Annotated in this window: 445 protein-coding genes, 5 tRNA genes, 7 pseudogenes and 2 riboswitches (1 of these 459 running past the window's edge); of the genes and pseudogenes, 196 read left to right on the top strand and 261 right to left on the bottom strand. The window is 62.6% G+C overall.

From position 1 onward, the window contains the following. Positions 1-169, bottom strand: the 5' end (the start) of a protein-coding gene (locus tag O7B34_RS07615) for a DNA-3-methyladenine glycosylase I (RefSeq protein WP_337145504.1). The gene continues 548 nt to the left of window position 1, outside the view; the window shows 169 of its 717 coding nt (coding positions 1-169); the start codon lies at positions 167-169; the stop codon falls past the left edge of the window. Between the two features lie 88 nt (positions 170-257). Between O7B34_RS07615 and O7B34_RS07610 the strand changes: the two genes are divergently transcribed. Both O7B34_RS07610 and O7B34_RS07605 read left to right on the top strand, forming a co-directional pair. Next, positions 258-818 (top strand): DUF1003 domain-containing protein, encoded by a 561-nt coding sequence (locus tag O7B34_RS07610; RefSeq protein ID WP_337145503.1) that lies wholly within the window; start codon positions 258-260, stop codon positions 816-818. After that, positions 815-1,402, top strand: coding sequence for a DedA family protein (locus O7B34_RS07605; RefSeq protein WP_337145502.1), 588 nt, complete (start codon positions 815-817; stop codon positions 1,400-1,402). The genes O7B34_RS07610 and O7B34_RS07605 overlap by 4 nt, the downstream gene beginning before the upstream one ends. A 5-nt stretch (positions 1,403-1,407) precedes the next feature. Here O7B34_RS07605 and O7B34_RS07600 read toward each other — a convergent pair whose 3' ends face one another. The 3 genes from O7B34_RS07600 to O7B34_RS07590 form a co-directional block, all read right to left on the bottom strand. Continuing rightward, positions 1,408-1,995, bottom strand: a complete 588-nt coding sequence (locus tag O7B34_RS07600) for a hemerythrin domain-containing protein (protein ID WP_337145501.1) — start codon at positions 1,993-1,995, stop codon at positions 1,408-1,410. 40 nt (positions 1,996-2,035) lie between these two features. Continuing rightward, complete coding sequence (locus tag O7B34_RS07595; protein WP_337145639.1) at positions 2,036-2,395, bottom strand: diacylglycerol kinase; 360 nt, start codon at positions 2,393-2,395, stop codon at positions 2,036-2,038. A 78-nt stretch (positions 2,396-2,473) separates the two neighbouring features. Continuing rightward, positions 2,474-2,890 carry a GFA family protein gene (locus tag O7B34_RS07590; protein WP_337145500.1) on the bottom strand — a complete coding sequence of 139 codons (417 nt, stop codon included), beginning with the start codon at positions 2,888-2,890 and terminating at the stop codon, positions 2,474-2,476. 397 nt (positions 2,891-3,287) lie between these two features. On the opposite strand from O7B34_RS07590, the gene O7B34_RS07585 reads away from it, so the two are divergent. Continuing rightward, positions 3,288-4,358, top strand: coding sequence for a GGDEF domain-containing protein (locus O7B34_RS07585; RefSeq protein WP_337145499.1), 1,071 nt, complete (start codon positions 3,288-3,290; stop codon positions 4,356-4,358). A gap of 80 nt (positions 4,359-4,438) precedes the next feature. Here the strand turns inward: O7B34_RS07585 and O7B34_RS07580 are convergent, their stop codons facing one another. The 3 genes from O7B34_RS07580 to O7B34_RS07570 form a co-directional block, all read right to left on the bottom strand. Next, positions 4,439-5,833: a class II 3-deoxy-7-phosphoheptulonate synthase gene (locus O7B34_RS07580; RefSeq protein WP_337145498.1), complete on the bottom strand. Its 1,395-nt coding sequence runs from the start codon at positions 5,831-5,833 to the stop codon at positions 4,439-4,441. A 158-nt stretch (positions 5,834-5,991) separates the two neighbouring features. After that, positions 5,992-9,489 carry a transcription-repair coupling factor gene (mfd, locus tag O7B34_RS07575; RefSeq protein WP_337145497.1) on the bottom strand — a complete coding sequence of 1,166 codons (3,498 nt, stop codon included), beginning with the start codon at positions 9,487-9,489 and terminating at the stop codon, positions 5,992-5,994. Positions 9,490-9,560: 71 nt separating this feature from the next. Continuing rightward, positions 9,561-9,848: a succinate dehydrogenase assembly factor 2 gene (locus O7B34_RS07570; protein WP_027146380.1), complete on the bottom strand. Its 288-nt coding sequence runs from the start codon at positions 9,846-9,848 to the stop codon at positions 9,561-9,563. A gap of 93 nt (positions 9,849-9,941) precedes the next feature. Between O7B34_RS07570 and recG the strand changes: the two genes are divergently transcribed. Then, positions 9,942-12,050, top strand: coding sequence for an ATP-dependent DNA helicase RecG (recG, locus tag O7B34_RS07565; RefSeq protein ID WP_337145496.1), 2,109 nt, complete (start codon positions 9,942-9,944; stop codon positions 12,048-12,050). Here recG and O7B34_RS07560 read toward each other — a convergent pair. The 5 genes from O7B34_RS07560 to O7B34_RS07540 form a co-directional block, all read right to left on the bottom strand. Then, entirely contained in the window at positions 12,002-12,754 is a 753-nt protein-coding gene (locus tag O7B34_RS07560; RefSeq protein WP_140503612.1) for a DUF502 domain-containing protein, read from the bottom strand. The genes recG and O7B34_RS07560 overlap by 49 nt on opposite strands. Positions 12,755-12,821: 67 nt before the next feature. Further along, complete coding sequence (locus O7B34_RS07555; protein WP_337145495.1) at positions 12,822-13,145, bottom strand: HigA family addiction module antitoxin; 324 nt, start codon at positions 13,143-13,145, stop codon at positions 12,822-12,824. 31 nt (positions 13,146-13,176) lie between these two features. Next, entirely contained in the window at positions 13,177-15,000 is a 1,824-nt protein-coding gene (glmS, locus tag O7B34_RS07550) for a glutamine--fructose-6-phosphate transaminase (isomerizing) (protein WP_337145494.1), read from the bottom strand. A gap of 202 nt (positions 15,001-15,202) precedes the next feature. Next, on the bottom strand, positions 15,203-16,579 hold the full coding sequence (glmU, locus tag O7B34_RS07545) for a bifunctional UDP-N-acetylglucosamine diphosphorylase/glucosamine-1-phosphate N-acetyltransferase GlmU (protein WP_337145493.1): 1,377 nt from the start codon (positions 16,577-16,579) through the stop codon (positions 15,203-15,205). Positions 16,580-16,705: 126 nt separating this feature from the next. Next, the gene (locus O7B34_RS07540) at positions 16,706-17,452 is read right to left on the bottom strand and encodes a cytochrome c biogenesis CcdA family protein (protein ID WP_337145492.1); all 747 of its coding nucleotides are present in this window, start codon (positions 17,450-17,452) and stop codon (positions 16,706-16,708) included. A 170-nt stretch (positions 17,453-17,622) separates the two neighbouring features. On the opposite strand from O7B34_RS07540, the gene O7B34_RS07535 reads away from it, so the two are divergent. From O7B34_RS07535 to rpmG, 8 genes are all read left to right on the top strand, one after another. After that, positions 17,623-18,000 (top strand): COG4315 family predicted lipoprotein, encoded by a 378-nt coding sequence (locus O7B34_RS07535; protein ID WP_337145491.1) that lies wholly within the window; start codon positions 17,623-17,625, stop codon positions 17,998-18,000. 343 nt (positions 18,001-18,343) lie between these two features. Then, positions 18,344-20,980: a type I DNA topoisomerase gene (gene topA / locus O7B34_RS07530; RefSeq protein WP_337145490.1), complete on the top strand. Its 2,637-nt coding sequence runs from the start codon at positions 18,344-18,346 to the stop codon at positions 20,978-20,980. A 6-nt stretch (positions 20,981-20,986) separates the two neighbouring features. Further along, positions 20,987-23,293, top strand: a complete 2,307-nt coding sequence (gene rnr, locus O7B34_RS07525) for a ribonuclease R (protein ID WP_337145489.1) — start codon at positions 20,987-20,989, stop codon at positions 23,291-23,293. Next, positions 23,293-23,727, top strand: coding sequence for a DUF983 domain-containing protein (locus O7B34_RS07520; RefSeq protein ID WP_337145488.1), 435 nt, complete (start codon positions 23,293-23,295; stop codon positions 23,725-23,727). The genes rnr and O7B34_RS07520 overlap by 1 nt, the downstream gene beginning before the upstream one ends. A 73-nt stretch (positions 23,728-23,800) precedes the next feature. Continuing rightward, entirely contained in the window at positions 23,801-24,541 is a 741-nt protein-coding gene (locus O7B34_RS07515; RefSeq protein ID WP_337145487.1) for an NUDIX hydrolase, read from the top strand. A gap of 77 nt (positions 24,542-24,618) precedes the next feature. Further along, positions 24,619-25,797, top strand: coding sequence for an MFS transporter (locus O7B34_RS07510; RefSeq protein ID WP_337109180.1), 1,179 nt, complete (start codon positions 24,619-24,621; stop codon positions 25,795-25,797). Between the two features lie 113 nt (positions 25,798-25,910). Continuing rightward, entirely contained in the window at positions 25,911-26,369 is a 459-nt protein-coding gene (locus O7B34_RS07505; RefSeq protein WP_027146692.1) for a hypothetical protein, read from the top strand. A gap of 156 nt (positions 26,370-26,525) precedes the next feature. Beyond that, positions 26,526-26,693, top strand: a complete 168-nt coding sequence (gene rpmG / locus O7B34_RS07500; RefSeq protein ID WP_006201775.1) for a 50S ribosomal protein L33 — start codon at positions 26,526-26,528, stop codon at positions 26,691-26,693. A 107-nt stretch (positions 26,694-26,800) separates the two neighbouring features. Here the strand turns inward: rpmG and O7B34_RS07495 are convergent, their stop codons facing one another. The 9 genes from O7B34_RS07495 to O7B34_RS07455 form a co-directional block, all read right to left on the bottom strand. Then, complete coding sequence (locus O7B34_RS07495; RefSeq protein ID WP_337145486.1) at positions 26,801-27,868, bottom strand: ABC transporter ATP-binding protein; 1,068 nt, start codon at positions 27,866-27,868, stop codon at positions 26,801-26,803. A 4-nt stretch (positions 27,869-27,872) separates the two neighbouring features. Beyond that, positions 27,873-28,721 carry a carbohydrate ABC transporter permease gene (locus tag O7B34_RS07490; protein WP_140503592.1) on the bottom strand — a complete coding sequence of 283 codons (849 nt, stop codon included), beginning with the start codon at positions 28,719-28,721 and terminating at the stop codon, positions 27,873-27,875. Beyond that, positions 28,721-29,644 carry a carbohydrate ABC transporter permease gene (locus O7B34_RS07485; RefSeq protein WP_337145485.1) on the bottom strand — a complete coding sequence of 308 codons (924 nt, stop codon included), beginning with the start codon at positions 29,642-29,644 and terminating at the stop codon, positions 28,721-28,723. The genes O7B34_RS07490 and O7B34_RS07485 overlap by 1 nt, the downstream gene beginning before the upstream one ends. Positions 29,645-29,859: 215 nt before the next feature. Next, positions 29,860-31,137 (bottom strand): ABC transporter substrate-binding protein, encoded by a 1,278-nt coding sequence (locus O7B34_RS07480; RefSeq protein ID WP_337109185.1) that lies wholly within the window; start codon positions 31,135-31,137, stop codon positions 29,860-29,862. Between the two features lie 29 nt (positions 31,138-31,166). Continuing rightward, complete coding sequence (locus tag O7B34_RS07475; RefSeq protein WP_337145484.1) at positions 31,167-32,354, bottom strand: PLP-dependent transferase; 1,188 nt, start codon at positions 32,352-32,354, stop codon at positions 31,167-31,169. Position 32,355: 1 nt separating this feature from the next. Further along, positions 32,356-33,084 carry a FadR/GntR family transcriptional regulator gene (locus O7B34_RS07470; protein ID WP_337145483.1) on the bottom strand — a complete coding sequence of 243 codons (729 nt, stop codon included), beginning with the start codon at positions 33,082-33,084 and terminating at the stop codon, positions 32,356-32,358. A gap of 85 nt (positions 33,085-33,169) precedes the next feature. Further along, entirely contained in the window at positions 33,170-34,708 is a 1,539-nt protein-coding gene (locus O7B34_RS07465) for an FAD-dependent monooxygenase (protein ID WP_337145482.1), read from the bottom strand. 553 nt (positions 34,709-35,261) lie between these two features. Further along, on the bottom strand, positions 35,262-36,635 hold the full coding sequence (locus O7B34_RS07460; protein WP_027144982.1) for a PleD family two-component system response regulator: 1,374 nt from the start codon (positions 36,633-36,635) through the stop codon (positions 35,262-35,264). Positions 36,636-36,668: 33 nt separating this feature from the next. Next, positions 36,669-37,040, bottom strand: a complete 372-nt coding sequence (locus tag O7B34_RS07455; protein WP_006334976.1) for a response regulator — start codon at positions 37,038-37,040, stop codon at positions 36,669-36,671. Positions 37,041-37,286: 246 nt separating this feature from the next. On the opposite strand from O7B34_RS07455, the gene O7B34_RS07450 reads away from it, so the two are divergent. Both O7B34_RS07450 and O7B34_RS07445 read left to right on the top strand, forming a co-directional pair. Next, on the top strand, positions 37,287-37,586 hold the full coding sequence (locus O7B34_RS07450) for a DUF3572 domain-containing protein (RefSeq protein ID WP_027144983.1): 300 nt from the start codon (positions 37,287-37,289) through the stop codon (positions 37,584-37,586). Further along, positions 37,583-38,245, top strand: coding sequence for a hypothetical protein (locus tag O7B34_RS07445; RefSeq protein WP_337145481.1), 663 nt, complete (start codon positions 37,583-37,585; stop codon positions 38,243-38,245). The genes O7B34_RS07450 and O7B34_RS07445 overlap by 4 nt, the downstream gene beginning before the upstream one ends. Positions 38,246-38,305: 60 nt before the next feature. Here O7B34_RS07445 and O7B34_RS07440 read toward each other — a convergent pair whose 3' ends face one another. Both O7B34_RS07440 and O7B34_RS07435 read right to left on the bottom strand, forming a co-directional pair. Beyond that, the gene (locus tag O7B34_RS07440; RefSeq protein WP_337145638.1) at positions 38,306-39,868 is read right to left on the bottom strand and encodes a hypothetical protein; all 1,563 of its coding nucleotides are present in this window, start codon (positions 39,866-39,868) and stop codon (positions 38,306-38,308) included. Between the two features lie 267 nt (positions 39,869-40,135). Then, entirely contained in the window at positions 40,136-40,711 is a 576-nt protein-coding gene (locus O7B34_RS07435) for a GNAT family N-acetyltransferase (RefSeq protein ID WP_337109191.1), read from the bottom strand. A 65-nt stretch (positions 40,712-40,776) separates the two neighbouring features. Here O7B34_RS07435 and O7B34_RS07430 point away from each other — a divergent pair, with 65 nt between their 5' ends. Further along, on the top strand, positions 40,777-42,105 hold the full coding sequence (locus O7B34_RS07430; protein WP_337145480.1) for a DNA polymerase IV: 1,329 nt from the start codon (positions 40,777-40,779) through the stop codon (positions 42,103-42,105). Between the two features lie 6 nt (positions 42,106-42,111). Here the strand turns inward: O7B34_RS07430 and O7B34_RS07425 are convergent, their stop codons facing one another. Next, the gene (locus O7B34_RS07425) at positions 42,112-42,618 is read right to left on the bottom strand and encodes a hypothetical protein (RefSeq protein ID WP_337145479.1); all 507 of its coding nucleotides are present in this window, start codon (positions 42,616-42,618) and stop codon (positions 42,112-42,114) included. A 185-nt stretch (positions 42,619-42,803) separates the two neighbouring features. On the opposite strand from O7B34_RS07425, the gene O7B34_RS07420 reads away from it, so the two are divergent. Continuing rightward, on the top strand, positions 42,804-43,685 hold the full coding sequence (locus O7B34_RS07420) for a DMT family transporter (RefSeq protein ID WP_337145478.1): 882 nt from the start codon (positions 42,804-42,806) through the stop codon (positions 43,683-43,685). A 9-nt stretch (positions 43,686-43,694) separates the two neighbouring features. Here O7B34_RS07420 and O7B34_RS07415 read toward each other — a convergent pair whose 3' ends face one another. The 3 genes from O7B34_RS07415 to O7B34_RS07405 all read right to left on the bottom strand — a co-directional run bounded on the left by O7B34_RS07415 (position 43,695) and on the right by O7B34_RS07405 (position 50,200). Next, the gene (locus O7B34_RS07415; protein ID WP_337145477.1) at positions 43,695-44,498 is read right to left on the bottom strand and encodes a potassium channel family protein; all 804 of its coding nucleotides are present in this window, start codon (positions 44,496-44,498) and stop codon (positions 43,695-43,697) included. Between the two features lie 55 nt (positions 44,499-44,553). Further along, positions 44,554-48,081, bottom strand: coding sequence for a DNA polymerase III subunit alpha (dnaE, locus tag O7B34_RS07410; RefSeq protein WP_337145476.1), 3,528 nt, complete (start codon positions 48,079-48,081; stop codon positions 44,554-44,556). A 106-nt stretch (positions 48,082-48,187) separates the two neighbouring features. Beyond that, complete coding sequence (locus O7B34_RS07405; protein ID WP_337145475.1) at positions 48,188-50,200, bottom strand: acetyl/propionyl/methylcrotonyl-CoA carboxylase subunit alpha; 2,013 nt, start codon at positions 50,198-50,200, stop codon at positions 48,188-48,190. A 249-nt stretch (positions 50,201-50,449) separates the two neighbouring features. Here O7B34_RS07405 and O7B34_RS07400 point away from each other — a divergent pair, with 249 nt between their 5' ends. From O7B34_RS07400 to O7B34_RS07370, 7 genes are all read left to right on the top strand, one after another. Continuing rightward, positions 50,450-51,577, top strand: coding sequence for an S-(hydroxymethyl)glutathione dehydrogenase/class III alcohol dehydrogenase (locus O7B34_RS07400; protein ID WP_337145474.1), 1,128 nt, complete (start codon positions 50,450-50,452; stop codon positions 51,575-51,577). Positions 51,578-51,660: 83 nt separating this feature from the next. Then, positions 51,661-52,230, top strand: a complete 570-nt coding sequence (gfa, locus tag O7B34_RS07395; RefSeq protein ID WP_337145473.1) for an S-(hydroxymethyl)glutathione synthase — start codon at positions 51,661-51,663, stop codon at positions 52,228-52,230. Positions 52,231-52,294: 64 nt separating this feature from the next. Then, a complete protein-coding gene (locus tag O7B34_RS07390) occupies positions 52,295-52,762 on the top strand; it encodes a YaiI/YqxD family protein (RefSeq protein WP_337145472.1) in 468 nt (155 codons plus the stop codon). A gap of 30 nt (positions 52,763-52,792) precedes the next feature. Then, the gene (locus tag O7B34_RS07385) at positions 52,793-53,485 is read left to right on the top strand and encodes a DUF1345 domain-containing protein (protein ID WP_027144996.1); all 693 of its coding nucleotides are present in this window, start codon (positions 52,793-52,795) and stop codon (positions 53,483-53,485) included. 86 nt (positions 53,486-53,571) lie between these two features. After that, positions 53,572-54,453: a cytochrome b/b6 domain-containing protein gene (locus tag O7B34_RS07380; protein ID WP_140718254.1), complete on the top strand. Its 882-nt coding sequence runs from the start codon at positions 53,572-53,574 to the stop codon at positions 54,451-54,453. 1 nt (position 54,454) lies between these two features. Next, a complete protein-coding gene (locus O7B34_RS07375) occupies positions 54,455-55,246 on the top strand; it encodes a molybdopterin-binding protein (protein ID WP_337145471.1) in 792 nt (263 codons plus the stop codon). Continuing rightward, complete coding sequence (locus O7B34_RS07370; protein ID WP_337145470.1) at positions 55,233-55,682, top strand: GNAT family N-acetyltransferase; 450 nt, start codon at positions 55,233-55,235, stop codon at positions 55,680-55,682. Before O7B34_RS07375 ends, O7B34_RS07370 begins: the two co-directional genes overlap by 14 nt. On the opposite strand, the gene O7B34_RS07365 is transcribed toward O7B34_RS07370, so the two are convergent. Further along, positions 55,679-56,680, bottom strand: coding sequence for a hypothetical protein (locus tag O7B34_RS07365; RefSeq protein ID WP_337145469.1), 1,002 nt, complete (start codon positions 56,678-56,680; stop codon positions 55,679-55,681). The two genes, O7B34_RS07370 and O7B34_RS07365, sit on opposite strands and share 4 nt — an antisense overlap. Before the next feature lie 173 nt (positions 56,681-56,853). After that, a riboswitch (glycine riboswitch) is annotated at positions 56,854-56,940 on the top strand. Positions 56,941-57,089: 149 nt separating this feature from the next. Between O7B34_RS07365 and gcvT the strand changes: the two genes are divergently transcribed. Genes gcvT through gcvP form a run of 3 tightly spaced genes read left to right on the top strand, consistent with a single transcriptional unit; the run spans position 57,090 to position 61,390 of the window. Beyond that, a complete protein-coding gene (gene gcvT / locus O7B34_RS07360) occupies positions 57,090-58,187 on the top strand; it encodes a glycine cleavage system aminomethyltransferase GcvT (protein WP_337145468.1) in 1,098 nt (365 codons plus the stop codon). 5 nt (positions 58,188-58,192) lie between these two features. Continuing rightward, positions 58,193-58,561: a glycine cleavage system protein GcvH gene (gene gcvH, locus O7B34_RS07355; RefSeq protein ID WP_149905505.1), complete on the top strand. Its 369-nt coding sequence runs from the start codon at positions 58,193-58,195 to the stop codon at positions 58,559-58,561. 18 nt (positions 58,562-58,579) lie between these two features. Next, entirely contained in the window at positions 58,580-61,390 is a 2,811-nt protein-coding gene (gene gcvP / locus O7B34_RS07350) for an aminomethyl-transferring glycine dehydrogenase (protein ID WP_337145467.1), read from the top strand. On the opposite strand, the gene O7B34_RS07345 is transcribed toward gcvP, so the two are convergent. From O7B34_RS07345 to cpaB, 10 genes are all read right to left on the bottom strand, one after another. Then, positions 61,391-62,590 (bottom strand): GGDEF domain-containing protein, encoded by a 1,200-nt coding sequence (locus O7B34_RS07345; RefSeq protein WP_337145466.1) that lies wholly within the window; start codon positions 62,588-62,590, stop codon positions 61,391-61,393. 149 nt (positions 62,591-62,739) lie between these two features. After that, a complete protein-coding gene (locus O7B34_RS07340) occupies positions 62,740-63,213 on the bottom strand; it encodes a tetratricopeptide repeat protein (RefSeq protein WP_337145465.1) in 474 nt (157 codons plus the stop codon). Between the two features lie 137 nt (positions 63,214-63,350). Beyond that, positions 63,351-64,181 (bottom strand): hypothetical protein, encoded by an 831-nt coding sequence (locus tag O7B34_RS07335; RefSeq protein ID WP_337145464.1) that lies wholly within the window; start codon positions 64,179-64,181, stop codon positions 63,351-63,353. 88 nt (positions 64,182-64,269) lie between these two features. Then, positions 64,270-65,232, bottom strand: a complete 963-nt coding sequence (locus O7B34_RS07330) for a type II secretion system F family protein (RefSeq protein ID WP_140752424.1) — start codon at positions 65,230-65,232, stop codon at positions 64,270-64,272. A 1-nt stretch (position 65,233) separates the two neighbouring features. Beyond that, entirely contained in the window at positions 65,234-66,199 is a 966-nt protein-coding gene (locus O7B34_RS07325) for a type II secretion system F family protein (RefSeq protein WP_337145463.1), read from the bottom strand. Positions 66,200-66,204: 5 nt separating this feature from the next. Continuing rightward, the gene (locus tag O7B34_RS07320) at positions 66,205-67,626 is read right to left on the bottom strand and encodes a CpaF family protein (RefSeq protein ID WP_140718238.1); all 1,422 of its coding nucleotides are present in this window, start codon (positions 67,624-67,626) and stop codon (positions 66,205-66,207) included. Continuing rightward, positions 67,623-68,831 (bottom strand): AAA family ATPase, encoded by a 1,209-nt coding sequence (locus O7B34_RS07315; RefSeq protein WP_027145010.1) that lies wholly within the window; start codon positions 68,829-68,831, stop codon positions 67,623-67,625. Before O7B34_RS07315 ends, O7B34_RS07320 begins: the two co-directional genes overlap by 4 nt. A 33-nt stretch (positions 68,832-68,864) precedes the next feature. Next, positions 68,865-69,134: a hypothetical protein gene (locus O7B34_RS07310; RefSeq protein WP_337145462.1), complete on the bottom strand. Its 270-nt coding sequence runs from the start codon at positions 69,132-69,134 to the stop codon at positions 68,865-68,867. A 4-nt stretch (positions 69,135-69,138) separates the two neighbouring features. Continuing rightward, the gene (locus O7B34_RS07305; RefSeq protein WP_337145637.1) at positions 69,139-70,524 is read right to left on the bottom strand and encodes a type II and III secretion system protein family protein; all 1,386 of its coding nucleotides are present in this window, start codon (positions 70,522-70,524) and stop codon (positions 69,139-69,141) included. A 90-nt stretch (positions 70,525-70,614) separates the two neighbouring features. Continuing rightward, a complete protein-coding gene (gene cpaB / locus O7B34_RS07300; protein WP_337145461.1) occupies positions 70,615-71,538 on the bottom strand; it encodes a Flp pilus assembly protein CpaB in 924 nt (307 codons plus the stop codon). A 237-nt stretch (positions 71,539-71,775) separates the two neighbouring features. On the opposite strand from cpaB, the gene parE reads away from it, so the two are divergent. Continuing rightward, positions 71,776-73,833 carry a DNA topoisomerase IV subunit B gene (parE, locus tag O7B34_RS07295; protein WP_337106976.1) on the top strand — a complete coding sequence of 686 codons (2,058 nt, stop codon included), beginning with the start codon at positions 71,776-71,778 and terminating at the stop codon, positions 73,831-73,833. A gap of 44 nt (positions 73,834-73,877) precedes the next feature. Next, positions 73,878-75,947: an FUSC family protein gene (locus tag O7B34_RS07290; RefSeq protein WP_337145460.1), complete on the top strand. Its 2,070-nt coding sequence runs from the start codon at positions 73,878-73,880 to the stop codon at positions 75,945-75,947. A gap of 9 nt (positions 75,948-75,956) precedes the next feature. Here O7B34_RS07290 and O7B34_RS07285 read toward each other — a convergent pair whose 3' ends face one another. From O7B34_RS07285 to O7B34_RS07275, 3 genes are all read right to left on the bottom strand, one after another. Next, positions 75,957-76,412, bottom strand: a complete 456-nt coding sequence (locus tag O7B34_RS07285; protein ID WP_337145459.1) for a HEPN domain-containing protein — start codon at positions 76,410-76,412, stop codon at positions 75,957-75,959. Continuing rightward, the gene (locus tag O7B34_RS07280) at positions 76,405-76,743 is read right to left on the bottom strand and encodes a nucleotidyltransferase family protein (RefSeq protein ID WP_337145636.1); all 339 of its coding nucleotides are present in this window, start codon (positions 76,741-76,743) and stop codon (positions 76,405-76,407) included. The genes O7B34_RS07285 and O7B34_RS07280 overlap by 8 nt, the downstream gene beginning before the upstream one ends. 74 nt (positions 76,744-76,817) lie before the next feature. Next, positions 76,818-77,939 carry a DUF2336 domain-containing protein gene (locus O7B34_RS07275; protein WP_337145458.1) on the bottom strand — a complete coding sequence of 374 codons (1,122 nt, stop codon included), beginning with the start codon at positions 77,937-77,939 and terminating at the stop codon, positions 76,818-76,820. A 149-nt stretch (positions 77,940-78,088) separates the two neighbouring features. Here O7B34_RS07275 and O7B34_RS07270 point away from each other — a divergent pair, with 149 nt between their 5' ends. Together O7B34_RS07270 and O7B34_RS07265 are read left to right on the top strand one after the other, a co-directional pair. Next, positions 78,089-78,541, top strand: a complete 453-nt coding sequence (locus O7B34_RS07270; RefSeq protein WP_258593949.1) for a MaoC family dehydratase — start codon at positions 78,089-78,091, stop codon at positions 78,539-78,541. Further along, positions 78,541-79,422: an HpcH/HpaI aldolase/citrate lyase family protein gene (locus O7B34_RS07265; protein WP_337145457.1), complete on the top strand. Its 882-nt coding sequence runs from the start codon at positions 78,541-78,543 to the stop codon at positions 79,420-79,422. Before O7B34_RS07270 ends, O7B34_RS07265 begins: the two co-directional genes overlap by 1 nt. Positions 79,423-79,425: 3 nt before the next feature. On the opposite strand, the gene O7B34_RS07260 is transcribed toward O7B34_RS07265, so the two are convergent. Next, a complete protein-coding gene (locus O7B34_RS07260; RefSeq protein WP_337145456.1) occupies positions 79,426-80,100 on the bottom strand; it encodes a methyltransferase family protein in 675 nt (224 codons plus the stop codon). Between the two features lie 143 nt (positions 80,101-80,243). On the opposite strand from O7B34_RS07260, the gene O7B34_RS07255 reads away from it, so the two are divergent. Beyond that, the gene (locus O7B34_RS07255) at positions 80,244-80,960 is read left to right on the top strand and encodes a TetR/AcrR family transcriptional regulator (protein WP_337145455.1); all 717 of its coding nucleotides are present in this window, start codon (positions 80,244-80,246) and stop codon (positions 80,958-80,960) included. Positions 80,961-80,977: 17 nt separating this feature from the next. Here O7B34_RS07255 and O7B34_RS07250 read toward each other — a convergent pair whose 3' ends face one another. Both O7B34_RS07250 and O7B34_RS07245 read right to left on the bottom strand, forming a co-directional pair. Then, positions 80,978-81,586, bottom strand: a complete 609-nt coding sequence (locus O7B34_RS07250) for a flavin reductase family protein (protein ID WP_337145454.1) — start codon at positions 81,584-81,586, stop codon at positions 80,978-80,980. Beyond that, entirely contained in the window at positions 81,587-82,171 is a 585-nt protein-coding gene (locus O7B34_RS07245) for a nitroreductase family protein (protein WP_337145453.1), read from the bottom strand. Positions 82,172-82,324: 153 nt separating this feature from the next. Between O7B34_RS07245 and O7B34_RS07240 the strand changes: the two genes are divergently transcribed. Further along, on the top strand, positions 82,325-83,287 hold the full coding sequence (locus tag O7B34_RS07240; protein WP_337145452.1) for a hypothetical protein: 963 nt from the start codon (positions 82,325-82,327) through the stop codon (positions 83,285-83,287). Between the two features lie 102 nt (positions 83,288-83,389). Here O7B34_RS07240 and O7B34_RS07235 read toward each other — a convergent pair whose 3' ends face one another. Then, on the bottom strand, positions 83,390-84,328 hold the full coding sequence (locus tag O7B34_RS07235) for a lysophospholipid acyltransferase family protein (protein WP_337145451.1): 939 nt from the start codon (positions 84,326-84,328) through the stop codon (positions 83,390-83,392). Positions 84,329-84,413: 85 nt separating this feature from the next. Then, on the bottom strand, positions 84,414-86,390 hold the full coding sequence (gene thrS / locus O7B34_RS07230) for a threonine--tRNA ligase (protein WP_337140511.1): 1,977 nt from the start codon (positions 86,388-86,390) through the stop codon (positions 84,414-84,416). A 180-nt stretch (positions 86,391-86,570) separates the two neighbouring features. Between thrS and O7B34_RS07225 the strand changes: the two genes are divergently transcribed. Next, positions 86,571-87,407, top strand: coding sequence for an SAM-dependent methyltransferase (locus tag O7B34_RS07225; protein WP_337140512.1), 837 nt, complete (start codon positions 86,571-86,573; stop codon positions 87,405-87,407). A 5-nt stretch (positions 87,408-87,412) separates the two neighbouring features. On the opposite strand, the gene blaOXA is transcribed toward O7B34_RS07225, so the two are convergent. Together blaOXA and yidD (O7B34_RS07215) are read right to left on the bottom strand one after the other, a co-directional pair. After that, a complete protein-coding gene (gene blaOXA / locus O7B34_RS07220) occupies positions 87,413-88,240 on the bottom strand; it encodes a class D beta-lactamase (RefSeq protein WP_337145450.1) in 828 nt (275 codons plus the stop codon). Between the two features lie 143 nt (positions 88,241-88,383). After that, entirely contained in the window at positions 88,384-88,752 is a 369-nt protein-coding gene (gene yidD / locus O7B34_RS07215; RefSeq protein WP_337145449.1) for a membrane protein insertion efficiency factor YidD, read from the bottom strand. A 322-nt stretch (positions 88,753-89,074) separates the two neighbouring features. Between yidD (O7B34_RS07215) and O7B34_RS07210 the strand changes: the two genes are divergently transcribed. Beyond that, the gene (locus O7B34_RS07210) at positions 89,075-89,992 is read left to right on the top strand and encodes a LysR substrate-binding domain-containing protein (protein WP_337145448.1); all 918 of its coding nucleotides are present in this window, start codon (positions 89,075-89,077) and stop codon (positions 89,990-89,992) included. A gap of 23 nt (positions 89,993-90,015) precedes the next feature. Here the strand turns inward: O7B34_RS07210 and yidD (O7B34_RS07205) are convergent, their stop codons facing one another. The 4 genes from yidD (O7B34_RS07205) to gatB form a co-directional block, all read right to left on the bottom strand. After that, on the bottom strand, positions 90,016-90,336 hold the full coding sequence (gene yidD / locus O7B34_RS07205) for a membrane protein insertion efficiency factor YidD (RefSeq protein ID WP_337145447.1): 321 nt from the start codon (positions 90,334-90,336) through the stop codon (positions 90,016-90,018). A 308-nt stretch (positions 90,337-90,644) separates the two neighbouring features. Next, positions 90,645-91,343: an AIM24 family protein gene (locus tag O7B34_RS07200; protein ID WP_140503516.1), complete on the bottom strand. Its 699-nt coding sequence runs from the start codon at positions 91,341-91,343 to the stop codon at positions 90,645-90,647. A gap of 139 nt (positions 91,344-91,482) precedes the next feature. Beyond that, entirely contained in the window at positions 91,483-91,977 is a 495-nt protein-coding gene (locus O7B34_RS07195; protein WP_337145446.1) for a GNAT family N-acetyltransferase, read from the bottom strand. A 4-nt stretch (positions 91,978-91,981) separates the two neighbouring features. Then, positions 91,982-93,481: an Asp-tRNA(Asn)/Glu-tRNA(Gln) amidotransferase subunit GatB gene (gene gatB, locus O7B34_RS07190; protein ID WP_337145445.1), complete on the bottom strand. Its 1,500-nt coding sequence runs from the start codon at positions 93,479-93,481 to the stop codon at positions 91,982-91,984. Positions 93,482-93,762: 281 nt separating this feature from the next. Here gatB and O7B34_RS07185 point away from each other — a divergent pair, with 281 nt between their 5' ends. Then, positions 93,763-94,020, top strand: a complete 258-nt coding sequence (locus O7B34_RS07185; RefSeq protein WP_337145444.1) for a YjhX family toxin — start codon at positions 93,763-93,765, stop codon at positions 94,018-94,020. A gap of 46 nt (positions 94,021-94,066) precedes the next feature. Here O7B34_RS07185 and O7B34_RS07180 read toward each other — a convergent pair whose 3' ends face one another. Both O7B34_RS07180 and O7B34_RS07175 read right to left on the bottom strand, forming a co-directional pair. After that, positions 94,067-94,498, bottom strand: coding sequence for a CBS domain-containing protein (locus O7B34_RS07180; RefSeq protein ID WP_337140517.1), 432 nt, complete (start codon positions 94,496-94,498; stop codon positions 94,067-94,069). An 86-nt stretch (positions 94,499-94,584) separates the two neighbouring features. Continuing rightward, positions 94,585-95,340 (bottom strand): rhomboid family intramembrane serine protease, encoded by a 756-nt coding sequence (locus O7B34_RS07175; RefSeq protein WP_337145443.1) that lies wholly within the window; start codon positions 95,338-95,340, stop codon positions 94,585-94,587. A 433-nt stretch (positions 95,341-95,773) separates the two neighbouring features. On the opposite strand from O7B34_RS07175, the gene O7B34_RS07170 reads away from it, so the two are divergent. The 5 genes from O7B34_RS07170 (at position 95,774) to O7B34_RS07150 (ending at position 99,064) form a co-directional block, all read left to right on the top strand. Beyond that, complete coding sequence (locus tag O7B34_RS07170) at positions 95,774-96,409, top strand: PAS domain-containing protein (protein WP_027145032.1); 636 nt, start codon at positions 95,774-95,776, stop codon at positions 96,407-96,409. Positions 96,410-96,523: 114 nt separating this feature from the next. Next, positions 96,524-97,141 carry a PilZ domain-containing protein gene (locus O7B34_RS07165; RefSeq protein ID WP_015318053.1) on the top strand — a complete coding sequence of 206 codons (618 nt, stop codon included), beginning with the start codon at positions 96,524-96,526 and terminating at the stop codon, positions 97,139-97,141. Positions 97,142-97,424: 283 nt separating this feature from the next. Further along, the gene (locus O7B34_RS07160; RefSeq protein ID WP_337145442.1) at positions 97,425-98,033 is read left to right on the top strand and encodes a transglutaminase-like cysteine peptidase; all 609 of its coding nucleotides are present in this window, start codon (positions 97,425-97,427) and stop codon (positions 98,031-98,033) included. Between the two features lie 244 nt (positions 98,034-98,277). Beyond that, the gene (locus O7B34_RS07155) at positions 98,278-98,403 is read left to right on the top strand and encodes a hypothetical protein (RefSeq protein ID WP_337145441.1); all 126 of its coding nucleotides are present in this window, start codon (positions 98,278-98,280) and stop codon (positions 98,401-98,403) included. 373 nt (positions 98,404-98,776) lie between these two features. Then, the gene (locus O7B34_RS07150; protein WP_337145440.1) at positions 98,777-99,064 is read left to right on the top strand and encodes a hypothetical protein; all 288 of its coding nucleotides are present in this window, start codon (positions 98,777-98,779) and stop codon (positions 99,062-99,064) included. 110 nt (positions 99,065-99,174) lie between these two features. Here the strand turns inward: O7B34_RS07150 and O7B34_RS07145 are convergent, their stop codons facing one another. Both O7B34_RS07145 and O7B34_RS07140 read right to left on the bottom strand, forming a co-directional pair. After that, positions 99,175-99,702 (bottom strand): gamma carbonic anhydrase family protein, encoded by a 528-nt coding sequence (locus tag O7B34_RS07145; RefSeq protein ID WP_337145439.1) that lies wholly within the window; start codon positions 99,700-99,702, stop codon positions 99,175-99,177. A gap of 19 nt (positions 99,703-99,721) precedes the next feature. After that, positions 99,722-100,057: a DUF6949 family protein gene (locus tag O7B34_RS07140; RefSeq protein ID WP_337106995.1), complete on the bottom strand. Its 336-nt coding sequence runs from the start codon at positions 100,055-100,057 to the stop codon at positions 99,722-99,724. Between the two features lie 167 nt (positions 100,058-100,224). Between O7B34_RS07140 and O7B34_RS07135 the strand changes: the two genes are divergently transcribed. Continuing rightward, complete coding sequence (locus tag O7B34_RS07135) at positions 100,225-100,956, top strand: hypothetical protein (RefSeq protein ID WP_337145438.1); 732 nt, start codon at positions 100,225-100,227, stop codon at positions 100,954-100,956. 54 nt (positions 100,957-101,010) lie between these two features. Here O7B34_RS07135 and O7B34_RS07130 read toward each other — a convergent pair whose 3' ends face one another. Together O7B34_RS07130 and cysE are read right to left on the bottom strand one after the other, a co-directional pair. Next, on the bottom strand, positions 101,011-101,214 hold the full coding sequence (locus O7B34_RS07130) for a DUF3126 family protein (protein WP_006200852.1): 204 nt from the start codon (positions 101,212-101,214) through the stop codon (positions 101,011-101,013). A 146-nt stretch (positions 101,215-101,360) separates the two neighbouring features. After that, a complete protein-coding gene (gene cysE, locus O7B34_RS07125; RefSeq protein ID WP_337145437.1) occupies positions 101,361-102,209 on the bottom strand; it encodes a serine O-acetyltransferase in 849 nt (282 codons plus the stop codon). A 133-nt stretch (positions 102,210-102,342) separates the two neighbouring features. On the opposite strand from cysE, the gene O7B34_RS07120 reads away from it, so the two are divergent. After that, positions 102,343-102,939, top strand: coding sequence for an HD domain-containing protein (locus O7B34_RS07120; protein WP_337145436.1), 597 nt, complete (start codon positions 102,343-102,345; stop codon positions 102,937-102,939). A gap of 45 nt (positions 102,940-102,984) precedes the next feature. Here O7B34_RS07120 and O7B34_RS07115 read toward each other — a convergent pair whose 3' ends face one another. The 3 genes from O7B34_RS07115 to O7B34_RS07105 are packed head-to-tail and all read right to left on the bottom strand — an operon-like array spanning position 102,985 to position 104,955. Beyond that, the gene (locus O7B34_RS07115; RefSeq protein WP_337145435.1) at positions 102,985-103,752 is read right to left on the bottom strand and encodes an alpha/beta fold hydrolase; all 768 of its coding nucleotides are present in this window, start codon (positions 103,750-103,752) and stop codon (positions 102,985-102,987) included. A gap of 19 nt (positions 103,753-103,771) precedes the next feature. Beyond that, positions 103,772-104,335 carry a DUF192 domain-containing protein gene (locus O7B34_RS07110; RefSeq protein ID WP_337145434.1) on the bottom strand — a complete coding sequence of 188 codons (564 nt, stop codon included), beginning with the start codon at positions 104,333-104,335 and terminating at the stop codon, positions 103,772-103,774. 23 nt (positions 104,336-104,358) lie between these two features. Then, positions 104,359-104,955 carry a cold-shock protein gene (locus O7B34_RS07105; RefSeq protein ID WP_337140567.1) on the bottom strand — a complete coding sequence of 199 codons (597 nt, stop codon included), beginning with the start codon at positions 104,953-104,955 and terminating at the stop codon, positions 104,359-104,361. A 216-nt stretch (positions 104,956-105,171) separates the two neighbouring features. Here O7B34_RS07105 and O7B34_RS07100 point away from each other — a divergent pair, with 216 nt between their 5' ends. Both O7B34_RS07100 and O7B34_RS07095 read left to right on the top strand, forming a co-directional pair. Then, positions 105,172-105,612 carry a VOC family protein gene (locus O7B34_RS07100; RefSeq protein WP_337145433.1) on the top strand — a complete coding sequence of 147 codons (441 nt, stop codon included), beginning with the start codon at positions 105,172-105,174 and terminating at the stop codon, positions 105,610-105,612. Positions 105,613-105,739: 127 nt separating this feature from the next. Next, positions 105,740-106,032, top strand: a pseudogene (locus O7B34_RS07095) (DUF2218 domain-containing protein). Between the two features lie 42 nt (positions 106,033-106,074). On the opposite strand, the gene O7B34_RS07090 reads toward O7B34_RS07095, so the two are convergent. Beyond that, positions 106,075-106,629 (bottom strand): DUF1697 domain-containing protein, encoded by a 555-nt coding sequence (locus O7B34_RS07090; RefSeq protein WP_337145432.1) that lies wholly within the window; start codon positions 106,627-106,629, stop codon positions 106,075-106,077. Then, a pseudogene (gene ilvA, locus O7B34_RS07085) lies at positions 106,626-107,881 on the bottom strand (threonine ammonia-lyase IlvA). Before ilvA ends, O7B34_RS07090 begins: the two are co-directional and overlap by 4 nt. 399 nt (positions 107,882-108,280) lie before the next feature. Between ilvA and O7B34_RS07080 the strand changes: the two are divergent. After that, positions 108,281-109,354 carry an alpha/beta hydrolase gene (locus O7B34_RS07080; protein WP_442920947.1) on the top strand — a complete coding sequence of 358 codons (1,074 nt, stop codon included), beginning with the start codon at positions 108,281-108,283 and terminating at the stop codon, positions 109,352-109,354. A 134-nt stretch (positions 109,355-109,488) separates the two neighbouring features. Next, positions 109,489-110,649, top strand: coding sequence for an alpha/beta hydrolase (locus O7B34_RS07075; protein WP_337145431.1), 1,161 nt, complete (start codon positions 109,489-109,491; stop codon positions 110,647-110,649). A gap of 18 nt (positions 110,650-110,667) precedes the next feature. Here the strand turns inward: O7B34_RS07075 and ade are convergent, their stop codons facing one another. After that, a complete protein-coding gene (ade, locus tag O7B34_RS07070) occupies positions 110,668-112,485 on the bottom strand; it encodes an adenine deaminase (RefSeq protein ID WP_337145430.1) in 1,818 nt (605 codons plus the stop codon). Positions 112,486-112,733: 248 nt separating this feature from the next. Between ade and O7B34_RS07065 the strand changes: the two genes are divergently transcribed. Together O7B34_RS07065 and O7B34_RS07060 are read left to right on the top strand one after the other, a co-directional pair. Then, positions 112,734-113,396 (top strand): outer membrane protein, encoded by a 663-nt coding sequence (locus tag O7B34_RS07065; RefSeq protein WP_337145429.1) that lies wholly within the window; start codon positions 112,734-112,736, stop codon positions 113,394-113,396. Between the two features lie 280 nt (positions 113,397-113,676). After that, positions 113,677-113,762: transfer RNA gene (locus O7B34_RS07060), tRNA-Leu, on the top strand. 81 nt (positions 113,763-113,843) lie between these two features. On the opposite strand, the gene O7B34_RS07055 is transcribed toward O7B34_RS07060, so the two are convergent. From O7B34_RS07055 to O7B34_RS07040, 4 genes are all read right to left on the bottom strand, one after another. Further along, the gene (locus O7B34_RS07055) at positions 113,844-114,599 is read right to left on the bottom strand and encodes a bestrophin-like domain (protein WP_337145428.1); all 756 of its coding nucleotides are present in this window, start codon (positions 114,597-114,599) and stop codon (positions 113,844-113,846) included. After that, the gene (locus tag O7B34_RS07050) at positions 114,572-114,832 is read right to left on the bottom strand and encodes a hypothetical protein (RefSeq protein ID WP_337145427.1); all 261 of its coding nucleotides are present in this window, start codon (positions 114,830-114,832) and stop codon (positions 114,572-114,574) included. The genes O7B34_RS07055 and O7B34_RS07050 overlap by 28 nt, the downstream gene beginning before the upstream one ends. An 87-nt stretch (positions 114,833-114,919) precedes the next feature. Then, a complete protein-coding gene (locus tag O7B34_RS07045; RefSeq protein WP_337145426.1) occupies positions 114,920-115,639 on the bottom strand; it encodes a carbonic anhydrase in 720 nt (239 codons plus the stop codon). Between the two features lie 172 nt (positions 115,640-115,811). Then, the gene (locus O7B34_RS07040) at positions 115,812-116,099 is read right to left on the bottom strand and encodes a PilZ domain-containing protein (protein WP_337145425.1); all 288 of its coding nucleotides are present in this window, start codon (positions 116,097-116,099) and stop codon (positions 115,812-115,814) included. 211 nt (positions 116,100-116,310) lie between these two features. On the opposite strand from O7B34_RS07040, the gene O7B34_RS07035 reads away from it, so the two are divergent. Beyond that, positions 116,311-116,850 carry a J domain-containing protein gene (locus O7B34_RS07035; RefSeq protein ID WP_027145498.1) on the top strand — a complete coding sequence of 180 codons (540 nt, stop codon included), beginning with the start codon at positions 116,311-116,313 and terminating at the stop codon, positions 116,848-116,850. Between the two features lie 22 nt (positions 116,851-116,872). Here O7B34_RS07035 and O7B34_RS07030 read toward each other — a convergent pair whose 3' ends face one another. Next, positions 116,873-117,451 (bottom strand): NUDIX domain-containing protein, encoded by a 579-nt coding sequence (locus O7B34_RS07030; protein WP_337145424.1) that lies wholly within the window; start codon positions 117,449-117,451, stop codon positions 116,873-116,875. Positions 117,452-117,609: 158 nt separating this feature from the next. Here O7B34_RS07030 and O7B34_RS07025 point away from each other — a divergent pair, with 158 nt between their 5' ends. The 4 genes from O7B34_RS07025 (at position 117,610) to O7B34_RS07010 (ending at position 119,811) form a co-directional block, all read left to right on the top strand. Then, a complete protein-coding gene (locus O7B34_RS07025; protein WP_337145423.1) occupies positions 117,610-118,713 on the top strand; it encodes an NADH:flavin oxidoreductase/NADH oxidase in 1,104 nt (367 codons plus the stop codon). 133 nt (positions 118,714-118,846) lie between these two features. After that, a complete protein-coding gene (locus O7B34_RS07020; protein ID WP_337145422.1) occupies positions 118,847-119,164 on the top strand; it encodes an SH3 domain-containing protein in 318 nt (105 codons plus the stop codon). A 100-nt stretch (positions 119,165-119,264) separates the two neighbouring features. Next, positions 119,265-119,543, top strand: a complete 279-nt coding sequence (locus O7B34_RS07015) for a DUF982 domain-containing protein (protein WP_337145634.1) — start codon at positions 119,265-119,267, stop codon at positions 119,541-119,543. Positions 119,544-119,571: 28 nt separating this feature from the next. Then, positions 119,572-119,811, top strand: coding sequence for a DUF2188 domain-containing protein (locus tag O7B34_RS07010; RefSeq protein WP_337145421.1), 240 nt, complete (start codon positions 119,572-119,574; stop codon positions 119,809-119,811). Positions 119,812-119,878: 67 nt separating this feature from the next. Here O7B34_RS07010 and O7B34_RS07005 read toward each other — a convergent pair whose 3' ends face one another. Beyond that, positions 119,879-120,160, bottom strand: coding sequence for a hypothetical protein (locus O7B34_RS07005; protein ID WP_337145420.1), 282 nt, complete (start codon positions 120,158-120,160; stop codon positions 119,879-119,881). A 221-nt stretch (positions 120,161-120,381) separates the two neighbouring features. Here O7B34_RS07005 and O7B34_RS07000 point away from each other — a divergent pair, with 221 nt between their 5' ends. The 6 genes from O7B34_RS07000 to O7B34_RS06975 all read left to right on the top strand — a co-directional run bounded on the left by O7B34_RS07000 (position 120,382) and on the right by O7B34_RS06975 (position 128,245). After that, the gene (locus O7B34_RS07000; RefSeq protein WP_337140544.1) at positions 120,382-121,125 is read left to right on the top strand and encodes a competence/damage-inducible protein A; all 744 of its coding nucleotides are present in this window, start codon (positions 120,382-120,384) and stop codon (positions 121,123-121,125) included. A gap of 80 nt (positions 121,126-121,205) precedes the next feature. Next, complete coding sequence (locus O7B34_RS06995; RefSeq protein ID WP_337107015.1) at positions 121,206-122,039, top strand: universal stress protein; 834 nt, start codon at positions 121,206-121,208, stop codon at positions 122,037-122,039. Positions 122,040-122,155: 116 nt separating this feature from the next. Further along, positions 122,156-122,656, top strand: coding sequence for a xanthine phosphoribosyltransferase (gene gpt / locus O7B34_RS06990; RefSeq protein WP_027145490.1), 501 nt, complete (start codon positions 122,156-122,158; stop codon positions 122,654-122,656). 211 nt (positions 122,657-122,867) lie between these two features. Continuing rightward, complete coding sequence (locus O7B34_RS06985) at positions 122,868-123,356, top strand: NUDIX hydrolase (RefSeq protein WP_337145419.1); 489 nt, start codon at positions 122,868-122,870, stop codon at positions 123,354-123,356. A 104-nt stretch (positions 123,357-123,460) separates the two neighbouring features. Beyond that, positions 123,461-123,772: a PilZ domain-containing protein gene (locus O7B34_RS06980; RefSeq protein WP_337145418.1), complete on the top strand. Its 312-nt coding sequence runs from the start codon at positions 123,461-123,463 to the stop codon at positions 123,770-123,772. Between the two features lie 675 nt (positions 123,773-124,447). Further along, positions 124,448-128,245 carry a vitamin B12-dependent ribonucleotide reductase gene (locus tag O7B34_RS06975; protein ID WP_337145417.1) on the top strand — a complete coding sequence of 1,266 codons (3,798 nt, stop codon included), beginning with the start codon at positions 124,448-124,450 and terminating at the stop codon, positions 128,243-128,245. Between the two features lie 74 nt (positions 128,246-128,319). Here O7B34_RS06975 and O7B34_RS06970 read toward each other — a convergent pair whose 3' ends face one another. The 4 genes from O7B34_RS06970 to O7B34_RS06955 all read right to left on the bottom strand — a co-directional run bounded on the left by O7B34_RS06970 (position 128,320) and on the right by O7B34_RS06955 (position 130,859). Continuing rightward, positions 128,320-129,105 (bottom strand): hypothetical protein, encoded by a 786-nt coding sequence (locus O7B34_RS06970; RefSeq protein ID WP_337145416.1) that lies wholly within the window; start codon positions 129,103-129,105, stop codon positions 128,320-128,322. After that, positions 129,106-129,570, bottom strand: coding sequence for a DUF488 domain-containing protein (locus O7B34_RS06965; protein ID WP_337145415.1), 465 nt, complete (start codon positions 129,568-129,570; stop codon positions 129,106-129,108). A gap of 100 nt (positions 129,571-129,670) precedes the next feature. Further along, on the bottom strand, positions 129,671-130,279 hold the full coding sequence (locus O7B34_RS06960) for a hypothetical protein (protein WP_337145414.1): 609 nt from the start codon (positions 130,277-130,279) through the stop codon (positions 129,671-129,673). A gap of 4 nt (positions 130,280-130,283) precedes the next feature. Continuing rightward, positions 130,284-130,859, bottom strand: a complete 576-nt coding sequence (locus O7B34_RS06955) for a hypothetical protein (protein ID WP_337145413.1) — start codon at positions 130,857-130,859, stop codon at positions 130,284-130,286. 131 nt (positions 130,860-130,990) lie between these two features. Between O7B34_RS06955 and O7B34_RS06950 the strand changes: the two genes are divergently transcribed. Beyond that, on the top strand, positions 130,991-131,350 hold the full coding sequence (locus O7B34_RS06950; RefSeq protein WP_337145412.1) for a hypothetical protein: 360 nt from the start codon (positions 130,991-130,993) through the stop codon (positions 131,348-131,350). Positions 131,351-131,362: 12 nt separating this feature from the next. Here the strand turns inward: O7B34_RS06950 and O7B34_RS06945 are convergent, their stop codons facing one another. Continuing rightward, on the bottom strand, positions 131,363-132,343 hold the full coding sequence (locus O7B34_RS06945; RefSeq protein WP_337145411.1) for a DUF3592 domain-containing protein: 981 nt from the start codon (positions 132,341-132,343) through the stop codon (positions 131,363-131,365). Between the two features lie 190 nt (positions 132,344-132,533). Here O7B34_RS06945 and O7B34_RS06940 point away from each other — a divergent pair, with 190 nt between their 5' ends. Further along, positions 132,534-132,722 carry a hypothetical protein gene (locus tag O7B34_RS06940; protein ID WP_027145480.1) on the top strand — a complete coding sequence of 63 codons (189 nt, stop codon included), beginning with the start codon at positions 132,534-132,536 and terminating at the stop codon, positions 132,720-132,722. A gap of 39 nt (positions 132,723-132,761) precedes the next feature. Here the strand turns inward: O7B34_RS06940 and O7B34_RS06935 are convergent, their stop codons facing one another. Continuing rightward, positions 132,762-133,835 (bottom strand): GH25 family lysozyme, encoded by a 1,074-nt coding sequence (locus O7B34_RS06935; RefSeq protein ID WP_337145410.1) that lies wholly within the window; start codon positions 133,833-133,835, stop codon positions 132,762-132,764. A gap of 234 nt (positions 133,836-134,069) precedes the next feature. On the opposite strand from O7B34_RS06935, the gene O7B34_RS06930 reads away from it, so the two are divergent. Both O7B34_RS06930 and O7B34_RS06925 read left to right on the top strand, forming a co-directional pair. Further along, a complete protein-coding gene (locus tag O7B34_RS06930; protein WP_337145409.1) occupies positions 134,070-135,020 on the top strand; it encodes a DUF1402 family protein in 951 nt (316 codons plus the stop codon). Positions 135,021-135,045: 25 nt separating this feature from the next. Then, positions 135,046-135,678, top strand: coding sequence for a DedA family protein (locus tag O7B34_RS06925; RefSeq protein WP_337145408.1), 633 nt, complete (start codon positions 135,046-135,048; stop codon positions 135,676-135,678). On the opposite strand, the gene O7B34_RS06920 is transcribed toward O7B34_RS06925, so the two are convergent. From O7B34_RS06920 to O7B34_RS06900, 5 genes are all read right to left on the bottom strand, one after another. Next, entirely contained in the window at positions 135,675-136,496 is an 822-nt protein-coding gene (locus O7B34_RS06920) for a phosphodiester glycosidase family protein (RefSeq protein ID WP_337145407.1), read from the bottom strand. The two genes, O7B34_RS06925 and O7B34_RS06920, sit on opposite strands and share 4 nt — an antisense overlap. A 114-nt stretch (positions 136,497-136,610) precedes the next feature. Further along, complete coding sequence (locus tag O7B34_RS06915; RefSeq protein WP_337107028.1) at positions 136,611-137,237, bottom strand: transglutaminase-like cysteine peptidase; 627 nt, start codon at positions 137,235-137,237, stop codon at positions 136,611-136,613. A 147-nt stretch (positions 137,238-137,384) separates the two neighbouring features. After that, entirely contained in the window at positions 137,385-138,257 is an 873-nt protein-coding gene (locus tag O7B34_RS06910) for an undecaprenyl-diphosphate phosphatase (RefSeq protein WP_337145406.1), read from the bottom strand. A 191-nt stretch (positions 138,258-138,448) separates the two neighbouring features. Further along, positions 138,449-138,646 (bottom strand): hypothetical protein, encoded by a 198-nt coding sequence (locus O7B34_RS06905; protein WP_337145405.1) that lies wholly within the window; start codon positions 138,644-138,646, stop codon positions 138,449-138,451. A gap of 150 nt (positions 138,647-138,796) precedes the next feature. Continuing rightward, positions 138,797-139,192 carry a GFA family protein gene (locus O7B34_RS06900; RefSeq protein WP_337107030.1) on the bottom strand — a complete coding sequence of 132 codons (396 nt, stop codon included), beginning with the start codon at positions 139,190-139,192 and terminating at the stop codon, positions 138,797-138,799. Positions 139,193-139,305: 113 nt separating this feature from the next. Between O7B34_RS06900 and O7B34_RS06895 the strand changes: the two genes are divergently transcribed. Beyond that, positions 139,306-140,322 carry an isopenicillin N synthase family dioxygenase gene (locus tag O7B34_RS06895; RefSeq protein WP_337145404.1) on the top strand — a complete coding sequence of 339 codons (1,017 nt, stop codon included), beginning with the start codon at positions 139,306-139,308 and terminating at the stop codon, positions 140,320-140,322. A 49-nt stretch (positions 140,323-140,371) separates the two neighbouring features. On the opposite strand, the gene O7B34_RS06890 is transcribed toward O7B34_RS06895, so the two are convergent. Both O7B34_RS06890 and O7B34_RS06885 read right to left on the bottom strand, forming a co-directional pair. Next, positions 140,372-141,328 carry an alpha/beta fold hydrolase gene (locus O7B34_RS06890; protein ID WP_337145403.1) on the bottom strand — a complete coding sequence of 319 codons (957 nt, stop codon included), beginning with the start codon at positions 141,326-141,328 and terminating at the stop codon, positions 140,372-140,374. Between the two features lie 119 nt (positions 141,329-141,447). Then, on the bottom strand, positions 141,448-141,696 hold the full coding sequence (locus tag O7B34_RS06885; protein WP_337143423.1) for a ParB N-terminal domain-containing protein: 249 nt from the start codon (positions 141,694-141,696) through the stop codon (positions 141,448-141,450). A 154-nt stretch (positions 141,697-141,850) separates the two neighbouring features. Here O7B34_RS06885 and O7B34_RS06880 point away from each other — a divergent pair, with 154 nt between their 5' ends. Genes O7B34_RS06880 through O7B34_RS06860 form a run of 5 tightly spaced genes read left to right on the top strand, consistent with a single transcriptional unit; the run spans position 141,851 to position 147,361 of the window. Continuing rightward, positions 141,851-143,491 (top strand): N,N-dimethylformamidase beta subunit family domain-containing protein, encoded by a 1,641-nt coding sequence (locus tag O7B34_RS06880; RefSeq protein WP_337145633.1) that lies wholly within the window; start codon positions 141,851-141,853, stop codon positions 143,489-143,491. Position 143,492: 1 nt separating this feature from the next. Further along, positions 143,493-144,878 carry an aminotransferase family protein gene (locus O7B34_RS06875; protein ID WP_337145402.1) on the top strand — a complete coding sequence of 462 codons (1,386 nt, stop codon included), beginning with the start codon at positions 143,493-143,495 and terminating at the stop codon, positions 144,876-144,878. Positions 144,879-144,883: 5 nt separating this feature from the next. Next, complete coding sequence (locus tag O7B34_RS06870) at positions 144,884-145,813, top strand: 3-keto-5-aminohexanoate cleavage protein (RefSeq protein WP_337145401.1); 930 nt, start codon at positions 144,884-144,886, stop codon at positions 145,811-145,813. Between the two features lie 19 nt (positions 145,814-145,832). Beyond that, positions 145,833-146,336: a GNAT family N-acetyltransferase gene (locus tag O7B34_RS06865; RefSeq protein ID WP_337143420.1), complete on the top strand. Its 504-nt coding sequence runs from the start codon at positions 145,833-145,835 to the stop codon at positions 146,334-146,336. Further along, on the top strand, positions 146,333-147,361 hold the full coding sequence (locus O7B34_RS06860; RefSeq protein WP_337145400.1) for a histone deacetylase family protein: 1,029 nt from the start codon (positions 146,333-146,335) through the stop codon (positions 147,359-147,361). Before O7B34_RS06865 ends, O7B34_RS06860 begins: the two co-directional genes overlap by 4 nt. 15 nt (positions 147,362-147,376) lie before the next feature. Here O7B34_RS06860 and O7B34_RS06855 read toward each other — a convergent pair whose 3' ends face one another. The 3 genes from O7B34_RS06855 to O7B34_RS06845 form a co-directional block, all read right to left on the bottom strand. Continuing rightward, positions 147,377-148,645: a cysteine desulfurase-like protein gene (locus O7B34_RS06855; RefSeq protein WP_337145399.1), complete on the bottom strand. Its 1,269-nt coding sequence runs from the start codon at positions 148,643-148,645 to the stop codon at positions 147,377-147,379. A gap of 48 nt (positions 148,646-148,693) precedes the next feature. After that, the gene (locus O7B34_RS06850) at positions 148,694-149,761 is read right to left on the bottom strand and encodes an aldo/keto reductase (protein WP_337145398.1); all 1,068 of its coding nucleotides are present in this window, start codon (positions 149,759-149,761) and stop codon (positions 148,694-148,696) included. A gap of 119 nt (positions 149,762-149,880) precedes the next feature. Further along, positions 149,881-150,342: a hypothetical protein gene (locus O7B34_RS06845; RefSeq protein WP_337143416.1), complete on the bottom strand. Its 462-nt coding sequence runs from the start codon at positions 150,340-150,342 to the stop codon at positions 149,881-149,883. Between the two features lie 386 nt (positions 150,343-150,728). Here O7B34_RS06845 and O7B34_RS06840 point away from each other — a divergent pair, with 386 nt between their 5' ends. Then, positions 150,729-150,893: a hypothetical protein gene (locus tag O7B34_RS06840; protein ID WP_084636818.1), complete on the top strand. Its 165-nt coding sequence runs from the start codon at positions 150,729-150,731 to the stop codon at positions 150,891-150,893. A 44-nt stretch (positions 150,894-150,937) separates the two neighbouring features. Here O7B34_RS06840 and O7B34_RS06835 read toward each other — a convergent pair whose 3' ends face one another. Next, a complete protein-coding gene (locus O7B34_RS06835; RefSeq protein ID WP_337145397.1) occupies positions 150,938-151,444 on the bottom strand; it encodes a DUF1993 domain-containing protein in 507 nt (168 codons plus the stop codon). Between the two features lie 140 nt (positions 151,445-151,584). Between O7B34_RS06835 and O7B34_RS06830 the strand changes: the two genes are divergently transcribed. Beyond that, positions 151,585-152,634 (top strand): DUF1176 domain-containing protein, encoded by a 1,050-nt coding sequence (locus tag O7B34_RS06830; protein WP_337145396.1) that lies wholly within the window; start codon positions 151,585-151,587, stop codon positions 152,632-152,634. Positions 152,635-152,653: 19 nt separating this feature from the next. Here O7B34_RS06830 and O7B34_RS06825 read toward each other — a convergent pair whose 3' ends face one another. The 7 genes from O7B34_RS06825 to O7B34_RS06795 form a co-directional block, all read right to left on the bottom strand. Beyond that, positions 152,654-153,496, bottom strand: a complete 843-nt coding sequence (locus O7B34_RS06825; RefSeq protein WP_337145395.1) for an alpha/beta hydrolase — start codon at positions 153,494-153,496, stop codon at positions 152,654-152,656. Positions 153,497-153,751: 255 nt separating this feature from the next. Further along, positions 153,752-155,362 (bottom strand): molybdopterin-binding/glycosyltransferase family 2 protein, encoded by a 1,611-nt coding sequence (locus O7B34_RS06820; RefSeq protein WP_337145394.1) that lies wholly within the window; start codon positions 155,360-155,362, stop codon positions 153,752-153,754. Continuing rightward, positions 155,359-156,063 (bottom strand): XdhC family protein, encoded by a 705-nt coding sequence (locus tag O7B34_RS06815; protein ID WP_337143413.1) that lies wholly within the window; start codon positions 156,061-156,063, stop codon positions 155,359-155,361. The genes O7B34_RS06820 and O7B34_RS06815 overlap by 4 nt, the downstream gene beginning before the upstream one ends. 6 nt (positions 156,064-156,069) lie before the next feature. Then, positions 156,070-156,408 carry an XdhC family protein gene (locus O7B34_RS06810; RefSeq protein ID WP_337143412.1) on the bottom strand — a complete coding sequence of 113 codons (339 nt, stop codon included), beginning with the start codon at positions 156,406-156,408 and terminating at the stop codon, positions 156,070-156,072. Between the two features lie 49 nt (positions 156,409-156,457). Beyond that, a complete protein-coding gene (locus O7B34_RS06805) occupies positions 156,458-157,708 on the bottom strand; it encodes a vWA domain-containing protein (RefSeq protein WP_337143411.1) in 1,251 nt (416 codons plus the stop codon). Between the two features lie 4 nt (positions 157,709-157,712). Then, positions 157,713-158,642, bottom strand: coding sequence for an AAA family ATPase (locus O7B34_RS06800; RefSeq protein ID WP_337145393.1), 930 nt, complete (start codon positions 158,640-158,642; stop codon positions 157,713-157,715). Next, complete coding sequence (locus O7B34_RS06795; RefSeq protein ID WP_337143409.1) at positions 158,639-159,166, bottom strand: flavin reductase; 528 nt, start codon at positions 159,164-159,166, stop codon at positions 158,639-158,641. The genes O7B34_RS06800 and O7B34_RS06795 overlap by 4 nt, the downstream gene beginning before the upstream one ends. 175 nt (positions 159,167-159,341) lie before the next feature. On the opposite strand from O7B34_RS06795, the gene O7B34_RS06790 reads away from it, so the two are divergent. After that, complete coding sequence (locus O7B34_RS06790) at positions 159,342-160,415, top strand: branched-chain amino acid ABC transporter substrate-binding protein (protein ID WP_337145392.1); 1,074 nt, start codon at positions 159,342-159,344, stop codon at positions 160,413-160,415. After that, positions 160,415-161,440 (top strand): P1 family peptidase, encoded by a 1,026-nt coding sequence (locus tag O7B34_RS06785; RefSeq protein WP_337145391.1) that lies wholly within the window; start codon positions 160,415-160,417, stop codon positions 161,438-161,440. The genes O7B34_RS06790 and O7B34_RS06785 overlap by 1 nt, the downstream gene beginning before the upstream one ends. A 9-nt stretch (positions 161,441-161,449) precedes the next feature. Here O7B34_RS06785 and O7B34_RS06780 read toward each other — a convergent pair whose 3' ends face one another. Continuing rightward, positions 161,450-161,704: a DUF2171 domain-containing protein gene (locus tag O7B34_RS06780; protein WP_337145390.1), complete on the bottom strand. Its 255-nt coding sequence runs from the start codon at positions 161,702-161,704 to the stop codon at positions 161,450-161,452. Between the two features lie 277 nt (positions 161,705-161,981). Here O7B34_RS06780 and purB point away from each other — a divergent pair, with 277 nt between their 5' ends. Next, positions 161,982-163,289, top strand: a complete 1,308-nt coding sequence (purB, locus tag O7B34_RS06775; protein WP_337145389.1) for an adenylosuccinate lyase — start codon at positions 161,982-161,984, stop codon at positions 163,287-163,289. Positions 163,290-163,532: 243 nt separating this feature from the next. Here purB and O7B34_RS06770 read toward each other — a convergent pair whose 3' ends face one another. Then, on the bottom strand, positions 163,533-164,345 hold the full coding sequence (locus O7B34_RS06770) for a VOC family protein (protein WP_337145388.1): 813 nt from the start codon (positions 164,343-164,345) through the stop codon (positions 163,533-163,535). A gap of 245 nt (positions 164,346-164,590) precedes the next feature. On the opposite strand from O7B34_RS06770, the gene O7B34_RS06765 reads away from it, so the two are divergent. Both O7B34_RS06765 and O7B34_RS06760 read left to right on the top strand, forming a co-directional pair. Beyond that, complete coding sequence (locus O7B34_RS06765; protein ID WP_027143685.1) at positions 164,591-165,139, top strand: RBBP9/YdeN family alpha/beta hydrolase; 549 nt, start codon at positions 164,591-164,593, stop codon at positions 165,137-165,139. Positions 165,140-165,379: 240 nt separating this feature from the next. Continuing rightward, positions 165,380-166,486, top strand: coding sequence for an acyltransferase (locus O7B34_RS06760; protein WP_337145387.1), 1,107 nt, complete (start codon positions 165,380-165,382; stop codon positions 166,484-166,486). Positions 166,487-166,522: 36 nt separating this feature from the next. Here O7B34_RS06760 and O7B34_RS06755 read toward each other — a convergent pair whose 3' ends face one another. Continuing rightward, positions 166,523-167,296, bottom strand: coding sequence for an HpcH/HpaI aldolase family protein (locus tag O7B34_RS06755; RefSeq protein WP_337145386.1), 774 nt, complete (start codon positions 167,294-167,296; stop codon positions 166,523-166,525). A gap of 111 nt (positions 167,297-167,407) precedes the next feature. Further along, the gene (locus O7B34_RS06750) at positions 167,408-167,728 is read right to left on the bottom strand and encodes a DUF1476 domain-containing protein (protein WP_027143682.1); all 321 of its coding nucleotides are present in this window, start codon (positions 167,726-167,728) and stop codon (positions 167,408-167,410) included. Between the two features lie 276 nt (positions 167,729-168,004). On the opposite strand from O7B34_RS06750, the gene purC reads away from it, so the two are divergent. The 7 genes from purC to O7B34_RS06715 all read left to right on the top strand — a co-directional run bounded on the left by purC (position 168,005) and on the right by O7B34_RS06715 (position 171,791). Continuing rightward, a complete protein-coding gene (purC, locus tag O7B34_RS06745) occupies positions 168,005-168,799 on the top strand; it encodes a phosphoribosylaminoimidazolesuccinocarboxamide synthase (protein WP_013532127.1) in 795 nt (264 codons plus the stop codon). Positions 168,800-168,842: 43 nt separating this feature from the next. Beyond that, positions 168,843-169,085 carry a phosphoribosylformylglycinamidine synthase subunit PurS gene (purS, locus tag O7B34_RS06740; RefSeq protein WP_337131116.1) on the top strand — a complete coding sequence of 81 codons (243 nt, stop codon included), beginning with the start codon at positions 168,843-168,845 and terminating at the stop codon, positions 169,083-169,085. A gap of 18 nt (positions 169,086-169,103) precedes the next feature. Next, the gene (locus O7B34_RS06735; protein ID WP_337145385.1) at positions 169,104-169,343 is read left to right on the top strand and encodes a hypothetical protein; all 240 of its coding nucleotides are present in this window, start codon (positions 169,104-169,106) and stop codon (positions 169,341-169,343) included. Continuing rightward, a complete protein-coding gene (purQ, locus tag O7B34_RS06730; protein ID WP_015318137.1) occupies positions 169,340-170,008 on the top strand; it encodes a phosphoribosylformylglycinamidine synthase subunit PurQ in 669 nt (222 codons plus the stop codon). Before O7B34_RS06735 ends, purQ begins: the two co-directional genes overlap by 4 nt. Before the next feature lie 64 nt (positions 170,009-170,072). Next, a complete protein-coding gene (locus O7B34_RS06725) occupies positions 170,073-170,738 on the top strand; it encodes a glutathione S-transferase family protein (protein ID WP_337145384.1) in 666 nt (221 codons plus the stop codon). Continuing rightward, a complete protein-coding gene (locus O7B34_RS06720) occupies positions 170,735-171,142 on the top strand; it encodes a hypothetical protein (protein ID WP_337107057.1) in 408 nt (135 codons plus the stop codon). The genes O7B34_RS06725 and O7B34_RS06720 overlap by 4 nt, the downstream gene beginning before the upstream one ends. Before the next feature lie 7 nt (positions 171,143-171,149). Beyond that, positions 171,150-171,791 carry a Pr6Pr family membrane protein gene (locus O7B34_RS06715; RefSeq protein ID WP_337145383.1) on the top strand — a complete coding sequence of 214 codons (642 nt, stop codon included), beginning with the start codon at positions 171,150-171,152 and terminating at the stop codon, positions 171,789-171,791. 8 nt (positions 171,792-171,799) lie between these two features. Here O7B34_RS06715 and O7B34_RS06710 read toward each other — a convergent pair whose 3' ends face one another. Beyond that, positions 171,800-172,051: a DUF1127 domain-containing protein gene (locus O7B34_RS06710; protein WP_337143398.1), complete on the bottom strand. Its 252-nt coding sequence runs from the start codon at positions 172,049-172,051 to the stop codon at positions 171,800-171,802. A gap of 92 nt (positions 172,052-172,143) precedes the next feature. Between O7B34_RS06710 and O7B34_RS06705 the strand changes: the two genes are divergently transcribed. Further along, a complete protein-coding gene (locus tag O7B34_RS06705) occupies positions 172,144-173,553 on the top strand; it encodes an aminotransferase-like domain-containing protein (protein ID WP_337145382.1) in 1,410 nt (469 codons plus the stop codon). A 77-nt stretch (positions 173,554-173,630) separates the two neighbouring features. Here the strand turns inward: O7B34_RS06705 and O7B34_RS06700 are convergent, their stop codons facing one another. Beyond that, positions 173,631-173,795 (bottom strand): hypothetical protein, encoded by a 165-nt coding sequence (locus tag O7B34_RS06700; RefSeq protein ID WP_337145381.1) that lies wholly within the window; start codon positions 173,793-173,795, stop codon positions 173,631-173,633. Positions 173,796-174,040: 245 nt separating this feature from the next. Between O7B34_RS06700 and purL the strand changes: the two genes are divergently transcribed. From purL to O7B34_RS06675, 5 genes are all read left to right on the top strand, one after another. Then, on the top strand, positions 174,041-176,272 hold the full coding sequence (purL, locus tag O7B34_RS06695; RefSeq protein ID WP_337145380.1) for a phosphoribosylformylglycinamidine synthase subunit PurL: 2,232 nt from the start codon (positions 174,041-174,043) through the stop codon (positions 176,270-176,272). Positions 176,273-176,279: 7 nt separating this feature from the next. Then, the gene (locus O7B34_RS06690) at positions 176,280-176,843 is read left to right on the top strand and encodes a hypothetical protein (RefSeq protein WP_337143395.1); all 564 of its coding nucleotides are present in this window, start codon (positions 176,280-176,282) and stop codon (positions 176,841-176,843) included. Between the two features lie 122 nt (positions 176,844-176,965). After that, positions 176,966-177,199, top strand: coding sequence for a BolA/IbaG family iron-sulfur metabolism protein (locus tag O7B34_RS06685; RefSeq protein WP_015318146.1), 234 nt, complete (start codon positions 176,966-176,968; stop codon positions 177,197-177,199). 151 nt (positions 177,200-177,350) lie between these two features. After that, complete coding sequence (gene grxD, locus O7B34_RS06680; protein ID WP_013895877.1) at positions 177,351-177,686, top strand: Grx4 family monothiol glutaredoxin; 336 nt, start codon at positions 177,351-177,353, stop codon at positions 177,684-177,686. A 143-nt stretch (positions 177,687-177,829) separates the two neighbouring features. Then, a complete protein-coding gene (locus O7B34_RS06675; protein WP_442920946.1) occupies positions 177,830-179,134 on the top strand; it encodes a multidrug effflux MFS transporter in 1,305 nt (434 codons plus the stop codon). A 30-nt stretch (positions 179,135-179,164) separates the two neighbouring features. Here O7B34_RS06675 and O7B34_RS06670 read toward each other — a convergent pair whose 3' ends face one another. From O7B34_RS06670 to rpsD, 3 genes are all read right to left on the bottom strand, one after another. Further along, positions 179,165-179,992: an inositol monophosphatase family protein gene (locus O7B34_RS06670; RefSeq protein ID WP_337145379.1), complete on the bottom strand. Its 828-nt coding sequence runs from the start codon at positions 179,990-179,992 to the stop codon at positions 179,165-179,167. Further along, positions 179,982-180,869, bottom strand: a complete 888-nt coding sequence (gene ttcA, locus O7B34_RS06665) for a tRNA 2-thiocytidine(32) synthetase TtcA (protein WP_337145378.1) — start codon at positions 180,867-180,869, stop codon at positions 179,982-179,984. Before ttcA ends, O7B34_RS06670 begins: the two co-directional genes overlap by 11 nt. Positions 180,870-181,006: 137 nt before the next feature. Continuing rightward, complete coding sequence (gene rpsD / locus O7B34_RS06660) at positions 181,007-181,624, bottom strand: 30S ribosomal protein S4 (protein WP_027028657.1); 618 nt, start codon at positions 181,622-181,624, stop codon at positions 181,007-181,009. Between the two features lie 375 nt (positions 181,625-181,999). On the opposite strand from rpsD, the gene O7B34_RS06655 reads away from it, so the two are divergent. After that, positions 182,000-182,197 (top strand): hypothetical protein, encoded by a 198-nt coding sequence (locus O7B34_RS06655; RefSeq protein WP_027042433.1) that lies wholly within the window; start codon positions 182,000-182,002, stop codon positions 182,195-182,197. Between the two features lie 80 nt (positions 182,198-182,277). On the opposite strand, the gene O7B34_RS06650 is transcribed toward O7B34_RS06655, so the two are convergent. Further along, positions 182,278-182,466 (bottom strand): DUF3008 family protein, encoded by a 189-nt coding sequence (locus O7B34_RS06650; protein ID WP_027143670.1) that lies wholly within the window; start codon positions 182,464-182,466, stop codon positions 182,278-182,280. Positions 182,467-182,622: 156 nt separating this feature from the next. Here O7B34_RS06650 and O7B34_RS06645 point away from each other — a divergent pair, with 156 nt between their 5' ends. Continuing rightward, the gene (locus O7B34_RS06645) at positions 182,623-184,005 is read left to right on the top strand and encodes an RNB domain-containing ribonuclease (RefSeq protein WP_337145377.1); all 1,383 of its coding nucleotides are present in this window, start codon (positions 182,623-182,625) and stop codon (positions 184,003-184,005) included. Here O7B34_RS06645 and murI read toward each other — a convergent pair. Continuing rightward, positions 183,949-184,818 carry a glutamate racemase gene (gene murI / locus O7B34_RS06640; protein WP_337145376.1) on the bottom strand — a complete coding sequence of 290 codons (870 nt, stop codon included), beginning with the start codon at positions 184,816-184,818 and terminating at the stop codon, positions 183,949-183,951. The two genes, O7B34_RS06645 and murI, sit on opposite strands and share 57 nt — an antisense overlap. Continuing rightward, the gene (locus tag O7B34_RS06635; protein ID WP_337145375.1) at positions 184,811-185,731 is read right to left on the bottom strand and encodes an RNA methyltransferase; all 921 of its coding nucleotides are present in this window, start codon (positions 185,729-185,731) and stop codon (positions 184,811-184,813) included. Before O7B34_RS06635 ends, murI begins: the two co-directional genes overlap by 8 nt. 213 nt (positions 185,732-185,944) lie before the next feature. On the opposite strand from O7B34_RS06635, the gene O7B34_RS06630 reads away from it, so the two are divergent. Both O7B34_RS06630 and O7B34_RS06625 read left to right on the top strand, forming a co-directional pair. Continuing rightward, a complete protein-coding gene (locus O7B34_RS06630; protein WP_337143389.1) occupies positions 185,945-187,156 on the top strand; it encodes an NADP-dependent isocitrate dehydrogenase in 1,212 nt (403 codons plus the stop codon). A gap of 79 nt (positions 187,157-187,235) precedes the next feature. Beyond that, positions 187,236-187,862 (top strand): glutathione S-transferase family protein, encoded by a 627-nt coding sequence (locus O7B34_RS06625; RefSeq protein WP_337145374.1) that lies wholly within the window; start codon positions 187,236-187,238, stop codon positions 187,860-187,862. Between the two features lie 64 nt (positions 187,863-187,926). On the opposite strand, the gene alaS is transcribed toward O7B34_RS06625, so the two are convergent. Then, complete coding sequence (alaS, locus tag O7B34_RS06620; protein WP_337145373.1) at positions 187,927-190,593, bottom strand: alanine--tRNA ligase; 2,667 nt, start codon at positions 190,591-190,593, stop codon at positions 187,927-187,929. Between the two features lie 271 nt (positions 190,594-190,864). Beyond that, the gene (gene recA, locus O7B34_RS06615; protein ID WP_013895892.1) at positions 190,865-191,965 is read right to left on the bottom strand and encodes a recombinase RecA; all 1,101 of its coding nucleotides are present in this window, start codon (positions 191,963-191,965) and stop codon (positions 190,865-190,867) included. 302 nt (positions 191,966-192,267) lie between these two features. Here recA and O7B34_RS06610 point away from each other — a divergent pair, with 302 nt between their 5' ends. Together O7B34_RS06610 and O7B34_RS06605 are read left to right on the top strand one after the other, a co-directional pair. After that, positions 192,268-193,212, top strand: a complete 945-nt coding sequence (locus tag O7B34_RS06610) for a carbohydrate kinase family protein (RefSeq protein ID WP_337145372.1) — start codon at positions 192,268-192,270, stop codon at positions 193,210-193,212. A 57-nt stretch (positions 193,213-193,269) separates the two neighbouring features. Continuing rightward, positions 193,270-194,187, top strand: coding sequence for a pseudouridine-5'-phosphate glycosidase (locus O7B34_RS06605; protein WP_337145371.1), 918 nt, complete (start codon positions 193,270-193,272; stop codon positions 194,185-194,187). 1 nt (position 194,188) lies between these two features. On the opposite strand, the gene O7B34_RS06600 is transcribed toward O7B34_RS06605, so the two are convergent. Then, complete coding sequence (locus O7B34_RS06600; protein ID WP_337145370.1) at positions 194,189-194,512, bottom strand: TfoX/Sxy family protein; 324 nt, start codon at positions 194,510-194,512, stop codon at positions 194,189-194,191. 91 nt (positions 194,513-194,603) lie between these two features. Here O7B34_RS06600 and O7B34_RS06595 point away from each other — a divergent pair, with 91 nt between their 5' ends. Next, positions 194,604-195,101 (top strand): GFA family protein, encoded by a 498-nt coding sequence (locus tag O7B34_RS06595; protein WP_337145369.1) that lies wholly within the window; start codon positions 194,604-194,606, stop codon positions 195,099-195,101. 35 nt (positions 195,102-195,136) lie between these two features. Here O7B34_RS06595 and sufA read toward each other — a convergent pair whose 3' ends face one another. Next, complete coding sequence (gene sufA / locus O7B34_RS06590; RefSeq protein WP_027143660.1) at positions 195,137-195,517, bottom strand: Fe-S cluster assembly scaffold SufA; 381 nt, start codon at positions 195,515-195,517, stop codon at positions 195,137-195,139. Here sufA and O7B34_RS06585 point away from each other — a divergent pair. Then, the gene (locus O7B34_RS06585) at positions 195,516-196,235 is read left to right on the top strand and encodes an STM3941 family protein (RefSeq protein WP_337143382.1); all 720 of its coding nucleotides are present in this window, start codon (positions 195,516-195,518) and stop codon (positions 196,233-196,235) included. The genes sufA and O7B34_RS06585 overlap by 2 nt on opposite strands. A gap of 2 nt (positions 196,236-196,237) precedes the next feature. Here the strand turns inward: O7B34_RS06585 and O7B34_RS06580 are convergent, their stop codons facing one another. The 8 genes from O7B34_RS06580 to O7B34_RS06545 form a co-directional block, all read right to left on the bottom strand. Further along, on the bottom strand, positions 196,238-196,630 hold the full coding sequence (locus O7B34_RS06580) for an SUF system Fe-S cluster assembly protein (protein WP_337145368.1): 393 nt from the start codon (positions 196,628-196,630) through the stop codon (positions 196,238-196,240). A 5-nt stretch (positions 196,631-196,635) separates the two neighbouring features. After that, positions 196,636-197,877: a cysteine desulfurase gene (locus tag O7B34_RS06575; RefSeq protein ID WP_337145367.1), complete on the bottom strand. Its 1,242-nt coding sequence runs from the start codon at positions 197,875-197,877 to the stop codon at positions 196,636-196,638. A gap of 205 nt (positions 197,878-198,082) precedes the next feature. Further along, on the bottom strand, positions 198,083-199,351 hold the full coding sequence (gene sufD, locus O7B34_RS06570) for a Fe-S cluster assembly protein SufD (RefSeq protein ID WP_337145366.1): 1,269 nt from the start codon (positions 199,349-199,351) through the stop codon (positions 198,083-198,085). Positions 199,352-199,390: 39 nt separating this feature from the next. Beyond that, positions 199,391-200,146: a Fe-S cluster assembly ATPase SufC gene (gene sufC / locus O7B34_RS06565; RefSeq protein ID WP_337145365.1), complete on the bottom strand. Its 756-nt coding sequence runs from the start codon at positions 200,144-200,146 to the stop codon at positions 199,391-199,393. Further along, positions 200,139-200,321 (bottom strand): hypothetical protein, encoded by a 183-nt coding sequence (locus O7B34_RS06560; RefSeq protein ID WP_337145364.1) that lies wholly within the window; start codon positions 200,319-200,321, stop codon positions 200,139-200,141. Before O7B34_RS06560 ends, sufC begins: the two co-directional genes overlap by 8 nt. A 5-nt stretch (positions 200,322-200,326) precedes the next feature. Beyond that, positions 200,327-200,566 (bottom strand): hypothetical protein, encoded by a 240-nt coding sequence (locus O7B34_RS06555; RefSeq protein WP_337145363.1) that lies wholly within the window; start codon positions 200,564-200,566, stop codon positions 200,327-200,329. 8 nt (positions 200,567-200,574) lie between these two features. Next, complete coding sequence (gene sufB, locus O7B34_RS06550) at positions 200,575-202,092, bottom strand: Fe-S cluster assembly protein SufB (protein ID WP_027143655.1); 1,518 nt, start codon at positions 202,090-202,092, stop codon at positions 200,575-200,577. A 215-nt stretch (positions 202,093-202,307) separates the two neighbouring features. Further along, positions 202,308-203,468 (bottom strand): cysteine desulfurase family protein, encoded by a 1,161-nt coding sequence (locus tag O7B34_RS06545; protein WP_337145362.1) that lies wholly within the window; start codon positions 203,466-203,468, stop codon positions 202,308-202,310. 254 nt (positions 203,469-203,722) lie between these two features. Here O7B34_RS06545 and O7B34_RS06540 point away from each other — a divergent pair, with 254 nt between their 5' ends. Further along, complete coding sequence (locus tag O7B34_RS06540) at positions 203,723-204,397, top strand: alpha/beta hydrolase (RefSeq protein ID WP_027028091.1); 675 nt, start codon at positions 203,723-203,725, stop codon at positions 204,395-204,397. 96 nt (positions 204,398-204,493) lie between these two features. On the opposite strand, the gene O7B34_RS06535 is transcribed toward O7B34_RS06540, so the two are convergent. The 4 genes from O7B34_RS06535 to O7B34_RS06520 are packed head-to-tail and all read right to left on the bottom strand — an operon-like array spanning position 204,494 to position 208,087. Then, a complete protein-coding gene (locus tag O7B34_RS06535) occupies positions 204,494-205,315 on the bottom strand; it encodes a phosphatase PAP2 family protein (RefSeq protein ID WP_337145361.1) in 822 nt (273 codons plus the stop codon). Positions 205,316-205,340: 25 nt separating this feature from the next. Further along, positions 205,341-206,990 (bottom strand): ArnT family glycosyltransferase, encoded by a 1,650-nt coding sequence (locus tag O7B34_RS06530; protein WP_337145360.1) that lies wholly within the window; start codon positions 206,988-206,990, stop codon positions 205,341-205,343. Between the two features lie 37 nt (positions 206,991-207,027). After that, a complete protein-coding gene (locus O7B34_RS06525; RefSeq protein ID WP_010909058.1) occupies positions 207,028-207,360 on the bottom strand; it encodes a lipid-A-disaccharide synthase N-terminal domain-containing protein in 333 nt (110 codons plus the stop codon). Further along, entirely contained in the window at positions 207,353-208,087 is a 735-nt protein-coding gene (locus tag O7B34_RS06520) for a glycosyltransferase family 2 protein (protein WP_027143651.1), read from the bottom strand. The genes O7B34_RS06525 and O7B34_RS06520 overlap by 8 nt, the downstream gene beginning before the upstream one ends. 323 nt (positions 208,088-208,410) lie before the next feature. Between O7B34_RS06520 and tyrS the strand changes: the two genes are divergently transcribed. Continuing rightward, entirely contained in the window at positions 208,411-209,664 is a 1,254-nt protein-coding gene (tyrS, locus tag O7B34_RS06515) for a tyrosine--tRNA ligase (RefSeq protein WP_337145359.1), read from the top strand. Positions 209,665-209,671: 7 nt separating this feature from the next. Here tyrS and O7B34_RS06510 read toward each other — a convergent pair whose 3' ends face one another. Then, complete coding sequence (locus O7B34_RS06510) at positions 209,672-213,052, bottom strand: hypothetical protein (protein WP_337145358.1); 3,381 nt, start codon at positions 213,050-213,052, stop codon at positions 209,672-209,674. Between the two features lie 95 nt (positions 213,053-213,147). Between O7B34_RS06510 and O7B34_RS06505 the strand changes: the two genes are divergently transcribed. After that, on the top strand, positions 213,148-213,615 hold the full coding sequence (locus O7B34_RS06505) for a peroxiredoxin (RefSeq protein WP_140506416.1): 468 nt from the start codon (positions 213,148-213,150) through the stop codon (positions 213,613-213,615). 41 nt (positions 213,616-213,656) lie between these two features. Here the strand turns inward: O7B34_RS06505 and O7B34_RS06500 are convergent, their stop codons facing one another. Continuing rightward, complete coding sequence (locus tag O7B34_RS06500; protein ID WP_337145357.1) at positions 213,657-214,793, bottom strand: GNAT family N-acetyltransferase; 1,137 nt, start codon at positions 214,791-214,793, stop codon at positions 213,657-213,659. Beyond that, positions 214,790-215,791, bottom strand: a complete 1,002-nt coding sequence (locus O7B34_RS06495) for a sterol desaturase family protein (RefSeq protein ID WP_337145356.1) — start codon at positions 215,789-215,791, stop codon at positions 214,790-214,792. The genes O7B34_RS06500 and O7B34_RS06495 overlap by 4 nt, the downstream gene beginning before the upstream one ends. Positions 215,792-216,094: 303 nt before the next feature. Here O7B34_RS06495 and O7B34_RS06490 point away from each other — a divergent pair, with 303 nt between their 5' ends. The 6 genes from O7B34_RS06490 to O7B34_RS06465 all read left to right on the top strand — a co-directional run bounded on the left by O7B34_RS06490 (position 216,095) and on the right by O7B34_RS06465 (position 222,614). Beyond that, positions 216,095-217,399: a M23 family metallopeptidase gene (locus tag O7B34_RS06490; protein WP_337145355.1), complete on the top strand. Its 1,305-nt coding sequence runs from the start codon at positions 216,095-216,097 to the stop codon at positions 217,397-217,399. 276 nt (positions 217,400-217,675) lie between these two features. Further along, positions 217,676-218,842, top strand: a complete 1,167-nt coding sequence (locus O7B34_RS06485) for an ROK family transcriptional regulator (protein WP_337145354.1) — start codon at positions 217,676-217,678, stop codon at positions 218,840-218,842. After that, positions 218,839-219,603, top strand: coding sequence for an ATP-binding cassette domain-containing protein (locus O7B34_RS06480; RefSeq protein ID WP_135864119.1), 765 nt, complete (start codon positions 218,839-218,841; stop codon positions 219,601-219,603). The genes O7B34_RS06485 and O7B34_RS06480 overlap by 4 nt, the downstream gene beginning before the upstream one ends. A 39-nt stretch (positions 219,604-219,642) precedes the next feature. Continuing rightward, positions 219,643-220,683, top strand: coding sequence for a sugar ABC transporter substrate-binding protein (locus tag O7B34_RS06475; protein WP_337145353.1), 1,041 nt, complete (start codon positions 219,643-219,645; stop codon positions 220,681-220,683). Between the two features lie 116 nt (positions 220,684-220,799). Then, a complete protein-coding gene (locus O7B34_RS06470) occupies positions 220,800-221,795 on the top strand; it encodes an ABC transporter permease (RefSeq protein ID WP_337145352.1) in 996 nt (331 codons plus the stop codon). Between the two features lie 48 nt (positions 221,796-221,843). After that, positions 221,844-222,614: an SDR family NAD(P)-dependent oxidoreductase gene (locus O7B34_RS06465; RefSeq protein WP_027143641.1), complete on the top strand. Its 771-nt coding sequence runs from the start codon at positions 221,844-221,846 to the stop codon at positions 222,612-222,614. 100 nt (positions 222,615-222,714) lie between these two features. Here O7B34_RS06465 and O7B34_RS06460 read toward each other — a convergent pair whose 3' ends face one another. The 4 genes from O7B34_RS06460 to O7B34_RS06445 form a co-directional block, all read right to left on the bottom strand. After that, positions 222,715-223,899, bottom strand: a complete 1,185-nt coding sequence (locus O7B34_RS06460; RefSeq protein ID WP_337145351.1) for an NAD(P)/FAD-dependent oxidoreductase — start codon at positions 223,897-223,899, stop codon at positions 222,715-222,717. Beyond that, positions 223,878-224,615, bottom strand: coding sequence for a methyltransferase domain-containing protein (locus O7B34_RS06455; protein ID WP_337145350.1), 738 nt, complete (start codon positions 224,613-224,615; stop codon positions 223,878-223,880). Before O7B34_RS06455 ends, O7B34_RS06460 begins: the two co-directional genes overlap by 22 nt. Before the next feature lies 1 nt (position 224,616). Continuing rightward, the gene (locus tag O7B34_RS06450; RefSeq protein WP_337145349.1) at positions 224,617-225,696 is read right to left on the bottom strand and encodes a type III polyketide synthase; all 1,080 of its coding nucleotides are present in this window, start codon (positions 225,694-225,696) and stop codon (positions 224,617-224,619) included. A 266-nt stretch (positions 225,697-225,962) separates the two neighbouring features. Then, a tRNA-Val gene (locus O7B34_RS06445) sits at positions 225,963-226,038 on the bottom strand. 217 nt (positions 226,039-226,255) lie between these two features. Here O7B34_RS06445 and O7B34_RS06440 point away from each other — a divergent pair. Further along, a tRNA-Asp gene (locus tag O7B34_RS06440) sits at positions 226,256-226,332 on the top strand. A gap of 312 nt (positions 226,333-226,644) precedes the next feature. Beyond that, complete coding sequence (locus O7B34_RS06435) at positions 226,645-227,160, top strand: hypothetical protein (protein WP_140506437.1); 516 nt, start codon at positions 226,645-226,647, stop codon at positions 227,158-227,160. 83 nt (positions 227,161-227,243) lie between these two features. On the opposite strand, the gene rbsK is transcribed toward O7B34_RS06435, so the two are convergent. The 3 genes from rbsK to O7B34_RS06420 are packed head-to-tail and all read right to left on the bottom strand — an operon-like array spanning position 227,244 to position 229,707. Beyond that, positions 227,244-228,173, bottom strand: coding sequence for a ribokinase (rbsK, locus tag O7B34_RS06430; RefSeq protein WP_337145348.1), 930 nt, complete (start codon positions 228,171-228,173; stop codon positions 227,244-227,246). 4 nt (positions 228,174-228,177) lie between these two features. Continuing rightward, positions 228,178-228,630 (bottom strand): RbsD/FucU family protein, encoded by a 453-nt coding sequence (locus O7B34_RS06425; protein WP_027143636.1) that lies wholly within the window; start codon positions 228,628-228,630, stop codon positions 228,178-228,180. Between the two features lie 27 nt (positions 228,631-228,657). Further along, on the bottom strand, positions 228,658-229,707 hold the full coding sequence (locus tag O7B34_RS06420) for an ABC transporter ATP-binding protein (protein ID WP_140506441.1): 1,050 nt from the start codon (positions 229,705-229,707) through the stop codon (positions 228,658-228,660). 276 nt (positions 229,708-229,983) lie between these two features. On the opposite strand from O7B34_RS06420, the gene O7B34_RS06415 reads away from it, so the two are divergent. From O7B34_RS06415 to O7B34_RS06405, 3 genes are all read left to right on the top strand, one after another. Then, a complete protein-coding gene (locus O7B34_RS06415) occupies positions 229,984-231,648 on the top strand; it encodes an ABC transporter substrate-binding protein (protein ID WP_337145347.1) in 1,665 nt (554 codons plus the stop codon). A gap of 69 nt (positions 231,649-231,717) precedes the next feature. Continuing rightward, complete coding sequence (locus O7B34_RS06410; protein ID WP_337145346.1) at positions 231,718-232,839, top strand: carbohydrate ABC transporter permease; 1,122 nt, start codon at positions 231,718-231,720, stop codon at positions 232,837-232,839. 6 nt (positions 232,840-232,845) lie between these two features. Continuing rightward, the gene (locus O7B34_RS06405) at positions 232,846-233,763 is read left to right on the top strand and encodes a carbohydrate ABC transporter permease (RefSeq protein WP_027143632.1); all 918 of its coding nucleotides are present in this window, start codon (positions 232,846-232,848) and stop codon (positions 233,761-233,763) included. A 48-nt stretch (positions 233,764-233,811) separates the two neighbouring features. Here O7B34_RS06405 and O7B34_RS06400 read toward each other — a convergent pair whose 3' ends face one another. Together O7B34_RS06400 and O7B34_RS06395 are read right to left on the bottom strand one after the other, a co-directional pair. Then, on the bottom strand, positions 233,812-234,555 hold the full coding sequence (locus O7B34_RS06400; protein ID WP_337145345.1) for a creatininase family protein: 744 nt from the start codon (positions 234,553-234,555) through the stop codon (positions 233,812-233,814). A gap of 3 nt (positions 234,556-234,558) precedes the next feature. Continuing rightward, positions 234,559-235,125 carry an SIS domain-containing protein gene (locus tag O7B34_RS06395; RefSeq protein ID WP_337145631.1) on the bottom strand — a complete coding sequence of 189 codons (567 nt, stop codon included), beginning with the start codon at positions 235,123-235,125 and terminating at the stop codon, positions 234,559-234,561. A 190-nt stretch (positions 235,126-235,315) separates the two neighbouring features. Here O7B34_RS06395 and O7B34_RS06390 point away from each other — a divergent pair, with 190 nt between their 5' ends. Further along, entirely contained in the window at positions 235,316-236,338 is a 1,023-nt protein-coding gene (locus O7B34_RS06390) for an aldo/keto reductase (protein WP_337145344.1), read from the top strand. 84 nt (positions 236,339-236,422) lie between these two features. Here O7B34_RS06390 and O7B34_RS06385 read toward each other — a convergent pair whose 3' ends face one another. The 4 genes from O7B34_RS06385 to clpP form a co-directional block, all read right to left on the bottom strand. Continuing rightward, positions 236,423-236,695 carry an HU family DNA-binding protein gene (locus tag O7B34_RS06385; protein WP_027143628.1) on the bottom strand — a complete coding sequence of 91 codons (273 nt, stop codon included), beginning with the start codon at positions 236,693-236,695 and terminating at the stop codon, positions 236,423-236,425. Between the two features lie 196 nt (positions 236,696-236,891). Continuing rightward, positions 236,892-239,303 (bottom strand): endopeptidase La, encoded by a 2,412-nt coding sequence (gene lon / locus O7B34_RS06380; RefSeq protein WP_337145343.1) that lies wholly within the window; start codon positions 239,301-239,303, stop codon positions 236,892-236,894. A 267-nt stretch (positions 239,304-239,570) separates the two neighbouring features. Further along, entirely contained in the window at positions 239,571-240,845 is a 1,275-nt protein-coding gene (clpX, locus tag O7B34_RS06375) for an ATP-dependent Clp protease ATP-binding subunit ClpX (protein WP_023759839.1), read from the bottom strand. Between the two features lie 295 nt (positions 240,846-241,140). Beyond that, positions 241,141-241,770, bottom strand: a complete 630-nt coding sequence (gene clpP, locus O7B34_RS06370; RefSeq protein WP_027028064.1) for an ATP-dependent Clp endopeptidase proteolytic subunit ClpP — start codon at positions 241,768-241,770, stop codon at positions 241,141-241,143. 393 nt (positions 241,771-242,163) lie between these two features. On the opposite strand from clpP, the gene O7B34_RS06365 reads away from it, so the two are divergent. After that, positions 242,164-242,757 carry a hypothetical protein gene (locus O7B34_RS06365; protein WP_337145342.1) on the top strand — a complete coding sequence of 198 codons (594 nt, stop codon included), beginning with the start codon at positions 242,164-242,166 and terminating at the stop codon, positions 242,755-242,757. A 2-nt stretch (positions 242,758-242,759) separates the two neighbouring features. On the opposite strand, the gene O7B34_RS06360 is transcribed toward O7B34_RS06365, so the two are convergent. Further along, entirely contained in the window at positions 242,760-243,863 is a 1,104-nt protein-coding gene (locus tag O7B34_RS06360; protein WP_337145341.1) for an NAD(P)/FAD-dependent oxidoreductase, read from the bottom strand. A gap of 103 nt (positions 243,864-243,966) precedes the next feature. Between O7B34_RS06360 and O7B34_RS06355 the strand changes: the two genes are divergently transcribed. Continuing rightward, positions 243,967-245,217 (top strand): cytochrome P450, encoded by a 1,251-nt coding sequence (locus tag O7B34_RS06355; RefSeq protein ID WP_337145340.1) that lies wholly within the window; start codon positions 243,967-243,969, stop codon positions 245,215-245,217. Between the two features lie 128 nt (positions 245,218-245,345). On the opposite strand, the gene O7B34_RS06350 is transcribed toward O7B34_RS06355, so the two are convergent. The 7 genes from O7B34_RS06350 to O7B34_RS06320 all read right to left on the bottom strand — a co-directional run bounded on the left by O7B34_RS06350 (position 245,346) and on the right by O7B34_RS06320 (position 250,486). Further along, positions 245,346-245,690: a cupin domain-containing protein gene (locus O7B34_RS06350; RefSeq protein ID WP_337145339.1), complete on the bottom strand. Its 345-nt coding sequence runs from the start codon at positions 245,688-245,690 to the stop codon at positions 245,346-245,348. Between the two features lie 6 nt (positions 245,691-245,696). Next, on the bottom strand, positions 245,697-246,977 hold the full coding sequence (locus tag O7B34_RS06345) for an O-acetylhomoserine aminocarboxypropyltransferase (protein ID WP_140755300.1): 1,281 nt from the start codon (positions 246,975-246,977) through the stop codon (positions 245,697-245,699). A 193-nt stretch (positions 246,978-247,170) separates the two neighbouring features. Next, positions 247,171-247,692: a CoA-binding protein gene (locus O7B34_RS06340; RefSeq protein WP_337145338.1), complete on the bottom strand. Its 522-nt coding sequence runs from the start codon at positions 247,690-247,692 to the stop codon at positions 247,171-247,173. Then, on the bottom strand, positions 247,689-248,450 hold the full coding sequence (locus O7B34_RS06335) for a GNAT family N-acetyltransferase (protein WP_337145337.1): 762 nt from the start codon (positions 248,448-248,450) through the stop codon (positions 247,689-247,691). The genes O7B34_RS06340 and O7B34_RS06335 overlap by 4 nt, the downstream gene beginning before the upstream one ends. Next, the gene (locus tag O7B34_RS06330) at positions 248,447-249,229 is read right to left on the bottom strand and encodes an AAA family ATPase (RefSeq protein ID WP_337145336.1); all 783 of its coding nucleotides are present in this window, start codon (positions 249,227-249,229) and stop codon (positions 248,447-248,449) included. The genes O7B34_RS06335 and O7B34_RS06330 overlap by 4 nt, the downstream gene beginning before the upstream one ends. After that, positions 249,229-249,651, bottom strand: coding sequence for a VOC family protein (locus O7B34_RS06325; protein WP_337145335.1), 423 nt, complete (start codon positions 249,649-249,651; stop codon positions 249,229-249,231). The genes O7B34_RS06330 and O7B34_RS06325 overlap by 1 nt, the downstream gene beginning before the upstream one ends. 10 nt (positions 249,652-249,661) lie before the next feature. After that, positions 249,662-250,486 carry an enoyl-CoA hydratase gene (locus O7B34_RS06320; RefSeq protein WP_337145334.1) on the bottom strand — a complete coding sequence of 275 codons (825 nt, stop codon included), beginning with the start codon at positions 250,484-250,486 and terminating at the stop codon, positions 249,662-249,664. Positions 250,487-250,653: 167 nt separating this feature from the next. Here O7B34_RS06320 and O7B34_RS06315 point away from each other — a divergent pair, with 167 nt between their 5' ends. From O7B34_RS06315 to rpsI, 3 genes are all read left to right on the top strand, one after another. Next, on the top strand, positions 250,654-251,118 hold the full coding sequence (locus O7B34_RS06315; RefSeq protein WP_027143617.1) for a PaaI family thioesterase: 465 nt from the start codon (positions 250,654-250,656) through the stop codon (positions 251,116-251,118). Between the two features lie 214 nt (positions 251,119-251,332). After that, positions 251,333-251,797, top strand: coding sequence for a 50S ribosomal protein L13 (gene rplM / locus O7B34_RS06310; protein ID WP_010915638.1), 465 nt, complete (start codon positions 251,333-251,335; stop codon positions 251,795-251,797). Position 251,798: 1 nt separating this feature from the next. Continuing rightward, positions 251,799-252,281: a 30S ribosomal protein S9 gene (rpsI, locus tag O7B34_RS06305; RefSeq protein WP_010915637.1), complete on the top strand. Its 483-nt coding sequence runs from the start codon at positions 251,799-251,801 to the stop codon at positions 252,279-252,281. 158 nt (positions 252,282-252,439) lie between these two features. On the opposite strand, the gene O7B34_RS06300 is transcribed toward rpsI, so the two are convergent. Continuing rightward, positions 252,440-253,498, bottom strand: a complete 1,059-nt coding sequence (locus tag O7B34_RS06300) for a glycerophosphodiester phosphodiesterase family protein (RefSeq protein WP_337145333.1) — start codon at positions 253,496-253,498, stop codon at positions 252,440-252,442. An 80-nt stretch (positions 253,499-253,578) separates the two neighbouring features. Beyond that, entirely contained in the window at positions 253,579-254,787 is a 1,209-nt protein-coding gene (locus O7B34_RS06295) for an acyltransferase family protein (protein WP_337145332.1), read from the bottom strand. Positions 254,788-254,910: 123 nt separating this feature from the next. Between O7B34_RS06295 and speB the strand changes: the two genes are divergently transcribed. From speB to O7B34_RS06280, 3 genes are read left to right on the top strand one after another with little or no spacing between them, the layout of a single operon-like run. Continuing rightward, on the top strand, positions 254,911-255,918 hold the full coding sequence (gene speB, locus O7B34_RS06290) for an agmatinase (protein ID WP_337145331.1): 1,008 nt from the start codon (positions 254,911-254,913) through the stop codon (positions 255,916-255,918). 22 nt (positions 255,919-255,940) lie between these two features. After that, positions 255,941-256,867 carry an N-acetyl-gamma-glutamyl-phosphate reductase gene (gene argC, locus O7B34_RS06285; protein WP_337145330.1) on the top strand — a complete coding sequence of 309 codons (927 nt, stop codon included), beginning with the start codon at positions 255,941-255,943 and terminating at the stop codon, positions 256,865-256,867. After that, a complete protein-coding gene (locus tag O7B34_RS06280) occupies positions 256,864-257,706 on the top strand; it encodes an aminoglycoside phosphotransferase family protein (protein WP_337145329.1) in 843 nt (280 codons plus the stop codon). The genes argC and O7B34_RS06280 overlap by 4 nt, the downstream gene beginning before the upstream one ends. Positions 257,707-257,835: 129 nt before the next feature. Here O7B34_RS06280 and O7B34_RS06275 read toward each other — a convergent pair whose 3' ends face one another. Next, positions 257,836-258,927, bottom strand: coding sequence for a COX15/CtaA family protein (locus O7B34_RS06275; RefSeq protein WP_337145328.1), 1,092 nt, complete (start codon positions 258,925-258,927; stop codon positions 257,836-257,838). Between the two features lie 153 nt (positions 258,928-259,080). Between O7B34_RS06275 and O7B34_RS06270 the strand changes: the two genes are divergently transcribed. Beyond that, positions 259,081-259,296: a DUF2842 domain-containing protein gene (locus O7B34_RS06270; protein WP_027143610.1), complete on the top strand. Its 216-nt coding sequence runs from the start codon at positions 259,081-259,083 to the stop codon at positions 259,294-259,296. A 23-nt stretch (positions 259,297-259,319) separates the two neighbouring features. Here O7B34_RS06270 and O7B34_RS06265 read toward each other — a convergent pair whose 3' ends face one another. Further along, positions 259,320-259,451: a hypothetical protein gene (locus tag O7B34_RS06265; protein ID WP_337145327.1), complete on the bottom strand. Its 132-nt coding sequence runs from the start codon at positions 259,449-259,451 to the stop codon at positions 259,320-259,322. A 107-nt stretch (positions 259,452-259,558) separates the two neighbouring features. Continuing rightward, positions 259,559-260,272, bottom strand: coding sequence for a GntR family transcriptional regulator (locus O7B34_RS06260; protein WP_337145326.1), 714 nt, complete (start codon positions 260,270-260,272; stop codon positions 259,559-259,561). Positions 260,273-260,536: 264 nt separating this feature from the next. On the opposite strand from O7B34_RS06260, the gene O7B34_RS06255 reads away from it, so the two are divergent. The 6 genes from O7B34_RS06255 to O7B34_RS06230 all read left to right on the top strand — a co-directional run bounded on the left by O7B34_RS06255 (position 260,537) and on the right by O7B34_RS06230 (position 266,360). Then, entirely contained in the window at positions 260,537-261,625 is a 1,089-nt protein-coding gene (locus O7B34_RS06255) for an ABC transporter ATP-binding protein (RefSeq protein WP_337145325.1), read from the top strand. A 34-nt stretch (positions 261,626-261,659) separates the two neighbouring features. Then, positions 261,660-262,949, top strand: a complete 1,290-nt coding sequence (locus tag O7B34_RS06250) for an ABC transporter substrate-binding protein (RefSeq protein WP_337140714.1) — start codon at positions 261,660-261,662, stop codon at positions 262,947-262,949. Between the two features lie 91 nt (positions 262,950-263,040). Beyond that, positions 263,041-263,949 carry an ABC transporter permease gene (locus O7B34_RS06245; protein WP_337140715.1) on the top strand — a complete coding sequence of 303 codons (909 nt, stop codon included), beginning with the start codon at positions 263,041-263,043 and terminating at the stop codon, positions 263,947-263,949. Position 263,950: 1 nt separating this feature from the next. Beyond that, the gene (locus O7B34_RS06240; RefSeq protein WP_337145324.1) at positions 263,951-264,769 is read left to right on the top strand and encodes an ABC transporter permease; all 819 of its coding nucleotides are present in this window, start codon (positions 263,951-263,953) and stop codon (positions 264,767-264,769) included. A gap of 2 nt (positions 264,770-264,771) precedes the next feature. Continuing rightward, positions 264,772-265,518 (top strand): aspartate/glutamate racemase family protein, encoded by a 747-nt coding sequence (locus tag O7B34_RS06235; RefSeq protein ID WP_337145630.1) that lies wholly within the window; start codon positions 264,772-264,774, stop codon positions 265,516-265,518. A 5-nt stretch (positions 265,519-265,523) separates the two neighbouring features. Continuing rightward, positions 265,524-266,360, top strand: coding sequence for a GNAT family N-acetyltransferase (locus O7B34_RS06230; protein WP_337145323.1), 837 nt, complete (start codon positions 265,524-265,526; stop codon positions 266,358-266,360). Between the two features lie 29 nt (positions 266,361-266,389). On the opposite strand, the gene O7B34_RS06225 is transcribed toward O7B34_RS06230, so the two are convergent. Continuing rightward, a complete protein-coding gene (locus O7B34_RS06225; protein WP_337145322.1) occupies positions 266,390-268,600 on the bottom strand; it encodes a GumC family protein in 2,211 nt (736 codons plus the stop codon). A gap of 254 nt (positions 268,601-268,854) precedes the next feature. Here O7B34_RS06225 and O7B34_RS06220 point away from each other — a divergent pair, with 254 nt between their 5' ends. From O7B34_RS06220 to O7B34_RS06195, 6 genes and pseudogenes are all read left to right on the top strand, one after another. Beyond that, entirely contained in the window at positions 268,855-269,418 is a 564-nt protein-coding gene (locus O7B34_RS06220; RefSeq protein ID WP_027143601.1) for a polysaccharide biosynthesis/export family protein, read from the top strand. Positions 269,419-269,648: 230 nt separating this feature from the next. After that, complete coding sequence (locus O7B34_RS06215) at positions 269,649-271,184, top strand: undecaprenyl-phosphate glucose phosphotransferase (RefSeq protein WP_337145321.1); 1,536 nt, start codon at positions 269,649-269,651, stop codon at positions 271,182-271,184. Beyond that, complete coding sequence (locus O7B34_RS06210) at positions 271,181-271,306, top strand: hypothetical protein (protein WP_337140721.1); 126 nt, start codon at positions 271,181-271,183, stop codon at positions 271,304-271,306. Before O7B34_RS06215 ends, O7B34_RS06210 begins: the two co-directional genes overlap by 4 nt. A gap of 41 nt (positions 271,307-271,347) precedes the next feature. After that, positions 271,348-271,551: pseudogene (locus O7B34_RS06205) on the top strand (hypothetical protein); the annotation flags it as partial. A 56-nt stretch (positions 271,552-271,607) separates the two neighbouring features. After that, positions 271,608-271,684, top strand: a tRNA-Pro gene (locus O7B34_RS06200). A gap of 327 nt (positions 271,685-272,011) precedes the next feature. Then, positions 272,012-272,536: a hypothetical protein gene (locus O7B34_RS06195; RefSeq protein ID WP_337145320.1), complete on the top strand. Its 525-nt coding sequence runs from the start codon at positions 272,012-272,014 to the stop codon at positions 272,534-272,536. A gap of 153 nt (positions 272,537-272,689) precedes the next feature. Here the strand turns inward: O7B34_RS06195 and O7B34_RS06190 are convergent, their stop codons facing one another. Both O7B34_RS06190 and O7B34_RS06185 read right to left on the bottom strand, forming a co-directional pair. Beyond that, the gene (locus O7B34_RS06190) at positions 272,690-273,157 is read right to left on the bottom strand and encodes a YbaK/EbsC family protein (protein WP_337145319.1); all 468 of its coding nucleotides are present in this window, start codon (positions 273,155-273,157) and stop codon (positions 272,690-272,692) included. Between the two features lie 185 nt (positions 273,158-273,342). Continuing rightward, complete coding sequence (locus O7B34_RS06185; protein WP_140506483.1) at positions 273,343-273,627, bottom strand: helix-turn-helix domain-containing protein; 285 nt, start codon at positions 273,625-273,627, stop codon at positions 273,343-273,345. Between the two features lie 234 nt (positions 273,628-273,861). On the opposite strand from O7B34_RS06185, the gene O7B34_RS06180 reads away from it, so the two are divergent. Next, positions 273,862-274,476, top strand: coding sequence for a hypothetical protein (locus O7B34_RS06180; protein WP_337145318.1), 615 nt, complete (start codon positions 273,862-273,864; stop codon positions 274,474-274,476). A 187-nt stretch (positions 274,477-274,663) separates the two neighbouring features. Continuing rightward, entirely contained in the window at positions 274,664-274,858 is a 195-nt protein-coding gene (locus O7B34_RS06175; protein WP_337145317.1) for a hypothetical protein, read from the top strand. Positions 274,859-275,043: 185 nt separating this feature from the next. On the opposite strand, the gene O7B34_RS06170 is transcribed toward O7B34_RS06175, so the two are convergent. The 7 genes from O7B34_RS06170 to O7B34_RS06140 form a co-directional block, all read right to left on the bottom strand. Further along, positions 275,044-275,349: a hypothetical protein gene (locus O7B34_RS06170; RefSeq protein WP_337145316.1), complete on the bottom strand. Its 306-nt coding sequence runs from the start codon at positions 275,347-275,349 to the stop codon at positions 275,044-275,046. Positions 275,350-275,444: 95 nt separating this feature from the next. Further along, on the bottom strand, positions 275,445-275,984 hold the full coding sequence (locus O7B34_RS06165) for a MerR family transcriptional regulator (RefSeq protein WP_027143593.1): 540 nt from the start codon (positions 275,982-275,984) through the stop codon (positions 275,445-275,447). A gap of 214 nt (positions 275,985-276,198) precedes the next feature. After that, positions 276,199-276,522, bottom strand: coding sequence for an integration host factor subunit alpha (locus O7B34_RS06160; RefSeq protein ID WP_010915609.1), 324 nt, complete (start codon positions 276,520-276,522; stop codon positions 276,199-276,201). A gap of 101 nt (positions 276,523-276,623) precedes the next feature. Next, positions 276,624-277,595, bottom strand: a complete 972-nt coding sequence (locus tag O7B34_RS06155; RefSeq protein ID WP_337145315.1) for a beta-ketoacyl-ACP synthase III — start codon at positions 277,593-277,595, stop codon at positions 276,624-276,626. Between the two features lie 9 nt (positions 277,596-277,604). Further along, complete coding sequence (gene plsX, locus O7B34_RS06150; protein ID WP_027143591.1) at positions 277,605-278,675, bottom strand: phosphate acyltransferase PlsX; 1,071 nt, start codon at positions 278,673-278,675, stop codon at positions 277,605-277,607. Positions 278,676-278,788: 113 nt separating this feature from the next. Further along, positions 278,789-279,337: a YceD family protein gene (locus tag O7B34_RS06145; protein ID WP_337107543.1), complete on the bottom strand. Its 549-nt coding sequence runs from the start codon at positions 279,335-279,337 to the stop codon at positions 278,789-278,791. A gap of 3 nt (positions 279,338-279,340) precedes the next feature. Continuing rightward, positions 279,341-279,883, bottom strand: a complete 543-nt coding sequence (locus O7B34_RS06140) for a ubiquinol-cytochrome C chaperone family protein (protein WP_140715198.1) — start codon at positions 279,881-279,883, stop codon at positions 279,341-279,343. Positions 279,884-279,997: 114 nt separating this feature from the next. Here O7B34_RS06140 and O7B34_RS06135 point away from each other — a divergent pair, with 114 nt between their 5' ends. After that, positions 279,998-280,510: an outer membrane protein assembly factor BamE gene (locus tag O7B34_RS06135; RefSeq protein WP_027143588.1), complete on the top strand. Its 513-nt coding sequence runs from the start codon at positions 279,998-280,000 to the stop codon at positions 280,508-280,510. Positions 280,511-280,735: 225 nt separating this feature from the next. Here the strand turns inward: O7B34_RS06135 and O7B34_RS06130 are convergent, their stop codons facing one another. The 5 genes from O7B34_RS06130 to osmF form a co-directional block, all read right to left on the bottom strand. Beyond that, on the bottom strand, positions 280,736-282,877 hold the full coding sequence (locus tag O7B34_RS06130) for a sodium-translocating pyrophosphatase (RefSeq protein ID WP_337145314.1): 2,142 nt from the start codon (positions 282,875-282,877) through the stop codon (positions 280,736-280,738). Positions 282,878-283,117: 240 nt separating this feature from the next. Beyond that, entirely contained in the window at positions 283,118-283,867 is a 750-nt protein-coding gene (locus O7B34_RS06125) for an ABC transporter permease (RefSeq protein ID WP_337145313.1), read from the bottom strand. After that, positions 283,864-284,802 carry an ABC transporter ATP-binding protein gene (locus tag O7B34_RS06120; RefSeq protein WP_337145312.1) on the bottom strand — a complete coding sequence of 313 codons (939 nt, stop codon included), beginning with the start codon at positions 284,800-284,802 and terminating at the stop codon, positions 283,864-283,866. The genes O7B34_RS06125 and O7B34_RS06120 overlap by 4 nt, the downstream gene beginning before the upstream one ends. Next, positions 284,799-285,962, bottom strand: a complete 1,164-nt coding sequence (locus tag O7B34_RS06115) for an ABC transporter permease (RefSeq protein ID WP_337145311.1) — start codon at positions 285,960-285,962, stop codon at positions 284,799-284,801. The genes O7B34_RS06120 and O7B34_RS06115 overlap by 4 nt, the downstream gene beginning before the upstream one ends. Before the next feature lie 43 nt (positions 285,963-286,005). Continuing rightward, the gene (osmF, locus tag O7B34_RS06110) at positions 286,006-286,917 is read right to left on the bottom strand and encodes a glycine betaine ABC transporter substrate-binding protein OsmF (protein WP_442920945.1); all 912 of its coding nucleotides are present in this window, start codon (positions 286,915-286,917) and stop codon (positions 286,006-286,008) included. A gap of 217 nt (positions 286,918-287,134) precedes the next feature. Here osmF and O7B34_RS06105 point away from each other — a divergent pair, with 217 nt between their 5' ends. Further along, positions 287,135-287,707 carry an NADPH-dependent FMN reductase gene (locus O7B34_RS06105; RefSeq protein WP_337145310.1) on the top strand — a complete coding sequence of 191 codons (573 nt, stop codon included), beginning with the start codon at positions 287,135-287,137 and terminating at the stop codon, positions 287,705-287,707. A 14-nt stretch (positions 287,708-287,721) separates the two neighbouring features. Here the strand turns inward: O7B34_RS06105 and O7B34_RS06100 are convergent, their stop codons facing one another. The 14 genes from O7B34_RS06100 to O7B34_RS06035 all read right to left on the bottom strand — a co-directional run bounded on the left by O7B34_RS06100 (position 287,722) and on the right by O7B34_RS06035 (position 300,470). Beyond that, on the bottom strand, positions 287,722-288,933 hold the full coding sequence (locus O7B34_RS06100; protein WP_337145309.1) for an MFS transporter: 1,212 nt from the start codon (positions 288,931-288,933) through the stop codon (positions 287,722-287,724). Further along, entirely contained in the window at positions 288,930-289,430 is a 501-nt protein-coding gene (gene nusB / locus O7B34_RS06095) for a transcription antitermination factor NusB (protein ID WP_015318243.1), read from the bottom strand. Before nusB ends, O7B34_RS06100 begins: the two co-directional genes overlap by 4 nt. Then, positions 289,427-289,921 (bottom strand): 6,7-dimethyl-8-ribityllumazine synthase, encoded by a 495-nt coding sequence (gene ribH / locus O7B34_RS06090; protein ID WP_140506511.1) that lies wholly within the window; start codon positions 289,919-289,921, stop codon positions 289,427-289,429. Before ribH ends, nusB begins: the two co-directional genes overlap by 4 nt. A gap of 109 nt (positions 289,922-290,030) precedes the next feature. Next, a complete protein-coding gene (locus tag O7B34_RS06085) occupies positions 290,031-290,648 on the bottom strand; it encodes a riboflavin synthase (protein ID WP_337145308.1) in 618 nt (205 codons plus the stop codon). 6 nt (positions 290,649-290,654) lie between these two features. Next, positions 290,655-291,791: a bifunctional diaminohydroxyphosphoribosylaminopyrimidine deaminase/5-amino-6-(5-phosphoribosylamino)uracil reductase RibD gene (gene ribD / locus O7B34_RS06080; protein WP_337145307.1), complete on the bottom strand. Its 1,137-nt coding sequence runs from the start codon at positions 291,789-291,791 to the stop codon at positions 290,655-290,657. Between the two features lie 2 nt (positions 291,792-291,793). Continuing rightward, positions 291,794-292,273: a transcriptional regulator NrdR gene (gene nrdR / locus O7B34_RS06075; RefSeq protein ID WP_015318247.1), complete on the bottom strand. Its 480-nt coding sequence runs from the start codon at positions 292,271-292,273 to the stop codon at positions 291,794-291,796. A gap of 98 nt (positions 292,274-292,371) precedes the next feature. Then, positions 292,372-292,701 carry a GlpM family protein gene (locus O7B34_RS06070; protein WP_337145306.1) on the bottom strand — a complete coding sequence of 110 codons (330 nt, stop codon included), beginning with the start codon at positions 292,699-292,701 and terminating at the stop codon, positions 292,372-292,374. A gap of 25 nt (positions 292,702-292,726) precedes the next feature. Beyond that, complete coding sequence (locus O7B34_RS06065; protein WP_442920954.1) at positions 292,727-293,305, bottom strand: hypothetical protein; 579 nt, start codon at positions 293,303-293,305, stop codon at positions 292,727-292,729. A gap of 80 nt (positions 293,306-293,385) precedes the next feature. Then, positions 293,386-294,699 carry a serine hydroxymethyltransferase gene (gene glyA / locus O7B34_RS06060; RefSeq protein ID WP_337107535.1) on the bottom strand — a complete coding sequence of 438 codons (1,314 nt, stop codon included), beginning with the start codon at positions 294,697-294,699 and terminating at the stop codon, positions 293,386-293,388. Between the two features lie 178 nt (positions 294,700-294,877). Further along, positions 294,878-296,518, bottom strand: a complete 1,641-nt coding sequence (locus tag O7B34_RS06055; RefSeq protein ID WP_337145304.1) for a Na+/H+ antiporter — start codon at positions 296,516-296,518, stop codon at positions 294,878-294,880. Between the two features lie 134 nt (positions 296,519-296,652). After that, positions 296,653-297,906: a L,D-transpeptidase family protein gene (locus O7B34_RS06050; protein ID WP_337145303.1), complete on the bottom strand. Its 1,254-nt coding sequence runs from the start codon at positions 297,904-297,906 to the stop codon at positions 296,653-296,655. A gap of 350 nt (positions 297,907-298,256) precedes the next feature. Then, positions 298,257-298,772: a transcriptional regulator LdtR gene (gene ldtR, locus O7B34_RS06045; RefSeq protein ID WP_013896002.1), complete on the bottom strand. Its 516-nt coding sequence runs from the start codon at positions 298,770-298,772 to the stop codon at positions 298,257-298,259. Between the two features lie 238 nt (positions 298,773-299,010). Further along, positions 299,011-299,433 carry a DUF6163 family protein gene (locus tag O7B34_RS06040; RefSeq protein WP_027143571.1) on the bottom strand — a complete coding sequence of 141 codons (423 nt, stop codon included), beginning with the start codon at positions 299,431-299,433 and terminating at the stop codon, positions 299,011-299,013. Next, a complete protein-coding gene (locus tag O7B34_RS06035) occupies positions 299,430-300,470 on the bottom strand; it encodes an enoyl-CoA hydratase/isomerase family protein (protein ID WP_337145302.1) in 1,041 nt (346 codons plus the stop codon). The genes O7B34_RS06040 and O7B34_RS06035 overlap by 4 nt, the downstream gene beginning before the upstream one ends. A 161-nt stretch (positions 300,471-300,631) precedes the next feature. On the opposite strand from O7B34_RS06035, the gene O7B34_RS06030 reads away from it, so the two are divergent. The 3 genes from O7B34_RS06030 to O7B34_RS06020 all read left to right on the top strand — a co-directional run bounded on the left by O7B34_RS06030 (position 300,632) and on the right by O7B34_RS06020 (position 303,681). Beyond that, positions 300,632-301,450, top strand: a complete 819-nt coding sequence (locus tag O7B34_RS06030; RefSeq protein ID WP_337145301.1) for a DUF2066 domain-containing protein — start codon at positions 300,632-300,634, stop codon at positions 301,448-301,450. A 112-nt stretch (positions 301,451-301,562) separates the two neighbouring features. Next, entirely contained in the window at positions 301,563-302,594 is a 1,032-nt protein-coding gene (gene hemB / locus O7B34_RS06025; RefSeq protein ID WP_027143568.1) for a porphobilinogen synthase, read from the top strand. A 442-nt stretch (positions 302,595-303,036) separates the two neighbouring features. Next, entirely contained in the window at positions 303,037-303,681 is a 645-nt protein-coding gene (locus O7B34_RS06020; RefSeq protein ID WP_140506531.1) for a dihydrofolate reductase family protein, read from the top strand. Between the two features lie 99 nt (positions 303,682-303,780). Here O7B34_RS06020 and ppk2 read toward each other — a convergent pair. Beyond that, positions 303,781-304,700, bottom strand: a pseudogene (gene ppk2 / locus O7B34_RS06015) (polyphosphate kinase 2). A gap of 277 nt (positions 304,701-304,977) precedes the next feature. Between ppk2 and O7B34_RS06010 the strand changes: the two are divergent. Further along, the gene (locus O7B34_RS06010; protein ID WP_337145300.1) at positions 304,978-306,021 is read left to right on the top strand and encodes an aldo/keto reductase; all 1,044 of its coding nucleotides are present in this window, start codon (positions 304,978-304,980) and stop codon (positions 306,019-306,021) included. A 27-nt stretch (positions 306,022-306,048) separates the two neighbouring features. Here O7B34_RS06010 and O7B34_RS06005 read toward each other — a convergent pair whose 3' ends face one another. Both O7B34_RS06005 and O7B34_RS06000 read right to left on the bottom strand, forming a co-directional pair. Continuing rightward, complete coding sequence (locus O7B34_RS06005) at positions 306,049-307,020, bottom strand: glycosyl transferase family 90 (RefSeq protein ID WP_337145299.1); 972 nt, start codon at positions 307,018-307,020, stop codon at positions 306,049-306,051. A gap of 248 nt (positions 307,021-307,268) precedes the next feature. Then, a complete protein-coding gene (locus tag O7B34_RS06000) occupies positions 307,269-308,240 on the bottom strand; it encodes a glycosyl transferase family 90 (protein WP_337145298.1) in 972 nt (323 codons plus the stop codon). Between the two features lie 187 nt (positions 308,241-308,427). Here O7B34_RS06000 and O7B34_RS05995 point away from each other — a divergent pair, with 187 nt between their 5' ends. Beyond that, entirely contained in the window at positions 308,428-308,574 is a 147-nt protein-coding gene (locus O7B34_RS05995) for a hypothetical protein (protein ID WP_084637067.1), read from the top strand. 60 nt (positions 308,575-308,634) lie between these two features. On the opposite strand, the gene O7B34_RS32155 is transcribed toward O7B34_RS05995, so the two are convergent. Further along, positions 308,635-309,054, bottom strand: a complete 420-nt coding sequence (locus O7B34_RS32155) for a DUF982 domain-containing protein (protein WP_442920944.1) — start codon at positions 309,052-309,054, stop codon at positions 308,635-308,637. Further along, entirely contained in the window at positions 308,999-309,664 is a 666-nt protein-coding gene (locus O7B34_RS05985) for a GntR family transcriptional regulator (RefSeq protein ID WP_337145297.1), read from the bottom strand. Before O7B34_RS05985 ends, O7B34_RS32155 begins: the two co-directional genes overlap by 56 nt. Positions 309,665-309,778: 114 nt before the next feature. Between O7B34_RS05985 and O7B34_RS05980 the strand changes: the two genes are divergently transcribed. Continuing rightward, positions 309,779-311,032 (top strand): multidrug efflux MFS transporter, encoded by a 1,254-nt coding sequence (locus O7B34_RS05980; protein WP_337145296.1) that lies wholly within the window; start codon positions 309,779-309,781, stop codon positions 311,030-311,032. A gap of 36 nt (positions 311,033-311,068) precedes the next feature. After that, positions 311,069-311,440, top strand: coding sequence for a DUF423 domain-containing protein (locus O7B34_RS05975; RefSeq protein WP_337145295.1), 372 nt, complete (start codon positions 311,069-311,071; stop codon positions 311,438-311,440). 10 nt (positions 311,441-311,450) lie between these two features. Here O7B34_RS05975 and O7B34_RS05970 read toward each other — a convergent pair whose 3' ends face one another. Next, on the bottom strand, positions 311,451-311,600 hold the full coding sequence (locus O7B34_RS05970) for a hypothetical protein (protein WP_337145294.1): 150 nt from the start codon (positions 311,598-311,600) through the stop codon (positions 311,451-311,453). A gap of 366 nt (positions 311,601-311,966) precedes the next feature. Between O7B34_RS05970 and O7B34_RS05965 the strand changes: the two genes are divergently transcribed. Continuing rightward, positions 311,967-313,043: a LacI family DNA-binding transcriptional regulator gene (locus O7B34_RS05965; RefSeq protein WP_337145293.1), complete on the top strand. Its 1,077-nt coding sequence runs from the start codon at positions 311,967-311,969 to the stop codon at positions 313,041-313,043. A gap of 18 nt (positions 313,044-313,061) precedes the next feature. On the opposite strand, the gene O7B34_RS05960 is transcribed toward O7B34_RS05965, so the two are convergent. Further along, positions 313,062-314,303: an OpgC family protein gene (locus O7B34_RS05960; protein ID WP_337145292.1), complete on the bottom strand. Its 1,242-nt coding sequence runs from the start codon at positions 314,301-314,303 to the stop codon at positions 313,062-313,064. Between the two features lie 201 nt (positions 314,304-314,504). Between O7B34_RS05960 and O7B34_RS05955 the strand changes: the two genes are divergently transcribed. From O7B34_RS05955 to O7B34_RS05945, 3 genes are read left to right on the top strand one after another with little or no spacing between them, the layout of a single operon-like run. Beyond that, positions 314,505-315,191 (top strand): alpha/beta hydrolase, encoded by a 687-nt coding sequence (locus O7B34_RS05955; RefSeq protein WP_337145291.1) that lies wholly within the window; start codon positions 314,505-314,507, stop codon positions 315,189-315,191. A gap of 36 nt (positions 315,192-315,227) precedes the next feature. Further along, positions 315,228-315,470 carry a hypothetical protein gene (locus O7B34_RS05950; protein ID WP_337145290.1) on the top strand — a complete coding sequence of 81 codons (243 nt, stop codon included), beginning with the start codon at positions 315,228-315,230 and terminating at the stop codon, positions 315,468-315,470. After that, a complete protein-coding gene (locus tag O7B34_RS05945) occupies positions 315,467-315,964 on the top strand; it encodes a hypothetical protein (protein ID WP_337145289.1) in 498 nt (165 codons plus the stop codon). Before O7B34_RS05950 ends, O7B34_RS05945 begins: the two co-directional genes overlap by 4 nt. A gap of 70 nt (positions 315,965-316,034) precedes the next feature. On the opposite strand, the gene sthA is transcribed toward O7B34_RS05945, so the two are convergent. Next, positions 316,035-317,423, bottom strand: a complete 1,389-nt coding sequence (gene sthA / locus O7B34_RS05940) for a Si-specific NAD(P)(+) transhydrogenase (protein ID WP_337145288.1) — start codon at positions 317,421-317,423, stop codon at positions 316,035-316,037. Between the two features lie 204 nt (positions 317,424-317,627). Here sthA and O7B34_RS05935 point away from each other — a divergent pair, with 204 nt between their 5' ends. The 4 genes from O7B34_RS05935 to O7B34_RS05920 all read left to right on the top strand — a co-directional run bounded on the left by O7B34_RS05935 (position 317,628) and on the right by O7B34_RS05920 (position 320,696). After that, the gene (locus O7B34_RS05935; RefSeq protein ID WP_337145287.1) at positions 317,628-318,098 is read left to right on the top strand and encodes an RDD family protein; all 471 of its coding nucleotides are present in this window, start codon (positions 317,628-317,630) and stop codon (positions 318,096-318,098) included. Between the two features lie 139 nt (positions 318,099-318,237). Next, complete coding sequence (locus tag O7B34_RS05930; RefSeq protein WP_015318275.1) at positions 318,238-318,996, top strand: arginyltransferase; 759 nt, start codon at positions 318,238-318,240, stop codon at positions 318,994-318,996. Between the two features lie 133 nt (positions 318,997-319,129). Beyond that, complete coding sequence (locus O7B34_RS05925) at positions 319,130-320,026, top strand: DMT family transporter (RefSeq protein ID WP_337145286.1); 897 nt, start codon at positions 319,130-319,132, stop codon at positions 320,024-320,026. Between the two features lie 103 nt (positions 320,027-320,129). After that, positions 320,130-320,696, top strand: coding sequence for a hypothetical protein (locus tag O7B34_RS05920; RefSeq protein WP_337145285.1), 567 nt, complete (start codon positions 320,130-320,132; stop codon positions 320,694-320,696). On the opposite strand, the gene O7B34_RS05915 is transcribed toward O7B34_RS05920, so the two are convergent. Both O7B34_RS05915 and parC read right to left on the bottom strand, forming a co-directional pair. Then, positions 320,697-321,902, bottom strand: coding sequence for an AI-2E family transporter (locus tag O7B34_RS05915; protein ID WP_337145284.1), 1,206 nt, complete (start codon positions 321,900-321,902; stop codon positions 320,697-320,699). A 248-nt stretch (positions 321,903-322,150) separates the two neighbouring features. Then, positions 322,151-324,403, bottom strand: a complete 2,253-nt coding sequence (gene parC / locus O7B34_RS05910; protein ID WP_337145283.1) for a DNA topoisomerase IV subunit A — start codon at positions 324,401-324,403, stop codon at positions 322,151-322,153. A 331-nt stretch (positions 324,404-324,734) separates the two neighbouring features. Here parC and O7B34_RS05905 point away from each other — a divergent pair, with 331 nt between their 5' ends. Continuing rightward, positions 324,735-325,925, top strand: a complete 1,191-nt coding sequence (locus O7B34_RS05905; protein WP_337145282.1) for a hypothetical protein — start codon at positions 324,735-324,737, stop codon at positions 325,923-325,925. Positions 325,926-326,036: 111 nt separating this feature from the next. On the opposite strand, the gene aspS is transcribed toward O7B34_RS05905, so the two are convergent. Further along, complete coding sequence (gene aspS, locus O7B34_RS05900; protein WP_337145628.1) at positions 326,037-327,827, bottom strand: aspartate--tRNA ligase; 1,791 nt, start codon at positions 327,825-327,827, stop codon at positions 326,037-326,039. 222 nt (positions 327,828-328,049) lie between these two features. On the opposite strand from aspS, the gene O7B34_RS05895 reads away from it, so the two are divergent. The 3 genes and pseudogenes from O7B34_RS05895 (at position 328,050) to rnd (ending at position 329,937) form a co-directional block, all read left to right on the top strand. After that, the gene (locus tag O7B34_RS05895) at positions 328,050-328,424 is read left to right on the top strand and encodes an avidin/streptavidin family protein (RefSeq protein WP_337140761.1); all 375 of its coding nucleotides are present in this window, start codon (positions 328,050-328,052) and stop codon (positions 328,422-328,424) included. A 14-nt stretch (positions 328,425-328,438) separates the two neighbouring features. Then, positions 328,439-328,710 (top strand): annotated as a pseudogene (locus O7B34_RS05890) (MFS transporter); the annotation flags it as partial. A gap of 75 nt (positions 328,711-328,785) precedes the next feature. Beyond that, positions 328,786-329,937 carry a ribonuclease D gene (gene rnd, locus O7B34_RS05885; RefSeq protein ID WP_027143088.1) on the top strand — a complete coding sequence of 384 codons (1,152 nt, stop codon included), beginning with the start codon at positions 328,786-328,788 and terminating at the stop codon, positions 329,935-329,937. 52 nt (positions 329,938-329,989) lie between these two features. Here the strand turns inward: rnd and O7B34_RS05880 are convergent, their stop codons facing one another. From O7B34_RS05880 to guaB, 3 genes are read right to left on the bottom strand one after another with little or no spacing between them, the layout of a single operon-like run. Beyond that, positions 329,990-330,409, bottom strand: coding sequence for an MAPEG family protein (locus tag O7B34_RS05880; protein ID WP_337145281.1), 420 nt, complete (start codon positions 330,407-330,409; stop codon positions 329,990-329,992). Between the two features lie 25 nt (positions 330,410-330,434). Next, positions 330,435-330,977 carry a hypothetical protein gene (locus O7B34_RS05875; protein WP_337145627.1) on the bottom strand — a complete coding sequence of 181 codons (543 nt, stop codon included), beginning with the start codon at positions 330,975-330,977 and terminating at the stop codon, positions 330,435-330,437. Between the two features lie 31 nt (positions 330,978-331,008). Next, entirely contained in the window at positions 331,009-332,511 is a 1,503-nt protein-coding gene (gene guaB / locus O7B34_RS05870) for an IMP dehydrogenase (RefSeq protein ID WP_140507237.1), read from the bottom strand. A gap of 280 nt (positions 332,512-332,791) precedes the next feature. Between guaB and O7B34_RS05865 the strand changes: the two genes are divergently transcribed. Beyond that, positions 332,792-334,213 (top strand): MFS transporter, encoded by a 1,422-nt coding sequence (locus O7B34_RS05865; protein ID WP_337145626.1) that lies wholly within the window; start codon positions 332,792-332,794, stop codon positions 334,211-334,213. Between the two features lie 42 nt (positions 334,214-334,255). Here the strand turns inward: O7B34_RS05865 and O7B34_RS05860 are convergent, their stop codons facing one another. Together O7B34_RS05860 and O7B34_RS05855 are read right to left on the bottom strand one after the other, a co-directional pair. Continuing rightward, positions 334,256-334,969: an RlmE family RNA methyltransferase gene (locus tag O7B34_RS05860; RefSeq protein ID WP_337107507.1), complete on the bottom strand. Its 714-nt coding sequence runs from the start codon at positions 334,967-334,969 to the stop codon at positions 334,256-334,258. Positions 334,970-334,994: 25 nt separating this feature from the next. Continuing rightward, positions 334,995-336,359 (bottom strand): Ppx/GppA phosphatase family protein, encoded by a 1,365-nt coding sequence (locus O7B34_RS05855; protein WP_337145625.1) that lies wholly within the window; start codon positions 336,357-336,359, stop codon positions 334,995-334,997. Between the two features lie 55 nt (positions 336,360-336,414). On the opposite strand from O7B34_RS05855, the gene O7B34_RS05850 reads away from it, so the two are divergent. From O7B34_RS05850 to O7B34_RS05840, 3 genes are all read left to right on the top strand, one after another. Continuing rightward, positions 336,415-336,687 carry a hypothetical protein gene (locus O7B34_RS05850; RefSeq protein WP_337145280.1) on the top strand — a complete coding sequence of 91 codons (273 nt, stop codon included), beginning with the start codon at positions 336,415-336,417 and terminating at the stop codon, positions 336,685-336,687. Between the two features lie 86 nt (positions 336,688-336,773). Then, positions 336,774-337,706 (top strand): lysylphosphatidylglycerol synthase domain-containing protein, encoded by a 933-nt coding sequence (locus O7B34_RS05845; protein WP_337107505.1) that lies wholly within the window; start codon positions 336,774-336,776, stop codon positions 337,704-337,706. A 162-nt stretch (positions 337,707-337,868) separates the two neighbouring features. Next, positions 337,869-337,942 (top strand) — tRNA-Gln (locus tag O7B34_RS05840). A gap of 355 nt (positions 337,943-338,297) precedes the next feature. Here O7B34_RS05840 and O7B34_RS05835 read toward each other — a convergent pair. Beyond that, complete coding sequence (locus O7B34_RS05835; protein WP_337145279.1) at positions 338,298-339,662, bottom strand: calcium-binding protein; 1,365 nt, start codon at positions 339,660-339,662, stop codon at positions 338,298-338,300. A gap of 263 nt (positions 339,663-339,925) precedes the next feature. Between O7B34_RS05835 and O7B34_RS05830 the strand changes: the two genes are divergently transcribed. Both O7B34_RS05830 and O7B34_RS05825 read left to right on the top strand, forming a co-directional pair. Beyond that, positions 339,926-340,114: a hypothetical protein gene (locus O7B34_RS05830; RefSeq protein WP_337140781.1), complete on the top strand. Its 189-nt coding sequence runs from the start codon at positions 339,926-339,928 to the stop codon at positions 340,112-340,114. 72 nt (positions 340,115-340,186) lie between these two features. After that, on the top strand, positions 340,187-340,816 hold the full coding sequence (locus O7B34_RS05825) for a hypothetical protein (RefSeq protein ID WP_337145278.1): 630 nt from the start codon (positions 340,187-340,189) through the stop codon (positions 340,814-340,816). A 33-nt stretch (positions 340,817-340,849) separates the two neighbouring features. Here the strand turns inward: O7B34_RS05825 and O7B34_RS05820 are convergent, their stop codons facing one another. Further along, a complete protein-coding gene (locus O7B34_RS05820; protein ID WP_337145277.1) occupies positions 340,850-341,242 on the bottom strand; it encodes a hypothetical protein in 393 nt (130 codons plus the stop codon). Between the two features lie 69 nt (positions 341,243-341,311). Continuing rightward, a complete protein-coding gene (locus O7B34_RS05815; protein WP_337145276.1) occupies positions 341,312-341,998 on the bottom strand; it encodes a D-lyxose/D-mannose family sugar isomerase in 687 nt (228 codons plus the stop codon). 186 nt (positions 341,999-342,184) lie between these two features. On the opposite strand from O7B34_RS05815, the gene O7B34_RS05810 reads away from it, so the two are divergent. Beyond that, a complete protein-coding gene (locus O7B34_RS05810) occupies positions 342,185-343,243 on the top strand; it encodes a D-TA family PLP-dependent enzyme (protein WP_337145275.1) in 1,059 nt (352 codons plus the stop codon). 4 nt (positions 343,244-343,247) lie between these two features. On the opposite strand, the gene O7B34_RS05805 is transcribed toward O7B34_RS05810, so the two are convergent. From O7B34_RS05805 to hutI, 8 genes are all read right to left on the bottom strand, one after another. Next, positions 343,248-344,009 carry a heme ABC transporter permease gene (locus O7B34_RS05805; protein ID WP_337145274.1) on the bottom strand — a complete coding sequence of 254 codons (762 nt, stop codon included), beginning with the start codon at positions 344,007-344,009 and terminating at the stop codon, positions 343,248-343,250. 101 nt (positions 344,010-344,110) lie between these two features. Beyond that, entirely contained in the window at positions 344,111-345,883 is a 1,773-nt protein-coding gene (locus tag O7B34_RS05800) for a glucan ABC transporter ATP-binding protein/ permease (RefSeq protein WP_140769070.1), read from the bottom strand. Positions 345,884-346,255: 372 nt separating this feature from the next. Beyond that, the gene (locus O7B34_RS05795; protein ID WP_337145273.1) at positions 346,256-354,844 is read right to left on the bottom strand and encodes a GH36-type glycosyl hydrolase domain-containing protein; all 8,589 of its coding nucleotides are present in this window, start codon (positions 354,842-354,844) and stop codon (positions 346,256-346,258) included. Positions 354,845-355,131: 287 nt separating this feature from the next. Then, on the bottom strand, positions 355,132-355,710 hold the full coding sequence (locus O7B34_RS05790; RefSeq protein WP_337145624.1) for a HutD/Ves family protein: 579 nt from the start codon (positions 355,708-355,710) through the stop codon (positions 355,132-355,134). 11 nt (positions 355,711-355,721) lie between these two features. Continuing rightward, a complete protein-coding gene (hutU, locus tag O7B34_RS05785) occupies positions 355,722-357,395 on the bottom strand; it encodes a urocanate hydratase (protein ID WP_337145272.1) in 1,674 nt (557 codons plus the stop codon). A gap of 25 nt (positions 357,396-357,420) precedes the next feature. Beyond that, on the bottom strand, positions 357,421-358,236 hold the full coding sequence (hutG, locus tag O7B34_RS05780; RefSeq protein WP_337145271.1) for an N-formylglutamate deformylase: 816 nt from the start codon (positions 358,234-358,236) through the stop codon (positions 357,421-357,423). Continuing rightward, a complete protein-coding gene (hutH, locus tag O7B34_RS05775) occupies positions 358,233-359,768 on the bottom strand; it encodes a histidine ammonia-lyase (protein WP_337145270.1) in 1,536 nt (511 codons plus the stop codon). The genes hutG and hutH overlap by 4 nt, the downstream gene beginning before the upstream one ends. Then, positions 359,765-360,997, bottom strand: a complete 1,233-nt coding sequence (gene hutI / locus O7B34_RS05770) for an imidazolonepropionase (protein ID WP_337145269.1) — start codon at positions 360,995-360,997, stop codon at positions 359,765-359,767. Before hutI ends, hutH begins: the two co-directional genes overlap by 4 nt. Positions 360,998-361,095: 98 nt before the next feature. On the opposite strand from hutI, the gene O7B34_RS05765 reads away from it, so the two are divergent. Together O7B34_RS05765 and hutC are read left to right on the top strand one after the other, a co-directional pair. After that, complete coding sequence (locus O7B34_RS05765; RefSeq protein WP_337145268.1) at positions 361,096-362,460, top strand: formimidoylglutamate deiminase; 1,365 nt, start codon at positions 361,096-361,098, stop codon at positions 362,458-362,460. A 2-nt stretch (positions 362,461-362,462) separates the two neighbouring features. Next, positions 362,463-363,203, top strand: coding sequence for a histidine utilization repressor (gene hutC, locus O7B34_RS05760; RefSeq protein WP_337145623.1), 741 nt, complete (start codon positions 362,463-362,465; stop codon positions 363,201-363,203). Between the two features lie 51 nt (positions 363,204-363,254). On the opposite strand, the gene O7B34_RS05755 is transcribed toward hutC, so the two are convergent. Then, positions 363,255-363,599, bottom strand: coding sequence for a RidA family protein (locus tag O7B34_RS05755; protein WP_337145267.1), 345 nt, complete (start codon positions 363,597-363,599; stop codon positions 363,255-363,257). Positions 363,600-363,828: 229 nt separating this feature from the next. On the opposite strand from O7B34_RS05755, the gene aztA reads away from it, so the two are divergent. The 4 genes from aztA to O7B34_RS05735 all read left to right on the top strand — a co-directional run bounded on the left by aztA (position 363,829) and on the right by O7B34_RS05735 (position 366,969). Then, entirely contained in the window at positions 363,829-364,635 is an 807-nt protein-coding gene (gene aztA / locus O7B34_RS05750) for a zinc ABC transporter ATP-binding protein AztA (RefSeq protein ID WP_337140794.1), read from the top strand. Then, positions 364,635-365,510 (top strand): zinc ABC transporter permease AztB, encoded by an 876-nt coding sequence (gene aztB, locus O7B34_RS05745; protein WP_337145266.1) that lies wholly within the window; start codon positions 364,635-364,637, stop codon positions 365,508-365,510. Before aztA ends, aztB begins: the two co-directional genes overlap by 1 nt. Positions 365,511-365,538: 28 nt before the next feature. Further along, a complete protein-coding gene (gene aztC, locus O7B34_RS05740) occupies positions 365,539-366,480 on the top strand; it encodes a zinc ABC transporter substrate-binding protein AztC (protein WP_337145265.1) in 942 nt (313 codons plus the stop codon). Positions 366,481-366,630: 150 nt separating this feature from the next. Further along, positions 366,631-366,969 carry a TIGR01244 family sulfur transferase gene (locus O7B34_RS05735; protein ID WP_337140797.1) on the top strand — a complete coding sequence of 113 codons (339 nt, stop codon included), beginning with the start codon at positions 366,631-366,633 and terminating at the stop codon, positions 366,967-366,969. Here the strand turns inward: O7B34_RS05735 and O7B34_RS05730 are convergent. Beyond that, positions 366,966-367,433 (bottom strand): Lrp/AsnC family transcriptional regulator, encoded by a 468-nt coding sequence (locus O7B34_RS05730; protein ID WP_337145264.1) that lies wholly within the window; start codon positions 367,431-367,433, stop codon positions 366,966-366,968. The genes O7B34_RS05735 and O7B34_RS05730 overlap by 4 nt on opposite strands. A 135-nt stretch (positions 367,434-367,568) precedes the next feature. Between O7B34_RS05730 and hppD the strand changes: the two genes are divergently transcribed. Then, positions 367,569-368,684 (top strand): 4-hydroxyphenylpyruvate dioxygenase, encoded by a 1,116-nt coding sequence (gene hppD, locus O7B34_RS05725; protein ID WP_337145263.1) that lies wholly within the window; start codon positions 367,569-367,571, stop codon positions 368,682-368,684. A gap of 115 nt (positions 368,685-368,799) precedes the next feature. Here hppD and O7B34_RS05720 read toward each other — a convergent pair whose 3' ends face one another. The 4 genes from O7B34_RS05720 to hmgA are packed head-to-tail and all read right to left on the bottom strand — an operon-like array spanning position 368,800 to position 372,574. Then, positions 368,800-369,336: a DinB family protein gene (locus tag O7B34_RS05720; RefSeq protein ID WP_337145262.1), complete on the bottom strand. Its 537-nt coding sequence runs from the start codon at positions 369,334-369,336 to the stop codon at positions 368,800-368,802. A gap of 15 nt (positions 369,337-369,351) precedes the next feature. Beyond that, on the bottom strand, positions 369,352-370,365 hold the full coding sequence (locus O7B34_RS05715; RefSeq protein WP_337145261.1) for a fumarylacetoacetate hydrolase family protein: 1,014 nt from the start codon (positions 370,363-370,365) through the stop codon (positions 369,352-369,354). Continuing rightward, a complete protein-coding gene (locus O7B34_RS05710; protein ID WP_442920953.1) occupies positions 370,362-371,249 on the bottom strand; it encodes an MBL fold metallo-hydrolase in 888 nt (295 codons plus the stop codon). Before O7B34_RS05710 ends, O7B34_RS05715 begins: the two co-directional genes overlap by 4 nt. A gap of 11 nt (positions 371,250-371,260) precedes the next feature. Continuing rightward, entirely contained in the window at positions 371,261-372,574 is a 1,314-nt protein-coding gene (gene hmgA / locus O7B34_RS05705) for a homogentisate 1,2-dioxygenase (RefSeq protein WP_337145259.1), read from the bottom strand. Between the two features lie 87 nt (positions 372,575-372,661). On the opposite strand from hmgA, the gene O7B34_RS05700 reads away from it, so the two are divergent. Beyond that, positions 372,662-373,105 carry a MarR family winged helix-turn-helix transcriptional regulator gene (locus tag O7B34_RS05700; RefSeq protein ID WP_337145258.1) on the top strand — a complete coding sequence of 148 codons (444 nt, stop codon included), beginning with the start codon at positions 372,662-372,664 and terminating at the stop codon, positions 373,103-373,105. 22 nt (positions 373,106-373,127) lie between these two features. Here O7B34_RS05700 and tdh read toward each other — a convergent pair whose 3' ends face one another. Continuing rightward, the gene (gene tdh, locus O7B34_RS05695) at positions 373,128-374,162 is read right to left on the bottom strand and encodes an L-threonine 3-dehydrogenase (RefSeq protein ID WP_337145257.1); all 1,035 of its coding nucleotides are present in this window, start codon (positions 374,160-374,162) and stop codon (positions 373,128-373,130) included. A 52-nt stretch (positions 374,163-374,214) separates the two neighbouring features. Beyond that, positions 374,215-375,402 (bottom strand): glycine C-acetyltransferase, encoded by a 1,188-nt coding sequence (locus O7B34_RS05690; RefSeq protein WP_337145256.1) that lies wholly within the window; start codon positions 375,400-375,402, stop codon positions 374,215-374,217. 308 nt (positions 375,403-375,710) lie between these two features. Here O7B34_RS05690 and O7B34_RS05685 point away from each other — a divergent pair, with 308 nt between their 5' ends. After that, entirely contained in the window at positions 375,711-377,783 is a 2,073-nt protein-coding gene (locus O7B34_RS05685; protein WP_337145255.1) for a putative bifunctional diguanylate cyclase/phosphodiesterase, read from the top strand. A 70-nt stretch (positions 377,784-377,853) separates the two neighbouring features. After that, entirely contained in the window at positions 377,854-378,594 is a 741-nt protein-coding gene (locus O7B34_RS05680; protein WP_337145254.1) for a polysaccharide deacetylase family protein, read from the top strand. 18 nt (positions 378,595-378,612) lie between these two features. On the opposite strand, the gene O7B34_RS05675 is transcribed toward O7B34_RS05680, so the two are convergent. Continuing rightward, positions 378,613-379,011, bottom strand: a complete 399-nt coding sequence (locus O7B34_RS05675; RefSeq protein WP_337145253.1) for a MarR family winged helix-turn-helix transcriptional regulator — start codon at positions 379,009-379,011, stop codon at positions 378,613-378,615. Between the two features lie 179 nt (positions 379,012-379,190). Between O7B34_RS05675 and O7B34_RS05670 the strand changes: the two genes are divergently transcribed. After that, a complete protein-coding gene (locus O7B34_RS05670) occupies positions 379,191-379,598 on the top strand; it encodes a hypothetical protein (RefSeq protein WP_337145252.1) in 408 nt (135 codons plus the stop codon). Positions 379,599-379,698: 100 nt separating this feature from the next. Here the strand turns inward: O7B34_RS05670 and O7B34_RS05665 are convergent, their stop codons facing one another. Then, positions 379,699-381,744, bottom strand: a complete 2,046-nt coding sequence (locus O7B34_RS05665; RefSeq protein WP_337145251.1) for an NADH:flavin oxidoreductase — start codon at positions 381,742-381,744, stop codon at positions 379,699-379,701. A 57-nt stretch (positions 381,745-381,801) separates the two neighbouring features. Here O7B34_RS05665 and queF point away from each other — a divergent pair, with 57 nt between their 5' ends. Beyond that, a complete protein-coding gene (gene queF / locus O7B34_RS05660; RefSeq protein ID WP_063171865.1) occupies positions 381,802-382,263 on the top strand; it encodes a preQ(1) synthase in 462 nt (153 codons plus the stop codon). 8 nt (positions 382,264-382,271) lie between these two features. Here queF and O7B34_RS05655 read toward each other — a convergent pair whose 3' ends face one another. The 5 genes from O7B34_RS05655 to O7B34_RS05635 form a co-directional block, all read right to left on the bottom strand. Continuing rightward, a complete protein-coding gene (locus tag O7B34_RS05655; RefSeq protein WP_337145250.1) occupies positions 382,272-382,880 on the bottom strand; it encodes a hypothetical protein in 609 nt (202 codons plus the stop codon). Positions 382,881-382,884: 4 nt separating this feature from the next. Beyond that, positions 382,885-383,364, bottom strand: a complete 480-nt coding sequence (locus O7B34_RS05650; protein WP_140507289.1) for a DUF3828 domain-containing protein — start codon at positions 383,362-383,364, stop codon at positions 382,885-382,887. Positions 383,365-383,509: 145 nt separating this feature from the next. After that, entirely contained in the window at positions 383,510-385,492 is a 1,983-nt protein-coding gene (locus tag O7B34_RS05645) for an oxidoreductase (RefSeq protein WP_337145249.1), read from the bottom strand. A 117-nt stretch (positions 385,493-385,609) separates the two neighbouring features. After that, a complete protein-coding gene (locus O7B34_RS05640) occupies positions 385,610-387,259 on the bottom strand; it encodes an ABC transporter substrate-binding protein (protein WP_337145248.1) in 1,650 nt (549 codons plus the stop codon). 46 nt (positions 387,260-387,305) lie between these two features. Beyond that, on the bottom strand, positions 387,306-388,856 hold the full coding sequence (locus O7B34_RS05635; protein ID WP_337145247.1) for a trimethylamine methyltransferase family protein: 1,551 nt from the start codon (positions 388,854-388,856) through the stop codon (positions 387,306-387,308). 91 nt (positions 388,857-388,947) lie between these two features. Here O7B34_RS05635 and O7B34_RS05630 point away from each other — a divergent pair, with 91 nt between their 5' ends. Both O7B34_RS05630 and mutL read left to right on the top strand, forming a co-directional pair. Then, positions 388,948-389,850 carry a LysR substrate-binding domain-containing protein gene (locus tag O7B34_RS05630; RefSeq protein ID WP_337145246.1) on the top strand — a complete coding sequence of 301 codons (903 nt, stop codon included), beginning with the start codon at positions 388,948-388,950 and terminating at the stop codon, positions 389,848-389,850. A 43-nt stretch (positions 389,851-389,893) separates the two neighbouring features. Then, complete coding sequence (gene mutL, locus O7B34_RS05625; protein WP_337145245.1) at positions 389,894-391,783, top strand: DNA mismatch repair endonuclease MutL; 1,890 nt, start codon at positions 389,894-389,896, stop codon at positions 391,781-391,783. A gap of 22 nt (positions 391,784-391,805) precedes the next feature. Here mutL and O7B34_RS05620 read toward each other — a convergent pair whose 3' ends face one another. Together O7B34_RS05620 and O7B34_RS05615 are read right to left on the bottom strand one after the other, a co-directional pair. Next, the gene (locus O7B34_RS05620; RefSeq protein ID WP_337145244.1) at positions 391,806-392,534 is read right to left on the bottom strand and encodes a hypothetical protein; all 729 of its coding nucleotides are present in this window, start codon (positions 392,532-392,534) and stop codon (positions 391,806-391,808) included. Positions 392,535-392,693: 159 nt separating this feature from the next. Then, a complete protein-coding gene (locus O7B34_RS05615; protein WP_337145243.1) occupies positions 392,694-393,587 on the bottom strand; it encodes a DMT family transporter in 894 nt (297 codons plus the stop codon). A 90-nt stretch (positions 393,588-393,677) separates the two neighbouring features. On the opposite strand from O7B34_RS05615, the pseudogene O7B34_RS05610 reads away from it, so the two are divergent. Then, positions 393,678-394,603, top strand: a pseudogene (locus tag O7B34_RS05610) (LysR substrate-binding domain-containing protein). A 60-nt stretch (positions 394,604-394,663) separates the two neighbouring features. Here O7B34_RS05610 and O7B34_RS05605 read toward each other — a convergent pair. Then, on the bottom strand, positions 394,664-395,260 hold the full coding sequence (locus tag O7B34_RS05605; RefSeq protein WP_337145242.1) for a hypothetical protein: 597 nt from the start codon (positions 395,258-395,260) through the stop codon (positions 394,664-394,666). 114 nt (positions 395,261-395,374) lie between these two features. Here O7B34_RS05605 and O7B34_RS05600 point away from each other — a divergent pair, with 114 nt between their 5' ends. Further along, on the top strand, positions 395,375-395,608 hold the full coding sequence (locus tag O7B34_RS05600; RefSeq protein ID WP_337140823.1) for a DUF2093 domain-containing protein: 234 nt from the start codon (positions 395,375-395,377) through the stop codon (positions 395,606-395,608). Here O7B34_RS05600 and lpxK read toward each other — a convergent pair. From lpxK to O7B34_RS05570, 6 genes are all read right to left on the bottom strand, one after another. Beyond that, the gene (lpxK, locus tag O7B34_RS05595) at positions 395,605-396,630 is read right to left on the bottom strand and encodes a tetraacyldisaccharide 4'-kinase (RefSeq protein ID WP_337145241.1); all 1,026 of its coding nucleotides are present in this window, start codon (positions 396,628-396,630) and stop codon (positions 395,605-395,607) included. The genes O7B34_RS05600 and lpxK overlap by 4 nt on opposite strands. Before the next feature lies 1 nt (position 396,631). Further along, positions 396,632-397,948 carry a lipid IV(A) 3-deoxy-D-manno-octulosonic acid transferase gene (gene waaA / locus O7B34_RS05590; RefSeq protein ID WP_337145240.1) on the bottom strand — a complete coding sequence of 439 codons (1,317 nt, stop codon included), beginning with the start codon at positions 397,946-397,948 and terminating at the stop codon, positions 396,632-396,634. Beyond that, positions 397,945-398,736: a lysophospholipid acyltransferase family protein gene (locus O7B34_RS05585; protein WP_140714217.1), complete on the bottom strand. Its 792-nt coding sequence runs from the start codon at positions 398,734-398,736 to the stop codon at positions 397,945-397,947. Before O7B34_RS05585 ends, waaA begins: the two co-directional genes overlap by 4 nt. Before the next feature lie 5 nt (positions 398,737-398,741). Continuing rightward, complete coding sequence (locus tag O7B34_RS05580; RefSeq protein WP_337128335.1) at positions 398,742-398,987, bottom strand: DUF4170 domain-containing protein; 246 nt, start codon at positions 398,985-398,987, stop codon at positions 398,742-398,744. Between the two features lie 76 nt (positions 398,988-399,063). Further along, positions 399,064-399,867: a 3'(2'),5'-bisphosphate nucleotidase CysQ gene (locus tag O7B34_RS05575; RefSeq protein WP_337145239.1), complete on the bottom strand. Its 804-nt coding sequence runs from the start codon at positions 399,865-399,867 to the stop codon at positions 399,064-399,066. Further along, the gene (locus tag O7B34_RS05570; protein ID WP_337145238.1) at positions 399,854-401,197 is read right to left on the bottom strand and encodes a TldD/PmbA family protein; all 1,344 of its coding nucleotides are present in this window, start codon (positions 401,195-401,197) and stop codon (positions 399,854-399,856) included. Before O7B34_RS05570 ends, O7B34_RS05575 begins: the two co-directional genes overlap by 14 nt. Before the next feature lie 174 nt (positions 401,198-401,371). On the opposite strand from O7B34_RS05570, the gene O7B34_RS05565 reads away from it, so the two are divergent. Further along, positions 401,372-401,782, top strand: a complete 411-nt coding sequence (locus O7B34_RS05565; RefSeq protein ID WP_337145237.1) for a VOC family protein — start codon at positions 401,372-401,374, stop codon at positions 401,780-401,782. Between the two features lie 25 nt (positions 401,783-401,807). On the opposite strand, the gene epmA is transcribed toward O7B34_RS05565, so the two are convergent. Beyond that, positions 401,808-402,854 carry an EF-P lysine aminoacylase EpmA gene (gene epmA, locus O7B34_RS05560; RefSeq protein ID WP_337145236.1) on the bottom strand — a complete coding sequence of 349 codons (1,047 nt, stop codon included), beginning with the start codon at positions 402,852-402,854 and terminating at the stop codon, positions 401,808-401,810. A 169-nt stretch (positions 402,855-403,023) separates the two neighbouring features. On the opposite strand from epmA, the gene efp reads away from it, so the two are divergent. After that, complete coding sequence (gene efp / locus O7B34_RS05555; protein ID WP_084636569.1) at positions 403,024-403,593, top strand: elongation factor P; 570 nt, start codon at positions 403,024-403,026, stop codon at positions 403,591-403,593. 119 nt (positions 403,594-403,712) lie between these two features. Here efp and O7B34_RS05550 read toward each other — a convergent pair whose 3' ends face one another. The 7 genes from O7B34_RS05550 to O7B34_RS05520 all read right to left on the bottom strand — a co-directional run bounded on the left by O7B34_RS05550 (position 403,713) and on the right by O7B34_RS05520 (position 411,594). Beyond that, positions 403,713-404,363: a class I SAM-dependent methyltransferase gene (locus O7B34_RS05550; RefSeq protein ID WP_337145235.1), complete on the bottom strand. Its 651-nt coding sequence runs from the start codon at positions 404,361-404,363 to the stop codon at positions 403,713-403,715. Next, positions 404,333-404,968, bottom strand: coding sequence for a TylF/MycF/NovP-related O-methyltransferase (locus O7B34_RS05545; protein WP_337145234.1), 636 nt, complete (start codon positions 404,966-404,968; stop codon positions 404,333-404,335). Before O7B34_RS05545 ends, O7B34_RS05550 begins: the two co-directional genes overlap by 31 nt. A gap of 169 nt (positions 404,969-405,137) precedes the next feature. Next, the gene (locus O7B34_RS05540) at positions 405,138-406,001 is read right to left on the bottom strand and encodes a patatin-like phospholipase family protein (RefSeq protein ID WP_337145233.1); all 864 of its coding nucleotides are present in this window, start codon (positions 405,999-406,001) and stop codon (positions 405,138-405,140) included. Then, positions 405,998-407,398: a M16 family metallopeptidase gene (locus O7B34_RS05535; RefSeq protein ID WP_337145232.1), complete on the bottom strand. Its 1,401-nt coding sequence runs from the start codon at positions 407,396-407,398 to the stop codon at positions 405,998-406,000. The genes O7B34_RS05540 and O7B34_RS05535 overlap by 4 nt, the downstream gene beginning before the upstream one ends. A gap of 2 nt (positions 407,399-407,400) precedes the next feature. Beyond that, on the bottom strand, positions 407,401-408,789 hold the full coding sequence (locus tag O7B34_RS05530) for a M16 family metallopeptidase (RefSeq protein WP_337145231.1): 1,389 nt from the start codon (positions 408,787-408,789) through the stop codon (positions 407,401-407,403). Positions 408,790-408,907: 118 nt separating this feature from the next. After that, positions 408,908-409,462 carry a 16S rRNA (guanine(966)-N(2))-methyltransferase RsmD gene (gene rsmD, locus O7B34_RS05525; RefSeq protein WP_337145230.1) on the bottom strand — a complete coding sequence of 185 codons (555 nt, stop codon included), beginning with the start codon at positions 409,460-409,462 and terminating at the stop codon, positions 408,908-408,910. Beyond that, positions 409,459-411,594, bottom strand: coding sequence for a pseudouridine synthase (locus tag O7B34_RS05520; protein ID WP_337145229.1), 2,136 nt, complete (start codon positions 411,592-411,594; stop codon positions 409,459-409,461). The genes rsmD and O7B34_RS05520 overlap by 4 nt, the downstream gene beginning before the upstream one ends. A gap of 180 nt (positions 411,595-411,774) precedes the next feature. Here O7B34_RS05520 and O7B34_RS05515 point away from each other — a divergent pair, with 180 nt between their 5' ends. Next, positions 411,775-412,224, top strand: coding sequence for a nucleoside deaminase (locus O7B34_RS05515; RefSeq protein ID WP_027143214.1), 450 nt, complete (start codon positions 411,775-411,777; stop codon positions 412,222-412,224). A gap of 33 nt (positions 412,225-412,257) precedes the next feature. On the opposite strand, the gene O7B34_RS05510 is transcribed toward O7B34_RS05515, so the two are convergent. The 3 genes from O7B34_RS05510 to O7B34_RS05500 form a co-directional block, all read right to left on the bottom strand. Then, complete coding sequence (locus tag O7B34_RS05510) at positions 412,258-412,935, bottom strand: hypothetical protein (RefSeq protein WP_140507330.1); 678 nt, start codon at positions 412,933-412,935, stop codon at positions 412,258-412,260. A gap of 304 nt (positions 412,936-413,239) precedes the next feature. Continuing rightward, positions 413,240-416,224 (bottom strand): isoleucine--tRNA ligase, encoded by a 2,985-nt coding sequence (gene ileS, locus O7B34_RS05505; RefSeq protein ID WP_337145228.1) that lies wholly within the window; start codon positions 416,222-416,224, stop codon positions 413,240-413,242. A 281-nt stretch (positions 416,225-416,505) separates the two neighbouring features. After that, positions 416,506-417,318: a MipA/OmpV family protein gene (locus O7B34_RS05500; protein WP_140749151.1), complete on the bottom strand. Its 813-nt coding sequence runs from the start codon at positions 417,316-417,318 to the stop codon at positions 416,506-416,508. A gap of 189 nt (positions 417,319-417,507) precedes the next feature. Between O7B34_RS05500 and O7B34_RS05495 the strand changes: the two genes are divergently transcribed. Further along, entirely contained in the window at positions 417,508-418,062 is a 555-nt protein-coding gene (locus tag O7B34_RS05495) for an HdeD family acid-resistance protein (protein WP_337145227.1), read from the top strand. Between the two features lie 30 nt (positions 418,063-418,092). Here O7B34_RS05495 and O7B34_RS05490 read toward each other — a convergent pair whose 3' ends face one another. Further along, positions 418,093-419,073 carry a bifunctional riboflavin kinase/FAD synthetase gene (locus tag O7B34_RS05490; RefSeq protein ID WP_337145622.1) on the bottom strand — a complete coding sequence of 327 codons (981 nt, stop codon included), beginning with the start codon at positions 419,071-419,073 and terminating at the stop codon, positions 418,093-418,095. 6 nt (positions 419,074-419,079) lie between these two features. Further along, on the bottom strand, positions 419,080-419,940 hold the full coding sequence (locus O7B34_RS05485) for a TIGR01459 family HAD-type hydrolase (RefSeq protein WP_337145226.1): 861 nt from the start codon (positions 419,938-419,940) through the stop codon (positions 419,080-419,082). 258 nt (positions 419,941-420,198) lie between these two features. Between O7B34_RS05485 and O7B34_RS05480 the strand changes: the two genes are divergently transcribed. Together O7B34_RS05480 and O7B34_RS05475 are read left to right on the top strand one after the other, a co-directional pair. Next, on the top strand, positions 420,199-422,190 hold the full coding sequence (locus tag O7B34_RS05480) for a TadE/TadG family type IV pilus assembly protein (RefSeq protein ID WP_337145225.1): 1,992 nt from the start codon (positions 420,199-420,201) through the stop codon (positions 422,188-422,190). Between the two features lie 124 nt (positions 422,191-422,314). Beyond that, positions 422,315-422,947, top strand: a complete 633-nt coding sequence (locus tag O7B34_RS05475) for a LysE family translocator (protein WP_337145224.1) — start codon at positions 422,315-422,317, stop codon at positions 422,945-422,947. Positions 422,948-422,959: 12 nt separating this feature from the next. On the opposite strand, the gene O7B34_RS05470 is transcribed toward O7B34_RS05475, so the two are convergent. Then, positions 422,960-423,817 (bottom strand): dienelactone hydrolase family protein, encoded by an 858-nt coding sequence (locus tag O7B34_RS05470; RefSeq protein WP_442920952.1) that lies wholly within the window; start codon positions 423,815-423,817, stop codon positions 422,960-422,962. A gap of 55 nt (positions 423,818-423,872) precedes the next feature. Continuing rightward, on the bottom strand, positions 423,873-424,697 hold the full coding sequence (locus O7B34_RS05465) for a DUF2189 domain-containing protein (protein ID WP_337145222.1): 825 nt from the start codon (positions 424,695-424,697) through the stop codon (positions 423,873-423,875). Positions 424,698-424,927: 230 nt separating this feature from the next. Here O7B34_RS05465 and O7B34_RS05460 point away from each other — a divergent pair, with 230 nt between their 5' ends. Both O7B34_RS05460 and O7B34_RS05455 read left to right on the top strand, forming a co-directional pair. After that, a complete protein-coding gene (locus O7B34_RS05460; protein WP_337145221.1) occupies positions 424,928-426,151 on the top strand; it encodes a TadE/TadG family type IV pilus assembly protein in 1,224 nt (407 codons plus the stop codon). 77 nt (positions 426,152-426,228) lie between these two features. Continuing rightward, positions 426,229-426,744, top strand: coding sequence for a CAP domain-containing protein (locus O7B34_RS05455; RefSeq protein WP_337145220.1), 516 nt, complete (start codon positions 426,229-426,231; stop codon positions 426,742-426,744). Between the two features lie 10 nt (positions 426,745-426,754). Here O7B34_RS05455 and O7B34_RS05450 read toward each other — a convergent pair whose 3' ends face one another. The 9 genes from O7B34_RS05450 to O7B34_RS05410 form a co-directional block, all read right to left on the bottom strand. Next, positions 426,755-427,732: an isopenicillin N synthase family dioxygenase gene (locus tag O7B34_RS05450; RefSeq protein ID WP_337145219.1), complete on the bottom strand. Its 978-nt coding sequence runs from the start codon at positions 427,730-427,732 to the stop codon at positions 426,755-426,757. Between the two features lie 119 nt (positions 427,733-427,851). Continuing rightward, entirely contained in the window at positions 427,852-429,387 is a 1,536-nt protein-coding gene (locus O7B34_RS05445) for a DHA2 family efflux MFS transporter permease subunit (protein ID WP_027143226.1), read from the bottom strand. A 307-nt stretch (positions 429,388-429,694) separates the two neighbouring features. Then, positions 429,695-430,873, bottom strand: a complete 1,179-nt coding sequence (locus O7B34_RS05440; RefSeq protein WP_337145218.1) for an HlyD family secretion protein — start codon at positions 430,871-430,873, stop codon at positions 429,695-429,697. Continuing rightward, positions 430,870-431,349: a MarR family winged helix-turn-helix transcriptional regulator gene (locus tag O7B34_RS05435; RefSeq protein ID WP_140507352.1), complete on the bottom strand. Its 480-nt coding sequence runs from the start codon at positions 431,347-431,349 to the stop codon at positions 430,870-430,872. The genes O7B34_RS05440 and O7B34_RS05435 overlap by 4 nt, the downstream gene beginning before the upstream one ends. A 157-nt stretch (positions 431,350-431,506) precedes the next feature. After that, positions 431,507-432,556, bottom strand: a complete 1,050-nt coding sequence (locus tag O7B34_RS05430) for a FecCD family ABC transporter permease (RefSeq protein ID WP_337145217.1) — start codon at positions 432,554-432,556, stop codon at positions 431,507-431,509. Continuing rightward, entirely contained in the window at positions 432,556-433,503 is a 948-nt protein-coding gene (locus O7B34_RS05425) for an ABC transporter substrate-binding protein (RefSeq protein WP_337145216.1), read from the bottom strand. The genes O7B34_RS05430 and O7B34_RS05425 overlap by 1 nt, the downstream gene beginning before the upstream one ends. A 46-nt stretch (positions 433,504-433,549) precedes the next feature. After that, the gene (locus O7B34_RS05420) at positions 433,550-434,338 is read right to left on the bottom strand and encodes an ABC transporter ATP-binding protein (protein ID WP_337145215.1); all 789 of its coding nucleotides are present in this window, start codon (positions 434,336-434,338) and stop codon (positions 433,550-433,552) included. Next, entirely contained in the window at positions 434,335-434,697 is a 363-nt protein-coding gene (locus O7B34_RS05415) for a DUF1636 family protein (protein WP_337145214.1), read from the bottom strand. Before O7B34_RS05415 ends, O7B34_RS05420 begins: the two co-directional genes overlap by 4 nt. Positions 434,698-434,838: 141 nt before the next feature. After that, positions 434,839-435,046, bottom strand: a riboswitch (cobalamin riboswitch). A gap of 62 nt (positions 435,047-435,108) precedes the next feature. Next, positions 435,109-436,134 (bottom strand): LacI family DNA-binding transcriptional regulator, encoded by a 1,026-nt coding sequence (locus O7B34_RS05410; RefSeq protein ID WP_337145213.1) that lies wholly within the window; start codon positions 436,132-436,134, stop codon positions 435,109-435,111. Positions 436,135-436,328: 194 nt separating this feature from the next. On the opposite strand from O7B34_RS05410, the gene O7B34_RS05405 reads away from it, so the two are divergent. The 6 genes and pseudogenes from O7B34_RS05405 to O7B34_RS05380 all read left to right on the top strand — a co-directional run. Next, the gene (locus tag O7B34_RS05405; protein WP_337145212.1) at positions 436,329-437,360 is read left to right on the top strand and encodes a Gfo/Idh/MocA family protein; all 1,032 of its coding nucleotides are present in this window, start codon (positions 436,329-436,331) and stop codon (positions 437,358-437,360) included. Continuing rightward, positions 437,357-438,265: a sugar phosphate isomerase/epimerase family protein gene (locus O7B34_RS05400; protein WP_337145211.1), complete on the top strand. Its 909-nt coding sequence runs from the start codon at positions 437,357-437,359 to the stop codon at positions 438,263-438,265. The genes O7B34_RS05405 and O7B34_RS05400 overlap by 4 nt, the downstream gene beginning before the upstream one ends. 97 nt (positions 438,266-438,362) lie before the next feature. Then, positions 438,363-439,376: a substrate-binding domain-containing protein gene (locus O7B34_RS05395; protein ID WP_337145210.1), complete on the top strand. Its 1,014-nt coding sequence runs from the start codon at positions 438,363-438,365 to the stop codon at positions 439,374-439,376. 86 nt (positions 439,377-439,462) lie between these two features. Further along, positions 439,463-440,260 (top strand): ATP-binding cassette domain-containing protein, encoded by a 798-nt coding sequence (locus O7B34_RS05390; RefSeq protein WP_337145209.1) that lies wholly within the window; start codon positions 439,463-439,465, stop codon positions 440,258-440,260. Beyond that, positions 440,257-441,309 carry an ABC transporter permease gene (locus O7B34_RS05385; protein ID WP_337109063.1) on the top strand — a complete coding sequence of 351 codons (1,053 nt, stop codon included), beginning with the start codon at positions 440,257-440,259 and terminating at the stop codon, positions 441,307-441,309. Before O7B34_RS05390 ends, O7B34_RS05385 begins: the two co-directional genes overlap by 4 nt. A gap of 190 nt (positions 441,310-441,499) precedes the next feature. Next, a pseudogene (locus O7B34_RS05380) lies at positions 441,500-441,682 on the top strand (AraC family transcriptional regulator); the annotation flags it as partial. Positions 441,683-441,690: 8 nt separating this feature from the next. Here O7B34_RS05380 and O7B34_RS05375 read toward each other — a convergent pair. Together O7B34_RS05375 and O7B34_RS05370 are read right to left on the bottom strand one after the other, a co-directional pair. Further along, positions 441,691-444,243 carry a hypothetical protein gene (locus tag O7B34_RS05375; RefSeq protein ID WP_337145208.1) on the bottom strand — a complete coding sequence of 851 codons (2,553 nt, stop codon included), beginning with the start codon at positions 444,241-444,243 and terminating at the stop codon, positions 441,691-441,693. A gap of 131 nt (positions 444,244-444,374) precedes the next feature. Beyond that, complete coding sequence (locus O7B34_RS05370; RefSeq protein WP_337145207.1) at positions 444,375-445,760, bottom strand: hypothetical protein; 1,386 nt, start codon at positions 445,758-445,760, stop codon at positions 444,375-444,377. 223 nt (positions 445,761-445,983) lie between these two features. On the opposite strand from O7B34_RS05370, the gene O7B34_RS05365 reads away from it, so the two are divergent. Further along, positions 445,984-446,817 carry an AraC family transcriptional regulator gene (locus O7B34_RS05365; protein WP_337145206.1) on the top strand — a complete coding sequence of 278 codons (834 nt, stop codon included), beginning with the start codon at positions 445,984-445,986 and terminating at the stop codon, positions 446,815-446,817. A 7-nt stretch (positions 446,818-446,824) separates the two neighbouring features. Here O7B34_RS05365 and O7B34_RS05360 read toward each other — a convergent pair whose 3' ends face one another. The 4 genes from O7B34_RS05360 to O7B34_RS05345 form a co-directional block, all read right to left on the bottom strand. Continuing rightward, the gene (locus O7B34_RS05360; RefSeq protein ID WP_337145205.1) at positions 446,825-447,775 is read right to left on the bottom strand and encodes a bifunctional helix-turn-helix transcriptional regulator/GNAT family N-acetyltransferase; all 951 of its coding nucleotides are present in this window, start codon (positions 447,773-447,775) and stop codon (positions 446,825-446,827) included. Positions 447,776-447,848: 73 nt separating this feature from the next. Further along, complete coding sequence (locus O7B34_RS05355; protein ID WP_337145204.1) at positions 447,849-448,994, bottom strand: alanine racemase; 1,146 nt, start codon at positions 448,992-448,994, stop codon at positions 447,849-447,851. Further along, positions 448,991-450,271 (bottom strand): D-arabinono-1,4-lactone oxidase, encoded by a 1,281-nt coding sequence (locus tag O7B34_RS05350; protein ID WP_337145621.1) that lies wholly within the window; start codon positions 450,269-450,271, stop codon positions 448,991-448,993. The genes O7B34_RS05355 and O7B34_RS05350 overlap by 4 nt, the downstream gene beginning before the upstream one ends. Before the next feature lie 5 nt (positions 450,272-450,276). Beyond that, positions 450,277-451,464 (bottom strand): MFS transporter, encoded by a 1,188-nt coding sequence (locus O7B34_RS05345; RefSeq protein ID WP_337145203.1) that lies wholly within the window; start codon positions 451,462-451,464, stop codon positions 450,277-450,279. A 123-nt stretch (positions 451,465-451,587) separates the two neighbouring features. On the opposite strand from O7B34_RS05345, the gene O7B34_RS05340 reads away from it, so the two are divergent. Both O7B34_RS05340 and groES read left to right on the top strand, forming a co-directional pair. Then, positions 451,588-452,214, top strand: coding sequence for a TetR family transcriptional regulator (locus O7B34_RS05340; protein ID WP_337145202.1), 627 nt, complete (start codon positions 451,588-451,590; stop codon positions 452,212-452,214). A 385-nt stretch (positions 452,215-452,599) separates the two neighbouring features. Next, positions 452,600-452,896: a co-chaperone GroES gene (gene groES, locus O7B34_RS05335; RefSeq protein ID WP_006203049.1), complete on the top strand. Its 297-nt coding sequence runs from the start codon at positions 452,600-452,602 to the stop codon at positions 452,894-452,896. Positions 452,897-452,900 lie beyond the last annotated feature (4 nt).

Here is a 452,900-nt window from a genome sequence, read left to right as displayed (position 1 = left end):
AGACGAACCCGGCGGCGAAGACGCGCTCGGCCATCGTCGAGAGGATACGGTCATCGGTGATGTCGGCCACCACCGCATTGTCGGGCATCGGTCCCAACAGGGAGGTCAGTTCCGCCTCACCGCCCTTGCGATTTGCCGCGCGAGCACGAATTTTCTTGAAGTCGGCCATCGGTCCCCCTCGTTTCGCCTCAATCTAGCACTTCCCGCCCGGGCCGGCAGCCTCTACCTCTAGCGCAGCAAAGCGCTTGGAGACGACCATGAACAGGACGATCGACGATCTGGCGAACCGCTGGCTGAGGCGAAAGCCGGATGGGCTGAGCCAGCTGGAGAGCCGGGTGCTGCAAAGCACCATCGAGCGTACCACCATCACCAGGGACACCAACAAGGCCGTGGCCTTCCACCAGACCTTTGGCGACCGCCTTGCCGATACGATAGCCCGCATCGGTGGCTCCTGGTCGTTCATCCTGACCTTCGTCGCCTTCCTGATCGTGTGGACATCAGGCAATGTCTGGCTGTTGTCGCGCGATGCGTTCGATCCCTACCCCTTCATCTTCCTCAACCTGGTGCTGTCGATGGTCGCCGCCCTGCAGGCGCCGGTGATCATGATGGCGCAGAACCGCCAGACCGAGCGCGACCGCATCGATGCCGCCCATGACTACGAGGTCAATCTGAAGGCCGAGATCGAGATCATGGCGCTGCATGAGAAACTGGACCAACTGCGCCACAGCGAAATCATCGGCATGCGCGACGAGATCGTGAGGCTGGCGGAAATGGTCAAGCGGATCGATGAAAGACTGTCACCGCAGTCGGCGTCATGACCGAGGCGATCCACCATTTCATCGAACAATACGGGTTGCTGGCGGTTTTTCTCGGCTGCGTGGCCGAAGGCGAAAGTGCCGCGATCCTGGGTGGCTTCTTCGCTCACCAGCATGTTTTCGTACTGTGGCATGCCTTTGTCGCGGCAGCGCTGGGTGCCTTCGCCGGCGACACCTTCTTCTTCACCCTCGGCAGGAGTTTCGCCGACAATCGCCATGTCGTCAGGCTGCGCCGGCGGCCCGGCTTTCGCCGCGCCTACCGCCTGCTCAACACCCATCCCAACATCTTCGTGCTGTCGAACCGCTACGTCTACGGCATGCGCCTGGTCGGCGGCGTTGCGGCCGGCCTTTCGACCATAGCGGCGCCGCGCTTCGTTATCCTCAACGCCATCTCATCGGTGATCTGGGCGGTGCTGTTCAGCACGATCGGTTATGTCTTCGGGTTGGGGGCCGAACAATTGATTGGCCAGGCGCTGATGCGCCACGAGCGGCTGTTCGTCGGGCTTGGCATCGGCCTTGCCGTGGCCGTGCTTGCCTGGCTTGTCGCCCGCCACATCGCCAAGCGGGAGCGCGCCAAGGAGTTTTGACCGGGCTAGTCGATGCCGAGCCCCTGATCACCCCGATCGAGAATGAGCGGGATGATCAGATCCTCCTCATCGGCGAGATGCCGGGTCAGCATCGCTATCAGTCGGCTGTTTTCGTCGGCATAAGCATCGGCGGCGAAGCGCTGCTTGTCCTCACTCTCCTGAAGTGTACGGATGAAGGCATTCGCTGCCTCGGCGTTGCGCTCCAGTCCTTCGTGGATCGTGTGGTGATCGGCATCGAGAATGTCGAAGCCACGTTTCAGACGGGGCTCCGCCTTGGTGAATGCCGGGAAATACTGGTAATCCTCGACATTGTAATGGCCGTCGAGATGCCTGAGAAAATGGTTGAGGCGCGGTGCGAACCAGCGCGCGAAATCGGGAGCCGCCAGTGCGCCTTCGCGATAGTCGTCAATGCCGCCGGTGAGCATGCCGCCGAGCTCGCGGAACATGTCGTGCCGCTGCAGCCACATATTGGCCATGCCGTGAATATTGGCGTGAGCCTGCCAGTTCTCGCGCGGATACTTTTCGGCCAGCCAGCGCAGGTCTTCCGGCAGGCCCAAGCGTTCGAGAAGCGAGGAATTCGTGAGCTCTGCCATGACGGTCTCCTTTGGTGACTGTCATATAGGGATCAAAGTCTCAGATCGGCACCCCAATTATACGTTCGATGAGAGCGATGCCCCAGACGCCGCCAGCAATCACTACCGAAATCAGCACCGCCAGCGAGCCGCAATCCTTGGCGAGCTGGATGTCGATGTGGAATTCACGAGAAATTGCGTCGCACGCCGCCTCGATGCCGGTGTTCAGCACTTCGACCATGATCAAGAGGAGCACCGCGCCGATCAGCAGCGCGTAACCGCGCCACGACACTGAAACGAACCACCCGGCCGGCAAGGCCAGCACCAGCAGCATCAATTCCTGCTGGAAAGCCTTCTCGCTGACCGCAAGCTTGCGAAATGCCCGCACCGAATTGATAAAAGCATCGATCAACCGCTGCATACCCAGGTCCCTCTCGGAATCACCGGCCCGGGATAAAGCAATGCCCCGATCAATGGAATAAGGCTGATCGTCCAAATTTCATTCAGCGACCGGTATGGATGGTGTCGACTTTTCAAACTGAGGCAGCCCGTCGTCTATCGAATAATAGTCGCCCTTGTCGCCGACGAAGATATGACATTCGCCCTTGAGCGCTGTCGGCTTGTCGAACGATCCCGCCATGACCGAAATATAGTCCTTATCCATTGTCTTCCAGAACAGCAGCGACCCGCATGTCTTGCAGAAGCCGCGCCTGGCGAAAGCGGACGCTTCATACCAGGTGATGCTTTCGGGGCCTTCGATCACGATGTCTGTATCGGCAACATTGGTCGCGGCATAGAAATGCCCGCTCTGTTTGCGGCATTGCGAACAATGGCAGTAGACAACGCCACGCAGCGTCCCACTTGTCCGGAAGCGGACCGCTCCGCACAGACATGATCCCTGGTGCTTGTCGCTCATTTCGGCACTCCTCGAAGAAACTTCGTCCAGCATCACCGTCAGGATTCCAGCTTCGCGGTGGTTACGCGCAAGCAAATACGACATCGATTGGCGTGACGAATTCGAAATTCAGTTTCATTTGCAGCAGTTCAAATTCAAAACGTCAAACAGGCTGCTATCCGGGGATGGCGGCGCAAAACTTTACGCGCGTACAGCCACAGGTAGAGAAAACCTGTGGAAGTCGTGCGAATTAAGGAAACTTTAGCGCCGACGCAACTATGATCTCACAAGCGAAGGGTGCGGATGGGGCCGCGCCTCTTCGCAAGATGTTCTGGAGCATTGGGTAGCGCTCCCCAGGTCGGCGATCAATGGACCCGCGAATTCTGCGTCGGGATCCGAGGGGAAGAGTGAATCAGACATGCAGCCGGCAGCAGCCTCGACCGAACGAAGCACCGATATCGCAACCACCGTTGTCGCGACCATGCGCCAGCTTGGCGTCCTCGGCCTGCCACGCAACTACGAGATTTTCTATGAGGCCTTGAGCGGCACCAATCGCGAGCTCAGCCTCGCCGTCGTGTCGTTGAGCAACCGGCCGACGCAGGACGAACTCGACCAGATCGGGCGCACCTTCTTCGCCCATAACCATGGTCCCGGAATCGTCGAGCATGCCAGAGACGTCATCGCCCGAGAACTCGAGGAGGTCGCGTCGCTCCTGCGCAGCGAGCGCAGCCACATCGAAAAATACGGCAGGATCCTCGATGAGACATCAAGCGGCCTGAGCAACCGCAGCCTTCTCTCCCAGGATCTTCTGCAAAAGATCGCCAACGCAATGACCATCGCGACCAATTCGACGATCGATCACGGCCGGCAGATCGCCTCGACGCTCAGCGACAAGACGGCAGAACTCGAAAGCGTCAAGTCGAAGCTCGAGGAATACAAGCGGCTGGCCGACACGGATCCGTTGACCAAGATCTGGAACCGCCGCGCCTTCGACAAGGAAATCACCAGGATCTACAACAGCAACAAGGGTATCCTGTTCAATGCCCTGGTCCTCGTCGACATCGATCGGTTCAAGGACATCAACGATCGCTACGGCCATCCTGTCGGCGACAAGATCATCCAGATCATCGCCGAGATTTTCCAGACCAGCATTCGCGGCGACATGTTCGTTGCCCGCACCGGCGGCGAGGAGTTCGCGCTGATCATCGAGGGCGCCAGCGAGGACGCAACCTACGAGATCGCGGAACGCATTCGCGCCCTGATCGAGCAGACGCCGTTCACCAGCAGCCAGACCGGCATGAATTACGGCACGGTGACGGTATCGATGGGTATCTGCATGGCGTCCGAGGCCGAAGGCCCCGAGGACCTCTACACCAAGGCGGATCGGGCGCTCTATCGCTCGAAAGTCAGTGGCCGCAACCGCGTTACCAGGCATTCGGCCATGGCAGGGCGCGCCGGCAAGAGCTGGCTGCTCTACAAGCAAGACTGAAGCTTTTGCGGCTGCACCGGCACGGTCGGAGGCAAAAGATGAAAATGGAAAAGGCGCCGGGGTTCCCAGGCGCCTTTGCCTTATCGATCCAATTGGCCAGGCTCAGCCGTTCGCGACCTGCTTGTGCTGCACGGATGGCTCTTCTTCAACAGGTCCGAGACCAGGAACGCCAGTTCGATTGCCTGGTCGGCATTGAGGCGCGGATCGCAATGGGTGTGGTAGCGGTCCTGCAATTCCTCGGCCGTGATGGCGCGCGCGCCACCGGTGCATTCGGTGACATTCTTGCCGGTCATCTCGACATGGATGCCGCCTGGATGCGTGCCTTCGGCGCGGTGCACCTCGAAGAAGGTCTGCACCTCCTTCAGGATGCGGTCGAAGGGCCGCGTCTTGTAGCCGGCCGCTTCGATCGTGTTGCCGTGCATCGGGTCCGACGACCAGACCACGCTGCGGCCTTCCTTCTGCACCGCGCGCACCAGCTTCGGCAGATGGTCGGCAACCTTGTCGGAACCGAAGCGGGCGATCAGCGTCAATCGCCCCGGCTCATTCTCGGGGTTCAACAGATCGATCAGTTCCAGCAGGCCGTCCGGCGTCAGCGACGGACCGCATTTCAGGCCGAGCGGGTTCTTGATGCCGCGGCAATATTCGACGTGCGCGTGATCGGGTTGGCGCGTACGGTCGCCGATCCAGATCATATGGCCCGACGTGGCGTACCAGTCGCCGGAGGTCGAATCCACACGGGTCAGCGCCTCCTCGTAGCCGAGCAGCAGCGCCTCGTGGCTGGTGTAGAAGTCGGTTTCGCGCAGCGCGAAATTGGTTTCCGACGTAATGCCGACGGCGCGCATGAAATCCATGGTCTCGGTGATGCGGTTGGCAAGCGATTCGTATTTCTCGCCCTGCGGGCTGTCGGAGACGAAGCCGAGCATCCAGCGATGCACATTCTCCAGGTTGGCATAGCCGCCCTGCGCGAAGGCACGCAGAAGATTGAGCGTCGCCGCCGACTGACGATAAGCCATTTCCTGGCGGGCGGGATCGGGAATGCGTGATTTCGCGTCGAATTCGATGCCATTGATGATGTCGCCGCGATAGCTCGGCAGCGTCACCTCGCCCTTGGTCTCGTTGTCGGACGAGCGCGGCTTGGCGAACTGGCCGGCGACGCGGCCAACCTTCACCACTGGCTGCGCACCGGCGAAGGTCAGCACGACCGACATCTGCAGGAAGACGCGGAAGAAGTCGCGGATGTTGTCCGCGCCATGTTCGGCAAAACTCTCGGCGCAGTCGCCGCCCTGGAGCAGGAAGGCTTCACCGGCGGCAACAGTCGCCAGCTGCTTCTTCAGCTTGCGCGCCTCGCCGGCGAAGACCAGCGGCGGAAAGGTGGCGAGTTGGGCTTCCGTGTTCTTCAGCGCGGCAAGGTCCGGATAAGCGGGAACCTGCTTGATCGGCTTTACTCTCCACGAATTCGGCGACCATTTCGTCATCGCTGCACCCAACGCTCTTTCCGGCGAACACCTTGCCCGCCATTTCCAGCCCCTAAATGGGGTGGCGGCTCCATACACGAAGCCGATTTCCTATTCTAGACCGGAATTTCGGTGCTGGCGAATGGCTTGACGCCCCCAGGACGCCCCGAAAGGCGAGATCAGGCCGTCTTCTCAGCCAACTTCGCCAGTTGCGTCATGACGACAGCCGAGCCCGCCAGACGCTTCTCCGCCGTCGGCCAGTCGCGGGTGAAGACCACGCTATGGTCGGCCCGGATCTTGGCCAGCGAACCCTGCTCGCCAATATACTTGACCAGCCCGACGGGGTTCGAAAACTCGCGCTTGCGGAAATGGATGACGACGCCCTTCGGCCCCGCATCGAGCTTCTCGACATTGGCCTTGCGGCAGAGCGCCTTGATGAAGACGATCTTGAGGAGATGTTTTACTTCCTCCGGCAGCGCGCCGAAACGGTCGATCAGCTCGGCGCCGAAGGCGTCGATTTCCTCGGTATTTTCGAGATCGCCGAGACGGCGGTAGAGCGCCAGCCTGAGCTGCAGGTCCGGCACGTAGCCTTCCGGGATCATCACCGCGGTGCCGACGGCGATCTGCGGCGACCAGCCGCCATCCTGGACTTCGCCGGAATCCTTCACCTCGGCCACCGCCTCCTCCAGCATCTGCTGGTAGAGCTCGAAGCCGACCTCCTTGATGTGCCCGGACTGTTCCTCGCCGAGAAGATTGCCGGCGCCCCTGATGTCGAGGTCATGGCTGGCGAGCTGGAAGCCGGCGCCCAGCGTGTCGAGCGATTGCAGCACCTTCAGACGGCGCTCGGCGGTGTCGGTCAGCTTGCGGTTGGCCGGCAGGGTGAACAGCGCATAGGCGCGCACCTTCGAGCGCCCGACGCGGCCGCGCAGCTGGTAGAGCTGCGACAGGCCGAACATGTCGGCGCGATGGATGATCAGCGTGTTGGCTGTCGGGATATCGAGGCCGGATTCGACGATTGTGGTCGACAGAAGCACGTCGTACTGGCCGTCGTAGAAGGCGTTCATGATGTCGTCGAGTTCGCCCGGCGGCATCTGGCCGTGGGCCACAGCCACCTTCAGTTCGGGAACGGATTCCTTCAGGAAATCATGGATTTCCGCCAGATCGCTGATACGAGGCACGACATAGAAGGAATGCCCGCCACGGTAACGCTCACGCAGCAGCGTCTCGCGAATCACCAAGGGATCGAACGGCGAGATGAAGGTGCGCACCGCCATGCGGTCGACCGGCGGCGTGGCGATGAGCGACAGTTCGCGCACGCCCGTCAGCGCCAGCTGCAGCGTGCGCGGGATCGGCGTCGCCGACAGCGTCAGCACATGGACGTCGGTCTTCAGGTCTTTCAGCCGCTCCTTGTGCTTGACGCCAAAATGCTGCTCCTCGTCGATAATCAGCAGGCCGAGATTCTTGAACGAGATGGCGGAACCGAGCAGCGCATGGGTGCCGATAACGATATCGACCTGCCCTTCGGCAATGCCCTTCTTGGTCTCGGCCAGATCCTTGGCACCGACCAGCCGCGAGGCCTGGGCGACACGAATGGGAAGCCCTGAGAAACGCTGCGAGAATGTCTTGAAATGCTGGCGCGACAACAGCGTCGTCGGCACCACCACCGCGACCTGAAACCCTTCCATCGCCGCGATGAAGGCGCCGCGCAGCGCCACTTCGGTCTTGCCAAAGCCGACGTCGCCGCAGATCAGCCGGTCCATCGGCTTGCCGGCGCCAAGGTCGCCCCGCACCGAGTCGATGGCCGTCTGCTGGTCGTCGGTTTCCTCGTAAGGGAAGCGGGCGGCAAACTCGTCATAGAGGCCTTCGGCCGGCACCAGCGCCGGTGCGGCGCGCATCTGACGCTCGGCGGCGATGCGGATCAGTTGCCCGGCCATATCGAGCAGGCGCCGCTTCAGCTTGGCCTTGCGCGACTGCCAGGCGCCGCCGCCGAGCTTGTCCAGCGTCGCCTCGGCTGTGTCGGAGCCGTAGCGCGACAGCAGCTCGATGTTTTCCACCGGCAGGAACAGCCGGTCGTCGCCGGCATAGTGGATTTCCAGGCAGTCATGCGGCGCGCCGACCGCTTCGATGGTGCGCAGGCCGATGAAGCGGCCAATGCCATGGTCGGTATGGACGACAATGTCACCGGCCGACAAGGCCGAGGCCTCGGCAATGAAATCGGAAGCGCGCTTCTTGCGCTTCGAGCGGCGGATCAGCCGGTCGCCCAGAATGTCCTGTTCGGCGACAACGACCAGCTTTTCAGTCTCAAACCCGGATTCCAGCGGCAAAACCGCCAATGCGGCCTGTCCCGGCTCGAGCTGTTCCGCTTCCGCCAGCGTCTCGACCTGCTTGAGATTGCCGAGATGGTGCTCGGCCAGGATCTGGCCAAGCCGGTCGAGCGATCCTTCGGTCCAGCCGGCGATGACGACGCGGCGGCGTGCGGCGCGCTCGTCGGCTATGTGCCGGACGACGACATCGAAGACATTGACGTTCGGATCGGCTCGCTCCTCGACGAAGCTGCGACCATGGCGCGAGCCGGCGTGGAAGACTTTCTTACCCCCCAAATCGGGCGCATCGAACACGGTAAAGTCAATGTCTTCGCGCTCGCCAAGCGAAGCCTTGAGATTCTCCGGCGAGAGATAGAGCAGGTCCGGCGCAACCGGCTTGTAGGGCACCGCATCCCTAAGCGCCCCGTCAGCCTGTTTTTTGCGCGCCTCATAGTGGTCGAGGATCAGCGTATGGCGCTCGGCAAGCGCCTCATGCGCCAGATGGTCGAAAACCACGGGTGCGTCAGGCAGGTAGTCGAACACGGTCTCCAGCCGCTCATAGAAGAACGGCAGCCAATGCTCCATGCCGGCGAAGCGCCGCGCTTCGCTGACCGCCGCGTAGAGCCCGTCGTCACGCGATGGCGCGCCAAAGGCTTCGATATAGGAGCGGCGGAAGCGGCTGATGGTTTCCGGCGTCAGCGCCACTTCGCTCATCGCCTGCAGCGCCATCGACTTGCGCTGACCGGTGGTGCGCTGCGTGGCGGCGTCGAAGACGCGGATCGATTCCAGCGTGTCGCCGAAGAAATCAAGCCGCAGCGCCTCGGTCCAACCGGGAGCGAAAAGATCGAGAATGCCGCCGCGCACCGCGAATTCGCCGATGCCGCGCACGGTCGGCACCCGCTCGAATCCCGACGTCTCCAGCCGCGCGATCAGCGCATTCATGTCGATCTGGTTGCCGGGCCTGGCGTGGAAGGTCTGCGCCTCGACAAGCTCAGCGGGTGGAATGCGCTGCAGCAGCGCGTTGGCGGTGGTGAGAATGACGGCACGGTGCGGTTTCTTCGCCAGCGCGATCATGGCGGTCAGTGCATCGAGGCGCTTGGCGGCGGCATCGGAACCGGGCGACACACGGTCGTATGGCAGGCAGTCCCAGGCAGGCAGTTCCAGCACAGGCAGGCCGGGCGCGACGAAGGACAGCGCCTCGATGATGGAAGGCAAGCGCTGACCGTCGCGGGCCACGAACAGCACCGGCTTGTCGGGTGCGATTTCGAGCGCCGTCTGTACCAGCGCGAAGGCCTCGTAGCCGTCGGCGACACCGTCGACGATGAACTGGCCGGCGCGGCCCTTCGGCAAGCCAATGGTGGGGATGAGAGCCATCAAATCACGGTCTTGTTTATCGCAATTCCGAACGGAAAACCGCTTCGCACTTTTCCTGGAATTGCTTTTGTTCAGAATGTCATGGTCCGGCGGGACGCCAGGATTTTTTGCAGGACGGCACAGTCGATCTCCGCCGGCACCGGGCGTTCGCCCGTGACCAGCGGCAGGAATTCTGTGTCGGCAATATCGAGGAGCCTCTCATATTGGTCGATTTCCTCGGCGGTCAAGGTGCCGATCTCGGCATCGGCGAAGGTGCCGAGGATGAGGTCCATCTCGCGTAGGCCGCGATGCCAGGAGCGGAACAACAGCTTGCGGCGGTGGGCGTCCAGCCCCTCGCTTGATCGTTTCGTTCCGGTCATTGTGCCGCATCCTCGCTTCAAGCGGCGCATATAGCGTGGATAGTGGGCGGTGTCAGCCTTTGCGCTGCGGCCGTCGCGACATAAGCTGACATCATGCGTCCTCCCATACTCGATCCCCTGTTTGTCCCGATCACCTCGCTTGCCGGCGTCGGGCCGAAGGTCGGTGCCCTGATCGAGAAGGTCGTGGCGGCCGACCTCGGCGATCGCGCCGCGCGCGCCGGCGATCTCCTGTTCGTGCTGCCCCACACCGTCATCGACCGCCGCAATCGGCCTGGCATCGCCCTCGCGGCCGAAGGCGCCATCGTGACGCTTGAGCTGCGCATAGACCGCCACCAGCCGCCGCCGCGCGGCAACAGGTCGGTGCCCTACCGGGTCTACGCCCATGACGATACCGGCGAAATCGGTCTGACCTTCTTCCATGCCCATGCCGCCTATCTCGAGAAGGCAATGCCTGTCGGCGAGCATGTCGTGGTGTCAGGCCGTATGGAATGGTTCAACGGACGCCCGACCATGGTCCATCCCGACCATATCGCACTCGCCAGCGAAGCCGAGAACCTGCCGCTGGTCGAGCCGGTCTATCCGCTGACCGCGGGGCTGTCCGGCAAGGTGCTGCGCCGTGCGATCGGCCAGGCGCTAGGCCGCCTGCCGGACCTGCCGGAATGGCAGGATGATGCCTTCATGCGCCGCCAGAGCTTTCCGTCCTTTGGCGACGCGCTGACCCGTATCCATTATCCCGGCGATCCGATCGATGTCGCGGTCGAAGGGGCTGCATGGCGCCGCCTCGCCTATGATGAATTGCTCGCCGGCCAGGTCTCGCTGGCCCTGGTGCGGGCAAAGGTGCGACGCCTGTCAGGCCGCCCTCTCGTCGGCGATGGCCGCATCGTCGAGAGGCTGCGTGCGGCCCTGCCCTATTCGCTCACTCCCTCGCAGGAATTCGCGCTCGCCGAAATCAACGCCGATCTCGCCGATCCAGAGCGCATGCTGCGGCTGCTGCAAGGCGATGTCGGTTCGGGCAAGACGGTCGTGGCTTTGTTGGCCATGGCACGCGCCGTCGAGGCCGGCGGCCAGGCGGCGCTGATGGCGCCGACCGAAATCCTGGCGCGCCAGCATCTGGCGACGATCACCCCGCTTGCAGCCAAGGTCGGCTTGCGCATCGCCATCCTGACCGGCCGTGAAAAGGGCCGCGAGCGAGCCGAAACACTGGCTGGTCTTGCCAGCGGCGAGATCGATATCATCGTCGGCACCCACGCGCTGTTTCAGGAAACGGTCAGCTTCCACGATCTGGTCCTGGCCGTCATCGATGAGCAGCATCGCTTCGGCGTCCATCAGCGGCTTGCCATCACCGCCAAGGGCGACGCTCCCGACATGCTGGTGATGACCGCGACCCCGATCCCGCGCACGCTGGTGCTGACCGCCTTCGGCGACATGGACGTCTCGAAGCTGACGGAAAAACCGGCCGGCCGCCAGCCGATCCGCACCGTCACGCTGCCGCTCGAACGGCTCGACGAACTGGTCGGCCGCATGCTCGATGCCGTCGCGGATGGCCAGAAGATCTACTGGATTTGCCCGCTGGTCGAGGAATCCGAAGAAATCAAGCTAATGTCGGCCGAGGATCGTTTCGCTTCGCTGAAGCCGCTGTTCGGCGATCGCATCGGCCTTGTCCATGGCCGCATGAGGGGTGCCGAGAAGGACGAGGCGATGCGTGCCTTCAAGCAAGGCGAGACGCGCATCCTGATCGCCACCACGGTCATCGAAGTCGGCGTCGACGTTCCTGACGCCACGATCATGGTCATCGAGCATGCCGAACGCTTCGGGCTCGCCCAGTTGCACCAGTTGCGCGGCCGGGTCGGACGCGGCGACATCAAGTCATCCTGCGTGTTGCTCTACAAGGACCCGCTTGGCGAGACCGCCAAACGCCGGCTGTCGGTGATGCGCGAGACCGAGGACGGCTTCCTGATCGCCGAAGAGGATCTGAAATTGCGCGGCGAAGGCGAATTGCTCGGTACCCGCCAGTCCGGCACTCCGGGTTTCCAGGTGGCGCGCATCGAGGCGCATGCCGACCTACTGGAGGCCGCCCGAGACGACGCCAGGCTGATCCTGTCGCGCGATCCCGAACTGCAATCGGATCGCGGCGAGGCGCTACGGCTCCTGCTCTACTTGTTCGGCCGCGACGAGGCCGTGCGGCTCCTGCGCGCCGGATGAGGCCCTAGCGGCGGATTGGCCAGGGTTCCGTTGATCGGCTCACCGTTCAGCGTCACCAATTTCGTCTTCACCTCGGGGGCCACCAACCCGGCCGACACGATCAGCTTGGCGCCGTCCTCGATCGTCATGTCGAGCGGCACGATATCCGACTTCAGAACATACATCAGGAAACCGGTCGTCGGGTTCGGCGTGCACGGCATGAACACCGCAATCAGCGGATCGCCTTCCTGGTCGAGTTTCTGGTTGATCTCGGTTTCCTTCTCGCTGGCGACAAACACCAGCGACCACACGCCCTTGCGTGGATATTCGACCAGCCCAACCTGACGGAACATGTCGCCCTTGTTCGACAGCACGGTCTCGAAAATCTGCTTCAGCGAGCCATAGATGCCGCGCACCAGCGGCATGCGGCCAAGCAGGCGCTCGCCAAACCCGACGATGGCGCGGCCGACAATGTTGGCCGTCAGGAAGCCGATCAGCGTGATCAGGATGAGCGCGACGATCAGCCCGAACCCTGGAACCGGGAACGGCAGATAGCTGTCGGGGCTGTAACGCGCCGGAATATAGGGTTTGACCCAGGAATCGACCCAGCCGATGAACGACCAGGCGATATAGGCGGTGATCGCCAGCGGCGCGCAGACGATGAAGCCCGTGAGGAAATAGTTCCTCAGCCGGGTCATGCCGGAAGTCTTCGAAGCGTCTGACATGGTTCACCGGGCACGGGTTGCGGCGCGACATTAGTGAACCGGAAGGCGCTTTGGAACTGCGAAGTTTTTAGAAGTTTTTAAAGGTCCTATTATGCGGCTGTTCCAGCGGCGCGATCTTCTCAAGTTCCGGCGCCAGCTTCTTCGCCTCAGTCTCAAGCTCGTAAGCCTGCTGAAAATTCATCCAGAATTCAGGCGTGGTGTTGAAAAACCTGGCGAGGCGAAGGGCCGTGTCGGGAGTCAAGCCGATCTCTTCCTTGGCAATGCGTTCAATACGGGTGCGCGGAAGATTGAGTTTTTTCGCCAGCGCGCCTGCACTCATGCCGAGCGGGACGAGATATTCTTCACGCAGGAATTCTCCAGGATGAACTGGACGTGCGAATTTCGACGTCACTCGGCTCGACCTCTCAATTTGGGAGGGAAACTTACTCCACCGTCACTGATTTCGCCAGATTGCGTGGCTGATCGACGTCGGTGCCCATGAAAACGGCGGCGAAATACGCAAGCATCTGGATCGGCAGCGCGTAGATGATGGGCGAGATGATTTCCGGCACATCCGGAAGCACGATGGTCTCCATCGTTTTCACGCTCACCTGTGCCGCGCCCTTGGCGTCGGTGATCAGGATGATCTTGCCGCCACGCGCCGCCACTTCCTGCATGTTGGACACGGTCTTTTCGAAGATGCGATCGTGCGGCGCAATCACGATCACCGGCATGTTCTCGTCGATCAGCGCGATCGGCCCGTGCTTCAGCTCGCCCGCGGCATAGCCTTCGGCATGGATGTAGGAGATTTCCTTGAGCTTCAGCGCGCCTTCCATGGCCAGCGGGAAATTGGTGTCGCGTCCGAGATAGAGCACGTCCTTGTAGCGAGACAGCTCCCGCGCGATCCGTTCGATCTGTTCTTCGAGCTTCAGCACCTGGTTGGCGTAGCGCGGTGCTTCCGAAAGCGCTCGCACCAGGGTCTTCTCTTGCTCCTTCGAGATCGCCCCGCGCGCCACGCCGGCGCGCACGGCAAGCGACGCGAGCACAGACAACTGACAGGTGAAAGCCTTGGTCGAAGCGACGCCGATCTCAGGTCCCGCCAGCGTCGGCAGCACGACGTCGGATTCGCGCGCCATGGTCGATTCCCGCACATTGACGACCGCGCCGATCTTCATGCCGGCCTTGCGGCAATAGCGCAGCGAAGCCAGCGTATCGGCGGTCTCGCCCGACTGCGAGATGAAGAAGGCGGCATCGCTGGCCGACAGCGGCATTTCGCGATAGCGGAATTCCGACGCGACATCGATATCGACCGGCAGCCGAGCATAGCGCTCGAACCAGTATTTGCCGATGAGGCCGGCAAGATACGCAGTGCCGCAGGCGGAGATAGCAAGGCGGCCGATCTTGGCGAAATCGAATGGCAGGTCGAGCGGCTTGGAGACGCCGGAGACGAAATCGACGTAGTGCGCCAGTGTGTGCGAGATCACTTCGGGCTGCTCATGGATTTCCTTTTCCATGAAATGGCGGCGGTTGCCCTTGTCGACCATGAAGCTGGTCGACAGCGACTGCTGGCGCTTGCGGTCGACTTTCTTGCCGTCGATGTCGAAGATGGCGACGCTCTCGCGGCGCACCACCGCCCAGTCGCCGTCCTCGAGATAGGTGATCGAATTGGTGAACGGAGCGAGCGCAATGGCGTCGGAGCCCAAAAACATCTCGCCATCGCCATGGCCGACGGCCAGAGGCGGGCCGTTGCGGGCGCCGACGATGAGGTCCTCGTCGCCCTTGAACATGATGGCCAGCGCAAAGGCGCCTTCCAGCCGCTTCAACGCCTTGTGCGCGGCCTCGACCGGCTTCAGACCTTTCGCAAGTTCCCGTGCCACCAGATGCGCCACGACCTCGGTGTCGGTCTGCGACGAGAAGGAATAGCCGTCGCGGACCAGCTCGTCGCGCAGTTCTGCGAAATTCTCGATGATGCCGTTGTGGACGATGGCGACGCCCTCCGAAAAGTGCGGGTGCGCATTGGTCTCGTTGGGCACACCGTGGGTCGCCCAGCGTGTATGGCCGATACCGATCGTGCCGTCGAGCGGCTCATCCTTGAGCCGGCGTTCGAGGTTGACCAGCTTGCCCTCGGCACGGCGGCGGCCAAGTTGACCCTTTTCGATGGTGGCGACGCCGGCCGAGTCATAGCCGCGATATTCGAGCCGCTTCAGCGCGTCGACGATGAGCGGCGCAACCTGCGAGTGGCCGACGATTCCAACGATACCGCACATGCAGACAGTCCCCGATTGCCCATGGAAAACCAGCGCTATTTAGGGGTGGCCGGCCTGCCGCGAAAGTCACATTGCATTTCGTCCGGTGTAACGGACACTTGCGCACGCATGCACCATGACAGACCGCTCTTGCAATCCGGTTACTGCAATCGTTCGTTTTTTTCGATTGCTTCGGCAAGAAAGCAGACTTGTCGACCAATGGCTAATGGTCGGTGCCGGCTGCCTTCTTCTTTGCCGCCGCGGCCGAAGCAAACCGTTCGCGCAACTCCTTCCCCTTACCGGGGATCGTCTTCTGGCGAGCCCGGCCGAAGGCCAGAGCGTCGTCGGGAACGCTTTCGGTGATGACACTGCCCGAGGCGATATAGCCGCCATTGCCGATGGTGACGGGTGCCACGAGCGAGGAATTGGAGCCGATGAAGGCGCCCTCGCCGATGTCGGTGAAGAATTTCGAATAGCCATCGTAGTTGCAGGTGATGGTGCCGGCGCCGATATTGGCCCCAGCGCCGACGCGCGCGTCACCGATATAGGTCAGGTGGTTGACCTTGGCGCCCTCCTCGATAACGGCCTGCTTGACCTCGCAGAAATTGCCGACCTTGGCCTTGTTCCTGAGATCGGCGCCTGGCCGCAGCCGTGCGAATGGCCCGACATCGCAATTGGACGCGACAATGGCGCCTTCGATATGGCTGAAGGCGTGGATCTTGGCACCCGAGGCAACCATCACACCCGGTCCGAACCAGACATTGGGCTCGACGATCGTGTCGGCGCCGATTTCGGTATCGTGCGAGAAATAGACGGTTTCCGGCGCAATCAGCGTCACGCCCGACAGCATCGCCTCATGGCGCCGGCGCTGTTGCCAGATGGCTTCGGCTTGCGCCAGTTCGGCGCGGTTGTTGATGCCGAGCGCACTTTCGAAGCTGGCTTCGGTGGCAACGACATCGAGACCCTGGGCGCTGGCGATCTCGACGATGTCGGTGAGATAATACTCGCCCTTGGCGTTCTTGTTGCCGACCGCATCGAGCAATTGGAGCGCGTGCTTGCCCGCAACCGCCATCATGCCGGCATTGCAGAAGCCGATCTTCTTCTCCGCCTCGGAACAGTCCTTCTCCTCGCGGATGGCGACGAGCCGGCCAGCTTGCTCGATCAGGCGGCCATATCCGGCCGGATTTGGCGGGCGAAAACCGATGACCGCGACAGCGGCGCCCTCGGCCAGCTTCCGCCGCGCCGTGGCGAGCGCCTGCGCATCGATCAGTGGCGTATCGCCAAACATGACAAGAACATCGTCGTAACCCTTTGATATCGCCTCGCGAGCGGCGAGAACGGCATGTGCCGTGCCAAGGCGTTTGTCCTGCACGAAGGTCTCAGCCTCAGGCGCGAACTTCGCGGCCGCCCTGCGCATCTCGTCGGCGCCATGACCGATCACCAGCGCCACGTCGCTCGCACCAGCGGCCTCGGCCGCCTTCACCACATGGGCGACCATCGGCAACCCAGCGATCTGGTGCAGCACCTTCGGCAGCGCGCTCTTCATGCGTGTGCCCTCACCGGCGGCGAGGATGACGGACAGGCAGGTTCTCTGGCTCATCGATAGGCAACCATCTGAAAAGGGTTGGGGAATCAAATCAGGATAGCAGTGGCGCCATGCTGCACCAATGCGGTTAAATTCCGGTGAGATGGCAGACGAAGAGCAACTGACTTTTAATCAGTAGGCCTACCCCAGCCGCCCCAACACCGGAAAATTCTCCAGCAACCAGTAGGACACCGTCTGCACGCCGCCGGTGAGGAAAAACACGCCGGCGACCACCAGGAGCGCGCCGATCGCCTTCTCGACAAGGCCGAGGTGGACGCGGAACTTGCCGACGAAGCGCATGAAGGCGCCGGAGAACAGCGCGGCGATCAGGAACGGGATGCCGAGGCCCAGCGAATAGGCGGCGAGCAGCAGCGCGCCCTCGCCCACGGTTTCGCGGCCGCCGGCCAGCGTCAGGATCGGCCCCAGCACCGGGCCGATGCAGGGCGTCCAGCCGAAGGCGAAGGCAAGCCCCATGACATAGGCGGCGACGGCGCTGGCCGGCTTGCCCTGCGACTGGAAACGCGCCTCCCGCGACAACAGCGGAATGCGCAGGATGCCCAAAAAGTTCAGGCCCATCAGGATGATCAGCACGCCGGCGCCCATCGCCAGCGGCTCCTGCCAGACGCGCAGCAACCGGCCGATGGTCGACGCGCCGGCACCGAGCGCGACGAACACGGTCGAAAAACCGAGCACGAAGGCGATCGAGGAATAAAGCAGCGCGCCGCGCGCGCCTTCGCGGGCCGTCGCGCCCGCATTGCCGCGAAAATCGTCGACCGACACGCCGGCCATGTAGCAGAGATAGGGCGGCACCAGCGGCAGCACGCATGGCGACAGAAACGAGATGGCCCCCGCCCCGACCGCGCTGACATAGCCGATATCCAATGCCATTCCAAAGCTCCGACTGTTTGGCGACGATATAGCTGCACGCGGGTTTGTCCGCCAATCACCATCGCGTGGCAAGTCATCGCGGGCCGGGGAAGAAAGCACATGCTCAGGGCGTTGACACAACGAGGCCGCGACTTTCCGCGCGCCTGCGAATAACAGCCACGGAGATTTCCATGAAAACGACAACCGCAGCGCTGGCCGCGCTTCTGCTCAGCACCGCCGCCTCCTTTGCCGCAGAGGCGTGGAAGGAAGCCGATGTCGGCGGCACCAAGATTTATACCGATGCCAAAGGCATGACGCTTTACACCTATGACAAGGACGAGAAAGGCAAGACCAATTGCTACGACAAATGCGCCACCAACTGGCCGCCGCTGAAGGCCAAGGCCGGCGCCAAGGCCGGCGACGAATGGAGCGTTGTCGATCGCACCGACGGCACCAAGATGTGGGCCTATGACGGCAAGCCCGTCTACACCTTCATCAAGGACAAGAAGGCCGGCGACATGAGCGGTGATGGCGTCGCCGGTGTCTGGCACGTCGTCAAGGCCGATTAGGCCTGCCCCTGCTCCCTGCCCGCGGGCGGGCAAGCTGGTCGCCGCATTCCTCTGTTCAGCCGGCGGCCAGCATCGATCGACGGCAGGCGAGCGAACGGCTTTCCACGACTCGCCCGGAGTTTGAAGCGGCCGTTTCCGCCGACTCCCGACCGCCGTCGCCTTGACCGAAATTCTGTGATTTTCTCCATACACTCTAAGAGTGTATTGCTGCCGGCACCTCCGCAATTTGGCCCCTTCCCCTTGACCGGATGCAAAAGCGCGGCCATGTGAGCGACGAACAGAACCGAGATTTCGTCGCGCGCAGCGGAATTCTTCTGCCGCATCACAGCTGATATGAGACCTCATGGACGTCGTCGTCGTCGAATCGCCGGCCAAAGCGAAGACAATCAACAAATACCTGGGCAGGAACTACAAGGTTCTGGCCTCGTTCGGCCATGTCCGCGATTTGCCGGCCAAGGATGGCTCGGTGCGTCCGGATGAAGATTTCGCCATGTCCTGGGCGGTGGACACCGCGTCCGGCAAGCGTCTCGCCGACATCGCCAAGGCGGTCAAGGATGCCGACGGCCTGATCCTCGCCACCGACCCGGATCGCGAAGGCGAAGCGATCTCCTGGCACGTGCTGGAAGTCCTGAAGCAGAAGCGCGCGCTGAAGGACAAGCCAGTCAGCCGCGTCGTCTTCAACGCCATCACCAAATCGTCTGTGCTGGAGGCGATGGCCAATCCGCGCCAGATCGATGCGCCGCTGGTCGACGCCTATCTCGCCCGCCGGGCACTCGATTACCTCGTCGGCTTCACGCTGTCTCCGGTGCTGTGGCGCAAATTGCCGGGCGCCCGTTCGGCCGGCCGCGTCCAGTCCGTGGCGCTGCGCCTGGTCTGCGACCGCGAATCCGAAATCGAGCGCTTCATCCGCGAGGAATACTGGCAGATCGCTGCCATCCTCGGCACACCGCGCAACGAGACCTTCGAAGCCCGCCTGACCGCATTCGAGCGCAAGAAGCTGCAAAAGCTCGACATTTCCAACAAGGCGCAGGCCGACGACATCAAGGCGATGCTCGAGGGTGCTACCTTCAAGGCGCTGTCCGTCGAAGCCAAGCCGACCAAGCGCAACCCCGGCCCGCCCTTCACCACCTCGACGTTGCAGCAGGCCGCGTCGTCGGGTCTCGGCTTCTCGGCCACGCGCACCATGCAGGTGGCGCAGCGGCTCTATGAGGGCATGGAGATCGGCGGCGAAACCACCGGCCTGATCACCTATATGCGAACCGACGGCGTGCAGATGGCGCCCGAGGCGATCGACGCCGCTCGCGATGCGGTCGCCAAGGAATTCGGCCCGAAATACCTGCCGGAAAAGCCGCGCCAATACACCACCAAGGCCAAGAACGCCCAGGAAGCACACGAGGCCATCCGCCCGACGGATTTCATGCGCACCCCGGCGTCGGTCCGGCAGTATCTCGATGCCGACCAGGCACGGCTCTATGAACTGATCTGGAAACGCGCCATCGCCAGCCAGATGCAGTCGGCCGAGATCGAGCGCACCACCGTCGAGATCGAAGCGCTGAATGGCGCCCGCACCGCCGAGCTTCGCGCCGTTGGCTCGGTCGTCCGCTTCGACGGCTTCATAGCCGCCTATACCGACCAGAAGGACGACGACACGGAAGACGAGGAAAACCGCCGTCTGCCGGAAATCCGCGCCGGCGAGCAGCTCGCCCGCCGTGCAATCAATGCCACCCAGCACACCACCGAGCCGCCGCCGCGCTATTCCGAGGCGTCGCTGATCAAAAAGCTGGAAGAACTCGGCATCGGCCGTCCCTCGACCTACACGGCGATCCTGAAGACGCTCGAGGACCGCGACTATGTCACGATCGACAAGCGCCGGCTGGTGCCGCAGGCCAAGGGCCGTCTGCTGTCGGCCTTCCTGGAAAGCTTCTTCGAGCGCTATGTCGAGTACGACTTCACCGCATCGCTGGAGGAAAAGCTCGACGAGATTTCCGACGGCAAGCTCGCCTGGAAGGACGTGCTGCGCGATTTCTGGAAGGATTTTTCCGGCGCCGTCGCCGACATCAAGGAATTGCGCGTCACCGATGTGCTCGATGCGTTGAACGAGGAACTGGCGCCACTGGTTTTCCCCGCCCGCGAGGACGGCTCCAATCCGCGCATCTGTCCGAAATGCGGCACCGGCAATCTGTCGCTGAAGCTCGGCAAGTTCGGCGCTTTCGTCGGCTGCTCGAACTATCCCGAATGCTCCTTCACCCGCCAGCTCGGCGACGCCGCCAACCCCAATGGGGAGAATGGCGGTGGCGAGGACGGCACCAAGATCCTCGGCAAGGATCCTTACACCGCCGAGGAAATCACGCTGCGCTCAGGCCGTTTCGGCCCCTACATCCAGCGCGGCGAGGGCAAGGAAGCCAAGCGCTCGAGCCTGCCCAAGGGCTGGACGCCTGAATCCATCGATCACGAGAAGGCGCTCGCCTTGCTGGGGCTGCCGCGCGACGTAGGCAAACATCCCGAATCCGGCAAGATGATCTCGGCGGGGCTCGGCCGCTATGGTCCGTTCGTGCTGCACGATGGCACCTACGCCAACCTGGACAGCATCGAGGACGTGTTCTCGATCGGCCTCAACCGCGCCGTCACCGTGATTGCCGAGAAGCAGTCCAAGGGCAAGGGCGGCCGCAACGGCGGCACGCCGGCAGCCCTGAAGGAACTCGGCGACCATCCGGACGGCGGCGGCAAGATCGTCGTGCGCGACGGCAAATACGGACCTTACGTCAATTTCGGAAAGGTCAACGCCACGCTGCCCAAGGGCAAGGATCCGCAATCGGTGACCATCGAGGATGCGCTGGCGCTGATAGCCGAGAAGGAAGCCAAGGGCGGCGGCGGCCAGAAACCGTTCCGCAAGGCTGCGGCGGCCAAGGCCCCCACAACCAAGAAAACCTCAACCAAGAAGGCAGCCGCCAAGAAGCCGGCCGCGAAGAAAAAAGGGTAGAACGGCGTGGCGCGCAGGATCACCGGTAGAAGCCACGGCGATCCCCGCACCGCCGACACCCGGGCCAAGGTCAAGGACAACTACCGGCCCTCGCGTGACGAAATCCTGCGCTACATCGCCGAAAACCCGGATCGCGCCGGAAAGCGCGACATCGCCAAGGCGTTCGCACTGCGCGGCGATGACCGCGTCTGGCTGAAGGATCTCCTGCGCGATCTGCAGGACGAAGGCGTTCTGACCAAGGAGCGCAAGCGGCTGGCCCGGGTCGGCACCTTGCCCCATGTCGCCGTGCTCGACATCTTTGGCCGCGATGGCGATGGTATCTTGCTGGCGCACCCGACCGAGGCGGTCGGCCCGGGCGAGCCTCCCGTGGTCTCGATCCGCGTTTCGCGTGGGGGCAGCGGACCAGCGCCAGGCATTGGCGACCGCGTGCTGGCCAAGACGTTTCCGACCGACGATCCGTCGGGGCCTGCCTATACCGGCCGGGTGATGAAGATCTTCGAGAAGCGCACGGATGCCGTCCTCGGTGTCTTCCGTGTGCTTCAGGACGGCAGCTTCCGCATCGAACCGGTGGAACGGCGCCAGCCTGAGCTGATCGTCGACAAGGAATTCCAGAACGGCGCCAAAAATGGCGATCTTGTCGAGGTCGAGCCCGCGCGCGCCTCCCGCTACGGGCTGCCGCGCGCCAAGGTGCTCAACGTGCTGGGTTCGCTGACCAGCGAAAAGGCGGTCTCGATGATCGCCATTCACGCGCACGACATTCCGCACATTTTTCCAGCCGATGTCATTGCCGAATCAGAGGCGGTGAAGCCGGCGACGCTTGCCCATCGCGAGGACTGGCGCGACCTGCCGCTGATCACCATCGATCCGGCCGACGCCAAGGACCATGACGACGCGGTGTTCGCCACGCCTGACATCGACGAGAAAAATCTCGGCGGCTTTATCGCCACCGTCGCGATCGCCGATGTCGCCGCCTATGTCCGCTACGGCACGGCTCTCGACCGCGAGGCCATGAAGCGCGGCAATTCGGTCTATTTCCCCGATCGCGTCGTGCCGATGCTGCCCGAGCGCATCTCCAACGATCTCTGCTCGCTGCGCGAGGGCCAGGATCGTCCGGCGCTGGCGGTGCGCATGACCTTCTCCGCCGATGGCCGCAAGATCAGGCATTCCTTCCACCGCGTCATGATGAAGTCGGCGGCCAAGCTCGCCTACAGCCAAGCCCAGTCGGCGATCGACGGCGTGCCGGACGACAAGACCGGCCCGATCCTCGACACGGTGCTGAGGCCGCTGTGGGACGCCTACGCGATCCTCAAGCGCGGCCGCGACAGCCGCCAGCCGCTCGAGCTCGACCTGCCGGAGCGCAAGATCCTGCTCAAGCCGGATGGCACGGTCGACCGCGTCATCGTGCCGGAGCGGCTCGACGCCCACAAGCTGATCGAAGAGTTCATGATCCAGGCCAACGTCGCCGCGGCCGAAACGCTGGAGGGCAAGAAGCAGGCGCTGGTCTATCGCATTCACGACGCGCCGTCGCTGGCCAAGCAGGAATCGCTGCGCGAATTCCTGCAGACGCTTAGCCTGTCATTGGCGCGTGGCGCGCAGATGCGGCCCAGCCAGTTCAACGGCATTCTGGAGCGCGTACGCGGCGCCGACAACGAGGCGCTGGTCAACGAGGTGGTGCTGCGCTCGCAGAGCCAGGCCGAATATTCACCCAAGAACATCGGCCATTTCGGCCTCAACCTTAGCCGCTACGCACATTTCACCTCGCCGATCCGCAGGTATGCCGACCTGATCGTGCATCGCGGGCTTATTGCCGCGCTCGGTCTTGGTCCCGGAGGGCTGACGCAAGATGAGGAGGTTCGCCTCGAAGACGTTGCGGTGCTGATCTCCGGCACGGAACGGCGCGCAATGGCTGCCGAGCGCGACACGGTCGACCGGCTGATCTCCGCCTATCTCGCCGAGCGCATCAACGACCGCTTCGATGCCCGTATCTCCGGCGTCACCAAATCAGGACTTTTTGTCCAATTGCCGCAGTATGGCGCCGATGGTTTCATCCCTGTGTCAACTGTGGGCGGCGATTACTACATATACGACGAAACGGCTCGCTCCCTGTTCGGAGAACGCTCGGGCAAAGGCTACCAGCTCGCGGACCGAGTCGAGGTCCGGCTCGTCGAGGTGGCGCCGATGGCCGGAGCGATGCGCTTCGAGATGTTGACCGACCCAAAGCCCCTGCCAGGCTCCAGCAGGTCGTTTCACAAGGCCAAGGGCCGCGCCCGTGCGTCGCAATCGCGACCGGGGCCGCGCGGCAGGAGACGATGATGGAACAACAGGTTTTTGGTGGCGAACATCACTCGGGCCGGATTGCCCGCCCATTGTGGACGGCGATGAAGCGGGGCCTCTTGGGCCGCTGCCCGAATTGCGGCGAAGGCAAGCTCTTCCGCGGCTTCACCAAGACCGTCGAAACCTGCAGCGTCTGCGGCGAGGAGATTCATCACCATCGCGCCGACGATTTGCCCGCCTATCTCGTCATCATCATCGTCGGCCACATCGTGCTCGGCGCCTTCATGGGTGTCGAGGCGACCTCGACCTTGTCCACCGGGCAGCACATCCTCATCTGGGTGCCCTTGACCATCCTTCTGTCGGTCGCGCTGCTGCAGCCAGTCAAAGGCGCCGTCATCGGATTGCAATGGGCGTTCTATATGCACGGGTTTGGTGGCGAAAAGGATGTGATCGAGCCGCATCCCGGGGCCTGAAATGTTGGCTGGCGCAACATGCCAATCGTTAGGGCTACTTTCGCATGCAAGAAGTTTCCGCTAGGTCCTGCGCATGGAAGCAATGACCAAGGCGGATGCCGACAAGCTCGACAAGGGTCTTGCCACGCATGGCGGCCGGCCCCTGCGTCCGCGTGACGCCGCGACGCTCATCCTGCTCGACCGCAAGGGCGACGACGTCCTGGTGCTGATGGGACGCCGCCATGCCGGACACGCTTTCATGCCAGGGAAATTCGTCTTCCCGGGCGGCCGCACCGACCCTGCCGACAGCCGCATCCCGACGGCGACCACACTTAACCAGCACGAAGAAGCCAAGCTGACCGCCGGCCCCGGCCGCACCAGCCACGCCCGCGCCCGTGCCATCGCTTTGTCGGCGGTCCGCGAGACCTATGAGGAAGCCGGGCTGCTGATCGGCCGCAAAGGCGCCTTTGCCACGACCAGGCGCGATTGGCAGGGTTTCGTCGAACATGGCGTCGCACCGTCGCTGGAGCCGTTGCGCTTCGTCGCGCGCGCCATCACGCCGCCGAACCGGGTGCGCCGCTTCGACACCCGCTTCTTCAGCGCCTGGCGTGGCGACGTCGCCGTCGAATTGGCCGAAGGCGGCCCGACCAACGAACTGGAGGAATTGGTCTGGCTGCCGCTCGCCAAGGCCAGGCAGGCTGATATACCCGACATCACCCGAATGATCCTGGATGAGCTCGAAAAGCGGCTCGCCAATGATCCACTGCTGCGTCCGGGCGGCCCTGTCCCCTTCTATAGGCTTGTCCGCAACCGCTTCACCCGCGAACTTCTCTAGAGCAATTCCAGGAAAGTGTGACGCGGTTTTCCGTCCGGAATTGCGTAAGATCAAACAGACAGAGTATTCAGCATCTCATGACGGTCGATACCCAACCAAAGGGCGACGAACGCGTACACTGGCTGCCGATGGTGGCGGCGATTTCGTCGATCAGCGTCGTCGGTATCGCCATTGGCCTCGGCATGCCGCTGCTCAGCGTCATCCTGGAAACACGCGGCCACTCTGCCTCGATGATCGGCCTCAACACGGCCGTTGCCGGCCTGGCCTCGATCGCCGGGGCGCCGCTGGCCACTCCGCTGGCCATGCGCTTTGGCGTCGCCTGGACGATGATCGCCATGATCGCCGCCGGCGCGCTGGCATTCGTCGGTTTCCATTTCGCGCCTGATTTCTGGATGTGGTTTCCCCTGCGCATCGTGCTGCACATCGCGCTGACCGTGCTGTTCATCCTGTCGGAATTCTGGATCAGCACGTCGGCGCCGCCACACCGACGCGGTCTTGTACTTGGCATCTATGCCACCGTCCTGTCGCTCGGTTTTGCCGCGGGGCCGTGGCTGTTCGCCCATCTCGGCAGTTCCGGTTTCAGGCCGTTCGGCGTCATCATCGCCCTGGTGACGCTGGCCGCGATACCGGTGCTGGCCGCGCGCAACGAAAGCCCCACCATCGTGGCCGACAGCGAAACCAGCCACTTCCTGCGCTACATCTGGCTGGTGCCGACCGCGACTTTCGCCGTGCTTGTGTTTGGCGCGGTCGAGACCGGCGGCTTCGCGCTGTTTCCGATCTATGGCAATCGCATCGGTTACTCCGAGGCCGATGCGGCGCTGCTGCTGACCATGATCGGCCTCGGCAACGTGCTGCTCCAGATCCCGATCGGCATGATCAGCGACCGCGTCACGGATCGGCGCTATCTGCTGCTCGCCTGCGCCACGGTCGGTCTCGCCGGCACGATGTTCATGCCGTTCTTTGCCGCGAACTGGCACCTGATGGCCGCGCTGCTTTTCGTCTGGGGCGGTGTCGTTGCCGCCATGTACACGATCGGCCTCGCCCATCTCGGTTCGCAGCTTTCCGGCCACGAACTGGCGTCGGCCAATGCCGCTTTCGTGCTGTGCTACGGCGTCGGCATGGTGCTGGGCCCGCAGGCGATCGGCATCGGCATGGACAGTTTCGGGCCCTCCGGTTTTGGCTGGTCGCTCGGCCTGTTCTTCGCCGCCTACATCGCCCTGGTCTGCTTCCGGCTCGTCCGCAAGATACTCCTGTAGAGCCCAACCCGGTCGTTTATCGGCACGGTGCAGCGGCAGGCTGCTGACAGAACCGTGTCAGCAGCCACCGGTTAAAAGGGTGTCCTAAAACACCCTGAACCGAGGACACTCCGATGATCGACAGCGGCTTTGAAACCACTTCGCTGCGAATGACGCTCCTGCTGCTCGTCAGCTTCCAGGCTCCGGCTGCCGATGTCGACCGCATCATGGACGCGGTCGTTGCAATCGCACCGCTGGCCATGGGCAAGTATGACCGCAACGCCTATCAGTCGGCGCACGGCATCGAACGCTACAGGCCGCTTGAAGGGGCCGCGGCCGGCGCCGAAACCGAATTGCGCCGCCGCCCGGGCACGGTCGAGGTTTCATTCGAATTACCCGATGACCAGGCGCTGGCGGCCCGCGTCGTCGAGGCGATTTTCCAGGCGCATTCCTATCAGGAGCCGGTGATCCGCATCCAGCCGATCCTTGCCAGCCGCTCCAAGGGTCTGGACGACCGCGCCAATCCGAATCGCTGGTGGAACACGACCGGAGACTGGAAGAAGGTTGCGGTATCAGAGGTAGAAAACGCCTGATTATATGCATACAGTGCAGCTTGGGCGGGACACATCAGGTCCGCCGGGCTTGACTTTCCAGGCACGTTCTTTATGTGTCGCGCCAAGTTTCCCGCGTCCGGGTGTTTTCCCCGTGCTCCAGCGGCCAAAACTCCACGAACATAACGGACTGAGATCATGGCCAAAGCCGCAAACATCAAGATTAAGCTTCTGTCGACCGCCGACACCGGTTTCTTCTACGTCACCAGCAAGAACAGCCGTACCAAGACCGACAAGCTGTCGTTCCGCAAGTACGACCCGGTCGCCAAGAAGCACGTCGAATTCAAGGAAACCAAGATCAAGTAATCTGGGTTTTTCCTCTGGAATGCCGAAACGCCGCCCATCGGGCGGCGTTTTTCGTTTACAAGGCGGAAGGCTCCGGGCTGAGTTCCCTCAGCCCTGGATGAATTCATTCAGCCGATGCGATCGCCACTTTTCGGATCGAACAGATGCAGCGACGCGGGATCGGCCGCCAGCCGCACCATGTCGCCGGGCTTCACGCCGGCGCGGCCCATGGCAAAGACGCAAAGCTGCTGGCCGGCCAGCTTGACATAGAACTGCGTCGACAGGCCGAGCGGCTCCACCACGCCCACTTCGCCTCGCAGGGCGCCGTCATCGGCCAGCCGGATATGCTCGGGGCGCAGGCCGACGGTGATGACGTCGCCATCCCTGAGCGGCAGGCCGTCCGGTAGCCGAAGCTTCTGGCCATCGGACAACACGGCGTCCACCTTGCCGCCCTTCTCCACAGTCGCCGGCAGGAAATTCATCCCCGGCGAGCCGATGAAGCCGGCGACGAACATGTTGGCCGGCCGGTCATAGAGATCGAGCGGCGCGCCGACCTGCTGGATCAACCCGTCATGCATGACGACGATGCGGTCGGCCATGGTCATCGCCTCGATCTGATCGTGGGTGACGTAGACAGAAGTGGTCTTCAACTGCTGGTGCAGTGCCTTGATCTCGGCGCGCATATGGACGCGCAGCTTGGCGTCGAGGTTCGACAGCGGCTCGTCGAAGAGAAAGACCTTGGGATCGCGCACGATGGCACGGCCCATGGCGACGCGCTGGCGCTGGCCGCCGGACAATTGCCTGGGCAAGCGTTGCAGGAACGTATCGAGCCCCAGCCGCTTGGCAGCACCATCGACGCGCGCATCGATCGCCGGCTTATCGGCCTTTCGCAGCATCAGGCTGAAGCCCATGTTCTTAGACACGTCCATATGCGGATAGAGCGCATAGGACTGGAACACCATGGCGATGTCGCGATCCTTGGGCGCCACGTCGTTGACCAGCCGCTCGCCGATGCGGATTTCGCCGCCGGAGGCTTCCTCGAGCCCTGCGATCATGCGCAAAAGCGTGGACTTGCCGCAGCCGGACGGTCCGACCAGCACAACGAACTCGCCATCGGCGATTTCGAGATCGACCGCGTGCAGGACGCGCACGGCGCCGTAGTCCTTACGAACCTTTTCGAGTGTAACAGAGGCCATCGATCTATCCTTTGACGGCGCCGGCGGTCAGACCGGTGACGAGATAGCGTTGCAGGAAGGCGAAAAAGATGCAGACCGGGATCAGCGCCAGGATCGACGCCGCCATCATCTGCCCCCAATCGACGGCGAACTTGCCGATGAAGGTAAGCAGGCCGACGGCGAAGGTCTTCTGGTCGTCGCTGGAAATCAGCATCAGCGCGAACAGAAGCTCGCTCCAGGCGGCGGTGAAGACGAAGCCCAGCGTCGCGCCCATGCCGGGCAGCGTCAGCGGCACGATCACCCGGCGCATCGCCTGCGCGCGGGTGCAGCCGTCGATCATCGCCGCCTCTTCCAGATCCTTCGGGATGCCATCGAAGAAGGACTGCATCAGGAAGGTGGCGAAGGCGGTGTTGAAGGCGGTGTAGATGATGATCAGCCCGGTCAGGCTGTTGATCAGGCCGATCTGACCCATCACGCGGTAGATCGGCGGAATGACCATCACCAGCGGAAAGGTCTGGGTCAAAAGCAGCATCAGCGCCAGTGCAGCCTTGCCGCGAAAGGTGAAGCGCGACATGGCGTAGCCGGCGAGCGTGGCAATGACCGTGACCAGTGCCGCCGTCGACACCGAGACGATGACGCTGTTGAGGAAATAGCGTGGGAAATCGGTGGCCTCGAGCACGGTGACGAAGTTCTGTAGCGTCATGTGCGACGGCCAGAAGGTGATGCCTTCGGAATAGAGCAGCCGCTCCGGCGTGACCGAGATCTTCAGCGTCCAGTAGATCGGGAACAGAGCGAAGACCACGTAGGCGGCGATCGCGGCATAAAGACCGATGCCGCCGAAGAAGCGCTGCGGGGCTGAGCGTCCAGCGATCATCAGACGTGTCTCACAAGCGAGCGGCGGATGGCGATCAGCACGATCGCATAGGCGATGAGCAGGACGAGCAGCAGCACGGCCACAGCCGAGGCATAGCCCTTGTCCAGCGACTTGAAGGCGCTGACATAGATGTAGACCGGAACCGTGTTGGTCGAGCCGGCCGGTCCGCCCTCGGTCATGACGAAGATCAGGTCGGCGAAGGTGGCGATCCAGATCGTGCGCAACATCACCGTGATGGCGATGGTCGGCGCCAGGAACGGCAGCGTGACCTTGATGAAGCGTTGCCACGGCGAAGCGCCGTCGATCGCCGCCGCCTCATGCAGCTCCGAGGGGATAGACTTCAGCGCCGCCAGCAGCGTTATGGCGAAGAACGGAATGCCGAACCAGACATTGGCGATAATTGGCCCCCACATGGCGGTTGAGGGATCGGAGAGAACGTTGGTCGGCTCGGCCTTCAGCCCCAAGGCAAACAGCCAGTGCGGCAGCGGACCGACGATCGGATTGAACAACCAGGCCCAGGTGAGCCCCGACAGAAAGGACGGCACCGCCCAAGGCAGGAAGACCAGCGCCTGCACCACCTTGCGGCCTGGGAAAGGCTTGTCGAGCAGCAGCGCCAGGCCAAGGCCGAGGAAAAACTGGAAGAACAGGCTGGCCAGCGTCCACCACAGCGTGTTGATCAGCGCCTGACCCAGCACCTGATCCGACAGCATCGCCTGGTACTGGCCGAGCCCGACATATTCCGACTTGAAGGCGGAGAATTTGCGGAAGGAATAGCTGATGCCGATGACCAGCGGCACGAGCAGCACCACGACCAGCAGGATGATCGCCGGGCTGAGATAGAGCCAGGGCTCGATCGTCGCGTAGGAAAGCCGCTTCTTTCGCGGCCGCCCTGCGGATCGAATTTCGGATACGGCATAGGTCATTGGCTGTGGACGTCCTCTGGGGGCGCGGCGTTGGCGACAAGCGTCCTTCTCCCCGTTTTACGGGGAGAAGATGCCGGTCCACCCTCCGCAGCTGCTGCGGGGGACGGGCAGGCAGATGAGGGGCGGCGCCAGCTTCCCAGAACACAGCGCTGCCCCTCATCCGGCCCTATCGGGCCACCTTCTCCCCGTGAACGGAGAGAAGGCAAAAGAGGCGCTTACTTCTTGTTCTTCGCCAGCCAGTCCTGCTGTTCCTTGGTCAGGAAGGCAGCCCATTGGTCGGCGACGTCCTTGGCCGTCTTCTGGCCAAGCAGCACTTCCTGGAAGTTCTTGATCGCCACCTGGTCGACGAAATTGCCGAGGTTTTCCAGATGCGTCGGCGGCGTCACCATTTCATATTTGGAACTGTCGCTCAGCTCCGTGAACCAGCCCTTGAACTGCTCGGTCTTGAAATGGGGATCCTGCTCGGCGCCCTTGTGGATCGGCACGACGCCGACTTCCTTGGCCCATTCCAGATTGTCCTTCGGCGAAAGCAGCGTTGCCATCAGCTTCCAGGCGTCGTCCTTGTGCTGGGAATTGGCGAACATCGCCCAACCAGCATAGCCCAGCGTCGGGTAGGATTTGCCGCTCGGTCCGACCGGCAGCGGCGCCACGGCGAAGTCGTCGGCATTCATCTTGTCGGCGATGCCGAGCAACGCGTCCGGATCCTGGTTGAGCATGGCGCAGGTGCCGGAATAGAAACCGGTGACGGTCTCATTGAAGCCCCAGCTCACGGAATCCTTCGGCGCAAGACCGTTCTTGTACATGTCGGCCAGCATCTGCAGGCCCTTGACCGAGCCCTCTTCATTGATGGTCGAAGTGCCGTCCTCGTTGAAATAGCCGCCCTTGCCGGCAGCGATGTTCATGAACATGTGCATGCCGTTGAAGGCGCCCGGCCCGCCGCGCAGGCAATAGCCATACTTTCCAGGGATGGCGGAGATCTTCTTGGAATCGGCGACGAAATCGTCGAGCGTGGCCGGCGGGCCGTCGAGACCGGCCTCCTTAAACAGCTTCTTGTTCCAGAACAGCGCGTTCACATAGTAGCCATAGGGGATCATGAACTGGGTGTTGTTCACGGTCGAGCCGAACTGCTTGGCGCGGTCGCCAAGCGTCTTGGCGTCGTCCCACTTGGCCATATAGGGGCCGAGATCCTCGAGTTGGGCGTTGTTGGCGTAAAGCCCCATCCAGCGTTCCGGCATCTCGACCACATCGGGCGTATCGCCGGCCTGCACCATGGTGAGGAATTTTTCGAAGGCCTGGCCCCAGGGCAGCGAGACGAGCTCGACCTTGACGCCGGGATTGGCCGCCTCGAACTCGGCGATCTGCTTTTTCAGGAATTCGGTGCGCGGCGGACTGGTGATCACCTCGACCATTTTTAGGGTCGAATCGGCGAGCGCGCCTCCGGCGGAAATCGCCAGCCCCGCGACGGTGGCAAGCATGACGGTCAGTTTTTTCATGTTCAAGACTCCCATTTTGAACCCGCTTGTTATTTTCTGGCTTTTTCGAAGGCCTGGGCGACATCCGCCCAGAGATCCTCGACACTTTCCAATCCGACATTGAAGCGGATGGTTCGGGGGCTGACGCCGAAGCGCGCCATCGAATTCAGTCCCGGCGTCTGCTCCAGCGACGCCTTGGCCGGTACGACCAGGCTCTCATGACCGCCCCAGCTGACGCCGATGCGGAAATATTTCAGCGCGTCGACGAAGACGGGAATGTCGATATCCTCGGTAACCTCGAACGAGAACAACCCGCCATAGCCGGCAAGCGTCGCCTTGCCCGGATGGTTCGAATAGACAGGGTGGTTGACCCGCTCGACATTGCCATGCGCCTTCAGCCGCTCGGCGATGGCAAGCCCGCTCTTCATGTGGTGCGGCAGGCGCAGCGGCAGCGTGCGCAGGCCGCGAAGCAGCAGCCAGGCCTCGAACGGCGACAGCTTGCCGCCGAGATAGGAATAGGTCTGCTCGTTGATATGCTTGATGTGCGCGGCCGAGCCAGCCACCACGCCGGCGACGGTGTCGCTGTGGCCGCCGAGATATTTCGAGGCCGAGTGCAGCACGAGGTCGACGCCGTGCGAGATCGGCTTCTGGAACACCGGCGTCGCCCAGGAATTGTCGATGGTTGTGATGATGCCCTGCTCTTTTGCCAGCCGGGTCAGATGCGGCAGGTCCTGGAGCTCGAACACCATCGAGGTCGGGCTTTCCAGATAAAGCAGCTTGGCGCCGGGCAATGCCGCCGCGACCGCATCCGGGTCGGAGCCGTCGACATAATCGACCTTGATGTTGAGCCGCGGCAGGAGGCGTTCGAACAGCCGGTAGGCATCGCCGTAACAATTGCGCACCGCAACGATGCGCTCGCCCGCTCCGACGAAGGCAAGCACGGTTGCGCTGATCGCCGCCATGCCGCTGGAGAATCCGCGCGCGGCCTCGGCGCCTTCGAGCGCCGCGACCCGCGACTCGAACTCCATCACCGTCGGATTGTCGCCGCGCGAATAGATCGGCTGCTTTCGTTTGCCGGCAAAGGTATCAGCCATTTCGGCATAATTGGCGAAGGTGAACAGCGAGGTCTGGTAGATCGGCGGCACGACAGCGCCTCCGGGGAACGGTTCGTCATGCGCCAAAAGCGTCGCCGCCTCGGCGAGATAGTCTTGATCGAAACCGGCTGGCTGCTCGTTCATCTCAGGTCCGAAGTTTGAGTTTGGCCGCACCGCGCTTCAGGTCGTCCTCGACGGTGGCGATGAGCTTCAGCGCCTCGTCGCGGGCGCCCCGTGGATCGCGTGCCGCGATGCATTCGTAGATGGTGCGGTGATAGGGAAAGCTGGCATGGCCGAAATCGCGCACGCCGAGCGGATGCTCCCAGAAGCGATGGAACAGTTCGTGCATGGCGGCGATGATCTGTTCGAACAGCGGATTGCCGGAGACCCGGTAGATCGCCTGATGGAATTCCCAGTCCTCTTCCGACGACATGCCGTCAAGGGTGCGAAACGCCTGCTCCATGATATCAAGCTTGCGTTCGATCTCGGCAATGTCGGCCGGGCTTGCCCGCTCGGCGCACAGTGCTGCTGCCTCCGCTTCCAGCGCGCGGCGGATTTCCAGCGTCTGCATCAGGCTGGTGAAGTCATTGCCGCCCGCCAGCGTCAGCGGCAGATGCAGCATGTCGGGCGAGACGGCCGCCTTGAGATAGGTGCCGCTGCCTTGCCGTCGTTCGACCAGGCCCAATCCTTCCCACCGCGTCAGCGCCTCGCGCACCGTGTTGCGGCTGACCTTGAGCCGTTCGGCCAGGATGCGCTCGGTCGGCAGTCGCCCGCCAGGCTGCAGGGCCTCGGCGCGGACGAAGCCCACCAATGCCTTCAGCACGGCGTCGTCACGCGCCGTCGTCTGAATGGGTGGCAGGCTGTTCAGGTCCACACTTCCTCCAAGTGGTCCAATGGTCCAACCAATTTCTGCACAGATGGCGCCTCCTGTCAATCGCTTGTCAGGAGGCAACCAGTCTTCAGCCTGTGGAAGGTCGTGAAGCGCTGCGTTCAGAAGGATACCCGGCCGCGGCAGCCGGTCCGAACCATCTGGTCAGCGCATCGGCCAATCCCTGTTGCGCCCCAAGTCCGACCCAGGCCACGTATCCATCGGGCCGGATCAAAACCGCGTCGGGTGCAGCGACCACTCCCAGTACAGGAAGCTCCCAGGCACCGGCATACCCGGCATCGATCTGCCGGATCCGGTCGACCCAAGGCGCGATGTCCAGCCTGCCTGGTTCACCGAAATTGAGGAGCAGCGGCCGCGCGTCGTGCAGCAAGGTAAACAGCCGTAACGGCCCGTTGGCGGTGGTGAGGTCGAGATCGGGCATTCGCCACCCAAGCAGCGCGTGCCCTTCCCCGAGGTCGTAGTGGACACCCAGGCCGGACATCTCCGCGGCGATCCGTTTGCGTGGCCCGTCCATGGCGAGCAGTTCGGCAAAGGTATCGCTCAATGCCTTGGTGCGTGCATCCATACGACGAAGCGCGACCTGCGCGAGCGCGTTGCGCAGCACGCGGGCGGCGACCGGATGGCGTTCGGCATGGTAGCTGTCGAGCAGGCTGTCCGGTGATACCAGCTTGACCACCTGTGCCAGTTTCCATCCGAGGTTGACCGCGTCCTGCACGCCGATGTTGAGGCCCTGTCCGCCCATTGGGGGATGTATATGCGCGGCATCGCCGGCCAGCAGAACACGTCTGTCGCGGTAAGCGGCAGCCTGGCGCGTCATGTCGGTGAACCGCGAAATCCAGGTCGGACTGTGGACCCCGTAATCGGTGCCGTAAACTGCGACGAGCGCCTCGCTGAGATCGCGCAGTGTCGGTTCGCCACCAATGGTCAGTTGTCTCTCGGTCAGCACGACACCCACCCGGCCACTTTCCTCGATCTTGCCGATCGCATGAATACCGTAGGCGTCGCTGCGAAAGCCCAATGCAGGTTCCTCCGCCATCTCGACCTCGGCGATCATCCAGCTCATCGTCGGATCCCATCCGTCGAACGCGATGCCCGCTGCCTTGCGGATCATGCTGCGTCCGCCGTCGCAGCCGACGAGATACTGCGCCCTCAGGCACCGGCCACCGCACAGATCGACGTCGACGCCACCATCATCCTGTACGAAACCCGTGACATCCTGTCCGCGATGGATCGGCACCCCCAACTCGCTGATCCAGTCGGCCAATATCCGCTCGATATGGTTTTGTCGCAGCGCCAGCAGATAGTTGTGCCGCGTGGGAAAATCGCTGATGTCCAACCGGATCATGTGAAATCCCACGGACGACGAAGCCTGTCCCTGCGAGAGGAACCGGTCGGCAATTCCGCGCTGGTCGAGCACCTCGATGGTGCGTGCGTGCAGGCCACCCGCCCGCGAGCCGATGAGTTCCTGATTTGGCCGCCGCTCGACAATGGCCACATCGACGCCCGCCAACGCGAGTTCGCCAGCCAGCATCAACCCGGTCGGACCGCCTCCGGCGATCACCACCGCATGGTCCCGACGCACTTGGCCTGTTGGCAACAATTCCGGCATTTCGCCACTCCCGTTTCCGTTAACCTGGGTCGCGGTTTTACGGGAACAGCCGGGTCTTGCCGCAAGCCCCTTGTGCGCCATATCTATGAAATGGAGGGGTAGCTTCTCTCCGTCCCCTTTTGTGAACGGCAGCGAAAAGTCACGACCTTGCGAAATGATTGCACGCGAGGTGCAACTGAAGCCGTTACAATCCAGGTTCAGACCCTGCCGCGCACAAAAAAGCCCCGGCACTTCCGGGGCTTGACGCAGATTCCTAATGTCATATCGGAAAAGGGGGGCCGGTCGGCGTTTGGCAGCGGTACGAGGAGGCCACTATGTGCCAGCGCCGGCCGGCCGACCCCACGGACCCAGGAGATGCGGCGGACCTGAGCATCATGGGGTATTCCTGAGGGACCGAGCCGGCGATCTACCCTCGTGCCGGCTTCGTCTTGGCCTGCACATTTACGCAAGAGCTTATGAAAATCAACAGTTTCTTAACCAAGGCTCGCGAATCGCTTGGATTAAGGTAAATGGGTAACCCTGTTGGGTTGACCGGATAATCCGGCCCGGACCGTCAGGCCGCCTTGGCAACGACGCGGTTGCGGCCGCCGCTCTTGGCTTCGTAGAGCGCGAGATCGGCGCGCTTCATCAGCGCCGCCACCGTATCCACGCCCTTCAGCACCGATGACACGCCAACGCTGACGGTGACCTCGATCGTCTTGCCGTCGGCACCGATGGCGAACGGCATCTGGGCGATTTCGGCGCGGATGCGCTCGGCCACTTTCTCGGCCACGGTGCCGTCGGTGTCCGGCATCACCACCACGAACTCCTCGCCGCCGAACCGGCAGGCAAGGTCGATACCCCTGACGTTCTTGCGCAGCCGCCGTGCGAATTCGCGCAGCACATCGTCGCCGCCGTCATGGCCGTGCGTGTCATTGATAGACTTGAAGCGGTCGAGATCCGTGATCATCACCGACAGCGGCCGGCGCCGCGCCACGGCGCGGTCGAACAGCGTCTGCAGATGGCTGTCGAGATAGCGGCGGTTGTGCAGACCGGTCAGGCCGTCGGTCACGGCCATTTCGATGGTCTGGGTAACGCTGGCGCGCAATTGGTCGTTGTAGCGCTTGCGGCGCACCTGGGTGCGCAGCCGCGCCGTCAGTTCCTGCTGGTCGATCGGCCGCATCAGATAGTCGTTGATGCCGAGTTCCAGCCCTCGGATGATGCGCTCCTCCTCACCCTCCTCCGCCAAAAGGATGATCGGCACGAAACGGGTGCGGTCGAGCGAGCGCAATTGCGAGCAGAGCCTGAGCGGATCGAAATCGGCGAAGGCCGTCGAGATCATCACGCATTCATAGGGCGTTTCGGCGGCCTGGAAGAACCCGGCATGCGGATCGCCGGTGACGTCGAGGTCGGCCCGGTCGCGCAACATCTTCTGGATGCGCTCGACCGACGATTTGCGCTCATCGATCAAAAGCACTTTCGGCGTCGTGTCCTCGGACGCGAAATTGCGGCTCAAAAGTTCTTCGATGCCGATGTTGCGTGTGGTCGAGGCGCGCAGCCGAAGCTCGTCGGTCAACGACTTCAGGCGGACCAGACTCTTGACGCGCGTCATCAGCTGCAGGTCGTTGACCGGCTTGGTCAGGAAATCGTCGGCGCCGGCCTCCAGCCCGCGCACGCGGTCGGAAACCTGGTCGAGCGCCGTGATCATCACCACCGGAATGTGCGACGTCGCCGGATCGCTCTTCAGCCGCCGGCAGACCTCGAACCCGTCCATATCGGGCATCATCACGTCGAGCAGCACGACGTCGACCTTGCCGTTCTCGCAGGTCTCGATCGCGTCGGGCCCGTTGGTGGCGGTCAGCACCTCGAAATATTCGGCCAGCAGCCGGACCTCCAGCAGCCTGACGTTGGCAGGGATGTCGTCGACGACGAGGATCCGCGCGGTCATTTCACAAGGCTCCGGCTCGGCTGGAAGGGAACATCAGGCATCGCCCAGATAGGATTTGATGGTTTCGATGAAGCGCGGCACCGAGATCGGCTTCGAAATATAGGCCTCGCAGCCGCCCTGGCGGATGCGTTCCTCGTCGCCCTTCATCGCGAAGGCAGTCACGGCAATGACCGGGATGACGTGCAGATCGTCGTCCTCCTTCAGCCATTTGGTCACTTCCAGCCCCGACACTTCTGGCAGTTGGATGTCCATCAGGATGAGGTCCGGCCGGTGTTGGCGCGCCAGGTCGAGCGCTTCCAGACCGTTGCGGGTGCGCACCGTCTCGTAACCGCTTGCTTCGATGAGGTCCCGAAAGAGCTTCATATTGAGCTCATTGTCCTCGACGATCATGACCTTCTTAGGCATCGAAATCCCGTCCCGGCCGTCCTCCGCCCGGAGGTGGCCGTCATGCGCTCTTTCCTTGGACGCACCAAACCCTGCTTCACGATACGGCAATATGATTGACGAAACGGAAACCCGTAGCCTGCAAAGCAGCACGAATTCCGCCGCGCCTCCCGCGCATCCAAAAGGTGCGCCGCGCTCTAATGGCTTGCCGCGGCCAACTCTTGCCATTACTGCGGGAGAGACTCATTCCACACACCGAAGGTAGTGATGGCAAACGCAGCGTCAATGCGCGAAGAGGCCGAAACCATTGCCGTAAAGGCATTGGGCTTCGTTGCCGCCGATCCGGAGCTTTTACCGCGCTTTCTTGCGATCACCGGAATAGAGGCGCATTCGATCCGCCGGGCGGCCGGCGAGCCGGGTTTCCTGGCCGGCGTCCTGCAATTCATTCTCGCCCACGAGCCGACTTTGATGCGCTTCGCCGAGGAAACCGGCACGCCACCGGCGGCTGTCGGCAAGGCGTTGCGCGCCTTGCCGCTTGGCGATGACAATCACGAGCGTTCCACATGAGCGATGATCCCGAAACCGCGCGCCAGATCGAGGAACTGGCGGCTGACGACAGGCCGCTGCTCGTGCTCGACGTCGACGACGTGGTGCTCGAATTCATCCGCCCTTTCCCGCATTTCCTCAAGGCACGTGGCTATGGCCTGACGTTGGCATCCTTCCGGCTGACCGGTAACATTGCCGAAACGGCCAGCGGCCGGCTGATCGAACAACCCGAAGTCATGGCACTTTTGGGTGATTTCTTCGACGCGCAAGCCGATTGGCAGAGCATCACCGATGGAGCCGCGGAAGCTCTGACGGGGCTTGGAGACCGCGCGGAAATCATATTGCTGACGGCCATGCCGCACAGGCATCGTGCCGTGCGGCGCGCCCATCTCGACGCCCTCGGGCTAAGCTATCCGCTGCTGACCACCGAAATGGCCAAGGGCCCGGCGGTGGCCAGGCTGCGCGGCAAGACCGGGCGGCCGGTGGTCTTCGTCGACGACCAACCGGCCAATCTGGCGTCGGTGCGGGAATCTGTCGCCGACGCAAATCTCTTCCATCTGATGGCCGACAATTCGCTGCGCGCGTTCCTGCCGTCGGTCCCGGACGATGTCGTGGTCGTCCAGGATTGGCACCAAGCCGCGCCAAAGATCGCGGCCGCACTGGGACTTCAGGCGCTTTGACGCACTCCCGCGCGGAAAACCGCTTTACACTTTTCCTGGAATTGGTCGAGGGCTGAAACCTCAAGGATTGAGCTTAGCCCCTGCCCCGCCGTTAGCGCTGCCGCCATTGTCACCGCCGCCATTGTCGCTGCCGCCGCTCTCGTCGTCCGAGCCGTCACCATCGTCGACGCTGTCGTCCACCGCTGGGTCGGCGGGCTTCAGCATGACGCCGTTGACGGCGACCGAGCCGTCGGCCTTGGTGCTGATGACCCATTCCAGCTTGCCGTCCGGCAGCGTCTTGGCAAAACCCTTCGCCATGAGAGCGACAGGCACATACTGCCCGACCTCCGGCTCCGCCTTCGCTGCTTCCTGCAGATGTTCCATGATCTTGTCGAAGCCGGCGACGTCGACAGTGAGATTTGCGTCAGGTTTCTGGCCGAAGCTTGTCATCTCGCCTTCCAGCGCGATTTCCATGTCCTTGTTCTTCACGGTGCTGTGGCCGATGACGACCTTCGGCGTCTTGGCAAGGAAGTCGGCTTTGAGCTGGTCGCCGAACTCGGCCGGCAGCGGCGGATTCTGATTGAGGTCAAAGGCTTCGATCGCCTTCTTCGCCATGCTGTCGAGATCGATGTTGGCGCCGCCGAAGTTCAGGTCGATATCGGTGGGCAGTAGCGCCACGCTCCAACTCGGCAGGAGCTGCTGCGGCACGGTCAGTCCCGAAGCCTTGATGCCATAGCTGACCTTGCCGTTCTGGGCGACCCCGTCGGAACCGAACGCTATGCCGAACTGGGTTGCCCCGAACGTACCGATCGGGCTGTCGACCGCGAGATCCTTGAAGCCATAGGTTCCGTCGATACGCTCCCACACCGGAAGTGCTGCAAGCAGAAGTGACTTGAGCTGCGCCTGGTTTGCCTTCAGCGTCTTCTCGTCCTCATTGGCCACGGCAAACGCCAGGAGGTCGAGCAGAGGCTTGGTCTGCACACCCTTGCCGCCGGCCTCCACAGAAAATTCCGGCGACTTCACGGTAACGGGAAAATTCAGCCCGTTCTCGGGATCATTGAATTTTATCGCTTCGACGAAGTTCGAAATCTTTTGCGATGTCGTGAAATCGACGCCGCCATTGGCCGCCTTGGTCGCGGAAAGCGTCACGGTGCCAGCACCAGCGCTCGCCTCCACCTGCTGCTTGCTATCCTGCGACGACATCGTCATCCCGGCAATCGAGCTCGTGGCGCTGGTGAAGGCCGCCAGCTTGGGGTCATAAACGCCGCTGCCCTTGCCGTCCTTGATCGAAAACCGCGTGCTTTGCTTTCCCTGGGGGCCGTTGAACTCGAAGGACGCGCTCTGCGAAAAATCCATCGAGACATCCCAGGACCCATCACTGCGCGGCTTGACCAGCAGGGCGTAGGGCGCAAAGTCGAATTTCATCAGCTTCTGGTCGGGAAAGCTGCTGGCAAGCGCCTTGAAATCGAACACGATCTTGTAGGCGTCGCCTTCGGCCGAAACCTTCAGGATACCCTTATCGAGCGCCTGTTTGCCGACATAGCGGGACAGGTCATCGGACAATTGCTTGGCGCCCTGGCTGTCGACGGTCTGGCCGAAAGCAGGCGCACTGAGCAGAAGCGCGGTAAAGGCAATTGGCAACATACGGTTCACGGGAATTCTCCGTTCGGTCGAAGGCAAAATTCGTTTCGTATCTCTGGTAGGGAAATACCATCACGACTGCAAGACGATGACGGCCAGGCTTTCGGCTTCAACACCGGCCGCATCAGCGGCGAATGGTTCGTCGACCAGCCGCGCAATCTGGCACCGCTGCAGAATAAAGGATTCAGTTTCGCCCCGCTCCCCTTATTTCCCGATGAGCAAAATCACTTTGCTGTAGAAAATACCATGCAACTGCAAGCTGAAGTTTTCTTACAATGTCAGTCGCATCAGCGGCCGGCCGGCCTTGCGCTCCACAAGCCTCTCGAATCCGGCCTTCTCGAAGACCCCGGATGAGCCGACAAACAGGCCGATCGAACGCGAATCGCGCGACAGGTCGATCGGGCAGGCCTCGACAAGCCGTGCCCCGTTCCTGCGGGCGAAATCGATGCCGCCTTCGACGAGGCGGTGCGTGATGCCCCTGCCGCGCGCCTTGGCGCGGATGAAAAAGCACGAGATCGCCCAGACGGCCGGATCGGACGCGTCGGCGGGATCGATCGGCGCCGAGCCCCTGCCCTTGTTGTTCCATTCGGGCACGTCGGCGCGTGGCCCGATCTGCATCCAGCCAACCGCCTTGCCATCCTCGAAAGCCAGCAGGCCGGGCGGTGGGCCGGCCTCGATGCGCGCCTTGATGTGGTCCTTGTTGCGTTCACGACTGCTCTCGCGCCGCGCCGCCGGAGCCAGCCGGAAATGCGTGCACCAGCAGCCGTAGCAGGCGCCCTGCTTGCCAAAAAGATCCTCGAATTCAGGCCAGAGCTCAGGCGCCAGCGGCACTACCGTCGTGCTCATGCGTTCTCCCCAGGCCAGGCTTGTCGCTGGCCTTGCGCTGTCGTACCATTGCTTCTGTTCTCTTTATGTTCGCAGCGATGGCGGCTCCTGTCAACAATCCCGATCACGGTTTTTGTCGTGACTGCCTGATGTTTCAGCGCGGTGAAACGCGCCGCTGCGAACGCTGCGGCAGCCCTCGCCTTGCCCGCCATCCCGAGCTTTACCGGCTGCATCTGGCCCATATCGATTGCGATGCGTTCTACGCGGCGATCGAAAAGCGCGACAACCCGGCGCTCAAGGACAAGCCGTTGATCATTGGCGGCGGCAAGCGCGGCGTCGTCTCCACCGCCTGCTATATCGCACGCATCCGCGGCGTGCGCTCCGCCATGCCGATGTTCAAGGCGCTCGAGGCCTGCCCCGAGGCGGTCGTGATCGCGCCCAACATGGAAAAGTATGTGGCCGTCGGCCGCGAGGTGCGCGCCATGATGCAGGCCTTGACGCCACTGGTCGAGCCGCTGTCGATCGATGAGGCATTCCTCGATCTCGCCGGCACCGAGCGGCTGCACGGCCTGCCGCCGGCGGTGGTGCTGGCGCGCTTCGCGCTGGCCGTGGAGAAGGAGATCGGCATCACCGTTTCATCTGGCCTGTCCTACTGCAAGTTTCTCGCCAAGATCGCGTCCGACTTCCGCAAGCCGCGCGGCTTCTCCGTCATTGGCGAGGCCGAAGCGGTCGGCTTTCTGGCAACGCAGCCGGTGACCATGATCTGGGGTGTCGGCAAGGGGTTCAACGCCACGCTCGAACAGGATGGCATCCGCACCATCGGCCAACTTCAGAAGATGGAACGCGGCGACCTCATGCGCCGCTATGGGGTGATGGGCGAACGGCTCTACCGGCTTTCGCGCGGTGAGGATGTCCGCCGCGTCGACCCCGACCAGGACGCCAAGAGCGTATCGGCCGAAACCACTTTCGACACCGACATCGCCTCGCTGGAAGAGCTGGTCTCCGTGCTGAGGGGCCTTTCGGAAAAAATCTCGGCGCGGCTGAAGAAGTCAGGCATTGCCGGGCGCACCGTCGTGCTGAAGCTGAAGACCCAGGATTTCAAGCTGCGCACGCGCAACCGCCAACTCGGCGACCCGACCCGGCTCGCCGACCGCATCTTTTCGACCGGCGTGGACCTTCTTCGCAAGGAGACGGACGGAACGAAATTTCGATTGCTCGGCATCGGTGTCAGCGACCTCTCCGACGACGACAAGGCCGACCCGCCGGATCTGGTCGATGTCCAGTCGCGCAAGCGCGCCATGGCCGAAGGCGCCATCGATGCGTTGCGCGACAAGTTCGGGCGCAAGGCTGTGCAAACCGGCTACACCTTCGGCAAGGGCCGCGACGCCCATCCACCGGAGCCGCTTGAAGATTGAACCCGATCAGCTGCGCCGAAGATCGATGCGGCTGGTCACGACGCTCTTGCCGGTTTGGGGATCACGGTCGACCACCGTCAAAACAATGCCGTCCGCCCCGTTTTTCTGTACGGTAAGCTGCGCGGTGCGATCGCCATTGACCTCCTTGGCCCAGCGAATGGCGAGGTTTATCGCATTGCCGGAACGGCTTCCGTTCAGCTGCGCCGGTCCGGTGCGCGATCCCACATAGACGCCGCTGTATTTGCCGCCGCTGACCTTCAGACGAGCGCTGATGGCGCGTGTCACCAGGATCAGGCCGCGGCAGTTGCCGTCGAGCGACAGCGAGGTTGAGGTCGCGTTCGACTTGAAGCTGCAAGAGACACTGACGTTCGGCACATCCGTGGTTACCTGAACAGTGCCCTTGCCAGCGAAATTGCCCTTGAACGACTGGAGAAATTTGGTCTCGTCGGCATGAGCCGCGCCCGCAGCAATCACCAGGCAGCCAGCAAGCGCGACTTGCGCGAATCGTCTCATGAAACCCTCCTTGTCGACACGGGAATGCGCGTTTGCACAGCACGGATACTAGGGGGCTCAACGCCCCTGGCCGTATCGGGTTCCGCCCGCAGCATGACTGCTCTCAAAGCCTTCGCCGCGACTGGCCCAGAAGAATACATGGACTAGCGATTGCTCCGACAGCCACGGCCTGCGACATAGCGGACATGGCACCCACCCCGTCGATCCCCAAGGCCGCGTTCTGGATGGCGCTGTCGATCACGTCGTTCCTGGCGATGTCCGTCGCCGGCCGCGCCACCACAGCCGAACTCAATGTCTTCCAGGTGCTGGAACTGCGTTCGGTCATCGGCTTCTTCATTCTGCTGCCGCTGGTGATGGCGACAGGTGGGCTTGCCGCGATGCGCACGCAGCGGCCGCTGGCCCATATCGCGCGCAATGTCGTCCACTATAGCGGCCAGGCTGCCTGGCTCTACGCGTTGACGCTCATTCCGCTGGCGGTGCTGATCTCGATCGAATTCACCACGCCGATCTGGACGGCGATCCTGGCGGTCACGTTTCTCGGCGAAAGGCTGAGCCGGCCACGGCTCGCGGCGATCGTGCTTGGGCTGATCGGCGTGGTCGTCATCGTGCGTCCAGGCGTCGGCTCGGCCGATGTGGGCCATCTGGTCGTGCTGGGCGCGGCGGTCTGTTTCGGCATTTCGCTGGTGCTGGTCAAGTCGCTGACGCGCACGGACAGCGTCGTGCGGATCATCTTCTGGATGCTGGTCATCCAGTCCGTGGTCGGCCTTGTTCCGGCTCTCTATGAATGGCGCAACCCTTCGCTTGCATTGTGGCCGTGGATCATCCTGATCGGTTTCACCGGCATGTCGTCCCATTTCTGCCTCGCCCGCGCCCTGGCCTGTGCCGACGCGACCGTGATCTCGCCGATGGATTTCCTGCGCGTGCCGTTGTCGGCATTGATCGGCTGGCTGCTCTATCAGGAGCAGATCGACGCCTTCACCGCCGGCGGCGCATTGCTGATCCTGATGGGCAATCTGCTCAACTTGCAGCGCAAAGCTGTAAAGCCGGCCGAGGTCGCGGCGTCATAGCACTGCCGGTCAGTTCCCTTCGTCTGGAATGTTGAGGACATGGCCGCATGCCTTGCAGTGCACGGCGTCCGGCTCATGCCGCCGCAACCCGCATTGCGGACAGGGAAAGAACACCTTGGCCGGCCGAAAGATCGCCTGCGCCAGCCTGACGAACAGCGATATGCCGATGATCATGGTCACGATCGCCGTCAGCTTGCCGGCGATGCCCGGCAGCACGATGTCGCCGAAGCCGGTTGTCGTCACGGTCGCGACGGTGAAGTAAAGCGCGTCGATGTAGTTTTCCAGTCCGGCACCGTTGCGAAAAAAGAACGTGTAAACGAAGCCCGTGATGACAAAGAGAAAGGTCAACAGGTTGATGACCGCGTGGCTTGCCTCGCGCCAGGGTCGCAGGCCACGCATCTCGAAATGCCGCCAGATCGAACCGCTGCGCGACAGCGACCACAGCCGCAGGATGCGCAGAAAGCCGAGACTTGCGAGTGCCGTCGGCATTAGCAGCGTCAGAAGGATGAAGGCATCCACCCAGAAGGTCGGCTGCTTCATCAGGCGCAGCATGTCGTTGGAGGCCAGCAGCCTGGCAATCAGATCGGCGGCGACCAGAGCCGCCACGGCATAGTCCAGCCACAGAAACGAGGCCGACTGCTGGATGACCGGCGTGGCGATGAAAAAGGCGATGATGGCGAGGTCGATGATGACGGCCACCAGCTGGAACCGGAACGCGGCCGGCGAGCGCCCATGATAGAGCCTGCGCAGCATGTCGCGTAGACGCGCCGTCGCGGAAAGATCCTGCGATGCGCGCGTCCCCTTGGCCTTCATGCCGGCATGAGCAGCTGGTGCCGGCCCGCGGGTTGCCGCCTGGCAAGCGCGCCGATCACACCAGTTCCACTTCGACCACACCAGGCACGGCGCGCATCGCCGAGGCGATCTGCGGCGAGACGCGGTAGCCGCCATTCAGGGCAATCTCGACCTCGCCCTGCGCCTCTTCCTTGATCACGATAATGCTCACCTGGCTTTCCCCGCGCTGGGTGAGCTGGGATTGAATGATCGAGGCAGGCCCCTCGTTCCTGACGAAAATGCGCAGAGCCTTCTGGATGCGGCTTGCTTCGTCCTCCAGCGATTGGACGGAGTTGATGCGCAGGTTGACACCCTCGGGCCTGTCCTCCGCCGCGACAGTGATGACAACGGAGCGGCCGGCTTCGAGGAGATCGCGATACTGGGCCAATCCTTCTGAAAACAACACGGCCTCGTACTGGCCGGAGGTGTCGGAAAAGGCCACCACGCCCATCTTGTTGCCGGTGCGCGTCTTGCGCTCCTGCTTGCTGGTAACGGTGCCGGCAAGCCGGCCGGCGGAAGCGCCGCGCTTGACGGCAGCGGAGAACTCCGCCCAGTTCTGCACCCGCATCTTCTGCAGCGCCGCCTTGTACTCGTCGAGCGGATGCGCCGAGAGATAGAAGCCGACGACCTGGAATTCGCGGTGCAGGCGGTCGGCGGCGAGCCACGGATCGGTCGCCGGCAAATTGAGCGCCTGCGATTGGGCGCCGAGCGAGGCGCCGAAGATATCGGCCTGACCCGAAACGGCGTTCTGCTGGGCGAGCGACGCCAGCCCCATCATCCGCTCGACGCCAGCCAACATCTGGGCGCGATCATGGCCGAAGCAGTCGAGCGCGCCGGCCATGATCAGGCTTTCGAAAACCCGCTTGCCGACGATCTTCGGGTCGACCCTCTCGCAGAAATCGGCCAGGCTCTTGAACGGCTTTTCGCCGCGAACGGCGACGATGTGCTCCACGGCGGCATCGCCCACGCCCTTGAGCGCGGCCATCGAATAATAGATGCGGTTCTCGCCGACCTCGAATGCACGGAAGCTGGTCATAACGGACGGCGCCAGGACTTCGATGCCCAGGCGCAGCGCATCCTGGCGGAAGTCGGCGAGCTTGTCGGTGTTGCCCATGTCGAGTGTCATCGACGCCGCCAGGAACTCGACCGGATAATGCGCCTTGAGATAGGCGGTCTGGTAGGAGACGACGGCGTAGGCGGCGGCGTGCGACTTGTTGAAACCATAGTCGGCGAACTTGGCCAGCAGATCGAAAATGAAGTCGGCTTGCGGCTTTGCCACGCCGCGCTCGACCGCGCCGGAGACAAAGCGTTCGCGCTGCTTGTCCATCTCGGCGCGGATCTTCTTGCCCATGGCGCGGCGAAGAAGGTCGGCTTCGCCTAGCGAATAGCCGGACAGCTCCTGCGCGATCTGCATCACCTGTTCCTGGTAGACGATGACGCCTTGCGTCTCCTTTACCAGATGGTCGATCTTGGGATGGATCGAGGCCATCTCCTCCTCGCCATGCTTTCTGGCGTTATAGGTCGGGATGTTTTCCATCGGGCCCGGCCGGTAGAGCGCGACCAGCGCGATGATGTCCTCGATGCAGTCCGGCCGCATGCCGATCAGCGCCTTGCGCATGCCAGCACTTTCCACCTGGAACACGCCAACAACCTCGCCGCGCGACAGCATGGCGTAGGTCTCGGGATCGTCGAGCGGAATCGTCGCAAGGTCGATGTCGATGCCGCGGCGGCGGATCAACTTCACCGCCGTCTCCAGCACCGTCAGCGTCTTCAGGCCGAGGAAGTCGAACTTCACCAGCCCGGCCTGCTCGACATATTTCATGTTGAACTGGGTGACCGGCATATCCGAGCGCGGATCACGGTACATCGGCACCAGTTCCGACAAAGGTCGGTCGCCGATAACGATGCCGGCGGCGTGTGTCGAGGCATGGCGGTAGAGGCCCTCCAGCTTCTGCGCCATGTCGAGCAGCGTCTGAACGATCGGTTCCTTCTCGGCCTCCTCGGCAAAGCGCGGCTCGTTGGCGATGGCGTCGGCGAGCTTGACCGGATTGGCCGGATTCTGCGGCACCATTTTCGACAGCTTGTCGACCTGGCCATAGGGCATCTGCAGCACGCGGCCGACGTCGCGCAGCACGGCGCGCGCCTGCAGCGTACCGAAGGTGATGATCTGGCCGACCTGGTCGCGGCCATATTTCTGCTGGACATAGCGGATCACCTCTTCGCGGCGGTCCTGGCAGAAGTCGATGTCGAAGTCGGGCATCGACACGCGGTCCGGATTGAGGAAGCGCTCGAACAGCAGCGAGAAGCGCAGCGGATCGATGTCGGTGATGGTGGTAGAATAGGCGACCAGCGAACCAGCGCCCGAACCACGCCCCGGCCCGACCGGAATGCCTTGCGCCTTGGCCCATTTGATGAAGTCGGCAACGATCAGGAAGTAGCCGGGGAATTTCATCTTCTCGATGATGCCAAGCTCGAATTCGAGCCGCTCACGATATTGCACGACCGTGTAGCCCGGGGTCGGTCCGTGCAAGGCGAGCCGGGCATCGAGCCCCTCGCGCGCCTGGCGGGCCAGTTCCTCGGCCTCGGCCTTTTCGGCCGCGTCCTTGTCGGAGGCATCGCCGCCGGTGAAACGAGGCAGGATCGGGCTGCGCGTTTTCGGATAATAGGAGCAGCGCAGCGCGATCTCGATCGTGTTGTCGATCGCTTCCGGCAGGTCGGCGAACAATTTCGCCATGTCGGCCTGGCTGCGCAGGAAATTGTCCGGCGACAGCCGGCGGCGGGTGTCGACGGCGACGACCGAACCCTCGGCGATGGCGATCAACGCATCATGCGCCTCATACTCGTCGCGCGAAGAGAAGAAGGCCTCGTTGGTGGCAACCAGCGGCAATTCATGGGAATAGGCGAGATCGATCGAGGATTTCTCGATCATCCTGTCGTAGCCCGAAACCCGGTCCAGCTCGACATAGAGGCGGTCGCCGAACATCGTCTTGAGGGTGACTAGTCGCGCCTCGGCAAGATCGCGGCGATCTTCCTTCAGGGCTATGCCGATCGGGCCGCGCGGCCCGCCACTGAGACAAATCAGGCCGTCACATTGGCCGTCCATCATTTCGGTGGTCAGGTGCACCGCTTCACCGGGCGGCGTTTCGAGATAAACGCGGCTGACCAGCCGGACGAGATTGGAATAGCCGGCTTCAGTGGCCGCGAGCAGCACCACCGGCCGCATATCGGGGCCTTGCCGACGGCGGTCACGCTGGCCATCACTGTTCTCGCCCGAGAAGGCGAGCGCGATCTGGCAGCCGATGATCGGCTGGATGCCGTCCTTCACCGCCTTCTGCGCGAATTCCAGTGCACCAAACAGATTGTTGGTGTCGGTGACGGCGATGGCCGGCGCCTCGTCTTTCACCGCGTGGCCAACGATCTTGCCAAGCTGAAGCGCGCCCTCCAGCAGCGAATAGGCCGAGTGCACGCGCAAATGGACGAACGGCCGCGCCGGCACCTCCGGACGCGCGGCCGCGATCGCGGCTTCGCGCTTCAGGGGATCGCGTGGAAGTCTGTCATCCGCCATGGTTTGTCGCGCTGTCCGTAAGACTTGAGTCGATGGAGATGTATTGTCCGGGACCGGGCGATACCAGTCCAGCACAAACGACTACTGACCACAGGCTTCCAGCCGCTCAGGCGAATTCCATGATCACAGCGTCGACAGCCAGGCTATCGCCGGGCTTGGCGTTGAGTTTCGCCACGACCAGATCGCGCTCGGCGCGCAGCACGTTTTCCATCTTCATTGCCTCGACCACGGCCAAGGTTTCGCCGGCCTTGACCTCCTGGCCTTCGGCAACGGCGATCGACACGACAAGCCCCGGCATCGGGCAGAGCAGAAGTTTCGACGTATCCGGCGCCACTTTGTCCGGCATCAGCCTTTCCAATTCGGCGGTGCGCGGCAGCATGGCGCGCGCGGTCACCGACATGCCTTTCCAGGCGATGCGAAGGCCATTGGCGACAGGCCGGATCTGGGCGGCAACCCTGCGCTTGCCGACCGTGCCGCGCCAGATGAGGTCACCCGGCCGCCAGTCGGACGAAACGGTCAGTGCCTTGCCGACATCGATGGACAGGTCGATTTCCATCGGGATGGAAATCATGCCTTCAATGATAGAAACCGGCAGATAATCTTCGCCGATCTTCACCACCCAGTCGCGCTTGAGCGCTCCCGAATGCGGCGCCAGCCGCCCGCCCAGCCGGTCGAGACGGTCGCGGCGCAGCAGCTCCACCGCGGTGACGATCGATGCCAGCACGGCCCTTTCCTCGCTGTTCGGCACGACGGGGGCAAAACCGTCGGGATATTCCTCCGCGATGAAGCCGGTCGATATCTCCCCTTTCCGCCAGCGCGGATGCTGCATCAGCGCCGCCAGGAACGGTATGTTATGCTCGATGCCGTCGACGACAAAGCTGTCCAGCGCTTCCGACATGGCATCTATGGCCTCGAGCCGCGTCGGTGCCCAGGTACACAGCTTGGCGAGCATCGGATCGTAGAACATCGAGATTTCCGAGCCTTCGGTGACACCGGTGTCGTTGCGGATGACGATGTCGCCGAACTGTCCTTCCTCCGGTGGCCGGTAGCGCGTCAGCCGGCCGATCGACGGCAGGAAATTGCGATAGGGATCCTCGGCGTAGAGCCGGCTTTCCACCGCCCAACCATTCAGCTTCACGTCGCTCTGCTTGATGGCGAGTTTCTCGCCGGCGGCGACGCGGATCATCTGCTCGACCAGATCGATGCCGGTGACGAGCTCGGTCACCGGATGTTCGACCTGCAATCGTGTATTCATTTCAAGGAAATAGAAGTTTTTGTCCTTGTCGACGATGAATTCGACGGTGCCGGCGCTCTGGTAATCGACGGCCCTGGCCAGCGCCACCGACTGCTCGCCCATGGCCTTGCGCGTCTTGGCATCGAGGAATGGCGATGGCGCCTCTTCCGCCACCTTCTGGTTGCGGCGCTGGATCGAGCATTCGCGTTCGCCGAGATAGAGAGCATTGCCATGCACGTCGGCCAGCACCTGGATCTCGATATGACGCGGGTCGACGACGAATTTTTCGATGAAGACGCGGTCGTCGCCGAACGAACTCTTGGCTTCCGAGCGGGCCCGATCAAAACCGTCGCGCACTTCCGACCTATCCCAGGCGATGCGCATGCCTTTGCCGCCACCACCGGCCGAGGCCTTGATCATCACGGGATAGCCGATCTCGCCGGCGATCTTTTCGGCATGGTCGGCATTTTCGATGACGCCAAGCCAGCCCGGAACCGTCGAAACCTCAGCGGCGTTGGCGAACTTCTTCGATTCGATCTTGTCGCCCATCGCCTTGATCGCCTTGGGCTTCGGACCGATGAAGACGATGCCTTCCGCTTCCAGGGCTTCGCAGAACGCGGCTCGTTCGGACAGGAATCCATAGCCCGGATGCACGGCCTGGGCGCCGGTCGCCTTGCAGGCGGCGATGATCTTTTCAGGAACGAGATAACTCTGCGCGGCGGGCGACGGTCCGATATGCACCGCCTCGTCGGCCATTTCGACGTGCACGGCATCGCGATCGGCATCGGAATAGACGGCGACCGTGGCGATGCCCATCTTGCGCGCCGTCCTGATGACGCGGCAGGCGATCTCGCCACGGTTGGCGATCAGGATCTTGGTGAACATGCGGGCAGAATTCCCCTCCGGCAGACGGTTCAGTTCTATGGACTATGTCGCCAGGTCTCAAGTGCCGCGGTGGACGACATGACGGGCACCCTTTCCGACGCGCCGTCGCGCTCCCTGGCCAGCCGGGCTGGTTGTCGAGCGGTGTGCTATCTGCGCCAACAAAGCCGCGATTTCGTCTCATCTGACTGTTGAAGAGCGGACCAAAACCTGAAACCTTGGGACAAAAATCGCCTTTGGAGGAACTGCCCGATGAAAACCCGCGCCGCTGTCGCTGTCGCCGCCGGAAAGCCACTGGAGATCATGGAGGTCGACCTTGAGGGACCGCGCGATGGCGAGGTGCTGGTCGAGATCAAGGCGACTGGCATCTGCCACACCGACGAGTTCACGCTGTCAGGCGCCGACCCCGAAGGCATCTTCCCGGCCATTCTCGGTCATGAAGGCGCCGGCGTCGTGGTCGATGTCGGCAAGGGCGTCACCTCGGTCAAGAAGGGTGACCACGTCATCCCGCTCTATACGCCCGAATGCCGGCAGTGTCCGTCCTGCCTGTCGAGGAAGACAAATCTTTGCACCGCCATCCGCGCCACGCAGGGCCAGGGCCTGATGCCGGACGGCTCCTCGCGTTTCTCGATCGGCAAGGACAAGATTTTTCACTATATGGGCTGCTCGACCTTCTCCAACTTCACGGTGCTGCCCGAGATCGCGGTCGCCAAGGTCAATCCGGACGCCCCCTTCGACAAGATCTGCTACATCGGTTGCGGCGTCACGACCGGCATCGGTGCCGTCATCAACACCGCCAAGGTCGAGCAAGGTGCGACATCAGTGGTCTTCGGTCTCGGCGGGATCGGCCTCAATGTCATCCAGGGCCTGAAGCTTGCCGGCGCCGATATGATCATCGGTGTCGATTTGAACAACGACAAGAAGGAATGGGGCGAGCGATTCGGAATGACGCATTTCGTCAATCCGAAGGAGATCGACGGCGACATCGTCCCTCATCTCGTCAACATGACCAAGCGCGGTGCCGACCAGATCGGCGGCGCCGACTACACGTTCGACTGCACCGGCAACACCAAGGTGATGCGCCAGGCGCTGGAAGCCTCGCATCGCGGCTGGGGCAAATCGGTCGTCATCGGCGTCGCCGGCGCCGGTCAGGAGATTTCGACACGGCCGTTCCAGCTGGTCACCGGTCGCAGCTGGATGGGCACCGCCTTCGGCGGCGCACGCGGTCGCACCGACGTGCCGAAGATCGTCGACTGGTACATGGACGGCAAGATCCAGATCGACCCGATGATCACCCACACGCTGAAGCTCGAGGACATCAACAGGGGATTCGACCTCATGCATGAGGGCAAGTCGATCCGGAGTGTCGTGGTTTACTGAAGACGGCCACACGCCGCCGGCCATCCGGCCAGCGACCCCTGTGGTGAAACATGGCCCATAACTGAAATAGGGAGGAAAGAAAAATGGCGGAAAAACTGCATCCGAAAATCGACAATGGGCTGCCCAGGGAAAGCGCGAGCTTTGCCGGCGGCACGCTGGTCTGCGCGTGTACCAGCAAGCCGGTCAAGGTGAAGGTCAAGGGCCAGATCGCCCACAACCACGCCTGCGGCTGCACTAAATGTTGGAAGCCCGAAGGCGCTATATTCTCGGTGGTGGCGGTTGCTGGCACCGGCGATGTCACCGTCAGCGAGAATGGCGACAAGCTGAAGGTGGTCGACCCCTCAGCGCTGATCCAGCGTCATGCCTGCACCCAATGCGGCGTCCACATGCATGGACCGGTCGAGCGCGATCATGCGTTCAAGGGCCTGTCCTTCATTCACCCCGAGCGCTTCGAGGAAGACGGCTGGTCGCCTCCGGGCTTCACCGCCTTTGTCTCATCGATCATCGAATCGGGTGTCGACCCGAGCCGCATGGAAGGCATTCGCGGCAGGCTGAAGGCGATCGGCCTGGAGCCCTATGACTGCCTCAATCCAGGCCTGATGGATTACATTGCCACCTGGACGGCCAAGAAATCCGGCGCCTTGCCGGCCTGATCGCTATGAGATTTCAGGCAGGGGCCGGATATGTTTCCGGCCCCTGCTCGTTTCTGGAGAGACAATGCCCGCACCCGCCATCTACGTCGACGCCGACGCCTGCCCGGTCAAGGCCGAGGTAGAAAAGGTCGCCGAACGCCTTGGCGTCGTCGTCACCTACGTCTCCAATGGCGGTCTACGTCCGTCGCGCGACCCGATGATCCGCAATGTCGTGGTCTCCAAGAGCGCCGACGCCGCCGATGACTGGATCGTCGAGAACGCCAAGCCCAACGACATCGTGGTGACGGCGGACATTCCGCTTGCCGCACGTACCGTGGCACTCGGCGCGCATGTGCTGGGACCGACCGGGCGGCCGTTCACGCCCGAGACGATCGGCATGGCAGCGGCGATGCGCGACCTCAAGCAGCACCTGCGCGAGACTGGCGAGAGCAAGGGCTACAATGCCAGCTTCGCGCCGCAGGACCGCTCCCGGTTTCTCGGCGAACTCGACCGTATCTTGCGGCGGGCGCTGAAATCCGTCACACCGGAGTAGCAACCACGCGCCATCCAGGTGGAGACCGCCATGGCCGCCGAAACCCCGATCGAGAAACCGATGCAGCGCCATATGCTGTTCGCGGTGTCGGCCTGTATCGGTGCGTTTGCGCTGCTTGTGGCGTTGCTGCTGCACGCCCCGCTCGCCTATTCGATCGGCGCCAACGCATTTTTTGCCGCTTACGTCGTTCTTGTCGTCAGTCAGATGCCCAAGTTCACCGGCAAATATCTCAGCAAGAACGCACGCGCCACCGACCAGCCGGTTCTGGTCATCTTCGCGGTGACGCTCATTGTCGTCGGCGTTGCGCTTATCTCGCTGTTCCTGCTGATCAATCGGAAGGATGGGGATCACCCGATCGAACTCGGCTTCGCACTGCTGTCGATCCCGCTCGGCTGGTTCACCATCCATGCCATGGCGGCGCTCCATTATGCCCATGTCTACTGGATGGACGGCGACGCGGTCGACACCGGCACCAATAAGAAGATCCCGGTCGGTGGCCTGCTGTTCCCGGGCGACAGACGCCCGGAGGGCTGGGATTTCCTCTACTTCTCGACCGTCATCGGCATGACGGCGCAGACCGCCGACACCAACATCTCGACGACGCATATGCGTTGTGTCGTGCTTGTCCACTCGATCCTGTCGTTCTTCTTCAACACGGTCATCGTCGCCGCGGCCGTCAATCTCGCCGTCAGCCTGGGCGGTCCGTCCATAATAAATCCGTGATCGGATGAAACATCGGTTTGGATCGCGACGTATCAGGAGGACAATGAACACGTAGGACAAGCCGCAAGGCCGGGAGACCAGACAAGATGGAATCGGTTGCCAGAAGCCAATCCGAAATTGGACCGGGTCTCCCCGCTTCAAAAGAGAAACCATTGATCTACCGGCAGTCGAGCTGGACGCGGCTGACACACTGGCTCTGGGCCATCTCCTTGTTTTTCATGCTGCTTTCCGGCCTGCAGATTTTCAATGCGCGGCCTCAGCTCTACATCGGCAAGCAATCCGGCTTCGCCTACAACAACACCGTTTTCGCCATAGGCGCCGAAAACACCAATGCCGGGCCGCGCGGTTACACCGAAATCTTCGGGCACCGTTTCGACACGACAGGCGTCCTCGGCTGGTCGGGTCCGGCAGGTAACGAGACGGCGCGCGGTTTCCCATCCTGGGCGACGATCCCCTCCTACTATGACCTCGGCACCGCCCGCGTCATCCACTTCTTCTTTGCCTGGATACTGACGACGACATTGATCGTCTGGCTGGTCGCCAGCCTGATCAACGGCCACATCCGCCGCGATCTGGCGCCGCGCCTGGATGACCTCAAACGCTTGCCGCGGGACATCGCCAATCACGCCAGGCTGAAATTCCACCACACGCGCGAATACAACACGCTGCAGAAAATGGCCTATGGCGGCGTGCTGTTCGTGCTCTTGCCGCTGATGATCATCACCGGCCTCGCCATGTCGCCGAGCATGAATTCGGTGCTGCCGTTCCTCAATGAATTGCTCGGCGGACGGCAGACCGCCCGCACCATCCATTTCACCGTCATGGTTCTGCTGGTCGCCTTCTTCATCATTCACATCCTGATGATTGTGGCCGCCGGGCCAATCAACGAACTGCGTTCGATCATCACCGGCTGGTACCGCACCGATCCTCCCGTGCATGACGACAAAACGCCCGAGAGGAGTGCCTGAAATGGCGAAATTTCAGATCAGCCGCCGGAAATTCCTGACCGCAGCCAGCCTCGGCGCTTCCGGCGTCATGCTGTCGGGCTGCGACGCCTTCGACAGTCAGCTCAGCATCGGCAGCGGCCTGCGCAGTTTCCTCGAAAATGCCAACGGCCTGACCCACAGGGCACAGCGGTTGCTCGGCGGCGGCAATTCGCTGGCGCCGGAATTCACCGAGGCAGATATCCGCCAGCCGCAACGGCCGAACGGCGTGACCGCGCCCGATGACGACACCTACAAGAACCTGCTCGCCAACAACTTCTCCGACTGGCGTCTGGAGGTTTCAGGCCTCGTGGAAAAGCCGCTGTCGCTCACCCGCGAGCAACTGATGAACATGCCGAGCCGCACCCAGATCACCCGCCACGACTGCGTTGAAGGCTGGAGTTGCATCGCCAAGTGGACCGGCACGCCGCTGGCGCTGGTGCTCGACCAGGCGGTGGTCAAGCCGCAGGCGCGCTATGTCATGTTCCATTGCCTCGACACGATCGACCGCAGCCTGTCGGGCGACGTCAAATACTACGGCACCATCGACCTGATCGACGCTCGCCATCCCCAAACGATCCTCGCCTATGGCCTGAACGGCAAGCCGCTGCCGGTCGAGAACGGCGCGCCGCTGCGTGTCCGCGTCGAGCGCCAGCTCGGCTACAAGATGCCGAAATATCTCTACAAGATCGAACTGGTCGACGGCTTCGCCAATATCGGCGGCGGCCGCGGCGGCTATTGGGAGGACAATGGCTACGACTGGTATGGCGGGATCTGATGGTCCCCGCATACAGGCCGAGCACGACCTGTCGCCCGTCGAATTGAGTTCGCTCGAGGAACGTCTCCATCGCGACAATCGGCGTGTAACGGACCGCGACGATGATCGAGGGCTGACCTTTGTCATCCGCGATGATGCGGGACACGCGATCGGAGTTGCCGCCGGCTATTCCTGGGCGGGCGCGTCCGAGCTCACATTGATGTGGATTGACGAGGCTCACCGCGGTCGCGGCTACGCAAGGCAACTGCTCGAGGCTTTTGTCGCCGAGGCCGCGGATCGCGGCGTCAAGAAGATCTGGGTCTCCAGCCACGACTTCCAGGCACCAGGCCTCTATGAAAAGGCTGGCTTCAAGCGGATGGCCGAATTGGCGGGATGGCCCGAAGGCCATTTCAATATCATTCTTTGCAGAACGATAGCAGCGGACGGTGCGGCTTAGGCAACCTTGTCGAGCAACGGTTTCAGCGCCGGATGGATTTCCGGTGAGGCATGCTTGATCAGGGTCAGCAATGCGCGCTCATTCTCGTACAAAGGCCGGTCCGCCCCGATATGCTCGATTAGCCATCCGGCTTCACCAGCATCGATCGTCTCGGCCCGACGGGCCAGCGCCTCGGCTGCCCTGTTCTTGGCTTCCCATTCGGTCTCTACGTCGTCAGGAGACCGGTAGGCCTCTATGATGCCGGCAAGGCCGCCGGAGACCATGCGGCTGAAAAAACCGCCGATTTCCGGATCGGCATGATCGAGGAAGGTTTCCTGGCGCAGTGCCACCTCGCGGGTCGGGGCCTCGTAACCGGCCGAGCACATGACGAAATTGGCGATCGCCTTGACGAACAGGTCGTTCCAGGACGGATCGTTGCTGGCCTGGGCTGTCCGCTCGTTGATCCTGAACAGCACCTCGGCCTCGGCCCGGGTGATGGCGATGTTGCCGTCGCCGCCATGGGCATGGAGGATACGGCGCAGAAGCTCGACTTCGGCCCTGGCAATCAATCCGGGCCCCAGTGCACCGCCGAGCATCAGCGGTCCCTTGCCGTCGACGACGGCGTGGGCGACCTGCTCCAGCGCGTAGACGCAAAGCCGGCTCGGCGAGGATTTCGCCTCTTCCAGCACATGGACCAGCAATTCGAGTTCGGTCCGGCTGTCGACCAAGCCGTCGCGCGAAATCGTGCGGACCAGCCAGTCGGCATTCTCCTGCGAAATGTAGCCCGAGGGCTTTTCCTGGTGGACGATGTAGTCGGTGACCGCCTCGACGAAGAATGGTGCCCATTCCGCGCATTTGTCCCGCGCCGTCTGGTCGAGCGCGAACAAGGCCTCGGCTTCGCCCCGGGTCACCACCCCGTCGGCGAACACGTCGCGGCGCAGCATCACGACATCTTCTGAAGCGATGCGGTTCTTCGAAGTCAGCCCCGCCACCGCAGCGCTCATGATCAATTCGCCCATCTGTCGTCCCCGTCCGCCCCAACGCGTCACATTGGCCTGCTATATCAGAAGTATCTTGAAAAACCGGCAAACGGCGTGGTTAGTGAAGACTTGCCAGAACGATGTCGCTGGGAGGTGACAAGGTGTCGCCAACGAGCTATGGATGGCGCGTCGAGGACTCAGGGTTTGAGTCCTACCTGTTTGCGGGAGAGAGCAGCGAGAGCTGCCGCCGAAGGGGAAATCGCCCGAAATCTCTCAGGCAAAAGAACCGTAGACGGGAAAGACACTCTGGAAAGTCGGGGCTTGCCCCCGCGCCGAAGGTGTAAGCGCCGCTGACAGAGTTCCGGCTGCGCGAGTCTCTCAGGCTTCAGACAGAGGGGCACGGACTGGTCGCCATTCGCGACCGATTGCGTGCGACTCTGGAGACGACATGACGGGCGACGATAGACACCTTCCCCTCGAAGATATCCATGCAGCCGCCGGTGCGCGCTTCGGCGCCTTTGCCGGCTGGTCGATGCCGCTGACCTATCCGGCCGGCGTCATGAAGGAACATCTTCACACGCGCGAACATGCCGGCCTGTTCGACATCTCGCACATGAAGCTGTTCGAGGTCAGCGGGCCGCAAGCGGTTGCGCTGCTCGACCGTGCCTGCCCGCTAGACGCCGGCGCGCTCGAAATCTCGCAATCCAAGCTGACCTTCTTCCTCAATGAGGCGGGCGGCATTCTGGATGATCTGATCGTCACCCGGCTCGGCGATACGAGGTTCATGGTGGTCGCCAATGCCGGTAACGCCATCGCCGACGAAAAGCATTTGCGCGCGCTGGCAGCCGATTTCGATGTAAAGGTCGAGCCTCTCGACCGCGTCTTCCTGGCGATTCAGGGTCCGGAAGCCTGGGCGGCACTGTCCCGCGCCGGCCTCGAAACCGGCTCGCTGCTGTTCATGCACGGCATCGAGCCGCGAAAGAACTGGTTCATGAGCCGGTCCGGTTACACCGGCGAGGACGGTTTCGAGATCGGCCTGCCGGAGGCCGATGCAAGAGAACTCGTCGCCAAGCTGCTCGAGGACGAGCGTGTGCTCTGGATCGGCCTTGCCGCGCGCGACAGCCTGCGGCTGGAGGCCGGGCTCTGCCTGCACGGTCAGGACATCACGCCGGAAACCGACCCGGCCGCGGCGGCGCTTATGTGGGCAATCCCGAAAGAGATCCGAGCCTCAGGCACCTTCATCGGCGCCGATGCCTTGCGCGCCGTCGTGGAACGAGGCCCGGCACAAAAGCGCGTCGGGCTGAAACCGGAGGGTCGCCAGCCGGTGCGTGCCGGCGCTTCTCTGTTTGACACCGACGGCAACGCCGTCGGCCATGTCACATCGGGCGGTTTTGGCCCCTCGGCCGGCCATCCGGTCGCCATGGGCTATGTCGCCACCCCGCTGGCCAAGCCCGGAACGCGGGTCTTCGCCGACGTGCGCGGCACGAAGATCCCGATCGATGTCAGTTCCCTGCCCTTCACTCCTCATCGCTACCGCAAAGGATAGACCCCATGGCAAAGATCTATTTCACCGCCGATCACGAATGGCTCAGCGTCGAGGGCGGCATCGCCACGGTCGGCATCACCGACTACGCGCAGGAGCAACTCGGCGACCTCGTCTTCGTGGAGCTGCCGGAAACGGGAAAGAAGCTCGCCAAGGGCGATACCGCTGTTGTGGTCGAATCCGTCAAGGCGGCCTCCGACGTCTACGCGCCGGTCGATGGCGAGATCACCGAGGCCAATGGCACGCTGTCGTCCGACCCATCGCTGGTCAATTCGGCGGCAACCGGCGCCGGTTGGCTGTGGAAGATGAAGCTCGCCGACGAAAGCCAGCTCGCCAGCCTCATGGATGAGGCCGCCTACAAAGCCCATATCGCCTGACATCAGGAATTTATTGACATGACCGCAGCACCCTACCCCTTCTCGGCCCGCCATATCGGCCCCGGCCTTGCCGACGTCAGAGCCATGCTCGCCGTCCTCGGTGTTCCCTCGGTCGAGACGCTGATCAGCCAGGCCGTGCCGAGATCGATCCGCCTCGACCAGCCGCTGGCCCTGCCGGCGCCGGCCAGCGAAGCCGAAGCGCTCGCCGAATTGTCGACGATCATGGCAAGGAATACCGTGCTGAAGAGTTTTATCGGCGCCGGTTACCACGGCGTCCACGTGCCGCCGGTCATCCAGCGCAATCTGTTCGAGAATCCGGCCTGGTACACCGCCTACACGCCCTACCAGGCCGAGATCAGCCAGGGCCGGCTCGAAATGCTGTTCAACTTCCAGACGCTGGTCACGGAACTGACCGGCCTGCCGGTGGCATCGGCTTCATTGCTTGACGAGGCGACGGCGGTCGCCGAAGCGGTCGGCATCGCGCTACGCCACCACCGCGACAAGCGCACAAAGGTGGCGCTCGCCGGCACGCCGCACCCGCAGACGCTGGACGTGGTGCGCACCCGCGCCGAGCCGCTCGGCATCGAGATCGACGGCGAGGCGATCGACGACAACACCGCCGCCCTGCTCGTCTCCTGGCCGGACACTTTTGGCGTCTATGGCGACCACAAGGCGGCGATCGAAAAAGCGCGCGCCACCGGCGCCATTATCGTCTTCATCGCCGACCCGCTTGGCCTGACGCTGACCGACGCGCCGGCGAAACTCGGCGCCGACATTGCCGTCGGCCCGATGCAGCGCTTCGGTGTGCCGATGGGCTTTGGCGGCCCACACGCCGCCTATTGCGCCGTCTCCGACAAGCTGACACGGCTGATGCCTGGCCGCCTGGTCGGTCAGTCGACCGACAGCAAGGGCCGTCCCGGCTATCGCCTTGCCTTGCAGACGCGCGAACAGCATATCCGCCGCGACAAGGCGACCTCCAACATCTGCACCGCGCAGGCGCTGCTTGCCAATATGGCGACCGCATACGCCATCTGGCATGGCCCGGCGGGCCTGCAGGCGATCGCCGGGCGCATCCATGCGCTGGCCAACCGCCTGGCGAGCGGCCTCAAGGCCGCGGGTGTATCGGTGCTCGGCTCCAGCCGTTTCGATACGGTGACGGTGGAGGTCAAAGGCAAGGCCGCCCGGATCGCCGCCGCCGCAGAAAAGACCGGCCGGCTGCTGCGCGTGCTCGACGCCGACCATGTCGGGATCAGTTTCGACGAGACGTCGACCGATGCCGATCTCGAGGCGATCGCGGCTCTGTTCGACGCCAAGGCTGCTTCTTCCGCCGATAGCACGGTGCCCGGCAAGCCGCGCGGCAAGGAGTTTTTGACCCAGCCGGTCTTCCATGAGAACAAGTCGGAAACCGAGATGATGCGCTTCCTGCGCCGGCTGGCCGACAAGGACCTGGCGCTCGACCGCGCCATGATCCCTCTGGGCTCCTGCACCATGAAGCTTAACGCCGCGGCGGAAATGATGCCGGTGAGCTGGCCGGAAATCGCCAATTTGCATCCCTTCGCGCCATCAGCGCATTCGGCCGGCTACCGCGCCATGATCGGCGAACTGGAAGGCTGGCTGTCGGAGATCACCGGCTTCGACGCCGTGACCTTGCAGCCCAATGCCGGCAGCCAGGGCGAATATGCCGGGCTGCTGGCCATCCGCGCCTATCACCGCTCGCGTGGTGAGGGCCATCGCACCGTCTGCCTGATCCCCTCCTCCGCGCATGGCACCAATCCGGCGAGTGCCGCGATGGCCGGCATGAGCGTCGTCGTCGTGCGCTGCCTGGAAGACGGCAACATCGACATGGACGATATGCGCGCCAAGGCCAACGAGCATTCCAGGAATCTCGCGGCGCTGATGTTCACCTATCCATCCACGCATGGCGTCTACGAGGAAGGCGCGCGCCACCTCTGCGCGCTCATCCATGAGCATGGCGGCCAGGTCTATTTCGACGGCGCCAACCTCAATGCCCTGGTCGGACTTGCCCGTCCGGGCGACATCGGCGCCGACGTTTGCCACATGAACCTGCACAAGACCTTCTGCATCCCGCATGGCGGCGGCGGACCGGGCGTCGGTCCGATCGGCGTCAGGGCGCATCTGAAACCCTATCTGCCCGGCCATGTCACCGAAGGCTCGGCGCATGCCGTGGCAGCCGCTCCCTTCGGCAGCGCTTCCATCCTGCCGATCACCTGGATGTACATCCGCATGATGGGCGCTTCCGGCCTGAAGCAGGCGACCGAGACGGCGATCGTGTCCGCCAACTACGTGGCGACGCGGCTCGCGCCGCACTTCCCGCTGCTTTACAAGGGCAGGAGCGATCGTGTCGCCCATGAATGCATTCTCGATACCCGCGTGCTCAAGGAGAGCGCCGGCATCAGTGTCGAAGACATCGCCAAGCGCCTGATCGACTATGGTTTCCACGCGCCGACCATGTCGTTTCCGGTCGCCGGCACGCTGATGGTCGAACCGACCGAGTCCGAACCCAAGCGCGAGCTGGACCGCTTCTGCGAGGCCATGATCGCCATTGCCGGCGAGGCGGCGAAAGTGGCCAAAGGCGAATGGCCTTTGGCCGACAATCCGCTGGTCAACGCCCCGCACACATCGGCCGAGGCGCTGGCCGGTCAATGGACCCACCCTTACTCGCGCCTCGAGGCGGCCTATCCCGCAGGCGATGCCGACACAGCGGCAAAATACTGGCCGCCGGTATCGCGCATCGACAATGTCGCGGGCGACCGCAACCTGGTCTGCTCCTGCCCGCCGCTGTCGGACTATCTGGGTGCGGCCGAATAGCTACGCGGAGCGCAAGGCCGGCTTGACCGGGTCGGCCTTGTCCATCCGGTTGCGGCTGATGACGCAATTTCGCCCCGCACGCTTGGCGGCATAGAGCGTGGAATCGGCCCTGGCCAGCACCTCGTCGAGGGTGCTGCCGTCGGCCTCGCCGAACCCAATCCCGCCGCTGACCGTGCTGCGCAAGGGGCCGAGCGGGGTGGGCACGACTTCCGTGCCGAAAGCGACGCCGATCTTGCTGGCAAGATCATAGGCGCGCTCTTCCGTCATCCTCGACATGACGATCGCGAACTCCTCGCCGCCCAGGCGAAAGGCGTCGACCCCGGTCCTGGCATATTTCCTGATGACGGCAGCGAAGCGGCGCAGGACCTGATCCCCGACCGGGTGTCCATAGATGTCGTTCGTCCGCTTGAAGTGATCGAGATCGAACATGACGATCGCCATGAACGGGCCGAAGGTGCGCTCGCCATAAAGCGACGTCAGACCGCGACGGTTCATCAGACCGGTCAACGGGTCGGTCATCGTCTCGGCCTTGAGTTCGATCTGCGCCTGTAAATGATGGAGCGAAAGCGTCAAGGCGCCGAGGCCGGTCATACAGGCCACCGCCACGACCGAGTTGAGGCGTTCGGCCCAATTGTCGGGCGCAACGCCGAGCGTCCACTGCCCTTTGGTCATCAGAACCACGCCGCAAAGGGCAAACGACAGCGCACAGGTGCCGCTCAGAAACGACACCACCAGCAGGATGCGGCGATCATGACTGCCGTTGATCCAGAACATGGCTCCGATCGTCGAGAGCAGCGCGGTAACCGTCGCGTAGGTGATCACGAAACCGATACCGTCAAGGCCCATGAAGGTCACGGCCGCACAGACAGCCATGGCGGCAAATGTCGGAGCAATCGCACGCCTGTGGTCCGGCACACCGAGATATTGCATGGCCGAAATGCAGATAATCAGAAAACCCAGGCTGAGCAGCGCCAGCGCGACCTGGCAAAGCAGCGGATCGGGCTCCCTGGTATAATGCCAGAACAGGATCACATGCGCGACGAGCACGAGAATGCCGCATGCCACCGTCAGCACGAATCTGGCCCGCGGCGCGGTGGCCCAGATCGCGAACATGGTGACACTGAGACAGACGCCCGACAGCGCGGCTGCGAGCAGGAGCGAACTGAAATCCAGCATATCGGGCGGGGGCCTCTCGAGCATCGGCGGTTGCGCCGCATTCTAGGTCAGCGGCAGCCCTCGGACATGGTTTTCAGGCGATCTCTCGACCCAACCTGCGGATACGGTTTACAAAGCGTCGATGCCACCTGTCCCGAAACCGCACCCCTGGCCGGCGCGAGGATCAAACGGCATCAGCCCTTGTTGAGCAAGGCGAGATTGGCGTCGACGACGGCGGGGTCGGCCATGCCGGCCTTCGCCTCCAGCAGCAGCGCCCTGGCCTTCTTCTTGTTGCCGCGCAAAAGTTGCGAATAGCCCATGTTGTTGACGATCTGCGGTTTGCGGCCGGCGACCTTCACAAGCTGGCCATAGGCACGGTCGGCGAAGTCGAAGCGGCCGAGTTCGTCATAGGAAGCGGCAAGCCCCATCCAGGCCTCGGCATTGTCGGCCTTCAGTTCGACGGCCTTGCGGAAATGCGCTTCGGCAAGACCATAGTTGGCATCGCGAAACTGTGCCTTGCCTTGCGCCAGGTCGGATGTGTCGACATCCTTCGCTGCCGGCCGGATCGCGGTGGTCTTGGTCGTGTCGACGTTATTGTTCGTCGTGCACCCGGTGATCATCAGGACGGCCGCCATCGTGGCCACCGCCGCAAAGTTTATCTGACGCATACCCTGCCCCGTCGCCCGATTTGCCGGGTCGTTCTTCAGGGAAAGACACTACAGCACAGCGATTAAGCTTCGGTGCCGAAATGCGCCTAAGTTTTGGTTTCCGGCACACCAGCCATTAACCATCGCCAGCGGCGTTCTCACGGCTCCAGGGCCTTGAGCGTCGCCGGAAGCTGATAGCGGTTGCCGTCATAGCGCAGCCGGTAAGTCCGCTTCACGGACTTGCCGGGGTGGGATTGGCACTCGCCATTCTTGTCGGGAGCGGGTTCGTCGGTATCCATTCGCTCGGTCACGATGATATCGTGATAGCCCTGATGGCTCGCCCGGCTCATCGCCAGGCTGACCTGGCTAGAATGAAAGGATCCGGCGCAATTGGTATCGCCTTCGCCGCCAAAGCCGGCCACGTCGAGGCCATCGAGCACCATCCGTAGCGCATCGCCGTCAAGGGCATAGAGTCGCAGGTCGGTTTCCCTGAAGGGATTGGCCTGCGAATGAGTTGCCATGTCGATGCGCAGGCCGAAGGCGGTGATTTTGGGCGCCAGCTGATAGCGGCCTGTATCGAATCCGATGCCGCGGATGGCGATGGCATCATCGTTCATCAGCCCGGGCTGGAGCAGGCGCTGGCGCACCTGCTGGTTCTTCCTGTCGACGACCAGAAGCTCGATATCGCCGATATGCATGCCGTCGACGGATTGGGCGCTGTCGATCAGCGGTACCGCGACCAACAGCAGTTGGTCATGGGCGGGCCAGATCTTGCAGACCAGCCTTGGCGTGTCGTAGTCCGGAGGCGTCAGGGCGATGCTGGTGTGAGGTTCAAGCATGAACGAGGCGCCGTCGGCGCTCTTTCGAGCCTTGGGATAGGCCTGCTGCACCAAGGCGGCAGCATCACCGCAATCGCCGGCCGCGGCCTGGGCGGGCGGCAAGCTGGCCGCGGCGAGGCCCAGCAAGAGGGCGGGCAACAGTATTCGCATCGACTTCTCGCTTATTACGGGCTTTGCGGGTCCCGATGTATCACTTCGACGGATGTTTGCATGCCTGATTCCGTCGACGTGGCGCCCTTTAGTGACCCGTCATTTTGACGATGATGGGAATGACAGCGATCATCAGCACCACCGGCAGGATGCAGACCACGACCGGCACGGACATCTTTGCCGGCAAAGCATGCGCCTTCTCCTCGGCCAGCGACATGCGCTTGTGGCGCATTTCATCGGAAAACACCCTGAGCGCGCCCGACAGGCTGGTGCCTAGTTCCTTCGACTGCTGCAGGAGCGTGGCGAAGGAGCGTACCTCGTCGAGGCTGAGGCGATCGGCGAGCGCCTTCAGCGCGTCGTCGAGGCTGCGCCCCGCCCGAAGCTCGAGCGATACGAGCTGCAGGTTCTGGCTGAGCGAAGGATAGGTCCTGGCGAGTTCTTTCGAAACGCGCTCGACGCCCGCTTCCATGCTCATGCCGGCATCGGAGCAGACGATCATCAGATCCATGAAATCGGGGAAGCCGTTGCGGTATTCGCGCATCTTTTCCCGCACCTTCTGGGTCAGCACCAGGCCCGGCAGGAAATAGCCGGCAGCGCCCGACAGGATGATGAAGGTCCACCGGCTGGTCATGGTCGCGTCCGGGCTGGCCATCCACCGGTTGAGCACGAAGACGGCGAACGTCGTGCCGATCATTGCCGTGAACCGGATGAGGAAGAACATGCCGACGGCGCGCGGCTCCATGTAACCGGCCTGGATGAGCTTCAAACGCAGGCGGGCAACATTTTCCGGGTCGCTCTTGGCGTAGAATTCCTGCGCCCTCTTCACCGCTTTTTCGCGCACGACGCCGCTGTTCTTCTTCTGCGCGGGTTCGGGCTTGGCCACCACCGGACCGTGGTCGACCTTGAGCCGGCGCATGACCTCGTTGCGGTCGCCCCTCGCCGCCACCATCGGCCAGGCGACCGCCGCGGCCCCCACGGCCAGCAACAGCATGGCGACCGGCATCAGCGAGGTCGGCGCGAGGGAGGCGAGGAATTCGATGACGCCTTGCATGTCAGAACCTGAAGTTCGACATCTTGAACATGATCAGATTGCCCAGCATCAGCCAGCTAACCGATCCGCCGATCATGTACCATGTCTTCGGAACACCCCAGACGTCGCTGTAATATCCCGGCATCATGGCCATGATCGCGGTGAACAGCAGCGCCGGCACGGCCGTCAAAATGTAGGCCGACAGGCGGCCTTCGCTCGAAATGGCCCGCACCTTGCGGCGCAGCTTGCCGCGTTCGCGGATCGTCGTCGACAACCCATCGAGGATTTCGCGCAGATTGCCGCCCGAGCTGGTCTGGATCGATACGGCGGTGACGAACAGCGGCAAATCCTCGTGGCCGACCCGGTCGAAAAGCGAGTTCAGCGCCGAGACAAGGTCGGAGCCATAGGTGACTTCGTCGGCAATGACGCCGAATTCGGTGCCGATCGGATCGGGCATCTCGCGCGACACCATGGCAATGGCCACCGGCACCGGGTGACCGGCCTTGAGGCCGCGCGTGATCAGTTCCAGTGCCTCGGGCAGTTGGATGCCGAAACGCTTGAGCCGGCGCTTGCGCATGGAGCGCATCACCATGATCGGTAGCAGCGGCATCAGCACGACAACCAGGATGAGCCCCATCAACAGCGGCAAGCCGCGCGAAATGGCGAACAGGGCCACGGCCATCGCCACGCCGCAGGTGATCATCAGGAATTTCGAGAGCGGCATGACCATGCCCGACTGCGTGCGCAGGGCACGGAACCGGTCGGGCGAGAACAGCGACGTTCCCGCGTCGAGACCGCGCTCCTTGCGCAGCTGGATCAGCACCTGCTCCTGGCTGATCTTGTTTTCCTGAAGTTTCATGCGCCGGTTGATGGCGGTTCGCTTGTCGCTACGACCGGCATAGAGCAGGTAGACCGCTTCGGCGACCATGATGCCGGTCAATGCGGCCCCGGCATAGACGACATAGATCGCGCTGAACCCGTCGAACACCCCGGCTACTCCTGCGGCCGGCCGGGTTCGAAATAACGTCCGGGAAACTCGATGCCCATCGCGCGCAGATCTTCCAGGAAACGCGGCCGGATGCCGGTCGCCTCATAGTAGCCAAGGATCTTGCCATCGGCCTCCATGCCGGTGCGCACGAAGCGGAAGATCTCCTGCATCTGGATGACATCGCCTTCCATGCCGGTCACCTCGGCGACGCTCGTCACCTTGCGCTTGCCGTCGGAAAGCCGGGTCAGTTGGACGATGATGTCGATGGCGCTTGCGATCTGGCTGCGGATCGACTGCACCGTCATTGGCATGCCGGTCATGCCCAGCATCTGCTCCAGGCGCGAAATACAATCGCGTGGCGTGTTGGCGTGGATGGTCGCCATCGAGCCTTCGTGGCCGGTGTTCATCGCCTGCAGCATGTCGAAGGCTTCCTCGCCGCGGCACTCGCCGAGGATGACCCGGTCGGGACGCATGCGCAGCGCGTTCTTGACCAGGTCGCGCTGTTTGAGCTCGCCATGGCCTTCGATGTTGGCGGGGCGCGTTTCCATGCGCGCGACGTGCGGCTGCTGCAATTGAAGCTCCGCCGCATCCTCGATGGTGATCAGCCGCTCGTCTTCCGGAATGAAGGCCGACAGTGCGTTGAGCATCGTCGTCTTGCCGGTGCCGGTACCGCCCGAAATGATTGTCGTCTTGCGGGCATGCACGGCCGCCGCCAGCACTTCGGCCATGTTCTGTGTAATGGCGCCGAATTCGACCAGCCTGTGCAGGCCAAGTTTGTTCTTGGAGAACTTGCGGATCGACACCAGCGGACCGTCTACGGCCACCGGGCGGATGGCTGCGTTGAAGCGCGAGCCGTCCAGCATGCGAGCGTCGACCATCGGCTGCGATTCGTCGACCCGGCGGCCGACGGCGGCCACGATCTTGTTGACGATTCTGAGCAGATGCGCCTCGTCCTTGAACGGGATATGGACCTGCTGCAGCTTGCCTTTCTTTTCGACGAAGCAGTTCTGATGACCGTTGATCAGGATATCGTTGATATCGGGATCCTTGAGCAGCGGCTCGAGCGGCCCGAGGCCGACCATCTCGTCGACGATATCGTCGACCAGCGCGTCGAGTTCGGCGGTGTTGATCGCCATCCGCTCCTGGCGGGTCTTTTCCGACACGAAATCATGCACTTGCCGGCGCATTTCATCCTTGGGCAAGCGCTCCAGCGCGACCAGGTTGATCTCCTCGAGCAGCATCCGGTGGATGCGCACGCGGGCGTCGAGCACCTTGTTGGCATTCTTTGCCGGTGCTGCTTCCGGTTTCGCCGGCAAAGCCTTTCGGCTGGTCGGGATGACAACGGCATGATGCGCGACCGGTGTTGATTCCGCCGGACGCTGCGGGCGCGCGTCGCGGTTCTGCAGGGTTGAGAAACGGCTGGTCATCCAGCTTTCCTTTTCAAGAGGCCCCTGCCGAAACCGAACAGCGACTTCGACTTGCTCGCCGTCGCCACTGCCTCTTCTGGGAGGATGATCTTCTTCAGGTCGTTGACGACATTGGCATTGGGATCGATCTCGTGCAGCGGCACGCCGCGATCGACCGCCTCGCGCACCAGCCGGTAGTTGTTGGCGATGCCGCCGACAAAATGCTCGCCAAGGATTTCCTGGACATCCGCCTGCTTGATGCCGTTGTCGAACATCTTTTGCTCGAAACGGTTGACGATCACGTTTGGCTTCACTTCCTTGCCGGCGGTCTCGTAGACAGCCTGGATCAGCCGCTGCGTATGGCGCAGGCACGGCACCGTCATTTCGGCAACGATGTAGAGCTTGTTGGAACCGAGCAGCACCGTTTCCGTCCAGGGAAACCAGGTGCGCGGCATGTCGATGACGACATTGTCAAAATAGGCCGAAACGAGGTCCAGCATGCGCACCACGACATCGGTCTTGAACGAGCGCATTTCGGCTGGATGCGTCGGCGCCGCCAGCACGCAAAGTCCGCTGGCGTGCTTGGACAGCATCACATCGAGCAGTTGCCGGTCGAGGCGCTCGGGCTGGTTCTCGATCTCGGTGATGTCGAAACGCGGCTCCAGATCGAGATATTCGGCGCAGGCACCTTGCTGGAAATTGAGGTCGACCACGCAGGTCGAGGCGCCGCGCGTCACCGAATGATGCAGCTGGAACGCGGTCTGCAGCGCCAGCGTCGTGGTGCCGACGCCGCCGGCGGCGGGCATGAAGGTATAGATCTGCGACTCGGTGTTTTCCTCGCGCCCAGGCCCCTGCAACGCTCGCACGACCGAACGCACGAGGTCGGCCGTGGTGATCGGCTTGACCAGGAAGTCGGCGACCTTGAGCTGCACCAGGATGCGCACGGCGGCGGCGTTGAACTCCTGGGTGACCACGACCACCGGTGCCTTGCCCTCGAGCCGGCGCATGACGCGCTGCAGGGACTCTATTTCTTCCAGTTTCGCCGCGTCCATGTCGACGATAACGACGCCGAACTCGGCCTCCTGGACCTCACCGCGCAGCTCGGTGACGTTCTTCTCAACCGTCATGAGCTGGATGATCTCGGAGGCGGCAAACGCGGTCTTCGTGTCCTGCGCGAAGGTCCGGTCTGTCGATACGAGCAGGATTTTCTTGGTGCTGTTTGCCATTCTCGCCGCCTGTGAGGTCGATCGCCGTCTGGATCAGTTGCCGGTGGTCGTTTGCGCCGCCTTGGTGCCGGCCGCCTGATCGGGCGTGACCGGTCCGGCGGTTCCGCGCTTGGCGGGCACGAGAAGCCTCGTGTTCTGGACGCCATACTTCCACGGGTCGACCATCTGCATGACGGTGTTGGCGGCCTGCGCCTCACCGGCGACAGACGTCACGCCTTCGCTGCGCACATAGTCGTCGCTGGTGCAGCCGCTTGCCAAACCGGCAAGAAGCAGGGCGATGCTCGATCTCAGGACCAGACGCATGATTTCAGTCCTTCGGCAGGTCGAGGAAATGACCGACTTTGGTCGCGGAAGCGCCCCGCACGGCGCTGCCGTCAGCCAGCGCCAGCGCTCGGTTGGCGTCCGACGCCTTCACCTCCTCGGTGTTGTTGAGGAAATAGTCGACGTTGCTGGCGGGCTGCGTGCCATCGGTCGGCACAGCCATTTTCTTCGACGGGTCGACCGGCTTGACCAGATAGGGTGTGACGATGATGACCAGGTCGGTCTCGCGCCGCTGATAGGATTTGGACGAGAACAGCGACCCCAGCACCGGCATCTTGCCGAGACCGGGAATGCGCGACGTGGTGATGTCGTTCTGGGATTGCAGCAGCCCGGCGATCATGAAGCTCTGGCCGTTCTTCAGGTCGACCGAGGTCTTGGCGCGGCGCACGATGAACCCCGGCACCGAAATGTTGCCGATATTGTAGGAGGCCGAAGCGTCGATCGAGGAGACCTCCGGCGCGATGTCCAGGCTGACCAGCCCGTCCTTCAGCACGGTCGGCGTAAAGTCCAGGCTGACGCCGTATTTCTTGTAGCTGACGGAGATCTTGCCATTGTCCTCGGAAACCGGGATCGGGAATTCGCCGCCGGCGAGAAAGCTCGCTGTTTCGCCGGATCGGGCGATCAGGTTCGGTTCGGCCAGCCTTCGGGCAAGGCCGCGCTCCTCCAGCGCCTTGATGGCGATATCGATCGAGACGCCATTGGACAGCAGCCGGCCAATGATCTCGCCAGTCCCCGCCGCCGGCACCGAGCCCGGATCGAGAGAGACATCGCGACCGCCGAAGCCGTAGGCGAAATTGGCGCTGTATTTCGCACCCAGGTCCTGCCCGGCCTGGCGGTTGATCTCGACGAAGCGGACATTGAGCTGGACCTGCTGCGACGAGGAGATATTGACCGAATTGATCACCTCCTCATTGCCGGAGAAGCGGGTGGCGATCTTGTTGGCCTTTTCAGCGGCGACCGCGTCATCCGCCTCGCCCGAAAGCACCACGCGGCCATTGGCCGAGCCGACCTTGATCTTGGCGTCCGGCACGCTGGCACGGATGGTGCTCGCCAATTGGTCGGTGTCGAGCGTCACTTCGATGTCTACGGTGCCGACGAGCTGCTTCTTCTCGTCGAACAGCGCAATGCCGGTGGTGCCGAGATTGTTGCCCAGCACATAGAAGGATTTGTCGGTCAGCGGGTTGACGTTGGCGATCTCCGGATCGCCGATGACGATCTGATAGAAGGCCGCGCTCGTCATGATCGTCTTGGGCTTGCCCTTCGCGACCTTGATCGAGGCATTCCTGGTCGACGAGACATAGACGATGTCGTTGTCCGCCCTGGCCGCGCCAGCGAAGGCGAGCATGCCGCTCGCGGCCAGTGAAGCCGCCATGGCCAAGGCGCGCGCGAAACGCAACCGATTCGTCATTCGATATAGGGTGTGCATCACCATGATCCCGTCCCGCCCGGTCCCCACCGGTCTTTACTTCTGGTCCCGAGAAGGGACCTGGTATTCCTCGGCCTGCGTGCCGCGCGTCACGATGACCGTCTTGAATTTCGGCTTCTCTGGCTCCTTGGCGATGGCATCGAACAAGGAGCCGGCGGCGGCCTGGGCATTGGAAGCCACGGATCCGCCGAACGAAGAGATGGTGGTGACGCCGTTCTTGCCGTCGCCGCCTTCGCTGGCGGAGCGCAGCGACAGCGACAGCGTGCCTACCGTGCGGGCAAGCGCCACTTTCTGCGCGCCTTCGGTCGTCACCTCGAGGGTCACGGAATTGGCCACCTGCGGGGTCGTCTGGCGCTCGTCGGCGCCCTGCCCGACACTCAGCACCTTGGCGTCGGCAACGACGATCTCCGAGGTGATGGTCGAGCCGGCCGCGCCTTGCGCGTTCTTGGCGACTTCCTGGATTTCGCCGGCATCGCGGGTGAGCACGACATCGACCCGGTCGCCCGGCGTGACGAAGCCACCGACGCCGGCGATCTCGTCGGTGCGGATGGTGACCGCCCGCATTCCGGGCGTCAGCATATTGGACAGCGTCGCGCGGCCGTTCGGTCCCGACAGCTTGGTGAGCAGCACCGGCTCGTTGACCTCCATCGGCGACAGCACGACCCGGCCGCCTTCGCCAAGCAATCCATCGATGGTGGCAAAGGCGCCCTGCGGCAGGGACTCCTGCGGCCACGGGATTTCGCTGAGCTTGGCGCGGTCGAGCTCCATGCCATAGCGCAACGGTGCATTGGCCACCACGATGGTCTTGAACTCTATTTTGGGTGCTGGAACGGAGATCGACGCCGTTTTCTCCTGGGCATCGGCCTTGGCCTGGCTCTTGACCCAGAAATCCGCGGCAAAGATCGAGATCGCGCCGAAAACGGCGGCGATGCCGATCATCGTTATGGCCTTGCCCCTCACGCCGAAACCCCTGATGCCCGTCGTTTCTTGTTATGTTGGGCTCACGCTAGTCCGCATTGGTAAAGAATCGGGAATCTTGTGCGGTGGCATTCGACCGATTTCCGCCTGCTTGGTTATCGAATGGTTTTAAGGTAAGAGGGGTTAAATCCCCGAACGTAACAGGAACCTCCGTCGCTTGGCGCCAAAAAGCGTGGCAGTATCGACGAGTGATTCGCAGCACCGGACCCTATGGTTGGCATGGACGACAACAACGATCTCTTCGGCAATCTGGGCAAGCAGCAGCAACCGGTTCGCACGCCGGCGCGCCCGGCCGACCCACTGGTGCAAGCGGCCGCCAGGCGCCCGGCCGCGGCCAAGGATGGCAGCGAGGGTTACAGCGCCGCCGACATCGAGGTGCTCGAAGGCCTGGAGCCGGTGCGCCGGCGGCCGGGCATGTATATTGGCGGCACAGACGACAAGGCGATGCACCATCTGTTCGCCGAGGTCATCGACAATTCGATGGACGAAGCGGTTGCCGGCCACGCCACCTTCATCGATGTCGAGCTTTCGGCCGACGGCTATCTCACTGTCACCGACAATGGCCGCGGCATCCCGGTTGATCCACATCCGAAATTCAAGAAGCCCGCGCTCGAAGTCATCATGACGACGCTGCATTCGGGCGGCAAGTTCGATTCCAAGGTCTATGAGACATCAGGTGGCCTGCACGGCGTCGGCGTTTCCGTCGTCAACGCCCTGTCGGATCATCTCGAAGTCGAAGTCGCGCGCGGCCGCCAGCTTTATCGCCAACGCTTTTCACGCGGCATTCCGGTAAGCGGTCTGGAGCACCTGGGCGAGGTGCACAACCGCCGCGGCACCAGGACGCGTTTCCACCCCGACGAGCAGATTTTCGGCAAGGGCGCGGCCTTCGAGCCGGCGCGTCTCTACCGCATGACGCGTTCGAAGGCCTATCTGTTCGGCGGCGTCGAAATCCGCTGGACCTGCGATCCCTCGCTGATCAAGGAAAAGGATCAGACACCGGCCAAGGCGGAATTCCATTTCCCCGGCGGCCTCAAGGATTATCTAAAAGCGTCGCTCGGCGACGAATTCCAGGTGACGCGCGAAATCTTCGCCGGCAAGAGCGACAAGCAAGGCGGCCATGGCTCGCTCGAATGGGCGGTGACCTGGTTCGGCGGCGACGGCTTCATCAATTCCTACTGCAACACCATCCCGACCGGTGAAGGCGGCACCCACGAGGCCGGCTTCCGCAACGTGCTGACGCGCGGCCTGCGCGCCTATGCCGACCTCGTCGGCAACAAACGCGCTTCGATCGTCACCTCGGAAGACGTCATGATCTCGGCCGCCGGCATGCTGTCGGTGTTCATCCGCGAGCCGGAATTCGTCGGCCAGACCAAGGACAGGTTGGCGACGATCGAAGCGATACGCATCGTCGAGACCGCGATCCGTGACCCGTTCGACCATTGGCTGGCCGACAATCCGCAGGAAGCCTCGAAGCTGCTTGACTGGGTGATCGCGCGCGCCGACGAGCGGGTGCGCCGCCGCCAGGAAAAAGAGGTGTCGCGCAAAAGCGCTGTGCGCAAGCTGCGCTTGCCGGGCAAGCTCGCCGATTGCACGCAGAACGCGGCGGCAGGTGCCGAACTCTTCATCGTCGAAGGCGATTCCGCGGGCGGCTCGGCAAAGCAGGCGCGCGATCGCGCCAGCCAGGCCGTCTTGCCGCTGCGTGGAAAAATCCTCAACGTCGCCAGCGCCGGCAATGACAAGCTGGCCGCCAACCAGCAGATATCGGACCTGATCCAGGCGCTCGGCTGCGGCACGCGGTCAAAGTACCGTGACGAGGATTTGCGCTACGACCGCGTGATCATCATGACCGACGCCGACGTCGACGGCGCCCACATCGCTTCGCTGCTGATCACCTTTTTCTACCAGGAGATGCCGGCGCTGGTGCGCGGCGGCCATCTCTACCTGGCGGTGCCGCCGCTTTACTCGATCAGGCAAGGCGGCAAGGTCGCCTACGCCCGCGACGACGCGCACAAGGACGAGCTTCTGCGCACCGAATTCACCGGGCGCGGCAAGGTCGAGCTCGGCCGCTTCAAGGGCCTGGGCGAGATGATGGCTGCGCAGCTCAAGGAAACCACCATGGACCCGAGAAAGCGCACGTTGCTCAGGGTCGATGTGAACGAAATCGATTCTGCCACCAAGGACAGGGTCGATGAGCTGATGGGCACCAAGCCCGAAGCTCGCTTCCGCTTCATCCAGGAACGCGCCGAATTCGCCGAGACGGAAGTGCTGGATATCTAGCCGCTGGCGAATTTAGCTTGCGTTCCTGACATGGAGACCAGCATGTGACCTGGGCGCGGCTGAAAACCTATTTCGAGACGAGCCTGGCCGGGCTGACGCAACCGACGCGCTCCGACTGGATTTTCGCCCTGCGCACCGTTTCAGCCGGCATGATCGCGCTTCTCGTCGCCTATGCGCTGAAGCTCGACCATCCGCAATGGGCGATGATGACGGTGTTCATCGTCGCCCAGCCGGTTGCCGGCATGGTGCTGGCGAAAGGCTTCTACCGGCTGCTCGGTACGCTTGCCGGGGGTATCGCGGCAGTCGGCATCAGCACGGCGTTCGGCACCGGCCCCTGGATTCTGGTGACGGTGCTTGCCGTCTGGATTGGCATTTGCACCTTCGTCTCGTCGCTGCTGCGCAATCCCGAGGCCTATGGCGCCGCCCTTGCCGGCTACACCGCCATGATCATCGGCCTGCCCGCTTTCGGACAACCGCATCTGGTCGTTGACCTCGCGGTCGCGCGTTGTGCCGAGATCGTGCTCGGCATCGTTTGCGCCGGCCTCACCAGCCGGCTGATCCTGCCAAAACTGGCCAGCGACGCCATTATCACGCGGCTGAAACGCTGCATTCTCGACCTTGCCACTTACGCCGGCGGTGCGTTCTCCGGCGGAGACCGGGCAACCCTCATCGGCCTGCACCGGAAGCTTGTCGCCGACACCCAGACGCTTGGCGAAATGCGCGCCTATGCCAGGCTCGAAGCGGCGAGCTTCGCGCCGCGCGCGCATCCGGTGCGACGCACCATCGGACAGCTGCTCTCGGCCCTTTCGGCGGCGCGCGCGCTCTATTCGCATGCCGCTCCGAAAAACGCAGCCCTCATCCCGGTGCGCTCCGAGTTGCAAGCCCTTGTCAGCGAACTGGCAGCCAAGCCGGGAGCGCTGGACGACACCTCGCCCTGGTTGGCACGACTCGACGCGATTTCGATCAGAGCACGGCAAATGCCCGATGCTTCGACCGAACAGGGTGAGGACAGGGTCGGCACCATCACCCGCCTCACCATAGCGGCCGATTTCGCCGAGGCGCTGAAACAGGTGTTGCGCGGCCTCGACGCTTTGCGCGCGCCCGTCAGCCGCCGACGAGGTCCCGGCAGCCGGCAGCCGGCCTTGGTGGTGCATCGCGACTATCCCGGTGCCGCGCGCAACGCCATCCGCGCGGCCCTTGCCACGTTGCTGGTCGCGGCTTTCTGGCTGACGACGAAGTGGTCGGAAGCGGCCGGCACCGTCATCCTCGTTGCCGTCGTGTCGAGCCTGTTTGCCGCTCGCCCCGACCCCGTGCAGGTATCCTGGGGTTTCTTCAAGGGAACGCTGCTCGCTTTGCCCTTTGCCTTTCTCGTCGGTCAGATCGCGCTTCCCGCTCTGACCGGCTTCGGCTGGTTCATGCTGTTCGTCGTGCCCATCATGGTGCCGGCGGCACTCGCCATGGCCAATCCGCGCTATGTCGGGGTGGCGACTGCCTTCGCCATCAACTTCCTCGCCTTCCTCAGCCCGCACCAGGCAATGACCTATGATCCCGGCCCCTTCTTCGCCGGCTCGGCATCGATCCTGGTCGGCATCCTGCTGGCAATCGGCGTCTTCGTCGTCGTGTTGCCGGCGGACCCATGGCTCGCCGCCGACCGCATTGTGCGAGCCATGCGCGAGGATCTGGCGCGGCTTTGCCTGCATGAGCGCCTGCCGAGGCGTTCGGCCTTCGAGAGCCTCGCTTATGACCGGGTCAATCAGTTGATGCCGCTGGTGCAGAATTCCGGCAGGAAGGGTGAGGCGGTGCTGGGCGGCGGCGTCGCCTCCGTCACGGTCGGCCTGGAAATCCTGCGGCTGCGCACTGCCAGCCAAAACCATGCCATTCCATCGGAAACGACGCTTTCAATCGCTAACTTCCTGAGGGGATTGGCGCGCGAGCTGCTTTTCCGTGCCTCCGGCGATCCGCAAACAGCGACCATTGCCGTCGCCCGGCAGTACGCGGCAGGCATCGCCCAGCGAGACGCCACCGGCGACATGCTGCAAATCGCGGCGTCCCTGCGCATTATCGCCGCGGCAATGGAGGATTTCCCGGATTTCTTCGCGAGCAACAGCTCTTAGACAGGGCCATCATAGACCGGGCCCGCGCATCGGCGCCACAGTCTGGGCTGGCTTCGATTCATCACCAAGATTGACCTTGAAGTGCCCCGCGACCCGCAAGATAACGTTCGAGATGTCGTCTATGGCTTTCTGAAGTTTTACCTTGTCGGGGGCACGAGGTATCTGGCCAGAAGGCAATGTATATCTGAATGTTGTCGCATAGGCCTCCAGCCAAACGAGGGACTGCAACACCATCTTCTCGGCGTGATCGTCTGGGAAGCGCCTTACGATTTTATCGAACTGATGTGCATCGTGACGTTCGATGTGAATGGCCTCGGAGGTCGCCAGCGCCCGGATGACCTGTTCAATGGCCTGCTGGCTAAGATATGCGGCGTTACGGGATCCTGATGCAGCCAGAATACGTGCATCTTTTATGCAGCCGTTCGCCAACCGAAGCGCGCTGGCGATGGTCCACTGATCAGACATCCAATCGTCGTCCCTCGCGAGCGACAACATATGCGATCGTATTTCGCGAATGCCAGCTTGCTGCCAATTCGCTCGACGTAGTGGAAAGAATTGTCGCTGGAATTCCGATTTCGTGCTGAATCGTCCAGCCAACGAGCGGGTCGAGAAGTTCTGGCCCAGCATCGTCCGGCAAGGCAACGAGGATATCCCAGTCGCTGTCGGGCCGATTGTCGCCCCGTGCTCGACTACCGAAGAGCCAAATAGAGTCGGGATTCAGGCGACCCCTAATTTCGTTGATCAGCGGCTTGATTTCGGCCGGTACCGCAAGACGCGTTGAGGGTGGATGGCGCATGATCAAAGCATAATACCAATTCTTTGCGCCGACAACGCAATGGCCTCGATACCGGCCACCCGCCCAAGCACAAGCTAGGCTGCGGCGATCGCCAGCGCATGGCCGCGTGCGTTCTCGCGCAGAGCATCAAGGTGGATCGACTTGACCAGGGCGGCGAGGTCGCCTTCGGCGGATTGCCCGCCCAATTCCTTGAGCATCAGCCAGCTGACTTCCTGAACACCGGCGACGCGCTTACCGTTGGCAACCTCGCGCCAGATCTTCAGCGCACGCAGGATGACCGCATGCGTGGCGGCAGCCAGGCCTGCGCTGCGGAACAGCGCCTGCAAGGCCACATCGTGCCCGCCGGCCAGCAGCGCCCTCACCCGTGCTTCGGACTGCTGGCTGAGCGCGACCAGCGCCGAGCCGAAGAAATCGACCTTGCCATGCGCGATGGTGCGGATCAGGAAGCCCGCGGTGAGATCGCCGCGCAGCCTGAGATGCTCGATCAGCGCCGCGTGCTCTTCCTGGCGCGTGCCTTCGATCAGCGTCACCGAGGCCTTGACGCAGGCGTCCCGCATGACGCGATCGGCTCGCGCGGCTCCCATCAATGCCATGACCAGCGGCGATGTCTTCAATGTCTCGCCGAGCTTGACGAGCAGCATATGCCGGCAGTCGGCAGGCAGGCGCGCGTCGGATATCAGCGCCTCGCGCACCAGAGGCAGATGGCCATGGCGTTCAGCCATGCGGCGGAAGCTGAGGGAGGCGATGTCGGCGCCGGTGTTGGCCAAAAGCACGGCGCAGGCCTCCGCCTCGCCGATCTCGGCGATGGCCGCCGCCAGCGCCATAGAGACGAGCGGCCGGTCGGCGATCAGTTTCTGCGTTGCCCTCTGGCTCCCCGCCACACGGTTGATCAGATCGGCGTCGGTGAGCAGCGGCGAGCGCGCCAGCACGACACCGGCGACTTCCGGCTGGTCGGAGGCTAGCACGCTGATGATCTGCAGCGGCGCGTGGTGGCTCATCGAGAGCACTTCCGCCATCGCCAGCCGCACCTTTGACGAGGCGTCGTCGAGTAGCAGCGTCAGCGCCGCCTCGGCGGCGCAGCGGTCCTCGAACGGCAATTCGGAATTGACATAGGCCCGAGCCAGCGCACTGGCGGCGGCGGCGCGCTCCGACACCCTGGCCGTGCAAATCCATCTCAAAAAATGCGAAACAACCATGCCGCCTGCTTACGCCCCTTGCCAGAACGTTCCTGGCCCCGTGGTGACGGTAGGCAGAAATGGTTTACGAACGGTTCACCATGTTCATTAACTGGCTTGCGAGCCTGGAAAGCAGCGCCTATCAACCCTTTGCAGCAGAGGAGCAGGACATGGCCGGGCTTTATCTCCAGGAGTTCGTCGTCGGCCACGTCTTCCAGCACACGCTGCGCAAGACCGTTACCGAAAGCGACAACATGCTGTTCTCGGTGATGACGCTGAACCCGCAACCGCTGCATATCGACTTCGACTTCGCCGCCAAGAGCGAGTGGGGCAAGCCGCTGGTCAACTCGCTGTTCACGCTCGGCCTGATGATCGGCATCTCGGTCAACGACATCACCGTCGGCACCACTGTCGCCAATCTCGGCATGAAGGAAACCGTGTTTCCGCACCCGGTATTTCATGGCGACACCATCCGCGTCGAAACAACGGTGATTTCGGTGCGCGAATCCCGGTCGAAACCCGATCGCGGCATCGTCGAATTCGAGCATCGCGCCTATAATCAGCATGGCGACCTCGTCGCCAAATGCACGAGACAGGCGATGATGCTGAAGAAGGCGGCCTGATGCGTTCGCTGCTGTTCGTTCCCGGCGATTCCGAGCGGAAGCTCGAAAGGGGTTTTGGCGCCGGCGCTGACGTGGTCATTGTCGATCTCGAGGATTCCGTCGCGCCGCAGAACAAGGCGCCGGCGCGCGAGATCGCGGCGCGCTTCATCCTTGAACGCAAGGGGCAAACCAACTCGGCGATCTATGTCAGGGTCAACGATCTATCGACCGGACTGACGGATGACGATCTGGCTGCGCTCGTCGCAGCGAGGCCCGACGGCATCATGCTGCCCAAGTCGAACAGCGGCCAGGATGTGCAGCAACTCGCGGCCAAGCTCAGGGTCCGGGAGGCCGAGAACGATCTGCCCGACGGTTCGATAAAAATCCTGCCGATCATCACCGAAACGCCGGCGGGTGTGCTGGCGGCGGCGACCTATGCGGGGACAAGCGCGCGGCTTGCTGGTCTCACCTGGGGCGCGGAAGACCTGTCGGCCGCGATCGGCGCGCGTGCGGCCCGCGACGATCACGGCCGCTACACCGATCTCTTCCGTCACGCCCGCCTGACGACCATCCTCGCGGCGGGGGCTGCGGAGGTCGCCGCGATCGACACCGTGTTTCCGAATTTTCGCGACATGACGGCCTTCGCCGCGGAATGCGCCGAGGCCGAGCGTGACGGCTTCACCGGCAAGATGGCGATCCATCCCGATCAGGTGCCCGTTATCAACGCCGCATTCACGCCCTCGGCCGAGGCGGTGAGACAGTCGGCGGCCATCGTCGCGGCGTTCGAGGCAGCCGGAAATCCTGGCGTCGTCGGCATCGACGGCAAGATGTTCGACCGACCGCACCTGCGGCTGGCCGAACGCCTTCTGGCACGCGCGAGGGCGGCCGGGACATCCGCCTGACCACTACCAGACCAGCGGAATCAGGCGGTAGCGAACTTCGTCCGCATAGTCGTCGTAGCCGCGCAGACCGGTGCGAAGCGTTTTCTCTTCGATGAAAGTGCGAATGGCCAGGAGAACGACGAAGACGAGCACCAATGCCAGGCCCCACCAGGAGCCAAGCAGCAGAGCCGTGCCGGCGAAGAAGAGGATAGCGCCGGCATACATCGGATGGCGGACGTAGCTGTAAGGGCCGGTGGTGATCACGCGCTGTCCGCGCTCCTCCTGGATTTTGACGACCGGTGCCGCGAAGCTGTTCTCCACCATCGTAAGGTAACAGATCCAGATACTGAGTAGCACCACCGCGGCGCCAATCACCTGCACCCAGACCGGAACCGCAGACCAGCCGAAACGGAAGTCGAATCCCATGAATATCTGCCAGCCAAGGATGGCAAGCAGAAGTATGGACAGCAGGAACTTGTCGGCCGCCGTCTGATTCTTTTGGATGGGAGGGCTCAGCCGCTCGTTCATCAGGCTGGGATCACGGCGGGCCAGCGCCACGCCCAAGGTGAGACTGAGCCCCACCATCATCACCAGATAGACCCACGCCCCGTGCCAGTACAGCGTGCCGGCCGACAGGAACAGCAAGGCACCCATGACGCCGAACCAGAGGAATGTCTGCAAGATCAATTTCGAGATCATGATCGCCCTTTCACGGTATGCCTCCGCCGGCATTGGCCAGAAAATAGACCGGTAGTCTACTATACCGACCGATGGTCTATAATTCAAGTTGACCGTTGACACCCCACTGGACGGGGACGGTGATCGCGTGCAGAAAGTTCGTCATGCCCCGTGTCATCAAACATCCCGAACTCAGGCGAGAAGAACTGCTGGACCATGCTCAGGCCTTGTTCCTGACGCGAGGCTACGACAAAGCAAGCCTCAACGATGTGATTGCGTCCGCCGGCATCTCGAAGGGGGCTTTCTATCACTACTTCGCTTCCAAGGAGGCTCTTCTGGAAGCACTGGCCGAGCGCTTCGCGAGGCAAGCACTGGCCGGGGTCGAGGGCATAGCAGGCGATCCCGGGCTCGACCCGCTCGCTCGCCTGAACGCGCTGCTCGCGCACTCGCGCCAGGCCAAGATAGAGACCGCACCGGAGGCCTGGACTCTTTTCGAGACGATGTTCCGGCCTGAGAACCTAGTGCTCTTCCATCGCATCAATCTGGCCGCCAACGCATCGTTTTCGCCCCTGCTGGTCAAGATCATCCGGCAAGGAGTCGAAGACGGCACCTTCAGGACATTCGATCCGGAGGGCGTCGCCGACATCGTCATGCAGTTCGGCATGGCCACCCATGACGTCATTGCGAAGGCAATCTCCGGCGGCAGCGACGCCGATATGGAGGTCGCGATCGAAACGTTGGAAAAACGCGTCAGACTCTACGGGATCGCCCTCGACCGCATACTCGGCCTCCCCGACGGAAGCATTCAGATCGGAGAGCCCGGCTATGTGCGCGCCGTCATGACAGCCCGACGGAAGACAGAGTCCGGCAAGATGCGGTGATTTGCCAGGTCCTGAGCCTACTCTTTGCCCCAGCGCGGCCTGCGCATCGAAAAGACCTCGTTGACGCTGGCATAGTCCATGTAGCCCAGACGAGCTACATTGCCGGCCTTGGTGATGTCGAACATGCCGTCTTTCAGGAAAGCGTCGTCGATATGCACGCCGATCACCTCACCGGCAACGACGACGGCGCTCGTCGGCGATCCGTCCAGCGCCTTTGGGCGAAACACTTCCGTCACCCGGCATTCGAGCGCCGCGGGTGCCGCCGCCACGCGCGGCGGCCTGACGAGACGCGAGGGCGCCATGGCGAGATCGGCATAGACGAATTCGTTGACGCCACGCGGCGCGTCGACTGACGTATAGTTCATCTTCTCCGCAAGGTCGCGGCCGACCAGATTGGCGACGAACTCGCCGCTTTCCACGGCGAACGAGGCGCTGTCCTTCTCGCCCTCGGAGGAGAACCAGACGATAAAGGGCCGCGTCGAGACCGCGTTGAAGAAAGAGTAGGGTGCGAGGTTGATCTCGCCTGCCCCATTCAGCGTCGAGATCCAGCCGATCGGACGCGGCGCCACGATGGCCTTCGAAGGATCGTGCGGCAGTCCGTGCCCTTTGGATGGCTCGTAGAACATTCAGCCCGCCCAAGGCCCGGCGTAATCGGCATAGAGCTTTGCCGAATCGGGCCGTGGCCGCTCCGGCGCCGGACCGGCATAGGAACCCATGTGGATAAAACCGACAACGCGCTCCTGCGGCGCCAGTCCAAGAATCGCCCTGCCCTCCGGCACGTCGGAATACCAGTTGCTGATCATGTTCGTGCCATAGCCCAGCGCATTGGCCGCGATCATCAGGTTCATCGCCGCCATACCTCCTGACAGGAACATCTCCCATTGCGGGATTTTTGGGTTCTCCCTGGGAATTGACACGACACCGATCACCAGCGGCGCGCGCGAGAACCGCGCCAGTTCCTGGTTGCGACGGCCCTCGGGCAGCGGACCTTCGCGCTGCTCGGCCAAGGCTGCCAGCTTTTTACCGATCTCGATGCGGGCTTCGCCGCGATAGAGGATGAAGCGCCAAGGTTCGAGCCGTCCATGGTCGGGCACGCGTGAGGCGGCGGCAATCATTGTCGCGATATCGGCGTCGCTGGGCGCCGGCTCCTTGAGGTCGGGGATAGGCGCTGAATTTCGGGTCAGCAGGAAGTCGATGATCGGCGACGCCATGGGCGCAAGTCTCCTGGCACTCTGTTTTGAGTTGAAGCGCACCATCGGGAATTCGGGCGGCTCGGGCAAAGGCGCGCTAGCGCCGGGCTGAAGAGTCACGCACCGGACTCTTAAGCCTTGAAATTGCCACCGCCATGGGCTTCAACGCAAGGCATGTTTGAGGGGCGACTGCGTCTTTTCCTGATCCGGCTCTGCGCCGCGCTGTTCCTGCTGCCGGCCTCCATGGCTGTCGCGCAGGAAAAGGACGGCGTCAGCGACCTGAAACTTCCCGGAATTTCGAGCTATGCGACGCCGAAGAGCGAGACTCCGCTGGCGCTTGGCGGCGGTGGCGCCATCACCCTGTCGGCCCAGTTGACCAACAAAGGCACCGACATCACCCGCGGCCTCGTCTGGCGTGTCTTCAAGCCTGAAGCCGTCAACGGCAAATTGCCGATGGTCGCCTCCGCGCATGGCGGCAGCGCCGTCTTCCAGCTCGAACCCGGCAGTTATCTGGTCCACGCCTCCTACGGTCGCGCCGGCGCCACCAAGCGCATCACCGTCGGCAAGGAAGCCAAGCGAGAAAGCCTGGTGCTTGATGCCGGCGGCCTGAAGCTCGACGCGGTTCTGTCCGGCGGCGTGCGCATTCCGCCGAAAAGACTGCGCTTTTCGATCTATGAGGGCACCGCCGACGCCAATGGCGATCGCGCCCTAGTCATTCCCGATGTCGAACCCAACAGCGTCGTGCGGCTCAATGCGGGCATCTACCACGTCGTCTCGACCTATGGCGCGGTCAACGCCGTCATCCGATCCGACATCCGTGTCGAGGCCGGCAAGCTGACCGAAGCCACCGTCGAGCATCACGCCGCCGAAATCACCATGAAGCTGGTGCGCGAGGCGGGTGGCGAAGCGATCGCCGACACCTCCTGGTCGCTGCTCAACGAATCCGGTGATCCGATCAAGGAAACCGTCGGCGCCTTCGCCTCGATGGTGCTGGCCGAAGGCGACTACACCATCATCGCCAAGAATCGCGACCGGATCTACCAGAAGGATTTCACGGTCGTTGGCGGGCAGAACCAGGAGATCGAGGTTCTCGCTACCGAAGCAGCGGCCATGGATCCGGAAGAAGGCGCGGACTAAAGCAATTCCAGCAAAAGTGCGAAGCGGTTTTGCGTCCGGAATTGCGTAAAAGCAAAGAGATAGAGCATTGGAGGCGATCTCGTTTTCGCCGGAGATGCTCCTTCAGGCAGCCAGCTTGGTCCGCGCCGGAAGGAACGGGATGCGACGGCGCGGCAGGGCCGGAGCCAAGTCGAACACACCGCGATAAAGCCGGTCGAGCAACGCCTTGCGATCGCGCAACGGCTCCAGTTCGCTCCAGCTGAGTACATTGCCGACGCGCACCTCGATCGCCTTGCCGGACAGCCGCGCGAATTCACGGATGAGCAGCGAGGTACGCAGGGTCAGCGAGGCCTTGCCGACGAATTTGGCCACACGCCCGTCGCGCTCGGTCATGTTCATCGGGCCGCTGACCAGATGGAAAAGCCTACCGTTCTGGCCGGAGAAATGCATGGGAATGACCGACGCCTTGGCTTCCTGGACGAGACGGGCCGGAAACATCTTCCATGGCAGATCGCGCGCGCGGCCAAAACCCTTGGGCGCGGTGGCGACGCCGCCAGCCGGAAACACAATGATGGTGACGCCCTCCTTCAGCAGCCGCACCGCTTCATGGCGCACCGCCATGTTGTTCTTCACCGCGTCCTTGGTCTCGGAAAAGTCGATCGGCAGCGAATAAGGCTCCATCTCGCGAATCCTGAGCAGATCCTTGTGGATCATCACCCGGAAAGGTCGCCCGAGTTGCTCTGCCAGTGACAGCACCGCGATGCCGTCGCCGATGCCGAAGGGATGGTTGGCAACGATCACCAGCGGCGTGTCGGGCAATTGCGCTGGCGGCCATTGGTCCGGGGTTCGCACGCCCACATCGATGAGGTCCAGCATGCGGCTGAACACACGCTCACCGGTCGGCACAACCTGATGGCGCCAGAATTCATAGAGCGCGGCGAACCGGTCGCGGCCCGAAAGGCCTTCCACCGAATGAATGAACCAGCGCGCCAGAGCCGGCTGGTGCGGATTGGCGTAAGAAAGCTCGGGGAACGATCGTTCGCGCGATTTCAGCTTGAGCATAAGGGCTCGTTACAACGTTGCCGTGACAGGGATATGAAAACGGCGGTGGATCGCTCCACCGCCATTCGATCGAGAACACTTCGAATCAAGCAGCACGCTTGCGTCGGCGATCAGGTGTGATCGCTTCTTCGGTCAGCCGTTCGATTGCTTCGGCAAAGCCAAGCGATTCCTGGTCTCGCGAACCGAGCCGGCGGATATTGACCGTCTGCTCCTCCGCCTCGCGTTTGCCGCAGACGAGGATGACCGGAACCTTGGCCAGGCTGTGCTCCCGGACCTTGTAGTTGATCTTCTCGTTGCGCAGGTCGGCTTCCGCCAACAGCCCTGCGGCCTTCAGCTTCGCGACGACCTCGGTCGCGTAACTGTCGGCGTCCGAAGTGATCGTCGCAACCACCACCTGCAGCGGCGCGAACCACAGCGGGAAATGGCCGGAATAGTTCTCGATCAGGATGCCGAGGAAACGCTCCATCGAACCGCAGATCGCGCGGTGCACCATGACAGGCTGCTTCTTCTCCGAATCCGAGCCGATGTAGAATGCGCCAAAACGTTCCGGCAGGTTGAAGTCGACCTGCGTCGTGCCGCATTGCCATTCGCGGCCGATCGCATCCTTCAGCACATATTCGAACTTCGGCCCGTAGAAGGCGCCCTCCCCCGGGTTGATCGAGGTCTTGATACGGTTGCCGGAGCGCGTCCTGATCGTCTCCAGCACGCTGCCCATGATCGCCTCGGCATGATCCCAGGCCTCGTCGGTGCCGACACGCTTTTCCGGCCGCGTCGAAAGCTTGACGCTGATTTCGTCGAAACCGAAATCGGCATAGGTCGACAGGATCAGGTCATTGATGCGCAGACACTCGGAAGCCAGCTGTTCCTCGGTGCAGAAGATATGCGCATCGTCCTGCGTGAAGCCGCGCACGCGCATCAGCCCGTGCAGCGCGCCCGACGGTTCATAGCGATGCACATTGCCGAATTCCGCAAGCTTTACGGGCAGGTCGCGATAGGATTTCAGCCCATGCTTGAAAATCTGCACGTGACCGGGGCAGTTCATCGGCTTCAGCGCGAAGACGCGGTCATCGTCGGTTTCATCGCCTGCGACCGTCACCTTGAACATGGCGTCCCGGTACCAGCCCCAATGGCCCGATGTCTCCCACAGGCTCTTGTCGAGCACCTGGGGTGCATTGACCTCCTGATAGCCCTGTTCGTCGAGCCGGCGGCGCATGTAGTTGACCAGGTTCTGGAACATCTTCCAGCCCTTGGCGTGCCAGAAGACGACGCCCGGCCCCTCTTCCTGGAAATGGAACAGGTCCATTTCGCGGCCAAGCTTGCGGTGGTCGCGCTTCTCGGCCTCCTCCAGCATCATCTGGTAGGCTTCGAGCTGCGCCTGGTCGGCCCAGGCCGTGCCATAGATGCGCGTCAGCATCGGATTGTTCGAGTCGCCGCGCCAATAGGCGCCGGCCACCTTCATCAGCTTGAAGGCGTTGCCGATCTGCCCGGTCGAGGCCATATGCGGACCCCGGCAAAGATCGAACCAGTCGCCCTGCGCATAGATCTTGAGATCCTGATCCTCGGGAATGGCGTCGATCAGTTCGAGCTTGTAGCGCTCGCCCTTGTCGGCGAAGACCTTTTTTGCCCTGTCGCGCGACCAGACCTCTTTGGTGAACGGCTTATTGCGTGCGATGATCTCGCGCATCTTCTTCTCGATCACCGGGAAATCATCCGGGGTGAACGGCTCGTTGCGGGCAAAGTCGTAGTAGAATCCGTTCTCGATCACCGGCCCGATGGTCACCTGCGTTCCCGGCCATATCTCCTGAACGGCTTCCGCCAGCACGTGCGCGGTGTCATGACGGATGAGTTCCAGCGCACGCGGGTCTTCGCGGGTGATGATCTCGACCTTGCCGGATTTGCCCAGGGGATCACTGAGGTCGCGCACGGTGCCGTCGATGGCATAGGCCACGGCCTTCTTGGCCAGCGACTTCGAGATCGATTCGGCAAGCCCGGCGCCGGTCATCGCTGCGTCGTAGTCGCGCACCGAGCCGTCGGGAAATGTCAGGGAAACGGAATTCAGCATATGTATCTCCTATCCAGTCCCGCAAACGAGCGCGGGTGGTCGTGGGTAAAGCCGGATGCGTCCGGTAGCGGGCGGGTTTTAGAGGCAGCATTGCGTCAGGTAAAGAGCGGCAATTGGCGCAGCCGTCAGGAAATGTCGCGGACGCTTCGAAAATGCAGGACTTCAACTGGAATCATCAGCATGGAAAACGCCACACCCAGCAGAACCGCCCTTGGCGTCGCACGCATGAGGGCTCTCCATCAGTTTTCACCACAGGCAGGGCTGTTTCGCGATCCCTACGCGATCGCGATTCTGGGTGAAGCTGCTCCCACGGCACACGAGCTTGAGCAGGAGGACGAGCGCCGCCGCCGCATGCGCCTGTTCGTCACCGCGCGCGCCCGGTTCGCCGAGGACTGGCTGGCCGCGGCGGTCCGTCGCGACATCCGGCAGCTCGTCGTGCTTGGCGCCGGCCTCGATACGTTTTCACTGCGCAACCCCTATCCGGATCTCAGGGTGTTCGAAGTCGACCACCCAGCCACCCAAGCCTGGAAACGCAAATGCATTGCCGAAAGCGGGCTTGTCGAGCCGCCCGCCACCACATTCGTGGCGGTCGATTTCGAGCGGCAAAGCCTGTCCACGGAACTGACTGCGGCCGGTTTGCGATCGACCGAACCCAGCTTCTTCATCTGGCTCGGGGTCGTGCCCTACCTGACGCAGGAAGCGATTTTCGGAACACTGTCGTGGATTGCCGGCATGCCAGGTTCCGAGGTCGTGTTCGACTATAGCGAACCGGCTGAGAATCACGATGCGGCAGGACAGGCCGCCCTGGCCGTCCGTGCGGCGCGCGTCGCCTCTATCGGGGAACCGTGGATCAGCTTCTTCGTTCCCACCGAATTGGCGAAATCACTGAACGCGCTTGGGTTCGACGACATCGAGGATCTCGATAGCAGCGATATTGCCGCTCGCCTCACCGGGGCACCGAAGGGAACGGCGAGCAGTTCCGGCGGCCACATCATCCGTGCGCACCGAAGCGCTTGACCGGATTATTTCACCAGCAGCGGCAGATCCTTCAGGAACGCGGCCCGCGTCTTGAGCCCTTTGGGCATATCGGTGCGAGCGGCATCGACAACCAGGCGCGCGAAGACAATCTGCTGACCATCCTTCTTCGCCCAGCCGACGAACCAGCCGAGCCAACGCATATCCCTGATCTTGTCGGCATCGTTAGCCAGCCTTGTACTGCCGGTCTTGCCTTGCACGGTCCAGTCTCCGGCCTGGAATGTCGGGATTATGGCCGACGTCATGTCGTAGGCCTTGGCTGAAACCGGCAGCTTGCGGCCCAGCAGCTTGCGCAGGAAATCGACCTGCTCGACCGGCGTGATCTTGAGCGAGGAGTTCACCCAGGAATGGGTCAGCCCGTCATGCTTGCCGGGATCGCCGGAAACGTCACCGTTGCCGTAACCGAATCTAGAAACATAGCCGGCGAAATTCTCAGCCCCAAGCCGACGCGTAATCTCCCGAGAATACCAGATGATGGAATCGCGTTCCCATATCACCGGATCGACGGTCTTCCGATCCCGCTTCACCGCGTTGAATTCGGGTTTATAGTCCCAGCTTGGCGTGTGCTCGTCGCCCAGGATGCCGGCGTCGTAGCCGATCAGCGAAAGCGGCACCTTGAACGTCGAAGCCGGGCTGAAGCGCTGGTCACACACCCCTTCCTGGTAAAGCGTCTTGCCGGTTGCGGCATCGGCGATCAGCGTGCACCGCACATCCCTGAGCGGCGCTGACTGCGCGCGCATCGGAAATCCCAGCAGCCAGGCGAGCAGGAACAGGACTCCGGCAAAGATGAAAGGAAGACGGTCGACGTTGCGCATGGGATGCTCACTCCAGGAGGGGTTCGCGAGCGGGCTTAGCGGGGTCTCTTGTCTCGATTTTGTCTCAAATGCGCAGTTGTCGTGCAGGCTTGCGTTAACCCTACCGGATCGTAAACCGGAGCGGCGCGACCAGCGCCTCACCCTTACGCTTCGCCGCGCTTACGGCCGATCCGCCAATACCGCCACGGCAAGAACCAGACGTAGCGGGACGCCAGCACCTCCGGCACGAGGTCGATGCCGTGCGTGCCGAATGGGCCGCAGCGCAGCACGCGGAACAATCCCATCCAGCCGCCGGCCCAAAGGCCATGGCGGGCGATCGCCTCATGCGCGTATTCCGAACAGGTCGGCAGATGCCGGCAGGAATTGCCGACAAAGCCGGACAGCGTCAGCTGGTAAAGCCGCACGAGCGACGTGCCGAGCAAGCGGCCGGGCGTCTTGCGCCACGGGCCGGGCCAGTTGCGGCCGCGCCTCGACGCTTCGGCTGTATGCGCATGCCCGTGCTGTTCGCCCACTGCGATCTCCGCGTTTCCAGCTGATAGATGTGAGCTTCCGCCGAAGAACGCAATCCCGCTTGCCCTGCCGTCACAGATGGTAACGGCGAAATGGCCGCCGGGCGGCCGGAGGTGTCCACCGGCCGGGGGGAGCCCACTCGTCGTGATGCCTTGCATCGCGCCTTTCGTCACGCCATTGAAACGTCGCGACCCGCATGACATCGCCGAGAATGTCTAGGAACTGCATCATGCTCGTATCTCCTTTGACGGGATTAGACCGCTGCTGGCCTTCGCCTTCAAACGAGTATAATTTCCACTTCGGATAATCCTGGGTTATGCGAAGATGAAGCGAGGACGCCTGCCCCTGACTGCATTGAGGAGCTTCGAGGCGGCTGGCCGGCATTTGAGCTTCAGCAAGGCCGCCGAGGAGCTTTTCGTCTCGCAGGCGGCAATCAGCCGGCAGATCCGCGAGCTCGAAACCTTCCTGCGCCAACCGCTTTTCGAACGGCACTATCGCCGCGTCGAACTGACGGATGCGGGCCGCCGGCTGCTTGCTCAACTGGTCAAGAGTTTCGATGCAATCGACCGCCTGCTCGGTGATCTGGCCGCCACCCCGGCCCAGTCCGTGGTTCGCGTCAGCGTCGAGCCTTCGCTCGCAGCGGTGTGGCTGGTGGCTCGGCTCAATCGGTTCCGGCAGTTGCGGCCCGATATCGACGTTTCCCTCGAAGTCGACCCAAAGCTGATCGAGTTCCGCGGCGACCAGCCCGAACTCGCCTTGCGTTTCAGCTCGAGCGCGACGTCATGGCCCCGTAGCGAGGCCGAGCGGCTGGCCTCGACAGTGGATTCGCCGGTTCTGTCGCCGGCGCTGCTTTCATCAGGCCCGGCGCTCGAGAAGCCGGCCGACCTTGCTCGCTACACCCTTTTGCACGAGGAAAACCGCCAGGGATGGGCGCGCTGGTTCGAGGCGGCAGGCGTATCCGCTGATACCGTGCCCGCGCGCGGCCCCATGCTTGCGGACGCCTCGCTCTCGAAGCAGGCCGCGCTGCTCGGCCATGGGGTGGCGCTGGGCGATCTCCTGCAGATTGGCGACGAGCTGGCAACCGGGGCGCTGGTCAAGCCATTCGACATCGACGTCGCGTCCGGCGCCTATTGGCTCGTGGCAAGGCGTTTGAGCGATTTGTCGGAGCCAGCCGCGGCCTTCGCCGATTGGGTCAGAAGCGAATTCGCTGAGAGCAGGCGCGCGCTGAAAGCTTCGGCCTGAGCCCCTGCCTTGGCAGGATCCAGCTACTTTGCCTTCTTGTATTTTTCGAGAAGTTTATCGAGGTCGATGCCGTGCGTGCCGAATGGGCCGCAGCGCAGCACGCGGAACAACCCCATCCAGCCGCCGGCCCACAGGCCATGGCGGGCGATCGCCTCATGTGCGTATTCCGAACAGGTCGGCAGATGCCGGCAGGAATTGCCGACAAAGCCGGACAGCGTCAGCTGGTAAAGCCGCACGAGCGACGTGCCGAGCAAGCGGCCGGGCGTCTTGCGCCACGGGCCGGGCCAGTTGCGGCCGCGGCTCGACGCTCCGGCTGTATGCGTATGCCCGTGCTGGTCGCCCACTGCGATCTCCGCGTTTCCAGGTGATAGATGTGAGCTTCCGCCGAAGAACGCAATCCCGCTCGCCCGCGTCACGGGTGGTAACGGCGAAATGGCCGCCGGGCGGCCGGAGGTGCCCACCGGCCAGGGGGGAGATCGCGGCCGCCAGCGGCGTTTTCCGACGGCACCATCAAGACGTAATTAGCGACGATCTACGACAAGACGGGAACGGGCGGCCAGCGGGAGCTTGAACTGCTGATACGCGAGCTGTCGCCACCGCTGCGCTCGCGCTGACCCTGGCCTTCATCCATCCCGCTTGCGGTTCCCCGAGCCTACTCCTCGGTCGGCATATGCAGGTACATCGACTGGATGCCGACCCTGCCCGGGCCGGTGAAGCGGTTGACGATGAAATTCATATTGGCACCGAAGAAGCCGCTCGACAGCCGATCGATCTTGGTTTCCATCCTGACCGAGGCATCCTTGAACAGCCAGCCGCCGGGTTCGATGTCTATGGTTTCGCCTGGAGCGAGCGTCTTTTCAAACACGTTGCCATAGCCGTGCAGCCAGACGATGCCGTCACCGGTGTCGCCGCGAAACCGGTCGATAAAGAAGCCGCTTTGGCCGAACAGCATCGTCGCCAAGCCGCGTACGCGCTCGAACGTGTAGTCGACATTGCCGGTGGCGGCCAGAAACTGGTGCTCGCGCACCTGGATCTCCTCGCCTCGCCGCAAGTGAATAGGCACGATGTGACCCGGCCCGTCGCGGCTGAACGCAATGATGCCCGCCCCCGACGCCTCGGTAACGAAGATCTGCATGCCGGCCATCATGCGCTTCAGCGCACCCTTCAGCGATTTCAGGCCGATGGTGATCGTGGAATTTTTCCACAGCAGGATGTGGTGCTCGAAATAGACGGGCATCCGCGTCACGTCGACGGAAAGCACAGGCACCAGTTCGCCCGCTATGTGATAGGTGACGCCACCAAAGGTTTCGTCCGACACCTCGGTCGGCATCAGTTCCGGCAGACTTGGCATGGCTCCCCCAAAGCCGTCCTGCGCGCCGGCTTATTCCGGCTTCGCGCGGGTCGGCCTAAGCAGCTTTGGTGCCGGACGTCAGGGCCGTCAAACGAAAACAGACCCCGGGTCGTGCGCTCGCGCGAAGGTGATCACGTGCTCAGGCGGCAAGTACCCGTTCATAGATCAGCGCCGGGATGGCCGAGCCGGCGGCCCCGCAATTCTCGGTGCGGCCGGCCTGGACGAAGCCATTGGCCTGATAAAAGGCAACGGCGCGGGTGTTCTTCTCTTCCACTTCGAGCCGAATCCGGTGGGCCTCCGGAAAGCTCTCGATGATTTCGTCGAGGAGCATGCCCCCAATACCTCGGCCCTGCAGCGAGGGAAGCACGTAGAGCTGCCTGAGCATGACCACGCCGCCGTCGCCGACGGCTTCGGCAAACGCCATGCCGCCAATGCGCTTGCCGTCATCGGCAACGAGGAACTCGCTGCTCGGCTTAGCCAGCCTCGCCTTCAATGAGGCGATGGAGTGCCATTCATTGGTGATCTCGGTGACCCGCTCGGCACCGCAAATCGCGTCATAGGTGGCATGCCAGGTCTCGACCAGCAACGCCCGTACGGCTGCGAGGTCGCGGTCTCCGGCGGTGCGGACGAACATACCTTTACTCGATACCCAGCTTGGCCTTGACGAGGTCGTTGACAGCCTGCGGATTGGCCTTGCCGCCGGTCGCCTTCATCACCTGGCCGACGAACCAGCCGGCCATCGTCGGCTTGGCGCGTGCCTGTTCGACCTTGTCGGGATTGGCCGCGATCACCTCGTCGACCGCCTTCTCGATGGCTCCGGTGTCGGTGACCTGCTTCATGCCGCGGGTCTCGACCAGTTGGCGCGGATCGCCGCCCTCGTTCCAGACGATCTCGAACACGTCCTTGGCGATCTTGCCGGAGATGGTGCCCTCCTTGATCAGGTCGATCACCGCACCGAGTTGGTCAGGCGAAACCGGAGCGGATTCAATGTCCTTGCCGGCCTTGTTGAGAGCGCCCAGCAGATCGTTGATGACCCAGTTGGCGGCGAGCTTGCCGTCGCGCCCGGCCGCCACCTTCTCGAAATAATCGGCGATCGGCTTTTCCGACACCAGGATCGCTGCGTCGTAGGTCGAGAGGCCGAGCGAGGAGATCAGCCGCATTTTCTTGTCATCGGGCAGTTCCGGCAATTCCTTGGCCAGGGCATCGACATAAGCCTGGTCGAATTCCAGCGGCAGAAGGTCGGGATCGGGGAAATAGCGATAGTCGTGCGCCTCTTCCTTGGAGCGCATCGAGCGCGTCTCACCCTTGACGGCATCGAACAGCCGCGTTTCCTGATCGATCTTGCCGCCGTCCTCGAGGATAGCGATCTGCCGGCGCGCCTCATAGTCGATGGCCTGGCCGATAAAGCGGATCGAATTCATGTTCTTGATTTCGCAGCGGGTGCCGAATTCGCCACCTGGCCGGCGCACCGAGACGTTGACGTCGGCGCGCAGCGAGCCTTCGTCCATGTTGCCGTCGCAGGTGCCGAGATAGCGCATGATGGTCCGCAGCTTGGTCACATAGGCCTTTGCCTCGTCGCCGGAGCGCAGGTCGGGTTTCGATACGATCTCCATCAACGCCACGCCGGAGCGGTTGAGGTCGACATAGGACATGGTCGGATGCTGGTCGTGGATCGACTTGCCGGCATCCTGCTCCAGGTGCAGGCGCTCGATGCCGACCTCGATGTCCTCGAACTCGCCCTGGCGGTCGGGACCGACCGAGACGATGACCGTGCCCTCGCCGACGATCGGCTGTTTGAACTGCGAGATCTGGTAGCCTTGCGGCAGGTCCGGATAGAAATAGTTCTTCCGGTCGAAAACCGACTTGTGGTTGATCGCCGCCTTCAGCCCCAGACCGGTGCGGATCGCCTGCTTGACGCATTCCTCGTTGATGACAGGCAGCATGCCGGGCATGGCCGCATCGACCAGGCTGACATTGGCATTTGGCGCGGCACCGAAGGCGGTCGAAGCGCCGGAGAACAGTTTTGCTTCCGAGATGACCTGTGCGTGCACCTCAAGACCGATGATGATTTCCCAGTCACCGGTGCCGCCGGAGATCAGACGTTTTGCATCAGGGGTGCGAGTGTCGATAAGGGACATGACGGCCTACAGATTTGAACTTCGGAATATGCACGTAACGCATATTTTTGGTGTGGAACTTCGCTAGTGCAAACTGTCTTGCGAGACAAGCGCAAAGCCGCAGTCTGGCCTTCCCGGCCGTTTTCCCCTATAGGACACTCATCCCAATGGAGAGTGGATGTCCACTTACGCTCAGTCCCGGTAAGGCCCTGACCTCGTAGCGAGGCAGGGCAGAAAACTTGAAACCCCGTGCCGCGAAGCTTCGCGGCGGCGGCATTTTTTGTTTTCCCGGAAACTCTCTCATGGATATTTCGCGCACTGAACAGCGCATCCTGCACCTGCTCGCGCAGGGCGGACGCATTGAAATCGAAAAGGACGACAGGAAAGGGATCGCATCGGTCAAATGTCTGACCCGCGACGGCTGGCATTATCCCGATGTCGATCTCGACCTGTTTCGAAAATTGAAACGCAAGAAGGCGGTTTCGTCCTCTGGGGGCGGGCCTTACCGCATCACAAGGCGCGGGCTCGCACTCGTCCGCTCCGAACTCGACAACAGGTAGTCTTGGTGCCGCCGGCCGGCATTCGGCCGGCGGTTCCCGTCACCGCTCAGGCGGTGGCGATGTAGGCCCGGATTTCCGCGGCCTCGCGCTCGACGTCCTCGATGCGGCGTTTGACCACGTCGCCGATGGACACGATGCCGTCCAGCAAGCCGTCCTTTTCCACCGGCAGATGGCGGAAACGACCCCTGGTCATGATCTCCATCACCTCGTTGACTGTGTGGTTTTCATTGCAGATCTTCACCTTCGGCGTCATGGCCGAACGCACGGGGATATCGAGCGCGGCGCCGCCTTCCCTGGCAAGCACGCGCACGATGTCGCGTTCCGACAGGATGCCGACGATCTTGCGATCGCCATTGGTGATGACCAGCGCCCCGATCCTGTGCTCGGAGAGGATTCGGATGGCTTCGCTCAGTTTTTCGTTCGGCCCGAGCGTCAATACGTCATGGCCTTTTTGCTCGAGAATGGCCTTAACCGTCATGGCGTCCTCCTCTATTTGCCAACCGGTTCCTGCCCTGACCGGCTTTCACATAAGAGTGAACATCGTGCGCCGTGATCGGTTGCATTTCAAGTCCGGTCGGAGGTCTCCCAGTCAGGCGCTTGCCATCCCCTGTCGAACCGGCGCAGGCCGAAAAAGCCCGCGAGAAAGCCGCCAATATGCGCCTCCCAGGCGATCTGGCCGTCGATGCCCGGCGCGAATCCGAGAAGGCCGGTGGCGAGATTGATGATCATCCACATGGCCAGGAAAATGACGACGCCGCGCGAACGCAGCACGATCGCGACCGGCAGCACCGGGCCGGCGAAAGCGGCCTTGCCGGCCGAGCGGTCGGTGCGGAAACCAAAACGCGCCGCAGCCCCCATCATGCCCGATATGGCGCCCGATGCGCCGACCAGCGGCGCTTCTCCATAGGGATGCATTGCCCAGAAGAGCGCCACCGAAGCCAGTCCGGTGGCGGCAAAAAACAACGCGAACCGGAGCACGCCGAGACGATTGGCCAGCGGCGAGCCAAATGCGGCGAGCCAGACCATGTTGATGGCGATATGGGCAAAGCCGCCATGCATGAAGGCGTAAGTGAAAGGCCGGGTGAAAAGGAACCAGTCGAAGCCGTATTGGCCGGTATAGAGGACCGGAATGAAAGCCCCATCATACAGCAGCGTCATCTGCTGGGCGTCGTTCAGCACATATTGCTGCAGCAGATAGACGATCGCGCAGATGCCGATCACCGCCAGCACGATCGGCGGCAGGTTGAACACCGGCTCACGCGCCGGTGGCGGCATGGTTTCGGCCGTTTCTGGCTCGGACGGATATTGCGGTTCGCTCATCTGCAATCGCACTCGATATTGGTTCGCTCTGGGCTGGTTCGGTCTGGCGTGGTTCGGTCTGGCCAGCATCTAGATCACCGCCGATGGAACCGCAAACGGCGAATCGTCCCGCTCCGAATCAGGGACGCGAATCAAAAAAGAAGCCGTCCAGGGTTTCCCCTGGACGGCCGGTCGAGCCCCCTGCTCCCCTAAAACTCTTGACTGAAGTGCTGCCGATCGTCGCGAAACGACCGCTTCTGGAGTGGCTTTTGTGTGCCACACGGCTTGCCAGGGCGCAACGTAAACCAATTGTTAACCTTAACGGCCCCGACCCGTGAACAAGTGTTAACGACGCTGGCACGCTTCCTGCTCCCCAACGCATGTAGGTCATCGGAGGGCGCCCTTCTGTTCACCGATGGGACATCAGACGACAGAATGCGCGGAGCTTTTTAGTATGAACCAAAACGGATCGATCACGCTGTTCCACTATTGGAACCGCCTGCGTGACGGACGCCCCGCTCCGAAGCGATCGGAAGTCGAGCCGGCCGATATCAAGTCGCTGCTGGCCGATACGTTCATCCTGGAAAGGGACACGCGCGGGCAGCCGGTATTTCGTCTGGCCGGCACCAGGCTCTGCGCCTGCTACGGCCGCGAACTCAAGGGGTTCTCTTTCCCCTCGCTATGGCGCGAGAAGGATCAGCGGCTGGTTTCGCGGCTGATCCACGGGGTCTTCGACCAGAAATCCGTCGTGCTGATCAATTTCGAGGGCTTCAGCCGCAACGGCCGCTCCAACAAGTTCGAATTGCTCGCCTTGCCGCTCGATGGTGGTATTGAAAATCCGCGCTGCCTCGGCGTGATCAGCGCCGTTGAGAAGCCGTTCTGGCTGGGCGCCGATCCGATCACGGACGCCTTGATCGATTCCATACGCGTCATCGACCCGGAGAAAGAGCTGCTGAACAACCGCCCGGCGATCGACGTTCCCTCGCTCGTTCCCGACGAAATCGGGGCGCCTGACACGATCTCGGCGCTTGGCCGGGCGCGCCGCATTCGCCATCTCGTCGTCTTCGACGGCGGGCGCGAAGATAGTTGATGATCACACAGTCCCGCGGGCTCGTTTTTCCCCTTTGTTAACCCGCTTTGTTGTACTTCTCTGACGAAGTCCCTTGCATCGACGCGCGGGATGCCAAACGGGGTGTAGGCAGTCATGAGGTCAGCGGCGGTCGACTACGCGCCGTCCCAAGCTGAAAGGCGTAACTTTCAGCGCGTCCGGGTCAAGATATACGGACGATTCATGCTGGAGGACCGCACCGAGCACCCGTGCCAGGTCGTCGACATGTCGCCCGGCAACGTCGCACTTCGCACCGACCGCATCGGCATGCCCGGCGAGAAAGTCATCGCCTATATCGATCATATCGGCCGCATCGAAGGTGTTTTGACACGCACGCTGCCGGACGGCTTCGCGATGACGGTGATTGCGTCCGACCGCAAGAAGGACAAGCTCGCGGCGCAGTTGACTTGGCTTGCCAACAAACACGAGCTCGACCTGCCGGAAGACCGCCGCCACGAGCGCGTCTCGCCACGCAACCCGACCAGCGTGCTGCAGCTCACCGACGGCCGTCAGTATCAGTGCCGGATCATCGATCTGTCACTGTCCGGCGCCGCGATCGAGATCGATGTCAAACCGGCGATCGGCGTCCAGGTCATGCTCGGCACGATGCGCGGCCAGATCGTCCGGCATTTCGAAGACGGCGTCGCCATCGAATTCGCCGTCATCCAGCGCCCCGAAACGCTCGATTCCGAATTCAACACGCCGCGCGCCTGATCCGGCCGCAAAGCACGCCCATCAAGCCGGCCCTCGCGGCCGGCTTTTGATTCCGGTGTGCGGCGGTCGATATGTCCTCGGATGGCAGGTTCCACAGTTTCAGAAATGGTCCGCGCGAGGCCGAATTCGCAGAAAACCAGCCCAGCAATCCAAACAATTCAATACTCAAATGATTCAAATTTTATGTTTATTCTACGGGCGTTTTACTTAAAATCTACTTCGCGTTTTTGCGTCGAATAAATCCACATGTGGCAATGTCTCCTTCGAACGGGGAGACTGAATAATGAAAAAAGCGAGGGGCAAGCTGTTGCTGATGGCAATGGCGATGCAGCTTTCCGCCTGGGGGTCAGCATATGCCGCGGGACCGGCCTATATGCATACCGGCGGACGCACCACGCAGCCTGTTGGCCATTATGAATTCTGCCAACGCATTCCTGGCGAATGCAACGAGAAGACCCCCAAGGGAGAGCCGGTCGACCTGACCCGCAAGCTATGGGCGACGATCGTCAGCGTCAACAATTCGGTCAACACCCGCGTCAAGCCGCGCACCGACATGGAAAACTACGGTGTCGAGGAATACTGGGCCTATCCGGACAATGGCTATGGCGATTGCGAGGACTATGCGCTGGAAAAGCGCCGCGAGCTGATGGATGTGGGCGTGCCGGCCGGCGATCTTTTGATGACGGTTGCGCGCCAGCCGAACGGCGATGGCCACGCGGTGCTGACCGTACGCACCAGCCTCGGCGAGTTCATCCTCGACAATCTGGAAACCAAGGTGCTGTCCTGGACGGATACCGACTACACCTATCTCAAGCGTCAATCGACGGAAAATTCCGGCGTTTGGGTGACGATCAACGACGGCCGTTCCGACGCGGTCGCCAGCGTCCGCTGAGGACGCCAACAAGGTCAGGCGCGTTGCACGACGCGCTGAACGAGAAACCCGGTCGAGTCCCCACCCTCCCCGTCCCCAACGACCGGGTCAAAGGAGCCGGCCCCGTCCCCGGGCCGGCTCCGCCATTTCCGGAGGGAAGCTGCTAAGACTGACCCGATGACACGTGGTGCATCGCGCCGCCCCTGCCTTTCCACGCGCAACAGATCGATGCACAATCGGCCGTTTCGTTTCCTGGATCATGGCGATGCTGGAAATCCCGGACGATCGATGCGAGCGCCACCGGCTGTTCAAGGCAATCGACGATGCCTCGCGTGCGGGATGCGCCTTGGGTGGTCATAATGATTCCTTTGTGAAGACGGGCACGCTGTGAATTGCGGGCACGAAAGTAAAATGTGCGACGCGGGCGCTGTGAATCAGTTATCGATGTTGGTGATTGCCGGCGGTAACCTTTGAGTTGAGCGGTCAACAGACCGTACTCTCGCGGATGGCGGTCGAGCATTTATGCTTGGCTGGAGTGGCGGGCTTACTCCCGCTTCAACAAGCAGGAAGGCGTCAACAATGAAAACGTTGAGGTCAAAAGTCGTTAGTGTGCGGGCCTATCTCCGCTTCAGGCTTGGGCGACTTGAGCATGTGTGTGCTCACTTTCGTTCCGTGCCTAGCCAATTGGCATTCGACTTTTAGTATCAGCTTCGCAAACTGAGAGCGCCGCCGGCAATCACCAAGAAAGTAGGGAAGAACCCGATATGACGTCTGACATTTTAAACACGATCGGACTGACTATGGGCATGGTTGGCGTTGCGCTTATTTTCTTTTGGGGGCCACCACTTCCTGATTTTGACGATGGCGTCAGCTTGGGTATTGAGCCTGCAACCGTGCTTACTGATGGAACGAAAATTAGCGACATCATTGCCGCCAATCAGCGTCGAAAGCTAAGGCATCAGATTATTTCGAGCATTGGTATGGGTTTGATCTTTGTGGGTTTCGGTGTCCAGGTGCTGGCAATCTGGTTGCCTCAACTTCGCACTGCCTGATCGCGCCGCTGACTCACAATGAAAATCCTCTTTGTCCGCGAGTTGCGCGTAACGGGTAGCCGGGAACCATAAGCGCAACCGGTGGCCGAAGGCGTGCGTCGGCCGAGAGTTCAGACCTTCTTCAGCCCCGCCTTGAAGCGCCTGGCGTTGGCGACGTAGTGCGCGGCCGAGGCCCGCAGCCGCTCGACCGCCGCGTCGTCCAGCACCCTGATCGCCTTGGCCGGCGAACCGACGATCAGCGAATTGTCCGGAAACTCCTTGCCTTCGGTGACCAGGGCGCCAGCGCCGACGAGCGAATTCTTGCCGATCCTGGCGCCGTTCAGCACGATGGCGCCCATGCCGATCAGGCTGTTGTCTCCGATCGTGCAGCCATGAAGCATGGCGCGATGGCCAATCGTACAGCCCTGTCCGATGGTCAACGGAAAGCCGGGATCGGTGTGCATGACGGCATGTTCCTGCACATTGGTGTCGGCGCCGATGACGATGGGCTCGTTGTCGCCCCTGATAACGGCGCCGAACCAGAAGCCTGCATTGCGGCCGATCCTGATGTCGCCAATCAGCGTGGCATCGGGCGCGATCCAGTTCGAGTCCGCGTCGGCGAAGCTCGGCTCCGCTCCATCGATCGCATAAAGCGGCATTGTCGGTCTCCGAATCGTCTCAGGCTGGAAACCCTAGGAGACGGACCGCCCATGAAGCAATGGCGAGCACGACGATGCCCAGCGCCAGGGACCAGGCAATAGCGGTGCAGCCGCATGACAAGAGCGCCGCTGTCGAAATGCGGTTCTGGCGCCGCGCATCAAGGGCATCGTTGACCAGCATGAACGGCCCGGCGCCGGCAGTGGCAGCCAGTGAGCGCAGCACATGCGAGGGCGACACGTAGGGCTCGGTGAAGGCGACCTTGCGACCCGATACCAGTTCCATTGTCGAACCGGTCAGCCCGCAAACCGTCAGCCCGACGACAAAAGCGAACAGCAAGAGCTCCATCTGGGCCATATTAACCCTCCATTTACCATGAAATCGCACAGTCGTTTCAGGACGGCAGCAAGAGCCGTGCCGTGCGATGTGTGCCGTCAAGAGACACCCGGATGCGGACACCCGGATGGCGAACACTCGGATGGCGGACACTCGGATGGCGGACAGGTGGTGGGACGAGGACCGAAATGAAGCAGGCAGCGATCGCCGACGGCCCAGAACTCACCGTGGTCGATTCCATGCTGATGAAGCGGGTGTTCTACGCGTTCGCCGCACTTGCGTTGCTGTCGATAGTCATCAGCCTTGGCGGCAAATGGTTCGGCCGTTCCATTGCCATGGCCGGCTACACCGACGACGCGACCGTGCGCGCGGTGGTGATCGGCAACAACATCATCACCGTGCCAGCCAATTTCATCCGGTTCGAGCAGGCCCGGCGCGACGGCATCGCCTCGCGCCTCGACCTCTATTTGCGCTATCCCCAGATGGACGGCTACAGCGAGGCGTCGCGCGATGATTTCAATCACGCCGGGGCCAACAGGAACATCATCTTCCTGTCCTTTGAGCAGCAGATGATGTCGCGCGATATGAGCGGCCGGTTCGGGCCGATCTACAGCGCGCTGATCGTCCAGCCCGGCATTCCAGGACCTGGCGGCACGACGGTCTATGGGTTCAATGAGAAATCAGGCTATCTGAACGAGGTGCTGGTCGTCGGCAAGCGTGGGGGCAAGGACCCCTTCGTGGCCCGCTGCCTCAGCGGGCCGAGCGCCGGCGAATCGCTGGCTCCTTGCGAGCGGGACATCCATGTCGGGGATGATCTCAGCCTTACCTATCGCTTCCCGAAGGAATTCCTTGGCGACTGGCAGACGCTCGATGCGGCGATCGCGGCCGAGGCGGGGCGAATCCTGAAGACCGGACATTGACCGGCTGAAAGCGGCCCGGCCGCGCTCGACGCGGCCTGCCGTGGCATTGCTGGCTCAGGCCAGGTCGATGTCCAGGATCGCCATCGAGAAATTATAGTCGCCATCGTCCTCGTCCTTGAAGACGATGCCGAGGAATTCGTCACCGACATAGACTTCGGCCGAATCTTCCTTGCGCGGCCGTGCCTTGACCTCAAGTTTGGGGTTCTGGAAGACGCGCTTGAAATAGGCGTCCAGCTTTCTGATTTCGTCCGGCTTCAACAGTCTTCTCCGATCATCGGCTTGCTCGTTTGAACGGCGCTTCTGGCACGTCGACAATGGCGATGTAAAGGCAAGCCGGCCTTATTGCACCGGAAGCGGCAGCACCACCGGGCAAATCGCAATCATGCCGGGCAACTGCCAGCAAATCAGATATCGAAACTGATCACGTGGTCCATCTTCTGCGACGGCAGAAGCTGGTCCATCTGGCGCGAAGGCTGGTCGCAACCGGTCTCGCCGACCACGCGGGCCGGCACGCCGGCAACCGTCTTGTTGTGCGGCACAGGCGACAGCACCACCGATCCGGCGGCAATCTTGGAGCAATGGCCGACCTCGATATTGCCGAGAATCTTGGCGCCGGCGCCAATCAGCACGCCATAGCGGATCTTGGGATGGCGGTCGCCACCGGCCTTGCCGGTACCGCCCAGCGTCACGCCGTGCAGGATGGACACATCGTCCTCGATCACCGCGGTCTCGCCGACGACGAGGCCGGTGGCGTGATCGATGAAGATACCCTTGCCGATGCGCGCGGCCGGATTGATATCGGTCTGGAAGACCGCGGACGAACGGCTCTGCAGGTAGAGCGCGAAATCCTTGCGGCCGTGGTTCCACAGCCAGTGCGCCAGCCGATGGGTCTGGATGGCGTGAAAGCCCTTGAAATAGAGCACCGGCATGATGAACCGGTCGCAAGCCGGGTCGCGGTCATAATAGGCCTGGATGTCGACGCGCACCGTGGTCGGCCAGTCCTTATCGTCGGCGAGCATCGACTTGAAGGTCTGGCGGATGAGATCGGAGCCGATATCCTGATGGGCAAGCCGCTCCGCGATCCTATGGACGACAGCCTCTTCCAGGCTCTCCTGGTTGAGGATCGTCGAATAGAGGAACGCGGCCAAAAGCGGGTCGCGGTTGACCGCTTCCATCGCTTCGTCGCGGATCGAACGCCAGATCGGATCGACCGGCTGCAACGCGCTTTGGCGGGAAATGCTGATGCTGTTCATCGACGTCTCGTCCTGCGTCCTGCTAGTCTGCTGTCATCGGGGCCGCACATATAAGCCAGATCATAGCACGATTGAACTCAATTTTCCTTAGTGCTGTGTCAAATGGATTTGGTTCGCGGGAATTCAAGCAGCCATGGAAAACGAACCCTTGATCGACGACGCCCTGAAAACCGAACTTTCGGCGCTCTACGCCGCCGAGGAACGCCACTATCACAACCTCGCGCATATCGAGGCAATGCTGGCGCTTGCTCGCGACTATCGGGGAGAGCTCGGCGACCCCGAAGCCGTCGAAGCGGCGATCTGGTTCCACGACGCCATCTACGACAGCAGGGCCAGGGACAATGAGGCGCGAAGTGCCGCCCTCGCCGAGCAAAAGCTCGCCGGCCGCATCGATGCCGGCCGCCTGGGCCGCATCAGCGCTATGATCCTCGCCACCGCCACACACCAGCTGCCGCTGTTCGACGACGCGGCGGCGATACGCGACGCCAGCCTGTTTCTCGACATGGATCTGTCGATCCTGGGTGCCGCGCCTGAGGCGTTCGACGCCTATGAACGCGCGGTCCGCCGCGAATATGGCTGGGTGGAGGAGCCGATGTGGCGTGCCGGCCGCGGTGCGGTGCTGAAGACCTTCCTTGCCCGACCGCATATTTTTCACACGCAGGAGTTCCGGCAGCGCTTCGAACCGCAGGCAAGGCTGAACATTGCGCGGTCGCTGCAAGCCTTGACGTAGCTTAGTTTCGGAATCCGAGGCGCCTCGTCCCCAGAAACCGGCCCCTCAGAGCGGATTTTCGGCGTAGAACTCCAGCACCCGTTGCTTGAAGGTCTTGTCCCCGACGGCCAGCATATGGTCGCGGCCCTCGATGTGGAAGGCCCTGGCGTTGGGCATCAGCGCCGCAAGCTCGTCCGGCGATCCGCCAATGTCGTCGGTGGTACCGACCGCGACCAGCGTCGGCTGGGCTATGCGGGCAATATCCTCTTCACCAAGCAATTCTCGTGAGGTGACGATGCAGGCGGCAAGCGCTCGGCGGTCGCTGCGGGTCTGGTCGGCGAAGGCGCGAAAAGAGCGGCCGCGCGGATGGGTGGTCGCGGCCGGATCCTCCGCAAGGAGAGCGGCGGCGATCGGATCCCAATCGCCGACGCCGTCAATCATGCCGATGCCGAGGCCGCCAAAGACCAGCGTCGCCACCTTGTCCGGGTCGGACAGTGCCAGGAAGGCAGAAATTCGCGCGCCCATCGAATAGCCCATGACATGGGCCCGTTCGATGCCGAGATGATCGAGCAAGGCAGCGGCATCCGAAGCCATTTTCGCGGGTGTATAATCGGCCTCGTCGTAACTCTTGGATGACGAGCCGTGGCCGCGATTGTCGAAGGCGATGGCGCGATAGCCGGCATCGTTGAGCGTCTTGAACCAGCCGGGCGACACCCAGTTGACATAGTGGCTCGAGGCGAAGCCATGGATCATCAGCACCGGATCGCCCTCGCCCGATGCCGGTTGGCGGTCGAGGAAGGCTAGATCGAACCCGTCATGGGAGAAAAACTGCATCGGAAGGCGGTCCCGGCGCTCAATCAGAATCGACGTTCGGAGAATCGCCCTTGTCCGCGGGCGGCATGCCAGGACCCGGAGCCGTGCCGATCGCCGGATGGCGCAGCAGATCGCCATCCGCGATGCCGTCCCTGGCGGCAGTGCCAGCCTTGAGTTCGAGCACGAAGCGGACCGGCTCGCCGGGCGAGACGATCGCCTCGGATTGCGGCTCACCCTGCTTGATCGCGCGGATCCTGCCGTCTTGACCGACAAAGATCAGATCGAGCGGCATCGGCGTATTCTTCATCCAGAAACTGACGTCGCGTGTCTCGTCGAAAACGAACAGCATGCCATGATTGGCGGCCATGTCCTCGCGAAACATCAGGCCGGCTTCCCGCTCGGCCTCGGTATCGGCGACTTCGATCGAGAAGGAGCGTTTGCCATTCTTGGTCACAACGACCAGCGGCGCGGGATCGACCGGAAGGATCATCGCCCGGCCATCGGCCGCGCTGGGTACCTGGAAATAGAAGAAGGCGGCTGCAGCGACTATGACGGCGGCCACAGCGCATACCACGCCCCTCGTCAGCCCGTTCCTGTGTCTCATATGAAATCCTCGGCCGGATCGCCCTAGTGCGAGACCGGCAAGGTGCCCATATCGGGGTGAATTTCGGCAGCCATAAGGCCTTTGTCACCGCGGCCGAAACGGACAAGTACGACCTGGCCCGGCCGAAGCTCGGTGATGCCGTAGCGGCGCAAGGTCTCCATATGAACGAAAATGTCCTCGGTGCCCTCGCCGCGCGTCAGGAAGCCAAACCCTTTGGTGCGGTTGAACCATTTGACCAGAGCGCGTTCGAGCCCGCTCTCCGGCGTCACCGAGACATGGGTGCGCTGTTCCTGCATTTCCGCGGGATGAACGGCGGTGGTGACATCCATGGAAAGCACACGGAAGGCCTGCAGCCCGCGCTCGCCCTGCTTCACAAGACAAACCACGCGCGCGCCTTCCAAGGCTGTCTGGAAGCCGTCCCGTCGAAGACAAGTCACATGGAGGAGGATATCGCCCGAAACACCGTCATCCGGAAGGATGAAGCCATAGCCCTTGGCCACATCGAACCACTTGATGGCGCCGGCAATTTCAACGAGGTCGGCGGCGTCGCCGCCCTCGTCGCGTGTCAAGGCGTCGCCAAGGGTATTGGCCCGCCCCGTCAAAGAGGCCTTTTCCCCCATAAGAATGCCCCCTTTATTCAAGAACACCGCAACTGATTCTTGACACCAGATTAACACCGCGCCTTCCGGTGTGTGCAAGACCTGACGTGCCTTTTTTCACGGTTCATTGCGGCAATACCGGATTTGTTCTTTGCCGGCGCTGCCTGACCCCGGCGATTGCCCTTTGACCGGGCCGACCCTATGTTGCGCCGCAACCCAACAGATCGAGGAAAACACATGCGCTATCTGCACACCATGGTCCGCGTCGCCGATGTCGATGCCTCGCTCGATTTCTATTGCAACAAGCTCGGGCTGAAGGAAGTTCGCCGCTATGAAAACGAGCAGGGCCGCTTCACGCTGATCTTCCTGGCCGCTCCGGAAGACGAGCAGAGCGGCATCGCCGACAAGGCGCCGCTGGTCGAGCTGACCTACAATTGGCATCCGGAAGATTACAAGGGCGGGCGCAATTTCGGCCACCTTGCCTACGAGGTCGACGACATCTACGCCACCTGCCAGCGACTGATGGACAATGGCGTCACCATCAACCGGCCGCCGCGCGACGGCAACATGGCCTTTATCAGGTCGCCGGACGGCATTTCGATCGAGCTTCTGCAGAAAGGTCCGGCCAAGGCCAAGGCAGAACCGTGGGCGTCGATGGCGAACACCGGAAGCTGGTAATCGATCACCTTTTCGAGTGGCCGGCGGCCACTCCATGGTGTTTCGCCAGGTTGTGCCTATCTATGCGCCTATGGCGCCTGCCCTGAGGAGCAGCGCCACGTCTTGAGATAGCTTCGGAGAACCCTTCATGCCGACCAGCCACGCCAATGTCTCCACGGCGCACGCAAGCCGCTATCTGCAGCAGCTGTGCAAACATTGGGCGCACAAGTTTCCCGTCGAGTTCGACCCCAATCACGGCGTCATCGACCTTTCACTCGGCCGCACGGTCATGGACGCCGACGGGCAGCGCTGCACATCACGGTTTCGACCGACGAGTCCGCTTCGATCGAGCGCCTCGAAAGTGTCGTTGCCGACCACATCAAACGCTTTGCGTTCCGCGAAGAACTGGCCTTCGACTGGAAACGCGCCGAGGCGGCGTAGTTCGTTCATGCGTGTCGCCGCGCATTCCCGGCGACGCGTGGATCAATCGCTTCCGGACTTGCGCGCCATTTCCAGCAGCGCCAGCACTGAGCGCCAATTGCGGGCCGTGCCCGGCACTTTCAACGTGCGCGGAATCAGGCTGGCGAACACCGATTTGCCGAGCCCGTCCGGCGCGCTGAGATAGAGCACATCGCCCTTGACCTCGAAACGCTCGGGACCCGTGCACTTTTCCGCCAACCGCGCCACCTCGTCGGTGGTCGGCTCACGCTCCAGCGCATAGGCGTGGAGCTTCGTGTGATCAGCGGCCGCTTCCGGATAGGGATTTTCGCGCACCAGCCGTTCGAACCATTCGAAATCGCGCACCATGATGCGCGAATGGAAACCCCATTTTTCCTCGAAAGCCGCCTCGATCTGTTTGGTCAGCGCGGCGGCGTCGCCCTTGTCAGCGCGGAATACGGCATTGCCGCTCTGCACGTAGGTGGCGACATCGGAAAAACCGAGATCCTCGAAGAACGACCGCAACTCCGCCATCCTGACGATGCGGTTGCCGCCGACATTGATCCCGGAAAACAGCGCGATGAAGATCTTTCCGCTCATATTATGAAACCCGCCAGTGTCTCATTGTCGGTGATGTCCTGATACTGGACGCCCTCGGCCTCGAAATTCGCCTTCAGCAGGTCGAAATTGCGCCGATCCTTGGTTTCGATGCCAATCAGGACCGAGCCAAAATTGCGCGCCGACTTCTTCAGATATTCGAAGCGCGCGATATCGTCGTCCGGACCCAGCATGTCGAGGAAGTCGCGCAACGCGCCCGGCCGCTGCGGAAAGCGGATGATGAAATATTTCTTCAAGCCTTCGAAGCGCAGCGCCCGTTCCTTGACGTCCGGCAGCCGCTCGAAATCGAAATTGCCACCTGATACTACCGCTACAATGGTCTTGCCCCGGATTTCCTTCCTGGAAAAATCCTTCAGCGCATCGATCGCCAGCGCGCCGGCGGGTTCCAGGACCACGCCTTCGACGTTGAGCATCTCGATCATGGTCGCGCAGAGCCGGTTTTCCGGGACCAGCCGCACGCTGTCGGCCGCAAACTCCTTGAGATAGCGCAAAGGTTCGCGACCGATCTCGGCGACCGCCGCGCCGTCGACGAAGTTGTCGACCTTGGCGAGCTTCAGCCGTTTTCCCGCCGCAAGGCTCTCGCGCAGGCTCGGCGCGCCGGCCGGCTCGCAAAACACGAACTGGGCCTCACGGCCCTGATCGGCGAAATAGTGCGTCACCCCGGCAGCAGACCGCCGCCACCCACCGGCAGCATGACGATGTCGGGCATGCGCGCGCCCGGCATCTGGTCCGCGATCTCATAGGCGACCGTCGCCTGGCCCTCGATGATGTCCTTATGGTCGAAGGGCGGCACCATATGTGCACCGGAGCTCTCGGTGAATTCGAAGGCGGCGCGATAGCAGTCGTCGAAGAAATCGCCGACCAGCCTGATCTCGACGAAGTCGCCGCCAAACAGCCTGGTCTTGTCGATCTTCTGCTGCGGGGTCGTCACCGGCATGAAGACCACGCCCTTCTTGCCGAAATGGCGACAGACAAAGGCAAAGCCCTGCGCATGGTTGCCGGCGGACGCGCAGACGAACAGCTCGGCCTGGTTGCCTTCGCCAAGCGCCTTGCGGAAGAAGTTGAAGGCGCCGCGGATCTTGTAGGAGCGCACCGGACTCAAATCCTCGCGCTTCAAAAGCACCCGGGCGCCGGTCTTTTTCGACAGATAGTCATTTTCCTGCAGCGGTGTCTCCGGGAAGATCTGGCGGATCGCAGAGGCGGCGGTGGCGACGCGCGAGGAAAAGCTGGTCATGGCAAGATCATCCCGGGATCGCCCGCGGGCGAGTTAGACAATAACCCTATTACACATCCGGCCCGGCAAGACCATTGCTGGGTCGAGCCCGCGCCCGCAACGGCGCCGTCCCGAAATGCTAGCAAGCACTTGGGGACGTTTGTTCATGTTTTCTCGCATCGAGCCGAGCCGCGCATTGGTGGGCGCCTGAATTCGACATCCGACCGAGATGCAGGCGCCTGCCCACTGCGGCGTTACGGCCTTGCTGCCGCTTTGGCTTTCGCGCAACAGTGCGAAGGCCGTCGCGAGGCGCCGACCGCATTTCGGCTGGACACGACTTACTTCCGCCGCACTTGGCCTGCTGGGGAGATATCGCGGAGGGTGGACGGCCCTTGTTTGGGCTCGAGTGGAATTTTTATCGTGCATTTGAAGACGATTTGCATTCTTGCGCTTGCGCTGCTGGTGGCGGGCTGCGGCGGCCGCAAAACCGAGGAACTGCTCGGCAGCGCGGTCATGTCGGCGCCGGTAACGGAAATCGCGGGCAACCACTCGATCTTCATTGCCACGACCCGCAAGCCCTCCGACGACCCCAACAAGGTTTTCGACGGCGAACGCTCGGCGACGCTCAACTACGCCCGCGTCAACGTCACCGTTCCCGGGCTCCACACGACCGGCCAGATCGAGCGGCGTTCACGCGGCAAGTCGGACGATCCGGCAAAGTACTTCATGGCTTCCGAGGTCGTCGGCTACGACACCCAGCCGAAATTCTCCAGCGCGCTCAACGCCGACATAGCGGCGCGCGGCGGCCGCGTGATGGTCTTCGTCCACGGCTACAACACCGGCTTCGACGACGCTGTCTACCGCTTGACCCAGATTGTCCATGATTCCGGCTATCCCGGGACGCCGGTGCTGTTTTCCTGGGCCTCGGGTGCCAAGACCACCGACTATGTCTATGACAAGGAAAGCGCCAGTGCCGCCCGCGACCAGCTCGAAGTGACCTTGCGAATGCTGCAGCAGTCCGGTGCGCGGCGCATCGACATTGTCGCCCATTCGATGGGAACCTGGGTGACAATGGAAACGCTGCGCCAGATGGCCATCAGCGGCGATCGCGATCTTGGCGGCAAGCTTGGCGATGTGGTGCTGGCCTCTCCCGACATCGATGTCGATGTGTTCAAGAGCCAGATGCGCCGCTACGGCAAGCCCGACAAGCCGTTCATCCTGCTGTTGTCGGACGACGACCGCGCGCTGAGGTTGTCCGGCCTGATCGCCGGCTCGCGGCCGCGCGTCGGCGATTACAAGGATGCCGCCGACCTTGCCTCCTACGGCGTGACGGTCGTGGATCTCTCCAAGGTCAAAGGCAGCGACAGCTTCAATCATACGAAATTCGCCGACAACCCGGCACTGGTGAAGATGATCGGCCAGCGGCTGCGCCAGGACGATGGTTTCGCCAGCGACCGGGACGTGACCGACCGCATCAGCCTGCTTGGACAGTAGATGCGGCGTCGCGGTGCCTGTTCACCATCGCCGAACCATTGGCCTACTTTGAACTGGACCGCGCCCGTCTCTGGCCTTATCGGAGTATCGAGCGACGTCATGCGTTTGACGTCCCCTTATGCGGGAGCCGACGCGTGGCCTTGCGCTTGAAGAGTTATGGTGTCGTCGCGTTCGCGCTGCTGGTCGCTGGCTGCGCTGGAAATACGCATGATCTGCTCAACAAGACGACGGTCACCGTGCCGGCATCCGATATTGCGGCCACCCATGAAATATTTGTCGCCACCACCCGCCAGAAGGCGGCGAAGGATCCGCGGCAGGTCTTCGACGGCGACCGTTCCCTGACCACCAGTTTCGCGCGGGTCGATGTCACGGTTCCGACGAGCCATCAGGTCGGCAACATCGAGCGCGCCAAGGGTTCGGCCAACAGCAACCCGGCCAAGGATTTCACAGCCAGGGATGTCACCTTCTACGAAGGCGCGCCGCAATTCGCCAAGGCGGTCGGCGCCGACATCGCCATGCGCGGCGACCGTGCGCTGGTTTTCGTGCATGGCTTCAACAATGGTTTCGACGACGGCATCTACCGACTGACGCAGATCGCCCACGACACGAAATATCCGGGTACGCCGGTGCTGTTCTCGTGGGCGTCGAGCGCCAAGACGACGGGCTATATCTACGACAAGGACAGTTCCACCGCCGCCCGTGACGATCTCGAGGCAACGCTCAGGATGCTCGCCAAGACGCGGGTCAAGAGCATCGACATCATTGCCCATTCGATGGGGACCTGGTTGACGATGGAGGCGCTGCGCCAACTCGCCATCACCGGCGACCGCGATCTCGGCGGCAAGCTGGGTTATGTCATCCTTGCTTCACCGGATATCGACGTCGACGTATTCAAGAAGCAGATGATCCGTTATGGCAAGCCCGACAAGCCGTTCGCCGTGCTGCTTTCAGGCGACGACCGGGCTCTCAAATTATCCTCGTTCATCTCTGGCGACAAACCGCGCGTCGGCGACTATGGCAATGCCGCCGACCTCGCCTCCTATGGCGTGGCGGTGGTTGACCTGACCAAGACCAAGGGCGGCGACGGCGGCCTCAACCACGCGAAATTCGCCGACAATCCGTTCCTGGTGCAATTGCTCGGCAATAGGCTGCGCACGCCGGCGGGCCTCGCCGCGGACGAGGACCCCGCACAGATCACCGATATCGGTCAGGGCCTGGGAAAGGTCGTCGGCTCGGCTGCCGAAGTCATCATCACGACGCCGTTCAAGGTGCTGACCATCGCCACCGGCGGGTGAGCGGCCAAGAGCGGACGCTCAGACGAACAGATCGACTTTCTGGAACGTCGTTACGTCGATCAGCCCGACGTCGGAAATTCTCAACTCCGGAATGACCACCAGTGCCAACAGCGAGTGCTGCATATAGGCGTTGTTCAGGGAACAGCCCATCTTGCGCATTGCCTCGGTCAGTTTCTCAGCCTTGGCAGCGACAATCTCGGCGCGCTCGTCCGACATCAGCCCGGCTATCGGCATTTCGACCAGCGCCAGTTCCTTGCCCTTGGAGAACAGCACAACCCCGCCACCGACTTCCCCCAGCCGGTTGACGGCCAGCGCCATGTCCTGCTTGTTGGTGCCAACGCAGATGATGTGATGGGCGTCATGGGCGACGCTGGAGGCCATGGCGCAGTCGGCCATGTAACCAAAACCGGAGACGAAGGCATTGGTGACGCCACCGGTGCCCCTGTGCCGCTCGACCAGCGCGATCTGGCAAACGTCGTTGCGGCGATCCATGGAGACCAATCCGTCCTCGACCGGCAGATCGGCCTCCAGCGCGCGCGTCGGTGCCTGGTTCTCGATGACACCGATCACCCGCACCCGCACTTCGTTGGCGCCCTTGGGTGCCGCGATATCGAAATCGCCGGCCTTCAGTTTCTTGCCCAATTTGACGGTGTTCTTCGCCGTCTTCGGATAATCATAGGCCGGGATATCGATGTCGAGCTTGCCGCCCTTGGCCAGCCTGACGCCCCGCGCATAGACCTCGTCGATGCTCATTGCGGCGAGATCGGAGACAATCAGCAGGTCGGCCAACCGCCCCGGCGCGATCGAACCGATCTCGCGTTCCAGCTTGAAATGAAGGGCGGTGTTGAGCGTTGCCATCTGGATCGCGGTCACGGGCTTCAGACCTTGGCTGATGGCGTGGCGCACCACCCGGTCCATGTGTCCCTCATGCACCAGCGTGCCGGAATGGCTGTCGTCGGTGCACAGGATGAAGTTGCGCGGATCGATGCCGCTTTCCGTCACCGCCTTGATCTGCGAGGCAACGTCGTACCAGGCAGAGCCCAGCCGCAGCATTGCCTTCATGCCCTGGCGTACGCGGGCGATTGCGTCCTCGGCGCGCGTGCCCTCGTGGTCATCCTCGGGTCCGCCGGCGACATAGCCGTGGAACGGCAGACCAAGATCGCGCGAGGCATAATGCCCGCCAACCGTCTTGCCGGCTTTGACCGTCGCGGCGATCTCGCCCGACATCACCGGATCGTTGGCGGCGACGCCCGGGAAATTCATTACCTCGCCAAGTCCGATGATGTTTTCCCAGCCCATCGCTTCCGCGACATCGGCGACCGTCAGTTCGGCGCCGGCATGTTCGAGCCCAGGCGCCGAGGGCACGCAGGACGGCATCTGCACATGCACGTTGATGGGCATGGCCACGGCCTCGTCATGCATCAGCCGCACGCCCGGCAGGCCCAGCACATTGGCGATCTCGTGCGGATCGATGAACATCGAGGTGGTTCCGTGCGGGATGACGGCGCGGCAGAATTCGGTGACCGTCACCATGCCGCTCTCGACATGCATGTGCGCGTCGCAAAGGCCGGGCACGAGATAGCGTCCGCCCGCGTCGACCACCTTGGTGCCCTGCCCGATCGTGTGGCCGGCATTCGGCCCGCAATAGGCGAAGCGACCGCCTGAGATGGCGATGTCGGTGCCGGCGATGATCTCGCCCGAATGGACGTTCACCCAGCGTCCGTTGCGGATGACGAGATCGGCGGGTTTGCGGCCCATCGCGACATCGACCAGATCGGTCGCCATTTCGGTCCACGGTTTGGGTTTCGTCGCGCGAGCGGGCGGCTTCGTGGCCATCAAAGACTCCTGTTTGCCCGACTGTGCCAAGCCGACGGCGTTTTGGCCAGCGAGGAAGAAGGGATTTGCCTGGAGATTGCCGGATTACTCGGGTTTCAGGTCGACTTCGACCTTGGCGTTGCCGGCTGAAATCCGCTCGGCGATGCGCTCGACCTCGCCCTAATCACCTTTGCGGAAATCCGATTCCGTTTTGCCGCAGATCAGGTTATGTTCCGATCCAGGATATTTGACTCGTCTCGGGGGGTTCGATGCATCGCCTGGTCGCAAGTGCCGGTCTTCTTGCAGTCCTGTCCGTGCCGGCTTTTGCTGCCGACGCGACAGTCGACGTGCCAATGACCGCGCCTGGCTTCGACTGGACCGGCTACTATGCCGGCCTGCAGGCGGGATATGGCTGGGGCCGCTCCGAGATCACCACGACGGAAGGCGCGCCATTTTCCATCACGCCCGATGTCGACGGCGGATTCGTCGGCGGCCATGTCGCCGGCCTCTGGCAGTTCGATCAGGCCGTGCTGGGCGCCGAGGCGGACCTTAACTATTCCTCGGTGGACGGCACGGCGCAATCAGGCTTGGGAGACACATTCGGCGCCGAAATCAAATGGTTCGGGTCGGTCAACGCCAAGGCCGGCTTCGCCGTGGACCGCCTGCTGGTCTACGGCATCGGCGGCATAGCCTTTGCCGACATCGAGACGTCGCAGACCTCGGGGCCAGGGTTTGACAACACGCGCACAAATGTCGGTTGGACCGTGGGCGCGGGCGTCGACTACGCGCTGACCGACAAGTTCGTCGTGGGCGCGCAATATCGCTATTACGATTTCGGCTCAGAGAACCATGAGGCGCCAGCCCCCTTCAGCGATCGCGATCAGAGCGTGAAACTGAACACGGTCGGCGTCAATCTCAGCTACAAGTTCTGAACGTGGCCACCGGGCGTCGTTGCTGGACAAGCAGCGCGCAGACCTGTCTTGCCGGATGTGGGGCGGCCGGCGCTCCCAAGTGGGCGGGGGGATGGGTTGGGCCTGAGAGGCGCCGGCCATGGCGGATCAAGTCCGCCGCCCAGATATTTACCCACGCCCGCGGCGCGGATAATTCCGCGATCGCGCCAGTATCGTTACGCGACCTCCTCTGGGTTGCGCGTTCGGGCACCGCAGAACACGACTTGACGGGCTTTGTCTGGCGTCTGAAAAGGTCTGGCCTGCGGACGTGGCGGAATTGGTAGACGCAAGGGACTTAAAATCCCTCGATCTCTGATCGTACGGGTTCGATTCCCGTCGTCCGCACCAGCAAAAGGCTTCAAGTTTGTTGGATTTTTCTGTGTTGAACCGCCGCAACGTCATGTAACCGGCGTGGCCACCGGCTGCGGATCACTGCTTTAACTCGGACAGTGCCCTCTCCAGCGGAGCCATCGATATCTGGATCGGGCCGGAAAAGGCCACGTCCATATCGAAGATCAGATAGATCGCCCCGGCAACCAAAGCCGCCGACACCAGGTAGGTCGAAATGGTGATCGTATTGCGTGGCGCCCTGAAGCCGAAGCTGGCGAAGATCAGCACCAGCCAGGTCACCAGGAGCGTGATCAGAGGCACCGGAATCGTACCCTCCGACTGCTCGATCAGCACCCAGCGCAGTTCCAGCACTTTCTGCAAATGCTGGCGGGCGTCCTGCACAATGAAGCCATGCGCGTCGTCGGGTGGTGCCAGCGCACTCAGCCGGGTGCCGATTTCCGCAAGCAACTGCTCAGAGAGCCGGTTGGCGCCGACCAGCGTCTCGCTGGTCGGCGAGGCATCGCCCGCCACCCGCTGCACATAGACGACCAGCGGCTGGCGTACCGTGTCGGTTTGCGGGCCATATTGGCGCAAGGTCCTGTCCAGAAGGATCAATTCGGTCGCATAAGCATGCACATTGCGATCGATCGATTCGAAGGTGTTCTTGGCCGAGTTGATCATCAGGCCGAGCATCAGCGAGGTCATAACCCCGAACAGGTTCGCGGCGTGCCGAACGACGGTGTTCGTCTCGTCGTCACGATGTTTGGCCGGCAGTTTTGGCCATATGGCCGTGCTGGCGAGCGCGGCCGCCGTCAGGCACAGGAAGATTACCGTTGCGATGAAAGCTTCGCGCATGCCGCCCATTCCGATTGGCAATGGCGCACCGCCTCGCGCACCGCCGCGATAGTTCTGTCGACCTGTTCGGGCGTCAGCCTAAGCCGGGCCGGAATAGCGTTGAGCGCGGCCAGATCGGCCGGGGGCAGATCACCAAACGAGACCAATTCCACCATCCTCACGTCGCGGCAGTCCCAGCCGGCAAGGCCGCATCGGTAGCGCGCCACCGTCGCCGTCGGCAGGCCGGCGCCCAACCGCTCAAAAGTGATCCTGCCAAAGCAAGCCAAGCCAGACGCCAACGCATCGAGGCCCCCGAGCCTTCGATCTCGATGACGGGTGTGTCATTCGATGTAAGTCACCACACCCGTCTGCAGATCATAGATCGCCGCGACTATCTTCAGCTTCCCCGCCTTAATGAGACCGGCTAACACCTTGCTCGAGGCCGCCAGGCGCCTCGCGGTCCTCCGCGCGCTCTCCTTGGCAGTGTTGTCGACGAAATCACCCGCTTCGCTCCGCATTGCTATCGCCGCGGGCAGGATCGGTTCGATCATCGGGCCGATCGCGCCAGGATAGGTCGCGTTCTTGGTGACCACGTCGCACGCCGCCTTGACGGCGCCGCAGTTTGTGTGCGCGAGAACGACGATCAAGGGTGAGCCGAGCACCGCTGCCCCGTATTCAACCGTGCCGAGCGTCGCAGTGTCGACGAGGTTGCCGGCATTGCGGGCGACGAACAGTTCTCCAACGCCGTGACCGCCGAAGATCAGCTCCGGCGGAACGCGACTGTCGGCGCAACTGATGATGGTGGCCCAGGGCGCCTGGTGTGCGGCGACAGCGTTCCGCTGCGCGGCCAGGTCGATCGAGCAGAGTTCCGGGTGACTGACGTAGCTTTCGTTGCCGGATTTTAGCGCAGCGAGCGCTTCCTCGAGGCTCAATGGCGTCGCCACGTCTTCGGCCGCGCGCGCCGGCCATATGGCCCCACCAAGGCCAAACGCAATGAGCCCCGCGCCGACTTTGAGGAACTCCCTCCGGCCGACCCCTGTACCATCACAGGTGCTGCACATTCTTACCCCCTGCCCATTGTTCCCCCAAGAATATGCGCCTGCTCTAATATATAGGCAAGCGATTGGCGATAAGGTCAGGATCGAAGAGAGCGGGCCGGGATGCTGGGCCCACGAAACCCACCCTAACGCGGTGGCTGGGCGTGCCCCTGAATATCAGGGCGGCCTCCCCTTATCATCTAATCTTCAGGGAGAAATTGCCGTGGATCTGGATGCCTAGCCGCTCGCCTTTTCTCCACCGCACTTCCGCTCGATAGGTCGCGCCGTCCAACGGTATGCGCAGCCGGAAGTTATCTGGCACTTTTGCCCCTGCGGCGACACGCAACTCGGCGCCGTGCTCATGCTGATTTCTGACCGCGCAGCCTATTTCGCCGTCCTGCGTGATTATGAACGCATCCTTCAAAACCACCTCGCGCAGGTGCGTTCGACGCTCTACCGGAGGGTCAGAAGGTTTATCGGTCATGCAAGCCGCCTCCGACGAGCGAAATGCTCCCAGACTAAAGTCTGCGGCTCAGGACGCAAAGGTCCGACGTTTTCGCTTAAATCCTGTGCCTGTCCGTTGTACGCTCGGCATATTATTAAATCGTGAAATATATACTCTATAGTCATCGCCAAGGTTGTCACCTGACAGTGCGGCAGAGACAGCCGAAAATGCATGGCATGGGGAACCAGGTATGTTCGTTGACTTCTATGAAATGCTGGAAATCAGTCCGAATGCAAATTCGGAAACGATAGAACGCATTTTTCGTCATTTTGCCATGCGCTACCACCCCGACAACCAGGTCACCGGCAACGAGTCACGCTTCAGCGATATCCTGGAGGCTCACAACACGCTCAAGGATCCGGTCAAGCGTGCGCAATACGATATTCAGTACAAGGCCCATTTGAACCTCCGGGCCGAGCTGACCGATCAGGCGAGCAACAGCAACAACCTCGATCGCGATTCGGTCTTTCAAGCCAAAGTGCTCTCACTGCTTTATGTAAAACGCCGACAGGACGTCAACAATCCTGGCATTGGCGACGATGAGCTCGAACGAATGTCAGGCTGTCCGCGTGAGCACCTCGAGTTTCACCTCTGGTATCTAAAAGCGAAGGGCTGGATAGCCAGAACAGAAAACGGGACGTTCGCCATCACCGTCGAAGGTATCGATCGCGTTAATTCCGAACATCATCGTGACGCGGCAACCACCCGCCTGTTGGATCATGCGGGCTGAATTGGAATCCCTCGGCCTCTGATCAAGCCGCCATCGGGTTCAGCTTCAGATGCTGGATCAGGATGATGGTCTTGGCATCGATGATGCGGCCATCGGCGATGCCGGCCAGCGCTTCGTCGAGCGGCATTTCCAGGACCTCGATGTCCTCGCCTTCGTCGGGTGCTCCGCCGCCGGCCGAGATGCGGTCGGCGGGCGAATAGCGCGCGATGAAGAACCAGAGCCGCTCGGTCACGCTGCCGGGACTCATGTAAGGCGAAAACAGCCGTTCGATCCTGTTCAACCGGTAACCCAGTTCTTCCTCGGCTTCCTTGCGGATGGCGGTCTCCGGATCGTTTTCGTCCAGCAGCCCGGCACAGGCCTCGATCAGCGGTTCGCGGTGGCCGGTGACATAGGCGGGATAGCGAAACTGACGCACCAGAAGTACGGTCGAACGCAGGGGGTCATAGGGCAGGATCACCGCGCCGTCGCCGCGATCATAGGTCTGGCGAATCTGCGTCTCCCATTGGCCGTCACGCCGGCGGTAGTCGAGCACGGTCTTCTTCAGCACCGCCCAGTCGTCGGAAAGAACCTCTTCCGAGCGGATACGAATGCGATCTTCCATCTGACACCTCGATGCTTGCTGGCGGAGGCAGGCGTAACCGCGAACCGGTACAGGCGCAATCGGGCCAGCGATTGGTCCAGGACCCTTTCACTGTCTCGTGTGTGGTATGGAAGGGTGCCATTGCCTAAATAGCGCATTCCCCTCCCCGGAGTTTGTTCATGACGACATCGCTTTTCCAGCCGATCACACTCGATGGGCTCACCTTTCCCAATCGCATCGCCGTGGCGCCGATGTGCCAGTATTCCGCCGAGGACGGCTCGGCCAGCGATTGGCATCTTTACCACTGGATGAACCTGGCCATGTCCGGCGCCGGCATGGTCACGGTGGAGATGACAGATGTCGAGCGGCGCGGACGCATCAGCCATGGCTGCCTCGGCCTCTATTCCGAAGACAATGAGGCCGCCGCGCGCCGCGCGCTGGACGCGGCCCGGCGCGTGGCCGCACCCGGCACGAAGTTCGGCACGCAGCTGGCGCACGCCGGCCGCAAGGCCTCGAACCGCAAGCCTTGGGAAGGTGGCGGCCCATTGCAGCCAAACGAGGACCCCTGGCAGACCGTCTCGGCCTCGGCCATCGCCTATGACACCGGCTGGAACGTGCCGCACGCCCTGGAGGACGAGGAAATCCTGCAGCTCATCGAGCGGTTCGCGGAAGCCGCCACGCGGGCCGAACGCGCCGGCTTCGACTTCATCGAACTGCACGCGGCGCATGGCTACCTGATCTTCCAGTTCCTGTCGCCGCTGTCCAACCAGCGCACGGATCGCTGGGGCGGCTCGCTGGAAAACCGGATGCGTTTTGTCGTCGAGATCGCCAGGGCGGTGAAGAAGGCAGCGCCAAAGCTGATGCTCGGCGCACGGTTGTCGGTGAAGGACTGGGTCGATGGCGGCTTTGACGTCGAGGACGCGATCGAAGTGGCGAAAGTGCTGAAGGCCGAAGGCATCGCCTATCTCTGCTGCTCGAGCGGCGGCAATTCGCCATTGCAGAAATTACCCTCTGGCCCCGGCTATCAGGTGCATCTGGCGGAAGCCGTACGCAAGGGCGCCGGCATTCCGACCCGTGCGGTCGGCCTGATCGACGACCCGAGACAGGCCGAGGCTGTTATAGCCGAGGGCCGCGCCGACATGGTGGCGCTGGCACGCGCCTTCCTCGCCGATCCGCGCTGGGGATGGCGTGCGGCCGCCACCTTCAGTGAAAAAATCCATCCGGCACCGCAGCTCGCCCGCTCGGTGACGACGATGGAACACTGGATGAAGGCCGCCGGCTGATCGCTCATCTCCCGATCCCGGCGCACTCCTGCTTGTGATCCCGGACCGTTCGCCGACGGCCCGCTTCAATTCTGGCCGCAACCTGTTACGCTGGGTCAGGCTGCGGCGGGCGCGGCCGGCTTGGGAGATAATCATGTCGTTCAGGGCATTCTTGTCGGCTGCAGCACTTACGGCCGTGGTCGGGTCTTGGCTCGGCGCTTCGACGCCGACCGTCGCGCAATATTGCGAGGGTACGGTGCACGGCCTCTCCGGCCGCTATAATCTGGCGACCGGCAGCGGCTTTCTGGCCGTGCGCACACGGCCGAACTCGTCATCGCGGATGATCGGGCAATTGTTCAACGGCGACCATACCGAGATCTTCGACCGGCGCGGTAACTGGTACCAGGTCGAAATCGGCGGCGGCACCGGCTGGGCGAATGCACGCTGGCTGCGCAACAACTGCGGTTACTGAGACGCCAATGCATCCAGTGCGCGTCACGGACGCGACGCGACTTTTGGGCGCAGACCGAAGGCCATTTTTGCAACCAAATCGGCTGCTTTGCGTTGCGGCCATGATGGACAGCAAACCTTTTGAAACGCCTGTCGTGGTCGAGCTTGGCCACGTCGGCAAATATCGCCATATCCGCTCGACCCAGGAGGCGGCGGAGTGCCTGATGACTGTGTGGCCGCTCAATCGCGGCCCCCGTCATCGTGATGCTCTCGACACTTGCCTCAAAGTGCTGGAAGGTTATCGTTCGACAGCGGAAGCGCGCCGGGCACTGATCGAGGCCGCCAGGGAATCGGAAGTGCTGGTGCCCGACGATAAGCTGCCCGATGACCGGTTGCATTGAGCAGGCGGACCTTTAACTGGAGGTTTTGATGGCGAAGCTGACTTACAAGATCGTCGAGCACGACGGTGGCTGGGCCTACAAGGTCGGCTCAACCTTCTCGGAGACATTTCCCACACATCAGGATGCGTTGCGCGCCGCCGAGATCGCTTCGGCCGAGCAACAAGTGGCGGGCTCCACCGATGGCATCCAGTATGAGGACGCCGAAGGTAGGTGGCACGAGGAACTGGCCGACGGCCGCGACCGGCCTCAGACCGAAATCTCGGATTGATCACGACAGACGATGACCGCGGATGGTGTGAAACCATCCGCGGTCATCCGGCGCCCTGTGGGCCGAATTACTTGCCGCAGTACTGATCGTTGACGTTCTGCCCGGAATTGGCGTCGGGGCCAGGCGTGTTGTGGGCACATGGGCCGATACCTCCGGTATTGCCTTGGGTGCTCAGTCCCGAGCCGTAGGCGTTGATGCTTCCCGTGGTGCGTGGATCGACAGTTGTCTCGTCATTGTTGCCGAACAGCCACCAGCTGTGGTTGGTATATGTCGGTTCTGACGACTGAGCCATGGCCGATGTGGCGAGAGCAATCGTCAGAGCGGACGCGGCTAGAAGTTTTACATACATATTAGTTACTCCGTATCTACTTTGGTCGTCTTGGGTGCGACAGGGTGAAAACCCAATAGTCAGCCGAATGGTTCCCTGAAATTCTCGTGAAGTGGCGGTGATGCCGGAGCGACAAAAGCGCGCGCCGCTATGCGCTCGATGAAGGCGACGACTTGTTCAGGCGGGCATTGCCGCCGCCCGTCGGCCGCGCTATTCAGACGGCCCGTCTGCCGGAGCCTTTCATGCCTGAAATCGTCACTGCCGCCATGCTTGTCATCGGCGATGAGATCCTGTCCGGCCGCACCAAGGACAAGAACATCGGCCACCTTGCCGATATCATGACGGCGATCGGCATCGACCTGAAGGAGGTGCGCATTGTTCCCGACGAGGAAGACGAGATCGTCGCGGCGGTGAATGCCGTGCGCACACGCTATACCTATGTGTTCACCACCGGCGGCATCGGCCCGACGCATGACGACATCACGGCCGATTCGATCGCCAAGGCATTCGGCGTGCCCTGTGAATACGATGCCAAGGCCTATGCCCTGCTGGAGGCGAGCTATGCCGCACGCGGCATCGAATACACGGAGGCTCGCAAGCGCATGGCGCGAATGCCGCGCGGCGCCGACCATATCGACAACCCGGTGTCCGTGGCCCCAGGATTCCGCATTGGCAACGTCCATGTCATGGCCGGCGTGCCGTCGATCTTCCAGGCCATGCTCGACAATGTCGTCCCGACGCTGAAGACCGGCACGAAAATGCTGTCGGCCACGGTGCACTGTCCGTTCGGCGAGGGTCTTGTCGGCGGGCCGTTGGGTGAGATCCAGAAAGCGCATCCGGATACGATCATCGGCTCCTACCCTAAATATGGCGATGGCAAATTCTGGACCGAACTGGTGGTTCGTGCCCGCAGCGCGGATGCGCTTGAAGCCGCGCGCGCCGATGTCGAGGCCATGGTGGCCGGCTTCGCCGGCAAGGCGAGCTGATCCGGGGCAAACCGGAACCAAGGCCGACGCCGCAACGTTTCCCTGCCGCGACCCGTCACTCGCAAGATCGAGGGATCATCATGCGCTTCAAGACCATCGTTGCCATTCTGCAGAACGAGCAGGACGCCGAGCGGGTGCTCGACTGCGCCATTCCGCTTGCCAGCCGCTTCGAAAGCCATCTGATCGGCATCCATGCCGAGGCGCTCCCGGTGCCCTACACTTCGGCGACGGGTTTTCCCGATACGGAGTTCCTGCAGGTTTCCGCCGACATGAACCGGGAGCGGGCCGAAAAACTCCAGGCTTTCTTTCTGAGGCGCATCGAGGATTCCGGCCTTTCCTTCGAATGGCGCAGCCTGGAGAGCTTCTCCGGCGACAGCGCGCTGACCGGCATTTCAAACGTGCGCGCCGCCGATCTCATCATCGCCGCCCAACGCGAGACCGACGGCGATCCTAGCGCCGACGTCGATACGCTGGTCTACGATGCCGGCCGGCCGGTGTTGGTGGTGCCGCATGCCGGCCCTCTCGTCACCACGTTCAAACGCGTTCTGCTTGCCTGGAACGGCAGCAAGGAGGCCGCCCGCGCCGCGTTCGATGCCCTGCCCTTCATCATCGAGGCCGACAAAACCGACATACTGGTCATCGATCCACCCGATACGCTCGACGAAAGCCCGGAGGCCGCGGGCGCCGAAATCGCCTCCGCGCTGTCGCGCCACGGCGCCACCGTCAGCGTCTCGGTGCAGAAATCGGGCGGCACCTCGGTCGACGACATGATCCAGAACAGGATCGCCGAGACCGGCGCCGATCTGCTGGTGCTGGGCGCCTACAGCCACTCCTGGCTGCGTCAGCTTCTGTTCGGCGGGGTGACGCGCACGGTGCTGCGCACGGCACAGGTAGCAGCCTTCCTGTCGCGGTAAGTCCACAGCGATCACTACCAGCCACCCTTGCCAAGCCGTGGGGTTTCCAGTTAATTCCGCGCGCATTCCCCTGTTTTCTTGCACGCGGCTGTCGCGTGCCGCGGAGTGCGCGAGACATGTCCCTTCCCGAAAAAGCTTTCCCGGTCTCCTGGGACCAGTTCCATCGCGACGCCCGCGCACTTGCCTGGCGGCTTGCCGGCGCAAGCAAGGGTCAATGGAAGGCCATCGTCTGCATCACGCGCGGTGGCCTGGTCCCGGCGGCTATCATCTCGCGCGAACTCGGTATCCGCGTCATCGAGACGGTCTGTGTCGCCTCCTATCACGACTACACCAGCCAGGGACAATTGCAGGTGCTGAAGGAGATCACGCCGGCCTTGCTGGCCGACGATGGCGCCGGCGTGCTGATCATCGACGACCTGACCGACACCGGCAAGACCGCCGGCATCGTGCGCGCAATGATGCCGAAGGCCCATTTCGCGACCGTCTACGCCAAGCCCAAGGGCCGGCCGCTGGTCGATACTTTCGTCACCGAGGTCAGCCAGGACACCTGGATCTATTTTCCCTGGGACATGGGCTTCACCTATCAGAAGCCGATCGCCGACGATCACGCCGGCTGATTCGCGGCAAACCGGTTTTTGCCAATCAAGCCAGCGCCGATGACGATATTTGCTTGCGCGGAGCGACCCGCCGACAAGCTATCCTGTGAAATCGACCCCTTGTTGACGGGAATCAGCCGGCGTGACCGAAGTTTTTACTTTTATTGGCCACAATTAGCCGTAAGATTCATAAGACGGCAAACGATTCTGGAGGCTGGGGCTAGCTTCTCCGATGTTGACACGGCCAACGACGCACAACCACCTCGCTGAAAGGGTCCGGCGGCTCTTCGGCACGGCGCCGTGCCGTCTGCAGGTTGCTGCCCTGCCCTGGCGCGATGTCGGGAACGGCGTCGAGGTCATGCTGATCACCAGCCGTGACACTGGCCGCTGGGTGTTGCCCAAAGGCTGGCCGGAAGCCAGGGAGCCGCTCTGCGAAGCGGCCGCCCGCGAGGCCGCCGAGGAAGCCGGTCTGCGCGGCAACATCTCCCATCTCGAAGCCGGCCGTTATTTCTATGCCAAGGTGCTGGCTTCGGGCGAAGAAGTGCCTTGCGAGGTGCTGGTGTTTCCGCTGCACGTCGACAAGATCGCGGACCGCTGGAAGGAAAAGCACTCCCGCACCCGCAAATGGTTCAGTTCCAGCGAAGTCGTGCGCATGGTCAACGAGCCCGACCTCTGTCAGATCATCGCCTATTTCTGTGCCGACCCGCGCAGATTCTCCTGATCGACGCCTTTTGCGTGTATCACGGCTGATTCACAACCTTGCGCTGTGTCGCAATGGTTTGCTAATTTTTCTTCGCTAAGAATCGGTCACTCCTGGTTTGATCGATGACGAATCCCGTAGACCCACTTCAGCAAGATCCCGGCGAGCCGCAGCGCGAGCATCGGCCGCGCGTGCTCAAAGGTGGAACGATCATCACCGGGATCCAGAATTCAGAAGTCGGTTGCACGGTGCGCAACCAGCATGCGGGCGGCGCCGAACTGAAAATGCCGCTCGAAGCCCGGGTTCCCGACCATTTCCTTCTCTATGTGCCGCTCGACGGCGTCGCCTATCGCTGCGAGGTCCGCTGGCGCCGCAACGACCGGATCGGCGTACAGTTCACCGGTACCGAACCCAAGCCGAAGCTGCACTACGGCTAATTCCCTGCGCACCGGCTTGCCGGGCTTTTGCAGCCCTGCGGGACAGTCTTTACGCAACTCTGTATCGCGGACTGGCTGATCGCGTGTGCCTGCCGCCGGAAAATGACCGCCAAAGCGGTCAATTCTATCCCCGTTATCCACATGTGTGACACACAAGATGTTGGGGTCACAAAAGCTACGCAAACGAATCCTTGACGGCTCGAAACGAGTCGCCTTTTATAGGCCATGCGCTCCTGTTGAGAGCGCGACCGGAAAGTTCTGAGCCCGGTCTTTTTCCCGGATTATGTGCGTTTTGCCCGCATTTCCGCCTGTTTACGAGGCCGGCGGAAGCGTTGGGATCGTGGGTGGTGGGGCGACGAAAGGGAGAATTGTCGGACTGGAATAAATTGTCTGTTAATACTATATTTAGTGTTTGCAGCTAGGTTCGACGCTAGATAGTGTGAACTTCCCTCGGGTGAGGGAATCGAAAAATTCAGTTTTGAGGGACCCGCGGGGTCGGTTGGCAGCCTCGGCAAACGCCCGGCAAGGCGTTTTCTCGTGTGCGTGGCCGCGCCTGCGAAGAGGAGATGCCGACATTGTTCGCGATGCCGGCAAACGGCGGACTGCGCGTTTCGTCTTTTGGGGGCAGAAATCCCCCGATGAAAGCGCTATATATAGACAAAAGGGACCGGACCAATGCGCATCGAGCGTCGTTTCACCAAGCCAGGACATGCAGGCCAAGAAGGGGCCGCTTATGCGGAGATCGAATTCCGCAAGGCGCTTTCCGAGATCAAAAATCCGGATGGCTCGGTGGTGTTCCGCTTGGACAACATCGACGTGCCGGCGCAGTTCTCCCAGGTCGCCGCCGACATCCTGGCCCAGAAATATTTCCGCAAGGCCGGCGTTCCCGCGCGCCTGAAGAAGGTCGAGGAGAACGACGTCCCCTCCTTCCTGTGGCGCTCCGTCGCCGATGAGGCCGAGCTCGCCAAGCTGCCGGAAGCCGAGCGCTACGGCTCCGAGATCGACGCCCGCCAGGTCTTCGACCGGCTGGCCGGCACCTGGACCTATTGGGGCTGGAAGGGCGGCTACTTCAAGGCTTCGGAGGAAGACGCGCGCGCCTTCCGCGACGAGCTTGCCTATATGCTGGCGACGCAGCGCGTCGCGCCGAACTCGCCGCAATGGTTCAACACCGGCCTGCACTGGGCGTACGGCATCGACGGTCCGAGCCAGGGCCATTTCTATGTCGACCCCTTCACGGGCAAGCTGACGAAGTCGAAATCCTCCTATGAGCATCCGCAGCCGCATGCCTGCTTCATCCAGGGCGTGCAGGACGACCTCGTCAACGAGGGCGGCATCATGGATCTGTGGGTGCGCGAGGCGCGCCTGTTCAAATATGGCTCCGGCACCGGCTCGAACTTCTCGCTGCTGCGCGGCGAAGGCGAAAAGCTGTCCGGCGGCGGCCGCTCGTCCGGCCTGATGAGCTTCCTCAAGATCGGCGACCGTGCGGCGGGCGCCATCAAGTCGGGCGGCACGACGCGCCGCGCCGCGAAAATGGTCATCGTCGACGCCGACCACCCCGACATCGAGGAATTCATCGACTGGAAGGTCAATGAAGAGCAGAAGGTCGCCTCGCTGGTGACCGGCTCCAAGATCGTCAAGAAGCATCTCGAAGCGATCATGAAGGCTTGCGTCAATTGCGAAGGCCATGACGACGACTGCTTCGATCCGGCCGTCAACACGGCGCTGAAGCGCGAAATCAAGGCGGCCAAGAAATCGGCGGTGCCGGAAAACTACATCTACCGCGTCATCCAGTTCGCCAAGCAGGGCTACAAGTCGATGTCGTTCAAGACCTACGACACCGACTGGGATTCTGACGCCTACCTCACCGTCTCGGGCCAGAACTCCAACAATTCGGTCTCGCTGAAGGACAACTTCCTGCGCGCCGTCGAGACCGACGCCGACTGGCACCTGACCGCCCGCAAGGACGGCAAGGTCTTGAAGACGCTGAAGGCGCGGGACCTCTGGGAAAAGATCGGCTACGCCGCCTGGGCGTCGGCTGATCCCGGCCTGCATTTCAACACGACGATGAACGACTGGCACACCTGCGCTTCGGCCGGTGCGATCCGGGCCTCCAACCCGTGCTCGGAATACATGTTCCTCGACGACACGGCCTGCAATCTCGCCTCGATCAACCTGCTCCCCTACCGCAATGCCGACGGCACGATCGATATCGCTGCCTACGAGCACACCGTGCGGCTGTGGACCATGGTTCTGGAAATCTCCGTGATGATGGCGCAGTTCCCGTCGAAGGAGATCGCCAAGCTCTCCTACGACTACCGCACGCTGGGCCTCGGCTACGCCAATATCGGCGGCCTGCTGATGACCTCGGGCATTCCCTACGATTCCGACGAGGGCCGCGCCATCTGCGCCGCGCTGACCGCTATCATGACCGGCGTCGCCTACTCGACCTCGGCGGAAATGGCTTCCGAGCTCGGCGCCTTCCCCGACTATGACCGCAACGCCCAGAACATGCTGCGCGTCATGCGCAATCATCGTCGCGCCGCCTATGGCGACAAGGACGGTTACGAAAAGCTCGCCGTCAATCCGGTGCCTCTCGTGGCGTCGGACCTGAAGCAGCAGGATTTGGCCACCCACGCCAAGGCCGCCTGGGACCGCGCTATTGAGCTCGGCGAGGAGCATGGCTACCGCAACGCGCAGGCAACCGTGATCGCGCCCACCGGCACGATCGGCCTGGTCATGGATTGCGACACCACCGGCATCGAGCCCGACTTCGCCCTGGTAAAGTTCAAGAAGCTCGCCGGCGGCGGCTATTTCAAGATCATCAACCGCGCCGTGCCGGAAGCGCTACGCACGTTGGGCTATTCCGAGAGCCAGATCGCCGAGATCGAGGCCTATGCGGTCGGCCACGGCAATCTCAACCAGGCGCCGGCCGTCAACCCCGGTTCGCTCAAGACAAAGGGCTTCACCGACGACAAGATCGCTGCGCTCAACGCCGCGCTTAAGTCGGCCTTCGACATCAAGTTCGTCTTCAACCAGTGGACGCTCGGCGCCGACTGGGTGAAGGAGACTTTTGGCTTCACCGACGAGCAGCTCAACGACTTCTCGTTCGAAATGCTGCCGGCGCTGGGTTTCTCCAGGAAGGACATCGAGGCCGCCAACATCCATGTCTGCGGTGCGATGACGCTGGAAGGCGCGCCCTTCCTCAAGGCCGAACACCTCCCCGTGTTCGACTGCGCCAGCCCCTGCGGCAAGATCGGCAAGCGCTCGCTTTCGATCAACAGCCACATCCAGATGATGGCGGCCGCCCAACCCTTCATCTCCGGCGCCATCTCCAAGACCATCAACATGCCGAACGACGCGACGGTGGAGGATGCCAAGAGCGCCTACATGCTGTCGTGGAAACTGGCGCTGAAGGCGAACGCGCTCTATCGCGACGGCTCGAAGCTGTCGCAGCCGCTCAATGCCTCGCTGCTCGCCGATGGCGAGGAGGATGAGGACGATGCGATCGAGCAGCTGATCCAGGCACCGGCTGCGGCGCGCGCGGCGCAGATCACCGAGCGCATCGTCGAACGCATCATCGAACGCGTGTCGCGCGAGCAGGAGAAGCTGCCCGGCCGCCGCAAGGGTTACACGCAGAAGGCCAAGATCGGTGGCAACACCATCTTTCTGCGCACCGGCGAGTATGACGATGGCCGTCTCGGCGAGATCTTCATCGACATGAACAAGGAAGGCGCCACGCTGCGTGGCCTTCTCAACAACTTCGCCATCGCGATCTCGCTCGGCCTGCAATATGGCGTGCCGCTCGACGAATATGTGCACGCCTTCACCTTCACCAAGTTCGAGCCGGCCGGCATGGTCATCGGCAACGATGCCATCAAGAGCGCGACGTCGATCCTCGACTACGTGTTCAGGGAGCTCGCCATCTCCTATCTCGGCCGCAACGACCTCGCCCATGTCGACCAGTCGGACTTCTCCAACACCGCGCTTGGCCGCGGCATCAGCGAAGGCAAGACCGACGCCGTCTCCAAGGGCCTGACCCGCGGCTCGCCGGTGAAGCTGGTTTCGAGGGCAAGCGGCAACGAGCCGAAGGGTTTTGCCGGCTCCTCCGGCATCCCTGCCCGTTCGGCGCCGACAGCCTTCTCCGGCTCCAACGTGCTGGCGTTGAAGCCCGCGAGCGACGAGGCGATCGCCTACAAGCGCGACTATGAGGAGCGGGCCAAGGAACTGGCGGAAGACATCGCCTTCGAGGAAGCGGTCTCCGATGCCTCGACCGATCGCACCGCGGCCCTGTTCACCGATACGGCGGCCCATGAAGCGGCCGAGGCGAAGAAACTCGCCGCCGACCGCCGCGCCAAATCGCTGCTCCAGGGCTACACCGGCAATTCCTGCTCCGAGTGCCAGAATTTTACCATGGTGCGGAACGGGACTTGCGAGAAGTGCGACACGTGCGGCGCCACGAGCGGGTGCAGCTGAGAACCAACCGCTAAAACGCAATAATAATATCATCATCGGCCCGGTCGTAAGATCGGGCCGAATGTTTTAAACCGTCAAAAAAGCAATTGTTGTATTTCGTTTTCAACACCGTGATCGAGCCGGATAACACCATTGATAAGCCATTGCGGATAGGCTTTGTGTGTGCCCATTGCGAGAACGAAACCTTTCTTCGGATACTCAACTCCAAATCTTTCGGTCATTTTTCGAAGTGTTTCTGACTCGCCATAAAGGCGTTTCCACTTGAGAAACGTTGCTTCTATCTCCCAATCCTGGCACGTTCCTTCGCGCGGTCCATCGATGGTTTCATATCTATATTTGAAAAGAAATGGAGACGGCTCGTAAGGAACCAAGTCTTTACCCATGAAGCCAAATAGACTGTTGGCTTCTTGGTCATGCCAAGAGCGAAATCGCGCTTTCTCCTCGTCAAGCACAGCGCGATCTTTTCTTTCAACCACAAGTTCGGCATTCCGAGGTCGAATCAACGCCAAGCTTCGGCCCTGCTCCAGTTCGCTATTGAGACTGGAAACAACATGCCGGCCTAAGAATTGAGCTCGTGATTTTTCGGCCAAACTGCCCGTTATGACCAGAGATTTGTGCTCTAGCTTTCGACTCTCGTGCCTGTGATCGCCCTTAGGAAGACTCCAGCCATACTCTATGGTGTCCCATCTACCAAACTTTTGAGAATCTTCTAGAGTTCGAAACGCGACGGGATACAGCCGAACCCAATTGCCGTTAAAATCCAATCCCGCACAACAGACCAGCTCCCCGTGAGCTTCTCCAACTCTTGGCGCTGCCTTTACCAGGATTACCGCAGAGTCGCGCTGAGAAATAGATGCCAATCAAGCAGCCTTTAAACAAAATCCTTTCGGCACTCCAAGATTCTTAATTGAAATATTTTTCATTTTCAATATCTCTTCGCAAACAATAGACCGATGACAGTCTTTATGGTCTCTTTCAAAACACATCAAACAGATGTTTTTTGTTTCGGCCTGCAATGCTAGCTCACGGATCGTTTTTTTGGCCGCCTCATTCGCGATGTGGCTTCTGAAAATTCGCTCGAACCGCTGACGATCCCCGCTTCTGGCAGCCAGCCGCCCCTCCCTCGGATCACCAAGAACTTTCGTGTGCAGATAGTCGATCGCAGAGTTTTCGAGGTGGCTCCTAAGTGAGTTTTTGGAGAAGCCAGGCTTTCTAGACAGAGGCAAATCTCTGACATCAACCAGCAATTCGACCTTTGCTACCTTTAGTACGGATACGAAATCCTCAACTTCAGAGCCTTCGTAGCCAATCGTAAATAGCGCCATGGGACATCTCATTATCTGCTGTAACTGTCATAGCTGATCAAACTTGTCCGAAGCGTGACGCACGCCCAACAAGGCGCTCTCCGTCGGCTCGTCCACCTCCCTATTCCGCAGCCAACACCTGCAGCGTCTGCCCGTCAAACAACGGCTCGTCCTGGCCGACACGCACGAACAGCACTTTCCGCCCCTCCCCCGCCGGCACCTCGAAATACTGGATGCCATCTGGCATTTCGCCCCAATCGCCACAAGGCGGTTCAGGAATCTCGTCAGGGTTGGCAAGCGCTTTCAACTCTTTCGCATAGGTAGCATTAGGACTGAATGTGTACCGCTTGACGTCGGCAGGCACGGTGCCCTCTGTGTAAGGCGCCACCACGCAACGCGTGCTGATGGCCTTGTCGGTCTTCTCCAGCAACAGCCGCTGCACGGCAGCATCGGCGGTTTCGCCTGATTTGATGTCGAACACCTCGACAAGAGGATCCGCCGCGCCGCCGTCGCTGTACTTGATCGCGAGCGCATTGCCGACGAATTCGAAATGAACCTGGCGGAAGCCAAAATCACAGCGCTGCACCCAGGCGGCGAGCCCGATATTTTTGTCCGTCAGCCTTTCCCAAACACATTTGTCGATGGGCGGGCGCGACGGCGCCGGTTCGCCCGCCACAGCGGGAATCGAGGCGGACGCAAGCAGGGCGAAGGTCAAGCTGATCAGTCTCATGGCGCTATTCATCGCTGCATCCCGTCAGCGTAAAGGCATCCCAGGCCGAGCCATCTGGATTGGCGTTGGCGAAATCCGGCGATTCGGCGAACGCTGCACCGAACTCCGGCAGCAATAGCCCTTTCGGCGCCGGCGTCGCTTCGCGGGAATTCAGTTGCTCGGCGCCGCCGCCGGTCAGGGCGTAGACCTGCCCGTCCCATATCCTGCACAGGCCGCTGCCGTCCTGAAGGCCCGCTTCGCGGTCGTCGTCGGTGCAGGCGTGGCGGATGGTGCCGAGCGGAAATGAATTTTTGCCGTTGGTCCAGGTGATGTCGGCCGGCAGACTTATGCCGGTATGGGGCACGGCCAGCGAGAACACCTGCGTCGTCAGTGCCGCCGGTTCGTTGTCGAGCGGCCGGAATTGCATGACCGCGCCCGAACGTGGCTCCCGATAGGTAGCGTGGCTCAGGAGGCATTCCTTGGCGCTCGCCGCTTGCATGAGCCCGAGCGAACCCAGGACAACAAAGGCCAGTTTGCGAATGATCATCGAAATCTCGGGGAAAGCGTTGTGAAGCAGGGCTGGCTGCGTGCCGGGCTGCACAGTCTCGCATCATCCGTGCAAAACCATAAGCGAAATCCGGAGCCGCTGCGTTTATCGCACCACGGTCGAAAACTTGCCCCACACAAACCCGCAATCTGTATGATCAGCCACAGCGGCCCAGGGGACAATAGATGCAGCGTTTGGCAATGATCATAGCGATCTCCGCAACTACGATTGTGCCGGCCGCAGCGACCGCGCCCTATGTCGGGACATGGTCCAGGGACAGGTTGAACTGCCATGCGACCGCCGACGTCCAGCGCCAGACTGTGTTCACCGTGGATCAGTCGGCCCTGTCGTTTCCCGACCTCGGCTGCGAGCACGCGAGCTTCCGCAAAACCGCCACCGGTTGGGTGGTTCGCGCCAGCCAGTGTTATGGCCAGGATCCATCGCTCGACGAACCATTTTCCCGCACCATCCAGATCAGAAGAGATGGCGCGACGGTGCGGTTGACCTGGCGGGGATTCGACAGCGGACCTCTCGTCCGCTGCTGAAGGCGGCGACACTCAGACCAGCCCGACCAGCAACGCCGCGCCGCCGAGAAAGCCTGCCGAACAGACCCACAGCAGCCAGAGCCCGCGCACCCGGCATTCGAGCACCGCCGAGGCGGGATTGGCGGGGTCATAGTGCACGTCGACCTTGCCGCCCTCGACATACCGCCGCGCCTGACCGCCGACGAGGCCGGGCAGCGAGGCCGTCACGCTGGCGCCGAAAGCGACGCGATCGGCGCTGTAGCGCTGTCCGGCGACACCATAGCTGTAGATGATGCGGGATTTGAAGACAGTGTGCCAAGGCCGGTATCCCACGCCTTCGAACCGGTCGCGGATCTTGATCGCCTGCAGGCCGGACGCATCGATACGGCCGGCGGTGGTCGGCCATTTTGTCGCCTGCTCGGCCATCGATTTCTGGGCAAAGCCCATGCGCAGCACAAAAAGACCCATGAACAGCAGGAATGCCGCGGCACCAAGATTCTGCGGCTTGGGCAAATGCGGTCCGATTGCCTCCAGCACGCCACCGACGGAAAACACCAGCACCAGCGCACCGACCACCAGCCCCGCCGAAAGCTGGATCATGAACTTGAAGGCACCGTCCGGCATGGTGCGCTCGATCACGGCCTTGCCCGGGCTGGACGGGTCATAGAACACGGTTACCGCCGCGCCGCGCGGAAACCGCGCAAGGGTTTCGGCGACTTCGAAATTTCCGAGGTTCTCCTGCACGCTGTAGTGCGAACTTTGAAATGTCTTGCCGCCCACCTTGTACTCATAGGTGATGGCCGGGAAATTGCGGATTTCGGTCGAAGTGCTGCTTTCCGAGCCAGTGCCCGAGCTGGTCACCTCGCGCGCCTCGACGCGCGAGGTGACGATCTTTCCAGGCGTCGGCAACCAGCGGCTGGCCGCCTTGACCTCTCGCCATTTCAGGAAAGTGACGATCGACAGCATACCGGCGACCGTGCAGGCAAAGCCAACCAATAGAAATTTGAGCTCCAACTCGTCCCCCGACGACCAAGAGTGCAGCAGCCCGCATATAGACAGCACGGCGACGAAAATGTCTTGTCTATTCGCAAGATTGGGAAATGAACGCCGGCAAGGCCATCCGCACGATGACGTGATAAAAGGGCTACTTGACGATCGACCCGATCGGATAAAATCCAGGAAGACAACAGCCGGGACGACGCGCATGAGTGACAAAGCCGACGACGAACCCGATATCGTGAACCAGCTCGCCTATGTCAGGGCCGACCCAACCCAGCACGACACGCTGACGCTTCTTGCCATGATCGATGCCGCGATCGCCGAGATCATGAGCCTGAGGACGAAGCTGCGGCTGAGCGAGGAAAAGCACAGCGGGAGCAATCAGTTCCGATAGGTCGGGGATGAGCGCCTGGGCGGCGGACGGTATCCCGTCCTAGTCCGAGTCAGCCATCATCTGCCGGCCGCCGCCGCCGGCCCAGGCGCGCCATTGCCGCTCATCGCCATGGAAGACGTTGAGATCGATGCGGCCGGTCACGCCATGCGACAGGCCGGAGCCGGAATACTGCCAGAACAGCCACTTGCGATCAGGATAGACCTTTGACGGGTGCCGGGCCACGGCGCGCAGCCAGAACGGGTAGTCCGGGAAGGCGCCCTGAAGGTTGTCTCGGTAGAAATCCGGCGCTGTGTAGATGATCGGCCGCTGGCCGTAGTGACGCTCCAGCTTGTCCATGAACACCTGCATCTTCTCCAGCACCTTTTCGCGCGACGGGCGCCGCTGGCAGCTGGAGTCGCCGTTCCACTCGACGTCGATCACCGGCGGCAGCGCGCCCTCGACCTTGGGTACGTTGCGGATGAACCAGTCGGCCTGCTCGCCGGCGGTGCGGCACCAGTAGAAGAAGTGATAGGCGCCGCGCTTGAGGCCGGCGGCGTCGGCGCCGCGCCAGTTCCTGGCGAACATCGGGTCGAGATGGTCGCCGCCGTCGGTCGCCTTGATGTAGGCGAAGTTGGCGCCCTGGGCGCGCAGCTTCTCCCAGTTCACGTTGCCTTGCCAGCGCGACACGTCGACACCGTGCACGGCAAGGTGACGGGGCGACGAGCGGCCGAAATTGATCGGCTTGGCATCGCGGAAGCCGTAGCGCGTGACCGGTCCGGCCAGCATGGGCGGTGCCGCCCGCGACAACAGCTTCGGCGGCGACACCAGGGCAGCCACCTCGATCGGCGGCTCGACGCTGTCGGGCAGTTCGGCTGCGGGAAACGCCACCGTCTCTTCCTCCGCCAGGCCAAAGGGCCGAGCGGTGTCGTCCTCGGGCGCAACCTCGACCCGATTGCGCGCCGCGTTTGCCTTGGCCCCCGGAACGGATGCGATTGGCGCGCTTGGCCGGACAACCGAACTGGTGGTTTCACTGGATGGTTTCTGCATGTCGAGCGCATCCATGCCCGATGTCGACGAACAGCCGGCAAGGCACAGCGATGCGATCACGAAACTGATGACGCCTGGTAACCGCATCTGGACCTGTACTCAAACACAACAGACCGAAGGCAACGGCCGACGGACAACCAGACGAGTTATGAACGAGAAATTGCCAATAAAGATTGAATCAAGTTTTTACCATAGCTGTGGCTCCTTTCAGACAGCCGCCGGCAGCGGTCCGGCCAAGCCTTGACAGCGCCATGATGTGGCTGTTGAGAACGGTATGCGGCGTTTGCGCCGGCGTTCCCAAGAACCCTGAAAAGGCGCCCGATGACCGCTTTGCAGCGACTTCTCCTGGTCCTCGTGCTCGCCGCTCCGCTACAGGCGGCGCATGCGAACGGCCTGGTCGTCGTCCCCCGAGGAAATCGTTCCGCGACACAGCCGCCAATCCCGGAGGCATCGGCCACACGAACCCGCGCCTTCAAGACCACCTACGGTGAGAAGTACGAAAAGATCGTCGCGCTATTGAAGCGCGAGAAGAAGCTCGTGGCGCACATCAAGCAGGTGGCGGCGGCTTACGATATCGATCCCATCCATATCGTGGGTGCGCTGGTCGGTGAGCATACTTACAACGTCACCGCTGTCGGCTCGGTGCAGACTTATTATGTGAAGGCGCTGTCCTATTCCGGCCTCGACTTCGCCTTCCGCTACAAGGGCGTGCCGGTGCAGACCTTCGTCCAGCGCCCGGAATTCGCCAGTTGCGCGCAGGCCAAGGACAGCGCTTCCCTATGGAGCTGCCGCGACAGGATCTGGGTCGAGCATTTTCGTGGCAAGGCGGTCGACGGCATCACCTATGACGCGATGACCTTCCAGCAGGCGTTCTTCCAGCCCTTCTTCGCCGGCCAGACTTTCGGTCTCGGCCAGATCAGCCCGCTGACCGCGCTCGAGGTCACCGACCTCGTCAACAAGGTGAGCGGCTACGATAGGCTCACGCCGGACCACCCACAGGCGATCTATCGCGATGTCATGGATCCGGACCGCAGCATCGTCTACATCGCCGCGATCGTGCGCGACGCCATCGATGCCTACAAGGAGCAGGGTTTCGACATCTCGGGCAATCCGGGCATCACGGCCACACTCTACAATGTCGGCCAGCCGCGGCAGCGGGCGGCCGGCCTTGCCAGCGGCAAGGGCGGCAAGCTGCCGGTCGAGAACTATTACGGCTGGCTCGTCAACGACAAGCTCGACGAACTCAGGGGCCTGCTCGACAGCGGCAGCTGAGGAACACTTTCAAAAGGGAGCTTGCGTGCAGTCGTTCATCGACCAGAGCGTTTGTTTCATCGAGAACCATCAGGCCTGGGCGGGCCTCGTGGTCGGCTTGCTGGCCTTCGGCGAATCGCTGGTGCTGGTCGGCATCCTGTTGCCCGGCACCACGGTGCTGATCATCGTCGGCGGCCTGGTGGGCGCCGGTATCGTCCAGCCCCTGCCGGTTCTCCTCGCCGCGATGATCGGTGCGACGCTCGGCGACACCATCTCCTATTTTCTCGGCAAATGGCTCGGGCGCGGCGTCGTCCACAAATGGCCGCTCAACCGATATCGCCGCGAGATCGCCAGGGCGCGCCTGTTCTTCCAACGCTACGGTTTCGCGGCGGTTTTCGTCGGCCGCTTCTTCGGTCCGGTGCGTGCCACCGTGCCGCTGGTCGCGGGCATGATGGGAATGAACAGACGCCGCTTCCAGATCGCCAACATCCTGTCGGCGATCGTCTGGGCGCCGGTCGTGCTGTCGCCTGGATGGCTGGTGGCGAAAGGGGCCGACAATCTGCCCGAACTCGACGCGACCAGCCTGTTCGGCCTGGCGGTGATAGCGGCCATGGTGGCGGCGATCATCGTCGCCGTAATTGTCATCAGGCTGCGAGGCAGGCGCGATACACGGGCTTAGCGCGTGTCGCGATCGGGGGCGCCAAGCGTCAGCCGCTTCCTGAAGACGCCGATCATCGGCCCCAGGTTCCAGTAGTCGTCGTTGCGACCAATGGCCGGAGCGAGCAGGCTCGATATCGTGCCGTCGAGAAAGAGCGCGTTGTCGCAGCCTAGCACGTCACGAAACAGGCGGGCGAAGGCATGGAACGTCACCGTACCGTTCGAAATGGCAAAGACGGCAATCCCATCCTTTCGCACCCCGACGCCGTCGCGGCTCTTGCGCGACGTGCCGTCGGACCGGAATTTCGGGTGAAGCTGGCCGTCGATCACCAGCATTGGCCCTGATTGGGTCGCATAGTCGGTCGCCGGCCGCTGCCTGACGAAGTCCCTGGTCGCCCGGACCACGGCCTTGCCGCCGCCGACGTAGAAGATGCCATTCGGCTGCAGCGAAAAATTGCCGCTGCCCGATCCCGTCTTCACACCGGCCATTTCCTGGCCGCGTTCGACATAGAGGCCGACCGGCCTGAGATCGGGATGATACATGCCGGCATTGATGGCAAACAGCATGGTACGTCCGGCCGTGCGCTGGGCGTCGTCGAGATTGTGCAACGATTGAAAAGGCTTGCCCGCCGGGTCTTTCCAGAACAGTTCGATCGAATACAGCTTTGGATCGACCTCGCAGACGAGAAAGCTCGCCGCCTCGAAGGCGACGTCACGGCACGGCGGCACCGAAGCGAACCACTGGCCGAATGCCACCGTCGTGGCGACCGCGTGCGGCAACGCGGCCTTGAGCAAGGCCAGCAACAAGGGTGCAGAATGCAGGAGTGTTAAAAAATCCATGCGCGTTCCGGATTGTCGGTTCCAACGAACTGTCGTGGATAGCACCGCTTCCCGGCACGATGAAGGATTTGCTTGAGGGGGAGCGTGGACTACGGCCCGGACGGCCCGCGACGGCTATTTGACGGCGCTGACCAGCTTCTCTTCGCCGGCAAGAATGGAGACCCAGTGCCCGGTGTCGTCGCTCGCCTGCCTTTTCAGATAGCGATACGGCGTCTGGTTCCAGAGACGAACCTTGTCGACAAGATTGTCGAGGATGAAGTCGCCCTTGTCGGTACGCACCGTCAGCACGGCATGGCCTTCGCCGTCCGGCTTGCGAACCACCGTCATCAGGAGATTGGCTATGGCAATGCCCAGGCTGTTGAGCTCACGCCGCTTTTCCAGCGCGTAATCCTCGCAATCGCCGAAGCCATTGTCCGGATAGGCCCACCATTCCTCCTTGCCGTAATTGTCCATGTCGCTCATCGGCTTGACGCGCGCGTTGACCGAAAGGTTTACGGCGCTGATCTCCCGCGACAGCCTGGCGGTCAAGCGTGCCGGCTCGCTGTCGGGTGAACGGATCGAGCACTCGGCGGAATGGATCTTGCAAAAATCATAGTGGCCGATCGGCTGGGAGGTCGAGCCGCCGATAACCATGGAGACGGGAGCCGTGTAGGCGGAACTCGCCGCCGAACAGAAAGCAATCAGGCCAATCGCAAGCCCCAGCCCCTTCGCCTTCCGGCGCCAACCCATCGAGGATGCCATCCGGCCCCGCCCATCTGTTTTGTTAACAGAACGTTAAGGGCGGATATTGCCGGGAGTCAATGAAGGCGTGCGATCACATCTTCGGGCATGGGTTGATGCTCTCCTGGCGGTTGCAGCCGCGCAACACCGGAGGCGTGCCGGTCCGGCCTAGACAAGCCACCCCATCGCCACGCCCATCAGCAGGACGACCCCGAGCACACCGCGATAGATAACGAAAGGCCATGCGGAGAAGCGTTCCAGCACGCGCATCAGGCCCCAGATGGCGAAAAAGGCCGATATCGAAGCCACGAGCAGTCCCAGGCCGAGAACCGACCATCCATGGGCATCGAGATGCACCTTGTGCAGCTCCCATAATTCCTTGAGGCCGGCGAGCGCGATGGCCGGCAGCCCGAGCAGGAACGAGAAACGGGCCGCCTCCGCCCGCTTGAAACCAAGTCCCAGTGCCGCTGTCAGGGTCGAGCCGGAACGGGAAACACCGGGTATCAAGGCACCGATCTGCGCGATGCCGACCAGCAATGCATCGGCCCGCGACGCGTCGGCCATGGTGCGCCGATGGCGGGCAAAGATTTCAGCCAGCCCCAGCAGGACCGCCATGACGATGCAGGCCCAGCCAATTACTGTCAGGCTGCGCAACGGCGAATTGCAGGTGTTGAGAACGCCCGAGAGCGCCACGCCGGCGATGACGATGGGGATCGTCGCCAGCACGATCCACAGCGCCAGACGGAAATGCCGGTCGGCAAAATCACGGCGCGTGAGGGCGGCGAGTGACCCGAACAAAAGATCCCTTACGTCGCCCCAGAAATAGCTGACCACGGCGGCAAGGGCCGCCAGTTGCATGGCGGCGGAGAAAGCGGAGCCCGGATCCTGCCACCCAAGCACGGCCGGCACGATGCGCATATGGGCGGTCGAGGAAATCGGCAGCAGTTCCGTGATGCCTTGCACCAGGCCGAGGAATGCGACCTTGGCAAATCCAAGGCCGACAAAGCCCGTGTCGACGCCTTGCGTGCAGATATCAGCCATGTCGGGTTCCATGCGGGAGGGATCGGACTAGCGAAGGCATCGATGGCGATCGGTGCCCGGCAAGCCATATCGTCATGTAGCGTAGAATCAATTTACGGATTTGTAAGCTGGCGCCGCCGCGTCAGACGCGCACGGTTCAACCCGGCCCGAAGAGCCGGCGATGCTCCCATGGGTGGAGGTTGGCAAGACGATTACGGGCAAAGCCAGAGTTTCTGGCAGGTCCTGGCAATCACATGCGCGGGCGGCACGACAGGCTCCTCCGCGGATGGCCGGCGAGCCCGTTCGAGCAGCATGCGCACCTGTTCCGGGCGTACACGATCACGCTCCATCACAAGCAGGACCATCGGATCGTTCAAAAGCTCGTCCAGGGTGCTGATGCTGTCGTTCATCCGTCGTCTCCTCGAATGCCAGGCCCGCGACGCTTAGATAGGGTGACAAAGATGGCCCGCCAATGACGCTTTGCCGGCTATCGCGTGTCTCGTTGGGCTATTTTTTGGTCATCCTGGGGCACGTCCTCCTGTCGACGGGAAGGAGGAGGCCTAGGCCGGCGGAGCGCCTTCATATTGCGGCAGACCGTCGTCCAGCATCACCCAGGGCTGTTTCGAGGTGGTCCAGATATGCATCTGGGGCCTGAACAGTGACGGGTCGTCGAGCGAACCGGTCGTAAGGCCGATGATGCCGGCGGAATCGCGCCGCGAAAACATCGTCGTTCCGCAGTTCGGGCAAAAACCACGCTTGAGATCCGGCGAGGTGTTGACCGTGGCCAACGGACCCTCGACCGTCACATCATCGATGCGGAACAGAACGCGTGCATTGAATGCCGCGCCGATCGCCTTCTGGCAGAGCCGGCAATGACAGATGCGCTCGTTGATGGGGTCGGCGTCGGTGCGGTAGCGCACCGCCCTGCACAGGCATCCGCCCTCATATTTTGCCATCGTCTGGATCCATTGGTGGAGTGAACAGGCGGCAAGGTAGCGGCGAGGCCGATTGGGTCAATTGAAAAGCTTTGATACAAGCTCATCGATTATCGTGATGTGGCAGAACCGTCATGACAGCGGACATCGAAACAATCGGCATTGCGGCTCTGTTCGGACCGCCCTCGCCCGCCCGCGACCGCTGCGACGCCAGGATCATGGCCGCCGCGGCGGGCATCGGTTTCATGGCGGTTCGGGATTTTCCCGGCGATGACTGGCTGACGCCGGACAAGCGCGCGCAAGTGCTGCGCATCTTTTCGCTTCCCGACACCGAGAAGCAGAAACTGCTGCGCTGGAATTTCGATCACACGAAGAAGAATTTCTACCGCGGCTGGTTTCCGCTGCAGCCGCAAGCCGTTTCCTACAAGGAAGGTATCGACATGGGGCCGGACCTTGCCGACGCGGCGCGACTGTCAGCCTCCGACGATCCCTTGTGCGAGCCGACACCACTGCCGGCCGAAAATGCGCTGCCAGGCTGGCGTACCGCCGCAGCCGACTACTATCGCGCGATGGAGACGGTCGGCACCATGCTGATGCGGTCGATCGCCCGCGGGCTTGGCCTGCCTGAACTGATCTTCGATGCCTATTTCGACGGTGGCATCTCGACGCTGCGCCTGATCCGCTATCCCCTGCGTGACGCCAATGCCGGCGGGCCGGAGTTTTCGGTAATCCACAAGGGCGAGACGCGCACCATCATCGGCCGCGAACATGCCGACTCAGGCTTCGTCACTTTGCTGGCGCAGGACGGCGTCGAGGGCTTGCAAGCGAAGAACCTCGCCGGCGAATGGATCGACGTGCCTCCAGCCAACGGCACGCTGGCGGTCAATTTCGGCCAGTTGCTGGAACACTGGACCGGCGGCCGCGTGCGGGCGACACGGCACCGGGTCATTGCGCCGAAAACGGTGCGGTTCTCTATACCGTTCTTCTACGAGCCGCGTGTCGATGCGGAGATATCGCCTCTGCCGTTGGACGACGCCGAGTCGTTCGAGCCGTTTCTCTACGGTGACTATCTCTGGGAGTCGGCGACGAACTTCGTCGAGATGAGCGGCGTCAAGCATCTGAGGCAGCCGCGCCGAGCCAAGGCTTCCTGAACAACTCGCCGGCCGTCTCGCTGGAGACGGCCGGCGGAGATGGTAGGGGTCATTCGGCTTCGCCGACCACCTCGTCCCAGCTCTTTACCTTGGTTTCACCGTTGAGGAACGGCAGCGCGGCGGCCGTCAGTTCCGGGGCGAAGAAGACGTCGTAGTGGGTGCGGTTGGGCAGGATCGCCAGACGGTTCTGCGACAGGTTCTCGCGCATCCAGCCGGCATCCTTCAGACCACCGCCGAGCATCTGGTAGAACTTGATCTCATGCTCGGGCTTGTACATGTCGCTGTCGCCGTAAGCGAGCATGACCGGCATCTTCAGCTTGGGAACATCGGCCGAGAAGTCGTAGTTCTGGCGCATGAAATTGCCGAGCGCGTCGAGCAGTTTCGGGAAGTCTTCCGGATGCGGCGCGACGGCGACGTAGGATTTGTACATCGGCGTGTCTTTCATGAACGCCGCCGCGGCGGCGCTCACCTGCGCCTGCTGCGGGCGCATCTCATCGTAAAAGCCGTCGGCCGCATAGCCTGTCGAGACAAGGACCAGCCGGCGCACAGCCTCGGGATGCTGGACCGCCATGCGGAAAGCAACGCCGCCGCCCAGCGAATAGCCCATGACGTCGACCTTGTCGTAAGCGAGTGCCTTGACGATACCGGCCATGTCGTCGCCGATCGCCTCCAGGCTGAATGGCCGGTCGCCAAGCGCCGTGCGGCCGTGCCCCTGCAGGTCGACCCCGATGACGGTGCGGTTTTCGGCAAGCTTGGGCAGGATCGGCGCGAACATATCGAAGGAGCCGAGGCCGCCATGCAGCAGAAGCAGCGGCTCACCCTTGCCATGGACGGCGTAATAGTAGTTCACGCCGTTGATCGGCAGCAGGCCGGATTTTTGCGGCTTCGGCAGTGTTGTCGTTTCGGTCGTCATGGCAGGCTTTGACTCCTCTGTGTTGGCTGGGCCCGACGCGGCCACCAAGGCTGCGAGCGAGGCAAGAATGGCGATAAAAGTCGATCTGGACATGTCGGGTCTCCTCCGGTTCTGCCCAAGGACGAGCGAACACGGCGCGGGCCGACATGGTCTGTGGAAATTTTGTCTGGCGAGGATCAGCCAGGCATTGTCGGTCGACTAAAAACTGCGCGTCAGTGGCGCTTGGCTTGCACCAGATAGGCGTCGATGTCTGACTCGCCGAGCCACTTGGCTGCCTCCAGACGATGCAGTCCTTCGACAAGTATGTGCCGCTTCCCGTCATGGCGGACCTGGATCGGCGTCTTCATGCCGTTTTCCAGTATATCCTCGGCCAGATGCCGGACGGTTTCGGGGTGCAGCGTCTTCTTGCGCGCGGTGGGCACATAGATATCGTCGACCTTGACCTTTTGCACCCTGAGCATGCCTGTCCCCGTGGCGGAACCGCCGCCGCCCTTTGAGATAGTCCGTTTGCTGAGCGCGGCCAAGGGTGCGGCTAACGAATGCTGGCATGATCGTTTCCATTTGACGCCTGGCCGGCGGATCGCCGAAATGGCGCCTCCGATGGGACAGGGCTTCATGATCAACCTGCCGACCGAATTTCCCGATTTCGGGCTGACGCCCGAGCAACGCCGCCACGCGGTGCGCGGTCACTATTACGAATGGCCGGGCATGGATGGCGAGCGCGGTGAGATCTGGTGCTACAGCGATCGGTTTTCGTATCGTGCCGGTGAAACCGTGACGCTGCATGTCAGTTCCACGGCTCCGTCCTTCGGCATGACGATCGTTCGGGACGGCGGCGCCGAGACGAGGGCGTTCGAGAAATCGGGTATCGCATCGCGCTGGCAGGACAGTCCGGACCAATGCTCGGCAGAAGGCTGCGGCTGGGAAGCCTCCTTTGAATTCCGTGTGGAAAACGACTGGCCGTCCGGCGCCTACCGCGTGACCCTGACCGCCGACGGACGCGACGGCAAGCCGATCCGATCCCACCATCTGTTCATTGTCAGCCCTCCGCTTGGCAAGAAACCCGGCCGTGTTCTGCAGGTGGCGGCGACGGGCACCTGGCTTGCCTACAACACCTGGGGCGGCTCCAACCACTATCAGGGCATCACCGGGCCCGACCGTAACCAGTACTCGCCCATCGTGTCGACGCAGCGCCCCTGGTGCCGCGGCTTCGTCGTGCTGCCCGGGGATGCGCCGCGCGTGCCGTTGGAGGTCGCGGTGCCGCCGAAGACCGCGCCGCGCTATCCGCACATGGAATGGGCGCTCGCCACCGGCCATTCGAAGAAATACGCTTCGTCGGGCTGGGCCAGCTACGACAGCCATTTTTTTCGCTTTGCCGAACGGGCTGGTTACGATGTCGACCTGACAAGCCAGCACGATCTGCATTTTTCGCCCGAGATTCTCGACGGATATGACTGCGCGGTCTTCGTCGGCCACGACGAATACTGGACCTGGGAAATGCGCGATGCGGTCGACTTCTATGTCGAGCGCGGCGGCCATGCGGCGCGCTTTGCCGGCAATTTCATGTGGCAGACGCGGCTGGAGGACGAAGGCCGCCGGCAGGTTTGCTACAAATACCGCGCCCGAGCCGAGGATCCCGCCTATCGCGGCGGCGACGTGACACGCGCCACCAATTCCTGGGAAGCGCCCGAAATCGGCCGGCCGGGTTCGGCGACCTTCGGGCTCAACGCCACACGTGGTGTCTATGCCGGCTGGGGTGGCTGCGCGCCACGTGGCGTACGCGGCTTTCCGGTCTATCGGCCCGAGCACTGGGCCTTCGCCGGCACCGGCATCTATTACGGCGACCTGCTCGGCGCCGACAGCCATGTCTATGGCTATGAGGTCGACGGGCTCGATTTCGAGATACGCGGCGGCCTGCCCCATCCGACCGCCACCAGCGGCGCGCCTGACGGCCTGCAAGTTCTCGCCGTCGGCATGGCCAGCCAGGTCGAGGAAAGCGCCGACATTCCGATCGGGGACCAGTTCCTCGCCGACGAGGATGGCCGCTTCACCGCCGAAACTTTGTTCGGCGAGGCGAGCGACGCCAATCTCGAAAAGGTCAAACGCGGCAATGGCATGATCGTCAATTTTGCACGCGGCAAGGGCGAGGTGTTCCACGCCGGAAGCTGCGAATGGGTCGCCGGCCTGCTAAGACAGGACCCGATGGTCGAACGCGTCACCCAGAATGTCCTCGACCGCTATCTTGGAAAGTCCTGACATGTCGAAAGTCCAGCCTGCCGTTCAAGACACCGACGCCCGGCGCCAATCGCATCTGTTCTATCTCTCCAGCCTGCGCCGGCCGCTGATCGACCGCGCCGAAGGTATCTACATGTGGACGCAGGATGGCCGCCGTTTCATCGACGGATCGAGCGGCCCGATGGTCGCCAATATCGGCCATTCCAACCGCAATGTGCTCGATGCGATGAAGCGGCAGATGGACCGCGCCACCTTCGCCTACCGGCTGCATTTCGAGAACGAGCCGGCGGAAGAACTGGCGCGAGAACTGGCTGGAAAATTGCCGGAAGGAATGGACCGCATCTTTTTCGTCTCCGGCGGTTCCGAAGCGACGGAATCCTGCATCAAGCTGGCACGGCAATGGGCTGTCGCAGCCGGCCAGGCCAGCCGCTGGAAAGTGATCACCCGCTTTCCTTCCTATCATGGCGGCACGCTTGGTTCGCTTTCGATTACCGGCGACGATGCGCTGGCCGAGACTTTCACACCGATGATGCGGGTGATGCCGACCGTGCCGGCACCGACCGCCTGGCGCGACCGCGACAATCTTTCGATGGAGCAGCGCGGCATCCGCTACGCCGACATGCTGGAGGAAAAGATCCTCGCCGAAGGTCCTGAAAGCGTCCTCGCCTTCATCATGGAGCCTATCGGCGGCGCCGCGACCGCGGCCCTGGTGGCGCCGGACAGCTATTATGCCCGCACACGCGAGATCTGCGACCGCTACGGAATCCTGCTGATCCATGACGAAGTGATGAGCGGTGCCGGCCGCACAGGGAAATTCCTCGGCGGCGACCACTGGAACTGCAGGCCTGATATCGTCGCGCTGTCGAAGGGGCTGGGTTCGGGCTATGCGCCGCTCGGCGCCCTGGCGGCGCCGATGCGACTGGTCGAGCCGCTGCTCGCGTCAGGCGGTTTCCAGCATGGCCACACCTATGCCGGCAATCCGCTGGCCTGCGCCGCCGGGCTTGCGGTGCTGGGCGAAATGGACCGGCTCGACCTGATCGCCAACGCTGCCGCCATGGGTGACGTGCTGATGGACGGGCTGAAGGGGCTGGCGAAGCGCTTCCCGTTCATCGCTGACGTGCGCGGCAAAGGCTTGCTCACTGGTGCCGAAATGGTCGCCGATCCCGATACGCTGAGGCCAATCGACCAAGGCAAGAAGGCGACGCAGCGGCTGCTCGACCTCGCCTATGAGCGCGGGCTGATCATCTATGGCCGCAGGGTCAAGGGCGGCGTCGACGGCGACAATTTCATGGTGGCGCCGCCGATGATCGTCACCAGCGAGCAGGTCGGCGAGATCATCTCCATCATCGGCGACTCGCTTGAAGTTCTGGCCTCCGAGCTAGACCTGCCGGTCGAAGGCCGGGGGTAGAGCAAATGGCATCGCGTAAAGTCATCATCACCTGCGCCGTCACCGGTTCGGTGCACACGCCGTCGATGTCGCCCTATCTGCCGGTGACGCCGGACCAGATTGCCGCGGACGCCATCGCGGCGGCCGAGGCCGGCGCCTCGATCCTGCATCTGCATGCCCGCGACCCACAAGACGGGCGGCCGACCGCCGATCCCGATGTGTTCATGGAGTTCCTGCCGCGCATCAAGCAGGCCACCGATGCGGTGATCAACATCACCACCGGCGGCTCCTCGCTGATGACGCTGGACCAGCGGCTCGCGGCACCGCTGCGGGCTGAACCTGAAATGTGCTCGCTCAACATGGGCTCGATGAATTTCGCGCTGTTCCCGATGCTCGACAAGCCAAGGGAATGGCAGCACGAATGGGAACCGAAGCTGCTCGAAGCCACGCGCGACACCATCTTCAAGAACACCTTCGCCGACATGGAAGGCGTGCTCGAGCGGCTGGGCAAAGGCTGTGGCACCCGCTTCGAGTTCGAGTGCTACGATGTCGGCCACCTCTATTCGCTGGCGCATTTCCGCGACCGGGGGCTGGTGTCGGGGCCGCTGTTCATCCAGTTCGTGCTGGGCATCCTGGGTGGCATCGGCGCCGACCCTGACAATCTCGTCCATATGAAGCGCATTGCCGACAAGTTGTTCGGCGACAGCTACCAGTTCTCGGTGCTCGCCGCCGGCCGGAACCAGATGCCGCTGATCTCGATCGCAGCCGCTATGGGCGGCAATGTGCGCGTCGGACTGGAAGACAGCCTCTACGATGGCCGCCAGCTGGCGAAATCCAACGCCGACCAGGTGCGCCGCATCCGTGGCATTCTTGACGGGCTTTCTCTGGAGATTGCCACACCTACGGAAGCGCGCGACATGCTGGCGCTCAAGGGCGGTGACCGGGTGGCGTTTTGACGAGATGACAGCGCCTGTGATGAGTGCGATCCTCCTCCGCCCCGGCACCATCGATGATGTCGAAACCATCCACGCGGCGATCCTGAAACTCGGCACCCATATCGGTGCGCCCGAGGAAATCATCGCGACGGCGGACGATCTCAGAACCTGGGGCTTCGGCGAAAGGCCCGCCTTCTCGACCCTGATCGCCGAAGTCGATGGCGAATTCGCCGGACTTTGCCTGCATTTCCCGATCTTCTCGACATGGATGGGCCGGCCTGGCGTCTATGTGCAGGACCTCTATGTCGAGGACCGGTTCCGTGGCCGCAAGATCGGCGAGCGCCTGCTGCGGCGCGTGGCGGCCGAGTGCCGCAAGCATGGCGGGGTCTATCTCAGGTTGTCCGTCGATACCGACAATGAGGGCGCCAAGGCCTTTTACGAGAGGCTGGGCATTGCCTGGTCGAGTTACGAGCAGACGCAGAAAATCATCGGCGAGGCCTTTTTCGCCTTCGCCGACGCGCCGGAAAATGGGGAGCAGGAATGAAAGCCTTCTATGCGCAGGAGCAGAAGCGGCACGACCCCAAGGCCTTTCTTTCCAGCGGCGCGGCGCAGCCCAACCCGGAAAAACCGGAACGCGTCGAAAGATTGTTAGCCGGCGCAAAGTCCGCGGGCTGCACGATCGAGCGGCCGCGCGATCACGGCCTCGGCCCGGTCTCGGCGGTGCACACACCCGAATATCTCGACTTCCTCAAACATATTTTCGAACGCTGGCAGCGCATCGCTGGCGCATCGGCCGAGGTCATCCCCAATATCCACCCGATCGCCCGCAACGGTTCCTATCCGGCCTCCGCCGTCGGCCAGGCCGGCTATCACATGGCTGACACCGCTTGCCCGATCTCGGGCGAGACATGGCAAAGTGCACTGTGGAGCGCCTGGAGCGCGGTCGAGGCGGCGGAAACGGTGATGGCAGGCGCTTCCGGCGCCTATGCATTGTGCCGCCCGCCCGGCCACCACGCCTTTGCCGATGTCGCCGGGGGCTTCTGCTTCATCAACAACTCAGCCGTTGCGGCACAAACACTGCGCAAACAGGCGGCCCGCGTGGCGATCCTTGATGTCGACCTGCATCACGGCAACGGGACGCAAGGCATTTTTTATGCGCGACCTGATGTGCTGACGGTGTCGCTGCATGCCGATCCGGTGCGGTTCTACCCGTTCTTCTGGGGCCACGCCGACGAGCGCGGTGAAGGTCCGGGACTTGGCTACAATTTCAACCTGCCGCTGCCGCGCAAATCTGCGGATGCGGCGTTTCTGGAAGCGCTCGGCGTGGCGTTCCAGCGTATCCGCGCCTTCTCTCCCGATTCGCTGGTCGTGGCGCTCGGCCTCGACGCGTTCGGAGGCGATCCGTTCGGCGGGCTCTCGGTGACGACGCCGGGCTTTTCGCGCATCGGCGAGGCGATCGCCGGGCTTGGCCTGCCGACGGTCATCGTCCAGGAGGGCGGCTATCTCTGCGACGCGCTCGGCGACAATCTCACCGCCTTCCTCACCGGTTTTGGAGGCAAGGCGCGGTGACAATGCAAGCTCGCGTCAGGGGCGTTGCTGCCTGAGCATGGCAATCACCCGGTGAACGCTCTCAAGCGTCTCGTCGATTTCGGACGCCGTATTGTAGTGCGCGATGCCGATGCGCACGACGCCCTGCTCGGCAGGAATGCCGAGCTGGTGGACGATTTCCCAGGCATAGTTGTGGCCCGACCACAGGAAGATGTTTTCGGCGTTCATCTGCCTCACGATCGTTTCGGGCACTATGCCGTCCACGGTGAGGGAGACAGTCGGCACACGATCGCCGAGCCGTTTCGGATCGGTGATGCCGTGGACGGACAGGCCTGAAATGTCGGACAGGCCGTCGATCAGCCTTTGTGCCAGCGGGTTTTCATAGGCGATGGAGACTTCGAACGCCTTGGCAATCCTGCGCCTTCTCGACCCCTCCTCGCCGGCCGACGTGCCGAGTGCGGCAAAATAGTCGACCGCGGCCGTGAGCCCGGCCATCAGTTCGATCTGCGGCGTGCCGAGTTCGAAACGCTCTGGCAGTCCGTTCGAGGAACAGCGGCATTTATAGGCTTTCAAACCATCGATAACGTCGCGCCGGCCCCACAATATGCCCATATGCGGACCGAAGAATTTGTAGGCCGAGCAGATCAAAAAATCGCAGCCGAGCTCCTGCACGTCGATCAGGCCATGCGGCGCGAATTGCACAGCATCGACATAGACCAGCGCTCCGGCGTTTTTTGCAAGTTGGGTCAAGGACTTGACCTTGTTGATCGAGCCGGTGAGATTGCTGGCGTAGTTCAACGCCACCAGCCGTGTCTTCCCGGACAGCAGACCAGCCAGCGTCGCCTCCTCGATCTGCCAGGTCTTTTCGTCGAACGGCAGCCAGTGCACGACGAGGCCAAGGTCCTCGGCCAGTTGCAGCCAGGGCGACACATTGCCCTCATGGTCCATGCGGGTGAGGATGATTTCGTCACCGGGCTTCATCGTGCGGCCGAGCGTTCGCGACATATGATAGGTCAGCGTCGTCATGTTGGCGCCGATGATGATTTCCTGCGGGCTTGCCGCACCGAGGAAATCGGCCATCGCCTGATGCGCCTCGTCGACGACCTGCTGCGCCGCGATCGTCGTTTCAAAATGGCCGCCGAGATTGGCGTTGGTCGTCAAAAGGCAGCGCGAGACCGCGTCGGCCACGGCCTGAGGCACCTGCGTGCCGGCAGGATTGTCGAGATAGATACGTCGGCGTCCTTTGTCAGTCAGCGAGAGAGCGGGAAATTTTCCACGCACGGCCTCGATCGAAAAGTCCACCATTGTCTCCACCCCTTTGCTGTTACTCGACAATTCCGCGCCCGGGATCGGTCACGGACAGGGATTGCCCACCCTCTGGTGAACGGCATCCACCGCCTTCTGCATTTCTTCGGTCCAGACGACATCCGCCGAGGACAGCGCCATTTCCAGTTGGGAAATGGTTGTCGCGCCGATGATGTTGGAGGTCACGAAGGGCCGGCTCGAGACATAGGCATTGGCAAACAGCGCCGGCTCCAGCCCGAAAGAGCGTGCCAGTTCATTGTATTCGAGTTGCGCTTCGGCGGCATTGGGCGTCTCATAACGCTGACCGCGATTGAACAGTTGCGAGCGCGAGCCCTGCGGGCGGGCGCCGTGATCGTATTTGCCGGTCAGATAACCCTGTGCAAGCGGCGAATAGGCAAGCAGCGACACCCCTTCGCGCTCGCAAATCTCGGCGAGGTTCACCTCGAAGGTGCGGTTGACGAGGTTGTAGGCGTTCTGGATCGAGGCGACGCGCGGACCGATCTCTTTGCCGGCCTCTGCGAGGAAGCGCATCACGCCCCACGAACTCTCGTTCGAAAGGCCGAAATGGCGGATTTTTCCTGCCTTCACCAGTTCCTCGAACACCGCGAGCGTCTCGGCGATCGGCGTTTCGCCGACTGGTGCGCCGACAGAATCGGCACGCCGCGCCACCGCCCCGATGCGCGTCGGGTTGGCACCCCAGGGGATGTCTCGTTCCGGCCAATGGATTTGATAAAGGTCGAGATAGTCCGTGCCGAGCTTGGCCAGCGACTTGTCGATGGCATCAAAGATATCGGCCCGTACCAATTGAGAGGGCCGGTCGCCGCGAAACCAGGCATTGGCCGTGCGACCGACAACCTTTGAGGCAAGGATCACCTTGTCGCGATTGCCCTTGGCCTTCATCCAGCTGCCGATGATCTTCTCGGTCCGCCCTTGCGTCTCCGCCTTGGGCGGGATCGGATAAAGTTCGGCGGTGTCGATGAAATTGACGCCACGCGAGAAGGCCAGGTCCATCTGGGCGTGGCCCTCGGCCTCGGTGTTTTGCTGGCCCCAGGTCATCGAACCGAGGCAAATCTGGGTAACAAGAAGATCGGTCCGGCCGAGACGGCGTTTGTGCATCGAATTCTGCTCCGGAGGGAATGTATGCGCGGCTGCGCGGAGAGGAATTCGCATCTTATAGGAAAAGCGGAGGCGCTCTCCAAGCCTCGCCGGGCCGACTTTTGCGTGAGCAGAGGCGGTTAGCGGCGTGCGGCGGCCACGGCGCGGCGCTTGGCCTCGTCGATCAGCATATTGGCGATCTGCATGCGGATCATGGCGCGCTGGCGCAAATGCGGGGCAACGCGGTCGGGATGATTGGCGAAAGCAAAGCTGCGGCGCATGCGACCGAAATCGGCAGCGTTCTTGGGCTGATCCAATCCCAGTTCGACCGCAATCGATTCAGGATCGATTGGCGGTAATTTTTCTTCCGGCTTCGGCTCTTCGCCAGCCAGGGCGAGCCTGGCCTGTTCAAGCAAGGCGGCAAATTCGCTGGCCAGATCGACACCAGCCTCGCGATATTCCGCGGCGGATACCTTGATGCGGCCGGAATGGAGTTCATCGGCGACCGAGAGATAGTCGAACGGGATGGATGGGCGCGCGCCGGTCTCCTCGCCCTCGCTGCCATCGCCTTTGTCGGAGGCAACGAAGAGGTCGTCGAGCAGTGATGCAAAATCTCGCTTGGCGCCGGTAGCGATGTCAGCCTCCCCTTGCCTGACTGTCTGGATTACCGAGCATAGAACCGGCTCGTTAAAAATACATGCCACCGGTCTTAACGAATCTAGCCGTTGCGAGGATTGCTATCGAGGATCAATGCTCCCCAGACAAAAGCCGGACTGCACCTTCATGCAGTCCGGAAGTCGCCGGCGAGGAAAAACCGGCCATGTGCCAGCTTCGAAGCCTGCGACTGGCGCGGCGCAAGAGTTTCATCGGGCCGCAAAAAAATTCTAAAAAATCATCCGGGCATGGCAGGCATGCAAATGCTGCACTGCACAATCTTCACGATTCACCTATACTGTCTGGCGTGGAGGACCAATCAGGAGCCTGAAACATGGGTTTCTTCACGGAAATGTTCGCCCGGCCGCGCCCGCAGGAACACCAGAGATATCGCGCGGCGCTCGCGTTGCTTCATTCGATGAGCAACGCCGAGCGTGCCGACATCGGCGTCAAGCCCGCCGATTTCCCGCGCATCGCCCGCGAAATGTCCATCCGCTAAGCAGGTGCGAGATGTCCCGGATCGATCCAGGACATCTCGATTCCTCAACGCGATCCCAGGAACGTCGCCTTGCCAAGCGGCACGCCATTGTGGCGAAGGATGTCGTAGGCGGTGGTGAGGTGGAAATAGAAGTTGGGCATGGCCACATGCAGCAGATACTGCATGCCGCGCAATGTCGTTTCCCGGCCCGCCAGCTTCAACTCGATCATCCTGTCATCCGACCCGTCGATATCGACTGCCGAAAAAGTCGCCAAATAGGCGACCGTCTTGGCGATCCTCGCTTCGAGTTCGGCAAAGCTTGCTTCATTGTCCTCATATTTCGGCACTTCGCGGCCAGCCAGCCGTGAGGGCGCGCCCTTGGCATGGTCGGTTGCGATCTGCACCTGCCGGGTCAGCGCGAACATGTCGGGCGCAAGCCGCGCCGTCAAAAACACCTGCGGGTCGATCTTGCGGTCAAGCGCATTCTGTTCGGCTGCCGCCAGCACACTGGAAAGTGCCTTCAGCCTGGCTGAAAAAACGGGCACGGATGCCTCATACATCGATATCGTCACGTCAGATCTCCTGTCCGGCAGGAATGCCGGCGGGAGGACCTAGCGCCCTCAAGCCCGATTTTTCAAGCTGAAGCCGCACGGCGTCACCACGTCGCCGCAATCGCCATGGTAGAATTTTCGTTATCGAGCGGAGATTCCCGATGAGACGCGCCCTTCTCGCAGCGACTGCCCTTCTCTCCCTTGCCACGACAGGCCAGACGGCATTGGCCGCCAGCGATACACCCGAAGCGCCTTACGTCGATGATCGGTCGAGCGCGGATGCGGTCGTCCGCTCTCTCTACAGCGCCATCAACCGGTATGAATTCGCGCGCGCCTGGGGCTACTACGGCGATACAAAGCCGGCAAAGGATTTCGATACATTCGTCAAGGGTTATGACGGCACCGACAGGGTGGAGGTCAGGACCGGTCCGATTTCGGACGAGGGCGCGGCGGGCAGCATCTATTACAACGTCCCGGTCGCCATCCAGGCAACCGACAAGAAGGGCGAAGCGAAGGTTTTCGCCGGCTGCTACACGCTGCGCCAGGTCAATGCCCAGATCCAGGCGCCACCCTTCCAGCCGATCTTCATCGACAAGGGCGCGCTGAAGCCCTCCACCGCCGATCTCGACGAGGCGTTGCCGCCAAGCTGCGGCGACGGTCCGCCGCCGCCGAAGAAGGATACCGCGCTGGAACAGGCCAAGAAGGCCTTCCTCGCGACCTATGGCGATCAGTGCGACAAGGATCTTTTGGCCAATGAGCCGGAGGTCTTTTCGATCAAATACAAGGACAAGAATGCTCAGCCGGGCGACCCGGACAAGGAAACCCGCCTGTTCCACTTCTCCTGCTCGGCCGCCGCCTACAATGAAAGCTCGGTTTATTACATGACCAACGAGGTGGACGGTGTCAGGCAATTGCAGTTCGCCGAACCTCAGACCGATATACGCTACGAGAATAATGACAGCGAAGGCAAGCTGTTGAGTGTAACGGTAATCGGCTTCCAGACCACAGGATGGGCGGTCAATTCCGACTATGACCAGGACGCCCACACGATCACCATGTTCAACAAATGGCGCGGCGTCGGCGATGCTTCGGACGCCGGGACATATCTGTTCCGCAACGGCGATTTTTCGCTGGTTCAGTATGACGTCGACGCGTCCTATGACGGCGAGGAGAATCCGCAGACCATTGTCGACTACAACACCGCGCCTTAGAGCGGTCCACACATTGCCTTTACGGCGCCTTCGACAGCATCCAATTGAGCGTGCCGCGCCAGTCGACCATGCGGATCGGCGTGCCGTGGGTACCGGTTTCGAAGCGGACGAAGCGGGTCGGATAGGTTTTCGATTTCGCGAGGATGGAGCGGAAGAACGCTTCCTGGCTGGCCACGGGAAAGACCACGTCATGGCTGCCCTGGCCGAAGAACACTGGCACGCGACGCTTGAAGGCGGGACTTGCGAGAAAACCCTCGTCCCACAGCGATCCGAGCAGCAGCAGCCCATTCACGCGGCCGCCCGTATCCTTGCGTGCGGCAAGCTTCCAGCACAGCGCTCCACCCATCGAGCCGCAGGCGACGAAGATTTTCGCGCCCGGGGACTGTTCGGCATAATGGTCGATCAGGGCCGCGACCAGTGCTGCGCCCTTGTCGCCGAAATCAGGAAAATCCGGAGAGATGTAGAGCCCGCCATTGCCGGCCATCAGGTTCTTGAGGCGGTTGAAATTGCCGCCGAAGGTGAAGTCGTCGACGCCTTGCTTACGGCTGCCGCCCTGCCCGTGCAGATAGAGCACGATGACCGCGGCCCCTTGCGTCTTGCCGACGGCGACATGCCTGACATCGCCGGCGTCCGTCTTCAGCATCAGATCCTGCTGCACCTTGCGCACGCCGGTGTCGGTATATTGGGCATGAACGCGCTTTTCCGGCACCTCGTCGCGCTGGTTGATGTCGCGCATCTCGCGGTAGTCGAGGACCGTGTAGGCGCCGTTGCTGTCGGATGTGAGCGTCGCCGGATAGGTGAAGACATCGTCCTTGAACGGTTTTAGCGTGAGAGCATCAGCGTGAGCAGCGATTGGAAACATAATTGCAGCCAGAAAGGCCAGGAAAGCGCGAGGCGCCCCCCTCTGACCTGCCGGCCATCTCCCCCTCAAGGGGGGAGATTGGCAACGTCCATCCCTGCACCCTTTCTCCAGCATCGACGATTGGCGAAAGCCGTCGTCATGTCCGATCTCCCCCCCTGAGGGGGAGATGTCCGGCAGGACAGAGGGGGGTAAGCGGCGGCGAAGTAAGAAAGTGAAGGCCATGCCATCAGGCATGCGAAATTCGACCTCTATTTGTCAATCCTGCAGCACGCCGCCTGCGCCTTCCAGCGCCTCTCGGGTGTCGACGTCGACGGATGCGCCCTCGCCGATCTCGACGTCGATGACATCGAGCCCCTCGGCCTCGACCAGATGGCGTGCGCCGGTGTCGCCTTCGAGATGGGCGAGGGCCGCGAACAGCGAACGCGGCAGGAGCACCGGATTGCCGCGTTTGCCTTCATGCGAGGCGCGGACCACTGAGTTGCCGCCGGCCCGGCGGAAGGCATCGATGAGCCTGTCGAGGTCGTCGGATGCGACACCCGGCATGTCTCCCAGAACGATCATCGCACCAGCGATGTCCTCGGGGAGATAGGCAGTACCGGCCTTCAGCGAGGTCGACAGGCCATCGGCAAAATCGGGATTGTCGGCGAAGGTGACGTCGAGGCCCGACAATGCCGCGCGTACCCGCTCGCGCTGATGGCCGGTGACGACAATCGTGCCTGAAGCCTTCGAGGCGAGAGCGCGTTCGGTGGTGCGGCGCACCAGCGGTTGACCGTCGAACAGCGCCATCAGCTTGTTCGGTCCGCCCATGCGGCTCGACCGGCCCGCCGCCAGAAGCACGATCCCGACCTTGAGCCGGTTTTTGGCCGGCAGCGGCTCGCGCGGCTGCGGCCGCGTCGGTATCTCCATCAGCAGGCCGCCGACACCCATGCCGGCGATGTCGCGCGCGGTGACATCGAGGCCTGCAATCAACCGGTCGAGCACCCAGTCGAAGCCGTTTTCCTTGGGGCTGCGGGCGCAGCCAGGCGCGCCGATGACGCGCTTGCCGCCGAGTGTGCCGAGCACCAGCAGATTGCCGGGATCGACAGGCATGCCCGCGCGGACAACAATCCCCCCGGCCCTCTCGATCGCCGCCGGAACGACGTCGGCGAAATCGCTCATGGCTGAAGCCCCGAAGATCACCACCATGTCGTTGTCGCGCGCAAGCGCGATGGCGGCCTCGGCGACAGGGCCGATCTCATGCGGCGTGCGGCGCTCCGCCGTCAGCCTGCCGCCCGAGCGCGCCAGCCGGGCTTCGGTGACGCGCAACGTCTTGTCGAGCACAGTTGGTTTGGTGCCCGGCAGCACCGTCTGGATGACACCGACACGCACCGGCTGATAGGCGTTGACGGCAAAAATTTCGACGCCGGCGCAGATTTTCACCACGGCGTCGACCAACGCGGAAGAGACCGCGAAGGGAATGATCTTCACCGTCGCGACCATCTGGCCCTTATCGACCGGCGAGTGCCGGGCCAGCGTGGCGATGGTGATGGCGGGATCGACGGCATTGATGGCGTCGATGACAGCGGCGTTGACCGTGAAGATACCAGCCGCCTTGGCGTGGAGATTGACCCGACCGGTGGCGGCGGGCTTCGCCTCGATGCCGCCAAAGGTCATGCTCTGCGCAATTGTTTGCGCCGCGGCGTCCTCGCCGAGATCGTCAGGGGCCAACACGGCCGCGACGACCTGCAGGATACCCGCCCCTTTGAGTATGGAGACATCTTCGGCGCTCAGCCTGTGCGCCTTGCGAAACCGCTTTTCGCCCGCCGTGGTGGCATGCGCCAACACCGCCCCCTCAGCGGCCTCGATCGGTATCGGACCAAATTTCACGCCGCCGCGCCCTTCACATCGAGACCGCGCGAGCGGAAGGCAAGGATGGTCTGCGCGAGAATGGCGACGGCGATTTCGGCGGGGCTTGCCGCCCCGATGTCCAGCCCGATCGGCGCGTGGATACGCGCGATCTGGTCGGCACTCGCGCCCAACGCCAGCAGGCGCTCGACGCGCTTGGCATGCGTCTTGCGGCTGCCAAGTGCCCCGACATAGAAGCAGTTGGCGTCGAGTGCCGCCTTCAGCGCGAAATCATCGATCTTCGGGTCATGGGTGACAGCGGCGAGCGCGGTGTAACTGTCGAGCGGCTGGCGCTCCAGCACATCCTGCGGCCAGTCGGCATGCAACGCGACGTCGGGAAACCGGTCTGATGTGGCGAAGGCGGTCCGCGGATCGATGATCTCCAGGGGATAGCCGGCGATCCGGGCCATCGGCGCGAGCGCCTGGCTGATATGGACGGCGCCGATCACCACCAGGCGCGGCTGCGGCAGATGCGCATTGAGAAAAAAGCTCCGTCCTTCCGCCTCGACGGAGCCGGAATTACCGGACCGAAACGCCTTGGCGATCGCCGCTCCGAGATCGCCAGCGACCTGATCGCCCTCCCGCACGATACGATCGCGACCGTCACCGAGATCTGTGACGAGGATCGCCGCGCGGCGGGCGCGTCGTTCGGCATTGAGCGTCTTCAGCGCGTAGGGATCCATCCGAGGTCAGCCCAATCGCTCAACATAAACCTTGATGCGGCCGCCACAGGACAGGCCAACCTGCCAGGCCGTCTCGTCGGCAACACCGAACTCCAGCATCCTGGCCTTGCCGGAGCCGATGACGTCGACCGCCTCGGTCACGACGGCGCCCTCGACGCACCCACCCGAAACGGATCCGTGGAAATTGCCATCGGCATCGATGACAAGGTGGCTGCCGACCGGGCGTGGCGCCGAACCCCAGGTCTCGACCACGGTCGCGATAGCCACATCCTTGCCGTCCTTCATCCAGGTTTCCGCGATGATCAGCGGGTCGCGGGCCTCATCGAGATACATGCTGTCGCTCATCGTTGCTTCTCTCAGGGTCTGTTTTTCCAGGGAACCAGGAAACATATGGCTATGCGGCGTGCCTCGCGCCAGCACCCATCCACCGCCGCGGATCGACCGAAAGCGCCGATTTTTTGTCGAGCGAGGCGCAGAGATCGGCGAGCGCTTCGAGATTGTGCACCGAGCGGAATTCGTCGACATGCGGCAGCATCGCCTTGACGCCTCGGGCGCGCGCCTGAAAACCATCGAAGCGCAACAACGGATTCAGCCATATCAGCCGCCGGCAGGATTTGTGCAGCCGCTCCATCTCTTCCGACAAGCCCATGACGTCGTCGCGCTCCAGCCCGTCGGTGATCAAAAGCACCACCGCGCCCTGTCCCAGCACGCGCCGCGACCATACAAGGTTGAACTCGGCCAGCGTATCGCCGATGCGCGTGCCGCCCGACCAGTCCTTGACCGCCGCCGAGCAATCGGCAAGGGCGGCATCGGGATCGCGGTGGCGCATCTGCCGGGTCAAATTGGTCAGCCGCGTGCCGAAGACGAAGGTGTGCACGCGCCGGCGCTTTTCCGTCAGCGCATGCAGGAAATGCAGGAAGATGCGCGTGTACTGGCTCATCGAACCGGAAATGTCGGCCAGTACCACCAGCGGCGGGTGTGTTTCGCGGACCGAGCGGAATTTCGGCAGGATCAGTTCACCGCCGGTGCGCGCCGCCGAGCGCATCATGGCGCGTGGATCGATGCGGCGGCCGTGCGCATCAGCTTTGAAGCGCCTGGTCCGCACCATATCGAAAGGCAATCGCAGCTCGGCGATAGCCTTCCTGGCGTCCGCCATCTCGGCTGCATTCATCTGCGCGAAATCCTTGCCCCGCAACACCTCGTTGCCGGAAAAGGTGAAGCGGGCGTCGACCTCGATCTCAGGGACTTCCTGCGGTGGTTGCTTTTTCTGGTGGCTCTCGAACATCGCCTGGCTGACGCGGTTTTCGGCCGCGCGCGGCTTCTGCTTCTGCCTGACGTCAGGCGCCACCGGCGAAAACATCGCCAGCAGCTTCTCGATCAGTTCGCGCGATTTCCAGAACAGCCTGAAGGCTTCGTCGAAGGTGGCGTGATCCTCATGGCGCGAGACCAGCACGGCGTGCAGCGTCCAGTAAAAATCATCGCGCGAGCCGATGCCGGCGACGAGCACCGCCTCGATCGCATCCTTGACCGAGGCCGGTCCGACCCGCATGCCGGCCTTGCGCAAGGTGCGGGCGAAATAGACGATGTTGTCGGCGATCCGCCCGTCCTCGGTCGCCTCTCTGGGGTCGGGACGCGAAGCCTTCATTCCCCTACTCCGCCGCCGCGAGCTCGGCCTTGACCTCCTCGAGGATGCGCCGGCCCTCACCCGCACCGATGCGGGCAATGTCGTCCTGGTATTTCAGCAGCACGCCGATCGTGTCGGACACGGTCTCCGGATCGAGCGCCACCTTGTCGAGTTCGGTCAGTGCACCGGCCCAGTCAATGGTTTCGGCGACGCCAGGTACCTTGAACAGTTCGATCTGGCGCAGCTTCTGGATGAAGGAGACCACTTCGGCCGAAAGCCGCTGGTTGGCCCGAGGCACCTTGCGACGCACGATCTCCAGCTCGCGTTCCGCATTGGGATAGTCGACCCAGTGATAGAGGCAGCGCCGCTTCAGCGCGTCGTGGATCTCGCGCGTGCGGTTGGTGGTGATGATGACGATCGGCGGATCTTCAGCCTTGATCGTGCCGAGTTCAGGCACCGTCACCTGGAAGTCGGAGAGGATTTCGAGCAGGAAGGCCTCGAACGCTTCGTCGGTGCGGTCGAGCTCGTCGATCAGGAAGACCGGGGCCGCGCCCGTCTGGCCGGTCAGCGCATCGAGCACCGGCCGGCGGATCAGGTATTTTTCGGAGAAGACGTTGCGCTCCATGGCAGAGCGCTCGACCTTGCCGGCCGCCTCCTCCATGCGGATCTCGATCATCTGCGCGGCGTAATTCCACTCATAGACGGCCGAGGAGACGTCGAGCCCCTCATAGCACTGCAGTCGGATCAGCCGGCGACCAAGCGCCTCGGCCAACACCTTGGCAATCTCGGTCTTGCCGACGCCGGCCTCCCCCTCGAGGAAAAGCGGCCGTTTCATGCGCAGCGACAGGAAAAGTACCGTGGCCAGCGACCGGTCCGCGACATAGTCCGCGCCGGTCAGGAGATCGAGCGTCTCGTCGATCGTCCGCGGCACGGGGCGCGGTTTCAAGTCGCTCATTCTTTCTCCGTGGGTGCGACCGCCCCACTTTCCAGGACGTGGTAGCCGCGCGCGTGGTAGATCAGCGGCCGCAAATTATCGCCCATGCGAAGGCCTGTCACCTTGCCAAAAAGCACACGATGGGTGGCCAGGTCCTTGGTGTCGATCAACTCGCAATCGAAAACGGCGAGCGCGCCCTTCAGCGTCGGCGCGCCGGTGGAAATCACGTCCCACTCGCCAAGCGCGAAACGCTCTTCGACCGGCAACCCAGTCATACCGGAGAATCCAATCGACAGCGGCTCCTGGTGCGAAGCCAGCGTGTTCAAGGCAAACCTGCCGTTCTTCACGAACGGCTCGTTTTTGGGGTTTTCACGGTTGAGGCAGACCAGGATGGTCGGCGGCGTGTCCGACACGGAACAAGCCGCGATCACCGTCGCGCCACGCTTGCCGGCGGGTCCGTCGGTGGTCACTACATGAACGTGACCGGCAAAATGGCTCATCGCGTCGCGATAGGCCTGCGGTCCAATATCGTTTATCTTCAGCACTGGAGATTTCCACAGCCAAAACCTGAACTGTTATATATGGCCAGACATCACATGCCACAAGCGAAGTGCTTGGCCCATATCCGGAATTCGCGTGTTGCACCAAGGCCGGACAGCCTTTAGGTCTTGGCGGGAATTGGCGCTCGCGCGCGCGGGCTTGGAGGGACGGTTCGGCAGGATGCGATCCGGGGGAACGATATCCATCGCACTGGCCTGGCTGTTGCTGACCGGTGCCGCCGGCGCCCAGACGCTCACGATCGGCGTCGCCGCGCCCCTGTCGGGACCATCGGCCATCCTCGGCAAGCAGATCGATGCCGGCGCCCGGCTGGCGGCAGAGGCAAACGGCATCCAGTTCAAGACCGTGGATGACGCCTGCACCGGCAACGGCGGCGCCGCGGCGGCCAGCGAGTTCGTGGCAGCCAAGGTCAATGTCGTGATCGGCTTCCTCTGCACGGAGGCTATCGAAGCGGCGATGCCTGCCCTGAAGGACGCCAACATCCCGGTCATCACCATCGGCGTGCGAACCGAAAGCCTGACCGACCGCCGCGCCAAGACCGGCTGGCCGGTGTATCGCTTGGGACCACGCGGCGACGATGAGCGCAACGCTGTCGCCTCTAACCTCACCCGGCTGTGGCGTGACGAACTGTTCGCCATCATCGATGACGGCACCATCTATGGCCGCGAGATCGCCGAGACATTTCGCGCGGCGGCCGAGCAGGCAGCGCTGAAACCGGTCTTCGTCGACACGTTCCGGCCGCAGCTCGACAACCAGATCGGCCTGGTGGGTCGGCTGAAAAAGGCCGGTGCCACGCATGTTTTTGCCGGCGGCGACGGCGATGACATCGCCATCATGGGGCGCGATGCCGCCCAGCTCCAGACAGGCATCGTTCTTGCTGGCGGCGAAAACCTGCACACGCCTCCCGGCGACGTTCCTTATGCAACGGGCACGCTGATGATCGCGCCGCCCGAATGGGCCGATGTCGCGGACCCTGAAGTGCTGGAGAGCTTCTCCGCGCAAAAGATCGTGCCGGATGGCTACACCTTGCCGGCCTATGCGGCGGTCGAGATCGCCAAGGCGGCCACGGCGGACGCCGCAAGCTCCGGCAAACCACTGACCGACGCGCTCACCGGGCATGATTTCACCACGGCGATCGGGCCAGTCCGCTTCGACGCCAAGGGCGACCTCAGCCAGAGCGCCTACCGTGTCTTCCGCTTCGACGGCACCCGCTTCGTGCCCTTGGAAAACAACTGATGTTCCGCACCGGTCCGCGCAATCTCATATCAGACGTTGCCGGCCTGCGCGTCGGCAATGCTTCCGATGCCAGGCTTAAGTCCGGCGTGACGACCGTCCTTTGCGACGAGCCGGCGGTGGCGGGTGTGCAAATCCTTGGCGGCGCGCCTGGGACCCGCGAGACGGATCTGCTGGAACCGCACAATTCCGTGGAGACAATCCACGCGGTTGTGCTGTCGGGCGGTTCGGCTTTCGGCCTCGATGCTGCGTCGGGCGTGCAGGCGGCGCTGCGCGAACGCGGCATCGGCTTCGAGGTGGGCGGCTTCCGGGTGCCGATCGTGCCGGCGGCGATCCTGTTCGACCTGCGCAATGGCGGCGACAAGGACTGGGGCCGCTATCCGCCCTATCGCGACCTCGGCTACGAGTCGGTACAGGCAGCCGCCGTCGATTTCCAACTTGGCACGGCCGGCGCCGGTACCGGTGCACTGACGTCGGGGCTGAAGGGTGGCCTGGGTTCCGCCTCGACGTTGCTGGACAGTGGCGTCACCATCGGCGCGCTGGCCGCCGTCAACCCGACCGGCTCGGTCACCGTTGGCCGCACCCGCCATTTCTGGGCGGCGCCCTTCGAAATCGGCGATGAATTCGGCGGGCTCGGTTATCCCTCGCCCATGCCCGACGACGCAAAGCGGATCTTGCTGAAATACCGCGACAAGGATCACGGGCGGCAGATGGAAAGCGGCGGCAACACGACCATCGCCATCATCGCGACAGACGCGGTCCTCACCAAGGCCGCCGCGAAACGCCTGGCGATTTCGGCGCATGACGGCTTCGTGCGCGCCATCTGGCCGACGCATACGCCGGCCGACGGCGACCTGGTGTTCGCGCTGGCCACCGGCAAGAGCGGGGTCGAACTCACCGCTGACGCCGCAGTCGACCTCTATGCCGCGGCCGGCGCCACCATGGCGCGCGCCATCAGCCGTGGTGTGTTTGCCGCGACGCCAGCGGGCAACGATCTGTTTCCCGTCTGGTCGTCACGCCTGGGCTAAAGCCATCGATCAAACCGGATCGGATTTTTCTTCCTCGAACGTCACCGCGACATCGGAATTCGCGGACAACCACACCTTCTTGCCATCGACCTCGGCAACCAGGGCCAAGGAAATATAATGGTGATGGCCCTTGTGAGCGCCCTGGCCGCTGTCGGCCCTGGTCAGCTTGATGCGCTGGCCATCGACCTTGTCGACGGTGCCGATATGCACGCCATCGGCGCCGACGACTTCCATGTGCTCACGAATTTTGCTGGTGTCGATCATGTGAGGTTCTCCATTGGGGTGGTTGCCATTGGGATTGCCGACAATAACAAATGACGAGCGGATTGGATGCATCGGCTTTGGCCCGCACGACGTTTTGATTGGGCGGTCAACCGCGTCCAATCTCCTCTCAGGTCCCTGCGCTCGCCTTCACTCGCCTGTGGAATCCGGCTCTATTTCCGCTTGACCAGCCTCTGGTTTGCGCGGCAGCAACGTTGAGCATTTTGCCCGCCTCTGTTAGGACGCGACCAACGCAACGCGAAGCTGGAAATCGATCCATATGATCCCTCGCTACTCCCGGCCGGAAATGGTCGCCATCTGGTCGCCCGAAACCCGGTTTCGCATCTGGTTCGAAATCGAGGCCCATGCCTGCGACGCGCTGGCCGAACTGGGCGTCATCCCCAAGGAAGCGGCCAAGACCATCTGGCAAAAGGGAAGCGCGGCAGAATTCGACGTCGAGAAGATCGACGCCATCGAGCGCGTCACCAAGCATGACGTCATCGCCTTCCTCACCCATCTTGCCGAATTCGTCGGGCCCGACGCGCGCTTCATCCATCAGGGCATGACGTCCTCGGACGTGCTCGACACCTGCTTTGCGGTGCAACTCACCCGTGCCAGCGACATCCTGCTGGCCGACATCGATACGTTGCTTGCCGCGCTCAAGCGCCGCGCCTTCGAGCACAAGGACACCGTCACCATCGGCCGCAGCCACGGCATCCATGCCGAGCCGACCACCTTCGGCATCAAGCTGGCGCAGGCCTACGCCGAATTCTCGCGCTGCCGCGAGCGGCTGGTGCACGCGCGCGAAGACATTGCCACCTGTGCGATTTCAGGGGCGGTCGGCACCTTCGCCAACATCGAGCCCTATGTCGAGGAACATGTGGCCCAAAAGCTGGGACTGAAGCCGGAGCCGGTGTCGACGCAAGTGATCCCGCGCGACCGCCACGCCATGTTCTTCGCCACGCTCGGCGTCATCGCCTCGTCCATCGAGCGGCTGGCGATCGAGGTCCGGCATCTGCAACGCACCGAAGTGCTGGAAGCGGAAGAGTATTTTTCGCCGGGCCAGAAAGGCTCGTCGGCGATGCCGCACAAGCGCAATCCGGTGCTGACCGAAAACCTGACCGGCCTTGCCCGCATGGTGCGCTCCATGGCGTTGCCGGCGATGGAGAACGTGGCGCTCTGGCACGAACGCGACATCTCGCATTCCTCGGTAGAGCGTATGATCGGCCCGGACGCCACCGTGACGCTCGATTTCGCGCTGTCACGCCTGACCAGCGTCGTCGACAAGCTCGTCGTCTATCCCGAGAACATGCTGAACAACATGAACAAGTTCCGCGGCCTGGTGCATTCCCAGCGCGTGATGCTGGCGCTGACGCAGGCTGGCCTCTCGCGCGAGGACTCCTACCGGCTGGTGCAGCGCAACGCCATGAAAGTATGGGAACAAGGCGCTGATTTCCTTGAGGAACTTCTGGCCGACAAGGAAGTGACCGCAGCGCTGCCGGAGGCGCAAATCCGCGAGAAATTCGACCTGGGCTATCACACCAAGCACGTCGACACGATTTTCAAGCGGGTGTTCGGAGAGGCGTGAAGCGGATCTGGTGAAACGCAGGCGCCAAGCTGGAACACCCCTCATCCGTCTTGGCGCTACGCGCCAATCCACCTTCTCCCACAAGGGGAGAAGGGAAGATGTGCAGCGTCGGCGCCAAACGTCGACACCTGCGATTAGCCGAGGCCTAAGTGCAGCGTTTTGCCTTCTCCCCTTGTGGGAGAAGGTGGCCGAGCGAAGCTCGGTCGGATGAGGGGTGCTCCAGCTTGGCGGAAGCTTCCGACTTCAAGCCTTGCCGGGAACAGTCCTGATCACCGTGCCCCAGGGGTCCTCACGGGTCGTTTCGCTGCTCACATTGTCCGAACGCATCTCGACCCAGGCGAGGCCGGAGCGGGAGGGGTCGCGGCGGCCGGCGCCGGCGCTCTGCCAGGCATTGGCGCCGATGTGGTGGTGGTAGCGGCCTGACGACAGGAACACCGCCTGGCCGCCATATTTGGCCACCGTGTCGAAGCCGAATGCCCGGTTCCACCAGGCTTCCGCCTCTTCCGGCCTGCCGACGCGCAGGTGGACGTGGCCGACAATGCTGTTTTTTGGCGCGCCCTGCCAGCCCGCATCGCCGGCCGGCACTTCGGCAACGACAGAAGGAATGTTCATCCGCTCGGTCGCCATGGCGATCCTGTCGCCGTTCCATTTCCAATCCTGCGGTCGGCGGTCGGCATAGATCTCGATGCCGTTGCCTTCGGGATCGGTCAGGTACAGCGCTTCGCTGACCAGATGGTCCGAAGCGCCCTCGATGGCGATCTTGTCTGCGATGGCATGGTTGATCCAGCGGCCCAGATCGGCGCGGCTGGGCAAGAGGAATGCCGTATGGAAGAGGCCGGCGCTGCGCGGATCGTCCGGCTTGGCGGACACGTCCGGTTCAAGCACCAGCAGCGGACGGTCGGCTGCGCCCAGGGTGATCGCGCCATCGGCACGGCTCAGTTCCCGCAGGCCGACAACCCGGCGATAATAGGCCGCGAGACTTTCGGCATCACGCGCCTTCAGCCCGACCCGGGCGACGCTCACCGGCGTGGTGGCTGCAAATGGCAGTTCGCTCATCATTGTCTCCGTTGCGGCGACGTTTCGCGAAGTTCCCAAAGCCAGGACCCCGGCGCCGCCGATCATTGTTCGTCGTGTCAGCGCCAAAATCCCGGTCCCTCCACGGCTGTTTCTTTCCCGACAGAGATCGTCGATCGCCATCGTTCACACAAGACCGCGAAAAGCGAACATGGTGTTCACTATTGCGGGCGTGAGCGCATCCATCAACGGTTGCATCGGACAATCGCGCTCGCTATCTCAGCGCCATGAAAGTCAAGGACGCAGATATTCTGATCATTCCCGGATACACCAATTCCGGGCCGGAGCATTGGCAGACCCGCTGGCAATCGAAGCTGTCGACGGCGCGTCGCGTGGAACAGGCGGAGTGGTCGAAGCCGGTGCGCGAGGACTGGACGGCGAGCGTGGCCAAAGCGGTCAACGAAGCGCAGAGACCTGTCGTTCTCGTCGCTCACTCACTGGGAGTGGCCGCGGCCGTACAGGCCATTCCGCAATTCCGGAAGCCGGTCGCCGGCGCCTTCTTCGTGGCACCGCCCGACGTCGCCAATCCCAAGATCAAGCCAAGGCATCTGATGACCTTCGGCCCCTATCCGCGCGAGCCGCTGCCGTTTCCATCCATCTTGATCGCCAGCCGCAACGATCCCTTTTGTCCCTTCGATGTCGCCGAGGACATCGCCGGCGCCTGGGGCTCGCTGTTCATCGACGCCGGCGAGACCGGTCATCTCAGCGAGGATTCAGGCTTCGGCCCATGGCCAGAGGGCTCGATGACTTTTGCCAAATTTCTGACGGACCTTTGACATCTCTGCCAAGGACTGTCTTGAAGCCGCTTCAAATCAAAATTCAGGCTTGAATACACAATAATTTAAGATGGCTCGCCTTAACTCGTCCGATACGGCGAAATCTGTTTCCTCAAGAATATTGCGCGGACTGAATCGACGGTAGTTCGCCTGAAGACAAAGGCCAGTGGCTTGCGGAAGGATGCTTCACTCGAATTCTTGAGAGGTGTCGCGGCCTTTGTTGTTTTGAGTGGGCATTGCTTGGCTGCTTTTGCCCCTTCGATGAATGGCGCCGGAAACATGGCCGCGCAATCGCTGAGAATCAGTCCGGTTTTCGTCGCGTTCAACGGCGTCTCCGCCGTCTACCTGTTTTTTTTCGTTCTGTCTTCCTATGTGCTGGTGAAGCGCTATTTTCAGACCCGAAAAGCAGAAGATCTGCTGCTGGGTGCGGTCAAGCGCCTGCCACGGCTGGCTGGACCGGTGCTTGTGACGGTCCTGACGTCCTGCCTTGTCTTCAAGCTCGGTCTGTATTTCTTCGATGATGCGGCCGCAGTGACGCGATCTGAGTGGCTGAGCACATTCGGCAACGCTTCAAGGACGCTTTCGCGGGAGACCGCGAGTTTCGCCGATGCGCTCCTGCAAGGTGCCTGGCGGACATTCATTTTCGGCGATCAATATTATGACAGCAGCCTGTGGACCATGGTGGTCGAGTTCTGGGGGAGCATGCTGATCTTCGCCCTTGCGCCGATCATCTTTTTCCTTCAGGCCCGCTCGGCGCTGCTGCCCTGGTTCGGCGTGGCAATAGGCGTGTTCTTGTCGTTGCAAGTCAGTTTCTATTTTTGCGCCTTTCCGGCCGGCCTTGTGCTCTATCCTCTTCTGGCCATGGAATTTCGCCCTAATCGATGGGCGAGAGGTGCGATGGTGGCGGGCTCCCTTCTGTTGCTGGGTTATGCTGGGAGTGCCGTGGGGGTATACCGCCCGTTCGCCATACTTGAGATTGCGGTTTCCGATGCAGGCTTGCGGCAAGCCTGCGTCGCCATCCCGGCAAGCATCATGTTGGTCTATGCCACGCTCAGTGTGGAGAACCCGCCGTCATGGTTATCGCGCAAGGCGGCACGTTTTCTGGGCGATCTGTCCTTCCCGCTCTACCTCGTGCACGTGCCGATCATCTGTTCACTCGGGTCATGGGTCGTCCTGGCCAGCGGCTCCACCGCACTCGCGGCCGCTGCCGCCATACTGGGTTCAGTCCTCGTGGCGTTGCCGCTGATGGCCTTCAACAATTGGTGGGTCCAGGCGCTCGGCGCTCTGTTCAACAAATTCAGACGCAGCGGCCCAGTCGCAGCGGCGCCCGCGGCAGCGACTGCTTGACCACGCCTCTTGCGACTGCTGTCCGCCGGTTCGGATTCAGGATCCGATCGAGTCCCGCATGCCCTTGAGCAGCGTCTTGGCTCCCAGCGAAATCAGCGCGTGTTCGGATCCGGTGGCCAGCAGGCGGTAGCCCATCGATACGACGCGGCCGGCGATAGCCGGTTCGACGACGTAGATCGCCGCATGCTTGCCGGCCTTGCGAGTGCGCTCGGCAACCGAGGCCACTGTCTCCATCATGCTTTCCAGCGTGGAGTTGACGGCGGCGCCGTTGGTCCAGGCGATCGAGAAATCGGATGGTCCGAGGAAAATGCCGTCGATGCCCGGCGTGTCGAGGATGCCGTCGAGCGCATCGAGCGCGGCGCGAGTCTCGACCATCGCAAAAGCCATGGTGCGCTGATTGGTATCGCGCAGCCATTCGGCATAGTCGCCCTTGCCATGGCGGGGGAAGGCATAGGTCGGCCCCCACGAGCGTTCGCCGAGCGGGGGATATTTCATGGCCGCGGCGAACAGCTTTGCATCGGCCACCGAGTTGACCATCGGCGCAATGACCGCGTCGGCGCCAAAATCGAGGGCACGGCTGGCCATGTCGAAGCGGCCGACGGGAATGCGTACCAGCGCCGGCTTGCCCAGGGCCAGCACCGGTGCCAGGCCGCGCAGGACGCTGTCCTCGTGATGGCCGCCATGCTGCATGTCGAGTGTGACAGCATCGAAGTCCTGCCTGGCGAGGATCTCCACGGTCAGGGCGTCCGGCACGCCCGACCAGGCGGTGACCAGCGTTTCATCGGCGGCGAGACGGGACTTCAGGGACATCTAATCTCTTTCCTTGTTAGCGTCGGCAGTTTCAGCCGGAAACCGCCGCAAAGGCAAAGAAAAACCGCCCGGATCGGCCGGGCGGTCGATTGGTCCAGGTAAGAGGCCGGATCAGGTGTTCCTGATCTGCTCGATCGCCTGCGCCATCAGTTCATCCATGGTACGGCGGATCTGGTGATCGGACTGCTCGACGCCCGCTGCGTCGAAATCCTTGCGGATCTTGCGGAACACGTCATGGTCGCCGGCTTCCTCGATGTCGGAAACAACGACTTCCTTGGCGTAGGCGTCGGCGTCATCACCGGATTTTCCGAGCTTTTCGGCGGCCCACAGACCAAGCGCCTTGTTGCGCCGCGCCGAAGCCTTGAACCGAAGCTCCTCGTCGAATGCAAATTTGCGCTCGAAGCCCTCTTCGCGGTCTTTCATGCTGCTCATGGCGTCCCTCCGGGTCAAATCCGATTCGTTGGCAGGTGAATATGTGTGTTGCCGAAGCACAAACCAAAAGGTCGCGGGCCGGTCAATATGCTTCGTCATATGCTGCGCTGCGGCATTTCAGTCCCGAAAGCGGTTGATTGGAAGGATTTGCCGATTGAGCAAACGGTGTGATTGGGATAGACCCGGCATTGAACGTCACCGTCGCCGCATTAATTCAGGCGGACGGACAGGAAGTGGTCGCTTACCGCCTGCCCGCAAATCCAGAGAAAAATTCAAATGAAAAATCGCCGCCGCATTTATGAAGGCAAGGCCAAGATCCTCTATGAAGGACCCGAGCCGGGCACGCTGATCCAGTTCTTCAAGGACGACGCAACCGCGTTCAACAAGAAGAAACACGAGGTCATCGACGGCAAGGGCGTGCTCAACAACCGCATTTCCGAATACATATTCAATCATTTGAACCGCATGGGCATTCCGACCCACTTCATCCGCCGGCTCAACATGCGCGAGCAGCTGATCAAGGAAGTCGAGATCATCCCGCTCGAAGTGGTGGTGCGCAATGTCGCCGCCGGTTCGCTGTCCAAGCGCCTCGGCATCGAGGAAGGCACCGTTTTGCCGCGCTCGATCATCGAATTCTACTACAAGGCCGACGCGCTCGACGATCCGATGGTTTCGGAAGAGCACATCACGGCGTTCGGCTGGGCAAGCCCACAGGAGATCGACGACGTCATGGCGCTCGCCATCCGCGTCAACGATTTCCTCTCCGGCCTATTCATGGGCGTCGGCATCCAGCTGGTCGACTTCAAGATCGAGTGCGGCCGCCTGTTCGAGGGCGACATGATGCGCATCGTCGTGGCCGACGAGATTTCGCCGGACTCCTGCCGCCTGTGGGACGTGGCAACGCAGGACAAGCTCGACAAGGACCGTTTCCGCCGCGACATGGGCGGCCTCGTGGAGGCCTATCAGGAAGTCGCCCGCCGCCTCGGCATCATGAACGAGAACGAGCCGCCGCGTCCCACAGGTCCGGTGCTTGTCGCCTCGACCGACGGTCTCAAAGGCAAGCCGCACTGATTGCGGCTTGCGCCCCAACATTCAGAACAGGAGCATGTCCAGCGTGATCAAGGCCCGCATTACCGTCACCCTCAAGAACGGCGTTCTGGACCCGCAAGGCAAGGCAATCGAACACGCACTGTCAGGGCTGGGCTTCGATGGCGTCGGCGCGGTGCGGCAAGGCAAGGTGTTCGACGTCGAACTGGCGGAAAGCGACAAGTCCAAGGCCGAAGCCGACCTCAAGGCTATGTGCGACAAGCTGCTGGCGAATACGGTGATCGAGAATTATAGTGTGACGCTCACCTGAGGTTGTGTCGGAGGCAGTATGCCGGAAGTCACGAATGAGTTGATGTTCGAGCTGCTGAAACGCGTGCATCACGAAATTGGTGAACTTCGTCAGGATGTGACGAAACGGGAATTGAGTGTTATGCGGGGTCATGTGGTGGCAACGCAAAGTGACATCTATGGCATTCTCGCCCGCCAGGATGATCGATTTGAACGCATAGAACGCCGTCTCGATCCGCGCGAACTTGCCGAAGCTCAGAGGCCTTACGAACCAAAATGAAATCAGCTGTCGTCCTCCTGCCTGGCCTCAATCGCGACCGCGACATGATTGCGGCGCTGACCAAGATTTCCGGACAGGCGCCGGCAACCGTCTGGCAGACCGACACAGAAATCCCCGATGTCGACCTGATCGCCATCCCCGGCGGCTTCTCCTTCGGCGACTATCTGCGCTGTGGCGCCATCGCCGCGCGCATGCCGGTGATGCGGGCGGTAGCCGAAAAGGCCGCCAAGGGCGTCATGGTCATCGGCGTCTGCAACGGTTTCCAGATCCTGGTCGAGGCGGGACTGCTGCCCGGTGCGCTCATGCGCAACACCTCGCTGAAATTCGTCTGCCGGCAGGTCAAGCTCGAGATCGCCAACGCCAACACGATGTTCACCCGCCGCTACCAGCCGGGCCAGATCATCCGCTCGCCGGTGGCGCATCATGACGGCAATTACTTTGCCGACGCCGACACGCTTGCCCGTCTCGAAGGCGAAGGCCAGGTGGTGTTCCGCTATGCCGAAGGCACCAATCCGAACGGCTCGATCAACGACATTGCCGGCATCGTCAACGAACAAGGCAATGTGCTTGGCCTGATGCCGCATCCCGAGAACCTGATAGAAGCAGCACATGGCGGCAATGACGGAAGGGCGCTGTTCGAAGGCGCCCTGGGCATTGCCGCTTGAAGTTTACAACCGCAACCTTAAGAATTGCGGTAATTCAAAATCATAGCGTGAGGGAGAGACGGTCATGAAGCTCTATTCGCGGCCGTTGTCGCCCTACTCTTCGATCGTGCGGGCACTGGCCTATATCAAGGACGTGCCGCTCAAGATCATCGCGCCGCCACCGGGTTTTCCCATCCCCGAAGAGTTTCGCGCCATCTCGCCGATGAACCGGATTCCGGTTCTGATCACCGGCTCGGGCGAAACGATCGTCGAATCGGTGGTCATCGCCGAATATCTCGAGGAGCGGTTTCCCGAACCGGCGCTGTTGCCGCCCGATTCGAAGGACCGCGCGCTGGTGCGCATGTTCGCCCGCATCACCGATCTCGATGTGCTGACGCCGACGATGAAGCTTTTCGAACTGCATTTCGTGCCGAAGCGCAACACTGCCGAGATCGACGCCCAATTCGCCCGTCTCCACCATGGGCTGGCGGCCATCGAGGCACGCATGGCGCAGGGCCCCTTCGCGCTCAGCAGCGACATCAGTTTCGCCGATGCCTGGCTGACGCCGACGCGGTTCATCCTCAACAATTTCCGCGCCATGACAGGCCGCCATGACCTGCTCGACGCCTATCCCAAATTCGATGCCTATGAGCAGATCGCCTCGCAGCATCCGGCATTGTCCCGGGTATGGGGCGAGATGACCGACGGCCTCAAGATCTTTCTGTCCGAACTTGAAATGGGTGCCGCTTGATCAAGACGAGGACGATTGCCATCGTCGCCGCGGCGGGGTTTGCGCTGGCATCGTGCCAGTCGAGCCCCAAGAGCACGCCCGTGCCGTCGGGCAAAAGTGCCGCGCTGCTCGCCATGGAACAGGTGGCGATATCGGCCCACAAATGCTGGATCGCCAGCAAGGACCCAGCCTTCAAGCAGTATCAGATGGCCAATGAGCTGAACTCGTTCAGCGGCCAGCCGCGCTTCCTTCTGGTGCCGGCCAAGCATTATGGCGGCAAACCGCTGCTGGTCGTGCAGGCGCAGGGGAATTCAAGCCATGTCGACGTCTTCGGACCGTTGATGAACGACCCGCTTGGCGCACGCATCAGCTCGGATGTCGCGCGCTGGCAGGCGGGCAATCCGGCCTGCGCAGCCACCGCCTGAGCCAGCCATGGGCCGGTTCCTGCAGATCGCGGGATTGGTTGTTGGCCTGATTGCGCTTGCCCTGCAGTTCTCGATCACCATTCCAGCGTCGGTGGAAGCGGGCCGCGGCCTGTTTGGCTCGATCGTGTTCTATTTCAGCTTCTTCACCATCCTGACCAATATTGGCGCCGTGCTGGTCCACACCTCGCTGTTGTCATCCAACGGCCATGCGTGGCTGCCGGCCTTTGCCGGATCCCGGATGCGCGCGGGCGTCGCGGCTTCGATCACCCTGGTCTTCATCGTCTATGCCACCGTGCTGGCGCGGCTCTGGCAGCCACAGGGCCTGTTCCTGCTTTGCGACGTCCTGCTGCACTACGTGACGCCGGTGCTGTTCGTGCTGTGGTGGCTGACGTCAGGCGCCGAGGGCAAAACGAGATGGAGCGATATTTCCTGGTGGGTTGTCTATCCCATCGCCTATCTGGCCTATGCGCTGGCGCGGGCGCCGCTGGCGGGCGAGGCGCCCTACCCCTTCCTCGATATCGCCAGGAATGGCGTTGAGAGCGTCACTGTAGCGGCACTCGCCATCACCGCGCTGTTCGTGGCGATATGCGTCGTCGCCGTTTTCGTCGATCACGGCATCGGACGCCTCAGGAGCAAAGGCATCCGATAGACCGGTCCCTATTCCCAGAGCGGCTTGATGCCCTCGCGGTGAGCGTCGCAGCGCGAGATGCCGATATCCTTGAGTTGATCGTCGGTCATCTCCAGCAGTGCCAGCCGGCCGCGCCGGCGCTCCAGCAGATGGTCGATCCATTTCGCCAGCGACCTGACCACTTGCACAAGTCGGCCGGCGAAGCCGCGCTGCCCGGACGGGCGAGCAGGCTGGCCGAGCAATTCGGTTCTCGAGTGGCGGAATGTTCCGATTGTATCCATTTTCTTTCTGCCAGAATATCAATTGCACCCTTTTTGGCGCGCTAGTGATATGTATTGACTCCCGAAACGGTGCAATATAGAAAATTGTCACCATGACAAATTGGGTTCCAGATCTCACGGGTTCAGGTCCGCTGTATCAGCGCCTCGCAGACGCCATTGAAGCGGATATCGACCGGGGTGTGATTGGCGCCGGGGCAAAGCTGCCGCCACAGCGCGACCTCGCCTACGACATCGGCGCCACGGTCGGCACGGTCGGCCGGGCCTATCAATTGCTGCGCGAGCGCGGTCTTGTCAGTGGCGAGGTCGGACGGGGGACCTATGTGCTGGGAGAGAACATTGGCGTTACAAAGCCAGAGGAGCCCGACACCAGTGTCGAAGGCACGCGTTATGCCGATGCCCCCAAGGACAAGCTGCGTTTCGACAGCACGGCAGCCCCTGACATCGGCCAAGGCGCCATTGTTGCTGACGTCCTGTCACGCGCCGCGCAAGACCATCCGCATGAGATTTCGAGCTACACGCGCGATTTCCCGGATCGCTGGTACGAAGCCGGCGCCCGTTGGCTGTCACGGAACGCCTTCCGGCCAGCGGTCGATACAATCGTCCCCACTCTCGGCACTCATGCCGCGGTGATGGCCGCGATCGCGGCCCTTACCACGCCCGGCGACTATGTCGCCTTCGAGCACCTCACCTACTCGCAGATTTCCCGCAGCGCCGGACTGATTGGCCGGCGCACCGCGCTGGTGGCCTCGAACGATGAAGGCCTCGACCCGGCGGATTTCGAACGCGTCTGCGCGCAAAAGCATCCCAAGATGATATTTCTGATGCCAACGGCGCAGAATCCGACCTTGGTGACCTTGTCGTCGGCGCGCCGTGAGGCGATCGCGCGTGTCGCCCGTGAATACAACGTCATCCTGATCGAGGATGACCTCTACGGCCATCTGACCGACGACCCGACACCGCTGCTTGCCGAATTTGCGCCTGAACGCACCATCATTGCCGGTGGCCTGTCGAAATCGGTCGCGGCCGGCCTGCGTGGCGGCTGGCTCTCCTGCCCGCCCGCCTATCGCCACCGCATCCGGGTCGCCCACAAGATGATGACCGGCGGCATGCCATTCCTGTTGGCGGAGGTGAATTCCCGGCTGGTGCTTTCCGGTCAGGCCAGCGAAATCCGCAAGCGCAGCATCGCGGAGATCAGCGCCCGCATGGCCATGGTACGCGAACGCTTGACAGGCTTCTCATTCAAATCGCACGACAAAGTGCCGTTCGTCTGGCTCACCCTGCCCGATCCCTGGCTTTCCGGCACGTTCAAGAATGCCTGCCTGGAGCACGGCGTGCTGATCGACGATGAGGATGAGTTCAAGGCGGGGCGCTCGGAGCGGGTTTTCCATGGGGTGCGGTTCGGCGTCTCGCAGCCGAAGCGGCGCGAGGATATTGCCGGCGGCGTCGCGGTGATCAGGCGGCTGCTGGACGAGGGCCGCGCAGGTTACGACAGTTTTTCCTGAGCCATTCGCGGCCACCCGCCGTGCTTGCCTCGAGACGCCGCCTTTGGGAAACCGGGACTTGTCAGAACCGGACCGGATCAGCCTTCGGCCTTGAAGTTCTTGGCTTCCTTCTCGGCCTTGTCCTTGCCGTGCTTCTCAGCCAATTCCTTGGCTTGCCGGGGCGAAACGTCGGTGGTCTCCGCGATTTGGAGAGCCTCCTTGTCCGAGAGGCGATTGTCGTTCTTGCCTTGCTTGGTGGCCATCGTGCTGTCTCCTAAGTGATAGGACGTAACGGCTGGGACACCATGGCGTTCCCCATTTGGCTTTGTGGGAGGTTCAATCGCTGGCCTGGCGCCTCTCATTGCTCACCAGAGAGCCTGCCGCGATCCATCGTGGTCATCACCCTGTCGCTTTCTGCCTTTTTCCTCAGCCGACGGGTGTATCGACCGCAAAGCTTGCGATAAGAGGAGACTCAAAATCCCTGCTCCATGGACATAAACCGCCGCCCATGACCATTTCCAATTCCGTGCCGATCACCCCGGATCTCATTGCCGCGCATGGGCTGAAGCCCGATGAGTATCAGCGCATCCTCGACCTCGTCGGACGCGAACCGAGCTTTACCGAACTCGGCATCTTCTCGGCGATGTGGAACGAGCACTGCTCCTACAAATCCTCGAAGAAATGGCTGCGCACCTTGCCGACCACCGGTCCGCAGGTCATCCAGGGCCCGGGCGAGAATGCCGGCGTGGTCGACATCGGTGACGGCGACTGCGTCGTCTTCAAGATGGAAAGCCACAACCATCCCTCCTTCATCGAGCCTTATCAGGGTGCGGCGACCGGCGTCGGCGGCATCTTGCGCGACGTCTTCACCATGGGCGCGCGGCCGATCGCGGCCATGAACGCGCTGCGCTTCGGTGCTCCCGACCATCCCAAGACCAGGCATCTCGTCGCCGGAGTGGTTTCCGGCGTCGGCGGCTACGGCAATGCCTTCGGCGTGCCGACGGTCGGCGGCGAGGTCAATTTCGACGCTCGCTACAACGGCAACATCCTGGTCAATGCCTTTGCCGCGGGCCTTGCCAAGACGGACGCCATCTTCCTGTCAGAGGCAAAGGGGGTCGGCCTGCCGGTCGTCTATCTCGGCGCCAAGACCGGCCGCGACGGCGTCGGCGGCGCCACCATGGCGTCGGCCGAGTTCGACGACAAGATCGACGAGAAGCGCCCGACCGTGCAGGTCGGCGATCCCTTCACCGAAAAATGCCTGCTCGAGGCCTCTCTCGAACTGATGGCCTCGGGCGCGGTCATCGCCATCCAGGACATGGGTGCGGCCGGCCTTACCTGTTCGGCGGTCGAGATGGGCGCCAAGGGCGACCTCGGGATCGAGCTCGACCTCGACAAGGTGCCGGTGCGCGAAGAGCGCATGAGCGCCTACGAGATGATGCTGTCGGAAAGCCAGGAGCGCATGCTGATGGTGCTGCGCCCCGAAAAGGAAAAGGAAGCCGAGGCGATCTTCCACAAATGGGGCCTCGACTTTGCCATCGTCGGCAAGACCACCGACGATCTGCGCTTCCGCGTGCGGCACCAGGGCGACGAGGTCGCCGACCTGCCGATCAAGGACCTTGGCGACAAGGCACCGGAATACGATCGCCCGTGGGTCGAGCCGAAGAAGCCGGCGCCGCTTGCCGCCAACGATATCCCGCAAGCCGACCTCGCCGATGCGCTGCTGAAGCTGCTTGGCGGACCGGACCTGTCTTCGCGTCGCTGGGTGTGGGAACAATACGACACGCTGATCCAGGGCAATTCGCTGCAGCTTCCGGGCGGCGATGCCGGCGTGGTGCGCGTCGAGGGACATCCGACCAAGGCGCTGGCCTTCTCCTCCGACGTGACGCCGCGCTACTGCGAAGCCGATCCCTATGAGGGCGGCAAGCAGGCCGTGGCCGAATGCTGGCGCAACCTGACCGCCACGGGGGCGCTGCCGCTCGCCGCCACCGACAATCTCAATTTCGGCAATCCCGAACGGCCAGAAATCATGGGCCAGCTGGTCGGCGCGGTGAAAGGCATTGGCGATGCCTGCCGGGCGCTCGGTTTCCCGATCGTGTCGGGCAACGTCTCGCTCTACAACGAGACCAACGGCCAGGGCATCCTGCCGACACCGACCATCGGCGGCGTCGGCCTGATATCGGACTGGTCGAAGATGGCACGGATCGGCTTCGCCGCGGAAGGCCAGATGATCCTGCTGGTCGGCGCGCCGGCTTCCTGGGGAACGCATCTTGGCCAGTCGGCGTATATGCGCGATGTCCACGGCCGCAGCGATGGCCCGCCTCCGCCGGTCGATCTCGGGCACGAGAAGCGCGTCGGCGACCATGTGCGCTCGTTGATCGCGTCCGGTATCGTCACGGCGGCGCATGATGTCTCCGATGGCGGCATCGCGGTGGCGCTGGCCGAAATGGCGATGGCGTCCGGCATCGGCGCGACCGTTCCCGGACTGGTCGGCACCGATCCGATCCCGGTCTGGTTCGGCGAAGACCAGGGCCGCTATCTCCTGACGCTGTCGATCGATCCGCACGGCGATGAATGGGACGCTATTCGCAAGCAGCAGGGCGAACTCGGCATCTTCGCGCCGTGGATCGGCTCGACGGGCGGCAACGCGCTGAAGCTCGGCGATGCCAGGGAGGTCCCGGTCAGCGATCTGACCGCCGCCCATGAAGGCTGGTTCCCGCGTTTCATGGACCAGGCCAGTTGATGAGAGCATGATCCCGAAAAGTGGAAACCGGCTTTCGGAAAAGATCCTGCTCAATCATAAGAAACTCGCCGTCCGAGCGCTGCTTGCGGTCGTCTTCTGGCCGTCGCTGTTCTTCTTCTGGTGCCTCGGGCCGTTCGTCTTCTTCTTGCTGTCGACGACCTCGAGCGAGGTTTGCCCCAGGCTGGAAACACGCGCCGAGTTTCTCGCCGCGGCCAACGATACGCTTCCGATGCTGGTCCTGCAGAACCTCATCTATGCGGTTCCGATTGTGTGTCTGGTGCTTTGGAACCGGCTCCTGCCGGAGCCAGCGCGAGCCAGGCATATCATCACCTGCATCAAGCTTTTCGCCGTCTCGGCTGTCCTCGGGGCCTTGTGGGAGTATGGCTCTTCGCTTGTCTGCGATGGCTACGGCCAGCCGTTCTTCTCGCCCGCGTGGCGGATGACCAGCTATCTGCCGATCGCCAACCTGGCGGTCAACACCCCGCTCTACGTGCTGGTCTTCAGTCTGGGCCGCGCCTTCTCGATGCGCGAGGACGAGCCGGCGCAGGGGCCGGGTGAAACCATCTCCTGAACACCAACAGAACGAACTCCGGACGGAACCGCTTCAATCCGGATTGGAAAGGCTTTAGGCTTGCCCGACTCTCATCGCATGGGCCGCCGCGCCGCCGCCCGCCCGAAACAGGAATTTCTGCAATGGCAATGGACGCCCACGATATCGAAAAACTGATCAAGGACGGCATACCGGACGCCCGCGTGACGATCCGCGATCTCGCCGGCGATGGCGACCACTACGCGGCCGAAGTCGTGGCCGAGAGCTTTCGCGGAAAGAGCCGCGTCCAGCAGCACCAGATGGTCTATGACGCGCTGAAGGGCAATATGGGCGGCGTGCTGCACGCGCTGGCGCTGCAGACCAGCGTTCCCGACTGAGGCATTTCCACCCGACACGCTTGGCCCAAAACGGCCCATTCTTTGCGCCATTCGGGTGATGGCATGGCTAAAGTCTTGTTTCGGGCAACCTATGGGTTTATTTGAAAGACATGCTTCGAGCCTGACTCCCACAGGCATGAAAGGATATTCCATGAGCGGTATCAACGACTACATCGACAATGAAGTGAAGGGCAACGACGTCGTCCTTTTCATGAAGGGCACGCCCGGCTTTCCGCAATGCGGGTTTTCCGGCCAGGTCGTCCAGATCCTCGACTATATCGGCGCCGACTACAAAGGCGTGAACGTCCTGGACTCCGCCGAACTGCGCCAGGGCATCAAGGATTATTCCAACTGGCCGACGATCCCGCAGCTCTATGTCAAGGGCGAATTCGTCGGCGGCTGCGATATCATTCGCGAAATGTTCCAGGCCGGCGAGTTGCAGACCTTCCTGGTCGAGAAGGGCGTCAGCGTCAAAGGCGCCGCCTAATTCAGCCAAGGCATGTCGACACCGCCATGCCTTGGGCACCGGGGGCACCCCACCTCGGCAATTTTACATCCCGGACACCGGGACCAGGACGAGCCAATGCGCCGGCCCGCCGGCGCGTTTTCGTTTGAGAGATCGGACTTGCCGTGGACCAGCAGAAATCAGCGCCGCAAGGGGCAAGCGCCTTGCCCGGGGCAAGCGCCTTGCCCGGGGCAAGCCAATTGCCCATTCCGCGCTGGGAATTCATCGCCCTCTGCGCGGCGCTGATGGCGCTCAATTCGCTGGCCATCGACATCATGCTGCCGGCGCTGCAGCAGATTGGCGCCTCGCTCGGCGTCGAGAATGAAAACCACCGGCAATATGTGATCACCGCTTACATACTGGGTTTCGGCGGTGGCCAACTGTTCTTCGGGCCGGTCTCGGACCGGTTCGGACGCCGTTCGCCGCTTGTCGCCGGCCTGATCATCTATGTGGCTGCGGCCGCCGCGGCCGCCATCGCGCCCAGCTTTGAAACACTTTTGCTATGTCGTGTCGTGCAAGGCATCGGCGCGGCCGCCACGCGCGTCATCGCGGTCTCGATCGTGCGCGATACGTTCGATGGCCGGCGTATGGCCGAAGTCATGTCGCTGATCTTCATGGTGTTCATGGCCATTCCGGTCGTGGCGCCGGGCATCGGCCAGTTCATCATGCTGTTCGCGACCTGGCATTGGATATTCGTCACTATGGCCGTCGGCGCCTTGATCGTGTCGGCATGGTCGCTGCTGCGCCTGCCCGAGACGCTGCATCCCGAATATCGCCGGGCACTGACGGTCTCCTCCATTGTCGGCGGCTTCCGCATCGTGCTCACCAACCGCATCGCGCTCTGCTATGCCTTCGCCAGCACGTTCATCTTCGGTGCCATGTTCGGCTTCATCGCCTCGGCGCAGCAGATCTATGTCAACGTCTTCGACGTCGGCGAGATGTTTCCCGTCATCTTCGCCGGTGTCGCGGGCGTGCTCGGCTTCTCCAATTATCTCAACTCGCGCCTCGTCGGCCGCGTCGGCATGCGCCGCCTGTCGCAAAGCGCGCTGCTGCTGTTTCTGGTGATCAGCCTGGCCTGGCTGGTGGTTTCACTGGAAACGAAGATGCCGCTCTGGCTGTTCATCAGCTTCTTTGCCGGCGCCATGCTGCCGTTTGGCTGCCTCGGCGCCAATTTCAACGCTCTGGCCATGGAGCCGCTTGGCCAACTGGCCGGCACGGCGTCGTCCATCCTGGGGTTCATGCAGACGTTTCTCGGCGGCATTCTCGGCACGCTGATCGGCCAGGCTTTCAATGGCACGGTGACGCCACTGGCCGCCGGGTTCTGCAGCGTCTCGGTTGCCGCGCTGCTGATGATCCTGATTGCCGAGCGCGGCAAGATGTTCCAGCCGCAGAACGCACCCGTCTCAGGGCACGTCACCGATCTGCACTAGATCTGCCGCGGACGCCGCGTGGAACTTAACCTATTGCGCCCACAATTCGCGGCGCAGCTCCTGCCAGCTGTCCTGGTCCGGCGCGACAAGCAGGCCGCCGTCGACATGCGAGGGCAGATAGGCGCTGCCGTCAATGCGCGCGGCATGGCCGCCGGCTTCCTGATGGATCAGCACGCCCGGCAGGTGATCCCAGGGCATCAGCTTGTTGTAGACGACAAAATGGGCATGCCCGCTCGCCAGCAGGCGATATTCGTGCGCGGCGCAGCGATAGGCGAACTGCGACAGCGCCTTGGTCTGGTTGCGCGCAAGGCGTGAGCGCTCCGGTTCGTCGAGATATTGCCAGGAGACCGCGCCGGTCATTTGCGAGATCGGCACGGGTGCTGCCACATGCACTTTCTCCAGGCTGCCATGGGCATGCCTGATATGGCTGCCGGCGCCCCTGGCGGCGATGAGCCAGTCCTTGCCCACCGGATCATGGATGATGCCCGCGACCGTCTCGCCCCTGAGCACGACCGCCAGCATGACGCCGAACAGCGGTACGCCGGATGCGAAATTGAAGGTGCCGTCCACCGGATCGATGGTGAATGCCAGTTCGGCATCACCCAAGCCATCGAGCAGCGCCGGATTCTCGGAACAGGCCTCCTCGCCCACCATCATGGCCGAGGGATAGCGCTCGCGCAGCCTGGCGGTGATCAGCCGCTCGGCGTTGACATCCGCCTCCGTCACCAGGTCGGCCGCGGAAGTCTTCTGGCGGATATCGCCATCGCCCAATCGGCGAAAGCGCGGCATGATTTCGGCCTGGGCTGCCTCGGCCAGAATACCGGCCAGCCAGTCGATCGCGGTGTCGTCAAATGTCATCGGAAATGTCTTGCCTGGTCGCGAGGGTTACATTGAGGGCGGCGAAATCGAACAGCTTTCGGTCGAGCAAATGCGACGGCCTGGTGTTGGACAGAGCGCGGATCATCGTGTCCTTGCGGCCAGGCATGCGCTTTTCGATGTCGTCGAGCATCGCCTTCATGGCGTTGCGCTGCAGCCCTTCCTGGCTGCCGCAGAGATCGCAAGGGATGATCGGGAACCGCATCGCGGCAGCGAATTTCTCCAGGTCGACTTCCGCGCAGTAGCTCAGCGGCCGCAACACCATGACGTCGCCGTCGTCGTTGAGCAGTTTTGGCGGCATGGCGGCAAGCCGGCCGCCATGGAACAGGTTCATGAAGAAGGTTTCGAGAATATCCTCGCGATGATGGCCGAGGACCAGGGCCGAGCAGCCCTCCTCGCGGGCGATCCTGTAGAGATGGCCGCGCCGCAGCCGCGAGCAGAGCGAGCAATAGGTGCTGCCCTCCGGGAGCTTGTCGGTGACGACCGAGTAGGTGTCCCGGTATTCGATACGGTGGGCTATGCCGTTGGCGTCGAGATAGTCGGGCAGGATGTGCTTGGGGAAATTCGGCTGACCCTGGTCGAGGTTGCAGGCCAGCAACTCGACCGGCAGCATCCCGCGCCATTTGAGATCAAGCAGCATGGCAAGCAGACCGTAGGAATCCTTGCCGCCAGATAGCGCGACCAGCCAGCGCTCACCGGGCTTCACCATCGAAAAATCCTCGATCGCCTGGCGGGTCAGCCGCAGCAGCCGCTTGCGCAGCTTGTTGAACTCGACCGAGGACGGCACATCAGCGAACAGCGGATGGAAACCACCGTCGGCGACCGGTTCAAGCGTTTCGATGTCTGGCAGCATGTTCATGGCGCGACGGCCCCGGAAATGTGACTTCCGCCCGGATTAACGCATCGGCCGGAAAATCGAAACGGCAAAGCGGATGCCCGAAAACAAAAAGGCCGCCTCGAAGGCGGCCTTTTCCGATATCGCAGAAAAGCGTTCGCTTAGCGCGAGTAGAATTCGACGACCAGGTTCGGTTCCATCTGCACGGCGAACGGAACGTCGGCGAGGCCCGGGATGCGCGAGAAGGTCGCGACCATCTTGTTGTGATCGGCTTCGATGTAGTCCGGCACGTCGCGCTCGGCGAGGCCGACCGACTCCAGGACGATGACCAACTGCTTCGACTTTTCGCGCACTTCGATGACATCGCCCGGCTTGCAGCGGTACGAGCCAATGTTGACGCGCTTGCCGTTGACGTTGACGTGGCCGTGGTTGACGAACTGACGGGCGGCGAAGATGGTCGGTACGAACTTGGAGCGATAGACGACCGCGTCGAGACGCGATTCGAGCAGGCCGATCAGGTTCTCCGAGGTGTCGCCCTTGCGGCGATCGGCCTCTTCATAGACCTTGCGGAACTGTTTTTCCGAAACGTCGCCATAGTGACCCTTCAGCTTCTGCTTGGCGCGCAGCTGTAGGCCGAAGTCGGAAAGCTTGCCCTTGCGGCGCTGGCCATGCTGGCCGGGGCCGTATTCACGCTTGTTGACCGGGGACTTCGGGCGGCCCCAGATATTTTCGCCGAGACGGCGGTCGATCTTGTATTTCGCGGATTCGCGCTTGCTCATCGCATTCCCTTTTCAAAACAGTACACCCGGCACCTCATGGTCCGGGTGAAGGAAACGCGCCCTCCTCTGGCCTCCATTTTCGAGACCTGACAGGGTTTTCCCACGCAACGCGGCGGAAAACCCACGGGACACGTCAGTTCAAACAAGGCCAGAAACAGATAGGGTGACTGACTTTGCGCATATAAAAGAAACACCGGACATCGCTGCCCGGCGTTGGCGGCTGGTTAAACCGAGATTTAACCGATGTCAAGCTTGTGAGTAGCGTGGCCAACCACAACCATGTAGCGTTTGCGACGTTGATGCGATGCCGGATGTGGCGGGAGGTTTTGCGCCAGCGGCAGCAGGAAGGGACTGGAGCTAGAGGAGCCCAATTGCATGAAGAAGTTCTTCCTTACCCTGGCAGGCGCCGCAGTGCTTGCAGGATCGATGGCGGTGGCGCCGGAGCCGGCCATGGCGCGTCATTGGCATGGCCACAAACAGGTCTGCCGGATCATCGTCAAAAAGAGAGTGGTGTGGCGGCATGGTCATCGCAGGGTGATCGTCGAGAGAATACGGCGCTGCCACCGCTGGTAGGCTGTTCAAGCAACAATCCCAAAGGGCCAGCCAACGTCGCTGGCCCTTTTTCATTTCCAAGATAGTCTGGCTCGAAGCGCTCAATCCTGGGATTTTTTCTCCGGTAGTCCCTTGCGCTTGGTCTCGGCGAATTCCTCGAGCTGCTTTTCATTCATCGATTCATACATGCCCTTGGAAGCGCCTTTGAGCTCGCTCTTCTTGGTCTCGCCACGTTTGGCGGAGAGTGCGGCGCCGGCGGCCTTCTGCTGGGCTTTCGAGGTGGCTGGCATGGCGGTTCTCCTTTGCTGTCAGGAGAAACGCCGCGCTTCGGCGGCGGTTCCAGCGCCAGTGGCCCATTCCGGTCCGCTCGGTGCCAGCCGGTGGCCGGCCTTGGCGATTTTCGTTGGTACCTTCCCGTGTCCGGAACCCCAGTGTAGGACGGCTGAATGAAATCCCTGACCGATCCCCCACAGGCTCTCTCCACCGGCCTGGCGAAAATCCGCACCGAATTACACGTGCCGGATGGATTTCCGGCTGAAGTAGTTGCCGCGGCGGGGGCGGCGGCCAAACGCGTCCCCGACCAGCATGCCGATCGAAGGGCGATGCCCTTCGTCACGCTCGATCCGGCTGCCTCCACCGATCTCGATCAGGCGTTCTCGATCGAGGCGAGCGGCGGTGATCTTCTGCTGCATTATGCCATTGCCGACGTGGCCTGGTTCGTCGAGGACGGCGACGCGGTGGATCTCGAAGCCTGGACGCGGGGCGAGACACTTTACTTGCCGGACGGCAAGGCCGGGCTCTACCCGCCGGTGATTGCCGAGGGTGCGGCAAGCCTGTTGCCGGATGGACCCCGTCCAGCTGTTATCTTCACGGTCCGGATTGCGCAGGACGGTGCAACGAAGTTGGACGGCGCGGAGCGGGCAATCATTCAAAGCCGCGCCAAGCTCGCCTACGACAGCGTGAAGGCTTCCGACGTTCCGGCCGGCTTTGCCGAAATGGCGCTGCGCATGGCAATCAACGAACAGCGTCGCGGGGCTTCCCGCGTCGACCCACCCGAGCAGGAGGTGGAAAGGCTTGCCGATGGTTCATACCGGCTTTCATTCAGACCGCTGCTGCAATCCGAGCAGGACAACGCAGCACTTTCGCTGGCCGCCAACATGGCGATTGCCGATGCCATGCTTGCGCACCACACCGGCCTGTTCCGGGTGATGTCGGGGCCGGATGCTCTCAAGGTTCAAAGATTGCGCAACGCGGCACAGGCTCTCGGACTGTCCTGGCCGGCCTCCACCGGCTTGCGAGACTATCAGCGAACCCTCGATCCGACCGATCCGCGACAAGCAGCACTGATGCTGGAAATCCGCCATGCAAGCCCCGGCGCGTCTTATCAACCCTATCACGACGGCGTTGTCCCATGGCATGAGGCCATGGCTGCGACCTATGCCCATGCAACGGCACCACTCAGGCGACTTGCCGATCGCTATGTCGTGCGCTGCGCGCTGGCTATCGCTAACGGCCAGCCCGTGCCCCAGGCTGTCACCGACGCGTTCGCCAGATTGCCGAAGACTATGGGACGTGCGGATAGCCGCGCTTCGCAGATCAACCATGCGGCTATCGACCTTGCCGAGGCCATAATGCTCAGGGGACGCGAGGGGGAGATTTTCAAAGCCGTCGTCACCGACTTCGTCGACCATGGCGTGCGCGTTCAGCTTGCCGACATGCCTGTCGTCGCCACCGTAAAGGCCTCCGGCCTCAGACAGGGCGACGGTCTGACGCTAAAGCTGGTCCTGGCCGATCCGGATCAACGCAGCATCGTCTTCGAACCTGTTTGAATGGCGGGCACCTCCGCCACCTTCTAAGTGCACGGTCAGTCCAAAGCCCTGCATAAGGCGGCTGACGGCGAAATCCGCCTTGCCCGAGGTGAAGACCGCGATATCGGGCTCGCCTTGCGGCAGCGCCCCATCGATGGGCGGCAGCAGCGAAAGGGCGCGCCGTGCGATCGCCTCGGCCGGATCGATCCAGTCGACCGGCCAGGGCGCGGTCTTGCGCATGCGATTGACCAGAAAGGGATAGTGCGTGCAGGCCAGCACAACGATATCGGTGCGCATGCCGTCACGCTCGATGAAGCATGGCGCGATCTCGGCGCGCACGGCCTCCTCGTCGACGAAGCCCTCGCGCATATAGGCTTCGGACAGGCCAGCCAGCCTGTCGCTGCCGACCAGGCGGACATGGCATTTCTGCGCCCATTTGCTGATCAGGTCGCGCGTGTACTGGCGCTTTACCGTGCCCGGGGTCGCCAACACCGAGACCAGGCCCGAGCGCGTGCGCTCGGCCGCCGGCTTGACCGCCGGCACCGTGCCGACGAAGGGATGGCCGGGAAAGGTATCGCGCAGCGCATCGATCACCAGCGTCGAGGCGGTGTTGCAGGCGATGACCGAAAGGGCCGGCGCAAAGCGGTCGAGCAGTCTGGCGAACAGCTGCAGTATATGGGCCCGCAGCGCCGGCTCTTCCCAGGCGCCAAAGGGAAAGGCGGCATCGTCGGCGACATAGATGAAGCGACGGTCGGGCATCAGCACGCGCGCCTCGCGCAACACGGTGAGCCCGCCGACGCCGGAATCGAACATCAGGATCGGCTGGTCAGTCATTGTCGGTTCCCTTGCCGCCGAGCGGCGGCGTGTCCGCGTCGTCGCCGTTAGCGTCCGGCACCCGGCCAGCGGCCTCCGCCTTGCGGGCGCGCGCGGCGGCCGCGGGCAAACGCCTCGGATCATCGCCCGGCGAGCCATCGCCGCGCGGCATCGCCGGTGAGAACCGGTCTAGTGACGAGATGATGCCGCGCAACACCTTGAGCTCCGGTTCGGCGAAGCCAGCGCGCGTCAGCACGGCGCGCAGATTGTCGACCATTTTCGGCTTCTTCGGCGCCGGCCGGAAATAGCCGCGCGCTTCCAACGCGCCTTCCAGATAGGCGAACAGGCCGTGCAATTCTTCCTTGCTTGCAGGCTTCATCTCCGGCCCCGTAAAGTTTGTCATGGTCTCGTCCTCCAGGCCCGACTTCATCCACTCATAGGACATCAGCAAGGCCGCCTGGGCGATGTTGAGCGAGGAGAAGTCGGGATCGACCGGGAAAGTGACGATCTCGTCGGCGAGGCCAACCTCGTCATTGTAGAGACCGAAGCGTTCGCGTCCGAACAGGATGCCGGTGCGTTGTCCCATTTCGGATCGGGCACGCAGCATCCTGCCTGCTTCCACCGGGCCGCGCACGGATTTAAAGCCGTCGCGCTGCCTGGCGGTGGTGGCGAAGACGAAGTTCAGGTCGGCGAGCGCCGTGGCCAGGTCGTCAAAAACCTTGACGGCGTCGATGACATGGTCGGCACGGCTGGCGGCGGCGCGTGCCTTCTCGCTCGGCCAGCCGTCGCGCGGGTTGACCAGGCGCAGCTCCGAAAGTCCGAAATTGGCCATGGCGCGGGCGACCATGCCGATGTTCTCGCCGAGCTGCGGCTCGACCAGAATGATCGCCGGGCCGGCGGCTGCGGGGTTAGCGGGGTCTTTGGTGATGGGCATGATTGTCAATGAACTGCTGTTTGCGGCATTTCAGCGTCCCCTGCCATATTCGACCGGGAAAATGAAGCATTCGCAAATGGCTGCGGTCATGGCCTCACATTCGTGACCGATCGCCGTTTGCGTGGCCAAAAGCGCTTTGATATACGGGCGGCATCCCCGGCCAACGCCACGCGGGCAAGGCCGTCCCATTCCCAGCAACGAGGCATTCTTTCCATGGCGAAGATCAAGGTGGCGAACCCGGTCGTCGAACTCGACGGCGACGAGATGACCCGCATCATCTGGCAGTTCATCAAGGACAAGCTGATCCACCCTTATCTCGACCTCAAGCTCGAATATTACGACCTCGGCATCGAGCACCGCGACGCCACCAACGACCAGGTGACGATCGATTCGGCCAACGCCATCAAGAAATACGGCGTCGGCGTGAAATGCGCGACCATCACCCCCGACGAGCAGCGCGTCGAGGAATTCAAGCTGAAGAAGATGTGGAAATCGCCCAACGGCACCATCCGCAACATTTTGGGCGGCACCATCTTCCGCGAGCCGATCATCATGAAGAACGTGCCGCGCCTGGTGCCCGGCTGGACCAAGCCGATCATCGTCGGCCGTCACGCCTTCGGCGACCAGTATCGCGCCACCGATTTCCGCTTCCCCGGCAAGGGCAAGCTGACGATCAAATTCGTCGGCGAGGATGGCCAGGTGATCGAGCATGACGTGTACGATGCGCCCGGCGCCGGTGTCGCCATGGCCATGTACAATCTAGACGAGTCGATCCGCGAATTTGCCCGGGCGTCGCTGAACTACGGCCTGCTGCGCAATTATCCGGTCTACCTGTCGACCAAGAACACCATCCTCAAGGCCTATGACGGCCGCTTCAAGGACATATTCCAGGAGGTCTACGAGGCTGAATTCGAGGCCGAGTTCAAGTCAAAGAAACTTTGGTACGAGCACCGCCTGATCGACGACATGGTGGCGTCGAGCCTGAAATGGTCGGGCGGCTATGTCTGGGCCTGCAAGAACTATGACGGCGACGTCCAGTCCGACACGGTTGCGCAGGGTTTTGGGTCGCTCGGCCTGATGACCTCGGTGCTGATGACGCCGGATGGCAAGACCGTCGAAGCCGAAGCCGCGCACGGCACTGTCACCCGCCACTATCGCCAGCATCAGAAGGGCGAGGAAACCTCGACCAATTCGATCGCCTCGATCTTCGCCTGGACGCGGGGCCTGGCGCACCGCGCCAAGCTCGACGACAACGCCGAACTGAGGCGTTTTTCCGAGACCCTGGAAAAGGTCTGCATCCAGACCGTCGAGAGCGGTTTTATGACCAAGGACCTGTCGCTTTTGATTGGCCCCGACCAGCCTTGGTTGTCTACCACCGGCTTCCTCGACAAGATCGACGAGAATTTGCAGAAGGCAATGGCGTAGGTACCCGCAGTTCCAAATGCCGAAGGGTCCGAAAGGAGCCTTCGGTTTTTAAGGCCGGCGAAAGCAAAGGGCTGACAGCGTGACCAAGCCAATCCTCTACGGCGCGGACTACAGTGTGTATGTTCGCATCACGCGGATGGCGCTGGCGGAGAAAGGCATCGACTGCGAGCTGGTGCCGGTCGACATCTTCGCGGATGGTGGCGCGCCGGCATGGTACGGCGAATACCATCCGTTCGGCCGCATTCCGGCCTTCGAGCACGACGGGTTCCGCCTCTTCGAGACCAGCGCGATCGCTCGCTATGTCGACGAGGCCTTCGATGGGCCGGCGCTGCAGCCTGCCGATGCGCGCGGCCGCGCCAGGATGGGCCAGATCATCGGCATGCTCGATGCCTATGCCTATCGGCCGATGGTCTGGGACGTCGCTGTCGAGCGGCTGGAAAAAGAAGCGCCCGACGAGGCAATGATCGCCGACGGGCTGCGGCAAGCCGAAACAGTGCTCGGGGTGCTGACGTCGCTGAAGGCACAAGGGCCATGGCTGCTTGGCGACCAGCTGACGTTGGCCGACCTGCACGCGGCGCCGATGATCGGCTATTTCGTCAAGGTTGCCGAAGGACGCGACTTGCTGGCGAGGTTCGCGAATATCCGGGACTGGTATGCGCGTGTCTCGGTGCGTGCAAGCTTTGCGCGCACCGAGAAGGTTAGTTGACAAGGATTGAGATGGCTGCGGGGGCAGCGCCCCTCCACCCGTCGTAATAAGTCCAATCCGACGCTTACGCCGCTTCCAGCGCCGCCCTCACCGCCGCGATCGCATCGTTGGCTTTCGACGCGTCCGGTCCGCCGGCCTGGGCCATGTCGGGACGGCCGCCGCCGCCCTGCCCGCCTAATGCGGCGGAGGCGACGCGCACCAAGTCGACGGCGCTGAAGCGGTTGACGAGATCATCGGTGACGGCGACCACGACGCTCGCCTTGTTGTCCTCGCCAGCGCCAACGAACACGACGACGCCAGACCCCAACGAAGTCTTGCCGGCGTCGGCCAGCGGCTTCAAATCCTTCGGCGAGACGCCGGAAACCGCCTTGCCGAGGAAGCCGACGCCAGCGACGATCTCGCTGGCGGCCGGGGCATCGGCAGGCGACCCGCCGCCCAGCGCCAGCTTCTTGCGCGCTTCGGCCAGCTCCTTCTCGAGCTTCTTGCGCTCTTCGAGCAGTGCTTCGACGCGCGCTGGCACATCCGCCGGCGAGATCTTCAGCGTGGCGGCGGCCGCCTTCAGCCGCCTGTCCTGCTCGTCGAGATGTTTTCGCGCGGCTTCGCCTGTCAGCGCCTCGATGCGGCGCACGCCTGCGGCGACCGCGCCGTCCGAAACGATGCGTACCAAGCCGATATCGCCGGTCGCCCTGACATGCGTGCCGCCACAAAGCTCGACCGAATAAGGCCGGTTGGCCTTGGCGCCATGAACGCCCGTGCCCATCGATACGACGCGCACCTCGTCACCATACTTCTCGCCGAACAGCGCCATCGCGCCCTCAGCAATGGCGTCGTCGACCGACATCAGGCGCGTGGTCACCGGGCTGTTTTGGACGACGATCTCGTTGGCCATGCGCTCGACCTCTTCGAGCTCCTGCGGAGAGATCGGCTTGTTGTGCGAGATGTCGAAACGCAGGCGCTCGGGCGCGACCAGCGAGCCTTTTTGAGCGACATGGGTGCCCAGCACCTCGCGCAGCGCCTCATGGATCAGATGCGTCGCGGAATGGTTGGCGCGTAGCCTGGAACGCCTGGCATGATCAACCTTCAGTTCGACCGCGGCACCCGTCTTGACCGTGCCTGCGACCACCTTGCCTAGATGCACAAACAGACCATCGGCCTTCTTCTGCGTATCGGAAATCTCGATCGAGAACCCCTCACCCGAGATTACGCCGGTGTCGCCCATCTGGCCCCCGGATTCGCCATAGAACGGCGTCTGGTTGACGACCACGGAGACCGCATCGCCCTTGGCGGCGCTGTCAACGGTCTTGCCGTCCTTGACCAGCGCCTGGATGAGACCCTCAGCCTGCTCGGTTTCGTAGCCGAGGAATTCGGTGGCGCCGGTTTTTTCACGCACGGAGAACCAAACCGTTTCGGTGGCGGCCTCGCCGGACCCGGCCCAGTGCTTGCGCGCCTCCGCCTTCTGCTGCTCCATCGCATTGGTGAAGCCGGCAAGATCGACCGAAATGCTGCGCTGGCGCAGCGCGTCCTGCGTCAGGTCGAGCGGGAAGCCATAGGTGTCGTAGAGCTTGAATGCCGTCTCGCCATCCAGCATGTCGCCCGCGCCGAGCTTCTCCGTCGCCTCGGAGAGCAGCCCGAGGCCGCGCACCAGCGTCTTGCGGAACCGTGTCTCCTCGAGTTTCAAGGTCTCGGTAATCATCGTTTCGCCGCGCACCAGTTCCGGATAGGCCTGGCCCATCTCGCGCACCAGCGCCGGCACCAGCTTCCACATCAACGGATCGCGGGCGCCGAGCAACTGCGCATGGCGCATTGCGCGGCGCATGATACGGCGCAGTACATAGCCGCGGCCTTCATTCGACGGCAGCACGCCGTCGGCGACCAGGAAGGAGGACGAGCGCAGGTGATCGGCAATGACGCGGTAGGAGGCAACCGTTTCCGCATCGGGCGCGCGCCCAAGCGCGGAGGACGCCGCATCGATCAAATGACGGAACAGGTCGGTCTCGAAGATGCTCTCCACCCCCTGCAGGATGGATGCCATGCGCTCCAGACCCATGCCGGTGTCGATCGACGGGCGCGGCAGGTCGACGCGCTCCTCCTTCGTCACCTGCTCATACTGCATGAACACCAGGTTCCAGAATTCGAGGAACCGGTCGCCGTCCTCCTCCGGACTGCCGGGAGGGCCGCCCCAGATGTGCTCGCCACGGTCGATGAAGATTTCCGAGCACGGGCCGCAGGGTCCGGTATCGCCCATCGCCCAGAAATTGTCCGAGGTCGGGATGCGGATGATGCGATCGTCGGAGAAGCCGGCGATCTTCTTCCAGAAACCGGCCGCTTCATCGTCGGTGTGGTAGACGGTGACCAGCAGCTTGTCCTTGTTCAGCCCGAATTCCTTGGTGATGAGGTTCCAGGCAAGCTCGATGGCCCGCTCCTTGAAATAATCGCCGAAGGAGAAATTGCCGAGCATCTCGAAGAAGGTCAGGTGGCGCGCGGTATAGCCGACATTGTCGAGATCGTTGTGCTTGCCGCCGGCGCGAACGCTTTTCTGGGCCGTGGTGGCACGCGAATAGGGCCGCTTCTCCAAACCGGTGAAGACGTTCTTGAACTGCACCATGCCGGCATTGGTGAACATCAATGTCGGATCGTTGCGCGGCACGAGCGGGCTCGAGGCCACGACCTCGTGGCCCTCCTTGCGGAAATAGTCGAGAAATGTCGACCGGATCTCGTTCACGCCACTCATGGATACTGCCTTTTCAAGAGAGCCGCCGGCCGGACCGGCGGGAGATGGCTCTGTGTTTTCTAGAAGATGGAGTTGGCCTTTTAGCCGTAGCTCTTGACCCTGTCCAGAAACACGGAATTGGGCCAATTCGCGCTTTGCACCGGCACTTACGCAGGCACGCAAACGAAAACCGCCGGCGCGAAGGCCGGCGGTTTGGAACGCGGTACTACAGAACTCTGTTACTTAAGCATCAGATAATAGGCTGGATTTATGGCCAAACTCTGGCGCTGCCCTACATCGCGCCGGCTTCGTCCTCAAAACCGTCGTCGCCATTGCCCTCTGAGCCACCGTTTTCGAGGAACTTTTCGGCGATCAACCCGGCATTCTGCCTGAGCGCCAGCTCGATCTCGCGCGCGGTGTCGGGATTGTCGCGCAGGAACAGTTTGGCGTTCTCGCGGCCCTGGCCGAGACGCTGCGAATTATAGGAGAACCAGGCGCCCGACTTCTCGACCACACCGGCCTTGACGCCGAGATCGACCAGCTCGCCAGTCTTGGAGACGCCCTCGCCATACATGATGTCGAACTCGACCACCTTGAAGGGCGGCGCCAGCTTGTTCTTGACCACCTTGACGCGGGTCTGGTTGCCGACCACCTCGTCGCGATCCTTGACCGAGCCGATACGGCGGATGTCGAGACGCACCGAGGCGTAGAATTTCAGCGCGTTGCCGCCGGTCGTCGTCTCGGGCGAACCGAACATGACGCCGATCTTCATGCGGATCTGGTTGATGAAGATGACCATGGTGTTGGAGCGAGAGATCGAGGCGGTCAGCTTGCGCAGCGCCTGGCTCATCAGGCGGGCCTGCAGGCCGGGCAAGGAATCGCCCATCTCGCCCTCGATTTCGGCGCGCGGCGTCAGCGCCGCCACCGAATCGACCACCAGCACGTCGATGGCGCCGGAACGCACCAGCGTGTCGCAAATCTCCAGCGCCTGCTCGCCGGTGTCGGGCTGCGAGATCAGCAGGTTTTCAAGATCGACGCCGAGCTTGCGGGCGTAGACCGGATCGAGCGCATGTTCGGCATCGACGAAGGCGCAGATGCCGCCCTTCTTCTGGGCCTCGGCCACGGTGTGCAGGGCCAGCGTCGTCTTGCCCGAGCTTTCCGGGCCATAGATTTCGATGATACGGCCGCGCGGCAGGCCGCCGACGCCGAGCGCGATGTCGAGGCCGAGCGAGCCTGTCGGCACCGTTTCGATCTCGACGACCTGCTCGTTGGCGCCGAGCCGCATGATCGAGCCCTTGCCGAAAGCCCGCTCGATTTGCGACAGCGCCGCATCCAGAGCCTTTGATTTGTCCACTGCCTTATCCTCTACCAGCCGCAAAGAATTCTGAGCCATGATACATCACCCCTTGGTCGTCAATGAAGGCCGGACAATCCGTAATCCTTGTCATTTTGTACCTTTTTTGTTCTCATTTGGCAAGGGGTGACAACCAATTGAAAAACAAGCGATATCCTGATTTGTTCTTTTTTTGTCTCGCAAACCCGGGCAGGAACAGGCTCCGCCCGGGCAGGAACAGGCTCCGCATTGGGCCAAACAGCTCGATCCTATAGTCCGGCCGAATCGCCGTCCTGCATGCGAAGCTCTGTCGCGCATTGTAGCGCTTGTGCGGCCCCAACAACAAAGGTCATATCGCCGCCATGGTGGAATCCGCGAAGATACTGGCCGTGGGCGGTGCCCATATCGACCGGCGTGGCCAGGTGTCCGGCCTCTATGTGCCGGCCGCCTCCAATCCCGGCACGATGCGCGAGGATGTCGGCGGTGGCGTCTTCAATGCGTTGCGCAGCATGGTGCGGCGCGGCCTCTGCGCATCGCTGCTTTCGGTGCGCGGTGGCGATGCGTCAGCCGATACGGTTTCACGGGCCATCGCCGAGGCTGGCATCGCCGATCTTTCGGCGGTGTTCCTCGACCGTACCACGCCGAGCTACACGGCGCTGATCGACCGCGAGGGCGAACTGATCGTCGGCTTTGCCGACATGGCGCTGTACGACCTGGCTTTTCCCAAGCAGATCAGGCGTTCCAAGATACGCCAGGAAGTGGCCGCCGCGGATGCCATCCTGTGCGACGCCAACCTGCCGTCGGCCGCACTGGAGGGGTTGCTGTCGCTCGCCGCCGATAAACCGGTTTTCGCCATCGCGATTTCGCCGGCCAAGGTGACGCGGCTGATACCGGTGCTCGGCGGGCTGGCCCAACTCTTCATGAACCGACGGGAGGCCGCTGTGCTGGCCGGCGTCAATGCAAGTGCCGGCGAGCAGGAAATGATCGACGGGTTGCGGAGCAGCGGCCTTGCCAGCGGCGTGGTCACGGCAGGCAGTGGCCCTGTGCTGGGTTTCGACGGTACGGGCGCCTTCTCGATCGTGCCGCCTGCCCCCAGAAAAGTCGCCGATGTCACCGGCGCCGGCGACGCGCTGGCGGGCGCGACGGTCGCGGCGCTGCTGCGCGGCCTGCCATTGCGCCAGGCCCTGCGCGAAGGCGTCGCGGCGGCAATCCTGGCCATCGAAAGCGCCAACGCGGTGCCCGAATTCACCGCGTCGAGCTTCGCGGAGGCGCTGGCCCTTGTGCCCGATGCCAGGGAAGTGGCATGAGACCGGCAAATTCATAGAGCGCAGTGGATGCGCCGCACTCCGGATTGGAGATCAGAGATGACGCCAGAAACCGCCCGCCCTTTCATCGATATCCACGCACCGGTGGCGCAAGCCCTGGCCGCCGGGCGTCCGGTGGTGGCGCTCGAAAGCACCATCATCACCCATGGCATGCCCTATCCCGACAATGGCGCCATGGCGGCCAATGTCGAAAAGATCATCGCTGACGGCGGCGCGGTGCCGGCGACGATCGCCGTAATTGGCGGCCGCATCAAGATCGGCCTCTCCGACGGCGAGCGCGAATCGCTGGCGATGACGGGTGACGCCATGAAGCTGTCGCGCGCCGATCTCGGCTTCGCCGTCGCGCAAGGCCGCACCGGGGGCACCACGGTCGCGGCGACCATGATCGCGGCTGACATGGTCGGGATAAAAGTATTCGCCACCGGCGGCATCGGCGGCGTGCACAAGGGCGCGGAAAAGAGTTTCGACATCTCGGCCGACCTCGATGAACTGGCGCGCACGCCGGTCATCGTCGTCTCGGCCGGCGCCAAGGCGATCCTCGACATCGAAAAGACGCTGGAAGTGCTGGAGACGCGCGGCGTGCCCGTCATCGGCCATGGCTGCGAGACGATGCCGGCCTTCTGGTCGCGGCAGTCGCCGTTCCGGGCGCCATTGACGCTGCACAAGCCGGAAGACATCGCGCATTTCTATCAGACGCGCCTGGCTCTGGGTTTGGGCGGCGGCTTGCTGATTGCCAATCCGGTGCCGGAAAACCACGAAATCCCCGCTGAAGAAATGGCGGGCTACATCGAAGCCGCGCAGAAGGCGGCCGAAGCCCTCAACGTCACCGGCAAGGCGGTGACGCCGTTCCTGCTGGGAAAAATCCTCGAACTCACCGGCGGCCGCAGCCTGAAGACGAACATCGCGCTGGTCGAGAACAATGCAAGGCTGGCGGCTGAGATCGCCAAGGCTTTGTAGGTCACTTGCCGGCGCGCCGCCCCGCCTCATAGGCGCGGCGTGCCCAGACCGTCATTTCATCCGGATCGTCAAAAGCGCTGTCGGGAATGCTCCAGTAGGGCATCGCCACCAGCTTGCCGTGGCGCGTGCCGGTATAGGTCCACTGCCGGCAGCCCGCGGATTCGAAATCCGGCGCGCTTTGTTCGTCGGCTTTCAGCAGCAATTCGCCACGCAGGACAATGGCGACGATGACGCCGTCGAAATAGATGCCCTTGCCGCCGAACAGTTTTCGGATGCTGACCGGACCGAGGCCCTCGAACAGTTCGGCGATGCGTTCATTGTCCATGCCGCGATCATGTCACCGGCATTTGGCCTTGTCATCGCCGCAACCAAAATCATGCTGACAGGTTGAGGCTATCCTGTCGGAGATTTTTGCCATGCCTGTGCTGCTCAAGGGGTCCTGTCGCTGCAACGCCGTGCGTTTCGAAGTGGAAAGCCACACGCCCGTGCCGTTCATGCTGTGCTACTGCTCGATCTGCCGCAAGCAGCAGGGCGGCGGCGGTTTCGCCATCAATCTCGGCGCCGACTACGAAACGCTGAACATCAGGGGCAAGAGAAACCTTGGCGTCTATCGCGCCGAGATCGAGGACGACGAGCATCCCAACTGCGAGGTCTCGACCGGCGAGCGCAATTTTTGCCGCAAATGCGGGTCGGCGCTCTGGCTCTACGACCCGACCTGGCCGGAACTGGTGCATCCCTTCGCCTCGGCGATCGACAGCGACCTGCCGAAGCCGCCCGAAAAAGTGCATCTGATGCTGAAATACAAGGCGAACTGGGTCGAGCCCGATGTCGGGCCGAAGGACAAGGTGTTCGACGTCTATCCCAAGGAATCGATCGCCGACTGGCACAAGCGGACAGGCATGTGGGTGGATTAGCTTTCTTCTCCCCGTTTACGGGGCCAAGGAAATGCTCAGGCCGAAGCGCGCGCCTCGGCCAAGGCTTTCAGATCGGCGGGCTTCAATTCGACCGATTCGCCGCAGCCGCAGGCCGAACTCTGGTTCGGGTTGCGGAAGGTGAAGCCAGTGCGCAGCGTCGTCTGCTCGAAATCCATCTCGGTGCCGAACAGGAAAAGTGCTGCTTCCGGCGCGACATAGACATGGGCGCCGTCGCGCTCGATGTGGTCGTCCTTGGCGTTCGGCTCGGTCACTAGGTCGACCGTATATTCCATGCCGGCGCAGCCGCCCTTCTTGATGCCGAGGCGAATGCCATGCGCGTTGTCGCGCGTGGCGACGATCTCGCGCACCCGGTCGGCGGCCTTTTCGGTCATCGTGATGACGGCAAAGCGTCCCATGTCTTTCCTTCTCCATTCCATGCAGGTTCAAGGCCTGCCGAATGATTCCTCACCTAAAATGGTGAAGTTTTCTGCCCAGTGCAACCCGATCGAGGCTCTATTTCAAAAGACGGCAATCGAAATTAAATGTCCACTAGGTATGTTCAACGCAACGCCGACGATGACATGGCGGGAAAGCCGAATGCCATTTGACACCAATCGAACGGTTGAGTTTCGCTCATCTCCTGCTCGGCTCGGCTTGGGTGCTATCTTATTGGTGATGGTAGGAACCCTGTGCCTTGCATTAGGCTGGCCGCTACTGCCGGGCATCGCTCCCACTGGTTTCGAACAAATTCTCGGTTGGACAGGTGCAATTTTGTCCGCCGCCACTTTTGTGATTGTCGTAGTGCGTCTTTTCGACTTGAACCGGCCAACGCTAATTTTATCGCCAAAGGGCTTTTGGGACGTCCGCTTGTCGGCCGAATTCATTCCATGGAGCGCCGTGAAGCGCATTTCGGAGCGGAGCCATCGGCGACAAAAGTTCCTTTTGGTAGAAGTCCTGGAGAGCGTCTGGCAGAATTCGTCTTTGACCAAAATGGCGCGCTGGAGTCGGGGACCAAATAGGATGATGGGTCTCGATGCAATGTGTATTGGCACGGGTGATCTCGAGGTCAAATATGACGAGCTGTCCTCAATGATCACAGCTTACGCCAAAGCACACGGCGTCAAAGTCTACTAAGCTCAATACCAGCCCACCGCGACCTGCGCCTCTTCCGACATGCGGTCGGGCGTCCAGGGCGGATCGAAAGTCATGTTGACCTCGACGCCAGACACGCCTTCGACGGCGCCGACGGCATTCTCGACCCAGCCAGGCATTTCGCCGGCCACCGGGCAGCCGGGCGCGGTCAGCGTCATGTCGATCTTGACCGAGCGGTCGTCCTCGACGTCGATCTTGTAGACGAGGCCGAGCTCGTAAATGTCGGCCGGGATTTCCGGGTCGTAGACCGTCTTCAGCGCCGAGACGATGTCATCGGTCAGCCGCGCCAGTTCATCGGCCGGGATGGCCGAGGCGGAAATGACGCTATTGCCGGCGGTTTCCGGCGTAGCTTCGGTGGTGGTGCTCACATCATCCATGGTCGTCACCCGAAAAACTTGCGCGCTTTTTCAAGCGCCTCGGCCAAAGCGTCGACTTCGGCCCTGGTATTATACATGCCGAACGATGCCCTGCATGTGGAGGTTACGCCAAAGCGTTTCAACAGCGGCTGGGCGCAATGGGTGCCCGCGCGGACAGCCACGCCTTGCCTGTCTATCACCATCGAGACGTCATGGGCATGAATACCTCTTAGTTCGAAGGAGATGATGGCGCCCTTGCCAGGCGCATCACCGAAGATGCGCAGCGAATTGATGGCGCGCAGCCGCTCATGGGCATAATTCTTGAGGTCTTCCTCGTGTGCCGCGATGCGATCACGGCCGACAGAGTCCATGTAGTCGAGCGCGGCACCCAGTCCGATCGCCTGGACGATTGGCGGCGTGCCGGCCTCGAAGCGATGCGGCGGGTCGTTGTAGGTGACGATATCTTCCGTCACCTCCTCGATCATCTCGCCGCCGCCCATGAAGGGCCGCATGCCGGCGAGACTATCCTTCTTGCCGTAGAGCACGCCGATGCCCGAAGGGCCGTAGACCTTGTGGCCGGTAAAGACGAAGAAATCGCAATCGAGATCCTGCACGTCGATGGGCATGTGCACGGCGCTCTGGCTGCCGTCGACAAGCACCGGAATGCCGCGGGCGTGAGCGATCCGGACAATCTCCTTGATCGGCGTCACCGTACCCAGCGCATTCGACATCTGCGTGATGGCGACCAGCTTGGTGCGGTCGGTCAGGCGTTTTTCGAATTCCTCGATGTGGAAGACGCCGAGGTCGTCGACCGGCACCCACACCAGCTTGGCGCCCTGGCGTTCGCGGATGAAATGCCACGGCACGATGTTGGAATGGTGCTCCATGATCGACAGCACGATCTCGTCGCCCTCGCCGATATTGGGCATGCCATAACCATAAGCGACGGTGTTGATCGCCGAGGTCGTGTTCGAGGTGAAGACGATGTTGTCGGTGCTTGGCGCATTGAGGAACCGGCGCACCGTTTCTCGCGCCTTCTCATAGGCGTCGGTGGCGGCATTGGAGAGGAAATGCAGGCCGCGATGGACGTTGGCATATTCTTGGCTGTAGGCGTGCTCGATGGTATCCAACACCACTTGCGGCTTCTGCGCCGAGGCGCCGTTGTCGAGATAGACGAGCGGCTTGCCAAAGACTTCGCGCGACAGAATCGGAAAGTCACGGCGGATCGCCTCGACGTCGTAGGGGGTGGTTTCGATCTTCTGGTCCATCACAACTTCATCGCCTCATTCTGCCGCGCACCCTCATCCGACCGCTTCGCGGCGACCGCCCAGGGCGAGTCACTCGCCTCGCCCGCCCTTCAGGCCCCACAAGGGGAGAAGGAAGAGCGCTTTACCTTCTCCCCTTGTGGGAGAAGGTGGATTGGCGCGTAGCGCCAAGACGGATGAGGGGTGGCCTAGCCAGGCCCCATCCAATTTAGCCGTGCGTCACGAACCACTCATCGAGCCGCGCTTCCAGCGCCTCGACGATCGCTTCGTCATCCAGTTCCTCGATCACCTCGGCGACGAACGCCTTGACGAGCAACCCCCGCGCGCTCTTTTCGTCGACGCCGCGCGCCATCAGGTAGAACAAATGATCGTGGTCGATCTCGGTGACCGTCGCGCCATGGCCGCAGACCACGTCGTCGGCAAAGATCTCGAGCTCCGGCTTGGTCGAGAACTCGCCGTCGTCCGACAAAAGCAGCGTGTTGCAAGCCATCTTGGCGTTGGTCTTCTGCGCATATTGATGGACGTTGATGCGGCCCTGGAACACGCCCCGTGCCTTGCCGGTCACCACATTGCGGATGATTTCGGTCGATGCCGTGTGCGGCACGGCATGGTCGAGCACCATGGTGACGTCGGTATGGGTGTCGCCGGCCAGAAGATTGATGCCGCGCAGCTTGAAGTCGGCGCCTTCGCCCGTCGTCTTGACCATGATTTCCTGGCGCACCAGCCTGCCGCCGGCGTTCATGACGAACAGCGTCAGTTTGGCATCCTTGCCGATATGGGCCTTGAACTGCGCCAGATGTGTCGCCGTATCCGGCTGCTCCTGGACGATCAGCCAAGTCACCTCGGTGCCCTCGCCAAGCACGAGCTGGCTGACCGAGCTCGTCAGCGCCGCGCCGTCGCCGGCCTGACGCTCGACGATGACGGCCTTGGCGCCGGTGCCAACCCGCACCGGCAGGCGCACATGGGTCTGGCCACCGGCCTGCAGGTTCTGCAGCTCGATCGGCTTTTCCAATTCAATACCGTCGGCGATATCGACAAAATAGCCGTCGGCAACGAAGGCCGTATTCAGCGCGCCTATGGCATCGTCGCTGCCATAGGGATCGAGCCCCGGCGCGATGCTGCCGTCGGTCAGCTTTTCGGACAGACGCTGGACGCTGACGCCCTCGACGACCGGCGCCTTGGCGCTTGATACGCCGTTCAACAGGGTGAGGACCGTCGAACCCTCGACGATTGGCGCGATGGCTTTCGCGGCGGCGGCCGGATCGAAGTCCGGCACCGCATTCAACAGCCGGCGCAGGTCGGTATAGTGCCAGGATTCGATGCGCCGCGTCGGCAGGCCGTGCTTGACCGCCTCGATGGCGTCATCACGCTTCAGCATCACCGCGCCGTCTCCCGGCAAAAGCGACAGCCGTTCGCCGAAGGCGTCGATCAACGCGGTCTCGGCCGGTGTCCGCTGCGGTTGTGTGTGCATATTCATCAGTCTCGCCTGTCTTTTGGAACAAAATGACTTGGCACGTTACGCGGCTTGCCCGATGACGCCGGCATAACCGTTGGCCTCGAGGTCGAGCGCCAGCGACTTGTCGCCCGACTTGATGACCTGGCCCCTGTAGAGCACATGCACGCTATCAGGCACGATGTGTTCGAGCAGGCGCTGGTAATGGGTGATGACCAGGAACGCCCGGTCCGGCGAGCGCAGTGCGTTGACGCCATCGGAGACAATCTTCAGCGCATCGATGTCGAGGCCGGAATCGGTCTCGTCGAGCACGCACAGTCTCGGCTCCAGCAGCTTCATCTGCAGGATCTCGGCACGCTTCTTCTCGCCGCCGGAGAAGCCGACATTGAGCGGCCGCTTCAGCATCGCCATGTCCATGCTGAGCGAGGCGGCGGCTTCCTTCACCCGCTTCAAAAATTCCGGGATCTTCAGCGGTTCCTCGCCGCGCGCCTTGCGCTGCTCGTTCATCGCCACCTTGAGGAATTCCATGGTCGCCACGCCGGGTATCTCCATCGGATACTGGAAGGCGAGGAAGATGCCGGAAGTGGCGCGTTCGGCCGGATCCATTTCGAGGATCGACTGGCCGTTGTAGAGGATGTCGCCCTCGGTCACCTCATAGTCCTCGCGGCCGGCAAGGATGTAGGAGAGCGTCGATTTGCCCGACCCGTTCGGCCCCATGATCGCGGCGACCTCGCCGGCTTTCACTGTCAGGTTCAGGCCGCGGATGATTTCGGTGCCGTCATCGACGATGCGGGCATGCAGGTTCTTGATCTCAAGCATTGTTCTTTTCTCTGAAATAATCGTCGTAAGTGATCGAATGGTCGGTGTGCCTGCGTTGCAGGGGCTTGAACCACGAGAATGACAGGCCAAGGCTGACCGCGAAGACGCGCACGGTCCAAAGCCGCCACCAATAAACGGCGAACCAGATGTTCTCTCTGGGAATGGACGCGGTCATCAATATCACCCAGCACCGCCATCGACTTTGTGCTGCCCCATCGGTCTCATCCGGGAAACAAAGCCAAACACCAGAATGGCAGCAAAGAAGCAGAGCACTCCCAAGGCAGACAGGGAGCCGCCGACTTGCTTCAGATCCGGAAAGCCGCCGATAGAGCCGACGAGCGCCAACACCGCACCGGCGATAGCAAGGAATAGCGCTATCGCCAATGCACCAAGTAGCGTGTTTCTCAAAACCTTCAGCATCTTCTCGACTAGCCAACCGAGCCTTCCAGCGAGATGCCGATCAGCTTCTGCGCTTCCACCGCGAATTCCATCGGCAGCTGCTGGATGACATCCTTGACGAAGCCGTTCACGATCAGCGCGATGGCTTCCTCTTCCGGGATGCCGCGCTGCATGACGTAGAATTTCTGGTCCTCTGATATTTTCGACGTCGTCGCCTCATGCTCGAACTGCGCCGTCGAGTTCTTGGCTTCCATGTAAGGCACGGTGTGCGCGCCGCACTGGTCGCCGATCAGCAGTGAGTCGCAATTGGTGAAGTTGCGGGCATTGGTCGCCTTGCGGTGCGCCGAGACCTGGCCGCGATAGGTGTTCTGCGAGAAGCCGGCGGCTATACCCTTGGAGATGATGCGGCTCGACGTGTTCTTGCCGAGATGGATCATCTTGGTGCCGCTATCGACCTGCTGGTAGCCGTTCGACACTGCGATCGAATAGAACTCGCCCGAGGAATCGTCGCCGCGCAGGATGCAGCTCGGATATTTCCAGGTGATCGCCGAACCGGTCTCGACCTGCGTCCACGAGATCTTCGAACGATGGCCACGGCAGTCGCCGCGCTTGGTGACGAAGTTGTAGATGCCGCCCTTGCCCTCGGCGTCGCCGGGGTACCAGTTCTGCACCGTCGAATACTTGATCTCGGCATCGTCGAGCGCGACCAGTTCGACCACGGCGGCATGCAACTGGTTCTCGTCGCGCTGCGGCGCCGTGCAGCCCTCGAGATAGGAGACGTAGGCCCCCTCCTCGGCGATGATCAGCGTGCGCTCGAACTGGCCGGTGTTCTTCTCGTTCATACGGAAATAAGTCGACAGCTCCATCGGGCAGCGCACGCCCTTGGGCACGAAGACGAACGAGCCGTCGGTGAACACGGCCGAATTCAGCGTCGCGTAAAAATTGTCGGAGGTCGGCACGACCGAGCCGAGATATTTCTTGACCAGTTCTGGATGCTCGCGGATCGCTTCGGAGATCGAGCAGAAGATGACGCCGGCCTGCGCCAACTCCTTCTTGAAGGTGGTGACGACAGACACGGAATCAAACACGGCGTCGACGGCGACGCGGCCCGATTTGTAGACATTGTCGCTGACTTCCTCGAGCTCCGAGGCGTCGGTCTTCTGCACGCCGGCGAGGATTTCCTGCTCCTTCAACGGAATGCCGAGCTTCTCGTAGACTTTCAAGATCTCGGGATCGACGTCGCTGAGCGAAGTCGGTCCAGGCGTGCTCTTGGGCGCCGCGTAATAGTAGATGTCCTGGAAATCGATCTTGGGATAGTTGACGCGCGCCCAGGTCGGCTCTTCCAGCGTCAGCCAACGCCGATAGGCTTCGAGGCGCCATTCCAGCATCCAGGACGGTTCGTCCTTCTTGGCCGAAATGAAGCGGATGATGTCTTCGCTCAGGCCCTTGGGAGCCTTGTCGACAGCGATCTCGGTCTGGAATCCGTATTTGTATTGGTCGACGTCGATCTTTCGGACCCGATCGATCGTGTCCTGCACAGCAGGCATATGCGTTCTCCATCCACGCCGGGGTCAAGGCCCGACAGTTTTCAAACTATGGCACCGCCGAATGAACGCCCGAGCAGCATCCGCGGCAGCGTAAGTTTCATATAGTGCGCCTCGACCGGAAATTCACCCGGCCAGCATGAAACGCACGGCTCTACCAGGCCGAAGCCTGATCCTTTTTCTCAAGCATCGGATTTCCCGGTCCGATGCTCCAACCGCTACGCGGCCTTTTCTCTACCCGCCCGACGCGCGGCAATGCTTGCCAGCGCGGTGCGGAACAGTTCGATATCCTCGTCGGCGGTCGCGGCACCGACCGACACGCGCAAGGCACCAAGGCTGTCGCCGTGTCCCATGGCCTTCAGCACATGGCTCGGCCCGACCTTGCCCGACGAGCACGCGGAACCGGCGGAAAGCGCCACGCCCGCCAGATCGAAGGCGATCTGGGCGGTTTCGGCTTTGACGCCGGGAATAGCGAAGAATGTCGTGTTGGCAAGCCTTGGCGCGCCGGCTCCGAAGATTTCCACGTCCGGCACCAGCGTCTTGATTGACGTTTCGAGCTCATCGCGACGCTGACGCACGGCGCCGATAGCCTCCAACCCGGCCAGCGCTTCTCGCGCGGCGGCGCCAAAACCGGCGATGCCGGGCAAGTTCTCGGTGCCGCCACGGTGGCCCTTTTCCTGGCCGCCGCCATTGATCAGCGGCTTCGGCATCATCAGGTCGGCAGCGGCAACGACAGCGCCGGCGCCCTTGGGGCCGCCGATCTTGTGCGAGGACAGAATCACATAGTCGGCGTATCCGGCCGACATATCGATGGAAACGCGGCCCGCGGCCTGAACGGCGTCGACGACAAGAATGCCGCCCGCTGCCCTGACGATCTCCGCGATGCGGTCGATGGGCTGGATGACGCCGGTTTCGTTGTTGGCGGCGTGGATCGCGACCAACGGCAAGCCATCGGCCTTGTCGTGACCGCCGAGCGCTGCCGTCAAGGCGTCGAGACTGACGATGCCATCAGCGCCGACACCGAGCCGCGTCACCAGGTTTGCCGGAAAGCGTCCGCCATTCAGCAGGCACGGATGGTCGGCCTCGCACACGTAGAGCCGGCTCATGCGAATGGCGCCGCGCCCCATCTGCCAGTCCGGCGTCAGCAGCGTCGAGGCGGCCTCGGTGGCACCCGAGGTGAAGACGACATGTTCGGCCTTGCCGTTGACCAGTGCCGCCACGTCGCGCCTGGCATTGTCGACCAGCCTGCGCGCGGCGCGCCCCTCGGCATGAACCGACGAGGGGTTGGCTGCGTCAAACGCCGCGACCATGGCCTCGCGCGCCGCTGAAAGAAGCGGCGCACTGGCATTATAGTCGAGATAGGCGCGTATCGCGGCCATTTTCGTCCAGTTCTTCCCGTCAAAAGCCATTCCGCCGACGTATGGCGTTATTTCCTTGAAATTCCAAGGCAAGCCGTCCTATTTACGCGGCTTGCGGCGAGTGCGACCGGGCGATTGCGTTTCGGCCACCCAGTTTTGAACAATTCTAAACTAGCTTCTAGGAAGACGCTCGCCCTGCGTCAAGGTCTGTGGAAGCGGGGCCAGAGCAAGAGTTCCGGGCGCCGCGCATTTGTATATGTCACGTGGAGTATTTCATGCCTGAGGTCATTTTTACCGGTCCGGCCGGCCGCCTGGAGGGACGCTACCAGCCCTCGAAGGAAAAGAGCGCGCCGATCGCCATCGTGTTGCATCCGCACCCGCAGTTCGGCGGTACGATGAACAACAAGATCGTCTATGACCTCTTCTACATGTTCCAGAAGCGCGATTTCACCACGCTGCGCTTCAATTTTCGCGGCATCGGCCGCAGCCAGGGCGAGTTCGACCACGGCACCGGCGAGTTGTCGGACGCGGCGGCCGCACTCGACTGGGTGCAGTCGCTGCATCCGGATTCCAAGAGCTGCTGGGTGGCCGGCTATTCCTTCGGTTCGTGGATCGGCATGCAACTCCTGATGCGCCGGCCCGAGATCGAGGGCTTCATCTCGATCGCGCCGCAGCCCAACACCTATGATTTCTCCTTCCTGGCGCCCTGCCCATCCTCGGGCCTGATCATCCACGGCGATGCGGACAAGGTAGCGCCGCCGAAGGATGTGCAAGGCCTGGTCGACAAGCTGCACACGCAAAAGGGCATCACCATCACGCAGAAGACCCTGCCCGGCGCCAACCATTTCTTCGCCAACGACGCCGATGTGCTGATCGAGGAATGCGCCGACTATCTCGATCGCCGGCTGGCCGGTGAATTGTCCGATCCGCGGCCGAAGCGGCTGCGTTAAGACACCAGGCGGTCCGTATCCCCGGGCTATGAGCGGGCGGGCAAGGCCCGCCTCCTCGACATAAGGCCGCCGCGGTGCTGACGGTCCGGCAGCGACCTATATTTCTGGGGCAATAAGCCGGAACGATGGCTTGCGGACCGGCAATCCTGACGGTGCCGGCCGGAAGATGAAGCCGAGCCTGGCAAAGACCAGTCCGCACGCCAGCGCGAAGGCGCAGCCGAGGCCGAAGCCGGCAACGGTGTCGCTCGGATAGTGCGCGCCGACGAAGACCCTGGTCGAGGCGATGCAGGCCGTGACCACCAAAGCGATGTGCCAACGCCGCGGAAACAAAAGCAGCAGGATGCCGAACACGGCGCCCATCGTCGTGGCATGGCCGGAGGGAAAGCCGGCAAAGCGCGCATCGAAGGCAAAAGGGTGCAGCGCAAGGACGCCGAAATCCTGGAAATAGAGCGGGCGAGCCCTGCCAATGGCATATTTGAGGACATTGACCGTTAGGCCGGACAGGCCAACGGCGCTCAGCACCAGGAAAGCCAGGCAGGTCCAACTGTAGGCCAGCATCAGCGCGCGCCGCGAAAGGCTTCGCCAATCCGTCAGATTGGCCGCGACAAGCAGCAGCGCGGACGGGATGAGATACCAGCCGCCCAGTCCGAACTGCGTGAAGAACTCGGCAAGCCTGGCGGCGCCCGCCGACCACTGGCCATGTGCCACTCCTGCCGGCGTATCGAGACGGACAAAGGCAGCTGCCGTCAGAAAGACCCAGACCAGGCCCCACGCCCACCATGAGATGTTGGGATAGCGAGCGGGGCGAACGGCAAGGCGCCGTCTTGCGATCTGCAGGGTGTCGCGAAAATTGCCGAGGGACCGGCGTCCTATCCCGAGGAGCGATCTGGAAACTCGAGGCCGCGATTTCACGAGCATTGGGAACTCGACCCCATCATCGAAGTCATTGCGCTATACGGTAGAGACCGAGCGACAGTTTGTCTCCCGACGAATAGTTGAGGCCGTCGACTTCGGCGAGGCGGTTCGCCGACTTGCCTTGCGCGGACAGCATGCCATTCAATTTCTGCTCGTCGCCGATCGGCACCAGGCCCAAGGAGCAAGCGGGATCGGCGAGCAGATGTTCCGCCACGCCCCCGACATCGGTCAGCACCGTTTTCGTGCCGACCAGGAACACCAGGCTCGGCTCCTGATAACGCGCCGAGGCCAGCACGGTCGTGTCGCAAGGTTTGTTGGCGCGCACCGCGTCCCTGATTGCCGGGCTCAGCCAGATCGGCTTCAGGGACGGGGCGATGACGCCGAACAGCAAGGCGTAGGCGATGCCCGCACAGGCGGCGGTGGCGCCGATGCGGGGCAGCGGCACCTGCAACTGCCGCGAAAACGCGAAATAGCCCGCGCCGAGTGCGGCCGCGGCCGCCGGAATGCTCCACCAGGAAAAAGTGTGGGTAAGGTAGATCGGCGCTCCGATGCAGACCGCCGCCAGGCCCAGGCTGACCACGACAAGACCGAATGCGGTCGACCACCACAACCATTGCTGCCAGCGCCTGAGCGGCGCATTGGCGTCCTGCGGCTGCAATGTCAGCAGCCAGCCGATCAGCAGCGCCATGCCGGGATAGGCGGGCAGGACATAATGCGGCAGCTTGGTGGGAATGAGTTCGAAGACGAGCCAGAACGGAATGTACCAGGCGAGGCAGAAGCGCAGCCTGACATCGTCGCGCATGCGGTTAAGGGCCTGCAGGCCAGCGCCTACCGCGATCAGGCCGAACGGCCACATGAACAGCGAATAGGTCAGCATATAGAAGCCGGGCGGCAGTCCGTGCGATTCCGCGCCCGACGCGACCTTGCCGAGCATGTCCTTGCCGACGGCCTGCTGCAGGAAAGCACCGTGGCTCTTCCAGGTGATCGCGGCGAGCCAGGGCAGAGCAATCACCAAGACGAGCAGCAGGCCGCGCCCAACCCTAAGCTTCGACAGCCAACGCCCGTCGCGCTCGAAGGCGAACAGCACGGCGATGGTCAGCGCCGACAGCAGCGGCGCGATCGGCCCCTTGATCAGGATCGCGGCCCCTTGTGCGATCCAGAAGATCCACCAGAGATGGCCGGCGACCGGTTCATTGCGGCGCGATGCGAGATAAACCTGCGCCAGCGCGCCTTGCGCCGCAACGCAGCAGGCCAGCAGCATCGCATCGGTCTTGGCGTCGCGGCCCTCGAAAGCCGTGGCGAAGATCGCGGCCATCACCAGGCCGGCCGCGAGACCGGCATTGGCACCGAAAAGATTGGTCCCTGTCCAAGCAATCGCCAGCACGGCAAGGGCAATGCCAAGTGCCGAAACGGTGCGATAGACCCAGATCGGTGCCTCGGCCCCCTGCCCGCTCAGCGCCACGGCCGCCGATTGCAGCCAGTAGATGCCGATCGGCTTCTGGTAGCGCGAGGTCTCCTGGAAGCGGATATCGACATAGTCGCCGCTCTCGACCATCTGCTTGGTGGCCTGGACGAAGCGGGGCTCGTCACGGTCGACTGGCGGCATGGATGCCAGGCCTGAAGCCGTCATCACCAGGCTGAACAGGAAGAGAAGGATGTAGTTCCTGTTCAACGCCATTTCTGAGTCTCTCCGATCATTTCTTTTGGGCGGTTGCTCAATCGACCTTGGTCATCGCCGCCTTGCGCTCATTGGCGATCAGCCAGAGATTTCTGATGTAGATGAACATGCCCATGGCCTGCCCGGCGATGAACACCGGATCCTGGCGCTGGATGGCATAGATCAGAAGCAGGCCGCCGCCGAACAGGGAGAAGAACCAGAAGGCCACCGGCACGACACTGCGCTTGGCTTTCTCGGACGCCAGCCACTGCACCACGAAGCGCATGGTGAAGAAGAACTGGGCGACGAAGCCGAGCAGGATCCACGCATCGAACTGCTTGATGAAAACCTGATGAAGCCAGGTTCCCAGTTCCTGAAGCACATTAAACACGCTTGATTTCCTCTATTTTTGGCATTCTGCGGCGCCGGCGCCGCAGCCACCAGACACCGCAGAGATCGAGCACACCCTGCAGTCCGCGATCGAAAATGCCGTAATTCGATTTGCCGTGCCGGCGCGAGCGGTCGACGACGTCGCAATGCACGACGCGATACCCCTCCTGGATGACCAGGGCCGGAACGAAGCGATGGGTGCCGTCGAAGAACGGCAGTTTGCGCAGGATATCGGTATGAACCGCCTTCAGGCCACAGCCGGTGTCGCGCGTCTCGTCATGCAGGATGGCGTTTCGCAGCCAGTTGGCGAAACGCGACGCCAATTGTTTGACCTTGCTGTCGCGGCGCTTGAGGCGCTGCCCTTGCGCGGCGCCGAAATCGGGCCCGGCTTGGCGCAGCGCATCGACCAGCACCGGAATGTACTGCGGATCGTTCTGGCCGTCGCCGTCGATGGTCGCGACGATGCCGCCGCGCGCCGCCCAGGCGCCCGAACGCACCGAAAGGCTCTGGCCGGCGGACTTCCGATGCCGCAATTCGCGTAGCGGAAACGGGCGTCGCGCCGCCTGTTCGGCGAGCACGGCAGCCGTCTCGTCGGTCGAGCCATCATTGACGATGATCAACTCGAAGTCGCGGCCGGCCATCGCCGCCTCGATCTCGTCGATCAGCAGTGGCAGGTTTGCCGCCTCGTTCCTGCAAGGAATGACAATGGATATCAATGCGTCCGGCATGTCGCGTCGGGGCTCTGTCGTCGGATATGGCATTTTATGGATGCCGTGCGGTGCCGCTTGAGGTCGTGGACTGTTAGAACCTTGTGGCGCGGCGCCTCATTACGCCAGCCGAAACGATGAAGCAAGCATTGCGGCCGGACCGCCGCTGGCACCATCCGCGCGGCCGCAAAACCGGAATCCGCTTTTGCTGATCGCCAACTCTTGCTTGGCGCGCGATCCGGCGCAAAACCGGAATCCACTTTTGCTGATCGCGCTTGGGTGCTAAACGCGCGCGTTCACATATGCCCGCCACGGACCGTGGCGTACGCTTCGGGAAAGAAAACATGCCGGCCTTCAAATCCGATTTCCTGCGCACGATGAGCGAGCGCGGTTTCATCCACCAGACCTCGGATGATGCCGGTCTCGACACTATTTTCGCCAAGGAAACGGTGACGGCCTATATCGGCTTCGACGCCACGGCCAAGAGCCTGCATGCCGGCTCGCTGATCCAGATCATGATGCTGCATTGGCTGCAGCAGACCGGCCACCGGCCGATCGCGCTGATGGGCGGCGGCACGTCGATGATCGGCGACCCCTCCTTCAAGGACGAGGCGCGCAAGCTTTTGACGCCTACGGATATCGACGCCAATCTCGCCGGTATCCGCCGCAACTTCATGCCCTACCTCAAATTCGGCAACGGTCCGAACGACGCGGTCATGATCAACAATGCCGACTGGCTGATGGAGATCAACTACGTCAATTTCCTGCGCGATGTCGGGCGGCACTTTTCCGTCAACCGCATGCTTGCGTTTGATTCCGTCAAGTTGCGGCTCGATCGCGAGCAATCGCTGTCGTTCCTCGAATTCAACTACATGATCCTGCAGGCCTATGATTTCGTCGAACTCTACAAGCGCCTCGGCTGCCGCCTGCAGATGGGCGGCTCCGATCAATGGGGCAACATCATCAACGGCATCGATCTCGGCCGCCGCATGGAGGATGCGCAACTCTACGCACTGACCACGCCGCTACTCACCACCTCGTCCGGCGCCAAGATGGGCAAGTCGGCATCGGGCGCGGTCTGGCTCGATCCGGAGATGCTGAGCCCCTACGAGTTCTGGCAGTACTGGCGCAATACCGAGGACGCCGACGTTGGCCGGTTCCTGAAACTCTACACCACGCTGCCTTTGGAAGAGGTCGCACGGCTCGAGCGGCTGGGCGGTTCCGAGATCAACGAGGCAAAGAAGATCCTCGCTACCGAGATCACCGCTCATCTGCATGGCCGCGCCGCCGCCGAACAGGCCAGCGAGACGGCGCGCAAGACCTTCGAGGAAGGCGCGCTCGCCGACACGTTGCCGACCGTCGAGACGGACAAGGCCGCGCTCGAAGCCGGCGTCGGCATCCTGTCGCTGTTGGTCAGCGCGGGGCTGGCTTCATCCAATGGCGAGGCACGGCGGCACATCCAGGGTGGCGCCGTGCGCCTGAACGACCAGCCGGTAAGCGACGACCGTCGAATGGTCACGCTTCAGGATTTGAGTCCGGAAAACGTCGTAAAGCTTTCATTGGGCAAGAAAAAACACATCCTGGTGAGGCCGGCCTGAGTACCCCTCACCGGTATTCGAAGATCGACCTGAATATCCCTGGCGCGATCACCGACAGCGGGTTGACGTCGAGCACCGGCTTGTTGGCATTGCCCCTGAGCCGGAAGGTGACGCCGATCAGGCCGCGGTCGCGACCATTGCCCAGAAGCGCGCCGACGATGGGCAGTTCGCCGAAAATGCGGTTGAGGCCGTAGGCCGGCATGAAGGTGCCGGTCATGTCCATATTGTTGTTCTGATCGTAGAGGATGCCCTGGAACGTGGTGCCGATGCGCGGGCCACGCAGCACGCCATTGGTCAGCTTCAGATAGCCGCTGCCCTTGTCGATCTCGGCGTAACCACGTTCGAATTTCACCCGCGACGTGTCGAGCTTGCCCTTCACCGCCTGGTTGAGGCTGCGACTGTCGCCGGCCGGCGTGGTCGAGACGATGGAGGCGAGCTTGGGTTCGTTGACGACGAAGAAGTTGCTGGTGTCGACCTTGCCCTTCATCGGTCCGTCGCTGGCCCCCGTCAGCGCCAGCGCGATCGACCCACCTTCCATGTGCTCATAGATGTTGAGGAACCGCAGGATCGCGCCGGCGTCCGCCGACTGCACGTTGAGCGAGCGCCTGCCGTCGCCGGTGGTGTTGCTGATGGCGATGGCTGCGCCGGAACTCGCCGTCGCGCTGACCTTCAGTCCGTTGACCCTTGAACCAGCCGCACTGTAGTCGAGCTTCAGGTTGGACAGTTGCTCATCGTGGAAGCCGGTCAGCTGATCGACATCGGCGCTGACGGAAATGTTGTCTGTTCCCGTCGTCTTGGTTGCGGTGTCCACATCGGACGTGAACTGCTTGATGAGCGAACGAGCGTCGAGCGCGTTGCCATTGATGTCGACCGCATAGCCCTTGCCCGATCGCTTCACCGAAACCGCCACGTCGTCGCCCCTGTTCAAGGTGACCTTGCCGAACTTGGCCGAAGACAAGGCGCCGTTGACCAGCACGATGCTGCCGTCGACGGAGAACGTCTTGCCGTCGAGCTCGAAGTCGGACAGCGTCGTGGTGTCGCCGGACTTGGTCATGACGAATGTGGCGCTGGCGGGAACCCCTGCCCCCTTGCTCCAGCCGGCCCAGGGAATGTCCAACCTGGCATTGGTGAGGTCGGCCGACACATTCTGGTTGCCGCTGCCGCTCTTGTCGATCGCGACCTTCACCGTTCCGGCAAGCAGCGGCGTCAGGCCGGGCATGGCGGCGGCGCGGATCTTGTCGTCGAGTACCAGGGCTACCTTGCGGCTGCGCGCCGGCCCGTCATCCGCCAGCGGCTCGACGAGATCGAGTTCGGCCGGAATGCCGTTCAGCGATGCCTTGGCCGAAATGACAGCCTTTTGCGGGTCGACGGTGATCGAGCCATCGGCATCGGTCACGGCCTGTCCCTCGAACGGCTTGGCCAAGGACAGGCCGGTGTAGTCGAGCGACACCAGCCAATCGAGCTTCGCGGTGTCGACGCCCGACTGCAGCGGAATGTCCGCCTTGACATGGCCGGTGACGCCGCCGGAAAGGTCCTCCGGCAGAATGCCGACATGGCGCATGGCATTGATCGGTTCGTATGATGCAAGTTCGGCGACGGCAGACGCATCGCCGGCAACGTCGATATCGAGAGCGCCGATGACCGGCGGGCGGTTGGCTGCCTTGACGGCCAATGTCCCGTTGCTGGCCGCCACCACGCGGCCACTGGGCATGAAGACGGTGCCCGACGACAACGAAATATCGACGTCGTTGCCGTGAAATCCGACGACGCCCACCGCATCGCGTATCGGCGGAATGCGGCCGGCCGTGTCGAAACGCGCCCCCTCGATCTGGAAGCGGCCAAAGACCTCGTCGGCTGAAAGGGGCACGCCATTGCCGAGGCGGTCCGGCACCACCTGGAACTGGAGATTGGCGTCGACCACACGGCCGCCGAACAGGTTGTCCAGACACCAGAGCCGCGCATTGCGCGCCGAAAACCACGGCCACAGCTGTTTGACATGCGAGACCGGCATGTCATGGATGTTGAGCGCCAGATTGATCCCGGGAGCCTTGCCGTCGACGAATTGCATCGCCGCGGTGCCAAGCACCTCGCCGGAACCGGCGGACCGAACCGCGATCTGCTCGGCCACCAGTTTACGGCTTTGCGGCTGGTAGACGCCGGCGATCCGCGCCAGGAAGATCAACGCGGGCTCTGGCGATTCCGATGGCGCCAAGGTCGAACCATCGCTGGTCAGGTCGTAACGGTAGGAGGGTTCCTCGCCCGCCATCCCGGTTGCCGGTTTTGGCCCGATCGAGCCGCCGAAATCGAATGAAGACCGGCCGGTTTTCAGCAGCAACCTGTCTACCTGGATCTTGTTGGAGCCGTAGACCAGCGTCGCATTGACATCGGCATCCGCCGGCAGCAGCCCGCGCGTGCCAAGATCCAGCACCGACCCGGTGGACGAAAGGGCGGCCATCAAACGTGATGCGGTGGCACCTAAGCCTTCCGATCCTGTCAGCTTCAACGCGACGGCACCAAGCCTGCCGGAGCCGGCAGCAGTGTCACCGGCATCCGCCAGATTGATGCTGGCATCCAGGCTTATCACCCGATGTGCGGCGATATCGCGGGTGGCGGAGGCGGCAACGGTGACTGTCCTGCCGTCGACATCCGCCTCGGAGGTAAACTCCATGCCGCCCGGCCCCGACTGAACGACGGTGGCGTCGGCGATCTTGACCAGTTTGATCGATCCGGTGTCGGGCAGCACGAACTCGACATTGCTGAGATCGATGCGGCGCATCGAATCCTCCCGCACGGCGTCGAGCGCGCGATGGATGTTGCCGAACACCGCGTCCGACAGTTTTTCCGGATCGACGAGGCCGTTCTCATTGCGCAGCGACGCGGTCCAGTCGCCGCCGGACGGCATCGCCGCCATGACGATGCGGGCATCGGATATCCTGGCGCTGGTCAACCGCACCTCACCCCATAGCAGCGGCACGAGACGCACGCCAAAGCGCACACGACCGGCATCCGCCATCGGTTTGCCGTCTGATGTCTTCAGGCTGACATCGCTCACCTGGAGGGCGACGAAACTCGAACTGTCGAGCGTGATGCGGGCTGGCCCGACCGCGACATTGACGTCGACGCCCGCCAGCCTCTCTATGGCGCTCTCCGCCTCGACGCGCAGCCTGTCCGACCCGATGCCTGAAAGGCCGATGAGATAGATGGCGACCGCGGCCAGCAGCATGAATGCGACCACGCCGGCAAACACGCGCGAAAGGATGCGAAAGCCGCGGCCGATCGCCGCCTGGCCGAGAGGCGGGACGCGGCACGCGGACGGCAAGGCTCCCAGGTCGGTGATTTCGTCCCGCCTGAACCGGATCTTCTCGTGCTGCGGTTGGTCCTGATCCACGCAATCTTCCGTTGTACAAACTCGCTCGTGGACGAATCCCCGCTCGACACTATATCGGTGTGGCTTCGCGCGTAACCTTAAACAAGGGCATCGATATGGCTGACCTGGAAGTAGGCGATCCCGCGCCGCAATTCGATCTGCCGCGGGACGGCGGCGGATCGCTCAGCCTGGCCGCATCCGCCGGCAAGCCGGTCGTGCTCTATTTCTATCCGCAGGACGACACGACAAGCTGCACGCAAGAGGCGATCAGCTTCTCACAGCTGAAGCCGGAATTCGAGAAGGCCGGCGCCGTGGTCATTGGCCTGTCGCCCGACAGTGCCAAGAAACACGACAAGTTCAAGTCGAAATACGATCTTACCATCGATCTTGCCGCCGACGAGGAGCGCAAGGTGATCGAGGCCTACCATCTATGGGTCGAGAAATCGATGTATGGCCGCAAATACATGGGCGTCGAGCGCGCGACGTTCCTGATCGGCCGTGACGGGCGGATCGCCAGGATTTGGCGCAAGGTCCGGGTCAAGGGCCATGCCGAGGCCGTGCTGGAAGCCGTTCGCGAGCTTTGAGCGCCGCCGAAGCCCACCAAAGCAATCGACAATTATGGTCGCTACTCGTCAGGTGCCTCGGCCTTCGGCTGCCGCCCAGTCCTCCAGGATTTCGAAACATGGCTCACATGATCGGCCAGCGCGGCGAGATGACCACGCAGGCCGCGCGCGCCCATCATCGATGACAGCGTGACTGATTGCGTGGCGAAGCGCCGCTTGAAATCCTCGCCGCCGCAGAGAAAATCAATTGTGGCAAGGCCACGGTCGAACGACCACTGGATATAGTCCATCATCAGTACCATACCCGGCGAGCCGCGCTCATATTCGGGATCGTAGGTGGTGACGAAAGCCATCATCGTGCCGTGCTGCTCGAAATTGATCGAGACGGCGACGATCGTGTCGTCAAGCTCCAGCACGAAGATGCGCAACAGCCCGAGGTCGGCAAGCACCGAAATAAGCGCGGAGAGAACTGGCGAGCCCTTATCGAATAGATCCGAGGCGCGACCATGCCGGGCGAGCCAGAGGCGCTTCAACGTCGCGACCCGCTCGAGCACCGGCTCGCGCGGGTCCTCCGCATCCAGGAGCCGGAAACGCAATGCACCGCTCTCTTCCATGGACTTGCGGCCACGACGATAGTTCTGCCGGCCCTTCTTGGACAACGTCTCGAACCATTCCGCCCCACGTTGCCAGGGACCCGCAACACGATAGCTGATTTCAGTGCGGTGGTTGCGCCGAAGCGCCTTGCCATGGGCCGGTCCCAACAGGGCATGAACACCGGCATCCGGCAGCAGACGGTTGAGATAGATCAGGTCGAAGCCGCCCTGGTCAAAAACATACTGCCAAAGGTCGGAGATCGCTCGCGGGTCGCTGTCGGGTGCAACCAGCGCGTCGCCATAGTCACTGTGATCCTTCGCCGCCCATTCGAGCATGCGGATGCCGGAGCGCCTGAAGGTCGCGAGCGCTATCACGCCATCGAGCCGGTCACCATTCCAGGCAAGCCCGATCCTGAGCGCGCGCCGCTCCTGATGCGGGGTGGTGCGCCACCAGGCCGCAATCCAGTTCGGATGCTGGAAGACAAGCCCGCCAGCCCGCTGCCAGAGCGCACTCCAGGCCGGTGCGATCTCGGCCAGGCGCACCGCCGATGTCACGACTTCGAAGGTGCGTGTCCGCGGGATCGCGAGCACAACGGGAGCGTTCATGGCCGTGTTCCTTCCGATGACCGCGCGGTCCTTGGCCGTGGCTTTCCTGGCCGCATGCGCCTGGCGATATGCCCCCACATCCGCTTCAACGGCATGACGTAGAGCCCGGCGAGCGACTGGTAGTCACGCACATCGCGGTCGACCAGCCCGAACTTGAAGTCCTCGTCGGGCGTCGGCACACACAATGTTCCGAAGAGCCGATCCCAGAACGAGAAGAGCAGCCCGAAATTCTTGTCGTAGTGGCGCGGATCGACGCTGTGATGCAACTGGTGCCAATGCGGACACAGGATCAAATTGTTGAGCCGGCCGAACGAGATCTTGAAATGCGTGTGCCTGACGAAATCCATCATCAGTATGTTACGCATGACATAGACGTTGACGCCAAAGACGGTCAGTTCGACAAGGTTCAGCGAAATCAGCGACCAGATGCCGAAGCACAGCCCCACGATGAGGCCGTCCCAGGCTCGGTTCATCAACTCGTCCAGCGGATGGACCCTGTCTTTGGTGATCCCGACCATCACCTCGGCCGAGTGATGCACCTTGTGCAGTTCCCAAAGCAGCGGATAGCGATGCTGGGCGACGTGATAGAGATAATAGGAGATGTCGTAGGCCAGCAGCATGCTGACGGTGAAGATCAGCACCGTCACCGGCCCTGCCGGCCCCTCGATCAGAGGCGGCTGAAACTGGAACAGTGTCGAAAACAGCCAGTTGGTCCCGTAGCCCACCGCCGTGACGAAAACGATTCCGGCGGGGAGCATCAGGAAAGGCATCAGGGCCTTCTTCGTCACCCAGAACAGCAGGTCGGCCTTCGCCGAGGGATGGGTGATGACCTCATGCGGGATGACGAACTCGAAGAACTCCTTCCAGCTCTTCTCCTCGACCGTGCGCCAATAGGCCACGAGCGCGCTGACAAGGGCAGTCAGCAGCAAAAGCCCGGTCGCCAGCAGACTGGCGGCCGAAATCTTGTCGAGGATCTTGCCAATCAGATCGTTCAGCATCCCTACCGCCACGGTGAATCCGAAGTACCAGCACGCCTTTACTCGAAAAACGTCAACTAAATGCAATCGAAGACAGTTAAGAAACCCAAGCCTTGCACTGCGGGCGACAGGCCACTGCTGGCGGAGCATTGGTGCTCATCACCAACGATTTCGCGACATGGCGGCCGCACCCCGGCGGCTTTCATGCAACCTCTTGCCCGTGCTGCGTGCATTCGGCGCGGCGCAGTGGACAAGGCAAGCCTTTGTTAACCCTAATAATGTGTAGTCAGGCTGTCGTGGTGTCGTAAACGAAAGCTTGGTCCCGTGAACGTAACCGGTCAGTCCGCAGTCTTCGGCAGGCGCAAGGAACCCCATACGGTCATCATCGCCCGGGGCAACGAGATCAGGCACTTCACGATACGGCCCTGGCTCGCGGCATTCATCGGTTCGGGACTCGCCGCCATTGCCATCGGCTATCTCCTGGCCACATCCTATCTTGTGCTGCGCGACGACCTGATCGGCGCCACCACCGCGCGCCAGGCGCGGATGCAGCAGGCTTACGAGGACCGCATTTCGGCGCTTCGCGCCCAGGTCGACCGCATCACCAGCAGGCAGTTGCTCGACCAACAATTGATGGAAACCAAGGTCAGCGAACTGCTTCAGCGCCAGACACAGCTCAGCCAGCGGCATGGCCGTCTCGGCCCGCTGTTCGAACGTGCCGAGAACGACGTCGGAACGGTGCCCGCGGAAGATCCGGCCGCGACCGCCAAGCCGGACAAGCGCGCCGAGGTGACCGGCAGCATCAACCAGCCCGCGCAGACCTACGCGGTCGCCGGCCTGGGCGCCGACCTCGGCACCGCCGACACAAGGCCCTTCTCCTTGTGGTCAACCCGCACCGATCCGCTGCCCAGCGATTCAGCCGCCGATCGTGCCGACAAGCTGTTCGTCTCAATCAACCAGTCGCTGAAATCCATCGAGAATGATCAGCTCAGCCGCATCAGCACGCTCGCGGACAATGCCTACAAAAGCGCAGATGCCATCCAGCAGGCGCTGCAGGCAGCCGGACTGCCGGTCGACAGCGATTTCGGCAAGAACGAAAGCGATGTCGGCGGACCGCTGATCCCGCTCGACTCCTCAATGATCTTCGACAGCAAGGTCAAGGAACTGGACGAGGCGCTGGACACGCTCGATCAGCTGAAAAAGGAAGCGCGCCGGCTGCCGCTCGCCAATCCCGCCCCTGGCCACTCCGTCACCAGCCCGTTCGGCGTGCGTACCGATCCCCTTCTCGGCACCGCCGCGCTGCATTCGGGAATGGACTTCAGGGCGCCCATCGGCATGGCCGCCAAGGTCACCGCGCCCGGCATCGTGACCAAGGCCGGCTGGAACGGCGGTTATGGCCGCATGGTGGAAGTCGATCACGGCAACGGCTTTGCGACCCGTTACGGGCATCTGAGCGAAATCGACGTGACCGTCGGCGAGAAGTTGGACGCCGGCGCCATCATCGGCAAGACCGGCAGCAGCGGCCGCTCGACCGGCCCGCATCTGCATTATGAAGTGCGGCACAATGGCGAGGCGATCGATCCGCTGCGCTTCCTGACCGTCGGCAGGAAAGTCGCGCAATATCTCTAGCAAGGGCAACCGCTCGCCTGCCGGCTGAATCGGGAGCCGCCGGCCGGCGCGCGCCTCTCCCTCGCCAAGCAGTCTCCCGCACGTCGTCAAACTGCTGACGGCCACCCGCCAACGGCAGGACCGCAAACCATCGCTTCTTAGTCTCATCCCTAATCCACACCGAAGGTGAGAAGCCGTGGAATCGGCAGCTCGGTCCGCGTGCCGGATTATTTTTGAATTCCATTTGACTGAATAAATATTTGATGCGAACCTCACGTCAAGCAAGGGGCGCAAGGCATGGCATTGCGAGGGACCAACCAGGAGTTCGGGCGGCCGTACAACCGGCGCATCGTGCTGGAGTCCATCCGCCGTCATGGCCCGATCGCCCGTGGCGACATCGCCAGGCATGTCGGGCTCACCGTCCAGACCGTGTCGACCATCGTTCGCGAACTGGAGGAACAGGGCTACATCCTGTCCGTGCGCGAAGAGCCGAAGGGCCGTGGCCTGCCACCGGCGACGCTGCGCATCAACCCGGAAGGCGGCTATGCCGTCGGCATCCACCTGACGCCGCTTGGAATAGACGCCGCACTGATCAATCTCAGCGGCGACGTCATCGAGAGTTCACGTCGAGAAGCGTCCAACGCGGCGCCCGATCATGCGTTCGAACAGATTGGCGCCATGGTCCGCGACCTGACGGGCAAGCGGCCCGGCGGCCGCGTCATCGGCATCGGCATGGCGCTTCCGGGCCCGTTCGACGTGGACTCCATGAGCTTTGTCGGCCCGACCACGATGACCGGCTGGAAACATGTGGCGCTGCGTGAGCGACTGACGGCCGCGACGGGATTGCCGGCGTTCTTCGAGAGCGACATGGCCGCCGCCGCGATGGGCGAGCGGCTCTATGGCATCGGTGCCCGCCATTCCGACTATTATTATCTCTATTTCGGCGTTGGGCTTGGTGGCGCCATGATGCATGACGGCAGCGTTCTGCGCGGCGCCTGGGGCAATGCGGGCGAGATCGGCCATATTCCCGTGGTCCCCGAAGGCGAGCTTTGCCCCTGCGGCAACCGAGGCTGCCTCGAGCGCTACCTCTCGCTCGAAGCGCGGGGCCGCCGGGCCGGCAATGACGCCGATTGGGTGGCGCAGGTCGGCCCGATCTTCCGCAACACCATCGCCATCATCGAAAACCTCTTCGACCCAGAGACGGTCGTGCTCGGCGGCCTGGCTACATCGGAGTTGCTCGAACGCTTGGCAGACGCGGCCGAACCGCTGCACAATTCGGTTTCGGCCCGCGCGGACCGCAAGACGCCGCGCGTCGTCGTCGCCAGCGGCGGCCAGCATGCGGTGCTGCGCGGCGCGGCGGCACTCGCCGTTTCCGGGGTGTTGTCGCCACGCTTCGGCCAGATGTTCGCCGCCGAACGCGAGCGCGGCCGCGACCTCCTTTCGGCCGGGGAGATTGCAGCATGAGCGAACCCCTGCTGGTGCTCGACAACGTGACCAAGAACTATGGCGCGATCGAAGCGCTGAAGGGGATCAGCTTTTCCATCGGCAAGGGCGAGGTGGTGGCGTTGCTCGGCGACAATGGCGCCGGCAAGTCGACGCTGGTCAAGATCATTGCGGGCGGTCTCGAACCGACCTCCGGCCGCATGCTGTTCGAGGGCAAGGAGTTCCTGGCCCGGTCGCCGGCGGAAGCCAAGGCGGCGGGTATCGAGACCGTCTACCAGGACCTGTCGCTCTGCACCAATGTCGACGTGGTGGCCAATTTCTTCATGGGCCGCGAGATCACCAGGAAGGTGCTTGGCATTCCCGTGCTCGATGAGCGAGCCATGGAAGCCGTGGTCGGGAAAGCGCTGGCCAGCGCCGGTACCCGCATTCCTTCACTGCGCACCAATGTCGAGCATCTCTCGGGCGGCCAGCGGCAGGCCATCGAACTCAACCGCTTCGTGCACTGGGGCGGCAAGCTGGTGCTGCTCGACGAACCGTTCGCCGCACTTGGCGTCGAGCAGACGCGGCGCGGCCTCGACATGATCCGCCAGGTGGCGAGCCAGGGCATCGGCGTCGTCATCATCACCCATATCATGCAGCAGGCTTTTCAGGTCGCCGACCGGATCGTGGTGATCCGGCAAGGCGTCGTGGCGGGCGATGTCGCACGCAACAAGACAAGTCCCGACGCGGTGATCAACATGATCACCGGGGAGACGCTTGCCGGTGCCGGACCGGCGGGCTGAGGGACAAAGAGGGGTCCGGCTTAACAGGGAGCCAACGACATGAAGCGAATACTTCTTGATGTCTTCGGTATCCTGGCACTGGCTTTTGCCACACTCACGCCGGCATTCGCGCAGTCCAAGGGTATTGTCTACTACATGGTGCCGACACTGCTCGACGAGTTCCAGACTGGCTCGGTGAGCGCGCTGGAGCTGTTCCTGAAACAGACCGGCTACGACATAAAGACGCTGAACGCCGACAACAAGACCGACGCCCAGCAGTCACAGATGAACGACGTCATCGCGCTGAAGCCGGCGGCGATCATCCTGGCCGCCGTCGATTTCAATGCGCTGAAACCGTCGATCGAGGCAGCGCGCGCCGCCGGCATTCCGGTGGTCGAGTTCGACCGCCAGATCACGTCGACGCCGTCCGACTTCACGTCGGTCGCGGGTACCGTCGAGATCGGCTACGTCGCCGCCGACCAGGCCGAAAAACTTCTGAAAGCCAAGAACGGCTCGGTGAAGGGCAAGGTCCTGCAGGTGCTTGGCGATCCCGGCGATCCCTACACGCTCGACATCCAGAAGGGTTTTGAAGAAAAGATGAAGGCGTTCCCGGACGTCAAGATCATCTCTCTGCCTGCCATGCAATGGGAAGCCAGCAACGCCGGCACCATCGTTGCCGACCAGATGCTGGCCAATCCCGACATCGACCTGATCTTCAGCCATGCCGCGCACCTGTCGGTCGCCGCCGTCGCTTCGCTCGAGGCCGCCGGCAAGAAGCCTGGCGACGTCATGCTGATGAGTTCGAACGGCGCGCCGGTCGGTCTCGACCTGATCCGCAAGGGCTGGCTCAACGTCGAGGTCGAGCAGCCGCTTTACGCACAGGCCGCGGCCGTCGCCATGTTCATGGACAAGGTCGTCAAGAAGGAAGAGATCAAGCCCGGCGAATACGATGTGCTTGGCCTGAAGTCGACCGTCACCAAGGAAGCCTGGGGCCCGAACATCAAGATCCCTGGCGCCGCAATCACCAAGGAGAATGTCGACAATCCGGCCTTCTGGGGCAACCAGAAGCCGCCGACCGATACGGTCAAGCCGGTCGAATAGACAGATGGCCCAACCGCTCCGGGCCATATCCGGCCCGGAGCCCTTCCCTGTCCGTATCGAACGAGACGCAGGCAATGTTCTGCGGCCTTGATTGCGCACGCCAACCGGATCGACATATGAACCCTCGCACACGCAACGCCCTGGAGTTCGTCCTCGACAACCTCGTCTGGTTCATGCTGCTCCTTGTCCTGGTCGTCTTCTCGCTGTTCATCCCGAACTATTTCCAACTCGGCATCTTCGCCAACATCATCGAGGCGTCGAGCGTGCTCGGCGTGATGTCGATCGGCCTGGCGCTGGTCATCATTGCCGGTCACATGGACCTGTCGGTCGAATCCGTCGCCGCGCTCAGCGCCATGGCGGTGGGCATCCCGTTTTGTTCCTCGGGCATCGGTCTCGGCGTCCAGTTGCACCCGGAATGGCTGATGGTTCCGGTTTCGCTGCTGCTGGCGCTGGCCGTCGGCGGCCTCATCGGAGCCTTCAACGGCTATCTTGTGGTCAAGGTCAAGATGAGCGCCTTCATCATCACGCTCGCTTCCTACATCTGGGTGCGCGGCCTGGTGCTGGTCATTTCGGGCGGTCGCTCGGCCCAGGATCTGGCACCTGCCATCCGCTGGTTCGGCATCCAACGCCTGATCGGCCTGCCGCTTACCGCCTGGATCGCGGTGGCCTGTTTCGTGGTCTTCTCGCTGATCATGGCCAAGACGCCGTTCGGCAGGCACCTCGTGATGATCGGCGGCAATGAAACCGCGACCTTCCGCGCCGGCATCCGGGTGAACCGCAACCTGATCATCGCCTTCGTGCTCGCCGGCGCCATTGCAGGGCTCGCCGGCTGGCTGCTGGCGATCCGCACCTCGGGCGCCACGGCCAATCTTGGCGTCGGCCTTCTGTTCAACGCCTTTGCCGCGGTCGTCATCGGCGGCGTCAGCCTGAAGGGTGGTGTCGGCACCTTGCCGGGCGTCTATGCCGGCGTGCTCCTGCTCTCTGCCATCAACACGGCGATCAACCTGATGGGCCTGCCCGCCAACTTCACCCAGGTCATCCACGGCCTGCTGGTTCTGGCAGCCGTGTTGCTCGACGCATTCAAGCAAACCATTCGCCAAAGACTGGCGTGAGAGGGGAATTGGCGTGAGGCGGGGATTTGGCATGACAGGACGGCTCGCATGACAGGACGACTGGAAGACAAGGTGGCGTTGATCGTCGGCGGCGCGCGCGGCATCGGCAAGGGCATCGCACTGCGCTTCGCCGAAGAAGGCGCAAGGCTGGTGCTGGCCGACACGGAGGAGGAGGCCGGGCAAGCAAGTGCGGATGAACTCGGTGTCCCCTTCATCCGTACCGACATCTCGCAAATGAGAGACGCCGAGGCCGCGGTGGCGATGGCGCTGAAACACCACGGCCGCCTCGACATTATCGTCCAGAATGCCGGCATCTATCCCTGGCAGTTGATCGAGAACACCAGCGCCGACGACTGGGACCGCGTCATGGCCGTTAACCTGCGCGGCACTTTCAATGCCAGCCGCGCGGCCCTGGTACCGATGAAGGCGCAGCGCTTTGGCCGCATGCTCTACACCTCCTCCATCACCGGCCCGCATGTCACCAGCCCTGGCCATGGCCATTATTCGGCGACGAAAGCGGGCATCAACGGCTTCATTCGCGCTGCGGCGCTGGAGTTCTCCGGCTACGGCATCACCGTCAACGGCGTCGAGCCCGGCAATATCCTTACCGAAGCCATCCAGCAGCATCGCGGCGCCGCCTATATCAAGAACATGGAAGATTCGATCCCACTCGGCCGGCTCGGCAGCCCGCGCGACGTGGCCAACGCCTTCCTGTTCCTCGCCTCGGACGACGCCAGTTACATCACCGGCACCACCATTGTCGTCGATGGCGGGCAATTGCTGCCCGAGGGCAAGGATTTCCGGATGGTGCCGCCGTGAGCGGGGGCAGCCATACGCCACGAACCGTGTGCCTGCTGAATTGCCGATTTGGCTCGAGCGCTTCGGCGAATTCCTCCAGGCGTCCGGCCGGCTTCAGCCCTTACGGATGGCTGAGGGCAGGCAAGGCTTTCGTCTTGCCGGACAATCTAGCTCCTAAGGTCAGGCTATTCGGGAACCACCCCACGAACGCCTTCATCGCCGTATTGGACCTGGGGAGGACGGCAATGCGCGCCAACAGTGCGGCCGCATGAATGCGAGTGGCAAATTGCCGGCTCCACGCTCTTGAATAGCGGTTGCCGACGGCGATGCGCGCCGTCCGGTCCCATTGTTCGAACCTTGCCAATTCGCCAGCGAGAAGCCAGCTGGACTGCAGGGCCATGGAGATGCCTTCGGCGATGATGGGATGGGACTCGCCGGCGATGTTGCCGACCCGAAATATGTCGTCGGCAAATCGTGGGCGCATCCCCGGACGTATGGGACCGGCGGCAAGCCATTCACCTTCGAGGCTGGCGTCGCCGATCGTGGAAACCACCGCCGGGCACGATGCCAGTATGTGCGCGTGAACGGCTTGGGCGGCTGACGTGGCACCGCCCTTTTTGCGCAGCCTGGCCAACACGTCGCGGCGTATGCAGCACGACAGCGATATCCTGTCCTGATCCGCCCACACCATGCCACCATAGCCGCCCGGAAACACCAGGAGCGGCATGAGGTCTTGAGCGAGCGAAGCTCCCCTGAAATGGGCCTTGAAGCCAAACAGATCGGGGGCCGCGCTGCTCTTTGGGAGATTGGTCGGCAACCTGCCCTGGCCCCAGGAGCCATGCGCCGCAATCACCACCTGCCCGCTAAGACTTGTCTGACCGTCCTTGTTGGCGATCCGGACGATGGCACGATCGCCATTGCTGGCGATCTCCACCGCGCGCCACGGCTGAAAAACGTCGGCTCCGGCGTTGCGCGCCGTGTCCAAGAGGATGCCATCCAGAACGTCCCGTCCAAGCGCCCGCCCGAAAGCATCTCCGGCGGCGCGCGGCATGCCTGCTTGTATGCAGGGGCCCGACGCGAACAACGCAACCCGCTTGACCTCGGGTCCTGCCTTGGCGCGAACCGCCACGCCTGCCTCCAAACGGTCCAACAGCTCCAGATTGACCGCCGACATGAATTCGCCGCAGACCTTGCGGCGTGGAAACTCGCTTGCTTCGATGATGGCCACGGAACGACCCTGGCCGCGCAAGGCCAAGGCTGCCGACGAGCCGCTTGGGCCGGCACCTATGACGATGGCATCGTACATCGCGCAAATCCTTCCTTGGGGAAAACGCGGAAGGCGTGGGTAAACGGGCCAATCCTGCGTTCTTCACACTGCTGCGCGGAACCGAGAGGCCACAAACCGGAAAGTTCCTTGCCAGCGAAACCTGCGCGGACGCTTGCCGCCGCATCGTGCATGGTGACCTGGTTTGCACCGACAAGGCGCAGGAGCGAGCATGCCTTCAAGGCGATAACGTTTCGGCTTGGCTCGGCGGCGAGGAACACCGGTGCCAAACGGCGCAGGGCTTCGAACAGGACCTTTAGGGCGGCGTCGGAAAAATGGTGCAGGAACAGATTGGCCGAGACAACGTCGTACGCGTCACCCCCGGGTTTTGCGATCCAGTCGAAGACATTGTCGGTGACGGTTTCAACCCGCCAGCCCAGTGCCGCGAAATCGGCGCGCCGCCGGTCGGTGATGAGGTCAACCTGGTCGAGCATGACCAGCTCCACGTCGATCCACTTCCTGGCGAGGCGCCTTGCAACCGAGAGCATGAATGCGCCGTCGCCGGACCCGACTTCCAAGATTCTGATCGAACTCTCGCGCACGCTTGCCTTCAGGAGGCTGGACATGATCGCATGTTGAAACATCAGCGAATTTATCCAAATCAAGTCACGCCGGGAGCCAATCGCCTTGGGATCGTCGGGAGGCAAATGATCGAGCAGTTCCGGCTGGATATGACGACTGTCGAGACCCGTGGCCATGTCAGGCACTGCCGGCAGTGTGGAACATCATCGTCTCGGCCGTGAGGCCGGGGCCGAATGCCATTGCACAGCCCACGTCATCATCCGTGAACCCCCGAAGCATCCGCTCCAGCACGAACATCACGGTGGCGGAGGACATGTTTCCGTTTTCGCGAAGCACGTCGCGCGACTGCAACAGCGCATCGGGAGGAAGATCCAGCGCGCGCTCCACGGCGTCGAGAATGGAACGCCCACCTGGGTGAACAGCCCAAAGGTCGACGTTGGCGGCGGTCCTGTTTCCCAGGATGGCGCCGAGGCCCTTGCCAAGCGCATTCTGGATTGCAGCAGGAACCTGCCCCGACAGAACCATGTCGAACCCGTCGTCGTGCACGCTCCAGCTCATCAGGTCGCGGGCGTCGGCCTCCACGATCGCGTGAAAACTGTCCAGGCCGATGCCGAACGGGCGGGCGGTCACCGACGCGGCCGCGCAGCCATCGCCCCAGAGGGAGAAAGATAGCAGTTTTTCGAGATCAGCCGTCTCCTTGAGATGGAGCGTACAGAGTTCGATGCAGACGATCACAACGTGGGCCGCAGGTTCCGACAGGACGATGTGCCGCGCCAGTTTGAGCGCATTGATTGCCGCATAACATCCCATGAAGCCGATGATCGTGCGCTCCACGGTGGTGGGCAGATTGCACCGGGCGATTATTTCCAGATCGATGCCGGGGGCGGAGAAGCCCGTACACGTGGTGACAATCAGATGCGTGACACCCTTTCTGTCTTCGCCCTCCAGGAGCCGCTCCAATGCTCGCTCGGCCAGCGCGGGCGCGGCCGTGGCAAACATTTCCATGCGTTTGGCCGTACCTGGAAACGCACCGCGCTTGAAAACACCCGCCAGGTCGACGCTCAGACCCTCAGGATCACTGGCGGGTGCGAAGCAGGAATAGCGATGTTCGATGCCGCCCTTGTCGGCCATGCGATCGAAAATTGCGCGGCGGCGGGGATCTGCCAGCTGGGAGCCCGCAAATTGAAGGAAGAATTCGTGGACACCGTGATCAGGGACGGCCGTGGCAATTCGGTTGATGAAAGCTTGAACGGGCATTTTCCTTGACCTGCAGCCGCAAATCCGTGGTCGCGAACCGAGAGGCACAGTTGCCTTCGGCGGGAGCTGTGGCCCCCCACGGCAATGGCTATCTCTATCGAGGTGAACGCTGGGAGGCCCAAAAGATTTCCCGAAAATGCCGCTCACCCGTGAAAAAGCAATGCACGCCCTCAGGAGGGAGAACAGGTGAGCTGTGCGCGGAACCGTTGTCGACGCGGCGATTCGTGGCGCCCGCAAACCGGAAAACATCAACGGGTGGAAAGATATGGTGGGCGATGACGGGCTCGAACCGCCGACATCTTCGGTGTAAACGAAGCGCTCTACCAACTGAGCTAATCGCCCGCTCCGGGCCGGACCTTTAAGCGGTCGGGACTTGCTTCGCAAGGCTAAATGAGTGTGGGATGCCCTGTTCGCAGGCCCGATTTGCGAACAAAATGCCGGCTGTCAAAAAACCTTCTCCTGTTTGGCGTTATGATGGTTTGGTGCGCTTGACACCCGGTAGCGAACCCCTTATCCAGCGCCCCAACGACGAACACGGCTGACACGTGCTCGTCAATGCGCGGGTGTAGCTCAGTTGGTTAGAGTGCCGGCCTGTCACGCCGGAGGTCGCGGGTTCGAGCCCCGTCACTCGCGCCATTTCCCTCAAGGATCATGATCCTTGGCTCAAGGGAAATGCCGACATGAATTGTCAAAGTTATCTTCAGAAATAGTGTGCCGAAGGCCTTCTTCGGCCTGGCTCTCCTACGGTCCAAAATCACCCTTGCATGAGCGATACCGTGGAACCCACGACGCGGTTCCGGTAGCTGACAAACAACGGACGAAGCGGCCCTGCAGACCGCGAACGAATTGGTCGTTGCGAATCTGCTTGCGCAATCGCCTACAAAGCGCTCGATTCATGCCGCAGGCAGCCAAATCGCAGTATGCTGCCGGAATGGCATGGAGGACGTAATGTCAATTGCACCGAACATTTCTACGCGCACGATATTCACGCTGATTTGCCTGGGCGGCGCGACGACGGCCGCCTCTATCCTTTTTCCCGCCGCCGCGTCGGCGGACCGGCTGCAGCGATGCGCGCGCGAGGGCGAGATCTGCCGCCTGCCCTATCCCGCCGAGGTCGTCTACGGCGCCAAGGGCCGCACGACCTCGCGTTACATCGAGCGCAACGCGATACCCTGTTCGAACCGCGTTTTCGGCGATCCTGCGCCGGGCAAGGAAAAGTTCTGCTTCATCGTGAAGCGCGACCGTGACGAGTCGAACGACGATTACGATGAGCCTCGCCGCGAGAAGTGGGCGGTCTGCGCCGAGGAAGGCGAATTCTGCGATTTCTATGGTCGCAAGGTGGTCAGGTACGGCGCCCACGGCCGGTTCACGCAGGACGTGTTCCGCAATGGCGTCCAATGCGACAACGATGCATTCGGCGATCCCGCTCCGGATCAGGGAAAGCGCTGCTACGTCAGGCAGTAGCTTCGCAACGCCCATCGAACATGAGACTTCGGAGGCCGGAACAGTCTGGCCTCCGGGGTGCCTGCGAGTTCCGTGCAATTGCCTCAGCCCTTGGCCAGCAGCGCCTCGACCTCCTGCAATGTCGGCATCGACGGTGCGGTGCCTGGACGGGTCACGGAAATGCCGGCAACGGCGCAGGCGAAGCGCACCGCCTCCAGCGGCTCCACGCCGCGCGAAAGTGCTGCGGCCAAGCCGCCATTGAAGGCGTCCCCCGCGCCGGTGGTCTCGACGACAGGGCCGGCACTGATGGCTGGAACATGCTCGGACCGATCCTGCGCGTGCAGCAGCGCGCCCTTGTTGCCGAGCGTGACGATGACCGTGCCGACGCCCTTTTCAAGCAGCTTGTCCGCGGCGGCGCGCGCGTCGTCGACCGAAGTGACTCCCATTCCGGTCAATTCCTCGGCTTCGGTCTCATTGGGCGTGAGATAGTCGCAGAGCGTGTAGATGCGGTCGGGAAGCTTTGCCGCCGGTGCCGGATTGAGAATGGTCGTCACCCCGGCCCCGCGCGCGATCTCAAGCGCCCGTATCGCGGCATCGATCGGCTGTTCAAGCTGCGTCACGAAAACACCGGCACCACGGATCAGGTCGACATTGGCTTCGATATCCTCAGGCGTGATCAGCATGGCGGCGCCGGGACTGACGATGATGGCGTTGTTGCCGCTTCCCTCCTCGACGAAGATGTAAGCGGCACCGGTATAGCTGTCCGGCGTGTCGATGGCGGCGCTCTTCACGCCGGCATCCTTCCAGGTCCGCCTGGCCATGTCGGCGAAGGCATCGACGCCGAGGCGGGTCAGGAATGTGACGTCCGCCCCGAGCTTGCCGGCGGCCACCGCCTGGTTCGACCCCTTGCCGCCTGGCCCCAGCTTGAAGGAATTGCCGAGGATCGTTTCGCCCATGCGCGGCTGGCGCTGCGCCCTGTAAGCCGTATCGGCGACAAAGACTCCGAGGATAACAACCGGCTTGCCCGAGGCCATGCCGCTACTCCGCATCCGGCGGCACGACGCCCTTGCGGAAGGCAAAGCAGCCGTAGAAGCGGCGTTCGCCAGTCTGGATGACGCAATAAGCCTGCTTGGCGCGCTCATAGAAGGCGTAACGCTCGACCGGCACCATCGGCCAGGACTTGCCCTCGGCGGCGTCGATCTCCTTCTGCACTTCCTTCTGCACCGCTGGGATCTCGTCCGGCTTGCCGACGATCTCCATGCGGGCGGCCGAATCATCGACGAACGTGTCCAGTGGATATAGCGACAGCACGGCCTTCACCACCCGCGCCGCCGAGGCATCGATGCGCAGCACTCGACCGAGCGCCGTCCGGCGCGCTACCGAATCGGAGGGAAAGTTGGTGTCGGCGATGATCAGGTCGTCGCCATGTCCCATCGCCCGCAATGCCTGGAGCACGTCGGCATTGAGCAACGGATCGATCCCTTTGAGCATGATGGTCCTCGTGAAGTGCGTTTGAGATCAGAGACGCTTGCCGGTCTCGGCGTCGAACAGATGGAGATGGTCGAGCCTTGGCCGAAGCTTCAGCGTGTCGCCCGGCTTGAAGTCATGGCGCTCGCGAAACAGCGCCACCATCTCGCCGTCGCCGAAACGCAGGAAGACCAGGGTTTCCGAGCCGGTCGGCTCGACCACCGAAATCTTGGCCGGCACGCCATCGGGGTGGATCTCAAGATGTTCGGGGCGCACGCCATAGACGACGGAGCGCCCCTCCTCGACGGCGTTGTTCGGAGCAACCGGGAACAGCGTTCCGGCGATGTCGACGCCGCCCTTGCGCCCGGTGCCCTTGAGCAGGTTCATCGAAGGCGAGCCGATGAAACCGGCGACGAAAAGGTTCGCCGGCCGGTCGAAAAGCTCCAGCGGCGCGCCGACCTGTTCGATGCGGCCGTCGCGCATGACGACGATCTTGTCAGCCATCGTCATGGCTTCGATCTGGTCGTGGGTGACATAGATGGTGGTGGTCTTCAGCCGCTGGTGCAGTTCCTTGATCTCGGTGCGCATCTGCACGCGCAGCTTGGCGTCGAGGTTCGAAAGCGGCTCGTCGAACAGGAATACCTGCGGATTGCGCACGATGGCGCGCCCCATGGCGACGCGCTGACGCTGGCCGCCGGAAAGCTGGCGCGGATAGCGCTTCAGATAGGGGCTGAGGTCGAGGATGTCTGCGGCGCGCTTGACCCGCTCGGCAACCACGGCCGGATCGGTCTTGCGCAGCTTGAGGGCAAAAGCCATGTTCTGCTCGACCGTCTTGTGCGGATAAAGCGCATAGTTCTGGAACACCATGGCGATGTCGCGCTTTGCGGGCGGCAGGTGATTGACGACGCGGTCGCCGATGGCGATCGTGCCGCCGGAGACAGTCTCCAGCCCCGCCACCATCCTGAGCAGCGTGGACTTGCCGCAACCGGACGGGCCGACAAGCACGACGAACTGACCATCGGCAATGTCGACGCTGACTTCGTGCAGAACCTTGACGGTTCCAAACGCCTTGGCCACATTGCTGATCGCGACTTGAGCCATCGTTCCCCCCTCGGCTCCACTGGCCGTAGGCGCAGAAGCTAACCAACGCGACCGGTCAGGGCAAGTCGGTCTCTTATAGACAAAAACCGTTCTCGTTGACACGGCGTTTGGTTGCGAGAATAGTGACGAGCGCCGATCCGAAACGCTGGTACTCTACCCGAAAAACGGAACGCGAAGCGACGCAGGTTGGGGTCCTACGTTTCGCTTCTGAACAAAGCCAGCGCCCGGCGCGATCGGCACTTCGATTCACGACTAATGTTCTGGGAGGAATAGTCCATGCGAGTAGGTCTTTACGACAAACTGGTCCGTGCCGGCGCTACAAGGCGCGACATATTGAAGGGCGCGGCCTCGATGGCCGCGATCGCGGCCGCATCCGGCGCCGGACTTGGCGCGCTGACGCGCCCGGCTGCCGCCGCAAGCGAACTGCGCTCGAAAATCCTGCAGATCCCCGGGGTCGGCAAAGGCCAGCCGACCGACGCCGACTTCCAGAAGGTTGGCGAGCTTTGCCTCGAGGCGACCAAGGCCAATGTCAAGGAAGGCGAGTTCGCCGGTGTCGAACTCACCTTCATGGGTCTCAACAACCAGAACCTGCACAATGTGCTGTTTCGTGGTTTCCTGAAGCCATGGGAGACCTATACCGGCGCCAAGATCAGCTGGATCGACCTGGCGCAGGCCGACTACAACGCCCGCCTGCAGCAGTCGATCGCCACCGGCACCGTCGATTTCGACATCATCGAGATGGGCGCCCCGTTCGAGGGCGACGTCTGCGGCAAGGGCCTGACTTCGGAGATGCCCGACTGGGTCAAGAACCAGATCGACTTCGACGATCTCGTCAACTACCTCAAGCCGCCCGTTGGCACCTGGGATGGCAAGCAGTACCGGGTCACCATCGACGGCGACGCGCACAACTTCAACTACCGCACCGACGTGTTTGCAGACGCCGACCTCGCCAAGCAGTGGAAGGACGGCGGGGCGACCAGCGAATGGGGCGTACCGAAGACCTGGCAAGAGGTTCAGGCCGTGACCAAGTTCCTGAAGGGCAAGAAGTTCAAGGGCCAGGATGTCTACGGCTATCTCGACGCGCCCAAGCCCTGGGGCGGTTTCGGCTTCTATTTCCTGGGCAGCCGTGCCAGCGCCTACGCCAAGCATCCCGATGACAAGGCCTGGCTGTTCGACGCCGACACGATGAAGCCGCGCGTCAACAATCCGGCTTGGGTACGGGCCATCCAGGATGTCATCGACGCCCTGCCGTCGGAACCCGCCGACCAGATCAATGCCGACCCGAACACCACTGCCTTCCAGCAGTTCCTGGCCGGCACCGGCTCGATGATCCCCTGGTGGGGCGATGTCGGCTCGAACGTCAAGACCAATGATAGCTCGGTCATCGGCGATGTCACCGGCTTCTCGATCCTGCCGGGCTCCGACGATGTCTATAACTCCAAGGCCGGCAAGTGGGAGAAGCTCGCCAGCGGCCCGAACTATGCGCCGAACTGCGCCTATCTCGGCTGGGGCGTCTATGTCATGGCCCGCGTCGATGCGGATGAGAAGAAGAAGAAGGCTGCATGGTCGGCGGCCGCCCATCTCGGCGGCAAGGACCTCTCGATCTGGACGGCGATGTATCCGTCGGGCTTCCAGCCCTACCGCAACTCCCATTTCGACATTCCCGAATGGGTGGCGGCCGGCTACGACGAGGCTTTCATCACCTCGTATCTCAAGTCGGAAGGCGACAGCTACAACCACCCCAACGCGGCGATCGAGCCGCGCATCCCCGGCATCTTCCAGTACTACAGCGCCGCCGAGGATATCCTGGCCAACACTTTCGCCGGCAAGATGAAGGCGCAGGAAGGCGCCGATGCCATCGCGGCCGCCTGGGAGAAGCTGACCGACCAGATCGGCCGCGACAAGCAGGTCAAGCTCTACAAGGCCTCGCTCGGCATGTAAGCTGCCCTTTGAACCGTGGTCCGGCGGCAACGCCGGACCACAGCCTTTCCTTCCAAACGGGCGAGATTTGTGGCTGACCAGACTTCGACCGCGACCGGGTGGCCGGCAGACGCCGCCTCCTATGATCTGATCCCGCCAGGCCGCAGGCGTTTGGGCTGGGCGCTGATGGCGCTTGCCACGCTCGGCCTGCTGGCAACGATCGTGCTGCAGATCCTCTACAAGACCGAGGTCGACACGATCGGCTTCGAGACATGGCGGCCCGTGGTCTATGCCTATGTGCTGTGGGGTGTGGCGATCGGCATCGGCCAGGTTCTGACACGTGGTGAGGACGGCCAGCGCGCACTCTTCCTGCTGCCGGCCCTTTTGTTCACCATTGCGATGGTGATCTTCCCGACCCTGTTCGGCTTCTACATCGCGCTCACCGACTGGAATCTCAGTTCGTTCAGTGGCCGCAGGTTCAACGGGCTCGACAATTTCTGGCAGATGCTCGCGGATCCCTATTACCGCAACGCCCTGTTCAACATGGTGCTCTATGTGCTGGCGGTGCTGGTCGAATATGTGATCGCGTTCGGCCTGGCGCTGCTGCTCAACGCGCAGATCCGCGCCCGAAAATTCTTCCGGGTGGTGTTCCTGATGCCGCTGATGCTGTCACCGGTCGCCGTGTCCTGGATGATCGGCAAGTCGCTGATGGAATACCGCTTTGGACCAGCAGCCACGCTGGCGCGCCATCTCGGCTGGGAAGACCCGGCTTTCTTCTCGAACCCGATCACCGCCCGCATCTCGATCATGCTGCTGGACGCCTGGACCTTCATTCCGTTCATGATGATCATGCTGCTGGCGGGACTGCAGGCGATGTCGCGCGAGGTGCTGGAGGCGGCACGTGTCGATGGCGCCACGGCCTGGCAGACCTTCTGGCAGGTCACTTTCCCGCTGATGCTGCCGGTGTCGGTAACGGCGGTGATCCTGCGCATCATCTTCAAGCTGAAGCTTGCCGACATCATCATCACGGTCACCTCGGGCGGTCCGGGCGGCGCGACCGATTCGGTGTCGAGCTTCATCTACCGCGAGTACCGCGACCGCTCGAATGTCGGCTACGGGACCATGCTGGCGATGGCCTATCTGGTCATCATCGTGGTGTTCGTGACCTGGCTGTTGAAGTTCGCCAGCCGTTTCGTGCGCAATGTGAATTAGGGCAAGATGAGCGTCCAGACCACAGACTACGTCGCCTCCGAAATCCGCTCGCCGGCGAGCTTCGTCGCCAGCCGCGTCTTCATCTATGGCGCGCTCGCCTGCTGGGGCTTCATCTGCCTGTTTCCGATCTACTGGACCATCACCACCTCGTTCAAAACGGCGGTGGATGTCACCCAGGGCCACCTGATCCCGTTTGTCGACTTCCAGCCGGATTGGAAAGGGTGGCGATCGCTTGGCCTGTCGCCGGACTCGATCTTCCAGACTTCGACCGTGCGCGACGAATTCCTCAAGCGTTTCATGAATTCGGTCATCACCTCGGTCGGCGCGTCGAGCCTGGCGATCATCATCGGCAGCCTCGCCGCCTATGGCCTGACCCGCTATCGCTACCATTTCGCCTGGTTCAAGAACGAGGATATCTCGTTCTTCTTCCTGTCGCAGTTGATCCTGCCGCCGGTGGTGCTGGCCTTACCCTTCCTGGTGCTCTACCGCGAAGTCGGGCTGCTCGATACGCGCATCGGGTTGATCCTGCTCTACACGCTGATGGTGCTGCCGATCGTCATCTGGATCATGCGTGACCAGTTCAATTCCATCCCCGTCGAGCTGGAGGAAGCAGCCCTCGTCGACGGCCTGTCGATCTGGGGCGCCTTTTTCCGCATCGTCATGCCGATCGCGCTGCCGGGCATGGTCGCAGCCTTCATCCTGGCAATGGTGCTGTGCTGGAACGAGTATTTCTTCGCCGCCCTTTTGACATCGACGGACGCCAAGACGATCCCGGTCATGGTCGCGAGCCAAACGGGCTCGCAAGGTATCAACTGGTGGTCGATGGCCGCTCTGGCCACCGCGGCGATCGCGCCGCTTGCGGTCATCGGCATCGCGCTGGAACGTTACCTGATCATGGGCATGACGGCTGGTGCGGTGAAGTAACCGGGCGCCTCTTCCTTCTCTCCGCTGTGGGAGAAGGTAAGGTCGCGCTTAGGCCTTCAGGATAGCGCGCAGATGATCCATGATCATGGCGACGCCCTGCTGTCCGAGTTCTGCCGAAGCATCCGCCGCGCTCGCCGTATACCAGCTTTTGTTGTCCGCGAAGTGCGCGGGATCCACCGCTTCCGGGCACAGCGCCAGCATCAGCGATGTCTCGCCGATGCCGGCATGGTCGAACGGGTATTTGCCGTTCATGGCGACCGGCATCAGCGGATGCACCTGTACCCAGTTGAAGAAATTTTCGCCCGCGGCATGTCCGGCGTAGTAGTCGGCCATCGTCTCGGCTCCCCACCAGCCTTCGCCGCGCTGCTTCTCGATGAAGCGGAAGATCGCCTGTCTGCCGGCGGTCTTGAAAGCGAGATCGGTCGGCATACCGGCAGCGAAATTCTCGGTCTGGTGATGAATGATGGCGTGGATGTTGCGGAAACCGATGCGCAGCAGGCTGTAGAACAGCTCTTCGCCGAACGGCGCCAGTTGATTGCCGCCGACGTGAACGGAGCCGCTGCCTTCAGGCGGTGCGACAGCATAGCTCGCCGCCCCGTAATAGAAGGGCGGCAGGATGACGATGTCGCTCTCTTTTTCGAACAGCTCCAGCGTCTTGACGACGGCCAGCGTGTCCATACCGACGGCCATGTGCTCGCCATGGTATTCCAGCACGCCCAGCGGCAGCGCGACCGGCCAATTCTGCGCGATCGCCTTGCGGATCTGGTGCGGCAGCATCAGTTCATAGCGCATGGTCTATTCCATGTTGGTGTGACGGGCGCGCATGGCTTCCGGCGACGCCGCGGTCAATTCCCTGAGTTTCAGCACCATGATCTCGAACAGCAGGAACAACGCGCCCTCGAATACGGAGCCCATCGGCAGCACCGACGTCTTTTGCGGCCCCTGGTCGTCGGCCATGGTCTGCGCCGGGATCAGCAGCGTCAAATCGGCTAGCCCTACAGCGCTGCCGCCCGCCTGGGCGGTCAGGAGCAGGACGGTTGCGCCGGCCTCGCGCGCGACGCGCATCAGGGTGAGTACGGTCGAGGTTTCGCCAGGCCCGGAACTGACAAGGAAGACATCGCCCTGCCCTACAGGCGGGGTGGTCATGTCGCCGACGACCGAAACCGGCAGGCCCAGATGATAGAGCCGCATGGCGAAGCCCTTCACCTGCAAGGCCTCGCGACCGCAGCCATAGACGACGATCTGTCTGGCATCCGCCAGCATCCCGCAAACGGCGTCGATCCGATCGCGGTCGACGCGCGCCAGCACCGCGCCAAGCTCGTCGAGCGCGGTGCTGAACATTTGCGAGCCGGAGTTGCTCATGGCCGCGCCACTGGCGTGCCAGTAGTCGAAGATGATTGGCAATTTCCGATCATGCTCTTCCCCGGAACAGCTTGATTTCGTTCATGCTAGCAACCGCGAAAATGCGTGTCCAACGCTCAGCGGTGCTTTTGCCGAGCCCCGAGCATGATAGTGTCATGTTAGACAAATCAATCCGGGAAAATTTCAAGACATGAAGACACGGCATTTCGACCGCATCGGCAATGGCGGCATCGCCTTCACGGAGCTGGGCTTCGGCACGGCGCCGCTCGGCAATCTTTACCGCGCCGTCTCCGACGAGGACGCCAATGCGACGCTGGAGGCCGCCTGGGCGACTGGCTGCCGCTACTATGACACAGCACCCCTCTATGGGCTCGGCCTGTCGGAAACGCGCCTCAACCCGTTCCTGCGCTCCAGGAAGCGCGACGACTATGTGCTGTCGAGCAAGGTCGGCCGCATCATGCGCGCCTGCCCGCCGGAGGAGCGCACGGGCATCGGCAAGTTCTTCGACACGCCGTCGCGCAAGGAGGTCTACGACTACAGCTATGACGGCGTCATGCGCTCGTTCGAGGCCTCGCTGGAGCGGCTTGGCGTCGACCGCATCGACATCCTGTTCGTGCACGATGTCGACATCTTCACCCATGGCAGCAAGGAGGCGTCCGACCAGCGCATCGATGAATTCATGCGCTCGGGCTATTATGGCCTGCTTGCCTTGCGCGACCAAGGTGTCATCAAGGCGTTCGGCGGCGGCATCAACGAGTGGCAGGTGGCCCAGACGCTGGCCGAGCGCGGCGATTTCGACCTGTTCCTGCTTGCCGGTCGCTACACGCTGCTGGAACAGGAGGCGCTGACATCGTTCCTGCCGCTTTGCCAGAAACGCGGCGTCGGCATCGTTCTCGGCGGCCCCTACAATTCCGGCATCCTGGCGACCGGACCGAAGCCCGGCGCCTACTACAACTATTCCGAAGCGCCGCAGGATGTGCTCGACCGCGTGACGCGCATCGAGGCCGTCTGCAAACGCCATGATATCAGGCTGATCGAGGCCGCCCTGCAGTTCCCGCTGTTGCACCCGTCGGTGGTTTCGGTCATCCCCGGCGGCCAGAGGCCTGAAGAAGTCGAGAGCAACCGGTCGCTGCTGGACACGAAACTCCCTGCGGCGCTCTGGGCCGATCTCAAGAAGGAAGGCCTGATGCGCGCCGACGCCCCGACTGTTTGAGGAGCTTCCGATCCGATCGACACGAGTCCAAAAATGAAAAGCCGGGCAAGCCCGGCTTTTCTGGTTTTTGAAAATCAAATGCGCTTAGTTGACGGCGTCCTTGAGGCCCTTGCCGGCCGAGAACTTCGGCACGGTGCGCGCCGGGATCTGCACTTCGGCGCCGGTCTGGGGGTTGCGGCCGGTGGATGCAGCGCGCTTTGACACGGTGAAATTGCCAAAGCCGACAAGCCGGACATCGCCGCCCTTCTTCAGTTCGCCGGAGATGACAGAAAACACTGCATCGACCGCCGACTGCGCGTCACCCTTCGAAATGCTCGCGGCGTCGGCGACAGCGGACACCAGTTCGTTCTTGTTCATAAAAATTCCCTTCCATGAGAACACCGGAACTTACGACTCATCCGGCAGGAAACGGACTTTAGAAAGAAGCGTTGCCGCAACCAAGTCGAAAAGGCAGGAAAAAAGCGGAAAAAGCCCGGAATTCCGGGGTTTTTCACATGAAAAAGCCGGGCGCGAGGCCCGGCTTTCTGTTTGTGCGCTGCAACTTTAGAAAAAACTAATGCGCAAGCGACTTTCCGGTATCGTCGGCACTGTCGGTCGTGGCCGGCGGATTGACCGGCTCGACCCATTCGATCGGCTCCGGCATCCGCACCAGCGCGTGGCGCAACACCTCACCGACGCGTGAGACCGGAATGATTTCCATGCCGTTCTTCACGTTGTCCGGAATCTCCGCCAGATCCTTGGCATTGTCTTCCGGGATCAGCACCTTCTTAATGCCGCCGCGCAGCGCGGCGAGCAGCTTCTCCTTGAGGCCGCCGATCGGCAAGATGCGGCCGCGAAGCGTTATCTCGCCAGTCATCGCCACATCGGCCCGAACCGGAATACCCGTCAGCACCGACACAATGGCCGTGGCCATGGCCGCGCCCGCGGACGGGCCGTCCTTCGGCGTTGCGCCTTCCGGCAAGTGCACGTGGATGTCGCGCTTGTCGAACAGCGGCGGCTCGATGCCGAAATCGATGGCGCGCGAGCGGACATAGGAGGCCGCCGCCGAAATCGATTCCTTCATCACGTCGCGCAGATTGCCGGTCACCGTCATGCGGCCCTTGCCGGGCATCATGACACCTTCGACCGTCAGCAGCTCGCCGCCGACCTCCGTCCAGGCAAGACCGGTGACGACACCGACCTGATCGTCAGCCTCGACCTGGCCGAAGCGGTAGCGCTGAACACCGAGATAGTCGGCGAGGTTCGCCGCCGTGATGCTCACCGTCTTCTTCTTCGTCTTCAGGATCTCGGTCACCGCCTTGCGCCCGAGCTTCATCAGCTCGCGCTCCAGGCTTCTGACGCCCGCTTCACGGGTGTAGGTCTGGATGATGGCGCGGATCGCGTCCTCACCGACGGAGAACTCCTTCGGCTGCAGCGCGTGATCGCGGATCACCTTCGGCATCAGGTGCCGCTTGGCAATCTCGATCTTCTCGTCCTCGGTATAGCCGGCGATACGGATGATCTCCATGCGGTCCATCAGGGGCGCAGGGATGTTCAGCGTGTTGGCCGTCGTCACGAACATCACGCTCGACAGGTCGTATTCGACCTCGAGGTAATGATCCATGAACGTCGAGTTCTGTTCGGGATCGAGCACCTCGAGCAGGGCCGACGACGGATCGCCACGGAAGTCCTGGCCCATCTTGTCGATCTCGTCGAGCAGGAACAGCGGGTTGGACTTCTTTGCCTTCTTCATCGACTGGATGACCTTGCCGGGCATCGAGCCGATATAGGTGCGCCGGTGACCACGGATCTCGGCTTCGTCACGCACGCCGCCGAGCGCCATGCGGATGAACTCGCGACCGGTTGCCTTGGCGATCGACTTGCCGAGCGAGGTCTTGCCGACACCGGGAGGGCCGACGAGGCACAGGATCGGCCCCTTCAGCTTCTTCTGGCGGCTTTGCACGGCAAGGTACTCGACGATGCGGTCCTTGACCTTGTCGAGGCCGAAGTGATCGGTGTCGAGGACGTTCTGCGCGTAGGCCAGGTCCTGCTTGACCTTGGAGTTCTTGCCCCACGGGATCGACAGCAGCCAATCGAGATAGTTGCGCACGACCGTCGATTCAGCCGACATCGGCGACATCGTCCTGAGCTTCTTCAATTCGGCTTCCGCCTTTTCGCGAGCCTCCTTGGAGAGCTTGGTTTTCTTGATGCGCGCCTCGATCTCGGCGGCCTCGTCGCGGCCGTCCTCGCCTTCGCCGAGCTCCTTCTGGATCGCCTTCATCTGCTCGTTGAGGTAGTATTCGCGCTGCGTCTTCTCCATCTGGCGCTTGACGCGCGAGCGGATGCGCTTCTCCACCTGCAGGACGGAGATTTCGGCTTCCATGAAGCCCATCGCCTTTTCCAGCCGCTCCTTGACGGAAAGCGTGGCCAGCATTTCCTGCTTTTCAGGGATCTTGATGGCGAGATGCGAGGCAACCGTGTCGGCGAGCTTGGAATAGTCGTCGATCTGGCTGGCGGCACCCACCACTTCGGGCGAGATCTTCTTGTTCAGCTTGACGTAGTTCTCGAAGTCGGTGACGACCGAGCGGGCCAGGGCCTCGACCTCGACCTCTTCCTCTTCCGGCTCGACCAGGGCCGCGGCCTTTGCCTCGTGGAAGTCGGGACGGTCGGTGAAGGAGACGATTTTCGCACGCGAGGCGCCCTCGACCAGAACCTTGACGGTGCCGTCGGGCAGCTTCAGCAGTTGCAGCACATTGGCGAGCGTGCCGATGTCGAAGATCGCATCGGGCTCGGGATCGTCATCTGCGGCATTCATCTGGGTGGCGAGCAGGATCTGCTTTTCCTGACCCATCACCTCTTCCAGCGCCTTGATCGACTTTTCGCGCCCGACGAAGAGCGGAACGATCATATGCGGGAACACCACGATGTCGCGCAGCGGGAGCACTGCGAAGACGCCGTCGCTGGGAGCCTTGGATATTTTGGCCATTGTCCAACCTTTCATGTCGCGGTCACCATCAGGCCAACCGCGAATCTCATATTAACGACCGGGGATCGTTCCGCCTACCACCGTTTATGACGGGAGTTTTACAGCACAGAAATCGGGCACCTCGGCCTTCTCGTGTTAGGTGGAGGCAGGCGGGCCAAAGATCAAGAGTTAACATGGTCCACTCCGTCGCGAAGGTGTGCCGGTTCCTCACAGCAAAACGGCGCCGCATGGGCGCCGTTCCACAAAAATATAGGGCCAAGTGCCATGTCAGGCGCTGACATTGCCCTTCTTTTCCTTCTGTTCGGAATAGATGTAGAGCGGCCGAGCGCTGCCGGTCACCACCTCTTCCGAAATCACCACCTCGCGCACGCCTTCGAGCGCGGGCAGTTCGAACATCGTGTCGAGCAGGATCGCTTCCATGATCGAACGCAGGCCGCGCGCACCGGTCTTGCGCTCGATGGCGCGCTTGGCGATCGCCGAAAGCGCGTTCTCGTGGAAGGTCAGGTCGACATTTTCCATCTCGAACAGGCGCTGATATTGCTTGACCAGCGCGTTCTTCGGCTCGGTCAGGATCTGGATCAATGCCGGCTCGTCGAGATCTTCGAGCGTCGCCAGGACCGGCAGACGACCGACGAATTCCGGAATGAGGCCGAATTTCAACAGATCCTCGGGCTCGACCAGACGGAAAACGTCACCAGTGCGGCGATCCTCCGGCGACGCGACGATGGCGCCAAAACCGATCGAGGTTTTCCTGCCGCGGTCCGAGATGATCTTGTCCAGCCCGGCGAAGGCGCCGCCGCAGATGAACAGGATGTTGGCGGTGTCGACCTGCAGGAACTCCTGCTGCGGGTGCTTGCGGCCGCCCTGCGGCGGCACGGAGGCGACGGTGCCTTCCATGATCTTGAGCAGCGCCTGCTGCACGCCCTCGCCCGACACGTCGCGGGTGATCGAGGGATTGTCGGACTTGCGCGAAATCTTGTCGATTTCGTCGATGTAGACGATGCCGCGCTGGGCGCGCTCGACATTGTAGTCGGCCGACTGCAACAGCTTCAGGATGATGTTCTCGACGTCCTCGCCGACGTAACCGGCCTCGGTCAGCGTCGTGGCGTCCGCCATGGTGAAGGGCACGTCGATGATGCGGGCCAGCGTCTGCGCGAGCAGCGTCTTGCCGCAGCCGGTCGGGCCGATCAGCAGGATGTTGGACTTGGCCAGTTCGACGTCGTTGTTCTTGCCGGCATGCGCGAGCCGCTTGTAGTGGTTGTGGACCGCCACCGACAGCACGCGCTTGGCGTAGGGCTGGCCGATGACGTAGTCGTCGAGAACCTTGAGGATCTCCTGCGGGGTCGGCACGCCCTCGCGCGACTTCACCATCGAGGTCTTGTTCTCCTCGCGGATGATGTCCATGCACAGCTCGACGCACTCGTCGCAGATGAACACCGTTGGGCCGGCGATCAGCTTGCGCACCTCGTGCTGGCTTTTGCCGCAAAACGAGCAATAGAGCGTGTTCTTGGAATCACCGCTGTTGTTGCCGACCTTGCTCATTTTCATGTCCTTTCATGGCCGCCCGCCGATGGTCTGGCTGAAAGGGCGCATACTCTATTTATCGCGGGAATCCGCCGCCGCCAGTCTTCCGGCTCCCGCAACGTATTCCGTACGAAACACAAATCAGAAAACGTGGCAATGATTCGCAGCTTCCCCACGCAAAGCTAAGCCGTCGAAAATCAACATAGCCTTAACGTAGGCAATCCCGACCTCCGAGGGAACAGCCAATTGTGGCCGAAATGACGCAAGACGCGCCAAAAGCGCGTGATGGTGCCATCCAACTGCCAACTAGCCTTTATGCCAACGCCCCCTCGGCCGCCTCGCGCGACGAAATGACCTTGTCGATCAGGCCGAAATCCTTGGCCTCGTCGGCGGTCATGAAATGGTCGCGGTCGAGCGTCTTCTCGATCTCGTCATAGCTCTTGCCGGTGTGCTTGACATAGACCTCGTTGAGACGACGCTTCAGCTTGATGATGTCCTGGGCATGACGCTCGATATCGGATGCCTGGCCCTGGAAGCCGCCGGACGGCTGGTGGACCATGATACGGGCGTTCGGCGTGGCGAAGCGCATGTCCTTGTGGCCCGCGGTCAGCAGCAGCGAGCCCATCGAGGCCGCCTGGCCGATGCACAGCGTCGACACCGCCGGCTTGATGAACTGCATGGTGTCGTAGATCGCCATGCCCGAGGTGACGACGCCACCTGGCGAATTGATGTAGAGGTTGATTTCCTTCTTCGGGTTCTCGGCTTCAAGGAACAGGAGCTGAGCGCAGACCAGCGTCGCCATGCCGTCCTCGACCGGACCGGTGATGAAAATGATGCGCTCCTTGAGGAGGCGCGAGAAAATGTCGTAGGCCCGCTCGCCGCGATTGGTCTGTTCGACCACCATCGGAACGAGGTTCATGTAGGTTTCGACGGGATTCTTCATCAGTTATCTCTTGTCTCGCGGTGGGATTCCGGCGCCGGACAGGCTGGCAGCTCGGGCAGAATCGGTTCTGGATCGTCAAGATGTAAATAGGATGCCGGCTCATCCTTGTGCAAGGCCGACCCGTCCTAGCCATCTGGGTAAGTCGAATCAAGCTTCCGGGCAAGGATTAGCAGCAGCTGATGCCTCGCCGACCCGAAATACCGAGCCGGCCCCCACCAGGTAGCAGTTTCTTAACCTCGTCACTTAACGAAACGCGCCAAAACCGCTTTTCTCCGCGACGGCCTCCCCTACAATTCAACGTTGAACTTGTGGCTTTGTCTTTATGCATGTCGTTGCCCCAAAACCGAGGTTCACTTTTGGGCGCCATGCAATGGAGTTCAAACGGGGAGTGTCATGTCAGGGAAAACCGCATGCTTCGCCATTGCCGGGCTGACCATGCTCGGCTCGATTTCGCAAACGGCGGCAGGCGGCCGCGCCGTCGAATGCTACGAGCCCGTCCGCACGCCGGCCGTTTACGACACTGTCTATGAAGACGTCATGGTCAGCCCTCCCGGCCAGCAGATCGTCGACTATGACCCGCCGATCTATGGCACGCGCGAGCGCGTGGTGATGACCGTTCCGGCACAGGTTCAATATGAAGTGGTCCCGGCAGTCACCCGGACCATATACCACACCGTCAGGGTCGATGGCGGCGGATATTCCTGGGAATGGCGGGTCATCCATGGCCGCCGGGTGCTGTGCAAGGTCTGGCACAAGGCGCGCTACGAACGCGTCGCCGGGACGGTGGTGATCCAGCCCGAGCGAACGCGGCGCGTCGTCGTTCCGGCGCAATATGACAGCATCGCCGAGGAGGTGCTGGTGCGGCCCGAGCAAAGGCGCGTCATCGATATTCCCGCCGCCTACCAGACCGTCCCGCGGCGCGTGCTGGTGCGCGAAGGCTCATCGGGCTGGCGGCGCGTGCATATACCGAGGCATTGCCAGGACTGAGCCTAGGCCACCTCGGCCCGCAGCCAAGCCTTGAGGCCCGCGACATCGCTGTCGTCAATGGCTTTGGCAACACGGCGCCCGACGGCGGCGCCAAATTTGTAGCCGTGGCCCGAGCAGGCGGAGACGACCAGGCACTTGCCTGTCTCATTCGCCAGGAATTTCTCGTCTGACGTGAAAGTGTAGGCGCAAGTGACCACTTCGGTCACCTTGTACTCCTCGATGCGGGCGATCGGCGGCGAAAACAGGTTGCGGATCGCCTCGCCCTCGCCCGGCACCGGCTCGCGGTTCCAGTCGGCGTCGCTGGTCGGCACCTTGTGCAGGCCTGAGCCGAATTTCATGCCGGCGCCACGGGTGGGCGGGATCATGTAGCCGTCGGTCTTGCCGCCGACATCGAGAATGACGGGCGCCGCCTTCCAGGCCGCCTTGAGATCGGCGGGCGGTTCGACATAGGCGAGCGCGGTGCGAAAGGTCTTCAATTCGCCGCCGAGTTCGGGGAATAGCTTCAGCACCCAGGCGCCGGCGGCAACGACTATGCGGTCTGCCTGCATCGACTCGCCGCTTTCCAGCACGATATGGCCGGCCTCGGCATCGATCTCCGTCACCTTGCTGTGCTCGTAGACGTTGGCTCCGTTGGCGCGCAGCCAGTTGGCGAGCCCCGCCGCTATTCCGCGGCAATGCAGCGCGCCGCCTTCCCTGGAGAAATAGGCGTAGCGGAACGAGCCGGCCTCAAGAAACGGCCAGCGCTCGACGGCAGCGTCGGGTTCCAGCAGTTCGAAAGGGAAATTCCCCTCTTCCAGGCCCTCGCGATATTCCTCGGCCTCATCGCCGGGCTCGCGCGAAACGCAGACGAACCCGCGCGCATCGAGGTGGTTCTCGCCGAGATCGGCCCACATCTCGTCCCAGGCCTCATAGGCTTCGGTGATCAGCCGCCCATAGCCGGTTCCAGCGCGGTAGGCGCGGCGAATGATACGGTGATGGTCGCCCGATGCCGCCAGCGGATTGGGAATCGGCCCCTGCTCGACGATCGACACGGCGTGGCCCGCCTTGACCAGCGACCACGCCGTGGAGAGACCGGCGATACCCGCGCCGACAACGATCACATTCATCCGTTCAGACTTTCCGCAACCCTATGGCTGGCTCAATGCATCGGGCTGTCGGACGCAACATACGGTCTGGAACCGGGCTGGCAAGCCGCGCTATGGGTCTGGCATGACCAAATCGACGCTCCCGTATCTGGCCTTTGATCCAGCCACTCGCCGGCTCAGGCTCGACCCGCGCGAACCGGCTTTCTTCCTGAACCCGTACGAAGCCTACGGTTTCCTGCACGACGCATCGAATGCATTTTTCTGGGAGGAGTTCGGCTTCTGGTGTTTTGGCGGCTTTGGCGATGTCAACAGACTGCTGCGCGACCGCCGTTTCGGCCGCCAGAACCCGGCCGGCATCCCAGACAGCCGCGATATCGGCCAAGGCAGGACCCATCTCAAGGCGTTTGACGGCATCGAAGCCAACTCGATGCTGGAACTGGAGCCGCCGGTGCACACGCGGCTGAGGACATTGGTCAACCGTGCCTTCGTCTCGCGTCAGGTCGAACGGTTGCGGCCGCGTGTCGAGGCACTCGCCAACGAATTGATCGATCGTTTCGAACCTGGCAAGGCCGTCGACCTCCTGCCGGCCTTCGCCTCCCCGCTGCCGATCACCATCATCGCCGAAATGCTCGGCGTGCCGGTGGAGATAGGCCCGCAACTGCTCGACTGGTCGCATCGGATGGTCGCCATGTACATCCATGGCCGCACCCGCGATACCGAGGACACGGCCAACCGTGCCGCGGGCGAATTCTCCGATTTCCTGCGCGGTTACGTCACCGAGCGGCGCAAGAACCCGGGCGATGACCTGCTGTCGCTGCTGATCTCGGCCCAGGAAGACGGCCAGAAACTGTCCGAGGACGAACTGGTCTCCTCGGCCATCCTGTTGCTCAACGCCGGCCATGAAGCGACCGTGCACCAGACCGGCAATGCCGTCCATTCCATCCTGGCGCAAGGCGGCGACCCGCGCCGCTTCTTCACCTCACCGGAAGCGACAGCAGCGACGGTCGAGGAATGCCTGCGCTTCGACGCGCCGCTGCACATGTTCATGCGCTATGCCTATGAGGAGATCGAAATCGCGCCCGGCATCGTCGTGCGGCCGGGCCAGACGATCGGACTTTTGCTTGGCATGGCCAATCATGACCCGCACGCCTTTGCCGAACCGCAGGCCTTCCGGCAGGAGCGCACCGACCAAAAGAACGTGTCATTCGGCGCCGGTATCCATTTCTGCATCGGCGCGCCGCTCGCCCGCCTCGAACTGCAGGTTTCGCTGAAGACTTTGTTCGAGCGGCACCCGCAAGTGCATCTTGCCGAACAGCCCCGCTTCCGCGACACGTATCACTTCCATGGGCTGGAGGCGCTCTCCGTGCGCTTCTGACCATGGTGGGCTGGACTTGCGATGAGATTGTTTTCGAGAGGCGCGATCGCGCTCGCCGTGACGATCCTGCTCGGCTGCATGGCTGACGCCGTGGCCCAGAAGCCGGAGAATATCCGGCGGCAAGATGATCAAAGCTTGATCACATACTCCTTGCGAGTCGTTTCAAGCACTTCCCAGCTTCCCCTGAAGCCCGGCCTCAGCACGAAGCTGTCGCCGGCCTTGAAGGTGCGCGCTTCCCCACCCTCTTCGGCGATCACCGAGACGCCTGAGAGAATGTGGCAGAATTCCCATTCGTCATAGACGATGCGCCATTTGCCGGGGGTCGATTCCCAGATGCCGGCATAGAGGCCGCCGTCGCGCTCCTCGACATTCCAGGTGCGGAATTTCGGATCGCCCGAGATCAGGCGATCCGGCGCGGGCGCTCCGGATTCGGGCACGACGCTTTTGGTGTCGACGGGAAGAAGCGCGGTCATATCAGGTCAGACCTTGGCGAGTGCCTGTTCGAGGTCGGCGACAATGTCGGTGACATCCTCGATGCCGATGGACAGCCGCACAGTGTCCGGGCCAGCGCCGGCCTTGACCTTCTGCTCGTCGGAAAGCTGGCGGTGCGTGGTCGATGCCGGGTGGATGACCAGCGACTTGGTGTCGCCGACATTGGCCAGATGCGAGAAGAGCTCGAGTGCCTCGACGAACTTGATGCCGGCCTCGTAGCCGCCCTTGAGGCCGAAGGTGAAGACGGCGCCGGCGCCTTCAGGCGAGTATTTCTTCTGCAACGCATTGTTCTTGTCGCTGGGCAGGCCGGGATAATTCACCCAGGCGACCTTGGGGTGGTTGGACAGCCAGCCGGCGACCGTGATCGCGTTGTCGCAGTGCCGCTGCATGCGCAGCGGCAAGGTTTCGAGGCCGGTGAGGATAAGGAAGGCATTGAACGGCGAGATCGCCGGGCCGAGATCGCGCAGGCCGAGCACGCGGGCGGCGATGGCGAAAGCGAAATTGCCAAAGGTTTCGTGCAACACGAGGCCGCCATATTCTGGGCGTGGTTCCGACAGCATCGGATATTTGCCCGACTTCGACCAGTCGAAGGTGCCGCCGTCGACAATGACGCCGCCGATCGAGTTGCCGTGGCCGCCCATGAACTTGGTCAGCGAATGGACGACGATATCGGCGCCGTGCTCGATCGGGCGGATGAGGTAGGGCGAGGCCAGCGTGTTGTCGACGATCAGCGGCAGGCCATGCTTGCGGGCGATGTCGCCGATCTTCTCAATATCGACGAAGGTGCCGCCCGGATTGGCCAGGCTCTCGATGAAGATCGCCTTGGTCCTGTCGTCGATCTGGTTCTCGAAGGTCGAGAGATCATTGGTGTCGGCCCAGCGTACCTCCCAGCCATAATTCTTGAAGGCATGGCCGAACTGGTTGATCGAACCACCGTAAAGCTTGTTGGCGGCGACGAAATTGTCGCCGGGCTGCATCAGATTGTGGAACACGATGACCTGCGCGGCATGGCCGGATGCAACCGCAAGCGCAGCCGTGCCGCCCTCGAGAGCCGCGACGCGCTCTTCGAGCACTGCCTGGGTGGGATTCATGATGCGGGTGTAGATGTTGCCGAACGCCTTCAGCCCGAACAGCGAAGCTGCGTGGTCGGCGTCATCGAAGACGAAGGAGGTCGTCTGGTAGATTGGCGTGGCGCGCGCGCCGGTGGCCGGATCGGGCTTGGCGCCGGCGTGGACGGCGAGCGTGTTGAAACCGGGCGTACGGGTCACTGAAACCTCCCTCAAGAACTTTCTCAAATTCGCCGGGCATTCTTGGCGAAGCGCGGCCTGGATTGCAAAGAAGAAAATACCTTTCGGCGTGCGATCTGCGATGAACGCACGGGAAACTCAATCGCTTCCCGGAAAAACTTTGCGCACCGGCAGTTGACTGGAATCTTTTGCGAAAAAGCGATCCTGGATCACGTCACTTCTGGCGGACGCCAAAACTCTGGAAGCCCTGGCGCATAAGCGGCTTTTTCGACGACAGGACGCCGGAGTTGACGCCGGTCCAGCCGATCTCGCCGGAGAGCTTGCCATATTCGATCTTGGGGCAGCGGTTCATCACCACCTTGATCCCGGAGGCTTCGGCGCGGGCGGCTGCCTCGTCATGGCGCACGCCAAGCTGCATCCAGATGACTTTCGGCAAGGGATCGAGCGCCAGCACCTCGTCGACGATACCGGGAACCGCAGCTGCATTGCGGAAGACATCGACCATGTCGATCGGCTCCGGGATGTCGGCCAGCCTGGCATAGGTCATCCGGCCGAGGATTTCCTTGCCGGCCTGGCCGGGATTGATCGGGAACACCGAAAATCCCTTGGCCAGCAGATATTTCAGCACGAAATAGCTCGGCCTGACATCATTGGCCGACGCGCCGACCATGGCGACGGTCTTCACCGCATTGAGGATGCCGCCGATATAGGTGTTGTCGTAGCTATCGTGGTTCATGCGGCAACTGCTTTCCTGCGGTAATGGTAGCGGTAGAGTTCACGGCTGAACCCGAGCGAGGCATAAAGCGCGCGGGCAGGTGTGTTATCGGCAACCACTTGCAAACATGCCGCCGATGCGCCCGCCCGCTGCGCCCAGTCGATCAGGTTGCCAACAGTACTGCGGCCCAGGCCTTGCTGCCTGAAACGGCCGTCGGTGCCAACCGATTCCACGACAAGCAGACCGTCGCGGATGACGCCGAAGGCAATGGCGACGATCATGCCTTCCTGCTCGCAGGATACAAAGGCCCGGTCACCCACAATCAATGTCGTCATCTCGCGAAAAATGCGGCGTTCGGCCTCGTCGTAGGACTCCATGCGAAACCGCGCATCGAACCAATTCTCGCTTGGTGTCGACGAAATGATGACCTGCTCGTCGCGCACTTGCGCCATGTCTTCGATGTCATTGTAAAGATGAATCGTGCCGCCTTCGGTGGCATAACCGTGTCGATCGAGAACTGCGTCCATCTCATCCGCGATGCTGGGAACCCGGAACAACGGTGTCTGGCCGTAATCGGCGTAAAAAGCCTCAGCGGCGGAAAAGGCCTCGGCCGGTCCGGCTCGCTTGCCCCGCAATGGATTGACTGAATTGGGGCGACGGACCCTGCCGCCGGAGCGCCGCAGCAGCCAGCCATCCGCGACCTGTTCGGTGGCGGCGGGCCAACCTTCTCGGCAAGCCTGTTCGACCCGCCAATTGAGATCATCATCGTTGATGCTCACACGTCGTCCTCCCCGAGCGCTTCCTCCATAAAGGAGTGCGGATCGGAGCAGAAGTCGCGCATCATGCGAAAATGATCGGTGTCGGTGAAATCGGTCGCATCGAGCCCGAAGCGGCTGATGCGGAACAGTTGCGCGCCGGGACAGGCCATCAGCAGCGGCGAATGGGTCGCCATGATCACTTGCGCTGTGCCCGACTGGTCCATGCGCCGAAGCATCTTCAGCAATTCGATCTGGCGCGTCGGGGAAAGCGCGCTTTCGGGCTCGTCGAGAATATAGATGCCTTGCCTGCGGCAGCGCTCCTCGAAGAAGCGGATGAAGCCTTCGCCATGCGACCAGGACAGGAAATCCGGCGGCGGCGGCTTGAACGGGTCCTCCAGCGCCGCCTGATCGAGGTAGCGGGCCACGGAGTAAAAGGATTCAGCACGAAAGAACCAGCCGGCGGTGACTTTTGGCAACCAGTGGTCACGGAATGTGTTCGCCAGTGCGGCGCCACTCTTGTCGATGGCACTGGCATGGTCGACCGGTCGGTAGCCCTTGCCGCCGCCGGCCTCGTCATAGCCGGCCAGCGCGCCGATCGCCTCGAGCAGCGTGGATTTACCGGTGCCGTTCTCGCCGACGATGATGGTGATGGGCGTGGCGAATTCGAGCTCGAACTCGTGGCCGCGAAACAGCGGCAGGTTCCAAGGGTATTTCTCCCAGTCCGTCACGCGCTCCGGGTCGAGCAGAATGCGCTTGAGATACGGTGCCTTGAGCCGTGTCAGCTGCTTGCGATAAGCCATCAATCAGGCAGCGAAATCGTGCCGTCTTCCGCGATCGGGAAGGCCGGATTGTGCGCCACTTCCCAAATATGCCCGTCTGCATCGGCGAAGTACCCATACCAGCCGCCCCAGAAGGCACGGCCGGCCGGCTTGACGATACGCCCGCCGGCCTTCTCGGCCATGGCGAGCACCTCGTCGACTTCGGCGTCCGAGCGGGTGTTGTAGGCGAGATAGACGGCCGAGGGCGCCTGGGCGAAGGTGATGCCCGAATCCTCCTCGGCGCTGGCGCGCGGGAACAGACCGAGGATGGCGCCGCCCATCTGGAAAAAGGCGACACCGTCGGTGATGCCCGCGTGGCGCTTAAGACCCATGGCCTCGTAGAAACGCACCGCAAGATCCAAATTGTCGGTGGCGATGGTGATGATGGAGATGCGCGGTTCCATGATCCTCGTCCTATTCGTCCGTCCATTCCGGCTTGCGCTTGCCGATGAAAGCACCAATGCCCTCTTCCGCGTCCCGCGCGAGCATGTTCTCGACCATGACGCGGCCGGTATAGGCATAGGCATCCGCCAAGCCCATCTCGGCCTGCGCATAAAAAGCTTCCTTGCCGGTCTTCACCACCAAGGAGGATTTGGAAGCAATGGTTTGCGCGTATTTGGTGACAATCTGATTCAGGTACTCGCGCGGCACAACGCGGTTGACGAGGCCGAATTCCTTCGCCGTTGCCGCGTCGATCGTCTCGCCGGTCAAGAGCATCTCCATCGCCTGCTTGCGCGAGACGTTGCGTGACAGCGCCACCATCGGCGTCGAACAGAACAGGCCGATATTGACGCCCGGCGTGCAGAAGGTCGCCTCATGCGAGGCGATCGCGAGGTCGCAGCTTGCGACCAGTTGCAGGCCGGCGGCTGTCGCCAGGCCGTCCACCTCGGCGATGACAGGCAGGGGATGGCGCACGATGGTCTGCATCAGGGTCGCGCAAGCGGCAAACGTCTCTTCGAAGAAGGCCTTGCCGCGATCGGCGTCGGCGCGCCGCGCGGTCATTTCCTTGAGGTCGTGACCGGCGCAAAACACCTTGCCGGCCGCCGACAACACGATGACACGAACGGCTTGGTCGGCCTTGGCGCGGTCGAGTTCCGCCGTCAGCGCCGCCATCACAGCCAGCGACAGGGCGTTGGCGGGCGGATTGGCGAGCGTCAGGCGCAGCACGCCCTTATCCAGCCTCGTCGTGACCGGGCCCTCGTCGGCGGCAGCAGGCTTGATGGCAAGGATTTCGGCCATGACTAAGGTCTCCGCGATTCCGGTCGTGCTGGCAGAGTATCTAATATCGGATCGGCTTTCGTCCAACACCCATCGCTTGCGCCAGGATCGCTTGCGCCGGGGATGAAGGTGTTGCCAGAAATGCCGCGCTGCGTTCATACAGGCCTGGCACAAAACGAGAGGCCGACATGCCCGCCCAGAACAATCTCAAGCCCGTGCTGACCGCAGCGCAAGTCAACGTGCTGATGGAGACCGTCTATCCGCAACTCAACGAACAGTTCAAATATTACGAGGCAATCGACGTGTTCCCAGGCGGCTGCATTGTGCGGCTCAACGCCGGCGAGCGGCACCTGCGTCCTGGCGGAACTGTATCCGGTCCGTCGCTGTTCACGCTGGCCGACATTGGCGGATATGTCTGTGTGCTTTCCCACGCCGGGCCGGACGCGCTTTCTGTTACCGTCAACCTCGACATCAACTTCGTCCGCAAGGCCGAGGCCGGGCCGATCGATGGCCATTGCCGCATACTGAAGCTGGGAAAGAGCCTGATGGTGTTCGACATCGACATCGTCGCCGGCCCGGATGGACACACAATCGCGCATGCCACGGGTACCTATTCGATCCCGCCGCAGCGCGCCACTGATGTGGTAAAATAATACCTTTAACTCAACCTTTTGTTTCTACAGCATTTTCTGCACAATAGGACTTTCCCGCTGCCTTGACGCGGTCACTCCGCTCGCCTATAAGCCCTCACGAAGCAGCGGCCCGCAAAGGCCGCCGTTTTGTTATTGGCTGGGGACAAAGGTCTTTCGCCAATCCAAGCAACAAGAAACGCCTTCCCCGTGAAGGTCAAAACCGAGAGCAGAAAACATGACAACCTTTTCGCAGAAGCCTGCGGATGTGGTGAAGAAGTGGATCCTGATCGACGCCGAGGGTCTCGTCGTCGGCCGTCTTGCCACTGTCATCGCCAATCATCTTCGCGGCAAGCATAAGCCGACCTTCACCCCGCATGTCGACGACGGCGACAATGTCATCGTCATCAATGCCGACAAGGTGGTGTTCACCGGCAAGAAGTTCACCGACAAGGTCTATTACTGGCACACCGGCCACCCCGGCGGCATCAAGGAGCGCACCGCGCGCCAGCTGCTCGAGGGCCGTTTCCCCGAGCGTGTCGTCGAGAAGGCCGTTGAGCGCATGGTTCCGCGTGGTCCGCTCGGCCGTCGCCAGATGAAGAACCTGCGCGTTTATGCAGGCGCGGAGCATCCGCATGTCGCCCAGCAGCCAGAAGTCCTTGACGTGGCCAAGCTGAATTCCAAGAACAAGAAGGTCGCATAAGATGGCTGAGCTTTCCTCGCTCGCAGAACTGGGCGCCGCCACCGGCAACACGAACACGCAGGCCGCGGCTCCCGTCCACGTCCAGAAGCTCGACAAGTCGGGCCGCGCCTATGCCACCGGCAAGCGCAAGAACGCCATCGCGCGCGTCTGGGTGAAGCCGGGTTCCGGCAAGATCGTCGTCAATGACAAGGAATTCGCGACCTATTTCGCGCGTCCGGTCCTGCAGATGATCCTCAACCAGCCGATCATCGCCTCCAACCGTTCGGGCCAGTACGACATCGTCGCCACCGTCGTCGGCGGCGGCTTGTCCGGCCAGGCCGGTGCCGTGCGTCACGGCATCTCCAAGGCGCTGACCTACTATGAGCCGGCGCTGCGCGCCGTGCTCAAGAAGGGCGGCTTCCTGACCCGCGACAGCCGCGTCGTCGAGCGCAAGAAGTACGGCAAGGCCAAGGCCCGTCGCTCCTTCCAGTTCTCGAAGCGCTAGGCGTTTCGAACTCCGATATCGAAAAAGGCCGCCTCCGGGCGGCCTTTTTTGCTTTTGGGCTACAGATTTGATTGATCGACAGGTGTGGGACAGCGCCCCTGCGACCTGCCGGGCAACTCTCTCGAGAGAGGGGACAGCGGCAGTTTCAGCGGCCACTCCTAATTGATGCTGGCTGTATGCGCCGATTCTGTCGGCAGCTTGTCCTCGGCATAAGACACGCGATAACCATTCGCCGCCAGCCAGCCGACCGCGGCCTTCGGCTCGTCGGTCTGGATGATGGTGGCGCCGCGATCGGCCCAGAAGCCCCAGGCTTCGCGCGGCAGGCTGGCCTGGACCGCCAGTTCATCACCACGGCCGCCAGCGAGGAAGCCGCCCGGTTTGTTGACGATGGCGTAGGTGTCGGCCCAGATATGCCAGTCGCCCCTCACCGCCTCGGCGCGCATGCGGGTGCTGAACAGCGACCCGCCGGTTTCGGTCAACGTCTCGGCGCCCGCCCGCCAGTTGATCAGCTCGATCGCGCGCGGCGCGAAAGCATGGTCGACCGTCGAGGCGAAGCCGGCATCATGCACCGCGTCATCGGCGATGATCGGCATGAACTGGAAGCCATCGCCTGCCGCGGCCATGGCGGCCCTCACCGTGGTGATCCTGTCCTGGTTCCACAGGTTTTCCTTGACGATGACTTGCTCGGCCATGCCGAGATCCCGAGCCACCGCGATCATGCCCGGGAGGTCGCCGACTTCGAGCTTGTTGTCGAGATTGATGAGGATCCTGTCCCTTGTCGCCATCAGCATCTCGCGCAACGTCGAGACGGTCTCGTTGGTAACGGCATGGGTGCCCTCGATCACCAGCCGGCATCTCTTCAGTTCGGCCAGCGTGTAGTTGAGGACCTCTCCCTTGCAGGTGGTCGTGCGGTCCAGCCAGCTGTCATGCATGACGATGAACTCGCCGTCCTTCGAGCGCCGGATATCGACCTCGACGATTTCGGCGCCGATCGCGATCGAGCCTTCCACGGCGGCAAGCGAGTTTTCCGCATAGAGCGTCTTGCCGGCCTGCATGCTGCCGGCGCGATGGGCAGCCACCATGACATGGTCGCGCCACTGGTTGGCATGTTCGAAGCGGTCGAGGATCTGCCTGGCGCGAGTTTCGCCGGCGAAGGCCTGACCGGAGGCGGCCGCCAGCGCGGTGGAAAGCAGAAGGCTCAGCCAGATCGTCCGCATCGAGAATCGCTCCTTGCCGGATCGAGCCGGGGATAGGCGACATCGGTGACATCCAGGTGAACGAAGCCGGCTAAAGCGCGTCAGATGCGCTTCGACAGCCGGCGGAACCAAGCCATTGCAGGCATTTCGACCAGGCGCCATATGACCCACGACACGGCGATGGTGGCGGCGAGCATGACGACGATCGCCACAGTCCCTGTCCATCCGGCGCCAAAGCCGGTCGCGGGCTCTCCACGCAGTACTATGTCGCCAATCAAGCCGAGGCCGAGTTTGCGCTCGACGAGCCCGGCGACATTGATCAGGCGCGCCTGAACGAAGATGTGGACCATGTAGATCGAATAGGACAGCGCGCCGAGCGTCAACATGAACGACGTCCTGAGCAACGCGCTGATCCAGCCGCCTTCATGGGCGAAGAGAAACAGCGCCAGGGCGAACACCAGGGGCGCGGCAATGCCGGCGTCGTTGTCGCCCGCCAGCGAGACAAAGAGAACGATAACGGCCACCATGACGATTTCGGCAAGAGTCCAGCTCATCCGCGGGCCGTTTGCGAGCAAAACCTGTCGCGCCCCTGCAATGGAATCATGCTGAAACCAGGCCAGCAGGGCGCCGAGCGAGAAGCCGAAGAGGCAGCGGATGAAGCCGAAATCATAGGACACATCCATATGATGCGTGGAGAAGCCGAGCAGGAACAGCGGCGCGGTAACGGCGGCGGCGACAAACCATATCCAGGCGCGTGCGCCGGCGACGAAGACCACGCCGGCAAACAGGAGACAGGCAAAAAACCCGGCCGAAATGCTCCAGCTTGGCGCGTTCCACGTCAACCGATCCTCGAAGCCGACACCTTGCAGCAAAAGGAGATTGGCAGCCAAGCTCTTGAGGTCGAAGCCGCAGGTGAAGGGAGCTGCCCCCGTGCCATGCAATTGCGGCAGCACCTGCCGCAACAGCTCGAAGGCGGCAAACGCGGCAAGCATGACCAGATGCAGCGGGTAGATGCGGCCGAAACGGACCAGCGCAAAGCGGATAACCTCTCCCGGCCGGCCCAGCCGATTGGCATAGCTCGAGGCGATGACAAAGCCGGAAAGGATAAAGAAGAAATCGACAAAAAGGTAGGACGAACCGATAAAGCTGCTCTGCGAGATCGCCGAGGCGGTCGGGAAATGAAACAGCGTCACCAGCAACGCGCAGATGCCGCGCCACGAATCGAGAACCTGGAAGCGATCGCCGGCGATCGTGCCGGCGTGGGTCGACACCACGGCATCCGACGGATTAAGAAACGCGGTCTGCGTCATGATGATACAAATCCTGTCTTGCCGTGGCACCCGGGCGGCACGGTTTCGTCTCCCCAAGCTGTGACTGGCATCTTCCATGCCGGTTTTGTAGTTGTTGCACCCCGATGAAAACGAGGACCAGTAATGGCGACCAAGAACATCGACCATGCCTTCACCACCCGCTCCAAAACGGGTGGCGCCCTTGAGCCGACCTATTCCGGCGCGCTGTCTTTCATGCGGCGCAAATACACCAAGGACGTGAGGGGCGCGGATGCGGTGGTGTGGGGCATTCCCTTCGACGCCGCCGTCACCAACCGGCCGGGCGCCCGGTTCGGGCCGCAGGCGATCCGCCGCGCCTCGGCGATCCTCGACAACGACCCGCAATACCCGTTTTCACGCGATCTGTTCGAGCACCTCGCCGTGGTCGATTATGGCGACTGCCTGCTCGACTCGGGAAACCATCAGAAGACGCCCGGCACGATCGAGCGCGAGGCGGCCAAGATCCTGAAATCCGGCGCCTTCCTGCTGACGCTCGGCGGCGACCATTTCGTCACCTGGCCGCTGCTCAAGGCGCACGCCGCCGTCCACGGGCCGCTCGCCCTGGTTCAGTTCGACGCCCACCAGGACACATGGCCCGATGACGGCAAGCGCATCGATCATGGATCCTTCGTCGGCCGCGCGGTCAAGGAAGGCATCATCGATCCCGACCGCTCGATCCAGATCGGCATCCGCACCCATGCGCCCGACACGTTCGGCATCAAGATCCTGCATGGCCATGAAATCGAGGAAATGCGCGCCTCCGACATCGCCTACGCCATCGTTGATCGCACCGGGGGCAGGAAGACCTATCTGACCTTCGACATCGACTGCCTCGATCCGGCCTATGCGCCGGGAACCGGCACGCCGGTTTCTGGGGGGCCGTCGTCAGCGAAGATCCTGTCGACGCTGCGTCAGCTCAACCAGGTCGATATTATCGGCGCCGATGTCGTGGAGGTTGCGCCGGCCTATGATCACGCCGATATAACGGCGATCGCCGGTTCGATGGTGGCCATGCAGTATCTCGGCCTGCTGGCGGAGCGAAAGGCCCGGCTCGATGAGCTGAACAACGGCGACCACAATGGCGCCGCGGTCAATCATGGCAATGGCATATAGTCCTCAGGGAATTTGATCAGCAATGAAACCGAAAATCTTCATCGACGGCGAGCACGGCACCACCGGCCTCCAGATCCGGGCGCTGCTTGCCGAGCGCGGCGATCTGGAGATCATTTCCATTCCGGTCGAGCGCCGCAAGGAAACGGCCGCGCGCGCCGAATTCCTCAACGCCGCCGACATCGCGATCCTGTGCTTGCCCGACGATGCGGCCAAGGAAAGCGTCTCGCTGATCGCCAACGACACCACCAAGGTCATCGATGCGTCGACGGCGCATCGCGTGGCCGAAGGCTGGGAATATGGCTTCGCCGAATTGGACAAGGAGCAGGCGAAGAAGATCGCCACGGCCAAGCGCGTCGCCAATCCCGGCTGCTGGCCGCAGGGGCCGATCGCGACGCTCAGGCCATTGGTCACGGCAGGCCTGCTGCCGGCCAATTTCCCGATCTCGGTCAACGGCGTTACGGGTTATTCGGGCGGCGGGCGCCCGATGATCGAGGATTACGTCGCCAAGGGCGAGGACGCCTCGGAGTTCCTGCCCTATGGCCTGACCCTGCAGCACAAGCACGTGCCGGAATTGAAGGCCTATGCGAAGCTGTCGCACGATCCGATCATGCAGCCGGCGGTGGGCAATTTCGCGCAAGGCATGATCACGGTTGTGCCGTTGCAACTCGGTGGCCTCGACCGCGTACCGACGGGTGCCGAACTTCACGCCGCCATTGCGGACCATTTCGCCGCGATCAAGGGCGGTGTGGTCGAGGTGGCTCCCTATGCGCATCTGGAGCGCGTGCCTGACATCGATCCGGAGGTCTACAACGGCACCAACCGCATGAAGGTCTATGTCTTTGCCAACGACGGCAGAGCTCAGGCGCTGCTGCTGGCGGTCTATGACAATCTCGGCAAGGGTGCTTCCGGTGCAGCCGTCCAGAACATGGACCTGATGCTCGGTCTGTGATGAACGCGCCGGCCTTTCCACCGCGCTGGAAAGTCAGCGAACCCGAACTCATTGCCGAGACCTTTTCGAGCCGCATCTGGAAGGTGCGGCTCGAGGACGGCTCACCGGCCATTGTGAAGGCACTGAAGCCGTTCGACGACGTTGCCGACGAGTTGCGCGGCGAGCATTTCCTTGCCTGGCGGCGCGGCGAAGGCGCGGTGCGGCTTCTCGGCCGCGACGGGCTTTCCATGCTGCTCGAATATGGCGGGAACACACTTCTGTCGCAGGTTCTCGACGAACAAGGCGACAATGCAGCGACCGCCATCGCGGCGGATGTGATGGCGAAATTGTTTTCGCCATCTGATCACCCCTACCCGTCCGAGCTTCAGCCGCTCAGGGAGCGGTTCGCCAGCCTCTTCAAGAAAGCCGCAGCCGATCGTGGCACCGGCGGTGACAGCCCCTATGTCGAGGCCGGCGCCATCGCGGATCGACTGCTGGCCAATCCGCATGACATCAGGCCGCTGCATGGCGACCTGCATCACGAAAACATCCTGCGGGGACCGCGCGGCTGGCTGGTGATCGATCCGAAGGGCGTGCTCGGTGATCCCGGTTTTGATGCCGCCAACATGTTCTACAATCCGCTCGACCGCGATGCACTTTGCCTCGCCCCGGAGCGGATCGCGCATATGGCCGAGGTCTTTTCCCGGACGCTGGGACAATCACCGGCGGCAATACTGGACCATGCCATCGCCTATGGTTGTCTGTCCGCGTCCTGGCACCATGAGGACGACAATGCGGTCGAGGAGAACCGCGAACTGTCGATCGCCGCGGCGATCCGGGCAGTGCTGGCGCGTTTCTGACTCGGGGAAGAGCCGAAGCGAGCGCTTGTTGACCATGATCGGTTACGGACCTGCCCTGGCTCCCTTACCAGGGATTTGTCATGCTCAGGGCGACGCAGTCGAATGAATTCTGGATGTGATTGGCCGCACTCAGCGTCCGACGGCAACCTCGTTGGGCAAGGGATAAGCGCCCTTGGTGCCGCGCCAGTGCGCGGCGGCAAAGCCCAGCACGACAAGCGCAAAGGCCTGATGGGTCAGGGCCATATGCAGGGGCACCTGCATCAACAGCGTACCGATACCGATCGAAGCCTGGACCAGCACCAGGACAAACAACAGTGTCGCGCGTCGCGCATGCGTTGAGCCGGGCAGCCGCCGACGCGTGGCGATCATGTGCCAGAGCGCGACGGCGAAGACCGTATAGGCACCAAGCCGGTGAATGAACTGCACCGTTTTCGGGTTCTCGAAGAAGTTGCGCCACGCCGGCTCGAGGATGAGCAGATCGCCTGGAATGATCCTGCCGTCCATCAGCGGCCAGGTGTTGTAGCTCATGCCGGCGTCGAGACCGGCGACCAGGCCGCCGAGATAAATCTGGATCAGCGCCAGGAACACGATGAAGCCGGCCAGACGCTGCGTCGAGCGATCGGCCGCGGGCTCGGAATGCGGCGCCAGTCCACGCGCAACGACCATGGTCGCGGTGAAGATCAGTGCCGCCAGCGTGAGATGCGTGGCCAGCCTGTACTGGCTCACCGACACCCGGTCGACAAGGCCGGAGGCCACCATCCACCAGCCGATGGCCCCCTGCAGCCCGCCGAGAAGCAGAATGCCGACCAGTTTCGGCCCAAGGCCGCGCTCGATACGGCGCGCCGGCCAGAAGACCAGCAGCGGCAGGGCGAAGACCAGGCCGACGCTGCGCGCCAGCAGGCGATGTGCCCATTCCCACCAAAAGATCGACTTGAACGCTTCGACGCTCATGCCTTTGTTGAGCTCGGTGTATTGCGGGATCTGCTGATAGCGCTGGAATTCCTCCTGCCACTCGGCGTCGTTGAGCGGCGGGATGACGCCATGGATCGGCTGCCATTCGGTGATCGACAGGCCGGATTCAGTCAATCGCGTGGCGCCGCCAACCAGCACCAGCGCGAACAGCACCAGGAGCACGACGTACAGCCAGCCGCGTACGAGTGCCCGGTTATAGAGGTCGCGGTCGCGAGCCTGATAGGGCGCGGCGGCAGTGATGGCGGCCATGGATATATCCCGGCAGTTTGAATGTCGCGGATTGGTGAACCATCGCACTCCTGCTGGCAAGACCGCGCAGCGCGGCACGCCGTCGCGCCCGGTGTCGCGGGTTGCGCGTGCCTCGCGTTCGGCCTAAGCGATAGCTATCAACGAGGCCAAGCCATGCCCATTCGACTGAAAAAACTGATCGGAATGTTCCTGCTGTTGGCGCTGGTCATCATCTACGCACTGGTCGCCTCGATCTTCGCCGTCGCCCGCCTGTCGGAATCGGGCGCGCTGGTGCAATTCCTGTTCTTCCTGCTCAGCGGCCTGCTCTGGGTGCTGCCGGCGATGGGCATCATCAAGTGGCTGATGCTGGAGCCACGGGCCAAGCGCTGAGCCCTGCCCGGTCAGGCGGTACGTCAGACAGTGACGAGCATCTTGCCGGCATTGGCGAGCGGCGGCGTCACGCCCGACAGCATGGTGCGGATGCGGGCCAGGCTCTGGTAGCGGCCATTGACCGAAATATAGCAAGGCCTGCAGGAAGCCGGCATGTTCGGCGGCGGGTGGTCACGTCGGAGGCATAGCCGGCGTCGCGCGCAAAGCACACTTCGCGGCAGCCGGACAGGCGGCCCCTTCCATGGAAGACGAACACTAGGCGTCAGAAATTGAGAGCCTCGCGGAGCGCTGGGCCTGCCCTGACGCGCAGATCGAGATCAGCCTCGATGTGGTCGATGTGGTGCAACATCAAGCGGCTCACCAGCCCGGAATCGCCGCTTTCCAGCGCGCCGACAATGCCCGTGTGCTCACTGTGGCCGCAGGCCGACACGCCAGACCGTCCGTAAAGTGCGATGACAAGCGACGAGCGCGCAACCAGCTCCTCCATGAAGCGCTGCAGGATGGCATTGCCGGCGACCGAAGCAAGCAGCAGATGGAAATCGCCGGACGCCTTGATTTCGGAACGCCGCGCCGTCGGACCGCGCTCGGCGATGAAGCAACCCTCCTCGTCGAGTTGCGCCCTGAAGGCGACAATGTCGGCGGCTGTGACCCGTTCGCAGGCGGCAATAGCAATGCCCGGCTCGATCAGCCGGCGCGAGGCGAACACCTGGCGCGCTTCCTCGGGTGATGGATTGGCGACGAAGGCGCCGCGATTGCGCTCGGTGCGCACCAGCCCTTCGAAGGACAGCATCTGCAGCGCCGCGCGCGCGACGGTGCGCGACACGTCGAACAGCGTACCGACCTCGCCTTCCGACAGCTTGGTGCCCGGCGCCAGCCTCCGGTCGACAATGGCGTCGCGCAGATTGTCGCGGATCGCCTGAGCGCGATCCTGGTTGGCGCTATCGGCGGCGGAATAGATCTGATCGGTGATGTTCATGGCGATGATGGTTCCCGCCCTCTTCTAGCGCGACTCGTCGCCTGTTCACGAGAGGCAAAGTGCACACGAAGCCAAAAAAGATTGCATACGATTTTTGCCAAAATTGCGCGCAGTAGCCCACAATTTGTGCAACGCACAAAGCAGCCTCAGAGATAGGCAGCGGGCAAGAATCCTGATCTTTGAGACAATTCAAGTGCTTGGCCGGTCACCTCCGGGTTGGCACGCATGATGCTTTGTTCAGTGCGACCAAACGGGGAAGCCTGAATGTCCAAAGCCGCCGAGATCGACATCGTGTCCGTTTCGAAAATCTATGGAACGACGACCGCCGTCGAGGACATCAGCCTGAAGATACCGGCAGGCACCTATTGCTGCCTGCTCGGCCCCTCCGGCTGCGGCAAGACCTCGACCCTGCGCATGATCGCCGGTCACGAAAGCATCTCGTCTGGCGACGTCCGGCTCGGCAACACTGTTGTCACCGACCTGCCACCGGCAAAGCGCGGCACGGCAATGATGTTCCAATCCTATGCACTGTTCCCGCATCTGGACCTCATCGACAATGTCGCCTTCAGCCTGAAGATGAAGGGCATCGACAAGGAACAGCGCCGCGCCAAGGCGCTCGACATGCTGAAGCTGATGCAGATGGAGGCCTATGCGACGCGCCGGCCCGCGCAGCTTTCCGGCGGCCAGCAGCAGCGCGTGGCGCTCGCCCGGGCTTTGATCACCGATCCGGAAGCGCTGCTGCTCGACGAGCCGCTGTCGGCGCTCGATCCCTTCCTGAAGATCCGCATGCGCGCCGAGCTGAAGAAACTGCAGACCTCGCTCGGCATCACCTTCGTCCACGTCACCCACAGCCAGGAGGAGGCCATGGCCTTGGCGGACCTGATCGTGGTGATGAATGACGGCCGCATCGAACAGGCGGCACCTCCGCGCGACGTGTTCGAACGTCCGGCCACGGCCTTCGTCGCGCGCTTCATGGGTGATCACAATGTCATCTCCGGCCGGGTCACCGGTGCACGTGACGGCATGGTCGTCTTCGACGTCATTGGCGGCGGCTCGCTCGCCGCCCGCGGTCACGGCCGAGAGCCGGGCGCGCCGATCGACATCGCCATCCGCACCGATCATGTGCGCATCGGCGACGCGCCCGCGCCCGGCCTCGGCTTCACCGGCATCGTAGCCAACATCGAATATCGCGGCGCCACGGTGAAAATGTCGATCAACGGAGCCGGCATCGACGACTTCACCGTCATCATCGACGATTCCAACTTCTTTGCCCGGCCTGTGGCCATCGGCGACGCCGTTCCGCTTGCCTGGGATTCCGAGGATGCAATCGTCCTCGGCCAGCTTCATTCATGAATTCAACAAAGCAAAACAAGACAGGGGAATAGGCATGACAAACACATCGAAAACCAAGACCGGCATTTCGCGCCGCTCGCTGCTCAAGACAGGTGCCGCCGCCGTCGGCCTCGCCGCCGGCTCGGGCGTCATCACAGGCTTTCCGACCATCTGGGCACAGTCCAATATCACGCTGCGCCAGTTCGGCACCGGCGTGTCGAATCTCAACGCCATCGCCGACAAGTGCAAGGCCGACCTCGGCATCACGCTGGAGATGACCGCGACCGATTCCGACGCCGCCGCCCAGCGCGCCGTGACCCAGCCCGACAGTTACGATATCGCCGACATCGAATATTGGATCTGCAAGAAGGTGTTCCCGAGCGGCGTGCTGCAGCCGATGGACGTCAGCAAGCTGAAATATTACGACGAGTTGGTGCCGCTGTTCAAAACCGGCAAGCTCACACCCGACAGCGTGATTGCCCAAGGTACCGCGCCGCACACCGTTGGTTACGTCGAGGCGCAAGACAGCAAGACCTTCGCCAAGGCACCGACCAACTGGTTCACCATGGTGCCGACCATCTACAACGCCGACACGCTTGGCATCCGCCCCGACCTCGTCGGTCGCGACATCACCACCTGGGCCGACATCATGGACCCGGCCTTCAAGGGCAAGACCGCGATCCTCAACATCCCGTCCATCGGCATCATGGACGCGGCGATGATTATGGAAGCTACCGGCAACATCAAATATGCCGACAAGGGTAACATGACCAAGGACGAGATCGACAAGACGATCGACTTCCTGATCAAGGCCAAGCAAGCCGGCCAGTTCCGTGCCTTCTGGAAATCCTTCGACGAGAGCGTCAACCTGATGGCATCGGGCGAGGTCGTCATCCAGTCGATGTGGTCGCCGGCCGTCGCCGCCGTACGCTCCAAGGGCATCGCCTGCCGCTTCCAGCCGCTCAAGGAAGGCTATCGCTCATGGGGCGGCGGCCTTGGCCTCGCCGCCCATCTCAAGGGGGCTGAGCTCGATGCGGCTTATGAATACATCAACTGGTATACGTCGGGCTGGGTGGGCGGATACCTCAACCGCCAGGGCTACTACTCGGCCAACATGGTCTCGGCCAAGAAGTTCATGTCCGACGACGAGTGGGGCTACTGGATCGAGGGCAAGCCGGCCAAGGGCGAGATCAAGGCGCCGGACGGCACCGTCATGGAAAAAGCCGGCGCCGTGCGCGACGGCGGCTCCTTCGAAGAACGCATGGGCAAGGTCGCCTGCTGGAACTCGGTCATGGACGAGGACCGCTACATGGTGAAGCGCTGGAACGAGTTCATCGCGGCGTAAGCGAACAACAAGCCCCCTCCTCTACCCCTTCTCCCCTTTGCGGGAGAAGGGGTAAGCGGCCCAGGCCGAGTCACCAAAAAGCGAGACATTGATGACAGTCGCGCTCGAACGCCCCGCAATCGCCGCCGCGAAACCAGCTCGACGCCGCTTCTCCATCGGCGTCGTGACGCCCTATCTCCAGTCGGCACCTCTGGCGCTGATCCTTGGCGCGTTCCTGCTCCTGCCCATCATCATGATCGTCGTCGTGTCGTTCTGGGACTACGACTTCGCCGCCATGTATCCGGACTTCCTGACCACGAACTATTCCGACGTGCTGGGCTCGTGGGTCACATGGAAAACTTATCTCAACACCATCAAATTCGCTGTTGTCGTCTGGGCGCTGACCTTGTTCATCGGCTTCTGGGTTGCCTATTTCCTCGCCTTCCACATCCGCACCACGGCCATGCAGATGGTGCTGTTCCTGGTCTGCACCGTGCCGTTCCTGACCTCCAACATCATCCGCATGATCTCGTGGATCCCGGTGCTCGGCCGCAACGGGCTGATCAACTCGACCCTAGTGCATCTGGGCCTGGTGCCGAAACCCATCGAATGGCTGCTGTACTCGGAATTCGCGGTCGTGCTCGCCATGGTTCATCTCTACACGCTGTTCATGGTGACGCCGATCTTCAACACGCTGATGCGCATCGACCGATCGCTGGTCGAGGCCGCGCGCGATGCCGGCGCTTCGGGCTGGCAGGTGCTGTGGAACGTCATTATCCCGCTGGCCAAACCCGGCATGGCGATCGGCACCATCTTCGTCGTCACGCTGGTAATGGCCGATTTCTCCACCGTGCAGGTGATGTCAGGCGGCCAGAGCGCATCCGTCGCGCTCATGATGAAGAACCAGATGTCGCTGCTGCAATATCCGGCCGCCGCCGCAAACGCCGTGGTGCTGCTGGTGCTGGTGCTATTGATGGTCGCCGGCATCCTGCGCATCGTCGACATCCGCAGGGAACTGTGACGTGAGCCACGAAAAACGCACCCTTGAATTCTACGCGCTGGCGGTGTTCTTCGCGCTGTTCGTGCTGTTCCTCTATGGCCCGCTGTCGGCGATCCTGATCCTCTCCTTCCAGGGCGAGACCGGCGGCCTCACCTTCCCCCTCAACGGCGTGTCGCTGCACTGGTTCGCCAATCTGTTCGAGCGCCAGGCGGTCGGCGATTTCGGCGGCAGCTTCAAGCGCTCGCTGGTTCTCGGCCTCATGGTGATGATCGTCACCGTCGTCGTCTCGCTGCTGGCGGGGCTTGCCTTCCGCCAGAAATTTCGCGGCGCTACCGCTTTGTTCTACCTGGCGGTCGCCAGCCTTGTGGTACCCTCGATCATCATTTCGCTGGGCATCGGCGTCGTCTTTCAGCAGGTCGGCTTCCGACCAGCCTGGTATACGTCAGCCTTCGGCGCGCATTTAACCTGGACCTTGCCGTTCGGCGTGCTCATCATGTTCGCCGTCTTCAACCGCTTCTCGCCTGCCTATGAGGAAGCCGCGCGCGACCTTGGCGCCTCATCCTGGCAGACCTTCGCCCATGTCGTGCTGCCGATGATCGCGCCAAGCCTGATCGGCGTCGGCCTGTTCGGCTTCACGCTGTCCTATGATGAGTTCGCCCGCACACTGATGACCTCGGGAACCTTCAACACACTGCCGCTCGAGATCTACGGCATGACCACCAATGTCACCACGCCGGTGCTCTACGCGCTGGGCACGGTGACCACCGTGTTTTCCTTCCTCGTGATCCTGGCGACACTAGGCGCCATCATCTATGTCGGCCGCCGCCGGACCAGGGCGTGATCGTGCAGATCCTGGTGGTAAATCCCAACACGACGGCGAGCATGACCGAGACGATCGCGGCGGCCGCGCGCAGTGTCGCCGGTGTCTGGACCGAAATCGTCGCCGTTACCTCGTCCATGGGACCGGCCTCGATCGAGGGTTATTATGACGAGGCACTGGCCGTGCCCGGCCTGCTGATGGAAATCGCCGCTGGCGAACGTGCCGGGGCGCAGGCCGCGATCATCGCCTGCTTCGACGACACCGGCCTCGATGCCGCAAGGGCCATGGCGGCCATTCCCATCATCGGCATCTGCGAGGCAGCACTCAGCATGGCCTGCTTCATTGCCCAGCGTTTCACTGTCGTAACCACCACCGAACGCTCGCGTGTGCCGGTGGAGGGGTTGGTGCAACGCTACGGCATGTCGGGCCGGGCACGCGTGCGTGCCGCCGATATTCCGGTGCTGGCACTTGAAGACCCGGCATCAGGAGCGGTTGGCAAGCTCCGCGACGAGATCGCCCGGGCCGTGGAGGAGGATCGCGCCGAGGCCATCGTGCTTGGCTGCGCCGGCATGGCGGATCTTGCCCACAGGTTGCAGAGCGAGTTCGGTCTGCCTGTCGTTGACGGCGTCGGGGCCGCTTTGAAGCAAGCCGAGGCCCTGGTGGCTCTTGGCCTCGCGACATCGAAGCGCGGTGCTTATGCGAACCCACTCGCCAAGCCCTATCGGGGTATGCTGAAATCGTTCTCCCCAGGAGTAGTCGCTGCGGAGTAAGCACCATGAAACCGACCATCCGCATGCTGTCGCCGGGAGAGTTGGCTGATCTCATCGACTGGGCGGCCGCGGAGGGCTGGAACCCCGGCCTTGACGATGCCGCGATGTTCCAGGCGGCGGATCCCAAGGGTTTCATCGGTGCCTTTGCCGGGAGCGAAATGGTCGCCGGGATATCGGCGGTGGCCTATGGGCACGATTTTGGTTTCGTCGGTCTCTACATCTGCCGTCCGGACATGCGCGGCAAGGGCTATGGCAAGGCGGTATGGACCGCGGGCATGAACAGGCTGGCCGGTTGCACCATCGGGCTTGATGGCGTCGAAGAGCAACGGGCGAACTATGAGAGCAGAGGGTTCAGGCCGGTTTACGAGACCATTCGTTACAGCGGGCGCCCTGTAGCATTGATCATCGACACCAAACGGTCTCGCATGGTGACCACGCAATTGGTGCCCGACATCATGAGATATGACGCACTCTGCTTTCCAGCGTCCCGCCATTCTTTCCTGCAGCGGTGGCTGCAGCCGCCGCATCGCGCGCTGGCAGCGATCACACCACGGGGAACGGCCGGCTATGCGGTAGCGCGATCCTGCCGCAACGGCTTCAAGATCGGCCCGCTCTTCGCCGACGATACGCGAACCGCACTGGAACTGCTCGAAGACCTGGCGGGCGCCTGCGAAGGAGGCGACCTGAACATCGACGTACCGGCCAGCAAGGTGGACTTCATCGCGGCGCTCGTGGCGGCAGGCTTCTCACCGACCTTCACCACCACGCGCATGTACAAAGGCGCGCCGCCAAGGCTCGACGCCAACAGGATATTCGGCGTGACGACGCTGGAACTGGGATAGGCCAGGCGTGCCTTTGAGTGGCAGCTCTTTCAGGCTGCTGAACGCCGCCCCGGCACCGGATTGGCTGGCGGCTCGTGCCCGAGCGGCGTCACCAGCGTCAGGTCGGGATAGCCGCTCTCGATCAGCTTGACCGCGGCTTGCGTCACCTCGTCGTCGGCCTCCAGCATGGACAGGAACACCTCGGTGGCCTCGCCGCCCAGACGGCCGATGCCTTGTGCATCGGCCGGCCCGCATTCGACCACCACCAGATCATAGGCTGTCGTCAGCGACTGCATGATGATCGGCAGCCGGTCAGCGGCGCGCATGGCACGGACCGGATCGGCGGTGCCGACGGGAATGACATGGCAGTCTGAATAGAGGTCGGCATGGATCACGTCGCTGAACTGCGCCTGCGACGCCAGCAGATTGGTGATGCCGGGGAAAAGCCCGCTGTCCAGCATCGGCCGCGAGGCAGCCCCCGAGGCCGTGAGGTCGAGCAGCAGGACGCGCAGGCCGGCGTCGGAAACCTCGCGCGCCACCAGGATCGCCGACGCCGCCGCCTCGTCGCCCTCGGGGGAAACGAATATGGCGCGCGCGGCCCCGCTGGCGATGAGCTTCTCGGCGGCCTTCTCGACGTCGATCTCGCCGAGCACGGAGCGCGGCCGCCGGACCTCCACGGTCTCGACCTCGGCGGCGGGCCGCGGCTGCGCCGGTGTTTCCGTGACCGTTTCGGGCCATGATGGCTCGGCGGCGCGATTGGCGAACTCGTTGGCGACTGGCGGCTGCGAGCGGGTGGATGGGTCCTGATAAGCGGCTGGCGGCATCGCCACCTCGTCGATCGGTTCAAGCCGGGCACCCCTTGCCGGGCGCATGGCCTGGCCGAAGAAGAGTTCCCGCAGCAGCGTGAACACCGCCGCCAGCAGAAGGGAAGCCGCGGCGGCGGCGCCAACGATCGGCCAGACCTTGGGGAAGTAGGGCTCGGAGGGGACCAAAGCCGGCGAGGCGATGCGAGCGTCGACCGGAACATAGTTGCGATCCCGACGCGACGCCGCCTCGCGATAATTGGTCAGGTAAAGTTCGAGCTGCTGGCGCTTGGCGGCGGCATCGCGCTGTAGCGCGTCGAGACCGACCTGCTGCTCGCCGGCCTGTGCCGAAGCAGCCTTGAGCGTGTCGACGTCAGCGACGAGCTGGTTTTCGCGCGCCTTGGCGGCATCGGCCTGCATCGCCAGGCCCTTCATGATCTTCTGCGCTTCGCTGCGGATCTGGGCGTCGAGATCGGCCAGTTGTGATTTGGCCGCGCGAATACGCGGATGATTGTCGAGCAGCGTCGTCGACAGATCGGCGATGTTGGCGCGCAATTCGACCTGCCGCCCGCGCAAACGCTGGATCAGGTCGGAAGACAGCACTTCCGGCAGTGAATCCAGCGATCCGCCGCTTTGCAGTGCCTTGCGCACGCTCTCGGCTGTGCCTTCGGCCGAGGCGCGGCTGGCCCGCACTCGCGACAACTCGGTCGACAGCTCGGCCAATTGCTGGGTGGCCAGCGTGGAATTGTTGCCGCCCATCAGGAGGTCCGACTGGGCGCGGTAAGCCGCGACCTTGGCTTCGGCATCCCTGACCTGCTTGGACAGGTCGGCGATCTCGGGTGCCAGGAAATCCGCGGCGGCGGTGTTCGATTCGCTCTTGGTCGCGCCCTGTCCCGCAATATAAGCGGCGGCAATGGCATCGGGGATGGTGGCGGCAAGCTTCGGATCCTCCGAAGAGAACTCGATGGCAATTATGTTAGTCTTTTCAACGCCGTAGACGTTGACCTTCTCACGCATTTTCTTCAGAACACGTTCATCGGCAGGAACATCCATCGGGTCGTTCTTCAACCCGACCAGGACCAGCAGCCGGTTGAATGCCGACATGTCGACCGTCTCGTCGAATTCGTGCAATCGCGACAGGCCGAGGTTCTGGGCGACCTGTTTGAGGATTTCGTTGGACGAAATTATCTGGACCTGGGTGGCAATGCCTTGCTCGTCGAGGATCGGCTTGTCGCTGTCCGGGTTGCTGCTGGCGGGCCGCGTGTAGTCCGATCCGCGCGGGGCGATCTCCACCTGCGTCTGGGCCTTGTAATGCCGGGTCGCGAGCGACACGGCCGCGAAGGCAAGTCCCGTTACCACGAGAACGAAGACCAGAATCCGCAGCCAGTTCCGGCCCAGGCTGGCGAAGGACTGCCTGAGATCAACATCGACGTCTGCGGCCGCGGATTGAACGGACATGCATCCCTACTCCGAAACTGGTCGGATGCACCGTAAATAACTATGGTAACTCAGCCGTTAAGATCACGGTAAGCTTCATTAGGGTTTACCGGCGGGCGACGGCAAAAAAATCGATAAAACCGCAAAACCTTGTCTGCTTGATCGCCATTGGCGCGCTCCTTTACCGGCCATTAACCCTAACAGGATGATAACGGAGCCGATCCCAGATGTTTGCTGCGACGCCGCAGCGGCCAGTCGAAGGTACCTGTCCGGCCATGCAAAGCACTGCTTCCCTTTTTCGCGCACTGCTTGCCGTATCGTTGCTCGCGGGCTGCTCCAGCTACCGGCCGACGCCGGCCGCCTTTCACGAGGTCCTCGACCAGCCCTATCGCCTCGGCGCCGGCGACCGCGTCCGCGTCACCGTGTTCGAGCAGGAGGGCCTGACCAATAGCTACAGCGTCGACCAGTCCGGCTACATCTCCTTCCCGCTCGTCGGCGCCATACCGGCACGTGGCCACACCGCGCAGCAGATGGAAAAGGAGATCGCCGATAAACTGCGGCAGGGCTACCTGCGCGACCCTGACGTCTCGGTGGAGATCGATCGTTACCGGCCGATCTTCGTCATGGGCGAAGTGGGCGCCGCCGGCCAGTATTCCTATGTGCCCGGCCTGACTGTGCAGAAGGCCATCGCCATCGCCGGGGGCTTCACGCCACGCGCCAACCAGGAGAGCGTCGATATCACCCGCGACATCAACGGCAAGGTGATAACGGGCCGCGTGGTCACCTCCGATCCGCTGCTGCCGGGAGATACCGTCTACGTCCGCGAACGCCTGTTCTGAACAGCGTGACGGGCAACTCAGGATCGTCCACCGCTTTCGCTCACCCGTCGGCACGTGCGCGGCCTGACGGAAGCGCGGGTCGTCGCCGTGCTGGAGACACGTGCCGCGGCGAGGCCAATGAGTTCGCCGCGCTCGAAAGGTAGTTCAGGCTCTTCCAAAGCCACAGGTTGTTTCAAGGGTTTCTTAGCTCTCTTTTGCTAATCACTCTTGGGAAGCTTGCGGACTGTTCCATGAACGAGATCGACCCCGCGCATCGCTTTTCATCAGAAGCGGTGCGTCAATTCGACGGCCCTGCCGATGGCGACAAGTCCGGCGGCATGAACGACGTTGCCCGGCAGGTCGCGTCGCAATACCGGCGCGACACGATGTCGCCGATCATGGTCAGCGGCGTGTTGCGCATGGTCGAATTCGCGGTGCTGCTGGTCTCAGGGCTCTGCGTCTATTTCTACTATGTCGGTTTCTTCAATTACCTCGCCTGGCAATATCCACTGACGATCGCCGCCGCGTCGTTCCTCGCCGTGGTGCTGCTCGATGTCACCGATTGCTACCAGGTGGTCTCCCTGATGCGGCCGATCACCAATTTTGGGCGCATCCTGCTGGTCTGGGCCGGCACCTTCGCCCTGATGGCGTTGACGGCGTTCACCATGAAGATGTCGCAAGACTATTCGCGCCTGCTGTTCGGCACGTGGTTCGTCGTTGCCTTCGTCTGCCTTTTCGGTCTCAGGCTGATGATGTCGAAGCTGATCCGGCGCTGGGCGCGCGATGGCAGCATGGAACGGCGCGCCGTCATCGTCGGTGGCGGCAAGGCAGCGGAAGTGCTTATCCGCTCGGTGGAAAAGCAGCCCTACAACGACATCCGCATCTGCGGCATCTTCGATGATCGCAACGACAAGCGTTCGCCAGCCCTCGTCGCCGGCTATCCCAAGCTCGGCACCATTTCGGAACTGATCGAATTCGCCCGCATCGCCCGCATCGACATGCTGATCGTATCGTTGCCGCTGACCGCCGAATCGCGCGTCCTGCAATTGCTGAAGAAACTTTGGGTGCTGCCGGTCGACATCCGGCTGTCGGCGCATTCCAATGCGCTGCAGTTCCGTCCGCGCGCCTATTCCTACATCGGCTCGGTGCCGATGCTCGACATCTTCGACAAGCCGATCAACGACTGGGACTCGGTCGCCAAGCGCGCCTTCGACATCATCTTCAGTGTCATCGGCATCGTCGCGTTCTCGCCTGTGATGCTGGCCACGGCGATCGCCATCAAGCTCGACAGCAAGGGACCGGTGCTGTTCAAGCAGAAGCGGCATGGCTTCAACAACGAGATCATCGAGGTCTACAAGTTCCGCTCCATGTATACCGACCGGTCGGATCCGACTGCCAAGCAGACGGTGACCAAGAACGATCCGCGCGTCACCCGTGTCGGCCGCTTCATCCGCAAGACCTCGATCGACGAGCTGCCGCAGTTCTTCAACTCGCTGCTCGGCTCGCTGTCGCTCATCGGTCCGCGTCCGCACGCCATTGCCGCGCAGTCGCACAACCTGCTCTACAACGAGGTGGTCGATGGCTATTTCGCGCGCCACAAGGTCAAGCCCGGCGTCACCGGCTGGGCGCAGATCAATGGCTGGCGCGGCGAGATGGACACCAACGAGAAGATCCGCATGCGGACCGAATACGACCTCTATTACATCGAGAACTGGTCGCTGCTGTTCGATCTGCGGATCCTGTTCCTGACACCGATCCGCCTGCTCAATACGGAAAACGCCTATTGAGCGCGATCAGCCATGATCTGCCGCGTGCGCTGACCTCCTCGAGCGCTGTCGTGCTCGGCATTCTTCTGTCGGGCTTCGTCATCGGCGAGCCGGCGCCTTGCCAAATCTACATGGGCGGCTGATCGCCATCTGGGCTCTGTTCGGCCTGAGGATTTCGCGTACGGCGGCGGGGTTCCGCATCCTGCTGCGCGACCGGCCGTGGTAGCCCTACCTCCTATGCGCCTACGTCGCCTTCATCGGCAATATCGGGCTCGGCACCTTCATCGACATCGACCACTGGGGCGCCATCGCCCTGGAATACCGCCATCAGCGGCTGTTACGACCGGTATTGCCCGCCTCATTCAAACCTGCGATCGCGGCAAGATAATTATCGCGGAAATCGGTTGACCCGAGCCGGGTTATCACGATACATCGCGACCGGTCCGGAGTGTAGCGCAGCCCGGTAGCGCACTTGACTGGGGGTCAAGGGGTCGTCGGTTCGAATCCGGCCACTCCGACCATTATTTCCTTGATATCCCTAGTTTCCATTGAAGACTCTGTCTGGAGCCTTTCTCCAAATAAACCGACACCGCTTGGCAGAGCCAAACAATGTCCAATGCCTAAATGGACCTTGTTAGTTGATGTGACTGACCACTCATCATTAACCGCTGCAGCTTTTGACAAAACGCTGGAGACCTTCCTGGTGGACGTTTCATCCGCCTGGCCGCCGGCTAGTCTGAGAGAAATTTCGACCGTTCAATTCCCCGTGTATCCAGCCAATCGCCGGAACAGCCGAACGCTCTGCACGTTTGTTGTTGAAGTTGCACCCAAAAACGGAGGTGACGACCATGGCTTATCGGGAATATATCCACACGCCATTGACACCGCGCGACATGCGGTGGGGTCTTCGGCAGGGCGCCGTCGCAGGCATAGTCGCAGGCATCGTGTTTGCTGCCTTCGAAATGATCGTCAGCGCGGGGATGATGGGCGCGGGAGCATTTTTTATGCCGCTGCGCATGATCGGTGCCATCGCGCTTGGATCGGGCGCACTCGATCCCAGCTATTCGCTCATGACGGCGGGGGTCAGCGGCGTCGTCGTACATGTGGTACTCGCGATCATCTACGGAATAATCTTCGGTGAAATCGCAGCAGCGTTGCGAGGGCCGGTTGCCTTTATCGGCGCAGGCAGCATCTTCGGCTTCGCCCTCTGGCTGATCAACTTCTATCTAATCGCACCGGCCTTCTTCCCCTGGTTCCTGGAATCCAGTCCGCTGGTGCAGTTCATCGCGCACACCTTCTTCTTCGGTTCAGTGCTCGGCTACTACCTGTGGAAGTCGCACGAGAGAAGCGGGCTGGAGGAGCCGATAGTTTAGTCGTGCCGCCGGAAATTGCTAACGAGGTCGACGCGCAACTGGCATTAAAGCCGACCCAGCGGGGACGGCAAAAGTTTGTCGCGCGCGTTACGATATCCGCAGGCGGTAATTGAGCGCGACGGCGGTCAGGCCCTCGCCATTGCAACCGACGTCTCACTCCGAACCTTGGCACACATCGACCCACTCGGCGCCGGTAAGCTCAACCATGCGCTGCGGCGCAATGCGCACCGCCGCGTTGATGGCGCCGGCCGCGGGTACGACCTCAGCGAATTCGCGCAGCGAGACGTCGCAATAGACCGGCAGCGGCGCCGGCAGGCCGAACGGGCAGACACCGCCCACCGGATGGCTCGTGGCCGCGACAACCTCTTGTGCGTCCAGCATGCGCGGCTTGCCGCCGAACTGGTCCTTGAACTTGCGATTGTCCAGCCTGGCGATGCCGCTGGTCACGACCAGCATGGTGCGCTCGCCGACGCGAAGGCAGATCGTTTTGGCGATCTGCGCCGGCAGGACGCCATGCGCTTCCGCCGCCAGCGTCACCGTCGCCGAACTCGATTGCGTGACAATGACCTCGATATCAGGCGCGTGAGCCGCGAAAAAGGCACCAACGGAGTCCAGGCTCATATCGAAAAGCTCACGGTTCAGACCTGATGCACGGCAGATGTGATCGGCGCGGATTTGGATGCCGCACGTATAAACACGTGTGACTTGCAAATCGGCAAGCCCGGCCTGGCGGAGAACGCCATGGCGTCAACAAGAAACCCGCCAAGCAGGCCTTGGCGGGTTTCTTGCGCATGCCTGTCGCCGATCTATGCCTGGGGCCGGCCTTGTGCAGCCAGCGTCGGTGCGGCGGAAGCAAGGGAAGCGTCCTGGGGCAAACGGAGCGCGGACGCGATACGACGCAGCTTCGCCGGGTCGGCCGCCCGGCCGCTTTCGATGTCCTCTATCTCGTCGACCGAGAGGCCGCAGGTCAGCGAAAGCGCTTCGAGGCTGTATCCGCGCGTTTCCCGCATTGCCCTGAGGGTGTTGTAATCTGGCCCGATCTCGTTGGCTAATGGTTCGGAGAGGGCGTGGCTTTTTGCATTTTTGGGCATTGGCAACTCCGTTGGCTGAAAGCGTTTGATCAAAATGGGATGTTGCCTGAGACGAGCAGGAAGATGCCCTCTCGCCTGCGATTTGCCAAGCGCTGCCTAGCCCTGTCCCGATCAAGTTGTTTTGAACGCCCGAGCGGCTTTTGCCCGGCAGTTTCGCCCCACCCGTTCGTTATCTCGACGTCGCTGGCGTGAAACCATCCCTTTCCAGCCAGTCTTTCCCAAAAGGACATCCCTATGAACCTCAAGACACCCCTCCTCGTGCTCGGCACGATTTCGATGCTTTCCGGCGTCGCTGTGGCCAGCGCGCAGGCCGCGGACACTTTGCGCGTGCGCGGCACCGTGGTCAGCTTCGAGCCGTCGCTGCTGACCGTGAAAACTCGTCAGGGCGATACTTCCGCCATCAAACTGAAAGACGGCTGGAAGCTTTCAGGCGTCGCAAGCGCATCGGTAAAAGACATCAAGCAGGGCGATTTCGTCGGCATCGCCTCTGTCTCCAAGGCTGACGGCGGCAGCGGCGCGCTCGAAGTGGTGGTCTTTCCCGCGGCCTTGAAAGGCACTGGCGAGGGTGACCGTCCCTGGGACCTGGAGCCGAACAGCCGCATGACCAACGGAACCGTCGCCGACGTCACCGACATAAACGGGCGGGCCGTGACGCTAACCTACGACAATGGGCGGACGAAGAAGATCTCCATACCCGACGGCACGCCTGTCGTGACCTTCGCGCCGGCCGCGCCGACCGATCTCAAGCCAAGCGCGACCGTCTTCGTTACCGCGCAGCGCGAGGCTGACGGCACGCTCAGCGCCAGCCGCGTCGTGGTGGGCAACAATGGTGTGATCCCGCCGATGTAGGCCGAAACAGCCGGCTTTCGGCCCTGGCGATTATGGAGCAGGAAGCCGGTTTTCCTCGGAAACAGTTCAGAAAAAAGATTCTACAATCGGGAAATACCGAGGAAAAACTTCAGGAGCGTAATTCCATTCGCGGCGGTCGGGATATCGGCCCGATTGATCCCTGCCTGCGAAAAAAGGAAACGATCCAATGAAGAAGTCCCTCCTCTCGGCCCTCGGGCTTGCAGCAGCAATCGCTTTCGCGGTGCCGGTGGTCGGCGCGACGAGCGCGGACGCGGCCCCGATGGCAAAGCATCATCACCATCGTCACCACTACCATCATCGTTACCATCACCGCTATCACCATCATCATCACCACGTGAAGAAGATGGGCAACAAGGCCTAAGCAGAGCGCCAACGCGAAGACCGGCCTTGGTTTCTTGTTCAAGGCTGGTCTTCTCCTGGTCAGCAATGCCAAGCCCCGGACGACCGGTACTCGAACTGTCGCCGGATAGCAGCGCCAGTCCAGCTAGCGACAATAAGGGAATGGCGGCCGTGGATAGGCGAGTTCCCCTTGTGCCGGGGTAGCAGTCAGCGCCGGCTGAACAGCAGGCTGGCGGCCAGGCCGAGCACGACAAGGCCGACCGCGACGGCGGCCGCCGGATGGTCGCGTGCCGATTTCTCGATCACCCTGCCCTGTTTGCGAATTGCCGGCATGGCATCGCGCAGGCGCTCCGCAAGATCCGAATATGTATCAAGAGCAGCATCACGGCCGTCTTCATAATAAGCGCCACCCCGCTTTGACACTGCCTTGCGCAACGCGGCGAGTTCCCTCGAGAGAGCCGCGACCTGCTTTTCGAGGTCGATGTCCGAGAGGGTCGAATATGATGATGCCATCATGCGTTTCCTTGTCTTGCAGAAGGAAACGTAACGCCTCACCCGACCGCCGGTTCCGGTTTTCGAGGCGTCGAAGGAACTGGGTGCCGCCGGGGTCAGCGCACCTGGTCAAGCAGGCGCTTGCATTCCAGGAGGTCGAACAACGCCTCCTGCAGCAGCGCGCGATTGTCACGCGAGAGTTTCGACGCGTCCGGCGCAACGGGACCTTCCTCGTCGCTCTTGCCCAGGCCGAAAAAGCGGCGGCTGGGCTTGACCCTTGGCTGGCCAACCAGTTCGTCATCTCCGCCGCGCGGCTGGGATGCCGGCGTCAGCGGCACCTGGTCGGCCTGCTTGCGTTGCGAAATCGCCTCGACGGCGGCCATGTCGCCATTGCCGATGGCGACCAGGAAATGATTGCCGTTTTCGCGCAGCAGCTTCTGCACGCCCTTGATGGTGTAGCCCTGGTCATAGAGCATATGGCGGATGCCCTTGATCAGTTCGACATCCTGCGGCCGGTAATAGCGACGGCCGCCGCCGCGCTTCATCGGCTTGATCTGGTTGAAGCGCGTCTCCCAGAAACGCAGCACATGCTGCGGCAGGTCGAGATCTTCCGCGACCTCGCTGATGGTGCGGAAGGCGTCAGGGCTCTTGTCCATGGGCGAAATCCTCACGCTGGAGCGTGGCCCGGAACGGTCTTCAGACGAGATCACGCTCAACGAAGAAGAGCTTGTTCCGCCAGCGCGGAATCGATCATACGCCAGAACACCAATCCGGCCATGCTGCCGAATCGGGCCTTATTTCAGCGGTTTGTGAAGCAATATTCAAGCCCGCTGTCATCGGCGGGTCGGTTTTTCAACCGTGCAATGGAGGCTATTTACCGCCCTTGGCCTTGCTGTTCTGGTGAGAACGCAAAATGCGGTTCTTCAACACGTTGGACGATTTGAAGGTCATCACCCGACGCGGCAGGATCGGTACTTCCTCGCCGGTCTTCGGATTGCGCCCGATGCGCTCATTCTTGGAGCGGACATGAAACGTCGCGAAGGACGACAGCTTCACCGTCTCGCCGCGCACGATCGCTTCGCATATTTCGTCCAGTACCGCCTCGACGAGTTCGGCGGATTCAGTGCGCGACAAACCGACCTTCCGGTAGACGGCCTCGGCCAGGTCGGCGCGCGTAAGTGTTTTTCCCCCCATGCGACCGTCCCATCAGTTCAAGCGTAAAATCGGCACAACAGCGGCAGAGCCTAAGTAATTGATCCGGCAAGGTCAAGGACCGAAACCGGACCGTTCTCCACTTACCAGCGAACCAGAACGGCGCCCCAGGTGAAGCCGCCGCCCATCGCCTCCAGGAGCACCAGGTCACCCTTCTTGATGCGTCCGTCGGCGACGGCCACCGACAGCGCCAGCGGTACGGAAGCAGCCGAGGTGTTACCGTGCAAATCGACGGTGACCACCACCTTTTGCTCGGCTATCCCAAGCTTTTTTGCTGAAGCGTCAATAATCCGTTTATTGGCTTGGTGGGGCACGAACCAGTCAAGATCGTCGGCGGTGATACCAGCGGCCGAGAAGGTCGTCTCAATCACATCGGTGATCATGCCGACCGCGTGCTTGAAGACCTCGCGGCCTTCCATGCGCAGATGGCCGACCGTTCCAGTCGTCGACGGCCCGCCGTCGACGAAAAGCTTCTCCTTGTGCGCGCCGTCGGAACGCAGGCTGGCCGCCAGGACGCCCCGGTCGGCGATCGAGCCGACCCCCTCGCCCGCCTCCAGAACGACCGCACCGGCGCCGTCGCCAAACAGCACACAGGTCGAGCGATCGCTCCAGTCGAGGATGCGCGAAAAGGTTTCCGAGCCGATCACCAGCACGCGCTTTGCCAAGCCGCCGCGAATATAGAGGTCGGCTGTCGTCACCGCATAGACGAAGCCTGAGCATACCGCCTGCATGTCGAAGGCAAAACCGTGCTGCATGCCGAGCCGGTTCTGGATATCGACGGCGGTGGCGGGGAACGTGTTGTTCGGCGTCGAGGTCGCCAGCACGATCAGATCGATATCGGCCGGGGTCAATCCGGCATCGGCAAGCGCGGCGCGCGCCGCGGCCTCGCCCAGGGAAGCCGTCGTCTCGTCGTCAGCCGCGATATGGCGCTGGCGGATGCCGGTGCGCTGGGCGATCCACTCGTCGGACGTCTCGACCATGCCTTCAAAATCGGCATTCTTCATGATGCGGCGGGGCAGCGCGGCGCCCGTGCCGCGCACAACTGATCTGATCAAAATTCTTTCCTATTCCTTTGCGTCGGTAACGACGTCGGATTTCCTAGACGTCAGGGCATGCGGGTTGCGCGCATGAAACAGATCGAGGTCGGCCTCGATGCGGTCAAGCAGATTGTTGCGCACCATGTCGTAGCCGAGTTCAATCGCCGCGGCGAAACCGTCCGAATCGGCGCCGCCATGGCTTTTGACGACGATGCCGTTCAGCCCCAGGAACACGCCGCCATTCGAGCGGCCGACATCCATCTTTTCGCGCAGGCGGTCGAAGGCGCCCTTGGCGAAGACATAGCCGATCTTGGCCATCAGGGTGCGGCTCATCGCGGCGCGCAGATAGCCACCTATCTGGCGCGCGGTGCCTTCCGCCGTCTTCAGCGCGATGTTGCCGGCGAAGCCTTCCGTCACCACGACGTCGACCGTGCCCTTGCCGATGTCGTCGCCTTCGACAAAGCCGTGGTAGTTCATCGAGGCCATGTTGGCTTCGCGCAACATGCGCCCCGCTTCCTTGACCTCTTCCTGGCCCTTGATCTCTTCCACGCCGACATTGAGCAGGCCGACCGTGGGCCGGGCGACGCCGAATACGGAACGCGCCATGCCGGTGCCGAGAATGGCAAAATCGATGAGCTGGTGCGCATCGGCGCCAATGGTGGCGCCCACGTCCAGAACCACGCTCTCGCCACGCAATGTCGGCCACAATGCCGCAATCGCCGGACGTTCGATGGTGGCCATGGTGCGCAGGCAGAATTTCGACATCGCCATCAGCGCGCCGGTGTTGCCGGCGGAGATGCATGCATCCGCGGCGCCCGACTTGACGGCCTCGACCGCTTTCCACATCGACGATTTCCAGCGGCCATGGCGCAGCGCCTGGCTCGGTTTGTCGTCCATCCTGACCGCTATCTCGCAGTGGAAGAACTCGCTGACCTCGGCCAATTTGGGAAACTTGGCGAGTTCCGGGCGCACCAGTTCCTCACGTCCATAGATGACGAAGCGGATGTCGGGACGGCGGGTCGCGACCGTCATGAGCGCTGGAATGACCACGGTTGGTCCGTGATCGCCGCCCATGGCATCGATGGAAATCCTGATCACGCGGTATTCATCTCACGGTTAGGCGGCAAGTCGTTTTAGCGGTCGCAAAGGTTCGGCGAAAATAGCGGTTTTAGGCTGCCGCACAACCGACTTTTCCGTCGCGGGCGAGGTTTTCAGGATTTTCCCAGCAAGGATCGCAGTTTTTGCTGAAATTCATTCTCGGCCGATCCGGTGTCGTCACCGGCACCAAGCGAGGCGCCGGGCTTGCGCGGATAGGGGTCGATCGCCAATCCGAAGAACTGTTCGGCAAGCGCCCCGACATCGATGGTGTCGCCTGAAAATGTCTCGGGACTGTCGGGCCCGTCGGCGTCGAGCAGAATCTCGCCGGCGCTTTCGAATCCCTGCCGTCCGAGCTTGGAGTCCTCAGGCAAGAGCAGTGCCTCGACCGGCTCGTCGATATGCGCCTGGACGGGGTCGAGCGTGACGATGCAGGCCTGGGTGATGTCTGCCTCGACACGGCCGCTGACCTTAACACCATTGCGCTTCCACGACGTAACGAGCAGTTCGGCGCGATAGGCTTCGACCGACAGCAGCCCGTGCGCCTCGGCGAGTGCCGCGCGCTGTGCGGGGTCGGCCCCGATCACCACGGGCAGCCCCTTTTGCGGCAGCCGGGCGACATTGGCGAAAAAGGATACCGGACTCTGCATATCCGCGTGTTTCATCGATTAGCCTCCGTTGGCCCCTGGAAATGCCACAGTGCCGCCAACGATCGATTCGGTCGGCTGCGCACTCAGCTGCCGGCTGGCGTCGGCGACATACCCGGCCAAACGCGACGCTTCCGGCCAAGCGCCGGCGTCGGGACGGACATTACGGGTAAGTGCCGCGGTCAGACTATCATGATCGTTTCGTTCCAGCGCATCATCATAAGCGGCGGTGCGGCCATAGAACATCTTCGCCAGTTTCTTCATGCGTTTTGGCACGCCGACGTCGCCAATGCCCAGTTCCCGCAGCGAATGATCGACGTCGAGGAAGAACTCGTCGATCAGCACCTGCGCGATCTCCTGCGCCACGCCGTCCTCGCCGCGCAAGCGGTGCTGGACCAGGAACATGTGCAGCGAAAGCATCTCGAAACGGCCAAGCGGTGTGTCAGGCACATTCCAGTGGGAATAAAAAACAGTCTGCCGCGCCGCCGCCACGATTTGTGCGTAGAGCGCGTCGGTGATGGTGCGGTTGGCGTGGCGTTCGCGGCCAAAAAGGCGCTGGAACATGGGGATGGTCTCCGGGGACCGTTTGTTGAATTGGCCTTGTTGCATCGGCAAGCAAGCTGGTTTACCGGTTTTGCGGCCCAGCGCAAGTTGCGGCGATGGAATGGAGAATTGTTGTTGCGCGCGCTGAATTTCAAGTCGACTTTCACTTCCAGGCCTGCCGGTGCGATCTCGCTGCTGGCTATCGTAGCGGCGCTGTCTGCATGCCACACCAATAAGATGATCGGCGACCTCAGTCCGAGCGAGACGTTCACGCAAGGCTACGTCCTCGATCAGCAGGCGATCGATTCTGTGCCGGTCGGTTCCAGCCGCGAGCAGGTGCTTCTGGCGCTCGGCACGCCGTCGACCACGGCTACTTTCGACAATGAGGCGTTTTACTATATCTCGCAGACGCGCAAGCGCTACGTCGCCTTCGACAAGCCGAGGCTGGTCGACCAGAAGGTGCTGGCGGTCTATTTCGGCCCGGACAGCCGCGTCACCCAGATCGCCAAATACGGCTTGAAGGACGGCAAGATTTTCGACTTTATTTCGCGCACCACGCCGACCGGCGGCAAGGACCAGAACTTCCTCAGCCAGATCATCAACGGCGCCAGCAAGCTGGCGCCCAGCATTCCCGGCGGCACCCCCTGATCCTTGGATACCTGCTTCCCTAGATCCTGCTTCCCTGACTTTTGGGGAACAGAAATGTCTCAGGCGACCGAAAACCCGTGGGAGCGATCCCACGGGTTTTTGTTTGGCAGCCGGCGAGACACGGACGCCAGCAGCGGCTGAAATCCCGTTCCTGGTCGAAGCGACCCATCAAATGAAAAATCCGCGGGATCGCTCCCGCGGATTTTCAGATTCAATCGTTGCCGTTCAGCCGTGCGCGAGCACGGCCAGCAGCAAGAGTGCCACGATGTTGGTGATCTTGATCGCCGGGTTGACCGCAGGGCCGGCGGTGTCCTTGTAGGGATCGCCGACCGTATCGCCGGTCACCGAAGCCTTGTGCGCTTCGGAACCCTTGAGGTGCTTGACGCCATTCTTGTCGGTGAAACCGTCCTCGAACGACTTCTTGGCGTTATCCCAGGCGCCACCGCCCGAAGTCATCGAGATGGCGACGAACAGGCCATTGACGATGACGCCGAGGAGCGAGGCGCCGAGCGCGGCGAAGGCGGACGCCTTCGAGCCCGAGATCAACAGCACGCCGAAATAGACGACGAGCGGCGCCAGCACCGGCAGCAGCGACGGGATGATCATCTCCCGGATCGCCGCCTTGGTCAGGAGATCGACCGCACGCGCGTAGTTCGGCTTCGAGGTGCCGGCCATGATGCCTGGATCCTCGCGGAACTGCTTGCGCACCTCCTCGACGATGGCGCCCGCCGCCCGGCCGACCGCCGTCATGGCGATACCGCCGAACAGGTAGGGAATGAGGCCGCCGAAGATCAGGCCGGCGACGACGTAAGGGTTGGAGAGATCGAACGAGATTTCGCCCATGCCCTGGAAGTAGGGATATTTGTCGCCATTGGCGGCAAAGAACTTCAGGTCGTTCGAATAGGCCGCGAACAGCACCAGCGCGCCGAGACCGGCCGAACCGATGGCGTAGCCCTTGGTCACCGCCTTGGTGGTGTTGCCGACCGCGTCGAGCGCGTCGGTGGAGTGACGCACTTCCTTGGGCAGGCCGGCCATCTCGGCAATGCCGCCGGCATTGTCGGTGACCGGGCCGAAGGCGTCGAGTGCCACGATCATGCCGGCGAGGCCGAGCATGGTGGTGACGGCGATCGCCGTGCCGAACAAGCCGCCGAGCTGGTAGGTGGCGATGATGCCGCCGACGATGACGATTGCAGGAAGCGCCGTCGATTCCAGCGACACTGCCAGCCCCTGGATGACGTTGGTGCCGTGGCCGGTCACCGATGCCTGGGCGATCGAGTTGACCGGGCGCTTGTTGGTGCCGGTATAGTATTCGGTGATCACCACGATCAACCCGGTCACCACAAGGCCGATGAGGCCGCAGATGAACAGGTTCTTGCCGGTGATGGTCATGCCGGCAACGGTGCCGACCTCGCCCCAGCCGAGCGTGGCCGAGGTGGCGACGCCGAGGCCAACGACCGAAAGCAGGCCGGTCACGATCAGGCCCTTGTACAGCGCGCCCATGATCGAGCCGTTGGAGCCGAGCTTGACGAAGAAGGTGCCGACGATCGAGGTCAGGATGCAGGCGCCGCAGATGGCGAGCGGATACAGCATCGCCGCACCGAGGACAGCGGTGCCGCCAAAGAAGATGGCGGCGAGAACCATGGTGGCGACGACCGTCACCGCGTAGGTCTCGAACAGGTCGGCGGCCATGCCGGCGCAGTCGCCGACATTGTCGCCGACATTGTCGGCAATGGTGGCCGGGTTGCGCGGATCATCCTCCGGAATACCGGCTTCGACCTTGCCGACCAGATCGCCGCCGACATCGGCGCCCTTGGTGAAAATGCCGCCGCCGAGACGGGCGAAGATCGAGATCAGCGAAGCGCCGAAGCCGAGCGAGACCAGCGAGTCGATGACGATGCGGTCATTGGGCTGAAGGCCGAGGAAATGGGTGAGGATGAGGTAGTAGATCGAAACGCCAAGCAGGGCCAGGCCCGCAACCAGCATGCCGGTGATGGCGCCCGACTTGAAGGCGATGTCGAGACCGGCGGCAAGGCTGTTGGAAGCCGCTTGCGCGGTACGCACATTGGCCCGTACCGAAACATGCATGCCGATGAAGCCGGCGGCGCCCGACAGAACGGCACCGATCAGGAAACCGATGGCGGCGGTGATCGACAGCAGCCACCAAGCGAGCAGGAGCACGACGACGCCGACGATGGCGATGGTGGTGTACTGGCGTGCCAGATAGGCTTGCGCGCCTTCGCGAATGGCGGCGGAAATTTCCTGCATGCGTGCATTGCCCTGATCGGCCGCAAGGACCGAACGTGTCGCCCATATGGCGTAAAGGACAGAAAGCAAGCCGCAGGCGATGACGGCGGAAATTATGGTCATTGCCGGGTTTTCCTCGATTGTTGGCCCAAAAGAACCCCTCCCTGGGCCGTTGAGACAAAGACGGAATCCCGTGCATGGAATCCCCCTCTTCGCATCGGTGTATGCGAAACAGGGCTGCGAACGTCAAGATATGGTTCGATTTTTGCCCGGCTTTCGCCCAAAAGTCGATGCTGGCGAGTGTCCGTCGCGATCTCTCGGCGGTTAGATCGATTGAAATCGTCCCGACCATCGGGGCACGGGTCAGTCCGCCACTCTGCCCATGCGCCGTGCCGCGTAACGCTCGACCGCCGACAGTCCGTCGTAGATCAGCACCGCAAGTGCCGCCACGATCAGACCGCCCTGCAGGATGAAGGCCAGATTGTTCGACAGCAAGCCGGCGATGATCACCTCGCCGAGCGTCCTGGCCGCCACCGTCGAGCCGATGGTGGCCGTGGCCAGGCTGATCACCACCGACAGCCTGATACCGCCAAGGATGATCGGTGCGCTGAGCGGCAGTTCGACCTTGGTGAGCCTTTGCCAGCCGGTCATGCCGGCGCCGCGCGCAGCCTCGACGACATTGGCCGGCAAGGTCGTCAGTCCGGTGAGCGCGTTCTCGAAGATCGGCAGCAGACCATAGAGAAACAGCGCGATCAGCGTCGGCTTCTCGCCGAAGCCCACCGCCGGGACGGCGAGCGCCAGCACCGCCACCGGCGGAAAGGTCTGGCCGATATTGACCAGGCTGCGCGACAGCGGCAGGAATTCGGCGCCGGCGGGCCGGGTGACCAGGATGGCGAGCGCCACAGCGACGATCGTGGCCGCGACGGTCGCGATCAACACGGTGCGCAGATGCAGCAGCGTCAGCGTCAGCAGGCTGCCTTGATTGTAGATGACGGGAGCGTTGTTTTCGGTCAGCGGCTTCAGCAACGGCTCGAACCAACCCGGGCTGGTGATGAAGGCAACAAGCAACACCACAAGCGCAAGCCTGAGCAGCAGAGGCAGCCAGGCTTTCATGACGGCCTCGCCGCCCGCTTGACCAGGCCATCCACGGTGACGCGGCCGATCGGCTTGCCGTCGGTGCCCTTGACCGGCAGCGCCGGCCTGCCGGACCAGAGAAGTTCCGCGAGCGCGTCACGCTGGCTGGCGTCGCCGGGGATCGCCTCGCCTTCGGCGGCGCCCTGCTCCACCGCATCGCGCACCCGGCCCAGCGACAGCAGCCTGAATGGCCTTTCGCTGGCGCCGACCAGCGTCTCGACAAAAGCGTTGGCCGGCTTCGCCAGGATCTCCGCCGGCCCTGCATATTGCACGAGCTTGCCGGCATCCATGACCGCGATCCTGTCGCCCATATGCACGGCCTCTTCCATGTCATGGGTAACGAGGATGATGGTGGTGCCGAAGCGCTTCTGGATCGCCAGCAAATCCTCCTGCGCCTTGGTGCGGATGATCGGGTCGAGCGCGCCGAACGGCTCATCCATCAAAAGCACGTTGGGCTCGGCGGCAAGCGCGCGGGCCACGCCGACGCGCTGCTGCTGGCCGCCGGACAGTTCGTGCGGATAGCGCGGCCCGAATTCCCGGGGGTCGAGCTGGTAGAGCGTCATCAGTTCATCGACGCGGGCCTTGATGCGGTCCTTGTCCCAGCCAAGCAGCACCGGCACGGTGGCGATGTTCTGCGCCACGGTGCGATGCGGAAACAGGCCGTGGCCCTGGATTGCATAGCCGATGCTGCGCCGCAGTTCGTAACCGGGCGCGGATCGATTGTCGGCGCCGTCGAGCTTGATGATACCTGATGTCGGCTCGACCAGCCGGTTGATCATGCGCAGCAGCGTCGTCTTGCCGGAGCCCGAGGTCCCGACAATGACGCAAACCGTGCGCGGCTCGATGACCATCGAGACGTTGTCGACGACCGTCGTCGCGTCATAGCGCTTGGTGATGCCTTCGATCTCGATCATGCCGTTTCAACCCTGCGCTTGGTGGCGGTCATTTCGATTACCGCGTCGAGGATGATGGCGGCGGCGAAGGCGAGCGCCACGGTCGGCACCGCGCCGAGCAGCACCAGGTCCATCGCGGTCTGGCCGACGCCCTGGAACACGAACACGCCAAAACCGCCGCCGCCGATCAGCGCGGCGATGGTGGCAAGGCCGATGTTCTGCACCAGGACAATGCGGATGCCCGTCAGGATCACCGGAAAAGCCAGCGGAAACTCGACACCGAACAGGCGCTGGCGATCGGTCATGCCCATGCCCCGCGCCGCGTCGTTGGCGGCACGCGGCACGCCGGCAAGGCCGACCACGGTGTTGGCCACCACTGGCAGCAGCGAATAGAGAAACAGCGCGACGAAGGCGGGTGCCGTCCCGATGCCCCTGATACCGAGCGCGGCTGCTCCCGGCACATGAGTTGCGACCCAGCCAAGCGGCGCGATCAGCAGGCCGAACAGCGCGATCGAAGGAATGGTCTGGATGATGTTCAAGACGTTGAGGACGCCGGCCCGCAGGCTTTCGACACGATGGCACAGGATGCCGAGCGGCAGGCCGACGATCACGGCGGCAAGCAATGAGCCGAGCGCCAGGGTCACATGTTTGGAGCCTTCGGCCCAAAAGCTGTCGGCGCGGTTGGAATACTCCTTGAGGATCGAGAGGCTGTCCCAGCGTCCCGAAATCAGCAGCAAGCCGATGGCCAGCGCCGCAACGACAAGCACGCCGACGCGCGACCAGGGCGACAGGTTGAGCCTGGTCAGCACGTCGGCGAGCAAAAGCGTGAAGACGAAGATGAGAATCCAGAAGCCGGAGGCCGGCGAGACCCGGGCAAAGGTATTGCCGGCCGGAGTGAGGAATGTGCCGGCGACACCGATGAGCAGCGTCAGCGCGGCAAGCGCCACGACGCTGGCTGCAAGGCGCAAGATGAGCGGCGTCCTGAACAGGGCGACAAGGGCGGCCAGCACGAGGATCGCCAAAAGCAGCGGACCGGTCGTTGCCGGCAGAGCTTCGAGAATCGAGCGCGCCTGACCGGGAACGATGCGGTTGGCGCGGAAAGTGGCGAATGGTGCGAGAAACGCGGCGTAAGCAGCGAGCGCGGCGATGACCACGCCGAGTTTGTCGAAGCGGATGGTCATGACGCGCGTCTGCCTTGCACTGACGTCACTTATCGACGCGTAGCTATTTCAAAAACCCGTTCTTCTTCAAAAAGTCCTCGGCGACGCCCTTGACCGGCTCGCCACCAACCTGCACGCGTCCATTGAGCTCCTGCAGCGTGACGAGATCGAGCTTGGCGAACACCGGCTTCAGCAGCGTCTCGATCTCCGGGTGCTCCTTCAGCACGGATTCGCGGATGATCGGCGCCGGCTGGTAGACCGGCTGCACGCCCTTGTCGTCAGTCAACACGACGAGGCCCGATGGCGCGATGCCGCCATCGGTGCCGTAGACCATGGCGGCATTGGCGCCGCTGGTCTGGCTGGCGGCCGCCACGATGGTCGCTGCCGTGTCGCCACCCGAGAGGGTGATCAGCTGGTCAGGCTTCAGCGTGAAGCCATAGGTGGTCTGGAAGGCCGGAAGGGCTGCCGCCGAATTGACGAACTCGGCGGAGGCCGCCAGCACCACCTTGCCGCCGCCGGAGACGTATTTGCCGAAGTCCGACAGCGTGACGAGCTTGTTCTCGTCAGTCACTTCCTTGCGCAGGGCGATCGCCCAGGTGTTGTTGGCCGGCGCCGGTGACAGCCAGACGATCTTGTTGGCGTCGTAGTCGAGCTCCTTGGCCGTCTCATAAGCCTTGGCGGCATCCTTCCACGCGGGATCATCGGCCTTCTCGAAGAAGAAGGCGGCATTGCCGGTGTATTCGGGATAGATGTCGATCTCGCCGGCGGTGATCGCCTTGCGCACCACCGGCGTGCCGCCGAGCTGGATGCGATCCGTGGTCTTGATGTTGTTGGCGTTGAGGACGAGCTGGATAATGTTGCCGAGCACGCCACCCTCGGTGTCGATCTTCGAGGAGACGACGACCTGAGCGCTCGCGGAAGCCGCCGTGATGACGAGCGCCATCGCGGCGCTGGCCAGAACCTTGACTGAAAACATTGTGAAAACCCCTTGCTGTGAACCGGAATGCGGTGGGCGCATATGAGCATGGCTTCAACGGCCAGTCGGGGCATACGGTTTCATAAGAAGGGGGATCAGCGCAATATTTTTGTTCCAGACGCGCCGATTTCGGCGGGCGGCAACGGCGGGCTGGCGATCAGCCGCCATCGGGTGAATAATGCCGCGAGGGGTGGGCGGCAAACACCGAGAGCGTGTCATGGCCATACACAAGGTCGGTTATCTCATCGGCAGCCTTGCCCGGGAATCCATCAACCGCAAGCTCGCGAAGGCGCTCGTTCAACTTGCCCCTCCCGAGCTCGAAATGACGGAAATCGGCTTCAAGGATCTGCCGCTCTACAGTTACGACTATGACGCCAATTTCCCACCGGCCGCCCAGGCCTTCAAAAAGGCGATCGCCTCCGTCCAGGCCGTGCTGTTCGTCACCCCGGAGTACAACCGCTCGATCCCCGGCGGACTGAAGAACGCAATCGACTGGGCCAGTCGCCCCTACGGCAGGAATTCATTCGCGCGCAAACCATCCGCCGTCATCGGAACATCGCCGGGCGCCATCGCGACCGCCGTCGCCCAACAAAGCCTGCGCAGCGTTCTGAGTTTCTGCAACTCGCCGCAGATGAATGCGCCCGAAGCCTATATCCAGTTCACGCCGGGGCTGATCACGGATGAGGGCGAGGTGACGGTTGAGTCCACCGAAGACTTCCTGCGCAATTATATGGCTGAGTTCCATATGTTCATAGCGCGGGTGCTTCAGGTCCTGCCGCCGGACGCATAACTTTCAAATTGGCGTCAGGCCGGCCGCAAGCTCGTTATCTTCAGCGCGCCGAGTGCCACGAAGCAAAGTGCGGCGACCGGAAAGATCATCCAGTTGAGCATCGTCCAGCCCCATGCGTTGTAGACCATGCCCGACATCAGCGACGCGCAGGCGACGGAGCCGAACAGGACGAAGTCGTGGAAGCCCTGCACCTTGCCCTTTTCGGACGGGTGGTAGCTGGCCGCCACCATGGCGGTGGCGCCGATGAAGCTGAAATTCCAGCCGAGGCCGAGCAGGACCAGCGCCGTCCAGAATTGCCACAGCGCCAGGCCCGACAAGGCAACGACGGCACAGCCGGTCAGCAACAGCAGGCCAGTGGCGACAATGCGCTCGGCGCCGAAGCGATGGATCAGCGAGCCGGTGAAGAAGCTTGGCCCGAACATTGCCATGACATGCCAGGAGATGCCCAGCGTCGCATCGTCCTCGGACAGGCCGCAGCCGACCATGGCGAGCGGCGCGCCGGTCATGACGAAACTCATCAGCGCGTAACTGCCGACGGCGCAGAAGAGCGCCGCGACGAAACGCGGCTTTGTGACGATTTCGGAAAGGGGTCTGGCATCGCCGTCGGCAACGTCCACCTTGCTCAGGGCCCTCGCCGGCAAGCGCAGGAACGAAAGGATGATGGCGCCAACCGCCGCCAGCGGCAGGATCGAGGCGAAAGAACCGGCAAACATGACAGGCGCGAACAATTCGCGGGTGAAGATGACGATCTGCGGCCCGAGAATGGCGGTGATGATGCCACCGGCGAGCACGAAGGAGATGGCGCGCGCCTTGAACGCCGGCGGTGCGTTGTCGGCCGCGGCAAAACGGAACTGCTGAACGAAGGCGCCCCCGACGCCGATGACGAGCAGCGCGAACGCGAACAGCCAGAAGCTGCCGTGGAACAATGCCAGGGTGGCGACCAGCCCGCCGAGTGCGGTGACGACGGTTCCGGTCATGAAGCCGCCCCGCTGGCCGAGCCATCGGATGATGGCCGCCGCGGGCAAGGCGCCGAGCGCCACGCCGAGATTGAAGCCGGTGATCGGCGCCGTCGCCAGGGATTTGTCGGCGCCGAGCAGATATTGCCCGGCCAGCGCGCCCATGGAAATGGCGATGGGGGCGGCCGAACCGATGATCGCCTGCGAGGCGGCGAGGATCAACGCGGTGCGCCGCGCCTCCTTGCCCGCCTCGACGGCAATGGCTGTCATGATGCGTCCTTGCCGCGGCCCTCGCCACGCACACGGCGTGACACACGGTCGAGCACGGCGTTGACCAGCTTCGGCTCGTCCTCCTCGTAGAAGGCCTTGGCGATATCGACATATTCGGTGACGATGACCGCGACAGGCACGTCCTCGCGCTTCATCAGCTCATAGACGCCCGCGCGCAGAATGGCGCGCAGTGTGGAATCGAGGCGCGACAGCGGCCAGTCGTCGGTCAGCGCCTGGCGGATGATTGGATCGATGGTCTTCTGGTTCTCTACGACGCCTGTCAGGATAGCGCGAAACCATTGCGCGTCCGCCTCGCGATAGAGCGCGCCGTCGACTTCCTTGCCGAGGCGGAACGCCTCGTACTCGGCGGTGATCTCGAACACGCCGCTGCCGGCGACATCCATCTGGTAGAGCGCCTGCACGGCGGCCAGACGGGCAGCACCGCGCTTGTTGGCGTGGCGCACCGCGGGCTGTCCTGGCGAAGCGGGTTCGCTCACGATCGCGCTCCCAATTGTTCCTTCAGCGCGATCATGGTCAGCGCCGCACGCGCGGCAAAGCCGCCCTTATCGCCTTCCGAGCGTTTGGCCCGCGTCCACGCCTGTGCATCGTTCTCGGTGGTCAGGATGCCGTTGCCGATGCAGACCGAGTCCTGCACGGACAGGTCCATGAGCGCACGGCTGGATTCATTGGCGACGATGTCGAAATGATAGGTATCGCCACGGATAATGGTGCCGAGCGCGACAAAACCGTCATAGCCGGTCCCGCCTTCGGCCATGCCGTCGAGCGCGAAGGTGATCACCGCGGGAATTTCGAGCGAACCGGGAACAGTGACGACGTCGTAAGTCGCGCCCGCTTCATCGAGCGCGCTTGTCGCGCCGTCGAGCAGCGCGTCGGCAAGGTCGTCGTGAAAGCGCGCCTCGATAACAAGAAGGTGCGCCTTCGTCTTGGGACGAATGAACGCCTTGCCGTGTTGGGATGTGCCAGCCATAAATGTCTCCGGGGTCGCCGGTGACTTAGGCCGAAGCCGGTTTGATCGCAAGCGGAAGATTGTCTGCAGGCGTATCGGATCGCCGTGGGCCGGCCTGTTCCGCAGGCTATCAAAGCCCCTCTTTCGCCGCCTCCGCCAGCCGCGCCGCGTAGCGCGCCATGGTGTCGATCTCGAGATTGACGCGGTCGCCGGCCTTGCGCTCGCCCCAGGTAGTGACGGTCAGCGAATGATGGATCAACAGCACGTCGAAGCGGGTGCCCGCGACGCTGTTGACGGTGAGCGAGGTGCCGTCGAGCGCGACGGAGCCTTTCGGCGCGATGAATTTCGCCAGATCGCGCGGCGCTTCCAGCGTGAAGCGCACCGCATCGCCCTCATCCCTGCGCTCCACGATCTCGGCGGTGCCGTCGACATGACCCGAAACGATGTGGCCACCGAGCTCGTCGCCGATCTTCAGCGCCCGCTCCAGATTGATCCTGGTACCTGATTTCCAACCCGCCGCCGTCGTCAGCCTGAGCGCCTCCTCCCAGGCCTCGACCTCGAACCAGCGCGCATTCGAGCCGCTGTCGGGCAACGCCGTGACCGTCAGGCAAACGCCGCCGCAGGAGATCGAGGCGCCAATGGCGATGGTTGCGGGATCATAGGCGGTGTCGATGCGCAGCCCCACCCCTTCCCGCAGCGGCTTGACGGCGGCCACGGTGCCGATATCGGTGACAATCCCGGTAAACATCGATCGCTATCCCTGAAAATCCCTGATCCATTCGGCGTAACCGTCTTCGCCGAACCGCATCTCGCGCAGCTTGCGAAAACCTGCCGGGATATGGTCGGCATCGACAGGCGATGTAATGCCGTCTTCGCCGATCGCTTCCGGTCCCTGGAACAGCACGATGCGGTCGACCAGCCCGTCGGCTAGGAAAGCGCTCGCCACCTTGGCACCGCCCTCGACCAGCACGCTTGCCATGCCGAGCGCCGCCAGATCCTCGAGCAGTTCGGGTAATGCGACGCCGCCCTCGTGCGTTTCCGTGCCGATGAAGCGCACGCCGGCGCGCTCGAGTGCCGCCCGGCGATGCGGATCGGCCTCCAGGCAAGCCGCGACATAAAGCGGCACGCGATCTACGCCGGACACCAGCTTCGAGCCCTCCGGCAGCCTGGCCTGGCGGTCGAGCACGATGCGTGCGGGTGAACGGTTCTCCAGTCCGGGCAAACGCACCGTCAGCGCCGGATCATCTTCCAGCGCCGTGCCGATGCCAACCAGGATGGCGTCCGCCTCGGCGCGCATCAGGTAGACTTCGCGGCGCGCCATGTCGCCTGTTATCGCGACCTGGCCGGCGCCTTCCATGCCGATCTTGCCGTCGCTGGAAAGCGCAAGCTTCAGGATAACTTCCGGGCGTTTTCTCAGGGAGCGAATCAAATAACCCGCCATCTGTTCGGCAGCTTCGGTGGCCAAGACCTTTTCCACCACTTCGACACCGGCGTCACGCAGGATGGCATAGCCCTTGCCGGAGACCCGCGGATCCGGATCGCTGGCAGCGCCCACGACACGCGCGATGCCGGCGTTGACCAGCGCGTTGGCGCAAGGCGGCGTGCGGCCGTGATGGGCGCAAGGCTCGAGCGTGACATAGGCGGTGGCGCCCCGCGCGAGTTCGCCGGCCTCCGCCAGCGCCTCGGTCTCGGCGTGCGGCCGGCCCCCAATCGCGGTGACGCCGGTACCCACGATCATCGGGCCTGAGCCGTCGTCACGCACGATGATGGTGCCGACGGATGGATTGGTCGAGGTGCGACCGGCGTTCTTGCGCGACAGCCGCAAGGCAGCGGCCATGAAACGGCGGTCAAGGGCCGCTTGCCCGGCCTCGCTGCGTTGCGGTGCTGCCATGCTCAGCCGGCGTCCTCTTCGCTCTTTTCCTCGTCCCCCTTCAGCTCGCCGAGCAGCTCGTGGAAATCCTTGGCCTCGCGGAAATTGCGATAGACCGAGGCGAAGCGCACATAGGCGACATCGTCGAGCGACTTCAGCGCATCCATGACCAGCCGGCCGACCTCGCCGGAAGCCACTTCCGTTTCGCCGGAGCTTTCGAGCTGGCGGACGATGCCGGTCACGGCGCGGTCGATGCGTTCGGGGTCGACGTTGCGCTTGCGCACCGCGATCTCGACCGAGCGCAACAGCTTGTCGCGGTCGAACGGCACTTTTCGCCCTGATTTCTTGACCACGACGAGGTCGCGCAACTGCACGCGTTCGAACGTGGTGAAACGGCCGCCGCAATCGGGGCAGACACGCCGCCGGCGGATCGCCGCGCCATCCTCGGCGGGGCGCGAATCCTTCACCTGCGTATCTTCGGACTGGCAATAGGGACAGCGCATGGAGAGCCTTGGGTTCGCGAATCTGGTGAGGTGAAAAGGCTTAGAGCCTTTCCGGCCCGGATTGAAGCAGTTCCGTTTCTTCGACGGCCTGCCGCGCCTCAGAGATAGCGAGGCGCGAGGAAGATTGCCAGCGCGGCAAGCAGCCAGACTGCGATGCCGCCGGCAACAACCAGGCGATAGTCGACCTTGTCGATGAACAGCCAGCAGGCGCCGAGGAAGGCGAGATAGGCCGGAATCGTCTTCATTCCGGCAAGGCAGGCATCGCGGAATCCGCCTGGATCGCCCTTGGCGCCGACAGCGAGCAACGCGATGACGGCAAAGGTCGGCGCCAGCGGCAGGATCCCGGGCGAGACATTGCCCCGCTTGGACGCCCAGACGATCAGGGCCGTCACCAGCCCGCCGACCACGCCTTTCCAGAGAATGTCCATGGCCCCCCTTGCTCCAGCCAAGCCGTTAAGGCGCAACATCCTTGGTTGGGAAGCCGCAAGACGTGCCGAGATTGCGATAGGCCTTTGTGAAACCGTCCATCGGAATGCTGGCGACGGCCTGCTTGCCGAAGGTGACGTCGAGCGATGTGACTTTTCGCATGGCCCGCAGCAAGGCCAGACTTGTCTTGGCCTGGTTGTCGATCGTCCAGCTGGGACGGCCGTTGACGGCATCGTTGGAGTAAACCGTCGCGGAAACCTTGACGCCCGGATCGCCGAAGATGGCCGCGATCTTCTTGTCGGCCGGCAGGGTCCGGTTGTCGATGGTGATCATGACGGCCGGGTAAGCATCTGGCGGCAGCGCGTCGCCGGTCGAGATCGACAATGTCAGCGTGCCCGAATTGCCACCCGCGTCGTAGAACGCCGTGGAGGCCGCGCAGGTCTTGTGCGCATCCTGGCCGGTGTCGAGCGTATCGACCATGGTCGTCCATCGGCCGAAACTGCTGGTGGCGGGCATGTCCGGAGCGGGCTGCGTCTGTGCCAAAACGGACCCGCAAGCAGCCAGCCAAACGAAGGTGCCAAGTGAGGCAAGACAAAAATCGCGCATCATCAATTCTCCAGTTCCATGCATCACCCGATCAGGGGTAACGCACCGCCGGTGGATAAAAGATGACGCGTCGCGCCCGGTCAACCGAGATAGGGATAGAGCGGGAATCGATCGGTCAATGCAACGACCTTGGCCTTGACCGCCGCCTCGACCGCGGCATTGCCTTCGTCGGAATTGGCGACCTTGAGCCCATCCAGCACCTCGGCGATCAGCTTGCCGATCTCACGGAATTCGGCCTGGCCGAAGCCGCGCGTGGTGCCGGCCGGCGTGCCCAGCCGCACGCCCGAAGTGACGAAGGGCTTTTCCGGATCGAAGGGGATGCCGTTCTTGTTGCAGGTGATGTTGGCGCGGCCAAGGGCCGCTTCGGCGCGTTTGCCGGTGGCGTTCTTGGGCCTGAGGTCGACCAGCATCAGGTGGTTGTCAGTGCCGCCGGAGACGATGTCGAGGCCCGTTTCCTTGAGGCTGGAGGCCAGCGCCTTGGCGTTGGCGGCGACGCTTTCGGCATAGACCTTGAAGCTCGGCTTCAGCGCTTCGCCGAAGGCCACCGCCTTGGCGGCAATGACATGCATCAGCGGACCGCCCTGCAGGCCGGGGAACACCGCCGAGTTCATCTTCTTGGCGATATCCTCGTCATTGCACAGGATCATGCCGCCGCGCGGGCCGCGCAGCGATTTGTGCGTGGTGGTCGTCACCACATGTGCGTGCGGCAAGGGCGAGGGATGCACGCCGCCGGCAACGAGGCCAGCAATGTGCGCCATGTCGACCATCAGATAGGCGCCGACCGCATCCGCGATCTCGCGAAAACGCTTCCAGTCCCAGATGCGCGAATAGGCGGTGCCGCCGGCCAGGATCAGCTTCGGCTTGGTCTCGTGCGCGGTCCTCTCGATGGCGTCCATGTCCAGCAGATGGTCGTCCTTGCGCACGCCATAGGAGACGACCTTGAACCATTTGCCGCTCATGTTGACCGGCGAGCCGTGGGTGAGGTGGCCGCCGGAATTGAGGTCGAGGCCCATGAAGGTGTCGCCGGGCTGCAGCAGCGCCAGGAACACCGCCTGGTTCATCTGGCTGCCGGAATTGGGCTGGACGTTGGCGAAGTTGCAGCCGAACAGCTTTTTCGCGCGCTCGATGGCCAGTTCCTCAGCCACGTCGACGAACTGACAGCCGCCATAGTAGCGCTTGCCCGGATAGCCCTCGGCATATTTATTGGTCATGATCGACCCCTGCGCCTCGAGCACGGCGCGAGAGACGATGTTCTCCGAAGCGATCAGCTCGATCTCGTGGCGTTGGCGACCGAGTTCGTTGCGGATGGCGCCGAAGATCTCCGGATCGGCATCTTCCAAAGTGGTTTCGAAAAAGGATTCGAATTTGTTGGACGCCGCCGCTGCTGTTGCCATGGCCTGAGTTCCCCGGGGTTGGAAGGGCAAATTCGTGGATGCAGTCGTCGCAAACCACTGGGCGGTTCTGGGCGACATGCATTGCGTTCGCCGGCCATTAACACAGTTGTTTTGGGCTCGCCACGTTTGCGGCGCGAAATTTGCTGGCCGGTTTGCGGCAAAGGATCGGGACGGACCGCTATTTCCTGTCCCGCCGCTGCTTCAGCAAGGCCTCGGTCAATGTGATTTCGGAAAACAGGGCGCGCATCGTGTGATCATTGATCTCTTGGCTGCGGAACATGTCGCGTAGCGCGGATCGCTCGGCTTCGATGCCCGCCGCCCTGAGTTCGAGCTCCAGCCTGCCGGCTTCACGGGCCTCGGCGCGGGCCTCGTCGGCTTCGTCGGAAGCCGCTATGCGCCGCCGGTAGCCGGCCACGATGCTGTCGGCGACGGCCAGCCGGGCCTCGACCGCCTCGCCCTCGCCTGCCTCGTTGGCGATGCTCTCGATCCTGGCGATCGCCGCACTGGCGGCGCCGACGCGCGCCCGGCGCTCCTCCGCGGCGGCCGGATTCTCGCCTGGCTCGACCAGTCCCCGCGCGATCCTGGGCAAGGCAAAGCTGGCAATGACCAGCGAGCAGATGATGACGCCGGCGGCGAGGAAGATCACGACATCGCGTGCCGGAAAGGGCGAGCCATCCTGCAAAGCCAGCGGCAATGACAGGATGCCCGCCAATGTGATGGCGCCGCGCACGCCGGCCACGGAGCCGGCGAGCCGGACGCGAAATCCGAACGGCTCGGCCTTGCGCTTGCCCACACGCGCCGCGATCGCCTGGGCGATGTCCCCGACCCAGATCCACAGGAAGCGCAGCCCGATCAGGCAGAGCGTCAGGATCAGCACCGTCGCCACCGGCTCGATCAGCCAATGCCGGCTGGACAATTCCGGCGGGACCTTGCGGATGATGTCGGGAAGCTGCAGGCCGAGCAGAATGAACAGAGCGCCATTGAAGACGAAAGTGAGCGTCGCCCAGAGCGACAGAATCTGCATGCGCGCCGACACGCCGAGGAAACGGTACATGCCGCTGACCCCGGTCAGCAGGCCGGCGGTGACCGCCGCCAGGATGCCCGAGGCTCCGATATGCTCGGCGCCGAGATAGGCGACGAAAGGCAGCAGGATCATCACGAGAACCTGCGCCTCGGACGGCACGCCGCCGATGCGGCTGAGCAGTTGCAGCGCCTTGGCGGCGATGAACAGGGCCGCGATACCGGCCAGGATGCCAGCGGCGACGGCGTAGAGGAAGCTGAGCGAGGCTCCCGCCAAAGAGAAGCTGCCTGTCAATGCCGCCGCCACCGCGAAGCGGAACATGACGAGACCCGACGCGTCGTTGAGCAACGACTCGCCCTCCAATATGTGCATCAGCCGGGCGGGAACCACATTCCTGTCGACGATCGAGGACACCGCCACGGCGTCGGTCGGCGACAGCACGGCGGCCAGCGCGAAAGCGACGACGAGCGGAATGCTCGGCACCAGCCAGTGCAAGGCATAGCCGAAGCCGACAATGGTGAAGAAGACCAGACCGATGGCGAGATCGAGTATGGGTCCGCGCAAGGCGACGAGTTCGCGCTTGGGCGCCGCGAAGGCGTCACCGAACAGAAGCGGCGGGATGAACACCAGCAGGAAAAGTTCGGGATCGATCTCGACATGCAGGCCCCTGGCAGGCCAGGCCAGAGCCGCGCCGATGGCGATCTGCAGCACCGGCAACGGCACCCGAACCAGCCGGACGAGCGCGCCGGACAGCGCCACGAAGACAAGCACGACGAGAATGAAGATGGCGACGTCCATGGCACGATTCCGGCTGTCTGCCGACCATGCGCAATAGCCGGAGCTTCGTCCAGCCGGTCGAACGGCTGGAAATGGCGGCGTCCGCAATAAAAAAGCCGCCCTGAGAGCGGCTTTTTTTCAAAAATATCAGTTCGTTATAGCGAAGACGTGATCTGCAGCTCGCTGGCGCCGTCGAGCGCGTAGACGTCGTCGCGGAACTGGACGACGCCGGTTCCTGTCGACCACGCCGAGAGATAGAGGAAATGCACCGGCACCGGGTTGGTGACCTGGATCGGCGTGTTCTGGCCGGTCTTGATAGCCGCCTCGAAATGCTGGCGATCCCAGCCGGGCGTGTCGCGCAGGATCCAGGTGACGAGATCGCGCACGTTCTGGACGCGCACGCAGCCCGAGGAATCGAAGCGCATCATCTTGCCGAACAGGCTCTGCTGCGGCGTGTCGTGCATGTAGACGCCGTCCGGGCTCGGGAAATTGATCTTGACCGACGCCATGGCGTTTTCCGAACCGGGATCCTGACGGAAACGGTACTTGGCGGCATCGTCGGTCGACCAGTCCACATTCATCGGATCGACTTCGCTGCCATCGGGCGCGAACAGGCGGATATGGCTGTTTTTGAGATAATCGGGATCCTTCCGCATCAGCGGAATGATGTCCTTACGCACGATCGAGACCGGTGCGTTCCAGTACGGATTGACGATGATCTCGTTGATCTTGGAATTGACGATCGGCGTCTGGCGATCGATCTTGCCGACGATCGCGGTGTGGCGAAGCACGACGCGGTCGTTCTCGACCGCTTCGATCTGTGCGGCAGGAATATCGACCAGCACATAGCGGCTGCCCAGCGTGCCGGCCTTCTCTTTCAGCCGCTGCAGATTGGTCTGCAGCTGGCCGAGCCGGATTTGCGCCGAAACGTTCATCGCTGCGTAGGTATACTTGCCCATCGAGCCGTCAGCCGGCAGGCCATGGCGCAACTGAAAGCGCTTGACCGCCGAGTCGACATAGGAATCGAAAGCCGTCGAAATGCCGGCGCTCTGCGACAGGTCGCCCGCCATCATCAGGCGCTTGCGCAACGGCACCACGTCCGGGTCATCGACGCCGAGTTGCAGTTTCTTGGTCGCGGGAACGTCCGTCCAGCCGCCCTGCCCGACGATGTTCTGATATTGCGCGACCGCCTGCTCGGTGAAGGCGACGGTCTGCGGGCTGAAGATCGGCAGCGTCGAGGCCACCTTGCCGCCTTCGCTGGCGCGGGCATCGAACTGATCATCCCAATTGCCGCGGGCCGAGGATTTCAGGATATCCCCGATCACATCCTGCGCACTGGCACGGCCGGCCACCAGGGCGGCGGCGAGCGCGGAGGCTCCGGAAAGGAAAAAGCGGCGGCTGGTTCTCATGGACGTTCCAGACATTCTTGTAGCGTTCGATCACTTTGCTGCGTCGATCATCGCGCGATCTCGCCCGCACTCTAAAATCGGCGATCTTAACAATTAGCCAACCATGGTCCGTATCATATTGGCGACAAAAGCAAGAGGCGCGATGCGGTTGCGGGTGGACGCATGGTCCTCACCACAGCATCACTGCCACTCTCGGTTCCACTGGAATATGGCGGCAACGTGGCCTTGGCCCGTAATTTGCTTTGGCCGGACGCAAGAAAGAAAAGACCGGTGCTTTTCGGCACCGGCCCTGACTGGAGGTCGCTGTCATGGCCACGCTTCTGCGGCGCGGCTCCGTTTCCTGGATGGTCTTACATCCGGTAGGCGATGGTGTCGTTCCAGAAGCGGTCGAGCCGCTGCAGGGCGCGGTTCATCTGCTTGAACTCGTCGGTGTTGATGCCGCCGACCTGTTCGATCGAACCGACATGGCGTTCATAGAGACCGGCGACCACATCAGCCACTTCATTGCCTTTCGGCGTCAGCGAGACGCGGACCGAACGGCGGTCGATGCGTGAGCGCTGGTGGTTGATGAAGCCGAGATCGACCAGCTTCTTCAGATTGTAGGAGACGTTCGAACCGAGATAGTAGCCACGCGAACGCAGCTCGCCGGCGGTCAGTTCGGAATTGCCGATGTTGAAGAGCAGCAGCGCCTGGATGGCATTGATGTCGGAACGGCCGTTGCGGTCGAATTCGTCCTTGATCACATCAAGCAGACGGCGGTGCAGACGCTCGACCAGCTGCAGCGATTCCATGTACAGGGAACGGATAGCCTCGCGGCGATCGTCGGAAACGTTGGCGGTCTTGGCCGCCGGACGCGAATTGATCATTGTCTTTGCCTCTCGTTTGTCGCCCTGGTGATTTTTTGTTTTTCACCTTGATCGCGACACTATCGAATACTCATAAAATTCGACTTAAACGCTAGGGCTAACAAGAGCTTACCGGTAAGAGGTTTCGGAAGACGCTTAACGAACGGTCACCCGGGCAAGGATGATTAACCTAAAGATTTAGGCAATGATCGCCGGGGCGGATTCGAGCGATCGCCAGGTCGTCAACACGTACAATGGCTTAGTGTCGTGCCGGGCGTTTTTGCAGGTAGATGACGACGCGAAAGACGATGTAGAGCAGCGCTACGCAGGCATGCGAGACGATGATCAGGAGACGATGGCCGAAAAGCTCGGGAAAGCCGGCATACATGACGGTCTCGGTGACCGCGCATATGAACCAGATCACCGGACCCCAGGACGCCAGCATCCACAACCCGGCCGCGGCGAAGGGAAAGAACACGGCGAGCATCACCGCCGCGACCTGCCAATGCACCGGCATAAGGTCGAAGCGCCACAGCGAGCCCGGATAGAATCCGATCAGCTTGATCCAGTACAGGATGCCGAACATCAGGCAGTAGCCCGCGATGACGCGCTGGAACCAGGCGAAGATCACCTCGACCGTCGAGGGCTGCAGGACGACGCGTCTCGATGTCACTTCGCTCACAGCCCAAGCTCCCGATCGCCGAGCGGAGCGAAATAGGCCTCGACATTCGCCTCGCTGACGGCATCGATCTTTGCCGGCCGCCATTGCGGCTTGGAGCCCTTGTCGATGATGGCGGCGCGGATGCCCTCGTAGAAATCGTGGCCGGCCAGCATGCGGTTCAGGATGCGGAACTCCATCCTCATGCAGTCGTCCATCGACAATGTCAGCCCGGTGCTGATCTGGCGCCAGGCGACGCGAAGGCTGGTCGGCGAGCGCATGCGGATCGTCGCCAGCGTCCTGGCCGCGAATTCGTCCTTGCCCGCGCGATCCAGGCTGTCGATGAGGTCCGGCAGCGAAGGTTGGGCGAAATGGCGGGAGATCGCCTCCAGGATGGGCCTGTCGGTCTCCCGCTTGGCCGGAACAAAGAACCCGCGCAGCACCGATTCCGGATCGCCCGTCAGTGCCAGCCGGTCGAGGAAGCTCGGCTGGTCCTCAGCCTTGATGGTGTGGGTGGCCAGCCCCGACCACAGCGCATCGCCATAGCGGATGCGGTTGCCGGTCAGCGCCAGGTACATGCCGAAGGAACCGCCAAGATCGGGCAGCAGATGGCTGGCGCCGACATCGGGGAAAAAGCCGATGCCGACCTCCGGCATGGCGAACTGGGCATTCTCAGTCATCACCCGGTGCGAACCGTGGAAGGAAATGCCGACCCCACCGCCCATGACGATGCCGTCGATGAGCGCCACATAGGGTTTCTTGAAACGGGCGATGTAGGCGTTGAGCCGATACTCGTCGGCGAAGAACTCGACCGGCGGTTTTCCGGCCCGACCGGCTTCGTAGATGTGCAGGATATCGCCTCCGGCCGAAAACGCCCTGCCCTCGGCCTTGACGACGACGACATCCACGCCGTCGTCCCGCTCCCAGGAACGCAGGGCCTCGCCCAGCGCCTTGACCATGCCATGGGTGACGGCATTGAGCGCCTGCGGCCGCGTCAGGGTGACGACGCCGGCCCTGCCCAACCTTTCGAAGCGAATTTCGTCGCCTCCACCAAAATCCATCGCCAGAGAATCCTTCCCCGCGCCTGCGGGACTGAAGTGCTAAAGGCGGAGCATGGGTGCGTCAATGGCAGCAGTCTGTCCGCCGCGGCCTTGGCGGCAAGTGGCGGCCGATGCTAGATGTTGGCGGCCATTACGACAGGCCAAGAGCCGGATAGTGAGCCATGCCGCAGTTTTTGCGCCTTGTCCTTGTTCTGAGTTGCCTGTCTGCGTTGTGGGCAACCAATGTCCCCGTGGGGGCAACCGACCTTGGCGACCTCTACCAATCGCAGACCATCGTCACCGGCCAGGGTGAAGAAAACCGCCAGCTCGGCTTCAGGACTTGCCTCGACAAGGTCCTCGTCCGTGTTTCGGGCGATCAGCGGCTGCTTGCCAGACGCGAAATGGACGCGTTGCGCGACAAGGCCGGCAGCTTTGTCGACAGCTTTCGCTACCATGACCGGCTGGAGGGCATTCCGATCCATGACGAGCAAGGCACGCATGACCGGCCGCATGACCTCACCTGCCTCTACAAGCCTGATGTGATCGACAAGGTGCTGGCGTCGCTCGGCAGCAGGCCCTGGCTTGGCGAGCGGCCGACACTCGCCGTATTCCTCACGACTGAACAGGGCACTCGGCATTTCGTGCTGAGCGACGAGGAAGGGCGCGGCGAGACGATGCGCGAATCCTTCGTCAATGCCACCGGTCCAACGCTGATGCATGTCGTCTTTCCGAAGGCCGCGCAGCTTGGGGACCTGGGCGAAGCGCTGCGGGCGGCCGACATGGCAAAGTTGGATCGGCTGGCCAAACAGGCCGGAGGCGACCGAGCGCTCGCCGGCAGCATCGTATGGAGCGATGAGGAGCTAGGCTGGATCGCCGATTGGCGACTGGCCGATCGCGGCAAGACCTATCGTTGGCAGGTGCGCGGTGTCAGCTTCGACGAGGCGTTCCGTGTGGCAATCGGAGGCGCGGCACAGATCCTTTCGGGCAATGGGCAGCCCTGACCCAATAGGCGTGCGGGACAGCGCTGAGGCAGCTTTCGACACTGGCACAAACGTGTCGCATTGGTCAGCATCATGGGCTCGTGGTAAAAGCCGCCGATCCGGAGTTTTGGCCATGAACAAATTCACCCCAGCAAAACCCGCCGGCGCGCGCAGCGTCGACGACGTCACCGGCAGCCGCCGCCTGCGCCGCATGCGAAAGGCCGACTGGTCGCGCCGGCTCGTGCAGGAGAACAGGCTTTCGGTCGACGACCTGATCTGGCCGATCTTCGTCGTCGAGGGCAGGAATGTCCGCGAACCGATCGCCGCCATGCCCGGCGTCTTTCGCCTGTCGGTCGACCTTGCCGTCAAGGAGGCCGAACGCGCGGCCAAGCTCGGCATCCCGGCTCTTGCCACCTTCCCCAATGTCGATCTCGGCCTGCGCGACCAGACCGGCTCGCATATCCTCGACCCGGAAAACATCATCAACCGCGCCACCCGCGCGATAAAGGAGGCGGTGCCCGAGATCGGCATCATCACCGACGCGGCGCTCGATCCGTTCACCAGCCATGGCCATGACGGCATCCTGCGCGACGGCATCATCGTCAATGACGAAACCGTGGAACAGGTCGCGGCGGCGGCCGTCATCCAGGCGGCTGCCGGCGCCGACATCATCGCGCCATCAGACATGATGGACGGCCGTATCGGTGCCATCCGCGACGCGCTCGACGCCAACGGTTTTCAGGACGTGGCGATCATGTCCTACGCCACCAAATTCGCCTCGGCCTTCTACGGCCCTTATCGCGAAGCAGTCGGCACCGCCGGCCTGCTCAAGGGCGACAAGAAGACCTATTATATCGACCACGCCAATTCGGACGAGGCGGTGCGCGAGGCCGAACAGGACATCGCCGAGGGCGCCGACATGCTGATGGTGAAGCCCGGCCTGCCCTATCTCGACATCATCCGCCGGCTGAAGGACGAATTCCAGATGCCGACCTTCGCCTATCAGGTGTCGGGCGAATATTCGATGATCAAGGCGGCCGGCGCCAATGGCTGGATCGACGGCGAGAAGGCGATGCTGGAATCGCTGCTCGCCTTCAAGCGTGCCGGCTGCGACGGCATCCTGACCTATTTCGCTCCCGAAGTGGCGGAAATGCTGAAAGGGTAGATCCACCGTCCCGGGCAAGACCTTTCAGTAGATGTCACCACTCTTTCGATCGGTCGGCGGTTCCTTCGAATTCCCGCTGACAAAAACCGGCAGCTGCAGCTATGATGGCCGGAGGCGGCCGGCAGCCCGCATCTCGGCCCAAGAGGTATGGCGAACGCCTCCAGAGGATGCTTGCTGACACGTTTCACCGTCGGGGTCGGGCGTCGGCAATGCGGACACCACATCCGTTTCGTGAAATTTACAGGCGAATGAGTTGATATCGCGGCTGTCTCGACGGCCGCCACTGGCCGTCCGAGCCGACCGCCACACAACAGTCTGGATATCGCTTGGTGCGAAGGTCTCGATAGATATCTTTCGATCCGAAAAATACCACTTGCAATTCAAAATCAGTTTGCTAGAAGAAAACCACTTGCAAAATACAACTGGTTATCGAGGAGGTTTCATGTCCAAGCTGCGCGTCAACGCTTTCAGCCTGTCCCTCGATGGCTACGGCGCCGGGCCTGATCAGAGTCTGGAAAATCCGCTCGGCGTCGGCGGAATGGCCCTGCACAAATGGGCTTTCAGCACCCGCACCTTCCGCAAGATGTTTGGCGAGGAAGGCGGCGAGACAGGCGTCGACGAGGACTTTGCGGCGCGCAGCTTCGAGAACCTCGGCGCCTGGATCCTCGGCCGCAACATGTTCGGCCCGATCCGGGGTGAATGGCCTGACGACAAGTGGAAGGGCTGGTGGGGCGACAATCCGCCCTATCATGTGCCGGTGTTCGTGCTGACCCACCACGAGCGGGCGCCTATCACGATGGAAGGCGGAACGATTTTCCATTTCGTCACCGGCGGGATCCATTCGGCGCTAGAGCAGGCAAAATCAGCGGCCAGCGGCAAGGACGTGCGGGTCGGCGGCGGCGTCTCCACCATCCGGCAATATCTGCAGGAGCGGCTGATCGACGAGATGCACCTGGCGATCTCACCGGTGCTGCTGGGCAAGGGCGAAAACCTTTTTGCCGGCCTCGACATGCCCAACCTTGGTTATCAGTGCACCGAACAGGCGGCAACGGCACTTGCCACACACGTGGTCATCAACAGGGCTTAGGCCGAGCCCTTTTGGCGGTCTAACCAGTTAGCCCTGCGCCGCCCCTCATCCGCCCTTCGGGCACCTTCTTCCCGTGAAACGGGGAGAAGGAAAGGTTTCTCAATATTTCTCCGGCACGTACAGTTCGCGCGGCAAGACCTGGCGTTCGTATTCGGGGTTGAAGACGCGCTCCGGCAGCGTGATCTCCTCGTGCGGCACGTCTTCGTACGGCAGCTGCTTCAGCAGATGATCGATGCAGTTCAGGCGCGCGCGCTTCTTGTCGTTGCCCTCGACGATGAACCAGGGCGCTTCGGGGATGTTGGTGCGGGCGAAAGTCTCCTCCTTGGCCTTAGTGTACTGTTCCCAGCGCACACGTGACTGCAGGTCCATCGGCGACAGCTTCCACTGCTTCATCGGATCATGGATGCGCATCAGGAAGCGCATCTGCTGTTCTTCGTCGGTGATCGAGAACCAGTATTTGACCACGGTGATGCCCGAGCGCACCAGCATGCGCTCGAACTCCGGCACGTCATGGAAGAACTCCTCCACCTGCTCGGGTTGGCAAAACCCATTACCCGTTCGACGCCGGAGCGGTTGTACCAGGAGCGGTCGAGCAACACGATCTCGCCGCCTGCCGGCAAATGCGGGACATAGCGCTGGAAATACCATTGCGACTTCTCGCGTTCGGTCGGCGCCGGAAGCGCCACGACGCGGCAGATGCGCGGATTGAGCCGCTGGGTGATGCGCTTGATGACGCCACCCTTGCCGGCGGAGTCACGGCCCTCGAAAATCACCACCAGTTTCTTCTTGTGATAGGCGACCCAGGATTGCAGCTTGATCAATTCGGACTGCAAGCCGATCAGGTCGCGAAAATATTGCATGCGATCGATCGAAGGCGGATGCGAGTTCTTGTAGATCTTGGCGATCTCCATCGACAGCGCCGGCTCCGACATTTCGAGCTCATAATCTTCGTCGAGCGTGTCGGCGAGTTCGGCTTCGAGCCAGTCCTTGGCAGGGGAATTCTGTTTTAGCTCGGTCATATCAGCTGCTCCGCTTGCAAGCCCTGTCGGTTACTACTGGGCGCCCCAAATTGCTGGCCAGCGGCCGAGAATGGAAACACCTGAGCCGACTTCAATATAGGCCGGCGGTGACGGTTTTATTGCAGCGCAATTGCCGCCACGGCGGATTCGGCGATGTGTGATCGATCCAACTCATTCTACGGCGACAAGCCGGCCGAATTGTCCTACAAATCCGCGGTCGCGTTCCAGGCCTGCCCCTTGGCGGCACGCCTCTTCAACAAAGTCGTGAGGATCTGACATGGAATACCGCACCCTTGGCCGTTCGGGCCTGAAGGTTTCGACCCTGACGCTTGGCACCATGACCTTCGGCGGCTCCGGGCCCTTCGCCGCGGTCGGCAACAGCGATCTCGCCGAAGCCAAGCGGATGATCGATATGTGCATTGACGCCGGTATCAACCTCATCGACACCGCAAATGTCTATTCGAACGGCCTGTCTGAAGAGATCATAGGCGAAGCGCTCAGCGGCAAGCGCAAGAATGATGTGCTGATCGCGTCCAAGGCGCGGATGCGGATCGGCAAGGGCCCGAACGACGAGGGCCTGTCGCGCCATCATCTGATCCGCGAATGCGAGAGAAGCCTGAAGCGGTTGAAGACCGATGTCATCGACATCTATTTCGTCCACCAGTGGGATGGCCTCACCCCGCTCGAGGAAACCGTTGCCGCGCTCGACACTTTGGTCAGCCAGGGCAAGGTGCGCTACATCGGCTGCTCCAACTATTCCGGCTGGCAGGTGATGAAGGCGCTTTCCATCAGCGACAGCCGTCACCAGCAACGCTTCGTCACCCAGCAGATCCACTACACGCTGGAAGCGCGCGAGGCCGAGTACGAGCTGCTGCCGATCTCGGTCGACCAGGGGCTGGGCGTGCTGGTCTGGAGCCCGCTCGCCGGCGGCCTGCTGTCGGGCAAATACCGCCGCGACAGCCCGACCGCCCGCCAGCTCGCCGGCTGGTCCGAGCCGCCGATCCGCGACGAGGACCGGCTGTGGCGGATCGTCGATGTGCTGGTCGACATCGGCAAGGATCGTGGCGTGTCGGCGGCGCAGGTGGCGCTTGCCTGGCTGCTCGGCCGCCCTGCCGTCTCGTCGCTGGTGATCGGCGCCCGCAACGACGTCCAGCTGAAGGACAATCTCGCGGCCGCCGCCCTGGAGCTCGGCACCGAGGAACGCCAGCGCCTCGACGCCGTCAGCCGACCGCCCCTGCTCTACCCCTACTGGCACCAGCAACTGACGGCGAAGGATCGCTTCGGCCCCGCCGACATGGTTCTCGACCGCAGCGACATCTGATCAGGGGCGTCGGGCCGAGCACAAGAGCTAGGTCCCGATGAACCGCCAGAGCTCGGGATCGGGTTCGATCTGGCCGCTGAGCACGAAATATTTGTAGAGGACGAGCAGGGAGATCGCCTGCTCGTCCCGTTCATTGGAAAATTTGCGGCAATAGGCATTGGCCGCGGCGATGATGCGCTCCGCCGCGGCCGGATGCTGCTCGAAATAATCCACCCTTTCACGAATATCGGAGAAGTCCGGGTCGAGCGGCGAATAGTGGACACCGGCCTCGAGCTGGCTCTCGCCAAACCATGTTTCGTAGGTCGGCGGCGGCATCAGACAGAGCGAGTTGGAATTCATGATCCATTTGAGGTTGGTCGCCACGTCATTGCCCTCCAACGAGACGATGTAGCGATAGCGCAGATGCTGGCTGATGCTGAGGAAAGGCTTGCTGTACTCAGCCGGTGCACTGCGCTTGTGCGAACCGACGTCGCAGAACGGCAAGCCGCGCGCGACATCCAGGAACCGTGTCCTGATCGGATTGTTGAGGTCGCCGCGCCAGACCACAACCGGGCGTTTGTCGGCGAAGGCGACGGTGTCGACGGGCATGTGGAAGTGGCGAAACTTGTTGAACTTCATAACGACAGCGTTGCCGTTGTCGACGCTGATCGGCCGATCCTTGACGAGCGTCGGCAGCCTGGGCACGCCTTTGACGTCGCCGAACTTCAGGTCGATGAGCAATGACGGATCGAAATAGCGGGCAAATTCCTTCAGGTCGTAATAATACATGCTCGGTTCAAACGGCATCTTGTCGATGTGCACGGCATCCGGGCTTGGCGTAAAAGCGTTCTGCAGCTTGTTGTAGTGATTCAGCCGTCGGCGCACGGCTTCATCCGAGAGCCTGGCCTGTTCCAGGCGGCCCGCCAACCGTCGTCGGAAGATCGCCTGGGGTGCGATATCGCGCATGACGTTTCGCGCGTAGTAGAAGACCCTTGCCGTCGTCCGTTGTATGGTGGCCATCGTTCTCGTAGTCTAAAACAAGCGCCACTAAACAGACAACAGCCGGGATGATTCCCGCAGCGTGATTGCGCATCGTTAGGGCACGTATTCCGGCAGTGCCCGAACACGTGATGGCCGGCCTCGACGAGACGCGCCGGGGATGCCGCGGCAACTACAGCACGTCGCGGCGAACAGGATTCGCCCGACCTTCCGTAAGCTTCTGATTTTATGCATGTCCCGGAACCGAGGACACTTCCGGGCGACATGCATTAGCCCGTTATGTAGCGCCACACCTCGGCATCAGGTTTGATCTGGCCAGAGAGCACGAAGTATTTGTAGAGCACCAGCAGGGAGATCGCCTGTTCGGTCCGCTCGTCGTCGAATGTCCGGCAATAGGCGTTCGCGGCGGCGATGATGCGCTCTGCCTTGGCCGGGTGCCGCTCGAAATACGTGACGTGTTCGGCAAGATTGGAGAAGTCTGCCTCTAGCGGCACATAGTGGACATTGGCTTCGAGCTGTCGCTCGGCAAACCATGTCTCGTAGGTCGGCGGCGGCATCAGGCAAAGCGACTTCGAGTTCATGATCCATTTGAGGTTGGTCGCCACATCGTTACCCTCGAGCGAGACGATGTAGCGATAGCGCTGGTGCTGGCTGATGCTGAGAAAAGGCTTGGCGTATTCCGCCGGCGCGTTCGGCTTGTGCGAGCCGACATCGCAGAACGGCAGGTCGCGCACGGCCTTCAGGAATCTTGTCCTGATCGGATTGTTGAGATCGCCGCGCCAGACCACGGCCGGAAGCTTGTCGGCGAACGAGATGGCATCAGCCGGCATCTGGAAGTGGCGAAACTTGTCCAGCTTCATGATAACCGCGTTCTTGTCATCCTCACGGATCGGCCGATCCTTGACGATCGTCGGCACCTTCGGCACACGCCTGACGTCGCCGTATTCGAGGTCGATGAGCAAATCCGGATCGAAGTAGCGGGCGAATTCCTTCAGGTCATAATAGTACATGGTCGGCGTGAAGGGCAGCTTGCTGATGCGCTTGGCATTGGCGCTTGGCGCGAAACCTTCCTGCAACTTGTTGTAGTAATTCAACCGCTGGCGCGCCGCCTCACCGGAAAGCCTGGCCCTTTCGAGACGGCCGGCCAGCCTGGCGCGAAACAGCGCTTGCGGAGCCACATCGCGCGCGGCGTTTCGCGCATAATAGAAAACTCTTGCTGCGGTCCGCGAAATTGTGGCCATCGGTCACTTGATCAAAACTAACAGGCAGCTCTCAATTCATTGGCGCCCCGGGTTTCCTACATCATTGTGGCGCCCATCTGGCAAGCCCCGGCATCTCTTCGACGCATCGTCGCTTCGGCTGTTGTGTTTGACGGCTAATGCTCCTAGGCAGGTTCAGGGCCGCAAGGCAGTGACAAAAGGAGCCGATATGGCGCGAGCACCAAACTACGATCAGGAACGCAAGGAGCGCGACCGCCAGAAGGCGGCCAAGAAGGCTGAAAAACTGGCGGCCAAGGTTGCCGCGCGCGAGCGTTCGAAGCCTGAGACCGAGACGGAGACCGAAACCGAGGAGTAACGGCATGCGGCCCGCGAAAGCGGGCCGTGCCTCAATCCGAATTGTCGGTGTCAGCCTATGTCAGGCTGGCGCCTTGTCGCTGATGAAAACATCCACCTCCCGCGCCGCCGCGATGAAAGCGCGTCGGGCGTTCATCGCCGGCTTGTCGCCGGCGAGTGCGTCGTGGCAGGCCTGCAGCGCCGCACGATGCTTGGCGCTGCGCTTGCCCGGCCAGCTGTTGAGGAGGTAATCCGAAGCCTCCCTTGCCGAACGCAAGAGCTGAGTGCTTCCCGCCGTGACGGATTTGACGGTCACGGGTGTTTCAAAACGATTGTTTTCCATCGCCGCTCTTACGCCATCGACTTGCTCGAAGCGAGGCTGAAAGTGCGCTTCGCGTCGGATGCCGCCTGTTTTCCGGCGAGCGGGCTGCCGCGCATAGGCCGTACTAAGCGGCGACGACGGCAAATCCCCTGGCGCGAAGGCCACGTCGGTCGTTGGCAAGCGACGTCACCAGCCGGTCGCGGCTGCCGACGATGTGGGCCGACAGGAGCCGCGCGGCTTCATCGGCCTGAGCAAGGCGTGTAGCGGCTAGGATGGCGCGATGCTCGAGCCAGGCACGGCCAAGGGCCGTTTCATCACGCACTTCCAGCCAGCGGGCGCGCGACAGGCGCGTCATGGCGTCACGAACCGCCCGGAACAGGAATTCGTTGCCGGAGAGCCGCGCCAGTTCGATGTGAAAATCCGTGCCGACACGATGCCATTCCTCGCGCGGGGTATTTTCGTCGCAGGAATCGAGCATCGCCTCGATGACATCGATAGCGCTCTTGTCGGCTTGCCCGCATGTCAGCCGCAGCGCCGCGACCTCGACCGCCTCGCGATAGACCGCGATCTGCTCGAGCTCGGCCAGGTTGATGGGCGAGACCGTCCAGCCGCGCCCGTCCCTGCCGACCAGCCCCTCGGTCTCCAGCCGCAGAAGTGCCGCCCTGACCGGCGTGCGCGAGGCGCCGAAACGGCCTTCGATCCAGCGTTCGGTCAGCCGCTCTCCCGGCCCGATCTCGAGCGCCAGGATCATCTCGCGAAGCTGCCGTTCGACATTCTGCATCTGCGACATCGCGCATCCTTTCCGAAGCCGCATTGACAGCGACCGGCTTGAAGTTCATGACGGATACCAGTTTGGTATCCCAAAATGGTATCCGCAACAAGCACTGATACCGGGCAGGCAGGAATGACGCAGGAAGACACGCGGCAAAGCGGCTACAACATCCACTGGCGGCGCAATCTCGCCGTCTGTTTCGCGGGGTCGTTCAGCACGCTCATCGCCATGACCCTGCTCTTGCCCTTCTTGCCGCTCTACGTCGAACAGCTCGGCGCACGGGGTCATGCCGCCATCGTACAATGGTCCGGCATCGCCTATGGCGCCACCTTCTTCGCCGCGGCGATGGTCGCACCGTTGTGGGGACGCCTGGGCGACCGCTACGGCCGCAAGGTAATGCTGGTGCGCGCCTCCTTCGGCATGGCGATCTGCATGTCGCTGACGGGCATGGTCGAGACGGTCTGGCAGTTGGTTCTGCTGCGCCTGCTGATCGGCTTCGCCGGCGGCTATTCCTCGGGTTCAACCATATTGGTGGCCATGCAGACGCCGAAGGAACGCTCCGGCTGGGCGCTTGGCGTCCTGTCGGCGGGCATCACGGCGGGCTCGCTGGTCGGCCCGCTGCTCGGCGGCGTGCTGCCGCCGGTGATCGGGATTCGCGCCACCTTCCTCTTGTCGGGCGGGGTGATCTTCCTCGCCTTCCTGGCGACGACCTTCCTCATCAAGGAGAGTTCGCGCCCGAGGGCTGCCAAAGCCGCGTCGGCGACAAAACCGAAAAGCGGCTGGTCGCAGATCCCGGACAAGCGCCCGGTCGTGGCCATGCTGACCACCGGCATGCTGCTCGCCTTCGCCACGATGTCGATCGAGCCGATCATCACCGTCTATGTGCAGCAGCTCATCGAGGACCAGAACCGGGTGACCCTCGTCGCCGGCGTGGTAATGTCGGCGGCCGCCCTCGGCACCATCTTGTCGGCGTCCTGGCTCGGCAAGCTCGCAGACCGGATCGGGCACTGGAACGTTGTCGTGGGAGCGCTGGCCGTCTCGGCGCTGTTGCTCATCCCGCAGGCTTTTGTCACCAACAGCTGGCAGCTTATCAGCCTGCGTTTCCTGATGGGCCTGGCGCTGGGCGGCCTCCTGCCCTGCATCACCAGTGTCATCAGGCACAACATCCCCGACGGCGTCGGCGGCAACGTGCTTGGCCTTGCGATCTCGGCACAGTATGTCGGGCAGGTCGCGGGGCCGCTGGCCGGCGGTTTCGTCGGCGGCCATTTCGGAATGCCGGCGGTGTTTCTCGGCACGTCGGTGCTAATGGCGCTGGGTGCCGCCTACAACTGGATCGTCCAATCGCGGCGGACGCGGCATATGGCGCTGGAAGCGGGCAAGCCCTGAGCTTGCCTGACCTGCAAAAGAAGGAGCACGCCGACCATGAACCTCGCCAATCCAAACGGCAGCCGGCTCCTCGTGCTTGCCGGCGGTCTCGCCGGCGCGGCGGGGGTGGCGCTTTCGGCAGCGGCCGCGCATCATGGCGGCGCTTTCACCGGCACGGCCGCGTCGTTCCTCCTGATGCATGCGCCGGTCTTTCTCGCCATTGGCCTTATCGGAGCAAACCGCTGGCTGCGCATCGCAAGCCTCATTCTGCTCGCCGGGCTGCTGCTCTTCGCGGGTGATCTTCTCGCCCGCGATTTCTGGGGCTCAAGGCTGTTTCCGATGTCGGCGCCGATCGGCGGCACCCTGCTCATTGCAGGCTGGCTTGCGATAGCGATTTCGACCGTGGCGCACCCACGACCCCTGAAATGATTGCTCCACGTCAATCCCGGCGGCGTTCCGGGCGGACCCAAAGTTCGCGATCGTGCGCGGCGGGTTTTGTCCGGCGCCGCGCCTCCGGTCGCTCCGTGGCCGGCGCGATGCCCCAGTAGTTGCGATAGATGTCCTCAAACAGATGTTTGATGGGGTGCATGACTCATCCTCCTTGTCTTTGAATCGATCCAATCCACGGGTGCGAAAAAATGGTTGATCGGCCCCGCTTGCGGGACACGAGGAAGCGAAGGTCGCGAACCCATGGACCGGCTTCACCACGGCGCCTGACTTTGTTGGCGGCTGTCCTGACATTCCAGTCGTTGCGATAAATGTCTTCGAACAGATAGTTGACGGGATGCATGGCGCTCCTCCCCTCCGGTTAAACAAGCAGGCCAAGCCTGCCATTTGGATCGATTCAAGCATATGACTCCGGCCATGGCCGGTCAAGCAAAATTTGAATCGATCCAACGAAAGTGCTAGATGCGGCCCAGGAACGTGCTAAATGCATGTCAGGAGGCACGCGCAAATGGCGTCACTCACCGCAGGCAATCGACGACCCGTCCGACTGGCCGATATCGCAAAGGCCGCCGGTGTTTCGCACGGCACCGCGTCCAATGTATTCAGCCGCCCCGAGATCGTGCGCGAGGAAGTTCGCGATCGGGTTCGTGCGGCAGCCGAGGCAATGGGTTATGGCGGACCCGATCCAAAGGGCAGGCTGCTGCGGGCCGGCAAGGTCAACGCCATCGGCGTTGCCACCGCCGAGCCCCTCTCCTATTTCTTCGACGATCCGTTTGCGCGCGTTATGATGGCAGGCATCTCGCAGGCTTGCGATGCGACGGGAGCCGGCATTTCCCTGGTCTCGGCCGCCAACAACGAGCAGCTTGCCTGGAACATCCAGAGCGCCCTGGTCGACGGCTTCATCGTCTTCTGCATCGAAGGCGGCTCTCGCCTGGTGGAGTTGGCACGCGAGCGCAAGCTTCCCTTCGTCGCGCTCGACCTCGATTCCGAGGACGGGTCGGTCGCCGCGATCGGTGTCGACAACATCGCCGGCGCCGGCATGGCGGCCCGCCATCTCACCGATCTCGGACATCACCGCTTCGCCGTTCTGGCCCTGCCCTTCGCCGACGACAGGACAGGCCTTGTTTCGGCCGAACAGGTCCGGGCGGCAACCTATGCAGGGACGCGCGACCGCCTCACCGGCTATCTCCGGGAGCTTTCGCGGGTTGGCGTCGATATATCCAAAGTACCCGTCTACGAGACCGCCAACGACGTGGCGAGCACGAAGGCAGGGCTCGAAACCATCTTCGCCTCCGACGCACCGCCCACCGCCATCCTGGCCATGTCGGATAGAATAGCCCTGGTGGCGCTCGAATGGCTGAGCGCACGCGGGCTCAACGTGCCTGACGAAGTTTCCGTCGTCGGGTTCGACGGTGTTCCGGAAGCAGCGGTGTCCGAGCCGCCATTGACCACGATAGCCCAGCCGATTGCCGAGATGGGCCGCCTTGCCGTCAGGGCGATCCTGGAGAGCGACGGGCCGGTCAGCCGGCAGCAACTGCCGGTCGAACTGATCGTGCGGGGCTCGTCGGGTCCGCCCCGCGGTTGAACCGCACGCCCGAACCGACTACCGATTGGCTCTTCCCACGGCGGAGAGGCCGAACGGCGCACGAACCGGCGCCGGATCCTTTTGGGCCGTGCGGGCCTTGCCCGAACCCCCGATGGTCGACAGCCATTCGAGATAGAAGGCGAGCGCGAACTGCATGGCAATGCCGGCCGATATCAGCAGGCTGTCATAGACGAAACCGCCCGGATTGATCACCTTCATCACCTGCGCGACCATGGCGATCACCGTGCCCGCGATGAAGACCGGCAGCGATCGTTTGCCCAGTATCGCCAGCGGATGATCGGGGCTGGTGCGCAACAGGCTGGACAGCGCCGGCAGGGCGACGACGAGATAGCTGACCGCCAGGATGTGCAACAGCCGCGGCAGCGACAGGAAGGTCTTGTCGAAGCCGCCGATCACCACCGGCAGGTTGAACCACGTTATATGTCCCCAGAGCGGGCTATGCACCCACACCAGCGCCGCCAGCACGTAGGCGGCGGCCGCGCCGATCAGCCAGCGGTTGACCGGAATGACACCGCCGCGCCTGACATGCAGCATGGCGGCAAGGCCGATGTTGAACAGGAACTGCCAGGACAGCGGATTGAGGAACCAGAAACCGGGCTCGGGATAATTGGGCGGCGCGATCTGCCAGATTCCGGCAACGAGCCACAGCATCCCGGAAAGGAGAAGGGCCGCGACGGGCCTGTAGCTGACAAACAGCACGAAGGCCGGCGCCATCAAAAGCAGCGCTGCATAGACCGGCAGGATGTTGTTGTAGCCCAGCTGGTGGCCGAGCGTGACGATGCCGACCAGCACTTGCGGCGTGTCCTTCATCAGCGGCTCGATATTGATGAGCTTCAGCAGTTCCGGCCGCTTGGCAAACACCGCCACGGCGCAGAACAGGGCCATCACCACCATCGTCGTGACGATATGGGCGACGTAGAGCACGCCCGCCCGCCGCCACATCTTCAAGGCCGCGAGAAACCGGCCTCCCGGCCGGAATTTCGTGCCGTAGGCGAGCGCGACAGAGATGCCGGAAATCAGCACGAACGCTTCGGCCGCATCCGAAAACCCGAAATTCTTGTAGGTCAGGGCCTCGAAAGCCGTGCCCGGCACATGGTCGATGAAGATCGTGAGCAGGGCCAGCGCGCGCAGTACATCGATACGCGTGTCGCGTTCCAAGATACGCAACCCGCGATCTGGGATACGCGAATCGCGATCTGGGATACGCAAATCGCGATCCGGCGAAACAGGGGTGGTCATCGACAAAAGGCCTCAAAGCTGGTTGTTCATGTCCAGCAATGCGACCCCCGACGCACCGCTTCGATTCCTCCCGCAGGGAGTGTATCGGCGCAGAAACGGGCTGGAATGCGCCTGGTTCAATCAACTTTCGCGGAGCATGAAAATATTGCGTTTTGAAGCCGGCAAATTGAGCGAAACCTCATATAATCAACGGGATGCGATATGACTGGCGCCAGTGTCGAAAATGGCTCGCTGATACTGGACCTGGCCTTTCCCTATCGTCTCCTCGGCGCCGGCGGAGACGGCCGTGAATGCCTGTTCCTGTTGCATGGATCGGGTGTCGACGAGACAAGCATGGTGGCGCTGGCGAGACGCATGGCACCAGATGCCGCATTGGTCGCGGTGCGTGGCCGTATCCCCCAGGAGGACGGTTTTCGCTGGTTCGAGCGAATCACGCCGACGCGTTTCGACCAGGAAAGCATCCGTGTCGAAACCGCCACGTTCGCGGCATTCGCAAGAGAAGCCGCCGCGCGCCACGGGCTTGATCTCGATCACGCGACATTCCTTGGCTATTCGAACGGCGCCAATCTGGTTTCAAGCCTGATGCTGCTCCATCCCGGCATGGTCTGGAGCGCCGCGCTGCTGAGGCCAATGCCTGTGCTCGACAAGGTCCCGGCGACGGACCTGATGGGCACACGGACATTGATCATTGCCGGAGCCGCCGACGAGACCTACGGGCCTTTCGCGCCGGCGCTGGTGACGCTGCTCAGCCGGCACGGCACGGAGATCGACGCCCGGATTGTTCCATCGGGCCACGACATCGGCGACCCGGACGCCGCGATCGTCGAGCGATGGCTGGCGGGATCGGCGGCGACCCAGTTGGTTAATCTCCGAGACAGCTGTGCGTGATAAACGTCCAGCGCATCGCAGGAGAGCTGTGCTGAGATGGCGAGAGCAAAAGCCAGGGTAATACCGCAAATAGCCGCCGGACTCTTCCTGGTCATCGCAGAAATGCTGGTTTTCTGGGGACCAGGCTCCAAACCGATATTCCGCATCGGTACCAGAGCCAACGACTACAGTTCAGGAAGCACCAGGGCGGACGAGATCTATGGTGAAAAGGGTAATGACCGCATCGTCGGCTCGGCGGTGGCGATTTCCTCGATGGCGGAAGCGGAGACGATACGTTGATTGGCGGAGACGGCGCTGATGCATTGCTCGGCGACGACGGTAACGACCGCCTCGACGCTGCTGGCGGCGACGACTATCTAATTGGGGACGCAGGGGAGGACGTGCTGATTGGCGGTGATGGCAATGACACGCTGGAAGGCGGTGCCGGCAACGACCATCTTAACGGCGGCGCAGGCAATGACAAATTCGTCCTCAACCTGGCGCCCGATGCTTCAAACAATGTCGACACGATTGCCGATTATTCGGTGCCCGATGATACTATATTCCTGGCGCGTGGGTCGTTCATGAGCCGGACGGAGGGCACGCTGCCTCCTGAAGCATTTCATATCGGGGCAGCAGCCACCGATGAATCACAGCGCATTCTCTACGATGCGAGCAACGGCTGGCTCAGTTGCGACCCCGATGGCACCGGAACACGGTCCGCGATCCACATCGCGACAATGTCGCCTGGCCTCGGCCTGACAAACGCCGACTTCGTCATTACCAGGAACTAGACCTGGCGCGGCATGGCTATTCCTTGCTTGCGTTGAACTCCACTCAAGGAGGGCATGCCCGGCCGCCGCCCTAACCCCGCCCCATCCTGTTCCACGCGTCGAGGCCGGCGATCTTGTAGGCTTCCGCAAGCGTCGGGTAGTTGAAGGTGTTGTTGACGAAGAAGTCGACCGTGCCGCCGAGGTTGATAACCGCCTGGCCGATGTGAATGAGTTCGGTGGCGCCCTCGCCGACGATGTGCGCGCCGAGCAGGCGTCGCGTCTCGATCGAGAACAACAGCTTCAGGAAGCCGGTGTCGACGCCCATGATATGGCCGCGCGACGTCTCGCGGAAGCGAGCGACACCAACCTCATAGGCGCCGCCGCTTTGGCGTACCTGTTCCTCGGACTGGCCGACCGTAGATATCTCCGGCACCGCATAGATGCCGTAGGGAAAGGTCTCCGGCGGCGCCGGCAGGGTCACGCCAAAGGCATGGCAGGCGGCCACCCTGCCCTGCTCCATCGAGGTGGAGGCGAGGCTCGGAAAGCCGATGACGTCGCCGGCGGCGTAGATATTGGCCACGTTGGTCTGGAAGGTCTGCGGATCGACCTTGATACGGCCCCTGGAGTCGGCTTCGATGCCGACCACGTCGAGGCCGAGGCTGCCGACATTGCCGGTGCGGCCGGCGGCGTAGAGCACGACCTCGGAGCGGATGGTTCGGCCATCGGCCAGTTCCACCTCGGCGGCTTCCGGCTTGGAGCGGATTTCCTTGACCGCGCTGCCCAGCCTTATCGTCATGCCGCGGTCGCGCATCTGGTGGATGAAATCGTCGACGATCTCCCGGTCGACGAAATCGAGGATGGAGTTGCGCGGCTCGACCAGCGTCACCGGTACGTCGAGCGCGGAAAAGATCGTGGCGTATTCGACGCCGATGACGCCGGCGCCGATCACCGTCAGCGTGCGCGGCAGCCGGTCGAGTTCAAGCATCTCGTCGCTGTCGAAGACACGGGTCTTGTCGAAGGGCACGTCGCGCGGCCGATGCGGCCTGGTGCCGACGGCGATCAGCGCGTTGGCGAAGCCGACTTCGCTGTAATCGCCATTGTCCGATGTCAGGCTGACCTTGTTCGGGCCGAGAAATTTCACCGCCGCGCGCGCACTTTTGACCGTGTTTCGCATGAACTGGTGTTGCAGCACCTCGACCTCGTGGTCGAGCGTCTTGTGCAGGCGCTCGATCAGGTCGCCGACCGAGATATCCTGCTTGACCCGATAGCCGCGTCCATAGAAGCCGCGCTCGCGCCAGCCCGAGAGATTGAGCACAGTTTCGCGCAGCGTTTTCGAGGGGATGGTGCCGGTGTGCACAGAGACGCCGCCAAGACGCCGGCCCCGGTCGACCACCAGCACCGATTTGCCGAGTTTGGCCGATTGCACCGCCGCGCGGCGGCCCGAGGGGCCGCTGCCGATGACCAGCATGTCGTAGTCCATATTACCCCGTCCCCTCGGCGTCTTGTTGCGCCGCAGCAAGCTAACGCCATCCACGCTGCAAATTCAACCGGTTCAGACCGTCAGACGTTCTACTCTGCCCCGATGCGCGCGGCGAAACGGCCCGATCTTGATTCCGCCATGAGCCTTCACCATTTCTGATGAGGTGGGCGCAGGCTAAGCAGGCCCCTGTTACGAGGAAATGACATGAACGCTCGCGTTCTCGACGGCGAAATCATCGATACCCGGCTTGACGATGTCAGGGCTTATGAAGGCGTGCGCACAAGGCGCATCCTGGCCTTCGTGCTCGACTATATCATCGTCGCCCTGCTCACCATTCCGTTCGCCATCCTGGTGTTCTTCCTCGGGCTTTTGACCCTCGGTCTTGGCTGGATGCTGTTTGGCGTCCTGGTGCCGGCAGTCGCCATCCTCTACATCTGGAACACACTTGGCAGCGCCGACCAGGCCACTACGGGCATGAAGATGATGGGCATCCGCCTCGACCGTCTCGACGGCAGGCCGATCGACGGCCTCACGGCGGTTGTCCATTCCGTGCTGTTCTGGGCCGGCAACGTCATCCTGTCGCCGCTGGTCCTGCTGGTGACCCTGTTCTCCGACCGCAAGCGCACGCTGCACGATCTTTTGCTCGGCACGGTCGTCAGCCGCACTGGCCGCTAAAACCGACCCTCAAGAGAAACCGCAGCCCCTTGAGCGCAAATGTGAAGGTGTTCAGTCAACCGCACCTTCACTATCCTATTGAATTTTTCGCCGCCGGAGCCAAAGGTAGAGCGATTCGAAGGAGTGTTTCCAAGGCTCGATGACGCAGCATCCGACCCAGTCGCCGCAGTTCTTCCTGACCGCGCCGTCGCCGTGCCCCTACCTTGACGGCCAGTTCGAGCGCAAGGTGTTCACGCATCTGGTCGGCGACAAGGCCTCGGAGATGAACGACCTGCTCACGCAAGGCGGCTTCCGGCGCTCGCAGAACATCGCCTACAGGCCAGCCTGCGAGACCTGCCGCGCCTGTGTATCCGTGCGTATCCTGGCCCAGGAGTTTACCGCCAGCCGCAACATGAAGCGCGTGCTGCAGCACAATTCCGACCTCGTCGGCGCCATGCACAATGCCGAGCCCTCGACCGAACAATATTCGCTGTTTCGCGGCTATCTCGATGCCCGCCACCGCCGCGGCGGCATGTCCGACATGACGGTGCTCGACTACGCCATGATGGTCGAGGATACCCACGTCGATACCAAGGTGATCGAATACCGGCGGCGCGGACCCGATACTTTCATCACCGGCAAGGGCCAGGGTGAACTCATCGCGGTGGCGCTCACCGACAAGATGGCCGACGGCCTGTCGATGGTCTATTCCTATTTCAATCCCGATTTCGAAAGTCGGTCGCTCGGCACATTCATGATCCTCGACCACATCGCCCGTGCCAAGGCGATGGGACTGCCCCATGTCTACCTTGGCTACTGGGTCAACGGTTCGCGCAAGATGAATTATAAGATGCGCTTCATGCCGCAGGAGCATCTCGGCCCAAAAGGTTGGGAGCGCTACACCAACGAAGCGGTCTGACGCTGAGTTTTCCCACGATCCACGCTTAACTGTTTCAAGGCAGGGGATGCTGGTCTTTCAGCCGCTCGGATGGAGAGAGTGCGCGATTGCGCCGGTCGGCCACCGCCTGCAATTCAATTGCGAAAGTTCCTGCATGTCCTCTCACCATGATCACCAGAAGGGCCTTCTGATAACCGCCATCGGCGGACTGATACTGACTGTCGACATACCGTTGATCCGCCTTGCGGATGGCGGCGCGTGGACGATCCTTTTGCTGCGGACCGGAACCACCTTCATCGCCGCGATGATCATCTGGTCGGTCTGGCGCGCGCTGAGCCGGAATGTCCCGCCGCTCATCCCCGGCTGGTCCGGGCTGATCGTGGCGATATGCTATGGGCTGACCTCGATCACCTTCGTTACCGCGGTCTTTCATACCTCGACCGCCGATCTGGTGTTCATCCTGGCCTTCAACACCGTGTTCGCCGCACTGCTGTCCTGGATATTCCTGAAGGAAAGACCGCGGGCGGTGACGATCGTGGCGATGCTGGTCATGATCCTCGGCGTGCTGGTCATCGTTGGCGGTTCGGTCGGCACCGGCAAGCTGTTCGGCGACTTCATGGCGCTCTGCTCGGCTTTCTTCATCGCGGTCGCCATCACCATCTCGCGCGCCAGCGGCAAGGATATGGGATTCACCTCGCTCATAGGCGTCCTTCTGCCGCTTGGACTGGCCACCTTCATGGTGACAGGCGAAGGCTTCCACGTGAACGCGCCATGGTGGATCATCTTCAACGGCGCCGTCATCATGCCGATCTCGTTCTTCTGCCTCGCCGCAGGGCCGAAATACATTTCGGGACCGGAAGTGGCGATGTTCTACCTGCTCGAAACGGTGCTGGCGCCGATCTGGGTGTGGATGATCTTCGCCGAGACGCCGACGCGCAACAGCCTGATCGGTGGCGGCATCCTGATCGTCACGCTGGTCGCGCATTCGCTCTGGCAGCTGCATGATGGGCGCAGGCGCCAGGGCACGCTTGCATCAAGTCACTCCGTTTAGAAGCCCTCGGCACAGAGGTACTGGATTTGGAATCCTGGCCGCCGTTAGCGCATTAGTAACAGCTCGCCTTAAGGATGGTTGCTCCTATGATATCGGGTGAGCCGTGAAATCAAACATGCGCGTTGGGATCACTCGAGAGGCGACTATTTCGACCGTGGTCGTCCTGCTGCTAATCTTGGCAGCATTTGGGGCTGCACGAGGCTTCGACCCCAGTGCAGCGACACTATTTTCCAGTTGGTTCGTCCGGAAAGTAGACCTCGGGCAGTGCGGCTTGCCTTTTGCTCGCAATATAATTGGAGCGACTTTGTTCATAGCAATGGCCGGAGTAATCCATCTCGGCGTGCTGGTGAAATGTTGGATGATCGCACGACCATGGGAAGGCAAATATGCCAAGGGCACCTTCTGGTGGTGCCTTTTTTTTGCATTCTCTTACTTTTTGATGGTCTTTATTGACCGTCAAGAAGGGGGATGGTTGTCCAGGGGATTTCGCGTCCCGAAAGGACCAGACTTAACCGAGGCGTGTCAACTCAGCCACTTCTGGAATGGCGCGGAATCGATTTTCTTGCCGGGCTTCAAGTTCATGCTGCTGGCAGCCTTCTTGACGTGGGCCACACTCATATGGGCGCTTGTGTTTCCAAAAGTGATGACACAAGCCCGGCCCAAGCAGTAATCAGGCCTTGGCCCTTTTTTCTGCTGTAATCTCGATCTGTGGCGGCCCGCGTTCGAGTTCGGCTACGGGCTCCGCAGCGGTGTCATCTGCCAGTTCCACCTCGCGCAGCCACTCGCGCCAGATCGCGACCAGCAGCGCCATCAGCACCGGGCCGATGAACAGGCCGAGAAAACCCATCGTCTTGACGCCGCCGATCAAGCCGAAAAAGGTTGGCAGGAAGGGCAGTTTTATCGGTCCGCCCACGAGCTTGGGGCGCAATGTCTTGTCGACGATGAACAGCTCGACCGTTCCCCATATGAACAGCGCTAGGCCGGCCATCGGCGAGCCGCTGGCGGCGAGGTAGATCGAGACCAACGTGAAGGACAATGGCGCACCGCCGGGGATGAGCGCCATCACGCCTGTCAGCGCGCCCAGCGTCACAGGCGACGGCACGCCGGCCAGCCAGTAGGCGACGCCCAGCACCAGACCCTCGCCGATGGCAATCACGGTCATGCCGGTTACGGTCGAGGAAATGGTCGCCGGCACGACGCGCGAGATCCGCTCCCAGCGGGTCGGCAGGATGCGTTCGCCGAGGCGGTCGATCTGGCCGGCGAAATTCTCGCCATCGCGATAGGCGAAAAACAGGGCGATCATCATGAACAGCAGCGTCAGAAAGAGGCTGAAAGCGCTGCCTCCGGCGGCGAGCGCGCCGCGGTAGATGCTGCCGATATTGGCGCCGCTGACCAGCTGGATCAGTTCGCCGATGCCGCCGGGATGGCCGAGATTGGTCGTCCACTGCTCGTTCAGCCACTCACCCACCACAGGCAGGGTGGCGATCCAGTGCGGCGTCACCGCACCGTGCCGATTGGTCTCGATCGCCCAGCCGACCCACTCGCGCACCTCGTTGATGGCATAGGTGCCGGCAAGCGCGATCGGTATCACCAGGAAGGCGAGGATGAACAGGATGGCAAATGTGGCGGCGATGGTGCGGTTGCCGCCGACGCCGACCAGCAGGCGACGGTAGAGCGGCCAGCTGGCGAAGGCGATGACGAGCGCGGCCAGCACCGGGAACAGGAAACCATGGAAGAAATAGACACCGGCGGCAACGATCAACACCAGCAGCCAGCGCGCCGCCGACAGCGGCGGTATGACGGCCGACCGAAGCGGTGTGGACAGCCCGAAGAGGCGCTGCTGCCGTTCCGGTTTCTGGATCTTTGCTTCCTTCAAATGCCCTGTTCTCCCCGACCCGTCCGGTCAGTTATGCACTGATATAGTGCAGCAATCGTGACGATAGTCCAAATGGTGATGGTGGCGCTGTGTTCCCTTCTCCCCCTGTGGGAGAAGGTGTCGCCGAAGGCGACGGATGAGGGGTGTTCCCGCGGAGCGAGGCGTTGGTGTTCCCTGGAACACCCCTCATTCGACCTCGCGTTGCGAGGCCACCTTCTCCCACAAGGGGAGAAGGAAGAAGCGCCCCGTTACCCGAACTTGCCAGTCCTCGGGAAACCCTTCGGCACCATACGCCCTGCCGATGCCCTCGCGCCGATCCACTCGGCCAGTTCTTCGCGCGACCGCGTGAAGGTGCGGTCGGCCGAATCCTGCCAGGAAAGACCGGTCTCCAGCGTGAATGGCTTGAGGTCGAGAAGGCCGCCGTCCTTGTATTTCTGCAGCCGCACGCCCTTACCGCGACCCATCTCCGGAATTTCCGAGAGCGCGAACACTAGCATCTTGCGGTTCTCGCCGACGATGGCCAGATGATCGCCAGTGACCGGCACGCAGCGCTTGGCTTCGTCCGGGGCCTTGACGTTCATCACCTGTTTGCCCTTGCGGGTGTTGGCGACCACCTCTTCCTCCGCAACGATGAAGCCGTTGGCGTCGAAAGAGGCGAGCAGCAGCTTGCGCTTGGGATCGTGGACGAAGGCGGTGACGATGTCCTGGTCATTGTCCATGTCGACGATGATGCGGATCGGCTCGCCATGGCCGCGGCCGCCGGGCAGCCGGTCGGCGCCGATCGTGTAGAATTTGCCGCCGGTGGTGAAGACCAGCACCTTGTCTGTCGTCTGGGCATGGAAGGCGAGCTTGAGACTGTCACCCTCCTTGAAGGTCAGCGTCGAAAGATCGGCCAGATGGCCCTTCATTGCCCGCAGCCAGCCTTTTTCCGAAACCACGACGGTGACCGGCTCGCGCTCGATCATGGCATGCGCGATGTCGGTCAGGTCGTGCTCGGGCGCATCGGCGAACTGGGTACGGCGCTTGCCGATCTCGGTCTCCGGGCCGAACTTGTCGCGAACCTGAGTGACTTCCCACTTGATCGTCGACCACTGCTTTGCATCGGACGCCAGCAGCGCCTCGATCTGCTTCTTCTCTGCGGTCAGGCCATCGAATTCCTTGCGGATCTCGAATTCCTCCAGCTTACGCAAAGCGCGCAGCCGCATGTTGAGGATCGCTTCGGCTTGGGTGTCGGTGAGCGCCCAGCGGGCCATCATGACCTGCTTTGGCTCATCCTCCTCGCGGATGATCTTGATCACCTCGTCGATGTTGAGATAGGCGATCAAGTAGCCGGCGAGGATTTCCAGCCGCCTCTCGATCTCGCCGAGGCGATGTTTCGAGCGACGGATGAGGACGTCGCGGCGGTGATCCAGCCATTCCTGCAGCACGCCTTTCAACGACCGCACGTTGGGCACCTTGCCGCGCGACAGCACATTCATGTTGAGCGGGAAACGGCTCTCGAGCTCGGTGAGCTTGAACAGCGATTCCATCAGGATGCCGGGGTCGACGGAACGGCTCTTGGGCACCAGAACGACGCGGATGTCCTCGGCACTTTCGTCCCTGATATCCTCGAGCAGCGGCAGCTTGCGGGCCATCAACAGCTCGGCGATCTTCTCGATCAGCCGCGCCTTCTGCACGCCATAGGGGATTTCGGTGACGACGATGCTCCAGGTGCCTCTGCCCTGGTCCTCCTGGTTCCATTTCGATCGTACACGAAAGCCGCCGCGGCCGGTCTCATAGGCTTCGAGAATGGAGGCGCGGCTGTCGACGATGATGCCGCCGGTCGGGAAATCCGGGCCCTGGACGAAATCCATCAGCTTCGCCACCGGCGCGTCGCGATGCTCGATCAGGTGCAGCGCGGCGTCGCAAAGCTCGGCCGCGTTGTGCGGCGGGATCGACGTCGCCATGCCGACCGCGATGCCGGACGAGCCGTTGGCCAGCAGATTCGGGAAGGCGCCGGGGAGCACGACCGGCTCCTCGTCCTCTTCATTGTAGGTCGGCCGATAGTCGACGGCATCCTCGGTGATGCCGGCAAGCAATTCGGTCGCCACGTCGGTCATGCGCGCTTCGGTGTAGCGCATGGCGGCGGCGTTATCGCCGTCGATGTTGCCGAAATTGCCCTGGCCGTCGACCAGGGGGTAGCGCATCGAAAAATCCTGCGCCAGCCGTACCAGCGCATCATAGATCGACTGGTCGCCATGCGGGTGGAACTTGCCCATCACCTCGCCGACGATACGGGCGCATTTGGCAAAACCCTGGTCGGGATTGAGGCGCAGCAGTCGCATGGCGTGCATGATACGGCGATGGACCGGCTTCAGTCCGTCGCGAACGTCGGGCAGCGCCCGGTGCATGATGGTCGACAACGCATAGGCGAGATAACGCTCTTCCAGCGCCTTCTTCAGATCGACCGGTTCAATATGATCGCCGCCGCCATTGTCAGGCGGCAAAAGCCTTTTTCCCATGGGCTGGGACTAGCCGAGCGGGTGATTCGCGGCAAGAGGCGCGCACCGGACCGGTCGATTTGCGCACGTTTCTGCAACAGGAGACCGCAAGGTCGAGCTTGCCGGCCAACATCAATCTGTTACATGCCGCATCTATTGCGAAGCACGCTGGCGGCCCGACCTTCATGCCAAATTCACTGCATTGTCCAATAGCGTTCGGATCGGGTTTGCCTTTCACCGCGATTTTCGACCATTGTGCCGGGACACGCCTTTTTCCCGTCCAGTTCGTCACGGAATGGTGATGGCGCAAAGAATTGAAAAATAATTTCAGGACACTCTCAGGGACCTTGCGATGACAATCAACCGCTCAACTCTCCGGAAATTCGCTCTTTCGACCTTCTTGCTCACACTGCCGCTGAATGCTGCCCTTGCCCAGGACGCCGCGGTCGCGGACCGGCTGAAGGCTGCGCTCTCCGCACAGGGCGTCGACATCTCCTGGACCGGCGTGACCGGCGACAACACCAGCATGGTGCTGCAGGGCGTGTCGGTGAAACCGGCCGCGGAAAAGGAAGCGCTGACGATCGGCGACGTCAAGCTCGAGAACATCACCGAAGCCAATGGCGGCTATGATATCGGCACCGTGTCGACCTCGGCCTTCGAACACAGCAAGGACGGCGTCACCCTCGATCTCAGCCCCTTCATCATCCACGACATGACAGTGCCGGCCGACGGCTCCACCAGCCCGCTTGGCTCGCTGATGATGTATAAATCCGCTGAACTGTCGAACATGACGGTCAAGGTCGCCGACAAGACCGCATTCTCGATGGACGGCCTTGCCATCGAGATCACGCCGCCCGCCGACGGCAAGGCGATGGAATTCACCGCCAATACGGAGAAGTTCACGGCCGATCTCTCGCTGGTCGACGATCCCAAATCCAAGGAGGTCCTCAACGCGCTCGGCTACCAGAACATCTCGGGCAATCTCGAAATGGCTGGCACCTGGCAGCCATCTGACGGCAAGATGGAACTGTCGAAATACGACATCTCCGTCGAGAATGCCGGCACGCTCGGCATGACCTTCGACCTCGGCGGCTACACGGTCGACTTCATCAAGTCGCTGCAGGAAATGCAGAAGAAGATGGCCGCACAGCCGGAAGGCGCCGACAATTCGGCGCAAGGCATGGCCATGCTCGGCCTGTTGCAGCAGCTTTCGTTCAACAGCGCCTCGATCCGCTTCGACGACGATTCGCTGACCGGCAAGGTGCTGGACTATGTCGGCAAGCAGCAGGGCATGTCGGCCAAGGACATCGCGAACCAGGCCAAGGCGATCGTGCCGTTCGGCATGGCGCAGCTCAACAATCCGGAACTCACGGCTCAGGTGACCGCCGCGGTCAGCAAATATCTCGACGATCCGAAGAGCCTCGAAATCTCGGCCGAGCCGCCGGCATCGGTGCCGTTCGCGCTGATCATGGCGGGCGCCATGTCGAACCCGCTGGACCTGCCGAAGACGCTCGGCGTCAGCGTCAAGGCGAACGAGGACTGATCGAAACGGCCTCAGGACACGAAAAAACCGGCAGCGATGCCGGTTTTTTTTGTTGCCGAATCGGAAGAACCGGTTCGAGCAAGTTCCTGAAGTGAAGCCCGAAGCTTCCGGTCAGGCGTCCTTCTTGGTTGGCGCGACGCGCAGCGCCAAATCGCGAAGCTGCTGCGGGCTCGCTTCCGAGGGCGCGTTCATCAACAAATCATAGGCCTGCTGGTTCATCGGGAACATGGTGATTTCGCGCAGGTTCTTGGCGCCGACCAGAAGCATGACGACGCGGTCGACACCGGCGGCCATGCCGCCATGCGGAGGCGCGCCATACTGGAAGGCGCGATAGAGGCCGCCAAAGCGCTCCTCGACCGTGGCGCGGTCCAGCCCGACCGTCTCGAATGCCTTGACCATGGTTTCGGGCAAATGGTTGCGGATGCCGCCGCTGGCGATCTCGAAACCGTTGCAGACCATGTCGTACTGGAAGGCCTTGATGCCGAGCAGGTCCTCGCCGTTCAGCGCATCGATGCCGCCCTGCGGCATTGAGAACGGGTTGTGGGCGAAGTCGATCTTCTTCTCCTCCTCGTTCCATTCGAAGAACGGGAAGTCGACGATCCAGCACAGTTCGAAGCGCTCGCGGTCGACAAGGTTCAGCTCCTCGCCAGCGCGCGTGCGCGCGGCGCCCGCAAAGGAGACGAACTTCTTCGGGTCGCCGGCGACGAAGAACGCGGCATCACCGTCGGCAAGGCCGAGCTGCAAGCGGATCGCCTCGGTGCGTTCCTCGCCGATGTTCTTGGCAAGCGGGCCGGCGCCTTCGAGCTTGTCGCCCTCCTTGCGCCAGAAGATGTAGCCCAGCCCCGGCTGGCCCTCGCCTTGCGCCCAGCTGTTCATGCGATCGCAAAAGGCGCGGCTGCCGCCGGTTTTTGCCGGAATGCCCCACACCTCGGCCTTCGGGTCGTTGGCCAGGATGTTGGCGAACACCTTGAAGCCGGACTCGCGAAAATGGTCGGAGACGGCCTGCATTTCGATCGGGTTGCGCAGGTCCGGCTTGTCGGAACCGTATTTGCGCATGGCGACATCGTAAGGGATGCGCTGGAATTTCTGCGTCACCGGCTTGCCGTTGGCAAAGGTCTCGAAGACACCGCGCATCACCGGTTCCATGGTCGACAGCACATCGTCCTGCTCGACGAAACTCATTTCGACGTCGAGCTGGTAGAATTCGCCAGGCAGACGGTCGGCGCGCGGGTCTTCGTCGCGGAAGCACGGCGCGATCTGGAAATAACGTTCGAAGCCGGACACCATGATAAGCTGCTTGTACTGCTGCGGAGCCTGCGGCAGCGCGTAGAAGGTGCCAGGATGGATGCGCGACGGCACCAGGAAGTCGCGCGCGCCTTCCGGCGACGAGGCGGTAAGGATCGGCGTCGAGAATTCGGTGAAGCCGACCTCGCCCATGCGCTTGCGCATCTCGGCGATGATTTTCGTGCGCGCCACGATGTTCCGGTGCAGCGTCTCACGGCGCAGGTCGAGGAAGCGGTATTTCAGCCTGATGTCCTCGGGGTAGTCCGGTTCGCCGAATACCGGCAGCGGCAATTCCTTGGCCGCCGACAGCACCTCGATCTCGCGGGCGAAAATCTCGATCTCACCGGTCGGCAGGTTGGCGTTCGTGGTCTCCGGCAGGCGTGCCTTGACCTCGCCGTCGACGCGGATCACCCATTCGCCGCGCAAGGTCTCGGCGATCTTGAAGGCAGGCGAATCCGGATCGGCGACGATCTGGGTCAGGCCGTAATGGTCGCGCAGATCGATGAACAGCAGGCCGCCATGGTCGCGCACGCGATGCACCCAGCCCGACAGGCGAACGGAATTGCCGACGTCGCTCTTTCGCAACTGGGCACAGGTATGGCTGCGGTAACGGTGCATGGTCATGGATTAAAGTCCGGGATTGTGGGTTGCGGGCCAAAGCATCGCAGCTCGGCCCAAAATTTGCGCGAAAAGCGCATGAGAGGCATGGTTTGTCAAGGCAAACGGATGGAGCGGCGGTCTCTCAGTTTGGAACTTCGGGTTGCAATCCATAGCCGGTCATGTGGCGGAACCGTAAACCGCCTCTCGCGTTGGCGCATGATGGAGTGAGAGGAGGCAAACATGTTTTCCTGGAAGGGCACTTGGCGCAATCAATACGGTTCGGTTGTAGTTATCGAAGACGATAGCGATGGTTTGATCCGCGGTGTCTTCAAGACAGCATTGCCCGACAGTAGCTTTTCCGGGATGGAAGTGCCTCTCCACGGGGCCGCTCATGGAGATGTGATTGGCTTTACTTCCGCGGCGCTAGGAAAAACGGGCCCGGCGGCGGTCAGCTACACCGGCATTTTTCGGGACGGCAAGATCGAGATGTTGTGGCACACAGTGGCTGGAATGGCACTTTCAGCCGATGCCGAGGGTGAGCCCGCAAAGCTGACCCAGGTTGGAACATGGCGCGCCTTCGGGACCAGCCTAGACACTTTTGAGCGCGTCGATTGAATACTCCGACCGCCGGCGAGTTCGTGCTGATCAACGCGGCCCTGATGCTGTTCTATTCCTTCGGCGCCATTGGCGGCCCGTTCGCGGCCTCGACAGCGATGCAGTATTTCGGGCCAAGCGCGCTGCTTGTCTTCAGCGCCGTGGTCTAAGCGGTCTTCACCGCCGTCATCCTTTCCGGCGTGCCGGCCGGCACGCGCAGCCGCTTCACCGCGGTGTTGCGCACCTCGACCATTTTTGCGCGGCGGCGAGGAGAAATAGTGATCCAGACAGTCCGGAAGGGCCGTGACGGTGGCGCCACAGCTTGACGAAAGCCTTCCCGGCTGAAATCTAGGAAGACCCTACTCCTGCCAAAAGCGATTTGATGCACGTCATCACCACCCAGAAAGAACTCGAGACCGTTCTCGCCGCTTTCGAAAAGTCGGATTTCGTCACCGTCGACACCGAATTCATCCGCGAAACGACCTTCTGGCCCATCCTGTGCCTGATCCAGATGGCCGCGCCCGGCGTGACGGCGCTGATCGATCCGCTGTCACCTGATATCGACCTCGCTCCCTTCTTCAGGTTGATGGCCAACGAGGCGGTAGTCAAAGTCTTCCACGCCGCCCGGCAAGACATCGAAATCATCGTCCATCTCGGCGATCTCGTTCCGCACCCGGTGTTCGACACACAGGTGGCGGCGATGGTCTGCGGCTTCGGCGACAGTGTTTCCTACGACCAGCTCGTGCAGCGCATCACCGGCGCACGGCTCGACAAGTCGTCGCGCTTCACCGACTGGCGCCACCGCCCGCTGTCCGACAAGCAGCTCGACTACGCGCTGGCCGACGTTACCCATTTGATCGAGGTCTATCAGCACCTCAACGCCGAGCTGGCGCGCGAAAACCGCGCCCACTGGCTGAATGAGGAAATGGATGTCCTGACCTCGCGCGAGACCTACGATCCGCATCCCGAGGACGCCTGGAAGCGGCTGAAGATGCGGCTTCGCAAACCGCAGGAGCTGGCGATCGTGCAGACCGTGGCGGCATGGCGCGAACGCGAGGCGCGCGAGCGCGACGTGCCGCGCGGCCGCGTGCTCAAGGACGACGCGATCTACGAGATCGCGCAGCAAGGGCCGCGCGATGCGGCAGCCCTTGCCAAGCTACGCACCACGCCCAAGGGCTGGGAACGCTCCTCGACGGCGACGGCACTGCTCGGCGCGGTCAACACCGCGCTCGCCCTGCCCAAGGAGCAGATGCCGAAACTGCCGAAAAGCTTCCAGCCGCCCGAGGGCTCGAATGCGGCCGCGGAGCTCTTGAAAGTGCTGCTCAGGATCATCGCCGAAAAACAGGGCGTCGCCTCGAAGGTGCTCGCCTCCAGCGACGATATCGATCGCATCGCCGCCGAAGGCGAGGATGCCGATGTGCCGGCGCTGCAAGGCTGGCGGCGCGCCGTGTTCGGCGAACAGGCGCTGAAACTTGTGCGCGGCGAGATCGGCATCAAGTTCGACAATCGAAAAATAGCAGTGTTCGACCTGTAGGTTCAGTCTCTCTTCTTCCGTCGCGGGAGAAGAGAGCTGACGCCAATTCTGCTCAAATCACCCCGAGCAGGTGAAGAGCGAGCCAGATCCAGCCCAACAGGACAATAACCGCTCCAAGGAAGAAAGAGCGGCTGCGCCAACGCAGATCGTTGCTGGTCAGGTGAACCCCGGCGTGGAAGTAGCGGGTCACCACGAAAGCCCACATCAGCGCCAGTGTCAGATAGTTGACGCCATTGGTGACATGCAGCGCCAGGCACAGCACGTAGAAAAGCACCGGCAGTTCGAACTGATTGCTGAGATTGCCGGCAACGGTCGCGCAGGAGGCCGGTTCTGTCGAGCGGGCCTTGTACTGGCTCGCCTTCGCCTCGCCCGACTTGACGGCAACATATCGGCGCCGGCCCAGTACGCAATAGACGATATAGATCAGCAGCACGTGGGCGAGCACCGGCCAGAAGATCGCGGTCTGGTTCATGCAGTCGCCCCTGCCCTGTTCGGCTTCAATTCTGACGTCTTTGGCCGGCCAACCAGAAAGCGGCAATGACGATGACCGGGACGGCGAGAAGCACGAATTTGGTGACGATGAGCGCCGAGGCGAAAGACAGCGAGTCCGGGTTGGCGTAGAGGAAATCGGACAGAAGCCGCGCCACGGCGATATTCTGGGCGTAGTCGGCAAGCGTGTAGGGCAGCACCAGGACCAGCGCGAAGATCGCCTGCATCTGAGCCGGCAACACGCGGAAATTCTTCAGCCGCCGGCCAGTCGCCAGGATCAGGCTGACCAGCGTCAGCGACAGCAGCGCCGGAAACAAAAGATCGAAGGTCAGGTAATGCCAGACCAGGATGATCTCGCTGCCGCGCCGGCCAAGCGCCGTCAGCCAGGCCATGCCTTCGTCGGGCGTGAATCCGAAATAGCGCATGTCGAGCGAGACCAAGCCCCCGCTCAACTGGCGGAAATAGAAGAACTCCATGCCCGTCATGGCGATGAAAACCGCCGCCGAGAGAAAGCAGAGCGCACCGACATGGCGCGACAGGCGCAGCACCATGGCGGTCAAGTTGCGCCAAAGCCCGGAAGAATCAGGCTCCGCCGGGATAGTTGGGGCTTTCGCGGGTAATCGTGACGTCATGGGCGTGGCTTTCACGAAGTCCAGCGTTGGATATGCGCACAAAAGTGGCGCGGTCGCGGAAATCGGCAAGGTCGCGGCCACCAACATAACCCATAGCGGCTTTCAGCCCGCCCGCAAGCTGGTGCAACACGCCAGACACAGGTCCTTTGTAGGGAACCTGCCCTTCAATGCCTTCCGGCACCAATTTCAGCGTGTCGCGCACCTCGGCCTGGAAGTAGCGATCGGCGGAGCCCCGCGCCATGGCGCCGACCGAGCCCATGCCGCGATAGGCCTTGAAGGAGCGGCCCTGGTGCAGATAGACCTCGCCCGGGCTTTCGTCGGTCCCGGCAAGCAGCGAGCCGATCATGGCGGCACTGGCGCCGGCGGCGAGTGCCTTGGCGAGATCGCCGGAATATTTGATGCCGCCGTCGGCGATCACCGAGGCGCCCGATTTATGCGCTGCCTCGACCGCCGACATGATGGCCGAAAGCTGGGGAACGCCGACCCCGGCCACGATGCGGGTGGTGCAGATGGAGCCCGGACCGATGCCGACCTTGACGGCGTCGGCGCCGGCGTCGATCAGCGCCCGCGTGCCTTCCGCGGTGGCGACATTGCCGGCCAGGATGCGCACGGAATTGGAAAGCTTCTTCGCCCGCGTCACCGCGTCCAGCACCCGCTGTGAGTGGCCATGCGCGGTGTCGATCACCAAAAGGTCTACGCCGGCCTCGATAAGACGCTCGGCGCGTTCGAAGCCGTCATCGCCGACGCTGGTGGCGGCGGCGGCACGCAGGCGCCCCTGCGCATCCTTGGTGGCATGCGGGTTGAGCTGCGACTTCTCGATGTCCTTGACGGTGATCAGCCCGACGCAATTGCCCGTTTTGTCGACCACCACCAGCTTCTCGATGCGGTGCTGGTGCAGAAGCCGCTTGGCCTCGTCCTGGTCGACATTCTCCTTGACCGTGATCAGGTTCTCACGGGTCATCAATTCGTAGACCTTTTGCGCCGGATCGGAAGCGAAGCGCACGTCACGGTTGGTCAGGATGCCGACGAGCCGGCCGGTCTTGTGGCCGCCGGCGCCGCCATTCTCGACCACCGGAATGCCCGAAATCGAGTAGGTGCGCATCAGCGACAAGGCGTCGGCGAGCGTGGCGTCGGGACCGATCGTGACCGGGTTGACCACCATGCCGGATTCGAATTTCTTGACCTGCCGCACCTGCTCGGCCTGTTCGGCGGGCGAGAAATTGCGATGGATGACGCCGATGCCGCCGGCCTGCGCCATGGCGATGGCAAGCCTTGCCTCGGTGACCGTGTCCATCGCCGCCGACAGGATCGGCACGTTGAGGTCGATGTCGCCGGCGATGCGGGTGCGGATGTCGGTCTGGCCGGGCATCACCTCGGAATGACCGGGCTGCAAGAGCACGTCGTCAAAGGTCAGCGCCAGTGCGCCGGTGGAGGTTTCGATGATTTTTGCCATGGCCAGCCCTTTGAATGCAGAAAAAGCGCTGGACCGGAATGGACAGCGCCGACTCATTATTCCCTTTCAGGATTGGCGGTGGCTGGTAACACGTCGCGGCGGCGTTGAAAAGCCGATCGTTGCCTGCCCAACAGGATCACTCGAGCCCAGGCGACGCGACCCCTGGTTGCGATCGCACAAAAGTGACAGCAATTTAACACGACATCGATGTCCGGCCATGATAACCGCCCTGCGTGCCGGCGAGGTCGGCAACATCTGGAATCAAACCCGGACGCGTTCGTTGAACCGCACCATCCCGCTTATCCTTGCGGTCGCTCTCTTCATGGAAAACATGGATTCGACCGTCATCGCAACGTCGCTCCCGGCGATCGCCATCGACATTCATACCAGCCCGATCGCACTCAAACTGGCGCTGACGGCCTATCTGGTGTCGCTGGCGATCTTCATTCCGATCAGCGGCTGGATGGCCGATCGCTTCGGCGCCAAGAACATCTTTCGTGCCGCGATCGCGGTGTTCATTGCCGGTTCGATCGCCTGTGCCCTCTCCGGTTCCCTGCCGGCCTTCGTGGTGTCTCGCTTCCTGCAAGGCATCGGCGGCGCCATGATGACCCCGGTCGGACGCCTGGTTCTGGTTCGCGCCACGCCCAAAAGTGATCTGGTCGCCGCCATGTCCTGGCTGACCGTTCCCGCACTGGTCGGGCCGCTGGTGGGCCCGCCGATCGGCGGCTTCATCACCACCTACTTCACCTGGCACTGGATTTTCCTGATCAACGTGCCGATCGGCCTGATCGGCATCTGGCTGGCCACCCGCTTCCTGCCGGAAACTGAATCGATGGAGACGCCGCCGCTCGATTTCGTCGGCTTCGTGCTGAGCGGGCTGGCCGCATCCGGCGTCGTCTTCGGCCTGTCGGTGGTCAGCCTGCCTTATCTGCCGCCGGCGACCGGCTTCATCACGATCGCCGTGGGGCTGCTGTCGGGCGCGCTCTACCTGATACATGCGCGCCGCGCCAGGAATCCGCTGCTCGCGCTTGAGTTGTTCCGCAACCAGGTGTTCCGCTCGTCGGTGCTCGGCGGCAGCCTGTTCCGCATCGGCATCGGCGCAGTGCCGTTCCTATTGCCGCTGATGTTCCAGATCGGCTTCGGGCTGACCCCGTTCCAGTCCGGCATGATCACCTTCGTCTCGGCGATCGGCGCCATCGGCATGAAATTCGTCACCGCGCTGATCTTCCGCGTTGTCGGCTTCCGCCGCGTGCTGATCCTGGGCTCGCTTGTCGCCGCAGCATCGATCGCCATCTATGGTCTCTTCACTCCAGAGACGCCCTATGCGCTGATGCTGGCCATATTGCTGGTCGGCGGCTTCATCCGCTCGATGTTCTTCACCGGTGTCAACGCACTCTCCTATGCCGAGGTGTCGGCCGAGGATACCAGCAAGGCGACGCCGATCACGGCGGTGTTCCAGCAGCTCTCGATCGCGCTCGGCGTGGCGCTCGCCGGCGGCGTTCTGGAAGTCTCGACCTCCATCCATGGCGGCCCGCTGACGCTGGGCGACTTCCATATCGCCTTCTTCATCGTGGCGGCGGTATCGGCGGCGGCATCGCTGTCGTTCATGCGGCTGGCACCCGATGCCGGCAATGCCGTCTCCGGCCATGGCCGGCTGACAACGCCCAAGACACTGGAACAGGTGAGATCGCCGGGAGAGTGAGGCTCTCTCCCTTCTCTCCTTCTTGTGGCAGAAGGGGAGGCGTTACTCCCTGCTCGGCTCTCGCCCCTTGAAGTCCTTGGCCAACAGATAAAGCTCCACCGACTCATCGCGCGATGCCGGTGGCTTGACGTGGTGGACGGAGCGGAAATTCTTCTTGAGCATGGAGAGCAGCTCGTTCTCGGCGCCGCCCTGAAAAGTCTTGGCCAGGAAATGGCCGCCGGGCTTCAAGACCGACAGCGCGAAATCGGCCGCCACCTCGCACAGATGCATGGTGCGGATATGGTCGGTCCGTTTGTGGCCGGTGGTCGGTGCGGCCATGTCGGACAGCACGACATCCGGATCCCCGCCCAGCGCTTCGGAGAGCTTTTGCGGAGCCTGCGGATCGAGAAAATCCAGGAGCAGCACCGGCGCGCCAGGCACGGCGTCCATTTCGAGATAATCGATGCCGACGACATGCGGATGCTCGGCCGTCGATTTCGTGCGCGCGGCCGCGACCTGACACCAGCCGCCGGGGGCGGCACCGAGGTCGATCACCTTCATGCCGGGTTTCAAGAGGTGGTGCTTGTCATCGATCTCGATCAACTTGTAGGCCGCGCGCGAGCGATAACCGTCGGCTTTGGAGCGCTGGACATAGGGATCGTTGATGTGGCGCTGCAGCCAGCGGCGCGACGATTCCTTCAAGCCGCTTTTCTTCTTGATCCGCGTTTTCAGCACGCGAATGCTGGCGGACCCTGGTTTTTCCGGTTTCTTGGTCATTGCCTGATTTCTTGTTTGAGCATGATCATGCCCTAGCACGCCCATCGTTGCGCCAGACGCCGTCATCGGCCATCAGTTCGCTCAATATGCCCTCGCGCAGGCCCCGGTCGGCGACGCGCAGCCGCTCCGAGGGCCAGACGGCGCGGATTGCCTCGAGGATAGCACAGCCGGCGAGCACGAGATCGGCGCGGTCAGCACCGATGCAGGGGTTGGCGCAGCGCTGCTGGAAATCCCAGCCGACCAGTCTCTCCACCATGCGGTCGACGCTGTCGCGGTCCATCCACAGGCCGTCGACCCGGCGGCGGTCGTAGCGTTCGAGGTCGAGATGGACGCCGGCCAGCGTCGTCACCGTGCCCGAAGTGCCCAACAGATGGAAATTCGGGCTGGCCTTGAGATGGCTCAACCGATCGCGGCCGTCGAAAGCGGCCAGCCGGCCGGCGACGTCGTCGACCATGGCGGTGAAGATCTCGCGCGTCACGGTGCGGCCGCCAAAGCGTTCCGCCAACGAGACGACGCCCACCGGCAGCGAGGTCCACGAAACGATATGATTGGCGAGGCGTGGCGAGCGGCGGCCGGTGAGATCGATCAGCGCTATCTCGGAGGAGCCGCCGCCGATGTCGAACAGGACGACGCCTTGCGTGTCGCGCTCGACCAGCGAACCGCAGCCGGAAACAGCAAGACGGGCTTCGGTCTGGCGGTCGATGATCTCGAGCTTCAGGCCAGCTTCGCGTTCGACACGATCGAGGAACTCGATGCCGTTTTCGGCGGTGCGGCAGGCTTCGGTGGCGATCAGCCTTGCCTTCCTGATCTTGCGGCCGCGCAGTTTGTCACCGCAGATCTTCAGCGCCTCAACCGCGCGGTCCATCGCCGGCTGGCCGAGCCGGCCATTGGCGGTGAGCCCCTCGCCCAGCCTGACGATGCGCGAGAAGGCATCGATGACGCGGAACTGGCCGTGACGCGTGGGTACGGCGACCAGCAGCCGGCAATTGTTGGTGCCGAGGTCCAGCGCCGCAAAGACCGGAAGCTCGTGTACCGGCGGCCTGCGGTGTCCTTGCTCGGGGCGTGGTATTGGAACGACGGGTGAGATCGCCGCAGCGGCAACAGGCTTCAGCTCCACTGCCGCGACAGCGGCCTTGCCTTGTGCCGGCGATCGATTGTCCCCGGGGCGCGCATCGTCGCGCGCAAAAACCTTGCGCCCACGCCTTCGCTTGCGCCGTTTCTTGGGTTTGCCCTTCTGGTTGTGGGTCGCGTCGCCTGCCTGCCCATTTACGGAGCGCGGCTCCGTCGGGCGGCGTTGCTGCCAACCGGCTGTCCCCGGGCCTGACGATCCCGGGGAAGCGCTGGACGCGCCCACCTCCGGCGCGCCTGCGCCGGTGTCGCGGTCTTCCACTGTCGTTCCTTCCGGCGCCGCGCGAACCGGTGACGGACGCAGCAGGCGCTTTGGCATGTTTCAAGTTGCCGCCAGACTAACAGCGCTGTGGCCGATCACCAAGAGCCGCATGCTGAATTTTGCCGGCTGGGGCGCGAACCGCCTTTTTCGCGGCACCGCCGTAATGTACCCGCAAGGCTGGATTGATAACGCGACGCCAGCGGAGACGGCGCCCGTCGAAGCCGATGCCCTCGCCGCTTGTCAGCGTTTTGCGCCTCGTCCAGTGCAGGCAGGTCTTGCCGGCATCAGGCGCGACAAGTGTTCGCGGTTGAATAGCCGGCTTCAATGAGGCATTTCTGAAATGAATGGGGAATGCGGGGCGGTTGGCCTCTCGACAGAAAAGGAAGCGGATCCACAACGCATGGCAGTCTGGCAATGAACTGGAAACGCTATTTCTGGCCGGTCGTCGGCATCGGCGCGGTGATCTTCTCGCTGCTGCTGCTCTGGCATGAATTGCGCGGCATCTCGCTGGATGACGTCTGGGACGGGCTGGCGGCCATTCCGGCTCGCGACTGGATATTGGCGGGCTTGAGTTCGGTCGTCGCCTATGCCGCGCTCGCCGGCTACGATCACATCGCGCTGCTGCATATCGGCAGACGGGTGTCGTGGCTGTTCGTCACGCTCTGCTCCTTCACCACCTATGCGCTGTCGCACAATATCGGCGGCTCGGTGTTTTCCGGCGCCGTCATCCGCTACCGCGCATACGGCACCAGGGGCCTGACCGGCCAGGAAGTCGGCGTATTGGTGGCGGTCTGCTGGATAACCTTCGTGCTGTCGACGATACTCGCCTCGGGCCTTGTGCTGGTGTTCGAGCCGCAGATTATCGACAGATTCTCCGGCATCGCCCATCACGGCCTGTCGGAGGCCGCAGGCATCGCGATGCTAATCCTCATCGCAGCCTATATATTCGGCAGTTGGCTGCATCTGCGCCCGTTGACGATCGGCAGCTTCCAATTGCACTATCCGGCGCTGCCGATCGTCGCACGGCAATTGCTGATCGGCCCGATCGAACTGCTCGCCGCCGCGGCGATCATCTTCTTCGCCCTGCCCGGAGTGCACAATCCAGGCTATTTCGTCGTGCTGGGCGTCTTCCTCGTCTCCTTCTCGGTCGCCCAGATCTCGCACGCGCCGGGTGGCCTCGGCGTGTTCGAGGTGGTGTTCCTGGCCGGGCTTTCCGACATGGACCCGGTCGGCGTGCTGGCGGCGCTGCTGGTGTTCCGGCTGTTTTATCTGATCATCCCGCTGTTTCTGGGCCTGGGCATCGTGCTGTTCTTCGAACGCTCGCAATTCAGCCGCAAGGAGAGCTGAGCCCCGGAGTTCGCATGCCACTGGAAAAGGTGGCGTTTGAAACCGGTGATAAAAGCTGGCGATTGAACCGCAGAGCAGGCTTGACTATTTTCCGCTGGCGGCTACAAGGCAGCGCTCAAGCGGCTCAGCCGTTCGGCCCGCGCGGTCCATGACCGCGCCTGCTGGGGAATAGGTTAACGGTAGACCCACGGACTCTGACTCCGTTAGTCCTGGTTCGAATCCAGGTTCCCCAGCCAAACTGGATGCCCTGTGGATAGCTTGTTGCCACGAGCTTCTTCTGCTGCAGCAGCCGTTTCCGCAAGTCAATCAAACGGTTGCCTGAAGGCGGCACAGACTTCGCCTCGGTTCCATTCGCAGCACCAGATGTAGGAGTTTCTCGTTAGGAAGCTGCCGGACGAACAGTCGGCTGGCTTCGTGACACAATCCAGGAGCCAAACGCCGTCGTCCATGGATGATTCTTCACCTTGCCCATAAACGTCGGCAACGTTGATCGCGGCAGACGCACATGCGCCTGCCCTTGCAATCAGCGGTGCCATCACCAGGTCCGGGCCGATGGCGGCGACACCACTATCGGTGCGATCGCAGGAGCGATCAAACGACGAACACGTCGTGATAGGTCAGGGCCGCCCCGGGCTCCAGATGGGCGATTTCCACCTGCGGGGTCGATTTCGAGCCGTCGGGATCATAGGACAGAACGCCCGTGGCCCGGTCGTAGAGCAGGTAATCGTTGCTGTGGGCGGCGTGTTCTTGCAATTCGAAATACGACGAGTTCACCTGTGTCGGGCTGGACAGGGAACCGGGGCCGAGCTTCGTAAAGACGGCACTGTCGAGATAAAGCGCGTCATGTTCCGCGTCGAAGTCGGTGATTGTGTCGACGTTGCCGGGGCCATAGGCCGTGTCAAACACGAAGGTGTCCTCGCCCCTGCCACCGGTCAGCACGTCGTTGCCACCCAGGCCCCGCAGTGTATCGTTGCCAGCCTGGGCATCATAGGTATTGGCCGCGCCAGTGCCGACAAACGTATCGTTCCCGGCCGTTCCGTGGGTCGGGTCGGTCGGAGGTGGCGGTGTCGGGTCGGTCGGAGGTGGCGGTGTTGGGTCGGTCGGCGGGGTCAGTATCGGGTCGGTCCCGTCATGGGCTGCATGCCAGGCCGCCCTGGCGTGGTCCCAATAGTCGCGGGCCGCCTGGCCCTGAAGGACCGTCCAGCCGGCGGGCGGCTTTGGATAATCCGCCGGCAGCGGCGTGTCGGAGAGGTTGAGATAGTAATTGCCGTGCGACTCGACCGTCTTATCCCAGGCGTGCTGCAGCCGCCCCTGGCCGTTGTGGTGAACGTCGGTGATCGCCACCACGCAGTCGACAAAGTGCAGGCTGGGCGAGATATCGTTGGCGCCTGTGCCGTCGGCGAGTTTGAATGGCGAACCGTGGGTGATCACGCCTTTGCGAAGGTACTCTCCCATGCCCAGAAGCATGCCATCCATGACGACCGAGTTGCCAGACCCATTCACCTCACCGTCGCCAAGGCTCACTCCGGAAAACACGTGGTCGAACAGCGAATCCCGGATGGTGCCGCCGATGACGTCGTCGTCCTCGACCGCGTCGTCTCGTGAGTTGCCGACATAGCTATCCTCGATAAGAAAGGTGCCGGTGCCGCCGACGCGGATGCCATCCCAGGGCTGGGTGATCGTAAAGTCGTCGATGACAAAGCTGTGGGCTGAATTCACACGGACTGCGGCGGAGTTGACGTAGATATTCTCCCAGTCGCCGGTTTGGGAGACCGTGCCGTTGATCGTGCCGCCGAAAGCCGTGAGGTTGTCACCGGGGTTGACGACCGCGAAGGGATAGAGATTGGTGGGGCTTCCCTGATTGGCAACGATCCACGAGGCGCTGGTGGCATCGATTGTGGTGTCGGCGGGCAGGTTGGATGCCTTGTATTGGCGGTAGCCATAGTCGTCGGTCAAGACAATGGTGTTCGTACTGGCCATGTTCGGCCACCTTTCACACCCCGCCCTTTTTTCTGCCCAAACGCCTGAAGCCAGAAAAGCCTGCACCTACCAGAGCCCCGTTAACCATATCGTGCAAATCACAAAATGTAAAAATGTAGGACGTCCCTCGCAAAAAAAGCTGTCGAGCAGCGGTTTCAGCGGGGCCCGACGTCCTATATGCCTGTATGCTTGGCGCATTAGCACGGGAGAAAGGTGTGTCCCGAGAGCGTGACGCGCATATGTGGCGCGAAGCCGGGAAGCTCGCGGCGTCTGGCGACTATGAAGGATGGCTTGCCATTGAATGGGAGCTTCGTAGCAGAGGATTCTCACGCGCCAAGCTGCTGTTTGATAACGACCGGGTCCGCGAAAAATTGGATGACATCTGTAAGAAGGCACAGGAGCAACGCGCCCACGCCAACCGGACCTAAAGGCCAGAAGCGCGGCGATCTTGCCCTCCACCGATCGCATGTGGGCCTGCCATTCTTGCATAAGGCCGCCTGATGGTCACTGACACCGAGTTCATCCGCGAAAGCATCAGCCAAGGCTGCGTGATGCTGGCCGATGGCGAGTTCTTCATCGACAGGTTGGTGAAGTATGTCGGCAACGGGAGGGTCCGGTGGCACGTCGAATTTCGTGGACATCGAATCGAGCTGACGACCGGCCAGCTCAAGAAGCAGGCTACGTTCCGAAGGAAGATGCTCGAACAGGCCGGCGTGCTGCCGTCTCAGCGTACCGGGGCCAATTACAGGCGATGGGCTATCGATCTGAGGAAGAACGCTATCGAGCTTCCTTGGCGCGATAGACCGGTCGATGCCGGATTCGCCGTAGACAGGCTTGTCAGCCATGAGGGCGACCGGTGGATAGTTGAATACCAAGGCAGGGCAATCAAATTCACGACGACCAAACTGCGCAGGCAAACCAGTTTCCGCAAGAGGATGCTGCTCAAGGCCAAGGTGCTGCCGCCCCAACTGGACCCAGTTGCCTATCGAAAGTGGATGGACTGGCTGATTCAAAACGCCACGGAGGCGGCACCGCAGGCCAGCGATGCCTTGATGACCGAGAAAAGTTGGCTTGACGACCTGCCGGAGCTAGCCGGCTGGCAAAAAGAAGCGCCACCCGAAACCGACTAACAGGCCGCCCTTCCCGGGCGGTTGAATTTCCGATCATGGAATGCTGAAGGGTACCGATTCCGCAACCGTTCCATCAATGGCCAAATCAACACGATAGGTGCCCTCCGGCCATCCCGCCGTGGGTTTGGTGAGTTGTGAATCAGCCTCGTTGTTCGCTCCGACGTCGAGGTCGACCTTGTCGATAGTATAGTTTTCCGGTGCGGCGCCGTGGGAATCGACCGAGACCCAGGAGAATGTGATTTTCGATGTGGGCGCGATATCCACCAAGTCAGCCGACACATAAATGACCGGTGTGTCGACAGGGAAATTGCTCTGAGACGTTTCCTCGCCCTTCGTCGCGGAAAGGACAATGTTATCGAAGCCGGACGCCTGGGCCGGCAAGCTGAGGGCCGCCAAGGCGGCAATGGCAACTAGAACTGATTTCAAGACTTACTCCTCGGACTTGGTTACTGGCCCGCAAATAACGGGACGAAGCAGCGCTAAGGGCGGATATCCTCAGCCCAGCCATTTATCGTAGTCGGCCACCAGCAGGTGCAACGGCGGCGTATCTTCCTCGATATCAGCGAAACGGCCGATCGGCTCGCGGAAAACATTGTCCGTGCGATCGTCATTGACGGTCGACACCTCACCGATCAGCACATCCCTGCCCTCGGCCCAGAAGGCGTGCCAGACGCCGGGCAAAAGCGTGACGCTCTGGCCCGGATCGAGCTTCAATAGCCCGCCCGCCGGCAGCCTGTGGATGGTTCCGTCGACCGGCACCGACACCTCGGCCTTGGGGTCGATACCGCCATCGCGATCATGCATGAACAGTTCAAGCACCAGCTTGCCGCCGCCGCGGTTGATGATGTCCTCGGCCTTGATATTGTGGCGGTGCATCGGCGACATCTGCTCCTTGCGCGAGATCATGATCTTCTCGGCATAGAGCATGCCCATGCCCTTCTTCATGTCCTCGTAGCGACCGTTGCGAACGGTGAACAGGAACAGGCCGAGATCGTCGAACTTGCCCTGGCCGTAGTCGGTGATGTCCCAGCCGAGCCGTGAGGTGAAGATGGCCGAGGAATCGACCTGGCGCGCCTTCATCTCTTCCGGCGACCAGTAGGCGAAGGGCGGCATGATGTAGCCGAACGAGCGGATGAAAGCGTCGGCTTCGCGGATGATATCGTTGATTGCGGAGCGTTTCATGATCATGACCCCTGGTGTCGGTTTTTCCGATAGATCGCATAGCCGAACGCCGGTGCGGTGTCGATCCATTCTGCTTGTTCGAGCCTTGCGCGTTCCCGACCATGGCCCACTGATCCGGCCCGCTGGCCGCGTGACATCGCTTGCTTTCAGGCTCATAAACCCTGCGAATTTTCACAGAGATAGCCGATGCCGACCATCCATGATCTCGATACGCCGTCGATCCTCATCGACGCCGCACGCGCAGAAGCCAACATCGCCAGAGCGCAAGCCCATGCCGACAAGAACGGACTGAAACTCAGGCCGCACATCAAGACGCACAAGCTGCCTTATTGGGCGAAGAAGCAGATGGCGGCTGGCGCCGTCGGCATCACTTGCCAGAAGATCGGCGAGGCCGAGGTGATGGCCGATGCCGGGCTGACGGATATCTTTCTCCCCTACAACATCCTTGGGCGCGCCAAGCTCGAACGGCTGAAGGCGCTGCATGGTCGCGTGAAGCTGTCGGTGACGGCTGACAGCGCGCAGACGCTGGAAGGGCTCGCCGCCACCTTCATCGATGCCGGGCACCCGCTCTCGGTATTGGTCGAATGCGACACCGGCATGGGACGCTGCGGCGTGCAGACGGCCAATGAAGCGGTTGCGCTGGCGAGGGTGATCGATAACGCAGGCGGCCTCACCTTCGGCGGACTGATGACCTATCCGGCCGCCGGCCGGGCCGTGGAGGCCGAAGCCTGGCTTGCCGATGCCAAACAGGCGCTGGCCGCCTCGGGTCTCGCTTGCGAACGCATCTCCAGCGGCGGCACGCCTGACATGTGGCGTTCCGCCGATGCCTCCGTCGTTACCGAATACCGGCCCGGCACCTATATCTATCTCGACCGTTACCAGGTCGCCAAAGGCGTCGGCGGCCTCGACGATTGCGCGCTGACGGTGCTCGCAACCGTGGTCAGCCATCCGACAGCGACACGCGCCATTCTCGATGCCGGCAGCAAGGCCTTGTCCAGCGACACGCTGGGGCTAAAGGATTTCGGAGAGTTGATGGGCGTGCCGGGAGCGCTGGTGACGGGCCTGAGCGAGGAGCACGGTACGGTCACGCTTTCGGGCGACGGCAGGCTTCGCATTGGCGAACGCGTGCGCGTGGTGCCGGACCATTGCTGCGTCGTCACCAACCTGTTCAACGAGGTCAACCTGATCGACGGTGAGAAGGTGTTGGAAACGCTGCCCGTGGCGGCACGCGGACTTATGGGGTGAATTTCTAGGCCGGACGCTCCGCCTGCCGCGCCGCCACCCGCCGCATGGCAATGACGCGGCGGCGCCGGATTTCGGTGCGCATGGCCATCAGATGCAGCGTGAAGAAGAGCGCGGTGAAGCCGACGGCCATCACCAGCAGCGGCCAGAGCAGGCTCGGATCGATGGTCGGACCGCCGAGCCTGAACACGGAAGCCGGCTGGTGCAGCGTGTTCCACCAGTCGACCGAGAATTTGATGATCGGGATGTTGATGAAGCCGACCAGCGTGATGATGGCGGCGGCCCAGGCGGCGCGGCTGGCATCATCCAGCGCACGGGTCAGCGCGATGATGCCGAGATACATCAGGAACAGCACGAACACCGAGGTCAGCCTTGCATCCCAGACCCACCAGGTGCCCCACATCGGCTTGCCCCAGATCGAACCCGTGATCAGCGCCAGCGCGGTGAAGACCGCACCGATGGGGGCCGCTGATTTCAGCGCGACATCGGCTAGCGGATGGCGCCAGACCAGCGTGCCGAGGGCAGACAGCGCCATCAGCGTGTAGCACATCATGGCGAGCCAGGCGAAAGGCACATGGATGTACATGATGCGAACGGTGATGCCTTGCTGGAAATCCTCGGGCGCGGTGAAGCTCATATAGAGGCCGACGGCGAGGACGAGCGCGGCGAGCGCCGCCAACCACGGCACAAGCTTGTCGGCCATCCCGACGAACCGCGTCGGATTGGCAAGATCGGCCCAGCCGCTCGGGCGTGAGGTGGTGTCACTCATGCGACTTTACATAGACCGCCGATGCGTTTGGGGCAATCGAGCGGTGGTGTCGCAGGCGTAGAAGCGTCTTCCTTCCCTCTGTGGGGGAAGGAAGAACCGGCTCAGGCGGCCTCACCCTGAACGGAGCGGCTGAGGCGGCGGACTTCCTCGTCGTTGAGCAGGCCGCCGGCGCGCAGCAGGCTGGCGAAGCGGCCGTTGCGCAGCGACAGTTCGGCGAAACCACCCATCTCGACCACCTTGCCCTTGTCCATGAACACGACCAGATCGGCGTCGCGGACGGTGGTCAGGCGGTGGGCGATGATGAAGGTGGTGCGGTCGCGGCGCAATTCGTCGATCGCTTCCTTGACGCGGTCCTCGGTCTCGACGTCGAGCGCGCTGGTCGCTTCGTCGAGCACCAGGATCGGAGCATCCTTCAGCACGGCACGGGCGATGGCGATGCGCTGGCGCTCACCGCCAGACAGCTGGCCGCCACGTTCGCCGACCACCGTGTCGTAGCCGTTGCTCTTGGCCAGGATGAAGTCCTGCGCCGCGGCCGCGGTGGCGGCAGCATGGATTTCTTCGTTGGTCGCGTCGGCACGGCCGACCCGGATGTTGTCCTCGATCGAGCGGTTGAGAAGCCCGGCATCCTGGAACACGGTGGCGATCGAATGGCGCAGCGACTTGCGGGTCACCGTGCGGGTATCGATGCCGTCGATCAGGATACGGCCGCTGGACGGCGAGAAGACGCGCTGCAGCAAATTGATGAGCGTGGTCTTTCCCGCACCCGTCGGCCCGACGATGGCGACGGTCTGGCCTGCCTGAACCTCGAAGGACACATCGCTGACGCCCTGGCCCGAATTGGCGAACTCGAAGCTGACATCCTCGAAACGGACATGGCCGGTGACGTTGGCAAGGTCGCGCAGGCCATCCGGCTCGGCGGTATCGGCGGCCGAGTCCTCGAGCTTATAGAAATCCTCAAGCTTGGCGCGGGCTTCCGAAATCTGAGTGGTGAAGGCCGACATCTGGTCGAGACGGGCGATCAGCATTCCGGCAAAGCCGGTGAAGGCCACGACGTCGCCGACGCGGAGCTGGCCACGGGTGACGAGATACGCGCCGATCGACAGCACGATCATCATCGAAATGGTCGAGGACAGGCGGTTCAGCGCATTGGCAATCGCCCACCAGTCGAGCACAGGATTCTGCGCGTCGAGCAGGCCCTTGACGTAACGCTTCAACGCCGCGGTCTCATGGCCGATGCGGTTGTAGCTCTGCAGCACGGCGACATTGCTGACGCTGTCGGTCACATGGGCAAACACGGTATGATAATGACGCTCGACGGCGGTCTGCCCTGCCTTGGTGCGGCGCATGACAATACGGCCGATGCCCACGTAAAGGACGCCAAGGCCAAGCAGCACAATGGACATGCGGACGTCCATCGCAAGCGCGGTCGGCACCAGCAGCACCAGCGCGATGGCCGTCGAAAGATGCACGCGCATGAATTCGAGCCACAAGCTGAAAAGGGTTTCAACCGCGCGCAGCAGCGTGTGCAGCGAATTGGAAGTGCCGCGCTGGTGATGCCAGGCGAGCGGCATGGTGATTACGCGCTCGAAGGACTGGCACAACACTTCCGAACGACGGGCATGGGCGAAGCGATCGGCGCCACGCGCCACCAGCACGAAGGCCATGACATTGAAGAGACCGAGAGCTGCCCAGACCGCGAGCGTCGAAAACACCGGACCTTTTTCGGAAATAGCGCCGATCACCCGGCCTAACAGGATCGGCTCAAGGATCGCGATGGCTGCAAGCGCGACGTTGGCCGCACAGATCAGCGCGACGCGCTTCTTGTCGGCGGCCAGATATCCCAGCGCTCTCCAATAGATCTGCAGAAGTGACACCTTAGCTACTCCGCCAACTTTCTATTGTGCCCAACACCAATATTGTGCACTGCACCATTTCGTAACACCTAACGGTTGATGCGTCGCAAAACAATGCCCGTCTATCGCTTCCGTTCCCGTTTAGCGAACAAAAGATGACGACGATACGAAATCTGACGTGATCACCTAACGGTTTGAGATAAAAGGTGAAATGTCAGCCTTGCGGCAAAATCGTGGCAGCAGCGGAGCACTGCCACATTTTTAATCACCGCGAGCTTGCACGGTCGGTTTCGCGCGTCTTTGGCGGACGCCCCACAGATCGCGCGCAAGTAAACAGGACGCGGCGGCGCGCGTCCCGGAGGACGCGCGCGCTTCTGACATAAACTGCTGATTTTACGCTGGTATCTTGACCACGACCTCGGTCTGGCCGCCGGCTTTGGGTTCAAAGGACGCCGCTTTTGTCTTCGATCCGTTGACTTCGAGCGAGATCGTCTTGGCCTTTTTGTCGCGAACGACCTGGACCTTGATGTCGGCGCCCAGCATCTTGAGCGAAGCCTGGTAGCCATCCCAGTGGCTGGGCAGCTTCGGCCGGAATGTGATCTGCTTGCCGCGCCGTTCGATGCCCAGGATGCCTTCGACCGCCGCCCGGTAGAGCCAGCCCGCCGAGCCGGTGTACCAGGTCCAGCCGCCGCGCCCGCCCTTGTCGTCCCCGGCATAGATATCGGCCGCCACTACATAGGGTTCGACGCGGTAGTGCTCGGTCGACGCCTCGTCGAACGCGTGGTTGACCGGGTTCAGCATCGAGAAGCAGCGATAGGCTTCATCGGTCTGCCCCATCTCGGCGAGCGCAATGACGAACCAGGTGGCGGCATGGGTGTACTGGCCGCCATTCTCGCGCACGCCAGGCGGATAGCTCTTGATGTAGCCGGGATCCTTCTGCGTCTTCGAAAAGGGTGGCGTGAACAGTTTGACGATCTTGAGATGATCGTCGACGAGCAGTTTCGTCGCCTGCTGCATCGCGGTGGTCGACCGCGCCGGGTCGCCCTCGCCCGAAAGCACGCTCCAGGACTGGGCGATGGAGTCGATCTTGCACTCTTGCGATGTACGCGACCCCAAAGGCGTGCCGTCATCGAAACTGCCGCGCCGGTACCATTCGCCATCCCATGCCGTGCTTTCGAGCGCTCGCTTCAGCGCGTCGGCATGCTTTGTCCAGGCCTGTGCGCGCTTGGTGTCGCCCTCGGTCCTGGCGACCGCGGCGAAGTCGCCCAGCGTCTTCAGCAGGAACCAGCCCAGCCACACGCTCTCGCCCTTGCCGTCCTCGCCGACACGGTTCATGCCGTCGTTCCAGTCGCCGCCGAGAATCAACGGCAGGCCGGCTGGACTGCTGCGCTTGATGGCGAGGTCGAGCGCACGCGCGCAGTGGTCGTACAGCGACACCGTCTTCTTCGAGATTTCCGGGATGAAAAAGGCGTCGTGCTCGCCTTCGCCCAGCACCTGTCCGTCGAGGAAAGGCAGTTGTTCCTTCAGGATGGTGGCGTCGCCGGTCACCAAGAGATAGCGGGCCGTGGCGTGGGCGAGCCACACCACGTCGTCGGAGATCAGGGTACGCACGCCGGCGCCGGTGCGCGGCAACCACCAATGCTGCACGTCGCCTTCCGGGAACTGCCGCCGCGCGGCGTTGAGGATCTGGTCGCGCGCCAGCGTGGGATCATGCGCCAGCAAGGCGAGTGTGTCCTGCAACTGGTCGCGGAAGCCGAAGGCGCCGCTTGCCTGATAGAAAGCCGAGCGGGCGCGGATGCGGCAGGCAAGGCTCTGATAAGGCAGCCAGTGATTGACCATGGCATCGAGCGCCTTGTCGGGCGTCTCGACCTGGATGGTGTCGAGGAAGGCGCGCCATTCGCGCTCATTGTCGGCCAGGCGCTGGTCGAAATCCTTGCCCCGGTGCTTCTGCACCAGCGCGCTCGCCTGCGCCGAAGACTCGGCATCGCCAAGCAGCCAGATGAGCGTGACGTCGCCGCCAGCCTGAATCTCGATGTCGCGGGCGATCGCCGCGCAAGGATCATCTCCTGCCTCGACGCGGCCTGAGAGGGCCGCGCCGCTCAGCACCGCCTGCGGCAACTCGCTGGACCCGTGCCGGCCGAGGAACTCGGCCCGGTCTGATGTCACCGAGTGGACGCCGGTGTCGGCGGCGAGGAAGGCCACCCGCTCGCTGAAATCGAGCCCGTAGGGATTTTGCGCCAGCAGCGCGCCGGTGGCACCGTCGCGGGACGGCACTATAGTTGCCGCGGTGCGCGACCGATGCCCGCCAAGCACCCATTCGGCATAGGCGTAAACGCGCAGCCGGGCCGGTACCGGGCCGGAATTCTGGATGCGCAGCCGCGTGATCTTCACCGGATCGATGGGATCGACGACATGGGTCAGGTCCATCGACAACGGTCCGCGCTTCGAGCGGAAGGTCGAGAAGCCCTGGCCATGCCAGGCTTCGTAGGTCATCGAGGGATCGCGCACCACCGCCGCGATCGGCGAGAACGCCTTGCCGCTGGCCTGGTCGTAAATATAGACGCCCTCGCCCGGCCGGTTGGACACCGGGTCGTTCGACCATGGCGTCAACTGGTAGTCGCGGCTGTTGCGGCTCCAGGTGAAGGCAGCACCTTCGGCCGAGGTGTGGAAGCCGAACGAGGCGTTGGAGACGACGTTGATCCAGGGCTGCGGCGTGGTGCGCCCGCCAGTCAGGCGCACCACATAGTGCCGCCCGTCGCCGTCGAAGCCGCCAAAACCGTTCCACTGGCTGAGGCCGGAGCCATCGGCACTGAGATCGGCCTCCGCCTGCGAGGCAAATGCATGCATCTGCGGTGCGGGCGCCGGAATTTCGCGCGGGCTTGGCAACCCTGCCGGCTGCAGGCCATCGCGCGCCTGCAGTGCGGCCGCCTCGGCCCGTTCGATCTGGTCGAAGATGGTGCCATTGCGCGTATGCAGCACAACCCGGGCGACGGCGAGCAGCGTCTTATAGGTGGTTTCCTCCATCAGGTCGCGGCGCACCGCGAAAATGTGCTGGCGGGGTCCGAGTTCCTTGCCACGCAAGCGGCTGTTTTCGCAAAGCGTTTCGACCGCGCGCTGCAGATCCTGGACATAGGAGGAAGCCTGTTCGTTGACGACCACGAAGTCGATCATCATGCCGCGGGTGCGCATATATTCCTGGAAACGCAACGCCTGGGCAACGATCTCCAGATCGGCAACGTCGCCGATCCTGACCAGGAAGATCGGGTAATCGCCCGAAATGCTTGTCGGCCAGAGGCTCGACTGCTTACCCAATCCAGAAGCAACGGACTCGGCCGGCAGCCGCAGGAACGGGTCGGGATAGATCAGATAGCGCGCCAGTTTCTGAACATTGGCCGCATCGGTCAGGCTGAGGCCCATATGGCGGGTCTGCACTTGGCTGCGCGTCCAGGCAAGCATGGCCTGGCGAGCAAAGCTCTCCTGATGGTCGAGCCGGCTTATGGCCTCATCCAGCTCGGCGCGGTTGGCCCCGACGACGGTCCAGAAGGTCAGCGATACCTTCTTGTTGGCGGGCACGCGCACCTGACGGCGCAGCGAGGCGATGGGATCGAGCGTGAAGCCGGAATGGCCACCCAGCCTGGCGCCTGGATCGAAAGCGGCGGCATCGACGATGGTGCGGCCACGGCCGATGAAGGCGCGCCTGTCGGTCTCCGCCTCGGCATCACGCGCCGGTCCCGACGGATCTGTGACGAAATGCACCAGGGTGACATCGGGCTCGCTGGTTTCGCGCTTGCGGCGCGTGGCGAAGATCGCGCCATTGTTGGCGGCGATCTCGGTTTCCACGAACATCTTCGAGAAAGCCGGATGCGCGTTGTCGGAAGCCTCCGAACCCAGCACCAGCTCGGCAAAGGACGTCACTTCGATGTGACGGTCTGACGTGCTCTCATTGTAGAGCGTGATCCGGCGGCCCTCGCCATTACCCTCGGAAACGACGATGCATTCCACCTCGGAGCGCAGCGTGCCGGCGGTTTTGACAAAGCTCGCCTTGTCGTCGGAAAACAAGGTCTGCGTCTTTTCCTCGGCGGCGCGTCTGGGCTCCGATGTCGCCGACCACCAGTCGCCGGTGGCAGCGTCGCGCAGGAAGATGTAGGAGCCAAGCCGGTCCTCGACAGGGTCGGGCTGCCAGCGGGTGACGGAAAGATCGCCCCAGCGGCTGTAGCCGGAGCCGGTCGCGGTCACCATCACCGAATAGCGGCCGTTCGACATTACATTGGTCGAACGCAGCGCCCGCACGGGATCGAGCACGATGCGGGTATCGGGGCTCTCGGTTTCGGTCTCGTCCTTGGAGCGCTCGTCGGCCTCGGTCCGGACGGTGGCGGTCGGAATATCGCGCGGCGCCCTCTCCTGCAGCAGCAGTTCGGCCGATTCAATGACCGGATCGCTGTGGAAGCGATCGCGCAGGCGACCTTCGAAGATGGCGTCGGCGACGGCGGCGATCGACATGCCCGAATGGTGGGCATAGTAGTTCAGCACGACCGCTTGGTTGGTGCCTTCCGGCACGCGCTGCGGCGTGAAGTCGACCGCATCATAATAGCCATGACGGCCAAGCGCGCCGATCTCGCGCAGCCGGGCCAGATTCTGCACCGCTTCGCGCGGGTTGAACTGCGCCGCCATGATAGTCGCGTAAGGCGCGATTACCGTGTTCTGGCCAAGGCCGCGCTTGAGCCCAAGGCCCGGCACGCCGAAATTGGTGTACTGATAGGTCAGTTCGCGGTCGCGGGCGTTGTAGGCCGCTTCCGAGATGCCCCACGGCACGTTCTTCTGGCGACCGTACTGCATCTGGCGCTTGATGATCAGCTTGCTGGTCTGGTTGAGGATGGAGCCTTGCGGCTCCTTCATCACCAGCGGCGGCATCAGGTACTCGAACATCGAGCCGGACCACGACATCAGCGCGCCCTGGAAGCCGATCTCGACGATGGGGCGGCCGAGCCTGAACCAGTGTTCGGTTGGCAGATCGCCCTTGGCGATGGCAAACAGGCTGGTCAGCCGCGCCTCGGAAGCCAGAAGATCGTAGCAGCTTTCGTCGAGTTGATGTTCCTCGACCCGGTAGCCGATCGACAAAAGCTTGCGCTCCGGCCGCATCAGGAAGGCGAATTCCATCTCGAAGGCGAAACGACGGGTGCGCTCGCGCAAGGTGAGCAGCTTGGCACGCAGAGCCTCGACAGCGTTTTCGTCGCTGTGGGCGTCGTGGACGTGCGCCTCGCAGGTGGCTTCGAGCCTTGCCGCCCAGTCGACGATGACGTCACTCTGCGGCGATGCGGCCTCGGTGTGAATGGCGGTGGCGAGTTTGCGGATTTCGCCAGCCAGCACCGCCAGGTTGATGGTGCGGATCGACGCCATTTCCGGCTGGGCCTTGATCGTGTCGACGGCACGCCGCATGCCGTCGAGGCGATCGACAAGCCGTTGGCGCAACGGGCGCAACTGACGGCGGTCATCGGGCAGTTCATCGAGGCTTTCGCTCAGGATGGTCACCGTGTCGAGAATGCCTTCGAAATCGCCCTGCAGGTGGACGGAAGGCGCTTCCGCCCATTCGGCGCAGGCCGCCGCCACCGCCACCAGGTGACCGGCGAGATTGCCGCTGTCGACAGCCGAGATATAGAGCGGATAGAGCGGCTTGAGCGTCGTGGTGTCGTACCAGTTGAAGAGATGGCCGCGGCTGCGCGGCATGCTCTCGATGGTCGTCATGGTTGCATCGATGCGGGTGATGGCATCGGAAAGGCTGATCCAGCCGAAATCGCGCGCCGAAACGACCGAGAGCAGGTAGACGCCGATATTGGTCGGCGAGGTGCGCGGCGCCACGACGGGCGCCGGGCTCTCCTGGAAATTATCCGGCGGCAGATTGTGATGTTCTGCCGTGACGAAGGTTTCGAAATAGTGCCAGGTGCGCCGCGCCACGGTGCGCAGCGTGTGGATGTCGGCTTGCGATATGCGCAGCCGGTCCTCGGTTTCGGCGGAGCGGCTGATCCAGCTGGCGATCGCCGGCGAACCGATCCAGAACAAGGCAAAGAAGAAGGCGACGAAGGCACCGGTGGAATCGGCCAGCACCGGAATGGCGAGGCCGACAAAGCCGATGATCACGGCGCCATACATCATGCCGTAATAGGAGCCGACATCGTTGTCGCCCGCCTTGTGCGCCTGCGAGGCGGTGCGCCATTCCAAGAGGTTCTGCCGGCTGACGAACAGCCGGTAGAGCGTGCGCACAATGGCATCGCCCATCATCCAGGCGTTATGTGCCATCAGCACGATCTTCAGCGCCACCATGGCGGTGCCGAAGGCGACGTCGCGCGCCAGCGCGGAGAAATGGCCGCGCGGCGTCTGGTCGCCGCTCTTGGGCAGAATGGCGTTGACCACGTCGAAGGTCGGCGCCATGAACAGGCTGAGGATCAGCAAGGCCTGCCACTGCGCGGCCTGCGTGAACGGCAGCAAGGTCCAGCCGGCGATCGCCGCCATCACCCAAAAGATCGGCGTCAGCGAGCGGCGCAGATTGTCGACCATCTTCCAGCGCGACAAGGCCGGAACGCCGGAACGAGGATTAAAGATGTAGCCCAAAAGCTGCCAGTCGCCGCGCGCCCAGCGATGGTGGCGCGAGGCATCGACCGAGTAGCGGGTCGGGTAATCCTCGACCAGTTCGACGTCGGTGACCAGTGCGGCGCGCGCCAGGGCACCTTCGAGCAGATCGTGGCTGAGGATGGTGTTTTCCTCGATGCGGCCCTGCAAGGCGGCCTCGAAGGCATCGACATGATAGAGGCCCTTGCCGGTGAAGGATCCGTCGCTGAAGACGTCCTGATAGAGGTCCGAAACAGCGAAGACATAGGGATCAAGGCCGCGATTGGCCGAGAAGACGCGCTGGAAGAACGAGGCTTCGTCGCCGCTGGTGAGTGAAGCGGTGATGCGCGGCTGCAGGATGGTGTAACCGGCGGTCACGACGCGCCTCGTGGCGTCGAAATGCGGACGGTTGAGCGGATGGCAAAGCTTGCCGACCAGGCTCGATACCGCATCGCGGGTGGTGCGGGTATCGGCGTCGAGCGTCATCACATGGACGACCTTTTCCGGCAGCGGGACTTCGAGCGGCAGGAAGGTGGTATCGCTGTCGCCGCGCAGCAAGAGGTCGAGTTCGTGCAGCTTGCCGCGCTTGCGTTCCCAGCCCATCCAGCACCCTTGACCCGCATTGTAGAGCCGGCGGCGGTGCAGGATATAGAAGCGCGGCGCGCCGTCGGAGGGATAGCGCGCGTTGAGACGGGCGATTTCGGCGCGGGCGAAGTCGAGGATCTCGGTATCCGCCGCATCGATCTCGATCTTGCTGTCGGGCCAATCCGAAAGCAGCGCGAAATGGATCTCGTCCGCCAGATTGGCAAGGTAATGCACTTCGATGTTGCGGATGTTTTCCTCGACATCGTCACGCGAGCCGATCAGCGACGGCACGACCACCAGGGTGCGCGCCTCGGGCGGCACACCGTGCCTGTAGTCGTAACCGATAAGGCGTGTCGGCTTAAGGAACAGCGAGACCACGGTGTTGAAGAAAGCGAGCGCGCCTTCGCTGGCCGGCACGGCAAACAGAGCCAGCATCAGCACGATCGACGGCACCGACAGGCCGAGATTGGAAAGGGCGTTGCCGGACAGGACAAGCAGCAGGACGGTCAGCGCGAAGACGGGCAGGACGATGCCCAGCCAGCCGGTCTTGGCGAAGGTCCGCTTGACGGTCTGGCTGATCGTGGGCCGGTAACCGATCGCCTTTTCCAGTTCCAGCCGGCGCGGGCCAACGACATAAAAACCGACATCGGTATGAGCGGATGCAACCTGGGCGTCCGCTCCTTCACCGCTCTCCGGGACGGTTTCACCGACGGCGTGGCCGGCCAGTTCAATGGCTTTTTCGGCTACACGGTCCTCCGAAAGGTTCGAGCGGCGAGCCAGTTCCTCGATCGCGGTGCGGTATTGATCGCGCGAGAAGAAGTCGAGCGCGGCAAAATCGGTGCGCTCGCGCAGCACGGTATCGATGCGGCTGACGCCTTCGAACCACACCGTCCAGTCGACGTCGTTGATGAGGCGCAGGCCGCGGACGATGTTGCCGGTGGTCACATTGCCGCTGGACAGCGTCTGGTGCTCGGAAATGATGATTTCCTCGGCATCCGAGCCGGTCTTCTCGAGTTCGCCTTCCAGCCACTCCAGCGCCTTGCCGGCGTTCTGCGATCCGTCACGCAGGCGGTAGAGAAGCTGAGTGGCAAAGGTGGTGTCCTGCGCATGCGCGCTGAAATTGGCGAGGATCGCCTGCCGATCCGGATTGTCGTCGGTCGCCAGCACCTTGTCGGCCACGTCATTGGCGATCTGGCGCATCTGGCGGGTGCGGTTGACCCTGACCGCCAGGCGACGGAGGTTCTCGATCAGCACGAAACGCAGAAGGGACGGCAGTGCCCAGAGCTCGCCAATCTTCAACGGTTCGACCGACTGAAAACCCTGGACGATAGACTTGAACATGGTCGCCGAGACGGAACTGTCGGAATGCGCGACATAAGTCCAGGCCAGCGCCAATGCGCGCGGCACGGTGCCGCCATCGGGCAGTTTCAGGGTCGGCAATTGCCGGTAAAAGCGGCGCGGCAGGTCGCGTTTGACCTGGAAAATGGTTTCCTCGATCAGATAGTTGTTGTCGAGCAGCCACTGCGCGGCCGGCGTGATGGTTTCGCCCCTCGCCTGCGCGGCATTGGTAGACCGGTAGACTTCGAGGATCTTCTTGGCGCTGTCACGGATACGGGCTTGAAAGTCGAACGGTATCAGGCCGAACAGATCCGTCAGATCGCCCTTGGCCAGGCTTTCGCCGAGCAGCCGGAGCCGTTCCTCCGGCAGGAATGTGGATCTTATCGGCTCTTCCGTGATGACTGGGAAGCTCGCGCTTGTCTTCTCGATCTGGGCTAGGTTCGTCTGAATATTCATTGAAAATTCCGTAAGCGGGCACTCAGCGGCGTCACCGCCACGGCAATGGCCCTAAAACCGGTTCGAATGCAATCGGTTGCATCAACCCTAAGCCGAAAGTTTATTTCCGCACCACGACGGAGCGTCATCTTTCGACCAATTCAAAGACGAGCGCCTCTCGCTCCCGTCGGGATCGATCGACGGAGAGGATTCGGGCTTTTTCGTGATGCCAGTGCCAGCTTACGCTATATTTCGCCAGCGTCGCGATCATGTTTGGAAACAGGCGGTAACCGTTGGGGCGAGGCGCGTCAGGCGGCAGCGATTATCCGGATCACGAAAAGGGTCGCATCCGGTGCGGGCTGAACCTGCAAGACAGAGGCGTCCGGCCCAAGCAGCAGGGTGTCAAGCGGTCCGAGACGAATGGGCGCGGCGCCGGGGAAAATGGCATGGCCTCTGTGACAAAGGATAAGGGTGGGACCGGCCTCGGCCGGGATTTCCGCAGGCGTCGAAATCGCCAGACGCTCGACCGAATGCAGCATGCGGCCGCGGCGGGTCATAACGTTGAGATCGGTGATCGGGCCGGCGATCAACGCGGCACTCGTCGGCTGGTCGGCTGGAAAGGAAAATGGCTGGGAAGCCGCTGTCATCCGCTCTGGCGGACGGCCCGCGACATCAAGCACAATCCCCTCGCCTTCCAGCACCGACAGGGTGCGGTCGATGCCGGCAAAAACGGAGAACGGCCCGCTGCCTTCGACCCGGGCCATCGAGACGCGCCAGTCGAAATCGTCGGGCCCGGCACCATCGGGCGAGACGGCGATCTCGGTCGTCGTACCGCCGCCGTTCTTCCACGGCATGACGCGGTAATCGGTGGCACGAAGGACACGCATCACGTCAGCCGCTATCCGAGAATGCCCGGCAGATTGAGCTGGTGCTCCTTGGCGCATTCGATCGCGATGTCATAGCCTGCGTCGGCATGGCGCATGACGCCGGTCGCCGGATCGTTCCACAGAACGCGCTCCAGCCGCCTTGCAGCGTCCGGCGTGCCGTCGGCAACGATGACCATGCCGGCATGCTGGGAGAAGCCCATGCCGACGCCGCCGCCATGGTGCAGCGATACCCAGGTCGCGCCCGAAGCCGTGTTGAGCAGCGCATTGAGCAGCGGCCAGTCGGAGACGGCGTCGGAACCATCCTTCATCGCTTCCGTCTCGCGGTTCGGCGAAGCGACCGAACCCGAATCGAGGTGATCGCGACCGATGACGACCGGCGCCTTGAGTTCGCCCTTGGCCACCATTTCGTTGAAGGCGAGGCCCAATCGGTGGCGATCGCCAAGACCAACCCAGCATATGCGCGCCGGCAACCCCTGGAAGGAAATCCGTTCGCGGGCCATGTCCAGCCAATTGTGCAGATGGGTGTTGCCGGGGGTGAGTTCACGCACCTTGGCGTCGGTCCTGTAGATATCCTCTGGATCGCCGGAGAGTGCTGCCCAGCGGAACGGGCCGATGCCGCGGCAGAAGAGCGGACGGATATAGGCCGGCACGAAGCCGGGGAACGCAAAGGCGTTTTCAAACCCTTCGTCCTTGGCGACCTGGCGGATGTTGTTGCCATAGTCGAGTGTCGGCACGCCGGCGTTCCAGAACGCGACCATCGCCTCGACATGCTCGCGCATGGAGGCGCGCGCCGCCTTCTCGACCGCCCGGGGGTCGCTGACGCGCTTTTCGCGCCACTCGGCCATCGTCCAGCCCTTCGGCAGATAGCCGTTGATGGGGTCGTGCGCCGAGGTCTGGTCGGTGACCATATCGGGGCGAATGCCGCGCTTGAACATCTCGGGCACGATCTCGGCGGCGTTGCCGAGCAGGCCGACGGACTTCGCCTCGCCGGCTTTGGTCCAGCGCTCGATCATTTCCATGGCCTCGTCGAGCGTCTCGGCCTTCTCGTCGACATAGCGGGTGCGCAAGCGGAAATCGATCGAATCCGGATTGCATTCGATCGCCAGGCAGCAGGCGCCGGCCATGACGGCGGCCAATGGCTGGGCGCCGCCCATGCCGCCGAGGCCGCCGGTCAGGATCCATTTTCCCTTGAGATTACCGCCATAATGCTGGCGGCCGGCTTCGACGAAGGTCTCGTAGGTGCCCTGCACGATGCCTTGCGTGCCGATGTAGATCCAGGAGCCGGCCGTCATCTGGCCGTACATCATCAGGCCCTTCTTATCGAGCTCGTTGAATTTCTCCCAGGTCGCCCAGTGCGGCACCAGGTTGGAGTTGGCGATCAGCACGCGCGGCGCATCGGGGTGGGTGCGGAACACGCCGACCGGCTTGCCGGACTGCACCAGCAGCGTCTCGTCCTCGCCAAGCGTCTTCAGCGACGCAACGATCTGATCGAAATCGTTCCAGGTACGCGCCGCCCGGCCGATGCCGCCATAGACGACCAGTTCATTGGGGTTCTCGGCGACATCAGGGTCGAGATTGTTCATCAGCATGCGCAGCGGCGCTTCAGTCGTCCAATACCGGGCATTGAGCTTGTCGCCGCGGGGGCTGCGCACTTCGCGGATGTTGTGACGGGGGTCGGTCATCATTGTCCCTTTCGGATGAGGCGGCGCGTCAGCGCCCGGCCCAGTCAATGGCGGTTTGGAGAATCTGCGTCAGCCTGGCGCGGATCGGCGCGGCGAACGCGGCATCGTAGGGCGCGGGCCAATTGTCCGGTGTGCCCTTCCCGTCCGGCTCGCGCATGTAGCCGCGGTTGGAGAGCTCCATCTGCAACGCATGCACGCCCTGATGCGGCTGGCCGAAATGGCGCGTGATCCAGCCGCCCTTGAAGCGTCCGTTGACGACAAAGGTCTCACCGGTTTCTGCCATGATCTGATTGACCATCGCCTGCAACGCCGGATCAGCGCTTTTGCCGTCGTTCGTGCCGAGGTTGAACACCGGCAGCGTGCCCTCGAAAAGGCGTGGCAGCACCGAGCGGATCGAATGGCAGTCGTAGAGGACAATCTTGCCGTGCAAGGTGCGCAACCTGTCGATCTCGGCCTGCAAGGCCGCGTGATAGGGTGCAAAGAACTTCTCGCGACGCTCGTCGATCTCCGACGGTCCCGGCTCTTCACCCTCGCGATAGAGCGGATCGCCATCGAAGGTTTCGGTTGGGCATAGGCCGGTGGTTGCCTGGCCGGGATAGAGCGAGGCGCCGGATGGATCGCGGTTGACGTCGATGACGGTGCGCGAGATCGCGGTGTGCACGACCGTGGCGCCCAAACCGCCGGCGAAATCATAGAGATTGTCGATCCACCAGTCGCAATCGCGGCGACCAAGCCATGGCGACATAAGCCGGTTTTCAAGCCCAGCGAGGTCGATGCCGGTATGCGGGATCGACACCAGCAGCGGTGCCGTGCCTTGTTTTATCGTCAGCCAAGAAGGTGTCATCGCGCAATCCCCGGCAGCGCCACGGCGCTCGCGGCCTTCGCGACTGCACCGCTACGTACCATGGCGATCGCCTTTTCCATGTCGGGGTGGAAGTGCCGGTCATTGTCGAGATGCGGCACCTCGGCGCGAACCAGCTTGCGCACGGCTTCAAGTGCCGCACTCGAGGCCAACGGCGCATGGAAATCGCACCCTTGCGCGGCGGCCAGCAATTCAATGCCGATAACAGCCGTCGCATTCTCGATCATGCCGATCAGCCGGCGCGCGCCATGCGCAGCCATCGAGACATGGTCTTCCTGGTTGGCCGAGGTCGGGATGGAATCGACGCTGGCCGGATAGGCTTTCTGCTTGTTTTCCGAAACGAGCGCCGCCGCAGTCACCTGCGGGATCATGAAGCCGGAGTTCAGGCCGGGCTTGGGCGTCAGGAAGGCGGGCATGCCTGACAGCGCGGGGTCGACCAGCATGGCGATGCGGCGTTCCGACAGCGAGCCGATCTCACAGACGGCCAGCGCGATTATATCGGCGGCGAAGGCGACCGGCTCGGCGTGGAAATTGCCGCCGGAGAGCGCCGTGTCGTCCTCGGCGAAGATCAGCGGATTGTCGGTAACGCCATTGGCTTCGGTTTCGAGCGTATCGGCGGCCTTGCGCAGGACATCGAGCGCGGCGCCCATGACTTGCGGCTGGCAACGCAGGCAATAAGGATCCTGTACACGCTCGTCGCCGAGCCGGTGCGACTCGCGGATGGCGCTGCCGGCCATCAGATTGCGCAGCGCATCCGCAGTTTCGATCTGGCCGCGATGCTTTCTCAACATATGGATGCGCGGATCGAAGGGCGCGTCGGAACCTTTCGCCGCGTCGGTCGAGAGCGCGCCGGCGACAAGCGCCGACTGGTAGAGCACTTCGGCCTCGAACAGGGCGGCCAGCGCATAGGCCGTCGAAAATTGCGTGCCATTGAGCAGCGCCAGGCCTTCCTTGGCGCCCAATGTCACGGGCTCCAGCCCATGCGAGACGAACGCGACCTTGGCCGGGAACCGGCCATGCGGGGTAAAGCATTCGCCGACACCGATCATCACCGCCGTCATGTGCGACAATGGGGCAAGGTCGCCGGAGGCGCCGACTGAACCTTGCGCCGGCACTACCGGGATGACGTCGTTGGCCAGCATCGCTTCGAGCAACTCGATGGTTTGCGAGCGCACACCGGAGGCGCCCTGAGCCAGGCTCGCAAGTTTCAGCGCCATCATCAGCCGGGCAACGGCAACAGGCATCGGCTCGCCGACGCCCGCGGCATGCGAAAGCACGATGTTGCGCTGCAGGGTCTCGAGATCCTCGGCGGGGATGCGCACGCTGGCCAGCTTGCCGAAACCGGTGTTGATGCCATAGACCGGTTCACCCTTGGCGACGATGCGGGCGACAGCTTCGGCGCTTGCCTTGATTTTTGGGCGGCAGGCACCGTCCAGTTTCGGCACGGCGCCACGGTAGATGGCGCGCCAGTCGGCCAGCGTCGCATCGCCGGGCTTCAGCGTCAGTTCTGTCATTGTCCTCTCCAGATGCGGGCATGCAGCGGGTTGAAGCCCATGCGGTAGACGAGTTCGGCGGGACGCTCGATGTCCCAGATCGCCAGGTCGGCTGATTTGCCTGATACCAGCGTGCCGGTCTCTTCGAGCAGGCCCAGCGCACGCGCCGCTTCGCGGGTGACGCCGGCAAGGCATTCGTCGACAGTCATGCCGAACAGGGTCGCCGCCATGTTCATGGTCAGAAGCAGCGAGGTCAGCGGCGAAGTGCCGGGATTGTTGTCAGTGGCCACCGCCATTTTGACGCCAAGCTGGCGGAACAGGGCGATCGGCGGCTTCTTGGTCTCGCGGATGAAGTAGTAGGCGCCGGGCAGGATCGTCGCCACTGTCCCCGCGTTGGCCATCGCCATGGCGCCGGCCTCGTCGGTGTATTCGAGATGATCGGCCGACAATGCACCATAATGGGCGGCGAGTTCGGCGCCATGCAGGTTGGACAGCTGGTCGGCGTGGAGTTTTACGGGCAAGCCGAGCGCCTTGGCCTTGTCGAACACGCGAGACATCTGCTCGGGCGAAAAGGCGATGCCTTCACAGAACCCGTCGACGGCATCGGCCAAGCCTTCCGCGGCGACGCCGGGAAGGATCGTTTTGGCGACGAGATCGATGAAAGCGTCCTTGTCGCCCTTGGCTTCGGGCGGCAGCGCGTGGGCTGCGAGACATGTGGTGCGGACCGTCACCGCGCGTTCATTGCCCAGTTGCCGCGCGGCGCGCAGCGATTTCTTCTCGTTTTCGAGATCGAGACCATAGCCCGACTTTATTTCAACGGTGGTGACGCCTTCGGCCATCAGCGCATCGAGGCGCGGCAGCGTCTGGGCAACCAGGTCGTCCTCGCTGGCGGCACGCAAGGATTTGACCGAGGAAACGATGCCGCCGCCGGCCCTGGCGACCTCTTCATACGTGGCCCCGGCCAGCCGCATCTCGAACTCGTTGGCGCGGTTCCCGGCATGAATAAGATGGGTGTGGCAGTCGATCAGGCCGGGCGTGATCCAGCGGTCCTCGCAATCGATGATCTCGCCCTTGGCAAACGCCGACGGCATCTCGGATTGCGAACCCGCATAGACAATGCGGCCGTCGCGCGCGGCGAGCGCGCCTTGCTCGACGATACCCAGTCCGGCAGAATTTTCAGCCATGGTCGCCAGACGCGCATTGCGCCACAGGCGAAGCCCCCCTGCCGGGTTTTTGCTCTCTACGGCCATCATCTTTTCCGTTTCAATCGGTGGCGATTATGTATATACATATTGAAACGCACTGCAAGTGTCATCATCGCACACGAGACCGGGAAGCGGAGAGAAAAGTGACCGATATCTTTGCGGAACAGGCGCTTCTTCCCAACGGCTGGCACGACAATGTGCGGATCACTTTCGCCAATGGGCGCATTGCGGCCGTAGAGCCTGGGAGCACCGCGTCGCCTGGTGACGAACGCCATGCCATTCTCCTGCCAGGCATGGCCAATCTGCACAGCCACGCCTTCCAACGCGGCATTGCAGGGCTCGCCGAGTTGCGCGGGCCCTCCGCCGACAGTTTCTGGAGCTGGCGCGAGGTGATGTACCGCTTCGCGCTGTCGATGACTCCGAACCAGGTCGAGGCGGTGGCGGCGCAGCTCTACGTCGAAATGCTGGAGGCCGGTTTTTCGCGCGTCGGCGAATTTCATTATCTGCACCATGACCGCGATGGACAACCCTATGCCAACCCAGCCGAGATGGCCGAGCGCATTGCTGCCGCCGCCGGCGAAACGGGGATCGGCCTGACGCTGCTGCCGGTGTTTTACGCACATTCCTCCTTCGGTGGTGCCGCGCCAAACGAAAGCCAGCGCCGATTCATCAACGATGTGAATCGGTTCGCCCGGCTTGTTGAGAAAAGCCGGGAATCTGTTCGCTCTTTGAATCAAGCGATTGTCGGCGTTGCCCCGCACAGTCTGCGGGCCGCGACGCCTGAGGAACTCACGGCGATTGCGGCCATGGCGCCAAACGGGCCGATCCACGTCCATGTCGCCGAGCAGGTGAAAGAAGTCGAAGACTGCCTTGCCTGGTCCGGCGCGCGTCCGGTCGAATTTCTGCTTGGGGCTGCCGCTGTCGATCAGCGCTGGTGCCTGATCCACGCCACCCATATGACCGATGCTGAAACCATCGGCATGGCCAGGAGCGGCGCCATTGCCGGCCTTTGCCCGATCACGGAGGCCAATCTCGGCGACGGCACCTTTGCCGCACCATTGTTCCGGGAGCATGGCGGCCGCTTCGGTGTCGGCTCCGATTCCAACGTGCTGATCGGCCTGCCCGACGAATTGCGCCAGCTCGAATATTCGCAGCGCCTCGCGCACCGCGCCCGCAATGTGCTGGCCGTGGCTGGCGGCTCGACCGGCCGCGCGCTGTACGACGCAGCGCTTGACGGCGGCAGCGTCGCGCTTGGCGCCGGCGCATCGCAAATCGCGCGTGGTGCATCCGCCGATCTCGTCTCGCTCGACGCCGGCAACCCCTCGCTGGCCGGCAAAACCGGCGATGCGATCCTCGACGCCTGGATTTTCGCCAATGGCAGCAAGGTCGATTGTGTCTGGGTGCATGGCAAGAAACAGGTCAACGGTGGCAGACATGCCAAGCGCGAGGCCATCGCCGAACGGTTTCGCAGCGTGATGACAGCGCTTTCCGAGGGTTCACCCAGATGAGCATGACCGAACCGACGGAGATAGACGACAGCGAGACCGTCTCGCTGCATCAGCGCATCCTTTCCGATATCCGCGAAAAAATCCTGTCCGGCACCTGGGTGCCCGGCCACCGTATCCCGTTCGAACATGAGCTGACCGCCGAATACAAATGCTCACGCATGACGGTGAACAAGGCTCTGTCCCAGTTGGCCAAGGCAGGTTTGATCGAACGCCGCCGCCGGTCGGGCAGCTTTGTCCGCCAGCCGCAATCGCAGGCAGCCGTGCTGGAACTTCACGACATCAGGATCGAAGTCGAGGCGCTCGGCCTGCCGTATCGCTACGAGCGGCTGGAACGCCTGAAGCGGCGCAGCAATGGGGAGGACAGGGCGTTGCTCGAACTGTCCGCCGCAGGTCCAGTGCTATGGCTCGAAGGTCTTCATTTTGCCGGCGAACGGCCATTCGCACTGGAGCAACGTCTGATCAATCTTTCGGCGGTTTCGGAAGCCGGGGACGAAGAGTTTCTGGAAATCGCCGCCGGGCCTTGGCTGATCGACCGCGTGCCGTGGAGCGAGGCCGAGCATCGGATACGCGCCATGAGCGCTGACGACGCCATCGCCGATGCTCTCGACATCGATCCCGGCGCGCCTTGCCTGGTCGTCGAACGCCGCACCTGGGGCGCCGAGCACCCGGTCACCCATGTGCGCTTCATCTATCCGGCGGAAAGCCATACGCTGGTGGCAAGGTTCACGCCGTCGCAGGGGTGAGTGATCTCCCCCTCGTCGTGGGGGGAGATCGGCAGTTCTGGCGTCGCGCCTTTACAGCGCCGCGGTGACAATAATCTCGACCAGATATTCCGGGCCGGCGAGCTTTGCTTCGCCGGTGGCGCGGGCCGGCGTGTGGCCCTGCGGCACCCACTTGTCCCATTCGGTATTCATCTCGGCGAAGGTGCCCATGTCGGCCAGCCAGATGATCGCCTGGACGATCTTGGTCTTGTCGGTGCCGGCCTTGGCCAGCAATTCGTCGATGGTCGCCAGAATATCGCGGGTCTGCGCGGCGACGTTGCCGCCGGGTTCGCCGACCTGGCCGGCCAGGTAGACGGTGTTGCCGTGGATGACGATCTGGCTCATGCGCGGGCCAACATCGATGCGACGAATGCTCATTGCGAATTCCTTCCGTTGTGGTCGCGCCTCTTTAGAGTCGCCGTCCGCTTCGGGCAAGGCCGGCTGAACCGAAACCGCTTGAGCCAATTGCTCCATCCAGGGCCAGGCGCCTACACGGCGAGTTGACCACCGCGACGCAATTCCGCCGGATTGGCTTGTTGACTAATGTAATAACATCACATATCCAAACGGCCGCACCTTAGCCGGATTTGGTTTCCCACGGAACGATATGACCCAGACCTGCCTGACATTCCGTGACCTGACGCTGGGCTACAACAGCCATCCCGCGATCCATCACCTCGATGGCGCGATCCGCAAGGGCTCGCTGACGGCCGTGGTTGGAGCCAACGGCTCCGGCAAGTCGACGCTGATGAAGGGTATTGTCGGGGTGCTGAAGCCGATGGCCGGCGAGGTCATTCGCGCGCCGGGCGTGCGGGCGGCTTACCTGCCGCAGCAATCGGAACTCGATCGCTCCTTTCCCGCCCGCGTCGTCGATCTGGTCTCGCTCGGCCTGTGGCCGAAGCGCGGCATGCTTGGCCGCTATACCGGGGAAGATCGTGAGGCCGTCAGCCAGGCTTTGATGGCCGTCGGCCTCGGCGGCTTCGAGAAGCGGCCGATCGACACGCTGTCGGGCGGCCAGTTGCAGCGCACGCTGTTTGCCCGCGTGCTGTTGCAGGATGCCGACCTGATCCTGCTCGACGAACCGTTCAACGCCGTCGACGCCAAGACGGTCGGTGACCTCATTGCCTTGATCAAGCGTTGGCACGGCGAAGAGCGCACCATCATGGTCGTGGTCCATGATCTCGACCTGGTGCGCCAGAATTTTCCCGAAACACTGCTGCTTGCCCGTCAGCCGGTTGCCTGGGGCGAGACCCGGGAGACGCTGAAACCGGAGAACCTGCTGCGCGCGCGCCGCTTCCACGAAGCCTGGGAAGAGAACGCGCCCTGGTGCGAGCCTGACGAGCATGCTCATGACCATGATCATCATGGCCACGACCACGATCATCACCACGGCGCCGGACCGAGGGCTGCCTGATGGATGCGCTCTACAGTCTTTTCATCGCCCCCTTCGCCGATTTCGGCTTCATGCAGCGGGCGCTGTTCGGCTCGCTGATGCTGTCGCTCGGCGCCTGCCCGATCGGCGTCTTCCTGATGCTGCGGCGCATGAGCCTGTCGGGCGACGCGATGGCGCATGCCATCCTGCCGGGTGCGGCCGCGGGTTTCCTGTTCTACGGGCTGGAAATCCTGCCGATGACCATTGGCGGGCTGATCGCCGGCATCATCGTGGCGCTCGGCGCCGGTGCCGTGTCGCGCTTCACCATCCAGCGCGAGGACGCCTCGATGGCGGCCTTCTACCTGATTTCGCTCGCCATCGGCGTGCTGATGGTGTCGATCCGCGGCTCCAGCGTCGACCTCATGCATGTGCTGTTCGGCACGGTGCTGGCGCTCAACAACGAGGCTTTGACGCTGATTGGCGGCATCGTCGCGGTGACGCTGGTCAGCCTTGCCATCTTCTGGCGGGCGCTGGTGGCCGAATGCCTCGACCCGCTGTTCCTGCGTTCGGTCAGCCGCATGGGCAGCCCGGTGCATTTCATCTTCCTCGGTCTCGTCGTGCTCAACCTCGTCGGCGGCTTCCAGGCGCTCGGAACTTTGCTTTCGGTCGGACTGATGATGCTGCCGGCGGCAGCCGCGCGCTTCTGGACGGCGCGCGTCGAGCCGATGTGCGTGCTGGCCGTCCTGATCGGCTTTGCCTCCTGCATCGCCGGACTGCTCTTGTCCTATCATGCATCGCTGCCATCCGGACCTGCCATCATCCTGTCGGCCGGCGTCGTCTATTTCGCCTCGATCCTGTTTGGCACGCGCGGCATCCTGCGCGCCCGCATCATCCATCACCGTCACAGAACGGCCTGATCCCCCGCCCCTGAAAGGAGACCCGCTTATGCTGAAATCGATCCGTGCCGCCCTGACGATGAGCGTTATAACATTTGCCGCCATTGGAGCGTCATCGGCTTTCGCCGCGCCGCTGAAAGTGGTCGCCAGCTTCACAGTCATTGCGGATTTCGCCAAGAATGTCGGCGGCGACCGCATCGCGATCACCACGATCGTCGGCCCAGACGGCGACGCCCATGTCTACGAGCCGAGCCCTGCCGACGCGGTGGCCATGGCCAAGGCCGATATCGTGCTGGTCAATGGCCTGCACTTCGAAGGTTTCCTGCAGCGCCTGGTCGATGCCAGCGCCACCAAGGCCTCCATTGTCACCTTGACCAAGGGGGTGACGCCGATCGATTTCAAACCTGAATTCGCCGACGCCGATGCGGCCGAGGGTGCCGGCACCGGCGGCGGAAAGACCGTCGCCGATCCGCACGCCTTCCAGTCGATCGCCAATGCCAAGATCTATGTGAAGAACATCGCCGAGGCCTTCTGCGCGGCCGACAGCGACGGCTGTGTCAGCTACCAGACCAATGCCGCCGCCTACACCAGGAAGCTCGATGCGCTGGAAGGCGAAGTGAAGGCGGCGATCCAGTCGATCCCCGAGGCAAAGCGCGTCGTCATCACCTCGCATGACGCCTTCGGCTATTTCGAACACGAATACGGCCTGACCTTCCTCGCTCCGCAAGGCATCTCGACCGATTCCGAACCGTCGGCCGCCGATGTCGCCAAGCTGGTAGAGCAGGTGAAGCAGGACAAGGCCGCGGCCATCTTCGTCGAGAACATCACCAACCCGCGCCTGATCGAGCAGATCGCCAGCGAGACCGGTATCAAGGTCGGCGGTACGCTCTACTCGGACGCGCTGTCGCAGCCCGACGGTCCGGGCTCGACCTATATCGACATGATGCACAACAACATCCGTCAGATCAAAGGTGCCATTCTGGGCAGCTGAATTTGATCCGCACCCAACCGGGCCGTATCGGCCTGGTTGGATTTTCTGGCGTGCCGTGTCTATTTGGCAGAGAATTCCGTCGATGCGGATTGCCGTGCCCACCGGGCAATGGCAAGACTGCCGCCAAACCAGATTGCGAGGATATGAGCCATGGAATATCGCCAGATCAGCGAGGACTATTCGGTCTCGGGTCAGATCCAGCCCGAAGATGTCGCCACCATCAAGGAAGCCGGCTTCAAGAGCGTGATCTGCAACCGGCCGGACGATGAGCAGCCCGGCCAACCTTCGGCGGACACGCTCAAGGCAACGGTCGAAGCCGCTGGCCTCGCCTTCCGCTACATCCCGGTGATCAGCGGCCAGATGACCGCCGAGAATGTCGAGGACCAGGCAGAGGCGCTCGACGAACTGGAGGGCCCGGTGTTTGCTTATTGCCGGTCCGGCGCGCGCTGCACCAATCTGTTCCTGGCGATACAGCAGTCGAAGGGCTAGATCGGCAGTGCCCCGGTTTCCTTCAGCGTCTCCAGCACGATCGCGGTCTTCACATGCTGCACGGATTCATGCGGCAGGAGTACGCCGTTGACGAACTCGGACAATGATTTGAGATCGGGCGTCACCACCTTCAGGATGTAATCCATCTCGCCGGTCAGCGCGTGCGCCTCCTGCACTTCCGGCAGGCGCGCCACCAATTCGCCGAAGCGCCGCGCATTGTCGCGGTTGTGGGTGGCCAGCGTCACTGAAATGACATTGACCAGCGAGAAGCCGAGCCTGTCGCGGTCGAGCACGGCGCGATAGCCCTTGATATAGCCATCCTCCTCCAGCCGCTGCCGGCGGCGCGAGCATTGCGATGCCGAAAGGTTCACCCTTTCGGCAAGGTCGTTGTTGGTGAGCCGCGCGTCGCCCTGCAAGAGCGCCATTATCTTGCGGTCAAACTGATCAATGCGCGCATTGTCCATGGTTTTCTCTCATATTATGCATGCTTCACGCATGACATCACCATTTCAAGCGTTTGAATGCAAGCACCATGCACAGGCTCCGCGCTATGATGACGTTGGATGGCCCTTTTTAGGCCAGCTTCCGGAGGAATTATCATGGGTCCCTTCCCACACGACGCCCCGCCCGCCACGATCAGCAAGGACAACCCTGCCGGCACCGATGGTTTCGAGTTCGTCGAATTCGCGCATCCGGAGCCCAAAAAGCTAGCCGAACTGTTCACCCGCATGGGTTATATGGCGGCAGCCAGGCATCGCACGAAGGACATCACCGTCTGGCGCCAAGGCGACATCAACTATGTCGTCAATGCCGAGCCCGGCTCGCACGCGATGAAGTTCGCCGACAAGCACGGCCCTTGCGCGGCCTCGATGGCCTGGCGGGTGGTTGATGCCAAACATGCCTTCGAGCATGCGGTGTCGAAGGGCGCCACGCCTTATGAAGGCGACGACAAGGCACTCGACGTGCCGGCCATATCAGGCATCGGCGGTTCGCTGCTCTATTTCATAGAGGCCTATGGCAAGAAGGGCTCGGCCTATGACGCCGAGTTCGAATGGCTGGGCGAACGCGACCCGCGACCGCAGGGCGTCGGCTTCTATTACCTCGACCACCTGACCCACAATGTCTATCGCGGCCAGATGGACAAATGGTGGGACTTCTATCGCAATCTGTTCGGTTTCAAGCAGATCCATTTCTTCGACATCGACGGCAGGATTACCGGCCTGGTCAGCCGCGCCATCACCTCGCCCTGCGGCAAGATCCGCATTCCATTGAATGAGTCCAAGGACGAGACCAGCCAGATCGCCGAATACCTGAAGAAGTACAATGGCGAAGGCATCCAGCACGTCGCTGTCGGCACGGACGACATCTACGCCGCCACCGACAAGCTCGCCGAGAACGGGCTGAAATTCATGCCCGGCCCACCCGAGACTTATTACGAGATGTCGTATGACCGGGTGAACGGCCATGACGAGCCGATCGAGCGGATGAGGAAACATGGCATCCTGATCGACGGCGAAGGCGTGGTCGATGGCGGCATGACCAAGATCCTTCTGCAGGTCTTCTCGAAGACCGTTATCGGGCCGATCTTTTTCGAGTTCATCCAGCGCAAGGGCGACGAAGGCTTCGGCGAAGGCAATTTCCGCGCGCTGTTCGAATCGATCGAGCAGGATCAGATCAAGCGCGGCGTGATCAAGGTTGACGGCAAGGCGGCGTAAAAGTGAGAGCTCGGAAGACCTTTTGCCACGCATCGGCGCCTTGAAGGGCAAGATTCGTATCGCCGATGATTTTGACGCCCTCGGCCCTGAACGGGCCGAGTATTCGAGATGACGGCTAGAGCCCCAGCCGCCCGACCTCTTTCTCCCTCAGCTTCATATCATAATCGAGCAGGAACTCGTCCAACTGGGGCGGCGCGACCGAGCTACCCGAGAGCATGGCGTGGACCTGGCCGCGATGGTGGATGTCGTGCAGAACGACGTGCGCCAGGATATCGCCGATCTTTTCTGGGATCATGCCATCCTCGCGGCGGTCGGTGATGACGCGGCGATCGAGATCGGTCTCCGACAGGCCATCGCAGAAGGCGATCAGCCGCCGGTCGGCCGCCAGCTGAGCCACGCAAAGCTCCGGCGCAGCATCGAAAGGCACGAAGTCATCGTAGGCAGCGGCACCGACGCCGCCTTCTTCGAGAAATTCGAGGTAGAGATGGTCGACCGCGAGGATGTGGTTAAGCGTCTCCTTGATCGACGGAAAAAAGCTGGTGCGTTCGGTTTCGAACTCGCCGGGCTTCAGCGCAAGCACGGCGCGATAGAGCCGGTCGTTCGACCACAAATTATTGCGCGCCATGCGGCGAAGATGCTCGAGCAGGGTCATTCTTCCTCCTTGCGCTCACCGCTCGTATTTCTCCACCGTCTGCTCGATGGCGCCGAAGATCGAGGCTCCGGTCTTCGACTTCATCTCGATGCGCACCGTATCGCCGAAGCGCAGGAACGGTGTCTTCGGCTCACCCCCTTCAATGGTCTCGATCATGCGCAGTTCGGCGATGCAGGAATAGCCGGCGCCGCCCGCCGAGACTGGCTTGCCCGCGCCGCCGTCGAGTTTGTTGGATACCGTACCCGAACCAATGATGGTGCCTGATACCAGTGGCCTTGTGCGGGCGGCGTGAGCGATCAGGGCCGGGAAATCGAAGGTCATGTCGATACCGGCATTGGCGCGGCCGAACGGCTTGCCGTTGATGTCGGCGAGCAGCGGCAGGCTGACCTTGCCGCCATCCCAGGCGTCGCCCAGCTCATCCGGCGTCACCGCGACCGGAGAGAAGGCGGAGGACGGTTTCGATTGGAAGAAGCCGAACCCCTTGGCGAGTTCCGGCCCGGTGAGCGCGCGTAGCGTGACATCGTTGACCAGCATGACCAGCCGGATCGCGGCGCGTGCCTGATCGAGGCTGGCGCCCATCGGCACATCGTCGACGATGACGGCAATTTCGGCCTCCATGTCGATGCCGAAGGCTTCATCCGCCATGCGGATCGGATCACGTGGCGCAACGAAGGAGTCCGAGCCGCCCTGGTAGATCAGCGGGTCGGTCCAGAAGCTCGCCGGCATTTCGACGCCACGCGCTTTCCGCACCAGTTCGACATGGTTCACATAGGCGGAGCCGTCGGCCCATTGATAGGCGCGCGGCAGCGGCGAATGCGCATCGTGTTCGTGGAAGCGAGCTGCCGGCATCGCATTGTTCTCCAGCGATTCCGCGATTGTCGCGAGATGCGGCGAGATCCTGCGCCAGTCGTCGAGTGCCGCCTGCAGCGTGCGTGCCAGGAACGAGGCGTCGGTGTATTGCGTCAGGTCGCGCGAAACGACGACGAGTTTCCCGTCGCGCGTTCCGTCCTTCAGCGTGGCAAGCTTCATGCGGTTCCCTCTCCTTGTGCAGCTTTCTCGCTGCTTAGCTCCACAACAAGGCCGTCACGGGCAATCGTCAAGTCGCCGGCCCATGTTTTCCTGACGGCGTCGATCCAATCCGCCTCGCCGATTTCGGCATCGTCGGCTGGAATGAGGTGATTGAGCACCAGCCGCTTTACGCCGGCATCGCCGGCGATACGACCGGCCTCCTCGGCAAAGGTGTGGCTGGCGAGCAGATGTTCCTTCAGCCGCGCGCCATTGCCGGTTCTGGCGACCAGCCGTTCGATGCCTTCTTCCAGCATGGCTTCATGGACCAGGATATCGGCACCTTCGGCGAAATCGGCGAGCGGCGGGAAGAAGGCCGTGTCGGCCGAGAACACCACGCTTTTTGCGCCATGCTCGAAGCGCAGGGCAAAGCAGTCGGTCACTGGTGGGTGGTCGACGCGCAGCGCCGTCACCTTCAGGCCGCGTTGCTCGACCACAGGGCCCTCGCCGAATTCGTCTACAGAAACCAACTCGCGAATGTCGGGCCGGCCTTCATCGACGATGCGGATCTCGATATCGAATTCCATTGACTGACAAAAGCGCCGCCAGTAGTGGCCGACCCCAGGCGGGCCGAACACGGTGACCGGCGTCGCCAGGCCAGCCGTCCAGGCGGTGTGGATCAGCGGACCCAGTTCCAGCAGATGGTCGGAATGCAGGTGTGTGATGAAGATCAGGTCGAGCGCCTTCAGGCTGACACCGGCATCGACCAGCCCGCGCGTGACGCCAAGCCCGCAATCGACGACGATTGATCGCCCACCGATCTCGAGCAGCGACGAACTCGGCCACGGTCCGCCCGGCCGCAGCGCAGGACCGCCTTTCGAGCCCAGCAGCACCAGCCGATCCGGTATTGGCTTGCCGCTCAAGACCAGTTGCCCTCGGGCGTGCCGTTGAAGCGTTTCTTCAGGTCGGCCCAGCAATCGATGTAATTGTCCTGCCGGGTTTCGAGTTCGGCGCCGTAGCGGGTGAGCATCTGCGGAAAGCGGGTCTCGAACATGAAAGCCATGGTGTTGTCGAGCTTGACCGGTTTCAGGTCGGCGCGCGAGGCTTTTTCGAAGCCAGGCGCATCCGGGCCATGGGCCAGCATCAGATTGTGCAGGCTGATGCCGCCGGGAACGAAGCCCTCCTCCTTGGCATCGTACTGGCCGTGGATCAGCCCCATGAACTCGCTCATGATGTTGCGGTGATACCAGGGCGGCCGAAACGTATCCTCGGCCACCAGCCAGCGCGGCGGGAAGATGACGAAATCGATATTGGCGGTCCCTTCCTCGCCGCTCGGAGCGGTGAGCACGGTGAAGATCGACGGGTCGGGATGGTCGAACAGCAGCGCGCCGACCGGCGAAAAGGTCGCCAGATCATATTTGTAGGGGGCGTAGTTGCCGTGCCACGCCACCACGTCGAGCGGCGAATGGCCGATCTCGGTGACGTGAAAATTGCCGCACCATTTCACGATCAGCCGGCACGGCGTCTCCTTCTCCTCGAACCAGGCGCAAGGCGTCTTGAAGTCGCGCGGATTGGCCAGGCAATTGGCGCCGATCGGTCCTCGATCGGGCAGCGTCAGCTTGGCGCCGTAATTCTCGCAGACATAGCCGCGCACTTCGGCGTCGACCAATTCGACCTTGAAGACGAGGCCGCGCGGCAGCACCGCGATCTCACCTGGCCTGAGTTCAATGACGCCCATTTCGGTGACCAAGCGCAAGCTGCCCACCTGCGGCACAACAAGCAACTCGCCATCGGCATTGAACAAATGGTCGTCGACCATCGATGTGTTGGCGACATAGACATGGGCGGCCATGCCGGTCTGCCCGAGCACGTCACCGGCCGTGGTGATGGTGCGCATGCCCTGGATGAAATCGGTCGGTTCGTTCGGCATCGGCACCGGATTCCAGCGGTACTGGCCAAGCGCCAGTTCATGATCGCCGACATTGGGGGCGGTCTTCCACAGGGGGTGGCTGGCGGCCTTGAACCGGCCCGTATGCTTGACGCTCGGCCGGATGCGATAGAGCCAGGAGCGCTCATTGGTGCCGCGCGGCGCGGTGAAGGGCGAACCGGAAAGCTGTTCGGCATAGAGGCCGTAGGCCGGCCGCTGCGGCGAGTTGCGCCCCTGCGGCAGCGAGCCAGGCAGTGTCTCGGTCTCGAAGTCGTTGCCGAAGCCCGGCATGTAGGAAAAGGCCATCGCTTCCTCCCGGATTGACCAAACTGGTTTCATTTGTAACCATTGAAAATGTAACTATCAATCTTCCGTTTTTCCCGGGTGCGGACAATGGACATTCTCGAACTCGAAAGCTTCCTGCCCTATCGGCTCTACCGTCTTGCCGATGCCGTCAGCCGCGAATTCTCGAAGGTCTATAAGGACCGCCATGGCCTGACCCGGCCCGAATGGCGCACGTTATCGGGATTGGGACAGCGCGGCACGATGACCGCGACGGAACTCGGCGAGCAGTCGGCCATGCACAAGACCAAGGTCTCGCGCGCCGTGGCCGAGTTGGAACGGCGCCGCTGGCTGATGCGAACGGCTGACGAGAACGACCGCCGCGTCGAGCACCTGACATTGACCAAGATCGGGCTTGCGGCCTATCGCGAGATGGTGCCGCTGGCGAAGGCGTTTGAGAGGGACTTGCTGGCGAAGCTGAGTGTTGACGAGCGGGGGGCGATTGCTAGCGGATTGGCTGCGCTGGAGAGTGGTTTGACGTCGGATAAGAAATAGACGTTAGCGGGACAAAGGATGGCTACCAGTCCATCACCACCTTGCCCGAACTGCCGCTCCTCATCGCATCGAACCCAACCTGGAAATCATCGACGCCGATGCGATGCGTGATTAGGCCGGTCACATCGAGCGGGCCCTGCACCAGGGCGATCATCTTATACCAGGTCTCGAACATTTCGCGGCCATAGATGCCCTTCAAGTGCAGCATCTTGAAGATGACCTTGTTCCAGTCGATCTCGAAGCCGGTTGGCGCTATGCCGAGGATGGCGATCTTGCCGCCATTGTTCATGGTGTCGATCATGTCGCGGAAAGCGGGCGCGGCGCCCGACATTTCGAGACCGACGTCAAACCCCTCGGTCATGCCGAGCGCCGGCATGACATCGCGCAGCTTTTCCTTCGAGGCATCGACGACATGCTGGACGCCGAGCTTTTTCGCCAGCGCCAGCCGCACCGGGTTGATGTCGGTGATGACCACCTTGCGCGCGCCGACGCACTGCGCAACCAGCGCCCCCATGATGCCGATCGGCCCGGCGCCGGTGACCAGCACATCCTCGCCTACCAGATCAAAGGATAACGCCGTGTGGACGGCATTGCCCAAGGGGTCAAAGATCGCGGCGATCTCGTCCGGCACATCGTCGGGAATCGGCACGACATTGTGCTGCGGGATCGCCAGATATTCGCCGAAGGCGCCAGGACGGTTGACGCCGACGCCAAGCGTGTTGCGGCACAGATGTCCCCTGCCCGCACGACAGTTGCGGCAGTGGCCGCAGACGATGTGGCCCTCGCCCGACACGCGCTGGCCGACCTTGTATTCGGTAACCGCAGCACCAAAGTCGGCGACCGTGCCGACGAATTCATGGCCGGTGACCATCGGCACCGGCACCGTGTTCTGCGCCCACTGGTCCCAATTGTAGATATGCACGTCGGTGCCGCAGATCGCTGTCTTCTTGACCTTGATCAACACGTCGTTGGGGCCGATCTCCGGCACCGGCACCTCTTCCATCCAGATGCCCGGCTCGGCCTTGGCCTTCACCAGCGCCTTCATCATGTTCGACATTCTTTTGTCCCTTGAATCTCTTGATCCGGAATCGCTTTTCGGCGCCGGCCGTTCAGGAAATCACGCCCAATTCCCTACCGACCGCACCGAATGCCTCCACCGCGCGGTCGATATCAGCGCTGGAATGCGCCGCCGACATCTGGGTGCGGATGCGCGCCTGGCCTTTAGGCACGACCGGGAACGAAAAGCCGATGACATAGATGCCACGCTTCAGCATACGCGCGGCCATCTGCTGCGCCAGCGTCGCATCACCCAGCATCACCGGTATGATCGGATGATCGACGCCTGCCAGCGTGAAGCCAAGCTTACCCATCTGGGACCGGAACCGCGCCGCATTGGCATATAGGCGCTCGCGCAAGGCACCGCCATTGCGGATCAGGTCAAACACCTTGATCGAGGCGCCGGCGATCGCCGGCATCAGCGTGTTGGAAAATAGATAGGGCCGCGAGCGCTGGCGCAGCCAGTCGACCATCTGGCTTTTGCCAGAGGTGTAACCGCCGGAAGCGCCGCCGAGCGCCTTGCCGAGCGTGCCGGTGATGATGTCCACCCTGCCCTCGACGCCGCAATGCTCGGCCGAGCCGCGGCCGTTTGCACCAACGAAACCGACCGCATGGCTGTCGTCGACCATGACCATCGCATCGTATTTCTCGGCGAGATCACAGACACCCCTGAGATTGGCGATGATGCCGTCCATGGAAAACACGCCGTCGGTGGCGATCAGCCGGAAGCGGCAATCCTTCGCTTCCTGCAATCGCGCCTCGAGGTCGGCCATGTCGTTGTTGGCGTAACGGAAACGTTTGGCTTTCGACAGCCTGACACCATCGATGATCGAGGCGTGGTTCAACGCATCCGAGATAACAGCATCCTCCTCGCCAAGCAGTGTCTCGAACAGGCCGCCATTGGCGTCGAAGCAGGAGCCGTAGAGGATGGTGTCTTCCAGGCCGAGGAAGGATGAAATTGTCGCCTCGAGTTGTTTGTGCTCTTCCTGCGTGCCGCAGATGAAGCGCACCGAGGCCATGCCGTAGCCGTAGCGATCGAGCGCCTGCGTGGCCGCCGCGCGCAGGTCCGCGCTGTCGGCAAGGCCGAGATAATTGTTGGCGCAGAAATTCAATACTTTCTCGCCGCCGACCTCGATTTCGGCCGACTGCATCGAGGAAATCACCCGCTCGGACTTGTAGAGGCCGGCGGATTTCAGCCCTGCAAGCTCGCTGTCGATATGGGAGAGAAATGCTGCGGTCATGATCAGGCCTCGTTTGACGTGGGCAGACTGTCGTCCCGCCGGCGCAAAAAATCCATCGCAAAAGCGACCGGATCAGGTGGCCGGGCAGCATCAGCCGGATGCAATGGACATTGCCCAAGTGACGGCCCGGGAACGCATGGACTGACGAATGCTCAAATGCGGGCTTGCGACGAAAGAAGCCGATAACCATTTCGCGATTTCTCCGCGCCTCCCCCTTGCCGGCCGGCCGTCGACTTCCGGTCCTGTTAACGTTTGCAGTTCAATGGTGCTCATACAGAAATCCGTTGGCGAGAGGACCGCCCCCGAACATGTCTCAGCAGCCGGTGCAAACCGTTTCAGGCAAGCTCATACTGCTGATCAAAGCTGGCTACTGGCTGGCGCTGCTGATCATTGCCGCCATGGTGGCGGCCTCCTTCGTCCTGCTGCAGCAGACGATGGCCACGCAGCAGCACAACAACACGCTGCTCGACATCGTCGGCACGCAAAAAACGTTATCGCAGCGCATCGTTTTCCTTGCCAGCGCAACAGGCGCCGCCTCGCGCGACAAGCAGCCAGCGCTGGTCAGCGCGCTGAAGCAGGCCACGGCTGAGTTCGAGACAAGTTATGATCTGCTGCTCAAGCAGACAGGCGCGGATCCGCAATCGCCTGCCAAGTTCGATCCGAAGTCGATCGAGAGCGTGCTTTTCGCCAAACCCTTCCATCTCGATTATTTCTCGGTTGGCCTGATCGCCAATGGCGATCGGCTGGTCTCGGCCTTTGAATCGCAACTCAACCAGCTCGACAATGGGGGCTACAAGGGCGGCGCCGAACGAGTCAACCTCGATGCCTCGGTCGCCAATGCCACGCTGTCGGGCTATGCCGCGCTCGGCCAGCGCATCAGTGCGGATGCCGACGAGCGCTCCGAGAAGCTGCTCACCCTCCATCGCACGCTGTTCTACGCCACCCTCGGTGTCATCCTGCTGGTGGCGCTGTTCATCTTCAGGCCGATGTCCAACGCGATCCTGCGCAAGACACGTGAACTGGTCGATGCGCGCAATTCGATGGCCTTCATCGCGGTGCATGACGGCCTCACCGGCCTGCACAACCGCACCTTCCTGACCGACCATTTCGAGACGCTGATCAAGGGCGCGCATCGCCGGCGCGAACGCCTGGCCGTGGTCCAGCTCGACCTCGACCGCTTCAAGCAGATCAACGATACGCTGGGCCACGCCGCCGGCGACTATGTCCTGGTGGTGACCGCACAGCGCATGCGCGATTCCTGCCGGGCGTCGGATCTGTGCGCGCGGCTTGGTGGCGACGAATTCGTGATGATCCTCAACGGAGCCGGCAACACCGAGGACATCAACATGCTGGCACGGCGCATCCTGGTGCACATCAATGAGCCCATCGTGTTCCAGGGCACCACCATCCTTCCGGGCGCCAGCGGCGGCATCGCCGTCTATCCGATCGATGCCGACAATGCGCAAGACCTGCTCGTCCATGCCGATCTGGCGCTTTACTCCGCCAAGAAAATGGGTGGCGGCAACTTCTCGTTCTTCTCAGAGGAACTGCGCCGCGAGCTCGACTACCGCAAGCAGCTCGAACACGACATCAAGGTCGCCATTTCCGAAAAGGCGTTCCAGGTCTATTTCCAGCCGCAGGTCTCGCTTACCGACGGCACCATCAGCGGCATCGAAGCGCTCGTGCGATGGAACCATGCCGAGCGCGGCATGATCTCGCCGGGCGAATTCATTCCGGTCGCCGAGAAATGCGGCTTTATGCCGGAGATCGGCCGCATCGTGATCAGCAAGGCGATCAACGAGGCCGCTGAATGGAACCGTGCCGGGATTGCCTTCGGGCGGCTTGCCGTCAACGTCTCGGGCACCGAGTTGCGCGAGCATGATTTCGATACGTTTCTGTTCGAGACGCTGGAGAAAGCCGGACTGCCGCCGCAGAAACTGTCGCTGGAAATCGTCGAATCCGTCATTCTCGACGACGAGAAGACAGGCATCGCGGCGAAGTTGCGCCACATCAGGGCGGCCGGCGTCCATCTGGAGCTCGATGATTTCGGCACCGGCTATGCTTCGCTCAGCCACGTCAATCCCAACGAGATCGACCGGCTCAAGATCGACCGCCGCTTCGTCCAGAACATCCATGAGAATGGAGACAACTCCAAGATCGTGCGCGCCATCACGGAGCTTGCCCGGGGACTGGGCATCTCCATCGTCGCCGAGGGCGCCGAAACCGAGGCGGAACTCGATTCGCTGATGGCAATCGGCTGCGACCAGGTGCAAGGCTATTCCATCGCCTTCCCGATGCCGCATGACAAGGCGCTCGAGTGGCTGACCGCCCGCATGCCGAAGAAAGCCAGGCTGACGGTATTGCAGGGAAGCCTGGCGTAGGTAGAGCCCGGCCTTGACAAGCAGCCGCGGAAATGGCGGCCTGCCCTGATCGCAATGGGATAGCGGCCGCATGACATTCCTTCGGCTTGCCCTGGCAGCCATGTTGATGCCGGCGTTGCCGGCCTATGGCGCGGATCGCACCATCTATCTCACCTTCGACGACGGTCCGCTGAACGGCACGAGCAACATCCTCGACGTCTTGGAGGCGGCGCAGGTTCCGGCAACGCTGTTCATGGTCGGCATGCATGCCGAAGCCAGTGCGTCCAACAAGGCGTTGGTACGGCGCGCCAAGGCGATGCCGTTGGTGACGATCGGCAACCACAGCTACAGTCACGCCTACAATCACTACCGGCACTTCTATGGCGATACGGAAGGCGTGGTTGCCGACATGCTCATGGCCAATGCCGTATTGGGCCTGAAGCCGGCGGTGCACGCCCGCCTGCCGGGTCGCGATGTGTTCCGGCTGCCTTCGATGTCGAAGAACGACAATTCGCTTGGACAGGCGCAAGCCGGGCGTGAGGATCCCGACTATGAGTTCGTCGCGGCGTCCGGCTTTTATCTCTATGGCTGGGACCACGAGTGGGTGCACAAGGACAGCGGCGAGCCGGTCCAGAGCGTCGACCATCTGGTCAGCGAGATCGATCATTTGTTCGGCTATGGCCATTTCGCCAAACCCGGTAAGTTGATCCTGCTCATGCACGACGAGATGTTTCAGGACGGCTTTGACGGCAAGACGCAATTGACCAAGCTGATCACCGCATTGAAACTGCGCCACTATGCGTTTGGAATAATCCAGAGCTATGACGACTGAGCCATCAGGTCGGCACTGCTAGCTCCCCACATTCTCCCGCAACGCCGCGAGCACCTGTGCAAACTCAGCCAGACGCTCGTCGGACAGTCCGGTGCGAAGCCGCTTGTCGAAAACAAGCGCTGCTTGCCGCAACATCTCGAACAGCGCTTCTCCCGCCGCTGTCAATTCGACCATGTGAACCCGTCGGTTGACGGGGTCGCGCCGACGCGTCAGCAGGCCCTGCACCTCCATCGCATTGAGATGATGGGTCAGCGTCGCGCCCTGGATGCCGATCATGCCGGCAAGTTCGCGCTGATTGGCAAGCTCGCTCGACTTCACCGACAGCAGCGTGAGCCAGACCGGCAAGGTCCCCCCCGCTTCAACCAAGGCAGCGTCGAAGGCCTGGGCAACAAGCTTGGCGGTGCGGCCGAGATTCATGCCGACCGGCGGGCGGTCAAATGGTGTCATGATCTGACAGTAGAGCAAGCAATGGAAAACGTGAAACTTGGCTTCATGATTGACATCTAACCGTTAGATATCTAATTTTTGGCTTATTGATGGCATCGCGACATGGTTGCGGCGCGTAGGCGGCGGGCGAATGGAGAGGAAATGCGGTCATGCAATATGTTTATATCGTCGTCATCGGCCTGCACGTCTTGGCCGGCGTCTTCTGGGCCGGCACGACCATCGCGGTTGCCCGGGATCCGGACATCCGGGCAGAGCGGTTCTTCCGGCCGCAAATGGGCGCTGCCGGCTTGGCTTTCCTGACCGGTTTGCTGCTCTGGTATTTCTTTCATGAGGGTGCTTTCGGCTCGATGGAGAAGGTACTGGCGCTCGGCATTTTGACGGCGCTGATCGCCGCCGGCGTGCAAGGCGCGCTTGTGGGCTCCGCCAGCAGGCAGCTTGCCGGCGCCGATGCCGCAACCCAAACGGAGCTGCGCGCGAAAATGACCAGGGGCGAACGCATCGCCGGCGGGCTGCTGGTCATCACCGTGCTTTGCATGGCGACCGCCAAGATGTTTTAGAATCGCACGGCCGGTGAAAGCCGATCATGCGCGGCGCGCAACGGACCAGAGCGTTAGGTGGCTCTCCTTGCAAAGGCCGTTGCGCGCCACCTGATCGTGATCAAATCCTGATCCCGAACCGTATGCCGTCATAGATGGCCGCGTGGATGTTGCGTGAGGCGACCGCATCGCCGATGCGGAACACGACGAAGCCACCTTCCGAATTGCGCGATGGGAAGATATCGCCGCCGTTCACCAGCCGCTCATAATCGATCGCGCCGCCGTTCCTCGACAGCGGCTTCAGCGACAGATAGAGGTCGTCAAGCGGCGCCGTGCCGTGCTCGACCACCACTTGGTCGACCCTGCGCTCCCCGCGCCAGCCATCGGCAAAATCCGAAGCGAGTTCCGCGACCAATTGATTGCCCTCGCGCCGCACAGAGCGCAGGCGTGTGTTGATGGTGATGGTGACGCCCCTTTCCTGGAAGGCGCGCATGTACGGCACGTGGTTCATGCCGCCCATTTCGGGGGCGAAGAACCGCTCCGGCGAAACCAGTTCCAATTTCGAGCCGCTGTTGGCAATCAGTTCGGCCGCGCCCATGCCCTGATGGCCGCCATTGTCGTCAAAGAGAAGAACATTCTCGGCCGGCTTGACGCTGCCGGCCATGATGTCCCAGCTCGAGGTGACGAGATTGTCGCCGGAGGCCAGCGGCGGGTTCTGCGGCAGGCCTCCGGTGGCGACGACCACCACGTCAGGCGCCAGGGCCAGGACGTCGTCCTGCTCGGCCCAGGTGTCGTAGCGGATCTCGACGCCCAGCCGTTCGAGTTCGGCCAGACGCCAGTCGATGATGCCGATCAATTCCTTGCGGCGTGGGTTCTGGGTCGCCAGACGAACCTGGCCACCCGCTTGTGATGATGCTTCCAGGATCGTGACCTGATGGCCGCGCTCGGCCGCGACCCGCGCCGCCTCCAGTCCGCCGGCGCCGGCGCCGACAACCACGACTTTCCGCCTAGGCCCTTCCGTCTTGGCGATGATATGCGGGATATCCGCCTCGCGGCCGGTCGCCGCATTGTGGACGCACAGCGCCTCGCCGCCTTCATAGATGCGATCCAGACAATAGGTGGCGCCGACACAGGGACGGATCTCGTGCTCGCGGCCCTCCATCACCTTCCTGATGATGTGCGGATCGGCGATGTGGGCGCGGGTCATGCCGACCATGTCGAGCTTGCCGGTGGCGATCGCATGGCGCGCGGTGGCGACATCGGAAATGCGCGCCGCGTGGAAGGTCGGGAATTTCGTCGCCGCCCTCACCTCGCCGGCGAAATCGAGATGCGGCGAAGACCGCATGCCGGTCACCGGGATCACCTTTGTGAGCGCCGCATCGGTCTCGATCGAACCACGGATGATGTTGAGGAAATCGACCTTGCCGGAGCCGGCCAGCCGCCTGGCGATCTCGACGCCCTCCTCCTTCGACAGGCCTTTCTCGAAATCCTCGTCGGCGACCATGCGGATGCCGACGACGAATTTCTCGCCGACCGCCGCCCGCACCGCATCGAGCACCATGTTGGTGAAGCGCAGGCGATTGTCGAGCGAACCGCCATACTCGTCATCGCGACGATTGGTGGCAGGCGACCAGAAGCCATCCATCAGATGGCCGTAGGATTCGAACTCGATGCCGTCGAGCCCGGCTGCCTGGCAGCGCTGGGCGGCCGATGCATAGTCGGCGACGATGCGCTCGATATCCCACTCCTCGATGGCCTTGGGGAAAGCACGATGCGCCGGCTCGCGCACCGGCGAGGCCGACAGCACCGGCAGCCAGTCGGCCTTGTTCCAGCCGGTGCGGCGGCCAAGATGGGTGATCTGGATCATCACCTTGCAATCGTGCTCGTGGCAGGCGTCAGCGAGTTCGGCCAGCCACGGCACGATGCGGTCGTCATAGACATGCAAATTGCCGAAGGCGGCCGGGCTGTCGCGCGAAACGATGGCCGAGCCTGCGGTCATGGTCAGCGCCATGCCGCCCTTGGCCTTTTCGGCATGGTAGAGCCGATAGCGCTGCTTCGGCATGCCGTCCTCCGAATAGGCCGGCTCGTGGCTGGTCGACATCACCCGATTCTTCAGCGTCAAATGCTTGAGCTGGTAAGGTTGGAGAAGCGGGTCGTTGCTGATCATCGTCTTCCTGCCGTTTTAATTTGTGCTAATGAGCGGCAAATCCAAGGAAAACCGCTTATGATCGATACCAAAACCCTCACCCAGCTCGGCACGCACGTCGAGACGCCACAGAGCCCCGAAGCTGCGGTCCTGGAAACCGTGCCGTTTTCGCGCGGCGACGGACCGCCGGCGATCGTGCGCTTCACCTGCCCGGAATTCACCTCGCTCTGCCCGGTGACCGGACAGCCGGATTTCGCTCATATCGTCATCGACTACGCCCCCGATGCCGCCCTGGTGGAATCGAAGTCGCTGAAGCTGTTCATGACCTCGTTTCGCAACCATGGCGCTTTCCATGAAGACTGCACGGTGATGATCGGACGTCGCATCGTGGCCGCGACCAAGCCGCTCTGGTTGCGCATAGGCGGCTATTGGTATCCACGCGGCGGCATTCCGATCGACGTGTTCTGGCAGACCGGCGCTCCGCCGGAAGGCGCCTGGCTGCCGGACACCGGCGTCGCCCCCTATCGCGGACGCGGCTAGTTCGGCCATCATTCGCACTGGTACTGGCTTAGCGCCCATTCGCCGGTCACCGACAAAAGGTCCGATATCTTCCATTCGCCGCCGACCTTCTTGAACTTCCATTCGAGGCGGTGCGGGTTGCCGCCGACGACGAAGGCGACGATGACCTTGGCCTGATCGCCATTGATCGCTTCGAGCGTCTTCAGGCTCTTGTCGATCTCGGCCTTGTCGTAGTCCGCATTGTCGAGCGCCATGTTGGGGTCCAGGCACTCGCCCTGTCCGGATTTGCGCAACGCATCGCTCTTGTCGAGCACGGTTTTAGCCGGGTCTGTGAAATGGCCGCGCTGGGCCGGATCCACCTCCAGGCCGACTTGATCGTAAAACGGCCGCACCACCGCTGTCGGCGATCCCGGCTGGATGGGGGCGGCAAGCTCGCTCGGCGGCCAGGCCACCGGTGGCGTCGCCGGCTCCGCGGCTCCGCCAGGCGCGGTTGCCGGCGGTGTCCGGCCGTCATCAGGCGCGGTCCCGGCAGGGGCATTTGCCGGCGGCGCGCCCAACAGGCCCTGGGCGGATGCGCCGTTCAAGCCAGCCGCCAGCAGGCACATGGCCGACAATGACAGGAGCGCGCGACCGGCCATTGCTTCACTCCGGATCTTGGCCCGCCATGCATTCGAGCTGGCTCAGCGTCCAGTCGCTGGTCTTCGATGCAATGTCCGATATCTTCCATTTGCCGTCGACCTTCTTCAACGACCAGTGCATTTCGCGCTGCGCATCGTCTCCTTCCGGAAAAAGACTGAAGTTCGCCACCACTTGCGCCGTGTCGCCATCCACCGTCTCCGACAGCTTCAGTGTCTTGGAAAGGGTCTTCTGGTCGAAATCCTGCGCGTCGAGGCCGGGGTCGAAGTCGATACAGGCGACCTGGTCCGGATTTTTCTTGGTCGCCTGGTCGTTGAGGTCGAACAGTTTCGTCACCGGCTCGGTGAAGCGATCGCGGTATTGCGCGTCGGCCTCGAACTTGACCTGCGGGACATAGAAGAACTTCACCGCGTCGGAAGCCGGACCGGCCACGGCGGCGGCGGGCAAGGCTATCGAAAGGGCGGCAAGGAGCACTGTCAGTCTCATGCAGAATCTCCGGCTTTTCATGGCTTGAAGCAACCAATACCACGCATCGTGCATATCGGCTTTTTTGCGGTTCATGAAGCCCGCCTGCGCACGCATCACGGCTGAAGCGGATCATCTCGACGGAACGTGCAGGCCAAGCTTGCACTCAGAGGCCGAGCGCTGCCTTGCGTCCGTCATGGATGGCGAATGCCACCTGCCTGGAAGCGGTACAATCACCAATCGAAGTGTGGGCAATCTTGCGCCTTTCGAGTTCGATGGAAAGCATGTCGGCGGCCATATTCGTCGTGGCGAAGACCAACGCATCGACTTCGATCTCCTGCTCGGTTCCATCGAGCAGCGAAGCGACCCTGGCCATCCTGCCATCCCAGTGAACGACGGCGCTCTCGGTCACAAACCGCACCTTCAGCTTGGCGAGCGCCCGTCGCAGCGGCGCGTCGACGGCCATTCGCTGAAGCTCTTTGCCAACCAGGGCGTCCGGCGTCACAAGCGTCACATTGTGACCATCCTCGGCGAGTTTCCAGGCGGTGCCGCAGCCTTTCCAATTGCCGCCATCGTCCAGCAAGAGAACATTTTTTCCCGGCCTCGCCTGACGGGCCATCACTGCTTCGGTCGAGAGCACCGGCCCGCCGCCCGGAATGCTGTCCCACTGCGGCAAGGCCCGCTGGAAAGCGCCGTCTGGCGGCATCGAGCCGGTCGCGACGATGACGTGATCCGCGCCTTCGCGCTCGACATCGTCGGCTTCGACATACTGCCCGTAGCGGATGTCGACCTGAAGCTGGCCGAGCTGGCGCTCGTACCAGTCGATCAGATCCAGAATCTGGGCACGGCGCGGCTGCAGGCCCGCAAGACGGAACTGCCCCCCAAGGCGATCGGATGCCTCGGCCAGTGTCACCCGGTGACCGCGCTCGGCCGCGGCGCGCGCCGCTTCAAGACCGGCCGGGCCGCCGCCGACGACCAGCACGCGCTTCGGCTGGGCGACCGGAGCGAAGCGATCTCCGCCCCACTCCCATTCCCGCCCCGCGGATGGATTGATGACGCAGCTGATCCAGTAATCACGGCTGCGCCGGCCCCAGCACATCTGGTTGCACGACAGGCAGCCGCGAATGTCCTGCGGCCGTCCGGCGGCGGCCTTTGCCGCAAGATGCGGATCGGCGATCTGCCCGCGCACGATGGAAACGAGATCGGCGCGACCTTCGCTCAACACGCTCTCGGCGTTCTCAGCGGCGCGGATATGGCTCTCGGCGGTGATCAGCGCATGACGCACGGTGGATTTGAGCACGGACGCCAGGTCGGCACCGAGCTTTTCCGGGTAAACAAAGGTCGGCATGATCTTGTAGAAGTCGAAGTAGGAACCCGTTCCGCAAGTCACATAGTCCATCAAGGCATCGCGGTCGTGGAGGTCGATTATCTCGGCCAGCGCTTCGCGCTTCAGCGCCACTTCGACTTCCGGCTCATCACTGATCGCAAGACCTATGATGAAATCATCGCCGCATTCCCGGCGAATCCTGGTCATCACCTCACGGCTCATCCGGGTGCGGTTTTCAAGGCTGCCGCCCCATCGGTCGTCCCGGCGGTTCGACCAGGGTGTCCAGAACTGGTCCAGCATCGAATGGTACGCCGCCCAGACCTCGACGCCGTCGAAGCCGGCCTCGCGGCAACGGCGCGCCGCCTGGACAAAGCCGTCGATCGTTTCTTCAATCTCGGCTGCGGACATCCGATGCGAACCGTCGGAATCGTGGTAGCTCGGCAGGCCGGAAGGCGACCAACCGGGGTGAAACGAGTTGTCCGCGTCCGCGTGCTGGCCAACATGGTAGAGCTGCTGGATGGCGACGGCGCCGTTGCCGCGAATCGCCTCCGTCACCTTGCGAAAATGCGGGATGACGCGGTCATCGGACGGGCTGAAGTTGCCACGGGTAAGCACGGCGGCCTGATGCACGGGCATCGGCTCGACCACTATCATGCCGGCTCCGCCGATGGCGCGTTCCGCGTAATAGCCGACATGCCGCGCGGTCGGCAGCCCCTCCACCGCCATGTTGGCGGTATGGGCTCCGAACACGATTCTGTTGCGTAACGTCTTGCCGCGCAGAGTGGCCGGCGTGAACAGCCGGTTGAAGACCCGCCCAGACATGCACCGCTCCTTCAAAGCCTTGGCGGCGGCACCCAGGCGCCAGCGCTCGCAACCAAAGTCGATTCTTGCCGGAAAGCCGGCACCTCGGGGGTGCCGGCTTTGCCGCGATCCTTGAAGCTAGGCGTCCAGCCAGACGTTCTGGAGATCCATTTCGAAGGTCTGGTGGACGCCGTAGTTCTTCACCTTCTTGTTCGTATGGCTGTAGAGCTTCTGCCAGAACGGCTGGATGATGACGCCGGAGTCCTGCAGGATCTGCTCGACATCCTTCATCACCTCCTTGCGCTTGGCGACATCGATCAGCGAGAGCGCCTGCTTGAGCTTGGCGTCGAAATCGGGATTGGAATAGGCCGATTCGTTCCACGCCTCGCCGGTGCGATAGCCCAGCGCCAGCACCTGGACACCGAGCGGGCGCATGTACCAGATGGTCATCGAATAGGGATATTTCGTCCAGTCGTTCCAGAAGGTCGAGCCCGGCAGCACGGTGCGCTTGACCTTGATACCGGCGTCGCGCAGCTGGCCGGCGATCGCGTCGCCGGTGTTCTTCTGCCAGTCGTCCTCGATGGTGATCAGCTCGTGCTCGAAGTCGGCCTGGCCGGCTTCCGCCATCAGCTTCTTGGCGCCCGCGGCATCGCGCTCCTTCTTGGGCAGGGCATAATATTCGGGATGGATCGGGCTGACATGGTGGTTCTCGCCGACCGTGCCGCGCCCGTTATAACCGAGCTGCAGCACCGCGTTGTTGTCGACCGCCATCTGCAGGGCATTGCGAACCCGCTGGTCGTCATAGGGCTTGTGCGTGATGTTGGTGCGGGCAACCAGCGTGGTGGCGGTCGCGACCTCCGATTTCTGCAGCCCCATCTTGTCGAGAATGTCGATGAAGTCGGCGGGCGATTCGAAGTTGACATCGACCTCGCCGGAGTCGAAAGCGTTCACCGTGGCGTTGAAATCGGTGCCGTAATCGATGAACTCGACGCTGTCGAGCGGGGCTTCGCCACCCCACCACTTGCCGTTCTCGCGGCGCTTGACCACGGCCTTCTGGCCGACGTCGTAAGAGACCAGCTCGAACGCTCCCGTGCCGATCGGCTTCTTGATCGGATCGGCGCCATCGGCATCGAAATTCCGGTGCACGATAAGGGCGGGGTAATCGGTGAAGTTCGGAATGAGCGAAATGTCGGGCTCGCTGAGCTTCAGCTTGACCGTGTTGTCGTCGACCTTGGTGATCGCACCGTCCCTGGCCTTGCCGGTCTTGGCATCGATCAGCGCACCGACGCGCGCCGCCATCGAGTTGCCGGCGACGCCCTTCTCGCACCAGCGCGTCACATTGTGCACCACGTCATCGGCGTTGAAGGCATCGCCATTGTTCCAGGTGACGCCCTTGCGCACATGCAGCGTGTATTCGGTGGCGTCGTCGTTGATGTCCCAGCTTTCGAGCAGCACCGGCTCGAAGGTGAATTGTCTGGTGTAGCGAACCAACGGCTCCAGCCAGCTGCGCGAGATGTTGGCCAGTTCCACCCAGTCGTAAGTACGCGGATCCTTCTGCGCCTTCACCGCCATCGAGACGTGCAGCGTCCCGCCCTTCTTCGGCTCCTCGGCCAGAGCTTGCGCCGGCGCGGCGAGGCCGATCATGCCATAGGCAAACGCCGTCGATGCGCCAAGCGCGCTGGCCAGCGCCAGGAACTCGCGCCGGTCCATGCGACCCGCCCGCGCCTCCGTTGCCATCGCTTCGATAGCCTGCGGCACACGATCGCCATTGCTTGTGAAAACCGTCATGTCACTCTCCCCTTGTTGTTCCCGTCAGGTCTTTGTCTGTTGTTTTTCAACTAACGCTGTCGGGCAATTTTTCCTCGCGCCGCGCGATCAAATCCTTGAGACCGTCGGCGATGCCTTCGTCGAGTTTCGGCTCCTCATAATCGGCGAGCATGTTGCGCGCCTTCTCGCGGCCGCGCGTGTCGTGGTCCTTCGCCCCTTCCGCCTTCCATTGTTCGTAGGAGTTGAAGTCCATGATGCTCGGCATGAAGAAAGCCTTCTCGAAATGTTCGAGCGTGTGCTGGGTGCCAAGGAAATGGCCCTGCGGTCCGACCTCGCGGATCGCCGCCATCGCCTCCTTGAAATCGTCGAAAGGCAGGCCGCCCGCGTATTTGTACCAGCCGACGAGCTGTTCGCAGTCGGTGGCGAATTTCGAGTACCCGCAGGTGAGACCTGCTTCCAGCCAGCCGGCCGAATGCCAGATGTAGTTGGCGCCGGCAAGGATGGCGGCATGCATCAGCATGTTCGCCTCATAGCCGGCCTGGGCATCGTTGAGCTTGGAGCCGACATGGAAGCCTGACGTGCGCCACGGCAGTTTGTATTTCCGCGCCAGCGCGCCCATCAGATACATCATCTGGGCTGCCTCCGGCGTGCCGCCCATCGGAGCGCCGGTCTTCATGTCGACCGTGACCATGAACTGGCCGTATATCTGCGGTGAACCCGGACGGATGAGCTGGGTGAAGGCCACGCCGGCAAGCGCCTCGGCGTTGACCTGCGCAACCGCGCCGACGGCCGACGCCGAGGTCGAGGCGCCGCAGAGCGCGAAGGGCGCCAGGATCAGCGGCTGATTGTGTCGCGCGTACACCCTCATGGCGTCCAGCATGGTGGCGTCCCAGACCAGCGGCGAATTGCAGTTGGTGATCGCCACCAGCACCGGATTATCGCGGACGAATTCCTCGCCGAACACGATGCCAGCCATCGCCATCGTATCTTCCGCCCGCTCCTTGGACGTCACGATGCCCATGAACGGTTTGTCGGAATGCTTCAGCGCCGAATGGATGATGTGCAGGTGCCGCTTGGGCACGGCAATTTCCATCGGCTCACAGATGATCGAACTCGACGAGTGCAGCGCCGGCGCCATGTAGGCGAGCTTGTGGAAATTGTTGAGGTCGGCAAGCGTGCCGTAGCGCCTGTTGTTGTCGAGGTCGCGCACATAGGGCGCGCCATACATCGGCACGAAGATCGAGTTCTTGCCGCCGACGCGCACCGTACGCTCGGGATTGCGCGCGTTGAGCGTGAACTCGGAGGGAACCTTGGAGACGAGTTCCATCAGCAGCGCGCGATCGATGCGGACCCGCGTTTCCCGGACATCGGCACCGGCCGCCTTCCACAAGGCGATGGCCTCGTCGTCGCGGAATTCGCAGCCGACCTCTTCCAGGATCGAAAGCGACTCCTCGTGGATCAGTTCCACCGCCTCGTCCGGAACCATCTGGTACACCGGGATCTGACGAACCAGGGTTGGGAACGAGGCGACCGGTGCCCCACGGAGCGCCTTGCGCCCGAGACGGCCACCGCCACGGCGATGGGTCGGTTCGGTCAATTCAGCGGCGGGTGCGTTCATGAGACCTCCTGGCGTCCGTTCCAGCCAAGTTAGCGAGGTGAAATATGGCTGTGACGCTGGAAAATCCTGATCTCTTGTATAAGCTGTGCTTATGCGAAGCCTACGCCACCTCCTGCCGTCCGCCGGCAGCCTGATCGTCTTCGAGGCGGCGGGCCGGCTGTCGAGCTTCACCGCCGCGGGGCGCGAGCTTGGCATGACGCAGGCGGCCGTCTCCTATGCGGTGCGCGGACTGGAAGAGCAGCTCGGCGCGAAGCTGTTCCAGCGCCGCCACCGGCAAGTCAGCCTGACGGAAGCCGGCGAGCGGTTCCATGCCGACGTCTCGCTGGGCTTGTCGCATATCCGCAAATCCGCCGAGGATCTGCGCCAGCAGGCGACCGGCGGCCATGTAACGCTTGCCGCCTCGACCGCTTTTGGCTCCTTCTGGATGATGCCGCGCCTGCAGCAGTTCCGCGACGAATTGCCGGGCATCGACCTGCGCATCCAGACCGCCGACCGTGATCTCGACATCATCGCCGAAGGTATCCCGCTGGCGGTGCGCGGCGGCGAGCCCAGGGAATGGCCGGACTACCACTCGCTGCCGCTCGCCGATGAGGAGATCTTCCCCGTCGCCGGCACCAGCTACTTGGCCAAGTTCGGCATGCCGGGGAGCGTCGAGGAACTGGCCACGCACCGTCTCATTCACCTCGAGGAGCCCTATCGTGAAGCGGCAAGCTGGGACGAATGGTTCCAGTCGGCAGGCGGCAGCCTCAGCAATACCGCGCGAGGCCTGCGCATCAATGACTATGGCCTGGTGATCCAGGGCGTCATGGAGGGACAAGGCATTGCGCTGGGCTGGCGCCATCTTGCCGAGCGGCTGCTGGCGACCGGCCTGCTGGTGCCGGTGACGAACCACGTGCTCAAGACCGGCAAGGCCTTCTATGTCGTGTGGCCGAAGAACCGCGAGCTCTCCGACAATGCCCGCAAGGTAAGAGACTGGCTGGTCGCGCAGGCGTAAAGTGGCCTCGCACGCACGGACCGAATCCGTGTAAGATCAGATCATGCCCATTCGCCAGCTTTCCGAAACGATGATCAACCAGATCGCCGCCGGCGAAGTCATCGAGCGTCCGGCGAGCGTGGTCAAGGAACTGGTCGAGAACGCGCTCGATGCCGGTGCAAGCAAGGTAGAGGTCGTCACATCGGGGGGCGGGTTGAACCTTATCCGCGTCACCGACGACGGCTCCGGCATTCCGGAGCAGGAGCTGGCGCTGGCGATCGCGCGTCACTGCACGTCCAAGCTTGCCGAGGACATCCACGACATCCGCTCGCTTGGTTTTCGCGGCGAGGCGTTGCCATCGATCGGCTCGGTGTCGCGGCTGTCGATCCGCTCGCGCACGGCTTCGGGCGACGGCGCCGCCGAGATCGGCATCGACGGCGGCCGCATTCTGCCGGTCAAGCCCGCGGCCGCCAATCGCGGCACAACCGTCGAGGTGCGCGACCTCTTCTTCGCCACGCCGGCACGGCTGAAGTTCATGAAAGGCGAACGCGCCGAAAGCTCGGCCATCAGCGACGTGGTCAAGCGCATCGCCATCGCCTTCCCCACAGTGCGGTTCACCCTGGCCGGATCCGACCGGACGACGCTGGAACTGCCGGCGACCGAGGACAGCGCGGACGGCAGCCTGCGCCGCGTCGCGCACGTGATGGGCGCCGACTTTCCCGACAATTCCATCGCCATCGACGCGATGCGTGAAGGCGTGCACCTGACCGGCCATGTGTCGATCCCGTCCTTCACCCGCGCCAACGCGCTGCAGCAATACGCCTATGTCAATGGCAGGCCGGTGCGCGACAAGCTGATCGCCGGTGCCATTCGCGGCGCCTTCGCCGATGTCCTGCCGCGCGACCGCCACGCCGTGACCGTGCTGTTCCTTTCGCTCGATCCGGCCATCGTAGACGTCAACGTCCATCCGGCCAAAGCCGATGTCCGCTTCCGCGATCCGGGCCTCGTGCGCGGACTGATCGTCGGCGCGATCCGGCAGGCGTTGGCCGATGCCGGCATCCGCTCCGCCACCACGGGTGCCGCCGGCATGATGGCTGCGTTCCGTCCGGGCGCCGCACCCTATGATCACGGCGGCCCGACAAATGGCCATCGCAGCTACGAAGCAGCTTTCCGCGCGTCTGGCCCCGCGGGTTTCGACCCTTCGCGCTCGCCGCAGCGACCGCTCGACATGCAATTCTCAGGCGCCGGCTTTGAACGCGGCAATGCAAGAACCGCCGGCTTCGGTGAACCCGACCAGGCGGCGTTCGATGCCGGCCCGCTCGCCAGCGCCGATGCGCGTGCCGGGCAGAATGAGGCAACCGAGACGCTGCTCGGCGCGGTGCTGGGTGCCGCGCGCGCCCAGGTGCACGAGAACTACATCGTTGCCCAGACCAGGGATTCGCTCGTCATCGTCGACCAGCACGCGGCGCATGAGCGGCTGGTCTATGAAGCGCTGAAGAACGCCCTGCACTCGCGGCCAGTGCCCTCGCAGATGCTGCTTCTGCCCGAGATCATCGACTTGCCGGAAGAGGACGCCGAGAGGCTTGCCATGCATTCCGAAACGCTCGCCCGCTTCGGCCTCGGCATCGAGCGTTTCGGCCCGGGCGCGGTTGCCGTGCGCGAGACGCCGTCGATGCTGGGCGAGACCAATGTCCAGCAACTGGTGCGCGACCTCGCCGACGAGATCGCCGACAACGACACGGTCGAAACGCTCAAGGGGCGGCTGGACAAGATCGCGGCGACCATGGCCTGCCACGGCTCGGTGCGCTCCGGCCGGCTGCTCAAGGCCGAGGAGATGAACGCGCTGCTGCGCCAGATGGAGGCGACGCCGGGCTCAGGCACCTGCAACCATGGCCGCCCCACCTATATCGAGCTGAAGCTGGCGGATATCGAAAGGCTGTTCGGGCGGCGGTGAACCGGCCCCAACGGGCCAGCCCTCATTTCATCTGCTGATATTTCCTTGTCCGTGAATTGAAGACGTAATCGATCGCGGTTCCGGCGCCGCCGCCTTGAAAGTTCACGGAAATGATGTCCTTGCCTTGCTCCACCCATTTCTGGACATTCATGTAGATGATCGTCTTCAGCATGCCGGCACTGCAAGCGTCGTCATCGGCGAAGGTAATTTCCTGGACAACCTTGCGGCTGCTCTTCTTGATGACCTGCACTTTTTCCATGCAAAGGCCGCCACCGGTATTCGTGTAAATGCCCGAAAACCTGTGGGTGGCTGTCTGCGCCCAGAAGGGGATCTCGACAGTGCCGTCGATCTTTGCCTCGCGGGTGTCATCCAGGCTCGCTATTTTCTTGAGGGTGACGGGATATCTGTCCGTGCCCTTGCTCCAGCTTCCTTTCAAAGCGTTTCCATTGAGGTCGAGGGACAATGGGCACCTTGCGGTGTCGACAGGGGGCGTCGGTCCCTGCACTATTATCCGATAAAGCTCCTTATCGTCTGAAATCTCGCAAAGCACGAACCTGGTGCCGCTGACCGTGCCATACAGCGCAATCGGGATTTGCTTCGCGTCGTAGAAGTAGCTTCCATTGACCTCTGGCGCGCTGCCTAAGCTGTCATATGTCTGGATGGAGAAATGGATAGGAGATGACCCGAGGAAACCCTCGTAGTTTTCCACGTGGTACCAACCCGCAATGGCTTTTGCGTTGAGCAGCAACAAGCAAACGACCGTTGAGATAAAACGTCTTCCCATCCCAACCCCGCTGCGCTCCGCGACGACAATCCGCCAAGACTGCGTGACAGTTGCCTTGCGTTGCGGCAGCCGTCAACTGAAATCCGTGGTTCCTGATAAGTCAGGGAAAGACCGCAACCTTTTGAATTACCGTTTCAAATTCACCACGATAACGCCGCCGAGCGCCAGCGCGCCGCCGAGAATGCCGAGCAGCGTCGGCACCTCGCCCAGCCAGAAGAAGCCGATCAGTGCCGACATCGGCGAGACCAGGTACAAGAAGTTCGAGGCACGCGCCGCCGGCAGACGCGACAGCGCGGTCGCCCAGGCCGCATAGGCGATCAGGCTCGGCACGATGCCGAGATAGATGACGGCGCCAAGGCCGGCGGTGTTCGCGACGGCGGCCTGCTGCAGAGCAGCGGGCAGGAAGGGCGCCAGGCAGAGCGCGCCGAGCACCATGTTGGACGCCGCGATGGTCAGCGGATGGTGACGGGCAAACAGCGGCTTCTGGACGATGGTGTTGACGGCCGAGCAGAGTGCCGAACCAAGCACCAGCAGCGCGCCGGCATTGAAATGCAGGCCATGCCCGTCGGCGATGGCGATGATGCCGATGCCGGCGAAGGAAATGACGGGACCGATCCAGGCCAGGCCTGAGAAGCGCTCGCCAAGCAGCGCCATCGCCATGATGGCGGTGAAGATGGGACTGACATTGATGATGAAGCCGGCTGCTCCGGCCGAGACGGTCTGCTCGCCGAAATTGAGCATCGCCGTGTAGAGCGCGACGAAAATGGCGCCGCCGAAGGCGAAGCGCCAGAAATCGCCGATCCTGGGCAGCGCCGGACGCTTGACGGCAAGGAAGATGGCAGCCGGCGCGGCGGCTATGGCAAAGCGCAGGGCGCCAAGCTCCAACGGCTGGAAAGCGGCGAGCCCGGCCCGGATCGCCGGGAAGGCGGAGGCCCAGCCGATCACCGTCAGCGCCACGGCGATGGCGGCCGTGGTGTCCATCCGCTGTGTTGAATTCAACGTGCCTGTGGTTGCGCTCATCTCATTGCCCTTGGATTCTTCAGTCTCGGCAGCAGAAAACGCCCTTTCAGGTCAATTGACAAACGACCAAATCGAGGGTCACCTGTGAGCATGGATCACAGCTCGAACAATATGCTGCCGCTGGAGACATTGCGCGCCTTCGACGCGGCGGCCCGCACGGGAAGCTTTTCGGCCGCCGCTGAAAAACTCAACCTCACCCATGGCGCCGTCAGCCGGCAGATCGCCAAGCTCGAGGACTGGCTTGGACTGAAGGTTTTCGAACGCGGCGCGCGCGGCGTGTCGCTGACCAACGAAGGCAATCGCCTGCATCTCAGGACCACCGAAGCCTTCGCGCTGATATCGGTCAATTCGGATCGGTGGGTGGAGCCGCGCGGCACCGCCGTGGTGCGCCTGGCCTCATTCCATCGGTGAGCGGCTTGTGGCTGATGCCACGCATGGCAACGCTGGAAAACGACCCTACCCGCCTGCGCATCGTGCTCGACGTCGACAATCGTCAGGCCGATCTCGCCGACGAAGGCATCGATCTGTCGGTCCGCTGCGGTCGTGGCCGCATCCCGGGCCGTGTCTCGGTGCAACTGTTCGAAGAACATCTCTTCCCGATCGCCTCGCCGGGCCTCGCACGAGAGATCGGCGGTGGCGACCCGGCCCGGTTGCTCAAATTCCCGCTGATCAACGATTCCGACGCTTCGGGCTGGCGCGCTTGGTTCGCCGCGCAGGACATGGATTACCGGCCGCGCCCGCAAGACCGCCGCTTCGAGGACTACAATCTGGTGCTCGATGCCGCAGCCCATGGTCTCGGCATCGCGCTGGCGCGGCCGCCGCTCACCGAGCACCAGATAGGATCGGGGCGCCTCGTCGCCGTCGACGATCGCACCGCGCTCAATCCCGTTTCCTACTGGCTGGATCGTCCGGTCGGCCGACCGCGCGCGGCTGCCGCCGATCTCGCCAGGCGCATTGCCGAACAGGCCGGGCTTGCTTCGGCAAGGCTGGAAGCTTTCCTGCAGGATGACAATTAGGCTGCGACGCCTCTCGGAGACAATGCGTGACGGTCGCGGTCGGAAATCGCGCGATGCCTCTCAACGAAACAGAAAAAGCACAATCATGGTGGTCGCGGCCGAGACGATGGCCGTCACGATCGATATCGTCCACAGCGACGACGCAGCTGGCTCGGATCGCGGAGCATGGCCCGCCGGACGGATGGAGGCGCCGCGCGGTTGCGGCGCGTTGGCGTTGGCCGCGACCAGCACCGCGGCGGAAGCGACCGCCGGCGAAAATGTGGCCGAGGCCGCCGCCAGTTTGGGTGTGCTGTCCGTGGACGTCGTCTCCGGCGGGGCGAAGCCGCGCGAACCCTGATCGGTGTCCGTCCCTGCCCCACCCGTCAAGGCTCGTGGCGGTGCATGGTGGGTGACGGCTTCAGGTTCCATGACGGCCCGGTAAGCATCCTCGATCTCGGAGGATGACAGGCGTTGCGAGGTCTGAGCGGCCGGTCGCGGCAGCGAGCCTTGCAGCGCCTGGGCGGCGAACTGCGCCGATTGCACCATCGCGGGCGCCGGCGGCTGGACGAGCACCTTGACCAGAGCCGCGGTCGCCGGGTCGGCCTTGGGCGAAGGCACCGGCTGGGGCGTGAGTGCTTCTTTCAGCAAAGACGGCATGCTTGCATTGGCGATGTCCATGGCGCTTCCTGACAACCATTGTGCCAAAGGGCAATATTACATGAGCATTGCGCCAAGCTTGACCTTGCCCACGATTTATGGCGATTGAATCCCGATGAACTCAAGTGCCATTGCATGATGAACCGTTTCGAAGGCCCTGGCGGCAAGGAAGCCCGCATCCGCTACCTCGATGGCGATTTCCAGGTCACCAGCCCCGGATCGTTCGTACGTTGCGCGGTGACGGGCGAAAACATCCCATTGGACGAGCTGAAATACTGGAGCGTTGCCCGGCAGGAGCCCTATGTGAACGCCGCCGCTTCGCTGCGCCGCGAAATCGAGGTGCATCCGGAACTGCGTAAGCGGGGTTAGCCTCTCAGCTTGCGCTGCCGCCAGGCATCGAGCGTTTCCTCGATGACGCGTTCGGGAACGTGGTCGAGCTCGAACACCGTGTCGATTTCCAGCACGTCGAGACGGTCGAGAAAATCCTGCGAGGCGCCATGGCGCAACCGGGCGGCGTCCTTGGCGGTGGTGATCAGGCCAAGGCCTTCGGCCCGCGCCGTCGCGGCCAGTTCGGCAAGCTCGTCCTCTGCGTAGAAGTGGTGGTCCGGAAAGGGCCTGGAAAGGATCACTTCGCCGCCGGCCTCGCGCACCGTGTCGAAGAACTTTTCGGGATGACCGATGCCGGCAAAGGCCAGAAACCGCTTTCCGGAAAGCCCTGCCTTGCTGCTCGGCTCCGTGTGGGCCTCGAAGATCGGCCGGCCGGCACGCGCGGCCCGGCGGACCACGGCATCGGCGGCGGTGCCCTCGCCCATCTTCAGCAGCCCGCTGGTGAAGACCAGCTGGTCGACGATTTTGGCCCTGAGCGGACCGCCCGGGATGACGCGGCCATTGCCGATCCCGTAGCGGGCATCGACCACGACCAGTGCATAATCGATGTGGATGCGAGCGCTCTGGAAGCCGTCGTCCATGATCAGGAAATCGCAACCGTGTTTGTCCAGCAGCAGCCGGGCGCCGGCGGCACGGTTCGGCGTCACTGCAACCGGGGCATGTTCAGCCAACAGAAGCGGCTCGTCGCCGACGTGCTTGGCGCTGTCATGACTGATATCGACGACATGCGGTTCGGCGAAGGAACCGCCATGGCCGCGCGACAGGAAACCGGGCTTCAATCGCATGCGCCTGGCCTGTTGGGCGAGCGCGATCGCCACCGGCGTCTTACCGGTGCCGCCAACGGTGAAATTGCCGACGCACAAAACCGGCGCCTGGATCTTCTCGCGCCGGGCCCGCCGCATGCCGCGACCGGCGACGAGCGCGTAGACAGCGGACAGCGGCGATAGCGCCAAGACTTTCCAGTCCGGCTCTTCCCACCAGAATGGTGGTGCTTCCGAGGCCACGCTAACGCCCGTTCGCGCCCTTCAGGCGCGCCTTGACCACCAGCGGCTGGATATAGGGTTCGAGCGATTTGAGCGTGCGTGCCAGCGCGCCGCGCATCTCATCGACAGTCGCGATTCCCGCCGCCATCATCTCGTGGCGAGCCACTTCGTTGGTCAGGAGGAAATTGACGGCGCCAGCCAGCATGTCGCGGTCGCGCACCAGCTTGGCGCCACCGCTGTCGAGCAGGCGCTGATAGGCCTCGCGAAAATTCTGCACGTTGCGCCCGGCGAGAACCGCCGTGTCGAGCATGGCCGGCTCGAGCGGGTTCTGGCCGCCTTCGGAGGTCAGCGAACGGCCAACGAAAGCGATTTCGGTCAACCGGAGGTACAAGCCCATTTCCCCGATCGTATCGCCAAGCAGGATATCGGTGTCGGGACCGATGCGATCGCCCCTGCTGCGCCGCGCGACCTTCAGCCCCATGCCGGAAATCTGCGCGGCAAGGGCTTCGGCCCGATCGGGATGGCGCGGGACGACGATTGTCAGAAGGCCGTGGTGACGCTTGTGCAGGGTCGCGTGGACTTCCGACGCGACCACTTCCTCGCCATCATGGGTCGAGATCGCCGCCCAGGTCGGGCGATCGCCGATCTGCCGCTGCAAAGTGGCGAGCGCCCGTTGGTCGACCGGCGGCGGGTTGGTGTCGACCTTGAGATTGCCCGACACCGTGACCGGCCGGGCGCCGAGCGCGCGAAAACGCTCGCCGTCGACGTCGGACTGGGCAACGACATGGGCCAGATTCTCGAACAGCGCCTCGGCGATGTTGGCCCGCTTTTTCCACGAGGTGAACGAGCGATCGGAAAGCCGGCCATTGACCAGCACCTGCGGCACGTGGCGCGCACCGAGTTCGAGGATGGTCATCGGCCAGATCTCGGATTCGGCGATGATCGCCAGATCAGGTTTCCAGTGATCGAGGAAGCGGCTGACCGCCGGCTTCAGATCGAGCGGCACATATTGGTGGATGATGCGGTCGCCGAGCCGCTCGTCCACGACCTGGGCGGAGGTCACCGTGCCGGTCGTCAGCACGATGTTGACGCCATAGTCGAGGATGCTTTCGACCAGCGGCACGACGGCCAAGGTCTCGCCGACGCTCGCGGCATGGATCCAGATCACCGGCCCCTCGGGGCGCGGGCGGCCGGCGACGCCATAGCGTTCGCGCCTTCGGTTGCGGTCTTCCTTGCCGCGCGAGGTGCGCCAGGCGACATAGGGTCCGACCAGGGGATAGGCGGCTGCGCCGGCAAAACGGTATGCCGACAGCATGGTACGTGCCCAGCGGCCGCTCACCGCGGACCATCCACGAGACGGTAGGCCTCGGCGGTCGCGGCGTTGAGGGCGGCCGTCACTTCCTGGCGCTTGCGCTCCATTTCGGCATCGTCGGCATCCGCCGCCACAAAGATCGGCGTGCCGATGGTCACTGCGGAGCGGCCGAAGGGCAGGTTGATGGTGGTTTTATCCCAGCTCTTTTCCAGCACCTTGCGGCGGCTGGTGGCGATGGCGACGGGCAGCAGCGGCCGGCCGGAGAGGCGAGCCAAAAGAACGATACCGAGCCCTGCATCGCGCGGGGTACCGTGGGGAATGTCTGCGATCATGGCGACGTTCTTGCCTGCGGTGAGCGACTTTTTGAGGGCGATGAGGGCCTTGGCCCCGCCCTTGTCGAGATGCCTGGCATTCTCGCGCCCGCCCGAACCGCGCACCGCCTCGATGCCGAATTTCTCCAGCATCAGGGCGTTGAGTTCGGCATCGGCGCTGCGCGACACCATGGCGACCAGCGGCTTGCGCTTGGGGTAATAGGCTGGCGTCAAAAGATGCTGGCCATGCCACAGAGCGATGATCCCCGGCTCGAACTCGGCATAGGCGCCGCCCGCAAAGCGGGCCGATCCGGCGACCAGGGGGCTGGTCAGGCGAACCAGCCGCACGAACTGCGCGAGCAGGCTGGCAATGGCGTTCTTGACGAATCGGGATTGCGCGAGCGGCTCGCGAATCCTGCGCCAGAAGGCCTTGGTCGTGCGGCTGCCGCCCCTGCCCGTGGGCGCGGCCTCGCTGGCTGGCTCTTTCGCCAGATCACGCTCCATCGAACTCAACCGATGACCTTGCTATCGGGATCCAGCAGACGGTGCAGATGAACGACGAAATAACGCATATGGGCATTGTCCACGCTGGCTTGTGCCTTGGCTTTCCACGCGGTGTGCGCGGATTGATAGTCGGGATAGACACCAACGATGTCGAGCGCGTCGAGATCGCGGAACTCGGTGCCGCCAAGCTTCTTGAGTTCGCCGCCGAACACCAGATGCAAAAGCTGTTTCTTTCCGTCTTCCGCGGCCATGTCGGTCCTTCACATATCGTGAGTTTGTCACAGGTCTAGACCAAAGCCGCCGACTTTGGAACCTTCGAAAATGCTTTCAGCAATCCAGCCCGGCGATGACATCGACAAGCACCGCCAGCAGGTCCCCGCTGCCGGCGGCGAGCGCGCCGTGACGGATCACCTCGCCGGCATAGAGCGGCGCCCGGCCATTCGGGTCGAGCAGCTGGCCGCCCGCTTCGCGCAGGATAAGATCGGCGGCGGCGATGTCCCAATCATGCGCGTTCGGCTTGACGAACGTTGCGTCGAGCGTCCCGTTGGCGATCATCGCCAGGCGGTAGGCGAGCGAGGGGATGTAGGGTGCCCGCTGCAGCCGCTGCTGCCAGCCGGCAGGCACCATGTCGATCAACTGCTTCAACCCTGAAATTTCAGCCTTGTCCTCAGGCTTGCGTACCGCGATGCGCATGTCGTTGCGGAAGGCGCCCTGGCCGGGTAGCGCCCAGTAGGTCTCATCCATGGCCGGACATTCGAGCACGCCGGCGAGCGTGCGGCCAAGCTCAACGACGGCAACGCTGACGCACCATGTGGGCTGGCCTTCGAGGAAGCCGCGCGTGCCGTCGATCGGGTCGACAACGAAGGTGCGGCGCGCCGAAAGCCGTGCCGGATCGTCGGTCGTCTCTTCCGACAGCCAGCCATAATCCGGCCGTGCCGCAAGCAGCGTCTGGCGCAGATACGCATCGGCGGCATGATCGGCTTCGCTGACCGGCGAGGTACCGCCCTTCATCCAGACCTGCGGATTGTTGCCGAAGTAGCGCATCGCGATAAGACCGGCCTCGCGGGCGGCGTCGCGCAGCAGCGGCAGGTCCTGATCGGCACCGGCAGTGGTCAGGTCATGCTCCGGCAAGGGTCATGCCTTCGATCAGGAGTGTCGGGGCGGCAGTACCGAAATTTCGGTCGAGGTCATTCGCTGGCACCATGTTGAGGAACATCGTCTTCAGGTTCGAGGCGATGGTGACTTCGGCGACCGGATAGGCAAGCGCGCCATTTTCGATCCAGAAGCCGGAGGCGCCGCGGCTGTATTCGCCGGTGAGCATGTCGACACCCTGGCCAAACACTTCGGTGACGTAGAAGCCGGTCTTGAGCGAGCCGATCAGGTCTTCCGGCGAGCGCTCACCCGCCTCGATGGCAAGGTTCGTCGATGACGGCGAGACGGAGGAACCGCCGCGTGCGCCGCGACCGTTGGTGACGAGGCCTAGCTCCCGTGCCGCTGATGTCGACAGGAACCAGTGGTTGAGGACACCCTTTTCAATTATCAGGAGCTTCTCGCCCTCGATGCCTTCGCCATCGAATGGGCGCGAGGCCTGGCCACGACGCCGCAGCGGGTCATCGGTGACGGTGATGGCGGCAGCGGCCACCTGCTTGCCCATCATGTCGCGCAGGAACGAGGTCTTGCGGGCGACGGAAGCGCCGTTGATGGCGCCGGCGATATGGCCGGCAATGCCGCGGGCGACGCGCGGGTCGAACACCACGTCGACGGGTCCGGTCGCCGCCTTGCGCGCGCCAAGGCGGCGCACCGCCCGTTCACCGGCCTTGCGGCCGATGTCCTCGGGTGCGTCGAGATCGGCAAAATGCTGGCGCGAGGAGAATTCATAGTCGCGCTCCATGCCGGTGCCCTCGCCGGCGATCACGCTGGCCGAGCGCGCAAAACGCGAGCCGACATAGTGGCCGAGAAAACCGTGCGAGGTGGCCAGAACCAGCCCGCCAAGCCCGGCGCTGGCATTGCTGCCCGACGAATTGGTCACGCCCTTGACGGCGAGAGCCGCCGCTTCGGCGGCAAGCGCGGCTTCCTTCAACTGGTCGGCCGACACTTCGGTCGCGTCGAACAGGTCCAGATCGCGCGTCTGCCTGGCGAGCAGCGCAGGGTCGGCAAGACCCTGGTAGGGATCCTCGGGAGACACCTTGGCCATGGCGACGGCACGCTCGGCAAGCGCCTTCGGATCGGACGCGGCGGTCGCCGATACGCTGGCCACACGCTGGCCGACGAAGACCCGCAGCGAAACATCGTCGCCCTCGGAAGCCTCGGTGTTTTCGACCTTGCCAAGCCGCACCGAGACGCCGGTCGATCGGCCGCGCACCGCGACGGCGTCCGCGGCATCGGCGCCGGCGCGTTTGGCGGCCTCGACCAGGGCCGCGACGCGGTCCGTCAATTTCGCGGCGTCCAGCTTGTCGGTCATGCACTTGATCCTGTTTCTTCAGCCTGTCCGGAAGGCAGGTGCTGCCGCACCATCTATTGTTCCAATGCCGCTTGTGCAATGGCAGAAGGGCAATCAGGATGTCGCGACCAAACCGCCATCGAAGCGCCCGCAAAGAGCGGACGTCGCGGTTTTTGCCTATCTGGAGCCTTCGCCATGACGCCTTTCCATCTTGCCTTTCCGGTTCGTGATCTCGATGAAACCCGAACTTTCTATGGCGAGGTGCTGGGCTGCGCGATCGGCCGCTCGTCAGCGACCTGGGTCGATTTCGACCTTTACGGCCACCAGATGTCGGCGCATCTGCGCCCCGCGCAAGCCGCCAGTGACGGCAAGGTCGACGGTATCACCGTGCCGATCCCGCATTTTGGCGCTGTGCTCATGATGGACGACTGGCAGCGCCTTGCCACTCGGCTGGAAGCGCGCGACGACATAGACTGGCTGGAGCGGCCAATGGTGCGTTTCAAGGGCGAGCCCGGCGAACAGGCGACATTGTTTATCCGCGACCCCTCGGGCAACGCCCTGGAATTCAAGGGCTTTCACTCGATCGAGCAGGTTTTCGCGCATTGAAGTCAGAGGGGCAGCAGCCTGTCGTTCAAGATGCCGCGACCGGCGTCCAGATCACGTCCTCGATCTTGTGAGCGCCGGTCGCCAGCATCACGAGCCGGTCGAAGCCGAGCGCGATGCCGCTGGCCTGCGGCATGATGGCAAGGGCCGCTAGAAAATCCTCGTCCAGCGGGTAGCGCTCGCCATAGACGCGCTCTTTCTCGTCCATCTCCATGATGAAGCGCCGGCGCTGCTCGGCCACGTCGGTCAACTCGCCAAAGCCGTTGGCGAGCTCGACCCCGCAGCAATAGAGCTCGAAACGTTCGGCGACGCGTGGATCTCCGGGGCTCGGCCGGGCGAGCGCCGCCTCGGCGACCGGATATTCGCACAGGATGGTCGCCCGCCCCTGCCCGAGGAGCGGCTCGATCTTTTCCACCATCACGCGGCTGAACAAATCCGCCCAGCTGTCGTCGGGCGCGGTGCGCAAGCCGGCCTGGATCAGTGCGGCATGAAGCGCGTCGCGGTCCGTGCCGCCATCGACGGCGACCGTGGCCAGCAGATCGATGCCGGCATGGCGGCTGAAGGCATCCGCCACGGTCAACCGCTCCGGTTCGGCAAACGGATCGCAGTCGCGGCCCCGGAAAGAAAAGCGCGCGGCTCCTGCCCTCGTCGCGGCCAACGCCAGCAGCGCTGCGCAATCGCGCATCAGGCTCTCATAGGTCTCGCCGACCCGGTACCATTCGAGCATGGTGAATTCGGGATGATGCAAGGGGCCGCGCTCACGATTGCGGTAGACCGGACCCAGGCTGAAAATGCGCTGTTCGCCCGCGGCGAGCAGCTTCTTGCAGGCGAATTCCGGCGAGGTGTGGAGATAAAGCGGCGATCGGGCGCCATCCGGCCCGACCGCCTCCGTGGCGAAAGCCGCCAGATGCGCCTCGTTGCCGGGCGAGACCTGCAGCGCGGCCGTCTCCACCTCGATGAAGTCGTTGCGGGCGAACCAGTCGCGCAGGGCAACCGTGAGCCCGTTGCGCAGCATCAGGCGCGGACGGCGGTCGGCATGGACATGCGGCGTCCACCAGGGCGACGCGGCGGTCATGAGCGGATTGAAGGCATGCAGGTGCGCCCCATGTCAGTTCGCCCCATGCCAGTTCGCCCCGGGCCAGTTCGCATTGGGGGGCTGGCGGTTCGCGCCAAGATGCGCTAGGCCCCCATCCAGCGCCGCACAAGCCGGCAAACGCCAGTCAAACCTCGCAGGATTTAAAACCGTGGTGAAAGTCATCGCCAGTTCGCTCCGCAAAGGCAATGTCGTCGACAAGGACGGCAAGCTTTATGTGATCCTCTTTGCCGAAAACATCCACCCAGGCAAGGGCACGCCCGTGACGCAGCTCGACATGCGCCGCATCGGCGACGGGGTGAAGGTGTCGGAGCGCTACCGCACCACCGAACAGGTGGAGCGCGCCTATGTCGAGGAGCGCGAGCACACCTTCCTCTACGCCGACGGCGAAGGCTATCACTTCATGAACCCGGAAACCTACGACCAGGTGGCGGTGTCGGAAGCGGTGGTCGGTGATGCGGCGCCTTATCTGAAGGAAGGCATGCCGGTGCAGGTGTCCCAGTTCAACGGCATCGCGATCTCCCTGGTGCTACCGCAGCGCGCCACCTTCGAAGTGGTCGAGACCGAGCCGACCACCAAGGGCCAGACGGCATCGTCCTCCTACAAGCCGGCCGTGCTCTCCAACGGCGTGCGCACCACCGTGCCGCCCCACATCGCGCCCGGCACCCGCGTGGTGGTGATGACGGCCGATGGGTCCTATGTGGAGCGGGCGAAGGACTGAGGGGAAGTTTTTGATCAGGTACCGGCGGCCGGCGTTTTCTCAGACCCCTTTTAGCGCCGATTGATTGCTTTGCTTGAAAGTATCTCTGTTGTTCTCGGAACGGGACGGCTGGGTTGGATTTATTCCCTGCCGGTTATCAAGGTTTGGCGTTTGCCCTGCGGCCGTTTCTCAAAGACGACAATGCTGTCATAGACACAGATCGAGTCCGTCGAATTGGTGAACGCGTTCGCCGGCAACGCGCCGCGCGAGTGGTGTGCGTTTATCTCGTCGAGCTTCCCCTTGGCGAATTCCATGAACGAACCTGGCCTGCGGAGTCCGCCGCCGTAGGCGTCCCAATAACTCGTATGCGTGTCCTCGACCAAGTAGACACCGTTCGGCTGCACGTGTTGGTAAAGATGCTCGAATGTCGCGATGACGTGATCCATCATATGGCTGCCGTCATCGACCACGATGTCGATAGGTCCATATTTCTCGACTATGCGATCGAGGAGTTCAGGGTCGTCCTGGCTGCCAATGAAAACCTCAACCTGCTCCGACTCGTGCACCTTGCAGGCTGGGTCGATATCGATCCCGACAATTTGCGCGCCCTCGCCGAAATAGGCTCGCCACATTTCGAGCGAGCCTCCTTTGTACACGCCGACTTCAACGACGACTGGCTTTCTATTTCTGAACCGCTCGAAGTGGCGTTCGTAAATGTCGAAATAGTGCAGCCATTTGTATATTTCCTTGCCGCTGTTGTTCAAAAAATACTGATGCAAGAACCCGCCCATCGTAGCCTCCTCAGCTTCGCAATCCGCCGGCTGTAGAAATTTTGATTGTGGTTGCCCTCTCCCTTTGCCAACGAGGTTCGCCTTGAGCCGCGCAAACACCGGCTCCCATTCATTTGCAACAAGGCAAAGCGCTTCGCCAAAGTTTGCCTCGATCTCGGCAAACTCCATGTTTGCAAAACGTCTACCCGCTTCGATGATCCATGAATGATCGTATCCACCACTGCCAAAGCCGGATAGTTTTCGGCGTCCGGCTGTGGCAAACCGTCAAAGGAGTCGGCGACATAGACTTTCCTGTCGGTGACCTCGTTGGCGGCCAGCACCCCCTTCATGAGAATACAGCAGCCACCGCGCCGGACCCCGGTCTCGATGAAATCCCCAGGCACGTTCTCATCGATGACCCTTTGGACGAGGTCTCGCACATTCGACAAGCGCTTGATGCCTGCCATCGAATGAGCAACCGTCGGCCAATCGCGACCCTGGAGGCGATCCTCGCGATTGAAGGGGGTCGACTCTCCCATTTGCGCGGGATCGATCACCTGCGAACCGGAGCCATAAATTGTGTTGGCAATGATCTTGATAAGGAGATCTGTGTAGAGACGGTTCATGGTCGATCTTTCGAGGCATCAAGGTTTTGAATCGAAACATGCTGTTGCGGATATCGAGCCAAAGAGCAAGGGAACGACCGACATTGTGAGGCCACCCGACCAAACGGCGCTGGGCCACCTCAGGGTTTCCCGCATCTAGAGCCAGGTCACCGAAGCTCCCGGAACCAACTCACTCGGCCGCCGGTTTCCTGCCCTTGCGTTTGCCGGCTCGCTCTTCCACCACCCTCGCCACCTCCCGCTTCAGCCGATCCTTGATTTCAACGGTCTCGTTCATCAAGGCATCGATCTTCAGGAAATCGAGCACCCGGTATTTGGACACCGCCGGGCGGACCAGTATATCGGGCTGGCATTGTTTCAGCTTGTTGGCGATGATCGACTGCATCATCAGCTGCGTGGCGCCGAACATCAGGTCGACGGAGGTCGGCTGTTTTCGGTCGGCCTCTTCCGGCGCGCCGACCACGTCGACGCCGATGATGATGTCGGCATCCTTCTCGATCAGATCGAACGGCACGGGGTTGTAGATGCCGCCGTCGATCAGCAGTCTGCCGTCACGCATCACCGGGCGGAAGACGGCGGGGATGGCGGCCGAGGCGGCAAGGGCCGAGTGCAGGTCGCCATCGTCGAACACGGCGAGCTTGTGGCCGAAATAGTCCGTCGCTGTCACCTTCAGCGGGATTTTCAATTCGGCGAAGGTTTCGGGAATGGCTTCGGGCAAAAAGGCCTTGAGGATGCGCTCGACATTGAACTGGCTGACCCGGATGCCGTTTTGCATGGCTTCCGCGATCGTGCCTGGCCGTGCCCGCCACATGCGGCTCGCCACCTGGGCGCGCCGGCCGAGGATCGAGCGGGCATAGTCGTGCATGTCCTTGCCGGTCATGCCCGAGGCCATGCCGGCGCCCATGACGGCGCCGATCGAGGAGCCGGCTATCGCCACCGGCTTGATGCCGAGTTCGTTCAGAGCCTCGATGACATGGATATGCGCCAGGCCGCGCGCGCCGCCGCCGCCGAAAGCTATGCCGAAAGTCGGGCTCATCCCTTGCCGGCTCCCGCCAGCGGCGGTCCGACCACCATGATGGTCGGCTCGGCGGTCAGCAGCTTCTTCGCCTCCGCCTTGACCTGATCGAGCGTCACCGCGTTGATATAGCCGGTACGGCGCTGCATGTAGTCGATGCCGAGATCGTCGAGCTGCAACTCGACCAGCGTCGCGGCGATGGCACTCGACGAATCCAGATTGCTGATGGCATAGGCGCCGATCAGATATTTCTTGGTCGCCGCCAGTTCGGCCTCGGTCGGGCCGTCCTGCGCCAACCGCTTGACGACGTCGCGTACGATGCCGAGCGTCTCGGCGGCGCGGTCGGAACGCGTTCCGGTGGTGACGATCAGCGCGTCGGCGTGGTCCTGGTTCACCAGCGAGGAATTGACGCTGTAGGCCAGTCCGCGCTTTTCGCGCACCTCCTGGAACAGGCGCGAGGTGAAGGTGCCGCCGCCAAGAATTTCATTCATCAGCGCGGCCGGGAAGAAATCCGCCGACTTGCGCTTCACGCCTGGCCAGGCGAGCTGCAGCGAGGTCTGCGGCAGGTCGTAATTGACCTCGATATGCTGCGCCAGCCTGGGCTCGATATCGGCGACAGGGGCGATCGCCTGGTTTGGCGGCAGATCGCCGAACACCATGTCGAGCTTCTTCTTCAGCGTCTCGGCATCGATGGCGCCGACCACGGCGACATGCAGGCCGCCGCGCGCGAACACCGCCTTGTGCAGGGCCTCAAGGTCGGCCTGGGTGATGGCGGCGATGCTCTGCCTGGTGCCCTGGTCGGAGCGCGAATAGGGGTGGTCGCCATAGACGGCGCGCGCCCATCGATTCTGCGCCACCGTGTCCGGGTCGTTCTCGTTGGCGATGATGCCGGACAGGACCTGGGCGCGGATGCGATCGATCGGCGCCTGGTCGAAGCGCGGCTCATTGACCGCCAGCCGCAACAGGTCGAAGGCTTCGTCGCGCTGTTCGGCCAGCATGCGCATGGAGCCGTAGATGCCGTCGCGGGTCGCGTCAAAGCTCATTTCGGCGCCGGCATCGTCGAGCTTGATCTGGAAGGCTTCCGAATCGAGCGGGCCGGCGCCCTCATCGAACAGGCCGGTCATCAGATTGGCCAGGCCTTCCTTCCCCACCGGATCCTGCGTCGAGCCGCCGCCGAAGACGAAACGGACGGCGACGACCGGCACGGAATAGTCCTCCACCAGCCAGGCCGTGACGCCCTTCGGCGAGGTGACGGACTGGATGTCCATGGCGTGGGCGGCAAGCGCCGGCAGGATTAGGAAGAGGATGGAGAGGAATAGGGTTGCGATGGCATGCAGGGCCTTCCCTTCTCCCCTCGCAAGGGGAGAAGGGGGAGCCTCGCGGGGAGAAGTCAACGCGCCGCTAAACTCGTTCATCATCATCAATTCCCCGCCTGTTGCTGCGGCAAGAGATAACCGGTGGTCGAGCGGGCCAGCACCAGATAGCGCGCGGCAACGGCCTTGACCTCGTCGGTGGTGACCTTGCGGATGCGGTCCGGCCATTGCTGCACGTCCTGGACATTGCCGCCGGTGGCGAGTGTCGAACCATAGATATTGGCCATGGAGTCCTGCTTGTCGCGGGCAAAGATCATTGACCTGACATAGCGGTCCTTGGCTTTTTCGAGCTCATCCGGGGTCACGCCGTCGCTGGCGATGCGCGCCACCTCGGCATCGACCGCGGCTTCGACGTCGGCCAGCTTGGCGTCGCCGCGCGGCGCGCCGTAGACGGTGAAATTGGTGTCGTCGAGCATGGTGCCCTGGAAATACGCGCCGGCGCTGGAAGCGATGCCCTGCTTGATGACGAGCGCCTGGTAAAGCCGGCTGCGGTTTCCGCCGCCAAGGATCTCGGCAAGCAGATCGAGCGCTTCGGCCTCGCCAGGCTTGGCGGTGTGATAGGAGGGCACGACCCATTGCGTCGAGAAACTCGGCACGCTGACGCGGGCGTCGGAGAGCGTCACGGTGCGCCTGGTGTTCTGCTCCGGCTCGACCGGGCGGACGCGCGGCGGCAGATCCGGCCCGCGGGCAACCTTGCCATAGGTCTTTTCGGCCAGCGCCTTCACCGTTTCCGGTTGGACGTCGCCGGCCACGATCAGCACGACGTTATTGGGCCGGTAATATTTGTTGTAGAAGGCGGCGGCGTCGGTGCGGTTCAGCTGTTCCATCTCCTGCATCCAGCCAATAACCGGAATGCGATAGGGCTGGTTCTGCCACAGTGTGGCATCGACCTCCTCGTCGAGCACGGCCTGCGGATTGTTGTCGATGCGCGAGCGGCGCTCCTCCAGGATCACATCGCGCTCGGTATTGATGACGTCGTCGGTGAGGATGAGGTTGCGCATGCGGTCAGCCTCGAAGCTCATCATCAGCTCAAGATCCGACGGCGCCACCGTCTCGTGGAAAGCGGTGTAGTCGTAGGAGGTGAAGGCGTTGTTGGAGCCGCCAATGTCGGAGACGGCGCGGTCGAACTCGCCGGCTTCGTGATGGGCCGTCGCCTTGAACATCAGATGCTCGAAGAAATGAGCGATGCCGGATTTGCCCGGCGGCTCGTCGGCGCTGCCGATTTTGTACCAGACCATATGGGTGACGATCGGCGCGCGATGGTCGGGAATGACGACCACTTCCATGCCGTTGTCGAGCAGGAAGTCCGTGACCTTGAACTCGGCCGGCACAGTGTCTGGCAATACGGCGTTGTCCGCCAGGACAGGGTCGGTCATGAACAAAGCCAGCGACGTCGCCAGCAGCGTTGCCCTCAGCCACTCAGTCCTGGATGTCATCGATGGCTCCGGTTTCATGCAGCGACGATAGGCAAGGCGCTGGCGACAAGCAAAGTGAATTGTTGGTCATGTTGACGGCAAAGGCGGCGGCAAAGAGGCCACTGCTGAAAGAGGCCTGTCAGGCAGCTTCGATGAAGCGGATGACGGTCTCGCCGTAGTTGCGCTCATCAAGCACGGAAAAGCCCGGGCCCGGCTCGAATAGAACCGACGCCGTCTCCTCGATCACGCAGAGCGCCCCTGGGCGCAGCCAGCCGCCGGCCATGGCCGACCGCAGCGCGCGCTCGCCAAGGCCCTTGCCATAGGGCGGATCGGCGAAGACGAGACCGAACGGCGCCAGCGTGCCCGCCTCGCCAAGGCCCGTTGCATCGCGGCGGAAGATCTTGGTGCGTCCGGTCAGGCCGAAGGCCTCGACGTTGTCGCGGATCAGGCCACGGCCCTCCGCCGATTCCTCGATGAACACGCCATAGGATGCACCGCGCGACAGGGCCTCCAGACCAAGCGCGCCGGTGCCGGCGAACAGGTCGAGCACGCGCGCGCGCTCCAGTTGCCCGGCAAAGCGATGCGCCAGAACATTGAAGACGGCCTCGCGGGTGCGGTCGCTCGTCGGGCGGATGGCGCCGCTGCGGGGCGTCGCCAACGGACGCCCGCGAAACTCACCGCCGACGATTCTCATCTTGTCCGGGGGCCCTTGGGGCCACGCGGCCGCTCACCGCCACCTCCTGGACGCTCGCCACGCGGCTTGCCGAATGGCTTTGCGTCGCCTGGTTTGCCGGCGGGCTTGCCATAAGACGGCTTGAACGAGGCCTTTCGCGCCTTGGCCTCGGCCGCCTTGGCCGCATCGGCCTCCGCCCTGCCCTTGCCGATCGGCCGGGCTCCCGGTGCCATCCAGACATTGGCCTTGCGCTGGCCTGGCGGCTCGATCGGCCGCTGCTCGCGTTCGGATTTCTTGCCGCCGCCACGAGGCTTGTCACCGAAACCGCCGCGCGGCTTGTCGCCGAAACTTCCACGCGGCTTGTCGCCGAAGCCGCCACGCTCCGGTCGCGGACCGCGTTCGCCGAAGCTCTTTTCTGGCCTCTCGCCCCTGTCAGGGCTTGTCGACAGTTTGCCGAGCGCCTCGTCGCGGCTGCCTTCCCGGCGTTTGCGGTTCTTGATCAGCCCGCCCTCGCCGATCGGCCGCCGCTCGCCGTCTCTCGTAAATTTCGGCCGTTCGGGCTCGGCCTCACGGACTTCGGTACGCCGCACCGGCTGGTTGGAAAACGGTTTTGTTATCTCGGCGTCGAAATTGGCACCGGATTCCTCGACCAGGCGCTCGCCAAGCTGGTCGCGCAGCACCCGGCCCTTGATTTCCAGCACGTGGCCCTCGGCGAGGTCCTCGAGCTGGAACGGGCCGTAGGAGATGCGGATCAGCCGCGTGACGTCGAGGCCAAGCGCGCCGAGGATGTTCTTGACCTCACGGTTCTTGCCCTCGCGCAGGCCGATCGTCAGCCAGGCATTGGACCCCTGCTCGCGATCAAGGCTGGCTTCGATGGCGCCGTAGAAGACGCCGTCGACGGCAATGCCTTCGCGCAGGCCGGCAAGCGCGCTTTCCTCGACCTTGCCGTGGACGCGCACGCGGTAGCGGCGCAGCCAGCCGGTGGCCGGCAGTTCTAGTACGCGCGACAGGCCGCCATCATTGGTCAGCAGCAGCAGGCCTTCGGTGTTGATATCGAGCCGGCCGATGGTCATCAGCCGCGGCAGTTCGGCCGGCAGCACGTCGAAGACGGTCTTGCGGCCTTCGGGGTCGCGGTTGGTGGTGACGACGCCGGCCGGCTTGTGGAACAGGAACAGCCGCGTGCGTTCGATCGGCGGGATTTCCATTCCGTCGAGATGGATGATGTCGTTGGGCATGACGTTGAACGCCGGCGAGGCCAGCACCCGGCCATTGACCTTGACGCGGCCGGCGGCGATCAACTCCTCGGCGTCGCGGCGCGAGGCGAGCCCGGCACGTGCCAGACGCTTGGCGATGCGCTCGCCGGCTTCTTCCGTTGCTTCGGTTGTTCGCGGACGTGGCTTGAAGCCGCCGCCCGATGCGCCTTGTGGCCGGTCTCCGAAATCACGTTTGGGTCTGTCGCCTCCAAAGTCTCGCTTTGGACGGTCGGCAAAATCCCGCTTCGGACGATCTGCGAAATCACGCTTGGGACGGTCGAAGCGCTTTTCGCCGCCCTCCGCCGAAGCAGAAAACGGACGGTCGCCACGTGGCGCGTAGGGCTTGCGCGGCCCTTCGCGCTTTTCATACGGCTTGCGTTCGCCCTCGGCCGCCATCGGGCGGTCGCCACGTGGCGCGTAGGCCTTGCGCGGCCCTTCGCGCTTTTCATACGGCTTGCGCTCGCCTTCCGCCGCCATCGGGCGGTCGCCACGCGGGGCGTAGGGCTTGCGCGGCCCTTCGCGCTTTTCATACGGCTTGCGCTCGCCCTCGGCGGCCATCGGACGGTCGCCGCGCGGGGCGTAGGGCTTGCGTGGGCCTTCGCGCTTCTCATACGGCTTGCGTTCGCCCTCGGCCGCCATCGGGCGGTCGCCACGCGGGGCGTAGGGCTTGCCTTCGGGGCGCGGTCCCTTGCGGAACGGCTTGTCGCCGCTCTTGAAATCGCGCTTCGGGCGCTCGCCTTCAGCCGCTGCCGGCCGGTCGCCGCGTGGGGCATAGGGCTTTTTCGCACCAAAGGACGGCTTCCCGCCCTTGCCGGCGTCGCGGCCACGTGCACCTGCCGATTTCGGGCCACTCCTGCCCGGGCCGCCTTTGCGCGGAGATTTCTTGTCGTTGTCGTCCATGTGGCCTTTGTCCGTTTGCGCTGCTACAGCGTGGCGCATCCGTTCGGCGCGCAACGAATGCTGTAGCATTTTTGATTTGGCGCATGATCATTCCTGAAAATCGAGTCCGATTTTCAGGTTGATGCGCTCCATAACAGGATCACCGCCGGGTGGCGAGGATATAATGGGAAGACAAACCGCTTGAAGAGGCCGGATTTCATGGCGCTGGCGCTAAAAGAGGCCGAAGCGGCAGCCTTGCGCGGCGAAGTGCCGGTCGGCGCGGTCATTGCCAATGGCGGCACGGTCATTGCCAGTGCCGGCAACCGCACGCGCGAGCTTGCCGACCCGACGGCGCACGCCGAAATGCTGGTGATCCGTGAAGCCTGCGGCAAACTCTCGAGCGAGCGGCTCACCGGTCACGATCTCTATGTGACGCTGGAGCCCTGCGCCATGTGCGCCGGGGCAATCTCATTCGCCAGGCTGCGCCGTCTCTATTTCGGTGCCGCAGACGAAAAGGGCGGCGCCGTGGTCAACGGTGTGCGCTTCTTCGCTGCACCGACCTGCCACCACACGCCCGACATCTATCCGGGCATGGCCGAGACCGAAGCAGGCCTGCTGCTGAAGGATTTTTTCAGGGGACGTCGAGACTGAGCCAAGGCCGCAAGATCAGCGGCGCGACTGTTCCTACAGCGACGGCAACCAGTCGAACCAGCCGCCCTTCTTGCCCTCGGCCTTTGCCTTGAGGCGGCGCTCCTTCTTGTACTCGTCTTCGCCGAGTTCGTTCTGCGGCGCGGCACCGGAGGCGGTGCGGTAGGCCAATGGCGGCTCGCTGAGGTATTTGCGCGTGTTCGGATCGCCCTGCTTGCTGTCGGCAAGGCGGCGCTGGATCTCGGCGGCGCGGCCCTTGTCGGAATCGGCGGGTTTCCACGCCGGCGGATGGCTTGAGCCGGACTCTTCCATCGCCTTCTTCACCGAAGCCGGATCCGTCTGCACATCATCGACGATCTCCGACTGGTAGGCCGGATCATTCTGGTGCGCGGTGGCGTCGGCGCGCAGACGCGCGCGGCGCTGCTCGGGCGATTCGGGCCACCCGGCGTTTGCCGTCTGGATGCTTTCCTGCGGGGCAGGCAGCGCTTCCTTCTGGCCGGGTGCCGGCTTCACCAGCGTGGGACGCGGCTTGTAGTCGATTGGGTCCTTGCGCTTCGGCGCGAAGGAAACGGCGCCTGTAAGATCGCCGGCCAGCTGTTCGGCTGCGGTCTTGTCGGTGCCATAGGTCGGAGAGCCCATGCAGCCGGACAAAGCGAGGCCCGATGCGACAAGCGGCGCCAACAGCGCAAGGCGCGCGTTATATCTCTCGGTCATGCCAAAAAGTCCCACTCTAGACAGCCTCTCGATCGCACCGGCTTTGTGTCCGGTCCCCATCGTGCAAGCACTTGCGACGGAAATCCGGCGACAATTTGTCTTCCGGAGTTTCGCGTGTTTACCTCAACCACTCGTTAAGGGCAACGCACGGGCGGATTTGTACCGTCCGGCGTTTTATTTGCGCACTTCTTCGATCTGATGCCGGTCGTTTAAAACCGCCACGCACTTTCGGGCGACAGGAACCGGCTTGATCTGGTCCCTGTCGTTTGTCCCAAATCCGCTACGCACTTTTGGGCGACAGGAACTAAAGCCTTCCCAGCGCCTTCAACTCGTGCAGCACGGCGGCATCACGTGCCGAAACATCCGGGAAGTCCGGATCCTGCCCGACATCGGCCGTGTAGCGCCAGGAACGCGCGCATTTGACGAGGCCTCGGTCCTGGGCTTTCTCGACCACCACGGCGACGCCCTTGACATCGTCGAGGGCAAAGGCGGTTTGCGGCGCCTGGCCATGGGCAATGACGAGATCGCTGGTGATCGCCATTTCAGCCATGTCGACGTCCGATATCGCCGCCTCGAGCGCCGCGTCGTTGATCGTGACCACCGGTATAGCCTCCAGCGAGGAGCCGATCACCTTCTGGGCACGGGCGATCTCGAGTGCGCCGGTGACGACGCGGCGCACCTGCCTGATCTTGCGCCATTTCTCCGCCAGCGCCTCGTTCTTCCAATTCGCCGGGATTTGCGGGAACTGGTCGAGATGCACCGAGACCGCGTCGGGATGACGGTCGAGCCAGGCCTCTTCCATGGTGAAGGGCAGCATCGGCGCCAGCCATTTCACCAGGCAGTCGAAGAGATGGCGTACCACCTGGACCGAGGCCTTGCGCTTCACGCTCGACGGGCCGTCGCAGTAGAGCGCGTCCTTGCGGATATCGAAATAGAAGGCCGACAGCTCGACCACCATGAAGTCGAGCAGAGCTCGCGTGATGCGCTTGAACTCGAAGGCGTCGTAGCCCTGGCGCACCACCTCGTCGAGCTCCGCCAACCGGTGCAGCATCAGCCGCTCCAGCTCCGGCATCGTCTCCAGGGGAACGACCTCCCCATCGTCATGGGCGAGCGTGCCCAGCATCCAGCGGATGGTGTTGCGCAGCTTGCGATAGGCGTCGATGTTGGTCTGCAGCACGTTCTTGCCGAGCCGCTGGTCTTCCCAATAGTCCGTCGTCACCACCCAGAGCCGCAGGATGTCGGCACCGGACTGCTTGATCACATCCTGCGGCACGACCGTGTTGCCGAGCGATTTCGACATCTTGCGGCCATCCTCGTCCATGGTGAAGCCATGGGTGACGACGGTGTCGTAAGGCGCCCTGCCCCTGGTGCCGCAGCTTTCGAGTAGCGAGGAGTGGAACCAGCCGCGATGCTGGTCGGAGCCTTCGAGATAGACGTCGGCCGGCCACTTCAGGTCGGGCCGGTCCTCCAGGGTGAAGACATGTGTCGAGCCCGAATCGAACCAGACGTCGAGAATGTCCATCACCTGCTTCCATTTGGAGGCATCGTGATTGCCGAGGAAGCGCTCGCTGGCACCGGGCGCGAACCAGGCGTCGGCGCCCTCCGCCTCGAAGGCGTCCATGATGCGCTGGTTGACCGCCTCGTCCTTCAGCACATTGCCATCCTCGTCGGCAAAGACGGCGATCGGCACGCCCCAGGCACGCTGGCGCGACAGCACCCAGTCGGGGCGTTCCTCGATCATGGCGCGGATGCGGTTCTGGCCGGCGGCCGGGACAAAGCGCGTCTCGTCGATCGCCTTCAGCGCGCGGCCACGCAGCGTGGTGCCGTCGCCGAGGTCCTTGTCCATGTAGACGAACCATTGCGGCGTGTTGCGGAAGATGACCGGCTTCTTCGAACGCCATGAATGCGGATAGCTGTGCTTCAGCCGGCCGCGCGCGAACAGCGCGTTGCGCTTGATCAGCTCGTCGATGACCGCCTGGTTGGCGTTGCCCTTCTTGCCGTTGTCGTCGATGACGCGCGCCGGTCCGCCTTCGCGGTCCGGCCCGAAGCCCGGCGCGTCCTTGGTGAAGAAGCCGCCGTCGTCGACGGCAAACGGGATTTCAGTATCGATGCCGCGTTGACGCAGCGCGGGCGCGGCATCCATCCAGGCATCAAAGTCCTCCCGGCCATGACCGGGAGCCGTGTGCACGAAGCCCGTGCCGGCGTCGTCGGTGACATGGTCGCCGGCAATCATCGGAACCGGGAATTCGTAGCCGCCGCCGAGACCCTTGAAGGGATGCGAAAGCACAAGATTTCCAAGCTGTTCGGCGCTGATGCCGTGAAGGCGCTTCAAGATGATCTTCGCTTTGGCCTGGCTTTCCTCGGCCAGCGCATCGGCAAAGATCAGCTTCTCGCCTGGCTGCGGGCCAAATGCGTTCTCGGCCGCCGTCACCTCGTAGAGGCCGTAGCCGACGCGCGGCGAATAGCTGACGGCGCGATTGCCAGGGATGGTCCATGGCGTCGTCGTCCAGATGACGACATGGGCATCCAGCAGGTCAAGCGACCGCCCGCTCAGGTCCGGATCGAGCTCCGCCGGCAGCCCGTCCACGACACTGGCGACGACGAGATTGGCCACCGGAAACTTCGCCCAGATCGTGTCGGACTCGTAATCCTGGTACTCGATCTCGGCCTCGGCGAGCGCCGTGCGCTCAACGACGCTCCACATCACCGGCTTCGAACCGCGGTAGAGCTGGCCGGACATGGCGAATTTCAACAATTCGCCGGCGATGCGCGACTCGGCGTGGAAGGCCATCGTCGTATAAGGGTTCTTGAAGTCGCCGATGACGCCAAGCCGCTGGAACTCGTCACCCTGCACGGAGATCCAGTGCGCGGCGAATTCACGGCATTCCTTGCGGAACTCGTTGACCGGCACCTCGTCCTTGTTCTTGCCCTTGGCGCGGTATTGCTCCTCGATCTTCCATTCGATCGGCAGACCGTGACAATCCCAGCCGGGCACATAGTTCGAGTCAAAGCCGCGCATCTGGAACGAGCGGGTGATGACATCCTTGAGGATCTTGTTCAGCGCGTGGCCGATGTGGATGTTGCCGTTGGCGTAGGGCGGACCGTCATGCAGCACGTATTTCGTGCGGCCCGCCGCGCTCTCACGCAGCTTGCGGTAGAGGTCCATGTCCTGCCAGCGCTTGACCAGCACCGGCTCCTTCTCGGGCAAGCCGGCGCGCATCGGAAATTCCGTCTGCGGCAGGTAGAGGGTCTTGGAATAGTCGATCGTTGATTGGTTTTCGTCGTTCATTGGTCTGCCATGTGCATGCCGGGCCACGTGGCTTGCGGCGAATTCTACTTTATACGCATGCCGTTTTCCCAACCCGGGCCACTTCTGGGCGACATGCTTTGATGATCTGGAAAAGCGCGAGAGGCCGCGCGCAATATTCCCGGCGGCTCCTACAGCCTTCAGGCTGCTGGGAACACCGGGCTGGTAATTCGTATCGTCGGCGCGTGAAGGCGCGAAAAGCTCGTCATTGCTGGGCTTTTAGCGGAGAAGAGCGCAGGAATAAAGCGTCTCCTTCGATTCACTTACATCTTGAAGTCGAAGCGATAGGTGGTCGACACGCCGACCATGAACTGGTTGCGGTCGCCGCGCTCCTTGACCAGGCTCGAATCGGCGGCCGGACCCTCGAGGCGCGAATATTCGCCAAACAGGCTGGCGGTCATCGGATCGGTCACCTTCCAGGTCACGGCGCCGCCGAGGCCGACGGATTTCAGGCCGCCGCCGGGATTGTACTGGCTCAGCCCCGAGGCCACGGCTTCCTGTGCGTTGACGCCATAATAGGCATCGAAATAGTTCGCCGAGGCAAAAGACACGCGCGGCCCGCCCGAAATCCTGACGGTTGGCGTCACGTCGTAGAAAGCATCGGCGGCGATGTCGGCGACAAAGCCATTATGGGCACGAATGCCATGCCGCAATTCGGCACGCGCGCGCATCCAGTCCGTCGGATAGAATTCGAAGAAGCCGCCGACCTCGCCGCCCCAGCGGACCGGGTCCAAGCCCCTAAGTTCGTCGGCATCGCCATCGTCGCGCGAGAACAGGAACTTGCCGGTCAGGCCTGCACGGACGCTGCCATCGTCGACAAGCGCCAGCGAAATGTTGTCGTTGCGCGAGGTGAAGCGAGCAGCAGGGCCGGCCTTGCCCAGCGAAATGATGGGCTGGGCGCTCAGCATGTACTTCTTGCCGCCCTCGAAATTGGGCGCCACCAGGCCAGTCGCGCCGACCGTCAGATACCAGTCGCCGGACAGCCAGCCGAAAGCGCCATCACCGGCTTCGGCCGCGCCTGACGTCGCTAGCACGACGGTGGCCAAGGCTATAGAAATCTTCCCGACCTGACTCATGGTCACTCCACTAACACGTCAAAGCTGTCCTGCCGCGACAGCTTTGACGAGGCTTTGGTAAAATTTGATTTAAGGGCGAGACACCCAGCGCGTGTTGCTTGCACCATCGCGCCGGCCATCGGCTGGACGCGGGTCGGCGCCGAGGGTAACCTCCCTTGCATTCTGGCGGTCTTCAATGGAGGTGGCGACATGACCTTGGACGGCGATACATTGAAGAACGCGATCGGCCAGACGCGCGACAAATGGGGGTGGTTTGTCGGGCTGGGCGTGGTGCTGCTGGTCCTCGGCGGCATTGCCTTCGGCAATCTGTTCATCGCCACGGTGGCTTCCGTCTATGTCGTGGGATGGTTGATGCTGGTGGCCGGCATCATCGAGATCATGCACGCTTTCGGGGTCAAGACCTGGGGCCGCTTCTTCTACTGGCTGCTCAGCGGACTGCTCTATGCGGTCGCCGGATTCTTCGCTTTCGACAATCCGCTGCTGGCCTCGGCGGTGCTGACCTTCCTGCTGGCCATCGCGCTCGTCGCTTCGGGCGCCCTGCGGGCCTGGGTCGGCTATAGCCACCGTCCGGAGCGGGGCTGGGGCTGGATTGTCGCGGCTGGCGTCATCAGCGTGCTTGCCGGCCTGATCATCGCCATGGGGTGGCCGGTCAACAGCCTGTGGGTGCTCGGACTGTTCCTGGCGATCGACCTGATCTTCCAGGGCTGGACCTTCATCGCCGTCGGTCTTGCGCTAAAGAAATAGGAAACTCGTTCCCCTTTTCGGGATCACGCTTCAGAACGCCACAGCAGCGTCCAGACCGGACAGCGGCTTAACGCCGCCAAGCAACGCGCGTGCCTCGGCTTCATCGCGCTTCATCTGCACCACCAGTGCATCGAGCCCGTCGAACTTGATCTCGCTGCGCAGGAAGCCGAAGAACGACACTCCGCAGGTCTCGCCATAGAGATCGCCGGAAAAATCGAAGACAAAGGTTTCCAGGAGCGGCGCGCCATTGTCGTCGACGGTCGGGCGGCGGCCAAAACTGGCGACGCCGTCGTGCAGCGTGCCGTCCTCGCGCCGGAAGCGAACGGCGTAGATACCTTCCTTGAGCGTGGCTTCCGCCGGAAGCCTCATGTTGGCTGTGGGAAAGCCGAGCGTTCGCCCGAGCTGTTGGCCGCCGACGACCTCGCTTTCCACCGTGAAGCGATAGCCAAGCAGACCGGCTGCCCCGGCCACCCCGCCCTCGCAAAGCAAGGCACGGATGCGGCTCGACGAGACCACCTCGGCGCCTTCGTCGCGAAAGGCGTCGACGAGGGTGACACCGAAGCCATGGCGCTCGCCGGCAGCCATCAGATAGGCCGGCCCGCCCTGGCGGTCCTTGCCGAAATGGAAATCGAAACCGGTCACGGCGTGGCTGATGCCCAGCGTCCTCTCCAGCACGTCGGTGACGAAGGCTTCCGCCGACAGCGAGGCGAAGTCGCGCGTGAAAGGCTGCTCGACGAGCGCGGCAAAGCCCAGAAGCGACAGGAGCCGCGCCTTCATCGGCGGCGGCGTCAGCACGAAAAGCGGCAAATCAGGCCTGAAAACCGTTCGGGGATGCGGTTCGAAGGTCAGCACCAGGGCCGGCACGCCGCGCCGCGTGGCCTCCGCCAATGCCCGTTCGAGTACGGCCTGGTGGCCACGGTGGACGCCATCGAAATTGCCGATCGCCACGACGCCGCCTCGCAGATCGGCGGGCAGCGGCGTATTTGTCGTAAGATGCCGGAACGCGACCATTGTCACCTACTGCAGTCTTGCGATGACGGCCACCGGCCGATAGCCGTGCCGCTCCAGGAAGAGCCCGAGCCTTGCCGGATCCGGCCGGGAGGGATCGCCATAGTCGCGGGCATGAATGCCACCGGAGACATAGAGGACGTCGAAACCATTGTCGGCCGCGCCCTTGACGTCGGTAAACATGCCGTCGCCGATAGCCAGTATTTGCGGACGCCCGACTGGCCGGCCGAGGATCTCGGCCACCTCCTTCATCGCGACCTCGTAAATTGGCGCGTAGGGTTTGCCGGCGATCAGCGTGCGACCGCCGAGCTGCGCGTAGTCACGCGCGAGCGCACCGGCGCACCAGATGATCCGTTCGCCGCGTTCAACCATGATATCGGGATTGGCGCAGATGAACGGCAGGTTCCTGGCACGCAACCGGCGCAGCAGTTCCGTATAGTCCTCGGGTTTTTCGATCTCGTCTTCGAACAACCCGGTGCACACGACGCCGGCGGCCTCGAATTCCTCGACGAGTTCGACATCGAGACCATCATAAAGGGTCAAATCGCGGTCGGCGCCGATGTGGAAGACTTTGCGTGGGCCCTCCGCGATCAGATCGCGGGTTACGTCGCCCGAGGTCACCACACGGTCATAGGCCGACGGCGGAACGCCGATCACGCTCATCTGCGCCACGACGTCGGCGCTGCGGCGCGGCGAATTGGTGATCAAAACGACAGGAGTGCCGGCCGCCCTTGCCGCCGCCAGCGCGGCGGCGGCCGCCGGAAAATGCCATTCGCCATTGTGCACCACGCCCCAGACGTCGCAGAGAATTGCCGAGTAGGCTTTCGAGACGTCTTCGAGCGAGCCGACGATTTCAGGCGAATCCGCCATGCCGTTTCCTTCAGTATGATCGTTGCGGGTGCGGCGGCCGACGGTTCGCCGCAGCCGGTTCGAATTATCCGAACCGGCCCATGCTGTCACCAGCTTTCGCCCGCATCGGCACGAATTGCCGCGCAACCGGCGGCTTTGATTGGTTAGCGGTTGGTGAAGCGCCGACCAAGCAATAGAGCGGTTTCCCAAACCCGTCCTTCAGCGTTTTGTGGAAAGCTGGCGCCGACCGAGAATCCGTCGGCGGGGGCCGCTCCAAGCATGTTTGAAATCTGGCGTCAGTTCCGCCGCGACAGGCGCGGCAACTATGCTCTCATGACGGTTGTGGCGATGGTACCGCTGATGGGCGGCCTGGCAATCGCGGTCGACTACACGGAAATGAACCGTGAAAAGCAGATGCTGATGAACGCGCTCGACGCCGCCAACTTTGCCACCGCCCGCCGGCTGACGGAAGGCGCGACCGACGACCAGTTGAGAGCCTATGCGCTCGACTTCTTCAATGCCAATTTGAACGATATCGATCCCGCGAGCACGACGCTCAACGTCATCTTGCCGAGCAACAGCAGCAGCGGCGGCGGCGGCCTGCTGACGATGACCGCCCAGCTCAACTACAAACCCTATTTCTACCCCGCCTTCGCCCAACTCGTCGGCAAATCGGCGACCGATGCGAACCAGAGGCTCAGCTTCAACGTCACCTCGCAGGTACGGTTGAAGAACACGCTGGAAGTTGCCCTGGTGCTCGACAACTCCGGATCGATGACCACGCTCGGCACCGGCTCGGGGCAAAAGCGCATCGATCTTCTCAAGGCTGCTTCCAAGCAGCTGGTCGACACACTGGCCCAGCAGGCGGTCATGATCAAGCAGGTCGACAAGCCGGTGCAATTCGGCCTCGTGCCTTTTGCCGCCTCGGTCAATGTCGGCCCCGGGAATGGCAATGCGTCGTGGATGGACACCGAGGGGCTTTCGCCGGTGTCGAATGAGAATTTCGACTGGTCGACGCTGAACGCCGCCAACAAATACGCCCAGCGGACCAACGGCATCTGGTACAAGCGCGGCACGGGCTGGGGAACCGAGGACGGCCAGATGCTGACCCGGTTCTCGCTCTACCGCGACATGAAGGTCGTCACCAACCACGAGCGTGTCGTCAACAGCAAACGGGTCGTGTGCGACCAATACAATTCGAACAACACCTGCAAAAGCAGCCACGACGAATATGACTATATCGATTCCTACGGTCCGTTCGCCAGTTGGCAGGGCTGCGTCGAGGCCCGGCCCTACCCTTACAATATAAACGACGCCACGCCGTCAGGTGGCTCGGCCAACACCGGCATCGGTGTCGGCGATCCGGCAACGATGTTCGTGCCCATGTTCGCCCCCGACGAACCGGGCAATCACTGGAAGCTCACTCAAGACCCCGACGAGGCCGCGCCGGTAACTTATGGTGCCGTCAACAGCTGGTGGAACGACGACCCGTCGAGCAGCAGCGGCCAATCCCGGCTGCGCAACATGGCCAAGTATTTCCAGCCGCGGCCGATCGATGCGCCGGCGCTGCCCGCCGGCAACGGGCCGAATTACAGCTGCACCACCAACCCGATCACGCCGCTGACCGATGTCAGCGTCGCCGAAGGGGTCACCTCGATCAAGGCGGCGATCGACCTGATGCAGCCGAATGGCGGCACCAATGTTCCCGAAGGCATGGCCTGGGGCTGGCGCGTGGTCTCGAGCGGAGAACCGTTCACGCAAGGGCGCCCGGAAACCGAAAGAGGCAACGACAAGGTGGTGATCGTGCTTACCGACGGCGCCAACACCTATTATACGCCTTCGTCGCTGGGCTACTCGGATCCCGCCAATTCGAAATCGACCTATGCGTCCTACGGCTATCTCAACCCCGGATACAACGGCACCTCGGTCGGCCGCCTGTTCATGGGCACATCGAGCGCCATCGGTCAGCTCGACTATTCGAACGGCAACTACACCAACGCGCTCAACGAGCAGATGGCCACGCTCTGCAACAACGCCAAGGCAGCCAACATCATGGTGATGACGGTGGCGCTCGACCTGTCGACGACCAAGGCCAGCGACAAGCTGGCCATCGATGCGCTGAAATCCTGCTCGTCGGAGTCACGCTTCCGCAAGGATGCGACGGATCCGAGCAAACCGGCGAAGCTGTTCTGGAATGCGACCGGCGCCAGCCTGGCAAACGATTTCAAGGAAATAGGCAACGAGCTGTCGAACCTGCGCGTCGTCGGCTAACCTAGAACCGCTCCTCTGGCGCAACGCCTGGCGCCGTCAAGCTCTTGCAGCCACCTGTCGGGATAGGCACAGATTGGCCGCTCGCGAGATCGCGAATCCATCGCGGCATGCTGGGGAACGAACAATGCCCGATACCGCCAACCACCTCGCCTTCGCGCTGGTCTGCCTCGGCATGGTGCTGACGCCAGGCCCGAACATGATCTACCTGATCTCCCGCTCGCTGTCGCAAGGGCCGAAGGCCGGACTGATCTCGCTTGGCGGGGTTGCGGTCGGCTTCCTGTTCTACGTGCTGTCGGCCGCGTTCGGCATCACGGCGCTGCTGCTCGCCGTGCCATTCGCCTATGACGTGTTGCGCTTTGCCGGCGTGCTCTATCTCCTGTGGTTGGCCTGGCAGGCGGTGAAACCGGGCGGACGCTCGCCGTTCCAGGTGCGCGACCTGCCGAAGGACCGGCCGCGCAAGCTGTTCGCCATGGGATTGATGACCAATCTGCTCAATCCCAAGGTGGCCGTTCTCTATCTGTCGCTGCTGCCGCAATTCATCAGCCCCGGCAAGGGCCATGTCCTGTCACAGCTTCTGGTGCTGGGCGTGACGCAGATATCGATCAGCCTCAGCGTCAATGCCATCATCGCGCTGACGGCCGGTTCGATCGCCACCTTCCTCGCCGGACGCCCGCTGTGGCTGGTGATCCAGCGCTGGATGATGGGAACCGTGCTGACGGCACTCGCGCTGAAGATGGCGACCGACGCGCAGCGCTGAGGCCGCCAGGGGTCAATCGCCGAAGGCCTGCTTCAGGAAGGTGTGCACGTCGCTTTCCGATCGATCGGCCGCAGCCGCATTGTACTCCACCCGGTGACCGTACGCCTCGACACCGTTCTTGAATTCCTCGGCATCGAACGCGTGCCGGGCACCCTCGTAGACGTTGAGCTGCACCGGGCTTCCCTTGCCGCTGCGTTGCGCCATCATCTCTCGGCATTTCTGCACGGGGCTGAAATCGTCAAGCTCGCCGATCAGGATCAATGTCGGCACAGCCATGTCGCCGCTCGCTACCGAACAGTTCGGATAGTAGGCGATCGCCACGCTGAATTTGTGCTCCATCAGCCGCTCCGCGCCGCCAAGCTGAACCGCTTCGAGCGTTGCGATGCCGCCGGCGGAGAACCCCATCAATGCGATGCGCCGCGGGTCGACAGAACTGTCTTTCGACAGGAACGTCAAGGCGCCGTAGGCGTCATAGACGCGATCGGAGAGGAGGCTGTGACAAGTATCCTTTATGCCGCGCGTGCTGAAGCTGTCGACAACGAGAACAGCGTAACCCCAGGAAGACAGCCGCTCGGGCCAGACTTCCCGGTCATTCGAGAGCACACCAGCGCATCCGTGCAGAGCGACTATAGCCGGGAACGGCCCCTCACCCGGAGGGCGTGTCAGGTATCCTCGCAGCGGAATACCAGGAACAGACTTCGCGGTCTCGCCTCCTTCTTGCGCATTGCGCTCCTGAAACGGCGTCGGCTTCACGGCCGCGCTTTCAAATTGCACCACCTCGTCGGCCCAGGCGGGCGCCGCATCGAGGCAGCCGGCAAGGCAAAGGCAGGCCAGGCCAACTCCTTTGAGCAAATCCACCACTTTGCCCATCGTCAGCCAGGCTTCGGTTTGTCCTTTGATCGCGTCGGCCGGGCCGGACACTTGCTCACATCGGACGGCGCGGGGGCCGGATATGGGCCGGCTCGACCACCTTTCGGTAGAGGTGCCAGGTCGCGTGACCGAGGATCGGCATGACGACGGCCAGTCCGGCAAACAGCGGGATAGAGCCGATCACCAGCAGCACCGCGACGATCAGGCCCCAGAGCGCCATCTGCAGCGGATTTGTCATGACCGCGCGCGCCGAGGTCTCTATTGCCGAAACGGCGCCGACATCGCGATCAAGCAAAAGCGGGAAGGCAACGACCGTGGTCGCCAGCACAACCACCGCGAAGACCAAGCCGGCCGCGTTGCCGAGAAGGATCAGCGTCCAGCCCTTGCTGGTCGTCAGCACATCGCGCAGGAAGGCCCCGACCGAAGCCGGCGGCTCGGCGCCAAAAAGGCTGGTGTAGATCGACTGCGCCGTGAACAGCCACAACAGGAACAGCGCGACCAGCATGATGCCGATGACCGCTATCGAGGGTAGCGCCGATGAGCGGCGGACATCGAGTGCGTGCCGCCAGTTGGTGTTCATGCCGAGCTCGCGCCGGCGGCTGATCTCATAGAGTCCGAGTGCGGCGAACGGGCCGACCAGGGCAAAGCCCGACATCAAGGGGTAGACGAGCTGGATGGCGTTGGAGCCGGACGTCCACTGCGTCAGGACCAGGCCGACGATCGGATAGATCAGGCACAGGAACACGTAATGCGAGGGCTTGGCCCAGAAGTCCTCGGCGCCAAGCCTGAGCGCGTCCCAGAGGTCTGTCGTGGAAATGCGGCGGACCGCGGGTTGCATATGCATTCCGCGCGCGTCCGCCATGACATGAAAGCCGGCCATAACCTACCTCCGTTTTTCTCGGGGGGCGGTCACCTCCTAGGGTGGCCGCCCGTAGCTGCCACTTCAACAACGCTGGCATCATATCCGATCTTCCCGGAATTGTCGCCGCGTCCCTCGTTTGGAGAACCGCTGACTTCATTTTAGAAATCTATGCATTTTAGCTATTGCTTAAATTACTCGTAGAGACCCCCAGCGTATCACCTGAGCTTTACAAACCTTGGCGAGGGGCGATGTTCACATTGAAGGGCTTCTGGTCTTCGGAGCGCGGAAATTTTGCCATGGCGATTGCCATAGCGATGCTGCCGATAATGGCTGTCGTCGCCGGCACCCTCGATCTGACGGGCACGAGCGACGACGCGGCGCAATTGCAGAACTCGCTGGACGCGGCTGGGCTTGCCGTCGGCACAAAGTACCTGCCCAGCATGAGCGCGAGCGATGTCCAAGGGCTTGGGCTGACATTCTTTGCGGCCAATATGAACGTCGCCGACCAGCAGGAATATTCAGACAGCATCACCGCCTTTTCGGCCACCGCCAGCGGCGACCCGAGCGCCTATTACATCTCGCTTTCGTCAGGCATAAACCGTCCGAGCTTCATCAATGGCGCTGCCCCCTGGCCGGCTCACCGGTCGGCGACGGTCAAGATGCACCCGGGCGCGCAGGCCTGCGTGCTGGCGCTCGATCCGCATGCGTCGTCCGCGGTAAGCCTGCAAGGCTCGACCGATGTCGCCATGAGCAACTGCGTGATCGCGGCAAACTCGGACGCGTCCGACGCCGTCAGCAGAGGCGGTTCCGCGCAGGTTTCGGCGGGCTGCGTCTCGACCGTCGGCGGCACTTCCGGCCTTTTACCGCCCACTGCCAATCTCACCTGCGGCGCGCCGCTCGAACATCAATATGCGTCCTTCGATCCCCTGGCCGATATCGTGCCTCCCCCCTATACATTCTGCATGCCGGTCCCGAACGGCAAAACCTACACGCTGTCGCCCGGCACCTATTGCGACAAGACATTGTCGGGAAACATCACGCTCAGCCCGGGCGTCTACATCTTGCGCGGCGTCACCCTGAAGCCGGGCGGGAACGGCAGCCTGAGCGGCCAGGGCGTGACCATATTCCTCGTGGAGGGAGCACAAATCATCATAAATGCCAATGAAACGGTGAACCTTTCCCCGCCAACCAGCGGGCCTTACGCCGGCATCACCATCTTCCAGAGCCGAGGGAACATTTCAGCATTGACCCTGAATGGCGGTGCAAATTCCGTGATCAGCGGATTCGTCTATGCGCCTGACGCGGCTGTTTCGTTCGCCGGCAACTCGGATATGAGCGGCCAGGGCGATTGCCTGAGGCTTGTTGGCTTGACCGTGCAGATGACAGGCAACTCATCCATCAAGACCGACTGCACGGCCGTATTCGGAAATCGCGAGATGTACGCCAGCCGCCGCATCACGCTTGTGAGGTAGCCGCTAACTGCCGCTTCAATTCGAAATTTCACCGCCCTGCCCGGCAAAAGCCATGATCGCGACTATCTCAGGCAGGCATGACCACTTCAAGACTCAAAAGCGAGCGGATCGCGAACCCGAATAGGCGCACCTGGCTCAAGACAGCCGGCCTCGCGGCATTGCTCGGGCTTGCCGCCTGCAGCACCGTCTCGCTGCCGACCGGGCAAGGCGCCGGGACTTCCTCGTCGGCAACCGGCACGCTGGCCAGCCTGCGCGCCACGGCTGGGCTCGGACCGCTGGTCGCCGATACACAGCTGGAGCAAGCGGCACTCCAGCAGGCCGGCTACATGGCGCAGCGTGAAAACATGAGCCACACGACCGGCTGGGGCAAGGATTTCGCCTCGCGCATGAAGGACAATGGCGTACACGGTGCGGCGGCCGAGAACATCGCGGCCGGCCGCTTCGACCAGCAGAAGCTGTTCGATATCTGGATGCATTCGCAGGGACACCGGCGCAACATGCTCGATCCGGACTTCAGCCGCTTCGGGCTTGCCTATGTCCGTGACGGCCGCGACCCCAACCTGCGCTACTGGTCGCTGGTGCTCGGGAAATAACGGCTCCAGCCTATTTCGTCGTCGCCTTGAATTTCGCCATCAGGTAGGGACCGGAGCGCACCGGGCCGTATTTCGGCGGCTCGCCGTCTGCAAGGCAGGCATCCAGCACCTTGATCTCGGCATCCCAGTTCGGCTGGTGGAAGAAGGCCATGGACTGGCGCCTGTCCCGGCCGCCCGCTGCTGGATTGACGACACGATGCACGGTGGACACCCAGCGGTCATTGGTCCAGCGCGCCATCAGGTCGCCGATGTTGATAACGAAGGCTCCCGCGATCGGCGGCACCTCCGTCCATTCTCCGTCCGGCGTGACGATCTGAAGGCCGCGCGACCCGGCCTGCGGCAGCAGAATGGTCAGGCTGCCATAGTCCGTGTGGGCGCCGGCTCGGATCTGGCCGGGCTTCGGCGCGACATGCTGTTCGGGATAATTGAGCGCCCTCAGCGCGCTGATCGGCGCATCGAGACAAGTGTCGAAATAAGTCTCGGGCAAGCCGAGCGCGGTGGCGAAGACGCGCATGATGCGCAGCGCCAAATCCTCCAGTGCGGCGTAGTAGGCTTTCCAGGCATCGATGAAACCGTCCGGTGCTTCAGGCCAGATCGTCTCGGCATAGCAGAAGGCGAGTGCCTCGGGATCAGACATGTTCGGTGGCACACTGAGCGGTCCGCCGTTGAAGCTCTCCTTGAGGTCCGGCGGCGTGTCGACGTTACGGGACTTGGCCAGCGCTTCGAGTTCGGGGCCGAGATAGCCGTAGGGATAGCCCTTATAGGGCGCCTTGGAGCGCTGCTTCTGTTCCGGCGGCAGGTCGAAGAAGGCGCGGGCCTTCGACCAGGCTGCGTCGATCACCGCCTGCGAAATGCCGTGGTTCTTGACCGCCAGGAAGCCCGTATCGCGGCAGATGCGATCGACCTCGACGCCGCGCGCGGCCTTCTCCTCAGGGCTCGCTTTCTCGAATTGCCCGAGATCGAATACCGGAAATGTCGGGTTCTGCATCGTCTTTGCACTCGTCCGTCAACTTGCGAAACGATGCCGGTTTGCCCGGCAACCGGCTAGGACCAACCGATGCGGCAGTGTAGTCCATATCGACGGCAGGCGATGTGCCTGCCGTCGGCCTAGTCCATATGGGCAGCAGGCGCGCCGCCGCCGGCCGGCGCCGTCTTCGGCTTGCGCAGCAGGAAGACGAACGGGATGGCGACCAGCGTCATCACCATCAGGATTTTGAAGTCGTTGACGTAGGAGATCATCATCGCCTGGAGATTGACCATGCGGTCGACCTGCGACAGCGCCGTCGGATCGCCGCCGGCGGCGGCCGGCGAGACCGCCCAGAGATTGGGATTGAACGGGTTGATGAAGGCTGAGAGCTCGGCATGATTGACCTGCGTGTTGCGCACCAGCAGAACCGTCACGACCGACACACCGATCGACGAGCCAAGGTTGCGCACCAAGCTGAACAACGAGGTTGCATCGGTGCGGTAACGGGCGTCGAGCGTGGCGAAGGCAACCGTCGACAGTGGCACGAACACCATTCCCATGCCCAGGCCCTGGATCACGCCGGAGCTGATGATCAGCCAGTTATCCATCTGCGGCGAGAAGCTGGCCATGGTGTAGAGCGAATGCGCGGTCAGGAGGAAGCCGATGACGACGAGAATCCTGGCATCGATCTTGCCCATGATGCGCCCGACCACGAGCATGGAAATCATGGTGCCGACGCCGCGCGGCCCGATGACGATGCCGATGGTGACGGTCGGATAGCCGAAGATGGTCGACAGCATCGGCGGCAGCAGCGACATCGAGGCCAGGATCAGCACGCCCATGACGAAGATGAACGCCAGCCCCGTGACGAAATTGCGATCGAGGAAAATCTTCGGATCGATGAAGGGATGTTCCGACGTCACGGTGTGAATGATGAACACCCAGAAGCCGGTGATCGAAAGGCCAAGCTCGATCCAAATCTCGACCGAGGAAAACCAGTCGACCTCGCCACCGCGATCGAGCATCAGCTGCAGGGCGCCAACGCCGAGCGATATCATGGCAAAGCCGAAGAAATCGAAGCTGCGCACCCGCCGGGCAACGGCCGGCAGATAGGCGGCCATGCCAAGGAAGGCGAGGATGCCGACCGGCAGGTTGATGAAGAACACCCAGCGCCAGTTGAAATTCTCGGTCAGCCAGCCGCCAAGCGTGGGGCCGAGGATCGGTCCCAGCATGATGCCGGCGCCCCATATGGCCATCGCCTGGCCATGGCGTTCCTTGGGATTGATGTCGAGCAGGAAGGTCTGCGACAGCGGCACGATCGCGGCGCCAAACACACCTTGCATCAGCCGGAAAAGCACGATCGTTTCCAGGCTCCACGCCAGGCCGCACAACATCGAGAAGATGGTGAAGCCGACCACCGCCGTCAGGAACAGTTCCTTGCGGCCGAAACGGTCGGCGAGCCAGCCGGTGACAGGCGTCATGATGGCGGCGGCGACGATGTAGGAGGTCAGCACCCAGTTGATGTTGTCGGGCGAGGCGCCGAGGTCGCCGGTCATGGTCGGCAGCGCTACGTTGGCGATCGTGGTGTCGAGCGCCTGCATGATCGTCGCCAGCATGAGCGCGACGGTGATCAAGCCACGATGCGGCACTTCTTTGAATGGTTCGGACGTGCTCATGGCGTAGAACTTCCAGAAGGTAACTGAAACATGTACAACGGGTTTCCGGGCGGCAAAGCCTGCCGTTGAGAAGCCTTCATCGCGGTGGGACGCGATTATCGATGTGGGGGTTACATCGACTGAAAGTCTCTGATGAGCGGATGCATGCCGCCCGGAAACCTGAGGACCGACGGGTCCGTGTCGGAGATTTCAGCTTCGGCCTGACCGCGACCCGGCTCTGCCCAAACGCTGATCCTTCCCACCCCCTCCCATCTGTCCAATCCTGCAACTCGCTTCCACCCGCCTGGCCCCGCGGGCTTCCGCTGACTTACTGCGCGGGCTCGCCGGCCGTGGCGTGACCGAAGATCGACGGCCAGCCACGTGCCACGCCGGTGTCGACGGTGACGGAGGCGCTCATGCCGGTACGCAGCGCCATCTTGGCATCGGGATCGGTCAGTTCCAGCCGTACCGGAATACGCTGGGTGACCTTGACCCAGTTGCCCGTGGCGTTCTGGGCCGGCAGCAGCGAGAAGTCCGCGCCGGTGCCGGCACCGATAGCCTTGACGGTCGCCTCGAAGGTCCTGCCCGGATAGGTATCGACCACGATCTCCGCCTTCTGACCCGGCTTCATGTTGGTCAGTTGGGTTTCCTTGAAATTGGCGTCGATCCAGCTGTCGCCGGTCTCGACCAGCGCAAACAACGGTGTGCCGGAGCCGACATACTGGCCAACCTTGAAGGACGCGGCTTGATAGACAAGACCATCGGCAGGCGCCTTCACCGTGGTCTGCGCCAGGTCATAGGCAGCCTTGTCGCGCGCGGCGAGTGCCGACATCACGGTCGGATGCTTGTCTGTCTCGATATCGGGATTACCGCCAAGCGCCGCCTTGGCGCTGACGATGCCCTGTTCGGCAACGGCGAGCTGCTGCTTGGCCTTGTCGAGATCATTCCTGGCTTCGTCCAGCGAAGACTTGGCATTGATCCCTTTCTGAGCAAGATCGGCGGCGCGGTCATATTGCGACTGCGCATAGGCAACTTCGCTGCTGGCGGATTTCTCCTGCGCCATCGCCTGGCCGTAGGCGGCGCGCAACTGCTCGACATTGAGGCGCGCGGCAGCCACAGCGGCATCGGCCTGGGCAAGCGCGATGCGGTAGGGCTCGGGATCGATGGCGAACAGGAGATCGCCCTGCTTCACCGTCTGATTGTCCGATATGGCGACCTGGACGATACGACCAGCCGTGTCGGAGGCGATCGACACCTTGGCCTGCTGCAGATTGGCGTTGTCCGTTTCCTGGTAGCGCCCGCCCGTCACCCAGACATAGCCGCCGCCGACGATCAATGCCGCCGGCAAGGCGAACATCAAGAAGAAGCGACCAATGCGGCGCTTCTTCTTCGGCGCCGGCGCCGGCTGCACGAGAGGAGCGACCGCGACAGGGGCGGCAGCCGGCTGGGCCGGCGCTTCCATCTCCACCTTGGGAGCGTTTTCTTCTACTTTAGCTACCGCGTTCATGCTGTCGCACCTTCCGCACTCTTGATCTTTTCAAGCGACGAAGCTTCGCTGTCCGTCAGATTTTGTACGATTACATCCAGCGCCCGGATCAGGACGCGCCGGTCTTCCGGCGAAACGCCGCTGAGCGATTCCTCATAGACTTCGCCAGCAAGGCTCTTGACGTCCGCATAGGCCGCGTTCGCCTTCTCGGTTGGGAAGATCATGCGCACGCGCCGGTCCGCCGCGTCGGAGCGGCGTTCGATCCAGCCGCCCTCCTCCATCCGGTCGACCAGGCGTGAGACGCTGATCGGCTCGATTTCGAGCAGTTCGGCGAGCCGCGCCTGTGCAACGCCCGCCTCCTTGGCAACGCGGACCAGAAGCCGCCATTGCGCCGAAGACAGGCCGAGCCCGCTGGCGCGCGCCTCAAAGCGCTTGCGCATCAGGCGCTGCACGTCGTGGATCAAAAATCCCAATCTGTCGATGCCATCTGAAACCATGAGCGGTATATATAATAAGCGTGCTTACTATTCAAGATGCCAGATCGCGATGAAAGTGGCAAAATGCGCATGGCAGGCTTGCAACCCGATCCTGGTTAGCGACAGGTGAACGCGTGCCCGTGCGCAACAGCGCCCGGAAGGCAACAAGGCGCCGTCTTCAAAGGCGGTTTCGGACAACCATGGTGACAACGAAGAATGCGCCGAGCGAGCTGGTGATGATGCCGATCGGCAGTTCCTGCGGCGGCAGCAGGGTCCGGGCCAGAAGATCGCTTGCCAGCAGGAGCACCGCCCCGAACAGCGCGCAGCTTGCGATCAGGCGCAGATGCAGGGAACCGGCCAGCGGCCGCGACAGATGCGGGATCATCAATCCGACAAAGCCGATGACACCGGCGACCGAGACGAGGATTGCCGTCGAGAAGGCGGCCACGAGAAATGTCGTCCTGCGCATGCGGGCCACCGGCACGCCGAGGCTTTCGGCAGCGCTTTCGCCGGCCAGGAAAGCGTCCAGCTTGCGGTGGTTCCACAGCCCGTAGGCCGCGATCGTGCCAGCACCCACCGCACCCAGCCACACATTGTCCCAGCGCGCCAGCCCGAGCCCGCCCATGGTCCAGAACAGCACCGAATGGGCCGCGCGTTGGTCGCCGGCAAAAACCAGATAATTGGTCAAGGCCGTGAACATGAAGGAGACGGCAAGGCCGGCGAGAATCAGCCGCTCCGGACCTTGCCCCCTCACCCGCGCCACCAGCAAGAGCACGATGGAAGCGGCGAGTATGCCGCCGGTGAACGCAGCTATAGGCAAGGTCCAGATGCCGAAACTGTCGCCGAGGACGGTGATGACGGAAACCGCGCCGGCGGCGGCTCCCGACGACAGGCCAAACAGGAAGGGGTCGGCAAGGTCGTTGCGGGTCACCGTCTGCAAAAGCGCGCCGACGATGCCCAGCCCGCCGCCGACACAGATCGCCAGGATCGTGCGCGGCAGCCGCAGGTCGACGACGATCCTGCCGACCGGACCCGATATCTGAGGTTCATCCAGCCCGATGGAACGGCCAAGGGCGGCGACGACATCGGCTAGAGGTATCAGCGTCGAGCCGTAGGCGATCGACAGCAGCGCCAGCGCGACGAGCGCCACCGCGCCCGCCGTCATGGCCAGCGTGAAGGCCTTGTGCCCTGAAAGCGCGCCGGATTTGTGCTCCCGGGCGAGAGCCATCAGAACGCTTCCGGATGCATCGCCCTGGCGATCTTGCCGATGGCGTCGATGTTCGCCGGTCCTGGCGTCAGCTCGGCGTAACGAAGCGCCACGAAGCGCTCGTTCCTGACCGCGTCCGTCTCTTTCATCGCCGGGTGCGCCTTCAGGAAATCGAGCAGTTTCCTGTAACCGCCGCCGTCCTGATAATCGAGCAGGATGAGGAACTGCGGATTGCGCGCCGCCACCGTCTCCCAGTCCGTGTTGCCCCAGCTCGTGTCCATGTCGGCCATGATGTTGTCGCCGCCGGCCGCCGATATCATGGCGCTGGGGATGGCGAACTTTCCCGCGGTAAACGGCTTGTCCTCGCCGGAATCGTAAAGGAACACGCGTGTTCCCTTGGCGCTGCCGACCTTGGCGACGATATCGGCGAGTTGCGCCTTCCAGCCGGAGACAAGCTTCTCCGCTTCTGCTTCCTTGCCGAAGATCTTGCCCAGCTTTTCGATGTCGCCATAGAGCAGGTCCATGGAGGCGGCCGGGCGGCTCCTGTCGAGATGGACGCAGCTTTCGGTCAGCACCAGCGTCTTGATGCCGTGCGGAGCGAGCGTGTCGGGGGTCACGTCGCCGCCAGGCTTCATGCCGTAGTACCAGCCGGCGAAGAAGAAGTCGGGCTCGACGGCGAGGAGATTCTCCAGCGTCGGATATTTCGGTGCCAGTTCGGGAATGGAACCCTGCTCTGCCTTGAATTCGGGGCCGACTTTATACCATCCGGTGATACCGGTCAGGCCGACAATCGACGGCTGCAGATTCAGCGCGAAGACCATCTCGGCCATGTTGAGATCATGGATGACGGCGCGCTTTGGCGGCGCGTCGAAGGTCAGCGGCTTGCCGCAGCTGTCGACGGTCACGGGGAAGGCAAAGGCCATCGAGGCCAGCAGCGAGAAGACGAGGGACAGGGCGAGGCGTTTCACGGACTTTGCTCCTTGGTTGAACCGTGTCGGATAAGGATGGATTTGGTCAGGACGGCGGTGCGGCGCGGTTCGGAAGCTCGAACACCGTCAGTTCGCGGTCCTCGGTGGGATGGCGCAGGCGAAACACGTCGATGCCGAAAATCTCGCGGATCAGCTGTTGCGTCAGCGCCTCGTGCGGCGGCGCCAGCGCATGCAGCCGGGCCTCGTTCATCACCGCCACCTTGGTGGCGAAGGGTGCCACCAGCGTCAGATCGTGCAGCACCGCGATCACGGTCATGCCGAAGCCGGCCACCAGTTCGAGCAGTTCCGCGCGGGCGCGCGGATCGAGGTGGTTGGTCGGCTCGTCGAGGAACAGGATTTTGGGCTTCTGCGCGATGGCGCGTGCTAGCTGGGCGCGTTGGCGTTCGCCACCAGACAGCGAGCCGATGGCCCGGCCGAGCAGCGGCAACAGGCCGGTCCGGTGCAGCGCATCCACGACAATGTCGCGTTCCTCGCCGCGGCGCCTCAGGCCGGCATGCGGGACGCGGCCAAGCTCGACATAGTCGATCACCGCCAGCCGTGGGTCCGGCTGGTCTGTCTGGCCCACGACGGCGATATGCAGGGCCCGCTCGGCGGGTGAAATCCTGTCCAAGCGTCGCCCGCCAAGCTTCACCTCCCCCGAGCTTGGCCTGAGCATGCCGGACAACATGCGCAGCAGCGTGGTCTTGCCGGCGCCGTTGGGGCCAATGATGGCGAGGCGGTCGCCTGACGTCACCGACAGGCTGACCGCACGGACCAGATGCCGGCCATTCGCCGTCGCGCCCAAGTCGCGCGCATCGAGAAGCGGCGCTGTCATCGATTGCCATCCGCCAGCTTGCCGGGTCCCGGGATGCGAGCCAGCGTCTTGCCGGCCAGGCGCGGCGGCCGTTGTCCGGAATTGCACCAGCCGTCGGGAAGCGAGGCGTAAAGCCTGGCAAACCGCACGAGATCGGCAGCGTCGGCCTGCGCATTGATCGACCCGAAGAGATAGGCGGCCTTGCCGGGCGCCTGGAAAGCCACCGCCAGGGGACGCACGCAACCCGCCATGCAAGCCACGCCCTCGACCGTGAAACCAAGCGCCACGTCAGGCTGGGCCGAGAGACGAGAGCGCAACTCGGTGCACAAACCTTCGCCCGACCTGACGCCGGTCGGCACGTCGCGGCAAAGAGTGCACACGATGATCTGGTGCATGGGGCTGGGGGGAATACGATCGATTGCGCCGTCCAACTTCCCGTCACTTTCAAAACTGGCGACGGAAGGATGTTGGTCGACCGGCCGACAAGACCGATGTCCACGTTTCCTCCCGGCACACCCCGTCCGGTCAACTCAGTGATGGCAGGTCTCCTGGCTCACGGGTCTCTGCGCAATCCTGCCTTCCCAGCCTTGCCGGCCAGTGGCGTTACGGATCTTGCTCGCCGCTTACAGTTGCGGGGGCAGCCGCGGCCTCGACCCAAAATCGGATCTCACCGCGTTCCCTTTTCACCCCTCGCCTTTCGGCTCGGGGACCTTCACGAGTCGCAGCCTAGGCCGCGCGCGGCGGCGAGGCAAGGCAGTCGTTTGTTTTGTTATAACAGAACCAACAAATGGTCAATCGCTGTCGCGGGCGATCAGTTCCAGCGGCCAGACCTCCCTGATGGTCTTTGGCCCGGCGGCCCCCGCAAAAGTCGGCAGCGACGCCAGCAGCATTTCGGCGAGCCGCCGTCCCATCGGCTGCAGCGCCGGGCGGAAAGCAGTCAGCGCCGGCGAGAAATAGCGGCAGAGCGGCGTATCGACGATGACGGTCACCGCCATGTCGTGACCCGGCTTGATACCCATCTCGGCCAGCGCCTTGCAGCCCCCAAGCGCCATTGCGTCATTGTTGAAGATGATGGCGGTCGGCGGGTCCTTGCGGCGCATCACCTGGGGTGTCACTTCGTAGCCACCGGCCTCGTTGATGAAGCCGTCGGCAATCAGGCCGGGATCGACGGCGATGCCATGCCGGCGCAAGGCCTTGCGGTAGCCGTCGAGGAACAGATAGCCGAAATTCAGATCGAGCGATGGGCGGATGGCGGCGATCCGGCGATGGCCGCGCGCCACCAGCCGATCGACCGCGTCGGCGCCTGCTTTTTCGAAATCGAGATCGAGCGAGGGGTAGGCCTTGCCGCCGGAGCGGCTGCGGCCGAGCGTGGCGAAGGGGAAGCCGGCCTGGGTCAGATAGTCGATGCGCTCGTCCTCGCGCCGCGTCCAGGCCAGCACCACCGCGTCGGCACGGCGCGTCTCCACGACACGCCGCAGGCGCTCCTGCTGATAGTCGCCCGGCGCGCCCATCACCACGATGAGATCCAGCCCGCTCTCGGCGAGCCGGCCCTGCAATCCAGTCAGGAACGGAATGAAGAAAGGCTCGCCGTATTCCTGGTCGCCCGGATGCGGCTGCAGCATGAAGGCGATCGAGTGGGTAGCGCCTTGCCTGAGACTGCGACCGGACTGGTTCGGCGAATAGTTGAGCATCCTGGCCGCCTCGAGAACGCGCTGGCGCGTGTCGGCATTGACGTCGGCGCGGCCGTTGAGGGCGCGCGACACCGTGCCAATCGAAATGTTCAGGTGACGGGCAAGGTCGTGAATGCTGGACGCCAAGTGACTGTTCTCCCCCTTGCTTGGCTAGCACCGGTGGCCGCCCGGGCCAAGGCGCAACGACGATTTTCATGGGCGGCCGATTGACATTCTACGCCTTCGGGTGTGTTCTCGTAAACGTTTACGGAAAAACGTTTACGGTGACGCCGTGAACGCCGGGACGATCGGCCTGGAGGGGCCGAGAGGAGGAGCGCTGGATGATCGATGCCGTTCTGGTCGGCTGCGGAGCGATGAGCAAGGCCTGGCTCGATGCCGCGCGGCAAATCGACGGGCTCGCCATTGTCGGCCTTGTCGATCTCGATGCCGACAGGGCGAAGGCCAGGGCTCGCGAATACCACCTTGATGGTGCCGTCACCGGCACCAGTCTCGACGCCGTGCTCGACCAGACCCGACCGCAAGCGGTCTTCGATGTGGTGGTTCCCGCCGCCCGGCGCGACGTTGCGTTTTCCGCCTTTGCCCATCATTGCCATCTGCTGACGGAAAAGCCGCTCGCCGATAGCCCGGAGAATGCCCGCGCCATCGTCGAGGCCGCCCGCCAGGCCGGGCGCGTCCATGCCGTCGTCCAGAACCGCCGCTATGTCGCCAATGTCAGGCGCATCCGGAGATTTCTGGACTCCGGCGCCATCGGCAAGCCGACCAGCATCCACGCCGACTTTTTCGTCGCGCCACATTTCGGCGGTTTTCGCGAGGAGATGGCCCATGTGCTGCTGCTCGACATGGCGATCCACACATTCGACGCCGCCCGTTACATGGTCAATGGCGAGCCGGCCGGCGTCCATTGCCAGGAATGGGAACCGGCCAATTCCTGGTACCGACAGGGCTCGTCGGCCAGCGCGGTCTTCGATCTCGGCGGCGGCAAGGTCTTCACCTATGCGGGCAGCTGGTGCGCGGCCGGCTTCCGCACCAGTTGGGAGGGCAGCTGGCGCATCGTCGCCGAGCGCGGCAGCCTGATCTGGGACGGCCATGAAGGGTTGAAGGCGGAAGCGGTGGTGCCGGGCCGCGACGGCATGTTCGACAAAATCCAGCCAATCGAGGTGCCGGCGCTCGATCCCGGCGATCGCGTCGACGGCCATCTCGGCATCATCAGGGATTTCATGCGCGCCATCGAGACCGGCACCGAGCCGGAAACGCGCGGCGCCGACAACATCAAGAGCCTGGCCATGGTCTTTGGCGCCATCGAGAGCGCCGAAACCGGACGCCGCGTGATGATCGCAAAGGAAGCACAATGATGCCAAACCCGCTCCTCGACATCAGGATCGGCACCATGGTGCGGGCCAACCTCGACGACCCGGCCGCCTATATCAAGGCAATTCTGCCGCTCGGCTTCGAGAGCATCCAGCCCTTCTTCTGGCAGACACTGGGCGGCAAGGACCTGCCCCGGTTGGCGGGCCAGATCCGCGAGGCGATCGGCGATGCCGATGTCACGGTGTCGTCGCTCGGCGTGTTCGGCAATCCGCTGGAGGGCGGCGATGTCGACCGTGGCGTGCTCCAGGCCTGGGAGACGGTCATCGACAATGCGCATTTGTTCGGCGCCTCGATGGTCTGCGGCTTTACCGGCCGGCTCCGCGGCAAGCCGCTGACAGACAGCCTGCCGCGCTTTCGCGAGGTGTGGGGGCCGCTGGCCAGGCGCGCCGCCGACAAGGGCGTTCGCATCGCCTTCGAGAACTGTGCGATGGACGGCAACTGGGCTGGTGGTGACTGGAACATCGCCCACAATCCAGACGCCTGGGAGCTGATGTTCAACGAGTTGCCTGACGACAATCTCGGCCTCGAATGGGAGCCTTGCCATCAGCTCGTGTATCTGATCGATCCGATGCCGCAGATCCGCAAATGGGCGCCGCGCATCTTCCACGTCCATGGCAAGGACGCGACGGTGCGCTGGGACGTCATTCGCGAGCACGGCGTGTTCGGCCGGCTGCCGTTCGTACAGATGCGCACGCCAGGCTTCGGCGACAGCGACTGGACGCGGGTGATCAGCGAATTGCGGCTGGCCGGATACAAGGGCGCGATCGACATCGAAGGCTGGCACGACCCGGTCTATCGCGGCGACCTCGAGATCACGGGGCAGGCACGCGCGCTGGAGTATCTCAAGCTATGCCGGGGAGGTGCGAGCTACCTGCCAAATCCGGAGTGAGGACCGGCCGGCGGGAGGAGCCGGCCGTAGGTGGTACTGCCAAAGCAATCGTTCAAAGGCCCCTCGGCTGACGAGGGAAACAATGGGAGGAACGTGCATGAGCATCGCGATCAGAACGACACTTCTGCGGACGACCGTGGTGGCGGCCGCCACGGCGCTTACCGCCGCAATCTCCACCTTGCCGGCACAGGCGCTCGACGGCCAATGGTGCAAGGACGTCCACATACGCTTCTTCGTCGGCGGCGCCGAGGGCGACGCCTTCGGCACCATCGTCTATAATGGCGCCAAGCAGGCGGCGGCCGATCTCGGGCCCAAGGTCGACTACATCTTCTCCCAGTGGGACGCGGAGAAGATGGTGCAGCAATTGCGCGAAGCGGTCGCGGTCAAGCCCCAGGGCATCGCCATGATGGGCCATCCGGGCGACGCCGCGATCATGCCGCTCGCCGAAGAGGCGCATAAGGACGGCATCAAGATGATGTACCAGAACGTCCCGGTGGCGAAGGTGACGGCGGCGTTCGGTGGCGGCTATGTCGGCGCGCAGCAGGAACAGCAGGGCCGCGCGCTCGGCGCCGAAGCGTTCAAGCTCGGCAAGCTCAAGGCCGGCGACAAGGCAATCATGATCGGCCCGTTCGAGAACGAGAACCGCGGCGCGCGCGAGCGCGGCACCGTGGCGGCGCTGAAGGAAGCGGGCGTCGAGGTCATCCAGCTGTCCTCGCCGCCAAGCGGCGAATGGGCTTCCGACCCCAACCTCGCCATTCCGGTGATCACGGCGGCGCTCCTCAATCACCCGGATATCAAGGCGGTGGGCTATCCCGGCGGACAGATGCTCGGCAATGTCCCCACCTACATGCAGGCGGCGGGCCGCAAGCCTGGCGATATCTTCAACTTCGGTTTCGACACCAGCCCGCAGATCGTCGAGGGCTTCAAGGGCGGCTGGGTGCAGCTGACGGCCGACCAGCAGCCATTCCTGCAGGGCTATCTGCCGATCCTCAGCCTGTGCCAGCAAGTGGTGCTGGGTCTGGCGCCGATGAACGTTGACACCGGCGCCGGTTTCGTCACGCCCGAAAATTACGAGATCGTCGCAGAACTCGCCAAGCAGGCGCTGCGCTGACCTCCCAAGCCGTCGGCCGGGATCAGGCCCCGGCCGGCGGGACCGCTGGCGAGAAAGCTGGTGCGAGACAATCAAGCGAGGACCCGATGGCCGAACGTCTCATAGAACTGCGCGATATCGCTAAGTCCTACGGCCACGTCTATGCGTTGGGCGGGGTCAATCTCAGCGTCGACCGCGGCGAGGTGGTCGGCCTCATCGGCGACAACGGCGCCGGCAAGTCGACGCTGATCAAGATCCTATCCGGCGTGGTCAAGCCGACGAGCGGGGAGATTCTCATCCGCGGCAAGCCGGTGACCGGATGGAATGCGGCACGTTCGCGAGAGGCCGGCATCGAGACGGTGTTCCAGGACCGGGCGCTGGCGGTGCAGCAGACGATCGTGCGCAACATCTTCATGGGCCGCGAACTCACCGGTTTTCTCGGCTGGCTGAAGGTCGGCAAGGAAATCGAAGAGGCAAGTCGGCTGATGCGCGAGATCGGCTTCACCTCGAAAGTATTCACGCCGCACTCGATCGTCGGCCAGCTGTCGGGCGGCGAACGCCAGGGCGTGGCGATCGCGCGCGCCATCTACAAGCAGGCGGAATTGATCGTCCTCGACGAGCCGACGACGGCGCTGTCGCTGACCGAGACCGCCAAGGTCTTCCACTTCGTGCGCCAGGTGCGGGCGAGCGGCCGCTCGATCCTGTTCATCGGCCACAACATCCACCACGTTTTCGACATCGCCGACCGTTTCGTGGTGCTCGACCGCGGCAAGGTTGCGCTCACCGCCGACCGCAGCGAAATCAAGTCGGCCGAAGACCTCATCAACTTCATGGAAGACGTCGCGCATCCGGGCGGGTTGGCCGGACTGCACGACACCGGCGACGCGGAGCAGAGAGCACGATGAGCAAGACCATGGAGCCCGATCTGCACGAGCCGTCGGCCGGCATTTCGCGCCAAGGCAGTTCCCAAAACGAGTGGAAGCACCCGTCCGATCACTGGCTGCGCGGCTTCGTCCTCGACAATCGGGCGTCGCTTGGCACGCTCGCCGTGTTCATCGTCATGATGGCGGTCTTCATGATCGCCAACCCGACGGTCTTCACAACCTGGTATCTCTACAGCGCCGTGCTCACCACGCTGCCGGTGGCGCTGTTCGTGGTCGTGCCACTGGTCTTCGTCGTCACCTGCGGGGAGATCGACCTGTCGTTTCCCGCGACGATGGGTTTTGCCTCCTGGGTCTTCGCGCTGGTGGTGCAGGCCGGCTACGATCCGTTCCTCGGCATTGCGGCAGCGCTGGTCACCGGCACGCTGCTCGGCTTCCTCGTCGGGTCGCTGGTCGTGTATGGCGGGCTGTCGTCGCTGATCGCCACGCTTGGCATGAATTTCCTGCTGCGCGGACTGATCCAGATCATCAATGAGGGCAGATCGACTTCGCTGACCAGCCTTGCAGACAGCTGGGCCTACAGGATCTTCTCCAGCCAGTTCCTGGGCATTCCGGTGCAGATCTTCTGGGCCATCGCCTTCGTCGTGCTGTCGGCGATGCTCTACAACCGCCACCGCTTCGGCGCGCAGGTGAAGGTGGTCGGTGACAATCCCGACAGTGCCCAGCAGATGGGCATCGACGTCAAGCGCGTGCGGGTGAAAGTGTTCGTTTTCGTCGGCATCGGGGCCGCGATCGCCGGCACGTTCTCCGTAATGATCAACTTCACCTGGTGGCCAACCGCCGGCGACGGTTATCTCTTGCCGGTGCTGGCCTCGGTGTTCGTCGGCGGCACGCCTACCTGGGGTGGCATCGGCACCGTGGCCGGCGGCGCGATCGGCGCCGTCACGGTGTCGTTTATCCAAACCGGCGTCGTGGCGGCTGGCCTGAGCGGCTTCTACGTCCAGTTCTTCAACGGGCTGATCATCATTCTTTCGCTGCTTGGCCACAAATGGAACCAGGCGCGCTACCGTTGAACCAGTCGGCCCTGTGAACCAGTCGGCCCTTCAACGGCAATTTTCCGGCCGTCCGGGCCACCAACCAATAGACGACAGGCCGCGCGGACGAGACCGCGCGGCCCGATCGCCCATTTGCGCCATGCGCAATTTCGATCAAACTGGCCGGGCAACGAGGCGCCAGAGTGAAGACGCCACATGCGAGGAACCCATGAACCCGACCGAGAAAGCGCTATGGTTTGTCGAAAGCCATCTGCCGGAAGCCGTTACGCTCGACGACGTCGCCCAAAGCAGCGGCGTGTCGCGCTTTCATGTGACGCGCGCCTTCGGCGCCGCCACTGGCCGGTCGGTCATGGGTTATATGCGGGCGCGCCGCTTGAGCGAAGCGGCGCGCCTAACATTCTAGCCGACGCGCGCAACACTAAGTATGTTTTGCATTGACGGTGAAAGATGTTGTGGAAGATTTAGCCGCTCTGCCTCCGATGTTCTCGTAAAGTCCACAGGCCGAGCTTCTACGAAATTGCTCAATTTCTCGTACGCCATTTGTGCGGCTCTGATTTGTCTGCGAATAAGAATCTCACGAGAAATTTCCAGTACGATTGGCTCCCGGTCTTCTTCTGAGCTACGCGAAAGCGTATGAATGAACCATTGGATTGGTGGCTGTTCAGAAGACATTAACATGCGTACACTTTCTGATAGGCTTCTTACGGATCGTCCCTCCAATAATTCTATACTAGCAATACTTGAGGAAATTTCTCCAGTGTCTTTATCACTATTGTATATTAGTGCGCTTGGTATTTTCCGATTGTTAGTGTTTTGGCCCCTATAAAAGGCGCGATCAAGCATAGCAATTGGCTGCAAGACCTCCCGGAAAGTGGGATCGGCCACAAATATACGAACTAGAGTATCTAACGCTACACTGCTACGACTGATCAGCCAGCGCTTAATAGGCATCAACCCCCGCAAATGACCTATTAACTCATCTCTATTCTCGGCATCGGGCAACGCCTTGATAAAGGCCCCGGCCAACCAAGGTGACGTGGGCTCGCCTATCGATGGAATTTCCTTTAGAAAATCAATTAGCGCCTCATCGGCCACCGCCGACGCACACCTTACAAAATAGAATAACAGCGTATTTAGAGCCCAGCTGTCACCACGTTTACGCTTGGCCAATTCCAGCAGTTCAGGGAGGGCGCTGTTACCTGAGCGTTCGATTGCTCGACCTACCATGGGTGCAGCCCCATCGTTTACCAATGTGCTTGGAATCCCGCCTGCACCTTTCGTTGGGAAAAATTCTCGTTGAGTTACGCCTTTGGTTTGCCATCGGAGTTCAGTGTCGTGCCACATTGAAGGGTCCCCATGGCGACCACGCACTAATTCATCCTTACGGGTCCGCAACGCTTCGATTTCATCGATATGAAGCACCAAGGCTTGAAGCACCCAAGGAAGGGCCAGCGACTTTGTTGCCTCTATTTGATCCCGGTCGATGATCTGCTCTATGAACGCTGCGGCATTTCCGATTGATGGACTATCAGCGAAGTCGGCCGCGGCTTTGGCAACGTGCCAGATCGGCAGAGCATCATCAGGTACCGTGTCAATTGATATCGCCGAATTCATGCCGAAATACTTAACCGATAGATCAGTCGACGCTCCTTCCGCATCAATTAACCTACATGACCGCAACCGTGGCAGCTCTCCACAGACAAGAACTTCAGGTGGGGGGGCGGGTTCCTCTGAGTCTCCGACGCCAAGATTGTCAACCCAAGATGCCACCTCCTTGGGTGTCATCTGCCATTGAGATTTTCTGAACTGCGCAACGATATTCTCATGAGTGGAAAGAAACGACGCGGAATCAAACACTTCTAAGACATCACTGCTTGTCTTAGGCCAAGACGAGAGCAGAAGCGCCTCAATCCACGCCAAATGTCGCCCATTGTCTTGACGGTTCAGTAGCGCTAAAAGACGAAGCGTCGCTCGGCGAGTAATTTCGTCACCGCTGTTTATCGCCTCCACAAAGATCGGTTCTAGGATGGCGCTCTGACTCAGATCCAAAACGCGCGCCAACGACCAAATTATAGCTCGTTGAGGCACGGAAAGGACCCTTACCGCCCTCGAAACAAGTTTCTTTCGGTAGAGTGGAAGACTTACGGCCGCGCCATCCGCCAGCAACTGAAGAGCCAAGTTGGCACCGGTCTTGACAATTCGGTCATCGGGGGATCGATCACCGGCGTCTAGGCTGTCTAGCAGAGCGATAACCGCTTCGCGGAGCGCCTCGTGGGCGGTCGAAGCAAATATCTTGCTGCAAGCAATTTTAAAAACATGGAGCCAATGAGCTCGGCCAGCAATCTCAAATAGACGATCCTTGATGCTGCTTTCCGGGCTTGTGGTTAGCCGAGCGGCCGCCATGAATTCTTGCAGTGACCTGACATCGAAGGCGATCTGTCCTTCGATTTGTGAGCGTAGGAACACAAGCCTATTGGTAGCAAGACCTGCAATCTCTATCGTCAATGTACCGTTGTCATCATCAAAGCCGTCACTTGTCAGCTGATTTCTGACCAGATTAGAAAACTCATTTACCGTGAAATAGGCATTTGCACCGCCAGCACTCTCCGCACGCAAATGCAGGAGGTAGCCCGCATCGTAGTGAATTCGGTCGATTTGTGACTTAAACTTTCCAATGGTGGTTCCACTTGGCCCTCCCTTCGCGATTTCACGGTCTCGCAGCGTCTCGTAGTGTCTGTAAAAAAGGGTCCAGCGATCTTTGGGGATATTATTGTGCGTTGATACCAGTTGAAACAGCAACATAACCTGTAGTGGGCTTGTCATTAACGGCGCAGTGGTCTCTTCTTCTGCAGCCTCTGCAAGTATCGACAGGATTTCTTCGCGACGGGTATCTTCGGTTACCAACACCGGAGCGACCCGTTTGGCCAGTTCTATTGAATCGGCAGGGCTCAAAAGCTCCAGTCTCCAATGCGTCCACAGCTTCGGCGTTAGCTCTTCTTGGTAACCCTGCGGTCTACTAGTAGCGAATATCAGACTGTCTGCGTTTACTTCATGTAACGAATCAAGTAAATCATCAATCGCGCCTATACTTCCGCTCTATTTCCACTGTGCGGAACCTCATCCAATCCATCAAGGATTATCACCGTCGGAATAATCCTTAGCCATTCTCGAAGATCGTCACTCTCTATGCGGACTTCGCTAAGCTTCGTAATCTGCTTTGCAATGTACGCGACGATGGAAAGACTGATATCTGCCTTTTGCGCCTCACTTAGCGCATCAGCGAAACGCGGCAGTTCGATATGGAACGGATATCGAAGCGGTCCATCAAGGAAAATACCTTCAGTGGCACCGCATTTAAGGATGGCCGCTATGGCGCTATTTATCTCAGGCGTTTGCGTTAGTCGCATCTGACGCAGCAATCTTGCCCGGCAAAGCTGCGCCATAAATTGACCTATCGTAGACTTACCCTGCCCAGGACCACCGAGGAGAACAATCCGATTCGGAAGCGGCGCGTTGCGGCGGCAATTATGCTCGTCAAAATCTTCCAACGATTGCCAAGATTGAGGATCGAACTTATCAGCAGATCGTCGCATAAGCTGCGCCAGGATTCTGGGATGATCAAAAGGTGAATCGTCCGCAAACTCCATCTCATCATCTACATCTGACGTATCCGATTCCTCGTCGAGATCTTGGGTGCCAATGCGAACGCTCCCGAAATCAACGGTTACTTGTTCATATGTCCCTTCGTCAATTGGCAAATCGGCAAATACTTCCTCAAGCATTACTGTCCTGCCGATTGCCTGCCCAATATCTCGCGTTTTTATCTCTCGGGATTGCCTGAGACTGTTTCGTAGATACCTCGAAAGCACGTCCTCATGCTTCGGCCCCGCAAGGTTGCGCAATATGGATGCAAGAACATCACCGGGTTGAACCCAGAACTCAAATAAAGTTCGCACGTTTGGGTGAACATCCAGCAATGTACTTATCGTATCCAGATGCCAAATGACGAAGCCCTTAATTCCAAGCTTCTTCGACCATTCCTGTAAGTGCTTGTAAACCTTATCAATCCCTCCCTGTCCTTTGCCAGATCGATCGGCTGCAGCGCCGCTTAGTCGTACATTCGACGCAATGACGTAATAGTCTGGTCTCTTTAGAGCTCTTTTAGGGTCAGAGAACTTGGCCATTTCCTGGTCAATCTGGCTGATTAGCCAAGAAGCATTTTTTGCAGTCGACTCATTTATTTGGTGGTACTTTGCTTGGAATACGACGTAACCATCCCATTCCTTGTTACCAATTGCACACCGTCCAGTGTAAGTCGCTTCACGAGCACCGTCTTTGCCTGCCCCGTAGATTTGGATTGTGGCGCCAACAGCGGCTGCTGCCAGCGCTTGGATGAGCCGCTCGAACGACTGTGTCGAGAATCGTGAGAAATCGTATGCCATTCGGTCACTATAGCGATCGCTGGACACTTGTCCTCCGTTGCTCGGTCGGAGGTGAATATTTCCACTAGATTCTCTGGATAAATGCGTAACGCCCCGACATAAAGAGTCGGCATCCTCTCCACGGGCTTTTCGGGGTTGAAAGATGCCGAGATCGCGACCCCGTGCCGATCAATTTCGCCCAGCGCGCAATTTCGATCAAACTGGCAGTCGGCGCGGCCGCTAGGGTCGGCCAGCCACATGCGAGGAGCCCATGAACCCGACCGAGAAAGCGCTATGGTTTGTCGAAAGCCATCTGCCGGAAGCCGTTACGCTCGACGACGTCGCCCAAAGCAGCGGCGTGTCGCGCTTTCATGTGACGCGCGCCTTCGGCGCCGCCACTGGCCGCTCAGTGATGGGTTACATGCGCTCGCGCCGGCTGACCGAGGCGGCGCGCAGGCTGGCCGGCGGGGCGCCCGACATCCTGTGCGTCGCGCTCGACGCCGGCTACAACTCGCATGAGGCTTTCACCCGTGCCTTCCGCGACCAGTTCGGCACCACGCCGGAACTGGTGCGCGCGCAAGGTTCGACCAAGACCCTTGATCTCGTGGAGCCTATCCTGATGGACCACACCCTGCTCGCCAGCCTCGAACCACCGCGCTTCGAGACCAGCCGCCCCTTCCTCATCGCCGGCTTCGGCGAGCGCTACAGCTGCGAATCGAGCGCCGGCATTCCGATGCAGTGGCAGCGTTTCAGCCCTTACATCGGCAACATACCCGGCGAAGTCGCCGGCGTTTTCTATGGTGTCTGCCTCAATGGCGACGATGCCGGCAATTTCGACTATGTCGTCGGCGTCGAAGTGCGCGACTTCGCGGATCTGCCGAAGGAATTCTACCGGGTGCGGGTTCCGGCGCGGAAATACGCCGTTTTCACGCATGGCGAGCACATCTCGACCATCCGGCGTACGATCAACACGATCTGGAACAGCTGGCTGCCGGCCTCCGGCCACGAAATCGCCGACGCGCCGGAATTCGAGCGCTATGGGCCCGAATTCGATGCACGCACAGGTAATGGCGGGCTGGAGATCTGGGTGCCGGTCAAGGCATGACGCGCCGCTACAGTTCCAGATCCCAGTTCTGTCCAACCAGATCCTTGCCGAAGGAATGGTGGGGCTCTTCTTCGATCAGCTTGAAACCGGCCGCCTGATAAATGTGCCGGGCCGCGGTCAAAATGTCGTTGGTCCATAGGGTCAGCGTCCTGTATCCCCTGGCGCGGGCAAAGCCGATGCACTCGTCGACCAGGCGCTTGCCGATGCCGAGGCCGCGCGCCGAAGGTTCGACATAGAGCAGCCGCAGCTTGGCCACCTGGTCCGACTTGCGCACGACGAAGACCGAGCCGACGACCTCGCCTTCCCGCTCGGCAATCCAGCCTCGCTCCCATTTCGGATCGAAGGATTTTACGAAATTCGCGAGGATTTCGGCGACCAGCGCCTCATAGGTTTCGTCCCAGCCATAGTCCTGCGCGTAGAGCATCCCTTGCCGGCGGATGATCCAGCCGATGTCGCCGACCTGCAACGGCCGCATGATGTAGGGCACCTTGGGTTCGGGTCTGTCGCCGAGCAGGTTCTGAACAATGCGCATGGAATTGACCAGCCGGTCCTGCTCCGACGCCGGCAGCCGGTCGAGCAGCGCCGCAACCTGGTCGTGCGAATCCTTGTTCAGCGGTGCGAACGCGTTCCTGCCCGCCGGCGTCAGCGCGATCGACGATTGCCGCGCGTCCGAAACCAGGGTGACCCTGGAGATGAGATGAAGGCGCTCGAACTTCTTCAGCAAACGGCTGACATAGCCGGCGTCGAGGCCAAGATCGCGCCCGAGGTCGGTCGCGGTCAGTCCGTCACGATGCGCCAACTCGTAGAGCACGCGCGCCTCGGTCAGCGAGAAGGCGCTCTTCAGCAGCCCTTCGTCGAGCAGTTCGATCTGACGGGTATAGAAGCGGTTGAAGGCCCGCACCGCATCGATCAGGTTTTTGCTGGGTGCAGCCTTGTCGGGTTGATGGTGGATTGTCATCGGGTGATCTCCTGCTGGCACAGGATCAATCATTTACTTGACTAAGTCAACTATCAGGAGATGACCCGGACACTTACATCATCGGCAGCACCGGCCAGCGGTCGACGATCCTGCCACCGGAAAGCACCGCGATCGGCCCGAGCTGCTGCATAACGGCTTCGCTCTGCGTCGGTCGCAGGAACGCGTAGTCGCCTGGCCTGACGACGGCCCCGGCGGGCAGGCCCATGAATTGCTGGTTGGAGGACAGGCCAAGCAGGCCGTTCGTCGTCAGGCCTTCGGGAAACACCGGTTCGGCCATCCATTTGCCGCCATAGAGATAGCAGCCCCTGCGCGGAAACCGGCCGAGCGCCTGGAGCAGACGCGAGACCGCAGGTGGGCCGGGCAGCATCGGCTCGACCACTTTCAGGATCGGCGTCGCGATGAAGGCCGCCGGCCGGAAGCCATCGAGGCCTGGCGTGTCGAAATCGCCGGGCAGCACGAAGGCCGACCCGATCGACACTTCATTGGCAGCGCCGCCATGATGAAGCAGCGCGGTCTTGCTGCCACCAATGTTCAAGATGTGGCGCTGGTCCATACCGAGGCGCGCGACGAAAGCGGCGGCCCGTTGCGAGGCTTGCGCCAACGCCTTGGCCGGCCCGCCGAACAGGGCGGGTATGTGCGGCGCATGCGCCTCATAGGCCATGACGCCTTCGCAGCGCAGCCCTTTGTGGGCCGGCAGCGCCTTCAGCGCCCGCGACAGAGCCTCCGGTTCGGCAAAGCCGCCGCGATGCAGTCCGACATCGATTTCGAAAGCAATGCGCAGCTCGACGCCGAACTCGGCTGCGAGCGCGCCATATTCCGCCAGCCTCTCCTGTGTATCGATCAGCCAGCAGACGCGCGACCAGGCCACATCGCCTCTGGAAAGCGCCGCCCTTGCCGCGCCAACCGGCATCGGTTTGCCGTACAGCAGATCCGCATCCGGAAACGCGCTCAGCACCGCCTCGCTGATCGGCGGATGGAAGGTCATGAAGCGTTGGGTTCCAAGCGCCTTGCCGACATGGGAGAGCAGCGGCAGGCAAGCGAGCGACTTGTCGACCAGCCGTACGGCAAGGCTGGCATCAAGCCTCTCCTTCACCAGGGCGATGTTGCCATCCAGCCGGTCGAGATCGAGCAGCAGGCAGGGTTGGAAGATGCCCGCCTGCTTCAGCGCATCCGAAAGCGTGGCGAAATAAGCCTTCATTGTCCGATGCCGAACAAGCCGGCCATGTAGGGCGAGACGAAACGGTTCTGCGGATCGATGTCGCGGCGCACCGCCATCGCATCGTCCCAGCGCGGATAGAGCTTTTTCAGGTCGGCCGCTTTCAGGCCGTGCATCTTGCCCCAGTGCGGCCTGCCGCCATATCTGCGGAAGATCGGCTCGGCCGCGCGCATGAACGGCAGCGGATCGTTCGCCGCGTCGTGGTGGATGGCGATGGAACAGGTGAGCCTTTTGTGAAAGGGCGAGAGCCAGAATTCGTCTGATGCCACCGACCGCACCTCCATCGGGAAATAGACTTCCGGAAAATGCTTCTCGGTCATTTCGATGATCTCGGCCAGCGCTTTGGCCCCCTCCTCGAAGGGAAGGTGATATTCCATTTCGTTGAACCTGGTCTGCCGGTCGCTGGCATAGACGTTGAGCCAGTCCTGCACATAATCCTCGGCCGGCACCTTGGCGACGGCGCCGAGGATCAGCCGGCGGCGCAGCGCCGGCAGCCAGGCAAGCCCGGTGCGCAAGCGGCGCAACGTGCGCAACGAGCCCTCATCATCGTCGGTCGGGCGCACCGTCGTGGCTTCGGCGCTGAAGTCGCTGGCGATGAACTGGGCGTAGCCGGAGAAGGGAATGTAATAGAATTCAGCCGAACGATGCGCGGCCATCACCGTCTCGAAATCGCGCAGCATGTCGACGATCGGCAGCACCCATTTGCGGCGGCGCAGGCGGTAGCTCGCGATGTTGTTCAGCGTCACTTCGCTGAGCACACCGAAGGCACCAAGGGCGACGCCGATGGCATGGATCGTCTCCTGATCCCGTTCCCGCTTGAATTCGCGGACCTTGCCAAGCCCGTCGACGATCTGCACCGTTTCCAGCTGCGTGTGATAGGCACCGAGCGTCGGCCCCGAGCCATGGGTAGCCGTGCCAAGCGCGCCGCCTATGGCCTGGCGGTCGATGTCGCCCATGTTGGGCAGGCCCTGGCCGATGCCTTGCAGGATGTGCATGAGCGAACCAAGCCGCGTCCCTGCCCGTACGCGCGCCTGATGTTTTTTCGCATCATGCGAGACCAGCCCTTCCAGCTTCTCCAGCGACAGGATGGTGCCTTGCGACTTCACCAGCGGCGTGAAGGAGTGACCGGCGCCGACGACGCGGACCGGACCGGGTGCGGTGCGAATGAGATCGCAGAGTTCGCCGGCGTCGGCGGGGCTGGCAAGCAGCCGCGGCTCGGCGGTGACAAAGCCCGACCAGTTGGTCCAGCTGTTCGACACGGTGCTCACGCAACAACCCGGCGACGCCGCGCCACGAGGACAAACAGACCGAGCAGCGCCACGCTGGCGACAGCGCTTGCGGCGGCGAATTCCGGAACCGGGCGAAAATCCTTGCCGTCGATGAGCAGCGACGCCGCGACCGGCCCGATCGCCAGGCCGAGAAGCTGGGCGGCGGGTACCAGCAGCACGGCGGTGCGTGTCTCGTCGGCGGTGATCGCCAGCCGGATCTGGTAGGGCACGATGAAGAGCAGGATAAAACCCATGACCAGGGCGGCGACCCAGAATGTCGTGAGGCCAGGTCCGCTGGCAAGCACGAGCGAGGCGACGAGCGCGACGATGCCGATCGCCACGATGGCAACGCGATAGTCGATGCGCGCCTCGAACACGGTCGCCGTCATCGCGCCCAGGACCTGCGCCGCGAGGCTGGCCGAGACGATCAGGCCGATGGTGCGGCCATCGATGCCGAATTGGGCGCCGAGCGGCTCCAGAAAGGCCCAGACGGCGCCGAAGAACATGAAGTAGCAGAAGACCGACAGCAGCGCGGTGACCGAAGGAACCGTCAGCACATTGGCGAGGTTTTCTTGCTTCGGCAGGTCGGCATAGTCGGCGGGGACCATAAAGGCGACGACGAGCGACAGGACGCAGACGATCGCGAGAACGAGGAAGCCACCCGCCGATCCGGCGGCGGGGATGACATAGAGCGCCAGCAGCAGGGCAAGAGCGCATTGCGCCAGCGTCTGCATGGTGACGAAATAGCCGCCGATGCGTTCGGCGCGCCGCGAACGGGCGATCAGTTCGGTGGCGACCGCGACAAGGCCGCCTTCGGCAAGACCGGCCAGCGCGCGCGCCGCCATCAGCGTGTTGGCCCCGGCGGCATAGGCCGTCCAGACATTCGTCACCGCCAGCAGCAGCAGGAGGACCGCGCTTTTCCAGCGCATATTGCGGGCGGAAAGCAGCATCGCGACGATCGCGGAGCCAATCGCGATGGCGATCATCTCGGCGGTGGCGACCAGTGCCAGTTCGTCGCCGCTGACATGGCCCTCGGTGTAGAGGGCGCCGAGCAGGACGGGCTGCAGGCCGAGGATGAGCAGGCCGACCGACCCGATCCACAAGGCCGAGGCAAGCTGCCCGCTTGTCGGGTTGCCAACCAGCCAGTCGCCATCGCCCTGAAGACCGGTGCTTGTCGAAGTCAAAGGCGCCTCCCAACGTCCTTGCCGCGCGGCAGAAAAGCTGACACTCTGTCAGCATTCAGAACCTGATACTTGATCATATTTCTTGTCAACCGGAATTTGGGAACCCGTGCGAAAGATCGGTGCATGACGGAAGCAAGTCGAACGGCCACCGAGCCCAGGCGCAGGCCCAAGCAGGAGCGCAGCCGCGAGCGCATCGACGCCATTCTGTCGACGACCATGCGGCTGATCGGCGAGAAGGGCATCGACGCCGTCACCATGAAGGAGGTCGGCATGCTGGCGGGCGGGCCGATCGCCACCGTCTATCACTACTTCCCCAACAAGTCGGCGATCCTGGCGATGCTTTATGAGCGGTTTTCCGAGGTCAGCCGGGCGCGCCTGGCGGCGATTATCGCCGATGTCCGCGAAGCCAAGGACGTCATCGCCGCGGCCGACCGGCTGCTTGACGACTACCTCAGCCGTGTCGCCGGCGATCCGGCCATCCAGGATCTGCAGAACGCCATCCAGGCCGACAAGGCGCTCAAGAATCTCGACATCGCCGAAACCCGGCATCAGGCCAAGATGTTCTGCGACCATGTCATCGCCTTGCTCGAGCCGGAAAAGCACGAGCAGTTCGAACGCATGGTCCTGCTGATCTTCCAGCTCGCCGGCGGCGTCGTGCGCCTGGCGCTTGCGCAGGGCGAAGCGGAAAGCCGGCGCACGATCGAGGATTACCGGTCGATCATCCACACACAGTTGCGGTTGTTTCTCTGACGCGCTTGCGCTTTCCGGCGGTGTCTCCACTTTCCACGAACTCAAATGGCGCGTCGCCATGACCGCGACAGGCCGCGCCCCCGACCATGCAATTCCAGTAAAGACGATCGCGGAAACGTGCCCGCTTCTGGTACTGCGGTCGCCGAGGCGCTGAACGACCTAATGAAATTCTTCGCTTTTGCGGCCGGTACCCGCCGCATTCTTCGCGACGATGCCGCAAGAGCAAAATTTCGCGCGATTGCCGGTTCCCGCGTGCCTTGACTCTCGCAGGTCGGCGGCCTATTTCAGCGCCACGTTAGCACTCGCCATTGGTGAGTGCTAACCACGTGTCCGGTATCGCCGGACGGAGGAACTGTTCTCACCGTTCTCATTCGAGGAAGAAAAAATGGCAAAGTCGAAGTTCCGCCCGCTTCATGACCGCGTGGTCGTTCGCCGGGTCGAATCCGAATCCAAGACCGCCGGCGGGATCATCATCCCGGATACGGCAAAGGAAAAGCCGCAGGAAGGCGAGATCATCGCCGTCGGTTCCGGCGCTCGTGACGAAGCTGGCAAGCTGGTCCCGCTGGACGTCAAGGCCGGCGACCGCATCCTGTTCGGCAAGTGGTCGGGCACCGAAGTCAAGCTCAATGGCGAAGACCTTCTGATCATGAAGGAATCCGACATCATGGGCATCATCGGCTGATCAT

The organism is Mesorhizobium sp. Cs1299R1N3 (genome assembly GCF_037179625.1).
GTDB classification, from domain to species: Bacteria; Pseudomonadota; Alphaproteobacteria; order Rhizobiales; family Rhizobiaceae; genus Mesorhizobium; species Mesorhizobium salmacidum.
This window is presented reverse-complemented; position numbering and strand designations above follow the sequence as displayed.

Bases quoted from the DNA above. Each gene is read 5' to 3' on its own strand.
- O7B34_RS06810 (WP_337143412.1), bottom strand. From the start codon at position 156,408: ATGAGCGACAGCATGTATCTCGATGAGGCCCGCGACCCGCTGATCATC.
- O7B34_RS07460 (WP_027144982.1), bottom strand. From the start codon at position 36,635: ATGACCGCGCGGATCCTCGTCGTCGACGACATCCCTGCCAACGTCAGG.
- O7B34_RS07440 (WP_337145638.1), bottom strand. From the start codon at position 39,868: ATGTTGCCAATTGCCTTTACCGCGCTTCTGCTCAGTGCGCCTGCTTTC.
- O7B34_RS06735 (WP_337145385.1), top strand. From the start codon at position 169,104: ATGCCGGAAGTCACGAATGAGTTGATGTTCGAGCTGCTGAAACGCGTG.
- O7B34_RS06435 (WP_140506437.1), top strand. From the start codon at position 226,645: ATGTCAATTGCACCGAACATTTCTACGCGCACGATATTCACGCTGATT.
- O7B34_RS07280 (WP_337145636.1), bottom strand. From the start codon at position 76,743: ATGCGCCATCCACCCTCAACGCGTCTTGCGGTACCGGCCGAAATCAAG.
- grxD (WP_013895877.1), top strand. From the start codon at position 177,351: ATGAGCGGTATCAACGACTACATCGACAATGAAGTGAAGGGCAACGAC.
- rpmG (WP_006201775.1), top strand. From the start codon at position 26,526: ATGGCCAAAGCCGCAAACATCAAGATTAAGCTTCTGTCGACCGCCGAC.
- O7B34_RS07135 (WP_337145438.1), top strand. From the start codon at position 100,225: ATGAAGCAGGCAGCGATCGCCGACGGCCCAGAACTCACCGTGGTCGAT.
- O7B34_RS07485 (WP_337145485.1), bottom strand. From the start codon at position 29,644: ATGACCTATGCCGTATCCGAAATTCGATCCGCAGGGCGGCCGCGAAAG.
- O7B34_RS07160 (WP_337145442.1), top strand. From the start codon at position 97,425: ATGAAAAAAGCGAGGGGCAAGCTGTTGCTGATGGCAATGGCGATGCAG.
- rpsI (WP_010915637.1), top strand. From the start codon at position 251,799: ATGGCTGAGCTTTCCTCGCTCGCAGAACTGGGCGCCGCCACCGGCAAC.
- O7B34_RS07390 (WP_337145472.1), top strand. From the start codon at position 52,295: ATGCCCGCACCCGCCATCTACGTCGACGCCGACGCCTGCCCGGTCAAG.
- O7B34_RS06860 (WP_337145400.1), top strand. From the start codon at position 146,333: ATGAAAGCCTTCTATGCGCAGGAGCAGAAGCGGCACGACCCCAAGGCC.
- ldtR (WP_013896002.1), bottom strand. From the start codon at position 298,772: ATGATCAATTCGCGTCCGGCGGCCAAGACCGCCAACGTTTCCGACGAT.
- O7B34_RS07540 (WP_337145492.1), bottom strand. From the start codon at position 17,452: ATGGCATTGGATATCGGCTATGTCAGCGCGGTCGGGGCGGGGGCCATC.
- O7B34_RS05365 (WP_337145206.1), top strand. From the start codon at position 445,984: ATGAACCCGACCGAGAAAGCGCTATGGTTTGTCGAAAGCCATCTGCCG.
- O7B34_RS05960 (WP_337145292.1), bottom strand. From the start codon at position 314,303: ATGACCACCCCTGTTTCGCCGGATCGCGATTTGCGTATCCCAGATCGC.
- O7B34_RS05875 (WP_337145627.1), bottom strand. From the start codon at position 330,977: ATGGTGCTGCGCCTGTCGCGCCATGTCGGTGCGCTCTGCTTTCTCTCG.
- O7B34_RS07340 (WP_337145465.1), bottom strand. From the start codon at position 63,213: ATGCGTCAGATAAACTTTGCGGCGGTGGCCACGATGGCGGCCGTCCTG.
- O7B34_RS05520 (WP_337145229.1), bottom strand. From the start codon at position 411,594: ATGGACGACAACGACAAGAAATCTCCGCGCAAAGGCGGCCCGGGCAGG.
- O7B34_RS06980 (WP_337145418.1), top strand. From the start codon at position 123,461: ATGACGAATCCCGTAGACCCACTTCAGCAAGATCCCGGCGAGCCGCAG.
- ade (WP_337145430.1), bottom strand. From the start codon at position 112,485: ATGGCCACGAAGCCGCCCGCTCGCGCGACGAAACCCAAACCGTGGACC.
- O7B34_RS06325 (WP_337145335.1), bottom strand. From the start codon at position 249,651: ATGGAACCGCGCATCTCCATCATCACCATCGCCACCGACAATTTGGAT.
- ribH (WP_140506511.1), bottom strand. From the start codon at position 289,921: ATGGCTGGCACATCCCAACACGGCAAGGCGTTCATTCGTCCCAAGACG.
- O7B34_RS05440 (WP_337145218.1), bottom strand. From the start codon at position 430,873: ATGAACGCGGTAGCTAAAGTAGAAGAAAACGCTCCCAAGGTGGAGATG.
- O7B34_RS06540 (WP_027028091.1), top strand. From the start codon at position 203,723: ATGCCTGAGGTCATTTTTACCGGTCCGGCCGGCCGCCTGGAGGGACGC.
- O7B34_RS06275 (WP_337145328.1), bottom strand. From the start codon at position 258,927: ATGGCCGCCATCACTGCCGCCGCGCCCTATCAGGCTCGCGACCGCGAC.
- O7B34_RS06350 (WP_337145339.1), bottom strand. From the start codon at position 245,690: ATGACCGCGCTTCTTCCCGTCGACACCAAAAGCGTCGTGCCCGAATCC.
- O7B34_RS06750 (WP_027143682.1), bottom strand. From the start codon at position 167,728: ATGAGCAGCATGAAAGACCGCGAAGAGGGCTTCGAGCGCAAATTTGCA.
- O7B34_RS07345 (WP_337145466.1), bottom strand. From the start codon at position 62,590: ATGCTCGAGAGGCCCCCGCCCGATATGCTGGATTTCAGTTCGCTCCTG.
- aspS (WP_337145628.1), bottom strand. From the start codon at position 327,827: ATGCACCGTTACCGCAGCCATACCTGTGCCCAGTTGCGAAAGAGCGAC.
- hutU (WP_337145272.1), bottom strand. From the start codon at position 357,395: ATGATGACCGACCCCCGTCACAACATCCGCGAAGTGCGCAGCCCCCGC.
- O7B34_RS06935 (WP_337145410.1), bottom strand. From the start codon at position 133,835: ATGCGGTTACCAGGCGTCATCAGTTTCGTGATCGCATCGCTGTGCCTT.
- O7B34_RS05675 (WP_337145253.1), bottom strand. From the start codon at position 379,011: ATGAATCTCGGCCGCACCGCCAAGCTTGTTGCCCAGGCCTTCGACGCT.
- O7B34_RS05630 (WP_337145246.1), top strand. From the start codon at position 388,948: ATGCGAAGCCTACGCCACCTCCTGCCGTCCGCCGGCAGCCTGATCGTC.
- O7B34_RS07560 (WP_140503612.1), bottom strand. From the start codon at position 12,754: ATGTCAGACGCTTCGAAGACTTCCGGCATGACCCGGCTGAGGAACTAT.
- O7B34_RS07090 (WP_337145432.1), bottom strand. From the start codon at position 106,629: ATGAGCGGAAAGATCTTCATCGCGCTGTTTTCCGGGATCAATGTCGGC.
- O7B34_RS06230 (WP_337145323.1), top strand. From the start codon at position 265,524: ATGAAACCGACCATCCGCATGCTGTCGCCGGGAGAGTTGGCTGATCTC.
- O7B34_RS05420 (WP_337145215.1), bottom strand. From the start codon at position 434,338: ATGACAGCGCCGCTTCTCGATGCGCGCGACTTGGGCGCGACGGCGAAT.
- O7B34_RS05530 (WP_337145231.1), bottom strand. From the start codon at position 408,789: ATGACATCCAGGACTGAGTGGCTGAGGGCAACGCTGCTGGCGACGTCG.
- O7B34_RS07595 (WP_337145639.1), bottom strand. From the start codon at position 2,395: ATGCAGCGGTTGATCGATGCTTTTATCAATTCGGTGCGGGCATTTCGC.
- O7B34_RS06705 (WP_337145382.1), top strand. From the start codon at position 172,144: ATGACAAATTGGGTTCCAGATCTCACGGGTTCAGGTCCGCTGTATCAG.
- O7B34_RS06910 (WP_337145406.1), bottom strand. From the start codon at position 138,257: ATGGCTGATATCTGCACGCAAGGCGTCGACACGGGCTTTGTCGGCCTT.
- O7B34_RS06520 (WP_027143651.1), bottom strand. From the start codon at position 208,087: ATGCCGGACGCATTGATATCCATTGTCATTCCTTGCAGGAACGAGGCG.
- O7B34_RS07010 (WP_337145421.1), top strand. From the start codon at position 119,572: ATGGCGAAGCTGACTTACAAGATCGTCGAGCACGACGGTGGCTGGGCC.
- O7B34_RS07245 (WP_337145453.1), bottom strand. From the start codon at position 82,171: ATGGCGTCGCCGATCATCGACTTCCTGCTGACCCGAAATTCAGCGCCT.
- O7B34_RS05935 (WP_337145287.1), top strand. From the start codon at position 317,628: ATGAACGCTCGCGTTCTCGACGGCGAAATCATCGATACCCGGCTTGAC.
- O7B34_RS07265 (WP_337145457.1), top strand. From the start codon at position 78,541: ATGCGTTCGCTGCTGTTCGTTCCCGGCGATTCCGAGCGGAAGCTCGAA.
- O7B34_RS06930 (WP_337145409.1), top strand. From the start codon at position 134,070: ATGACCGCTTTGCAGCGACTTCTCCTGGTCCTCGTGCTCGCCGCTCCG.
- O7B34_RS07045 (WP_337145426.1), bottom strand. From the start codon at position 115,639: ATGTGCAGCACCTGTGATGGTACAGGGGTCGGCCGGAGGGAGTTCCTC.
- O7B34_RS06875 (WP_337145402.1), top strand. From the start codon at position 143,493: ATGTCGAAAGTCCAGCCTGCCGTTCAAGACACCGACGCCCGGCGCCAA.
- O7B34_RS07240 (WP_337145452.1), top strand. From the start codon at position 82,325: ATGTTTGAGGGGCGACTGCGTCTTTTCCTGATCCGGCTCTGCGCCGCG.
- O7B34_RS07255 (WP_337145455.1), top strand. From the start codon at position 80,244: ATGCCCCGTGTCATCAAACATCCCGAACTCAGGCGAGAAGAACTGCTG.
- O7B34_RS06120 (WP_337145312.1), bottom strand. From the start codon at position 284,802: ATGATCGAGATCGAAGGCATCACCAAGCGCTATGACGCGACGACGGTC.
- O7B34_RS07225 (WP_337140512.1), top strand. From the start codon at position 86,571: ATGGAAAACGCCACACCCAGCAGAACCGCCCTTGGCGTCGCACGCATG.
- O7B34_RS06800 (WP_337145393.1), bottom strand. From the start codon at position 158,642: ATGAGCGACTTGAAACCGCGCCCCGTGCCGCGGACGATCGACGAGACG.
- alaS (WP_337145373.1), bottom strand. From the start codon at position 190,593: ATGAGTGGCGTGAACGAGATCCGGTCGACATTTCTCGACTATTTCCGC.
- O7B34_RS05715 (WP_337145261.1), bottom strand. From the start codon at position 370,365: ATGAAGCTTGCCACGCTGAAGGACGGAACGCGCGACGGGAAACTCGTC.
- O7B34_RS06965 (WP_337145415.1), bottom strand. From the start codon at position 129,570: ATGGCGCTATTTACGATTGGCTACGAAGGCTCTGAAGTTGAGGATTTC.
- O7B34_RS06920 (WP_337145407.1), bottom strand. From the start codon at position 136,496: ATGGATTTTTTAACACTCCTGCATTCTGCACCCTTGTTGCTGGCCTTG.
- O7B34_RS05860 (WP_337107507.1), bottom strand. From the start codon at position 334,969: ATGACCAAGAAACCGGAAAAACCAGGGTCCGCCAGCATTCGCGTGCTG.
- tyrS (WP_337145359.1), top strand. From the start codon at position 208,411: ATGCCGGCCTTCAAATCCGATTTCCTGCGCACGATGAGCGAGCGCGGT.
- O7B34_RS05355 (WP_337145204.1), bottom strand. From the start codon at position 448,994: ATGAAGGCTTATTTCGCCACGCTTTCGGATGCGCTGAAGCAGGCGGGC.
- O7B34_RS06220 (WP_027143601.1), top strand. From the start codon at position 268,855: ATGCAAAGCACTGCTTCCCTTTTTCGCGCACTGCTTGCCGTATCGTTG.
- O7B34_RS06905 (WP_337145405.1), bottom strand. From the start codon at position 138,646: ATGAACGACAGCATCAGCACCCTGGACGAGCTTTTGAACGATCCGATG.
- O7B34_RS07455 (WP_006334976.1), bottom strand. From the start codon at position 37,040: ATGCCTAAGAAGGTCATGATCGTCGAGGACAATGAGCTCAATATGAAG.
- speB (WP_337145331.1), top strand. From the start codon at position 254,911: ATGGCGACCAAGAACATCGACCATGCCTTCACCACCCGCTCCAAAACG.
- hmgA (WP_337145259.1), bottom strand. From the start codon at position 372,574: ATGGCCTTTTCCTACATGCCGGGCTTCGGCAACGACTTCGAGACCGAG.
- O7B34_RS05975 (WP_337145295.1), top strand. From the start codon at position 311,069: ATGAACCTCGCCAATCCAAACGGCAGCCGGCTCCTCGTGCTTGCCGGC.
- O7B34_RS06610 (WP_337145372.1), top strand. From the start codon at position 192,268: ATGGTGGAATCCGCGAAGATACTGGCCGTGGGCGGTGCCCATATCGAC.
- O7B34_RS06050 (WP_337145303.1), bottom strand. From the start codon at position 297,906: ATGAGAACCAGCCGCCGCTTTTTCCTTTCCGGAGCCTCCGCGCTCGCC.
- O7B34_RS05720 (WP_337145262.1), bottom strand. From the start codon at position 369,336: ATGACCCTGCTCGAGCATCTTCGCCGCATGGCGCGCAATAATTTGTGG.
- O7B34_RS05395 (WP_337145210.1), top strand. From the start codon at position 438,363: ATGAGCATCGCGATCAGAACGACACTTCTGCGGACGACCGTGGTGGCG.
- O7B34_RS05545 (WP_337145234.1), bottom strand. From the start codon at position 404,968: ATGAACCGTCTCTACACAGATCTCCTTATCAAGATCATTGCCAACACA.
- sufA (WP_027143660.1), bottom strand. From the start codon at position 195,517: ATGGGACGCTTTGCCGTCATCACGATGACCGAAAAGGCCGCCGACCGG.
- O7B34_RS06545 (WP_337145362.1), bottom strand. From the start codon at position 203,468: ATGGCCGCGATACGCGCCTATCTCGACTATAATGCCAGTGCGCCGCTT.
- O7B34_RS05755 (WP_337145267.1), bottom strand. From the start codon at position 363,599: ATGAGCATTCGTCGCATCGATGTTGGCCCGCGCATGAGCCAGATCGTC.
- O7B34_RS06560 (WP_337145364.1), bottom strand. From the start codon at position 200,321: ATGACCGCGTCCATTCCCAGAGAGAACATCTGGTTCGCCGTTTATTGG.
- O7B34_RS07450 (WP_027144983.1), top strand. From the start codon at position 37,287: ATGGCAAACGCAGCGTCAATGCGCGAAGAGGCCGAAACCATTGCCGTA.
- O7B34_RS06400 (WP_337145345.1), bottom strand. From the start codon at position 234,555: ATGCGCTATGAACTGATGCTGCCGCACCAGATCCGCAAGGCGATCGCG.
- rbsK (WP_337145348.1), bottom strand. From the start codon at position 228,173: ATGGCCTCGGGCAAGCCGGTTGTTATCCTCGGAGTCTTTGTCGCCGAT.
- O7B34_RS05830 (WP_337140781.1), top strand. From the start codon at position 339,926: ATGTGGCGCGAAGCCGGGAAGCTCGCGGCGTCTGGCGACTATGAAGGA.
- O7B34_RS06245 (WP_337140715.1), top strand. From the start codon at position 263,041: ATGACAGTCGCGCTCGAACGCCCCGCAATCGCCGCCGCGAAACCAGCT.
- O7B34_RS06940 (WP_027145480.1), top strand. From the start codon at position 132,534: ATGAGTGACAAAGCCGACGACGAACCCGATATCGTGAACCAGCTCGCC.
- O7B34_RS05450 (WP_337145219.1), bottom strand. From the start codon at position 427,732: ATGCAGAACCCGACATTTCCGGTATTCGATCTCGGGCAATTCGAGAAA.
- O7B34_RS06415 (WP_337145347.1), top strand. From the start codon at position 229,984: ATGCGAGTAGGTCTTTACGACAAACTGGTCCGTGCCGGCGCTACAAGG.
- blaOXA (WP_337145450.1), bottom strand. From the start codon at position 88,240: ATGCGCAACGTCGACCGTCTTCCTTTCATCTTTGCCGGAGTCCTGTTC.
- O7B34_RS05510 (WP_140507330.1), bottom strand. From the start codon at position 412,935: ATGACCGAGAGATATAACGCGCGCCTTGCGCTGTTGGCGCCGCTTGTC.
- O7B34_RS06585 (WP_337143382.1), top strand. From the start codon at position 195,516: ATGTCTTTCCTTCTCCATTCCATGCAGGTTCAAGGCCTGCCGAATGAT.
- rnd (WP_027143088.1), top strand. From the start codon at position 328,786: ATGCACGTCATCACCACCCAGAAAGAACTCGAGACCGTTCTCGCCGCT.
- O7B34_RS06385 (WP_027143628.1), bottom strand. From the start codon at position 236,695: ATGAACAAGAACGAACTGGTGTCCGCTGTCGCCGACGCCGCGAGCATT.
- O7B34_RS06320 (WP_337145334.1), bottom strand. From the start codon at position 250,486: ATGGCCGAAATCCTTGCCATCAAGCCTGCTGCCGCCGACGAGGGCCCG.
- O7B34_RS06850 (WP_337145398.1), bottom strand. From the start codon at position 149,761: ATGCACAAACGCCGTCTCGGCCGGACCGATCTTCTTGTTACCCAGATT.
- clpX (WP_023759839.1), bottom strand. From the start codon at position 240,845: ATGAGCAAGGTCGGCAACAACAGCGGTGATTCCAAGAACACGCTCTAT.
- O7B34_RS06160 (WP_010915609.1), bottom strand. From the start codon at position 276,522: ATGGGGGGAAAAACACTTACGCGCGCCGACCTGGCCGAGGCCGTCTAC.
- O7B34_RS06575 (WP_337145367.1), bottom strand. From the start codon at position 197,877: ATGGACCAGAAGATCGAAACCACCCCCTACGACGTCGAGGCGATCCGC.
- O7B34_RS07305 (WP_337145637.1), bottom strand. From the start codon at position 70,524: ATGGCGGCTTCACTGGCCGCGAGCGGCATGCTCGCCTTCGCTGGCGCG.
- nrdR (WP_015318247.1), bottom strand. From the start codon at position 292,273: ATGCGCTGTCCCTATTGCCAGTCCGAAGATACGCAGGTGAAGGATTCG.
- O7B34_RS07315 (WP_027145010.1), bottom strand. From the start codon at position 68,831: ATGGCAAACAGCACCAAGAAAATCCTGCTCGTATCGACAGACCGGACC.
- O7B34_RS05635 (WP_337145247.1), bottom strand. From the start codon at position 388,856: ATGAACGCACCCGCCGCTGAATTGACCGAACCGACCCATCGCCGTGGC.
- O7B34_RS06085 (WP_337145308.1), bottom strand. From the start codon at position 290,648: ATGTTTACCGGGATTGTCACCGATATCGGCACCGTGGCCGCCGTCAAG.
- O7B34_RS05650 (WP_140507289.1), bottom strand. From the start codon at position 383,364: ATGAGACTGACAGTGCTCCTTGCCGCCCTTTCGATAGCCTTGCCCGCC.
- O7B34_RS05735 (WP_337140797.1), top strand. From the start codon at position 366,631: ATGGAATATCGCCAGATCAGCGAGGACTATTCGGTCTCGGGTCAGATC.
- purB (WP_337145389.1), top strand. From the start codon at position 161,982: ATGATCCCTCGCTACTCCCGGCCGGAAATGGTCGCCATCTGGTCGCCC.
- O7B34_RS07490 (WP_140503592.1), bottom strand. From the start codon at position 28,721: ATGATCGCTGGACGCTCAGCCCCGCAGCGCTTCTTCGGCGGCATCGGT.
- O7B34_RS07025 (WP_337145423.1), top strand. From the start codon at position 117,610: ATGACGACATCGCTTTTCCAGCCGATCACACTCGATGGGCTCACCTTT.
- O7B34_RS06250 (WP_337140714.1), top strand. From the start codon at position 261,660: ATGACAAACACATCGAAAACCAAGACCGGCATTTCGCGCCGCTCGCTG.
- O7B34_RS05360 (WP_337145205.1), bottom strand. From the start codon at position 447,775: ATGACAATCCACCATCAACCCGACAAGGCTGCACCCAGCAAAAACCTG.
- O7B34_RS07270 (WP_258593949.1), top strand. From the start codon at position 78,089: ATGGCCGGGCTTTATCTCCAGGAGTTCGTCGTCGGCCACGTCTTCCAG.
- O7B34_RS06530 (WP_337145360.1), bottom strand. From the start codon at position 206,990: ATGGCGTTGAACAGGAACTACATCCTTCTCTTCCTGTTCAGCCTGGTG.
- O7B34_RS07515 (WP_337145487.1), top strand. From the start codon at position 23,801: ATGGAAGCAATGACCAAGGCGGATGCCGACAAGCTCGACAAGGGTCTT.
- gfa (WP_337145473.1), top strand. From the start codon at position 51,661: ATGGCGGAAAAACTGCATCCGAAAATCGACAATGGGCTGCCCAGGGAA.
- O7B34_RS06630 (WP_337143389.1), top strand. From the start codon at position 185,945: ATGGCGAAGATCAAGGTGGCGAACCCGGTCGTCGAACTCGACGGCGAC.
- dnaE (WP_337145476.1), bottom strand. From the start codon at position 48,081: ATGGCGGATGACAGACTTCCACGCGATCCCCTGAAGCGCGAAGCCGCG.
- O7B34_RS07580 (WP_337145498.1), bottom strand. From the start codon at position 5,833: ATGACGAAATGGTCGCCGAATTCGTGGAGAGTAAAGCCGATCAAGCAG.
- O7B34_RS07585 (WP_337145499.1), top strand. From the start codon at position 3,288: ATGCAGCCGGCAGCAGCCTCGACCGAACGAAGCACCGATATCGCAACC.
- O7B34_RS06765 (WP_027143685.1), top strand. From the start codon at position 164,591: ATGAAAGTCAAGGACGCAGATATTCTGATCATTCCCGGATACACCAAT.
- guaB (WP_140507237.1), bottom strand. From the start codon at position 332,511: ATGGCAAAAATCATCGAAACCTCCACCGGCGCACTGGCGCTGACCTTT.
- O7B34_RS07610 (WP_337145503.1), top strand. From the start codon at position 258: ATGAACAGGACGATCGACGATCTGGCGAACCGCTGGCTGAGGCGAAAG.
- O7B34_RS07275 (WP_337145458.1), bottom strand. From the start codon at position 77,939: ATGGTTGTTTCGCATTTTTTGAGATGGATTTGCACGGCCAGGGTGTCG.
- O7B34_RS05980 (WP_337145296.1), top strand. From the start codon at position 309,779: ATGACGCAGGAAGACACGCGGCAAAGCGGCTACAACATCCACTGGCGG.
- O7B34_RS07055 (WP_337145428.1), bottom strand. From the start codon at position 114,599: ATGCGCGAAGCTTTCATCGCAACGGTAATCTTCCTGTGCCTGACGGCG.
- recG (WP_337145496.1), top strand. From the start codon at position 9,942: ATGCGTCCTCCCATACTCGATCCCCTGTTTGTCCCGATCACCTCGCTT.
- O7B34_RS06700 (WP_337145381.1), bottom strand. From the start codon at position 173,795: ATGGCCACCAAGCAAGGCAAGAACGACAATCGCCTCTCGGACAAGGAG.
- O7B34_RS05845 (WP_337107505.1), top strand. From the start codon at position 336,774: ATGAACTGGAAACGCTATTTCTGGCCGGTCGTCGGCATCGGCGCGGTG.
- O7B34_RS06005 (WP_337145299.1), bottom strand. From the start codon at position 307,020: ATGGCCACCATACAACGGACGACGGCAAGGGTCTTCTACTACGCGCGA.
- O7B34_RS06815 (WP_337143413.1), bottom strand. From the start codon at position 156,063: ATGGATCCCTACGCGCTGAAGACGCTCAATGCCGAACGACGCGCCCGC.
- O7B34_RS07415 (WP_337145477.1), bottom strand. From the start codon at position 44,498: ATGAAGGCCAAGGGGACGCGCGCATCGCAGGATCTTTCCGCGACGGCG.
- O7B34_RS05810 (WP_337145275.1), top strand. From the start codon at position 342,185: ATGCCGACCATCCATGATCTCGATACGCCGTCGATCCTCATCGACGCC.
- O7B34_RS06255 (WP_337145325.1), top strand. From the start codon at position 260,537: ATGTCCAAAGCCGCCGAGATCGACATCGTGTCCGTTTCGAAAATCTAT.
- gcvT (WP_337145468.1), top strand. From the start codon at position 57,090: ATGACGGGCGACGATAGACACCTTCCCCTCGAAGATATCCATGCAGCC.
- O7B34_RS05570 (WP_337145238.1), bottom strand. From the start codon at position 401,197: ATGACCGACAAGCTGGACGCCGCGAAATTGACGGACCGCGTCGCGGCC.
- O7B34_RS05385 (WP_337109063.1), top strand. From the start codon at position 440,257: ATGAGCAAGACCATGGAGCCCGATCTGCACGAGCCGTCGGCCGGCATT.
- O7B34_RS07035 (WP_027145498.1), top strand. From the start codon at position 116,311: ATGTTCGTTGACTTCTATGAAATGCTGGAAATCAGTCCGAATGCAAAT.
- purC (WP_013532127.1), top strand. From the start codon at position 168,005: ATGAAAAATCGCCGCCGCATTTATGAAGGCAAGGCCAAGATCCTCTAT.
- O7B34_RS07110 (WP_337145434.1), bottom strand. From the start codon at position 104,335: ATGAGACACAGGAACGGGCTGACGAGGGGCGTGGTATGCGCTGTGGCC.
- recA (WP_013895892.1), bottom strand. From the start codon at position 191,965: ATGGCTCAGAATTCTTTGCGGCTGGTAGAGGATAAGGCAGTGGACAAA.
- O7B34_RS07260 (WP_337145456.1), bottom strand. From the start codon at position 80,100: ATGATCTCGAAATTGATCTTGCAGACATTCCTCTGGTTCGGCGTCATG.
- O7B34_RS06685 (WP_015318146.1), top strand. From the start codon at position 176,966: ATGGCAATGGACGCCCACGATATCGAAAAACTGATCAAGGACGGCATA.
- O7B34_RS05805 (WP_337145274.1), bottom strand. From the start codon at position 344,009: ATGAGTGACACCACCTCACGCCCGAGCGGCTGGGCCGATCTTGCCAAT.
- rpsD (WP_027028657.1), bottom strand. From the start codon at position 181,624: ATGAGCAAGCGCGAATCCGCGAAATACAAGATCGACCGCCGTCTCGGC.
- O7B34_RS07370 (WP_337145470.1), top strand. From the start codon at position 55,233: ATGGCGGGATCTGATGGTCCCCGCATACAGGCCGAGCACGACCTGTCG.
- O7B34_RS06855 (WP_337145399.1), bottom strand. From the start codon at position 148,645: ATGGTGGACTTTTCGATCGAGGCCGTGCGTGGAAAATTTCCCGCTCTC.
- rplM (WP_010915638.1), top strand. From the start codon at position 251,333: ATGACAACCTTTTCGCAGAAGCCTGCGGATGTGGTGAAGAAGTGGATC.
- O7B34_RS06395 (WP_337145631.1), bottom strand. From the start codon at position 235,125: ATGAGCAACTCCGGCTCGCAAATGTTCAGCACCGCGCTCGACGAGCTT.
- O7B34_RS07520 (WP_337145488.1), top strand. From the start codon at position 23,293: ATGGAACAACAGGTTTTTGGTGGCGAACATCACTCGGGCCGGATTGCC.
- O7B34_RS05930 (WP_015318275.1), top strand. From the start codon at position 318,238: ATGACGCAGCATCCGACCCAGTCGCCGCAGTTCTTCCTGACCGCGCCG.
- O7B34_RS07030 (WP_337145424.1), bottom strand. From the start codon at position 117,451: ATGGAAGATCGCATTCGTATCCGCTCGGAAGAGGTTCTTTCCGACGAC.
- aztA (WP_337140794.1), top strand. From the start codon at position 363,829: ATGACCCAGACCTGCCTGACATTCCGTGACCTGACGCTGGGCTACAAC.
- O7B34_RS06805 (WP_337143411.1), bottom strand. From the start codon at position 157,708: ATGAAGGCTTCGCGTCCCGACCCCAGAGAGGCGACCGAGGACGGGCGG.
- O7B34_RS06405 (WP_027143632.1), top strand. From the start codon at position 232,846: ATGAGCGTCCAGACCACAGACTACGTCGCCTCCGAAATCCGCTCGCCG.
- O7B34_RS06960 (WP_337145414.1), bottom strand. From the start codon at position 130,279: ATGAGACTGATCAGCTTGACCTTCGCCCTGCTTGCGTCCGCCTCGATT.
- O7B34_RS07605 (WP_337145502.1), top strand. From the start codon at position 815: ATGACCGAGGCGATCCACCATTTCATCGAACAATACGGGTTGCTGGCG.
- O7B34_RS07375 (WP_337145471.1), top strand. From the start codon at position 54,455: ATGGCGAAATTTCAGATCAGCCGCCGGAAATTCCTGACCGCAGCCAGC.
- O7B34_RS06690 (WP_337143395.1), top strand. From the start codon at position 176,280: ATGATCCCGAAAAGTGGAAACCGGCTTTCGGAAAAGATCCTGCTCAAT.
- O7B34_RS05580 (WP_337128335.1), bottom strand. From the start codon at position 398,987: ATGGCCGCGGAAGACGGAAAGAAACAGCTTTTGCATCTGGTGTTCGGC.
- O7B34_RS06915 (WP_337107028.1), bottom strand. From the start codon at position 137,237: ATGGCATCCTCGATGGGTTGGCGCCGGAAGGCGAAGGGGCTGGGGCTT.
- O7B34_RS06780 (WP_337145390.1), bottom strand. From the start codon at position 161,704: ATGATCGACACCAGCAAAATTCGTGAGCACATGGAAGTCGTCGGCGCC.
- topA (WP_337145490.1), top strand. From the start codon at position 18,344: ATGGACGTCGTCGTCGTCGAATCGCCGGCCAAAGCGAAGACAATCAAC.
- O7B34_RS06165 (WP_027143593.1), bottom strand. From the start codon at position 275,984: ATGGACAAGAGCCCTGACGCCTTCCGCACCATCAGCGAGGTCGCGGAA.
- O7B34_RS07180 (WP_337140517.1), bottom strand. From the start codon at position 94,498: ATGACGGTTAAGGCCATTCTCGAGCAAAAAGGCCATGACGTATTGACG.
- O7B34_RS06865 (WP_337143420.1), top strand. From the start codon at position 145,833: ATGAGTGCGATCCTCCTCCGCCCCGGCACCATCGATGATGTCGAAACC.
- O7B34_RS05685 (WP_337145255.1), top strand. From the start codon at position 375,711: ATGTCTCAGCAGCCGGTGCAAACCGTTTCAGGCAAGCTCATACTGCTG.
- sthA (WP_337145288.1), bottom strand. From the start codon at position 317,423: ATGGACTACGACATGCTGGTCATCGGCAGCGGCCCCTCGGGCCGCCGC.
- O7B34_RS06465 (WP_027143641.1), top strand. From the start codon at position 221,844: ATGACAGGACGACTGGAAGACAAGGTGGCGTTGATCGTCGGCGGCGCG.
- rsmD (WP_337145230.1), bottom strand. From the start codon at position 409,462: ATGAGAATCGTCGGCGGTGAGTTTCGCGGGCGTCCGTTGGCGACGCCC.
- O7B34_RS07400 (WP_337145474.1), top strand. From the start codon at position 50,450: ATGAAAACCCGCGCCGCTGTCGCTGTCGCCGCCGGAAAGCCACTGGAG.
- O7B34_RS06105 (WP_337145310.1), top strand. From the start codon at position 287,135: ATGGCCATACACAAGGTCGGTTATCTCATCGGCAGCCTTGCCCGGGAA.
- O7B34_RS05955 (WP_337145291.1), top strand. From the start codon at position 314,505: ATGACTGGCGCCAGTGTCGAAAATGGCTCGCTGATACTGGACCTGGCC.
- O7B34_RS06995 (WP_337107015.1), top strand. From the start codon at position 121,206: ATGCGCTTCAAGACCATCGTTGCCATTCTGCAGAACGAGCAGGACGCC.
- O7B34_RS05640 (WP_337145248.1), bottom strand. From the start codon at position 387,259: ATGACGGTTTTCACAAGCAATGGCGATCGTGTGCCGCAGGCTATCGAA.
- O7B34_RS05470 (WP_442920952.1), bottom strand. From the start codon at position 423,817: ATGGGCAAAGTGGTGGATTTGCTCAAAGGAGTTGGCCTGGCCTGCCTT.
- sufC (WP_337145365.1), bottom strand. From the start codon at position 200,146: ATGCTTGAGATCAAGAACCTGCATGCCCGCATCGTCGATGACGGCACC.
- O7B34_RS06670 (WP_337145379.1), bottom strand. From the start codon at position 179,992: ATGACATTTGACGACACCGCGATCGACTGGCTGGCCGGTATTCTGGCC.
- O7B34_RS07380 (WP_140718254.1), top strand. From the start codon at position 53,572: ATGGAATCGGTTGCCAGAAGCCAATCCGAAATTGGACCGGGTCTCCCC.
- O7B34_RS05670 (WP_337145252.1), top strand. From the start codon at position 379,191: ATGCAATATGTTTATATCGTCGTCATCGGCCTGCACGTCTTGGCCGGC.
- O7B34_RS05730 (WP_337145264.1), bottom strand. From the start codon at position 367,433: ATGGACAATGCGCGCATTGATCAGTTTGACCGCAAGATAATGGCGCTC.
- O7B34_RS07480 (WP_337109185.1), bottom strand. From the start codon at position 31,137: ATGAAAAAACTGACCGTCATGCTTGCCACCGTCGCGGGGCTGGCGATT.
- O7B34_RS06145 (WP_337107543.1), bottom strand. From the start codon at position 279,337: ATGAAACACGCGGATATGCAGAGTCCGGTATCCTTTTTCGCCAATGTC.
- O7B34_RS06450 (WP_337145349.1), bottom strand. From the start codon at position 225,696: ATGCCCGTTCAAGCTTTCATCAACCGAATTGCCACGGCCGTCCCTGAT.
- O7B34_RS07120 (WP_337145436.1), top strand. From the start codon at position 102,343: ATGGAAAACGAACCCTTGATCGACGACGCCCTGAAAACCGAACTTTCG.
- O7B34_RS06885 (WP_337143423.1), bottom strand. From the start codon at position 141,696: ATGCTCAGGGTGCAAAAGGTCAAGGTCGACGATATCTATGTGCCCACC.
- sufD (WP_337145366.1), bottom strand. From the start codon at position 199,351: ATGAATATGCACACACAACCGCAGCGGACACCGGCCGAGACCGCGTTG.
- O7B34_RS06500 (WP_337145357.1), bottom strand. From the start codon at position 214,793: ATGAACGCTCCCGTTGTGCTCGCGATCCCGCGGACACGCACCTTCGAA.
- O7B34_RS07015 (WP_337145634.1), top strand. From the start codon at position 119,265: ATGATGGACAGCAAACCTTTTGAAACGCCTGTCGTGGTCGAGCTTGGC.
- osmF (WP_442920945.1), bottom strand. From the start codon at position 286,917: ATGTTTTCAGTCAAGGTTCTGGCCAGCGCCGCGATGGCGCTCGTCATC.
- O7B34_RS06055 (WP_337145304.1), bottom strand. From the start codon at position 296,518: ATGGACGTCGCCATCTTCATTCTCGTCGTGCTTGTCTTCGTGGCGCTG.
- O7B34_RS06020 (WP_140506531.1), top strand. From the start codon at position 303,037: ATGTCCAAGCTGCGCGTCAACGCTTTCAGCCTGTCCCTCGATGGCTAC.
- O7B34_RS06190 (WP_337145319.1), bottom strand. From the start codon at position 273,157: ATGAGCCTGGACTCCGTTGGTGCCTTTTTCGCGGCTCACGCGCCTGAT.
- O7B34_RS07005 (WP_337145420.1), bottom strand. From the start codon at position 120,160: ATGTATGTAAAACTTCTAGCCGCGTCCGCTCTGACGATTGCTCTCGCC.
- O7B34_RS07235 (WP_337145451.1), bottom strand. From the start codon at position 84,328: ATGCTCAAGCTGAAATCGCGCGAACGATCGTTCCCCGAGCTTTCTTAC.
- O7B34_RS05970 (WP_337145294.1), bottom strand. From the start codon at position 311,600: ATGCACCCCATCAAACATCTGTTTGAGGACATCTATCGCAACTACTGG.
- O7B34_RS06125 (WP_337145313.1), bottom strand. From the start codon at position 283,867: ATGAAAGCCTGGCTGCCTCTGCTGCTCAGGCTTGCGCTTGTGGTGTTG.
- O7B34_RS05645 (WP_337145249.1), bottom strand. From the start codon at position 385,492: ATGTCTGGGCGGGTCTTCAACCGGCTGTTCACGCCGGCCACTCTGCGC.
- O7B34_RS07200 (WP_140503516.1), bottom strand. From the start codon at position 91,343: ATGCCAAGTCTGCCGGAACTGATGCCGACCGAGGTGTCGGACGAAACC.
- O7B34_RS05485 (WP_337145226.1), bottom strand. From the start codon at position 419,940: ATGGCGGATTCGCCTGAAATCGTCGGCTCGCTCGAAGACGTCTCGAAA.
- O7B34_RS05500 (WP_140749151.1), bottom strand. From the start codon at position 417,318: ATGAGTCAGGTCGGGAAGATTTCTATAGCCTTGGCCACCGTCGTGCTA.
- O7B34_RS05390 (WP_337145209.1), top strand. From the start codon at position 439,463: ATGGCCGAACGTCTCATAGAACTGCGCGATATCGCTAAGTCCTACGGC.
- O7B34_RS05665 (WP_337145251.1), bottom strand. From the start codon at position 381,744: ATGATCAGCAACGACCCGCTTCTCCAACCTTACCAGCTCAAGCATTTG.
- O7B34_RS06950 (WP_337145412.1), top strand. From the start codon at position 130,991: ATGCAGCGTTTGGCAATGATCATAGCGATCTCCGCAACTACGATTGTG.
- O7B34_RS06655 (WP_027042433.1), top strand. From the start codon at position 182,000: ATGAAGAAGTTCTTCCTTACCCTGGCAGGCGCCGCAGTGCTTGCAGGA.
- O7B34_RS06480 (WP_135864119.1), top strand. From the start codon at position 218,839: ATGAGCGAACCCCTGCTGGTGCTCGACAACGTGACCAAGAACTATGGC.
- O7B34_RS07365 (WP_337145469.1), bottom strand. From the start codon at position 56,680: ATGGGCGAATTGATCATGAGCGCTGCGGTGGCGGGGCTGACTTCGAAG.
- O7B34_RS06505 (WP_140506416.1), top strand. From the start codon at position 213,148: ATGGCTGACCTGGAAGTAGGCGATCCCGCGCCGCAATTCGATCTGCCG.
- O7B34_RS05495 (WP_337145227.1), top strand. From the start codon at position 417,508: ATGACCTTGGACGGCGATACATTGAAGAACGCGATCGGCCAGACGCGC.
- O7B34_RS06340 (WP_337145338.1), bottom strand. From the start codon at position 247,692: ATGAACCACGATAGCTACGACAACACCTATATCGGCGGCATCCTCAAT.
- O7B34_RS06880 (WP_337145633.1), top strand. From the start codon at position 141,851: ATGATCAACCTGCCGACCGAATTTCCCGATTTCGGGCTGACGCCCGAG.
- O7B34_RS06295 (WP_337145332.1), bottom strand. From the start codon at position 254,787: ATGACGCAGACCGCGTTTCTTAATCCGTCGGATGCCGTGGTGTCGACC.
- O7B34_RS05435 (WP_140507352.1), bottom strand. From the start codon at position 431,349: ATGGTTTCAGATGGCATCGACAGATTGGGATTTTTGATCCACGACGTG.
- O7B34_RS06770 (WP_337145388.1), bottom strand. From the start codon at position 164,345: ATGAGCGAACTGCCATTTGCAGCCACCACGCCGGTGAGCGTCGCCCGG.
- O7B34_RS06035 (WP_337145302.1), bottom strand. From the start codon at position 300,470: ATGGATTTTGGTGGAGGCGACGAAATTCGCTTCGAAAGGTTGGGCAGG.
- O7B34_RS05475 (WP_337145224.1), top strand. From the start codon at position 422,315: ATGCCCGATACCGCCAACCACCTCGCCTTCGCGCTGGTCTGCCTCGGC.
- O7B34_RS07385 (WP_027144996.1), top strand. From the start codon at position 52,793: ATGGCCGCCGAAACCCCGATCGAGAAACCGATGCAGCGCCATATGCTG.
- O7B34_RS07445 (WP_337145481.1), top strand. From the start codon at position 37,583: ATGAGCGATGATCCCGAAACCGCGCGCCAGATCGAGGAACTGGCGGCT.
- O7B34_RS06785 (WP_337145391.1), top strand. From the start codon at position 160,415: ATGTTCCGCACCGGTCCGCGCAATCTCATATCAGACGTTGCCGGCCTG.
- O7B34_RS06790 (WP_337145392.1), top strand. From the start codon at position 159,342: ATGCGATCCGGGGGAACGATATCCATCGCACTGGCCTGGCTGTTGCTG.
- hppD (WP_337145263.1), top strand. From the start codon at position 367,569: ATGGGTCCCTTCCCACACGACGCCCCGCCCGCCACGATCAGCAAGGAC.
- O7B34_RS06470 (WP_337145352.1), top strand. From the start codon at position 220,800: ATGAACCCTCGCACACGCAACGCCCTGGAGTTCGTCCTCGACAACCTC.
- O7B34_RS06425 (WP_027143636.1), bottom strand. From the start codon at position 228,630: ATGCTCAAAGGGATCGATCCGTTGCTCAATGCCGACGTGCTCCAGGCA.
- O7B34_RS05585 (WP_140714217.1), bottom strand. From the start codon at position 398,736: ATGGAGCGTGATCTGGCGAAAGAGCCAGCCAGCGAGGCCGCGCCCACG.
- O7B34_RS07495 (WP_337145486.1), bottom strand. From the start codon at position 27,868: ATGGCCTCTGTTACACTCGAAAAGGTTCGTAAGGACTACGGCGCCGTG.
- O7B34_RS07150 (WP_337145440.1), top strand. From the start codon at position 98,777: ATGACGTCTGACATTTTAAACACGATCGGACTGACTATGGGCATGGTT.
- O7B34_RS05550 (WP_337145235.1), bottom strand. From the start codon at position 404,363: ATGGGCGGGTTCTTGCATCAGTATTTTTTGAACAACAGCGGCAAGGAA.
- O7B34_RS06315 (WP_027143617.1), top strand. From the start codon at position 250,654: ATGCCCGCCCAGAACAATCTCAAGCCCGTGCTGACCGCAGCGCAAGTC.
- O7B34_RS06000 (WP_337145298.1), bottom strand. From the start codon at position 308,240: ATGGCCACAATTTCGCGGACCGCAGCAAGAGTTTTCTATTATGCGCGA.
- O7B34_RS07040 (WP_337145425.1), bottom strand. From the start codon at position 116,099: ATGACCGATAAACCTTCTGACCCTCCGGTAGAGCGTCGAACGCACCTG.
- O7B34_RS07465 (WP_337145482.1), bottom strand. From the start codon at position 34,708: ATGCCGGAATTGTTGCCAACAGGCCAAGTGCGTCGGGACCATGCGGTG.
- hutH (WP_337145270.1), bottom strand. From the start codon at position 359,768: ATGACAGAACTGACGCTGAAGCCCGGCGATGCGACGCTGGCCGACTGG.
- O7B34_RS07510 (WP_337109180.1), top strand. From the start codon at position 24,619: ATGACGGTCGATACCCAACCAAAGGGCGACGAACGCGTACACTGGCTG.
- O7B34_RS06985 (WP_337145419.1), top strand. From the start codon at position 122,868: ATGTTGACACGGCCAACGACGCACAACCACCTCGCTGAAAGGGTCCGG.
- O7B34_RS07020 (WP_337145422.1), top strand. From the start codon at position 118,847: ATGTCGTTCAGGGCATTCTTGTCGGCTGCAGCACTTACGGCCGTGGTC.
- O7B34_RS05340 (WP_337145202.1), top strand. From the start codon at position 451,588: ATGACGGAAGCAAGTCGAACGGCCACCGAGCCCAGGCGCAGGCCCAAG.
- O7B34_RS06170 (WP_337145316.1), bottom strand. From the start codon at position 275,349: ATGGCATCATCATATTCGACCCTCTCGGACATCGACCTCGAAAAGCAG.
- O7B34_RS05965 (WP_337145293.1), top strand. From the start codon at position 311,967: ATGGCGTCACTCACCGCAGGCAATCGACGACCCGTCCGACTGGCCGAT.
- hutG (WP_337145271.1), bottom strand. From the start codon at position 358,236: ATGACACCTTCTTGGCTGACGATAAAACAAGGCACGGCACCGCTGCTG.
- O7B34_RS06070 (WP_337145306.1), bottom strand. From the start codon at position 292,701: ATGGACATTCTCTGGAAAGGCGTGGTCGGCGGGCTGGTGACGGCCCTG.
- O7B34_RS07140 (WP_337106995.1), bottom strand. From the start codon at position 100,057: ATGGCCCAGATGGAGCTCTTGCTGTTCGCTTTTGTCGTCGGGCTGACG.
- epmA (WP_337145236.1), bottom strand. From the start codon at position 402,854: ATGACCGCCGCGTCGCCCTGGTGGACGCCGCATGTCCATGCCGACCGC.
- O7B34_RS05465 (WP_337145222.1), bottom strand. From the start codon at position 424,697: ATGGCCGGCTTTCATGTCATGGCGGACGCGCGCGGAATGCATATGCAA.
- O7B34_RS07000 (WP_337140544.1), top strand. From the start codon at position 120,382: ATGCCTGAAATCGTCACTGCCGCCATGCTTGTCATCGGCGATGAGATC.
- O7B34_RS05895 (WP_337140761.1), top strand. From the start codon at position 328,050: ATGTTTTCCTGGAAGGGCACTTGGCGCAATCAATACGGTTCGGTTGTA.
- O7B34_RS05540 (WP_337145233.1), bottom strand. From the start codon at position 406,001: ATGAGCCCGACTTTCGGCATAGCTTTCGGCGGCGGCGGCGCGCGCGGC.
- O7B34_RS07170 (WP_027145032.1), top strand. From the start codon at position 95,774: ATGAACCAAAACGGATCGATCACGCTGTTCCACTATTGGAACCGCCTG.
- O7B34_RS05690 (WP_337145256.1), bottom strand. From the start codon at position 375,402: ATGACCGCAGCATTTCTCTCCCATATCGACAGCGAGCTTGCAGGGCTG.
- O7B34_RS06265 (WP_337145327.1), bottom strand. From the start codon at position 259,451: ATGCCGGCTTCCTGCAGGCCTTGCTATATTTCGGTCAATGGCCGCTAC.
- O7B34_RS06890 (WP_337145403.1), bottom strand. From the start codon at position 141,328: ATGTCCAGATCGACTTTTATCGCCATTCTTGCCTCGCTCGCAGCCTTG.
- O7B34_RS05680 (WP_337145254.1), top strand. From the start codon at position 377,854: ATGACATTCCTTCGGCTTGCCCTGGCAGCCATGTTGATGCCGGCGTTG.
- O7B34_RS06895 (WP_337145404.1), top strand. From the start codon at position 139,306: ATGACAGCGGACATCGAAACAATCGGCATTGCGGCTCTGTTCGGACCG.
- O7B34_RS07505 (WP_027146692.1), top strand. From the start codon at position 25,911: ATGATCGACAGCGGCTTTGAAACCACTTCGCTGCGAATGACGCTCCTG.
- O7B34_RS06420 (WP_140506441.1), bottom strand. From the start codon at position 229,707: ATGGCTCAAGTCGCGATCAGCAATGTGGCCAAGGCGTTTGGAACCGTC.
- aztC (WP_337145265.1), top strand. From the start codon at position 365,539: ATGCTGAAATCGATCCGTGCCGCCCTGACGATGAGCGTTATAACATTT.
- O7B34_RS06645 (WP_337145377.1), top strand. From the start codon at position 182,623: ATGAAATCCCTGACCGATCCCCCACAGGCTCTCTCCACCGGCCTGGCG.
- O7B34_RS07145 (WP_337145439.1), bottom strand. From the start codon at position 99,702: ATGCCGCTTTATGCGATCGATGGAGCGGAGCCGAGCTTCGCCGACGCG.
- O7B34_RS07105 (WP_337140567.1), bottom strand. From the start codon at position 104,955: ATGGGGGAAAAGGCCTCTTTGACGGGGCGGGCCAATACCCTTGGCGAC.
- O7B34_RS07425 (WP_337145479.1), bottom strand. From the start codon at position 42,618: ATGAGACGATTCGCGCAAGTCGCGCTTGCTGGCTGCCTGGTGATTGCT.
- gatB (WP_337145445.1), bottom strand. From the start codon at position 93,481: ATGTCCCTTATCGACACTCGCACCCCTGATGCAAAACGTCTGATCTCC.
- O7B34_RS06870 (WP_337145401.1), top strand. From the start codon at position 144,884: ATGGCATCGCGTAAAGTCATCATCACCTGCGCCGTCACCGGTTCGGTG.
- O7B34_RS06580 (WP_337145368.1), bottom strand. From the start codon at position 196,630: ATGGATGATGTGAGCACCACCACCGAAGCTACGCCGGAAACCGCCGGC.
- O7B34_RS05950 (WP_337145290.1), top strand. From the start codon at position 315,228: ATGGCGAGAGCAAAAGCCAGGGTAATACCGCAAATAGCCGCCGGACTC.
- O7B34_RS06710 (WP_337143398.1), bottom strand. From the start codon at position 172,051: ATGGATACAATCGGAACATTCCGCCACTCGAGAACCGAATTGCTCGGC.
- O7B34_RS07175 (WP_337145443.1), bottom strand. From the start codon at position 95,340: ATGAGCGAACCGCAATATCCGTCCGAGCCAGAAACGGCCGAAACCATG.
- O7B34_RS06180 (WP_337145318.1), top strand. From the start codon at position 273,862: ATGAACCTCAAGACACCCCTCCTCGTGCTCGGCACGATTTCGATGCTT.
- O7B34_RS06010 (WP_337145300.1), top strand. From the start codon at position 304,978: ATGGAATACCGCACCCTTGGCCGTTCGGGCCTGAAGGTTTCGACCCTG.
- O7B34_RS07195 (WP_337145446.1), bottom strand. From the start codon at position 91,977: ATGTTCGTCCGCACCGCCGGAGACCGCGACCTCGCAGCCGTACGGGCG.
- O7B34_RS06535 (WP_337145361.1), bottom strand. From the start codon at position 205,315: ATGCTCGTGAAATCGCGGCCTCGAGTTTCCAGATCGCTCCTCGGGATA.
- sufB (WP_027143655.1), bottom strand. From the start codon at position 202,092: ATGCCTGCTGTGCAGGACACGATCGATCGGGTCCGAAAGATCGACGTC.
- O7B34_RS07285 (WP_337145459.1), bottom strand. From the start codon at position 76,412: ATGTCTGATCAGTGGACCATCGCCAGCGCGCTTCGGTTGGCGAACGGC.
- O7B34_RS06100 (WP_337145309.1), bottom strand. From the start codon at position 288,933: ATGACAGCCATTGCCGTCGAGGCGGGCAAGGAGGCGCGGCGCACCGCG.
- O7B34_RS05600 (WP_337140823.1), top strand. From the start codon at position 395,375: ATGATGAACCGTTTCGAAGGCCCTGGCGGCAAGGAAGCCCGCATCCGC.
- O7B34_RS05925 (WP_337145286.1), top strand. From the start codon at position 319,130: ATGTCCTCTCACCATGATCACCAGAAGGGCCTTCTGATAACCGCCATC.
- O7B34_RS07155 (WP_337145441.1), top strand. From the start codon at position 98,278: ATGCTGGAAATCCCGGACGATCGATGCGAGCGCCACCGGCTGTTCAAG.
- O7B34_RS06270 (WP_027143610.1), top strand. From the start codon at position 259,081: ATGCCCATTCGACTGAAAAAACTGATCGGAATGTTCCTGCTGTTGGCG.
- O7B34_RS06900 (WP_337107030.1), bottom strand. From the start codon at position 139,192: ATGGCAAAATATGAGGGCGGATGCCTGTGCAGGGCGGTGCGCTACCGC.
- O7B34_RS06185 (WP_140506483.1), bottom strand. From the start codon at position 273,627: ATGCCCAAAAATGCAAAAAGCCACGCCCTCTCCGAACCATTAGCCAAC.
- groES (WP_006203049.1), top strand. From the start codon at position 452,600: ATGGCAAAGTCGAAGTTCCGCCCGCTTCATGACCGCGTGGTCGTTCGC.
- O7B34_RS07570 (WP_027146380.1), bottom strand. From the start codon at position 9,848: ATGACCGGAACGAAACGATCAAGCGAGGGGCTGGACGCCCACCGCCGC.
- O7B34_RS06825 (WP_337145395.1), bottom strand. From the start codon at position 153,496: ATGTTTCCAATCGCTGCTCACGCTGATGCTCTCACGCTAAAACCGTTC.
- O7B34_RS06595 (WP_337145369.1), top strand. From the start codon at position 194,604: ATGCCTGTGCTGCTCAAGGGGTCCTGTCGCTGCAACGCCGTGCGTTTC.
- O7B34_RS05995 (WP_084637067.1), top strand. From the start codon at position 308,428: ATGGCGCGAGCACCAAACTACGATCAGGAACGCAAGGAGCGCGACCGC.
- hutC (WP_337145623.1), top strand. From the start codon at position 362,463: ATGACCGAACCGACGGAGATAGACGACAGCGAGACCGTCTCGCTGCAT.
- O7B34_RS06840 (WP_084636818.1), top strand. From the start codon at position 150,729: ATGGGTTTCTTCACGGAAATGTTCGCCCGGCCGCGCCCGCAGGAACAC.
- O7B34_RS06115 (WP_337145311.1), bottom strand. From the start codon at position 285,962: ATGACCATCCGCTTCGACAAACTCGGCGTGGTCATCGCCGCGCTCGCT.
- O7B34_RS05460 (WP_337145221.1), top strand. From the start codon at position 424,928: ATGTTCACATTGAAGGGCTTCTGGTCTTCGGAGCGCGGAAATTTTGCC.
- O7B34_RS07185 (WP_337145444.1), top strand. From the start codon at position 93,763: ATGGATATTTCGCGCACTGAACAGCGCATCCTGCACCTGCTCGCGCAG.
- purL (WP_337145380.1), top strand. From the start codon at position 174,041: ATGACCATTTCCAATTCCGTGCCGATCACCCCGGATCTCATTGCCGCG.
- O7B34_RS06130 (WP_337145314.1), bottom strand. From the start codon at position 282,877: ATGACCATAATTTCCGCCGTCATCGCCTGCGGCTTGCTTTCTGTCCTT.
- O7B34_RS07590 (WP_337145500.1), bottom strand. From the start codon at position 2,890: ATGAGCGACAAGCACCAGGGATCATGTCTGTGCGGAGCGGTCCGCTTC.
- aztB (WP_337145266.1), top strand. From the start codon at position 364,635: ATGGATGCGCTCTACAGTCTTTTCATCGCCCCCTTCGCCGATTTCGGC.
- O7B34_RS07065 (WP_337145429.1), top strand. From the start codon at position 112,734: ATGCATCGCCTGGTCGCAAGTGCCGGTCTTCTTGCAGTCCTGTCCGTG.
- O7B34_RS07100 (WP_337145433.1), top strand. From the start codon at position 105,172: ATGCGCTATCTGCACACCATGGTCCGCGTCGCCGATGTCGATGCCTCG.
- O7B34_RS05615 (WP_337145243.1), bottom strand. From the start codon at position 393,587: ATGAGCGCAACCACAGGCACGTTGAATTCAACACAGCGGATGGACACC.
- O7B34_RS05455 (WP_337145220.1), top strand. From the start codon at position 426,229: ATGACCACTTCAAGACTCAAAAGCGAGCGGATCGCGAACCCGAATAGG.
- O7B34_RS06725 (WP_337145384.1), top strand. From the start codon at position 170,073: ATGAAGCTCTATTCGCGGCCGTTGTCGCCCTACTCTTCGATCGTGCGG.
- O7B34_RS06225 (WP_337145322.1), bottom strand. From the start codon at position 268,600: ATGTCCGTTCAATCCGCGGCCGCAGACGTCGATGTTGATCTCAGGCAG.
- O7B34_RS07430 (WP_337145480.1), top strand. From the start codon at position 40,777: ATGTTCGCAGCGATGGCGGCTCCTGTCAACAATCCCGATCACGGTTTT.
- murI (WP_337145376.1), bottom strand. From the start codon at position 184,818: ATGACTGACCAGCCGATCCTGATGTTCGATTCCGGCGTCGGCGGGCTC.
- O7B34_RS06030 (WP_337145301.1), top strand. From the start codon at position 300,632: ATGCCGCAGTTTTTGCGCCTTGTCCTTGTTCTGAGTTGCCTGTCTGCG.
- hutI (WP_337145269.1), bottom strand. From the start codon at position 360,997: ATGGCCGTAGAGAGCAAAAACCCGGCAGGGGGGCTTCGCCTGTGGCGC.
- O7B34_RS07115 (WP_337145435.1), bottom strand. From the start codon at position 103,752: ATGCAGTTTTTCTCCCATGACGGGTTCGATCTAGCCTTCCTCGACCGC.
- mfd (WP_337145497.1), bottom strand. From the start codon at position 9,489: ATGGCTCTCATCCCCACCATTGGCTTGCCGAAGGGCCGCGCCGGCCAG.
- O7B34_RS06215 (WP_337145321.1), top strand. From the start codon at position 269,649: ATGAACGAGATCGACCCCGCGCATCGCTTTTCATCAGAAGCGGTGCGT.
- O7B34_RS06390 (WP_337145344.1), top strand. From the start codon at position 235,316: ATGAAGACACGGCATTTCGACCGCATCGGCAATGGCGGCATCGCCTTC.
- O7B34_RS06330 (WP_337145336.1), bottom strand. From the start codon at position 249,229: ATGGCTTATCGCAAGCAGCTGACACGGCTCAAGGCACCGTATCTCAAG.
- O7B34_RS06475 (WP_337145353.1), top strand. From the start codon at position 219,643: ATGAAGCGAATACTTCTTGATGTCTTCGGTATCCTGGCACTGGCTTTT.
- O7B34_RS05535 (WP_337145232.1), bottom strand. From the start codon at position 407,398: ATGATGAACGAGTTTAGCGGCGCGTTGACTTCTCCCCGCGAGGCTCCC.
- O7B34_RS06360 (WP_337145341.1), bottom strand. From the start codon at position 243,863: ATGAATGTGATCGTTGTCGGCGCGGGTATCGCCGGTCTCTCCACGGCG.
- parC (WP_337145283.1), bottom strand. From the start codon at position 324,403: ATGGGAAAAAGGCTTTTGCCGCCTGACAATGGCGGCGGCGATCATATT.
- O7B34_RS05700 (WP_337145258.1), top strand. From the start codon at position 372,662: ATGGACATTCTCGAACTCGAAAGCTTCCTGCCCTATCGGCTCTACCGT.
- O7B34_RS05905 (WP_337145282.1), top strand. From the start codon at position 324,735: ATGACAATCAACCGCTCAACTCTCCGGAAATTCGCTCTTTCGACCTTC.
- O7B34_RS06975 (WP_337145417.1), top strand. From the start codon at position 124,448: ATGCGCATCGAGCGTCGTTTCACCAAGCCAGGACATGCAGGCCAAGAA.
- O7B34_RS05790 (WP_337145624.1), bottom strand. From the start codon at position 355,710: ATGCGTGTCCTTCGTGCCACCGATTACCGCGTCATGCCGTGGAAGAAC.
- argC (WP_337145330.1), top strand. From the start codon at position 255,941: ATGAAACCGAAAATCTTCATCGACGGCGAGCACGGCACCACCGGCCTC.
- O7B34_RS06755 (WP_337145386.1), bottom strand. From the start codon at position 167,296: ATGTCCCTGAAGTCCCGTCTCGCCGCCGATGAAACGCTGGTCACCGCC.
- O7B34_RS05565 (WP_337145237.1), top strand. From the start codon at position 401,372: ATGACGCCTTTCCATCTTGCCTTTCCGGTTCGTGATCTCGATGAAACC.
- ttcA (WP_337145378.1), bottom strand. From the start codon at position 180,869: ATGAACATGCTGCCAGACATCGAAACGCTTGAACCGGTCGCCGACGGT.
- gcvH (WP_149905505.1), top strand. From the start codon at position 58,193: ATGGCAAAGATCTATTTCACCGCCGATCACGAATGGCTCAGCGTCGAG.
- thrS (WP_337140511.1), bottom strand. From the start codon at position 86,390: ATGCTGAATTCCGTTTCCCTGACATTTCCCGACGGCTCGGTGCGCGAC.
- O7B34_RS07320 (WP_140718238.1), bottom strand. From the start codon at position 67,626: ATGACCAGCCGTTTCTCAACCCTGCAGAACCGCGACGCGCGCCCGCAG.
- clpP (WP_027028064.1), bottom strand. From the start codon at position 241,770: ATGAAGAATCCCGTCGAAACCTACATGAACCTCGTTCCGATGGTGGTC.
- O7B34_RS06195 (WP_337145320.1), top strand. From the start codon at position 272,012: ATGGCTTATCGGGAATATATCCACACGCCATTGACACCGCGCGACATG.
- O7B34_RS06455 (WP_337145350.1), bottom strand. From the start codon at position 224,615: ATGGCCACGGGTCTCGACAGTCGTCATATCCAGCCGGAACTGCTCGAT.
- glyA (WP_337107535.1), bottom strand. From the start codon at position 294,699: ATGGCAACAGCAGCGGCGGCGTCCAACAAATTCGAATCCTTTTTCGAA.
- O7B34_RS06830 (WP_337145396.1), top strand. From the start codon at position 151,585: ATGAGACGCGCCCTTCTCGCAGCGACTGCCCTTCTCTCCCTTGCCACG.
- glmS (WP_337145494.1), bottom strand. From the start codon at position 15,000: ATGTGCGGTATCGTTGGAATCGTCGGCCACTCGCAGGTTGCGCCGCTC.
- O7B34_RS05825 (WP_337145278.1), top strand. From the start codon at position 340,187: ATGGTCACTGACACCGAGTTCATCCGCGAAAGCATCAGCCAAGGCTGC.
- glmU (WP_337145493.1), bottom strand. From the start codon at position 16,579: ATGAGCCAGAGAACCTGCCTGTCCGTCATCCTCGCCGCCGGTGAGGGC.
- lon (WP_337145343.1), bottom strand. From the start codon at position 239,303: ATGGCCAAAATATCCAAGGCTCCCAGCGACGGCGTCTTCGCAGTGCTC.
- gcvP (WP_337145467.1), top strand. From the start codon at position 58,580: ATGACCGCAGCACCCTACCCCTTCTCGGCCCGCCATATCGGCCCCGGC.
- ileS (WP_337145228.1), bottom strand. From the start codon at position 416,224: ATGAACGACGAAAACCAATCAACGATCGACTATTCCAAGACCCTCTAC.
- O7B34_RS06495 (WP_337145356.1), bottom strand. From the start codon at position 215,791: ATGCTGAACGATCTGATTGGCAAGATCCTCGACAAGATTTCGGCCGCC.
- parE (WP_337106976.1), top strand. From the start codon at position 71,776: ATGGACGACAACAACGATCTCTTCGGCAATCTGGGCAAGCAGCAGCAA.
- O7B34_RS07310 (WP_337145462.1), bottom strand. From the start codon at position 69,134: ATGCGTCTGGTCCTGAGATCGAGCATCGCCCTGCTTCTTGCCGGTTTG.
- purQ (WP_015318137.1), top strand. From the start codon at position 169,340: ATGAAATCAGCTGTCGTCCTCCTGCCTGGCCTCAATCGCGACCGCGAC.
- O7B34_RS05655 (WP_337145250.1), bottom strand. From the start codon at position 382,880: ATGGCCGGTCGCGCGCTCCTGTCATTGTCGGCCATGTGCCTGCTGGCG.
- O7B34_RS06555 (WP_337145363.1), bottom strand. From the start codon at position 200,566: ATGCTGAAGGTTTTGAGAAACACGCTACTTGGTGCATTGGCGATAGCG.
- O7B34_RS05985 (WP_337145297.1), bottom strand. From the start codon at position 309,664: ATGTCGCAGATGCAGAATGTCGAACGGCAGCTTCGCGAGATGATCCTG.
- O7B34_RS06635 (WP_337145375.1), bottom strand. From the start codon at position 185,731: ATGCCCATCACCAAAGACCCCGCTAACCCCGCAGCCGCCGGCCCGGCG.
- O7B34_RS06485 (WP_337145354.1), top strand. From the start codon at position 217,676: ATGGCATTGCGAGGGACCAACCAGGAGTTCGGGCGGCCGTACAACCGG.
- O7B34_RS06600 (WP_337145370.1), bottom strand. From the start codon at position 194,512: ATGGACAATGAACGCATCGCCGAACTGTTCGAGGGCCTCGGTCCGGTC.
- O7B34_RS05480 (WP_337145225.1), top strand. From the start codon at position 420,199: ATGTTTGAAATCTGGCGTCAGTTCCGCCGCGACAGGCGCGGCAACTAT.
- O7B34_RS06605 (WP_337145371.1), top strand. From the start codon at position 193,270: ATGACGCCAGAAACCGCCCGCCCTTTCATCGATATCCACGCACCGGTG.
- O7B34_RS06355 (WP_337145340.1), top strand. From the start codon at position 243,967: ATGACCAAATCGACGCTCCCGTATCTGGCCTTTGATCCAGCCACTCGC.
- O7B34_RS06065 (WP_442920954.1), bottom strand. From the start codon at position 293,305: ATGCGCGATTTTTGTCTTGCCTCACTTGGCACCTTCGTTTGGCTGGCT.
- mutL (WP_337145245.1), top strand. From the start codon at position 389,894: ATGCCCATTCGCCAGCTTTCCGAAACGATGATCAACCAGATCGCCGCC.
- O7B34_RS06260 (WP_337145326.1), bottom strand. From the start codon at position 260,272: ATGAACATCACCGATCAGATCTATTCCGCCGCCGATAGCGCCAACCAG.
- O7B34_RS07335 (WP_337145464.1), bottom strand. From the start codon at position 64,181: ATGCGAATACTGTTGCCCGCCCTCTTGCTGGGCCTCGCCGCGGCCAGC.
- O7B34_RS05605 (WP_337145242.1), bottom strand. From the start codon at position 395,260: ATGGACATCGCCAATGCAAGCATGCCGTCTTTGCTGAAAGAAGCACTC.
- gpt (WP_027145490.1), top strand. From the start codon at position 122,156: ATGTCCCTTCCCGAAAAAGCTTTCCCGGTCTCCTGGGACCAGTTCCAT.
- O7B34_RS06365 (WP_337145342.1), top strand. From the start codon at position 242,164: ATGTCAGGGAAAACCGCATGCTTCGCCATTGCCGGGCTGACCATGCTC.
- hemB (WP_027143568.1), top strand. From the start codon at position 301,563: ATGAACAAATTCACCCCAGCAAAACCCGCCGGCGCGCGCAGCGTCGAC.
- O7B34_RS07535 (WP_337145491.1), top strand. From the start codon at position 17,623: ATGAAAACGACAACCGCAGCGCTGGCCGCGCTTCTGCTCAGCACCGCC.
- O7B34_RS05430 (WP_337145217.1), bottom strand. From the start codon at position 432,556: ATGGCTCTCGCCCGGGAGCACAAATCCGGCGCGCTTTCAGGGCACAAG.
- O7B34_RS05400 (WP_337145211.1), top strand. From the start codon at position 437,357: ATGATGCCAAACCCGCTCCTCGACATCAGGATCGGCACCATGGTGCGG.
- tdh (WP_337145257.1), bottom strand. From the start codon at position 374,162: ATGTCGAACATGATGAAGGCGCTGGTGAAGGCCAAGGCCGAGCCGGGC.
- O7B34_RS05850 (WP_337145280.1), top strand. From the start codon at position 336,415: ATGTTTCAAGTTGCCGCCAGACTAACAGCGCTGTGGCCGATCACCAAG.
- O7B34_RS05445 (WP_027143226.1), bottom strand. From the start codon at position 429,387: ATGAGCACGTCCGAACCATTCAAAGAAGTGCCGCATCGTGGCTTGATC.
- O7B34_RS06650 (WP_027143670.1), bottom strand. From the start codon at position 182,466: ATGCCAGCCACCTCGAAAGCCCAGCAGAAGGCCGCCGGCGCCGCACTC.
- O7B34_RS07330 (WP_140752424.1), bottom strand. From the start codon at position 65,232: ATGCAAGGCGTCATCGAATTCCTCGCCTCCCTCGCGCCGACCTCGCTG.
- O7B34_RS06175 (WP_337145317.1), top strand. From the start codon at position 274,664: ATGAAGAAGTCCCTCCTCTCGGCCCTCGGGCTTGCAGCAGCAATCGCT.
- O7B34_RS07600 (WP_337145501.1), bottom strand. From the start codon at position 1,995: ATGGCAGAGCTCACGAATTCCTCGCTTCTCGAACGCTTGGGCCTGCCG.
- O7B34_RS06715 (WP_337145383.1), top strand. From the start codon at position 171,150: ATGGGCCGGTTCCTGCAGATCGCGGGATTGGTTGTTGGCCTGATTGCG.
- O7B34_RS07435 (WP_337109191.1), bottom strand. From the start codon at position 40,711: ATGAGCACGACGGTAGTGCCGCTGGCGCCTGAGCTCTGGCCTGAATTC.
- O7B34_RS05490 (WP_337145622.1), bottom strand. From the start codon at position 419,073: ATGGTCGCGTTCCGGCATCTTACGACAAATACGCCGCTGCCCGCCGAT.
- O7B34_RS07165 (WP_015318053.1), top strand. From the start codon at position 96,524: ATGAGGTCAGCGGCGGTCGACTACGCGCCGTCCCAAGCTGAAAGGCGT.
- O7B34_RS05795 (WP_337145273.1), bottom strand. From the start codon at position 354,844: ATGAATATTCAGACGAACCTAGCCCAGATCGAGAAGACAAGCGCGAGC.
- O7B34_RS05405 (WP_337145212.1), top strand. From the start codon at position 436,329: ATGATCGATGCCGTTCTGGTCGGCTGCGGAGCGATGAGCAAGGCCTGG.
- queF (WP_063171865.1), top strand. From the start codon at position 381,802: ATGATCGATACCAAAACCCTCACCCAGCTCGGCACGCACGTCGAGACG.
- O7B34_RS06460 (WP_337145351.1), bottom strand. From the start codon at position 223,899: ATGTACGATGCCATCGTCATAGGTGCCGGCCCAAGCGGCTCGTCGGCA.
- O7B34_RS05880 (WP_337145281.1), bottom strand. From the start codon at position 330,409: ATGAACCAGACCGCGATCTTCTGGCCGGTGCTCGCCCACGTGCTGCTG.
- O7B34_RS06300 (WP_337145333.1), bottom strand. From the start codon at position 253,498: ATGCGGACGATCTGGCTGAGCCTTCTGCTTTCCACCGCGCTGGCGGCC.
- ribD (WP_337145307.1), bottom strand. From the start codon at position 291,791: ATGGCAGCACCGCAACGCAGCGAGGCCGGGCAAGCGGCCCTTGACCGC.
- O7B34_RS07210 (WP_337145448.1), top strand. From the start codon at position 89,075: ATGAAGCGAGGACGCCTGCCCCTGACTGCATTGAGGAGCTTCGAGGCG.
- O7B34_RS06140 (WP_140715198.1), bottom strand. From the start codon at position 279,883: ATGTTCCAGCGCCTTTTTGGCCGCGAACGCCACGCCAACCGCACCATC.
- O7B34_RS07420 (WP_337145478.1), top strand. From the start codon at position 42,804: ATGGCACCCACCCCGTCGATCCCCAAGGCCGCGTTCTGGATGGCGCTG.
- cysE (WP_337145437.1), bottom strand. From the start codon at position 102,209: ATGAACAGCATCAGCATTTCCCGCCAAAGCGCGTTGCAGCCGGTCGAT.
- O7B34_RS07250 (WP_337145454.1), bottom strand. From the start codon at position 81,586: ATGTTCTACGAGCCATCCAAAGGGCACGGACTGCCGCACGATCCTTCG.
- O7B34_RS07405 (WP_337145475.1), bottom strand. From the start codon at position 50,200: ATGTTCACCAAGATCCTGATCGCCAACCGTGGCGAGATCGCCTGCCGC.
- O7B34_RS07475 (WP_337145484.1), bottom strand. From the start codon at position 32,354: ATGAACGAGCAGCCAGCCGGTTTCGATCAAGACTATCTCGCCGAGGCG.
- O7B34_RS05815 (WP_337145276.1), bottom strand. From the start codon at position 341,998: ATGAAACGCTCCGCAATCAACGATATCATCCGCGAAGCCGACGCTTTC.